The 461,373-nt window shown below is 45.2% G+C and carries 375 protein-coding genes, 4 tRNA genes, 1 other RNA gene, 4 pseudogenes and 2 other annotated features (2 of these 386 running past the window's edge); of the genes and pseudogenes, 66 read left to right on the top strand and 318 right to left on the bottom strand.

All coding sequences use genetic code 11. The features are described from left to right. Window positions 1-160 carry the start of an NADP-dependent phosphogluconate dehydrogenase gene (gndA, locus tag ACXHJ1_RS16460; RefSeq protein ID WP_013371891.1) on the bottom strand. Its footprint begins 1,247 nt before the window's first position, so 160 of the gene's 1,407 nt are visible here — the first part of the coding sequence; its start codon is at window positions 158-160; its stop codon lies beyond the left edge, outside the window. 173 nt (window positions 161-333) lie between these two features. After that, window positions 334-933, bottom strand: coding sequence for a hypothetical protein (locus ACXHJ1_RS16455; protein WP_016822387.1), 600 nt, complete (start codon window positions 931-933; stop codon window positions 334-336). A gap of 279 nt (window positions 934-1,212) precedes the next feature. Between ACXHJ1_RS16455 and ACXHJ1_RS16450 the strand changes: the two genes are divergently transcribed. Continuing rightward, complete coding sequence (locus ACXHJ1_RS16450) at window positions 1,213-1,845, top strand: YktB family protein (RefSeq protein WP_457904925.1); 633 nt, start codon at window positions 1,213-1,215, stop codon at window positions 1,843-1,845. A gap of 43 nt (window positions 1,846-1,888) precedes the next feature. On the opposite strand, the gene ACXHJ1_RS16445 is transcribed toward ACXHJ1_RS16450, so the two are convergent. Next, on the bottom strand, window positions 1,889-3,175 hold the full coding sequence (locus ACXHJ1_RS16445; RefSeq protein ID WP_457904924.1) for an MFS transporter: 1,287 nt from the start codon (window positions 3,173-3,175) through the stop codon (window positions 1,889-1,891). A gap of 187 nt (window positions 3,176-3,362) precedes the next feature. Between ACXHJ1_RS16445 and ACXHJ1_RS16440 the strand changes: the two genes are divergently transcribed. Continuing rightward, on the top strand, window positions 3,363-4,838 hold the full coding sequence (locus ACXHJ1_RS16440) for an aminotransferase class I/II-fold pyridoxal phosphate-dependent enzyme (RefSeq protein ID WP_016822391.1): 1,476 nt from the start codon (window positions 3,363-3,365) through the stop codon (window positions 4,836-4,838). A gap of 114 nt (window positions 4,839-4,952) precedes the next feature. Here the strand turns inward: ACXHJ1_RS16440 and ACXHJ1_RS16435 are convergent, their stop codons facing one another. Then, on the bottom strand, window positions 4,953-5,258 hold the full coding sequence (locus tag ACXHJ1_RS16435; RefSeq protein ID WP_007431055.1) for a DUF1292 domain-containing protein: 306 nt from the start codon (window positions 5,256-5,258) through the stop codon (window positions 4,953-4,955). Window positions 5,259-5,337: 79 nt separating this feature from the next. After that, complete coding sequence (locus ACXHJ1_RS16430) at window positions 5,338-5,895, bottom strand: hypothetical protein (protein ID WP_013371897.1); 558 nt, start codon at window positions 5,893-5,895, stop codon at window positions 5,338-5,340. A 200-nt stretch (window positions 5,896-6,095) separates the two neighbouring features. On the opposite strand from ACXHJ1_RS16430, the gene ACXHJ1_RS16425 reads away from it, so the two are divergent. After that, entirely contained in the window at window positions 6,096-6,854 is a 759-nt protein-coding gene (locus ACXHJ1_RS16425; protein ID WP_457904923.1) for an MBL fold metallo-hydrolase, read from the top strand. A gap of 127 nt (window positions 6,855-6,981) precedes the next feature. Here ACXHJ1_RS16425 and ACXHJ1_RS16420 read toward each other — a convergent pair whose 3' ends face one another. Together ACXHJ1_RS16420 and ACXHJ1_RS16415 are read right to left on the bottom strand one after the other, a co-directional pair. Next, window positions 6,982-7,218 carry a DUF3892 domain-containing protein gene (locus ACXHJ1_RS16420; RefSeq protein WP_016822393.1) on the bottom strand — a complete coding sequence of 79 codons (237 nt, stop codon included), beginning with the start codon at window positions 7,216-7,218 and terminating at the stop codon, window positions 6,982-6,984. Window positions 7,219-7,304: 86 nt separating this feature from the next. Continuing rightward, entirely contained in the window at window positions 7,305-7,748 is a 444-nt protein-coding gene (locus ACXHJ1_RS16415) for a GNAT family N-acetyltransferase (protein ID WP_017427817.1), read from the bottom strand. 140 nt (window positions 7,749-7,888) lie between these two features. Between ACXHJ1_RS16415 and ACXHJ1_RS16410 the strand changes: the two genes are divergently transcribed. After that, window positions 7,889-7,960, top strand: a tRNA-Val gene (locus ACXHJ1_RS16410). Window positions 7,961-8,578: 618 nt separating this feature from the next. Here the strand turns inward: ACXHJ1_RS16410 and ACXHJ1_RS16405 are convergent. Genes ACXHJ1_RS16405 through ACXHJ1_RS16395 form a run of 3 tightly spaced genes read right to left on the bottom strand, consistent with a single transcriptional unit; the run spans window position 8,579 to window position 9,590 of the window. Next, window positions 8,579-8,797 carry a hypothetical protein gene (locus ACXHJ1_RS16405; protein WP_017427819.1) on the bottom strand — a complete coding sequence of 73 codons (219 nt, stop codon included), beginning with the start codon at window positions 8,795-8,797 and terminating at the stop codon, window positions 8,579-8,581. A gap of 40 nt (window positions 8,798-8,837) precedes the next feature. Further along, window positions 8,838-9,290, bottom strand: a complete 453-nt coding sequence (locus ACXHJ1_RS16400; RefSeq protein WP_017427820.1) for a hypothetical protein — start codon at window positions 9,288-9,290, stop codon at window positions 8,838-8,840. Window positions 9,291-9,338: 48 nt separating this feature from the next. After that, complete coding sequence (locus ACXHJ1_RS16395) at window positions 9,339-9,590, bottom strand: hypothetical protein (protein WP_017427821.1); 252 nt, start codon at window positions 9,588-9,590, stop codon at window positions 9,339-9,341. A 94-nt stretch (window positions 9,591-9,684) separates the two neighbouring features. Here ACXHJ1_RS16395 and ACXHJ1_RS16390 point away from each other — a divergent pair, with 94 nt between their 5' ends. Beyond that, complete coding sequence (locus ACXHJ1_RS16390; protein ID WP_017427822.1) at window positions 9,685-9,813, top strand: hypothetical protein; 129 nt, start codon at window positions 9,685-9,687, stop codon at window positions 9,811-9,813. A 12-nt stretch (window positions 9,814-9,825) separates the two neighbouring features. Then, a complete protein-coding gene (locus ACXHJ1_RS16385; protein WP_017427823.1) occupies window positions 9,826-10,158 on the top strand; it encodes a hypothetical protein in 333 nt (110 codons plus the stop codon). An 82-nt stretch (window positions 10,159-10,240) separates the two neighbouring features. Here the strand turns inward: ACXHJ1_RS16385 and ACXHJ1_RS16380 are convergent, their stop codons facing one another. From ACXHJ1_RS16380 to ACXHJ1_RS16365, 4 genes are all read right to left on the bottom strand, one after another. Further along, window positions 10,241-10,522: a hypothetical protein gene (locus ACXHJ1_RS16380; RefSeq protein ID WP_017427824.1), complete on the bottom strand. Its 282-nt coding sequence runs from the start codon at window positions 10,520-10,522 to the stop codon at window positions 10,241-10,243. A gap of 82 nt (window positions 10,523-10,604) precedes the next feature. Continuing rightward, a tRNA-OTHER gene (locus tag ACXHJ1_RS16375) sits at window positions 10,605-10,686 on the bottom strand. Window positions 10,687-10,754: 68 nt separating this feature from the next. Then, a complete protein-coding gene (locus ACXHJ1_RS16370; RefSeq protein ID WP_017427825.1) occupies window positions 10,755-11,279 on the bottom strand; it encodes a hypothetical protein in 525 nt (174 codons plus the stop codon). 237 nt (window positions 11,280-11,516) lie between these two features. Further along, window positions 11,517-12,059 carry a hypothetical protein gene (locus ACXHJ1_RS16365; protein ID WP_025365222.1) on the bottom strand — a complete coding sequence of 181 codons (543 nt, stop codon included), beginning with the start codon at window positions 12,057-12,059 and terminating at the stop codon, window positions 11,517-11,519. 822 nt (window positions 12,060-12,881) lie between these two features. Here ACXHJ1_RS16365 and ACXHJ1_RS16360 point away from each other — a divergent pair. Beyond that, window positions 12,882-13,142, top strand: coding sequence for a tyrosine-type recombinase/integrase (locus ACXHJ1_RS16360; protein ID WP_457904922.1), 261 nt, complete (start codon window positions 12,882-12,884; stop codon window positions 13,140-13,142). Between the two features lie 301 nt (window positions 13,143-13,443). Here the strand turns inward: ACXHJ1_RS16360 and nirD are convergent, their stop codons facing one another. Together nirD and nirB (ACXHJ1_RS16350) are read right to left on the bottom strand one after the other, a co-directional pair. Further along, the gene (gene nirD, locus ACXHJ1_RS16355) at window positions 13,444-13,773 is read right to left on the bottom strand and encodes a nitrite reductase small subunit NirD (protein WP_019687974.1); all 330 of its coding nucleotides are present in this window, start codon (window positions 13,771-13,773) and stop codon (window positions 13,444-13,446) included. A 12-nt stretch (window positions 13,774-13,785) separates the two neighbouring features. Then, window positions 13,786-16,218 (bottom strand): nitrite reductase large subunit NirB, encoded by a 2,433-nt coding sequence (gene nirB, locus ACXHJ1_RS16350; RefSeq protein WP_457904921.1) that lies wholly within the window; start codon window positions 16,216-16,218, stop codon window positions 13,786-13,788. Between the two features lie 442 nt (window positions 16,219-16,660). Here nirB (ACXHJ1_RS16350) and ACXHJ1_RS16345 point away from each other — a divergent pair, with 442 nt between their 5' ends. Together ACXHJ1_RS16345 and ACXHJ1_RS16340 are read left to right on the top strand one after the other, a co-directional pair. Beyond that, window positions 16,661-17,263 (top strand): ANTAR domain-containing response regulator, encoded by a 603-nt coding sequence (locus tag ACXHJ1_RS16345; RefSeq protein ID WP_016822405.1) that lies wholly within the window; start codon window positions 16,661-16,663, stop codon window positions 17,261-17,263. A 20-nt stretch (window positions 17,264-17,283) separates the two neighbouring features. Then, entirely contained in the window at window positions 17,284-18,357 is a 1,074-nt protein-coding gene (locus tag ACXHJ1_RS16340; protein ID WP_107733343.1) for an anthranilate phosphoribosyltransferase, read from the top strand. A 132-nt stretch (window positions 18,358-18,489) separates the two neighbouring features. Here ACXHJ1_RS16340 and nasC read toward each other — a convergent pair whose 3' ends face one another. Both nasC and nirB (ACXHJ1_RS16330) read right to left on the bottom strand, forming a co-directional pair. Then, the gene (nasC, locus tag ACXHJ1_RS16335) at window positions 18,490-20,670 is read right to left on the bottom strand and encodes an assimilatory nitrate reductase catalytic subunit NasC (protein WP_107733342.1); all 2,181 of its coding nucleotides are present in this window, start codon (window positions 20,668-20,670) and stop codon (window positions 18,490-18,492) included. A 44-nt stretch (window positions 20,671-20,714) separates the two neighbouring features. Then, a complete protein-coding gene (nirB, locus tag ACXHJ1_RS16330; protein WP_107733341.1) occupies window positions 20,715-22,889 on the bottom strand; it encodes a nitrite reductase large subunit NirB in 2,175 nt (724 codons plus the stop codon). Between the two features lie 434 nt (window positions 22,890-23,323). Between nirB (ACXHJ1_RS16330) and ACXHJ1_RS16325 the strand changes: the two genes are divergently transcribed. From ACXHJ1_RS16325 to ACXHJ1_RS16310, 4 genes are all read left to right on the top strand, one after another. After that, a complete protein-coding gene (locus ACXHJ1_RS16325; RefSeq protein ID WP_044785291.1) occupies window positions 23,324-24,565 on the top strand; it encodes a nitrate/nitrite transporter in 1,242 nt (413 codons plus the stop codon). A gap of 378 nt (window positions 24,566-24,943) precedes the next feature. After that, window positions 24,944-26,662 carry an NAD-dependent malic enzyme gene (locus ACXHJ1_RS16320; RefSeq protein WP_025365228.1) on the top strand — a complete coding sequence of 573 codons (1,719 nt, stop codon included), beginning with the start codon at window positions 24,944-24,946 and terminating at the stop codon, window positions 26,660-26,662. Between the two features lie 100 nt (window positions 26,663-26,762). Then, window positions 26,763-27,722, top strand: coding sequence for an AEC family transporter (locus tag ACXHJ1_RS16315; RefSeq protein WP_016822411.1), 960 nt, complete (start codon window positions 26,763-26,765; stop codon window positions 27,720-27,722). Window positions 27,723-28,046: 324 nt separating this feature from the next. Beyond that, window positions 28,047-29,810 (top strand): methyl-accepting chemotaxis protein, encoded by a 1,764-nt coding sequence (locus ACXHJ1_RS16310; protein WP_090889973.1) that lies wholly within the window; start codon window positions 28,047-28,049, stop codon window positions 29,808-29,810. 93 nt (window positions 29,811-29,903) lie between these two features. On the opposite strand, the gene ACXHJ1_RS16305 is transcribed toward ACXHJ1_RS16310, so the two are convergent. The 7 genes and pseudogenes from ACXHJ1_RS16305 to ACXHJ1_RS16275 all read right to left on the bottom strand — a co-directional run bounded on the left by ACXHJ1_RS16305 (window position 29,904) and on the right by ACXHJ1_RS16275 (window position 40,381). Then, window positions 29,904-30,956 (bottom strand): glycoside hydrolase family 53 protein, encoded by a 1,053-nt coding sequence (locus ACXHJ1_RS16305; protein WP_457904920.1) that lies wholly within the window; start codon window positions 30,954-30,956, stop codon window positions 29,904-29,906. Window positions 30,957-31,054: 98 nt separating this feature from the next. Beyond that, on the bottom strand, window positions 31,055-33,142 hold the full coding sequence (locus tag ACXHJ1_RS16300) for a beta-galactosidase (RefSeq protein WP_457904919.1): 2,088 nt from the start codon (window positions 33,140-33,142) through the stop codon (window positions 31,055-31,057). A 28-nt stretch (window positions 33,143-33,170) separates the two neighbouring features. Continuing rightward, complete coding sequence (locus tag ACXHJ1_RS16295) at window positions 33,171-34,049, bottom strand: carbohydrate ABC transporter permease (protein ID WP_016822415.1); 879 nt, start codon at window positions 34,047-34,049, stop codon at window positions 33,171-33,173. Between the two features lie 27 nt (window positions 34,050-34,076). Next, window positions 34,077-34,967: an ABC transporter permease gene (locus tag ACXHJ1_RS16290; protein ID WP_040103380.1), complete on the bottom strand. Its 891-nt coding sequence runs from the start codon at window positions 34,965-34,967 to the stop codon at window positions 34,077-34,079. A 189-nt stretch (window positions 34,968-35,156) separates the two neighbouring features. After that, a complete protein-coding gene (locus ACXHJ1_RS16285) occupies window positions 35,157-36,839 on the bottom strand; it encodes a type 2 periplasmic-binding domain-containing protein (RefSeq protein ID WP_107733338.1) in 1,683 nt (560 codons plus the stop codon). Between the two features lie 120 nt (window positions 36,840-36,959). Beyond that, the gene (locus tag ACXHJ1_RS16280; protein ID WP_039276118.1) at window positions 36,960-38,585 is read right to left on the bottom strand and encodes a response regulator transcription factor; all 1,626 of its coding nucleotides are present in this window, start codon (window positions 38,583-38,585) and stop codon (window positions 36,960-36,962) included. Next, window positions 38,560-40,381: pseudogene (locus ACXHJ1_RS16275) on the bottom strand (sensor histidine kinase). Before ACXHJ1_RS16275 ends, ACXHJ1_RS16280 begins: the two are co-directional and overlap by 26 nt. A gap of 114 nt (window positions 40,382-40,495) precedes the next feature. On the opposite strand from ACXHJ1_RS16275, the gene ACXHJ1_RS16270 reads away from it, so the two are divergent. Beyond that, complete coding sequence (locus tag ACXHJ1_RS16270; protein ID WP_016822419.1) at window positions 40,496-40,672, top strand: hypothetical protein; 177 nt, start codon at window positions 40,496-40,498, stop codon at window positions 40,670-40,672. Here ACXHJ1_RS16270 and ACXHJ1_RS16265 read toward each other — a convergent pair. Continuing rightward, the gene (locus ACXHJ1_RS16265; RefSeq protein ID WP_016822420.1) at window positions 40,665-41,102 is read right to left on the bottom strand and encodes a NucA/NucB deoxyribonuclease domain-containing protein; all 438 of its coding nucleotides are present in this window, start codon (window positions 41,100-41,102) and stop codon (window positions 40,665-40,667) included. The genes ACXHJ1_RS16270 and ACXHJ1_RS16265 overlap by 8 nt on opposite strands. Window positions 41,103-41,243: 141 nt before the next feature. Here ACXHJ1_RS16265 and ACXHJ1_RS16260 point away from each other — a divergent pair, with 141 nt between their 5' ends. Continuing rightward, a complete protein-coding gene (locus ACXHJ1_RS16260) occupies window positions 41,244-41,438 on the top strand; it encodes a hypothetical protein (protein WP_016822421.1) in 195 nt (64 codons plus the stop codon). A gap of 385 nt (window positions 41,439-41,823) precedes the next feature. Further along, window positions 41,824-42,126 carry a hypothetical protein gene (locus ACXHJ1_RS16255; protein ID WP_013371923.1) on the top strand — a complete coding sequence of 101 codons (303 nt, stop codon included), beginning with the start codon at window positions 41,824-41,826 and terminating at the stop codon, window positions 42,124-42,126. A 77-nt stretch (window positions 42,127-42,203) separates the two neighbouring features. Here the strand turns inward: ACXHJ1_RS16255 and ACXHJ1_RS16250 are convergent, their stop codons facing one another. The 20 genes from ACXHJ1_RS16250 to ACXHJ1_RS16155 form a co-directional block, all read right to left on the bottom strand. After that, window positions 42,204-44,090, bottom strand: a complete 1,887-nt coding sequence (locus ACXHJ1_RS16250) for an Ig-like domain-containing protein (protein WP_457904918.1) — start codon at window positions 44,088-44,090, stop codon at window positions 42,204-42,206. Window positions 44,091-44,210: 120 nt separating this feature from the next. Beyond that, window positions 44,211-44,633, bottom strand: coding sequence for a YolD-like family protein (locus ACXHJ1_RS16245; RefSeq protein WP_016822423.1), 423 nt, complete (start codon window positions 44,631-44,633; stop codon window positions 44,211-44,213). 16 nt (window positions 44,634-44,649) lie between these two features. After that, a complete protein-coding gene (locus ACXHJ1_RS16240) occupies window positions 44,650-45,318 on the bottom strand; it encodes a uracil-DNA glycosylase (RefSeq protein WP_031461748.1) in 669 nt (222 codons plus the stop codon). A 259-nt stretch (window positions 45,319-45,577) separates the two neighbouring features. Next, window positions 45,578-46,240: an S-layer homology domain-containing protein gene (locus ACXHJ1_RS16235; protein WP_153794921.1), complete on the bottom strand. Its 663-nt coding sequence runs from the start codon at window positions 46,238-46,240 to the stop codon at window positions 45,578-45,580. A gap of 225 nt (window positions 46,241-46,465) precedes the next feature. Then, complete coding sequence (gene aspS / locus ACXHJ1_RS16230) at window positions 46,466-48,235, bottom strand: aspartate--tRNA ligase (RefSeq protein ID WP_457904917.1); 1,770 nt, start codon at window positions 48,233-48,235, stop codon at window positions 46,466-46,468. 165 nt (window positions 48,236-48,400) lie between these two features. Beyond that, window positions 48,401-50,755: an ACP S-malonyltransferase gene (gene fabD, locus ACXHJ1_RS16225; RefSeq protein WP_457904916.1), complete on the bottom strand. Its 2,355-nt coding sequence runs from the start codon at window positions 50,753-50,755 to the stop codon at window positions 48,401-48,403. Between the two features lie 31 nt (window positions 50,756-50,786). Next, window positions 50,787-51,740 carry an acyltransferase domain-containing protein gene (locus tag ACXHJ1_RS16220; RefSeq protein ID WP_457904915.1) on the bottom strand — a complete coding sequence of 318 codons (954 nt, stop codon included), beginning with the start codon at window positions 51,738-51,740 and terminating at the stop codon, window positions 50,787-50,789. 62 nt (window positions 51,741-51,802) lie between these two features. Next, the gene (locus tag ACXHJ1_RS16215; protein ID WP_457904914.1) at window positions 51,803-52,678 is read right to left on the bottom strand and encodes an SDR family NAD(P)-dependent oxidoreductase; all 876 of its coding nucleotides are present in this window, start codon (window positions 52,676-52,678) and stop codon (window positions 51,803-51,805) included. Between the two features lie 59 nt (window positions 52,679-52,737). Then, window positions 52,738-61,656, bottom strand: coding sequence for an SDR family NAD(P)-dependent oxidoreductase (locus tag ACXHJ1_RS16210; RefSeq protein WP_457904913.1), 8,919 nt, complete (start codon window positions 61,654-61,656; stop codon window positions 52,738-52,740). A 31-nt stretch (window positions 61,657-61,687) separates the two neighbouring features. Then, a complete protein-coding gene (locus ACXHJ1_RS16205) occupies window positions 61,688-75,091 on the bottom strand; it encodes an SDR family NAD(P)-dependent oxidoreductase (RefSeq protein WP_457904912.1) in 13,404 nt (4,467 codons plus the stop codon). Between the two features lie 50 nt (window positions 75,092-75,141). Continuing rightward, window positions 75,142-94,878 carry an SDR family NAD(P)-dependent oxidoreductase gene (locus ACXHJ1_RS16200; protein ID WP_457904911.1) on the bottom strand — a complete coding sequence of 6,579 codons (19,737 nt, stop codon included), beginning with the start codon at window positions 94,876-94,878 and terminating at the stop codon, window positions 75,142-75,144. Further along, window positions 94,862-105,991, bottom strand: coding sequence for an amino acid adenylation domain-containing protein (locus tag ACXHJ1_RS16195; protein WP_457904910.1), 11,130 nt, complete (start codon window positions 105,989-105,991; stop codon window positions 94,862-94,864). Before ACXHJ1_RS16195 ends, ACXHJ1_RS16200 begins: the two co-directional genes overlap by 17 nt. 232 nt (window positions 105,992-106,223) lie before the next feature. Continuing rightward, window positions 106,224-106,973, bottom strand: a complete 750-nt coding sequence (locus ACXHJ1_RS16190) for a polyketide synthase (RefSeq protein ID WP_016821481.1) — start codon at window positions 106,971-106,973, stop codon at window positions 106,224-106,226. A 46-nt stretch (window positions 106,974-107,019) separates the two neighbouring features. Further along, window positions 107,020-107,787, bottom strand: coding sequence for an enoyl-CoA hydratase/isomerase (locus ACXHJ1_RS16185; protein ID WP_167438382.1), 768 nt, complete (start codon window positions 107,785-107,787; stop codon window positions 107,020-107,022). Next, complete coding sequence (locus tag ACXHJ1_RS16180) at window positions 107,784-109,046, bottom strand: hydroxymethylglutaryl-CoA synthase family protein (protein ID WP_016821483.1); 1,263 nt, start codon at window positions 109,044-109,046, stop codon at window positions 107,784-107,786. Before ACXHJ1_RS16180 ends, ACXHJ1_RS16185 begins: the two co-directional genes overlap by 4 nt. 15 nt (window positions 109,047-109,061) lie before the next feature. Beyond that, on the bottom strand, window positions 109,062-110,309 hold the full coding sequence (locus ACXHJ1_RS16175) for a beta-ketoacyl synthase N-terminal-like domain-containing protein (RefSeq protein ID WP_102998783.1): 1,248 nt from the start codon (window positions 110,307-110,309) through the stop codon (window positions 109,062-109,064). After that, the gene (locus tag ACXHJ1_RS16170; RefSeq protein WP_016821485.1) at window positions 110,287-110,526 is read right to left on the bottom strand and encodes an acyl carrier protein; all 240 of its coding nucleotides are present in this window, start codon (window positions 110,524-110,526) and stop codon (window positions 110,287-110,289) included. Before ACXHJ1_RS16170 ends, ACXHJ1_RS16175 begins: the two co-directional genes overlap by 23 nt. Window positions 110,527-110,551: 25 nt before the next feature. Next, entirely contained in the window at window positions 110,552-111,307 is a 756-nt protein-coding gene (locus ACXHJ1_RS16165; protein WP_228552566.1) for a 4'-phosphopantetheinyl transferase family protein, read from the bottom strand. A 115-nt stretch (window positions 111,308-111,422) separates the two neighbouring features. Further along, entirely contained in the window at window positions 111,423-111,953 is a 531-nt protein-coding gene (loaP, locus tag ACXHJ1_RS16160; RefSeq protein WP_206704151.1) for an antiterminator LoaP, read from the bottom strand. 318 nt (window positions 111,954-112,271) lie between these two features. After that, window positions 112,272-112,907: an MBL fold metallo-hydrolase gene (locus ACXHJ1_RS16155; RefSeq protein ID WP_049828186.1), complete on the bottom strand. Its 636-nt coding sequence runs from the start codon at window positions 112,905-112,907 to the stop codon at window positions 112,272-112,274. Window positions 112,908-113,371: 464 nt separating this feature from the next. Here ACXHJ1_RS16155 and ACXHJ1_RS16150 point away from each other — a divergent pair, with 464 nt between their 5' ends. Further along, complete coding sequence (locus ACXHJ1_RS16150) at window positions 113,372-113,932, top strand: carbohydrate binding domain-containing protein (RefSeq protein ID WP_107733329.1); 561 nt, start codon at window positions 113,372-113,374, stop codon at window positions 113,930-113,932. Between the two features lie 222 nt (window positions 113,933-114,154). On the opposite strand, the gene ACXHJ1_RS16145 is transcribed toward ACXHJ1_RS16150, so the two are convergent. From ACXHJ1_RS16145 to ACXHJ1_RS16135, 3 genes are read right to left on the bottom strand one after another with little or no spacing between them, the layout of a single operon-like run. Then, window positions 114,155-114,427, bottom strand: a complete 273-nt coding sequence (locus tag ACXHJ1_RS16145) for a barstar family protein (protein WP_016821490.1) — start codon at window positions 114,425-114,427, stop codon at window positions 114,155-114,157. A 13-nt stretch (window positions 114,428-114,440) separates the two neighbouring features. Next, complete coding sequence (locus ACXHJ1_RS16140) at window positions 114,441-114,881, bottom strand: ribonuclease domain-containing protein (protein WP_017428096.1); 441 nt, start codon at window positions 114,879-114,881, stop codon at window positions 114,441-114,443. A gap of 52 nt (window positions 114,882-114,933) precedes the next feature. Further along, window positions 114,934-115,371, bottom strand: coding sequence for a GNAT family N-acetyltransferase (locus ACXHJ1_RS16135; RefSeq protein WP_107733327.1), 438 nt, complete (start codon window positions 115,369-115,371; stop codon window positions 114,934-114,936). 84 nt (window positions 115,372-115,455) lie between these two features. On the opposite strand from ACXHJ1_RS16135, the gene ACXHJ1_RS16130 reads away from it, so the two are divergent. Further along, window positions 115,456-116,274, top strand: coding sequence for a MerR family transcriptional regulator (locus tag ACXHJ1_RS16130; RefSeq protein ID WP_107733326.1), 819 nt, complete (start codon window positions 115,456-115,458; stop codon window positions 116,272-116,274). Window positions 116,275-116,668: 394 nt separating this feature from the next. On the opposite strand, the gene ACXHJ1_RS16125 is transcribed toward ACXHJ1_RS16130, so the two are convergent. Next, a tRNA-Leu gene (locus ACXHJ1_RS16125) sits at window positions 116,669-116,754 on the bottom strand. Between the two features lie 247 nt (window positions 116,755-117,001). Between ACXHJ1_RS16125 and ACXHJ1_RS16120 the strand changes: the two genes are divergently transcribed. Together ACXHJ1_RS16120 and ACXHJ1_RS16115 are read left to right on the top strand one after the other, a co-directional pair. Then, window positions 117,002-117,160: a hypothetical protein gene (locus tag ACXHJ1_RS16120; protein WP_013311032.1), complete on the top strand. Its 159-nt coding sequence runs from the start codon at window positions 117,002-117,004 to the stop codon at window positions 117,158-117,160. A 125-nt stretch (window positions 117,161-117,285) separates the two neighbouring features. Further along, complete coding sequence (locus ACXHJ1_RS16115) at window positions 117,286-117,477, top strand: hypothetical protein (RefSeq protein ID WP_019687999.1); 192 nt, start codon at window positions 117,286-117,288, stop codon at window positions 117,475-117,477. Between the two features lie 35 nt (window positions 117,478-117,512). Here the strand turns inward: ACXHJ1_RS16115 and ACXHJ1_RS16110 are convergent, their stop codons facing one another. The 3 genes from ACXHJ1_RS16110 to ACXHJ1_RS16100 all read right to left on the bottom strand — a co-directional run bounded on the left by ACXHJ1_RS16110 (window position 117,513) and on the right by ACXHJ1_RS16100 (window position 118,313). Next, entirely contained in the window at window positions 117,513-117,665 is a 153-nt protein-coding gene (locus ACXHJ1_RS16110; RefSeq protein ID WP_019688000.1) for a hypothetical protein, read from the bottom strand. A gap of 95 nt (window positions 117,666-117,760) precedes the next feature. Then, the gene (locus ACXHJ1_RS16105) at window positions 117,761-118,087 is read right to left on the bottom strand and encodes a YnfA family protein (protein WP_013371956.1); all 327 of its coding nucleotides are present in this window, start codon (window positions 118,085-118,087) and stop codon (window positions 117,761-117,763) included. A 43-nt stretch (window positions 118,088-118,130) separates the two neighbouring features. Next, entirely contained in the window at window positions 118,131-118,313 is a 183-nt protein-coding gene (locus ACXHJ1_RS16100; protein WP_016821496.1) for a hypothetical protein, read from the bottom strand. Between the two features lie 663 nt (window positions 118,314-118,976). Here ACXHJ1_RS16100 and ACXHJ1_RS16095 point away from each other — a divergent pair. Continuing rightward, a complete protein-coding gene (locus ACXHJ1_RS16095) occupies window positions 118,977-120,008 on the top strand; it encodes a glycosyl hydrolase (RefSeq protein WP_107733325.1) in 1,032 nt (343 codons plus the stop codon). Window positions 120,009-120,079: 71 nt separating this feature from the next. On the opposite strand, the gene ACXHJ1_RS16090 is transcribed toward ACXHJ1_RS16095, so the two are convergent. The 6 genes from ACXHJ1_RS16090 to ACXHJ1_RS16065 all read right to left on the bottom strand — a co-directional run bounded on the left by ACXHJ1_RS16090 (window position 120,080) and on the right by ACXHJ1_RS16065 (window position 124,677). Continuing rightward, window positions 120,080-120,295 (bottom strand): hypothetical protein, encoded by a 216-nt coding sequence (locus tag ACXHJ1_RS16090; RefSeq protein ID WP_013371960.1) that lies wholly within the window; start codon window positions 120,293-120,295, stop codon window positions 120,080-120,082. Window positions 120,296-120,484: 189 nt separating this feature from the next. Next, entirely contained in the window at window positions 120,485-121,585 is a 1,101-nt protein-coding gene (locus ACXHJ1_RS16085) for a glycerol dehydrogenase (protein WP_019688002.1), read from the bottom strand. Between the two features lie 133 nt (window positions 121,586-121,718). After that, window positions 121,719-122,195, bottom strand: coding sequence for a GNAT family N-acetyltransferase (locus ACXHJ1_RS16080; RefSeq protein WP_230681874.1), 477 nt, complete (start codon window positions 122,193-122,195; stop codon window positions 121,719-121,721). Window positions 122,196-122,468: 273 nt separating this feature from the next. Further along, entirely contained in the window at window positions 122,469-123,455 is a 987-nt protein-coding gene (locus ACXHJ1_RS16075; RefSeq protein ID WP_457904909.1) for a ketoacyl-ACP synthase III, read from the bottom strand. 31 nt (window positions 123,456-123,486) lie between these two features. Then, window positions 123,487-123,837, bottom strand: coding sequence for a hypothetical protein (locus tag ACXHJ1_RS16070; protein WP_107733323.1), 351 nt, complete (start codon window positions 123,835-123,837; stop codon window positions 123,487-123,489). A 186-nt stretch (window positions 123,838-124,023) separates the two neighbouring features. Further along, window positions 124,024-124,677, bottom strand: a complete 654-nt coding sequence (locus ACXHJ1_RS16065; protein ID WP_457904908.1) for a cell wall hydrolase — start codon at window positions 124,675-124,677, stop codon at window positions 124,024-124,026. Window positions 124,678-125,133: 456 nt separating this feature from the next. Between ACXHJ1_RS16065 and ACXHJ1_RS16060 the strand changes: the two genes are divergently transcribed. Both ACXHJ1_RS16060 and ACXHJ1_RS16055 read left to right on the top strand, forming a co-directional pair. Continuing rightward, window positions 125,134-125,805 carry a cupin domain-containing protein gene (locus tag ACXHJ1_RS16060; protein ID WP_107733321.1) on the top strand — a complete coding sequence of 224 codons (672 nt, stop codon included), beginning with the start codon at window positions 125,134-125,136 and terminating at the stop codon, window positions 125,803-125,805. Window positions 125,806-125,914: 109 nt separating this feature from the next. Continuing rightward, the gene (locus ACXHJ1_RS16055; protein ID WP_016821505.1) at window positions 125,915-126,142 is read left to right on the top strand and encodes an LSm family protein; all 228 of its coding nucleotides are present in this window, start codon (window positions 125,915-125,917) and stop codon (window positions 126,140-126,142) included. A 187-nt stretch (window positions 126,143-126,329) separates the two neighbouring features. Here ACXHJ1_RS16055 and ACXHJ1_RS16050 read toward each other — a convergent pair whose 3' ends face one another. Further along, window positions 126,330-126,458: a hypothetical protein gene (locus ACXHJ1_RS16050; protein ID WP_016821506.1), complete on the bottom strand. Its 129-nt coding sequence runs from the start codon at window positions 126,456-126,458 to the stop codon at window positions 126,330-126,332. Window positions 126,459-126,627: 169 nt separating this feature from the next. Here ACXHJ1_RS16050 and ACXHJ1_RS16045 point away from each other — a divergent pair, with 169 nt between their 5' ends. Then, window positions 126,628-126,894, top strand: coding sequence for a DUF2642 domain-containing protein (locus ACXHJ1_RS16045; protein ID WP_016821507.1), 267 nt, complete (start codon window positions 126,628-126,630; stop codon window positions 126,892-126,894). A gap of 69 nt (window positions 126,895-126,963) precedes the next feature. On the opposite strand, the gene ACXHJ1_RS16040 is transcribed toward ACXHJ1_RS16045, so the two are convergent. Further along, window positions 126,964-128,508, bottom strand: a complete 1,545-nt coding sequence (locus ACXHJ1_RS16040) for a GH25 family lysozyme (protein WP_107733320.1) — start codon at window positions 128,506-128,508, stop codon at window positions 126,964-126,966. A 236-nt stretch (window positions 128,509-128,744) separates the two neighbouring features. Then, window positions 128,745-129,770 (bottom strand): YeiH family protein, encoded by a 1,026-nt coding sequence (locus ACXHJ1_RS16035; RefSeq protein ID WP_457904907.1) that lies wholly within the window; start codon window positions 129,768-129,770, stop codon window positions 128,745-128,747. 118 nt (window positions 129,771-129,888) lie between these two features. Between ACXHJ1_RS16035 and ACXHJ1_RS16030 the strand changes: the two genes are divergently transcribed. Next, window positions 129,889-130,776 carry a LysR family transcriptional regulator gene (locus ACXHJ1_RS16030; protein ID WP_025365328.1) on the top strand — a complete coding sequence of 296 codons (888 nt, stop codon included), beginning with the start codon at window positions 129,889-129,891 and terminating at the stop codon, window positions 130,774-130,776. A gap of 58 nt (window positions 130,777-130,834) precedes the next feature. On the opposite strand, the gene ACXHJ1_RS16025 is transcribed toward ACXHJ1_RS16030, so the two are convergent. The 7 genes from ACXHJ1_RS16025 to ACXHJ1_RS15995 form a co-directional block, all read right to left on the bottom strand. Next, on the bottom strand, window positions 130,835-132,412 hold the full coding sequence (locus ACXHJ1_RS16025; protein WP_025365329.1) for a glycoside hydrolase family 43 protein: 1,578 nt from the start codon (window positions 132,410-132,412) through the stop codon (window positions 130,835-130,837). Continuing rightward, the gene (locus ACXHJ1_RS16020) at window positions 132,406-133,386 is read right to left on the bottom strand and encodes a pectinesterase family protein (protein WP_016821512.1); all 981 of its coding nucleotides are present in this window, start codon (window positions 133,384-133,386) and stop codon (window positions 132,406-132,408) included. Before ACXHJ1_RS16020 ends, ACXHJ1_RS16025 begins: the two co-directional genes overlap by 7 nt. A gap of 25 nt (window positions 133,387-133,411) precedes the next feature. Then, window positions 133,412-134,296, bottom strand: a complete 885-nt coding sequence (locus ACXHJ1_RS16015; protein ID WP_016821513.1) for a dienelactone hydrolase family protein — start codon at window positions 134,294-134,296, stop codon at window positions 133,412-133,414. 24 nt (window positions 134,297-134,320) lie between these two features. Then, on the bottom strand, window positions 134,321-135,682 hold the full coding sequence (locus tag ACXHJ1_RS16010) for a glycoside hydrolase family 28 protein (RefSeq protein ID WP_025365332.1): 1,362 nt from the start codon (window positions 135,680-135,682) through the stop codon (window positions 134,321-134,323). A 134-nt stretch (window positions 135,683-135,816) separates the two neighbouring features. After that, window positions 135,817-137,337, bottom strand: a complete 1,521-nt coding sequence (locus ACXHJ1_RS16005; protein ID WP_019688014.1) for an extracellular solute-binding protein — start codon at window positions 137,335-137,337, stop codon at window positions 135,817-135,819. Between the two features lie 28 nt (window positions 137,338-137,365). Next, a complete protein-coding gene (locus tag ACXHJ1_RS16000) occupies window positions 137,366-137,989 on the bottom strand; it encodes a YesL family protein (RefSeq protein ID WP_016821516.1) in 624 nt (207 codons plus the stop codon). Window positions 137,990-138,010: 21 nt separating this feature from the next. Next, on the bottom strand, window positions 138,011-138,976 hold the full coding sequence (locus ACXHJ1_RS15995) for an ABC transporter permease (RefSeq protein WP_016821517.1): 966 nt from the start codon (window positions 138,974-138,976) through the stop codon (window positions 138,011-138,013). 269 nt (window positions 138,977-139,245) lie between these two features. On the opposite strand from ACXHJ1_RS15995, the gene ACXHJ1_RS15990 reads away from it, so the two are divergent. After that, window positions 139,246-140,145 carry a carbohydrate ABC transporter permease gene (locus ACXHJ1_RS15990; protein ID WP_016821518.1) on the top strand — a complete coding sequence of 300 codons (900 nt, stop codon included), beginning with the start codon at window positions 139,246-139,248 and terminating at the stop codon, window positions 140,143-140,145. On the opposite strand, the gene ACXHJ1_RS15985 is transcribed toward ACXHJ1_RS15990, so the two are convergent. Further along, window positions 140,142-142,403: a helix-turn-helix transcriptional regulator gene (locus ACXHJ1_RS15985; RefSeq protein ID WP_457904906.1), complete on the bottom strand. Its 2,262-nt coding sequence runs from the start codon at window positions 142,401-142,403 to the stop codon at window positions 140,142-140,144. The two genes, ACXHJ1_RS15990 and ACXHJ1_RS15985, sit on opposite strands and share 4 nt — an antisense overlap. Window positions 142,404-142,568: 165 nt before the next feature. Between ACXHJ1_RS15985 and ACXHJ1_RS15980 the strand changes: the two genes are divergently transcribed. After that, entirely contained in the window at window positions 142,569-144,065 is a 1,497-nt protein-coding gene (locus ACXHJ1_RS15980) for a GDSL-type esterase/lipase family protein (protein ID WP_457904905.1), read from the top strand. 289 nt (window positions 144,066-144,354) lie between these two features. Next, window positions 144,355-144,687 carry a hypothetical protein gene (locus ACXHJ1_RS15975; RefSeq protein ID WP_457904904.1) on the top strand — a complete coding sequence of 111 codons (333 nt, stop codon included), beginning with the start codon at window positions 144,355-144,357 and terminating at the stop codon, window positions 144,685-144,687. A 104-nt stretch (window positions 144,688-144,791) separates the two neighbouring features. On the opposite strand, the gene ACXHJ1_RS15970 is transcribed toward ACXHJ1_RS15975, so the two are convergent. The 12 genes from ACXHJ1_RS15970 to lspA form a co-directional block, all read right to left on the bottom strand. Continuing rightward, a complete protein-coding gene (locus tag ACXHJ1_RS15970; RefSeq protein ID WP_181323651.1) occupies window positions 144,792-145,895 on the bottom strand; it encodes a fibronectin type III domain-containing protein in 1,104 nt (367 codons plus the stop codon). A gap of 389 nt (window positions 145,896-146,284) precedes the next feature. Then, window positions 146,285-146,358: transfer RNA gene (locus ACXHJ1_RS15965), tRNA-Ile, on the bottom strand. A 123-nt stretch (window positions 146,359-146,481) separates the two neighbouring features. Then, a complete protein-coding gene (locus tag ACXHJ1_RS15960) occupies window positions 146,482-146,646 on the bottom strand; it encodes a hypothetical protein (protein WP_010345444.1) in 165 nt (54 codons plus the stop codon). A 148-nt stretch (window positions 146,647-146,794) separates the two neighbouring features. Continuing rightward, window positions 146,795-147,436, bottom strand: coding sequence for an orotate phosphoribosyltransferase (gene pyrE, locus ACXHJ1_RS15955; protein ID WP_107733313.1), 642 nt, complete (start codon window positions 147,434-147,436; stop codon window positions 146,795-146,797). Next, the gene (gene pyrF, locus ACXHJ1_RS15950) at window positions 147,433-148,227 is read right to left on the bottom strand and encodes an orotidine-5'-phosphate decarboxylase (protein WP_107733312.1); all 795 of its coding nucleotides are present in this window, start codon (window positions 148,225-148,227) and stop codon (window positions 147,433-147,435) included. Before pyrF ends, pyrE begins: the two co-directional genes overlap by 4 nt. 66 nt (window positions 148,228-148,293) lie before the next feature. Beyond that, window positions 148,294-151,509, bottom strand: a complete 3,216-nt coding sequence (gene carB / locus ACXHJ1_RS15945; protein WP_016821525.1) for a carbamoyl-phosphate synthase large subunit — start codon at window positions 151,507-151,509, stop codon at window positions 148,294-148,296. A gap of 1 nt (window position 151,510) precedes the next feature. Continuing rightward, on the bottom strand, window positions 151,511-152,647 hold the full coding sequence (carA, locus tag ACXHJ1_RS15940; RefSeq protein ID WP_016821526.1) for a glutamine-hydrolyzing carbamoyl-phosphate synthase small subunit: 1,137 nt from the start codon (window positions 152,645-152,647) through the stop codon (window positions 151,511-151,513). A 61-nt stretch (window positions 152,648-152,708) separates the two neighbouring features. After that, window positions 152,709-154,031, bottom strand: coding sequence for a dihydroorotase (locus ACXHJ1_RS15935; RefSeq protein WP_107733310.1), 1,323 nt, complete (start codon window positions 154,029-154,031; stop codon window positions 152,709-152,711). 60 nt (window positions 154,032-154,091) lie between these two features. Continuing rightward, window positions 154,092-155,006: an aspartate carbamoyltransferase catalytic subunit gene (locus ACXHJ1_RS15930; protein ID WP_016821528.1), complete on the bottom strand. Its 915-nt coding sequence runs from the start codon at window positions 155,004-155,006 to the stop codon at window positions 154,092-154,094. A gap of 2 nt (window positions 155,007-155,008) precedes the next feature. Continuing rightward, the gene (pyrR, locus tag ACXHJ1_RS15925) at window positions 155,009-155,569 is read right to left on the bottom strand and encodes a bifunctional pyr operon transcriptional regulator/uracil phosphoribosyltransferase PyrR (protein ID WP_016821529.1); all 561 of its coding nucleotides are present in this window, start codon (window positions 155,567-155,569) and stop codon (window positions 155,009-155,011) included. Window positions 155,570-156,078: 509 nt separating this feature from the next. After that, entirely contained in the window at window positions 156,079-157,050 is a 972-nt protein-coding gene (locus ACXHJ1_RS15920; RefSeq protein WP_113049903.1) for an RluA family pseudouridine synthase, read from the bottom strand. Window position 157,051: 1 nt separating this feature from the next. Beyond that, window positions 157,052-157,543 carry a signal peptidase II gene (gene lspA, locus ACXHJ1_RS15915; protein WP_107733308.1) on the bottom strand — a complete coding sequence of 164 codons (492 nt, stop codon included), beginning with the start codon at window positions 157,541-157,543 and terminating at the stop codon, window positions 157,052-157,054. 234 nt (window positions 157,544-157,777) lie between these two features. On the opposite strand from lspA, the gene ACXHJ1_RS15910 reads away from it, so the two are divergent. Next, the gene (locus ACXHJ1_RS15910) at window positions 157,778-158,518 is read left to right on the top strand and encodes a TraR/DksA C4-type zinc finger protein (protein WP_016821531.1); all 741 of its coding nucleotides are present in this window, start codon (window positions 157,778-157,780) and stop codon (window positions 158,516-158,518) included. 12 nt (window positions 158,519-158,530) lie between these two features. Here ACXHJ1_RS15910 and ACXHJ1_RS15905 read toward each other — a convergent pair whose 3' ends face one another. From ACXHJ1_RS15905 to ACXHJ1_RS15725, 37 genes are all read right to left on the bottom strand, one after another. Further along, window positions 158,531-158,923 carry a DUF5665 domain-containing protein gene (locus tag ACXHJ1_RS15905; protein WP_026065489.1) on the bottom strand — a complete coding sequence of 131 codons (393 nt, stop codon included), beginning with the start codon at window positions 158,921-158,923 and terminating at the stop codon, window positions 158,531-158,533. 140 nt (window positions 158,924-159,063) lie between these two features. Next, window positions 159,064-162,153: an isoleucine--tRNA ligase gene (ileS, locus tag ACXHJ1_RS15900; RefSeq protein WP_107733307.1), complete on the bottom strand. Its 3,090-nt coding sequence runs from the start codon at window positions 162,151-162,153 to the stop codon at window positions 159,064-159,066. 78 nt (window positions 162,154-162,231) lie between these two features. Next, window positions 162,232-162,510: a binding site (T-box leader), on the bottom strand. Between the two features lie 170 nt (window positions 162,511-162,680). Then, window positions 162,681-163,190, bottom strand: a complete 510-nt coding sequence (locus ACXHJ1_RS15895) for a DivIVA domain-containing protein (RefSeq protein ID WP_013311075.1) — start codon at window positions 163,188-163,190, stop codon at window positions 162,681-162,683. Window positions 163,191-163,362: 172 nt separating this feature from the next. Further along, window positions 163,363-164,145: a YlmH family RNA-binding protein gene (locus tag ACXHJ1_RS15890; protein ID WP_017428125.1), complete on the bottom strand. Its 783-nt coding sequence runs from the start codon at window positions 164,143-164,145 to the stop codon at window positions 163,363-163,365. A gap of 8 nt (window positions 164,146-164,153) precedes the next feature. Further along, a complete protein-coding gene (locus ACXHJ1_RS15885) occupies window positions 164,154-164,411 on the bottom strand; it encodes a YggT family protein (protein WP_013372075.1) in 258 nt (85 codons plus the stop codon). A 7-nt stretch (window positions 164,412-164,418) separates the two neighbouring features. Continuing rightward, window positions 164,419-164,871 carry a cell division protein SepF gene (locus ACXHJ1_RS15880; protein ID WP_013372076.1) on the bottom strand — a complete coding sequence of 151 codons (453 nt, stop codon included), beginning with the start codon at window positions 164,869-164,871 and terminating at the stop codon, window positions 164,419-164,421. Then, a complete protein-coding gene (locus ACXHJ1_RS15875; protein WP_017428126.1) occupies window positions 164,862-165,563 on the bottom strand; it encodes a YggS family pyridoxal phosphate-dependent enzyme in 702 nt (233 codons plus the stop codon). The genes ACXHJ1_RS15880 and ACXHJ1_RS15875 overlap by 10 nt, the downstream gene beginning before the upstream one ends. Before the next feature lie 8 nt (window positions 165,564-165,571). Next, window positions 165,572-166,456, bottom strand: a complete 885-nt coding sequence (pgeF, locus tag ACXHJ1_RS15870) for a peptidoglycan editing factor PgeF (protein WP_026065490.1) — start codon at window positions 166,454-166,456, stop codon at window positions 165,572-165,574. Window positions 166,457-166,538: 82 nt separating this feature from the next. Next, complete coding sequence (locus tag ACXHJ1_RS15865) at window positions 166,539-166,883, bottom strand: YlmC/YmxH family sporulation protein (RefSeq protein ID WP_173426158.1); 345 nt, start codon at window positions 166,881-166,883, stop codon at window positions 166,539-166,541. 112 nt (window positions 166,884-166,995) lie between these two features. Continuing rightward, the gene (gene sigG, locus ACXHJ1_RS15860) at window positions 166,996-167,778 is read right to left on the bottom strand and encodes an RNA polymerase sporulation sigma factor SigG (RefSeq protein WP_013372080.1); all 783 of its coding nucleotides are present in this window, start codon (window positions 167,776-167,778) and stop codon (window positions 166,996-166,998) included. A 96-nt stretch (window positions 167,779-167,874) separates the two neighbouring features. Next, the gene (sigE, locus tag ACXHJ1_RS15855; RefSeq protein WP_013372081.1) at window positions 167,875-168,615 is read right to left on the bottom strand and encodes an RNA polymerase sporulation sigma factor SigE; all 741 of its coding nucleotides are present in this window, start codon (window positions 168,613-168,615) and stop codon (window positions 167,875-167,877) included. 104 nt (window positions 168,616-168,719) lie between these two features. Next, window positions 168,720-169,706 (bottom strand): sigma-E processing peptidase SpoIIGA, encoded by a 987-nt coding sequence (spoIIGA, locus tag ACXHJ1_RS15850; RefSeq protein ID WP_107733306.1) that lies wholly within the window; start codon window positions 169,704-169,706, stop codon window positions 168,720-168,722. 191 nt (window positions 169,707-169,897) lie between these two features. Continuing rightward, window positions 169,898-171,022, bottom strand: coding sequence for a cell division protein FtsZ (gene ftsZ / locus ACXHJ1_RS15845; RefSeq protein ID WP_019688024.1), 1,125 nt, complete (start codon window positions 171,020-171,022; stop codon window positions 169,898-169,900). A 67-nt stretch (window positions 171,023-171,089) separates the two neighbouring features. Continuing rightward, entirely contained in the window at window positions 171,090-172,361 is a 1,272-nt protein-coding gene (gene ftsA / locus ACXHJ1_RS15840; protein WP_031461774.1) for a cell division protein FtsA, read from the bottom strand. Window positions 172,362-172,560: 199 nt separating this feature from the next. Next, window positions 172,561-173,325 carry a cell division protein FtsQ/DivIB gene (locus ACXHJ1_RS15835; RefSeq protein ID WP_457904903.1) on the bottom strand — a complete coding sequence of 255 codons (765 nt, stop codon included), beginning with the start codon at window positions 173,323-173,325 and terminating at the stop codon, window positions 172,561-172,563. A gap of 56 nt (window positions 173,326-173,381) precedes the next feature. After that, window positions 173,382-174,692: a UDP-N-acetylglucosamine 1-carboxyvinyltransferase gene (gene murA / locus ACXHJ1_RS15830; RefSeq protein ID WP_013372087.1), complete on the bottom strand. Its 1,311-nt coding sequence runs from the start codon at window positions 174,690-174,692 to the stop codon at window positions 173,382-173,384. Then, window positions 174,682-175,587, bottom strand: a complete 906-nt coding sequence (gene murB / locus ACXHJ1_RS15825; RefSeq protein WP_016821542.1) for a UDP-N-acetylmuramate dehydrogenase — start codon at window positions 175,585-175,587, stop codon at window positions 174,682-174,684. Before murB ends, murA begins: the two co-directional genes overlap by 11 nt. A gap of 146 nt (window positions 175,588-175,733) precedes the next feature. Then, window positions 175,734-176,843: an undecaprenyldiphospho-muramoylpentapeptide beta-N-acetylglucosaminyltransferase gene (gene murG, locus ACXHJ1_RS15820; RefSeq protein WP_016821543.1), complete on the bottom strand. Its 1,110-nt coding sequence runs from the start codon at window positions 176,841-176,843 to the stop codon at window positions 175,734-175,736. Between the two features lie 6 nt (window positions 176,844-176,849). Then, window positions 176,850-177,947 (bottom strand): stage V sporulation protein E, encoded by a 1,098-nt coding sequence (gene spoVE, locus ACXHJ1_RS15815; protein ID WP_013372090.1) that lies wholly within the window; start codon window positions 177,945-177,947, stop codon window positions 176,850-176,852. Window positions 177,948-177,996: 49 nt separating this feature from the next. Continuing rightward, window positions 177,997-179,418 carry a UDP-N-acetylmuramoyl-L-alanine--D-glutamate ligase gene (gene murD, locus ACXHJ1_RS15810; protein ID WP_457904902.1) on the bottom strand — a complete coding sequence of 474 codons (1,422 nt, stop codon included), beginning with the start codon at window positions 179,416-179,418 and terminating at the stop codon, window positions 177,997-177,999. Between the two features lie 4 nt (window positions 179,419-179,422). Continuing rightward, a complete protein-coding gene (gene mraY, locus ACXHJ1_RS15805; RefSeq protein ID WP_013372092.1) occupies window positions 179,423-180,391 on the bottom strand; it encodes a phospho-N-acetylmuramoyl-pentapeptide-transferase in 969 nt (322 codons plus the stop codon). Between the two features lie 22 nt (window positions 180,392-180,413). Next, a complete protein-coding gene (locus ACXHJ1_RS15800; RefSeq protein WP_103042526.1) occupies window positions 180,414-181,817 on the bottom strand; it encodes a UDP-N-acetylmuramoyl-tripeptide--D-alanyl-D-alanine ligase in 1,404 nt (467 codons plus the stop codon). Further along, a complete protein-coding gene (locus tag ACXHJ1_RS15795) occupies window positions 181,817-183,304 on the bottom strand; it encodes a UDP-N-acetylmuramoyl-L-alanyl-D-glutamate--2,6-diaminopimelate ligase (RefSeq protein ID WP_017428133.1) in 1,488 nt (495 codons plus the stop codon). The genes ACXHJ1_RS15800 and ACXHJ1_RS15795 overlap by 1 nt, the downstream gene beginning before the upstream one ends. Window positions 183,305-183,359: 55 nt before the next feature. Continuing rightward, window positions 183,360-185,276 carry a stage V sporulation protein D gene (locus ACXHJ1_RS15790; RefSeq protein WP_457904901.1) on the bottom strand — a complete coding sequence of 639 codons (1,917 nt, stop codon included), beginning with the start codon at window positions 185,274-185,276 and terminating at the stop codon, window positions 183,360-183,362. An 81-nt stretch (window positions 185,277-185,357) separates the two neighbouring features. Then, window positions 185,358-187,712: a penicillin-binding transpeptidase domain-containing protein gene (locus tag ACXHJ1_RS15785; RefSeq protein ID WP_107733303.1), complete on the bottom strand. Its 2,355-nt coding sequence runs from the start codon at window positions 187,710-187,712 to the stop codon at window positions 185,358-185,360. A gap of 61 nt (window positions 187,713-187,773) precedes the next feature. Next, window positions 187,774-188,154 carry a type VI secretion system membrane subunit TssM gene (locus ACXHJ1_RS15780; RefSeq protein ID WP_013372097.1) on the bottom strand — a complete coding sequence of 127 codons (381 nt, stop codon included), beginning with the start codon at window positions 188,152-188,154 and terminating at the stop codon, window positions 187,774-187,776. Between the two features lie 24 nt (window positions 188,155-188,178). Then, window positions 188,179-189,129: a 16S rRNA (cytosine(1402)-N(4))-methyltransferase RsmH gene (rsmH, locus tag ACXHJ1_RS15775; protein WP_017428135.1), complete on the bottom strand. Its 951-nt coding sequence runs from the start codon at window positions 189,127-189,129 to the stop codon at window positions 188,179-188,181. Window positions 189,130-189,146: 17 nt separating this feature from the next. Then, a complete protein-coding gene (gene mraZ / locus ACXHJ1_RS15770; RefSeq protein WP_013311099.1) occupies window positions 189,147-189,584 on the bottom strand; it encodes a division/cell wall cluster transcriptional repressor MraZ in 438 nt (145 codons plus the stop codon). Between the two features lie 329 nt (window positions 189,585-189,913). Then, window positions 189,914-191,179: an adenosylhomocysteinase gene (locus ACXHJ1_RS15765; protein ID WP_017428137.1), complete on the bottom strand. Its 1,266-nt coding sequence runs from the start codon at window positions 191,177-191,179 to the stop codon at window positions 189,914-189,916. 43 nt (window positions 191,180-191,222) lie between these two features. Continuing rightward, window positions 191,223-192,854, bottom strand: coding sequence for a bacillithiol biosynthesis cysteine-adding enzyme BshC (bshC, locus tag ACXHJ1_RS15760; RefSeq protein WP_457904900.1), 1,632 nt, complete (start codon window positions 192,852-192,854; stop codon window positions 191,223-191,225). A 122-nt stretch (window positions 192,855-192,976) separates the two neighbouring features. Next, window positions 192,977-193,915, bottom strand: coding sequence for an ABC transporter ATP-binding protein (locus tag ACXHJ1_RS15755; protein ID WP_016821552.1), 939 nt, complete (start codon window positions 193,913-193,915; stop codon window positions 192,977-192,979). Window positions 193,916-193,926: 11 nt separating this feature from the next. Further along, the gene (locus tag ACXHJ1_RS15750) at window positions 193,927-194,877 is read right to left on the bottom strand and encodes an ABC transporter permease (protein WP_016821553.1); all 951 of its coding nucleotides are present in this window, start codon (window positions 194,875-194,877) and stop codon (window positions 193,927-193,929) included. Window positions 194,878-194,881: 4 nt separating this feature from the next. Then, entirely contained in the window at window positions 194,882-195,814 is a 933-nt protein-coding gene (locus ACXHJ1_RS15745; protein ID WP_016821554.1) for an ABC transporter permease, read from the bottom strand. 197 nt (window positions 195,815-196,011) lie between these two features. Further along, entirely contained in the window at window positions 196,012-197,712 is a 1,701-nt protein-coding gene (locus tag ACXHJ1_RS15740) for a peptide ABC transporter substrate-binding protein (protein WP_019688033.1), read from the bottom strand. Window positions 197,713-197,865: 153 nt separating this feature from the next. Next, window positions 197,866-198,255 carry a DUF3397 domain-containing protein gene (locus tag ACXHJ1_RS15735; RefSeq protein WP_013372105.1) on the bottom strand — a complete coding sequence of 130 codons (390 nt, stop codon included), beginning with the start codon at window positions 198,253-198,255 and terminating at the stop codon, window positions 197,866-197,868. 4 nt (window positions 198,256-198,259) lie between these two features. Next, window positions 198,260-199,240 carry a ketopantoate reductase family protein gene (locus ACXHJ1_RS15730; protein WP_457904899.1) on the bottom strand — a complete coding sequence of 327 codons (981 nt, stop codon included), beginning with the start codon at window positions 199,238-199,240 and terminating at the stop codon, window positions 198,260-198,262. A 103-nt stretch (window positions 199,241-199,343) separates the two neighbouring features. Beyond that, window positions 199,344-199,994, bottom strand: coding sequence for an RsfA family transcriptional regulator (locus ACXHJ1_RS15725; RefSeq protein WP_016821557.1), 651 nt, complete (start codon window positions 199,992-199,994; stop codon window positions 199,344-199,346). 296 nt (window positions 199,995-200,290) lie between these two features. On the opposite strand from ACXHJ1_RS15725, the gene ACXHJ1_RS15720 reads away from it, so the two are divergent. Further along, window positions 200,291-201,376 carry a coiled-coil domain-containing protein gene (locus ACXHJ1_RS15720; protein WP_117289012.1) on the top strand — a complete coding sequence of 362 codons (1,086 nt, stop codon included), beginning with the start codon at window positions 200,291-200,293 and terminating at the stop codon, window positions 201,374-201,376. A 99-nt stretch (window positions 201,377-201,475) separates the two neighbouring features. On the opposite strand, the gene ACXHJ1_RS15715 is transcribed toward ACXHJ1_RS15720, so the two are convergent. The 5 genes from ACXHJ1_RS15715 to ACXHJ1_RS15695 form a co-directional block, all read right to left on the bottom strand. Continuing rightward, window positions 201,476-202,807 carry a PhoH family protein gene (locus ACXHJ1_RS15715; RefSeq protein WP_019688036.1) on the bottom strand — a complete coding sequence of 444 codons (1,332 nt, stop codon included), beginning with the start codon at window positions 202,805-202,807 and terminating at the stop codon, window positions 201,476-201,478. Between the two features lie 301 nt (window positions 202,808-203,108). Further along, complete coding sequence (locus tag ACXHJ1_RS15710; RefSeq protein WP_290402980.1) at window positions 203,109-204,170, bottom strand: LCP family protein; 1,062 nt, start codon at window positions 204,168-204,170, stop codon at window positions 203,109-203,111. Window positions 204,171-204,295: 125 nt separating this feature from the next. Continuing rightward, entirely contained in the window at window positions 204,296-206,137 is a 1,842-nt protein-coding gene (gene typA / locus ACXHJ1_RS15705; protein ID WP_016821562.1) for a translational GTPase TypA, read from the bottom strand. Between the two features lie 293 nt (window positions 206,138-206,430). After that, the gene (locus tag ACXHJ1_RS15700) at window positions 206,431-206,922 is read right to left on the bottom strand and encodes a hypothetical protein (RefSeq protein WP_016821563.1); all 492 of its coding nucleotides are present in this window, start codon (window positions 206,920-206,922) and stop codon (window positions 206,431-206,433) included. 162 nt (window positions 206,923-207,084) lie between these two features. After that, a complete protein-coding gene (locus tag ACXHJ1_RS15695) occupies window positions 207,085-207,744 on the bottom strand; it encodes a TerC family protein (protein WP_290409420.1) in 660 nt (219 codons plus the stop codon). A 217-nt stretch (window positions 207,745-207,961) separates the two neighbouring features. On the opposite strand from ACXHJ1_RS15695, the gene ACXHJ1_RS15690 reads away from it, so the two are divergent. Continuing rightward, window positions 207,962-208,657, top strand: coding sequence for a TerC family protein (locus ACXHJ1_RS15690; protein ID WP_019688039.1), 696 nt, complete (start codon window positions 207,962-207,964; stop codon window positions 208,655-208,657). Between the two features lie 67 nt (window positions 208,658-208,724). Here the strand turns inward: ACXHJ1_RS15690 and thiI are convergent, their stop codons facing one another. From thiI to ACXHJ1_RS15660, 6 genes are all read right to left on the bottom strand, one after another. Continuing rightward, window positions 208,725-209,951: a tRNA uracil 4-sulfurtransferase ThiI gene (gene thiI, locus ACXHJ1_RS15685; RefSeq protein ID WP_243537549.1), complete on the bottom strand. Its 1,227-nt coding sequence runs from the start codon at window positions 209,949-209,951 to the stop codon at window positions 208,725-208,727. A gap of 1 nt (window position 209,952) precedes the next feature. Further along, complete coding sequence (locus tag ACXHJ1_RS15680) at window positions 209,953-211,101, bottom strand: cysteine desulfurase family protein (RefSeq protein WP_117289016.1); 1,149 nt, start codon at window positions 211,099-211,101, stop codon at window positions 209,953-209,955. A 155-nt stretch (window positions 211,102-211,256) separates the two neighbouring features. Beyond that, the gene (locus ACXHJ1_RS15675; protein ID WP_016821568.1) at window positions 211,257-211,955 is read right to left on the bottom strand and encodes a lytic transglycosylase domain-containing protein; all 699 of its coding nucleotides are present in this window, start codon (window positions 211,953-211,955) and stop codon (window positions 211,257-211,259) included. A 163-nt stretch (window positions 211,956-212,118) separates the two neighbouring features. Next, window positions 212,119-212,514 carry a hypothetical protein gene (locus ACXHJ1_RS15670; RefSeq protein WP_016821569.1) on the bottom strand — a complete coding sequence of 132 codons (396 nt, stop codon included), beginning with the start codon at window positions 212,512-212,514 and terminating at the stop codon, window positions 212,119-212,121. Window positions 212,515-212,555: 41 nt separating this feature from the next. Next, on the bottom strand, window positions 212,556-212,783 hold the full coding sequence (locus tag ACXHJ1_RS15665) for a DUF1540 domain-containing protein (RefSeq protein ID WP_025365350.1): 228 nt from the start codon (window positions 212,781-212,783) through the stop codon (window positions 212,556-212,558). A 188-nt stretch (window positions 212,784-212,971) separates the two neighbouring features. Further along, the gene (locus ACXHJ1_RS15660) at window positions 212,972-213,478 is read right to left on the bottom strand and encodes a YpuI family protein (RefSeq protein WP_016821571.1); all 507 of its coding nucleotides are present in this window, start codon (window positions 213,476-213,478) and stop codon (window positions 212,972-212,974) included. Between the two features lie 185 nt (window positions 213,479-213,663). On the opposite strand from ACXHJ1_RS15660, the gene ACXHJ1_RS15655 reads away from it, so the two are divergent. Next, the gene (locus tag ACXHJ1_RS15655) at window positions 213,664-215,544 is read left to right on the top strand and encodes a S8 family peptidase (protein ID WP_457904898.1); all 1,881 of its coding nucleotides are present in this window, start codon (window positions 213,664-213,666) and stop codon (window positions 215,542-215,544) included. Between the two features lie 53 nt (window positions 215,545-215,597). Here ACXHJ1_RS15655 and ACXHJ1_RS15650 read toward each other — a convergent pair whose 3' ends face one another. Both ACXHJ1_RS15650 and pdxR read right to left on the bottom strand, forming a co-directional pair. Then, window positions 215,598-215,828: a hypothetical protein gene (locus tag ACXHJ1_RS15650; RefSeq protein WP_013372124.1), complete on the bottom strand. Its 231-nt coding sequence runs from the start codon at window positions 215,826-215,828 to the stop codon at window positions 215,598-215,600. An 88-nt stretch (window positions 215,829-215,916) separates the two neighbouring features. After that, entirely contained in the window at window positions 215,917-217,392 is a 1,476-nt protein-coding gene (gene pdxR / locus ACXHJ1_RS15645; RefSeq protein ID WP_044785352.1) for a MocR-like pyridoxine biosynthesis transcription factor PdxR, read from the bottom strand. A 116-nt stretch (window positions 217,393-217,508) separates the two neighbouring features. Between pdxR and ACXHJ1_RS15640 the strand changes: the two genes are divergently transcribed. Further along, window positions 217,509-218,729, top strand: coding sequence for an aminotransferase-like domain-containing protein (locus tag ACXHJ1_RS15640; RefSeq protein WP_019688045.1), 1,221 nt, complete (start codon window positions 217,509-217,511; stop codon window positions 218,727-218,729). Window positions 218,730-219,006: 277 nt separating this feature from the next. On the opposite strand, the gene rnpB is transcribed toward ACXHJ1_RS15640, so the two are convergent. From rnpB to ACXHJ1_RS15575, 13 genes are all read right to left on the bottom strand, one after another. Next, window positions 219,007-219,405: RNase P RNA component class A (rnpB, locus tag ACXHJ1_RS15635), an RNA gene on the bottom strand. Window positions 219,406-219,484: 79 nt separating this feature from the next. Further along, window positions 219,485-220,051, bottom strand: coding sequence for a flavin reductase family protein (locus ACXHJ1_RS15630; protein ID WP_016821575.1), 567 nt, complete (start codon window positions 220,049-220,051; stop codon window positions 219,485-219,487). 62 nt (window positions 220,052-220,113) lie between these two features. Next, on the bottom strand, window positions 220,114-221,229 hold the full coding sequence (locus ACXHJ1_RS15625; RefSeq protein ID WP_025365353.1) for a Nif3-like dinuclear metal center hexameric protein: 1,116 nt from the start codon (window positions 221,227-221,229) through the stop codon (window positions 220,114-220,116). Then, entirely contained in the window at window positions 221,205-221,966 is a 762-nt protein-coding gene (locus ACXHJ1_RS15620) for a tRNA (adenine(22)-N(1))-methyltransferase (RefSeq protein ID WP_457904897.1), read from the bottom strand. The genes ACXHJ1_RS15625 and ACXHJ1_RS15620 overlap by 25 nt, the downstream gene beginning before the upstream one ends. Then, window positions 221,963-222,802, bottom strand: coding sequence for a hypothetical protein (locus ACXHJ1_RS15615; protein ID WP_016821578.1), 840 nt, complete (start codon window positions 222,800-222,802; stop codon window positions 221,963-221,965). The genes ACXHJ1_RS15620 and ACXHJ1_RS15615 overlap by 4 nt, the downstream gene beginning before the upstream one ends. An 87-nt stretch (window positions 222,803-222,889) precedes the next feature. Beyond that, on the bottom strand, window positions 222,890-224,023 hold the full coding sequence (gene rpoD, locus ACXHJ1_RS15610) for an RNA polymerase sigma factor RpoD (protein ID WP_007431230.1): 1,134 nt from the start codon (window positions 224,021-224,023) through the stop codon (window positions 222,890-222,892). Window positions 224,024-224,065: 42 nt separating this feature from the next. Continuing rightward, window positions 224,066-225,940, bottom strand: a complete 1,875-nt coding sequence (gene dnaG / locus ACXHJ1_RS15605) for a DNA primase (protein ID WP_017428152.1) — start codon at window positions 225,938-225,940, stop codon at window positions 224,066-224,068. Further along, entirely contained in the window at window positions 225,933-226,409 is a 477-nt protein-coding gene (locus ACXHJ1_RS15600; RefSeq protein WP_017428153.1) for a YaiI/YqxD family protein, read from the bottom strand. Before ACXHJ1_RS15600 ends, dnaG begins: the two co-directional genes overlap by 8 nt. A gap of 122 nt (window positions 226,410-226,531) precedes the next feature. Next, a complete protein-coding gene (glyS, locus tag ACXHJ1_RS15595) occupies window positions 226,532-228,607 on the bottom strand; it encodes a glycine--tRNA ligase subunit beta (protein WP_457904896.1) in 2,076 nt (691 codons plus the stop codon). Next, complete coding sequence (gene glyQ / locus ACXHJ1_RS15590; RefSeq protein WP_016821582.1) at window positions 228,600-229,487, bottom strand: glycine--tRNA ligase subunit alpha; 888 nt, start codon at window positions 229,485-229,487, stop codon at window positions 228,600-228,602. The genes glyS and glyQ overlap by 8 nt, the downstream gene beginning before the upstream one ends. A 118-nt stretch (window positions 229,488-229,605) precedes the next feature. Beyond that, window positions 229,606-229,752, bottom strand: a complete 147-nt coding sequence (locus ACXHJ1_RS15585) for a hypothetical protein (protein ID WP_155399770.1) — start codon at window positions 229,750-229,752, stop codon at window positions 229,606-229,608. Window positions 229,753-229,890: 138 nt separating this feature from the next. Continuing rightward, complete coding sequence (gene recO / locus ACXHJ1_RS15580) at window positions 229,891-230,643, bottom strand: DNA repair protein RecO (protein ID WP_016821583.1); 753 nt, start codon at window positions 230,641-230,643, stop codon at window positions 229,891-229,893. Window positions 230,644-230,685: 42 nt separating this feature from the next. Further along, on the bottom strand, window positions 230,686-230,823 hold the full coding sequence (locus ACXHJ1_RS15575) for a YqzL family protein (RefSeq protein WP_013372137.1): 138 nt from the start codon (window positions 230,821-230,823) through the stop codon (window positions 230,686-230,688). Window positions 230,824-230,898: 75 nt separating this feature from the next. Here ACXHJ1_RS15575 and ACXHJ1_RS15570 point away from each other — a divergent pair, with 75 nt between their 5' ends. Continuing rightward, window positions 230,899-231,192, top strand: a complete 294-nt coding sequence (locus tag ACXHJ1_RS15570; RefSeq protein ID WP_457904895.1) for a hypothetical protein — start codon at window positions 230,899-230,901, stop codon at window positions 231,190-231,192. 144 nt (window positions 231,193-231,336) lie between these two features. On the opposite strand, the gene era is transcribed toward ACXHJ1_RS15570, so the two are convergent. The 21 genes from era to ACXHJ1_RS15465 form a co-directional block, all read right to left on the bottom strand. Further along, window positions 231,337-232,239: a GTPase Era gene (era, locus tag ACXHJ1_RS15565; RefSeq protein ID WP_016821584.1), complete on the bottom strand. Its 903-nt coding sequence runs from the start codon at window positions 232,237-232,239 to the stop codon at window positions 231,337-231,339. 57 nt (window positions 232,240-232,296) lie between these two features. Next, window positions 232,297-232,671 (bottom strand): diacylglycerol kinase family protein, encoded by a 375-nt coding sequence (locus ACXHJ1_RS15560; RefSeq protein WP_016821585.1) that lies wholly within the window; start codon window positions 232,669-232,671, stop codon window positions 232,297-232,299. Beyond that, on the bottom strand, window positions 232,671-233,168 hold the full coding sequence (gene ybeY, locus ACXHJ1_RS15555) for an rRNA maturation RNase YbeY (RefSeq protein WP_457904894.1): 498 nt from the start codon (window positions 233,166-233,168) through the stop codon (window positions 232,671-232,673). Before ybeY ends, ACXHJ1_RS15560 begins: the two co-directional genes overlap by 1 nt. Window positions 233,169-233,223: 55 nt before the next feature. Then, a complete protein-coding gene (locus tag ACXHJ1_RS15550; RefSeq protein WP_016821587.1) occupies window positions 233,224-235,470 on the bottom strand; it encodes an HD family phosphohydrolase in 2,247 nt (748 codons plus the stop codon). 95 nt (window positions 235,471-235,565) lie between these two features. Beyond that, window positions 235,566-236,537 (bottom strand): PhoH family protein, encoded by a 972-nt coding sequence (locus ACXHJ1_RS15545; protein ID WP_016821588.1) that lies wholly within the window; start codon window positions 236,535-236,537, stop codon window positions 235,566-235,568. 6 nt (window positions 236,538-236,543) lie between these two features. Continuing rightward, window positions 236,544-237,737: a sporulation protein YqfD gene (gene yqfD / locus ACXHJ1_RS15540; RefSeq protein WP_107733296.1), complete on the bottom strand. Its 1,194-nt coding sequence runs from the start codon at window positions 237,735-237,737 to the stop codon at window positions 236,544-236,546. Beyond that, window positions 237,734-238,027 (bottom strand): sporulation protein YqfC, encoded by a 294-nt coding sequence (gene yqfC / locus ACXHJ1_RS15535; protein ID WP_016821590.1) that lies wholly within the window; start codon window positions 238,025-238,027, stop codon window positions 237,734-237,736. The genes yqfD and yqfC overlap by 4 nt, the downstream gene beginning before the upstream one ends. 403 nt (window positions 238,028-238,430) lie before the next feature. Beyond that, window positions 238,431-239,840 carry an amino acid permease gene (locus ACXHJ1_RS15530; protein ID WP_017428159.1) on the bottom strand — a complete coding sequence of 470 codons (1,410 nt, stop codon included), beginning with the start codon at window positions 239,838-239,840 and terminating at the stop codon, window positions 238,431-238,433. Between the two features lie 422 nt (window positions 239,841-240,262). After that, on the bottom strand, window positions 240,263-240,841 hold the full coding sequence (locus tag ACXHJ1_RS15525) for a hypothetical protein (protein WP_107733295.1): 579 nt from the start codon (window positions 240,839-240,841) through the stop codon (window positions 240,263-240,265). Between the two features lie 43 nt (window positions 240,842-240,884). Continuing rightward, the gene (gene floA / locus ACXHJ1_RS15520) at window positions 240,885-241,886 is read right to left on the bottom strand and encodes a flotillin-like protein FloA (protein ID WP_279287923.1); all 1,002 of its coding nucleotides are present in this window, start codon (window positions 241,884-241,886) and stop codon (window positions 240,885-240,887) included. A 42-nt stretch (window positions 241,887-241,928) separates the two neighbouring features. Continuing rightward, complete coding sequence (locus ACXHJ1_RS15515; RefSeq protein WP_457904893.1) at window positions 241,929-243,296, bottom strand: NfeD family protein; 1,368 nt, start codon at window positions 243,294-243,296, stop codon at window positions 241,929-241,931. A gap of 280 nt (window positions 243,297-243,576) precedes the next feature. After that, window positions 243,577-244,020, bottom strand: a complete 444-nt coding sequence (locus ACXHJ1_RS15510; protein WP_013372151.1) for a GatB/YqeY domain-containing protein — start codon at window positions 244,018-244,020, stop codon at window positions 243,577-243,579. Between the two features lie 16 nt (window positions 244,021-244,036). Further along, a complete protein-coding gene (gene rpsU / locus ACXHJ1_RS15505; RefSeq protein WP_005547957.1) occupies window positions 244,037-244,210 on the bottom strand; it encodes a 30S ribosomal protein S21 in 174 nt (57 codons plus the stop codon). A gap of 170 nt (window positions 244,211-244,380) precedes the next feature. Next, on the bottom strand, window positions 244,381-244,740 hold the full coding sequence (locus ACXHJ1_RS15500) for a histidine triad nucleotide-binding protein (protein ID WP_025365362.1): 360 nt from the start codon (window positions 244,738-244,740) through the stop codon (window positions 244,381-244,383). A gap of 162 nt (window positions 244,741-244,902) precedes the next feature. Continuing rightward, on the bottom strand, window positions 244,903-246,246 hold the full coding sequence (locus ACXHJ1_RS15495) for an aminotransferase-like domain-containing protein (RefSeq protein WP_107733292.1): 1,344 nt from the start codon (window positions 246,244-246,246) through the stop codon (window positions 244,903-244,905). A gap of 351 nt (window positions 246,247-246,597) precedes the next feature. Continuing rightward, window positions 246,598-247,002 (bottom strand): hypothetical protein, encoded by a 405-nt coding sequence (locus ACXHJ1_RS15490; protein ID WP_017428162.1) that lies wholly within the window; start codon window positions 247,000-247,002, stop codon window positions 246,598-246,600. A gap of 260 nt (window positions 247,003-247,262) precedes the next feature. Then, window positions 247,263-250,649 carry an AAA family ATPase gene (locus tag ACXHJ1_RS15485; protein WP_107733291.1) on the bottom strand — a complete coding sequence of 1,129 codons (3,387 nt, stop codon included), beginning with the start codon at window positions 250,647-250,649 and terminating at the stop codon, window positions 247,263-247,265. Beyond that, entirely contained in the window at window positions 250,646-251,830 is a 1,185-nt protein-coding gene (locus ACXHJ1_RS15480; protein WP_019688058.1) for an exonuclease SbcCD subunit D, read from the bottom strand. Before ACXHJ1_RS15480 ends, ACXHJ1_RS15485 begins: the two co-directional genes overlap by 4 nt. A 28-nt stretch (window positions 251,831-251,858) precedes the next feature. After that, the gene (gene addA / locus ACXHJ1_RS15475) at window positions 251,859-255,878 is read right to left on the bottom strand and encodes a helicase-exonuclease AddAB subunit AddA (RefSeq protein WP_457904892.1); all 4,020 of its coding nucleotides are present in this window, start codon (window positions 255,876-255,878) and stop codon (window positions 251,859-251,861) included. Further along, window positions 255,875-259,441 (bottom strand): helicase-exonuclease AddAB subunit AddB, encoded by a 3,567-nt coding sequence (addB, locus tag ACXHJ1_RS15470; RefSeq protein WP_457904891.1) that lies wholly within the window; start codon window positions 259,439-259,441, stop codon window positions 255,875-255,877. Before addB ends, addA begins: the two co-directional genes overlap by 4 nt. A gap of 241 nt (window positions 259,442-259,682) precedes the next feature. Beyond that, a complete protein-coding gene (locus tag ACXHJ1_RS15465) occupies window positions 259,683-261,062 on the bottom strand; it encodes a class I SAM-dependent rRNA methyltransferase (RefSeq protein ID WP_430100809.1) in 1,380 nt (459 codons plus the stop codon). A gap of 297 nt (window positions 261,063-261,359) precedes the next feature. On the opposite strand from ACXHJ1_RS15465, the gene ACXHJ1_RS15460 reads away from it, so the two are divergent. Continuing rightward, window positions 261,360-262,382 (top strand): Na/Pi cotransporter family protein, encoded by a 1,023-nt coding sequence (locus ACXHJ1_RS15460; RefSeq protein ID WP_025365367.1) that lies wholly within the window; start codon window positions 261,360-261,362, stop codon window positions 262,380-262,382. On the opposite strand, the gene ACXHJ1_RS15455 is transcribed toward ACXHJ1_RS15460, so the two are convergent. From ACXHJ1_RS15455 to hrcA, 15 genes are all read right to left on the bottom strand, one after another. Continuing rightward, window positions 262,372-262,806 carry an NUDIX hydrolase gene (locus ACXHJ1_RS15455; protein WP_016821604.1) on the bottom strand — a complete coding sequence of 145 codons (435 nt, stop codon included), beginning with the start codon at window positions 262,804-262,806 and terminating at the stop codon, window positions 262,372-262,374. The genes ACXHJ1_RS15460 and ACXHJ1_RS15455 overlap by 11 nt on opposite strands. A gap of 103 nt (window positions 262,807-262,909) precedes the next feature. After that, entirely contained in the window at window positions 262,910-264,253 is a 1,344-nt protein-coding gene (gene mtaB / locus ACXHJ1_RS15450) for a tRNA (N(6)-L-threonylcarbamoyladenosine(37)-C(2))-methylthiotransferase MtaB (RefSeq protein WP_016821605.1), read from the bottom strand. A 1-nt stretch (window position 264,254) separates the two neighbouring features. Next, the gene (locus ACXHJ1_RS15445) at window positions 264,255-265,019 is read right to left on the bottom strand and encodes a 16S rRNA (uracil(1498)-N(3))-methyltransferase (protein ID WP_107733287.1); all 765 of its coding nucleotides are present in this window, start codon (window positions 265,017-265,019) and stop codon (window positions 264,255-264,257) included. A 159-nt stretch (window positions 265,020-265,178) separates the two neighbouring features. Beyond that, window positions 265,179-265,871: a site-2 protease family protein gene (locus tag ACXHJ1_RS15440; protein ID WP_016821607.1), complete on the bottom strand. Its 693-nt coding sequence runs from the start codon at window positions 265,869-265,871 to the stop codon at window positions 265,179-265,181. 2 nt (window positions 265,872-265,873) lie between these two features. Further along, window positions 265,874-266,839 (bottom strand): 50S ribosomal protein L11 methyltransferase, encoded by a 966-nt coding sequence (gene prmA / locus ACXHJ1_RS15435; RefSeq protein ID WP_457904890.1) that lies wholly within the window; start codon window positions 266,837-266,839, stop codon window positions 265,874-265,876. 230 nt (window positions 266,840-267,069) lie between these two features. Then, window positions 267,070-267,255 carry a YfhD family protein gene (locus ACXHJ1_RS15430; RefSeq protein ID WP_016821609.1) on the bottom strand — a complete coding sequence of 62 codons (186 nt, stop codon included), beginning with the start codon at window positions 267,253-267,255 and terminating at the stop codon, window positions 267,070-267,072. A gap of 24 nt (window positions 267,256-267,279) precedes the next feature. Continuing rightward, a complete protein-coding gene (locus ACXHJ1_RS15425; RefSeq protein WP_016821610.1) occupies window positions 267,280-267,654 on the bottom strand; it encodes a hypothetical protein in 375 nt (124 codons plus the stop codon). A 185-nt stretch (window positions 267,655-267,839) separates the two neighbouring features. Next, the gene (locus tag ACXHJ1_RS15420) at window positions 267,840-269,036 is read right to left on the bottom strand and encodes an NAD(P)-dependent malic enzyme (RefSeq protein WP_107733285.1); all 1,197 of its coding nucleotides are present in this window, start codon (window positions 269,034-269,036) and stop codon (window positions 267,840-267,842) included. Between the two features lie 62 nt (window positions 269,037-269,098). Next, a complete protein-coding gene (locus tag ACXHJ1_RS15415; RefSeq protein ID WP_107733284.1) occupies window positions 269,099-270,445 on the bottom strand; it encodes a 2-hydroxycarboxylate transporter family protein in 1,347 nt (448 codons plus the stop codon). Between the two features lie 120 nt (window positions 270,446-270,565). After that, a complete protein-coding gene (dcuR, locus tag ACXHJ1_RS15410) occupies window positions 270,566-271,273 on the bottom strand; it encodes a two-component system response regulator DcuR (protein WP_107733283.1) in 708 nt (235 codons plus the stop codon). Then, complete coding sequence (gene dcuS, locus ACXHJ1_RS15405) at window positions 271,266-272,921, bottom strand: DcuS/MalK family sensor histidine kinase (protein WP_457904889.1); 1,656 nt, start codon at window positions 272,919-272,921, stop codon at window positions 271,266-271,268. Before dcuS ends, dcuR begins: the two co-directional genes overlap by 8 nt. A 152-nt stretch (window positions 272,922-273,073) precedes the next feature. After that, window positions 273,074-274,198, bottom strand: a complete 1,125-nt coding sequence (gene dnaJ / locus ACXHJ1_RS15400; protein ID WP_016821615.1) for a molecular chaperone DnaJ — start codon at window positions 274,196-274,198, stop codon at window positions 273,074-273,076. A 248-nt stretch (window positions 274,199-274,446) separates the two neighbouring features. Next, complete coding sequence (dnaK, locus tag ACXHJ1_RS15395; protein WP_090889428.1) at window positions 274,447-276,282, bottom strand: molecular chaperone DnaK; 1,836 nt, start codon at window positions 276,280-276,282, stop codon at window positions 274,447-274,449. An 87-nt stretch (window positions 276,283-276,369) separates the two neighbouring features. Continuing rightward, on the bottom strand, window positions 276,370-276,942 hold the full coding sequence (grpE, locus tag ACXHJ1_RS15390) for a nucleotide exchange factor GrpE (protein ID WP_457904888.1): 573 nt from the start codon (window positions 276,940-276,942) through the stop codon (window positions 276,370-276,372). A 121-nt stretch (window positions 276,943-277,063) separates the two neighbouring features. Continuing rightward, window positions 277,064-278,095: a heat-inducible transcriptional repressor HrcA gene (hrcA, locus tag ACXHJ1_RS15385; RefSeq protein ID WP_013372178.1), complete on the bottom strand. Its 1,032-nt coding sequence runs from the start codon at window positions 278,093-278,095 to the stop codon at window positions 277,064-277,066. A gap of 441 nt (window positions 278,096-278,536) precedes the next feature. On the opposite strand from hrcA, the gene ACXHJ1_RS15380 reads away from it, so the two are divergent. Next, on the top strand, window positions 278,537-278,986 hold the full coding sequence (locus tag ACXHJ1_RS15380) for a hypothetical protein (RefSeq protein ID WP_250247641.1): 450 nt from the start codon (window positions 278,537-278,539) through the stop codon (window positions 278,984-278,986). 86 nt (window positions 278,987-279,072) lie between these two features. Here the strand turns inward: ACXHJ1_RS15380 and ACXHJ1_RS15375 are convergent, their stop codons facing one another. From ACXHJ1_RS15375 to gpr, 6 genes are all read right to left on the bottom strand, one after another. Continuing rightward, window positions 279,073-279,549 carry an N-acetyltransferase gene (locus tag ACXHJ1_RS15375; RefSeq protein WP_017428176.1) on the bottom strand — a complete coding sequence of 159 codons (477 nt, stop codon included), beginning with the start codon at window positions 279,547-279,549 and terminating at the stop codon, window positions 279,073-279,075. A 156-nt stretch (window positions 279,550-279,705) separates the two neighbouring features. Beyond that, window positions 279,706-280,893 (bottom strand): radical SAM family heme chaperone HemW, encoded by a 1,188-nt coding sequence (gene hemW, locus ACXHJ1_RS15370; protein WP_016821619.1) that lies wholly within the window; start codon window positions 280,891-280,893, stop codon window positions 279,706-279,708. A 413-nt stretch (window positions 280,894-281,306) separates the two neighbouring features. Next, a complete protein-coding gene (lepA, locus tag ACXHJ1_RS15365; protein WP_016821621.1) occupies window positions 281,307-283,121 on the bottom strand; it encodes a translation elongation factor 4 in 1,815 nt (604 codons plus the stop codon). A 71-nt stretch (window positions 283,122-283,192) separates the two neighbouring features. Further along, window positions 283,193-283,702, bottom strand: a complete 510-nt coding sequence (locus ACXHJ1_RS15360) for a hypothetical protein (protein WP_016821622.1) — start codon at window positions 283,700-283,702, stop codon at window positions 283,193-283,195. 27 nt (window positions 283,703-283,729) lie between these two features. After that, the gene (locus ACXHJ1_RS15355) at window positions 283,730-284,989 is read right to left on the bottom strand and encodes a stage II sporulation protein P (RefSeq protein WP_019688075.1); all 1,260 of its coding nucleotides are present in this window, start codon (window positions 284,987-284,989) and stop codon (window positions 283,730-283,732) included. Window positions 284,990-285,221: 232 nt separating this feature from the next. After that, window positions 285,222-286,223, bottom strand: coding sequence for a GPR endopeptidase (gene gpr, locus ACXHJ1_RS15350; RefSeq protein WP_016821624.1), 1,002 nt, complete (start codon window positions 286,221-286,223; stop codon window positions 285,222-285,224). 198 nt (window positions 286,224-286,421) lie between these two features. Between gpr and rpsT the strand changes: the two genes are divergently transcribed. Then, entirely contained in the window at window positions 286,422-286,694 is a 273-nt protein-coding gene (rpsT, locus tag ACXHJ1_RS15345) for a 30S ribosomal protein S20 (protein ID WP_013372187.1), read from the top strand. An 83-nt stretch (window positions 286,695-286,777) separates the two neighbouring features. On the opposite strand, the gene holA is transcribed toward rpsT, so the two are convergent. From holA to ACXHJ1_RS15315, 6 genes are all read right to left on the bottom strand, one after another. Beyond that, entirely contained in the window at window positions 286,778-287,809 is a 1,032-nt protein-coding gene (holA, locus tag ACXHJ1_RS15340; protein WP_044785377.1) for a DNA polymerase III subunit delta, read from the bottom strand. Window positions 287,810-288,022: 213 nt separating this feature from the next. Further along, complete coding sequence (locus ACXHJ1_RS15335; RefSeq protein ID WP_457904887.1) at window positions 288,023-289,486, bottom strand: zf-HC2 domain-containing protein; 1,464 nt, start codon at window positions 289,484-289,486, stop codon at window positions 288,023-288,025. Next, the gene (locus ACXHJ1_RS15330) at window positions 289,483-290,031 is read right to left on the bottom strand and encodes an RNA polymerase sigma factor (protein ID WP_013311184.1); all 549 of its coding nucleotides are present in this window, start codon (window positions 290,029-290,031) and stop codon (window positions 289,483-289,485) included. The genes ACXHJ1_RS15335 and ACXHJ1_RS15330 overlap by 4 nt, the downstream gene beginning before the upstream one ends. Window positions 290,032-290,438: 407 nt before the next feature. After that, complete coding sequence (locus tag ACXHJ1_RS15325; RefSeq protein ID WP_457904886.1) at window positions 290,439-293,057, bottom strand: ComEC/Rec2 family competence protein; 2,619 nt, start codon at window positions 293,055-293,057, stop codon at window positions 290,439-290,441. Between the two features lie 202 nt (window positions 293,058-293,259). Then, on the bottom strand, window positions 293,260-293,778 hold the full coding sequence (locus ACXHJ1_RS15320) for a deoxycytidylate deaminase (RefSeq protein WP_457904885.1): 519 nt from the start codon (window positions 293,776-293,778) through the stop codon (window positions 293,260-293,262). Between the two features lie 85 nt (window positions 293,779-293,863). Then, on the bottom strand, window positions 293,864-294,520 hold the full coding sequence (locus ACXHJ1_RS15315; protein WP_457904884.1) for a ComEA family DNA-binding protein: 657 nt from the start codon (window positions 294,518-294,520) through the stop codon (window positions 293,864-293,866). Window positions 294,521-294,807: 287 nt separating this feature from the next. Here ACXHJ1_RS15315 and comER point away from each other — a divergent pair, with 287 nt between their 5' ends. Beyond that, window positions 294,808-295,653 carry a late competence protein ComER gene (comER, locus tag ACXHJ1_RS15310; protein WP_016821631.1) on the top strand — a complete coding sequence of 282 codons (846 nt, stop codon included), beginning with the start codon at window positions 294,808-294,810 and terminating at the stop codon, window positions 295,651-295,653. Here comER and leuS read toward each other — a convergent pair. Continuing rightward, window positions 295,634-298,072: a leucine--tRNA ligase gene (gene leuS, locus ACXHJ1_RS15305; RefSeq protein WP_457904883.1), complete on the bottom strand. Its 2,439-nt coding sequence runs from the start codon at window positions 298,070-298,072 to the stop codon at window positions 295,634-295,636. The genes comER and leuS overlap by 20 nt on opposite strands. Before the next feature lie 61 nt (window positions 298,073-298,133). Beyond that, window positions 298,134-298,392, bottom strand: a binding site (T-box leader). Window positions 298,393-298,571: 179 nt separating this feature from the next. Between leuS and ACXHJ1_RS15300 the strand changes: the two are divergent. Beyond that, window positions 298,572-298,960 (top strand): annotated as a pseudogene (locus tag ACXHJ1_RS15300) (tautomerase family protein). 72 nt (window positions 298,961-299,032) lie between these two features. Here the strand turns inward: ACXHJ1_RS15300 and ACXHJ1_RS15295 are convergent. The 15 genes from ACXHJ1_RS15295 to spoVAC all read right to left on the bottom strand — a co-directional run bounded on the left by ACXHJ1_RS15295 (window position 299,033) and on the right by spoVAC (window position 311,924). Beyond that, window positions 299,033-299,806, bottom strand: coding sequence for a class I SAM-dependent DNA methyltransferase (locus ACXHJ1_RS15295; RefSeq protein ID WP_457904882.1), 774 nt, complete (start codon window positions 299,804-299,806; stop codon window positions 299,033-299,035). A 2-nt stretch (window positions 299,807-299,808) separates the two neighbouring features. Continuing rightward, window positions 299,809-300,717, bottom strand: a complete 909-nt coding sequence (locus ACXHJ1_RS15290; RefSeq protein WP_016821635.1) for a CvfB family protein — start codon at window positions 300,715-300,717, stop codon at window positions 299,809-299,811. Continuing rightward, window positions 300,714-301,061 carry a ribosome silencing factor gene (gene rsfS, locus ACXHJ1_RS15285; protein ID WP_457904881.1) on the bottom strand — a complete coding sequence of 116 codons (348 nt, stop codon included), beginning with the start codon at window positions 301,059-301,061 and terminating at the stop codon, window positions 300,714-300,716. Before rsfS ends, ACXHJ1_RS15290 begins: the two co-directional genes overlap by 4 nt. Next, entirely contained in the window at window positions 301,058-301,654 is a 597-nt protein-coding gene (yqeK, locus tag ACXHJ1_RS15280) for a bis(5'-nucleosyl)-tetraphosphatase (symmetrical) YqeK (protein WP_045244371.1), read from the bottom strand. Before yqeK ends, rsfS begins: the two co-directional genes overlap by 4 nt. Further along, entirely contained in the window at window positions 301,638-302,228 is a 591-nt protein-coding gene (nadD, locus tag ACXHJ1_RS15275) for a nicotinate-nucleotide adenylyltransferase (protein ID WP_016821638.1), read from the bottom strand. Before nadD ends, yqeK begins: the two co-directional genes overlap by 17 nt. 17 nt (window positions 302,229-302,245) lie before the next feature. After that, window positions 302,246-302,542: a ribosome assembly RNA-binding protein YhbY gene (gene yhbY, locus ACXHJ1_RS15270; protein ID WP_013372202.1), complete on the bottom strand. Its 297-nt coding sequence runs from the start codon at window positions 302,540-302,542 to the stop codon at window positions 302,246-302,248. Between the two features lie 67 nt (window positions 302,543-302,609). Next, window positions 302,610-303,479 carry a shikimate dehydrogenase gene (gene aroE / locus ACXHJ1_RS15265; protein ID WP_090889438.1) on the bottom strand — a complete coding sequence of 290 codons (870 nt, stop codon included), beginning with the start codon at window positions 303,477-303,479 and terminating at the stop codon, window positions 302,610-302,612. A gap of 105 nt (window positions 303,480-303,584) precedes the next feature. After that, window positions 303,585-304,712 carry a ribosome biogenesis GTPase YqeH gene (yqeH, locus tag ACXHJ1_RS15260; RefSeq protein ID WP_019688083.1) on the bottom strand — a complete coding sequence of 376 codons (1,128 nt, stop codon included), beginning with the start codon at window positions 304,710-304,712 and terminating at the stop codon, window positions 303,585-303,587. Then, on the bottom strand, window positions 304,705-305,235 hold the full coding sequence (locus tag ACXHJ1_RS15255) for a YqeG family HAD IIIA-type phosphatase (RefSeq protein WP_013372205.1): 531 nt from the start codon (window positions 305,233-305,235) through the stop codon (window positions 304,705-304,707). The genes yqeH and ACXHJ1_RS15255 overlap by 8 nt, the downstream gene beginning before the upstream one ends. A 141-nt stretch (window positions 305,236-305,376) precedes the next feature. Further along, entirely contained in the window at window positions 305,377-307,623 is a 2,247-nt protein-coding gene (locus ACXHJ1_RS15250) for a transglutaminase TgpA family protein (RefSeq protein WP_017428191.1), read from the bottom strand. Continuing rightward, complete coding sequence (locus ACXHJ1_RS15245) at window positions 307,620-308,867, bottom strand: DUF58 domain-containing protein (RefSeq protein ID WP_025365384.1); 1,248 nt, start codon at window positions 308,865-308,867, stop codon at window positions 307,620-307,622. Before ACXHJ1_RS15245 ends, ACXHJ1_RS15250 begins: the two co-directional genes overlap by 4 nt. Window positions 308,868-308,870: 3 nt before the next feature. Further along, window positions 308,871-309,830: an AAA family ATPase gene (locus ACXHJ1_RS15240; protein ID WP_017428193.1), complete on the bottom strand. Its 960-nt coding sequence runs from the start codon at window positions 309,828-309,830 to the stop codon at window positions 308,871-308,873. A gap of 215 nt (window positions 309,831-310,045) precedes the next feature. Beyond that, on the bottom strand, window positions 310,046-310,402 hold the full coding sequence (gene spoVAE / locus ACXHJ1_RS15235) for a stage V sporulation protein AE (RefSeq protein WP_016821644.1): 357 nt from the start codon (window positions 310,400-310,402) through the stop codon (window positions 310,046-310,048). Beyond that, window positions 310,399-311,421: a stage V sporulation protein AD gene (spoVAD, locus tag ACXHJ1_RS15230; RefSeq protein ID WP_016821645.1), complete on the bottom strand. Its 1,023-nt coding sequence runs from the start codon at window positions 311,419-311,421 to the stop codon at window positions 310,399-310,401. The genes spoVAE and spoVAD overlap by 4 nt, the downstream gene beginning before the upstream one ends. Next, entirely contained in the window at window positions 311,418-311,924 is a 507-nt protein-coding gene (gene spoVAC / locus ACXHJ1_RS15225) for a stage V sporulation protein AC (protein ID WP_016821646.1), read from the bottom strand. Before spoVAC ends, spoVAD begins: the two co-directional genes overlap by 4 nt. A 184-nt stretch (window positions 311,925-312,108) precedes the next feature. Between spoVAC and ACXHJ1_RS15220 the strand changes: the two genes are divergently transcribed. Further along, window positions 312,109-313,188 carry a M42 family metallopeptidase gene (locus ACXHJ1_RS15220; RefSeq protein ID WP_107733272.1) on the top strand — a complete coding sequence of 360 codons (1,080 nt, stop codon included), beginning with the start codon at window positions 312,109-312,111 and terminating at the stop codon, window positions 313,186-313,188. A gap of 94 nt (window positions 313,189-313,282) precedes the next feature. Here ACXHJ1_RS15220 and ACXHJ1_RS15215 read toward each other — a convergent pair whose 3' ends face one another. Next, entirely contained in the window at window positions 313,283-313,999 is a 717-nt protein-coding gene (locus ACXHJ1_RS15215; protein WP_016821648.1) for a metal-dependent hydrolase, read from the bottom strand. 350 nt (window positions 314,000-314,349) lie between these two features. On the opposite strand from ACXHJ1_RS15215, the gene ACXHJ1_RS15210 reads away from it, so the two are divergent. Further along, a complete protein-coding gene (locus ACXHJ1_RS15210; RefSeq protein ID WP_039269146.1) occupies window positions 314,350-315,063 on the top strand; it encodes an expansin EXLX1 family cellulose-binding protein in 714 nt (237 codons plus the stop codon). A gap of 230 nt (window positions 315,064-315,293) precedes the next feature. Beyond that, on the top strand, window positions 315,294-317,555 hold the full coding sequence (locus ACXHJ1_RS15205) for an AraC family transcriptional regulator (RefSeq protein ID WP_457904880.1): 2,262 nt from the start codon (window positions 315,294-315,296) through the stop codon (window positions 317,553-317,555). 71 nt (window positions 317,556-317,626) lie between these two features. On the opposite strand, the gene ACXHJ1_RS15200 is transcribed toward ACXHJ1_RS15205, so the two are convergent. The 5 genes from ACXHJ1_RS15200 to ACXHJ1_RS15180 form a co-directional block, all read right to left on the bottom strand. Beyond that, the gene (locus tag ACXHJ1_RS15200) at window positions 317,627-319,168 is read right to left on the bottom strand and encodes an extracellular solute-binding protein (protein WP_123797417.1); all 1,542 of its coding nucleotides are present in this window, start codon (window positions 319,166-319,168) and stop codon (window positions 317,627-317,629) included. 109 nt (window positions 319,169-319,277) lie between these two features. Then, window positions 319,278-320,171: a carbohydrate ABC transporter permease gene (locus ACXHJ1_RS15195; protein WP_016821652.1), complete on the bottom strand. Its 894-nt coding sequence runs from the start codon at window positions 320,169-320,171 to the stop codon at window positions 319,278-319,280. 18 nt (window positions 320,172-320,189) lie between these two features. Next, window positions 320,190-321,182 carry an ABC transporter permease gene (locus ACXHJ1_RS15190; RefSeq protein ID WP_016821653.1) on the bottom strand — a complete coding sequence of 331 codons (993 nt, stop codon included), beginning with the start codon at window positions 321,180-321,182 and terminating at the stop codon, window positions 320,190-320,192. A gap of 233 nt (window positions 321,183-321,415) precedes the next feature. After that, window positions 321,416-322,192, bottom strand: coding sequence for an NAD-dependent epimerase/dehydratase family protein (locus tag ACXHJ1_RS15185; protein ID WP_457904879.1), 777 nt, complete (start codon window positions 322,190-322,192; stop codon window positions 321,416-321,418). A gap of 169 nt (window positions 322,193-322,361) precedes the next feature. Next, the gene (locus ACXHJ1_RS15180; protein ID WP_045244361.1) at window positions 322,362-323,249 is read right to left on the bottom strand and encodes a DMT family transporter; all 888 of its coding nucleotides are present in this window, start codon (window positions 323,247-323,249) and stop codon (window positions 322,362-322,364) included. Between the two features lie 211 nt (window positions 323,250-323,460). Between ACXHJ1_RS15180 and ACXHJ1_RS15175 the strand changes: the two genes are divergently transcribed. Then, window positions 323,461-324,210: a YdcF family protein gene (locus ACXHJ1_RS15175; RefSeq protein WP_457904878.1), complete on the top strand. Its 750-nt coding sequence runs from the start codon at window positions 323,461-323,463 to the stop codon at window positions 324,208-324,210. Between the two features lie 93 nt (window positions 324,211-324,303). Here ACXHJ1_RS15175 and ACXHJ1_RS15170 read toward each other — a convergent pair whose 3' ends face one another. Further along, on the bottom strand, window positions 324,304-324,774 hold the full coding sequence (locus ACXHJ1_RS15170; protein ID WP_107733270.1) for a 2-thiouracil desulfurase family protein: 471 nt from the start codon (window positions 324,772-324,774) through the stop codon (window positions 324,304-324,306). Window positions 324,775-324,931: 157 nt separating this feature from the next. Further along, a pseudogene (locus ACXHJ1_RS15165) lies at window positions 324,932-325,158 on the bottom strand (sigma factor); the annotation flags it as partial. 221 nt (window positions 325,159-325,379) lie between these two features. Here ACXHJ1_RS15165 and ACXHJ1_RS15160 point away from each other — a divergent pair. Further along, window positions 325,380-326,009, top strand: a complete 630-nt coding sequence (locus tag ACXHJ1_RS15160) for a TetR/AcrR family transcriptional regulator (protein ID WP_025365392.1) — start codon at window positions 325,380-325,382, stop codon at window positions 326,007-326,009. After that, entirely contained in the window at window positions 326,006-326,980 is a 975-nt protein-coding gene (locus ACXHJ1_RS15155; RefSeq protein WP_107733269.1) for an alpha/beta hydrolase, read from the top strand. Before ACXHJ1_RS15160 ends, ACXHJ1_RS15155 begins: the two co-directional genes overlap by 4 nt. A 343-nt stretch (window positions 326,981-327,323) precedes the next feature. Here ACXHJ1_RS15155 and sigK read toward each other — a convergent pair whose 3' ends face one another. Beyond that, the gene (sigK, locus tag ACXHJ1_RS15150; protein WP_025365394.1) at window positions 327,324-328,025 is read right to left on the bottom strand and encodes an RNA polymerase sporulation sigma factor SigK; all 702 of its coding nucleotides are present in this window, start codon (window positions 328,023-328,025) and stop codon (window positions 327,324-327,326) included. A gap of 278 nt (window positions 328,026-328,303) precedes the next feature. Then, window positions 328,304-328,675, bottom strand: coding sequence for a hypothetical protein (locus ACXHJ1_RS15145; protein WP_025365395.1), 372 nt, complete (start codon window positions 328,673-328,675; stop codon window positions 328,304-328,306). 348 nt (window positions 328,676-329,023) lie between these two features. Here ACXHJ1_RS15145 and ACXHJ1_RS15140 point away from each other — a divergent pair, with 348 nt between their 5' ends. Next, the gene (locus ACXHJ1_RS15140; RefSeq protein WP_025365396.1) at window positions 329,024-329,533 is read left to right on the top strand and encodes a discoidin domain-containing protein; all 510 of its coding nucleotides are present in this window, start codon (window positions 329,024-329,026) and stop codon (window positions 329,531-329,533) included. Between the two features lie 850 nt (window positions 329,534-330,383). Here the strand turns inward: ACXHJ1_RS15140 and ACXHJ1_RS15135 are convergent. Together ACXHJ1_RS15135 and ACXHJ1_RS15130 are read right to left on the bottom strand one after the other, a co-directional pair. Continuing rightward, window positions 330,384-330,599, bottom strand: coding sequence for a hypothetical protein (locus ACXHJ1_RS15135; RefSeq protein WP_025365398.1), 216 nt, complete (start codon window positions 330,597-330,599; stop codon window positions 330,384-330,386). Window positions 330,600-330,765: 166 nt separating this feature from the next. Then, window positions 330,766-331,068 carry a hypothetical protein gene (locus ACXHJ1_RS15130; RefSeq protein WP_107733267.1) on the bottom strand — a complete coding sequence of 101 codons (303 nt, stop codon included), beginning with the start codon at window positions 331,066-331,068 and terminating at the stop codon, window positions 330,766-330,768. A gap of 161 nt (window positions 331,069-331,229) precedes the next feature. Here ACXHJ1_RS15130 and aiiA point away from each other — a divergent pair, with 161 nt between their 5' ends. From aiiA to ACXHJ1_RS15105, 5 genes are all read left to right on the top strand, one after another. Then, the gene (aiiA, locus tag ACXHJ1_RS15125) at window positions 331,230-331,988 is read left to right on the top strand and encodes a quorum-quenching N-acyl homoserine lactonase AiiA (protein ID WP_025365400.1); all 759 of its coding nucleotides are present in this window, start codon (window positions 331,230-331,232) and stop codon (window positions 331,986-331,988) included. A 14-nt stretch (window positions 331,989-332,002) separates the two neighbouring features. Beyond that, on the top strand, window positions 332,003-333,325 hold the full coding sequence (locus ACXHJ1_RS15120) for an MFS transporter (RefSeq protein WP_457904877.1): 1,323 nt from the start codon (window positions 332,003-332,005) through the stop codon (window positions 333,323-333,325). Between the two features lie 45 nt (window positions 333,326-333,370). Next, window positions 333,371-334,759: an Asp-tRNA(Asn)/Glu-tRNA(Gln) amidotransferase GatCAB subunit A gene (locus tag ACXHJ1_RS15115; RefSeq protein WP_025365402.1), complete on the top strand. Its 1,389-nt coding sequence runs from the start codon at window positions 333,371-333,373 to the stop codon at window positions 334,757-334,759. 29 nt (window positions 334,760-334,788) lie between these two features. Continuing rightward, the gene (locus ACXHJ1_RS15110) at window positions 334,789-335,007 is read left to right on the top strand and encodes a hypothetical protein (protein ID WP_039276151.1); all 219 of its coding nucleotides are present in this window, start codon (window positions 334,789-334,791) and stop codon (window positions 335,005-335,007) included. A gap of 132 nt (window positions 335,008-335,139) precedes the next feature. After that, window positions 335,140-335,751: a TetR/AcrR family transcriptional regulator gene (locus tag ACXHJ1_RS15105; RefSeq protein ID WP_107733266.1), complete on the top strand. Its 612-nt coding sequence runs from the start codon at window positions 335,140-335,142 to the stop codon at window positions 335,749-335,751. Between the two features lie 1,488 nt (window positions 335,752-337,239). Here ACXHJ1_RS15105 and ACXHJ1_RS15100 read toward each other — a convergent pair. The 3 genes from ACXHJ1_RS15100 to ACXHJ1_RS15090 all read right to left on the bottom strand — a co-directional run bounded on the left by ACXHJ1_RS15100 (window position 337,240) and on the right by ACXHJ1_RS15090 (window position 344,617). Continuing rightward, window positions 337,240-341,829: a fibronectin type III domain-containing protein gene (locus ACXHJ1_RS15100; RefSeq protein ID WP_457904876.1), complete on the bottom strand. Its 4,590-nt coding sequence runs from the start codon at window positions 341,827-341,829 to the stop codon at window positions 337,240-337,242. Window positions 341,830-342,060: 231 nt separating this feature from the next. Beyond that, window positions 342,061-342,939 (bottom strand): hypothetical protein, encoded by an 879-nt coding sequence (locus tag ACXHJ1_RS15095; protein ID WP_044785397.1) that lies wholly within the window; start codon window positions 342,937-342,939, stop codon window positions 342,061-342,063. Between the two features lie 211 nt (window positions 342,940-343,150). Next, the gene (locus ACXHJ1_RS15090) at window positions 343,151-344,617 is read right to left on the bottom strand and encodes an Ig-like domain-containing protein (RefSeq protein ID WP_090889484.1); all 1,467 of its coding nucleotides are present in this window, start codon (window positions 344,615-344,617) and stop codon (window positions 343,151-343,153) included. A 336-nt stretch (window positions 344,618-344,953) separates the two neighbouring features. Here ACXHJ1_RS15090 and ACXHJ1_RS15085 point away from each other — a divergent pair, with 336 nt between their 5' ends. Further along, window positions 344,954-345,442: a hypothetical protein gene (locus tag ACXHJ1_RS15085; RefSeq protein ID WP_019688100.1), complete on the top strand. Its 489-nt coding sequence runs from the start codon at window positions 344,954-344,956 to the stop codon at window positions 345,440-345,442. Window positions 345,443-345,479: 37 nt separating this feature from the next. Here ACXHJ1_RS15085 and ACXHJ1_RS15080 read toward each other — a convergent pair whose 3' ends face one another. The 11 genes from ACXHJ1_RS15080 to moaA form a co-directional block, all read right to left on the bottom strand. Beyond that, entirely contained in the window at window positions 345,480-346,310 is an 831-nt protein-coding gene (locus ACXHJ1_RS15080; protein ID WP_290409384.1) for a siderophore biosynthesis protein, read from the bottom strand. Window positions 346,311-346,336: 26 nt separating this feature from the next. Further along, on the bottom strand, window positions 346,337-346,774 hold the full coding sequence (locus tag ACXHJ1_RS15075; protein ID WP_016821666.1) for an AAA family ATPase: 438 nt from the start codon (window positions 346,772-346,774) through the stop codon (window positions 346,337-346,339). A gap of 3 nt (window positions 346,775-346,777) precedes the next feature. Continuing rightward, window positions 346,778-347,515 (bottom strand): tRNA(His) guanylyltransferase Thg1 family protein, encoded by a 738-nt coding sequence (locus ACXHJ1_RS15070; RefSeq protein WP_457904875.1) that lies wholly within the window; start codon window positions 347,513-347,515, stop codon window positions 346,778-346,780. Between the two features lie 101 nt (window positions 347,516-347,616). Continuing rightward, entirely contained in the window at window positions 347,617-347,964 is a 348-nt protein-coding gene (locus ACXHJ1_RS15065; protein ID WP_016821668.1) for a Na-translocating system protein MpsC family protein, read from the bottom strand. A gap of 185 nt (window positions 347,965-348,149) precedes the next feature. Then, on the bottom strand, window positions 348,150-348,815 hold the full coding sequence (modB, locus tag ACXHJ1_RS15060) for a molybdate ABC transporter permease subunit (RefSeq protein ID WP_457904874.1): 666 nt from the start codon (window positions 348,813-348,815) through the stop codon (window positions 348,150-348,152). A gap of 27 nt (window positions 348,816-348,842) precedes the next feature. Next, window positions 348,843-349,664 (bottom strand): molybdate ABC transporter substrate-binding protein, encoded by an 822-nt coding sequence (modA, locus tag ACXHJ1_RS15055; protein WP_457904873.1) that lies wholly within the window; start codon window positions 349,662-349,664, stop codon window positions 348,843-348,845. Between the two features lie 75 nt (window positions 349,665-349,739). Next, window positions 349,740-350,819 carry a thiazole biosynthesis adenylyltransferase ThiF gene (locus ACXHJ1_RS15050; protein ID WP_457904872.1) on the bottom strand — a complete coding sequence of 360 codons (1,080 nt, stop codon included), beginning with the start codon at window positions 350,817-350,819 and terminating at the stop codon, window positions 349,740-349,742. Window positions 350,820-350,909: 90 nt separating this feature from the next. Continuing rightward, window positions 350,910-351,614 (bottom strand): molybdenum cofactor biosynthesis protein, encoded by a 705-nt coding sequence (locus ACXHJ1_RS15045; protein ID WP_031461850.1) that lies wholly within the window; start codon window positions 351,612-351,614, stop codon window positions 350,910-350,912. Between the two features lie 59 nt (window positions 351,615-351,673). Further along, entirely contained in the window at window positions 351,674-351,922 is a 249-nt protein-coding gene (locus tag ACXHJ1_RS15040; protein ID WP_016821673.1) for a MoaD/ThiS family protein, read from the bottom strand. 133 nt (window positions 351,923-352,055) lie between these two features. Further along, on the bottom strand, window positions 352,056-352,868 hold the full coding sequence (gene fdhD, locus ACXHJ1_RS15035) for a formate dehydrogenase accessory sulfurtransferase FdhD (protein ID WP_457904871.1): 813 nt from the start codon (window positions 352,866-352,868) through the stop codon (window positions 352,056-352,058). A gap of 39 nt (window positions 352,869-352,907) precedes the next feature. Further along, window positions 352,908-353,921 (bottom strand): GTP 3',8-cyclase MoaA, encoded by a 1,014-nt coding sequence (gene moaA, locus ACXHJ1_RS15030; RefSeq protein WP_025365413.1) that lies wholly within the window; start codon window positions 353,919-353,921, stop codon window positions 352,908-352,910. A 602-nt stretch (window positions 353,922-354,523) separates the two neighbouring features. On the opposite strand from moaA, the gene fdhF reads away from it, so the two are divergent. Further along, window positions 354,524-357,466 (top strand): formate dehydrogenase subunit alpha, encoded by a 2,943-nt coding sequence (fdhF, locus tag ACXHJ1_RS15025; protein ID WP_457904870.1) that lies wholly within the window; start codon window positions 354,524-354,526, stop codon window positions 357,464-357,466. 12 nt (window positions 357,467-357,478) lie between these two features. Beyond that, the gene (locus ACXHJ1_RS15020) at window positions 357,479-357,961 is read left to right on the top strand and encodes a DUF1641 domain-containing protein (protein ID WP_457904869.1); all 483 of its coding nucleotides are present in this window, start codon (window positions 357,479-357,481) and stop codon (window positions 357,959-357,961) included. Between the two features lie 84 nt (window positions 357,962-358,045). Here the strand turns inward: ACXHJ1_RS15020 and ACXHJ1_RS15015 are convergent, their stop codons facing one another. The 6 genes from ACXHJ1_RS15015 to ACXHJ1_RS14990 all read right to left on the bottom strand — a co-directional run bounded on the left by ACXHJ1_RS15015 (window position 358,046) and on the right by ACXHJ1_RS14990 (window position 366,098). Further along, on the bottom strand, window positions 358,046-358,399 hold the full coding sequence (locus tag ACXHJ1_RS15015) for a hypothetical protein (RefSeq protein ID WP_457906183.1): 354 nt from the start codon (window positions 358,397-358,399) through the stop codon (window positions 358,046-358,048). Window positions 358,400-358,569: 170 nt separating this feature from the next. Then, window positions 358,570-359,571 (bottom strand): 2-keto-3-deoxygluconate transporter, encoded by a 1,002-nt coding sequence (gene kdgT, locus ACXHJ1_RS15010; protein WP_017428226.1) that lies wholly within the window; start codon window positions 359,569-359,571, stop codon window positions 358,570-358,572. Window positions 359,572-359,619: 48 nt separating this feature from the next. After that, window positions 359,620-360,627: a tripartite tricarboxylate transporter substrate binding protein gene (locus ACXHJ1_RS15005; protein WP_457904868.1), complete on the bottom strand. Its 1,008-nt coding sequence runs from the start codon at window positions 360,625-360,627 to the stop codon at window positions 359,620-359,622. Window positions 360,628-360,753: 126 nt separating this feature from the next. Next, window positions 360,754-363,195, bottom strand: coding sequence for an AraC family transcriptional regulator (locus tag ACXHJ1_RS15000; protein WP_457904867.1), 2,442 nt, complete (start codon window positions 363,193-363,195; stop codon window positions 360,754-360,756). Window positions 363,196-363,392: 197 nt separating this feature from the next. Continuing rightward, window positions 363,393-365,066, bottom strand: coding sequence for a methyl-accepting chemotaxis protein (locus ACXHJ1_RS14995; RefSeq protein ID WP_457904866.1), 1,674 nt, complete (start codon window positions 365,064-365,066; stop codon window positions 363,393-363,395). A gap of 27 nt (window positions 365,067-365,093) precedes the next feature. Then, entirely contained in the window at window positions 365,094-366,098 is a 1,005-nt protein-coding gene (locus tag ACXHJ1_RS14990) for a BMP family lipoprotein (RefSeq protein ID WP_017428230.1), read from the bottom strand. Window positions 366,099-366,387: 289 nt separating this feature from the next. Here ACXHJ1_RS14990 and ACXHJ1_RS14985 point away from each other — a divergent pair, with 289 nt between their 5' ends. Beyond that, window positions 366,388-369,564, top strand: coding sequence for a bifunctional cytochrome P450/NADPH--P450 reductase (locus ACXHJ1_RS14985; RefSeq protein ID WP_457904865.1), 3,177 nt, complete (start codon window positions 366,388-366,390; stop codon window positions 369,562-369,564). Between the two features lie 94 nt (window positions 369,565-369,658). On the opposite strand, the gene ACXHJ1_RS14980 is transcribed toward ACXHJ1_RS14985, so the two are convergent. From ACXHJ1_RS14980 to ACXHJ1_RS14965, 4 genes are all read right to left on the bottom strand, one after another. Then, window positions 369,659-370,246, bottom strand: a complete 588-nt coding sequence (locus ACXHJ1_RS14980) for a restriction endonuclease (protein ID WP_019688113.1) — start codon at window positions 370,244-370,246, stop codon at window positions 369,659-369,661. A 167-nt stretch (window positions 370,247-370,413) separates the two neighbouring features. Next, window positions 370,414-371,823, bottom strand: coding sequence for an aspartate ammonia-lyase (aspA, locus tag ACXHJ1_RS14975; RefSeq protein ID WP_016821686.1), 1,410 nt, complete (start codon window positions 371,821-371,823; stop codon window positions 370,414-370,416). A gap of 199 nt (window positions 371,824-372,022) precedes the next feature. After that, on the bottom strand, window positions 372,023-372,553 hold the full coding sequence (locus ACXHJ1_RS14970) for an N-acetyltransferase family protein (RefSeq protein ID WP_457904864.1): 531 nt from the start codon (window positions 372,551-372,553) through the stop codon (window positions 372,023-372,025). 106 nt (window positions 372,554-372,659) lie between these two features. Then, a complete protein-coding gene (locus ACXHJ1_RS14965; protein WP_457904863.1) occupies window positions 372,660-373,064 on the bottom strand; it encodes a VOC family protein in 405 nt (134 codons plus the stop codon). 298 nt (window positions 373,065-373,362) lie between these two features. Here ACXHJ1_RS14965 and ACXHJ1_RS14960 point away from each other — a divergent pair, with 298 nt between their 5' ends. Beyond that, window positions 373,363-374,526, top strand: a complete 1,164-nt coding sequence (locus tag ACXHJ1_RS14960; RefSeq protein WP_107733242.1) for an aminotransferase A — start codon at window positions 373,363-373,365, stop codon at window positions 374,524-374,526. A 518-nt stretch (window positions 374,527-375,044) separates the two neighbouring features. On the opposite strand, the gene ACXHJ1_RS14955 is transcribed toward ACXHJ1_RS14960, so the two are convergent. From ACXHJ1_RS14955 to ACXHJ1_RS14925, 7 genes are all read right to left on the bottom strand, one after another. After that, the gene (locus tag ACXHJ1_RS14955) at window positions 375,045-376,118 is read right to left on the bottom strand and encodes an ABC transporter substrate-binding protein (RefSeq protein WP_457904862.1); all 1,074 of its coding nucleotides are present in this window, start codon (window positions 376,116-376,118) and stop codon (window positions 375,045-375,047) included. Continuing rightward, complete coding sequence (locus tag ACXHJ1_RS14950; protein WP_016821691.1) at window positions 376,115-376,936, bottom strand: ABC transporter permease; 822 nt, start codon at window positions 376,934-376,936, stop codon at window positions 376,115-376,117. Before ACXHJ1_RS14950 ends, ACXHJ1_RS14955 begins: the two co-directional genes overlap by 4 nt. After that, window positions 376,926-377,738, bottom strand: a complete 813-nt coding sequence (locus ACXHJ1_RS14945) for an ABC transporter permease (protein WP_016821692.1) — start codon at window positions 377,736-377,738, stop codon at window positions 376,926-376,928. The genes ACXHJ1_RS14950 and ACXHJ1_RS14945 overlap by 11 nt, the downstream gene beginning before the upstream one ends. Continuing rightward, window positions 377,728-378,837: an ABC transporter ATP-binding protein gene (locus tag ACXHJ1_RS14940; protein ID WP_016821693.1), complete on the bottom strand. Its 1,110-nt coding sequence runs from the start codon at window positions 378,835-378,837 to the stop codon at window positions 377,728-377,730. Before ACXHJ1_RS14940 ends, ACXHJ1_RS14945 begins: the two co-directional genes overlap by 11 nt. Window positions 378,838-378,912: 75 nt before the next feature. Then, window positions 378,913-380,049 (bottom strand): N-acetyldiaminopimelate deacetylase, encoded by a 1,137-nt coding sequence (locus tag ACXHJ1_RS14935; protein WP_457904861.1) that lies wholly within the window; start codon window positions 380,047-380,049, stop codon window positions 378,913-378,915. Between the two features lie 182 nt (window positions 380,050-380,231). Next, on the bottom strand, window positions 380,232-380,945 hold the full coding sequence (gene dapD, locus ACXHJ1_RS14930; protein ID WP_013372273.1) for a 2,3,4,5-tetrahydropyridine-2,6-dicarboxylate N-acetyltransferase: 714 nt from the start codon (window positions 380,943-380,945) through the stop codon (window positions 380,232-380,234). A gap of 212 nt (window positions 380,946-381,157) precedes the next feature. Further along, window positions 381,158-382,063, bottom strand: a complete 906-nt coding sequence (locus tag ACXHJ1_RS14925; RefSeq protein ID WP_457904860.1) for a hypothetical protein — start codon at window positions 382,061-382,063, stop codon at window positions 381,158-381,160. Window positions 382,064-382,295: 232 nt separating this feature from the next. Between ACXHJ1_RS14925 and ACXHJ1_RS14920 the strand changes: the two genes are divergently transcribed. Beyond that, window positions 382,296-383,240 carry a DMT family transporter gene (locus ACXHJ1_RS14920; RefSeq protein ID WP_016821696.1) on the top strand — a complete coding sequence of 315 codons (945 nt, stop codon included), beginning with the start codon at window positions 382,296-382,298 and terminating at the stop codon, window positions 383,238-383,240. Window positions 383,241-383,314: 74 nt separating this feature from the next. Continuing rightward, window positions 383,315-384,178, top strand: a complete 864-nt coding sequence (locus tag ACXHJ1_RS14915; protein WP_017428242.1) for a sulfurtransferase — start codon at window positions 383,315-383,317, stop codon at window positions 384,176-384,178. Window positions 384,179-384,316: 138 nt separating this feature from the next. On the opposite strand, the gene ACXHJ1_RS14910 is transcribed toward ACXHJ1_RS14915, so the two are convergent. The 24 genes and pseudogenes from ACXHJ1_RS14910 to ACXHJ1_RS14795 all read right to left on the bottom strand — a co-directional run bounded on the left by ACXHJ1_RS14910 (window position 384,317) and on the right by ACXHJ1_RS14795 (window position 401,428). Next, entirely contained in the window at window positions 384,317-385,324 is a 1,008-nt protein-coding gene (locus tag ACXHJ1_RS14910) for a phosphotransferase enzyme family protein (protein ID WP_457904859.1), read from the bottom strand. A 36-nt stretch (window positions 385,325-385,360) separates the two neighbouring features. Further along, complete coding sequence (locus tag ACXHJ1_RS14905; protein WP_457904858.1) at window positions 385,361-385,960, bottom strand: YdeI/OmpD-associated family protein; 600 nt, start codon at window positions 385,958-385,960, stop codon at window positions 385,361-385,363. Window positions 385,961-386,164: 204 nt separating this feature from the next. After that, complete coding sequence (locus ACXHJ1_RS14900) at window positions 386,165-386,425, bottom strand: hypothetical protein (RefSeq protein ID WP_090889548.1); 261 nt, start codon at window positions 386,423-386,425, stop codon at window positions 386,165-386,167. A 138-nt stretch (window positions 386,426-386,563) separates the two neighbouring features. Continuing rightward, the gene (locus ACXHJ1_RS14895; RefSeq protein ID WP_457904857.1) at window positions 386,564-387,187 is read right to left on the bottom strand and encodes a class I SAM-dependent methyltransferase; all 624 of its coding nucleotides are present in this window, start codon (window positions 387,185-387,187) and stop codon (window positions 386,564-386,566) included. A 21-nt stretch (window positions 387,188-387,208) separates the two neighbouring features. Next, window positions 387,209-387,664, bottom strand: a complete 456-nt coding sequence (locus ACXHJ1_RS14890; RefSeq protein ID WP_107733240.1) for a DinB family protein — start codon at window positions 387,662-387,664, stop codon at window positions 387,209-387,211. A gap of 54 nt (window positions 387,665-387,718) precedes the next feature. Continuing rightward, window positions 387,719-388,048 carry a hypothetical protein gene (locus tag ACXHJ1_RS14885; RefSeq protein ID WP_457904856.1) on the bottom strand — a complete coding sequence of 110 codons (330 nt, stop codon included), beginning with the start codon at window positions 388,046-388,048 and terminating at the stop codon, window positions 387,719-387,721. 200 nt (window positions 388,049-388,248) lie between these two features. Next, entirely contained in the window at window positions 388,249-388,980 is a 732-nt protein-coding gene (locus tag ACXHJ1_RS14880; RefSeq protein WP_457904855.1) for a class I SAM-dependent methyltransferase, read from the bottom strand. Window positions 388,981-389,177: 197 nt separating this feature from the next. Further along, window positions 389,178-389,732, bottom strand: coding sequence for a hypothetical protein (locus tag ACXHJ1_RS14875; protein ID WP_457904854.1), 555 nt, complete (start codon window positions 389,730-389,732; stop codon window positions 389,178-389,180). Window positions 389,733-389,770: 38 nt separating this feature from the next. Next, window positions 389,771-390,652, bottom strand: a pseudogene (locus ACXHJ1_RS14870) (class I SAM-dependent methyltransferase). A 47-nt stretch (window positions 390,653-390,699) separates the two neighbouring features. Then, entirely contained in the window at window positions 390,700-391,197 is a 498-nt protein-coding gene (locus ACXHJ1_RS14865; protein WP_017428251.1) for a hypothetical protein, read from the bottom strand. An 87-nt stretch (window positions 391,198-391,284) separates the two neighbouring features. Next, window positions 391,285-391,725, bottom strand: coding sequence for a protein export chaperone secb (locus tag ACXHJ1_RS14860; protein ID WP_420539094.1), 441 nt, complete (start codon window positions 391,723-391,725; stop codon window positions 391,285-391,287). 71 nt (window positions 391,726-391,796) lie between these two features. Next, a complete protein-coding gene (locus ACXHJ1_RS14855; protein ID WP_290404830.1) occupies window positions 391,797-392,420 on the bottom strand; it encodes a hypothetical protein in 624 nt (207 codons plus the stop codon). A gap of 18 nt (window positions 392,421-392,438) precedes the next feature. Further along, window positions 392,439-393,035, bottom strand: a complete 597-nt coding sequence (locus ACXHJ1_RS14850) for a hypothetical protein (protein WP_243208191.1) — start codon at window positions 393,033-393,035, stop codon at window positions 392,439-392,441. 136 nt (window positions 393,036-393,171) lie between these two features. Beyond that, window positions 393,172-393,696 (bottom strand): hypothetical protein, encoded by a 525-nt coding sequence (locus tag ACXHJ1_RS14845; RefSeq protein WP_017428255.1) that lies wholly within the window; start codon window positions 393,694-393,696, stop codon window positions 393,172-393,174. A 230-nt stretch (window positions 393,697-393,926) separates the two neighbouring features. Further along, a complete protein-coding gene (locus ACXHJ1_RS14840) occupies window positions 393,927-394,277 on the bottom strand; it encodes a MerR family transcriptional regulator (protein WP_019688133.1) in 351 nt (116 codons plus the stop codon). Between the two features lie 683 nt (window positions 394,278-394,960). Next, window positions 394,961-395,755: a phosphotransferase gene (locus ACXHJ1_RS14835; protein ID WP_107733237.1), complete on the bottom strand. Its 795-nt coding sequence runs from the start codon at window positions 395,753-395,755 to the stop codon at window positions 394,961-394,963. Between the two features lie 49 nt (window positions 395,756-395,804). After that, window positions 395,805-396,254 carry a hypothetical protein gene (locus tag ACXHJ1_RS14830; RefSeq protein WP_107733236.1) on the bottom strand — a complete coding sequence of 150 codons (450 nt, stop codon included), beginning with the start codon at window positions 396,252-396,254 and terminating at the stop codon, window positions 395,805-395,807. A gap of 193 nt (window positions 396,255-396,447) precedes the next feature. Next, entirely contained in the window at window positions 396,448-396,894 is a 447-nt protein-coding gene (locus ACXHJ1_RS14825; RefSeq protein WP_107733235.1) for an oxidoreductase, read from the bottom strand. A 447-nt stretch (window positions 396,895-397,341) separates the two neighbouring features. Continuing rightward, complete coding sequence (locus ACXHJ1_RS14820) at window positions 397,342-397,530, bottom strand: hypothetical protein (RefSeq protein ID WP_107733233.1); 189 nt, start codon at window positions 397,528-397,530, stop codon at window positions 397,342-397,344. A 228-nt stretch (window positions 397,531-397,758) separates the two neighbouring features. Further along, window positions 397,759-398,283, bottom strand: a complete 525-nt coding sequence (locus ACXHJ1_RS14815; protein ID WP_107733232.1) for a hypothetical protein — start codon at window positions 398,281-398,283, stop codon at window positions 397,759-397,761. Between the two features lie 179 nt (window positions 398,284-398,462). Further along, window positions 398,463-398,993, bottom strand: coding sequence for a hypothetical protein (locus tag ACXHJ1_RS14810; protein ID WP_107733231.1), 531 nt, complete (start codon window positions 398,991-398,993; stop codon window positions 398,463-398,465). A gap of 191 nt (window positions 398,994-399,184) precedes the next feature. Further along, the gene (locus ACXHJ1_RS14805; RefSeq protein WP_025365442.1) at window positions 399,185-399,538 is read right to left on the bottom strand and encodes a hypothetical protein; all 354 of its coding nucleotides are present in this window, start codon (window positions 399,536-399,538) and stop codon (window positions 399,185-399,187) included. A gap of 938 nt (window positions 399,539-400,476) precedes the next feature. Continuing rightward, window positions 400,477-400,890: a GNAT family N-acetyltransferase gene (locus ACXHJ1_RS14800; RefSeq protein WP_076157288.1), complete on the bottom strand. Its 414-nt coding sequence runs from the start codon at window positions 400,888-400,890 to the stop codon at window positions 400,477-400,479. A gap of 88 nt (window positions 400,891-400,978) precedes the next feature. Then, window positions 400,979-401,428, bottom strand: coding sequence for a GNAT family N-acetyltransferase (locus ACXHJ1_RS14795; RefSeq protein ID WP_107733230.1), 450 nt, complete (start codon window positions 401,426-401,428; stop codon window positions 400,979-400,981). Window positions 401,429-401,932: 504 nt separating this feature from the next. On the opposite strand from ACXHJ1_RS14795, the gene ACXHJ1_RS14790 reads away from it, so the two are divergent. Further along, the gene (locus tag ACXHJ1_RS14790) at window positions 401,933-402,340 is read left to right on the top strand and encodes a hypothetical protein (protein ID WP_107733229.1); all 408 of its coding nucleotides are present in this window, start codon (window positions 401,933-401,935) and stop codon (window positions 402,338-402,340) included. Window positions 402,341-402,434: 94 nt separating this feature from the next. Here the strand turns inward: ACXHJ1_RS14790 and ACXHJ1_RS14785 are convergent, their stop codons facing one another. Continuing rightward, window positions 402,435-403,004 carry a TetR/AcrR family transcriptional regulator gene (locus ACXHJ1_RS14785; protein WP_107733228.1) on the bottom strand — a complete coding sequence of 190 codons (570 nt, stop codon included), beginning with the start codon at window positions 403,002-403,004 and terminating at the stop codon, window positions 402,435-402,437. A gap of 241 nt (window positions 403,005-403,245) precedes the next feature. On the opposite strand from ACXHJ1_RS14785, the gene ACXHJ1_RS14780 reads away from it, so the two are divergent. Then, a complete protein-coding gene (locus tag ACXHJ1_RS14780) occupies window positions 403,246-403,995 on the top strand; it encodes an SDR family oxidoreductase (RefSeq protein ID WP_107733227.1) in 750 nt (249 codons plus the stop codon). A 378-nt stretch (window positions 403,996-404,373) separates the two neighbouring features. Here ACXHJ1_RS14780 and ACXHJ1_RS14775 read toward each other — a convergent pair whose 3' ends face one another. The 8 genes from ACXHJ1_RS14775 to ACXHJ1_RS14740 form a co-directional block, all read right to left on the bottom strand. Further along, window positions 404,374-404,724: a hypothetical protein gene (locus ACXHJ1_RS14775; RefSeq protein ID WP_025365449.1), complete on the bottom strand. Its 351-nt coding sequence runs from the start codon at window positions 404,722-404,724 to the stop codon at window positions 404,374-404,376. A 762-nt stretch (window positions 404,725-405,486) separates the two neighbouring features. After that, window positions 405,487-407,208: a helix-turn-helix domain-containing protein gene (locus tag ACXHJ1_RS14770; protein ID WP_107733225.1), complete on the bottom strand. Its 1,722-nt coding sequence runs from the start codon at window positions 407,206-407,208 to the stop codon at window positions 405,487-405,489. Between the two features lie 108 nt (window positions 407,209-407,316). Further along, window positions 407,317-408,093, bottom strand: a complete 777-nt coding sequence (locus tag ACXHJ1_RS14765; protein WP_107733224.1) for a (2Fe-2S)-binding protein — start codon at window positions 408,091-408,093, stop codon at window positions 407,317-407,319. Window position 408,094: 1 nt separating this feature from the next. After that, window positions 408,095-409,138 (bottom strand): ABC transporter substrate-binding protein, encoded by a 1,044-nt coding sequence (locus tag ACXHJ1_RS14760; protein ID WP_107733223.1) that lies wholly within the window; start codon window positions 409,136-409,138, stop codon window positions 408,095-408,097. Between the two features lie 712 nt (window positions 409,139-409,850). Next, complete coding sequence (locus tag ACXHJ1_RS14755) at window positions 409,851-410,360, bottom strand: hypothetical protein (protein ID WP_243208189.1); 510 nt, start codon at window positions 410,358-410,360, stop codon at window positions 409,851-409,853. Between the two features lie 216 nt (window positions 410,361-410,576). After that, window positions 410,577-411,005 carry a hypothetical protein gene (locus ACXHJ1_RS14750; RefSeq protein WP_107733220.1) on the bottom strand — a complete coding sequence of 143 codons (429 nt, stop codon included), beginning with the start codon at window positions 411,003-411,005 and terminating at the stop codon, window positions 410,577-410,579. Between the two features lie 640 nt (window positions 411,006-411,645). Beyond that, window positions 411,646-411,978 carry a hypothetical protein gene (locus tag ACXHJ1_RS14745; RefSeq protein WP_107733219.1) on the bottom strand — a complete coding sequence of 111 codons (333 nt, stop codon included), beginning with the start codon at window positions 411,976-411,978 and terminating at the stop codon, window positions 411,646-411,648. A 330-nt stretch (window positions 411,979-412,308) separates the two neighbouring features. Next, on the bottom strand, window positions 412,309-412,512 hold the full coding sequence (locus ACXHJ1_RS14740) for a helix-turn-helix domain-containing protein (RefSeq protein ID WP_010345194.1): 204 nt from the start codon (window positions 412,510-412,512) through the stop codon (window positions 412,309-412,311). 171 nt (window positions 412,513-412,683) lie between these two features. On the opposite strand from ACXHJ1_RS14740, the gene ACXHJ1_RS14735 reads away from it, so the two are divergent. Next, a complete protein-coding gene (locus ACXHJ1_RS14735) occupies window positions 412,684-412,977 on the top strand; it encodes a hypothetical protein (RefSeq protein ID WP_457904853.1) in 294 nt (97 codons plus the stop codon). Between the two features lie 136 nt (window positions 412,978-413,113). On the opposite strand, the gene ACXHJ1_RS14730 is transcribed toward ACXHJ1_RS14735, so the two are convergent. The 9 genes from ACXHJ1_RS14730 to ACXHJ1_RS14690 all read right to left on the bottom strand — a co-directional run bounded on the left by ACXHJ1_RS14730 (window position 413,114) and on the right by ACXHJ1_RS14690 (window position 422,147). Continuing rightward, entirely contained in the window at window positions 413,114-413,707 is a 594-nt protein-coding gene (locus ACXHJ1_RS14730; RefSeq protein ID WP_107733217.1) for a hypothetical protein, read from the bottom strand. 152 nt (window positions 413,708-413,859) lie between these two features. Continuing rightward, on the bottom strand, window positions 413,860-414,426 hold the full coding sequence (locus ACXHJ1_RS14725; RefSeq protein WP_107733216.1) for a hypothetical protein: 567 nt from the start codon (window positions 414,424-414,426) through the stop codon (window positions 413,860-413,862). A 219-nt stretch (window positions 414,427-414,645) separates the two neighbouring features. After that, the gene (locus ACXHJ1_RS14720; RefSeq protein ID WP_058829979.1) at window positions 414,646-415,062 is read right to left on the bottom strand and encodes a DUF2569 family protein; all 417 of its coding nucleotides are present in this window, start codon (window positions 415,060-415,062) and stop codon (window positions 414,646-414,648) included. A gap of 169 nt (window positions 415,063-415,231) precedes the next feature. Then, window positions 415,232-415,756 carry a tyrosine-type recombinase/integrase gene (locus ACXHJ1_RS14715; protein WP_258196258.1) on the bottom strand — a complete coding sequence of 175 codons (525 nt, stop codon included), beginning with the start codon at window positions 415,754-415,756 and terminating at the stop codon, window positions 415,232-415,234. Next, on the bottom strand, window positions 415,744-416,031 hold the full coding sequence (locus ACXHJ1_RS14710) for a phage integrase N-terminal SAM-like domain-containing protein (RefSeq protein WP_107733215.1): 288 nt from the start codon (window positions 416,029-416,031) through the stop codon (window positions 415,744-415,746). Before ACXHJ1_RS14710 ends, ACXHJ1_RS14715 begins: the two co-directional genes overlap by 13 nt. 81 nt (window positions 416,032-416,112) lie before the next feature. Then, window positions 416,113-416,352: a hypothetical protein gene (locus tag ACXHJ1_RS14705; RefSeq protein ID WP_107733214.1), complete on the bottom strand. Its 240-nt coding sequence runs from the start codon at window positions 416,350-416,352 to the stop codon at window positions 416,113-416,115. A gap of 218 nt (window positions 416,353-416,570) precedes the next feature. Further along, window positions 416,571-418,634, bottom strand: a complete 2,064-nt coding sequence (locus ACXHJ1_RS14700) for a methyl-accepting chemotaxis protein (RefSeq protein WP_457904852.1) — start codon at window positions 418,632-418,634, stop codon at window positions 416,571-416,573. Between the two features lie 353 nt (window positions 418,635-418,987). Then, on the bottom strand, window positions 418,988-419,527 hold the full coding sequence (locus tag ACXHJ1_RS14695) for a CueP family metal-binding protein (protein WP_457904851.1): 540 nt from the start codon (window positions 419,525-419,527) through the stop codon (window positions 418,988-418,990). 232 nt (window positions 419,528-419,759) lie between these two features. Next, a complete protein-coding gene (locus tag ACXHJ1_RS14690) occupies window positions 419,760-422,147 on the bottom strand; it encodes a polyprenyl synthetase family protein (RefSeq protein WP_457904850.1) in 2,388 nt (795 codons plus the stop codon). Between the two features lie 178 nt (window positions 422,148-422,325). Between ACXHJ1_RS14690 and ACXHJ1_RS14685 the strand changes: the two genes are divergently transcribed. Beyond that, window positions 422,326-422,895 (top strand): TerD family protein, encoded by a 570-nt coding sequence (locus ACXHJ1_RS14685; RefSeq protein ID WP_457904849.1) that lies wholly within the window; start codon window positions 422,326-422,328, stop codon window positions 422,893-422,895. A gap of 43 nt (window positions 422,896-422,938) precedes the next feature. On the opposite strand, the gene ACXHJ1_RS14680 is transcribed toward ACXHJ1_RS14685, so the two are convergent. The 4 genes from ACXHJ1_RS14680 to ACXHJ1_RS14665 form a co-directional block, all read right to left on the bottom strand. Continuing rightward, on the bottom strand, window positions 422,939-423,859 hold the full coding sequence (locus ACXHJ1_RS14680) for a hypothetical protein (RefSeq protein WP_457904848.1): 921 nt from the start codon (window positions 423,857-423,859) through the stop codon (window positions 422,939-422,941). 212 nt (window positions 423,860-424,071) lie between these two features. Further along, window positions 424,072-425,013 carry an ADP-ribosylglycohydrolase family protein gene (locus tag ACXHJ1_RS14675; protein ID WP_457904847.1) on the bottom strand — a complete coding sequence of 314 codons (942 nt, stop codon included), beginning with the start codon at window positions 425,011-425,013 and terminating at the stop codon, window positions 424,072-424,074. An 83-nt stretch (window positions 425,014-425,096) separates the two neighbouring features. After that, window positions 425,097-426,185, bottom strand: a complete 1,089-nt coding sequence (locus ACXHJ1_RS14670) for a hypothetical protein (RefSeq protein ID WP_457904846.1) — start codon at window positions 426,183-426,185, stop codon at window positions 425,097-425,099. Beyond that, on the bottom strand, window positions 426,185-427,180 hold the full coding sequence (locus ACXHJ1_RS14665) for a hypothetical protein (RefSeq protein ID WP_457904845.1): 996 nt from the start codon (window positions 427,178-427,180) through the stop codon (window positions 426,185-426,187). Before ACXHJ1_RS14665 ends, ACXHJ1_RS14670 begins: the two co-directional genes overlap by 1 nt. Window positions 427,181-427,361: 181 nt before the next feature. Here ACXHJ1_RS14665 and ACXHJ1_RS14660 point away from each other — a divergent pair, with 181 nt between their 5' ends. Together ACXHJ1_RS14660 and ACXHJ1_RS14655 are read left to right on the top strand one after the other, a co-directional pair. Next, window positions 427,362-428,012 carry a hypothetical protein gene (locus ACXHJ1_RS14660; RefSeq protein ID WP_457904844.1) on the top strand — a complete coding sequence of 217 codons (651 nt, stop codon included), beginning with the start codon at window positions 427,362-427,364 and terminating at the stop codon, window positions 428,010-428,012. Between the two features lie 34 nt (window positions 428,013-428,046). Continuing rightward, on the top strand, window positions 428,047-428,616 hold the full coding sequence (locus ACXHJ1_RS14655) for a DUF1697 domain-containing protein (RefSeq protein ID WP_457904843.1): 570 nt from the start codon (window positions 428,047-428,049) through the stop codon (window positions 428,614-428,616). 111 nt (window positions 428,617-428,727) lie between these two features. Here the strand turns inward: ACXHJ1_RS14655 and ACXHJ1_RS14650 are convergent, their stop codons facing one another. Beyond that, window positions 428,728-430,473, bottom strand: a complete 1,746-nt coding sequence (locus ACXHJ1_RS14650; RefSeq protein WP_457904842.1) for a methyl-accepting chemotaxis protein — start codon at window positions 430,471-430,473, stop codon at window positions 428,728-428,730. Between the two features lie 349 nt (window positions 430,474-430,822). Between ACXHJ1_RS14650 and ACXHJ1_RS14645 the strand changes: the two genes are divergently transcribed. Further along, window positions 430,823-431,407 (top strand): RBBP9/YdeN family alpha/beta hydrolase, encoded by a 585-nt coding sequence (locus tag ACXHJ1_RS14645; RefSeq protein WP_025365474.1) that lies wholly within the window; start codon window positions 430,823-430,825, stop codon window positions 431,405-431,407. A gap of 149 nt (window positions 431,408-431,556) precedes the next feature. Here ACXHJ1_RS14645 and ACXHJ1_RS14640 read toward each other — a convergent pair whose 3' ends face one another. The 10 genes from ACXHJ1_RS14640 to ACXHJ1_RS14595 all read right to left on the bottom strand — a co-directional run bounded on the left by ACXHJ1_RS14640 (window position 431,557) and on the right by ACXHJ1_RS14595 (window position 451,374). After that, window positions 431,557-434,349 (bottom strand): alpha-mannosidase, encoded by a 2,793-nt coding sequence (locus ACXHJ1_RS14640; RefSeq protein WP_457904841.1) that lies wholly within the window; start codon window positions 434,347-434,349, stop codon window positions 431,557-431,559. A 38-nt stretch (window positions 434,350-434,387) separates the two neighbouring features. Continuing rightward, complete coding sequence (locus tag ACXHJ1_RS14635) at window positions 434,388-437,543, bottom strand: beta-galactosidase (RefSeq protein ID WP_457904840.1); 3,156 nt, start codon at window positions 437,541-437,543, stop codon at window positions 434,388-434,390. Then, window positions 437,540-438,859 (bottom strand): glycoside hydrolase family 125 protein, encoded by a 1,320-nt coding sequence (locus ACXHJ1_RS14630; RefSeq protein ID WP_123797469.1) that lies wholly within the window; start codon window positions 438,857-438,859, stop codon window positions 437,540-437,542. Before ACXHJ1_RS14630 ends, ACXHJ1_RS14635 begins: the two co-directional genes overlap by 4 nt. 67 nt (window positions 438,860-438,926) lie before the next feature. Further along, a complete protein-coding gene (locus tag ACXHJ1_RS14625; RefSeq protein WP_430209996.1) occupies window positions 438,927-442,040 on the bottom strand; it encodes an alpha-mannosidase in 3,114 nt (1,037 codons plus the stop codon). After that, window positions 442,040-444,349 (bottom strand): glycoside hydrolase family 3 N-terminal domain-containing protein, encoded by a 2,310-nt coding sequence (locus ACXHJ1_RS14620; RefSeq protein ID WP_457904839.1) that lies wholly within the window; start codon window positions 444,347-444,349, stop codon window positions 442,040-442,042. The genes ACXHJ1_RS14625 and ACXHJ1_RS14620 overlap by 1 nt, the downstream gene beginning before the upstream one ends. Window positions 444,350-444,364: 15 nt before the next feature. Continuing rightward, window positions 444,365-445,285 carry a carbohydrate ABC transporter permease gene (locus ACXHJ1_RS14615; RefSeq protein WP_457904838.1) on the bottom strand — a complete coding sequence of 307 codons (921 nt, stop codon included), beginning with the start codon at window positions 445,283-445,285 and terminating at the stop codon, window positions 444,365-444,367. A 23-nt stretch (window positions 445,286-445,308) separates the two neighbouring features. Further along, window positions 445,309-446,238, bottom strand: a complete 930-nt coding sequence (locus ACXHJ1_RS14610) for an ABC transporter permease (RefSeq protein ID WP_016821752.1) — start codon at window positions 446,236-446,238, stop codon at window positions 445,309-445,311. 111 nt (window positions 446,239-446,349) lie between these two features. Further along, window positions 446,350-447,828 (bottom strand): ABC transporter substrate-binding protein, encoded by a 1,479-nt coding sequence (locus tag ACXHJ1_RS14605; RefSeq protein ID WP_457904837.1) that lies wholly within the window; start codon window positions 447,826-447,828, stop codon window positions 446,350-446,352. Between the two features lie 185 nt (window positions 447,829-448,013). Then, complete coding sequence (locus ACXHJ1_RS14600; RefSeq protein ID WP_457904836.1) at window positions 448,014-449,537, bottom strand: response regulator; 1,524 nt, start codon at window positions 449,535-449,537, stop codon at window positions 448,014-448,016. Then, a complete protein-coding gene (locus ACXHJ1_RS14595; RefSeq protein WP_107733197.1) occupies window positions 449,530-451,374 on the bottom strand; it encodes a sensor histidine kinase in 1,845 nt (614 codons plus the stop codon). Before ACXHJ1_RS14595 ends, ACXHJ1_RS14600 begins: the two co-directional genes overlap by 8 nt. Window positions 451,375-451,563: 189 nt before the next feature. On the opposite strand from ACXHJ1_RS14595, the gene ACXHJ1_RS14590 reads away from it, so the two are divergent. Further along, entirely contained in the window at window positions 451,564-454,311 is a 2,748-nt protein-coding gene (locus ACXHJ1_RS14590) for an endo-beta-N-acetylglucosaminidase (protein ID WP_290409334.1), read from the top strand. A gap of 153 nt (window positions 454,312-454,464) precedes the next feature. On the opposite strand, the gene ACXHJ1_RS14585 is transcribed toward ACXHJ1_RS14590, so the two are convergent. The 9 genes from ACXHJ1_RS14585 to ACXHJ1_RS14545 all read right to left on the bottom strand — a co-directional run. Then, on the bottom strand, window positions 454,465-455,001 hold the full coding sequence (locus ACXHJ1_RS14585; protein WP_017428303.1) for an SMI1/KNR4 family protein: 537 nt from the start codon (window positions 454,999-455,001) through the stop codon (window positions 454,465-454,467). A 53-nt stretch (window positions 455,002-455,054) separates the two neighbouring features. After that, the gene (locus tag ACXHJ1_RS14580) at window positions 455,055-455,489 is read right to left on the bottom strand and encodes a hypothetical protein (protein ID WP_457904835.1); all 435 of its coding nucleotides are present in this window, start codon (window positions 455,487-455,489) and stop codon (window positions 455,055-455,057) included. Between the two features lie 28 nt (window positions 455,490-455,517). Beyond that, entirely contained in the window at window positions 455,518-456,177 is a 660-nt protein-coding gene (locus ACXHJ1_RS14575) for a DUF2625 domain-containing protein (protein ID WP_340865195.1), read from the bottom strand. Between the two features lie 35 nt (window positions 456,178-456,212). Continuing rightward, window positions 456,213-456,731, bottom strand: a complete 519-nt coding sequence (locus ACXHJ1_RS14570) for a hypothetical protein (RefSeq protein ID WP_457904834.1) — start codon at window positions 456,729-456,731, stop codon at window positions 456,213-456,215. Between the two features lie 30 nt (window positions 456,732-456,761). Beyond that, window positions 456,762-457,922, bottom strand: a complete 1,161-nt coding sequence (locus ACXHJ1_RS14565) for an immunity 26/phosphotriesterase HocA family protein (protein ID WP_457904833.1) — start codon at window positions 457,920-457,922, stop codon at window positions 456,762-456,764. Window positions 457,923-458,006: 84 nt separating this feature from the next. After that, window positions 458,007-459,014, bottom strand: a complete 1,008-nt coding sequence (locus tag ACXHJ1_RS14560) for a phosphotransferase (protein ID WP_457904832.1) — start codon at window positions 459,012-459,014, stop codon at window positions 458,007-458,009. An 89-nt stretch (window positions 459,015-459,103) separates the two neighbouring features. Beyond that, window positions 459,104-460,102, bottom strand: coding sequence for an AraC family transcriptional regulator (locus tag ACXHJ1_RS14555; RefSeq protein WP_257126149.1), 999 nt, complete (start codon window positions 460,100-460,102; stop codon window positions 459,104-459,106). A gap of 28 nt (window positions 460,103-460,130) precedes the next feature. Beyond that, complete coding sequence (locus ACXHJ1_RS14550) at window positions 460,131-461,324, bottom strand: MFS transporter (RefSeq protein ID WP_457904831.1); 1,194 nt, start codon at window positions 461,322-461,324, stop codon at window positions 460,131-460,133. A gap of 14 nt (window positions 461,325-461,338) precedes the next feature. After that, window positions 461,339-461,373, bottom strand: the 3' portion of a protein-coding gene (locus ACXHJ1_RS14545; protein ID WP_457904830.1) for a family 78 glycoside hydrolase catalytic domain. Its footprint extends 2,728 nt past the window's final position; 35 of the gene's 2,763 nt are visible here — the last part of the coding sequence; its start codon lies off the right edge, out of view; its stop codon occupies window positions 461,339-461,341.

Here is a 461,373-nt window from a genome sequence, read left to right as displayed (position 1 = left end):
TACCCGTCAGTTTCTTACCTTCTGCTTCTTTGATAAGATCGTGCGTTTTTTCTGGAGAGCGGTTAAAAACCGAAACGGTGAAGCCTCTGCTCTCAATATTAAGGGCCAAGTTTTTACCCATTACCGCCAGGCCGATCACACCAATTTGCTGTTTTGCCATCTGGTTCCTCATCCTTTGCAACATATTTTGTATTCTATATCGCCGCTTTACCGCATTACACTTTATGTGAATCGGAACACGTGCACTTCTATTTTAACGTTTTTAGTATCAGAAGTGAACCCCTGTCTAATCACAGATCAAAACACCCCATTTGCATGAGGTGTTCCGATGTACTACGCTTCCATCATCAGCAGTTGGTGAGATAGCGTTTGCAGGCGTTTGTGGCAATTCTCGATTTTAATCGTATCTTCCTCGGTCATGGCTGTGAACAGTTTCTCCAATTCATCGTCCACTTCCATTTTGAGCAGCAGCAGCCGGGTTTCCCCTTCATTGGAAGCGTACATATCTTCCATTTCCTGAGCGGACAGCACGGGTCCTTTCTGATAAATAACACGCTGCTTAAAGCCAGTAACCTCGACCAGACGAATGACCTCGCCGAACAAAATATTTTCTACCAAGATATGATGATCCTTGACTCTTTTGACAATGGCATGACCTCGAGTACTTCCAATTAGCTTCTCCAACCACTCAGCCAGCTTGGCATCGCGGATTACATAATCTCCAGCCAGCTTATAGTGTCCTGTGCGCAATTGTTGAAAACGGAGCTTCACCAGCTTGCGCCCGGTTCTCACCGACAAAACCAGATACGACTCATCCTCGCTCCAGTACAGCGAATACCCTTCCGATATCAAATCCTTGATCAGATTATGGATATGCCGACGGCTAAACCGGAGCTCTAGATTGCAATATTCTACCTCACAGCCCTTGTTCACGGCATTCCCTCCTTTTTCAAGTCCGATTCAAGAAGTCCGGCTACAGCAAGCCTGCGGCTTTCCCGCTTGATCTTCCCTTGCTCTATTTTATACTTCATTTTATGTAAGGGTACTTGGTTATTTGACCTATTTTTATGAGTAACAGCGCACAATCCTACTTTTGCCTTATGTGCTTGTACCGAGCCTGGTCTAAAGACGGTCAAGCCCGCTGACATTATGCTATAATCGGACATAATACGCCACACGATATGGCTTAGCCTAGTTACAGGAGGAATAGGAATGACATTTAGTGGATTTACTGCAAAGGACTTTGATGTTTTTGAGATACCAGGATTGGAACCTCGCATGGAGGTGCTGATTCAGCAGGTTCGGCCCAAGTTGGAGGCGATTGGTGAGGAGATAGCCCCCTTCCTGACGGACTTATGCGGGGAGCCTATGCACGTTCACGTTGCCAAGCATGCACGACGCAAGGTCAATCCCCCGATCGATACATGGGTAGCCTGGGCGGCAAATAAACGCGGGTATAAGGCGTTGCCGCATTTTGAGGTAGGTATGTTCGCTTCCCATATATTCGTCATATTCGCAGTCATTTATGAAAGTCCGAATAAAATCACATTTGCCCAGGCGCTTGAAACCAACCTGAGCGATGTGCGATCTTACATACCAGGTCACTTTTACTGGTCCATGGATCATATGGCTCCACAAGGTACAGAACAGCAGCAAATGGACACTGAAGAGTTTCAAACCATCATTAACAAGCTGCAGCAGGTGAAAAAAGCCGAGGTCATGTGCGGGCTCCGCATTGATCGTAATGATCCTCTCGCTAGTGACGGAGCTGCGCTACTGCAGACAGTGCGTTCCACTTTTGAGCATTTGCTGCCACTGTACCGGATGTCTTTTCCAAAGGAATAGCTTCAGAATAAATGCGGCCCTGACCCGCTTTTGATAGTACCGTTCAAGCCTTAACAACGGCTTTTCTCCGTGGATTGCGCGCCAAAGCCAGATGGCAGCCAAACATGAGCAGCATCACGATCCCACTGATGATAAATGGAGCTGTGTGTCCAGCGCGGTCCCATAGCACTCCTGAAACGAGCGGACCGATAACCATGCCAGAGCCTTGGAGTGTTAAAAAAAAGCCCCATACTGTTGCACGCTCGCTTTCCGGAATCAGTTGGGCAAGAAACGTGTTCCATGCAGGCAAAATGAGCGCATATCCCAAGCCAATAATTGCTACGGATACAAACACAAGCGGGATGGTCTGTACTGTTGAAAAGAAAAATAGCGTGGTCCCGGCAAGCAAAAATCCGATGTGCAAAAAGTACTTGGTTCCAAGGCGATCCACCAGCTTGCCACAAGGGATCAATGCCAGCACAGTCACCCCACCGCCGGCAATCAGAAGCACGCTATACAAGTTCGGTGAAATTCCGAGATCCGTCCGCGCGTACAGCGTTAGCACAGGGCTGATCAAACCGATGACAAAGGACTGCAAAAACAGCGCAGGGTAAATTAACGGATTCACATTAAGCTTGGTTTTGAGCGTGCTGATCGTCTCCTGGATACCACTCAGCACTTGCCGCTTCTGCTTGGACTTCCCATCAGAAGATGTGAGAGCGCTCTGTTCGAGGTCACCTTTGCCAGCAGACCTGTTCGTTCCAGGCAGCATAAGAGCAACCAGTAGTAATACAATACTGCATCCTATCAAAATCATGAACACCATACCGTAAGAGTGTCCGTAGTGGGATATGGCGAAGTTCATAACGAGTGGACCCAAGCCCGTTCCGCCCATGGACGCAATTTCCAGTGTTCCCATCGCTGCACCATTATTGTTATTAGGTCCGGACATTTCGGTCGTTCCAGTCATCACACAAGGCCAGAGCGGAGATGTCCCCAGTCCTAGTAACAGACACGCGATGACGAGCCACACAGGTTCCGTCAGTGCGCTTAGCATAATGATCGCTACAAGTGTAAACAACAACGCGGTTGACATCGTGCCACGGTAACCGAGCCGTTCAGCCATCCAGCCCGCCGGTGCCCGGAATGCATTGTCTCCGAAATACTGAAGCGAAAAGGCTAAACCGATAATTCCGGCCGACAGCCCCAACGTTTCTCCCATATATACCGGCAGGATCGATACCAGAAGAGATCCCTTCATAAATTCGACCAGAAACACCAGTATCCATAATTTGGCGAAAAAAGGAGTCCACAGCCGCTGCGAAGCTTTTTTTCGTCTAATTTGCTTCATCTATCCCACATCCTCCGCCTTCGTTTTTTGTCTATACATTCAGGGTTCTCCGCCTACTCCACTCTTTCGCAAATAAATGCGCCCTCAATCGCTTGCATTCCTACTTCAAACTGCTATACTCAATTTTGTTCTATTATCAATTGCACAGGATTGTCGAAATCCTGCATGAAAGGTTGTGACAACACTAATGAATCAAAGCAACACCCCGCTTTTTACTGCTTTGAAAAAGCATGCTCAGAGCAACCCGGTTCAATTTCACATCCCAGGTCATAAAAAGGGAGTGGGGGCAGATCGGGAATTTCGCGAATTTATGGGGGATAATGCTTTTTCCATAGATATGATCAATATCGCTCCATTGGACGATCTGCATCAGCCATCAGGCGTCATTGAAGAAGCTCAAAAGCTTGCAGCAGAAGCCTTCGGAGCTGATTATACTTATTACAGTGTACAGGGGACAAGCGGAGCCATTATCACCATGATTATGTCCATTTGTATGCCAGGTGATAAAATTATTGTACCCCGAAATATACACAAATCCATAATGTCTGCCATCATCTTCGCTGGTGCGAAGCCGGTATTCATTTCTCCGGTCAGTGATGAGAATCTCGGTATTCACCACGGGGTTACAACCAAGTCCGTACGTCGGGCATTGGAACGTCACCCTGACGCCAAGGGCGTCCTTGTCATCAACCCGACATATTACGGTGTGTGCGCCGATTTGAAGGAAATTGTAGATCTCGCTCACAGCTATAATGTGCCGGTCCTGGTCGATGAGGCTCACGGAGTACTGATTCATTTTCACGCTGATTTGCCGATGTCCGCCATGGAGGCGGGGGCAGACATGTCAGCTACAAGCGTTCACAAGCTGGGTGGTTCTTTGACTCAAAGCTCGATACTAAATGTAAATACAAAAAACGGATTCGTTAATCCGCAGCGTGTACAAACTATTTTCAGTATGCTGACAACGACGTCCACTTCGTACATTCTGCTGGCTTCGTTGGACACATCCCGACGCAATTTGGCCCTTAACGGCCATGAAATCGCACAACGTGCTCTGGAATTAGCTGAATATTGCCGCGCAGAGGTCAACAAAATCGAAGGGCTATATTGCTTTGGCAGTGAAATTCTTGGCACGGAAGCTACCTATGATTATGATCCGACCAAAGTGACGGTTCATATTCGCCATTTAGGCCTTACCGGATATGATGTGGAAAATTGGCTGAGAGATCACTACAATATCGAAGTTGAGCTTAGCGATATGTATAATATTCTCTGTTTGGTGACTCCTGGTGATACCAAAGAGGAAATTGACATTTTATTAAAAGCTTTGCGCGAGCTGGCTTCACTGCACTATTCCACAGGTCAGCAGCATGAGCTGGTTGTAAAGATACCGGATATACCGCAGCTCTCCCTCATTCCGAGAGACGCTTTTTACGGAGATACGGAAATCGTACCCTTCAAGGAATCTGCTGGCCGTATCATTGCAGAATTCATTTATGTATATCCACCAGGCATCCCAATCCTATTGCCGGGCGAAGTTATTTCGCAGGACAATATTGATTATATTGTAGATCATGTGGAAGTAGGCCTGCCTGTTAAAGGACCTGAGGATCGAACGGTACATCAGGTGAAGGTTATCGTTGAAACTGACGCTATTTCTTAAACAATGGTCTGTTAGCATCTGCATGTAAAAAAATGTTGATGGTCAACAAAAAAAGCCCCCATTCGGGGGCTTTTCTAGTGTTTTGAAGAGCAAGAGCAGCTGCTGTATCCAATCTTATTCGTATTGGGCAACAAGCTCGCTATAAGCTGCTTCTACACGCTTCCACTCATCTTCGTCCTCAATATTGTAAAGCACCATTTCTTCGTTTTCTTCTTCCATACGAAGAATGATACCATCCGCTTCGGGATTGCCACGCTCAAGCAACAGAGCATACACGTGATCTTCTACGTCAAAGGTCTCTACCAGCACCATTTCTACATCTTTGCCATTTTCATCAGTTAGCGTAAGAACCATTTCTTCATGTTCGTGGTCATGATCGTGGTTGCAGGCTTCACCGTGTTCATGTTTGTGATCACTCATGGAAATACCTACCTTCAAATTGTTTTATTTTCCCTCGTATCGTAACATGATCAAGAGTGCAGGTCAATTTGTGGTATGCCTAATTTATCGCTGTGATGACTTTTTCGGATACCAGTGTATAACTACCGTCTTTACTTTCTTTAATGTAGAAACCGACTCGATAGTTCCCTGCTGTTTTGAAATCATACGTAAAGTCGTTCGTACGGAACCAGAAGTTATCCTTTTGCGCTCCTTTGATATCTTGGGACTGAATATCCTTTACATTGCCCGAAGGGTCGGTAATCGCTACTTTCACTCCGGAGATATCTGTTTTCAGGGTATCAATTTGGCTGAAAACATTAAATTTCACTTTGTTACCTTTATTCACGTTACCAAACACAGTATCTCCCTTGAACAGGAACATATGCACGTTTGGCTGGTCGAAGACAACTTTTCCACCAGAGGGATCAAAATTTACAAGCCCGTTAAAGTCACGGATAGGCACATAAGTTTTCCCATCAATGACAACTGCGCCATCTTTTGACACTTCTCCGTTAATAATCAACTGCACTTGGTCCTTGGCGGACTCCGCCGAAATGACGGTCCCTCCCATTATTGAAAAGGCCATCACTAGGGCCATCACTTTTCTCCATTTCATACTACATATCCCTCCATCGTTATCTGTTAAAAACCATCTGTCGTACATTTATACCTAGCTCAGCCGCACAAGTTGCGCTGTGTTTCACAAATTGTCCAAAGTTTTTACATAAGGAGCCAAATCTTTAGTTCCTGCAGCCTAGATGTTAAAATACGATTGTAGAGTGTCTTATAACACATCGTCTGGAGGGTGAATCCATAATGGGCCTAACGATACAGATGCTTGGTACAGGTAGCGCCTTTGCCAAGCATTATTACAACAACAACGCGCTGCTGGATAGCGGGGAAGGCAAGCTGCTGATCGATTGCGGTACAACCGCATCTCTAGCATTACACCAGATGGGTGTCCCTTTGCCTGATATTGACGCTATTTTAATCACACATATTCACGCAGATCATGTCGGAGGCCTAGAGGAATTTGGTTTTCAAATGAATATCCTCCATCGTCGCAAACCTCTGCTTTATATCGCCGAACCATTAATCCACCCTTTATGGGAGCATACGCTCAAGGGCGGCATGTCACAGCAAGGTATGATTGACAAGCTTGAGGATGTATTCGAGGTAAATGTCATAACCCCTGGCGTACCCACCACCTTAGTACCGGGTATCCGGGTCGAGCTGATCCCTACACGGCATATTCCTGGTAAAAACAGTTACTCTTTGTTCATTAATGATCGTCTTTTTTATAGTGCGGACATGGTTTTTGATCCCGATTTACTTCATCATCTGGTGCATGAACGGGGATGTCGGAGCATTTTACATGAGGTTCAATTACAAGGTGCCGGAGAAGTCCATACAACGTTAGATGAGCTGCTAAGCTTGCCAACACCTCTTCAAGAGCAAATTCATCTGATGCACTATAGTGACGATATGGAACAATTTAGGGATAAGGCAGGGATTATGTCCTTTCTGGAGCAGCAACGAGTATATCCGCTAGCAGAATTGGAACGTGCAGAGTAACCGAGCTAAAGGGAGTATTAACAATTAACAAAAAGCCGCCCGACTTTCCTACAAAGGATAGCTAGGCGGCTTGCTGCATATTTTTTGTATCAATGATAAGCTTGGACGTTAATGTTGCGAGTCAAGGTCAGAACAACGGCAGTTGATCTAGGTTATTAGAAGGATCTCCATCGGCATCCCCTCGAATTCGTTTGCTTCCATCCTTGGCCTTGAACACGTTGACGCCTGCAATTGAACCTGCTTCAATCTCGTTCAACGCTTGGCTATAATCCAAAATCCGTCCAGTAGACGTCTGAAATGACGCAAGATCGCCATCCCCGTTTTTACGTACTGCCGTAATTTGTTCTCGTTCTGTATTAGCCATGCTGCATCGCTCCTTATCCATAGTATAGTGGAGGAACTTTTACTAGCATGCGCATTGTACAGCTTTGTATACACCCTGTGCCTCGACTACAACTTTTTACGCATACGTACATGCGGTATTCCCGCATCATCAAAAGGTTCATCGGAGATCGTTTCATAGCCAAGCTTTTCGTAAAACTTCTCAGCTTGACATTGAGCATCTAACAACGAGTATCTCAGCCCAAGTTCACGTGCACGTTCCTCCAGTGCTAGCAGTAATACACGTCCATAACCTGCTGCACGATGCTCCTTGAGAACGGCAATACGTTGCATTTTAGCTGTCTCTTCATCGTAATATGTCAGCCGACCAGTAGCCACCATCTCCCCATGTTCACAAATTAGCAAATGATGGGCGGTATCTCCCAGCTTGTCATAATGATCAATTTCAAGATCCAGAGGAACCTTCTGCTCTTCGACAAACACTTTGGTACGGATCAATATTGCCTTCTGCAGTTGCTCTTCTGTTGTTACAGTTATAATTTCTGCGGCCATCATCTGTTCCTCCTATCCTTAATTTCAAATGTAAACTCACTAAATTTGAATTATATATATAAATAGTCATGAAGTACAGGCGGATTTCTATTTTTTCACTTTACATATATGGTTAATACATGATATTATCTAGTAACTACAGGACGGTAGCTCAGCGGGAGAGCATTATCTTGACAGGGTAAGGGTCATGGGTTCGATCCCCATCCGTCCTATACCGAAACCCCCTTGATTCATAAGGGGGTTTTCTTATTTTTATAAACTCATATCCGATACGAAATATGGCTCTGATACGAATTTAATACGAATCACTTTTTGATACGAAAAAGCAGCGGCCAAGATCAGCTGCTTTCGTTGTTTTGGAACACATCAAAATTAGTACCATCATGCCAGTTACGAAATACCAATTTACTGATATATATTTCCCTACCAGAAACTCGTAGGTCTTTTTTGGGCTCATCTTCATTATTTCCTCAACATACTTGGGGCGCAGAGTCATAGGGTATTGCGCCCAATCATTAGCCACTTTAATTTCGTTCATTTTCCCACTCTTTCTCTACTCCTTCTCAACAAGAAGGTTCATAATAGAAGCAAACTTATTATATATCTTGTATTTCTCAAGAACTGCCTCTACAGCAGCCTGTGTCCGTTTCCGGTCGATCTCAGGAGAGAGGCTGCGCAGAACAATGGCGGAAAGAGTTTCAGAGCGAATCGAAAATGACGAGCAGTATTCATAAGGTCCAATTCCAAAGCAATACGCGTATCAAATCCACCAAGCTTTTATAATCCAATCTGCTCAACTCCGCTTCTATATTGTTTAGGTTCGAGAGATACTAAAATACTTTGTTATTTTCAGTACCAATAATGCTCAATTCCTTCTTGGCTTCGACCAAGTTATTCACATCAACCACCAACTCCCGGATCTCTTCCACTTGCATGGGCGGTTCAAGAAACTCCGGTATGTCTCCGACAAAACTACCAAACTGAAATAACCCGCGCGATGGGATCGGCGGGCCAATGTAAATTAATATGCTCTCTTTTATTGTTAACACCTCCTTCCTGGTGGAATAAGGGCAAGAAAAAAGCTGCCTCTCAGCGACCATATAAACTAGAACTCGGTATTTTTAAAACTTGAAAATGAGCCTTGAATATTTCCGATTTTAGACGAACCAATTCATTGTAATTTATTGTTTCAGAAGCGGTTAAATAATCCTCTAATTCACGTAAGAGCAAGTTCAAAGTTATAACATCATTAACAAATAACTCCTTGTTGTGAACCTCAGAAAGTGAACTGAATCTCGGAGCAGTCTTAAGAACTCTCAATAAGTTTGTTTTATCGTAGTTACTGTTGTCTTTAAACAAATCTATTTCGAAATATACTTGCCTTAGAAAGTAAGACATTATCTGTTTCTCTTCTTCAAATTGTTTTATCCAACTTGTCCTTTTATCCTTCTCTCTATAGTATTCTGTCATAACCCACCCTGTACCGATCCCTGTTATAATGGCTATCACAACATCTTTTAAAATATCAAGTATAATCCCCATTGCTTCCTCCTAAGACATCTAAAAAAGCACCACTTAAGGTGCTTATCTTCAAAATTCAAATTTTGCTGGCAAACTTAGCTTGTTCCCCTTCACTTTCTCGTGCTCAACCTTTATCCCATATATCTCAGCGGCGAGATCTTCCTTAAAGGGAGTATGAACAATCAGTTCTACTTGATACCACGGTGAATCAGACGATAATGCGAAGAATTCACCTTCAACAGGGACTCTACTAAAGTCAAAATATTGATTCTCCCAGTTGGCTTTCCCCATGTCATGAGTATGAACAAAAACTTTGGGCACTTCAAACACCTCCTTCCTTCGACACAACAATTCAACACATAGGAAGGATATTCCTTTTTATGCGCCGAAAGTAATAGTACGAAAGGAGGTGTTTATGTTCCATATACTTGAAGATATCTGGGACGGTGTCTATGAACGAATAGTTAAGCCCCTTTTACAAAACGTTGCTGCGGTAGCCATTGCACTAACACTTTTAACAGCCGTATCCTACTATTTTTCATAAGGGTGAATAACTATGACAACATACTACGTTACTGGTACAAAGCAATTTACCAGTGAATTGCAAACAAAGCTCATGGAGTTGTCAAATAATGAGTTGAAAACTCCACATCCGTACACTCAGGAACTGGAACTTTTAATGTTTGCAATTACTCGGAGCAGCACTCCTGGCAAAAAAGACTTAGATTCGCGTTTCGGCGAATACTACCAGTTTATTCTGTTGAACGAACATGCGAAGAATTTACTGATAGACTACAAAGTCCCTTTTGAAATACTTGGAACTGTAGAATATGAAGATCCGATCAATGAAGGATTTAGTCTCTTGATCAGAAATACAAGATTCGTTTAAATAAATGGCACCTTGCGGACTCGAACCGCACATTTTCTTTAGGCGCTTAAAGTCCCCGGAGTTGATCCGGGGATAAACACTATTACAGCTCTTTGACTACCTTGGCTATATGGACCGGAATCGTAAGGCCCTCGCTCTCAGTCAATGAACTATCTACATGCAGCTTGATAGCCAATTGGTCGTATTCTCCCGTGCCTGTAGGGACTACAGGGTTACCATATGCGTGTGGACCTGCAAAGCTTACTACTCTACCAGTGGGGCTATACTTACGAGCCTCAGCCTCGGTATTTACCACCTTAAAGATATTATCCGAACCAAGATACCCAAATCCGCCGTTACGTACTGCGCTTGCCTCTGTACTCATTACAAAACACTTCCTTTTCTATTATTGTGAAAACAAAAAGAGCGACGCATATACGCCACTCTCATTAGGTCTTTTAATTAGGTGCACGGTGTGGGAATTGAACCCACGCCTTTAGGTCTGTTTTACTCGGGCCCGCCTGTGCTCTACCACTGAGCTAACCGTGCATAATGGTGATATTGAAGAAACTAAAAAGGTCGGCACGATAGCCGACCTCCTCATTGCATTTAAATTATTATTCCAATTCCTCTCTTGTGTTACCTATGCGAACCGACATACCACCCTCCATAGGACCGCCTGGTGAAGTAAGGTTTACATAGAAACTACCAACAGTCCAAGCACTTGAGTTGATTTCATCAAATGTTTCACCTTTTTCTATTCTTCCCTTCATTTTAACCGGACCACTAGCTGACCCCTGAGTTACTGTTATATTAATCGGGGCTTTCCCATCATTATGCACATACACTCTAGCATATCCGTATTTCGGATCAACATAGAAACGCTCTGACATGTCGGTGTTTGCAAGAGACTTGTTCAGCACCTTATTTGTGTCTTGAGGAGTAATAACATGATCTCCCGCTTTTGGTGTATTCACATCGGTCGATGTGTTTGCAGATTGGGAAACTGCTGTTGAGCCAGTTGTAGCTGGTGTAGAATCAGTTACAGCATTTGAATCTGCAAAAATCGCATTGGGTACGGCAATAGCTCCCCCAATTAGTCCTAGTGCCAAGGCTGGTGCAATAAAATGTTTTTTCTTCAAAGCTTATTCCTCCTATATTTGTATATTTAACTACCACCTCAGTCTACTAAAAGATTCCATGTTTTTTAATTTTTCTTACAATAAGATCATATTAAGGTAAAGCAAAGAGGGCAGACCATGACGGTTTGCCCTGTGTTTGTGTTGAGTTGGTTTCTGCATACGCACGTATGAAAATAGAGCCGTACAATGAAGCTACGGCTCTTCTCACGTATTTTATGTGTGTATCCTTATAGCTTATTAAAGTTCAGATGTATTATCTGTTGTAAAACCACTAAATGTTACATCTACTGGTTTAGTTCCATCTCCATTCTTTCCACCTCTGAAGGTCACTGTATAGTCACCAGATCGCACACCTTGCTTAACTCCGGGATAACTCTTCCAACTGTCCGAACTTTTTCCGCTCAAGACTTCTTCATAATAATTTTTATTAGTGTCATTATGTGTCACAATTATTTTTACTGGATCACTAGAATTGTTCTTAAAGTTAATTTTAACATACCCATATCCACCAGTCACTTTAAAGGGAGCTGTCGCACTACCTTCGCCAGGTAAGCTTTTCACAGTACTCCCGAATTTATCCTGCTGGTGTTGAGGAGTAATAACATGATCTCCTTGTGTTGGTGTATTCACATCAGTCGATGTGTTTGCAGACTGGGAAACTGCTGTTGAGTCAGTTGTAGCTGGTGCAACATCCGTAGTAACTGCGGCAGAAGCAGTTAATGGAATTGCAAGAGCTAAAGACAAAACGGATACTACAGAAGCTTTTTTGATGTTTTTCATGTTCAGATGCCTTCTTTCTTTTAATTTTTTTGTACCTGCACAACTTTATCAATCAAATCATTATGTATAGAATCTATTAGAGCATTCATGATTGATAAAGTTTTAACAGGTATTTATGAACATTTACATTATAAGTCTTTTATTGTAATTATTCAACAAAAAATGGGTTCTGATTCCATGTTAGCAGAAGCCTGGGTTTGAACCGGGACCAGCCAGAAATGAATCCAGTAGCACACCAAGTATTCTGCATGAAACCGCTGGCGGATTCGAACCACCGACACACCCACCCATTCTTTTTCGCGAGAGGAATCGAACCTTCGTGGATATACCCCACTGCAGTTATGATAATAGATGTGGACATGGCACTTTCACCCTTGCATGCAGCCTTTTTCTAGGTACTTTCTTACGCGACCAGTTGCGCTCCTGATCCACTCTTTAGCGGCTAGGATCACTGTCATGAGGAGTGCGCTTGTCAGACGCACATTAGCAAGAGTGGAGTAGTGAAAACAGAAAGAGCAACATGCCCACTTATCCTACCCTAGCGGCTCTCTGTAGGTCTTATAGCAAGAGGATAACTGGTACCGCTCGTTTTACACCTACCACCGTCAAACAGGCATGTGTTTGTGTGGGGTGCTGCTCTCTCTTTGTTTTCCATGTTACTAATTTACCGTGTGTGAAACCTAATAGATCACAAATATTTTCATTTTACGATCAATTTTCACGTAGTATTTTTTCAATTCAATAGTTTGCTAGCATACTATTATTGAAAGGGATATAAACAAAGAGGATTTGCGGCTTCAACTGGGGATATCTGCTGCTGCAATGGCAAAGATGAAAATATATAATCATACACTAGTCTCACTTGGACACCTTGCCATTAGCAGCATCACACCACGCCACATTCAAGACTTTTATAATGATCAGCAAAAACCCTGTTTCGTTAGTCGAACGGCTAAAGCTCGAAAAAAGGAAATGCAGGTATGGACCTCGGAACAGGCACACGCCTACCTAGAAGCTTCAAAAGACGATATGTATTATATTGTGCTCCTTCTTACTCTAACTACCGGAGTGCGGAGATATTAGGAATTCGGTAGAAGGACGTGGATTTCGGTAAGAAAACTATATCAATCACTCAGATTATGAGTAGTGATGGTAAAGATTTTTAAGTTGGTGCCGAGACGAGAAACTGGCCGTCGTTCAAGATTTAGGCGAAAAAAAAGCCAACCAGAAGTAAGGTTGACTTTTTATATACACCACGCTTAAGCAGCAATGTCTCTTTTTTCAGCAAGATTGAATTCTAGAGAATTGTTCGGCAATACGTATCTCTTCTATTATATAGAAGAACAACTAAGCCCAGCACCCCAAGCAAATAAACCTAATGCCCCTAGATTACGATGTAAACTGCTCCACTCTCACTGTCAATCTCCGTCGGGTAAGTGGTCACACATCCAGTATCCGGCTCTTGCACCTGACCAGTGGACAGGTCGACTTTCCAATCATGGAGCGGACAATGGACCACCGATCCACATATCATTCCTTCGGATAGCCGTCCCCCTTTGTGTGGACAACGGTTCTCAAGCGCACGCACGCTGCCGTCACTAAGGCGAAATACGGCTATCTCTGCATTATGAATGCGAACTGTTCTTGCTCCACGTCGGTCAATCTCGTTCAGATCTGCTATCCTGATTCTGCTGGTTATCGTATTGCTCTCCATTTGGTCAGCCTCCTATTCCATTACTGCCTTAAGCTCCGGCAGCTGTACAAAGTTTTTGCGCAGCTCTTCGTTATGAATGATTTCGTGCCACGGATCAGTCGTTGTGCTTAACGTCTCCTCAATTCTGCTTACCAGTTGCTGCCTCGTCTCCGCATTTGCTAATACCTGTTTGATCGACTCTACGCCTACCCGTTCTACCCAATGAGCTGTTCGCTCGTTCCAATTCGCCTGCTCACGGTAATACTGTAAATAGGCACCAGTCCATTCCATCACTTCATCCTCGGTTTTTACAGTACACAGCAGTTCTGCTGCCCGCACTTTAATACCGCCGTTACCTCCAATGTAGATCCCCCAGCCACCGTCAATAGCGACAACACCCAAGTCCTTGATCGTCGCTTCTGCGCAGTTACGCGGACAGCCCGACACAGCCAGTTTGACTTTGGATGGCGCATTCAGACGTTCGAATGCCTTTTCCAACCGGATGCCCATGCCCATAGCGTCCTGTGTGCCGAAGCGACAAAAAGTGTTACCGACACACGTCTTGACCGTTCGCAATGTCTTTCCATATGCATATCCAGATGGCATATCCAATTCGGACCAGATTCCCGGTAGATCTTCTTTTTTTACACCAAGCAGGTCAAGACGTTGACCACCCGTAAATTTAACCAAAGGCACATTGTATTTCTCCGCGACAGCAGCAATCTTCTTCAGGTCGGCAGGTGAAGTAACTCCTCCATAAATGCGGGGCACCACAGAGTAGGTGCCATCTTTCTGAATATTGGCATGGTACCTTTCATTCGTAAATCTGGATTCCTTCTCATCCTCATAATCCAGTGGCCACAGCATACCTAGATAATAATTGAGGGCCGGCCGACATTTGGTGCATCCTTCAGCTTCGTTCCAGCCCAGCACGTTCATCACTTCTTTGACGCTCTTCAACCCCATTTCTCGGATACCATCAATAATCGCTTCCCGATCAAGTGTCGTACAGCCACATATCCCCTCTTTAATCGATTCTCCGGCTTCTGCACCTGCGTACAGCTGTAAGAGCCCCTCCACTAATGGCTTGCAGCCGCCGCATGATGCCGATGCCTTCGTGCAGGCCTTAATTTCCCCAAGACTCTTACAGCCAGCCGCAACCGCCTCTCCAATGTCACCCTTGGATACACCATTACATCCGCATACAATTTCGTCTTCAGGCATCTGCTCCAGCATCATGGTGCCACTACCTTCTGATTGACCAGGGTTAAAGCCAAGTAACAACTCTTTCTCTCGACCAACCACCGACTCCCCACTTTTAATCAGAGAAAACAACTTGGCTCCATCAGAGGTATCCCCAAACAGAACGGCACCGATCAGTTTTTCTTCCTTAATGACGATTTTTTTGTAGACGCCATCAATATCATCCTGATACCGCAGTGATCGCGTTCCCGACTCATCCTTGTAATTTCCTGCTGAAAATACATCGACGCCCGATACCTTCAATCTTGTAGAAGTAACGGAACCACTGTAGCCAGGAGTCTCCATTCCCGCGAGTCGCTGAGCCAGGACGCCCCCCTGCTCATATAATGGGGCAACCAGACCGTAAGTGATTCCCCGGTGTTCTGCACATTCTCCAACGGCATATATGCCAGGAATATTCGTTTCCATGTGATCATTTACGATGACACCGCGGTTTACGGGGATTCCCGCTGACACCGCCAGTTCAATGTCTGGTTTGATACCTACCGCCATAACGATCAAATCCGCTTCCAGTTCGCTGCCATCAGCAAACTTTAGCCCTTCCACGCGACGACGCCCGGTGATAGCCGCCGTCCGCTTATTGACCAGAAAAGTCATTCCCTGTTCCTCCAGCTCGCGCCGTAACATAAGGGAAGCAGCCTCATCCAGCTGCCGATCCATAATATAACCGTTAATATGAATAACTGTAACGTCCATTCCCAAATTGAGTAGCCCCCTGGCTGCCTCTAGCCCAAGCAATCCGCCGCCGATAACGGCCGCTTTTTTGTGCGTCTTCGCCGTCTCCATCATCATCTCGCAGTCACGAATATCCCGGAACCCAATCACACCATCCTTGTCGGCTCCTGGAAGCGGCAAAATGAAGGCTTTAGAACCTGTTGCCAACAACAGTAAATCATAAGAGACGCATACACCGGATCGTGAAGTCACCTGTCGCTTTTCCGTATCGATCGCTGTGACAGGATCATCGGTATACAATCGGATATTATTGTCTTCATACCAATTCCAATCGTTGATGATAATATCCTGCAAACCTGCTCCACCGGCCAGAACAGAGGACAGCATGATCCGATTATAGTTTGGATGGGGCTCGGCCCCAAATACCGTAATCTCATAGACACCTGGTGCGATCTTCAGCAAATGTTCGAGAGTGCGTATCCCCGCCATTCCGTTGCCGACCAGCACTAATTTTTGGATGTAGTTCATTAGGTCACTCCCTCTTCATTTCTATCCTTAAAACATAAAAAGCCTGCTTCACATACGGGGATGCAAAACATCCCTCCACATGTGAAAACAGGCTCCATTGCCGTTTCATCGAATACGCCGTTGTATCCATCAGAGTATGAATTTAAAGTACTGTAGCCAATATATAACGATTCAAATCACATGTCAATATTCCTTACGCAAAATCTCGTAAAAATAATATTTTATCACTAAGTAACATATTGATGACGTATAAAATATCACTCTTCTACAAAATTAGGATTGATTTTCAGTCCAAAACACGCCAAAATGGTTTAAAAGTCCGTTTCCACTTCATTATGATGGAAAAGCAAACCCATCTCATCAAGTTATATGTCACATTTCTTATCAAGACATACAATCCTATGCTTATTTACCCTTCATGTTAAAGAGAGGAGGAGCCCGCTTGCGTTCCTTGTTGGTAATTCACTCACATGCTGACCCTGCATCCGAGCAGGCAGACACCATTCCCTCATGGCAGGCAGAACCTGAGCACCTTTTAGAATCCAACGGATACCTGCCTTTGCCCTGCCGCCATGAATCTGAAATCAAACAGCTCATCCATAATGCAGATGCGGCCGTACTAAACATACCTGTCGGCACAATCAGTATGTGGAGTAGCAGGTTGGAGCAAACCAAAGCAATTCCGTTGCTCTGGTGGTGCAGCGCGACATCAGCGCTGTCATCGACGGAGGCTTGTGAAGCAGACGTGACTGTCGACGGTATTCTAACCCCTTCCATGGCAGCCCATGAGCTGAATTGGGCCCTTCATTTTAGCGCCAAACGCTTTTTTGAACGCCAGCATTGGCAAAGTGAACGCAAACAACTGACCGCTCGGCTGGAAGAACGCAAATGGATTGATATGGCGAAGGGGATACTTGGCGAAGTAAACGGCATCCCGGAAGCGGAGGCATATGACCTACTGCGTAAAAAAGCGATGAATGAGCGCAAACGAATCGTTGATGTGGCCATCTCCATTGTGAAAGCACAGCAAATGCTAAAAGCATAAATCTGAAAGGGGCCTTGAACATGAATATCATTGAAATATTAAAAGAAGTTGGGCGCGGCAAAAGAGGCGCTCGTGATCTGAACTATGCCGAAGCCGAAGCTGCCGCCGAACTGATTATGACCCGGTCAGCAACCCCAGCTCAAATCGGTGCCTTCTTTGCCGCGGAACGCATCAAAATGGAGAGTGTTGCCGAGCTGGAAGCATTCGTTAATGTCTGTCGCAAATATTCCCACCGTTTTCCCATGCAGGAAGGCATTGATTTCGCCGGTCCGTACGACGGTAGGAAGTCATCATTTATTGCTACCTTCGCAACTGCCTTTCTACTTGCCTCATACGGATTACCTGTAACGATGCATGGGAGTGCACCCCTCCCTCCCAAATGGGGGGTTACACTCCCACTTTTGTTGCAGGAGATGGGGGTAGCGACTGCGGACATGTCACACGAAACCGTCATTCATGCTGCGAAGCAGACAGGCGTGCTTTTCGTTGTTTCCGAACAATGGTGCACGCCCCTGCGGGATCTGCGGTCTATTCGCGAAGAGTTGGGGCTTCGCACAGTACTGAACACAGCCGAGAAACTGGTTGATTACGGTTCCTCCCCGTACATTGTATTTGGTGTTTTCCACAACACCGTATTCGACAAGACGGCGAAGGTCATGCAAAATCTGAGTTATCACAGGGCTTTGATCGTCCAGGGGAGCGAAGGATCGGAGGACCTATTCATCGATCGACCGACCCGGACTTACCTGTTTGCTAATGGTAAGGTGTCCCTCCAGGTTATAGATCCCGAAATGTACGGGCTGGATTCGGTAGTACCAGAACACCGCTGGACCCCTGCTGAACAGCTGCGCATATCAGAGGAAGTGCTGCAAGGCACAGCTCCTACTGCCTTCTCGAATCAAGTGTTGCTCAACGGCGCGGTACGACTGTTCATTGCAGGGCGGGTCGACTCCATTGAGGAAGGCTTGTACACCTGCAAGCCGCTGCTTGAAAACGGGAACGCCTGGGAGTTGTACTGCCGCTGGCGTGAAGCTATGTTGAGAAAAGAAATAAAAACGGGTGCCAACACATCCGAACCCCATTTTCATTTATAAAACTCGTCTCCTACAGTCCAGCATTTATCGGGACATAAACTGAACTACTCAAAAAGGTCCGCCCCCATGCTCATGCAAAGGGGGCGGGCCTTTTATGCAAGGAAAAAGAAAATGCACTCACACCTTCCTGTTCTAGAACTGTGACCACTCCCCGTTATGTCCACTGGTTGCAGCTACAGCTAGGCGGAGGGGACGGATGCATACAGCTGCCGTCTTGAAGCCGGGCATCCGGCAGAACGGATCAAGGTCTGGTCGGGTCGCCCGATTTACATTTTGCGTCCCGCCCCAATGCATGGGCACGAAAAGCGTGTCTTCGCGAATATGTGGCCTGATCCGGCTGCGGACGGTGAAGCTGCCGCGCTGGGATGTTATTTCCACCCACTCCCCGTCCCTGATATACCAGCGCTGCGCAGTACGCGGATGAATTTCTACATAATTCTCAATCTCACGCGCGGCCAGCGAAGGACTTCTGCGTGTTTGCGCGCCAGTCAAATAGTGAGCCAGCACGCGGCCATTCGTCAAAGTAAGCGGATATTCCTCGGATATTTCCTCTCCTGCTCCACAGCTTTCAACCACTGTAAAAACAGCCCTTCGGTCGGAAAGAGCAAAACTTTCCCGAAACATCGTATCCGTACCAGCTTCATCCATAGATGGGCATGGCCAATACACCCCTTCCTCGCGACGCAGCCTGTCATAAGTGATCCCGTAATAATCAGCAAGCCCCCCTCGGCTAGCGAGACGCAGTTCTTCAAAGATATCCTCTGCATCCTTATATGCGAAGTACCTCCCCTTGTTCAACCTTGCAGCTATTTGGCATAAAATGCTCCAGTCATCTCTAGCTTCGCCCGGTGCAAGGCGCACCGCTTCCCGCAGCAAAACGCGGCCTTCCAGATTAGTCATCGTTCCCGTATTCTCCAAATAAGACGTCACAGGCAAAACAACGTCGGCCATTCGTGCCGTTTCAGTGAGAAACATATCCGCCACAATCAACAAATCCAGCTTTTCCAGCGCGTCCTCGACCAACCGTGCATTCGGGTTAGACACAACAGGATTAGAGCCCATCACGAACAGCGCTTGAATTTCTCCCTGATTCACAAGCTCCATCATTTCATAGGCCGATACTCCTTTTCCCGGCAAGCTGCTTGGTTCAACTTTCCACACGGACGCAACATAGGCTCGGTCTGCTTCATTCTCAATCGATCTGTAACCAGGAAGCTGATCAGCCTTTTGACCGTGCTCTCGCCCCCCTTGCCCGTTCCCCTGACCTGTGATGGCACCATACCCACACCCTTCTCTTCCAATCTTTCCGGTGGCCAGCACGAGATTAAGAAATGCACGCACCGCCATATGCCCATCTGTCTGCTGTTCGACACCCCTGGCTGTAAAAACGATGCCAGTCTCCACGCCACCAAAGGCACGTGCTGCCTGCCGGATCATTTCTGCCTCAATTCCGCACAACGCAGCCGATTCGTTCAGATTCACCCCATTCAAATGAGTCAACAACTGGTCATACCCGTTGGTCCGCTTGCGGATAAATTCTTCATTTATCAATCCCTCATCCACGACGACCTTTAGCATGGCATTGGCCAGCACAGCATCCGTACCTGGTCTGATTTGCAGGTGCAGATCGGCTATTGCCGCTGTGGGAGTCGTGCGCGGGTCAATTACGATGATAAACGCGCCATTTTCCTTCGCTTGGTGAAAATAAGGCATTAACGTCGGCTGACACTCAGCGATATTCGTGCCTGCAAGCACAATACAACGAGCCAACGGAATATCAGCCAGCCTACAGGTCAGTCCGCGGTCAACACCAAACACTTTGCTGCCAGCAGATGCTGCCGCCGACATGCAGAAGCGCCCGTTATAATCAATATAGCGCGTACCTATAGCCACTCTGGCAAATTTCCCAAGTAAATAAGCCGTTTCATTCGATAACGAGCCTCCGCCGTAAATGCCGATTCCATCAGGACCCTGCTTGGACAGTAGCGAAGAGAAACTGCTGGTTACAGCATCCATCGCCTCTCCCCATGGGACAGGAACGAGCCTGCCCTCTTTGCGCAGGAGAGGCTGTGTCAGCCTTTCTGCATGAGTTGCATGCTGATGCGCATTCATTCCCTTGATGCACAACCTGCCTTGTGAGGCTGCATTAGGTTTCCCTTCCGCTTTATACACCGTTCGAACGATACCCGCGAGTGCTTCCGTTTCCGTACTAACGGTCATCTTACATTGCACGCTGCAAAATGGGCACTGTGTCTCCACCACAGGGAGGACGTATTGACCGGCTTCCAGTTTGTTTTCTCCTGACTGACACATAAAAGTCACCTTCCCTCTCCATTCACTACAACTCCCACAATCCGTTAACCTGTCAGCATGGTGGACCGCAGGCTACCGGTCAGCTCACTTCGCAGAGTAACGTCGAGCACACTTTCCCGCAGCGCTAGAACGCCAGTCCGTTCAATCCATTCCCACATTTTCTCCCCATACCTAGCACTATGCCTGTATATTTGCAAGCAGGTTACAACCATCAGCACCACTTCTTCCGGATTCTCCTCCAATCCAAGCAGCAACCCCTGACGAACCGGATGTCCTGCATGGCCACCAGCATAAACCTCCCAACCTGCTGGAGATCGGGAGATTCCAATGTCATGGACAAGCACGCCATCGGGATACTCTGAACCCGGACTAACAGCAACCGCAACTGGTGACGGTAATGAAAGACTGCCCCATACTGCTGCCAGCCGCTCTCTCAGCCAGATCACTCCACCAGAAGCCTGATCGATCGGGGCAGGATCAACAAAATCCCTACGTTCAACATCCAAATTTGTAAAACTCAGGCCCACAGAACCCGCTTCCCCTTCGTATGGTACGGTGGGCTGAAGCGCAACGCCTATTCCCAGTTGATTTGTTGCAGATCCGTTCCGCAAACCTAGAGATTCCAGATAATAAAGTACAGCAGGACGACATAATTCACAGCCCTGCTGCCTGGTCCAACCGAGACGAGATACCACTTCCTCTAGAGTTCGACAAACTGCCTCCACCATCGCTGTCTTAAGCGAATCATGATCATAATGCGTACAACCACACACAGGAACAACTTCTTGAGCAGTCGGAGTAACCACAGGTCCAGAAGCTGTCGCTCGGGACAAACCATTTTTGACCAGTGCAGCCACTAGCGGCCGGCAACCACCGCAGGAACCGGACGCTTTGGTCCGGCTCTTCACCTCTTCGACTGTTTTCAGCTTATCTGTGGCAATCACTCGCAAGATATCCCCCTTGCTCACACCGTTACATGCGCATACCGTCTCTCCTTCGGGCAATGCTTCCGCAGCATCCTCTGCTTTGCTTTTGCTGTTATTCTGAGGTGTAAGCCCTGTAGTTGGCGCGCCGCGCCGTACCATTCCAAGCAGCGAGGTGCTTTCCGCCGTATCCCCGAATAAAATCGCTCCAGTAATAGCGCCAGCGCGCATCATCACTTTTTTGTACATCTCCTGCATACCGTTATATTCCATGATCGCAATCTCGTTTCCCTCTTCACGAATGTCTCCTGCCGAAAACACATGAATTCCCGCAACCTTGAGCTGGGCATAGGGAACCGTCCCTTCATAAGGAGCCGTTTCACGACCACAAATCACCTTTGCCAGCACTTTGCCCTGCTCATATAGCGGCGCCACCAGCCCATATGAAATTCCACGGTGCTCAGCACATTCGCCAACTGCGTAAATACCAGGAATACTCGTGCGCATATAATCATCCACGACAATGGCACGGTTTACTGTCAGACCACTGTCCTGAGCCAAAGCGATATTGGGCCGGATACCAACCGCCAGCACGACCAAGTCTGTTTCCAATCTGTTCCCGTCCGCAAACATCAATCCTTGTGCCCGGTTGCGACCTATAATATTGACCGTATCCTTCGCCAAATGAAACCGCATGCCCTGCTGCTCCAACCGCCGTTGTAAAAGCACAGCCGCAGTACGGTCAAGCTGACGATTCATCAGATACTGCGCATTATGAACAACGTCAGTTTCCATCCCTAGATTCAGCAAGCCTTGAGCAGCCTCAAGCCCCAATAGCCCTCCTCCGATGACGGTGGCCTTGCGATACGTTTTGGCATATCTGGCCATGGTTTCACAGTCATTTACATCACGAAAAGCGATTACTCCCTCTTTTCGGACTCCGGGAATGGGAGGTATGAAAGGCAAAGAGCCAGTTGCCAGTATGAGAATGTCATAGGGCTCTTGAATGCCGGATTCCGTTTCCACCATACCGGTTGCTACATCAATACGACACACACGTTCACCGGCTTGCAACTTTACCCCATTTTCTTCGTACCAGTCCCAGCTATGGGTAACAATATGTTGGAACGAGCTCTCCTCCTGAAGCATTTTGGACAGGAGCACACGGTTGTATCCGGGACGTGGCTCTGCACCAAATATTGTGATTTGGAACCGCTCCGGCTCCAGACTGAGAATTTCCTCCACACATTTGATGCCTGCCATACCATTACCGATGACGACCAGTCTTTTTATCATAATTAATCCAGCCCCATTCTCTGAACCTAAAATAAGACAGAAAAAGCCCTTCTCCATTCGATGGAAAAGGGCACCGTTGCCGTAAATGTCGGCACATCGTTGTACCGATATGTACTTAAGATTACTGAATTGTGAGTATGATGTCAATATTCAATACATGAAACCTGTATTCAAACCTATTTTTTTAATTTATTATAATTTTAATGTTATGTATATTGACACAAGTAGAATGTCTTTTTATAATTTGAATTAAAATCACTACCATGTGATCATACCAAAGCGATGCACAATGAAGTGTGTCAAACACGGCAATGAAGCCGCAAAACGTTCCCAATATCAATGACGGGACGATTTGCGGCTTTTTATGTTCAGCAGAGGGCTGAAGTCTAAGGCCTGAGCTCTACAAACCCCAATAAGAACAGGAGAGATGGAGAATGAAGAAAAAAAGTTTCTGGCACAGCGGACACAAGCCCACCCTTTTTGGCTCTTTTTTGTATTTTGATATTAGCTTTATGATATGGGGGATGATTGGACCGTTGGTCGTTGTCATTGCTAATGATTATCCAATGGACCCTGTACAAAAAGCCAACCTTGTCGCTCTCCCGATACTCAGCGGCTCTCTGTTGCGACTTGTGCTTGGATTCATGTCAGATTATATCGGTCCGAAGCTCACGGGACAGATCGGTATGCTTGTCACGATCATTCCTCTCCTGCTCGGCTGGCTGTGGGTTGATTCGCTGGAGCAGTTGTACACTGTCGCCCTGCTTCTGGGTGTGGCCGGCGCCTCATTTGCAGCTGCACTACCGTTGGCTGGCCAATGGTACCCCAAAGAGCATCAAGGTCTGGCCATGGGAATTGCCGGTGCCGGCAACAGCGGGACCGTCCTCGCAACTTTGTTTGCCAACCGTATTGCCCAACATTTTGGCAGTTGGGAGGTCGTGTTTGGATTGGCCATTATCCCAATTTTCATCGTCTTTGTTCTGTTCAGTATTTTTGCCCGCAACAGCCCTCATCGCCCAGTACCAAAAAGTCTGGCGCAATATGCTTCGGTGCTCAAACAGAGGGATGCCTGGGTGTTCTGTGCCTTTTATTGCGTGACGTTCGGTGGGTTCGTCGGCCTTTCTAATTATTTGACCATTTTCTTCAATACCCAATACGGCCTCTCTGCGGTGCATGCCGCTGATTTTGCAACCGTTTGTGTGATTGCCGGAAGCTTCTTTCGTCCTGTAGGCGGCTTTTTGTCTGACCGGATTGGTGGTTCTCGCATGTTAATGTATTTGTATGCCGGGGCCGGGATGATGCTCGCCAGCATTGCATTTTTGCCACCACTTGCCGTAGTCGTAGTTCTGCTGTTCGTAGGCATGATGTGCCTTGGGGCTGGCAACGGCTCCGTATTCCAGCTTGTGCCGCAGCGATTCGGCAACGAAATCGGGCTTATGACCGGCATCGTCGGGGCTGCTGGTGGCATAGGCGGATACTGTCTTCCTCTTATTCTGGGCCATCTGTACAAATTAACGGGTTCTTACATGCCTGGCTTCATCTGTCTAAGTCTGATCACATTCTGTGCTTTTGTCCTCGTCATTATCATGCAATTGAAATGGCGCAACAGCTGGATGCAACGCTCTGCTCCAGGCGCTAATGAAGCCGTTAACCGAATCGGAGAATTAAATATCTGACTATCCACTAAATAGACAGCCACCAAACGTTTAGATTTTAAGCCTCAATTATCCCTTATAATAAACAATAGCTTAACTTCATTTATAAAAAAATGAAGTTAAGCTATTCCTCTATACATATTCAATCAAATTATAAAAGCTATGAAAAAAGTCACATTTATTGAATATTTACCGAAAATATTATGAAAATTAGATGAATTTTTCATTTGAAAATCATTGAAATCCGCTTTCATTTTCATATTTTTTCTTATGTAAACACTTATATAACCATTTTTCACACAACATACTTGTTCACTTGGTTTAAAATAAGGCGTATACTTGTTCACGAATTGTTCAAGGATTAACCGAATGTATTTTTTTAGAAAGAAGGAATTGGAAATGCGTGCTTTTCATGTTACGGAAGATGGAACTATCGAAACCAAATTAACCGGAAAAGATCTTCTTGCCAACCCACTGCTGAACAAAGGAGTGGCTTTTACACTGGAAGAACGTCAGCAGCTCGGACTTGACGGCCTCCTTCCTCCTACCATACTCACGATTGAGGAACAAGTTCAACGGGTGTATGAGCAATTTCAAAGCCAGCCGGATAATTTACGTAAAAACGTTGCATTAAATGATCTTTTTAATCGGAATACTGTCCTTTATTATCGTTTGCTTTCCGAGCACTTGAGCGAGATGCTTCCGATTGTCTATACACCAACAGTCGGTCAGGCTATTCAGGAATACAGTCATGAATATCATAAACCGGGCGGTATGTATCTATCTATTGATAATCTTGCTGGCATCAAAGAAGCTTTTAAAAATTTGAACTTGGGTCCTGATGATATCGATCTGATCGTAGCCACAGATTCTGAAAGTATTTTGGGAATTGGGGACTGGGGAGTTGGCGGTATTAACATCTCTATTGGTAAGCTTGCTGTATATACAGCCGCTGCTGGTATTGATCCTAGCCGGGTACTGGCCGTTGTGCTGGATGCAGGTACAAACAATGAAAAGCTGTTAGAAGATCCTTTATACATGGGGAATCGTCATAAGCGTGTACGTGGAGAACAATATGATCAATTTATTGATACTTATGTTCAAGCTGCACTTTCTTCTTTCCCGAACGCACTGCTGCACTGGGAAGATCTAGGTAACGTCAATGCTCGGAATATTATTAATAAGTACGGAAATAATATCTTAACGTTTAATGATGACATTCAAGGTACCGGTGCAGTTACACTTGCAGGTGTGATGTCTGGTGTCCAATTGTCCGGAATCCCTCTGAGCAAGCATCGGGTTCTAGTGTTTGGTCCAGGAGCTGCCGGAATCGGCAATGCAGACCAAATTAGTGCGGCCATGATGCTGGAAGGATTGTCAGAAGCTGAAGCAAGACGTAACTTCTGGGCATATGATTACCGTGGCCTGCTTACCAATGAAACGGAAGGACTTTTGCCATTCCAGGTTCCTTATGTGCGTGATGCTGCCGAATGCCGTGACTGGGAGCATGCTGAAGATGGCAAAATCCCTCTGCTTGAAGTTATTCGCCGCGTGAAACCGACGATTATGATCGGAACTTCCGGTGTTGCTGGAGCATTTAGTGAGGAAATCGTGAAAGAGATGGCTAAGCATACAGAACGTCCTATTATTATGCCAATGTCCAATCCGACTCCTCTGGCGGAGGCAACTCCTGAAGACCTGATCCACTGGACTGAAGGAAAAGCGCTTATTGCAACAGGAAGCCCTTTTGAGCCAGTAATCTACAACAATATTACGTTTGAAATTGGGCAATCCAACAATGCTTTTGTATTCCCGGGTCTTGGTCTTGGAGCAATCGTAGTAAAATCCAAAATTATAACAGATAGCATGTTTGCAGCAGCTGCCCATGCAGTAGCTCAAATGGTTGATTTGTCACAGCCTGGTGCTTCCCTGCTGCCAAAAATCAACGAACTGCGAGAAGTATCTGAAGCTGTAGCAGTGGCCGTCGCCAAGGCAGCCGTACAAGATGGAGTAGCGCGTCATCAGCCGGATGATATCGTACAAGCGGTTCGGGAATCCATGTGGGAATGCAAATATAAACCCATCAAACAGTATGGACAGGAAGCCGTTCTGGTTTAAAAATAGCGAACAACATCAAAATTTATACTTGCTGTAAGCAAAGTGATTATTTAACTGATGTCCGCCATTTTTGGCGGACATCTTTATTGGAGGCGACATCATGGCTACAGGTCATATCTTTATTATTTTAATTCCTATTTTCTTTGTCATTTTAATTGGTTATTTTGCAGGTTTTTTTAAGGCCTTTAACCCAGCTTCTTCTAAGGGACTAAATACACTGGTAACCAAATTTGCTTTACCTGCACACTTGTTTATTGGTATTACGACGACACCACGAGAGACGTTAATCCAAAAGTGGCCCTTTCTTGTTGCTTTGCTGCTTGGGGTGATTGGCTTTTATATTGTATTGCTCATCTTATATCGCTTGATTGCAAAAAAAGGCCTGACAGAATCCTCCATGTTCGCATTGAATTCGACACAGCCCTCTTTTGCATTCATGGGGATTCCCGTTTTGGGAAGCTTGTTCGGAAGTGCGGCAGTCGCCATTCCTATTGCGATTACCGGCATCGTTGTTAATGCGATTCTTGATCCACTTGCAAGTATTTTGGGAACGGTCGGCCAGCGCAAATCAACACAATCTGACGACACAAAAGGCAATTTATTTAAAGTCACTATAAAATCTGTCCTTCATGGACTCAGTGAACCGCTGGCTTGCGTACCCTTGATTGGTGTTGTATTGACTTTATGCGGATTCCAAGCTCCAAAACTTTTGCAATCTATGTTTGACCAAATCGGCAATATTACTGCGGGTACGGCTCTATTTGCTATTGGGGTAACTATTGGGATTAAAAAGATTACGTTCAGTCCAAAAGCACTTAGTATCGCTGTGCTGAAAGCGATCGTAATGCCTATGGTTATGCTCGGTATTGCTGTTCTGATCGGACTGTCCCCTGAGGATGTAACCAAAGCCGTACTGCTTGTCGCATTTCCCGGCTCTGCTGTAGCCGCTATGATCGCGACCCGCTATGAATCACTGGAAACAGAAGCGGCATCTGCATTTGTTATAAGCTCAGTATTATCGCTTATTTCGCTCCCTCTGCTCATTTCACTACTTGTATAATGACAGAAAGCTTTCAACGTTCAGCGAAAGACTGTTATATATAATGATTAAGGGCATTCGTTCGCCCGCATTTATCTTATTTTTTAAATATTGTTCAAACAATAAAGTAATTTAGTTGTATTTGAGTTGAAACCAGCTATCCTGTCTTGCTAGCAAGCGGCGACCTACATTTATTGCATGTGGGTTGCCGCTTTTGTTTTTAGTGAAACCAGTAAGTATATCCCAATTGTAATAATTCGCTAACATTTATAAAGGAAATTGACGAAATATATAAGGGATAGCTGTACTGTAGCATTAAATTAAAATTTAAAGGAGAAGAAACTTGTGAAAAACTTGAAGTGGAGCACTATGTCCTTTTTTGGTAAAAATCTATTAATATCTTTTCTTAACATCGTATTAATAGGTGCTATTCTTATCACATCTAGCTATATACTTCAAAAGAACATTCTCACCACGCAGCTGCAAGATCAGGTTAAAGTGCTGACCAAAAAATGGGCAGAAGATGTTGACAAAACAAAAGTACAACAAGCATTAAGCGAAAAAGATTATAACGGTTCTGTTCAACAGGAATTACGTAAATTTCTAGATTCTATTCACACATTTTATCCTAATGTCGCCCAAGCTTACATATTTGGGACAGAACTAAAAGAAGGAAATCAAACCTCCATTATTGGCGTTCCCACTAATTTGGTGCAAGCTTTCCAAGACTCGAAGATGAACATTGGGGATATGTACACTCTGCCTGACGAAAATGCAGAAGCCGTAAATAAAGTGCTTCAATCCAATGAATCAGCATTGAGCAGCTTTTATACGGACGAATATGGCACATGGACTACGATTGTTTACCCGATTACAGATGCAAGTGGTAAAGTCACAAGTGCAATTTACTTTGACGTAGATGCGAGCTCTGTACCTACGGGTCTTCATAAGCTGCTTGTATATGGTGTTTCACTGCTCATTCTGTTTCTTGCTATCTTCTTGACGATTCAATACTTGCTGGTAAAACGCACGCTCTCCCCAATTCGTTCCTTGATGAAGGGAATTGAAGAAGTCAGCGAGGGTAATCTGAATGTGAAAATTAAGACAGGACTAGACGACCTTGGTATTATCAATCAAAAATTTAATTCTATGATCAAGCGCCTTAACGATACAATGGTGAAAGTACAGGATACGACGCAAGAAGTAACGGGATCAGCCCAGGAATTGTTAAGCATCAGCGAGAAAAACAGTACGAATACAAACGTCATTAACAACAATATCCGGGAAATAACCCAGGGGCTTGAAGCTCAGGATCACGCAGCACTTGAAAGCTCCAGGGCTATGAATGAAATGTCTACAGTGATCCAAACCATCGCTGAAAGCTCCTCTTCTGTTGCGGATCAAGCTTATTCCATGGAAAAGCGCTCCGTTGAAGGCAATCAGGTAGCTCAAAAGCTATCCACTCAGATGGACTCTATCTCCACTACAATGGAAAGTACAGTTGATTCCGTTAATGCATTGCAGAACCGTTCTAACGAAATCAGTAATATTGTAAGCATCATTACCGGTATTGCCAGCCAAACGAATCTGCTTGCCCTCAACGCTTCGATTGAAGCTGCCAGAGTCGGCGAAGAAGGCAAAGGTTTTGCAGTAGTAGCTGGAGAAGTGCGTAATTTGGCTGAACAGTCTCAAGAATCCGCCAAACAAATTGCAGAGCTTATTGAAGAAATTCAAAAAGAGATTGAACAAACTGTAAAAGGCATTAGCCTGGGTACAAAAGAAGTTCACGTCGGACTGGAAGTTACGAAGCAGACAGGCGAAATGTTCTCTGAAATTTTAGAAGCGTCCAACAAAGTGTCGTCACAAATCCAGGAGGTATCCAGTGCAACTGAGCAAATCTCGGCCAGCACGCAGGAAATGTCAGCTACCTCGGACGAGTTGTCTTCCACAGTTAGCAAAACAGTCAACAGCAGCAAACAAATTGAACAAACCATTGGGGAACAGACAGAGTCTATGGCTTCGATTGTCCAAGCTTCGGACAAGCTTACATTGATGTCCGGGGAGCTGGAAGAGCTTATTTCATTCTTCAAGGTAAACCGGGAAGTCTAAACATTATAACTACCCAATCATCATAAAACAAAGAACCTCTAATCTGCATAGAATGCGCATTAGAGGTTCTTTGATATGCTCTTACATCGTTCTTTAGTTTAAAAAGCCTTCCAACGCTGAGGTTGGCTTACCGTCAGCCTGCCAAGCACCTTTGTTATAGCCTTGATTATAACCTGGGGTTGCAGCTGGCTCCCAATAAAATACGCCCACGCCTTTACCGCCTCCGATACTCCGAACCTTCGTTTTGATTGCAGAAATAAACGCCTTGGAAGCAGCAGGTTCATTATATTCCATCCCGATTTCACTGATAACAATGCCTTTACCATATTTCGCAATGAGGCTATTGGCATTGGTAATCGTCTGATCCACCTTACCCTGCCAATCAGAGGAAGACGGATATAAAGACAGTCCAATAAGGTCAAACTGAGCTCCATTATCAATCAGTCCACCAATGTTCCAGTTCAAAACAGAACTGTTATCCCCGTTAGCTAAATGTACGATCGTCTTGGTGCTGCTGCTTACGGATTTAACAGCGTTATTCCCTGTATTGACGAGCCACGCATAGTTTTTCATATTCACTGAGGCTTTGCCGTCATCCCAGAGCATGCCATTGTTCGTTTCATTGCCGATTTGCACCCAAACCGGTGTCACACCCTTGCTCTTCATCGTGTTCATAACATAGACGGTATGGGACCAGACCGCATCCATAAGTTGTGTAAATGTAAAATTGCGCCATGCGTAAGGCTTATTCTGCTGTCCTGGGTCAGCCCATGAATCGCTATAATGCAGGGTCAGCATAACGCTCATGCCTAACTTTTGAGCTCGCTGCGCAAGCTTTGCTGCCTTCTCGGCATTCATGTATCCGCTTGCATAATCCTTCATGTCAGGATTTACCCACACTCGAATACGAACCGAATTGATCTGATAATCGTCCCGTAAAATTTGCAGCACATCCCGGCGAACCCCTTTTTTATCCTTCCAGGTCATACCTTGGGCTTCCATCCCTGCGACCCAGCTTATATCTGCTCCTTTGGCGAAAGCAGGGGCGGCCGAAGCCGCACCCACTCCCATAGAGCCCAATGGGTACAAAAAGCTGGATAACAAGATCAACATCGCAAATACCATAGTACGTTTACCTGTTTTCATAAGTCATCCCCTATCTAAATTGTATACTCACATTGCCTCTGGCCAATCCACCTGCTCCCTCACTCGGGAATCAGCGGCGATCACATGTATAACGTGTTCTAATTATTGCGCTCTGTCTTTAGAACCTTAACAGCATAGGCACCCAATTGAACGCTGCTGTCTGCTATCACAAGATTTTCAAGCATATCCGTATAAGTTCGTCCATCCAGTGTAATCTCTTGCGGCTCATGCGTAAAATTCATTACAAAAATATAATCATGAACTCCATCGGTACGAATCGCTGTGTTCACTCCATGTGGCAACTGCACATCGAGTGCTTTACTGAGACCTGCCTCATCAATTAAACTCTTGTAAAAATGACTATGGAATAGTCCGGTGTTGCGTGATGCGATGTAATAAGCTTTTCCCTGTCCCAAACGGTTCACCGTCAAAGCTGGACGTCCTGCATAAAAGTCTGTCCCGTACTTAGCCAGTACCTCTGCACCCTCCGTATGAATGAGATCGCACAATTCTACAGCTTCATACTCCTCCCGTAGATCCAACTCATTGCCTTCAATCGGTATAATGTAGTTACGATCATGATCATGCAATCCATCAATCTCTTCCGACCAGATTCCCAGCGTCTTACGAAGCGGTCCTGGAAAGCCTCCAAGGAAGCACAAATCATGTTCATCCACAATGCCGGACCAATAGGTTGCTACGAATGTGCCCCCGTTTTCAACAAACTTCTGTATGCGCTCCCCTACACCGCTGCGGACCATATACAACATCGGAGCGACCAAAAGTTTATATTTGGAGAAATCTGCATCCATATGAATGACATCTACTGGCACTCCCTGCTCCCACAATGCCAAATAATGTGCTTCAGCTGTCTCCTCATATTTCACGCCTTTGTTCCGCGGCCCCTGTGAATCGTTGATTCCCCAACGGTTCTCCCAATCAAAAATGACTGCGGCCTCAGCCGGTACGGATGTACCGATCACCTCTTCCAGTTTTTCCAGCGCATGACCGACATCTGTCACATCCCCGAATACCCGAGTATGCTCGTGTCCTACATGATCGACGACTGCACCATGCAGCTTTTCACTCGAACCGCGGCTTTTCCGCCACTGAAAATATTGAACAGTGTCTGAGCCGTGCGCCACAGCCTGTAAAGACGATAGCAGATGCATGCCCGGTCGCTTCAGCTTGCTAACGTCTTGCCAGTTTGTCAAACTTGGCGTACTTTCCATGAGCATCCAAGGCTTCCCACCTTTAATGGAGCGAATAATATCGTGCATCATTGCCACTCTTGCAGCCTGCCGGCTATCATCTCCTTCACGGTCATGCCAGGTCGGATAACTATCCCAGGATATAACATCGAGCAGATCAGCAAACTTCCAATAATTCAATCCTTCGAAAAACTCCATTAAATTGGTTGTGACTGGAATGTCCGGATTTGCAGCCTTAAGCGGCACAATCTCATGCTTGATAAAATCTGCGGTCTGTTCGGTTACAAATCGTCTCCAGTCCAAATTCATGGCATGAACCTGCGTCTCACCATGAGGTGCTGGAGATTCGACTTGGCTCCAATCTGTAACTGTATGACTCCAAAATGTTGTCCACCATGAATGATTAAGCTGATCCAGCGTACCATATTTATCCTGCACCCAAGTGCGAAACGCCTCTTGACAATAATCACAGTGACAGTCTCCACCAAATTCATTGGAAATGTGCCAGCCAATAACAGCAGGATGATTAGCATATCGCTCAGCCAGCTTCGTATTCATGATACGTACTTTTTCCCGGTATACAGGCGACGTATAACAGTGGTTATGTCGAAACCCGTGCAAGTTACGGACACGGTTAACCCCTACACGCAGCACCTCGGGATATTTTTGTGACATCCAGGCTGGTCTTGCTCCGCTCGGAGTGGCCAAAAACGCATAGATTCCGTTCTCAGCAAACGAATCCAGAATACGATCCAGCCAATCAAACGTAAACACACCTTCCTCAGGCTCCAAGGATACCCATGAGAAAATGCCGACAGACATCACGTTACATTTGGCTAGTTTCATCAAGCGGATATCCTCCGCTAACACCTCGGGATATTGCTGCCATTGTTCCGGGTTATAGTCTGCTCCATGCAGCATACGCGGAACTCGCTCACTAATGGGAGGGTACTTGGTTATGTTTGGATATGTCACTGTAAATCATCTCCTTGTATTAGTTCTGTTACTCTTTGACGGAACCTAACGTCATACCTTTAACAAAATACTTTTGTAAAAATGGATATACAATAAGAATAGGCGCTGCACCAATGAAAATTTGTGCTGCATTAACCGTCGTCTGAGACAGTAATTCCATCTCTTTGGGACTCATGCTCATGGAGCTCATATCCTTCTGTATAATTACAGTTTGCAGGAACGTCGCCAGCGGATAATCCTTTGCATTGCTCAAATAGAGCAGACCATCAAACCATGAGTTCCAATGAAATACCATACTGAACAGCGCAATCGTCGCAATGGAAGGCATGGATATCGGTAAGAAAATACTAAACAATGTCCGAAAATGCCCTGCTCCGTCGATCAATGCCGCCTCTTCCATCTCTTTGGGGATACCTCTGAAAAAGTTCAGCATAAGAATGACCAGAAATGTATTGACCGCTCCTGGCAAAACAAGTACCCAGAAGCTGTCCATAAGATGAATCTTTTGAATAACCATATAAAATGGAACCAGACCACCGTTAAAAATCATACTAAATACAAACAGCCATGAATAAATGTTGCGACTACGGAACACCGTGGTTTCCTTCGAAAGCGGATAAGCAGCTAAAAAGGTAATCAGCAGCGTCAAGCCGGTTCCCAAGACAGTTCGGCAGACGGAAATCCAGATGGAGTGCAGAAAAATTGGGTTATTCATCGTCTTCTTATAGGCTTCTAAAGAAAATTGCACTGGCCACAGTCCAACCAGATTGGCATCTGCTGCTGATTTAGCACTAAACGATACCGCCAACACATGAATCAGTGGAACAATACACATGATAGACAATATCACAAGCAAGCAAATATTGAACACATTAAAAATGCGGTATGGCGTTGTTTTATGATACATGACTCTCCCTCTTTCAGCCTCGTGGAATCAGAATATGCGGTAACCTGCCCATTTGTAAGCAAGCCGATAAGATATCAGAATGAGAATCATACTGATAACGGATTTGAACAACCCAATGGCGGTAGCAAAGCCCATCTCCCCATTGATCAATGCTGTCCGGTAGACGAATGTGTCAATAATATCGCCTTTTTGGTATACCAGCGGATTATAAAGGTTGAAAATCTGGTCAAAACCAGCATTCAGAACATTACCAAGGGCAAGCGTCCCAACAACGACCACCATCGGAATCAATGATGGTACAGTAATGTGCAGCGTCTGTCTCCACCGGCTCGCTCCATCCATTTCAGAAGCCTCATACAACGAAGGATTGATACCCGCCAGTGCAGCGAGGAATACGATGGTATTGTAGCCAAACTCTTTCCATATGTCCGATACAATGACGGTAAAACGAAACCAGTTGTTATCTCCCAGAAAGAAGATAGGCTGGATTCCTATACTTCCAAGAATCTGGTTCATAAATCCGTCAGTAGCCAACAGATCAATCAGAATCCCACCCAAGATTACCCAGGACAGAAAATGTGGCAGATACACCAATGTCTGAATGGAGCGCTGAAGTCCGACCTTGCGAATTTCATTCAGCAGGATAGCAAAAACAAACGGAACCAGCAGATTGAAAAACATCTTTAACACAGCAATAATCAGCGTATTCCATACGACCTGAAGACTGTCCTCCCGTTGGAACAAAAAGCGGAAATTATCCAGTCCAACCCATTCAGAACCAGTTATGCCTAGCCAAGGTTTGTAATTTTGAAAGGCCATCACGATGCCGCCCATTGGAATGTAGCTGAATACAATTAAGAAAATGATGGCTGGTAGCAGCATGATATGAAATGGCCACGTACGTTGCAGACTTCTCATTGCAGTTCCTCCTGTAACTCTCATGATATACCTCAATTATAAAAGCGTTTTCGCAGTCCCAACAGTTCAAAAAACCAACATACATGGCACAAAAGCAATCATTTTTATTTAATCCATATGAAGCTGAAGTAAAAAGGCTGTCCACCTTGGGACAGCCTTTTTCAATCTGTTTTACACCATCGACAACTTTTACTTTTCGACGCTCTTATACCATTCGTTTACTTCCTTTGTAATTTGTTCGCCACCAGCGGCTTTCCACGTCTGTACAAAGGTATCAAAAGCGGAAATCGGCTGTTTGCCATAAATAATTTCATTGAACGTCTGGCTTTCAATCTTATCCAGATAATCCTTTTTAGCCTTCATCGTTGGCGTAGTTGGTCCCGTGAACTGATCCTTCATGGAGATATCTTTCTGTTCCATAAGCACTTTGGCCGCTGCAGGAGTGTCTTTCCCGTAATTCACCATCACATCTTTCTCCAGTCTGGTTTTCGGTTCTGCACCGTCAGCCAAGCTTAACAAAGCCTTCATTTGGGCATCAGGGATACGTGCACCATCACGAACCAACAAATAACGAATAGTGTTTACATAACCACCCGGTATTTTATCAATAGACACCAGCTTTCCATTGGCATCTAAATCATAATCGTAGCCCTTAAACAGCCCATTCGACAAATCACCGTCCGGTTTGGCATTTGCATAATGATCAAACAAGTAATTTTGATATGTGAAGAAGGCTTCAGGATGCTGCATTTGTTTGTTGATGAGTACGACACCATTGGTGTACTGCGTTCCATGGCGCATAGCTTTGTTGTCAGGTCCAGCTGGAATCTTGATCGGCTTCCATACAGCACTCGGCGCATTTTTAACCGTATCTTGAAGCGGCCAGCCGCTCATCCAATATGGCCCAGGAATCATCCCGGCTGTCCCTGCAACTGTAGGTTCTGTCGTTTTATTTTCATCCCATAATGCTGCTTCCTGAGGGATATATCCTTTTTTGAGCCACTCGCTCAGTTTTTGCAGACCCGGCTTCATGCCAGGCTGGACAGAGCCATATTCCAAGCTGCCGTTTGCACTTTTGTTCCACTGCTGGGGTAGTGTGCCATAAGCCCCGAAAATCCAGGATGGGTCACCCATCCAAGTGTTCATAGATGTTTTGAAACCGATGCTGAGCGGGGTCACTTTGTCCGGAGCTAATCCGTCCGGATTTTTATTTTTAAAGGCATCCATCACTTTTTCCAAATCATCCATCGTCTCAGGAGCCTTCATCCCCAGCTTATCCAACCAATCTTGTCGTACCCACAATACATAATCATGGTTATAGGCGAAATCAAGCACAGGGATACCCATTTTTTTACCATCCCGGCTATACTGATTCCATACATTCGTATCCTGACTCATGGCCTGCTTCCAAGAATCCGAAGCATATTTATCAAACAACGGGCCAACTTCAGCGAACATACCGGAGTCGATCATATCCTGGGCCAGCTGCTCATTCTCCGTTCCCAGTACAACGACATCAGGCATCTCCTGACCAGAGGACATCGCCAACCGCAGCTTGGTAGCAAACGCACCGTTTGTATCCGTGACAGACCAGAGTGATTTTATATTAATACCAAATTTCTCTTTGGCCCATTTCGTCGCAACGTTATTTTCGATAGATTCGCCATTTTTAAATTTTAAGGCGGGATCTACACCCCATACCGTGGATATTGTAACTTCTGGGTTGTATTTTTCTTTGTATACGTTTTCAGTTTTAGCTGTACTGTCCGCATTCCCATCATTTCCTGCACCTGAGCAGCCCACAAGGCCAACCCCTAATACCATAGTTGCGGCGAGCAACGACAATAGCTTTTTCTTCGAATGAACTCGCATCTTGTTCCCCCTCTAAAAATCATTTTCTACTCTTTTATTATAAGAGGGCTTTTCTTAGCAGCCTATGTCACAAAATAAATATTTCTGCACCTTTCCCAACTGATCTTTACTCATTCGTCTTTACTGGTCCCGAAATTCATGCGGAGTCATTCCATAATGTTTTTTGAACATCTTGCTGAAATATTGGGGATTCTGATAACCGAGTTCAGTTGTTATTTCATATATTTTTTTGTTGGAATATTTGAGCAAATAAAGAGCCCGTTCCATTCTCATTCGGATAATATAATCTCCCAGGCCTTCCCCAGTTTCGGCTTTATAGATTTTGGACAAATAGACGGGATGAAGATAGACCTGATCGGCAATCGTCTTAACAGACAGCTCCTGTCCTTTATCTTGAGCGATCAACTCCTGAACCTGCTTGACCACATAGCTTTTGGCGCTTTGCTCGCTTGCGGACCACTCGGCTTTAAGCTTGTTCATCATGGAAAATATCCACTCTTTGAGGTGGGGAAACGAATGAACCAATTTCTGCGCATGTAACGGATCGAAGCCTACCTGGTCCATTTGTGTAATGAAGCGTCCTTGTTTGTGAGCTGTATACATAAAGGCGCTCGTTACCGAAATAAACAGTTCATACAAATGCTCGCGTGTATAACCTGCCTCTTCCATTTTGCCAAATACACGGCTTACTTTTGCTTCGGCCTCTTCCCATTGCCTGGACTCTAGCAGATGAGTAAGCGTTGGATGCGTATAAAGACCCTCCAGCGACTTCACTGAGCTATGTGACTGTTCTGTCTGCTCTTCTATGAATAGCAGTGGATTCGTTTCCTCCTGTTGGTTCCAATATAAGGATCTGATTGCTGTCTGATATAGCTTAGGCAGCTCATCCGGGAAATGAAACCAATTCGTTAATGTGACGTAAATTTCACCTTTCAAGTAATTGCTCACATTTTTTCGAAAGGTCTCAATCGCTGCACGCAAAAAATGATTCTGTTCATCCACAGTCCTTTCAGCAAATAAATCCCAATTCCCTTCAATTAACACGATTAGGCAATCATGTGGCGCTTTGCAATGCCAAACATGAAAATCAGGAGCAAACACTTCTTCTGCAATATTTCCAATCGCATACTCAATTAAGGACACTGAGTGATAATCCATATCAGAAAAATGCTTGCCCAACTGAATAAGCAGCATACTGGCAGGATGTTCTGTACGTAGCTTGATTTCATATTCGGACATTTTGTCCGTTATTTTCTGTACAGTCAAATCACGCCCGAGTAACAAATCGTGCATCAAATGAGTGCGCAGCACACCGAAATCGTTCCTGCGACTGTATTGTAATTGATGAACCTTGTCGAATGCTTCCCATTCTTCCTTTAGCGAATCCATAGCAGCTGACACACATTTGATAAACTCATCATCATCTACCGGCTTTAATATGTAATCAAAAGCCTTAAGCTGGAGCGCTTTTTTAGCGTATTCAAAATCAGCATAACCTGTCAGTAATAAACTTCGGATGTGCGGCCAACGTTCGTTTACTTCAACAATCAGCTCTAATCCCGTCATGCCAGGCATACGAATGTCCGTAACCAGAATATCAATATCATGCGCTTCCAGCACATCTACTGCTGCCAAGGCTGAAGCTGCTTGATGTACCCTCTCAATTCCCAATGACTCCCACGGTATGGTAGCCGCCAGGCTTTCAGTAACATAACTCTCATCATCGACTAGTAATATCTGAACCATCAGTATCCTCCAATTTAACTATTTCTTGAATTTGATGAAGAATGGATCAACCTGTCTTCCTGCCCTTCTTCAATTGACAGTGGCCATTTTAAAATCACTCTTAATCCTCCCAACGGAGACAACGAGAATTCCAGCCCGGCGTTTTCACCAAAATGTAATCGCATTCGTTGATGCACATTCCATAAACCATAGCCACTTTTCTCCTCTACAGGCTTCTCAAGTGCTAAAGTCAGGGATGTTATATCCTCTTCACTCAAACCGAGTCCGTTATCGTCTACAATCAAGTACATGGATGAGCCGATGCACTCAGTCATAATACGGATGATCCCCTCCTCCGCCTGAGGTTCTATTCCGTGCAGCACTGCATTTTCCACCAGGGGTTGCAATACAAGCGGTGGAACCAGCAGACTATGGGCCTGTGAAGAAATGTCAATAGTGAACGTTAACCGTGGCATACGCATCTGCTGAATTTTCAAATAATATTGCACAAACTCGACTTCATCCGATAAAGGAACCAAATCTCTTTCCTGTCTTGTCGTATAGCGATAATATTTGGACAAATTATGAGCCATAGCCACGACCGCCTCATGATTGCGCAGCTTTGCCATACTCGTAATAAAGGAAAAACAATTATAAAAAAAATGGGGATTGATTTGAGACTGGAGCTGCTTTAGACGAGCTTCCTTTACATGCAGCTTCTCAACGTAAACCTTCTCAAACAGCTCTTGAATCTGTTCGACCATCAGGTTGAATTGACGTGACAGAAATGCAAATTCATGACTACCCTTAGGACTCAAACGAACAGCATAGTCTCCATCCTTTAATCTCCGAAACGCCCGCACAAGCTGGAGAATCGGAACTTGTACCTGTGAGTGAAGAAGATAAGCACCAATGATCCCCACCAGTAGCGAGCCAACAACGGTTATATAAAATAGTCGGTTAGATGAATAAATCGGAGACATCATATCGGACAAGGGCATGTAGTCAATCAAATACCAACCTGTTGTTTGCGAAAGAACGGCGTGAACAAGGTAACTCTCTTCTCCAATTTTCACGGTCAAATTATCAACTTCATGTAATCCCAATTTCTCCAGTTTCGCAATCAGCTGGCTTGACAATTCTTCGTTTGCAGAGCGATTGTAAATCACGCCTACACCTTTTTTATAATAAAAAGGCTCCTTTCGCCCATCGCCTTTAAAGCGGTCAAGCATGTCCTGAATGTTGCTGCTATCGAATTCCACTTTAATAATTGTGTTAGCGGTTTCCGGATTGGCTAGTGAGGAAAACGGGGATAAGGTATACAATGAAAATATAAATTGATCCTTACCGTACACTCCTTTTTTTGATACCTGCCAGCCGTTTGTAATCGATTGTCTTAATTTCTTCTGATCATAATAACTGGCTCCATTCTCCGATACAACTCGTCCAAGCGAAGGAGAATATATACTCAGCCCTGTTCTCCAGTTCGAAGAGCTTTCCTGAAGCCCAAGCTTGGTTTGAATCCGCTTGACCAGGTTAATTCCATCCAGGTTGAGAGTCTTATCCTTTAAAAAAATTGCTTGGAAACTGGCTACATCAGGATCATGAATCAGCAGATGCGGCCAGGAGGAAATCATTTCAATATTCGTATTCACCTGGTTTTGAAAAAAAGTCAGCTGGTTATAATTGGATTGATTCAGTTCTTCACGTAATACGCCTGTCGTTGTCTGATTAGAGTAGACATACAGAAGCAGCACAGGTATCAGCAATACGATAACGATGGAAACGATTTTAGTATAAAAATTAAATTTAAACATGAGTTTTACACATCCTCTGCACAAAAAACAGGCATACTTAAAAGGTATGCCAGAGCCCTGACCTTCGTTGCCGCCACTACATACTATACATTATTAAGGGTTGGCGGTGATAATATGTTTGACGCTAAGCAAATGGAATGGTTAGATCAACTATCTGCTGAAGACCTGGCCATATTAGGTGCCGGCTTCAATACACTAGGTGATTTTTTTGATTTTTTGGCGCTGATTAAAGCCAAACAGGAAACATCTAAGGAGCTAAAAGGTAAAAACACTAAATCAAAAACTATTTAATAACGAATTTTACACGAGTCCCATCCTCATACTGATCTAACTGGTGACTGACCCATGATCCTGCCCCACGATTATCCTTAGGAGCTATGTACTTGATATTTGCACCCTTACCCCCTTCTGAGCACATAGCCATCGGCCATTCATCACGATCAAACCCTTTACGAGTAGGAACACCCGCAAGTGAATGCTGACGATTTTGCTCGGCTCCTTCCCGGTCAATTGTGCATACTGGTGATTTTCCCGCTTGAATGGCTTCCTTAATATGCTGCGCCGTTTCAGGATAACGACCTGACGGAAATTGCAGCGTTACCTGAGCTGATGAAGGCGGGTTCTCTCCTGTTATTTTCGTAAAAAGATTGTCTCCTTCAAACCAGTACGCTCCCACAGCTAGCAACACTAAGGCTATAAAACTTAGCAACTTTTTCTTCAATTTCCCTCTTCCTTTCAAGCTATCCCAGTAAATGACCTTCAGCTAAGGTAATCCCCAGATTTTATTTTTTGTAACCCCTTACCGACTATAAAAAAAGGTTAAATATCCGACGACAAATAGTATAGAGAGGAGGTTGTACGAATGAACGATGAGATCAAACTGGCCGTGAGCCAAATGCAAGCTGTTGTAATCCGGTTACTGAATGGAAATACCGTAATTGGCTGGCCTAAGCTCCTATCTGACCAAGAAACTCAGCAATTCAAGCTCTACGATGACGAACACGTATATACGATTTCCGTTAATGACGTGGATACAGTCGCAAGAGTTATTGTATAAGATACAGAGAACGACTTAATGAGTCATCCAGCGGACAAGCCCAAACAAGGCGCACCACAGGAGAAGACTAATCAGAATTCCCCAAAATAAACCTTTAAAAAGCTTCATACCATACTGACAACCTTTCCGACTGGGCTTTTTCCCCATTATAGCATGTCAGAAAGACAGCTGTCGCAGCTTGCTCTTACATTGTCTTTGTATCATATATTTTAAATTTTGAAATCACGATACCAAGAAAAAAGCACAAAATTCCGAGATTAGGACTGATCACCATTGAAAATGCAATCATGACATAATAAAAGTCACAATTTAACCGAAATTTAATGAAATTTTTCCGAAAATGATGTATAATTATTGACATAACAAAACGCACGAGGTGATCATCATGGCATTATTAAACAGAGTTAAGGAATTAAAATTACAACTGCCTAACGAGCATCATAGCATTTCACAATACGTGGAGCATGCATTGCATTCGATTGACAGTTTTGTAGAACAACATCGTCAATTTGTAGCTGCTCAAGCTTTATATGGTGAAAAAATCAACGGTACGGAAGAAAGATTATTTCGTGACACAATCGCTGAGATTAAAGCCCAACTAGTAGCTACTCTGGAGAAAACAGTTGAAGATTTCGCGCACAAAGGCGATAAGCACTGGAAAAATCATTATCAGGACGGCGTAGAATAAGCTGAAAATAAAACCCCCAGTCTTTGGACCGGGGGTTTATTTGTTTGGTATACGCCAGATTTGGCAATGTACGTAGACTATTTTAACACTTTGGCAGACGTCGTTACCTTCTTACCACCATAGACTACTTTAATACTGGAGCTTCCGCTATCCAAGGCCTTCACCTGACCAGCTGTAACCTGTACGATCGACGGTTTGGAGGATGTCCACACCGCTGAATTGGTCACATTCGCAGTCGCGCCTGAATCATAAACTGCACTCACGCTAAGCACTTGAGATGAGCCCTTAGGCAGCTTCAGGTTTTTATTGCTCAATACCAGCTTAAGCAACTTAGGTGTAACCTTAATCTCCACGTTAAACGACTTATCCTGGTACGTACCCGTAATGGTTGCTGTTCCAATTCCAACAGCTTTAATGGAAGACCCTTTTACGACCACTACAGAAGCATTCGATGTTGTCCATTTCACTTTACTGCTCAGGGTAACTTTTTTACCATCTGTATAATTGCCGACGACTTTGATGGACTTACTTCCCTTCAAATTCATCTCAGCATTCGAAAAACTTGGTGTCAATGTAGAAATGGCTCCCTCCACAATGACAGGCACTTTCACGTATTTATTCATATACATTGCCTTGATTCCCGAGTTTCCACCACTCACCGCTTTTACTTTGCCATTTCCCACTGTAACTGCGGCTGTTGTAGCTACCCAGCTTACCTGGTTGGTAACATCCAGTACTCCGCCACCAGCCATGTGTGCTTTTACAGTCGGAATACTCGTTTCTTGGCCTGCAACCAATACATATTTTTTCTCAGAAGCCGTCAGCTTAAGAACCTTATATTGTACGGTCACTGGAATATCCAGCTTGAGCGCACCTACTGTCGCTGTCAATGTTGCACTACCTGGGTTTACTGCTACCAGTTTACCATTTGCAATTTTGACTGCACTCTCACTGCTTAAGCTCCATTTTACATCGGATTGAACTGCTTTTTTGGCTCCATTGACCAAATAAGCAGATATACTCGGAAGAGATGTTTTGCTGCCAGTTTCAAGAGCCAGACTGGCTTTGCTTGAGACCAGTTTTTCGACAGTTGGAAGTACATTAATCTTCAGAGTCTTACTCAAACCATGATAGGAAGCTGTAATGGTCGAACTCCCTACATCCATCGGTGTGATTTTCCCTTGCTCTACAGTGGCAACCAGCGAATTAGAGGAAGTCCATTCTGCTGTGTTGGTCACATCTGTTTTGCCGCCAGTCAGGTTCACATCGGTTGCAGTAACCTGAATGGGGGAGCTACCCATATAGACCGATTTGGAGCCAGTCTCACTCAGTACCAGTGCCTGGGATGAAGAACGAACATACACGATCAATTGTGCATTCAGTCCATCTTTGGCGGCTTTAATGTAAGTCACGCCTTTGGCAAGAGGACGTACAAGTCCATTCTCTACGGTAGCCACAGCCTCATTCGTGGATGTCCATTCCACACCGGACACATTTTCCGTGCCGCCTCCGCTAAGCACACCTTGAGCAGTCAGTTGCTTCGATTCTCCGCCAATAGTCAGATTCAGAGGACCCGTCGGATTGAATTGCAACTTGCTGTAAGGCGATTTTACCGTAATCGTCGTACTTACCGTTTTCTGACCATATGTGGCAACAATCTTAATCTGCCCTTTGGACACTGGGGTAATGAGTCCCTTTTCTACCTTTAAAATACTTGAGTCCCCGGAGATCCATTCAGCTTCTTCGGTTACATCCGTTTTACCAGTCTGCGTCACAGACCACACTTTTAATTGAGCGGGGCTTCCACCCAGATTGATTGTGGTTGGATTTTGACTGTCCCACTGTACTGTGGAGGTCGTTTTCTCCTCAGCCCGGATCAAACCTGCTGGCCATGCTGCGAATACAAACATCAGCAAAGCAAGTAAGAAGGTACTCCGTTTGCTCATACGTTTCATACGCTTCATTCGTTTCTCTCCCTTGGTTTCATTCTATAAAACAGGATATTATTAACAATCCCATTATCTTTTATCGGTAAGCAGCTAACTAAATTGAACCCTTCATCAAAAAAAGGTGAATTATAACAGTTAAAGTTCGCCACGCAGTGACCTCACTACAAATAAATGCTCTGCCTTGGATAAGGTTTGTCCATCCTCAAGAGTCACATGGTCTGCCGAGTGACTAACCAGCTTTACATTATAAGCAATCAGTTGATCATCTCTCCAAATCGTCACCGCCGACTGAAAATGAATGGCATTATCAAACTGTAACGGAACATTCATTACATAACCGAAAGCGTTCAGCCTCGCTGGCTGGCGGCTTTTACGCTCACGTCCCGGAGGAAGCATGGTAATATGCGTAATATTTTCAAAAGGAATAGCCAGCATTTTCGGGCCCAAAATAACGCATTTTCGTATATCATCCCATTTTTCAAGTGTGCCGCGCACCTTCTGGGTATGACCGTTGTTGCCGTGATATAAAATGACCTGACGTCCCTTCCATTGACGCATGTCCTCACCTCCCGTGCTAGCGGTTAGGAATCTCCCACCGAATCGGTTCCATTCCATGCTCTTGCAAAAATGCATTGGTACGTGAAAAAGGCTTGCTGCCAAAAAAACCTCTATGAGCCGCCAATGGACTCGGATGAGCAGATTTCAGCACCAAGTGCTTACTGGTATTCACGAAGCTTGCTTTTTTCTGAGCATGGCTCCCCCACAAAATGAACACTGCCGGCTGTTCACGTTCATTAATCGCTTCAATGACAGCATCCGTGAAACGTTCCCAACCTATTCCCTGATGAGATTGAGGTTGTCCTTCGCGCACGGTCAGCACGTTGTTCAGCAGCAGCACACCTTGCTCAGCCCAAGGAACGAGGTATCCCTGATTCGGAATGGGAGTGCCGACATCATCGCGCAACTCCTTGTATATATTTTGTAGAGACGGCGGTGTACGCACACCGGGTCTAACCGAAAAGCTCAAGCCGTGAGCTTGTCCCTCTCCATGGTATGGGTCCTGCCCTAATATAACCGCTTTGGTCAGATGATATGGCGTTAATTTGAGTGCTGAAAACAAATCTTCCTTTGGAGGATATACCTTATGTAACTTGTACTCTCGAGCTAACGTATACCTTAATTCATCAAAGTAAGGCTTTTCGACCTCTTCCCGTAGTACATCATCCCAGTCATTCCCAAACATACTGCTGTCTCCTCTCAATATGTAAATCTGTGAAAGCTGTTAACTTTTGTACAAACAAATAAAGCTGACCCCTCATCCGGAGCCAGCTTATTTATTCGTTACTTGTGTTTCTATGCCGAAGGACCAGAAAAGTATTCTTACGATAGTCAACTACCGCGGGGTCTAAATTCGATTTCCTTATTATAGCATTCACGGTATTGATGTCAAGTAACTGAATGCTTAAATTCCTCAGAAGTAAAGCTCTTTATTGCTGTATTGGTTACGACTTTGGATGAGCATTCAGGTATTCCAATGCATTGTATAACATAACAGCAGCTTCGGCACGTGTAATCGCACTTTTGGGATGGAAATTTCCTTTCCCATCCAGGGCATTGACCTTGTACACTAGCGAGCGTTGAATGCTGCCTTGGTAAGAAGGCTCCAGCTCGCTGTCATCCGCAATATTTGCAGGTGCGATTTTAATCATGGGAAGAGCACCTGCTTTTTCCATGCCCTGAATCAACATGTGAGTGAACTCTTCTTTGGTTAGTGCTTTGGCAGGATTGATTTCTTTTGGAATGTCTACACCGTTATAATACGCGTTAATAAAAGCTTCGGCGTACCAGGCGGTATCCCTAACCTGGGTAAACAGTCCACTCGCCTGCGGCGCCTGGTTCAAATCAATGGCGGCCAAACTAAGCTGAAGTCCGCCCGAGATCAACTGAATGCCTTGGGCAGCGGTCACTTTAGATGAGGGGAGAAACTGCGTGTCAGAGGCACCTTTAAGTAACCCCCGCTCTTTAAGGGATATGATTTTTTCTTTGCCATTTACATGGCCCAAATCCTTGAATTGACTGTCTGCCGCAGACAAATGACCTCCAACCGAGAAGGACAGCAGAGCTATAGTCGTAAGGGCTGCGATTGCACTTTTTCTCATGCTCATGTTAAGTTCCACCTTGTAGTTGAATTAGGCCGCTTGGCCGTTAACAACTTCTTGACGTGGTTCACGATAGAAAGGTTGCAGCAGTTGCTACTAACCTAAATTGAACAATCTAAGCTACATAAAAAAACTCTCCTCTGCTTCTAGCAGGGAGAGTTTTTAGCTCACTCAATCGGATTTAATTGCGTGCTGGATTCAGCTTTGCTTGCAGTATCTTGTTGAATCCGTTCACTCTGTTTGTGGCTTGGCATTTGCCAATTTTATATGAACATCTCTCAATTGTTTGTCAGTAACCTCTGAAGGGGCTCCCATTAATACATCCTGTGCTTTACTGTTCATTGGAAAAGCAATGACCTCTCGAATATTCGATTCATTTGCAAGGATCATTACAATCCTATCAATTCCAGGTGCTATACCTGCGTGAGGGGGTGGCCCAAATTGAAAAGCATTAAAGAGTGCAGGAAATTTACTCTTAATCTCTTCATATGTATAACCCGCGATCTCAAAGGCTTTTACCATAATCTCTGTATCGTGGTTACGGACAGCCCCCGAGGACAGCTCAATTCCATTACATACAATATCATATTGGTACGCCAGGATCTCCAGAGGATTCATATTCAGCAGCGCATCCATGCCACCTTGCGGCATCGAAAATGGGTTATGGCTGAACTCTATTTTATGAGTATCAGGGTCCAATTCAAACATGGGGAAATCAACAATCCAGCAAAACTTAAACGTATCCTTTTCCAATAAATCCAGCCTTTTGCCTAATTGGTTTCGGACAACGCCAGCTATTTTTTCGACATTTTTAAGCTCATCGGCAGCAAAAAACAGTGCATATCCCGGACCAGCTTGCGTTACATCGATCAATTCGTTTTTTACCTTCTCCGGTATAAACTTTGCAATCGAGCCGCTGAGAGACATATCATCATTAAACTTAATCCATGAAAGACCTTTCGCTCCAGCCTCCATAGCAAAGTTCACGATATCGTCGTAAAAGCTTCTTGGCTGTGCTTCACAACCAGGAGTAGCAATAACTCGTATCGTTTTATTTTTAAACACTTTAAAATCACTCTCTGTAAAAAGCTCTGTAACATCATGGATAATTAATGGATTTCTTAAATCAGGTTTATCGCTCCCATATTTGAGCATGGCTTCTTGATAGGGAATTCTACTAAAAGGCTTTGAAATTTTAAAATGTGTAAATTCAGAAAAAACTTCATACAGCATATTTTCAACTACATTAAAAACATCTTCCTGTGTAGCAAAAGCCATTTCCAAATCCAGCTGATAAAACTCACCGGGTGATCTGTCTGCTCTTGCATCCTCATCTCTAAAGCACGGAGCAATTTGAAAATATTTATCAAAGCCGGAGACCATTAATAGTTGTTTGAATTGTTGAGGTGCCTGAGGCAAGGCATAAAATTGACCTGGATGCACTCTACTAGGAACTAAATAGTCTCTGGCGCCCTCTGGAGATGAACTTGTCAGAATCGGTGTCTGAATCTCTAAAAAATCCAAATCAATCATCTTTTTTCGGATACTTTGAATGACTTTAGAGCGAAGTACAATATTATCATGTAGATTTTCATTGCGCAGATCCAGGAAACGATACTTTAATCTTAAATCTTCCCGGGCTTCATGTGCTGAAGATACTTCAAAAGGCAATGGGTTCATGACCTTCCCTAACACTTCTATCTCCTTGGCAACGACTTCAATATATCCGGTTTTCATTTGGGGACTGATCGTGCTTGCGGACCTGTGACATACAGTTCCTACGACAGAAATGGTTGATTCCCTGCTGATCTTGGATACGAAATCCTTTAATTCATTAGGATCAGAGACAACGATTTGCGTAACCCCATAATGATCCCTAAGGTCAATAAAAACAATCCCGCCAAGGTTACGCATATTTTTAATCCAACCTGCAATTCTCACGATTTCCCCGACATGTGTTTGATCCAATTCTCCACAGTTATGAGTTCTATATCTATGCACAGAAACACCCTCTTTCTTTTACCCTAATATCTACATGGTTTCAATGATGTAACCCATGGTCTGTTGCAGGTATTGTCATTCAATTTTGTATGAATCCCGCCATGGGCTTATTCGGTTAGAACATGCTAACTTTATTATTAGCTTCCCGCCATTACTTGATTTCAACTAGACTGTAAGGAGACTAGCAGTTAATGCTGTAAATCTTTCATTCAGGTGCTCTGCAGTCTCAACCATTATTTTTTGTCCTATATCGTCAACATGTCTATTCTTCCAATTCTCAAGATCTGTCCCCTTAACCCATTGATTAAAAGCGCCGAGGGCTGGTCCGCAGTGTACTTGATAATCGACTCTGTTGTTTTTATCGCCATTAATGGCAAGTCGAGTAGAATAAGTAAAGTACCATCTAAATATCAAGGCCATCTTCCGTTTCGGGATTCTTTCAGCTTTTTCAATGATTTCAGGCGGATAATAAGCTTTAATATCTTCGTAGACTTGTTCAATACTCTTCTTAAAATACTTTTCTTCAATATAGTGTTTTGTTTCTCTATCAATTTCATCTATGGAATTATAATTACGGTAAAGATCATATAATTTATTCGCCCTGGCTGGGAAAAACACTCCTTTTTTCATAACCTGAACTTTTGCGCCCATTTCAAACATATCCCCTGCTGGAGCGTAGTCTGTATCCTGAATGTTTAACTGCTGAAGCAAATCCTTTACTTCATCACTCGTCCCTGCTTCAACTGTGCACTGATTGATTGAACCCGTCATGATAAAATCAGCACCCAGTATAAACGCCGCCGCTGCAGCTTGTGGAGTCCCTATTCCCCCGGCTGCCCCTACCCTTATACTTTTATTGTATTTATACTTTCGAATCGCTTCATCCCTCATCTGAAGCATCAGCGGGACCAATACATAAGCAACTGCATGGTCAGTATGCCCACCTGAGTCAGCCTCGACGCACAAATCATCTACCATGGGAATTTCCATCCCCATCATCGCTTCTTCCCGGCTGATCCTATTTTCCGCCAGCAGCTTATTGATAATATTCTGAGGCGCAGGACTCAGGAAGGCTTCAACAACCTCTGGCCTGGATACTTTCGCAATAATTCTGTTCTGTGGCGTAACATTTCCCTGTGCATTCCGTCTCAGCCCCTTCAGCCTGTACCTAACCAAAGAAGGCGTGATACTCATAAACGCAGAGGCTTCAATATTTCTAACACCGTATTTTATGTACAAATCAACGATGTTATTTTCTATGTCTGGGTGGTCCGGCACATGAATCAGATTCATTCCATAGGCTTCGCCATGGTTTAATTGCTTCTGAATATACTTTATGGTTTCCTCCAGAGCATCCATCTTCACTCCCCCAGCTCCAAAAAATGCCATCATTCCTGCCTTTCCTGCTGTTACGACCATCTCTTTTGAAGAGATTCCCTTGTACATTGAGCCTATAAGATACGCATACTTAATTCCGTAATCTTGTTTAAATTCGCTATGCCCAAGAGACTCTGCCGTAAATCGTTTGCTGGATTCCAGTACGTCATGACCGGATTTTGTTCTGGGAGCCTGTCGCTTTTCGAATATCGATTCATCATTTCTCAACGTATCCTTCGACATCCTCTTCTGTACCTGTTCGTTTCGGTCTTCAACCTCTGTCACGATCAATGGCTCGGCTTCTCGTTGTATGGCATTAACCAATCCTGCCACGACATTACCAGGCCCGATTTGGATAAACTGGGTTACACTTTTACCCATCAGATACCGTATACTCTCCGACCACTTGACCGGGCTTACAATCTGGTTAATCAGCGTGCTTCTTAAGTCCTGCTGCTTGTAGGGTCTGGCATGGACATTGGAAATAACGGGTATTTTGATGTTCGAGAATTCAAATGGCGCCGCATAGGCCTCAAATTTCTGTTTGGCATTTTCCATATACCTGGAGTGAAATGCTCCACTTACATTCAAAACCACATAATTTCTGGCTCCTGCATCTTCAAAAATCGGTTTCGCCTGCTCAATCAGTTCCTTTGGCCCTGAAATGACAATCTGGCTGGGCGAATTATAGTTGGCAACATCGAGCTCTATTAATTTATTTTTCTCCATTACTTCCCGAAACACTTCTTCTTTCAAGCCTAAAACTGCCGCCATTCCGCCACCAGTAGCCCGAGCCATCAGCTCTCCTCTTTTTTGGACCAGCTTCAAGCCGGTTTCAAAATCAAACGCTTCCGCGGCAAATAAAGCATTATATTCACCCAAGCTATGTCCTGCAACATAATCGGGTTTTCTTCCGGTCTCTCTTATTTTTTTCAGATAGCTTAAAGCGTTTACGACGAATAGGGCTGGCTGGGTAAAATCCGTTTGCCCGAGCTGGTTGGCAGGGTCTTCAAGGCACAGCTTCTGAATAGAATAACCAAGAACTGCATCCGCTTTGGCAACCAATTCTGGAAATTCATCAAACAGTCCTTCGCCCATACCTTTTACTTGAGCTCCTTGTCCAGGGAACAGATATGCGATCATTGATTTCCTCCTTGTTAGTAATGGATGCATATTAGGCAAATATTTCGAACAGACGATCCAAATTTTTTATGTCCTGTTGAAAAGGGGAGAGAATAGAACAGACGCTTGCCTTTTTCTTGGGGCCAAAATTATACTTTACAAAATTAGCAAGTGTGCCCGAGGGGCCGAGATCAATATAGACAACCCCGTCCCTGTCTCCCAGACACTTTAGAGCGCTCTGAAATTGCATAGGCTTTCTAGTAACATCCCAAAGAAAACGGTTGTCAAGCCATGTCGTCTTCCCGCCGTACATAGATGAAACCATATTTATTTTAGGGCTTCTTATGGTCTTAAGCTTCAAGAACGCCATATATTCCAATGCAATTGGATCCATTAAAGAAGCGTGAAAAGCATAGTGAACTGGCAACCTTTGATAGATCGTTCCATTTGCTTTCAAATAATGTTCAATCTCTGTCAGACCCTCGCAGCTGCCTGAAATAACAAAATGCGAGTCAAAGTTGATGGCTGCCAGTTCTGAGTTGTTATGCAATACGGGCGCTTCGTCATACAGACCGGAATCGCCAATGACGGCCATCATGCCCCCTTTCGGACAGTACGCCTCCACCAGCTGTGCTTGCTTGATAATGCATTGAAGTGTGTCCTCATAGCTCATGCAGTCAGCCACAGCAACAGAAACAGACTCACCCAGGCTAGAGCCTAAAACATAATCAGGATAAATTCCCTTTTCCAATAACACCTGTGTGAGCGCATATTCAACCATGAAAATTGCAGGGTGAGTATCTAGCAGGGTGTCAAACTCTTCTCCCCTGCGACGCGTGTCATCGTACAGCGTTTTTAATACAGACCTGCCTGTAATATCCGTATGAATCTCATCCAACCTGGTCATCCATGTTCGGAAAACCGGGTTGGACATATATAATTCCTTTCCCATGCCGTAGTATTGCGAACCTTGACCTGAAAACATAAAAACCACTGATCTGTCCATCCGAGTAACCCCCACAACGTATTGATCAGACTCGCCTAAGCAGTTCCTCTATCATTCACAGTTCATAACAAATTGCGCACTAATTGCATTTGGGATGCCGTAGGATTACTTTCATTAAGGACATTCTCCATATGCTGCCTGATTGCAGGTTTGAATTTCGGTTCTGTGATGATATATAGCTGCCCTTTTCGTATGCCCTCAAAAATTTGATGGGCCACATCCTCTGGAAGTATGCCATTTTTGACAGCCTTGCGAGCTAATTCGGTAATGACTTGTCTTTCGGGCGGAAGATTTCCACTCCCATCTGGCTTACGCAGCTCTGTCGGACGGTTTCGCTCTGCATCCATAATTTGAGTACGGACGAATCCCGGACACACAACCGACACTCCCACATTAGAACCGATCAATCTTAGCTCTTGGTATAGCGTTTCAGACAGGCTTAAAACGGCATGCTTTGACGCGCTGTATATTCCATTTCCAGGACCGGACAGCAGACCAGCAATCGATGCTGTATTTACAATATGGCATGGTGTTTTTTGTTTCACCATAATAGGAACAAAAATTTCGGTAGCAAACAGAATTCCCCAAATGTTTACGTTAATTACCCACTGCCAATCTGCCACAGTATTCTCCCATAATAAGCGGCCTGTGCCGGCATCCACACCTGCATTATTGAACAAAAGATGCACAGCACCAAAGGTCTGAACTGTTTTTTGCGCTAATAAACGAATATCAGCTTCTTTGGAAATATCGGTCACAACAGATAGTGTAGCTGCGCCCATTTCTTGCAATTCTCGTTCAGTCCTTAGAAGAGCCCCCTCCTCAATATCCGCCAGAACAACCTTCATCCCTTCATTGACACATCGGTCTGCAATAGCTCGGCCAATTCCGCTGGCAGCTCCCGTAATCACAGCTACCTTATCTTTGAACTCCCTCATGTTTACCTCCGGAATATTCGTATTTTTCGTTAGACAGGGTTTAGTTCCCCAATGTGTGCTCAGAAAGGAGAGGTCGGTAAGGGGATTCTACGAACAGTGTGTCCCTCATGGAGCGCCTCCCACGTAATCCTGCCTCCCTGGGTCCAATACATCGCAATATTTTCCAGATTTCTCTCCTCTAAAAGAATTTGAGAAACTTTCTCGCCTACTTTTCCTGAAAGGAGTGCACTTGTATTTGAATCTTCTCCGCCTTCCCCAATAAATATCGGAATTGACGCTCCCTCCGGCTCATTGCCCTTGCCGACTGATTCGATAAGCTCTCTAAGACCCGTGAGCAGTTCCTCCCGTGAACTCGCTACGATTGCCGTCCGGCACTTCATCGCTTCGCGGCCTGTCTGAAGGGTGAAAGCAATATCATGTAAAGAAAGCTCGTTCTGCCGCTCCACATACTCAAGTAATTGACTCGCAAGCGCATTTAGTCGCTCCCAGTTTATGTCGGAGAGAACCACTACTTCTGTCTGATCTGCCCCTTGCAGCTGGACAGCTTCTTTTGGCGAAGGGATGTATTCTTCCAGAATAAAATGAACATTCGATCCCCCAGCACCGAAGGAGCTTACTGTTGCCCGTAGTGGAAATTCCCGCTCTTCTCCCTCCAGCTCTATTACAGGCCGCTTCCATTCCTGAAGCTCCCGCTGCAAATAAAATGGAGTATTGCTGAACGTAAGATTAGGATTCAGCTTTTCCGCTTTAATGGTGGGAACCAGCTTTCGATGCCACAATTGCAATATGGTCTTGGTAAGCTGCGATATTCCCGAGGCTGCTTCTGCATGGCCTATATTGGATTTAACCGAACCCATGGCACAAAAGTGCTGCTCATCCGTAAATTTCTGGAAAGATTTTTTCAAGGCGACTAGCTCAATTGGGTCTCCCAATGTAGATCCATTGGCTGCTGCCTCTACATAGCTGACTGTCCGAGGATGAATGCCAGCTTTCAAAAAGTTCTCTTCAACAAGTTGTGCCTGTGCATTGGGATTGGGGACCGTGTACCCATTGCTGTGTCCTCCATGATTAGTGGCCGTAGATTTGATGACTGCTAAAATGCAGTCTCCATCCTCCTCTGCCTTATGAAGCGGCTTTAAGAGAACTGCCCCAACACCTTCAGCAGGAAGATATCCGTCTCCATCCGCAAAGCTTCGACTTTCTTCATGGCTTCCGATCAATTGGTTCTGGCTGGATTCAATATACTTTTTGGGGCTTGTCAACAGATTCCCACCGCCAGCTACTGCGATTTGACACTCACCTCTGATCAGGCTTTCACATGCCATATGGACAGCCACAGCAGAGGAAGAGCTCATCGTATCAATGGATATGCTCGGTCCCTGGAAATTGAAATAATGCGACATGGGGTTGGCGACGGCAACAGAACCAAAGGATGTGATCCGAGGGGCATCCGTATTTGTATCACAGGTGCAGTATTTATGATACGTAGCACCAACGTAGACCCCAACCTTGGATTGGTGTTTTTTCTGTAGCATCTCTCGCGTATATCCCGCACTTTCCAGCAGGCTCCATATCATTTCCAGGAAAAGCTGTTCCATAGGGTCCATCAAACTCACCTCATAAGGAGTGAGGTGAAAGAAAGAAGAATCCAACGGATTTATTCTGTTTAGGAAGCCCCCCCACTTGCAGTAGGTTTTTCCCGGTTTATTTCTTTCTTTATCAAAGTAAAGATCGTGATCCCAGCGATCTTTGGGAACTTCGGTAATGCAGTCCTTGCCCTCTTGGAGATTTCTCCAGAATTCTTGAATATTTTCCGCTCCAGGATATTTTCCAGACATCCCGATGACAGCAATGTCCATCGCTCCTGTTTCTGTTTTTGTTTCTATTTTTGTCTTCGTTTCTTTTGCCTCCTCCTTAGGCTCTACTCGCACTGACGAAATAGGTGAGTGCCGAAATAAAGGAGAGGGCGCCTTTGCATGCTCTACGATGCGCATGGATTTCGTGCTGGCTGCCGCGACTAGCTCTTGTTCAGCACCAAACAAAGCGTTCAATTCCTCCCGGTGAGATTCCAGGAAGTAATCCGTTAAACTCTGGATATCCGGATATTCAAACAGTAAGGTTCTGGACAGTGATCCAAACGTTTCTTCCAACTGATCGGTTATTTCCATAGACTTTATGGAGTCAACCCCATAGTTTTCTAAGTTTTTATCCTCTTCAATGCGCTGTTCCGGCAGTCCAGTGGATGAGGAAAGTAAGCCCTTTAGATAACCCGTTATCTGATCACGCAACCGCTCTTCTCCAGCCAGGGATTTTGTCTCATTGGCTACGGAAGCCGTGTCAGCTATTGCACTTACAGTCGCTACCTGATCCAGACCAAACAAAGTGCTTAATTCGTCTCGGTGAGATTCCAGAAAATATTCGGTTAAGCTTCGGATATTCGGATATTCAAACAGTAAGGTTCTGGACAGCGATCCAAACGTTTCTTCCAGCTGATCGGTTATTTCCATAGACTTTATGGAGTCAACTCCATAGTTCTCCAGGTTTTTATCCTCTTCAATGCGCTGTTCCGGCAGTCCGGTAGACGAAGAAAGCAAGCCTTTTAGATAACTTGTCACCTGATCACGCAACTGTTCTTCTCCTGGTCGAAGTTCTGTATCCATTGCTGTCGTAGCGGTGGTGGCTTTTACACCTACAGTTACTGCCTGCTCCAGACCAAACAGAGCGATTAATTCGTCTCGATGAGATTCCAGAAAATACTCGGTTAAGCTCCGGATATTCGGATATTCAAAAAATATCGTCTTCGACACCTGATCGAACGTTTTCTCCAACTGGTCAGTCAGTTCCATGGACTTGATAGAATCCACCCCGTAATTTTCCAACGGCGCATCCTCTTCAATTCGATATGCAGGCAGTTCGATTGACGAAGACAACAAAGTCTTCAAGTAATGGGTCGTCTTTTCACGCAGCAGATGTTCATCTTGGACGGACACTGTCTTATTTGCTGAGAAAGGAGCGATGTTGTCTTCTGATCCGAGTCTCTGATCCCCGGCTGCTTCTCCGCTGTCTTCAAGCTGTCCTTCCATAATCATCATTCTGCTGATCAGCTCAATGTCTCCTTCTACCACCATCGCTTGATTCGATATGCAGGCTATACTTTGATACAACGCACGAATACCAGTCTCTGTCCTCATCGCATACATGCCTACATTCTGCAAAGCTTTTTCCGTCTCCTGGTCAGGTCGCATTCCGCCGTCTTTCCATAACGGCCAATTGATCGACAGCGTTTTGCCCATACGCTCCCAGGAGGATACCAAAGTATTACGATACCAAGCATAGGCATCCATGAACGCATTCGCGGTGGCATAGTCAGACTGACCCGCATTTCCGCCCACTCCGGCAGCTGATGAGAAAAGAATAAAGAAATCTAGGGGCATGTCCTTACTGGCCTGATCCAAATTGGCTAGTCCGACCACCTTCGGTGCCAGAACTTCCCTGAATTCTGCGCTCGTCTTTTTGATAATATAGTTATCTTTAATGATTCCAGCACTGTGCAGAATGCCGTTAATTCCGCCGTATGCCATTTGGATGTCCTCAATCAGGCCAACCACCGCTGCCTTCTGCGTGACATCCACCTGTCTGTATTCCACCTTGGCGCCCAAAGCCTTCAATTCTTCCAATTGGGCCAGCTTGTCCTCGGTCAGCAGGGACCGCCCAGTCAGAATCAAGGTTGCTTCCCTGGTCTGGCGCGCAATTTCTTTGGCAAAAATTAGACCCAGGCCCTTGGCACCTCCAGTAAGCAGGTAAACCCCATGATCTTTCCATGGAATTTGTGGTGTCGCTGGCATTTCAACCTTGTTCCAGGCAGGAATCCAACGTTTACCTTCTACAAAACGGATGCGGCTGTCCTCTGGACGCTGACTGCTCGACCTTAATATTTCAATGAGTCCTTCATTTTTTTCCGTTTCCCCTACTTCAATCAGTTGCCCGTAGAACTTTGGATTTTCCTTATGAGCCGTTTTGAGTATGCCACACAGCCCAGAGAAAAGTAGTTTCTCATTTCCAGACATCGTTACCATTTGTACCAGCACTTTGCCTTTAGGCTTGTCAATTAGGATGCCTTGTATTTTCTCAAAAACCTGAACGGCATATGTTTCAAAGCGTCGGTCGACCTCTTCCATGCGGGCTTGTAGGGTGATGCATTCCACGCCTGTCAAGGAGGCCTCGACATGTACTGCAGCTATGGCATCTGTCTCACAAAGTATGACCACATGCCGTTCGTAGTCGGTTGCTATGGTTTCCTTATTAGCCGCCTGTTCTTTCCAGAATGGCTGTAGCATCATTGCACCGAACGGTTGCTCACAAGTCTCCGCTTCCTTATAGGAGACCCCTTTTATGCGCACACAGATTCTGCCTGCCTCGTCGCACAAATCAATATCATACTTGTGCATCTTATGATTAATCTGATTTCCTCTTCCATGCCGTACTAACGCCCACATTTTGCTCGGACATTCCTGAAATATTTGAAGCTTATCTATCGCAGTCGGCAGTATTTTTTCCCGAGAATCAATGCCATTGAACTGCATAACATTTTCATTATTCGAAAGCAGGTATAACGGCAATTGCAGGGCAGCACTTGTCATGAAGGGATGCACAACAAATAGGCCCCCAGTATTCGCAATACCGGAAGGCAGTGATAGCTTGGCCAACACCAAACCCTGACCTATATAAACTTGCTCAGCGGACTGGAATTCCGAATCGTAGTTGGCTCCAGTCGTGCGCAGTGCTTCATCGTCTCCCCTAGGTAAAATATGATCAATGCACTCCATCTGCAAAGCCTGAATATCTAATGTTTCCGTTCTATTTAAAGCCTCCAGCTCGGCACTTCCCTCGCTGTGTAAGACAGGATCTCCTGCTTCGGTTCGTGTGCTGTAAATTTTGAAGCCAATTCCACCTTGATCTCCCGGAAAGAGTCCTATATGTATTTCCGGCTGATCTCCTATGACAGGAGCATGTGTCCATACCATGTCTGTGAGTGTGATGCCTGCCTGACCCTTCTCCTGAACTGTTAACGATTGTTCAACCGCTGCCCGCGCCATTTCAAGACATGCTCCATCCGACAGGACAAGTCTTCCATCAACGACGGAGTTATTCAGATAAAACTCCTGACCGTTGAAGATTGAGCTGAATCTTTGCTCAGAAAGAACGGAGGTATTGTGATGCAGCAAGGGGTGCAGATATGCCGGAGTGACGCCAGCGGGCTTTTCTTCATCTACTGATATCCAGTAGCGTTCCCTAGCAAAGGGATACGTGGGCAAACTGATGCGGAAAGGCTGGACATCACTGTAAAGTCTGTTCCAGTCAATGTGCACACCCTTGACCCACAATTCCGAAAGCCTGCCGTATTTCTCTGCTAGATTCCAGGCATCAGAGGATTCATCCAGCGCTTCTTCCTGCTTAACGACATCTAAACTCTCCTTATCTCGTTTAGCCTGCCCCCGATAAAGCTGTACAATATTCTGCCTTTCCCCAATAAATTCCTGCAGCTTGTTTCTAAGTTCCTCCACTGACTGAACGACCACGGCAAGGCGCTCTTCCATCGCCTCACGCCCTATCTGCAAGGTGTAAGCCACATTTATCAGGTCATTATCCGAGAAGTCATTTTTATCCATTGCAGCAGTCAATTGAACAGCCTGCTCTTTCAATGCTTCATCACTTTTGGCCGACAATACAATGACAACCGGCTTTTGCGGAGTAGAGGCAGCCTGTTCTGCTGGAATGTATTCTTCAAGAACGATATGGGCATTAGATCCTCCGGCTCCGAAGGAAGATATCCCTGCAATTCTAGGGTATTCCCGTTGCTCGCCGTCTTCTTCGAGGATCGGACGTTTCCATTCAGAAAGCCCTTGCTGAACTGCAAATGGCGTTTTGGCAAAATTTATATTGGGATTCAATACTTTGGCATGCAGACTTGGGGCAATTTTCTGGTTTTTCATTTGCAGAATAATTTTAGCGACACCCGCAATCCCTGCAGCCGCCTCCAAATGGCCTATGTTTGATTTTACCGAGCCAATCGCACAGAATCCTGTATCCTGTGTATCTTTCTTGAAAGCCTGGGTAAGGCCAGTGATTTCAATAGGATCACCAAGCTCGGTCCCTGTTCCGTGGGCTTCAATATAACTGACTGTTCGAGCATTGACGCCTGCTTTATCCAAGGCCTCTCGGATCAATTCTCCTTGTGCTACCGGATTAGGAACGGTATACCCGTTTGTTTTTCCGCCATGATTGATACTAGTTGCGCGAATAACTGCATAAATATGGTCCTTGTCGGCAATGGCCCGAGATAAAGGTTTGAGCAGCACAACGCCCGCACCTTCACCAGGGACAAATCCATTCCCCCCTTCGCCAAAGCTCTTGCACCGTCCCTCTGGCGATAGCATTCGCATTGTGCTTAGAAAAACATAGTTGGAAGGATGAAGATATAAGTTGACTCCACCTGCAATGGCAATCTCGCATTCTCCGTTATGAATATGCTCACAGGCCTCATGGATTGCAGTTAATGACGAGGAGCACATGGTATCGACCGAAAAGCTCGGCCCCTTCAAATTCAAGAGATACGATATTCGATTGGCTACCGAACTGAACGATGTGCGAGGAAAGAACGGTTTGCCTTGCTCCCACAGCTTGGGCCCGTATAAATTGAAGCCTGTTGCGGTAATGCCTGCAAAGACGCCGATGCGCCCATTGTATTGCACTGCAAGCTGATCTCTGCTATATCCAGCATCCTCGAAGGCCTTCCAGCATTCTTCCAGGAATATCCGTTCCTGAGGGTCCATACTCATCGCTTCCCGGGGCGATATATTGAAGAAAAGAGGATCAAAATCTGCGAAATCCTCTACAAATCCCCCATATTTGCTATAGCTTTTGCCCTTCTCCACAGCTTCCTTGATGTCAGGAGAATAAAATCCTTCCCTCTTCCAGCGATCCGCAGGGACCTCTGTAATACAATCTTTGCCCTGTTGTAAATTGCTCCAGTATTCTTCCATATTTTTCGCTTGTGGAAATCGTCCGCTCATGCCAATAATGGCTATTTGCTCGTGTTTCGCACTGCTTGTGTCTATAGCTGCGCTGCTAGTGCGATGTTTTTCTTCCTGTGGCAGAGTCGGCAATGATAATTCGCTATTAACATGCAAGGATGCAGGGACGAAGTTTTCTTCCGGCTCCAGCCGTCTGCCAAGTCCTGTCCACCGTACGCATTCCTCATAGTAGTCAGCAATAAAATATTTCGCTACCGCTTCCAACGTCTGATATTCAAAAAACAGGGTCATCGAGATTTCACCAAAAACTCCCTGAAGCTTTTGATTGAGCCTTGTAATCATGATGGAGTCTATGCCGTAGCTCTCCAAAGGCTCACTGACATCAATCTTTTCAACGCTCAGCTTAGTCACTTCTCCAAACAACACTTTAAGCTGGTGCAAGGTTTTTTCCAGAAGCAGCTCAGGATTTATTGGTGAAGAAGCTGTCTCTTCAACGTACACGTTCTCCTGTGGCTGAGGCTCCAATAGATGCTTCCGCAATCTGGACAAATCCCCCTCTATCACCAGCACCTGCTTCTGGCCAGAGGCCAGGCTATCATATAAAGCCTTAACGCCGTTTGAAGTTTGCATGGCCACCATGCCAATACTTTGCCAAACCCTCTCCGTTTCAGCATCCGCATGCATGCCTCCATCCTTCCAGAGAGGCCAATTGACAGACAGCGTCTGCCCTTTGCGCTCCTTGCAAGAGACGAGGCTGTTTCGATAAAAGGCATAGGCATCCATAAACGCATTTGCTGCGGCATAGTCGGCCTGACCAGGATTGCCCATAATCCCTGCGATGGAAGAGAAGAAAATGAAGAAATCAAGATCTAGCTCCTTCGTCGCCTGATCCAAGTTGACCACCCCGGCTACTTTGGGCGCCATTACTTCCTTGAACTCTTCCTGCGTCTTATGAATCATAAAACGATCCTGTATCACCCCTGCGCTATGAAGGATGCCATCAAGCCCCCCGTGCTCCTCCCGGATCTTTAGGACCAGTTGCGAGACCTCTTCCTTTCGGGATACATCCGCTCGTTTGTACTCTACGCGGGCTCCCAGCGCCTTCAACTCCTCCAGTATGACCTGCTTGCCTTCATCAAGCATGGAACGTCCTACAAGGACTAGCGTAGCTTCTCGGACTCGCCGGGCGATATCTCTCGCCAAAACAAGCCCTAAACCTCCTGCACCGCCCGTAATCAAATAAATCCCCTGATCCTTCCAGGGCACTCTTCCCGGAGTTTCAGGGGCTTTCATTTCATTCCAGCTGAGAATCAGACGTTTACCGTTCTCATACCGTATCCTTTTGTCTTTGGGGTATTGACTGTTCTCTTTCAATTTCTCAACGATCTCTTCCAAACCTGTAGCTTCCAATTCAACAAATTGCCCTACGATTTTTGGATTTTCTTTTTCGGCTGTTTGCAGCAATCCCAAAAGTCCAGCAAAGAGCTGCTGCCCGGTTTGTGAAGAAGCAGCAATCTGTACCAACACGCTGCCCCTCAAGTTCTCTTTGAGGAGCATTTGCACTTCTGCAAGCAGTTGAAGGGCATAGCGCTGAAAGCGTTCATCCATGCCGGTCAAACCGGCATGGAGCTTGATGCATCGGGTTCCTTTCATGAGCGCTTCAATACTTCGCTCTGAGATATGATCAAGTTCACAAAGCACCACCAGATGCTGGCTACATTCATGAAGAGTCGCTTTTTGGAGCGCAGCTTGCTCTTTCCATGAAGGCTCAAGCATAAGGACTCCTGTATCCGCCAGAGCCCCCTCCGTGTTCCCTGCTCTGCTGTGCAGAGTTCCATCTGAAGCCATTTGAGCTTGAATTTGGCGTATTCTGAGGAGAGCCTCCTCTTTCTGCATCCGTCCGCTTTTTACCTCACCCAGAATAGTTTGAAAAAAGTCCTTCATCTTCGATTGCCTCCCAGCATGTAGAAACTTCTCATTTACGTATGAATATATTGAAGATTTCATTGGCGGCCTCATCAACAGACATGGCGTCGTTCATCATTTCATCCAAGAGTCTGCCGCACAATTGATCATCAAAATCTACATTGCTTTCATTTTGCGACAGTAATGCGTGGGCTTTTAATTGATCCTTGCTATCCGAAGTCCAATAATGCTCTTTTGCAAATGGGTAGGTTGGCAGGCTGATACGGTGAGGTACCTTCCCCGTATAAACTTTTTCCCAATCCAAATTTAGCCCTTTGGCCCACAGCTCCAGAAGCTTTGTATATTTCCTTTTGGAAATCCAATGTTCAATCAGTTGTTGCAGGTCTTCGTCCCCCGTAAAAATGGACAACGCTTCTTTGTTGCGTTTTACTTGACCTCTATACAGGTTGAGCATGCTGTGGCGTCCGTCCACAAATTCCTTTAATTTCTCCTCAAGATCTGTGATCGAATCCACGAGCATGGCTAGACGCTCCTCCATCGGTTCGCGTCCCACCTGGAGCGTATAGGCAATATCCAATATGCTGGCCGAGGATAGCTGACCCTGAAGAGCCTCAAGCAGCTGTCGTCCTTTTTCCTTAAGCTGCTCCTCACTCTTGGATGATAGCACGATCATCGCAGGTCCCTGAGAAGCAGGTTCTATTCCTGATGGCTCCTGAACCTCGGGAATATACTCTTCAATCACGATATGAGCGTTGGCCCCACCTGCACCGAAAGACGATATTCCAGCCCGTCTCGGACACTCCTGAGTGATTCCATCGGTTGTAATTACCGGTCTCTTCCATTCTTCTAGATTCTGCTGAACGACAAAAGGAGTATTGCTGAAATGAATTTCAGGATTCAACTTCCTAGAATGTAAGGACGGTACTAACTGGCGATGCTTAAGTTGCAGCAATATTTTAGTTACTCCTGCAATGCCTGCTGCGCTCTCGGTGTGACCAATATTGGATTTGACCGAACCTATGGCGCAGAACTGCTTGTCTTGTGTGAATTTCTCAAAAGCCCTGGTCAATCCGGCAATTTCAATAGGGTCTCCCAAAGCCGTGCCGGTTCCATGGGCTTCAATATAACTGATGGTTCTTGCATCAACATTCGAACGCCGTAGCGCATCCTCAATCAGTTGAGATTGAGCTTGAGGGCTAGGCACGGTATAACCACTGGTTTTACCTGAAGCATTGAGCATGCTCCCTTTGATGACACCATAAATATGGTCACCGTCTGCAATAGCCTTCTCCAGCGGCTTTAACACGATAGCGCCGACGCCTTCCCCATCAACGAATCCATCCGCTTGGTCTCCAAACGACTTACATTCGCCAGTTTTCGAAAGCATCGTCATCGCTGACAGCTTGATATAGTGGATTGGGTCTACGATCAAATTGACCCCTCCGACAATAGCGCACTCGCTGATACCGCTATACAGACTTTCCAAAGCTAGATGGATAGCCGTCAATGAGGAGGAACAAGCGGTATCGATGGTCATACTTGGACCTTGGAAATCCAAATGATAGGATATCCGATTGGAAATGGAATTGTATTGAGGTCCCAAACCGTAATTTCCATTCATCACGCCTGCGAATACGCCCACTTTACGACTCTCACAAAGATTGGCAGGGGTATATCCGGCATCCTCTATACTTGCGTATGCAGCTTCCAGAAAGAGCCGTTCCTGCGGGTCCATAGTTTCGGCTTCTGCAGGAGAAATCTTGAAAAATAGTGGATCAAATAAATCGATTCCCTCGATAAAGCCGCCTGATTTCGTATAGATGGTACCCCGTTTTCCTTTTTCTTCGTCAAAGTAAGTCTTCCAATCCCAACGATCTTTCGGAATTTCAGTGATGCAGTTTTTACCCTCTTTTAGGTTGTTCCAATATTCCTCTACATTACGAGCTCCTGGATAGCGCCCGGACAAGCCCACAATCGCAATATCTCTGATATTAGAGGAGTGCTCCTGCGGCTTCTCACCTTTACTGGCAGACGGCTTAAGAAAGCGTCCTTCCTGTGCAAACCTCATCGGGGCAATATCGCCTACCTGTGGAGCAGGGACTTCTTCCACTCTGGAAGTTTCTTCGCTCATCTCTGTCTCCTTCATACCTACCAGCTTCTTCAACGAATCCTTTTGCGTTTGAAGCAGGTACGCTACCAGATCATCTATGGTGTTGTACTCAAAAAACAGGGTGCTGGCAAAATCCTCGATCACTTCACGCAAAACATTGGTGATTTGCACAACCAATATCGAGTCGATCCCGTACTCTTCCAGGGCAACCGTAGAGTCGATGCTTCCCGGTTCCATTTTTAGGGTTTCGCCAAGTAAATTTTTAAAGTAGGCCGTACTTTTGCTGCGCAGCACATTTTCTGATTCCGCTGATTCCGCCTGTACTGCCTCTCTTTTGGGCTGAGCTGATTGTTTTATTGATCCTGCTTCAACGGTTCTATTCTCTACCGATAGGGATTTCTGCTTTGGCTGTCGCTTTTGCCGAACCAAGCCATCGCTTTGGGCTGCAACGATCTGCTGGCCCCAATCATGCGCCTCCTGTGCCGGGAAAAACGCTGTGTGAAAGCCTTCTTTGGCCAATACGCTTGTCCATACGTGAGGATAAAGTCCAGGGCAGCCGGGAATACGCAATTCCGAATCCTCATAAGCCCACCAGCCATCCAGCAATCCGAAGGTAAGGTGGGTAAATACGCTGCTGCCCATGAGTTCATTTAATAGAAGCAGGCCGTTGCTTTTCAAAACCGCTTTTGCATTACGCAATGCCTGGCGAATATCTTTTGCCGTATGAAGTACATTGGCAGCAATGACAACGTCATATTTACCCGCATCAATACCTTGTCCAGCAATAGGTTCTTCCACATTAAAGATTCGATAACTAAGATACGGATTGTCTGGCCCGTACTCTTTTTCCGCATGCATCAAAAAGGCCTTCGAAATATCGGTATAACAATATTCCTGAATGTGTTTGCGGTATGGCCGTAATTTGAGGAATACGGTGTTGCTGGTTCCTCCGGTGCCTGCTCCGATTTCGAGAATTCTGATTTCTGCAGCAGAGTTGCTCATAATTCTCTGCTGAACATAGGCGGCGATCGTATCGGAAAGAACTTCATTAAAATAGTCAGCTACCAGACTGTCTTTATAAATCCCTTCCACTAATTCCATCGAGGAATTGGGGAACATGATTTCCGTTGCAGGACATTGGCCGGTAATAATTTCAGGCAAGGCCCGCAGCGTTGTCTCAGCCAAATGTACCCTCGCCCGCATCTGCGGATATTTTTTCCATGTATGCTTGTGCTCTTCCCATTCCTGCCAGACATCCTCTCGGTAAGCCGGGCTGGAAGCATTTCCATCTGTAAGAGCATCATTCAGCCGTGCCAAAATCTTTACACTCTCACCTAGCCATTTGCCGTATAACTCAGGCAGTCCATGCTTATGTTTGAACTCGTCAACAGACTGATGATCTGTCCCTGACAGCCCCATGGACCAAAGCTGCTCCTGCAACAGCTTGCCCAGAAGGTGTTCCAATTCCTTTTCCTGCAGGCTGCCAGCATCCTCTGCCGCATAATCCTCGGCAAACTGGTCTTTTGATTTGATTACTACAGCCATACTTTCTTGTATGTCCCGAAGATCGGGATCCGTGTTGTGCGGATATAGGCCAATGGCTTCCGCCGGATTAGTCCCTTCCAGCTCCAAATGTTTTGTTGTCTTCATCAGCCCTACTTGATTCAATGGTGAAGCAAGCAACGTCTCAAGTGCCTCCATCCCCTCGTGAGGCTCAATAAGTCCGACGCCGATCTGCGCTAGTTTTGAGTAATTATCGACTTCTTGCTGCCTGTCTTGGGAGGTATTGTTTGCGTCGTTCCCCCAGTATCCCCAGTTCATGACTTTCACCGGGCAATGCCATTCCTGTGAAAGCCGCTGCGCAAACGCATCCTTAAAGGTACATCCGGCAGCATAGCTGCTTTGTCCCGGATTTTTTACATAGGCAATAATAGAAGAGAAAAACAACACGAAATCCAGCGGTTCATTTTGAAAAACCTGAGCCATACGCACACTCACATTGACCTTTGCTGAAAGCCCGGACCGGAGCCCTTCCTCCGTCAAATCTTCCAACCCCTTCTCCAAAAAGGCAATGGCAGAGTGGACTACGCCGTTGATCTTGGAGTACCGCTGCTTTATCTCCTCATATGCCCCCTGCAGCGACCTTTCATCTGCTGCATCTGCCGTAATATAGTATGGAACAGGTCCGTGGCCTTTAAATTCGTCCAATTTAGCCTGGATGGACGCGTCCTTTGGCCTTCTGCCTATCCACACCATCTGGGCCTGATAGGTCGAAGCCATATACTTGCTCCACGCCACTCCGATGTTGCCTGCACCACCGATAACCACATAGATGCCTCCGGTTTTGTACAGCGTTTGTCCTTTTGAGCCTGGAGTCTGTTTAAACGGAATCAGCTGCTGGCGATACCACTGACCGCCTCTGAAAACCCACATCCGTCCCTGACGGTCTGAAGGCAACGTAAATAGTTCGGATAACGGCCAGTCATAGTCGGATTGCAGGTCTATGATACGAACCTTCCAGTTCGGATATTCTTTGGCCATCGTGCCTACCAACCCATGGAAACTTGCGTGGGCCGGGTGGACTGTATCGTCCTGATCAATCGACTGAGCCTGGGTGGTTATAGTTGTCCAGCCTAGCTTTTTCGTCCCATACCCCAGCAGGAGCAGCGCCTTGACCATTCTAAAGAAGAGCAAGGCTCCGGGCTCCTGTTCCTCAATCAAGGATTCAGCAGTGACCGATTCGACAGAAATCGTAGGTGCAATCCACAGTATATGGTCAACGGCTCCATATTCTTCAACCTTTGAGGCAACCGTTTCTATGGCATCCTGCGCCTGCAGCTCCAAAAAATGCGCCTTCGGATAATATTCCCGGATGGCCTGTCTATCTTTGTCCGTACCACCTGCAATGACCATTCGGTCTGTCGAAGATGGGAAAGCTGATTCTTTTTTAAGCGTAACCGGGTCCCATTTGGGGATGAGCATAACGGCTCCTACAAGCGGATCGGCGGCATGATCTCCTGCAACTACGCCTTGTGCATGCTCAGTGCGGATATCTCCGTCCAGCGCTCGGGTGGATAGTCCCGTTATTCTGACACAAACGTTCCCTTCCTCATCACATAAGTCGATATTGAGCTTCTGTACCTTGTCCTCTCTCTTGCTGCCCTCGCTGTATTGAATCAACGACCACATATTCTGGGTGCATGCTCCATGGATTTCGATCTCTTGAAGGGCGAATGGCATAGAAGGCGTATTGGGTACTGTGCTGTCCGGCAGCTCTCCATCTTGACCCATGATTAATCCAATGGATGCATGCAAGGCCGCATCCATTAGGCTAGGGTGAAGAACAAAGCTGTCAGCCGAATCGGAGAGCACGGAGGGCAATGCTAGCTTGGCCAGTACCTTGCCCGGATGTGTATACACTTTCTCCACACACCTGAAGGCTGGGCCGTAATCCATCCCGATTTTTTGGAAGATATCGTAGCAGCGCGCTCCCTCAAATCCATGTGGATCAAATTCTGCCTGTAATGCCTCTAGGTTAAGCACTGGCTTTTGTTCCACGTTAAACTGCACCGCATTGCCCTGGCTGTGCACGGTATGTCCGATATCGCTTCCTGCTTGCTTACTATATACCTCAAAGCTGATTTTTCCCGCGTCTTCCAAAAATAGGCCTGTGTGTACTGGGAATGGCTGATCTTCGACCACAATTGGCCGAATCCAGTTTACATTTTTCAACCGGATTCCTGTTGTGCAGTTGTCCTCATCTCCTATAGAGCGTTCCACAGCCGCCCGCACCATCTCAAGATAAGCGACGCCTGGTAGAATCCGTTGGCCTTTTACCGTATGATCCCTGAGGAAAAATTCCTCGCCTGTAAACGTTGAGCTGAACCGCTGCTTCAAGAAGTTTGAAGTGTTGTGGTGCAGTAAAGGCGACAAAAATGCAGACTGGCCTAGGGTGGCTGTCATACCATCGTTCTTTACCTGGTTTACGGGCACCCAATAGCTTTCTCTGGCAAAAGGATAGGTTGGCAAACTAATCCTGCGAGGCTTCTTTTCCCCATAAAGCCTATTCCAGTCCAACAGCAGTCCTGTCACCCAAAGCTCGGCGAGCTTTCCATATTTACCTTTGCTCACCCATGCACCCACCATTTTAGCCATATCCTCATCGATTTCCTGAGTGACCAATACTCCTTTGTTGCGCTTTACCTGTCCTCTATACAGTTCTTCTATACCTTCCTTTTCCAGCAGGAAGCTTTCCAATTTCCAATCCAGCTCTTGGATGGATATGGCGATGATCGCAAGCCGTTCTTCCATCGCTTCTCGTCCGATCTGCAGCGTGTAGGCGATATCTGCGAGACCTATACGCGGGTCATTCAGCTCTCTAATGGCAGATAGCAATCTTTGCGCCTGCTCGTTCAGCCTTTCCCTGTTCTTGGCCGATAGCACAATCATGGCAGGATGAAGAGACGCAGGAGCAGCTTGCAGCTGACCAGTCTCTGCTGGAATGTACTCTTCAATTACCACATGCGCGTTAGACCCACCTGCCCCGAAGGCCGAGACTCCTGCCAACCTTGGATATTCCTTGATTTCACCATCCATGGATACGACAGGTCTTTTCCATTCCTCTAATGTCTGCTGTACTTTAAAAGGACTATCACTAAAATCGATGTTGGTATTTAACTTGCTTGAATGCAGTGAAGGCACCAATTGTTTATATTTCAACTGCAACAGCACCTTTGTCACCGCAGCAATACCGGCTGCGCTCTCACAATGTCCGATATTAGACTTGGCAGACCCAATTGAACAGAACTGCTTGTCTCTGGTATATTCCCGGAACACCTTTTGTAAGCCTGCAATTTCAATCGGATCACCCAGAGGAGTTCCTGTCCCATGCGCCTCTATATAGCTAATGGTTCTAGGGTTGATTCCCGCCTCCTGAATAGCCTGCCCAATCACGCTAGCCTGTGCGTTAGGGTTGGGTACGGTATATCCATTGGTTTTTCCTCCGTGATTCACTGCAGTACCTTTTATGACGCCATATATCCGGTCTCCATCTGCTATAGCTTTGGCCAGCGGCTTGAGCAGCAAAGCCCCGACTCCTTCTCCTGGCACATATCCGTCACCCTGTCCGAAGCTTTCACACCGCCCATTGCTTGATGCAAAGCTTCCCTGTCCGAGTAATAGATATTTGTTAGGATGGACGGAAACGTTGACTCCCCCTGCAACCGCCAATTCACATTCTCCATGCTGCAGTCCGTGACAGGCCATATGGATTGCTGTCAGTGACGAAGAGCACATCGTATCCACAGCGATACTTGGTCCATGAAAATTACAAAAATACGATACACGGTTGGCAACCGCCGAAGCATTCCCGAGAAGCCCGAGCATATTCCCTTTGGCTTGTTCCTGGGCTCCATAAAGCTGATATTCGTGATACATTACTCCGACATAAACGCCAACATTGCCTTCCATGCCGCCAAGTCCCCGGTCTGCACCAAGAGTTTCGCGCGTATAGCCCGCATCCTCTATGGTTTCATACACACATTCCAGGAAAAGGCGCTCTTGAGGGTCCATCGTTTCCGCTTCTCTTGGCGAAATGTTGAAAAACAACGGGTCAAACCAGTCCACTCCATCGATGAACCCTCCCCACTTGCTGTAGGTTTTCCCGGGCTTCCCTTTAGTTTCATTAAAGTACAGGCTGTGGTCCCAACGCTCCTTGGGAATCTCAGTGATGGAGTCCTTCCCATCCCTTAGATTTTTCCAGAACTCCTGGATACCTGCTGCCCCCGGATATCTTCCCGATATCCCTATAATGGCAATGTCCAAGCCCTTCTCTTCCTGATGGGGCTGCGTACCTGTCGGGAAAGGCCATGTACGTCTGCGACTCGCAGCGATCGAAGTCAAAGGCTCTATTGCTGCTTTTGCAGGTTCGTTCGCCACTTTATGAGGAGCCGCATTCTTCTCCTGCGCTTTTAAAACGTCTACCAGCCGGCCGTGGTGCGATTCAAGAAAATATCCAGTTAATGAGCGAAGATTATGATATTCAAAAAATAATGTCTTCGGCAGTGAGCCAAACGTTTTCTCCAATTCATTCGTGAGCTGCATGACCAATATGGAATCAATTCCATACCTGTCCATAGGCGCATTTACATTTATACTTTCAGCTGGCAGCTTGATTACAGCCGAAAGCAATGTTTTCAAATAGTCTTCAGCTTTTTCTCTTAGCCATTCTTCGCCGATAATCGAGGCTTCCCCATCTTCCATTCTGGAACGGCCTGAAATCTCTGTTCCTGAAGGCTGTCCCAGAATGGCCGTCTTAATCGTTTGAGGATACCCTTCGATAACCATGACCTGGCTTTTACCGGAAGATAAGCTTTGATACAAAGCCTTTATTCCACTCTCTGTTTCCATGGCAATCATGCCCAGACCTTGCATTGCCTTTTCCGTTTCCCCATCGACATGCATCCCACCGTCCTTCCACAACGGCCAGTTGATCGACAGCGTGTGCCCCTGGCGCTGCTTGCGTGCCGCCAAAGCATTTCGATAAGAAGCATAAGCATCCATAAAGCCATTGGCAGCAGAGTAGTCAACCTGACCTACATTGCCAACACTTCCGGCGCCGGAAGAAAACAGGATAAAGAAATCCAGAGGCAGGGAGTTGCAGGCCTGATCCAGATGGATCAACCCTGAGACTTTGGGAGTCAGCACTTCTCTAACTTCTTCTATCGTCTTTTTGATGATGAAGTTGTCCCGTATCACTCCTGCTGTGTGTAAAATACCGTTAAGACCGCCATATTGCTCGACGATGCCATGAATTAACTCGGTGACCGCTTCCTTTTGACCCACGTCCACCTGTCTGTACTCTATATGACCTTCCAGCGCTTCCAATTCGCTTAACAAGGTCTGTTTATCCGCTGACAGAGGTGATCGTCCTACCAGTACGACGGTGGAGTTTTTCACATTGCACAGGATGTCTCTGGCAAAAATCAGTCCCAGGCCGCCTAGACCGCCAGTGATGAGATAGGTCCCTCCATCTTTCCATGGCTGGGCTGCATCTTCATGCAAGGTTTCAATTTCTTGCCACTTTAAAGCCTGTCGCTTGTCGCCATGATATCGTATTCGTTCACCGTACTGGCCGTAACGGTTCTCTTGTAATTTTGCAATAATCCCCTCAGGGCCATCCTTGGCATCAAGCTCTAGCAGTTGACCCATGACATTCGGGTTTTCTTTTTGGGCGGTTTGCAGCATGGCAAAGAACCCGGAATAAACCTGTTGGTCATTTCGGGCAGGGACTGCAATTTGCAGCAAAGTTTTTTGTTTGTGTATATCCAGCATTATATTTTGCAATTCTTCAAATATCTGAATAGTGTAGTCTTCAAACCGCGCATCCAAGTCATTACTCGATGACTGTAAAACAATGCAGCGAGTACCATCCATACGAGCTGCAATATCCTTTCTGGAAATACCTTCAAATTCGCACAGAATCACAATATGCCGTATATCGTTGAACGCGTTCTCTCCTGCAAGGACTGCCTCCTCCCAGACCGGCTCCAGCATGAGTGTGCCCACATTCTCGACGAAATCTGCTTGCCCTGCTCCTTTTTCCAGTTCTCTGGATGAGAGCCCTTTGAGCTGCACACAAATCTTTCCGCTCTCGTCGCAGAGATCGATATGTACTATGCTCAATCCATTTAGTGTCTCCTCACTCGCTTGTCTGAAAATCCGTGCCCACATCACAGAAGTGCATTTTTCGAATATTTTCAGTTCCTGCAAGGCAAAGGGTACCGAGAGGTTGCCTTCAGACACATGTTCTTCTCGATCCATCACCAACCCGATTGTGGCCTGCAAGGCTGAATCCATTACAGCCGGATGCAATACAAATTCACTTTGGGTATGAGATACATTGGATGGAAGGGACAGCTTTGCCAGCACGAAATCCTTTCCCCGTAAGATGGTCTCGATCCCCCGGTGTCCCGGGCCATAGTCTATTCCCATAGCTCTGAAAGCTTCATAGCATTGGCTTGAAGATAGTGAACTGTGAATACATTCTGCCTGTAAAACATTCAGGTCCAGGTACTGCGGCTCACCGCTTCTCTCCAACACAGCTATCCCCTGGCTGTGTATAATTTCTTCGGCGTCTTCTTCCCCCCCGCTGTATATTTCAAACGCAATCGCTCCATCGTCCTGAGGATATAGGCTGGTGTGTACCCTGATCGGTTTGTTAGCTACAACGATGGGCTGAGCCCATACTACATTTCTCAGTTGAATACGGGTCTCACCCTCCATGACATCTCCTGCTGCTTCTTCTACGGCCGCTCGCACCATTTCAAGGTAAGCCACCCCAGGTAATGTCGGTTGGCCCATGACTCGGTGATCTGCTAGGAAAAATTCCCGGCCTGTAAAGGTGGAGTCGTAGCGCTGCCCGGAGAGATCGGAAGTATTTTGATGCAGCAAAGGGTGAATTTGGGCGGTCATAGCCGGGTTTATATTCTCCTGGCCCATGTCTGTCTCAGACAACCAATAGCGTTCCCTCTCGAAAGGATAGGTCGGCAGACTGATTCGCTGGGGCTTGGTTGCTCCATAAAGTGCATCCCATTCAATAGTTGCGCCATTAGTCCATAATTTGGCTACTTTATCAATTCTTTTATTCTGAAGCCAGGTCCGAACGAGGGTTCCAGTATCTTCGTCAGAATCAAAAAGTTCAATATCGTCTCTAGCATCGTCCACTTGTCCAGTTAACACCTTGTCCGACGAGTTGCCATTCACAAAATGTTCCAGCTCATCGACCAGATTTTCTCTTGAATCCGCCAAAAACGCGAGGCGCCAGTTCATAGCCTCTCTGCCCACTTGCAGGGTATAAGTCAGGTCTGACAGTTTAGTGCTTTCGTGCAATTTAACAAATTCCATCATGTCGGCGGCATAGGATTTCAGGGCTTGTTCGCTTTTGGCAGAAAGTACAAATAGCACTGGGTTGTCTTGATCGACTGGGTTCAGCTGCACCTCAGAGGTTACAGGCACATATTCTTCAATAACCATATGCGCATTAGTACCGCTAAACCCGAAAGCACTGACGCTTGCACGTCGAGGTATCCCCGGTTTGGACTCCCACTTTTGTAGCCCAGTGTTAATGTAAAACGGGCTTTCCTCCAAAGAAATATGTTCATTTAGGGATTCAAAATTGATGGTTGGCGGCAATTGCCGATGTTTCATGGCGAGAAGCACTTTCATTATGCCAGCTACTCCGGCCGCTGTTAGCATATGTCCCATATTGCTTTTCAGCGATCCCAGCGCGCAATAGCCCTTTTTGTTCGTATAGGATCGGAAAGCTTCGGTAAGCCCTTCCACTTCGATCGGATCGCCCAGTTTGGTACCTGTCCCATGGGCCTCTACCATAGAGATCGTTTCAGGATTAATATTGAACCGCTGGTAAACCTCACTTTCAAGCGAAATCTGTGAATTTACACTTGGAGCAGTAATGCCGTTGGTTTTCCCATCCTGGTTCATTCCCCATCCCCGGATAACCCCATAGATGGAGTCCTTGTCCCTGATTGCATCAGAGAGCCGTTTTAATAAAATAACGCCAACCCCTTCTCCAGGGACAAACCCGTTTGCACGGGCGTCAAAAGTAAAGCATCGTCCATCCTTGGACAGCATTCCTGCTTTGCTGGTCATGACATGCATCCCTGGCCCTGCCATGATCATTACTCCGCCCGCCAAAGCAAGATCGCTTGTTTCTAAAACAAGGCTGTTGCAAGCTTCAGCTATAGCTACCAGAGAGGAAGAGCATGCGGTATCAATCGCCAGAGAAGGGCCCTTCAAATTCAGCAAATACGAAATCCGAGCCGATAAAATGGAAGGCGCTCCTCCCATAAGAACCTGCGCATTCAACCCCTGTCCGCTCATGGACCTTCCATAATCACTAGCTGCACAACCTACAAAAACACCGCAACGGCTCCCTGACAGTGAGGCTGGATTCAATCCGGCATCTTCAATGCATTTCCAGCTACTTTCCAGAAATAGACGCTGTTGAGGGTCCATCATCTCTGCTTCCGCAGGAGATATATTAAAGAACAACGGGTCAAATCGATCTATATCCTCTAGCACACCCATCCACTTGCTATAGGTTTTCCCCTCAGCCTTGGGATCAGTATCATAATATTCATCAATGGACCAGCGTGTTGAAGGAATTTCCGATATACAATCCCTGCCCTGAGCCAGGTTATCCCAGAACTCAGTCAATGTCTTGGATTTGGGGAACTGACCCGCCATGCCAATAATTGCGATAGAATCCTTCTCCTGACCATGCGGCATACTGGGCACAGATTTTTTCATATCCGCCTGCTTGAGCAGTTTGTGCGCACCATCGCTATTCGGAAGTTGTCCGTAGGCCGTCTGAATCCGTTCCTTGACCTCTTGCTGATTCACAAACGTTTTGTCCTGCATTTTTATTTCTTTCTCAATCGTTGCCGCCAGCTTTTCTCTAATCGGCTGAGCCATATGGTTTTTCAGCTCAATCAATGACTCTCTTGGCGACTCGGACAGTTTCCTTGCCAGCTGCATTGCGTACGGTACCACTTCATTTCTCGGCAGAACAGGAAAAGGAGTCCCTTTGGACTCCAGTTCTGAACCGCTATATCTAGTACCAGTGAATAAAATTTCCTGCGCCATGCTAACTCCGAATTTTTCAGGAAAAATGAGGGTTGAGCCCGCACCGGGAGTAAAGCCGTATTTCATAAAATTAGTAGTGTAGATGCTTTCTCTACTCATCACGATAAAATCGCAAAACATCCCCATGCACCAGCCTGCGCCAATTCCATGTCCCTGCATAGCAGCAATGACTGGCAGCTTGCAATCCAGTGCAATCTTGTAAACATTGGTATCGCTATATTTCGCCTTTCCCTCATGAATGGCCAGCAATCCCTCCTGCGTACCCCCTGTGGCAAAATAGGTGTCATATCCCGTCAGAATCACGACTTTATAGTTCTCGTTAGCCTGCACCGTAGCGAACGCCTGGTTCAGGCCCACAATCAGTTCATCGGAAAATGTATTTTTGTGCACGGTATCCTTCATTGTTAACAGGACAATGCCATGCTCAAATTCCTGCAATTGAACCACAGGCGGCACTTCCGTTTCGCCGTTGCTCTCCTTCTCCGGTCCGTGAAAGCTGTCCAATGGCTGTAGCGAAAGAGACAATTCCTCTGAAGTTGATTCCTGTGACCGGACTTCCAATGATTCTTCCAAAGATTCATCCGAAAGCCCGCCCATCAATTGGCGCAATCGTGCTTCGGCATCTTCAGAATTTATTTCCCCTGTTTGTACCGCACGAAAAATATCTTTTGGATCCATAAAAATGCCCTCCTAGCCGTATGAAATAGGACGAATATCGTGTCGGCAATTTACGAGTGTAATTGCTTGAACAACTGATCGGCCTGCTCAACATTTAATTCACCTTGCAGCACCTTCTGGATCAACGCTTGCATGGGCTGCGTAGAAGTTGACTCTACAGGTACTTGGTTTGAGGCTCCCGCCGATTTGCTTAATTCCTTTGCTAAATATTTGGAAAATTCTTTGATGTTAGGATAGTCATATACTCTGGTTGCTGAAATAGCCGTTCCAAACCGTTTATTCACGTCCTGTACCCACTCTACGCCTATAATAGAATCCAGTCCCATATCGATAAATTTATCGTCTCGGCCAATATCCTTTTCATCCATACTCAAGGATTTAGCGAGACTTTTAATTAGTTCCTTCTCCAATGCATCCACCCGTACAGCCGTAGGTCCGTTAGCAGGTCGCTTGGCCTCATCCCTGACAGCGGGCTGCGGTGTAGAATTGATAGGTTTAGGCTGCGGGGGAGCAGGCTTCAATTCTGCAGGCTTAGCTGCCTTTTTGGGTGCGTCGGCTACCTTCTCGATATTAGAGACTGAGCGCAGCAAAATACCCTGCGGCTTTTCAGGTACCTTTGCCAATGTCTGTACCTGCACATTAGCGTTGGCAGTAGGAGGGCTGAAAACAACGGGCTCTTGCTTTTGTGCTGGAATATCAACTACAGGGAGCTCCGTCTTGACTTCCTTGGACTGGCTTCCAAACGTAGAGATCCAATAGCTTTCCTTGGCAAATGGATAGGTTGGCAGACTCATCCGATGAGGTCTAACCTTTCCGTAAAGCCTGTTCCAATCGATTAGTAGTCCCTGAACCCACAGCTCTGCCAGCTTTGTATACTTGCTCTTGCTTATCCAGATATCCACCAATTGTTCCATGTCCTCGTCTGCTTCAAGAACCATCAGAATATCTTTATTTTTCTTTGCCTGACCCGAATAGAGTCCGTCGATTTCCTCATTCCCCGCTAGGAAGCTCTCCAGCTTTCCTTCAAGCTCCGCCGTAGACTTAGCTATGACTGCTAACCGTTCCTCCATAGCTTCCCGTCCCACCTGAAGGGTAAATGCTATATCCTCCAAACTGGCCTCCGCGTATTCCGGTGTTCTGAGTGCAGAAAGCAATCTTTGCACCTGCTCGTACAATCGCTCCTGATTTTTGGCTGACAGCACAACCATGGCCGGGCTTTGCAATATCATAGGAGCTTGTCTAGTCTCCTGCACCTCAGGGACATATTCTTCAATGAGCACATGTGCGTTGGAGCCTCCAGCACCGAAAGAAGAAATACCTGCAATTCTTGGGTACTCAACGGTCTTCCCATTTATCGTGGCGACCGGTCTTTTCCACTCTTCAAGCTCCTGCTGAACTATAAAAGGGCTATTGCTAAAGTCGATGTTCGGGTTGAGTATGCTTGAATGCAGCGAAGGTGCGATTTGTCCGTATTTGAGCTGAAGGAGCACCTTAGTCACTCCTGCAATCCCTGCTGCACTCTCGCAATGCCCTATATTGGATTTTGCCGAACCAATGGCGCAGAACTGGGTGTCTTCCGTGTATTCCTGGAAAACCTTTTGCAATCCAGCGATTTCAATGGGATCACCTAAAGATGTCCCGGTGCCGTGTGCTTCAATGTAACTGATTGTTCTGGGGTTTATACCAGCTTTCTTAAAGACCCTTCCAATTACACTAGCCTGCGCCTTAGGATTTGGAACTGAAAAGCCATTGGTCTTCCCGCCGTGATTCACAGCGGTTCCCTTGATGACCCCGTATATGTGATCGCCGTCTGCTATTGCTTTGGTCAGCGGTTTGAGCAACACGGCCCCTACGCCTTCACCCGGCACATACCCATCTCCGCCTTCTCCGAAGCTTTCGCATCGTCCCTTGCTTGATACGAATCTTCCCTGCCCAAGCATCAGGTATTTGTTCGGATGAATGGAGACATTGACACCGCCAGCAACGGCAAGCTCACACTCGTCTTGCTGTAAGCTCTGGCAGGCAAGATGTATGGTCGTCAATGAGGATGAACACATCGTATCCACAGCCATGCTTGGTCCGTGGAAATTACAGAAATAAGAAACACGGTTTGCAATGGAGGCCGGATTCCCCGGAACGGCAATCATTTTGCCTCTAGCCTGCTCCTGCGCCCCGTAAAGCTGATATTCTTCGTACATAACGCCGACAAAAACGCCTACATTCCTTTCCAGTCCAAGCCCTTCCCGTGTATAACCTGCATCCTCGATCGTTTCATAGACGCATTTCAGAAACAAGCGCTCCTGTGGATCAATAATCTCTGCTTCTCTAGGAGAGATATTGAAAAACTTCGGATCAAATTGATCCACGCCTTTGATAAAGCCTCCCCACTTGCTGTAAGCTTTTCCAGACTTGCTCCCTTCCTCATCAAAGTATATGCTGTGATCCCAGCGCTCTTTGGGAATTTCCGTAATGCAGTCCTTTCCATTACGCAGATTGTTCCAGAATTCCTCAACATTCTCGGCCTCAGGATACATGCCCGACAAGCCGATAATGGCAATATCCCCCGTACCACCTGCTGCTTTCGGCTGCGGTTGGAGTTTTTTCTGATCCAGCAATTTTGCCTGAGCCGGCATTTCACGAGCTTGTCTTCGGCTGCTGGAAAGCGGCCTTTCCGGGTTCTCTTTCACAGTGGAAGACGTAAACGCTTGGACGGCGTTGACCTCTTCCTCCATTCCAAGCAGTTGAATCAGCTGCTTCTGGTGAACTTCAAGAAAATATTGGGTCAGCTCCCGGATACTCTGGTATTCAAAAAACAACGTTTTGGGTAATGTGCCGAATGTTTTCTCCAATTCACGTGTCAGCTGTCTGATCATAATAGAGTCAATTCCATACTTCTCCATAGGGGCATCGGCTTCAATCTGCCTTGCCGGCAGTCTGATGGATGTAGCAAGCAATTGCTTTAAATAATTTGCCGCTTTGTCGGCAAGCAGGTCTTGACCGATTCCAGGCTCCTTTCTGCTCTCCATGATCATAGAGGAGGCATCTTCAACCTGATTCAGGGATGGCTGCTGCAGGAGCGTTTCTCTAAGCTGGCTGGCATGCCCTTCCAATACCATGACTTGATCTTTTCCAGAAGCCAGACTCTGGTATAAAGCCCGCATTCCTGTGTCGGTCCCCATAGCGAACATCCCCATTTCCTCCATGATTTGTTCCATTTCACTATCAATACGCATTCCGCCTTCCTTCCAGAGCGGCCAGTTGATTGAAAGCGTCTGCCCATAGCGTTGCTTCTGTTCTACAAGTGTATTGCGATATCTGGCATAGGCATCCATAAAGGCATTGGCAGCAGCATAGTCAGCCTGTCCTATATTCCCAAGACTGCCTGCAACAGATGAAAACAGAATGAAAAAGTCCAGCGGAATATCCTTGCAGGCCTGATCCAGATTCGTTAACCCTGTAACCTTTGGCGCCAATACTTTCTGCAATTCCTCTTCTGTTTTTTTAATCATAAAATTATCGCTGGTTACTCCTGCAGCGTGAATAATTCCGTCCAGTTTCCCAAACTCTTCCCGAATATCCCGAACCAAATCCTCAACCGCTCTGTTATCGTCGACATCGGCCTGCCGAAATACGACTCTTGCTCCTAGAGCCTCTATTTCCTCAATCCTTGCTTTGGTGTGACCACGGAGTATAGATCGTCCGACGAGAATTAACGCGACATCTTTAGCCTGTCGTGCCATTTCTTCAGCCAGAATCAAACCGAGGCTGCCGGTTCCGCCAGTAATCAAATAAACCCCTTTGTCCTTCCAAGGAATACGGTCCACTTCCTGCGAGGATTTGATTTCCGTCCATGCGGCAGCATATCGTCTGCCCCACTGGTAGCGGATATGTGTACTCATGAAGTTGCGGCTATTTTCTTGCAGGATATTTATAATATCTGCTGCATTTTCCTCCACATCCACTTCGATCAGTTGGCCCACCAGTACGGGATTCTCAAGCTGCGCTGTTTGCAAGAGTCCGTAAAGTCCGGAGAATACCTGTCTGTAATCCTGTACCGGAATGACAAGCTGAACCAATGTTTTGTGTTTGGATTGGGTTTTGAGCACCTGTTGAATTTGCTCAAACACCTGTGCTGCATAAGTTCTAAAGCGTGCATCCATGCTTTCCTCTTCGGATTGCAGGATAAGACAATGCACCCCGTTCATCTGTGATTCAATCATTTCCCCGGAAATATGTGCTGGTTCACATAAAATGACCAAATGCTGCCGATATTCAGGTGCTGTTCCTCCCGAGACAAGGGCTTGTTCCTCCCATACAGGCTCAAGCATCAAAGTCTCAGATATCGTCAATTCATCTGAGCCCCCTGTTCCTCCTTCTGCAATTCGCGATGTCAAGCCCTTCATGCTTATACAAACATTCCCCTGCATATCGCACAAATCAATATCCAGCTTTTGCACTGGACCATCCTGTCTGCTGCCTTCACGATTACGGACCCAAGCCCACATCTCTGATGTGCAGCCACTAAACACCTCAAGCTCTTCCAATGCGAACGGTAAAGCCGGCTTTATTGAAACTTTTCCGTCAGACATGGCAGCGCTGTATGTGTCCATCATCAGGCCTATGGACGCCTGCAAAGCGGAATCCATCAAGCTAGGATGCATCACAAACTGTCCCATGGTCTGGTAAATAGAAGAAGGCAAGGACAATTTGGCAAGTACCTGATCCACGCCAGTGTAGATCTTTTCAATTCCTTGATGCCCTAGCCCATAGGAAACCTGCATGGCTGCAAACGCCTCATAACACTGCTGGGATGAATAGGTTCCCAGATTGCACTGCTCCAGCAGACCCTCAATATCTATGGCAGGAATCTCAGCCAACGGAGCAATTGCTGCGCTGCCTTCGCTATGCACAACTAACTCTGTATCCACTGTTTCAGACTTGCTGTAGATTTCATAGGCAATTTCTCCGTCTTGCAGGTAGAGCCCGATATTTATAGCAATCGGCCGCTCCCCAGCTACCACAGGCCGGAGCCATAATACATCTTTTAAACGAACACAAATCCGACTTTCTTCCGAAGATGTAGCGACTTGCTCTACTGCCGCTCGCGCCATTTCAAGGAAGGCCACTCCAGGCAAAAGCTTCTGTCCCTTGATCACATGGTCAGCGAGGAAAAATTCTCTTCCCGTAAATGTGGAGCTGAACTGAAGTCCATAAATATCGGACGTATTTCGCTGAAGTAAAGGATGAATGATAGCTGACGTCTCCTGCTTCAGCACAACATCGTTGGCACCCCTCAGGTTATTGGTATCGGTTACGCAATATCGTTCTTTGGCAAAAGGATAGGTCGGCAGGCTGATACGGTTTGGCTTATGCTTTTCGTACAGCACGTCCCAGTCAAAAACCGCGCCTTTTACCCAAAGATGTGCGATTTGGGCGTAGTCGCTTTCACTAGCCAGCGACTCAATCGTCTCGGCCGCGCCCGCTCTTGTTTCCTGTTCTCTATAGCGTTTTGCCTGCCCTACATATAAGCTAGGGATGCCTTCTCGCCCTTCCACAAATCCCTTTAGCTTCTCTTCAAGCTCGAAGAGCGAAACTGCAGTGAAGGCCAAACGTTCTTCCATCGCTTCGCGCCCCATCTGCAGGGTATATGCTATATCTCCCAGACTGCCGTCTGTGAACTGGCGCTCCCGGATTGCAGCCAGCAATTGCCGTGCCTGGTCTTGCAGCTGTCCTTCAGTCTTGGCTGACAGTACGACAATAGCCGGCTTTTCGGTTGCGAAGGTTACCGGATCTTTCTCCTGATTTTCCCGAACATATTCCTCGATGATCAAATGAGCATTGACGCCGCCGAATCCAAAAGAGCTGACACCTGCTCTCCGAGGAATATTGTGCCCAGAAGCATCTTGCTGCTGCTTCCATTCACTCGTCTCCTGGACGATATAGAAAGGACTGTCTTCAAGTTTGATATAGGGATTAATGGCATCGCAATGAAGGCTTTTAACAAGCTTTTTATGCTTCAACTGAAGCAGAACTTTGATGACACCAGCGATTCCGGCAGCCAGCTCCAGATGTCCAACATTGGTCTTCACCGAACCTAGGCCACAATGGGGCTCTTTGATCCCGGGTCCCTTTGTACTCTCATATAGCTCTTTAAAGGCTGCTTTCAGTCCGTTGATTTCAATAGGATCACCCAACTCGGTGCCTGTCCCATGGGCCTCAATGTAAGAGACTGTTCTTGGGTCGATACCAGCCTTTGTATATGCATTTACCAGTAAATCCGCCTGTGCCCTCGGATTAGGTGCTGTCAGGGAATTAGCCCGGCCACCATGATTGACAGCTGTGCCTCGGATTACGCCGTAAATATGGTCTCCAGCCTTTTCTGCGTCCTTCAGCTTTTTCAGGAAAACCATGCCTGCCCCTTCACCACGCACATAACCGTTGGCTTGATCAGAGAAGGTTTTGCACCGGCCATCCTCACACAGCATCCCTGCTTTATTGAAGCTGATATGAAGCTCAGGTGTGATAATTGCATTGACACCACCTGCAATGGCCATTTCGCAGCTTCCATCTTCTATAGCCTTTACGGCCCGGTGAATGGCCACCAGCGAACTGGAGCAGGCAGTTTCGACAGGCTCGCTCGGACCATGAATATTAAGGAAATAGCTCATACGATTCGGTCCCACCGATGGCGCCATTCCGCTAGAGGAATACGCCTCCACACCCACATCTCCCTGATAGATCATTCCGCTGTAGCCGCTGTTCGCAGTTCCTGCAAAGATACCTGTACGACTTCCCGACAGTCTCGCTGCCTGAATGCCTGCATCTTCAATCGCCTTCCAAATATAGGTCATTAACAGACGCTGCTGCGGGTCCATGAGTGCAGCTTCCCTCGGTGAAATTCCAAAAAATAAAGGGTCAAACTCATAGATCCCGTCAATAAACCCGCCCCACTTGATGTTTGTTTTATTGGTCTCTTCCGCAGGGTCACCGTAATACGCCTTCCAATCCCAGCGATCTTCAGGTATTTCAGTGATACAATCCCTGCCTTTCTCAAGATTTTTCCAAAACTCATCTACATCCCGGGCCATGGGAAAGACACCGCTTATGCCTACGATTGCAATAGGTTCAGAACCAGCCTGGGTCTGTTGCGGCATAGCTAGCACATTCTCGTTTGCAAATCGGGAACGCTGGCGTCTACTGCGGATGCTGTCTTCCCTATCATCCTCTTCATTCTGCACGGCAGGCTCAGTCCGGGTCTGGACGACAAACTGCTCACCAAGCAAGGTGGCATATTCGTCCACTAAATACCTGCAGAAGTCATGAAGTGTAGTGTATTCAAAGAATACGGCAGGAGTCAGCTCAAGCCGATACAAGTGATTGATGTTGTTGGCAAATTGCGTGAGCAAGATCGAATCGAAGCCATACTCACTCAGTTCTACATAGGCATCAATATCTTCAAGCTTGACTTTCAGCAATTTCGATACCGCCTGCATCATGGCGATTTGCACCTTGTCCTGCAGGTCCGGCGCGGCATTTCCGTCAGTCGTGGAAATGGCTGAAATAATTGCTGAAGCACCCGTCGCCTTTTCAAACTGCCCGGTTTCCGGAATATCTAAGCCTATTGCTCTTTTCATTTTCTCGAGATTGCCTTCCAGCACCATAACCTGATCAGCACCCGTAAGCATGGCGCAGTACAAAGCCTGAATACCAGAAGAAGTTGAAATACTGCCCATGCCTGTGTGCTGCTTTACCAGCTTCTCTGTCTCCTCATCAATATGCATCCCGCCTTCTTTCCATAGTGGCCAATTGATGGATAGCGTTTGCCCCTGGCGTTGCTGTGATCCTGTCAATGTGCTCCGGTATCTGGCATAAGCATCCATAAACGCATTAGCGGTAGAATAGTCTGCCTGTCCCTGATTGCCCAGCCCTCCGGCAACCGACGAAAACAGAATGAAGAAGTCAAGAGGCAAGTGCTTGCTCGCCTGATCCAAGTTCACTACTCCTAAAACTTTGGGAGCGAGAACCTCCAGCATTTCCCCGCTATTTTTTTGGAGTATGCGGTTGTCACGAATTACTCCTGCACTGTGAATAATGCCATTCAGGCTCCCGAATTCTGCCTCAATTCCCCGAATTAAATCAGCCACCACCTGCTCCCGGGTCACATCGGCCTGCTTATATGCTATTCGTGCTCCTAATGACTCCAATTTCTTTATCTCTGCCCGCTTGCCCTCATCCAGTGCTGAACGCCCCGTTAAAATTAACACGACATTATGGACTTTATTCGCTATCTCTTTGGCAAAAATAAGTCCCAAGCCACCGGCACCACCGGTAATGAGATATACTCCGTTCTCCTTCCACGGAATGTCCGCCGTTTCCGGAGAAAATGGAATCTCGTTCCAGCTGAAAATCCACCGTTTACCTTTCCCATACCGGATCTGGATGTCTCCAGGACTCCAGCTGTTTTCTTTTAAAATATCTATGATTGTACTCGGGGCCTCATCCTGTTCAAGTTCTATCAACTGCCCCACCAGTTTTGGATGTTCTATTCTGGAGGTTTTTAAAAGACCTGAGAGCCCTGATACAAGCTGCTGTTCCTCCTGGTCGTTAGTAACAATCTGGATTAACACCTTGCCATGATTTTTTTCTCTAAAAATTCTTTGTATTAGCTCAAGTATCTGAACGGTGTAATGCTGAAACTGTTCCCCGATTCCGTTTTGATCAGGTTGCAATATTATGCACTTTGCGCCGCTTATTTGAGCTTCTACTTGTTCACGAGAAATATAGGACGGCTGGCAAAGGATCACGACATGGCGATCATATACAGGTAAATCACCCTCTATGCTAACTCCCTGCTCTTTCCACACGGGTTCAAGCATCAAGGTACCAGAATTGGACTGCGCGTCTGTGGGAATAGAGTCTATATCCAGAATTCTTGATGAATAACCCTTTATCCTCACGCAGATCTCTCCGGTTTCGTCGCTCAGGTCAATATCTAGTTTCTGTGCCTTATCTCCTGCTGTACCATCTGCACTGTATCGAATCAGCGCCCACATGGTGGAACTGCAATGTTTTATAATTTCAACTTCCTGAATGGCATACGGCAGAGCGGGCTTAATCTCGCGAGAGCCCAGCGTCAAGCCTATGGATGCCTGGAAAGCTGAATCAATCATGCTTGGATGCAGGACAAATTGGCCTTGATTGTCAGAGACTGAGGAGGGCAAGGATAGCTTCGCCAGCACTTGGCCATCTCCGGCATATACCATCTCAATCCCCTGATGCCCAGGACCATAATCAATCCCCAGCTCTCTGAAAAGGTTATACAATGCTGCCGGATGGAAGCTTCTGCTGCATGTATCCTGCAAATCTTTAATATTCAATGCAGGAACCTCCACCGCTGATCTCCGAACCGCATTGCCGTAGCTATATACCATAAGCTCTGTATCATCGGCTCCGTTATTTCCATAAATCTCATATGAAATTTCTTGATCTTCATTCTGGAAAAGCCCGATATGCAGCTGTATTGGGCCATCCTCTACGGCAATAGGCCGTGCCCAAACCACGTTTTTAAGGCACATTCCGACCAGGTCGCCCTCATCCGTCCCTAGTGATTGCTCCACTGCCGCCCGCGCCATTTCAAGGGATGCGGCCCCAGACAGCACCTTGCGCCCATTCACCACATGATCCTTCAGGAAAAACTCCTGGCCTGTAAAGCTAGAACTGAATCGCTGCTCCGAAAAATCGGAAGTGTTTTGGTGCAGCAAAGGATGAAGCGTTGCAGCCATGACAGAAGTTGTACCTTTACCAGCCTTACTGTCTAGCTCGGGCGCCCAGCACCGTTCTTTTGCAAAAGGATAGGTGGGCAGACTAATCCGACGAGGCTTGATGTTCCCATACAGCTTGTTCCAGTCCATCGTTAGCCCCTGTACCCACAGCTCTGCAATTTTCCCCAATTTTCTTTTCTTGATCCAGGTTTCAAGCAAGGATTTGGCATCTTCATCTGCCTCAAAGAGCACGATCCCGTCCTTGCCCTTTTTCACCTGAGCCGTCAGGACTCCAGCTGGCCGTTGGTGATGAACCAAGCCATCCAGCGCTTGTAGTAGATTCTCTTTTGAATCTGCCACAAAAGCCAGACGGTGGTTCATCGGCTCACGGCTTACTTGCAGCGTATACCCCATATCTGTCAAGTTAAGGTTGGGCTGAGTGGCAATAAAGTTTCTCATGTTTTCGGCATAAGTTACTAGTTGCTGTTCATTTTTGGCAGACAATACGAAAAGAACGGGACTATGTGACTCGTCGTCTGCTGGTGAAATTGCAGCCTCTGGACGATATTCTTCAATAATAAGATGGGCATTGGTACCGCTAAAACCAAAAGAGCTCACAGCGGCCCGCCTTTTGTTACCTTGAGAAGGTTGCCAGTCCTTTAATTGTGTATTTACATAAAATGGAGAATCATCGAAATCAAAATGTTCATTCGGGTTCTTGAAATTCAGTGTCGGTACCAGTTTCTTATGCTTCATGCATAACAGCACCTTTTGCATGCTTGCTACGCCTGCTGCTGCCGAAGTATGCCCGATATTACTCTTTACCGAGCCTATGGCACAGAACTTCTTCTGATCTGTTTTTTCTTTGAAAGCTGTGCATAAAGCCTCCAATTCAATAGGATCGCCCAGCTTGGTGCCTGTCCCATGCATTTCAACATAGCTAATACTTTCGGGTTCAATCTGATACTTATTGTATATCTCCTGCTCAAGCTCTATTTGGCTGTTCGTGCTTGGAGCGGTAATTCCGTTGGTTTTTCCATCCTGATTAATCCCAGTTCCGATAATAACCCCATAGATGTGATCCCGGTCAGCTTCCGCATCCTTTAGCCGCTTCAGAACCAGCACCCCTGCTCCTTCGCCTGGAACAAAGCCGTTGGCACTATTGTCAAATGTCTTACACTGACCATCTGGTGACAACATTCCGGATGCAGACATACCTATATAGGATTCAGGAGTCAGGTATAAGGACACACCGCCGACCAGCGCCATTTCAATCTCTTTATTTGATAAAGCCTGGCAAGCAAGGTGAGTTGCCACCAGCGATGAGGAGCATGCCGTATCTACGGATATGGCGGGTCCTTTCAAATTAAGGAAATAGGAAATACGAGCCGCTGCAATAGCGTTGCTGTTCCCGGTAGTATTGCTGAACTGTGCTTCATTTTTGTAGCGCATCATACTGTACTCATTATTTAAAATGCCAAGATAAACACCGCATTTTTTATTTCCCAACTGTGAGCCGCTATAACCTGCATCCTCAAAGGCTTTATAGGCTTCCTGCAAAAAGATGCGCTGCTGCGGGTCCATCCCTTCCGCCTCGGTAGGAGATATATTAAAAAATAACGGATCAAAATATTCTATATCCTTCAAGGCACCCAGCCACTTGCAATTTACTTTCCCCTCTTGTGCCGGACGCGGATCATACAACGGGTCTACGTCCCAGCGGTTCTTCGGGATTTCAACAATGGAGTTTTGACCTTGAGCGAGATTTTTCCAATATTGCTGTACATCTTCGGCACCAGGATATCTTCCCGAAATCCCAACAATTGCAATTGCATCTTGATTTTCCGAAGTTGCTGGCACTGATTCCTCTTCTGCTTTTACCCGACGCAATGGCACCGTTTCCTCCTTAGGGAGCTGCGCTGGAGAGCATTGGATCGTCTCTGGTCGCGGTAAATGGACTTCTGCTATAGGTTTGACCGTGTCCGAGACTGTGTTCAAGGGCTGCTGAACGAAGCTTTTCTTGCCCCCGTGCTTATTGATTTCTTGTGCCAAAAACTCGGTAAATTGCAGAATAGTCGGATAGTCGTAGACCTTGGTAGCTGCAATGGATGTGCCGTAGCGCTTATTCAAATTTCGAATCCATTCTACGCCTATAATCGAATCCAAACCGATATCTATAAAGTTTCTATCTGCCTCAATCTCGCTTTGCTCCATGTACAAGGCTTCAGCTAGGCTTGCCGTCAGTTCTTTCCGTAATTGCTCTGTAGAGACACCAGACGGAATCGTGCCGAATTGCGGCTGCTTTTCAGGCGATATCGGCATTAAATTAATCTGAAGTGAGGCCTCTGTCTGCTTATCCGTTTCCAATGATACGAGCGGCGGTAAATGCTTTGCAGGCGCCTGATCCAGAATAGACGCAGCAGAAGACGGCATGATTAATTGGGCTACACGATTGCCCAATTCCTTTTCTAAAAATTTGCTAAACTCCCGTATGGTTGGATAATCGTAGACTTTTGTCGCTGTTATGGATGTGTCGTAATGTTTATTAATGTTTCGAATCCACTCTACGCCTATTATGGAATCCAATCCAAGATCAACAAAGTTTTTATCCTCATCGATCTCGTCCCGATCTATATATAAAGCTTGCGCCAGACTTGTTGTCAGCTCCTCCTGCAATATTTCTGACGATATGGATAGGGCAGGAGCCACAGGCGTCTGTTCTTCCGTCTCGTTGTCATTATCTGACGTGTGCATTACCCCTTCCGGGGAAGTTAAAATAATCGGTGCTGTCTGCTGATTGGCAGACTTGCTAAGCTGCGGCTGACTGTCTGACAAATTCCGTAAAGAAATCCCGCTTGGTTTTTCAGAACTACTCGAAAAACTGGATGGCATTAAAGCTTCAGGAAGAGCAGACTGCATTACTTGAGACTGAACATGAACTGCTTTTTCTTGAGATTCACTAGGGATTCTTTCTACAGATGGGATCGTAATATCCGTGATCCAATACCGCTCCTTTGCAAAAGGATAGGCTGGCAAGCTTATTCTCTGCGGCTTGGCATCTCCATAAAGCATGCTCCAGTCCATCGCCAGTCCCTTCACCCAAAGATCCACAATCTTCGCATATTTCCGTTTCCCGATCCAGGCAGTGATCGTTTTTTCCATATCTTCATCTTCTATCAGTGCGGACAGTGCCTCTTTGTTTCGCTTGACCTGTCCTCGGTACAGCTCGGATATCCCATCGTGGCCTTCTAGAAATCCTTCCAGCTTTTCCACCAGTGCTGGCATCGATTCGGCAATTACCGCCAGGCGTTCTTCCATTGCTTCACGTCCTACCTGAAGCGTGTAGGCTGCATCAGCCAGATTGCTTTCTGTGACCTCTCCTTTCCCGATCACGGACAGCAATCTCTCGACCTGCTGTTTCAGTCGATCCTCATTTTTGGCCGACAACACAATAATAACGGGGTTGTGAGCTGTTACACGGATGGGCGCCTTCTCTTCTGGAACGTACTCTTCAATGATGACATGGGCATTGGCGCCTCCTGCTCCAAACGATGAAATCCCAGCCATTCTCGGGTATTCCCGTGTCTCTCCATTGAGCTCAACCACCGGCCGCTTCCATTCCTCCAGCTCCTGCTGTACGACAAACGGCGTCTGCTCAAAAGGAATGTTCGGATTCAGTTCCTGGGCGTGCAGGCTGGGAACCAGCGTCCGGTTTTTCATCTGCAGAACAATTTTCCCAATTCCTGCGATGCCCGCTGCCGCCTCCAAATGTCCGATGTTGGACTTTACAGAGCCCACGGCGCAAAATCCTTTGTCTGCGGTATCTTTCCTGAAGGCCTGGGTCAGACCGGTTACTTCAATAGGATCTCCCAGTTCTGTACCGGTTCCGTGAGCTTCAATATAGCTGATGGTCCGGGCATGTACCCCGGCTCGCTCTAGTGCTGACCGGATCAGCTCCCCTTGAGCAATCGGGTTAGGCACGGTATACCCGTTGGTCTTGCCCCCATGGTTGATGCTCGTTCCCCGGATGAGCGCATGGATCGGGTCTCCATCTGCTATCGCCTTGGACAGCGGCTTCAATAAGACGACCCCCACGCCTTCTCCTGGGACAAAGCCGTTGCCTCCCTTTCCGAAGCTCTTGCACTGTCCGTCTACGGACAGCATCTGATTCGCACAAAGTCCGACATAACTCAGCGGATGCAGATACAGGTTCACTCCTCCTGCCATGGCCAACTCGCATTCTCCGCGGTACAGATGCTCACACGCTTCATGAATCGCGGTCAATGAGGATGAACACATCGTATCCACTGGCATGCTCGGCCCCTGCAAATTAAACAGGTACGAAATCCGGTTGGCTACTGAGCTAAAGGAAGTGTGAGGGAATATTTGCGCTCCCTTCCTCCACAGATCAAGACCATATAGATCAAATCCTGTTTTGGTAATTCCCGCAAATACACCTACCCGGCTGTTATGTCGTACTGCAAGCTGTTCTCTGGTGTAGCCTGCATCCTCCATCGCTTCCCAGCAGGCTTCAATGAACAGCCTTTCCTGAGGGTCCATACTGAGTGCTTCCCGCGGTGCAATATTAAAAAACAGTGGATCGAATTCCGCAAAGCCTTCGATAAAACCGCCCCACTTGCTGTAACTTTTACCATGCGCAGCCGCTTCTTCTTTGTCAGGCTGGAAGAATCCTTCCAGCGACCAGCGTTCCTGCGGGATTTCGCCGATACAATCCTTCCCTGCTTTGAGATTTTCCCAATATTCGTTCATGTCCTTCGAACCTGGATACTTGCCTGCCATACCAATGATGGCGATCGGTTCACGTGTTTCCTCTGCGCCAGACTGCACATAGCTTTGAACCGGCTTCACGTAGCTTCGGGTAAGCTTCGCTGTCACCTCTTCCGCAATCGTTTGTTCCGCAACTGGCGCGCTTTCTTCTTCGGCACACTGGGTTGCCGCAGTCGTTTCCTCCACCAGCTGCATGTCTGGACTCATTCCGACCAACTGCATGCATTCCAGTGCGTATTCCGCCACTAAATGTTCTGCCAGGGCACGCAAGGTCTGGTACTCGTAAAACAGCGTCTTGGACAGCTCGCCAAAAGATCCTGCCAGCTTGGCATTCAACTGGGTAATCATGATGGAATCAATGCCATAGCGCTCTAGCGGTTCATGAGCTTCAATGCTACCAACGCTCAGCCGGGTCACCTCTCCCAACAGCGCCTTGAGATGATGCAAAGTTTTATCGTAAAGTAAGGCCGCATCCAGCTTTGGCGCAGATGCCTGTATCGCACGGACACTGATATGCGGAACGGATTTCGTCAGATAGGCCTCGATTTTTTCAGGCTCTCCTTCTAGGACCATCACCTGCTCTTTGCTTGAGGACAGGCATTGGTACAACGCCTGAATGCCCGACTCGGTCTGTAGAGGCGTAATGCCCATGTTCTGTCTCATGAGCTTTTCCGTGTCCGCATCAATCCTCATCCCGCCTTCTTTCCACAGCGGCCAGCGGATGGATAGCGTCCGGCCCCGCCGTTGCTGGGCTTCCACCAGGGTATTCCGGTATGCTGCGTACGCATCCATAAAGGCGTTGGCGGTGGCATAATCGGCCTGTCCCGGATTGCCCATACTGCCCGAGATGGAGGAAAAGAGCACGAAGAAGTCCAAATCCTGACCGTTGCTCACCTCATCTAGATGAACCAGCCCTTTAACCTTCGGACCCAGCACCTCGATAAATTCTTCCCTGCTTTTCTTGAGAATGAAGTTATCGTGAATGACCCCAGCGCAGTGAATAATCCCGTGAACACACCCGAATTCTTCCTGAATGCTTTCCAACAAGCTGGTAACCGTGTTCCTGTCGGTGATATCCCCCTGCTTGTACACTACTCTGGCTCCTGAGAACTCCAGCTCCTTCAGCCGGGTTTGTCTGTTGCCGTCCAGTGGCGAGCGGCCTGTCAGGATTAAGGTTGCTGCTTGGGTGCGCCGAACCAGTTCTTCGGCAACAAGCAGCCCCAGGCCGCCAGAGCCGCCGGTAATGAGATACACGCCACCGTCTCTCCATGGCAGCTTCTCTTCTGGCCGAGACGACTCGAACCTGCTCCAGCAAGCGGTTTTGCGTTGACCACCCTCATAGCGAATCCATCCATCCACCGGACTGCGGCTGTTTTCCTCCAGCTTCGCCAGTAGGCTTTCCGCAGATTCTCCCTGTTCCACTTCGATCAATTGGCCGATGAGTTTTGGATTTTCCAGTCGGGCGGTCTTCAGCAGACCCGAAAGTCCTGAAAAGAGCCGCCCTTCTCCAGCCGCCGTCACGACAAGCTGAACCAGCACCCTTCCGGCAGGCTTGTCTTTGAGCAGGCCTTGGATGCTCTCAAAGGCCTGAACTGCATAGGCCTGAAACCGCTCTTCCACACGGCTCTTCCCAGATGAGAAAGCCAAGATCTGCGCTGCTCCGTTCACTCGCGCTTCGAGCCGTTCAGGTAAAGCCTTGTCCGGCTCACACAGTAAGATGATACGGCGGTCGTAGGTAGGTGCTTCCACCTCTGGCGATACGTCCTGCTCCTTCCAAACTGGCTCTAGCAACAGGGTATGACTAGCTGTAGCCACAGGTTTTGCCTCTGCTCTGGAAATCGTTGATTTGGTTTCACTTTCTATACTTATGCTTTTAGCCACTTGGGTTTCATTCCCAGGCGCCCAATACCGCTCTTTTGCAAAAGGATAAGTCGGTAGTGGGATTCTGCAATACGGTTCATTTGAAAACAAACGTTCAAAGTCTAACGGATATCCCTGAACATATAAATCCGCAATCGTAGTTAAAAGCTCCAAATACTCGCGGGCTTCACCTGCATTTTGACAGTTTTGAATACATTCATTTCCATATCTCTTCAATGACGTTTGAATGCGTTGGTCTTTTTCGTGTAGTTCAGAATAATAAACTTGAGAAGAATTGCCTTTTTCCAGCCACCTTTTAAGGGACATGACAAGCTCACCTTGATTGCGGGCAACACATGCAAGCCGATGATTGCAGTGCTTTCTCCCAAGCAATAATGTATAGCTCATGTTACCGCAGTCTGCCTCAGGCTCCTGTTCGCAATAGGCAATCAGTTGCTCCACCTGACGGCGTAATTGTTGTGAAGTCCGGGCGGACAGCGGAATGAAATAAGCCGGCTTTTCGCAATGTCTTCGTTTCGTATGTGGAGCCTCTCCAATGACCAGGTGGGCATTAGTACCACTGGCACCAAAGGAGCTGACCGCAGCACAGCGTCTGGCTTCAGGCTCAATCAGCCAATTCTGCAACTGCGTATTGACATAAAAAGGGCTGTCCGCAAACTGAATATTAGAATTGCCTGATTGGAAATGAAGTGAAGGCGGAATCTGCTCATGCTTTAATGACAATAACAGCTTAATTACTCCTGTGATTCCTGCCGCAATTTGCGTATGACCGATATTCGTTTTAATGGACCCGATCGCGCAAAATCCCTTCTTGTCCGTATACTTTCTAAATGTTCGCGTCAATGCCTGATATTCAATTGGATCTCCCAATTTGGTACCTGTCCCATGTGCTTCCACCAATTGGATTTGCTCTGGATGAATATGAAAAGTATCGTACACATATTGCTCCAGCCGCTCCTGAGACTTCTGGCTTGGTGCAGTAAGTCCATTCGTGGTACCGTCCTGATTGATTCCTGAGCCTAAAATCACCCCATAGATGTGGTCACCATCGGCAACTGCTTCCTCAAGCCGTTTGAGTACAACCGCGCCAACAGCCTCTCCTGGAACCATTCCGTCCGCCCTGTCATCAAAGGTATAACAGTGCCCTGTGTGAGACAGCATTCCTGCTCTGTCACCGTATAAATAGCAACGAGGGGTTGTATGAATATACACCCCGCCAGCTAAAGCCATATCCGTTTCTCCAGACCATAAGCTTTGGCAAGCAAGATGGGTGGCAACTAGCGAACTCGAACAAGCTGTATCTACAGCTATTGCCGGTCCGTGAAGATTCAAGTAGTAGGAAATTCTGGCGGGAATCACGGAGCCCATATGTCCCCACAGTGCTTGCGGAGGCAGGTCTTCACCCAGCAATCGCTGGTAATCGCCTTCGGCACAGCCTACATAAACTCCGCACCGACGCCCATCCATCCCTGCACCCGCATAGCCCGCATCCTCTAGAGCATGCCATGCTTCCTCGAGAAACAATCTCTGCTGCGGATCCATGTAAGTTGCTTCCAGTCCGGAAATATTGAAAAAAAGCGGATCGAACTTATCAATATCCTCCAAAAAGCTTCCATAATTGCAGTAACTCGCATTTTTTTCCTGGTATTTTGAAAGATCCCACCGAGTTACCTCTTTTACTAAATCGTCGCCATTCTTAAGGTGATTCCAAAGCTCATCTACATTGTCAGACCCGGCAAACCGCCCGCTCATTCCAATAATCGCAATCGGCTCTCTTTGCGCCAAGCTTTTTCCTGTATTCTCCTGTTTAGGTCTTTCTGGCTCAATCGATGCACTTGCCGTTTGAACCGGATTAAACATATATTCCTTTTCCTTAGGCGCTTGGGTTTCACGGCTTGTATCTTTCCCATCCTCTATGGGATCAGCATTGTGTCCCAAAACTGGTAAAACGATGTCGCCGAATTGGCCTAAAATGTATAACGTCAGTTGTTTGACCGAACTGTAATCAAAGATGTCTGTAGTCTGCAAATGAATGCCCAGTCCCTGATTAACATCCTGTACAAAGTTGACGCCAAGAATAGAGTCCAGGCCATAATCTGCGAATGACTCATAGACATCAATCATAGAAAAGTCCACATTCAAGGCCTCTGCCAACTTCTCTACAATAAGCTCCCTGACATGCTCTTCAGCCATCTCATTGGATACATCAGCAGCTGATTGAATCCCTGTGTCACGCTGTTTCAATGGAGGCTTGCCAGGTTCAAGCTTCTGTTGATCCCGAAGTATACCATCGCTTTCAGCCACAATAATTTGCTGGCCTACTTCATGCGCTTCCTGAGCGGGGAAGAAGACCGACCGGAACCCCTCGCTTTCCAATACCTCCTGCCAACGTTCAGGGTATAAACCGGGAGAGCCTGGAATACGCAGCTCGGGGTCATTATAAAGCCACCATCCCTCCAACAGGCCAAAGGTTAGGTGGTTTAACAGCGAGTTTCCACTAATTTCATTGATAAGAATCAGGCCGTTTTTTCGCAGCGATGCTTTGACATTGCCTAATGTCTGCCGAATGTTCCTCGTAGCGTGCAGGACATTGGTGGCAATTGCAATATCATATCCGCCCGTGTCGATATCTTGTCCCACAGCCGACTCTTCCACATTAAAAATTTTATAAGTCAAGTAAGGATTTTGCGGGCCGTACTCTTTTTGAGCATGCAATAAAAATGCTCTGGATTTATCGGTATAACAGTATTCACGAATATGCTCCTGATAAGGTCGAAGCTTCCGGAAGAGCATAGCGCTGGTTCCTCCAGTACCTGCACCAATTTCAATAATTCGAATCGACCCTGACGGGTCATGCTTAAGCCGTTCATTCAAGTAGGAAACTACAATATCCCCCAGCACTTCATTAAAGTAATCTGCTGCAGGACTATTTTTATATATACCTTCTACCAGCTTCATAGAGGACTGAGGAAAAACAATGTCAGTGGCAGGTATGTTTCCGGTCAAAATTTCCGGCAGCTTGCGCAATGTTGATTCTACGAGTACAACCCAGGCCGAGAGATCCGGATTTTTCAGCCATTCCCCTTTCTTCAATTCCCATTCCTTCCATACAGCCTGCAGATCAACCAAAGCTGTATCCGTTACGCTATAAGAGTCTCCTTTACGGTAAAAATAATGATTCCGCGCCAATACCTCTATGCTTTCTTCAAGCCAGCGATCGTATAAATTCAGCAATGCTGTTTTGGTTTTAAAATCATTAATCATAGCTTTCTTGTCCATATGTGCATAGGGGCATAATCCCATCAACTGCAAATAACCCCATAGCAATTTGCATAAGACATCATTCATTTCCTTCATCTGTAAGCCTCCTCATCCGATTAGTCCCTCGCGTCGTCCCATCCTGTTCCGAGTAAGCTTGGTTGTCGACCATAGTCGAAGGAATTCTTTCGTATTCAGCCGCTAGATAAGAAATATCTGGCATCTTCTTCATTTTGACACTGGTGGAAATATGGCTCTGAATATTCTGGATATACGAAGGAATAGCTTCGGAATTTGGATCTTCGCTTTCTTTTTCATACTTTTGCGAAATATTTGCCGCTGTCTCAGGTGTTTTTTGATCAACAAATATATCTGTTGGCTGTACAGATTTGGTAGATTCAATGGAAGCCTGCTTGGTTTTAATATCCGTGATCCAATACCGCTCCTTTGCAAAAGGATAGGCTGGCAGGCTTATTCGCTGCGGCTTGGCATCTCCATAAAGCATGCTCCAGTCCATCGCCAGTCCCTTTACCCACAGATCCACTATCTTCGCGTATTTCCGTTTCCCGATCCAGGCAGCGATCGTTTTTTCCATATCTTCATCTTCTAACAGTGCGGACAGTGCCTCTTTGTTTCGCTTGACCTGTCCTCGATACAGCTCGGAAATCCCGTCGTGGCCTTCCAAGAATCTTTGCAGCTTTTCCACCAGTTTCGGTAGCGATTCAGCAATGACCGCTAGGCGTTCTTCCATCGCTTCACGTCCTAACTGGAGCGTGTAGGCTGCATCGGCCAGATTGCCCTCTGTGACCTCTCCTTTCCCGATCACGGACAGCAATCTCTCGACCTGCTGCTTCAGCCGTTCCTCATTTTTGGCCGACAATACGATAATCACAGGATGGTGAGCTGTTACACGAATGGGCATCTTCTCTTCCGGAACGTACTCTTCGATGATGACATGGGCATTGGCGCCTCCTGCTCCAAACGATGAAATCCCTGCCATTCTCGGGTATTCCCGTGTCTCTCCCTCGAGCTCAACCACCGGCCGCTTCCATTCCTCCAGCTCCTGCTGGACAACAAACGGCGTCTGCTCAAAAGGAATGTTCGGATTCAGTTCCTGGGCATGCAGACTGGGAACCAGCGTCCGGTTTTTCATCTGCAGGACAATTTTCCCAATCCCTGCGATGCCCGCCGCCGCCTCCAAATGTCCGATGTTGGACTTCACAGAGCCCACAGCACAAAATCCCTTATCTGCTGTATCCTTTCTGAAGGCCTGGGTCAGACCGGTTACTTCAATCGGATCTCCCAGTTCTGTGCCGGTTCCGTGAGCTTCGATATAGCTAATGGTCCGGGCATGTACCCCGGCTCGTTCCAAAGCCGACCGGATTAGCTCCCCTTGAGCAGTCGGGTTAGGCACGGTATACCCGTTGGTCTTGCCTCCATGGTTGATGCTCGTTCCCCGGATGACCGCATGGATCGGGTCCCCATCTGCTATCGCCTTCGACAACGGCTTCAATAGCACGACCCCCACACCTTCTCCTGGGACAAAGCCGTTGCCTCCCTTTCCGAAGCTCTTGCACTGTCCGTCTACGGACAGCATCTGATTCGCACAAAGTCCGACATAACTCAGTGGATGCAGATACAGGTTCACTCCTCCTGCCATGGCCAACTCGCATTCTCCGCGGTACAGATGCTCACACGCTTCATGAATCGCGGTCAACGAGGACGAACACATCGTATCCACTGGCATGCTCGGCCCCTGCAAATTAAACAGGTACGAAATCCGGTTGGCTACCGAGCTAAAGGATATTTGGGGGAATATTTTGGCCCCCATCTTCCATAATTCCGGCCCATAAAGCTCGTAGCCCGTTTTGGTAATTCCCGCAAACACACCTACACGGCTGTTATGTCGTACCGCAAGCTGTTCTCTGGTGTAGCCTGCGTCCTCCATCGCTTCCCAGCAAGCTTCAATAAACAGCCTTTCCTGAGGATCCATGCTGAGGGCTTCTCGCGGTGCAATATTGAAAAACAATGGGTCGAATTCCGCAAAGCCTTCGATAAAGCCGCCCCACTTGCTGTAGCTTTTGCCATCAGCCACCGCTTCCTGTTTGTCAGGCTGGAAGAATTCTTCCAGTTTCCAGCGTTCCTGCGGGATTTCGCTGACACAATCCTTTCCTGCCTTGAGATTTTCCCAATATTCGTTCATGTCCCTCGAACCTGGATACTTTCCTGCCATGCCAATGATGGCAATCGGTTCTCGTGTTTCCTCTGCGCCAAGTTCCGCGTAGCTTCGAATCGGCTCCACGTAGCTTCTGGACTTCGCTGTCGCCTCCTCCGCTATCGTCTGCCCCGCAATTTGCGTGCTTTCTTCTTCAGCGTACCGGGCTGTCGCAGCCGTTTCCTCTACCCGTTCCTTGTCCGTGCTCATTCCAACCCATTGCATGCACTCCGGTGCATATTCCGCCACTAAATGTTCTGCCAGGGCACGCAGGGTCTGGTACTCATAAAATAGCGTCTTGGATAGCTCGCCAAAAGACTCTGCCAGCTTGGCATTGAGCTGGGTAATCATAATCGAATCGATGCCATAGCGCTCTAGCGGTTCTTGGGCTTCAATGCTACCGACGCTCAGACGGGTCACCTCTCCCAATAGCGCCTTGAGATGATACAAGGTTTTATCGTACAGTAAACCCGCATCCAGCTTCAATCCAGCTGCCTCTACCGCTCGAACATCGGTCTGCGAGACGGCTTTCGCCAGATAGGCCTTGATTTTCTCGGGCTCTCCTTCCAGGATCATCACCTGATCCTTGCTTGAGGTCAGGCATTGGTACAACGCCTGAATGCCCGACTCGGTCTGTAGAGGCGTGAGGCCCATATTTTGTCTCATGAGCTTTTCCGTGTCCGCATCGATCCGCATTCCGCCTTCTTTCCACAGCGGCCAGCGGATGGATAGCGTCCGGCCCCGCCGTTGCTGGGCTTCCACCAGGGTATTCCGATATGCTGCGTACGCATCCATAAAGGCGTTGGCGGTGGCATAATCGGCCTGTCCCGGATTGCCCAGACTGCCCGAGATGGAGGAAAAGAGCATGAAGAAGTCCAGATCCTGGCCGCTGCTTGCCTCATCCAGATGGACCAGCCCTTGGACCTTCGGCCCCAGCACCTCGATAAATTCTTCCCTGCTTTTCTTGAGAATGAAGTTATCGTGAATGACCCCAGCACAGTGGATAATCCCGTGAACACGCCCGAATTCTTTCTGAATGCTTTCCAGCAAGCTAGTAACCGTGTTCCTGTCAGTGATATCCCCCTGCTTATACACCACTCTGGCTCCTGAGGACTCCAGTTCCTTCAGCCGAGTTTGTCTGTTGCCGTCCAGTGTCGACCGCCCTGTCAGGATCAAGGTCGCTGCTCGGGTGCGCCGAACCAGTTCTTCGGCAACAAGCAGCCCCAGGCCGCCAGAGCCGCCGGTGATGAGATACACGCCCCCATCTCTCCATAGCAGCTCCTCATCTGACCGAGATGGCTCCAACCTGTTCCAGCAAGCGGTTTTGCGTTGACTATCCTCATAGCGAATCCATCCATCCAACGGACTGCGGCTGTTTTCTTCCAGCTTCGCCAGCAGGTTTTCCGCAAGTTCTCCCTGTTCCACTTCGATCAATTGCCCGATGAATTTTGGATTTTCCAGCCGGGCGGTCTTCAGCAGACCCGAAAGCCCTGAAAAGAGCTGTCCTTCTCCAGCCGCCGTCACGACAAGCTGAACCAGCACCCTTCCGGCAGGCTTGTCTTTTAGAATGCTTTGGATGCTCTCAAAGGCCTGAACTGCATAGGCCTGAAACCGCTCATCCACCCGGCTCTTCCCGGATGAGAAGACCAAAACCTGTGCCGCTCCGTTCACTCTCGCTTCAAGCCGTTCAGGTAAAGCCTCTTCCGGCTCACACAGTAAGATGATACGGCGGTCATAGACAGGGGCTTCGACCTCCGGCGCTACGTCCTGCTCCTTCCAGACTGGTTCAAACATCAGGGTATGGCTAGCTGCAGTCGCAGGTGCTTCCGCCACTACTCTGACCCTTGCTGCTCCAGCCTCAACCTCAGGAGCCCAGCAGCGTTGTTGAGCAAAAGGATACGTAGGCAGACTGATTCTTTTCGGTCGCATATCGTAATACAGCAATTTCCAATCGATATGGAAGCCTTTGGCCCATAGCTCTGCCAGCTTGTTCATTTCACGATTTGAGATCCATTTGCTCACTAATTCCTTGAACACTTCTTCCTGTTCAAACCATTGCATTGAATCTTGCTGGTTATTTTCTCCCCTCCAGCAATTCTCGATATGTTCTTGTCCATTCGCGAACGAATCCAATTTTTGCACCAGCTCGCTCGTATTCTTGACGATAAACGCTACCCGACATTTCATTGTCATTCGTCCTGTTTGAAGCGTAAAAGCTACATCCGATAAATTGATTTCTTGAGAAGCTGTCAAGAAAGCCGAGAGGTCCCCAGCATATGCCTTAAGGCGCTGATCATTTTTGGCAGACAAAGGAACAAGATACTTATCAGCATCGTTCACCAAACTGGATTTAGAACGTTCGGGTTCATCATTAGCTACAAATTGTTCGAAAATGGCATGAGCATTCGTTCCGCCTATGCCAAAGGAGCTCAGCGCCGCTCGATGGGGAGCCGACGCTTGTTCCCATTTCCGCAGTTTATCAACAACATAAAAAGGCGAATCAGACAAATGGATATCGGTATTGGGTGTATCGTAATTAAGCGTAGGAGGAATCTCATTATGGTATAAGCTTAAAGCGACTTTAATACACCCCGCCAAACCTGCTGCAGTGTCCAAATGTCCGATATTGGTTTTGACCGATCCAATACCACAAAATTGTTTTTTGGCCGTGTACTGCCTGAATGTATCATTCAAGGCTGCAAATTCAACCGGATCGCCCAATTTGGTTCCGGTTCCATGTGTCTCAATATAACTGATCGTTTCGGGATGAATTCCGGTTGATTCGATCGTCTTCTGAATAACTTCAGACTGACCCTTAACACTTGGAGCATAAAACCCTAGTTTGTCAGTCCCATCGTTGTTCACGCTAACCCCTCGTAAAATCGTATAAATATGGTCACCGTCTCTAATGGCATCCAGCGTTTTTTTCAGTAGAACAACTCCAACCCCTTCTCCGCCAATCATTCCGTCTGCCGAATCGTCAAAAGCTCTAATATGGCCATCACTAGAAAAGTTCAAGCCAGGCTGATATACATAACCTAAGCTGTTGAAAGGAAAGATTGTTGACGCTCCAACCAACGCGTATTTTGCTTCACCAGACAACAGGCTTTGCGAAGCTAGACGCAGTCCGACTAACGAAGAAGAACAGTTGGAATGCACAAATAAGCTGGGACCTTTAAATCCTAATTTATGAGAGATCATAGTAGGAATGGTCCCGCCTTGTGCCAAAATCCAGGTTACATATTCATCCGCATTCCTCAGGACATTAGGTGATTGCGATGCCAAATTAGGAATAAAGGCTTGATAAAAGCTGCTGCTCGCCGACATATACACGCTGGTTTCAGGAATCTCTTTGGAAACATAGCCAGCATCTTCAACGGCCTTCCATGCATGCTGTAGCAGCAATTTCATCTGAGGATCCATAAATTCTGCATTTTTCTGGGACAAATTAAAAAACTCAGGGTCGAAATACTCTTTTCCCTCAATCGTGCATTGTCCGGGCACATAGTTTGGATGCTCGACAATCTCTCTCTCCAGCCCTAACTGGGCTAGTTCTTCCTCAGAAAAGTACCGGACACTTTCCACCCCTGCCCTCAAATTGCTCCAAAACTCAATGTGGTTTTTTGCACCCGGGAAATGGGACGAAATTCCTATAATTGCGATACTATCCTCATAATAATCAGGGTAGGATGGTTTATGTTCATCTTCCTCCGAGTCTAATCCCTGTGAAATGGTATTTTTAGCGGTATCTGTTTGTTCTGTTGCAGAAGCTGGTGCCTCGCCTTTTACTTTCGTAATATAGGCACTAAGTTCCCTAACCGTTGGATACTTGAACAATGCTGTCACCGAAATATCACATTCCAGCTTGTCCTTGATCCTTCTAATCATCTCTGCGGCTGAAAAAGAATTTCCGCCCACGTCGAAAAAAGCATCATCCGTACTTAGATGATCGATATCCAGAAGCTTTTTCCATATTGTTAAAACTTGTTGTTCAACATCCGATTGCGGCAAATGGATTTTTCTTGTTGCTGTCGCCAGCTCGACCCTACGACCCATTAATTCCTTCCGATCTATTTTGCCATTCGGGGTCAATGGCAGCTTGTCCAGTTCGATAAAGAATGCTGGAATCATATAATAAGGCAAGAATGCTTTTAAATAATTTCGTACTTCTTTCGGATCAAGTGAGGATTCCCCGAACTGAGAGTTGTTACGTAAATAGTAGGCGACAAGCTGCTTATCCCCTCCTTGTTCCTTGGCGATCACGACACATTCATCAATTCCCGGATATGTTCTGACCTGACCTTCAACTTCACTTAGCTCAATTCGAAACCCGCGGATTTTCACTTGATAATCCATCCGACCCAAATATTCAATGGAACCGTCAGAAAGCCACTTGCATAAATCTCCGGTTCTATAGAGCTTAGTTCCGGGCTTGAATGGGTTGTCAATAAACTTTTCATCCGTAAGCACCGGCTGATTCAGATAGCCTCTGGCCAAGCCATTGCCCGAAATGAAAAGCTCACCCGGAAATCCGATAGGTACAGGTCTAAGGAGCTGATCCAAAATATAAATCTGGGTGTTGGCAATAGGCTTACCGATCGAAATCGGCTTGTCGGCGGTAATCGTTTGAATTGTAGACCAAATCGTCGTCTCAGTCGGACCGAACATATTCCATGCGTCACCGTTGTTATGCACAAAATAAGATTTCAATGTTTCCGAAAGTGCTTCTCCGCCACAGAGCATTTTCATGTTCTCTTCGTTCTTCCAGCCAGCTTGAAAAAGCATGGTCCAGGTCACAGGCGTTGCCTGCATCATTGTCGGTTTTATTTTTTGAATCTCCTGCTTGAGTCTTTCGGCATCCTTAGCCTTTTCAGAACTGCAAACATAGCATTGAGCGCCTTTAATCAAAGGCAGATATAATTCCAGTCCCGCGATGTCAAAGCAATACGTTGTCACTGCAAGCAATTTATCCTGCTCTGTTATGCCTGGCTTTTCTCCCATGGAAAGAAGAAAGTTGGTCAACGCTTTGTGCGGGATCATGACCCCTTTGGGTTTCCCTGTACTTCCAGATGTATATATCACATATGCCAAATGGCTAGGCTGCACTTCCCGTTTGAGTGTCTTTCTCCCCTTTATACTACTTGTCAGAAGATCCCATTCGTTATCAAGAACGATGCAGTTCACATGACTCCCTGCCAGCCGATATACTTTTTCCAGCAATTCCGATTGCGTAATGACAAGGGAAGCATTGGAGTCCTGCAGCATGTATTCCAATCTGTCCTCTGGATAGTCCGGATCAAGCGGTACATAGGCTCCTCCCGCCAGAAGGATTCCCAACAGCCCAATGACCATTTCTAAAGACCGTTCCATGCAAATTCCTACCAGCGTATCAGGGGTAACGCCCTGATTTTGCAAATATAGAGCGAGTAAAGTGCTCTTTTCTTTTAATTCCCGATAGGTAAGCGATTGTTCTTCATACACGACTGCAATAGCGTCAGGCGTTTTCCTTGCCTGTTTTATGAATAATTCAGGGAAGCATTTATCTGGATAACTTATTTCGGTTGCATTCCAGTCATAAAGGACGCTATTCTTTTCCTCTTGCAAAAGTAATGAATAGTCCTGCAGGGCAGCTGTAGGATTGCTCATAAGTGCTTCCGCTAATCCGATGTAACGCTCAGCCATCTGTACGATGGTTGATTCATCGAACAAACCGGAACGGTATTTGATATTTAATGTCAGCTCTTCTTCCTGCTCCAGCAGCTCCAATACCAGCTCATATTCACCTTCCTGGTGAATTTCCTCTACCAACTCAACGGTAAAGCTATCGCTATACGGCGCACAAAGCTGCTGCAAGCTTGAAGTTTGCAGAAAATTTTGGTAAGAAAAAACTGCCTGAAAAACAGGCGAGCTCGCCTGCAAACGTGGCACATTTAATGCTCGAACCAGAGCCGGAAAAGGATAAGGAGCATGATCCATCCCATTGACTACGGTGATTTGCAATTTTTTCATAAAATCCAGGAATGTCTCTGTTTCCGACACTTGGCTGCGTATTGGAAGCATATTGACAAAATATCCGATTAATTGGTCAAAACGCTCCTCTGGTCGTACCATAACTGGCATTCCAACGATGATGTCTTCCTGTTTCGAATACTGGTTAAGCAATATCACATACATACCTAACAAGACGGTAGACAAGCTCATATATTGCGTACGGGCGAAAGATTTTACCCGATTGACCCAATCAACTGGAAGCCGCTTGGTGTATGTTTGTCCTTCCATGCTCGGAGTCAGAAAACCTGAACGGTTATATGGAAGCTCTAGAGTCGGTAAAGCATCCGACAGTTGTTGCTTCCAATAGGAAAAATGCTTTTCCCCTTCTGCACTCGCCAGCATCGTTTGTTCCCATTCCACAAAATCGCTATAGCTCGCGGCAGGTGGTAAAACGACTGGTCTCTTTCCTTGTCCCAAGTCCTTATATGCATCTAAAAAGCTTTGAATAAAAAGGATGAAAGAACTACCATCAAAAATAATATGATGGATGACCACCAGTATGAAATGTTCTTGTTCGGACCTGGACATCAGATAAACACGCATCAAAGGGTCCTGTTCCAGCGCGAATGGCTGCTTTGCCTTGCTCCGAATAAAGGGAATGATTTCATCCGCTTTCAAGCTTGAAATATCCTCTATCTGCATATTGAACGGCTGAGCAGACTCCAGCTTTTGATAAGGTGTCCCATTATCCTCTTCAATCACACTTTTTAGAATAGGATATTGCTCTAAAACGGTGTGGAAAGCCTGTTTAACGTTCTCTATCTCAACTTTCGTATTAAATCGGAGACATATTGGTACATTGTAAGCATTTATTTCAGGAGACATTTTATGTAATAGCCACAACCCTTTTTGAACTTCAGAAAGTGGATTCCGTTGCAAACCATGCAGGATTGTTTCGGTCTTGATCTCTACAACCCGTTTATCTTTTTCGATCTTTTTGGCTAAATAAGCCGATAGTAGTTGAATCGTTGGGTAATCTAGAATTTCTCTTGCATTAACCTTGATCGGATAAGATTTTTCAATGCCGCGTATGAGCTTCATGATAAGAATGGAATCGATGCCATAACCGTGAATATTTTTATTCAAATCCATTGCCTCGGACTCCAAATTCAGTTCCCGTTGCAAAAATTGCACCATATATTCCTGAATCTTCAGCAGTATCAACGAAACAGCGTCTACAGTAGCATCCGTTTCTCCAATACCCGAATGCGCTGTTGAGAGTGCACTCCGATATTGATAAAGTACCCTAAGCTCTTGTTTGATGTAAGCATTACGGCAAACCTTTCTTTGAATTTTCCCGCTCCCCGTTTTGGGAATACTACCTTTTGGCAGCAAATATATATCATAAATCTCAAGTTGATGTGTCCCAGATACAGCATTTAACATCTTTTCGACCAGTCGTTTATATTCCTGCTCATGAAGGGACGTTTCAATCTCTTGTACGACGATTACCTTTTCCTGGCCTTTGACTTCAGAGGCAAATACAGCGATAGGCAAGGTCAACTCCGGCATATTCTTTTGGATGGTCCATTCAATATCGACAGGATGATGATTTTTGCCGTGAATGATAATGACTTCCTTCTCTCTGCCGATGACATAAATATGATTGTCTACAATAAAGCCAAGGTCACCTGTACGGAAAAAACCGCCTTCTTGTGTACTGGAAAGTACCGCCTCAAAAGTGCTGTCCGTTTCTTGCTTCCTATTTAAATAACCCTCTGCCATCCGATCGGATTTAATCCAAATCTCGCCGATTTCCTCTGGCAGGCATAGCATATGACTTTCAGGATGAACAATCCGTATTTCTGTCGGAGCTTCGATCTCCCCGCAACTGACAACGGACTTCGATGGGTTCTTCTCATCTGTGTATTCGACTCTTCTTTGCTCCAAGCTAGGAATATCCAAATTAAGAAATCTCATCGACTGGCCCGGTTTTACACTGGTAACAGGACACAGCTCAGATAAGCCAAGAAGAGGACAAAATATATCTTCTTTAAGCCCCAATGCCCGGAAATGATGGACAAAATTTTCGTAACTTTCCTTCCGAATGGGCTCACCTGCACATATAATAGCTTGAAGATGGTGCAAAGAATATTCCTGTAGTGAAGCTACGTCCAAGGTGGAGCAGCAGTAATCGAATGCAAAGTTTGGCGCAGCCGTATGGGTAGCCTGATACTTGTCAATCATCTGAATCCAGTGCTCCGGATTTTTAGCAAAGCTTTCTGGCGGGAGAATAATGCTTGAGGCGCCATTCAATAGCGGTACCAAAATATTGTTTTGCAGTCCAAAAGCATGGAATTGCGGCATCCAGGAAACGATACGGCTATTTTGGTCAATTCTCCATTGCTCAGCCTTAACCTGATTCATCAAACATCTATGGCTGAGAATTACACCTTTAGGCAGTGATGTAGAGCCTGATGTGTACAGCAAAAGGGCCATATCTTCAGGTGCTGGCATTCTCATCTTTATATCTACGTGGGCGGCGCTCTCTTGAAGAATCTCATCAATATTTAGGATACGAAACGTTCTATACTCCGGTTGTGTTTGGAGAAAAGCTTTGAAGGCAGTATTGGTTATGATACATACAGCCCCGGAATCCGTTTGAATAGGCTTTATTTTCTCAAGCATTTTTTCATCTGGCTCTGCTGCTGTAATGGGTGTAGGGATGGCTACGATGTTTGCATAAAAACATGCCAGCATGCTGCTGATATATCCCAGACCCTGAGGAAATACAAGGAGCGCTCTTTCCTGCGCAGCCAGTTCTTTCATTAGAAAGTTGCCCAAAGTTTGCACTTGCAGCAAAAGCGTGGTCCCCGTAAGAACGTGAGGATGCTCTCCTTCATTCTCAAAAGTAAACAACTCTGTTTCAGGAAATTGCCGGCAAGTTTCCATAAAAGAAAGGATCGGGATATTAAAGTCTGATCTTTGATCATGTTTACGTGTCATTCATCCACCAACTCCTCAAACACAAAATTTAAATACAACATGAGCTAAATGCTTATCACGATGTCTATTTTGAGCTACTGTTTCACGCTTGAAGCGTTGCCTAACGAAAGTAGCAAAGAAAAAACGAGTGATGAGAAAGGCTATGCGCCCCTTTCACACTCGTTTCCAGATTCCCATGAAAAACCGTAAAAGCGTCCAACAAATATAAATAAATAAGGATGTGAAAAAATTATTATTTTCCAAACAGGTTGATGATTCGTTCTTTAACCTCGGCTTGGTGAAAGGTCTTCTCATGCATAATCAGCTCTTGTTCTACGATTTTGGGAAGCTGAGCGCGGAGTGGAGCAACCAGATGATCCTTTAATGTGATTAATGAAAATCTGGGTTTCTCGGCCAGCTGTCTAGCAAGATCCAATCCATAGCTCATCACTTCTTTGCGAGGCAAAACTGGAAACGGCACTCCTCGCTTCTCCAGTTCTGCGCCTCGGTAATTCCCCCCATTTAACAATAATTCTTCTCCCAGGCTGAACCCGAGTTTTTGGGGAAGAATGAACGTCGCACCCATTCCTGGTGTAAATCCGTATCTCATAAAATTAGTCGTGTACATACTTTCCTTACTCAGGATTACGAAATCAGAAAATAGCCCCATGACAAAGCCCCCACCAACCGCATGGCCCTGCATAGCAGCTATCACTGGAACTTTGCAGTTCAATGCTAGAGAGTAAATATTTTCATCAGTAAACTTTGATGTTCCTTCATGTATAGCCAATAGTCCTTCTTGCGTCCCACCCGTGGCAAAGTAGTTGTCATACCCTGTTATAATTACGACTTTGCAGGTCGAGTCATCCTGGATCGTACGGAACGCTTCTCTAAGTCCATGAGTCATTTCAAGTGTAAATGTATTTTTATGAACTCTATCTTGCATTGTTACTTGAATAATCCCTCGCTCGATCTCAAGTAACTCAACCACAGATTGTGACATGATGATCTACTTCCCCCTCAGCATCCCGTCTTGTGGCAAACGCCCATCAGTCCATCCACGGAAATTGACCTGTTTCGACATATCGGAAAATGCCCTTCAGATTTTGAGCGTCTGAAAACACCTCTTGATTGGACGCCAGCGCCAGTGATTTATACTGACGCAAATCGCTGAGTTCGTCCATAAAGCGTTTGTAGCGTAAAATACCCGTTTTGGACAATCGTCTGAGGCGTAATAAATGCTTGCGCAGCACCGTATCACTCTGGGCATCATATGCATCGACTAATCCCCATGTAAGAGCCTGCTCAACCATAATCGGCTGTGTCATTAATGTCAAATAATTCGCTTTTTGGAATCCAATTCTGCGTACTAAAAAGGGCAAAACACAAGCAGGGAAAAGCCCAAATAACAATTCCGACAGACTGAACTGTGCTGTCTGATCTGCTATCACAATGTCGCTGGCAGCAATAAATCCAATGCCACCAGCGTTTGCCTTTCCTCGCACATGAGAAATCGTGATATAGGGCCCTGTCGCCAGTTTTAACCACAGATCATATAGTGGTTCTGGATTCTGTGCATGCTCATGCTCATGTTCATTTGCCATTTTTTCGTACATTCCTTGAAAATCCGCTCCAAGACAGAACACCTCCGGCAGGCCTTCCAAAACAACGATCGTAACCGACTCCTCACACAGTGCAAGCACATGCATGCATTCCTCAATGAGGGTGTTATTAATCGTGTTATTTGCCTCTGGTCGGTAAAACCGTAAATAACAAATCGATTCTTGAAACCGAACCTGAATTGTTTGATAATTCATGATTCCCACCGATATTTGCGGTGGAATTCATAGATTTCCTCCAGATATAATCGCTGTCTCCCTTTCCCGGAATCGATCACTCCAGGAACCAATTGAAAATCAAGTTTGGTGTTGCGGGTTCCAAAACGTACAGCGCCACTGCCTTTCAGCAAGGATTCATATTCATCCATGGATAATTGATACCGATCATTCAAATTACGCTCGATCTCAAAACGACGCAGATATTCCTGGCTTTGCGGCATCACTACCCCGCTATAAAATTCCGAGCAGCAGCCTGATCCATAGGAAAAGCAACCAATCCGCTTCGGAGAATCAAATGTGCCCTTATCAATCGTGCCTGCCAAGGACAGGTACAAGGTCGCACCCATAATATTGCCGACTCGTTGGCAATACTCCAATCCTGGCTTGACACGTTGTACATAATCCGCCTCAATCTCATTGGGCTTGGCCTGAGTAATCCTTCGCATCATCGTGCGATGCGCTCCTTTTACCATTCCACCGAATGGAGTATGGAAGGAAAGATACTGGAAGGTATCTTTATAATCCACTCCTTGTACCCGTTTCTGGTATTCCAAAAATGCTTGCTCGCAGCAGTCCAGATAGGACATTAAAGACAAGTCCGCATCTCCGGCCTCGCTATCTGGTATCGGCCGGCAAGTATCCATCACCTCATAGCCATAATATCCATTAGCGCCCGCATCGACTTGGAATATATGAGGATTTTCACTAATGAGCATGGCCACAGCCCCTGCCCCTCCGCTTGGTTCAGCGTAAGACCAATCCTCACTCAAAACATCCCCGCCTTCAGCGGCAATAAATCGTGAGATATCACTGGCAATAACAAGCGCTTTGGCCCCTGGCGAGACTTGGGATAAAATAAAATTCACCGCCATTTGGAGTCCGGCAGTACCTGAATAGCAGGCTTGCTTGAGTTCAAATAGCCTGCAATTCCGATTCAGTCCCAAATAGTGGTGAATATATGTACTGATTGATTTTCCAAAATCAATTCCTGATTCTGTACAGGTGATGAGCATTTCGATGCGGTTTTTTTCCGCTTCAGAGAGGGCGTCCACCAGCGGTTTTGCCGCATTGACTCCAAAGGTAACCGGATCTTCATAGGGCAGGGCAACAGCCTTTTCTTTCATTAATAAATTTTCAAATCTCGCAGGGTCCAACTGTCTGTGCTGCGCTAATTGCATGACATCTAGATAGGCTGAGCCCCCAAAAACATTCATTGCTTCTATTCCTACCAATACCATAATGCTCCCCCTTTCTTAAATGCCCGACTCATACTTTTGCATACAGATGGCCGTATTGATCCCGCCAAATCCCATGCTCAAATTCATAGTATTGTGAATAACCGCTGGGATGGACTCGTTTTTCACCCAGTTGCAATCCACTCTGATCGGCTCCTCCAAATTGCGGGTAGGATGAAGTTTCGACTCTTTCATTTGTAGAAGAGTAGCAATAATTTCAACCGTCCCGGCTGCGCTCAGACCATGCCCGATAATGGATTTGGTTGCATTGATGTAAGCATGTGATAATTGGCAATCCTGTATTGCCTTTATTTCGATCTCGTCCCCAATTACAGAGCCTGTCCCATGGGGATTAATATAATCAATTTTTTCCGGCGACAGTTTCGCTTTCTCCAAGGCCCTTTTAATCACTCGAACCTCGCCTTCATAAGAAGGATTGGGGTTCCGGTTCCGATCCATCCCCATATCCCAGCCTGCAAGCTTTGCATAAGGTTTCCCCTGCCGCTTCATTGCAAAATCCGACCGCTCTATGACGATAACTCCGCAAGATTCCCCGTATATAAATCCATCGTGCATCTTATCAAAGGGACGACACGCCATTGCTGGTTGGTCGGCATATCGGTCGCTTCCCATGGCTCCCAAGGATCGCAATGCCTGGCATTCCAAATACGAAATATCCATCAACGCCCCCATCGCAATGCACACATCAACCCGATTTGCTTGAATTGCCTCAATCGCTTGAATGATGGCGACTTGTCCGCTCGCGGAAGCCCCGCCGACAGTATATGCTAACCCTTGAATACCGAATTGCTCAGTGCATAATCCGCACAAATCAGTATCCATAAAGGACAGCCCATAGGTCGGAGATACAAAGTGCATTTTTTCCCGATAAGCCTCATAGGTTTGAAATAATTCCCGTTGCTGAAAATTGGAGCCTCCAATCACCAATCCTATGCGGCTAGGGTCGACGTCATCCAATTGGGCATCATCCCAGGCCTCTTGAAGGGTAACCATTGCCACCTGTCCTGAAAATGATGCGGTTCGTAACATTCGTTTGGAAATGGTCTCCGGATAAGACAGAGATGGCAGCTCCGCACCTATAAATGAAGCTTCTCCCTTTCTGCCTGGACGTTGCATAACTCCAAATGCATGTTGCCCTTTGAACAGCGCCGAAGCAAAGGCAGTCTTCCCTTGCCCAATCGACGAAGTAACACCAACTCCCGTAATAACTAACTCAGGCTCTTTATAATTTGGCATAGAGCGCATCTGCCAACTCTCCTACATTTTTAACGCCAGATAACTCAACGCGCGGAATATTAAGAGATAATGCTTCCATAGACTTCATTACAATATCGGCTCGATCTACCGAATCCGCACCCAAATCTACCAAGCGATCGTCATACTGAAACTGGTGATCGTTTAATTCCGGTAGAACTTCACAAATACAACCTTTAACGATTTCGAATACTTCTTCTTTACGCATGTATATCCTCCTAAAATTGGGTTATTTACAAACAGCTTGGATGGAAAATCGGATTAAATTGCTCATACAATTGAGACATATTGATACTCCATTCCGTCTTCCTTGGCGCTGCAATAGTAAAGATGTAGTTACCCAACCGATACGACTGGGCGGCATATTGCGGAAAATGCGAAAATGTACTCCGAAAGCATCCACTATTAAATCTGATCTCGTTAATTTCAAGCACTTGCAATGATGCGGTAAAGCCTGTGCGCAATATTTTCGAAATCGCCTCCTTTACCGTCCAAGAAACCGTCAATAAAACAGAGTATTCCTCTACTCCTCGCACGGCTGCGATTCTTTCCCTTTCTTCCGTCGTCAATTGGCTTTCCATGGTCTTATTTCGGTTAGGACTTATCCTCTCAATATCAATCCCCATAGGATGCGCTTCTGGAAAAACAACAGCGGTCCCGATATCATCACAGTGGGCAATGCTCACTTGGTAACCAGGGACTCCGGTAGTTCGAAGCAAGGGCTGGCCGAAAACACCTGTCTCCACGCTTATGTTGCGTAGGTTCTGCTCCCTTAACAGCACGGATGCTGCTTGTTTTGCACTTAGCCTGCCAAGCAGAAAGTTGGATTTTCGGCGCTGGAATAGCAGGCTCTCAAAGTAGCTACACTCATCTGAATGAAAAATCTCCGGATCGAGAGCAGCATCGTCACGGCAAACTGCATGTACAAAACTAACAGCCGCCTTCATCACGATATCTTCCCGCTTCAACATGAGCTGTTCCGTATACATGGTCACATGCATATCCCCCTATGAATAGGCAAGCACAAACCAAAAAAAACCTTCAAATGCCTTAAAGGGCTCTGAAAGCTTCCAAATGGAGAAGATATCCCCACGATTATTCTATTTAAACTTTACTAATAATTTCTAAAGCTACGTTCACTAGTCTGATATCACCCATAAATTCTAGCTGAATAACCGCCTGTCTTTTATGTCTGTCTATCTTCTTAACTATGCTGCTTCTTCCTTTAAGCGGCCCTTCTATGATACGTATATTGTCTCCTTCAATAATTCCAGTTGAGCATTCTATACAATATCTATCATTGCATAAACTCTCTAAAACTTGTCTCTCGCAATCTCGCATAGAAGCTTCTAACTTCGAATATCTCAATAAACGAATGATATCGCTGGAAGTATAAATCATTGAATTTGTACTTGTTACGAACTGCAAGTCAGGTAAGTTGGACTCAATAAACACATAACTAGGGAACAAAGGCGCTAATTCTTTCTTGACTGTTCCTGCTACTTTAAAAAGCCTCTCTTGGAGCGGTATAAATGGTTTGTAAACTTCAGAATCAAACCACTTATTAAAAAGTTGTTTAACCCTTTCTTCCCTACCCGTTCGCACAAAAAGCACGTACCAATTCACTCCGCTCATCTCCTAACAAAACATACTGCCAAATCAACCCCTATAATGTCTGCTGCCAGTGTATGCATAGCTTCGCCCTTTCACTTATCCTGCTTGATAAGCTACAATCTCTCACGATATGTCCCTCATCAGTGGTTAACGTGACCCGCCAGCGATTAACCGCAAACAAGTTCCTTTATTTTTCATATAATCATATAATTGGAATAGTATATTTCCATTATAATCCTCTGCTCAAACAGTGTCAATTGCCATTTTGGCAACAACCCGGTCTATATTTAAGGGGGTAGAGGCCCCATCACCCTTTAGAACTGCCCCCTTTTTACCAACTCATTTAAAATTGAATAAACCTTTTTGGTTGGGGCGCATTCTGAAATTAATAAACGGCTTCATGCTCGTAAATTGAAAATAAATATTTTCATCCATAAGGTGACTGAGTGGGAACCCAGGTGCTTTACCATATGAATGAGCAGGATAAATTTGAATGGAGCTATCAACCTCTCGCTTTATTTTTTGAACGCTATGATATAAGTCTTTCGGATCTCCTCCATTCGGATCACAAAAGCCACAACCTTCAATGAAAATGGTATCCCCCGTAAACAAGTGATTGGATAAAAGATAGCATACACTTCCCACGGTATGTCCTGGGGTCAAAAGACTTCTAATTTCTGTTTCTCCAAGTTTGATAATATCCCCATCTTTAACGGGATGTAAATTTTCACATCTAAAATGGTAATAATCGATTTCTTGTATTGACATGAATACGTGCGGTCTATACTTTTCCAGGAGCGGATTTACCAAATTAACATGATCTAAATGTGAATGGGTTAATAGTATGGCTCTGAGATTACCATTCAACTGTCGAAGATATGACTCTATTTTCGATAAATCCCATGACGGATCGACAATAGCAATGTCTCCTGTTTTCTTATCCATTACAATATATACATAGTTAATAAAATTCATAAAACAGACTCTTAACTGTTCCATATGGTATGTCAGACTCATATCAGCTTCACTGAACCCACCTTCCCATGGCCAAATCCAAATTTGTGCGTCAAATTCACAGTTCAAATGCGGCTGAATTGATCTACATCACTATGCGTTTGCTATGTTGTAGTCTTTGCTAAGAGTTCCTGAATAACAAGCATTTCTGCGCTTTTCGGGATAATTTTCGTCTCCGATGTCTTTCTGTCAAAAGTTGCTGTACCAATGATTATACCAACTTATGCAATAGAAAGGCTTCGGCCCTCTGTTACAAGATTTTGCTCTATAAAGTCGTAAAACTCTTTCTTCGCTGTAATTACATAACCAAAAAAATACCGCCATACGGCGGTATTTTTGGTTTCTCTTAATATGAACACTATTATTCACACTTTCATAAACTACTAATACAAAATACATTTTTTACTGAAAGAGAGTTGGCTCAGATGAAACCTAAAAAAACTGGAAAAAGTACAGCTACTGTCCGTAGAGGGATGAATAGATCCCCTATACAATCTCAACCTCACGCAATGAAGAAGAAAAGAATATTGCCTACTCAGGCTGTTGTTAGAAACGGCGGCTTTGAAGATCAGGATTTGACACCTTGGATTGCAAACGTCAACAACGTGACAGGTCAAATCTTTATTACCAGAACCAACCCGCACAGTGGCAATCAAGCCGTCAGAATCTCAGCTAACCCGGGGCACAGCGTCTCGCTTAGACAAACGATTTCCGATCTGAGAAGAGGAAGAAGATACCGTGTGACCTTCTGGGTACGTAATTTGATCAGTCCTTTCGGTGGTCGGCTTCAAATTAGTTTAGGAGAGCAAACCTACACGATCCAGCTTAACTCGCTACCTTCATCACAATATGAGAGAGTCTCCCGTACCTTCTCAATCTCAGGGAATTCGGGGACAGTCTCCAGAGATTTAGTGTTTCGCGTTACAGCACAGGATGCTTTTGCAACCATTCTTTTGGATGATGTATCTATATCCAGATTAAGATAATAAATCATTTGGTAGCAGAATTATCATTACAAAACACAAAACTAAACTGAATTTTATAGCATGTAATTTTCCCAAAATTAAAGTGCCTCCTCCGCATATTAACGGTGAGGCGCTTCGTTGGTCCTGTGTACCTGCAGATACTGTAATCTATATAAAATACCAGAGTCTGTCCCCAATTCGTCTTTGTTCTCCTAACTAAAAGTGAAAATCTTAAAAAGATAATTATACTTTCACGTCAAAAGTAAAATTCTCCACCTCTTCTTCGGCTTCACGCATTAAATCCAACAAACGATCGGCATATTCTCCAAGGGATTTCCTGCTTGCGTGAAAATCAAGCCATTGAATTGTAAGTGGCATCGGGATGGAGCCAGTTAAGCAATCCCATAATGCATCCAAATTTCGACCGTAAGTTTGGTCTAATCCAAGCTGGGCTTGAAGTGTGTCATGTAATTCTTCTTTTCCATGAATGTTATTTCCATTTATAATTACAACCATCATAAAGCCTCCTTCATTCTTTTAGTTGCTCAAACGTACGGTAATGATCAGTTGTTTTATAGATTAAGCCATCATTGGAGTAGAGAATTCGATCGCTCCCCCTAGTTCCGCCTGAGTAATTAATGTCTGCTTCGTACCAAATTCTCCCTTTTTTCTCGGGCAACAAGCCTTCTCGATTTCGAAATACATCACCGCCTATGCTTTTGCCTGGGGCTACTTTTTCCAAATTTCCTTCACTAGGCTCCCAGCCTAATTTTCTGGCCTCTTTCTTGGTTATATAATTCCCGGGAAGATCATTATGCTCCGAAATATATTTAGCGACTTCATCAAATTGCGTTAAAACAGAACTGCTGTGTGTCGAGTCCTTTAATGAGACCGTTTGGAGCGAACAGCCTGTAAACAGGATGGTCACTAAAATAAAAAGCAAGACACCTAAATATTTTTTAACATTCATTACATTTAATCTCCTTTTGACAGTTGCATCCTATGTTCAAAACTTATCAATCTCATTGATTTCTTTTATTCATTATTTTTTCTTTTGGTGTATAAAAGTCACCTGTGAAAGTAAATCCAAATTGTTTATATAATTGAATTGCATGGATATTATTTTCATAAACACTTAAATAAATATGGTGGCCAGGGTACTTATTTTCTAAAAATGAAATAAGCTTTTCCATAAAATATTTGCCCAAGCCCATTCCCTGAAATCGCTCATCTATTAGAAACCGATCGAACCAGACTTCGTCTTCAAATTTACCGTACATAGCAAAACCCACTGGTATACCATTTTTATACAGACCTACTGGTACAAAACGAGTATCCTCCCTAGCCTCTTGTAAACACTGTGAGATGGATTCTACAAACTGTCGCTGATCCTTAGCTATGCTTAAGGAAAGTACTTCTTTTTCATTCGAGCTCGTTACAACCCGAATTTCGCTAAACATAATAACAAAACCTTTCCATTTAGTTTGTCTACAAAACGATCATATGGTATATAGTAACTATATAGTCAAGGGAGGCACTCAAAAATGAATGAAAAATACTTTACTCCGAGGGAATTTTCCGATCTATGTAAAGTTAATAAGCAGACATTACTCTATTACGATCAAATTGGCCTTTTTTCTCCGATTTACAAAAACGATAAAGGATATCGTTTTTATTCTATTCGTCAATTAGAATGGTTCAACGTTATTGAATTGTTAAAAGATCTTGGAATGTCACTCAAAGAAATCCAGCAGTATATGAAACACAAATCACCTGCCAGCTTTTTATCTTTAATGCACCAACAGAAAGAGAACATTGTTAAAAAAAGAAAAGAAATTGAAATGACGGAAAGGATCATTGACGCAAAAATAGAACTCATGGAAGAGGCATTGCGGTTAGATTTTCATCAGATTTCTCTTGAAGAACACGCAGAAGCAACACTTTATCTTAGTAAAAATATAAAAAATATTTCGGAAGAAGATTTTGTGAGAGTGGTTTCAGAATTTGTTGACGAATTATATGTATCATTTCTTGATACAGGATATCCTATTGGGGGTATTACAAAAAAAGAGCAAGTATTGAAGGGTGAACATACGAACTACAGTTATCTGTACATAAAGCAACCTAATCCTCGGGAGGACTATCCTTATTTGAAAACTAAGAAAGGATATTTTCTAACGGGCTACCATATTGGTGAAGAAAAGAGCATCCATGAAACCTATGATCGACTTTTTTCGGAAATAGATCGACTAAACTTATCTTTAGGAGATTATGTTTTTGAAGAATATATTTATGATGCCGTGGTAAAATACCGGGAAAAAGATTATATTACCAAAATTATGATGGAAGTCATATTAGAATAAGGGTAGGCTCCTACTTTACCTCAATCTCTCCTTCATCAGGCTACGAAAAACAATCCCCTAGCGGATATTAGTAACGAGGATAAGAAAGGCATAAAGAGAACAGAAAAACTATTTTGAGGAAGAAGCAACCAAAGTTATTGATGCGTTAATCAAGAGCGACTCAGTCTGGAGACTTTACCTTTCCATAAAAAATGAAGCCTATGAGGTATGCAGATATGCATATAGAGGAAGTATCCACTCATGTCAAAGCTATGCGTAAATCCAAAAATTCGTCCCCAATCCGTCCCCAAAAGTGAAAATGGCACTCGCCCCTTATGATATGGGTTTTAGATCTCAACCCCTAAAAAAAGCAAAAAGCCCCTGATTATCAAGGGCTTCATGCAATAAACTAGGATGCCGAGGACCGGGATCGAACCGGTACGGTAGTCACCTACCGCAGGATTTTAAGTCCTGTGCGTCTGCCAATTCCGCCACCCCGGCAAGCATTTAGGAACGCTATTTTACACTTACTTGTTCTTGTCTTACAAGTATCTGAGAAGCTTACTTACTAAGAAGTGTTCTCGTTATGTAAATGTCGTTCATCTGGGCACCAACTTATAATACGATAATTTCATCAAAATGTAAAGGGGTTTTTAAAAAAATAAAAAATTTCTCTTTTTGTATAACTTGTGCACATTTGAACTACACTAATAAACGTCTTTCCAAACCACCAGAAGGGGTGTTACGAATGCGTGAAGGTATGATTCCAGCTGTTCTTGGGACGGTAGTATCGGCTTCAGGCGCTGTGTTGCTGAGCAGTAAGTACAAACTTGCAGCTACAGGCATTCTCGGTTTCGGACTGGCTCATGTTGTTCTGGGAGCGATTGATTTGATTGAGCATCGCTAGTTGTTTGGAAAGTACCGGGCGGGATTTATCCTTCCCGGTTTATTTTATAAGCGTTTAATATGGAGCATAAGCGTTTATGTAAAGTGTAGAACTGACCATGCCTAAGAAGGAGCGTGTAATGTGCTATGAAAAAACATAATTCCGAAAAAAAGAGTCTTACTGACGATCAAATCGAATATAAACAATCTCTGGATAAGCGTGAACCAGGATTTGATCGGATTCCTGACCCTGGTGCCGATTCACCTGCAGCTACCGATATGATTGATGAAGCCGTAGGCCGTGGAATAGACAAACTACGTAATGATTTTACAAAATAAAGCATGAATGATAAGTCACAGGTTTTTGTTAAGCATCACTTGAAGATAAGCATGATCCAACCAATAATTGAGATCCACAGCACAATGCTGATGAAGAGTCCACACAAGAGACCAAAAGAGAAATTACCTTCACTCTTCGGCATAGCACTGCCAAATTTCAATCTAAGCTTCATTTGATTCCAGTTCATAGAACCCCCTCCTTAAGTTCTATTTCGGAATATGAAGCTTATTTTTGTAGACCTATAGTCATGTTTTTAAAAATAAAAAAGGGGTTTTTGTCCTATCACCCTGAGCGCGGCAACAGAATTACAGCTATACCTACCAAACAAATCAATCCACCAATGAAATCGTACAAGTCAGGTGTCTTTTTATCAATCCACCAGCCCCATGCAATGGAAAGAACAATAAAGACACCTCCGTATGCTGCATATACACGCCCAAAGGAGGAGAAAACCTGGAAGGTGGCAATGACTCCATAGACAGCTAAAATCACTCCGCCGCAAAGTCCGACATACCATGTCTTGCCTTCTCGCAGCCACTGCCAGATCAAATATCCACCTCCGATTTCGGCGATGCCAGCCAAAATAAAAAGTAAAGCTGCCTTTAACACTCCATTTCACATCCCTAATCTTTTTGACTTTTCAGTCATCTCATTAAAGTAATCGGCCTATAATAATAATCAATGCAATTACGCCAACCAGAATAAGCAGATTACTGACCTGTCGCCAAAGGCTTGAAGCTCCCTCGGAGTGAAGCTTCCGCTGATTGGCATCAAAGTTTGCTTTGGTTCCCTCAGCATCTGCTGGACTAGAAAATGGTCTGTTTTCTTCATTCATATGAAAACCTCCTTTGCAATCCACTTTAATCATACCAAACTTTTCCGTCGATTTCGCGTTGCATTTATGCTTATACTTTACCGCCATTTCCAAACGGAGCTTCATATGTACGTAGTGTACAAACCATATGTCGATATTTCACTGAATATAAAGTATGATGGCGAATCAAGGTAGAGTGGGTATTTAGACGCCTTTCATTGCAGGACGGTAGTTATGGTATAATTTAGTCAACTTGTTCAAGATCATAACCAGAGCACAACAGTTACTCACCCTGTCCTAAAACTTGCATCTAAGAATCCACATCTGCGGTTACAACCTGCATATTCTGTTTGTAGACCTAGGAGGAGGATACGGATGTCCCCTATTTTTATAGCTAGTTTAATGATAATGGGTATATTTTTATTTCAGGCAGCCATCATTTTGGGCATCATACATTGGGTTTCTAAACGTACCAAGCGTCCAGCACAAACCAAAATGTACCTTATAGTGGGTTTGCTTGTTTTTATATCAGGCTTCCTTGTGTGGGACAATTGGATACAATCGCAGGAACTCAATGGGTGGACTATGATTAGTCTGATAATGATCATGATTAGCGCCTACATACAACTTAGAAAACACAAAGAAAAACACTAATCCCATTACCAGCATCAAAGGAGGAGCGCCATGAAATCTCACTCAACACGCTTTTGGTTACAGAGGGTGCTACTGCTAATGCTTGTTTTACTCTTTAGCGGCTCTCAACAATCGTTCATTGTTGCCGATGCCGCCCCGCCAATTAATGCTCATGCCTCTGCCAAAGCCAGGCAATTACTTGCCTATTTAACTAATGTACCGGATGGTATGCTAATTTCTGGACAGCATGATTATTTAGAGGCACCGGATGAACAAAATAACAAGCTGCAACAAATCAGCGGACAATACGCAGGACTTCACGGCTATGAGTTTGGTGGGTTGGCTAATCAGTCCCGTACTGCTTTACGAGAGCAACGTCAGCGCGTTGTGAATAGTGCTATTGAATGGAGCCAGGACGGCGGAATCGTAGCTATCACCTTTCATCAGGCGTTACCGGGCAAGCCAAAAACGTGGAAAAACGTACAAGCAAAAATTACTCAAGCTGAATTTAATCGTTACATCACGCCGGGTACCCCGCAATATAAGCAGCTCATCGCTGATTTGGACGAGGCGGCTCTGTCCCTTAAGACCTTACGGGATGCGGATGTACCAGTTTTATGGAGACCCTATCATGAAATGAACGGCAACTGGTTTTGGTGGGGGAACAAACAAAATTACGCTAAGCTGTGGGATCTAATGTATGATCGGTTCGTACATGTCCATCATTTAGATAACCTATTGTGGGTCTGGAGTCCCAATGCCCCGAACGCATACAGCACGCCCTATAATCTGTCCTTTCCAGGCATTAACCGGGTAGATGTGCTTGCAGCCGATATCTATAATAATGATTACAAATCCTCCTACTACACTGAATTGCTAAAGCTTGCACAAGGCAAGCCTATGGGAATCGGAGAAAGCGATATTCTGCCAAGTGCGAAGGTGCTACAGAATCAGCCAGCCTGGGCTTATGCTATGACATGGGGAAAGGAACTGTCGGCAACTAATTCGTCGGCAACCATTAGACATTTTATGAACCAAAATAATATTATCACACGAGATCTTCTCCATGAGTCCCTCCGCTGAAAGAAAAAAGCTTGTACTTTGCTCCTAGAGCGAAATACAAGCTTTTTTCATACCCAGTCAAAAGAAACTCTCTAACTATTTCTGATTACCTCTTCAAGATCAAGATCGGCATACGCCTCTTCACCAAGATGTACGGATACAATGGTGTAGATCCGCTTGGTTAATCTAGACATCAGCCGATCACCTGGTGCTACGGAATATTCTTCCCGAAAATCCCCAATCTTGTGAAAACCGCTGGACATATGGATGTACAAGTTGCCCCTACGTGTTTTACCATGTACCAACATCAAATCTCCTCCTGCTGTGTGACCAACCTAATTTCCCTGTTATATCTATATCGGTCAGAACAAGATAGGATATAAGTCCCTGGTCCCTTCTTTCGTTTCACTCGTTAGTGCACATAAACGAAACGGGCCTGTCAATGTTATGACAGACCCGTCTTTGTAAAATTCACTTTTCGGATTAGAAAGAAACTATTATTGATAGGATTCTGCAATCGCATTGGCTGCGATGATTGCATTATACACATCATCAGGACTAACCGGGAACGGCATGTTGATCATTGTATCATTTGCCGCACAAGCAGCTTCAGCCACCTGGCGCCATTCAGCCTCAACAAATTCCTCTACACCCAGGTCACGAAGAGTTAATGGAAGCCCTACATCCTTAACCAGCTTAATCACAGTCTCCAGCTCTTCTTTTGGCGCGTTTTCCAGCACCAGCTGAGTTAACAAGCCAAAAGTAACTTTCTCACCATGCTGTGCTTTGTGAAGCGAAGGGACAGCCGTCATACCATTATGAATAGCATGTGCCGCTGCCAATCCACCTGATTCTGCTCCGACACCACTCAGATAAATAGTCGCTTCAATCGTATCCTCAACCGCACGAGTATACACTTTACGATCCACTGCGCGTTTGGCCTTCACAGCATTTTCCAGCAATGTATCATAACAAAGGCGAGCCAGTCCCAGACCTGTAGTGGAAGGCTTGTTCAGCACCAGATTGTCCCCATTGGCCTGGTAGCAGGCACGAGCTTCAAAATAAGTGGCCAGTGCATCACCGATTCCTGCTGCAAAGAAACGTGCAGGCGCCGCTGCCAAAATACCTGTATCCGCAAGTACTACATCTGGATTCGTAGGCAGGAACAAATATTCGTCAAAAGAGCCATCCTTCTTGTAAATAACCGCAAGCGCGGTACAAGGAGCATCTGTAGAAGCAATCGTTGGAAAAATAACAACAGGCAGCTTTTCATAATATGCTGTTGCCTTGGCGGTATCCAGCGTTTTTCCCCCGCCAATCCCTATAATGATGTTCGAACCATGTTTGCGTACTAATTCACGGTTACGATCAATCTCTTCTTTTGTACATTCATATTGGAATTTCTCAAAGACCACCTGGTTACCAGCTGCTTCAATCGAAGCACCTGCCTCCTTTTGGGCTCTTTCAAGGATAAACTCATCGCAAATAACATAAGCCTTATCGCCATAATCCTTGATGTAGTCATTTAACGACGAGAGTAGATTTTGTCCAGAAATAAATTTCTTGGGTGAAGTAACGGACCTTACAACGTTTGCCATGTAAATTCCTCCTCAGCTTTGACTCATACTCAAATTAATAATGATTTGGGCATGTGACCCCTTAACTATAAACCTATTTTCACATTATTAAAAGGCTTATTATGGAATATTTTATGAACAAATTGTGTATCTATTATTCTTGAAGAGTCGAAATCCATTCAGAGTACAGGATACCCATCATAATACGATCATAGCTGTTGCCATCACGGAGAACAGCGGAACGAACTCTACCCTCCAGCTGGAATCCTGCCTTCTCATAGGTACGGATCGCTTGTGTATTGTACTCAATCACATCCAAGCCGACCCGATTAAGATTCAGCTCATAAAATGCATAACGAAGAATGAGACGTATAGCTTCCGCTCCAAACCCCTTGCCACGGTAGTCTGTATTACCTATACCTACTGCCAGCTGCCCGCAGCGATTATTCCACTCAATCCCATGAATAGCAACAAATCCGATCAAGACATCGTCTGCCAATGTTCTTAACCGAAAATAGATCTCGTTAGAGCTAGGAGATCCTTCCGATTCCATCTGTTTCAACGTGTAGGGGAGTGCCAAATCCGTATCTACATTTCGCAAATACTTCGCATCCTCACCCCATTTGAACATCAGTTCAGCATCTTCTTCCCTGACTGCGGCCAGTTTTATTCGTTCCCCGTAAAACAAATTTTCGATTTTAATAACCCTTCAGCTCCTATTATGAATTGTGTACGATGTTTTCCGTCATCATTGTCATGTTATCCAATGTCCGCAATATGAGCTCTCCCTTATGAATTCAATGTTTAAATTTTACAAAATAATCACCCCTAACACAACCAAATCATTACAATTATCATGGTGGGAAATACAAAAAGACCTTGCAGCTGCAAGGTCTTCGTATTCCTAATATTTGAACAACATAGCAACCAGTTGATATCCAGCTCCGATCGTCCAGAATAGCACATGATCGCCACGCCGGATACGACCTGATCCAATACCTTCATATAGAGCAATGAACGGGCTGCTGGTACCTGTATAACCATAACGATCACCCACATAAATCATCTGATCATCCTCTAGCTCCAAATGATCCTGGATCTTCAACACATTGGCCAATGAAAACTGCGACAGACAATAAGCCCGCACATCCTGAGGCGTCAGCCCATTCTTTTTTATAATGCGTTCAAGCAGCTCAAATGTTGGAGGCAGGGCCATATTGGCGTCGAACGGAAGCCACTGAATATATTTTCCGGGCGCGTTCCTTTGGAGTGTCGCCGCTAACCCCTGAGCCGGGTACAAAATTTTATCTATATTGACGGGGTCCGTAAAATACAGGGAATCTATGAATCCAGTTTCCTCTTCAGTACGCTCCAAAATAACTGCGCACGCAGCATCCCCATAGTTCGCATAAGTAATCTCATCCGCAGGATCGGAAATGAGCGAATTATAATCTGAGCCGATAATAAGCGCTGTCCGTACATCGGGATTAGATAACATCGACCGACTGGCTTGATCGACAGCTACTGTCATCCCTGCACAATTCGCATTGGAATCCATCACTGCCACATCATGTCTGGCCCCAATCGCCTGGTGAACAAACAAGGCATTCATCGGAAACAGCGACTCAGGAACTTGAGTGGAGAACACGATCATATCCACATCACGACCTGTCATACCAGCTTGCTCCAATGCTTTTTGCGCAGCTGCTATCCCCATAGTTAGACCGTTTTCGTTGGGGTCATCAATGATATAGCGATGTTTTCTTCCCATATGCTCCATGAAGCGTCGGATATCTTTTCCCCGCTCGTCAAAATGGCGAATAAAATATTCGTTATTCAACGAGTGGGACGGATGATACACTCCCAGTGCTTTTATTCTGATATGGCTCATCAGGTTTCCCCCTTACTCATACGTCAGCGCATTATTGTACTACAATATCTACGTTGTTTAATCCTGCTTCACGTGCTACGCGACCAAGCTGCATTTTAATAATCGTTTGCTGGAGGCTGATAACAAAAATTATTTTGGCAAATCCAGTTTCTTTATAACGTACAAAAGAGCCCTTCAGTTTCTCTACTTCACCCGGTCCCAAAAGTGCCATTTGGGTGCAGTCTACCTTGAGTGTAAAGCTCGATGCCTGAATAGATGAAGTTTTGGCGATATAATCCTTTACAAAGCTGTCGTACTCCTCTTGGCTAAAAACTCCATTCACTGCCATATGTACCGTTTTAATGACTTGATCCACTTCGATGGTATAAGGATGTTGACTCATTTTAGAAAGACTCCTTTGATTTCATTTTTTGTCTATTAAGAGTATCGGAATAATAGGTAGAATTTTTAATATAAAACGAGATACATCACCCCTAATATATTACAAATTTGTGAATACACAAAAAGCCGTCACCACTTCTAGAAGAAGCTACTGACGGCTGAAAAAATTACAAATGCTCATATGGAATTAATTCGTAAATGTATGACGACCAAGTGAGATGACAGCCGGACGGCTTTTACTCCATTTGGCTGTGGCAATCGCTGGGTTGTAATAAAACAAGGACCCATTGGTCGGATCAGCCCCATTAAGTGCCTGTCTGGCTGCTCGGTACGCAGTCTTGTTGGGCTTCAGGCGGTATTGACCATCCTGTACAGCGGTGAATTGACCCGGCTGTAAAATAACGTCGGGAATCGAGCTTGGAAACTCGCCGGACTGCACACGGTTTAATACTACAGCGCCAACAGCTACTTGTCCTTCAAACGATTCCCCACGCGCCTCGGAATAAATGATCCGTGCCAGTTGATCCAACGCGGTTACGCGGACCTTTCCGAACGAATCCAGCTTGGCCTGTGTTGCCGCTCCCGCTATACCATCAGGCGTCAGACCGTTATCCTTCTGAAAACGAGCCACCGCTTTACTGGTCAAAGAGCCATAGTATCCCGTAAAACCAGCTTTGAAGTAACCGAGTGAATGAAGCTGCTGTTGAAGCTCCAGCACCCGTTCGCTTTGAATCCCTTTCTTTAAAGCTGACGATTGTGCCTGTGCTTGTCCTGGTGCGACTGATAATACAGCACCCAATAAACATGCGCAGGACAGGATTAAAATAGATAATTTTTTCATATTCCAGACAACCTCCTCTTTCATGTTCTGTCCGGTGCAACCATTCCGGCCTGTACAACTCAGGGACGTTTATCCGATGATGCTTCTTTTGCCATAACTTATGACTAGCTGCGGAAATGACGCGTGGCTACATATGGAATCGGATATTGATGCATTCACACGTCCGTTGCAGTATACCACAAGCCGCATTTACGTATCATCCGGCTCTGGTCCTAAGAATAACTAAGCTAATAAAACACCATTCCTAAGGGGCTGATGTGTATGAGAGGGCAATAGACCACATTTCGACTACACTTGAATACGTGACTTTTTTCGCTATTTTTCGATTCAATCTACCCAGGACCTGAATCTGACATTTGCTTTTTCAAACCACATTTTGTGCACATAAATATAGGCGAATGCATAGGGTAGCGTACGATCATTCATTTCGAGTAACAGAAAGGCAGGAAAGGACACGTGAATTCATATATGGATTACACCTCTCCCACTGTACAGTTCACCTATGATTTAAGCGACAATATTTTGTTTCAGAAAGATGCTCAGAACTCAATCAACGAGCTGTCGATCCAGCAGTTGAATACATTAGCAAATGTATCGCTACTGGATATCCGTCTCAGCACTGCTAATGTTGTAGAGCCTCACTACCATCAAAATGCCACAGAACTAATATACTGTATTTCTGGAGCAGTGACCGTGTCACTGATTAATCCCTTTACCCGCGAGTTACGACATTTTCCGATTACACCTGGACAGGTGGCTAACGTCCCTCAGGGATGGTGGCATTATCTAGTCGCCACGGTGGACGACACTCACTTGTTGGCGATTTTCAACGCTCCAGTCCCTGAATTCATTTTAGGCTCCGATGTTTTGCGGCTAACGCCGAGTAACATTATGGCTCATACTTACTGCCTGGATGAGAAAAAGGTTCAGGAAGCGCTCGCCCCTATTAAAAAAACTGTCATCATCGGTCCTCCCAATGACTGCAAGCAGCAGCCACCTCGAAAACCAGGGATTCATGTAAGGCTAAACGATACTTCATCACATCGTCAGATCGCCCCCCAAAGAGGTTACACCTATACTCATGGATACCCTGGCTTTTCCTTTAATCCCTATCAAGAGCAAGATTAACCCTAGTCAGACCTTAAGTACGCCGGAATCCCCCTTCCCTGTATGTTCGCCGTTACCATAAGACTTTCCCTCTCATAAAATGCCAATGTGTATAAGAGGGGGTGATTGAATGGACGCTTACTACAACTGTTTGAACTGTATGAATAAAAAGGTGCGTATTCTCACCATTGACGGAAAACAGTACGAAGGAACCATTACGGATGTGGATCGTAAAAATGTGTACTTAAAAACCGAGCGGAACGGACGTGTACAAACGTCTGCCTTTTATCCTTACGGGTATGGTGATCAAATCTTAACTTTGAGCCTATTTACCCTATTAGCGATTGCTTTAATTTAATCCTCATCCATCTCCCGTTTCGGCTTATTGATGCCAAAACACCCCATTTGACAGCTCCCCAGCCCCGCACAGTTGTGTTGGGCTTGTGCGCTGTTATTTGGGGTGTTTTATCATACAATCTATTCTCTAAAACACTTAACCCCCCACCGGTAATATACCAATGGGGGGTTAAGCTACTCAATTGAATTTAGATCCAGAAAGACTTTGTAATGATAACGAGCAGAATGAACAATACCAGAATAGCTCCTGTCGATGTCCAAACGCCTGGGTAGCCCCCTACCGAACCGCCACCGCAACCTCTTTCACATTCACTCATGGATCATTGCCTCCTTTAATTCAAGGTACAACATAGCTTATGTATGGAGCTTTCCTATGGACCGGGCTTTTTGGCAATGTTATGAATATTTTCACGGATGGGCATTAGCCTACACCTTTCCTAGGCAGGAGCATAGGATATCACAACTAATCCTGAAGGAGTGAAGCAATTGAATTCAAATCAAATGTTTAATTATAACGTTAACCAACCTTTTCCTCACCATCCTACCTCCCACCATGTCGTGGTACACCCCGTAGATCCATATGTCGTAGAGACATTAAAATCAATGATCGGCAAGTACGTTGTACTTGAAACAACACGTGGCAGAATTGATGGATGTGTAGTAGATAGTAAGCCTGACCATGTCATCTTGGATGTATACGGAAAAAAATTCTTTGTTCGAATCAGCGAAATCGTATGGATCATGCCCAACTAAACAAATCAGACATTAAAAATCCTCGCAGATCCTATCCGGATTCGCGAGGATTAATCATGACATGACCCTCTAATCAAGCGAGCCTGCCAATGAAGCACGAAGTTCATCTATCGTTCCATTGTACTCATCTAGATCGACTTGGCCGCTAATACCTGGAACACTGCCTGTGCTACTGTATTGCCAAGCCCACCAGCTATTCCAAGCTGGAACTGCGGTCGGCTTTTGCGTAGTGCTGTATCGCGCTACCCACAATTTATACATAGAAAACGTAGGATCAAACTTGGAAGCAAAGACATTTCCCGTGTATACGATCGGCTCACGTCCGGTAAGCTTCTCCATTTCATCCAAAAATGCATGAGCCACTTCACTGATCTGTGCGGAAGTAAGACCTTTAGGATTATTTTCATAATCCATCACAGGGGGCAGATCCAGCCTTCCTCCTGCTGAATCTAGAGCCCTGGCGAAATTAGCTGCTTCCTGGCGAGCTCCATCTACGGTAGTTGCGTTTAAAAAGTGATAAGCGCCAACCAGGATGTTAGCATCTCTGGCCCCCTGAACATTTGCTAAAAATTGATTATCTTGATACTTGGTGCCCTCTGTAGCTTTAATAAAAGCAAATGTCTTGCCTGCTGCCGCCACCTGCTGCCAATCAATATTGCCATTATGGTGCGAGACGTCAATCCCCTGCGCGTGTCCGTCAGAAGAAATCGTAGGCTCAACAGGTATAGTAGATATAACAGTATCGGTAGATGCTGACTCCTCCGAAGCCTGATCCAACGCTATGACAACTTTACCATCATCTGCATTAATAAGATGAAAGGGTGTGCTGTGATCAAGATCAACCACAATACGTGCCGAGGCTGGGTTTGTGCTAAACATGGAGTATCTTACCTTGGAAGCATCTAGATCTTCTGTGACTAGAAAGCTTCCTTGTCCACCATTGTTAATAGATTGCGAAGCTGGAAATTCCTCGCCAAACTTCGAATCAGGTATATCTATAACAATACGATCTGGTTGAGTCAATGTGGTTACTTTGGGGCTTACCTTTCCATCCACCGTTATCATCAATTCGTGATTGTTGAAGCTAATTTGGTGTATAGCTGTACGCTCACTCTCTGTAGCATCACTTGCAGCTTGAGTAGCAGAGTGATCACGGGTGGTCACGCTGTTTCCGCTTGAAGCAGACGGAGTCGTCAAAAATACAGTTTTAAGTTCGTTGTTCCAGGCCACTTCAACTCCTGTCTGTTCAGATACAAAACGAAGTGGAACATAAGTCGTTCCCCCGTTCAGCAAAGGAGCTACAGCCAACCCCATCGGTTGATTATTAACTGAGGCAATGGGATTGTTGACCTGAAGGCTCAGGTTGAGATTTTGTTTATGTATAGTTATGGTCCCTGTCTTGGATTCCCAATTCACACGATAACCCAATTCCTCTACAATAAGACGGAGTGGAACCAGCACATTGCCCTTTACTTCCTGAATCTGCGCGCCCTTGCTGACACTTATATCTTTACCGTCCAGCTGAATATGTGAATTTGAAGACGCAGCGTGACTTTCTCCTGGAAATGCTAATAGAAACAGAAACAAAAAAGCAAATAAACTAATTTTCTTCATATGTACCCTACCAATCTCTAATTTTTCACTATGTAAATTTTACATTCTATGCACCTCTGAAGCCTCCATTTTGATAGACGCGACTCCTATGTAAAAAGTTACGATTCATTCATTATATATTTCAGCCTTGTAATACGAAAGCACTAAAAAGCTCCGCCAGCTATACGCAAGCAGAGCTCTTTCCAGTTTTACTAATCTCATTTGCTACAATCTCATCACAAGCACATACTTCCAATTTATACAGTTACAAACGTTAGCCCTACAAGAATGATCGAAGTAACAGACAGTACAAGTAAGGGCAGCATTGCTTTCTCTCTTAAAGTGTTAAAGCTCACATTCAGCCCCATGCCTACCATAGCCATCGTTAACATAAAGGTAGTAAGCTGAGAAAGTTCGTTCATTAGATTAGGTGGAACTAAAATATATTTTCCAAAAACATAACTTCCCAAAATACTTGCCGCAATAAAGCCAATGAGGAACCAGGGGAACTCCACTTTAGTACCTGTACGAATCTTTCCGGTTCGTTTCATCCAATACATTAAAATAAAGCTAAGCGGTATGAGTAAGAAGACACGCCCCAGTTTGGCTAATAAACCCATGGCAAGAGCATCCTGTCCGGCAGGCGCTGCTGCTAAGGCCACATGTGCAATTTCATGTAAGCTGATGCCCGACCAGATTCCATATTGCATATCCGTCAGAGGAAGCCAAGGTCGAAGCACTGTAAACAAAATAGCAAATACCGTTCCGACCAAGGCAATGAGTCCAACTCCTATGGCTGTATCCTCATCGTCGGACTTTAACAAGGGAGAAACAGCTGCTATTGCTGCTGCACCGCAAACTCCTGTTCCAATCCCTAGAAGTAGAGAAAGCGAAGCATCTGCCTTACATCGTTTGGCCAGCCAAACCGTAAAAAAAATGGCGAACACCACAGTGCCTACATCACGTAAAAGCAACCCCAGCCCCTGATGAATAACAACATCCATATTCAGCTTCAGTCCATATAACACAATAGCTCCGCGCAGTATTTTCTTAGCTGAAAATTCAATTCCTGAGCGTACAGCTTCAGGATATCCCCACAACTGTCGGTATAGTATAGCGAGAAACATCGCACATGCCAATGGACCTACATAATGAAAGCCTGGTACTTCATTCAGGACGTATCCTGCCAGTGCAAAGATCATCGTTAGCACAATGCCGAATAAAAACCGAAACAATCGACCTTTGTTCAATAAAAGTTTACTGTGTTGAATATGACTTTTCATGCTGATTCCCTCCAATTCTACATACATACAGCTTAATATGTATTTTGTCATAAGAAAAATAAATCATTATAATAATGATAATAAGTAAATAGGCATGATTAAATTGGAGGAATAAGCTTTGGATCAATCTTTAGTCGTTTTTGTTAGGGTTGCGGAGAAACAAAATTTTACACGAGCTGCTGAGGCACTACATATGACCCAACCTGCGGTAAGTCAATATATTCAAACACTGGAACGCAGTGTAGGAACCCGGCTCTTGGAGCGAAGTAATAAATATGTGCGCTTAACTAAAGCAGGTGAAATTGTGTATCATCATGCCCAGGAGATTATCCGACTCCATACACGTATGCAGTACTTGGTGGATGAGCTAATGCATACGGCAAAGGGTAACCTGTCTATTGGTGCAAGCTACACGTATGGTGAATATGTATTACCACATGTAATTGCGCAAATGAGAATTCAGTACCCACTCATTCAGCCCTCCATTACCATCGGCAATACATTGGAAATTGAAAAGCTCGTGATCCATAATCAACTGGATGTGGGCATTATCGAAGGAGAATTTCAGCATGACCATTTGCACATTGAATCCTTCGCCGATGATGAAATGGTTATTGTCGTTCCGCAAAATCATCGTTTGGCCGGTAAATCTCAAGTGGATATAAATGAGCTGCATGAGGACATCTGGATTCTGCGGGAAGAAGGCTCTGGAACTCGGGAGGCGGCTGAAAAGATGTTTGCACAGCTTCGATTTTATCCTTCTCATATGATGAATTTTGGCAGTACACAGATCATCAAAGAGTCGGTAGAAGCAGGCTTGGGGATTTCTTTGCTGTCCCAATGGGTAATTCAAAAGGAACTTGCTTTGGGAACATTAGAAGTATTGGATATTCTCAATCTCCCGTTCATTCGGAAATTTTCTTTTCTGACCCCTTCTGCGATATTTGAGACGAAAGCAACCACTGCTTTTTTGGAGATTTTGCGAGATTATAATGTGAAAAGGTAATCTGCGAAAGAAAAAAAGCACCCATTAAGGTGCTTGCAGTATAGTCAGTATTATATTTTTATGAGGAGAGATGGTCCTTACCATGGTATAAGAAGTGGGAGAAATCAGCATGGCTTCCTTGGAATTGTTGCATATCATGAGCTGCAATACCTACAAAATTCCCTGTAAATCCTCCAGACAAAAAGCTGATATCCTGTATTTCAAAAAGTCGCGTCCAGGAAGGTTCATCTCCAACTCCATAATAAAATTGTGCATGGGATGCATGAACCTCTACAGCCAAATGTACAGGAAGATCATTCTGAAGGGCAATCACTTGCGGAATTAGCGTAAATGAATTAGCTTCACAGCGCATCATGCGCAGCACTTTTCCCACTCCCTCTTCATAGCTAACATACGCATACAAATAGTCTTCTTCATTGAGATACAGCAAAAGTCCCGCCATTTGCAAATAGCTGGTTGGCTGATACTCCAGTGCTGTTTCTACCCGGAAATGATGATCCGTTTGCCGAATGGCAAGCACGTGATGCTGGAACAGACTTTGTATGGATTCTCCAGCATGGATTCGAAGATAGCCTGGGCGTTGACTTAATGAACACCAGCTATCGTCCGCCAGGATACGCAATGTGTTCCACGTTTTGTCAAGTGTGGGGCCCTCGAAAAAGTCTTCGAAAATATACTTCTGCTGCTCTTGCTGAACCAAGATTGTCCCTTGAGGCGCAGGCACCTCCAATTGGGGTGTATGGCCCCCGGCGGTTAACCGCAGCCAGCCTTCATCATTCCAATATACTTGCTGTAACGCTGTCTCGCGCCCTAAAATGGCGTATTTCCCCTCCACTGGACGTGTACATAAATGAGCCATATACCATTCTCCGTCCGGTGTTTCCACAAGACTGCCATGTCCTGCGCATTGTAAAGGGAAATTCAGCAGATCACGAGACGTAAGCATCGGGTTATGCGGGTCCACTTCATACGGGCCGGTTATCTGCTTGGAGCGTGCTACGGTAACTGCATGCCCCGTACCCGTTCCACCTTCCGCTGTAACAAGATAATAATAACCGTTCTGCCTGTAGATGTGGGGCGCTTCTGTCTTCTTCAATGGAGTGCAATCAAAAATTTTAATAGGCTCGCCAACAAGCCGCTGTTGACTGCTGTCATACTCCTGCATGACAATACCCGATGACTTATTGCTTTCCAACATGCGGTAATCCCACAACGCGTTCAGCAGCCATTTGCGTCCATCCTCATCATGAAATAAAGATGGATCAAATCCACTACTATTCAGATAAACGGGTTCCGACCACGGTCCGTTGATCGTGGGTGCCGTTATCACAAAATTATGAACGTCCTTGAACGGACGCTTGGTGCTTTTCACATCTGTATAGAGCAGATAAAAAAGGTTATCCGCATAGCTTAATTGCGGTGCCCAAATGCTGCAATTTTTCGGGTTCCCTCTCAAATCAACCTGGTCAGTCAAAATATCCGTGCAGTGCTCCCAATGAGCCAAATCTTTGGACTGATACACCCGTACTCCAGGCAGCCACTCAAATGATGACACTACAATATAGTAAGTATCTTCGACTCGCGTAATACACGGATCGGGATTAAAGCCTTTTAATATAGGGTTTTGGATCAACATGAGACATCACTTCTCCTTACTTTCCAAAATGTGACTCCCTCAAAAACCTGCTCCTTGCTCCATGCTTCTGTCCTCGCTTCAAAGCAATCCGCCCACGGAACACGCTGCTTACGTAATAAAGCTATTTCATCAGATCCGCCATATTCCTGATAGCAGACGGTTTTCTCATTCGCGACATTGTCCCAATTGTCCCAGCCGCGTGGGTCGATATGGTCGCCCATTTTACAATCGACAAATACGGTTTTGGCATATTCCCGCCATGGACGGCCCAAAAAAACAGGAGTAATATCAGGCTCTGCGGTTAAATAGCAATGATCGAATACATAGCCGTACGTTTGTCCTTGCGGTGTAGAGGCGGCTGTAACGTAGCTTGTATGGTTCTTATGATGACGCAAACTACGAATCTCGCAATCTTCAAAGTAAGCGGTAGCCCCGCCAAAAATGAAATCTATCGTACCCTCGATGTAACAATGCTGATAAAGCTGGCGATAGTGTGCATGGTGTTCTTTCAAAGGAATTCCACCAAACTTTAATCGTTCTTTGGGTGCAGGAGGCAGAGGGCCTGTAAATAACGTGTCCTGGTACCCTTTAAAGGTGCAGTTTCTAAAGACGGTTTGATCACAATGAGCGTATACCGCAACGGCCTGCCCAATGTGTTCTCCCTGTCCGGCCGTGTTGGAAATGATGAGATTTTCCAAGATTAGATGGCTGCCGCCTATAAATAAAGTCGGTGTCGCAAAGGTTCCTATTTCCTCACCTGCTTCATTCCGCTCCTTGGCATACCGGTCCATATGAATCTCTACCTGCCCGATGCCTATGATATGTAGATTTGAACGGTAAATCCGCACTTCTTCCTCATAGGTACCCGATAAAATAGTTAGCGTTTCCATTTCGTTGGAAGGCGATTGCTCCAATACATGAATCGCCTCCTGAATGGTGTGGAAATCACAAAAGGATTCTTTTCCGACTAGCATGGTTACCCCAATCCTTTCATTTGATTTACAAGTGTTCAGCTAAAAATGACTGCCAAGCCGTTCGCATTTCCAATGTCTCCATATGGCCACCGCCCGCAATCACAGGCTGCCAATGCTCAGGGTGACCTGCTTTCTGATAAGCTTCCAACAAACCCTTGGCCAAATGCTCGACTCCTTCTATAGGACACATCCGATCATTTTGACCTGTTATACTCATCCGTGGACGAGGTGCGATCCGCTTTTGAATATCCAGCGTGGTGAAATGCTTCAACAAGCCGGGGACATAGGAATAGAAGCCATGATGATCCAATCCCCTTTTAGCGATCAGCGTATGGGCATCTACCTGTCCGCAGATATCCACCGTGACCTGTATTCGTTCATCTAAAGCAGCCATCCACCATGCCATAAGTCCACCCATCGACATGCCGATCGTTGCGATACGGGAAGCATCAATGTCCTCACGCTGGCACATATAATCTACCAAACGACGGTTATCATACAGCATCATGCCCCACAGCACCTGACCCTGCCAGAGCATTTCTTTTACCAGCTCGCTCTCGGTTTTGCCTCCACGCTCATTGAAGCCCCACATGTCGATACAGCACACGCAATACCCCATGTCTGTCAGAGCTGTAGCAAACGAGGGCTGCTGTAGGTAAGAACTGCTATGAAGCAGTTCCTTACGTCCATTCGTATAGTTGCCCCCATGCGAATGGTTAAATACGACCAATGGGAACGGACCGTCCCCTTGTAAGGGTGTAGCTACATAAGCGGGTACAGACTCAATCCCATTCAAGTCCAGCAGGAGACACTCCAGTCGATAACCCTCCCGCTCTTCTTGATTCAGTAGAGTCGCCGTTATAGGGCGATCTGCCGGAAGGTCTCCCAACAATGCTTGCAACTTATCCACGTTTTATGCTCCTTTCATCCCCTCCTATTTCACAACATTTTGTTCAGAAGGTTGTATCGTTACTTGTTCTATCAGCTTTTCAGGCTGAGCTGTATTCTTCGAATGACAACGATTGATTTCAACATCTTCCCCATTTTCAATGTAAAAGGCAGGACCTTCATGATTTTCAATCGTAACCTGTTGAAAACGAATATCCCTCACATTACCTAGATAAAAACCACGGTTATTCATATCTTCAATCCCTGTCATCATGGCCGGACGACCGGGAATCGCATTTTTAGCCATAGATATATCAATATTGGAAAATGTAATTTCAGCAATATATTGTTCTGCAAGTCCGTATAAGAAACCAGCCGCCGCATGAACCTGACGTGCCGTGATATTGGAAAAATGGATTCTTCTAAAGCACGGAGTTTCATCAGTAATTGGATAGGGATTTTTATCCCACACATATTTGTCCTTGCCCCGAGGTCCGCAGAAATAATACAGGTTTAGAATAAATGGACAAATGACCTCCTCCATCACAATGTTGCTGATACGAATATCCTCGATGATTCCACCGCGTCCCCGTCTTGATTTCAGACGTATGCCCCGATCCGTTTGCTTGAACACGCAATTGCTGATCGTAACATTACGAATATCTCCGCTCATTTCGCTTCCCAGTACGACAGCACCATGACCATGCACCATTGTACAGTTGGTAATCGTAATATTTTCACAAGGAATCCGCTCATGGGTATCTTCGGTTCCTGCTTTGATCGCAATACAATCATCACCTACATCAATATTGCAGTTGCTAATACGAACATTGGAACAGGATTCGGGATTAATGCCATCCGTATTGGGAGAGTCGGCTGGGTTAAGAATGGACAAATTGTCAATCGTAACGTTATAGCAAGCAATGGGGTTTACAGTCCAACTGGGGGAATTTTTTAACATGAGGTCTTTAATGGTGACCCGTTGACAGCGGTCAAAGCTGATTAATTTGGGTCTTGGATACTGCAACTCTTCAGGGTGATTCCGATGCTTTTCCCACCACGGTTGACCATTTCCGTCCAGTGTTCCGCTGCCTGTAATCGAAATATTCTCAAGGTTCTCTCCATAAATGCACGATGCATGTACTTCACGCTGAACGCCTTCCCATCTGGATTCTACTACAGGGTAATCTGCCAGTTCCGTACTGAAGGAAAGAATTGCGCCGGGGCTTAAATGCAGCTCAATGTTACTTTTCAGAATAATAGCACCCGTCAGGTATGTTCCAGACGGAACAAAAACGGTGCCTCCACCAGCATTACTTGCTGCTTCAATGGCAGCCGCAATCGCCTCTGTCGCCATCGTCGTACCATCCTGAACTGCTCCATAATCTACAATGTTATATAATTGCATTTCGTTCTCTCCTGTCTTTATTTTTTGTGAATAAAACGCAGTAGGCGGAATGGTGCTGGACAAGTGTCAGCGATATTAAGCACCATCCGCCTGCGTAGTGACAATTCATGTACACTAATGTTCAGCCTATATCTTTATTTTTTCGTTTTCTTATACGCTTCTTCATACTCAGTGGTAATTCGTGCTCCGCCTGACTTTTTCCAGTTTTCTACAGCTGCTTTAAATCCGGCTTCATCAATTTCACCCATAATAAATTTGAAGGAGGCGTCGGTAATGATTTTCTCCAGCTCTGTTCCTTGTTCATTAGCGGTGGCTGAATCCAGTGGCACTGTCGGGTCCAGAACAGCAAATTTATTATTTTCTCGCACTAATTCATTAGCCATTTCCTTTTCCGGATTGGCATCCTTTAAGTTATAGGTCACTTCACTTGGTCTGGAGCTTGAAAATGGCTGAACGTCTGCTTGCCACAAATCTGTATTCGTAATTTTAAAGGAACCATCTTTTTCGATTTTATAATGAGTACCTTCAATACCACCGGTCATGTACATATATACATCTTTGTCAATTAAATCATCTACAAATTGCAGCAGTCTCTTCAACTCAGCTTCTGTCTTTACTTCAGATTTCGGAAATGCCAGCAAGCCTCCTACCCCGCTTCCTTCAGACCATACGTGATATTGGCCATCTCCATTAGAAATCTTGTTAACAGGTACCAGCTTCAGCCCTTTTTGTAAGCCTTGAGACAAGGTTCTAAGGTTAGAGATATCAATCATGCCTGTATAAATCCCTGCTTTACCTTGTGCAAATTGTTGTTGCTGGTCCGTTTTAGCGGTTACGGCAAAGTCTTTGGAGAGGTATCCGTTTTTGTATAATTTATTGGAATACTTTAAGGTCTCCAAATATTGAGGAGTATCAAATTCCGGCGTAAACTTGCCGTTTTCATCTACTTTCCAGCCATTAGGTGTCCCAAAGTAGGAGCTTAATGTTTTGAAGCTGCTGTAACGCAGATCCGATCTGTCAACAAACCCAGTCGTATCATTTTTTCCATTGCCATCTGGATCATCTTCTGTAAACGCTCTCGCAACTTCATACAACTCATCCAGTGTGGTCGGCACTTTCAGTCCTAAGCGATCGAGCCAATCCTGACGAATGACCAGACCCGCCCGAGCCAGATTTTTCTGGAACGGAACACCATACAGTACCCCTTCAATAGAAGCAGCTTCGCGCACTTCAGGCGGGATCTTCTTCAAATTTTCATAATCATCCAAGTATTTGCCTACATCCCAGAATAATCCTGATTTCAATGAACTACGCACTGATGAATTTGTCATCATCGTCAAAGTCACCATGTCTGCCAATTCACCAGAAGCCAGTGCGGTGGTAATTCTCTCTTCCTTGGAAGCATCCGGCACCCAGTTGAACGTAATTTTGGAATTGGTGTATTCTTCGATTTTGCTTTTAATCGTTTCTGTAGGCGGAGAGGCTGTATGCAATACGTTTAGCCAGGTAAATTCCAGTTTGGATTTGGGATCATAGGTTTGGCTGGCTTGATCCTCAGTCCCCTTGTCGCCACAAGCAGTTAGAAAAACACTCATGACCATAAGTCCGGCAAGAAGACCCGATACTCCCTTTTTCATCGCGGTTCTTTTCTTCATCGTGTTTGCTCCTTTTTCGTTTGTATATTCATGCCATATCTTCCTCTTTCACCAGAACCTCTCGCTCTATTTTGCTGAATACCTGGTGCGTCATCCACATCACGAGATAACCGATGATGCTCGCTCCGGCAAAAGTTAGAATTCCTGGGTATAAGCCTAGAATTAATGCATAAAGCACGACAATGGCTACAAAAAGAACAAGTGTATATTGTAAATACGAAAATCCAATGACGATCGACATCTTGATCTTCAGCTTGATGCCTTTCCAATCATAGTGAGCCAGTAACGGAAAAATGTATGCCAAAGAGATCAGATACAAAAAGGCACCCATCAGTGTCACCACACGAACATACCAGGATGAGCTGTTGACGATATCCACGTAGAGCACGTAACCCACAAGGCTGTATAGCCCGCCAATGATGGCTGCTTCCTTAAAGCTTTCTTTAAAGTAACGTACAAACGTCGAGAAAATGGCGACTTCCTCATTGCCCCGAATCCACTGCCTTAAAATACTAAGCATAGCAACGGTTGCAGGCCCTACACCTATAAAACCCAAGCCCAGGATTGTCGCAATCGTCCACAGCAAGTTAAGGTAGACCAGGCGTAGCAGGCGCATGCACCATTTGTTCATGTTTTCTACAAACCGTACCATTTTGCATCCTTCCCGTCGTCATTAGTAAACGCCGTCCTCACCAAATTTCTTAGCGAGTCGATTGGAGAACATAATCAGAATTAAACCTACTACACCTTTGAAAAGTCCTACCGTCGTACTGAAACTTAATTGTCCATTCTTTAAGCCCGCAGTATAAATATAGGTGTCAAAGATTTCGGCAACCTCGCGGTTTAATGAGTTCAATAGCAGATACATATGTTCAAAGCCCAAATCCAGCGTGCTACCGATTTTCAAAATTAACAAAGTAATAATAACCGGGCGGATCGCTGGCAACGTCACGTGCCATGTCTTTCTCAAACGTCCAGCACCGTCCATTTCTGCTGCCTCATACAATTGTGTATCCACCACTGTAATTGCAGATAAATAAATGATGGTAGACCAGCCAAGTTCCTTCCAAATCACTTGCCCGATATAGACCGTTCGCAGCCACTGCGGTGATGTTAAGAAGCTGATCTTCTCACCACCTAGTGCGGCAATCAGTTCATTCAGCACACCGCCGTCCACCGTCAGGAATACATAAGAAATCGAAACGATGATAACCCATGACATAAAGTGCGGAATGTAGATGATGGTTTGAATTATATTTTTGAAAAACATCTTCCTAACCTCGTTCAGCATGAGCGCCAATATAATGGGCAATGGAAAAAAGATTACAATATTCAGTGCAAATAAAACCAGCGTATTGCGAAGCAACATAAAAAACGTAGGCTCTGTAAACAAACGAATAAAATGCTTCATTCCTACCCATGGACTGCCTGTAATTCCCTGAAAGGCTTGATAATCCTGAAATGCAATTACCAATCCTCCCATAGGGAAGTACTTGAAAATAATGAAGTACACCAACCCGGGTAAAACCATCAGATAGAGCAGCTTGTGTTTCTGCATTCGTAAAAGGCTTTCCGTCGTTCTTTTGTTCTTTTTCATTTTCATCTTCATGTTTGGTGCGGGGACACTTGAAACTTTCATTAGTTCGACCTCCTTTAAACGTTCCTGTATACGCTTTCAAGAGTACGTTATTTTCGTCATTCCGCATATAATCATCAAATGATAGCGTTTACAAAAATAGGCCAACAGCCTACTTTACAGCCTTTTCACCTTAGCTAATGATTACTACACAACTTAATGATCATCCTCTTTTTTCCACGCTTAGAGAACACCTCAAGATTTGATTATATACGGAATTCTTTGCTCTTGATAAGGTTTACATGTAAACGATTACAAGGAGGTCACCCACATTGGAACAACCATTAATCAAACCAAAATCACGAAAAAAAGAATCACTGGGCAGTCGTATTTTCAACATTGTAAACAGTACACTTTTGATTCTCATTGCCCTCACTTGTCTCTTACCTTTTTTGAATATCATCGCCAGCTCATTTGCTTCAACTGAGGAAGTAGTGGCCAAGAAGTTCATCTTATTCCCTGTAACTTTTTCACTGGATGCTTATCGCTATATCCTATCCACTCCAACGATTTTTAGAGGACTTGGGGTTTCGGTCGGAGTAACGATCGTGGGTACAGTTGTAAGTATGATTTTTACCGCTTTTATGGCTTATGGATTATCCCGAAAATATCTGCTTGGCCGCAATACGATTAACTTCATTGTCGTGTTTTCTATGTTGTTTAGCGGGGGGATGATTCCGACATTCCTCGTGGTCAAAAGCATGGGACTGATCAATTCGTATTGGTCCTTGATTCTGCCCGTAGCTATTAATGCATTTAACCTGATTATCATGCGTAACTTTTTTCAGGCATTGCCGGATGATTTGGAGGAATCGGCCAAGATGGACGGGTGCAACGATTTTGGTATCTTCTTTAAAATTATGTTGCCATTAGCCCTGCCTTCTATTGCAACCATTTCTTTATTCTACGCTGTTGCCTACTGGAATACGTATATGCACGCCATTCTCTATATCAATGACTCTGCCAAATGGCCAATTCAAGTCTTACTTCGCCAAATTGTTATCGTCTCCAGCGGTATGCAGGCAGAAGGAACTGCGGTAGATGTCATCCCGCCTGCGCAGACGATTAAGATGGCGGTCATTGTTATAGCGACCGTTCCGATGTTAATCGTGTATCCATTTGTGCAAAAGCACTTTGTCAAAGGAGCCTTGCTGGGGGCGGTTAAAGGTTAATTGGCTTGCTTCATCTTTCGATAAGCCCCTGGTGTAACCTGTTCTTTTTTTCGAAAAGAGCGGATAAAGTTTTGCGAATTATGATATTGAAGCCGCTCGGCGATTTCTTTAATCGTCATATCTGTCTCAACGAGCCATTTCTTGCTCATTTGCAGGCGATAGCCCATCAGAAATTCACTAAACGTCGTTCCGTATTCTTTTTTGAAAATACTGCTTAAATAATTTGGATTGTAATGCAGTCGATCTCCAATGAGTTCTAATGATAATTCCTGGTCATATTCAGCACGGATAATCGCAGCAATTTTCTCAGAGAGACAGCGGAATTGCTGGTTGGTCTTCTCCTTCATGCTTTTTACCATGGGGAAAATAACCTGTTCCAGCAGCATGCGTTCTATCTCCTCCGGGTTACGGATATCCAGCAAACGGTGATACAAGGCATGATTGTCTTGCGTTAGCAGTACTTCAATCCCTAATAGCTGCTCTAATTGGATGAGGTTATTGACAAAGCGTACCAGCAGCACTTCAAAGTTCATGGCATGGTTGTTCTTTGTCATCATTTCCGCCAATAAAGAGTGCACGGTGTGATATACCTGCTCTTCATCCCCTATGCGGATGGCATCAAACAGTTTGGATTCCAATTCCGCAGGATAATGCAGCAGCACCGGACCTGAAATGACCATGGAAATATCCTCATAAAAAATAATCGACTCTTTACCTAGGTTTAAACGGTGATGCAATGCTTGCTTGCTCATCTCACAAGCTTCTTTACTTTCTAATAAGTTATCATACGCTGTGCTGATACCGATGCTGATGGATACATTCAAATACTCTTTTACATTCTGAATCAAAAGCGTCGCATGATCCAGCACTTGCTTTCTCATTTCCTGTGCACTCTTACCTGCCAAAATTAATATGGTAGCCTGGGTGTTATCGTTCAATATGATCGGAAGCATACGCTGCTGCTCAGGAATCGTTTCTTCTACGATTTTGTTAATAGCCAGCAGTAAAACATCTTTATCCGAAGGTTCTCGATCTCCCAGATTATCCAGTTGAACCAACAAGGTAATATACATTTGATTCTCGATCTGCGGGTAGCCCAAGCGTGGCATTTTTCGTGCCAATTCCTCTGCGGAAACACGTTTGCGAAACAGGTTGAGAATCAATTGCGTTTCCAACTGTGGCATTTCGGACCGAATGAGACTTTCCAAGCTTTCCTTCTCTGTTACAATGTTGTCGATGGAATTAATAATCCACTCAATTTCATTTTTAGAAGGTTCATTTTTGAAAGCGAAGTTAGGATTTTTCGGTAAGCTGCGTTTTATTTGCTGGAATGGCTTGGTAAAGTAAATGGCAATGATGTATGCCACCACCACCATTAAAAGCGTTAATACAAGGCCCATCATGATAATCCCAAATTTGGTTGTTTGAAACGCGTTTGCAATCTCTTTTTTATCTAATACCGTTAAGTAAGTCCAATTGTTGTAAGCAGATTTAGCATAAATGATTTGCCGCGCTGGCTGATGCTCCGTTTTCTCCAATGTCAGCATGCCCGTGTTGTTTGATTTAGCAGTAACCTCTGAAATGTGCTGAAGCTGCTGAGTAGACAATAAGGGAGTAGCAGGCTCAGTTTCGTACATTAAGTCGCCTTTTTTATTCAAAATAAACACAGGCATATGATCCTCTGTTTGAATGGTATGGCTTAACGTCTGCGACGAAATATCAGATAGCGCGATGGCCTGTTTCTTTTTGGAAAACACAGGCAAGGTATTCACAAAACGGATTCCTTTATCTGTTTTAATCCAGAATAGTCCCTTATCCTGGTGGTCGATATAGGTACTAATCAGCTTTTCTCGTTCCGTTTTCGTCAAATAAGACAGGCTTCCATTGGAGATTCTCCAATTCTGATTTAGACTTATTAGTGAATACTCGGTTCCTTCTAATCCCATCGTAGCAATATAATTGAGCTGGGTATTTACATTCCGATACGCTACAAAATCTTTTTCTGTAATGGGATTTTTGACAACTTCATTAAAGGAACTGGTCGTGCTATACGTATTAAAAGCGTATTCAATCGTTTGGATTTTCTGTTCCAGGCTATTTCTGATCTGCGCCATGTAGCTTTGCTTGGTATTGGAAACTCTCTCCACAACGGAGCTAATTGTTGTAAAATAGATATAGCTGCCAAAGCTGGCCACCAATCCTATTCCCAAAACCAGAATCGTAATAAAAATAGTGTAGAACATTCTTCCTTTTTTCATTGCGCTCCCCCTTTGGTTCTTGGTATCACACCAAATTATAGCGCTTTCATAACAAGGTTTAAATCATTTTTTTCACGTGTGCATTATTTTTTACATCCGTATCATTCCAATTTAAGTTGATTTTATTTGGTTTGCGGCAGTTAAAAAGAAATTTGGAGGTCTCTTATGTTACATGTCGTTAGTTCTAAAGAACAGATTGTAAAAGAAGAATTTCCGTTAGACACTTCCTTTCTCTCCCTCTATCCCGTAGTGGCTCGTGAAGCTCGTCCTTTTGTATTGGTGTTACCTGGCGGTGGCTACGAGCATTTGGCCTCACATGAAGGAGAGCCGATCGCCCGGTGGTTAAATGATCTAGGTATTCATGCGGGTGTGCTGGAGTATCAGGTCGGGGATTTCGAGATTACCTCCTTGCTGGAGGATGTAGAACATGCCCTGCAATGGATTCGCCAAACACCGCATGACTGGCTAGTGATCCCTGATCAAGTGGGTCTCATCGGTTTTTCAGCAGGCGGTCACCTGGCCTCCATTGTCTCCACGATCGGAGCGGAAAAACCAAATCTTCTGATGTTGGGATACCCTGTCATTTCATTTCATGATCCTTATACGCATCTTGGAAGCCGTACGCACTTTTTAGGGGAACAGCCGACCCTGGAGCAGCTTCAAGCCTTTTCATCCGATCGGCAAGTGACTGCACAGACACCTCCGACTTTTATGTGGACAACAGCCAATGATGGCGCTGTACCAGTAGAAAATAGCCTGTTGTTCGCTTTCTCATTATCCAGAGAGCGTATTCCGTTTGAACTGCATGTATTTGAGGAAGGACGACACGGCTTGGGACTATCCGAGGACAACCTTGAATGCAGACAATGGCTTGACCTGGCGGAAAAATGGCTACAAAAACATGGATATGCGCAGGCAAGACAACAGATGACAACTCGACTGTTTATCGCAGGGGACTCTACTGCAGCTCAAAAAGGAGCAACCGAAAAACCGATGACAGGCTGGGGCGAACATTTGCAAGCTCATTTGGACTCTACTGTTCATGTGGACAATCGTGCCGTCAACGGACGAAGCACCAAATCTTTTATAGCAGAAGGGCGATTAGCTGATATTGAAAAAGATATTCAAGCTGGCGATTATTTGTTTATTCAATTTGGACACAATGATGAGAAAAAAGAAGACCCCATGCGCTACACCGATCCAGATGGAGAGTACCGTCTAAACTTAATTCAATACATTCAGTCCGCTCGGGAACGTGGCGGAATTCCAGTGCTGTTAACCTCTGTGAGCCGCCGCCGCTTTACCGCAAACGGTGAACCTGATCCGCTGGCCGTAGGAGCCTATCCCGCTGCCATGAGACAAGTAGCCAAGGAAACCCAGACACCGTTGCTCGATATTTTCGAAGCATCACAGCAGCTTTATCGTTCCATGGGCGAAAAAGAGTCCCAGCTTCTATTTATGCATTTGCCTGAAAAAACGCACCCTAATTACCCAGCTGGTGTAGCCGATAATACCCATTTTTCTGACGAAGGCGCAAGGAAGATCGCCCAGTTGGTGGCGGAAGCGATTCGTCAAAATACGGAGCTGTCTGCATTAAAACAACGCATGGTCGAAAGAAATCTAGATAGTAGCAAGAAGCTTGCACATCAACTTGTCAACTGATATCAAGTGCCATACATGCACATACGAAAAACGGATCTCGGACGAATCACTCCGACGTCCGTTTTTATTTTGTGTTTTGTAAAGATGGCCTAGCTATAGAGAATAGCTCAAAAATACAGTATATTAAATGAATTTCTTTAATTGTCATATTTTAATTATTTTGTATCTTACAGGACTTTAGAATTATTTCATTGTATTATTTTGACAATATTTGTCGAATGAAGTGAAAAGCAACCATTTTACATGGTATATTTTAGGAGCTCATATCATACATAAGGAGGATTTTTTTATGAATACTAAGAAAATATTATTATCAACAGCTATGTCTTTGGGACTCATTGGGAGTATTATTGTCCCTAGTGCGTCCGCAGCAGTAGGCCCTTCTCCAGAAATTACACCTGTTGTACAAGTAAACGGAGTATACTACAGAACGGCTACGTTGCCACGTAATTATTCTTATGCGTTGTCAAATTACCCTGGAGATACTTATAAAGTGGCGAGCGGAAATGTCACCGTCTCCGCTTCCGGCTTAGTAACCACCACCACTGCAACGAATGCAAGAGTTGAGATTTACGCCGGTAACGGTAAATTGAGAATGGTGTATACCGTAAAGGTAAACTAACTATTTAGCTGACAAAGGCCTTGGCACACTTGGTCAATGATTAGCAAGAATATCATTGCATATTTTCTGAAAAATCCCCTGCCATTATTGCAGGGGATTTCAATTTATTTAGAGTATTCACTTACTTCAAATGTGAGAATCTTATCAAAGATTACATAATCCTTTCGACTGCTGAATGGACCTTTGTTGTTATTGTGTTTATCGATTTTATAATATGATTGACCACGGCCGGCATCTTTTGCATCATACCACGCTATAAAGTTGTTAACTTCTTTCATACTTAAATCAAATTCCTTCTCAAAGCCATTGGTCATAGTTACTACAAGAATTGCTCGATCACCTGTCGGTTGAGCTGGCTCAGATGGTTCAGGATTAGGTTGAGATGGATTTTCGGTATCGGAATCTGTTTGCTTTTCTCCTTGTGGAGTAGCTGAAACCTCTTTAGAAAATTCACTTTCGCCATTATTACTTACTGCTGTAACTACGTAATAGTATGTTGTTCCATTGACCACAGATGTATCAGAATACGATGGAGTTTTGACGTTGGAAGCAATTGTATCATACGGTCCTGCAGAAGTAGTGCTTCGTTTTATAGTATATTCTGTTTTATCGGGGCTTGCTGTCCAGCTTAAATCTACCTTGGCGTCTCCTGCCTTTGCAGATAGATTTGAAGGAGCACTGATTTTAGGATTTACTAAATATCCAGTCTCGTTGATATCTAAAGCATCAAATTCGAACAGATTATAAACGTTTGAGTTGCTTGCACTTACTTCTACGGAATGTAATTTATTTTCTAAGTTCCTTTTTTCAAATAAAAGGGTAGTCACTTGTGCTTGACCATTTGCTGAGTAACTATAATTCACACCATCAATATTTACTTGAATAGATGTTTGTCTATCTCCGCCTCTATAACTAATTAATCTTAGATCCGTACCCCAAAATTGAAATTTAACAGTATGTAGAGATGAATTAAGTGTAAACTTTTCACTTCCTCCAGAATAGCTCCCCGCAGTTGGGGTTTGCCATCCATTTCCTTCAAAGATGAAACCAGGAGCAAGCTCTTCATATCGTTGCCACCCACTCTCTGGAGTAGGTAATGCCTGACCAACTGATGCTGCTGCATACGTTCTTAAATTTGAAAATACGATTAGTAAAAACAATGATGCGCTGAGCAATATAAAAGTTTTCTTAATGAGATTCTTTTTCATAAATATTCCCCCAGTAATCTATCTCTTGTACAGACACTAAGGTAACATGTTCTTCAAAAATTATCTAAACATAAACTTACTGACTTATAAATATTATCTATATATTAGAATAAATATTTTTTATTGGATACTAATAACGATAAGACTCAGTAAAATAGGAAACAGTTTTAATAACCTACATAAGCTAGAACGAAGTTACATAAGGTCTAGGTCCCATTAAAGAAAGGTGTAAATTTTAGAGTACTTATCTATTTAAAATGTCAGAATCCGATAAAGAAAGCACCATGACCAAAAGGTAAGCAATTAAGTTTAAGCAACTACTCTCCATTCTCTTATAATACAGAAAAAACAACAAAAAAACCCTTGCTAAGCAAGGGTTTTTGAGGAAATGGGCCCTGAGGGACTCGAACCCCCGACCAATCGGTTATGAGCCGACCGCTCTAACCAACTGAGCTAAGGGCCCTCAAAAAAATATGTATATTCACGCTACATATTCGTAACAGCAACGTTAATTAATATACAACATTTTCTTGTGTTTCGTCAATAGTTTTTAGAAATTTTCTTTTTAAAAATTATTTTTGTAAACCTATGGAATAAATCGGACACCATAACGACCTTTGCGCGAGCGGTACACCTCCACTGCGCGGGGATCATTGTAGCCGTACATCCAGCCGTCGTGCTCCAGCCTTTTTGCCAAACACCCTGCCTGAAATTTAGTCGTGTACAGTCTGCCATAGTAAACCCAATACATCCGAACTCCCTCTTTTCACATGTATAGTAGGAGTTAGTGTAACCGGATCGAATTCGATTTACACAGCTTGATTTCTAACAATTTGCACTGGATGGCAATGAGTCTGTGGCGCACTACTTATTGGCTCCGTTGTCTCTAGTACTCAGCCTTATTTGCCAAAAGAAGCCGGGTCCTGACGCCAGGAACGCAGAAGTTCCATTTCTTCCTGCTGAATGGTTCCCTCACGCAAAGCAACCTCCATCAAGGCGGTGTAATTAGACAAGGTTTGCAGCTTCACACCTGCTTCTTCAAAAGCTTGAGTAGCTTTGTCCAGCTGGTAGCTGAAAATAGCCAGTACAGCTAACGGCTGAGCGCCTGCTTGCTCTACAGCCTGTGCTGCTTTAATGGAGCTTCCCCCGGTAGAGATGAGGTCTTCGATAACCATAACCTTTTGTCCGGCGCTAATGCGGCCTTCGATTTGGTTTTCTTTCCCGTGTCCTTTGGCTTTGTCTCTGACATAAGCCATTGGCAGATTTAGTTTTTGTGCCACCCAGGCGGCATGAGGAATCCCTGCTGTGGCTGTGCCGGCAATAACCTCGGTCTCAGGGTATTGTTCACGGATGAGAGCCGCAAAAGAGTCTGCGATTAGTTCACGCACCTCCGGGTAGGACATGGTCAGGCGATTGTCACAGTAGATAGGGGATTTAATACCGGATGTCCATGTAAAAGGTTGCTGTGGACGCAGTGCCACCGCCTGAATGCGTAACAGATGGGATGCAACTTGTTCTGGGATATTGTTTAATGTAGTCATACTTGTATCATCTCCTCAATAATATGTTTTGCTGCGGCGCGTGGGTCTGGTGCCGCCGTGATCGGCCGTCCAACGACAATGTAGCTGCTGCCTTGGGCAATGGCTTGTCCGGGTGTAAGCACACGCGACTGATCACCTGTAGCACTGCCTGCCGGGCGTATGCCAGGAGTTATGGTTTTAAAGTCCGCTCCACATACCGCACGAATCGCAGGCACTTCTAATGGGGATGCGACCACACCGTCCAGTCCAGCCTCACGCGTCAATTGTGCATAACGAACGACAGCATCCTGCACCGTGCCCGGAATGCCTAACTCCGTATTCATAGTCGTTTGATCCGTGCTGGTCAGCTGTGTAACTGCAATAATGAGCGGCATGGCAAGTGAGCTGTCTGCTGAAATCGCTGCTTCAGCTCCGGCTCTGGCGGCCGACATCATACTGCGGCCTCCAGCAGCGTGTACGTTAAACATATCCACCCCTAGACGGGTAATGCTCTCTGCCCCTCCCCGTACCGTGTTAGGGATATCGTGCATTTTCAAATCCAGAAATACGGAGTATCCTCTTGATTTTAATTGTTCTACAAAAGCTGGCCCTGCGCTATAAAACAGCTGCATCCCCACTTTTATATAACAAGGTATTCCCTCCAGCTGCCGAATTAACTGCTCTGCTTGTTGTGCATCCGGGTAATCTAGCGCAACCATCAGCCGTCCTGCCATCTGCTGAAATGCTTCGTTCACCGTTCTACCGCCCCTTTTCACATCAATTCGGGTATATTTGCCCGTGATAAAGGACATCCGTCAGCAAATGCTGATGAATGTCCTTCCCATTACCACTTATTTTGCTTATCTATTCATAACGCGTTAGTTGCTCAGAACTGGCATCGATTCGGATGTGAAGTTAATCGTCTCCAGCATTTTTAACAGAGCGCGCACTGTATCCAGCGAGGTCATGCAGACAATGCCGTTTTCAACTGCTTCGCGGCGGATGCGGAATCCGTCACGCTCTGGCGTTTTGCCTTTGGTGAGCGTGTTGAAGACAAAGTTGGCTTCACCTGTACGGATCATATCCAGAATATTCGGATTGCCCTCACTTAGCTTGTTAACAGTGTTCACTGGAATGTGGGCCTGTTCCAAGGCTGCTGCCGTTCCACCTGTAGCAATAATTTTGTAGCCCAGTCTATAAAAGCCCTGCATCAGCTCGACCGCTTCTTCCTTATCCTTATCCGCTACTGTGATGATGATCGCCCCAGTAGATGGAATTTTCATACCTGCGCCTACGAGTCCTTTGTACAATGCTTTCGCATACTGGATATCGCGTCCCATAACTTCACCTGTAGATTTCATTTCAGGCCCCAGTGTTGGCTCTACACGACGCAGCTTGGCAAAGGAGAATACAGGAACCTTAACCGAGACATAATTACTTTCAGGCCATAGCCCTTCTGTGTAGCCTGCATCTTTGAGCTTACCGCCCAAAATGGCCTGTGTCGCCAGGTTAGCCATCGGAATATTCGTTACTTTGCTTAGGAAAGGAACCGTCCGTGAGGAACGAGGGTTAACCTCGATGACATACACCTCATCCTGATGAATGACGAACTGAATGTTTACCAGACCAATCGTTTTCAATTCCTTGGCGATGCTGATCGTAATGTCCACGACTTTTTGCTTCAGCTCGTCAGACAAGTGTTGTGGCGGATACACTGCGATCGAGTCACCCGAGTGAACCCCTGCCCGTTCCACATGTTCCATAATCCCAGGTACTAAGACCGTTTCACCGTCACAGATGGCGTCAACCTCAACTTCTTTGCCCAGCATATAACGGTCGATGAGCACAGGGTGTTCTGGATTGATTTTAACCGCTTCTTCCATGTACCGCAGCAATTCCGTATCTGAATACACAATTTCCATAGCGCGTCCGCCCAGGACGTAGGATGGACGTACCAGAACCGGATACCCCAATGCTTGGGCAGTTCCTACCGCTTCATCTACCGACGTGACCGTATTACCTTTAGGCTGGGCGATTGCAAGGCGAGACAGCAGCTGTTCGAACTTTTTCCGGTCTTCTGCTTCATCGATACTTTCCAGACTCGTACCCAAAATATTCACGCCTGCCGCACTAAGTGGTGCTGCGAGGTTAATCGCCGTTTGACCGCCGAACTGGACGATGACACCAATCGGTTTTTCCTGCTCGATGACATTCATTACATCCTCGAAGAAAAGTGGCTCAAAGTAGAGACGGTCAGATGTGTTGAAGTCTGTAGATACAGTCTCCGGATTGTTATTAATAATTACCGCTTCGTAACCCGCTTTTTGAATAGCCCACACCGCATGCACAGTAGAGTAGTCAAATTCAATCCCCTGCCCGATTCGGATGGGTCCTGAGCCGAGTACGATGACTTTCTCTTTGTTGGATGGAATCACTTCGTTTTCCACCTCATAAGAGGAGTAGTAGTACGGAGTTGTGGCTTCAAACTCGGCCGCGCACGTATCTACCATTTTGTAAACAGGACGCAGGTTTTGATTTAGACGGAATTCACGAACCTCGGGTTCGGTTGTCATACTCTTGCGTTGACCCATACTGCGAATCTCGGCAATGGAGCGGTCAGTAAATCCTTTTCGTTTGGCCTGATAGAGTGTTTCATAAGTCAACTCAGACTCTTCTGCGATAGTGGATTCAAATTTGACAATTCCCTCTACCTTGTCGAGGAACCACCAATCAATTTTAGTTATATCCTGAATATCTTGTTGCTTCCAGCCGCGACGGAATGCCTCGGCTACCAAGAACAAGCGTTCATCATCTGCTTTACTCAGACGATCCTTAAGCACCTCATCAGATAGTTGATCGGCACCCTTTAGATGCAGGCGATGTACACCAATTTCCAGAGAACGAACCGCTTTATGGATTGACTCTTCAAATGTACGTCCGATGGCCATGACTTCACCGGTTGCTTTCATTTGTGTGCCAAGTTTGCGGTTGGCAGAAATGAACTTGTCAAATGGCCAGCGTGGTATTTTACTCACGATGTAATCCAATGTCGGCTCAAAGCAAGCATACGTTTGTCCCGTTACCGGATTCACAATTTCATCCAGTGTGTAGCCTAGTGCAATTTTGGCCGCCATTTTGGCAATCGGATATCCGGTCGCCTTGGAAGCCAGTGCCGAGGAACGGCTCACCCGTGGGTTGACCTCAATCACGTAGTATTGATAGCTGTGCGGATCCAGTGCAAACTGTACATTACAGCCGCCTTCGATATTGAGGGCGCGGATAATTTTGAGAGAAGCGGAGCGCAGCATCTGATACTCACGATCTGACAGCGTCTGGCTCGGCGCTACGACGATACTGTCACCAGTGTGCACGCCGACCGGATCGAAGTTTTCCATATTGCAGACCACGATACAGTTGTCATTACCGTCACGCATGACTTCATATTCGACTTCCTTCATACCTGCGATACTTTTTTCCACTAAGCATTGTCCGATTGGACTGTAACGCAAGCCAGAGCTTACTGTTTCACGCAATTCTTCTTCTGTGGCGCAGATCCCACCGCCTGTACCTCCCAGCGTATAAGCCGGGCGAACGATAATGGGATAACCGATTTCGTTAGCAAATTCCAGCGATTCTTCCAATGTCGTTACAATTACACTCTCCGGCACGGGCTGTTCCAACTCACGCATCAGGTCGCGGAACAAGTCCCGGTCTTCGGCTTTTTCAATTGAATTCAGTTGAGTTCCCAGCAGCTTAACGTTTTCGCGCTCCAATACCCCTGCGCGAGCCAGTTCCACTGCCATATTCAGACCTGTCTGTCCTCCCAGTGTAGGAAGTAGACCATCTGGACGCTCCTGACGGATAATCTGTGTTACAAAATCCAGTGTAATCGGCTCGATATATACTTTGTCTGCCATATTGGTGTCTGTCATGATGGTTGCCGGGTTACTGTTAATCAGTACTACCTCGACGCCTTCTTCTTTGAGCGCTTGACAAGCTTGTGTACCAGCGTAATCGAATTCTGCTGCCTGACCAATAACGATAGGGCCGGAACCGATCACGAGTATTTTTTTAAGTTCTGTATTTTTCGGCATATTAGCGCTCTCCTCTCACTGCGGCGGCGATAGCAGCCTGACGCGGTTGCTTTGGTTGATTTCTTTTGTGTTCACGAATCATATCCAGAAAGCGGTCAAACAGGTAGCCATTATCGTAAGGGCCAGGTGCAGCCTCTGGGTGATATTGCACCGAAAACGCAGGATATTTAGTATGTTTAAGACCCTCGATCGTTTTATCGTTGTTATTAATATGCGTCACTTCAAGCTCAGTTCCTTGGATCGAATCCTCATTCACTGTGTACCCGTGATTTTGTGATGTAATGAAGCAACGGCCGCTCTCCAGTTCTTTTACCGGATGGTTACCACCGCGATGTCCAAATTTCAGTTTTTCCGTATCCGCTCCCGAAGCTAAGGCAAACAACTGGTGTCCCAAGCAAATCCCGAAAATAGGGTATTCTCCTAGCAGTTCAGCCACCGTACGGACAGCATGTGGTACGTCTTTCGGATCTCCAGGACCGTTGGACAGCTGTATACCGTCTGGATCTAAGCGACGAATTTCTTCGGCCGTCGTATCATGCGGAACGACAACCACATCGCAGTCCCGTTTATTCAGTTCGCGCAGGATGCCGCTCTTGGCACCATAGTCAATCAATACGATCCGTTCTCCGTTGCCAGGGCTGCTGTACGGATGAGGTGTAGAAGTCAAAGGAACCTGATTGCGCAGTTCTTCTATGGTCATGTCGGACATCATTTCTTTTAGTTCTTCCACCGGCTGGGAACCAGTCGTCAAAATGCCCTTCATTGTGCCGTGATGGCGAATAATCCGGGTGAGCATGCGGGTGTCGATGTCGCTAATGCCAATGATGCCATATTCCTTCAGCAAATCGCCCACGCTGTATTGAGCACGCCAGTTACTTGGCGCCGGCTCGTAATGTCGAACAGCAAAGCCATGAACATAAGGCCGTACCGATTCAAAATCATCACGAGTAATTCCATAATTACCAATCAGCGGGTAAGTCATGGTTACGATTTGTCCGCAATAAGAGGGATCCGTCAGCACCTCTTGATAGCCTGTAATCCCTGTGTTGAAAACGACTTCGCCTGTTTTTTCACCTTCCGCACCAAATGATGTGCCTGTAAACAGCGTGCCGTCCTGAAGTAACAATCTTGCCTGCATCCCGTCTCACTCCTCTATATTGTTTCCTGCTATAAGGTTCTATTTTTTAAGTAGTTGTGTATTATTGCGCTTCGTCAGCAGACCATACCAGTTTGCCATCTACCCAAGTTTTCACTGGCCAGCCTTTGAGCTTCCAGCCTGTAAAAGGAGTGTTGCGCCCTTTGCTGGCAAACGTTTGTGGATCAACTGCCTGCTCCTGCTCCAGATCAATCATGGTCAGGTCAGCGGGTGCTCCCTCTTCCAGACGTCCTGTATCAAGGCGGAAGACACGCGCTGGGTCAGTCGTCATACGGCGCACCAGAAAGTCCAGCGTCCATTTCCCAGTAGCTACGAATTTGGTGTACAGCAGTGGAAAGGCCGTTTCAAATCCGACGATTCCAAATGGCGCCAGCTCCAACCCTTTTGCCTTCTCTTCCTCGCTGTGTGCTGCATGGTCAGTTACGATGATATCAATCGTTCCGTCCTCCAGCCCCTCGATGCATGCCTGTACATCACGCGGGGAACGTAGTGGAGGATTCATTTTCCAGTTGGCATCCAGCCCAGGAATGTCCTCATCGGACAGTACCAAGTGATGCGGGCATACCTCAGCAGTGACTTTGATGCCAAAAGATTTTGCATGGCGAATCAACCGCACCGATTGCTCTGTGCTGACATGGCATACATGATAATGTGCCCCGGTTGCCTCGGATAGCAGGATGTCACGCCCAACATGGATCGCCTCGGATTCATTGGGGATACCTTTGAGTCCGTGACGCTTGGCAAATTCACCGTCCGTCACCGCTGCTCCTACAACAAGTGTGTTATCTTCACAATGTGCAATGACTGGCATATCCAGCGCTTTGGCTCGTGACATGGCATCTTTCATCATTTGCGCACTCTGCACTCCGACTCCGTCATCAGTAAAGCCGATTGCACCTGCTGCTTTGAGCGCTTCAAAATCCGTCAGTTCTCGTCCCAGTTCGTTTTTCGTGATGGCTGCGTAAGGAAGTACCTTGGCCAGCCCAGCCTCTTGCCCCTTTTTCAGCACCAGCTGAACCGTGTCTACATTGTCCGTAACCGGACGTGTGTTCGGCATGCAGGCAATCGTGGTAAATCCACCTTTCACCGCAGCGCGGCTACCTGTTTCAATGGTTTCTTTATATTCAAAGCCAGGTTCTCTCAGATGCACATGCATGTCGATTAGACCGGGGATGACCAGTTTTCCCTGGGCGTCGATTTTTTCGACTTCGAGCTCTTGCCCAGATGCCCCTTCTTCCACAAGTAGGCTAACACCGGCATCCGCATTGGCGATAGCTAAAATTTTTCCGTCGGCAATTAGGATGGATTTCAATTCAGCCTCGCCCTGCTCGTTCAATACGCTTGCATTCATAATTAATTGTTTCATCTGAAATATTCCTCCGCTCAGGTTTTTTGCAACTTTTTCCTACGATCCTGCTGACAGCTTCTACAGCTTCATTGCCCGTTCCATAACCGCCATGCGGATCGGAACCCCGTTGGCCATTTGCGGAAAAATTCGCGATTGCTCGCTTTCCACAACTGCACTGTCGATCTCCACGTTTCGATTCACTGGAGCCGGGTGCATGATAATTGTTCCGGACTTAAGGCTTGCTGCTCTTTCTTCTGTCAAACCGTACTGCTCTCGGTACTCATCCGCTGAGCGCAACATTCCTTCGGCATGCCGTTCCAGCTGGACCCGCAGCATCATGACTACGTCTGCCTGCAATGCTTCTTGCATCGGCACATAAGGCGCGTACGTTGCAAGATCAGATGCCTGCATATTGTCTGGTGCACAGAAGCTAACCTCGGCTCCGAATTTTTGCAAGGCCCACAGATTCGAGCGAGCTACACGGCTGTGCAAAATGTCTCCTATGATGGATACTCTCAAGCCTTTAAGCTCACCGAAAGTTTTGCGCATGGTGTAGAGGTCTAGCAAAGCCTGCGTTGGATGTTCATTGTTGCCGTCTCCCGCATTAACCAGCGGAACACTGACCTTCTCAGCAAGCTCTTGCAGCACTCCGGCTGGCTTTAAGCGAATGACTCCAGCATCAATGCCCATGGATTCAAGCGTACGCACAGTATCGTAAATGGACTCCCCTTTTTCCACACTGGAAGCCGCAGCGGAAAAGTTCAAAACCTGAGCGCCGAGTCGCTTCTCCGCCATTTCAAAGGAAAAGCGTGTGCGTGTACTATTTTCAAAAAACATGTTGGCCGCGAAGCGTGACTGTAGGACTGGAATCAGTTTTTGCGGCTGTGATTCCCAATACTGAGCACGATCCAGAATCGACTCAATTTCATTTCGGCTAAGTTCTTTTAATCCGAGCAGGCTACGTTCTCTAAGTTGACTGGCTGTTGTGATCATACCTATTCCCCCCGGTTCTGAATGATCGTCACTTCGTCCTTACCGTCCGTCTCCTGAAGTGCAACTACGATTTCCTCAGATTTGGAGGTCGGGATGTTCTTGCCGATGTAATCCGGACGAATCGGAAGCTCACGGTGTCCGCGATCTGCTAGCACAGCCAGCTGGATCATTTGCGGTCGTCCGCAGTCCATCAATGCATCCATCGCCGCGCGAATAGTACGGCCTGTGTACAGCACATCGTCAAAGAGAATAACTTTCTTATCATGAACCGATACGTCAGCGGGATTCATCAAAAGCTCTTTTCCATTTCCTTTAGCCTCGGCAACGCTGCTCCGGTCATCCCGGTAGGCTGTGACATCTAGCTCTCCCCATGGAATTGGTGCGCCTTCAATTTCAGCAATTTTTTCAGCTAAGCGCTGCGCCAGATGAACTCCGCGTGTTCGAATACCTACGAGTACGCAATCGTCAATACCCTTGTTTTTCTCCAAAATTTCATGTGCAATCCGCGTTAATGCCCGACGAATCGCAATTTCATCCATCAGTACATGTGTTTCAATACTCATGCTTCCAGCCTCCTCAGGTGATGTTCCCTTCAGACCTGGTCCCGTGTTCGGATACAAAAAAGACTCCTTGCCCAAGTTTGGCAAGGAGTCTCGTATGAACAGTCTTCCACTGTTCTCCGATCTGTCGGACACACTGAAGACATACCGCCGCAGCGGATGCACTGATCAGTGATCCATTCACGTTACCTTGCCAGCCTCACGGGACTGATTTAAAGGTGCTATTCAGGATTTCCTTTGTCCTGTTTCTCATAGTGTGAGATGGTTAACCATCTCTCGGACAAAGTCCATCGCAACTACAAGAAGTATGACAGATTGAAAATCTCGTGTCAACACCCGTTCAACCGGAACCACCGGAAGCACTTTAATAATTATACATCTTCATTGTATAATTATCCATAGTTGTTTTTACCCATTCCTATTCAGACAATAAAAAAACCGCCATTTAGGCGGTTATACTTAATAATTTATTCAAGTTTTTGAATAGGAAAGCAGAGCAAATCATCATTATTTTAGCGACTACGCAAGGACGTTAATACGTCCTCCATATCAGGAGGGATCGGTCTGCTAAATTCTAAGTACTCTCCAGTAGTTGGATGCTTAAATCCCAGAACCGCTGCATGTAGCGCTTGGCCATCCATACGAACCCCTTTACTGCGTCCATACATAGGGTCGCCAACCAATGGATGTCCAATGAATTTCATGTGAACACGAATTTGGTGTGTCCGTCCTGTCTCCAATTGAAGTTCAAGCAGGGTATAATCACCTAACCGTTCAATGACGAGAAAATGGGTAACTGCATGCTTGCTGTTGCGTTCCGTAACCGTGAACAATTTACGGTCACCTGAATCACGACCAATCGGAGCATCTACGGTTCCCTGATCGTGACTCAAATGACCGTGGACCAATGCTATATATTTCCGAGTCACGCTATGATCCTTCAGCTGTGCTGCAAGTGATGCGTGGGCCTGATCATTTTTAGCTGCCATCAGCAGTCCTGATGTATCTTTATCAATACGGTGAACAATACCGGGACGTAATTCCCCGTTGATGCCGGAAAGGTCATGGCAGTGGTACATCAGTGCGTTGACCAGTGTTCCCGAGGAGTGTCCTGGTGCAGGATGCACAACTAGACCACGTTGCTTGTTAATGACAATAACGTCCGAATCCTCGTATACGACATCTAGCGGAATATTTTCCGGCATAATATCTACACTTTCTGGTTCAGGTACCGATAGTACGATATGATCTCCTTCAGCCAGCTTGTAGTTCGCTTTGACCGCCGCACCGTTCACCAGTACCCGACCATTCCCGATCCACAGCTGGATCTGGGAACGAGACACTTCCTTCATTTCTTCGGCGATGTATTTGTCTATACGTGTTTTGGCATCCCCTGAATCCGCTGTCCATTCCAGAGATTCACCCTCCAGTTCGTCCTCATAAGACAGACCTATGGCTTCGCCGTTTTCATTCACTTCGTTCATGCTATGACTTCCCTTCAACGCTATCATTGCCATTCCCTTTTTCCCGACGCGATTCCAGCAATGTATCCAAAATAATCAGTGCAACACCGATGACAATTGCCGAGTCTGCCACATTAAAAATCGGGAATGTGTAGCTTCCAAAATTGAACTGTGCAAAATCAACTACTTCTCCAGAAATAGCTCGATCCAAAAAATTACCAACCGCTCCCCCAAGCACCAAACTTAGCGCAACAGGAAGTAGTTTTTGCCCAGCTCTGACCGTTTTTCTCAGGTACCATACGATACCGATCACAACTACAATTGTAATCACGATAAAAAGCCAGCGTTGCCCTTCCAAAATCCCAAAAGCGGCTCCGCGATTACGATGAGAGGTGATTAAAAAGAAATTGCCGATGACTGGTATTTGCTCGTACAATTCCATCCGCGTAGCCACCAAATATTTGAAACCCTGATCAATCAAAAAAATAATTAGCGCAATACCAAAATAAATCACAGTCCTTCGTCACTCCGATCCGCTTATATCCGTTGTCGAACCCATTTATTGTAGCATAAGCCTTCTCAGATCGTCCACGAGTCCTGCAGGCTATCGAGCATAGTCCTTAAATGGAATGAACTCAATCACATTTGATTAGAATTTCCTATGTAAAAGAGGTCTTCCCGGTGCACACTACAAGGAGCATACCTGACACATTGCATGCATGTAAATCTAGAACAAGGAGAGGATTCCATGTCCCCATTGACCGAGCAACAACTGCAGGGCTTGCGTAACGAACTGCTGGAACGCAAAAAGGAAATTGAGCATCGTTTGCAAAACAACGACCATTATGGACTCGGCGATTCTCAACGCGACCAAACCGGTGAGCTTTCTCCCATCGATAACCATCCAGGCGATCTAGCTACCGAAACCTATGAGCGAGCCAAAGATATTTCCTTACTGGAGCATGACGAGTTTCAATTGGAACGTATCAAATCAGCCTTGATGGCTATGGATAAGGGAACCTATGGCATTTGCGCCGCCAGCGGCAAACCCATCCCCTATGAACGCCTGTTGGCTGTTCCCTATACCATTTATTGCAAAGAATACAGTCCTGAAACAGAAGTATCCAACAACCGTCCGGTGGAGGAAGAATTTCTCGCTCCCGCGTTCGGTAGAACAAGCCTGGATGAGCGTGAAGAACAAAACGGCTTTGACGGTGAAGATGCTTGGCAGATCGTTGAAAATTGGGGAACCTCTAACACCCCGGCCATGGCGGAAAGTGGTGAAATCCACCGCTATGATGATATGGAAATTGAAGCTGGCGATGATAATATGGGCTTCGTAGAGCCATATGAAAGCTTTGTCGCTACTGACATTTATGGCAGAAATGTATCCATTGTCCGCAGTTCTATTTATCAGCGTTATATAGAAGATGGCGAGGGTGAAGGTCTGCTGGAGCCAGATTTGCACGAGGACGAATCGGAAGCTTAAAAGTGAAACGCCCTAGTAGGTAGTAAGCTCTAATTGTCGCTGTACGATCCGTACAATATCAGCGATATAATCACCGATAATCGGCAAATTCAACGCTCCGAGCACTTGCAGCACATAAATTATGGTAGCGGCAAAAAAAGTAAACCCTAGCGCAATGCCGATTCCACGGGAAACACCTGATATTAGGTTTAGCCAAAGTAATCGCCAAGGCTTATTCAGCAGCAAAGCGTAATCTGCAATACGTGTTCGTTCCATCTGCTCTGATACAGCTTGCACCAGCTTTTCCACACGACTTAGTTTCTCTGCCTGGTCACCTGCTATTCCCTTATCTGATGCTATGGCGGCCCCTTCTCCGTTCATCCCTCGGAGACTCCTTCCCAGTCTGCGCCTTGACCGTGCTGTCATATGCACAATCCCCCTTTTCCCATGGCTGCCCCGAAAGCAGCAAACGAGCCGAAGCACGTAACGGAGGAAACCCGTTTCCGATGCTTAGGCTCGTTTTTATATGCTGCCTGTTATTGTATTATGGGACAGGGGGCTTGTAATTATTCCCCAATATGAACGCCGATCGTTTTGCCATTCACTTCTACATGTTCCGCTGGTTCGGCTTGACCAAATGTCACCGTGGTTACCAATACGTTCTCACGCAACACAGAGTCGAAGCTTTCGATCGCCTGACGCAAGTCGTTGTCTACATCCAACGTCAATGCTACATACTTTTCAATCGGCAGATCCAGCTTTTTGCGGTAGTCTTGTACCGCACGAACCACTTCACGTACCCAGCCCTCTTGCTCAAGCTCCGGTGTAATGTCTGTGTTCAACGCTACCGTTAAGCCATAGCCAGAAGCAGAAGCGAAGCCTTCTTTCGCTTTTTTCTCCACCAGCAATTCCTCAGCTGTAACTTGCAACTCTTCTCCTTCTGGAGAAGCCACGTTCAGTACCCCTTTTTCTACAACAGAACGAGTTTCTTCAGCAGACATTCCCTTGAAAAGATTTTGTAGGAATCCGACATTTTTGCCGTATTTCTTGCCTGCCACTTTCAAATTCAGCTTCAATGTAAAATCTACAAATCCGCTATCGTCCGTCTCAACATGAATATGCTTCACATTGATCTCATCTTTGATAATTTCCTCATAGCCACCCAGGTCAAAATCCTGATCCATAGACAGAATCAACTCAGACAACGGTTGACGTGTTTTCAAACCCGTTTCGTTACGGACATTACGTGCTAATTCAACGACGCGACGTGCCGTTTCCATATCTCGCTCCAGTTCCAGATCAATTAAGGATTCATTGGCAGACGGATAGTCATCCAGATGAACACTTTCCCCATTGCTCAGGTTGAGGTAAATATCCTCAGCAAGCAGCGGTGTGAACGGTGCAAGCAGCTTCGCCGTCGTTAACAGCACCTCCGTCAGTGTGCGGTACGCATCCAGCTTATCTTCTGTAAGCCCGTTACCCCAGAATCGATCACGTGAACGACGGATATACCAGTTACTCAGTTCATCCACAAACGACTCAATCGCTTTGGCAGAGTTCAGGAAGTCATTGACAGACAATGCTTTGTCCACAACCAAAATTAAGCTGTTCAGACGGGACAAAATCCAGCGATCCAATTTGTGTGCTGATGGCTTGAACGGATGCTGTGCCGGATCAAATCCGTCAATATCTGCATACAAAGTCAGAAATGCGTGTGTATTGACAAGCGTATCTACCAGCTTCGATTTAGCTTCGCCTACGATGCCTTTGGAAAAACGTTTGCTATTCCATGGTGCGCTATCGGAGAGCAATGCCCAGCGGAAAGCGTCTGTACCGTACTCGTCAATTACTTCCCACGGATCGATAACATTGCCCTTCGATTTGGACATTTTCTGACCCTGCTCATCCAGTACATGACCTGTTGCCATGACAGCTTTGTAAGGAGCTTTGCCAGTCAGCATAGTCGAAACCGCAAGCAAGCTATAGAACCAGCCACGAGTCTGGTCAATCCCTTCACAGATCATATCTGCTGGAAATTGCTGCTCGAACGTTTCATTATTCTCAAAAGGATAATGATGCTGTGCAAACGGCATAGAACCGCTATCGAACCATACGTCGATGACTTCCGGTGTGCGAGTCATTTCGTATTTACCGCATTGGCTACGAACCTTGATATCATCTACATATGGTTTGTGTAGCTCGATATCCGCCGGCACGTCCCCAATCGCACGTTCTCTCAACTCAGCAATACTGTGGGGTGCAAACTGTTCTCCAGTTTCCTCACAAACCCAGATATTAAGCGGTGTACCCCAATAGCGATCACGACTGATGTTCCAGTCCACCAGTTCCTCCAAAAACTTGCCAAAGCGTCCTTCGCGTACATGACCTGGGTACCATTCAACTTCGCTGTTGTTGGCAATCAGTTGATTCTTGATCGCAGTTGTTTTGATAAACCAGCTGTCCATAGCATAGTACAGTAATGGAGTATCGCAGCGCCAGCAGAACGGATAGCTATGCTCGTATTTTTCCTTGCTGTACAGCAAACCTTTTTCGGATAGCATTTTCACAATATCTACATCACAATCTTTCACAAAACGGCCTGCAAAATCAGTGATTTCAGCTACATAGTTACCTTGAAGATCCACTACGTTGATAAACCCAACACCATTTTCACGACATACGCGATAGTCATCCTCACCATGTGCCGGAGCCATATGAACGATACCTGTACCGCTGGAGTCTGTTACGAACTTCGCACCCAGAATTTGGTTACCCTTTTCCACCTGAAAATAAGTAAATGGCGGGGTATAGGTTTGGCCTACCAGTTCAGAACCCGATAGTGTGCCAATCACTTCATGATCACCTTTAATTACGGTCTCAACCAGATTTTTAGCAACGATGTATACACCATCTTCTTGCTTCACACGTGCGTATTCCAGCTCAGGGTTGACAGCGAGCGCCACGTGGCTCGGCAAGGTCCAAGGTGTTGTCGTCCAGGCCAGTACATATTCACCACTGCTATGCAGCTTGAATTTGGCCGTGGCACTCAGATCCTTTACATCTTTGTAGCCCTGTGCTACTTCATGGGAACTTAGCGTCGTCTGACAATCCGGGCAATACGGACTCACACGATGACCACGATACAGCAGGTCTTTCTCATGAATCGTCGCCAAAATGTTCCATACGCTCTCGATATAGTTATTGTCCAAGGTAATGTACGGGTGATCAAGGTCTGTCCAGTATCCGATCGCTTCGGTTAAATCGCGCCATTGCTGCTCGTATTCAAACACGCTCGCTTTACATTTTTTAATAAATTTCTCAACACCATATTCTTCAATTTCAGGTTTGTGGGAGATCCCCAGTTGCTTTTGCACACCCAGTTCCACCGGCAGGCCATGCGTATCCCAACCCGCCTTCCGTACGACACGATATCCCTTCATAGTCTGATAGCGGCCGACGAAATCCTTAATTACGCGACCCAGCACATGACCGATGTGTGGTTTGCCGTTAGCTGTTGGTGGGCCCTCATAAAACACAAAATTGGGCTTTCCTTCACGATTGGTAATGGATTTACGGAATGTGTCCTCCTGTTTCCATTTGCTCAGGATGCGTAGGTCACGTGACCGTGCTTTTTCTTTAACATCCACTCTGTTCATAACGTTATACTTCCTCTCTGCTCATCATTAATTGTTCTAGCGCACTTAAAAAAGCAACAAAAAAAGCCCCATCCCTGTAAAAGGGACGAGACTGTGCTCGCGTTACCACCCTGATTCCGTAAATAGACCAATCTAAAAAGACGATCTTGTCACGACTCTCTGAGCCCTACTCTACTTCAGCAGGGCGCCATTATAACGCATGGCAAACGGTGATCGCTTACACACGCCCCAAGTTTAAGCGCTTCAGCTCACTTCTCCGGGAGGATCTTCAGTCATGTTCTGAACGTTGGCTTGCACCGGTAGGCCAACTCTCTGAGGGACAAATCATGACGTACTCGTTCCCATCAACGAATTAAACATGTTAAATTCATCGAAATCTTAAATCAGCAACATCGTTGCCTTGAATCACAACCATCAACCGATAGACGGATAATCGTTGAATTCAGTATAGTATTTACAGTTATAGCCTGTTTAAAGATAAAAGTCAACCCTAACAAGACCTAATAAAAGCTTGTCAGAAATCAAAATTAGTAAATTTCTTTCATTTCACGCTCGCGCTCCAGCACTTCGCGTTCCCGGTTTTCAAGTGCTTCCCAGCCATCTTGGCTTAACAAGTCGAGCTGCGCTTCCACCAATGTACGAAACCGTGCTCGGTAAATTGAAGCCTGTTTCTTCAGCTCTTCAACCTCCAACGCGATTTTACGGGATTTGGACAATGCTTCGTTCACAATACGATCCGCATTTTTTTCCGCTTCCTTCACGATCAGTTGAGATTCTTTCTTGGCGTTGTTGCGAACTTCATCAGCTGCTTCCTGCGCGACAATAATTGTCTTGCTCAGTGTATCCTCAATCGTCGCGAAATGATCGAGCTTCTCCTGTACGTTCAACAACTGGGTGCTCAATTCTTTATTTTCACGGATAACGCCCTCGTAGTCCTTGATCACCTGATCCAAAAATTCATTAACTTGATCCTCATCATAACCGCGAAGCCGGCGGGCAAATTCCTTATTATGTATATCCAATGGCGTTAATGGCATGCCGTCCACCTCCTATAAGATTGACAAAAAATTCATTTTCCGCGTCACGACGCTCAATATCATCTATCGGTCATCATACCCCGTTTTGTGAATACTGTACAGAGCAAAATCGTTCCAGTTCAACGCTATAGGTTAATTCTTTCGACAGAAATCTCATGAATCCTGCCTTCAGCTATACAAACTTACCAATTTTGACACGGAATCTACCCTTTTTTGTCATCCCGTCTGTTTCAAGCACTTTAAAACGCCCAAATCCCTGCATGGAAATAACGTCCCCAACTTTAAGTGAAGTCGATGGATTCTCCTCCACCTTCCAGTTTACCCGACATCGTCCCGCTCGAATCGGTGTTAATATTTTACTGCGACTCAATTTGTAGACGTCACTAGCAATCCCGTCCAGACGCAAAGAAGCCACCGTCAGATCCATCGCCTCTAATGCAACTTCCTTCGTTCGGAGACTTGCTACTGGCAACAGTTCTGTCCATACATGAACACGATGTACCTGCTGCAAATGCATGGTCATAAAATCTCCAATCTCTGACGCCACCAATACATGACACCCATCATCCAGCACATGAATGTCGCCGATTTTGCCACGCTTGATTCCAAGCCCCAAAATGGCACCTAGATAATCACCGTGCTCAAGGGTATTGATTTTATGATCATCAGAAGTGATGGAAAGGACCTGAATTCCCATTTCCTCATCGTCCAAATACGAATAATCGGGCGCAATCAGCGCCCGCTTTCGTTCCGAAGCCATGTATCCGCCATCTACCCTAATCGTGACCTTGTCTTCCTTCGAAGCAAGTGTCTCCAATATGTACTGTTGCCGCGGATCCAAAAAATCAGTCAGCTTCTGCTCATGATAAGCTCCCGCATGACTGATCCATTCGGAAGCACGATCCACATAATCCCGTTCATCCGGGTGAAAATGCTCATAAATCTCAGTCCGCATAAATCCTCCTAGACGAAATTGCCGATTAAAGAAATCAAACCGTACGATGCAAAACGCAGAGCAATCAGCGCTACGATAGGTGAAATATCAATCATCCCGAAGATTGGCGGTATAAACCTGCGGAAAGGAGACAAATATGGCTCCACAAACCTGGCAAGTAAATCACCGATCACACTCTCTCTGGCATTAGGAAGCCATGACAGCAGGACATATGCAATGATCATGTACGAATAAATCTGAAATAGCCAGTAAATTACCTCGATCAAGAAAAGCTCACCTCATTCTGTTAAGTTCTTGTTCAGTGTCAGCCAGTATCTCCGTAATGGAGCCTTGAATTTCAACCGTATCCGGTGTGCACAGAAAAATATTGTTACCGACCTTCGAAATGCCGCCACTCAGTGCATACACAGTGCCACTCAAAAAATCAATGATGCGTAGCGCCTGATCCTTGCGAATTCGTTGCAAGTTAACCACGACGGTCCGGTGGGAACGGATATGGTCGGCGATTTCCTGTGCTTCATCGTAAGAACGCGGCTCATACAGAACAACTTTCACATTTTTTTGTGAATGGATGCTGACAACATTCGTGCCCTTCTGGTTCTTACGTTTATCAAAGCTTGGGGTTTCAATTTCTTGATCTTCCGGCGTATTCATAACCTCTCGCTCTATAACTTCCTCTTCTTCCTGAAGGCCCAGAAAGTTCATGAACTTATTCATTACGCCCACTGAAAATCCTCCTCTCGTCCGACCAGTACGGAACCAAGCCGCAACCAAGTCGCTCCTTCTTCAACCGCCACTTCAAAATCATTGGACATCCCCATAGACAAGTGAACGATAGGTTCTCTAGTCAAAGCTTGTCCATTTAACCGATCACGCAGTTCACGTAATCCCCGAAACACAGGTCGAGTATGTTCTGGGTTTTCCTCATGAGGAGCCATGGTCATCAGGCCGATTACATCCACATGTTCCAACTCGCGAATTTGTTCTAGGAAAGGGGCAACTGCCTCGGAGGATAAGCCGTATTTTGAAATTTCCCCAGAAATATTGACTTGCACAAAAGCTTTGACTCGCAGTCCCAAAGCGGCTGCCTTCTTGTCCAATTCCTGAGCAAGCGATAAGCGATCAAGCGAATGTATAAATTTAAATTTTCCAATTACATCTTTAACCTTATTCGTTTGGAGATGACCAATAAAATGCCACGTTCCCCGATCACCCAACTTGCTCCATTTATCCGCAGCATCCTGCCAGCGATTTTCGCCCACATGCTCCAAGTCGTTATCCAATACGGATGCCATTGCCGCCGCCGAAACATATTTCGTGACAGCGATCACATTTACTTCATCACGCGAACGTCCGCTACGGGCACATGCCGCTTCGATACGGGCGTTAACTTCTTTAATTCGTTCCTCCAAAGACACGGGAGGACTCACCTCTCTTCCAGACCAATCCAACTCGCCATTCTTCCTGTAACGCCGCCTTCCTTGCGATATGAAAAAAATAAATCGCTGCGGCTACTCGTGCACAAGGTAGTACATTCGATATGGCTCGGCAATATTCCTGCTTTCATCATAATGTGTCGATTGCATTGTTTCAAGTCGAGTAGTGTTTTTCCACCAGTTAAGGGGAAATAAACAGAACCTTCCCATTTATCATTACCCGGGCAATCATGCTCTAAAACCCGGATTTGATTCATCACATGCTCATCTACCTCATAGGATTCAGGACCAATAGAAGGACCAATAGCTGCTAGTATATCGGACGGCTGAGATCCATATTCAGTTTGCATGGTCTGTACCATTTTCAACGCAATCTCCGCAACTGTTCCCTTCCAGCCTGCATGCGCCAATCCAATCACACGATGCACGGGATCACAAAAATATAAGGGTACACAGTCCGCATAAAAGGACGTCAGCAAAATGCCTGGTATATTCGTCAGAAGTCCATCTGTGTCCTGAAAAGCTGATGCACGATCCATAAAGCCTCGCCCACGATCAGCAGCGTGGACAACAGCAACATGATTACCGTGGACCTGTTCGCCGCACGTCCACGCTTCAGCAGCAAAACCAAGCTGCTCAGCAATTAATTGGCGATTGCGAATGACTTTCTCCGGGTCATCCCCTACATGAAACGCACAGTTCAGATTATCGTATGGCGCTTCGCTGACACCGCCATGACGCCCTGTAAACCCCACTGTTAATCCCTGAACCTGCCGCTCCCAAGATTGGATATATAACAACTCTGGCACGGGACGTCCGCCATCTTGCATGGGCGTAGTCCCTCTAGCCTCGGTATTCACTATAAACGGTTCCATTTCGTTCTCACCTCTACTGCCCAGTGTACCAAAAAGCCGCCGCTGTGTCTTCACAACATACTAAATTACGTGTACCTGCTGTTCAAAAGCCCCGTCGGTCATTCCGCTCCTGACGTTCGATATAAGACTTTTCCTCCCTCTCATCCGGCGGCTCATGCAATCCCTCCAGTCGAACAAGCACAACATCCGAACCAATTTTCACAATGTTGCGCCACGGAATAACCAATTCGCTTCCCCCTCCAAACCAACCCATGAATCGGCTGCTGCCCGGAACCACAATAGCTTCAATTTTCCCTTGTCGTACATCAATCTCCAGATCACTGATTTGTCCTAGACGTCGTCCATCTACAATGTTAATGACATCCTTGGTTTGAAACTCGGAAATTTTCATGGCTCTTACTGACGTTTCCGGTGCATTCACACGCATCACATCCTTTATTTCACTATATGAGTGGGAGAGCCCAAAAAATGTCCTGCAAACGCAAAAACGATCCACACGGGATCGTTTTTATCACTGAATCATTCAAGCATTCATTTCATTAGGACTTTACATGTTTTTGCATTTGCTGTATAGCCGACTTCTCTAATCTCGAAACCTGGGCTTGAGAGATACCGATTTCGTCGGCAACCTCCATTTGCGTCTTTCCTTCATAAAAACGCATAGACAATATCATCTTTTCACGCTGGCCCAGGCGATGCATCGCTTCCCGGAGAGCGATTTCCTCAATCCATGAGACGTCTTTATTTCTGTCATCACTGATCTGATCCATCACATAGATTGGGTCGCCCCCGTCGTGATATATCGGCTCGAACAGCGAAACTGGATCCTGAATCGCATCCAATGCGAACACAACATCTTCTTTAGGCACGTTCAGCACCTCTGATATTTCAAAAATCGTTGGTTCCCGCGAGTTCAGATTTGTCAGACTGTCCCGCACCTGAAGCGCCTTATATGCAATATCCCGCAACGAACGGGACACACGGATCGGATTGTTATCCCGCAAATAACGGCGGATCTCTCCGATGATCATCGGCACCGCATAAGTGGAGAACTTTACGTTTTGCGAAAGGTCAAAATTATCAATCGCCTTCATCAGGCCGATGCATCCTACCTGGAACAAATCGTCCACAAACTCCCCCCGATTGTTAAAACGCTGAATCACACTCAGGACGAGCCGGAGATTGCCGTTGACCAATTTTTCTCTGGCTGATCGTTCATTATTTTGCTGAAGTGATGTGAACAACTCGCGCATCTCTGCATTGGTTAATACCGGCAGTTTGGCGGTATCCACACCGCAAATTTCCACTTTGTTTCGGGTCATCGTGTCTTACCTCCCAAGGAGCAACATTAATGTACATTATCTCCTGAGGGCATTTTTTTATTCGCCGTTTCCATCGCTTCCGGATATCCCCAAGCATTATACCATTTTATTGAATTCTTTTCGTAAGCGCTTTATAATTCGTTTTTCCAGACGCGAAATATACGATTGCGATATACCCAGCAGGTCAGCAACATCCTTCTGTGTCTTCTCTTCTCCGTCTTGTAAGCCGAAGCGCAGTTCCATAATCAAACGCTCTCGATCCGTCAACTTATCCAGTGCCTTATGCAATAATTTACGATCTACTTGCTCCTCAATATTACGGTAAATGGTATCATTTTCCGTGCCCATCACATCGGAAAGCAACAACTCATTACCATCCCAATCGATATTCAGAGGCTCATCAAAAGAAACTTCCGTTCTTGTTTTGCTATTACGACGCAAATACATTAAAATCTCATTTTCAATGCATCGAGATGCATAGGTGGCAAGTTTGATTTTCTTCTCTGGATCAAAAGTGTTCACCGCTTTGATCAGCCCAATAGCACCGATGGATACGAGATCCTCAATGTTGATTCCCGTATTTTCAAATTTACGGGCGATATACACGACTAACCGCAAGTTTCTCTCAATTAGCATCGACCTCACTGCCGCATCTCCAGAAGAAAGCTTTCCAAGCAAATACTCTTCCTCGTCTCTTGTTAATGGAGGGGGGAGCGCCTCGCTACCGCCAATATAATAAATTTCTTCACTTTTCAGCCCAAATAAAAATAAAATACGATAATATTGCAGTTGCCATGCTAGCCTAAATTTCATCTTTAAATTCATTTGTTCCCTCATATCATTCTCCCCCTTTTGGAAATAGTACAAGTCTTACTGGCTCCGTCCATTTCAGCATCGAATGTTTCTCCTCGTCTTTAAACCTTGTCCTGTACTCTTCTCCATTATCCTGATTCTGTAAAATGATCACTAGCATATGCTTCTCGTTTCAAGCTTGAATCAGCCCCCCCCTCTTCGTGTGCCGTCACATCTGGATGGATGATGGCACGGTATTTGCCCTCTGCCGACAACTTTCCCCCGTCCAAGCCAATCAGCACTCGATGATGTACAAAATGAATCCCATTCATCACCACCTCTACTCGATCTGGTTTGAGTGCGAGCATAAAGGAATAACTTTTGTTAATTCCACGATAGGGAACGAGACGAACACGATCCTGCCAGTTGAACGGTTCCTCCCCCAGATCCATCACTAGTTGATCAGCATTACCCTCAGAACATTTTTGGAGCCAGGAAGCGGGTAAATACGATTCCCACAAAGCCGCCTCCATCACCATTACTGGGGTTCGGGTCAAAGGATCATGCAGTTGGTTACCTGTATCCAACAAGCCTGTACACTCAATATGATTCTGCCCAATCCACACCTGTACTTGCCCCAAAAAGCCACTCATCCTTTCTGTGCGCTGCTTCGAGGACTGCACAATACGAAAGAAAAGCATCACTCCGCCAAATGCGCATAAAATAAACCAGAATGCGATTTTCAATTCAAAAGACATTCCACCTGAAGCGGTATACCAGATGCCATTAAACAATTCCCCCGTATTTTGGAGAAAATAATGCATCCCCAAAATGCCACCTGCTGCTACAAAATTGATCATGTAAAAGGCACCCATTGTACGAAGATACTTTTGCATGCTGCCAAAACCAAAGGCCACCAGCAGCATGATGACCGATAAGGCCAGCTTGATTAGAAACGTAAATAAAAATGACAGTTCCGGCACAAACATCATGACTACGTACATTGCGCCAATTCCAGCTGAAGTCATCAATCGCCACCACACTGGACGAATCTTTCTCATCCAGGCGGTGGCCATTAGCAACACAGCATCAATGAACAAATTGGCCAAGAAAATTAAATCGATATAAACAACCAAGGATTCACCCGCCCAGCATTTTGCAGGATAGGCTTAAGTATAGTAGTCATATGGTTCAAAGTCTGTCTAACGGTGGGGACGGTGTCCGACTAATTTTGTCGGAAAGAGGAGAAGCACTGGCCGTGCGGGATGCGGAGAAAACAGAAAGAAGCCCTCATCTCCAAGGAGGATGCGGGCTGTCTAGATATAAACTAGTTATCGTTATTATTATTGCGTGAACGGTTACGTAAGAATGTCGGAATATCCAATTGATCACTGCTTTGAGAGTTACCGAATGGACGCAAGTTAGGAGAGGACTTTTCCGTTGCTTCGGAAGCCGCTGGGTTAGCTGCTGGTCTACGTCCCGGTGCTGGTTGGCTCGGCTTGCCTTCAAAACCAGTGGCGATGACGGTAACCTTAATCTCTTCTTTCAAGTCTTCATCAATGATAGCACCGAAAATCATGTTCACTTCCGGATCGGAAGCTGATGTTACAATTTCAGCCGCCTCATTGACCTCGTATAGAGACAAATTGGTGCCGCCAGTGATGTTCATAATGACACCACGCGCACCTTCTATGGATGTCTCTAGCAACGGACTCATGATAGCCTTGCGCGCTGCTTCAGCCGCACGATTTTCACCCGTCGCTTCGCCAATCCCCATCAACGCGGAACCACGCTCCGTCATGATCGTTTTTACGTCAGCGAAGTCAAGATTGATCAGACCCGGTACAGCGATCAAATCCGAAATACCTTGTACAGCCTGACGCAGAACATTATCTGCTTCACGGAATGCTTCCAGCATTGGGGTTTTCTTATCCACAATCTCAAGCAAGCGATCATTCGGGATTACAATCAAGGTATCTACTTTTTCTTTCAATCCCTCAATGCCAAGTTCAGCTTGATTGGAGCGTTTACGCCCTTCAAATGTGAATGGTCGGGTTACCACGCCTACAGTCAGCGCACCGCACTCCTTAGCAATTTCAGCAATGACAGGGGCCGCTCCGGTTCCTGTACCGCCACCCATTCCCGCAGTTACGAATACCATATCCGCGCCTTTGAGCGTATTCATAATGAGCTCACGCGACTCTTCAGCCGCTTTTTTACCCACGTCAGGGTTAGCCCCGGCACCCAAACCACGAGTCAGCTTATCGCCAATTTGAAGCTTATGCTCAGACTTCGCCAAGTGAAGCGCCTGGGCATCTGTATTGACAGTAATGAATTCTACACCCTGAACTCCATTTTCGATCATTCGGTTAACTGCATTGCTGCCGCCGCCTCCGACGCCGATCACTTTAATTTGAGCCAAGCTCTCCATTTCAAAATCAAATTCCAACATACTATTCCATCTCCCCCTCAATGTGCATGGATGGCCCGTCCATGATTGGCATAATTAGCAATGAACGTTATATAAATTCACTGAACATATTTTTTAAGCGTTCAATCAACCCCTGCTTCTGCTCGCCTTCCGTAACGGGACTGCTGCTCTTGGTTCGGTTAGTCGGCTTCTTGGTACTACCGCCACTGTTGCTAACACTAGTCGATCTCCCGCGATAGTAACGAATAGCATTATGCAAGATACCAACTCCGCTCGTGTATCCCGGATCCCTTACACCGATAAAATCAGGTACAGCGATCCTTACGGAAGCGGCCAGTTCGCTTTGTGCCACCTGAAGTACACCAGGCATGGAGACGGTGCCTCCGGTAAGTATATAACCCCCCGGAAGCTCTGTGTAACCCAAGCGCTTAACTTCCGCCTGAATGAGTTGAAAAATTTCCTGTACTCTCGGCTCAATAATAGCAGCCAAATCCTGTTGGTTGAACTCCTTATCTACATTACTGCCGATACGGGTCACTTTAAAGACGACATCGGCTGCTGCATCATCATACCAAGCGCAGCCGTATTTGAGTTTAACTTTTTCGGCTTGATCGGTAAGGGTTCTCAGTCCGTAGGCAATATCATTGGTTACAAATTCTCCGCCGATTGGGAGTGTTGATGTGGCAACAATCGTTCCTTCCTGGAAAATGGCCACATTCGTAGAACCTGCACCAATATCCACCAGCACGGAACCCATCACCTTTTCATCCTTCGAAAGAGACAACTGTCCAGCTCCGAGAGGCAACAAGACGAGATCTTTAATCCTCAGGCCAGCTTTCTCAACGCAGCGCAACAGATTATGTATTGGGGTTTTGCCTCCAGTAACAATCGTAGCCTCTACTTCGAGACGAACACCGATCATACCACGAGGGTCCTGAATTCCTTCAAGGCCATCCACGACATACTGCTTGGCTACCACGTCAATAATTTCTCTCTCCGGTGGTACAGCAATTACTTCTGCTGCCTTCAGTACACGTTCAATGTCCTCCTCACCGATTTCACGGTCCTCGTTGGACACGGCTACTACGCCATGACTATTTTGCAGACCAATATGGTTGCCTGAGATCCCCACATACACTTCTGTTATTTGAATACCAACCATGCGTTCTGCGTGATCCACGGCGTTACGGATTGATTGCACGGTTTGATCAATGTCTACAATTGCACCTTTGCGAATCCCTTCCGAGTCGGCAGATCCAACTCCAATAATATTAAAGGTTCCATTATTCATTTCCCCAATAATAGCCCGAACTTTGGATGTACCGATGTCCAAACTAACAATGATGTCATTGTTGCTCAAGTCTGTGGCACCTCCTGACTCCAAAATGAATTTCGTTCTTTAAACACACTCTGTACATATTCAACATACTCCATGCTTTCCCTCTTTTTTCTACAAATTTTTTAGAAGCCAATTTATGGTTGCAGTCACATAAAAATTTGAAGAAAAAAGAAGGAGGCAAGTCTATTACCCATAAAATCAATTCTAGCATTTTTTCACATCACTGAGTAGTATCTTTTTCTTGGCCCTCTTCGCTCGTATCGGGTTTAAATGGAACGTAGGAATCCGCCTCCAGCATTGTGATCACACCAGGCTCTTCTGTTTCTAGCACCTGGTTCAGATAGCTGATTTTAGAGTTCAACAGTGAAACAGTTGTAATAACCTCAAACTGGGAACGCGTGTACATTTTTATACGGTCTGGAAAAGAAGGAATCGGCGCCGGAATGATTTCCGAAATATCAGCTGTCCATTCTCCCGGAATGCGTGATAAAGCATTACACAGCTTCGCTTTGTAGGGATCATCTGATTTCCATTTAGTCAAAATAGGCTTTTCAACCGCTATCCCACTGCTTCCTACGCCCACGCTTGTCCCATTTGCTAGAATAGCACGCAGGCTACCGTCACTTTGCAACTCGTAAGCTACTGTAGCAAACTCCTTAATGTGAATCGTAATGATGCCCGGAAACTGCTTGTCCACTGTGACTTGCTGAATCGACTGAATTTCCCGCAGCTTCTCAGAGACGTCGGAAGCACTGACTCCGAAATATTGATCTCCGACAGCGAGACCACTTCGATTGAGAAGTTGCTCCCGGGTCGAAAATACATTACCATCAAAACGAATTTCAGAAACCTGACTCAACGAAGAACGGAAAAAGAGAACAGCGAGCAGTACAATAAACAACAAAATGAGAAGAATAGCAATCTTCCGGCTTGTTCTTTTTTTCGTTCTGTTCTTTTTAAGAACAGGTATTTGAGCATTTGGCATAGCTTCTCTCCACAAAAGCCCTTTGTCCCCCCGTTAACGGAGGGACATTATAGGCATTAATTTACGAAATCCAGCTGCTCGGGCACCGGAGACTGACGGCTCATTCGGGCACCCAATCCCTGGAAAAGACGTTCGATCCGGTCATATCCTCTGTCAATGTGATGAACCTGCTCGACAATGGTACGTCCCTGAGCGGCTAGACCGGCTATAACCAGTGCAGCCCCTGCCCGCAGATCGGTAGCCTCTACTGTAGCCCCGTACAGACGAGAAACCCCTCTTATAAAAGCAGCATTCGCATCGACCGTAATATCAGCACCCATTACATTCAGTTCATCTACATGTTTAAATCGGCTTTCGAAGACAGTCTCTTTCATGACACTGAAGCCGTCCGCCAAAGATAATAGAACCATGACCTGAGATTGCAAATCCGTCGGAAATGACGGATAAGGTGAGGTAACGATCCTCTCCACTGCTTTGGGACGACTCATACAACTTACGGTCATTATATCATTCAAGATGCCAATTTGAACACCAGCCCGCCTGAGGACGTGAATCAGAGCAGACAAGTGGGAAGGATTGCAGTGTGTCAATGACACACTACCTCGTGTAGCTGCCGCTGCGATCATAACCGTTCCAGCTACTATGCGGTCAGGAATGACCTCATACGTACAAGGATTGAGTTGACTGACCCCCGTGATTGTAATTGTGTCTGTTCCAGCACCGATAATATGGGCTCCCATGGCATTCAGAAAGTTTTGAAGATCCTGAATCTCTGGTTCCCTCGCTGCATTGGTAATCGTTGTTCGTCCTTCGGCCAGCGCGGCAGCCATCATAATATTTTCTGTTGCGCCTACGCTCGGAAAATCCATGTGGATGTCCGAGCCGATCAGCTTGCGGGCTCGAAACGTAATTTGCTCGTCTTTCTCCTCGATCTCTGCGCCAAGAGCTTTTAAGCCCTCCAGGTGAAGATCAATTTTGCGCTCGCCTATGGCGCAGCCTCCGGGCTGATAAATGGAAACTTCTCCGTATCTAGCGAGCAACGGTCCCATTAGAAAGATAGATGACCGCATTTGCTTCATCAAATCCTCAGGAATTTGGAACGTTCGGACGGACGATGTATCCACATATACCGTTTCCTCTTCATGTCGGCATGTGCAACCAAGTCTTTCTAGGATGTGCAGCATGACCTTAATGTCTAAAAGATGGGGGACATTCCGAATTTCCACCTTACCTTGTGCAAGCAAACTTGCTGCAAGAATAGGTAGTGCCGCATTTTTTGCCCCATGGATACGTATGGTGCCTGACAGGGGACGGCCTCCCTCAATCACCAATTTGTCCAATGTATCACCTCCGAGTTTACCGCTCACCCACTACGAAAACCTCCGGAATTAGCTTGATGCCGGTTTGAGATGATATTGTACTTTGAATATGCTTCATTAGGGTAAGCACGTCCTCTGCTGTCGCTTGACCGGTATTTACAATGAAATTAGCATGCTGTACTGATACCTCAGCGCCTCCCGCCTTCAAACCTTTGAGACCTGCGCTTTCAATAAGCCGGGCAGCATAGTCTCCTGGTGGATTACGGAACACGCTTCCTGCACAAGCTAACTGTAGCGGCTGGGTCAGCCTACGGCGGTCTTTAAAAGCCGCAAGTGCTGTTGAGATTTCCTCTCGGTCCCCCCGCTTCATCTGGAACACTGCCTCTGTCACCATTCCACGTTGCTCATGCAACACGGAGTGACGATAGCTAAAGTGCATATCCTCGGCATTGTACACAGCCAATTCCCCTGTATCCAGCACAATCTCAGCGGACTGGAATATTCGTGACACATCAGACCCGTGGGCACCGGCGTTCATGTAGACAGCCCCACCGACCGATCCTGGAATACCACCAGCAAACTCAAGGCCTGACAGACCCTGCTTGCTAGCCATAACACATAGTTTAACCAGTGAAACGCCTCCACCAGCAACGATCTGTTCATCCTCAAAACGAACATAATCAAATCCTGGTCCAAGCTTGATCACCAGTCCCCGAATCCCTTTGTCAGAGACGAGCATGTTGGAGCCCCGCCCCAACTGCATCCAGGGAATTCCGTGCTCGCTAGCCAGCTTCAAAATCCTTGCCAACTGCTCTTTGGTATCCGGGATCACAAGAGCATCGGCAGGGCCTCCGATCTTCCAGGTCGTATATTTGGACAGCGGCTCATGCTCCAGCACTTTTCCGATATCATGCTCCGCTAATAATGGCATCCATTGCTGCATTGTACTGAAACCTCCTTGTTGCTTGCCCCGCATCGTTATAAGGCTCTCACCTAACAACCGGCAGCCTGGGTGATGGTCACAATCTATAGGGTATCCTATGTAAATACCGTCCAGTGTGTGACAACCGCCCAAATCTGCGCTGCGGACTACCTATTATGGGCAAGACGCTCCATTTCTTTTACTAAAATATCTGCTGAGTCAGGCTTGCCAAGCGCAGATGCCAGCTCCGCCATTTGGCTCCGCCTTGCCTCATCCTTCATAATTTCTGCTATAGATTGAAACAGAGCCGGGCCACTTAATTCCTTTTCTGTGATCATGACAGAAGCCCCTGCCTTTTCAAGTGTACGAGCATTAGCCTCCTGATGGTTATTCGTCACATTGGGTGATGGAATCAGAATGGACGGAATGCCGAGCGATGTAATCTCTGCCAAGAAGGAGGCACCTGCACGATTAACAATTAAAGAGGTACAAGCTAGCACCTCAGGCATATTGTGAATATAGGGGAGCACGTGAAGATGATTGGGCAATGAGCCGATCTGATTTCGTATGCTGTCCAGCGTTTGCTCATAGTAAGATTCGCCGGTCACATATACAAAATGGACGTCTTTCAGTTGCGAAAGTTGCGGAACCATTGCAATCATGGCATCGTTAATGGCCTTTGCCCCTCTGCTGCCGCCAACCACCAGGACCACAGAGCTGTTCATAGGAACCCCTATAGTTGCAAATCCCCGATCCCGGTTAGCCAGACGAACTGTTGTAGCACGTGGGTTCCCAGTGTATAGTACATTTTTAGCTTTAGGAAAAGCTCCTTCCGAGCCTTCAAAGCTAACAGCCACTGTATCCACATAGCGACTCAAAAATGCATTGGTCAACCCAGGAATTGCATTTTGTTCATGAATAATGCTGGGGATTCCCAACTTGGAAGCTGCATAAACGACAGGGCCGCATACATATCCTCCGGTGCCAATAACGATATCTGGCTTAAATTTCTTTAATAATGCTTTGGACCTGCGAACTCCTTTGAAAAAGCGCATGATCGTTTTTATATTTTCCACAGACAAGCTGCGACGAAATCCTGTGATATCAATAGCCTCAAATGGAATTTTTTCTTGAGGAACCAATTTACTTTCAAGTCCTCGTTGACCGCCAATGTATAAAAATTCAGCGTCCGGATCTATTTCTTCGCACTGTCTGGCTACGGCCAGCGCTGGATAAATATGCCCTCCAGTACCGCCGCCGCTCAACACGACGCGCATAAACATTCACCTCGCATAACGTGATAAATTTAATAAAATGCCCAGAGCAGTTAGCATTAAGGTCAGTGAAGAACCTCCATAGCTGATTAAGGGCAGTGTTATTCCTGTCACTGGCATTAAACCGATAACAACACCAATATTAATAACGACCTGTACCGCCACCATTCCGACAATACCGACTGCAAGCAAACTGCCATAGGTATCCGGGATGGTAATAGCGACACGCATCCCTCTCCAAACAAGGACCAAAAAAAGCCCCAGTACCGTCATTCCACCGATAAAACCAAGCTCCTCCGCCAGTATAGAGAAGATAAAGTCCGTCTGTGGCTCAGGAACGTAGCTGTATTTTTGCCGACTCATGCCAAGCCCCAGGCCCGCCAATCCGCCAGGACCAATAGCATATAGCGATTGAATAATTTGATAACCCGCACCAAGCGGATCAGACCAAGGATCCAGAAATGCGGTAATACGCTGGAGTCGATAAGGAGCAGCCGCAATCAGTGCAGCAAACCCCGCTGCCCCCGACAAGGCCAGTAGACCAAGATGCTTCATACGCGCGCCTGCCGTAAATACGATCAGCATGGATGCTCCCATCATTACGGTGCCTGTACCCAAATCGGGCTGGAGCATGATGAGCCCAAAGGCCAGTCCCATGAGCCCAAGCGGAGGCAACAGCCCGCGCGTAAAAGAGCTAATATCATAGTCAGGACGACTGAGCCATTGAGAGAGAAAAAGAATCATGCCCAGCTTCATAAACTCGGAAGGCTGAATGCCGAAAGAGCTAATACCGAGCCAGCTTCGTGCTCCACCTCTTACTACACCAATGCCAGGAATTAAAACAGCAACCAGTAGAGCCAAACAGATCAACAATACGACCTTGGCATATTTCTGCCAAATCCGATAGTCCGTTCTGGCCGTAAAGTACATGGCTACAAGGCCGAGCCCCGCAAACAACAATTGTCGTTTAACAAAATAGTAGGAGTCCCCGTACTCGTGAAAAGCGAGGACGGCGCCCGCGCTGTATACCATAACCATGCCGATGGCTAACAAGCTTACAATACAGACGAAAAGCCATATATCTGGCGCCGGACGAGATTGCTTCATCAGGAGGCCACCCCTTGCATAAAAGTAGGGGCTTATCCAACCCCCCTACTTACAATTTATGCGCCGCCTCTTTAAAAATACGTCCACGCTCTTCATAGGATTGGAACATATCCCAACTTGCACAGGCGGGTGAGAGTAATACCACATCTCCCGTCTCAGCAAATTCAGCTGCCTTGTTTACAGCCTCCACGAGCGTAGCGGCGGCATCCTCCCCATTATCGACGACCTTGACATGCTCTATTCCAGCCTGACGGGCCCGATCTGCCAGCTTATGCCGTGTCTCACCCAAGAGCACAACGGCTTTCACACCATCCTGCAAGGACGGTACAAGCTCCGCATAATCAGAGCCACGATCCAATCCTCCGGCAATGAGTACGATGGGTTGCTTAAAGGAAGATAAGGCCATCATGGTCGCTTTGGAGTTGGTTGCTTTGGAATTGTTGTAATAAGCTACTCCACCGTGTTCTAAAACATATTCAAGCCGATGTTCTACACCGCGAAAAGAGCTTAATGGTTCCATCAATTTTGCTGGTTCTGCGCCTGCGGCTATGGCGATTGCGCAAGCAGCTAGAGCATTTTCTACGTTAAAACGACCCGGAAGCCCAATATCGGTCACGCCTATAATGGGTTGCAGTACCCCATTTCCATCACGGTATACGATGTTTCTTTCAATATCATCCGTCACATCCGGTATGTATGGCGGGTCAGCGAACACCCCTTCCTGCAAACGTTCCGTCATTGAGAAAGGAAGCAGCTTCGCTTGAATATAGGGCACAAGCTCCCGGCAGACGGGATCATCCCAGTTCACCACCGCAATATCCGACGCTGTTTGATTGGCAAATAGACGTGCCTTGGATGCAACATAGTCCTCCATGCCTCCGTGGTAGTCCAAATGGGTCTCAGCTACATTGAGCAAGCAGGCTACAGCGGGCTTGAAATCCTTTGTTCCTTTTAACTGAAAGCTGCTCAGCTCCACAACCATCCACTCGTCCGACTTGGCGTCCACAGCCGCCTCGCATAACGGCGTACCGATATTACCAGCCACGATCGGATTCATGCCGGATGCCTCCAACAACTTGCCCACCCAAGTGGTCGTGGTCGTCTTTCCGTTGGAGCCAGTAATTCCGATAATCGGAGCTTTACATAGATGGTAGGCGACCTCAACCTCGGTCACGACCTCAATGCCGAGCTCGACAGCTTTCTGTACGGGAGGGGCCGCGTAAGGAATTCCTGGATTTTTGACAACCAGTTTCACTCCAGGATGAATCAGTCCTTCCGGGTGACCCCCGCATAAAACGGAAATTCCCAAAGCCTCTAATTCAGAAGCTTCGGGACATTGTTCCCTATCTTTTTTATCATTGACTGTGAGCTTTGCCCCGGCCTGATGTAGCACCTTGGCCACTTGTACGCCGCTTTTGGCCAGACCGATAATGACGACTTCCTGATCTCGGTATGCGTCTGGATGATTCATTTGTCTACAACCCCTTGTTGAGATAAAGTCCGAGTCCTGCCAACAGCAGTCCTACAGCCCAGAATGTGATAACTACGCGCCATTCGGACCAGCCGGACAGCTCGAAATGATGATGAATCGGGCTCATTTTGAAAATACGCTTGCCACGGGTTTTAAAGGAAGCTACCTGCAAGACCACGGACAGCATTTCAATCACGAAGACACCACCGATGATGAGGAACAAAATTTCGCTTTTCGTAACAATGGCAATGGCACCAATGGCTCCGCCGATTCCCAGCGAGCCTGTGTCTCCCATAAATACCTTGGCAGGATGAGCATTATATACGAGAAAACCAAGTACAGCACCAATCATGGCCGCTGCGCAAACGGCAGCCGGAAGCGAGGTTGCTTGAATCGCCACAATGGCATAAGCAGCAAATGCAATCGCACTTGTACCGGACAGCAGCCCGTCCAGCCCATCTGTAAAATTGACAGCGTTGCTGATCGCCAACATCATGATAATAATGAACGGATAATAGAACCAGCCGCCCCAATCAAATGACCATGAGGTGCCTGGGATACCGATCGCCGTGCTGTGATCATTGCTAATCAGAAGCCAGCACATAATCGCGCCAAACAATAACTGCCCGAACAGCTTTTGACGCGCCGTTAGACCGAGCGAGCGTTTGAATACGATTTTAATATAGTCGTCCAAAAAGCCGATCAGCCCAAAACCGAGCGTAGCAACCAGTAGAACGTAAAAGTCCGTATTTTTGATAGCTGAAAACTTAAGAAAGGTCAGCGTAAAAGCCAGCAAGATTACGATACCCCCCATTGTAGGCGTACCAATCTTTTTAAGATGGCTTTGTGGCCCGTCATCCCGGACCTGCTGGCCGAATTTCATTCGCCGCAGCAGCGGAATGAGCAGTGGAGCGGCAATGACCGCCAGTATAAACGATACGACGATCGTCAGCAGTAATAATTGAATATCCATGGGAGTCTCCCTCTCGTCAACATCAGTTCTGTAGCGGACCGTTTTTCAGCGCATCCACAATTTCTTCTAATCGCATCCCTCTGGATGCCTTAACCAGCACAATATCATCGGCATGGAGATAAGACCGCAAATGCTGGATCAGCTTTTGCTTATCTGTATAAGCGTGTACGTTAGCAGTTGGCATTGTTCCTTGCGCACCCTGCGCAATCGAAGCGCCTAACGCACCATAGGTAAACAGTGCCTCTATGTTATGCTTTGCAGCAAAACGCCCAATTTCCTCATGAAATTGCGTTTCCTCAGCGCCCAGCTCCAGCATATCCCCAAGCACGGCAATTTTACGTCCACCCGTTTGATATGCAGACAACGTCTGAATTGCAGCCTTCATTGAAGCAGGACTGGCATTGTAAGCGTCATTTAGCACGGTAAGTCCATCCGAACACTTCACGACCTCAATGCGCATGCCCGTCAGCTTTAAAGACGACAATCCTTTACGTATATGGTCTACATCCACATTGAAATGACGTGCTACCGCCAGCGCTGCCAACCCGTTTACAACATTGTGCTGTCCAAGCAAGGGAAGCCGGAAAGCCTCTTGGCCGGATTGGGCTGTTATGAATGAGCTACCTTCTTCATCCGAAGTGATTTCAATTGGATAATCATCATTGTCCGCAGCTAACCCGAACGTGAATAATTTTAATCCTTCAGGCTTGACCGTTTCAGGTTCTGCCAACACTTGTGGAAGTAGTGGTTCATCCCCATTATAAATAAGCAATCCACCAGGTTTAATCCCACTTGCAATTTCCAGCTTTGCACGAGCAATTTCAGTGCGAGAACCAAGCTGAAGTAAATGCGATTCGCCAATGTTAGTTATGACAGCTACATCTGGTTGGGCAATATTAGCCAACAGACGGATTTCCCCGCGTCCACTCATGCCCATCTCCAGAATCAGGATATCTGTATCCTGCGGCATGGACAGTACTGTTAAAGGCAACCCGATATGATTGTTATAATTTCCTTCGGTTTTGTGTACTTTAAAAGTCGTGCCCAATAGAGCATTTACAATATCTTTCGTCGTCGTCTTACCGTTGCTTCCCGTGATTCCGACGACAGAAACGTCAGTTTCGCGCAAGTATGCGGCCGCTAGATGCTGAAGGGCTTCTAACGTATCCTCGACCTCAATAGCATTTACGGACGGAGGTGTTCCATGATCCTTTTGCCATAAATATGCTGTTGCCCCTCCCTCGCTTACGATCTGCTGAACATAATGATGTCCATCAAATCGTTCACCCGCGAGTGGAACGAACAGTCCCAGACTCTGTGGCCTGCGTGAGTCTGTAAAAACGCCCTCAACCATCCGTTCAGCGTCCGCCTCTGCGTGAAGTGTTCCTCCACACATGGATGCAATCTGACCGATTGTTCTTTTCATCACTTGGATAAACCCCTTATCGCTTCTTTGGCTACGATGCGATCATCGAATTCATGCACCGTTTTTCCGATTAACTGGTAAGTCTCGTGACCTTTTCCCGCAATCAATACTACATCGTCAGGGCTTGCCATTTCAACAGCTTTATGAATTGCAGTTCTGCGATCCACGATCAGTTCATAACGTTCGGCAGGTACACCTTCATCAATCAACCCTTGTTCGATGTCTTTCAAAATCAATATCGGGTCTTCTGTTCGCGGATTGTCGGATGTAATAAACGAATGATCGCTGTATCGTGCAGCAATTTTCCCCATCAACGGACGTTTCGTACGATCCCGATCTCCGCCGCATCCAAATACACACCATACTTTACCAATCGCAAATTCCTTTACGGTACGAAGGACATTTTCCAATCCGTCTGGCGTATGGGCATAATCAACGATTACAGCAAAGGGTTGACCCGCATCAACAGGCTCTACGCGCCCATCTACGCCTGCGATAGATTCCAGACTCCGCTTGATATCCACCAACGAGATTCCTTCCAGCAAAGCAGCTGAAATGGCTGCTAGTGCGTTGTACACATTAAACTTGCCTACCATCCGAAGCTCAATATCAGTATCTCCTTTAAAAGTGGAGACATGGAAGGATGTTCCCTTGGCACTTATAGTGATACGAGACGCTTGCACATCCGAATCCTTTTCCACGCCGTAGGTAATCACTTGGGCCGCTGTTTGAGCCTGCAAATAGGAAGAGGCCGGATCGTCTGCATTCAGAACAGCATATTTACTATTGGATGCATCACGCGAGAAGGCATTTCCCAATCTGGAAAACAAAAGTCCCTTGGCAGCGCGGTACTCCTCCATCGTGTTGTGATAGTCCAAATGGTCCTGCGTTAGGTTTGTAAATATAGCGGTACGAAAATCTGTTCCTTTGACACGGCCCTGCTCCAACGCATGTGAGGATACCTCCATGACACAGCATTGAACCCCTTGCTCTGCCATATTTCCGAGATAACGTTGCAGTTCTACTGCTTCAGGCGTAGTGCCTGACATAGGGTAAGACTGGCCGTTATAACGCATTTGAATCGTACCAATCAGCCCGGTGTTGACCCCGGCGTCCTTCATAATTTTTTCAAGCAGGTATGTTATCGTTGTTTTCCCGTTCGTTCCGGTTATGCCGATCATGCGCATGCGGCGGCTTGGTGAATCAAACATATAATCCGCCAAAACCGCCATGGCATGTCGCGCATCCTTGACAATAAGCTGCGGAACAGGCACATCCAGTTCTCTCTCTACGACCAAAGCCGCCGCCCCAGACGCAACGGCCTGCCCAGCATAGTCATGTCCGTCCACTGTAAAACCAGGCAAGCACAGAAATAAGTCTCCCGGCTGGACACGACGTGAATCCGCCCCGATTCCTCGGCAATCCACTGTACCGTCACCCACCACTCGGGAAACGGCCAGCAGTGAAGCCAATTGTTGAAGCTGCATCTTACATTCCTCCATTGCTCTCTCGTTATTCATAGTATGGTATAAAAAGAACCTGTCAATCCCCCATATATATACGGATCGTTGATCCTCGTTCCAATCGAGAGCCTGGCTTCGGTGCCTGACTTACGACCGTCTTGCCTGACCCAGATTTCACGAGCATAAAGTTCATATTCATATCTTCATATAAATCAGCTGCAGTGGCACCTACCAGATCAGGTACCGTTTCAATCGGATTTTCGCCATACTTGTACTCTTTGGCAATTTGATTAGTACGAGGTGGTATTTTCAAGGCAATCAGTGCATCCTTTAAAATATTTTGCACGATTGGCGCAGCAACCACACCGCCGAATTGAATCCCTTTCGGATTATCGACAGCAGTATAGACGACGATTTGCGGATCATCCGCCGGAGCAAAACCAATAAAGGATACAATATGCTCCGAGGAAGAATAACGTCCGTTAATCACCTTTTGTGCTGTCCCCGTTTTACCTCCAACCCGGTAACCCTCAATAAAGGCAGGGCGACCTGTACCTTTAGCGACGACACTTTCCAGCGCTTCCCTTACCTGTCGAGAGGTATCCTCTGAAACAACTCTACGCACCAGTTCCGGCTCCACTTTTTCGAGAATCTTTCCAGTTCCGGGCTGAATCCAGCCTTTTGTAATGTGAGGCTTATAAAGATTGCCACCATTGATTGCTGCCGATACAGCCGTAACCTGCTGAATCGGAGTGACAGATACCCCTTGACCAAAGGCCGTAGTAGCCAGCTCTACAGGTCCGACCTGAGGTAGCTTGAACAAAATGCCATTGCCCTCACCAATCATGTCAATTCCTGTTTTGCTGCCAAAGCCGAAATTGCGAATGTACTTGAACAGTGTTTCTTTGCCCAGACGTTGTCCCAATGTTACAAAACCGGGATTGCATGAATTTTCCACCACTTGAAGAAAGGTTTGGCTGCCATGCCCGCCTTTTTTCCAACAACGCAGACGTGCTCCACCAACTTCAATATATCCCGGATCAAAGAAACGGTCATTTTTGAGATTGACCTTCTTTTCTTCCAAGGCAGCGGCAAGTGTAATAATTTTAAAAGTAGACCCAGGTTCATATGTCATCCAAATCGGCAGATTGCGATTATAAATTTCAGGCGCATATTGCTTGTAAAGCGCTGGCTCATAGCTTGGCCGTCCAGCCATGCCTAATATTTCACCCGTCTTCGGGTTCATCGCAATAGACAGCGCGGACTTCGCCTGAAATTTGACCATGGCTTGGTCAAGCTCTCGTTCCATAATGGATTGCACCGATTTATCAATGGTTAATTGTAAATTCAGTCCATCCTTCGGTTCAATGTACTTTTCAGAAGAACCAGGCATCAGACGGCCACCTGCGTCTGATAAATACGCGATGCTTCCATCGATTCCCCGAAGCTTACTGTTTTGCTGCTTCTCTACGCCTGTCAGCCCTTGATTATCAATTCCGGTAAATCCAAGAATATGAGCCGCTAGATCACCATAAGGATAATAACGTTTGTTGTCTTCAGCAACAACGATACCCGGCAGCTTCAAATCACGAATTTTCTGGGCTTTCTCCATCGTAATTTTTCGTCCACCGGGCTGAAGTTTTTGGCTTGCTGTTCGTTTGGTAATCAGCTTGAGCACTTTATCCTCACTCATATCTAGCAACGGCGCCAGCCTGCGAGCCGTTTCTTCCGGCTCCTTAATCTGTACTGGTATCGCCATGACAGTCGGCGAACTGACATTATAGGTCAGCGCAGTACCCTGTCGATCCAAAATTTCGCCACGCTTGGCGGCAAAAGGAATATTGCGGCGCCACGATTCCTCAGCCTTGGCTGAGAGCTCGCCTCCTTTACCCAATTGAACATAGGCGAGCCGGATCGACAAGGCCGCAAACAGTACAAACAATCCCAGTAGCCCCCATACCAGCCTACGCCGCATGGTCACGTTAGATTTTTTCAAACGCGCCCCCTCCGTTCCTCAAATACTCATGACATGTCTTACCTCATGAATATTCAAAAGAACGGACATTAGAACAAGCTATCAGTTATCTTCGCCTTTAATCGCGGCAGCACTTTTCTCATCTGCTACAGCAGATATTCCTCCCTTTGGAGTTCCCGCATTTGTTTCAGTATTCGCAGTAGTATCGGCTTTGGTTTTAGTATCGGCTTCCGTTTTCGTTGCATTGCCTGTCTCGTTAGCTGCAACTCCAGTAGTCGAGTCCTGTGTTTCCTCCGGCTTCACTCCGGTCACTGTTTCTTTGGCCGGCTGAAGCGTCACACTGACGACCCGCTTGCCATTTACCATTTGTGCCTTTTGAGAGACAACATACCCTTCCCCGCTTACCTGAACACCAACCTTCATAAGCGTCAGAACTTGAAGTGTGTCACGCAACGAGACACCTGTAAAATCGGGAATCGTCATGTTGGCACTATCCTCTGTCAGCAAATAGATGCGCTGTCCCGGTTTCATTTTGACGCCTGCTTCAGGATACTGACGAACAATTTTGGAGCCTTTACCTACCGTTTCGTAAGCAATCCCCTGTTTGAGCAATGCGTTTTGCGCATCCTTCTTCACTTGGCCTGTTAATTGTGGTACCGTTGGCAAATTCACCGTTTTCGCTGCAGCCCCACCTGATTTATTCGTTTTGGTTCCCGTTTTGGGAACCCCCATATATTGCAGCGATTGGGACACGATTTTTTTAAACACAGGTGCTGCTGCTGTACCGCCGCCTACCGATTTGTTAGGTTCATCCATAACAACCAAGACAGCTATTTTCGGATCATTTACTGGTGCAAAACCAATAAAAGACACGACATCCTTCGAATGATCGTATACTTTTCCGACGACTTTCGTCGCTGTCCCTGTTTTACCAGCAACACGATATCCGTCGATGTAAGCTAGACGTCCCGTACCAATTTCCTGGTCAGACACGACCTGCTCCAGATAGCTGCTTGTCTGAGTTGCAGATTCCTGAGTAATCACTTGGCGGACTTCCTTCGGTTGAATCGTCTGCACTTCGCCTGTATCTGGGTTTATAATTTCCTTCACCAGATGAGGCTGCATCAACTTCCCACCGTTAGCAATCGCCGAGATCGCTGCCACCTGCTGAATTGGCGTTACCTGAACCCGTCCGTGTCCATATGAAGCCGTTGCGACTTCGGATTTGTACTGGGTATGGAATGTGATAGCACCGGTAGACTCACTCGGAAGATCAATGCCTGTTTTGACACCAAACCCAAAGTTATTGATATACTTCTTCAGCCTCTCGCCACCCAGCTTATCCAGCCCCAAATGGACAAAACCGACGTTACTTGAACGCTTGACCCCTTGAAGATAGGTTAATGTTCCCCAGCTACGGCTTACGTCACGAATATCCCAGCCTCCGACACGAATCATACCAGATTGGTAGGTCTCATTCGGATTAAATACCTTTTCTTGAACCGCAGCAGCCAAGGTTACTATCTTAAACGTGGAGCCTGGTTCGTAGATAGACTGAGTAGCATTATTACGGAAATTTTCCAAAGGTGTACTCCCATATGTATTGGGATTAAAATTCGGATAAGTCGCCAAACCGAGAACATCCATCGTTTTGGGATCAGCCGCTACGACAGTCATCGTTTTGGGATTATACTTTGCGATAGCTTCCTGCATGGCATCCTCTATATAATACTGAATCGTATCATCAACCGTCAGCTTTAAATTTTTACCATTTTGTGCCGGCTCATAGACACTTTCCGATCCCTGAAGAGGAACTCCCTTTCGGTCCCGCTGATATAGAAGCTTTCCAGCCGTGCCGGAGAGCTCTTTATTGTAATAAGCTTCCAACCCCATACCTGCTGTACCATCTTTTCGCAAATAGCCAAGGACATGAGAAGCCAGCTTATTTTCTGGATAATAGCGTTTGGATTCCTGAACAGTGTCCACAGCTCCAACTACCTCATACTTATCCTTCAAATACTCTTTGAATGTATCCACCTGTGCCTTCACCTCAGGGTCTACCTTCCAGCCTCCATTACGAATCTCACGGTTTTTTAAATAGTTACCCTTTTTATCCTTTGCAGATAGATGTCTTCTCAGTTCATCCTCAGGCGTTTTGAGAAGCTGATGCAGCTTGGCTACAACCTCATTCTCCAGATCATACTCCTGAATGATGCTAGGGTTGACAACCACCGTGTAAGCCGGTGCATCCGTAGCTAGTACATTCCCTTTACGGTCCATTATAGTTCCACGCTTGGGCTGAATCACCTGGTCTCTTTCTATCTGTGCAACTACCTGATTATGCCAGTATTCCCCACTCACAACTTGAATCCAAAATACTTTAAGTAGCAGAACAAGAAAAAAGAGGGTAATACATCCCCCTATCAGCAGTGTGCGAAGCTTTATTCTTTTGACCATAGCTCAAACCTCTCTGCAAAAAAAATATACGTCAGAGCATAGCTTGATGCTATGCTCTTAACTATTTGGCAGCCTGCTTTTCCACACGAATGGGCTCTCTTGTTGGTTCGATATATCCCTGTTCCTTTGCAGTAGGCACAATCTGATTCTCCAGACGTTCCTTCTGAATCTTCAATTGGGCGATATTGGTCTGTAATTTGGAAATGTCCTTGCTGGCTGTATTAATCGCATAATTAATTTGATAAATGTGCGCATATCTGCCAATCAACGTCCCCGCAATGACAATGCATGCTACAAGTGTCAATAGATACAGCAGCTTTTCTCGAATCGGCAGCTCTCTGCGGCGTGTAACGACTTTAGTGGTCTCACGATACCGTTGTTGCTGAACCTGTTCCTGACGGGCTCTTTCTTTTACAGCCAAATTACCGCGTGTATAAGCCATGTCGCCTCTCCTTCTCCATTAAATTTACAATTTTTCGGCAACTCTCAGCTTGGCTGACCGGGATCGTGGATTAAGCTCTAACTCTTCTTCTGATGCCACAATCGGCTTACGATTCACCAGCTTTAGATCGCCTACCATTTTGTCATCCAGAATCGGCAAGTCAGACGGATAGATGCTTTTCGCCAAATACTCCTTGAAAATATGCTTGCATATCCGATCCTCCAAGGAATGAAACGTAATAACCGAAATTCTGCCCCCTGGAGCCAGACATTTTACTGCCTGATGCAAAGTATCTTCCAGTGCACCCAGCTCATCATTCACAGCAATCCGCAAAGCCTGAAAACTGCGTTTAGCCGGATGTCCCCCGGTTCTGCGTGCCGCAGCCGGAATTCCTTCTTTGATAATATCGACAAGTTCCCCCGTTGTGTGAATAGGCTTGTTCATTCTACGTTCAACCATGATCTTCGCGATCCGCCTGGAGAACTTCTCTTCTCCATATTGAAACAGAATACGCGCAATCTCCGCTTCCGGCCATTCATTAACAATTTCATATGCCGTAAGCGAACTGCTCTGATCCATCCGCATATCTAGCGGTGCATCATGATTGTAACTGAATCCCCGCTCCCCCTCATCGAACTGGGGCGAGGATACACCCAGGTCGAACAAAATACCCTGGACCTGCGGGACGCCGTCTTTTTCGGGCAATCCCAGTTCGGCCAGCTTGTCCTGCAAGTGGCGGAAGTTGGATTTCACTAATGAAATCTTTCCTTCATAGGCTGACAGCTTCTCTCGTGCATTGTTCAATGCCCAGTCGTCCTGATCAAAGGCAATAAGCCTCCCCTCAGGGCCAAGCTGTGATGCAATGACGGAACTGTGTCCTGCCCCTCCCAACGTGCAGTCCACATAAATCCCGTCCTGCCTGATGTTTAGTGCCTGTGTTGCTTCTTCCTTGAGTACGGTAATGTGGTGAAACAAACGGCTGACCTCCTAAATTACAATTCAAAGTTGAAATCAACCAATTTCTCAGCAATGTCGTTAAATGCTTCTTCTGATTGGTTGAAATATTGCTCCCAAGTGTGCTTACTCCAAATCTCTACCCGGGTGGACACTCCCAATACGACGCACTCTTTTGTAAGCTTGGCGTATTCGCACAAATTCCCCGGTAAATTTACCCTGCCCTGTTTGTCCAATTCGCATTCAGTCGCTCCCGAGAAAAAAAACCGGGTAAACGCACGCGCATCAGCCTTCATCAAAGGCAGTGCTTTAAGTTTTTTCTCCATGACAGCCCACTCATCCATAGGATACACGAAGAGACATTGGTCCAGCCCGCGGGTAACCACGAACGAGGCACCGAGAAGTTCACGAAACTTGGCCGGGACAGTAAGCCGACCCTTCTCATCAATGCTATGTTGGAACTCCCCCATAAACATTGGTTTCGTCACCCCTTACCCCATTCTCCCACTTTGGCCCACTTTCCACCACCTAAGCATAATAGATTCGCTTTAAAAAATCAAAGACCTCTTTTTCATTACGAAAAAGTGATAAACCTAGAATTCGAGCATAATGTCTGTTATTGTTGCCCCGCGTCATAAGATGCCAAAAAGCCCCTTATCCCATGAAGTCGAACCCCCGACAATATGCATCAGGTTTCGAAACAACACGGAATAAAGGGCTTATTCTCTATACATCATGTCAACCTATACAAGCACTTGCTTAAAAATGCACCATTTCTGCAGCGGACATCGTGACCGAAAATAGATTAGGCGTTCCAGCTGTCCAGATAGACCTTTTGGTCTTCTGTTAATGTATCAATCTTGATTCCCAGACTATCAAGCTTGAATCGAGCCACTTGCTCATCAATTTCATAAGGTACATTAATCACAGCTTTACCCAGCTCGTTGTAACGATCATTCACATATTTCAAGCCAAGTGCCTGAAGAGCAAATGTCGTATCCATAATCTCTGCTGGATGACCGTCAGCGGCAGCTAGATTCACGAGGCGCCCTTCTGCGAGCAAATACATTTTACGTCCATCTTTAAAGCGGTATTCTTCGATATTGCGACGCACTGTGCGAATGGATTCGGAGCGTTTAGCAAGCTCAGGCTTACTAACCTCCACATCAAAATGCCCTGCGTTACACAGCACAGCTCCATCCTTCATAACATCAAAGTGTTCCCCTGTAATTACAGCTTTATTTCCAGTTACTGTAATGAAGAAGTCACCCAGTTTGGCAGCTTCCACCATTGGCAATACATGAAAACCATCCATATGGGCTTCTACAGCCTTGATTGGATCAACTTCCGTTACAACCACGTTGGCTCCCAGCCCTTTCGCACGCATTGCAACCCCCTTGCCGCACCATCCATAACCCACCACAACAACTGTACTTCCTGCCACAACCAGATTAGTCGTACGAATAATACCGTCGAAAGCTGACTGGCCTGTACCATAGCGATTGTCGAACAAATATTTACAGTAAGCATCATTTACAGCTACCATCGGAAAGTGAAGCTGCCCTTCTTTTTCCAAGGCCTTCAAACGAATAATCCCTGTAGTGGTCTCCTCTGCTCCTCCACGGATCGTAGAAATCAGATCAGGCCGTTCAGATTGCAACAGAGTAACCAGGTCACCACCGTCATCTATAATGAGATCTGGCTTAGTTTCCAGAGCCTTGATTTGCAAATTCTTGAATTCCTCTGGATCTGGATTGTATTTAGCTAATACCGTAACGCCATCTTCTACTAATGCGGCGCAAACATCATCTTGTGTCGACAAAGGATTACTACCCGTAATGGTGACCTGTGCTCCACCTGCTTGTACCACTTTAGCTAGGTAAGCCGTTTTGGCCTCCAGATGTAAACAAATCGTTACCTTCAGACCAGCAAAAGGCTGCTCTTGCTCGAATTGTTGACGTATACGGTTCAATACCGGCATATGGGCTTCTACCCAATCAATTTTCAAATGACCTTCAGGGGCCAAGTTAAGATCGTGAATAATGCTATTTTGCAGAGAATGGGAAGTCATACGTTATTTCCTCCTAAATATTAGTTAAATTCGTTTATGAACATTATACATAAATCACACGATGCGTCCCGGACAAATCCAATGGTACGTTCATAATCATATCCATCAGGTCGAGACCATAACGATTCAGAAAATGATAGATCGTATACGCACGCTCCTGCGGCTGTCCAAATGGGAAAAGCGACCACTCGATATGATCCCAGTGGCGAAGTGCTGTTCCATTTTGCCGAAGCAGCGCTTCCTCCACCTTTGCCTCCAGATAGGCAATCTGCCCCAGAATTTTCTCGCAGTTGGTTTCTCCGAGCTGTAGTAAACCTTTCTCTATCATCCCTGTCTGCTGTATAAGCGGTTTATAGATGCGGACAAAAGCATCCTTAGCCTCGGAAAACTGATCCTTCATTCCAAGCTGATCTTGAGTGGCGATCCATTGCTTTTTCCGTTCCTCAAGCCCGTCTCTAACTTGACCAAAAGTTAGCTCGTACTTAAGCATATGCTTTTCCACGCCCGGCTCCAGTAATGTAAAAGACATACGGGGCAGCAGTATCGGCATCTGCATCCCGAGCATTTCGAAAGCGTCCCGTGTAATTGCCCAGTAGGCAATTTCTCCTAGACCCAGCACAGATGCCAGTACGGGGAACAGTGAATCCTGCATGAGAGGACGGGTTAGTACATTGTTACTAAAACGTTCGGGGTATCTATCTATCTCTTTAAGCAGTTCATCCGCTGTAAACGCCACTAAACCGCGTCGATCTGTGAATAATCCAGCTTTTTTAAAAAGCAGCAGGCGTTCCTCTTCATGAATGTAAAAAAGGTTCGCACCACCTTCATGCACATCCGCTTGTAAATGATAGCCATAGTCCACGATCCGCGTAGCAGTTGTCCTATACGCTGTCTCCAACTCATCATTGTGCTGAACCAACTGTCTAAAAACGGATGCCTCTAGCTTGCGCAGCAAAGGATCTGCAGAATCCATGAGCACCAATCCATAGGTACCAAACAAACAACCCATCAGCTTGGCAAAGGCATCACTTAGTCCATATGACTCTGTCAAACCCTGCTCAATCATGTGCATAATATCGGTCTTATGTTCTGAATCTGGCAAGCATTGCTCTATATCCGCCATAGCTTGCTTCCACTCAACCGTATCGACTTTAATAGCACTAACTGAAGAACGACGTTCAGGCTGCTTATTCAGCTTGATTTTAACTGCTTGCGGGTCTTTTGCCATTACGTATGTATGATTGACCTCGTCCCAGTCATGATCTTCACCAGCAATCCAGAAAATTGGAATAACCGGACGTCCAAGCCGTTCTTCAGCTTCTCTAGCTGCTTTAATAATCGTAGCGGCTTTATAAATGACCAGCATTGGGCCTGTGAACAGGCCACTTTGCTGTCCGCCAACTACTACTAAAGCATCTGGGCTTTCCAAACGGTCCAATGAAGTATGAACCGCCTCATGCGAATTGTGTTGCTCATTGTATATACGAAGACATGCTACGACATCCTTACGGTTTAATCGCAGATGCTCCGTCTTATCCAGCCACTTCGCCCGTTGGGCATAAGCATCGGCGTGCAGAATATCATATTCATACAAATCGCTTGCGCGTCCTGTACCCTGTATATAGTCTTCTGCCAAAGCCGACCCTCCGCGAAGCGTTTCCGGAACTATTTTCATGGGTCTGCCTCCTGTCTCCACCAAAACCTTACTGCTTGATTGTACCGAAAGCCCATGTCCACGTCAAAGCTTCCTACAAAAAAAACCGCCGAATAACTCGGCGGTTGGTATATAGAACAAAATCAAGCGTAAGGTTCAGCTACAAAATGCCCTTTAGACACTTCGATAAGCGTGGCATTTTCCAGGTTATAAGCCCCTGCCTTATTATCGGACGCGTTATGAATCGGTCCGCCTTGATCGTCAGGCATAATAATTCGCTTTTTGTTGGCTTCAACTTCCGGATCAGGAAGTGGAATCGCCGACAAAAGCATTTTCGTATACGGATGAATCGGATTGGCATATAATTCAGAGCTTTCAGCAAGCTCCACCATTCTGCCTCTATACATTACAGCTACCCGATCACTGATGTGCTTGACCATCGACAGATCATGTGCAATGAACAGGTACGTCAGACCAAGACGTTCTTGAAGCTCTTTCAACAGGTTGACAACTTGAGCCTGAATAGATACGTCAAGCGCTGAAATCGGCTCATCACAAATGATGAACTTAGGATTAACAGCCAATGCACGGGCAATACCGATCCGCTGACGTTGACCACCAGAAAACTCATGCGGATAGCGTGTTGCATGGTCAGGGTTCAAACCAACCAGATCGAGTAATTCCTCAATCCGTTTCTTACGTTCTGCACGGCTACCTGCCATATTGTGAATATCCAGTGCCTCACCAATAATATCAGACACGGTAAAACGTGGGTTCAATGATGCATACGGATCTTGAAAGATCATCTGCATATCACGACGCATTGCTTTCATTTTCCCCGGTGATAATTTGTAAATATCTGTGCCGTTAAAACGTACGCTACCTGCTGTAGGCTCATACAAGCGCAAAATAGTACGACCCGCTGTAGACTTACCACAACCGGATTCGCCAACCATACCCAGCGTTTCACCCTCACGAATATAGAAATTCAGGTTATCCACCGCTTTGAGCACACGGTTTTTGCCAACATTAAAATACTTTTTAAGGCCTTCAACTTCAATTAAATTGTTGCTACTCACCATGATCTCACCTCCTATTTCTTCAACTTCGGATCAAGCGCATCACGCAAGCCGTCGCCAAAAAGGTTGAACGCAAGCATAATCAAACTGATCAAACCTGCTGGGAAAAGCATCCGCCAAGGGTAATACATCCACCCTGTCAGAGCTGATTCAATCATTGAACCCAGCGATGCCTGAGGAGCCTGTACCCCTAATCCAAGGAAGCTCAGGAATGCCTCGGAGAAAATAGCACTTGGAACCGTCAAGGTCAATGTGACAATGATTGGTCCTACCGCGTTAGGCAACAAGTGACGGAACAACAAACGACCTGCACCAGCACCCATTGAACGGGAAGCAAGTACGAATTCTCGGTTTTTAAGTTGCAGCATTTCACCACGTACAATCCACGACATGTTAATCCACCCGGTTACACAGAGCGCAATGATAATGGTGGTGATACTTGGCTCCAGTACAACCAGCAACAGAATTGTAACAAGCAAGTAAGGAATGGAATACAAGATTTCAGAAAATTTATTCATGATTTCATCAACGCGGCCACCAAAGTAACCCATAATTCCACCATAAATTACACCAATCATCAAGTCAATCATTGCAGCAGCCAAACCAATAATCAATGAAATCCGAGCGCCCATCCAAGTACGTACAAACATATCACGCCCCAGATCATCTGTTCCGAACCAATGTTCCGCCGATGGAGGAAGATTGGTGCTCAACAAATCATTCGTGCGGTCATCGTATGGCGACAGCATCGGACCAATAATTGAAGCAAGCACTATGAGAACCAAAACGCTTAAGCTCGTCATAGCCAATTTATTTTTACGAAGACGCTCCCAAGCATCTCGCCAAGCGGATAAGCTTTCACGCTGAATAACTTCAGACTGCTTTTCATCCGCTCCGACCCTCTGGAAATCTTCCGGTTTCACCTGAAGTTTATCCAAGTTCACAGCATTATCTTTAACAGACATAAAGTTATCCCTCCTTCCCGCCAGTAAGCTTAATCCGCGGATCAATAAATCCATATGCAATATCCGTAATAAAACGTGCCACCATCAACAAAATACCGTAAAAAATAGTAACTCCCATAATCATCGTATAATCACGGGTTGTAATACTATCTACGAACACCTTACCGATACCGCCAATCCCGAAGATTCGTTCGATAACAACCGAACCCGTAATAATATTGGCTGTCATTGGTCCTACATAGGTAACAACTGGAAGAATGGCATTACGTATAACGTGTTTGAACATAATTGTAATGGATTTCAAACCTTTAGCCTTGGCAGTCTTAATGTAATCTGCATGGAGCACTTCCAGCATGCTGGAACGCGTTAGTCGAGCGATAAACGCAATCGGTGAAGCAGATAGAGCCGCAACTGGCAAGAAGTAATCCATCGGGCCTTCAAAGCCCATAACATTAAACCAGCCTAACTGTTGAGCAAAGAAAAATTGAATTAACGATGCCAGAACGAAGCTGGGAACCGCAATCCCCATGATAGCTAATACCATAGCGACGTTATCTATGAGCCTACGATGATACAAAGCTGCTAGCATTCCTAGCAAGATACCGACAATTATCGACACGATTATGGCAACAAAACCGAGTTTGAGGGAAACCGTAAACGTTTGTCCGATAATGTCAGTTACACTTTGATTCAGCTTTTTCATAGAAATACCAAAATCACCTGAAGCAATATCACCTAAGTATTTAAAATATTGGACATATACAGGCTTATCCAGCCCATATTGCTCCATTAACCGGGCTTGAATCTCAGGAGAAGTCGCTTTTTCACTCATGAAGGGGTTACCCGGAATTGCTTTCATGAGAAAAAACGTCGCAGAGATCAGAATGAACAAAGACAGCAACATATAGAAAAATTTACTGATCAAATAACGCGTCATTGCCCGTTTACACCCCCCATAAATTATTTTCGACACCATTCGATTTTATCGAAATAGAATTGGACTGTCCAATCTACTTATTTGCATGGTTACATGATGATGGAAAAGACTAGGACACACAAAAAAAACGGGATATATATGGTTCAATCCACATATATATCCCGAAGTAACTATCAAACTTCAGAATTAAGCTTCAGTTACTGTGTAATATACGCTCTTGTGAAATCAATTGCTCCACTAAAGTCAAGTCCAATGTCTTTAACATTCGGTTTCGTTAAAGAAACATTTGAATAGTAATAGATCGGAAGCATTACCATATCATCTTGAACCAAAATTTTCTCTGCTTTCGCAAAATCTTCCATGCGTTTAGCTGGATCAGTTTCTGTTTTAGCAGCTTTAATCAATTCATCATACGCAGGGTTAGCATAACCTGAGTTGTTGTTACCATTGCCTGTTGTCCACATATCCAGGAATGTCATTGGATCATTATAGTCAGCAGACCAACCACCACGAGCGATTTGGAAATTCAGCTTGTTACGTGTTTGGATAAATACGCCCCACTCTTGGTTTTGAGTTTTAACATCTACACCAAGATTTTTCTTCCACATATCAGCTACTGCCAAAGCAATCTTTTGGTGACTTTCACTGGAGTTGTACAGCATAGTTATTGTAGGAAGCGTAGTCATGCCTTCTTCTTTCATACCTTCTTGAAGCAATTTTTTCGCTTCAGTGAAGTCTTCTTTGAAGAAATCATCTTTATGCTCGCTACGGAATTCTTGAGAAACTCCTTTTATGCCTGGAGGTACAAAGCCGTAAGCAGGAATTTGACCGCCCATTGTTACACGTTCAACGATCGGTTGGCGTTGAATAGCCATCGCAAACGCTTTACGGATTTTAGCATTGTTAAATGGTTTTTCTGTTACATTAAACAGATAGTAGTACGTACTTGCAATTCCTTTAGCCTTAAATTCATTAGGCAATTCGTTTTTCACAGCCGTAATTTGATCAGTAGGAATTTCACCTGTTGGCATACCTGAATAATCAAGTTGTCCACTTCTGTACGAAGCCAGTTCAGTTGCACCACTGTTTACAAGGGACATAGTGATTTTGCTCAACTTGATTTCGTCTTTACCCCAATAGTTTTCGTTCTTGGAAACTTCGATCTTTTGACCGCTATCCCAAGCCGTTAATGTGAAAGGTCCGTTAGTAATCATGCTATCTTTCTGAACTGCCCACTTGTCATTACCTTTAATAGAAGGGTTTACAGGATAGAAAGTGTAGAAAGAAGTCAATCCCAAGAAGTAAGGAGTTGGGTGTTCCAGCTCTACTTGCAATGTATGGTCATCAACAGCTTTGACACCTACATCTTTAAAGTCTGTAACTTTTGTTCCTTTATAAGATTTCGAAGTGCTCAGGTTGTAGCCCTCAGCATTCTTGATATAGTACAATTGGTAAGCATATGGAGGTGCAGGAGCCGTTGAAGGATCCAATACCCGTTGCCAAGCGAATACGAAGTCGCTTGCTTTGACTGGGTCGCCATTACTCCATTTTGCAGTATCACGAAGTTTGAACGTGTAGGTTTTGCCGTCATCGGAGATTTTCCAAGATTCAGCAACGCCAGGGATTTCTTTGCCGTCAGGACCCATACGTACGAGACCTTCATACAAAGTTTTCAGAACCGCGTTGGTTTGACTATCCTGAGCTTGTGCCGGATCGAAGGTTGGCGGCTCGGAAGAAAGGTTAACGCGCAAAATTTGCTTGTCGGCCGGGGCCGGCGTAGTCGAGGTGTTTTCTTGTGCGCCCTTACCATTGGTATCATTCTTGCCGCCGCAACCTGCGAGCAGTGCGCCAACTGCAAGAACGAGTGTCAAAAGGACTAAAAAGCTTTTCCTTTTCATCTAGCGTTTTCCCCCTAGTTCTAAAGTGGTATATGTTTATAGATTATACAACCAGCGGTCAAAAAAATCTACATTACATTTCTTCAAATTGAGCTTTTTTTTCAAAAAAACATGATTAATTCATATTTTTTCATCATTTCATGTCATATTTCATCACATAGAGTTGAATATATTTTTAAATATACCAACAACAGTCAACAAAGTATACGCCAATGTCATCGCCATAAAAGTTAATCTCCAGACCGCTCTACATAATCTTTTACCATCAACCTTTCCTTTTATTCGGTTTTGAGCTCCTCCAATTAAACCCAATGCCAGTAACAAGAGCAGTAGAATCAAATAAAAACCGAATCGGGATGTAAATAGGACATTAAAGAGTGCTGCGACGGAAAATATCAGAAAAAAAGTGGTAATATCCATAGAAGTAAGCAATGATTTCTTCTTTTCCATTTTAAGAATGTAGCGACAAACCGCAAACACGATCAAAAACGGAAAAAAGGGAAGAATACTGAAAGTGATAATAGTACCTTGTATAAGACTCAACTGATCACCCCTCTTTTAGCCGCATTCCTTCAATTAATTGCCACAATACCTCATGAGTTGGCGCACTAATCCCAGCTCGCTTTGCCATCTGCACCAGTTGCCCGTTAATGGAAGCAACTTCGGTCATGGAATGTGCAAGTACATCAGCTAGCATAGACGAGTGATTCTCTGCCGTTGCCCGGCAAACATCCATAATTTGATCCCACCATGCGCTTTCCCAGCGGATACCATGAGCTTCATATACTTGAATGCCTTCATCATACAGCCTACGCATCATATGTATTCGAACAGGCTCCGATAGCAGCTCGCCATTCCGAACTCGCCATACGGCTGTCAGTGGATTGATCACAGCGTTAATCAACAACTTGCGATAAATCCCTTTCTCGATTTCTTTCGACAAGCAAACGTCAAATCCTGCTGCAAGCAGCCGATTTAACACATATTGTTTGAAATCAGTGTTGTGCTCTCCCTCTACTTCCTCCGAATATCCAATTTCAGTCACGCCCGATCCTGCATGCACAATGGATGCTGCGCCTTGTTTCTTGGCTCCTTCGGTTGTCACAGCAGGATATACTACAGCTTTAGGCCACGCCTGCCTGATGCGTTCTATATGACCGATTCCATTCTGCAAACAAATAATCCCTGTACCTGTTTCCGTTTGAGCTACAGGCTGGATCTGCTCCAATACTTCTTCTATCGCCCCCTGTTTGGTCAAAAACATGATCCACCGTGCCGAAGTCTGTGAATTTAACCGTTGCCAATCTGCCAATGGCGCTACCTTTAATTGGTCCCCCGATACATGAACAGCCACCTGTCCCTCCTTATCAAGCACAGTAATCCCTTCACGAGCAATGATGTGTGCCTGTTCAAGTGTTCGTGTCCACAGCCTTACTGTAGCACCCGAGCCCGATAATCTCCCGGCAAACAGCAATCCCAGCGAACCCGCTCCAATAATATCAATCACTTTGTATCGTCTCGCTTCCATCTTTTTTTCTACTATATCATATGCACTCCAATGTAATAACAAAAAACGCCAACTACGGCCAAGCGATAGTTGACGTTTTATTTAGATAGCTATTGTAATCTTGCTACTCAATGCGCTCCAGATTCCCATTAGCGTCCATTTTGAACCTGGATTTAAGCTCTTCCTCATCTTCAGTGATTAAAGCCAAACGCCGGGCACGGTCCATAATCTGAATCAGAGCTTTATAATCATCATTTACAACACGATAGTCGGTCTGCACATCATTCACTTCTTTGGACAGCCGGTCATTAATGGAGCGAAGCTGATTTAATTCTTCTTCCTTTTCCCGCAAATCTTTCTCCAGCATCTTAATCTGCCGATTAGTCTCCTGCACAGATCCCTTCCATTGACGCAAGAAGCGAATTACGGCATCAATAGATAACGTATCTTCACTTGTGCCATCGGTTCTGTATCCCCCTTCGACTGTATCGAGCGTGGCAAAGGCTGCTACCTGCGATACACCTACTGGGCTCTGCTTGCGAATATAACTGCGCTTCTGGCGCTGCGCTTTGGCAATGCTAATCGCTTCATCGTAACGTTTGCGCACGCAGCTATTCCAACGAAAGCCGCATGCCGCAGAGGTTCTACCTATTTTTTGTCCAACCTCCTCAAACGCAGCGAGCTGTGTTCCACCTTCCCGGATATGCCGCAATGTCACCTCCGCCAATATCAAGTCATCTTCCGCACTCCATGCATCTTGTCTTATTGCAGTCATGCCTCTAGCCCTCCTAACAACATCCTGAAATAACCGTCTTCATGAACCGATCTTGCCGGTATTTGAATAGGGTATAAAAGCTGTTTATTCATTCCTATGCCTCTCGTAGAGTTCATAGAATCTATTTGATACTAAATTGTATTTCCATTTCTGCCAGAACTCATACGTGAAGTAAACAGTTTCGGGTTTCACGCATGCTCTGACTGCTGTACAATAAAATGAATGGTTAAAGAATAAAAAAGGATCATATACATTACCATTAGTCTTTTTCTGGAATACATAAAAGGGGAAACTAAATGAATAAACGAATAAAAATCGCGATCTGCACCCTGCTGGTCCTCATAATGATGCTGACTTCCATATATGTACGTCCTATTTTGGCCGCTCCCCCTCCTGAAGAAAATCAGATTTTACAAGATAGCCTGTCTATCGTGGAGATCGACCATGAAATCGAGCGGATTAGTCAGGAACAGCAGGCTCTTTTACAGCGTCAACAGGAACTGCGTAGTAGTCTAGCTGATCAACAGGAGCAAATGAACCTACAACGTAAGCGTGCAGGTTCTGTGCTGCGATCTTACTATATGGGAGAAAGGGACAAGCTGCTGAGTGTAGTGCTAGGGGCTAAAAGTATAAAGCAACTTCTCTCTTTGTACGATTATTACTTATTATTGATTAGTCACGATCAGGATGTGCTTCAAGAATACGAATCCAATTATCAATTTATGCGAAAAACAGAGCAGCAAGTCGCCCAAGCCACGACGGAATTGGGGACGGTTAAAACAAACCTACTGGCACAACGTAAACGGATTCTCCAACTCCAGTCGCGTGTAGATGACGGCATTAACGCCAGCGATAACCCTGATACTCTACGCAAGTTAATTGGCGAAATGACAGCTTATTGGGAGAATGTAGGGGTATACGAGGTAAATAAACACTTTAAAGCATTAGCTCAAGCGATGCAGGATTTACCCCAATTCATTCAACAACAGCAAGGTGCCATGATTACAAATGGAAAAATCATTACGATAAGCATTCGTGAAGAAGAATTTAACCGTTTTTTAAAGTCAGAGAATGAATTGTTTAATCACTTCAACTTTTCCTTCGTGCAGGATCAGATTGTGGTAGAAGGTCAGCAAGGAACGATGAAATTGAGGGTAGAAGGTCACTATACAGTAGAGAATGAACCCAAAAATGCCATTCTATTTCATGTAGATCGACTGGTATTTAACGGACTGGAATTGCCGGACACGACTCGCAACAAACTGGAAGAAGATTTTGATCTCGGCTTCTATCCACAGCAGCTTATATCATACGTCAAAGCTACAGAAGTACATGCTTTAAAAGGTATTCTTGAAGTTAAGCTCGAATTAAGTTTTAAGTAAGTTTTTGCTCACCTACATTGTTCTGATTTTTGATATGAACAAAACAAAAGACCTCGGGATGTTCCCGAGGTCTTCATTATTTGTAATAACGATCAGGGGTTATAACAGATCAGCTGCCAACTGCGCGAGCTTGGAGCGTTCTCCTTTTTCCAACATAATATGTCCGCTAATCCCTTCTTGCTTAAACCGCTCCACCACATAGGTCAAGCCATTACTGGCTGCATCTAGGTAAGGATGATCAATTTGCTCCGGATCTCCCATCAGAATGATTTTACTTCCCTCACCTACCCGAGACACAATCGTTTTGATCTCATGTCGTGATAAATTTTGCGCCTCATCGATAATAATAAATTGTCCAGGTATCGAACGTCCGCGAATATAAGTGAGCGCCTCAACCTGAATACTGCCCAAGCCCATCAAGATTTTGTCGATATCCCCAGATTTTTTGGCATCAAACAGATACTCCAGATTGTCGTAGATTGGCTGCATCCAGGGGCGAAGCTTTTCTTCCTTTTCTCCCGGTAAATAACCGATATCCTTGCCCATAGGAACAACAGGCCGAGCAATTAACAGTTTCTTGAAGCGATGCTCATCCTCTACTTTAAGCAGCCCCGCCGCCAGTGCCAGTAGCGTTTTGCCTGTACCTGCTTTTCCAGTAATCGTCACAAGAGGGATATCATCATTAAGCAAAAGCTCCAATGCCATCCGTTGTTGAGCATTACGCGCGCTGATTCCCCACACCGATTCGTTACTTAAGTACAAAGGTTCTAATCGCTCTGCCTCCTGGTTTACTTTCAGCAATGCTGATTTTCCAGTGCCCATTTCATCTTTCAAAATAACAAATTCATGTGGATACAGTGTATAAGGTAGTTTCAGTGGTTTGATTGGTAAGAAACGGTTAGAGTAAAATTCATCTATGATGGACGGATGCACCTGTATCGCTGAGTATCCGGGGTACAACTCACTTGGATCGCCCGTTCTATCGGATAGGTAGTCTTCAGTCAGCAGCCCCAATACATCTGCCTTGATTCTGACTAATACGTCTTTACTAACCAACACCACCGAACGCGGATCAGATTGCTCCTGTTCTTCCAAATGATAATTTAAGGCAACTGCCAAAATCCGGTTATCGTTCGAAACCTCCCCGAACATCTCCTGAACTTTCAAAAAACTCCGGTGGTTTAACTCAACCTTAAGCCTTCCCCCTTGGGGAAGTGGAACGCCACTGTGAAGATGCCCCACTTCTCTCAACCCGTCCAACAATCGCGATACATTACGGGCATTCCGTCCAATCTCATCCGCGTTGCGTTTTTTGGAGTCGATTTCTTCCAGAACAACAGCTGGAATAACAACTTCATGTTCTTTGAAGGTAAAAATGGCTTTCGGATCATGCAGTAGCACATTCGTATCCAGCACAAAAATTTTCTTCATTAAATCCCCTCCAAAGCGGCGTGGACAATCTCATGTTTCATACCTATACCTATTCACTGGCTACCCAATACTTGCTGATTCCCTGAAAAAAGAACCCCAAAACAGCATAATGCAACGAAAAGTGTAGCTGAAGATAGCCTCAGAGCCTGTACATTTTTAAAATTAGACACAAAAGGCCCAGTGATTGCTCACTGGACCTAGACTGGGTTCACTTTAAATTTAGACATACCTCAACCCCCTTATGCTATATAAGAGCTTTACTCGCTGCGAGTATAACATAAGCGGGGAAAAAGATACATACTCAGGAATTGGAAGAAGCTTCAGTGCTGTCGCTTGCTTTTTTGGCTAATTCCTCTTGTAGCGCTTGTTTGGCCATATCGAGCTGTTGCTCATCAATGTACACATAAGGGCTACGCCACGTTCCTGATACAGGATTGTATTTTACATTTTGCTTGGAAATATTCCAATAGGTTTGTACGATATTTTTCATTTGCTGTGACTCGATATCAGTCATCATATTCTTATCAACCGATTTAATAATTGCACTAAACTTGGTCAAAGCATTAAAGGATTGCATTTGGTCAATTAGGGAATGAAGCACCTGATTTTGTCGACGATTGCGATCAAAGTCGTCAGATTCAGCCGTTCTCGGACGACAATTCGACTTGCGGTAGCGAACAAAATCAAGAGCTTGGTCACCGTTCAAATGCTTGGCCCCAGCTGTCAAGTTAATATCGGTGCCATCAGCACGGTCTCGATAACACATATTTTTATCAACCGTTACATCTACGCCACCTAGATTATCTACAACATCTCTAAAGCCCTGGAAGTTAATAACCGTTACATAATCAATATTAATGTTTAAATATTTGCCGATCATCTTCTTCATTTGCTCTTCAGCAACTTCACCAGAGTCTTTCTCTCTAGCCTTAAACACCGGATAATACTCATTCAGCTTGCGTGGTTTATACCCATCCATTTCTAGACGCGTATCACGAGGCAAGGACACAATGGTAGACGATTTTGTACTAGGGTTCAATGTAGCTACCATAATAACATCTGACAAATACGTCGGATGGTCAGGGCGATAGTCGGTTCCAAGCAATAAAATAGTCAAAGGCTTAGCCTCAGCCAGTTGCGTTTTGGGCACTTCCTTGTTGATTCCAGTATCCAAAACTTCCTCTACCTGATTGTAAATATAGTAGGTATAACCACCTGCTGCCAAGATACCTATAATGAGTAGAAATAAGACAAACTTCATAAACGATCTGAAAAAGCTTTTTTTCTTTTTCGTTTTTTTCGGTTTGGCGGATTTTTTCCCGCTTTGTGTCCGGGGAGGCAATCCATTCGAAAGATTACTCATGCTTCAACACCTTTTCCTGCGTTTTGAGAAATATAGCTTTCTCCAAGTTTACAATCCTAAAACACATACAGCGGCGCATCCCATTTCCGGGCGTCGCCGCTGTGGCCAAAGACCAATCCTATGAATTAACTATTTGCTTGTGCTGTTTTACGTTGTTTCTCCGCACGCTCGCGCTCACCTTTGTTCAAGATCTTTTTACGCAAACGAATGGATTTAGGAGTGATTTCACAATACTCATCATCATTCAGGTATTCAAGCGCCTGCTCCAGAGAGAAGATAACAGGTGTTTTCAATTTAACTGTATCATCTTTTGTTGCGGAGCGAACGTTTGTCAATTGTTTTTCCTTACAGATGTTAACGACAATGTCGTTATCACGGGTGTGCTCACCAACGATCATACCCTCATAAATTTCAGTCCCTGGCTCCAAGAACAAAATACCACGATCTTCTACGCCCAGCATACCATAAAATGTAGAGGTGCCGTTTTCCGTGGATACGAGTACACCTTGATGACGTCCACCTACTTGACCGCCAACAAATGGTCCATAGCTGTCAAATGCATGGTTCATTACACCGTAGCCACGAGTCAAAGTCAGGAAGTTTGTAGTGTAACCGATTAAACCACGTGCAGGGATCAGGAATTCCAAGCGAACCTGTCCAGTACCATTATTAATCATGTTGACCATTTCGGCTTTACGGGAGCCCAGGCTTTCCATAACTGCACCCATGCTTTCTTCCGGAATATCAATGAGGAGACGTTCGATTGGCTCCATTTTTTTACCGTCAATTTCCTTAACGATAACTTCCGGTTTGGACACTTGCAGTTCGTAACCTTCACGACGCATGTTTTCAATCAGGATTCCCAAATGCAATTCACCACGTCCAGATACAATAAAGGCATCCGGGCTATCGGTTTCATCAACACGCAAGCTGACATCTGTTTCGAGTTCTTTCAGAAGACGCTCACGCAATTTACGAGATGTTACCCACTTACCATCGCGACCTGCGAATGGACTGTTGTTAACCAAGAAGGTCATTTGCAGTGTAGGTTCATCAATTTTCAGTACAGGCAACGCTTCAGGATGATTTGGATCGGCAATGGTTTCACCAATGTTGATGTCCTTAATCCCCGCGATCGCCACAATGTCACCAGCGCCTGCTTGATCGGTTTCAATCCGTTTCAGTCCTTGGAAGCCGAACAACTTCTCAATACGCGCTGATTTACTGCTGCCATCACGTTGGATAACTGTGACCGCTTGTCCCTGCTTGATGATACCGCGGTTCACCCGACCTACTGCAATTCGGCCCAGGTATTCGTTATAGTCCATCAGTGTTACGAGGAATTGAAGAGGCTCATCTACTTTCTCAGTTGGAGATGGAATATGCTCTACCACTGTTTCGTACAATGCTTGCATGTTGTCATCTTGCTTTTCAGCATCCAAGCTGGAGGTTCCGTTCAGTGCCGAAGCGTACACAACAGGGAATTCTAATTGATCATCATTTGCACCCAGCTCGATGAACAGATCCAGTACTTCGTCAATGACTTCTGCTGGACGAGCTGCCGGACGGTCAATTTTATTGACTACAACGATAGGCGTCAGATTTTGTTCCAGCGCTTTACGCAGTACGAATTTCGTTTGCGGCATGCAGCCTTCGTAAGCATCAACGACAAGCAAAACGCCGTCAACCATTTTCATGATCCGTTCCACTTCACCACCAAAGTCGGCGTGTCCCGGTGTATCTACAATGTTAATCAGGTAATCTTTGTAAGTGATAGCTGTATTTTTAGCCAAAATCGTAATACCGCGTTCACGTTCCAGATCGTTGGAGTCCATGGCGCGCTCCTGAACAGCCTCGTGTTCTCTAAATGTTCCAGACTGTTGAAGCAACTTATCGACAAGTGTCGTTTTTCCGTGGTCGACGTGGGCAATAATCGCAATATTGCGAATGTTCTCTCTTGCATGCATGGTTTGTATCCATATCCTTTCCGTATATCAAAATAGTGTCTCTATCCTGAAGCAATGCTCATTCAAGGCTAACAATCGTTCTTTAGGCCCACTCCCTGCCAGCCTTCTATATGTTTCAGGCTTTATACAGACAGCTTCTCTCTCCGATTCGCGTGAAAACCTTAAAATAAGCGTCAGAAATCATTCCGACGCTCTTTTCATATCCATTATATTATAGTAGAAATATGTCATAAAGCAAGACATTATTGCCTGTTCCGTAATTTACCGCCATGAAATCTGCACAGCTTGTCGGTTTACCAGTTGCGTTTGCTACGGTTGTTTATGACCAACCATATTCCAGCTCCAATCAGCAAAACGGCAATAATATACATGATGCCTGTACTTAGCAAGGTAATAATTAATAATAGCACCGATATCAAGCCTAATAGCACGCTCCCTGTGTATACATTGCGAGATAGCGAAATATCATTAATGGCATACTCCCATAATCCAATCGCCACACCTAGAAGGAACATAGGCCATAAGTAGACCATTAAATGCCATCCCCAAGTATTGCAGAGAAAAAAGAGGAAGCCGTATACCGACAAAATCCCTGCCGGCAGCAACATAAAGGGTGATACCTTGCGCATCATATACATTGCATGCAGCACGATTCCAGGTATTAAAATCAGCAAGGGCCAAAGGTTGCGTCCCAAGAAGGAGAACGTCCCCAATTTCCCCAACAAAATAATCAGTCCTACGGCAACAATGCCTACTCCGATCATACGCTCTTTTCCGGAATTCATCGTGGTCTCCTTTGTTTGCTGGATTTGTTTTTGAGTCATTAAATATAGTTATTTTTAAGTACACTTTTATGAATATAGAGTTTTTACAAAAACCGAGCAAACTCCCCGGCATCTGCAAAACCCTATGTCTAGTTTAGCCGATGTTTTCCAAAAAAACCACGTTCAAATATGACGGGGCCGTAGCTGTCGATATATTCCTGCAATGACAACTGCTACGGCCAGCAAGAGCGGTAACCATGCATGTATAACCTCACCCATGACTGCTAACCATATGCCCAATTTGGGATCACGCAGTAGCATTTCTCCTGCCGTAAAGGCCAGAATGGCAGATCCCAGCAGAACAAGGATGGGGAATCGATGAAGCCAGATTGCTATCACATTACTGCCCCAGACGACAATCGGAATACTAATTGCGATACCAATGACTATAATAGCAATGTCCCCATTGGCTAGAGCTGCAATAGCTAATACGTTATCTAGACTCATTACAAAGTCTGCTACTAATATCACTTGTATTGCCTTCCAAATGGTTGTTTCCGCTCTTACTCCTACATGATCATCATTCTCATACAGCAACTTGAATGCAATCCATAACAGAAGTAAGCCGCCCGCCGCCTGAATAAAAGGTATGCCCAGCAAAATAACAGCTACAAAAGTCAACACACAGCGCAGAAGGACCGCACCGACTGCCCCCCACCATATCGCTTGACTTCGCTGCCTTGCAGGCAAGTTTTTGCTCGCCATGGCTATAACAACTGCATTATCACCGCTTAGCACCAAATTAATCATTAATATTTTCAATAGCAAAATGATATGCTCCATATGTACAAACACCCCCATCCTACATGTATGCGAAATCGGACGAGGCTATGCTTGCAGGCATTTCAAATAAGTCATCATTTATTAATAACTGATATCCAATTTGTTGAGTATATACCTTGAATTCAATAACAAACAGCAATATAATGAATCGTATTTCCGAAAAACGGGTATTAACATAAACAACATGCAATGTTTTTGATGATGTTTAATCAGGGAGATGAGAACGATTGATATGTCTGTACTTCAGTTCTTTTGGCTATTGCTTAATGTAATATTTATTGACCTTCTACTCGCAGGAGATAATGCGATTGTAATTGGGCTTGCCGCCAGAAAGCTGCCTCCTGCAATGCAAAAAAAAGCGATTCTATACGGCACCGGGGGTGCCCTGCTCATCCGCATAGCAGCCACTATTGTGGTACTCTGGTTGCTCCAAGTACCGTGGTTGTTACTCATTGGGGGTATGATGCTAGTCTGGATCGCGTATAAGTTGCTTGTGGACCAAGAGGATCATGCTGAAGTTAAAGCAGGCACAACTCTATGGGGTGCTATCCGCACCATTATTATCGCCGATGCGGCAATGGGTCTGGACAACGTGATTGCTGTTGCTGGCGCGGCCCAGCAACATTTGATACTTGTAGTACTGGGCCTGTTAATCAGTGTGCCGATCGTTGTATGGGGAAGCACTCTTTTTATCAAGCTGATCAACAAATTCCCCTGGATCATCTATTTAGGATCGGCTGTGCTTGGTTATACGGCCTCTAATATGATCACTGAAGAACGTAAGCTGGCACCATACTTTACAGAGCATCCGGCGCTGCGTATCTTGTTTATTGCCACTGTTATGGCTGGCATTTTGCTCACAGGGTATCTTCAAAATCGCAGAGCAGTATCCCGTCGAGAAAAAGCCATCTGAAAGAGGTTCAAAAGCACAACCCAAATAAAAAGGCAGACCCAACACTGTTGCGGGTCTGCCCTTTTTATTAAAACCAATCTTCCTGTATAACTTCCTCTTTACGCCCCTCTATAGCTCCGCCTGCCTCAAGGACAACCGTCTCCGTTGTAGCTACAGCCTGATCGATCAAAGCATTTAAATCCCGGATAGAGGCTTCAATCTTCTGCACTACCCACAAATTCGGATTGGTCGTGGGAGATTTGGGAACAAACAATGTACAGCAATCCTCATACGGGAGAATGGATAAATCGTAGGTGCCAATTTGCTTAGCGATTTCTGTGATCTCCTGCTTATCCATCATGACGAGAGGTCGCAGCAAGGGGAGTTCCGTCGAACGACCAATCACATTCATGCTGGATAGCGTTTGACTAGCAACTTGACCCAGACTGTCGCCCGTCACGAGTGCCAATGCTCCTTCACGCTCTGCCAGCATTGTTGCAATTCGCAACATAGACCGCCTCATTAGCGTAATAATCAAATTATCCTGCCCAGTGCGAGTAAAGGCCGTCTGCACCTCTGTAAACGGCACAAGGTGGATTTTGATTCGGCCCGCGTAGCCTGCTAATACTTTTGCCAAATCAATAACCTTTTCTTTCGCACGCTCACTTGTAAATGGATAGCTATAAAAATGTACACATTCGATTTCCAAGCCTCTACGCATGGATGACCATCCTGCTACCGGACTGTCAATTCCACCGGACAGCAGCAGCATAGCTTTGCCGTTCGTCCCTAACGGAAAGCCCCCTACAGCCATAATAACATCACTAAAAATATATGCCGCCTGCTCTCTTACCTCCACACGCAGCTCAATATTAGGTTGACGTACATCGACCCTCAGCGCCGGAAAATTCCGCAATAGAGGAGAACCAATTAAATGATTCATCTCTTGTGAAGAATGGGGAAACTCCTTCCATACTCTGCGGGCATTTACCTTGAATGTCGTTCCCTCGTCTACGTTCAGCTCATGCATTAAAGCTACAGCCGTCTCAATGATAGCATCCAACTCAACAGGAGCCATTTTGACAGGACTAATCGTCGTGATGCCAAACACCTTTTGCAATACTTGAATGATCTGTTCATAAGGCTCTCCCCCGAGAACCACATAAATCCGTCCAAATTCCTTGCGCAAAGAAGCACCTGGAAAAGGCTTAAGCAGCAGTTTTACGTGTTTCAGTACAGCCTTTTCAAAACGAGCACGATTCTTCCCTTTTAATGTAAATTCGCCGAAGCGAAGTAACAGCATATCATAGTGCATTTTAACGTTTCCACCTTTCAAGGGATTCCAGCTTGGCTACAGCCTGTCGAAGTGCGAGTATGAGCTCGTCGATATCCTGTTCCGTATGTTCATCACCAAAGCTGATACGAATGCCGCCGGCTGCTTCTGCCTCATTGCGGCCCATCGCCAGCAGTACCCGGCTGGGCTCGGCTAATTTTGAAGAGCAAGCCGATTTGGTGGACACTGCCACACCCAATTGCTCCAGCGTATGCAGCAGTACCTCGGCCTTCATGCCCGGATACGAAAAGTGGACAATATGCGGCGCTTCTTTCCCACTGTTCAGCCGCAGTTGTGGGATTGTTTTCAATTCTGCAGCCACTCGTTCTCTCCACTCAATCATGCGCTGTGCTGTCTCTGCTTGTCGTTCGCCCGCCAGCCGTACCGCCTTGGACATACCGACAAGCGATGGTACATTTTCGGTACCCGCACGAACCCCTTGCTCCTGAGAGCCGCCACTAAGCAGTGGGAAAAGCTCTACACCTTCTCGAACGAATAGCAACCCCACACCTTTGGGTCCACGTAGCTTATGCGCTGAAAGGCTATACAGATCAGCTTGCCACCCCCGGATATCAACCGGCAGCTTTCCAAACCCCTGTACACCGTCAATATGAAATAGGACACGAGGGAACTGTTTCTTCAGCGCAGCTCCGATATCATGCAACGGTTGCACTCTTCCCGTCTCATTATTGACATGCATGATACTAACTAAAATCGTATCTTTACGAACAGCTGCACAAACCTGTTCGGCAGTCACATGACCTTCCTCATCCACAGGTAAAAAAGTAACCTCAAAACCCAAATTTGTTAGCTGTTTGCATGCTTCATACACAGACGGATGCTCTGTCGATACAGTAACGATATGTTTGCCTCTAGTCTGATACTGCAAAGCTGCTCCCTTAACGGCAAGATTATTACTTTCCGTTGCCCCGGATGTGAAGACAATCTCTGAAGGAGATACTCCCAAAGCTGCAGCGCATACTTCGCGCGAGCGCTTAATCAACTTATCCGCGTCCTCTCCATACCGATGCATGGAAGATGGATTGCCATAATGGCGTCTCATTACCTCGGCAACGGTTGTAATCACCTCTTCAAAAGGCGGAGTTGTCGCGGCATAATCAAAATATTTCATCAAACTCCCCTTTCTGCCCCACAACTGCTACAACAAAAAAAGACCAAAACAGGGAAAGGCCGCTTCATTACAGCGACACCCTTTCCCCATATTGATCCTGTCTGCGGACCTAATCGAATTAAAATTACGCACTTTTATGCTATAAGCTATAGGGCTTAGATGGTATATTTTTCACGTGCATTCTGAATTTTGGAAATATATCTTTGCGTTTCTACCGGAAGCTTGTCCAGTACAGACATCAACTGCTCATCACTACTTACTCCAAGCCGCTGCACCCGTCCGGGACCTGCATTGTACGCAGCCAGCGCCATATTTTCCTGTCCGTTAAAACGTTTAATCTGGTAAGACAAATAGCGTACGCCAGCATCAATATTTTGTGCAGGATCATAGGGGTCACTAACTCCCAGACCTTGAGCTGTAGCATCCATCAACTGCATAAGTCCTTTGGCTCCGGCCGAAGAAGTAACCGATGGATTAAATGAAGATTCCGTATCAATAACTGCTTTAATCAAAGCTACCGGAACGCCGTATTTCTGACTTGCCTCATTAATCAAACTATCATACGCTGTAGCTTTTGTAGGTCCGTCCGTTGCCGCATTGGAAGAAGCCGGATAGACTGCCAATGGCGAAGCCGTTCCCCTCGAAGGTCCCAGTTGTAGCCAGAGCAAGCCGTTTTCATCTCTGGTAACATCGCCTGAATTTTCTTGGGTGACAGCATCATCTGTTTCCAGCTGACCTACTTGTTCCAGCAATCCAGAAAAAGCATCCGCTGTACCCGTCTGGGTCGTAGCACTCATATTATTTAACAGCTGCATGTCTAACATAGATTTGGACACGCGCGGATCAATTTGCATGTGGTGTTCCCAACTTTCTATAGTTGTTATATCCAAAATAGCTTGTCGTTATTGCTATGATACAACTTTTTACTATGTACTTCCATACTTTTTAATGAAAAAAAGCTCCGTTTCTGTCGAAAAGACAGCGGAGCTAAGATATCGGAACCTTTACCCAACAGGGTTAGCGCACAAACGGGATAAAAGCAAAATAACTCAAGGTTGCCAATGCGCCAAGACCAATCGACCAAATACCGGTTGTTTTACTGCCATTTACATAAGCAAAAAATCCTAAAACTGCCGCAATGGGTCCCAGCACAATAGACCACATAAACAATGATGCGATACCAGCAGCCAGCCCAATATAGCCGGAAATACGACCACTATTGTTTATAACCTGCTCTTCACCCTTGTTCTCATGTTTGGTCACAACTGGCGAGCCAGGAGCAACCTCTGCGGCATATTCCTCACGATGATGGCGGCGCTTGGCAGAGCGCTCCTGAACGTGACGAGGATAATCTACACGTTCACGGCTAACATGCTCTTCATTCTTATGCTTATCGTTTTCATGATCTTCCATAATTCCTGCACCTCCAAATGGAAATGAATCGCGTAATAAATCTACAGAGACTTCGGCTTAAAGGTGTGGCAACAGGTTGCAGCAGACGTTGCAGCCTTATCACGTTCTTCTGAACTAAAGCTTTCCCCCGCATATTCTTCTTTAAATTTTTTCCCGGCATGACCATCTACTTCAATCATGATCAAATCTGCCTTGCAAAAGTTGTTTTCTCCCCAATAATGGCAATTGGCTACACTGCACTTTACGATTGGCTTGGCCTCTTGGCTCATGATCATCACCTCGGATTCATTGTCCCCCCGCTCGTCTGCACCTATGCGTTCATGGCATATGGCAGTTGGTGACATACGAAAAAAGCCGCTTCCCTTCGTCTCCTCCAAACTGGCAGGAAACAAGTAGAAAACGGCTTGCTTGTCTTGTTTTAGTTTTTGATTAGAAATGAATTTCTTGATTGAATACTTTAGGCATGAGTACGACGAGTCTGCATCCGGCGCTGTGTCAAATAATCACTTTCATAATAAGTCAGATCATCACGCAATTCCTCAAAGTTTTTCGTAATGTCCATGATCACTTCGCGTGCGGCTGGCACTGGCGTTTTACGGAAGCGGATAGCATCTTGTCCCGTATAAGCATAGCGCCCGTCCTCTGCGTAAGATTCATTTTTGGGATAAAAAAAGCTGTTCACGCAGTCATGGTATACGTTATACAATGCCTTTTCCGCAAAATCGACGTCAAAGTTGGCACGGCGCAAAGCCACACCCAACTTTTCATAGGATACTTCGGAAAAAACAAGGACATGGCGGAGATCCGACAAAAAACCTTTGTAAAAAAGTACGGACTCCTCATTGCCATCCACAGCCAGTTGCGGCAGAGCATGCTCATTGAGGAATGTTTCCACACGTTTTACGGCAGTTTTCAGTCTCTCCTGCGCCGACTCACATAATTTTTGTACGTTGACTGCTGACATCAAGGCAGCTCCCCCTTATTTGTTGCTTGTTCATCAATTTGGTTACCCGAAAATAGTCCCTTCTAACCGAAAGAGCTGTAATTTTCAGTATTTATCCTACCACAAATAAGCATTGAAAGGTATAAAAACATGCCAACCTCCTCACGCTAAACCATAAATTTATGAATACTTAAGGAGGACGGTTCATGTCTCGGCGAAAATGGTTAAAACCCCTGCTTGGAGCAGCTGCCGGGGTGCTTCTGATCACACTGATGCTGCCTTCACGCGATCACCGCCACACACCACAGCCCGAATATACGACCAAGATGGTACCACAGCAGGAGAAGCAGCTTAAAAAAGGAATGTTGGCTTTGGACCTGTCCGCTACAGATACCCTCACACGGGTGGACGCAAGACAGGATATTCAATACGTAATGCGGGAGCTGAATGGTAAAACTGCCGATCAGAAAAGACAGTTCACCCACACATTGCAGCAATCACACAGTCATCTTCATACGCTCCAGTGGATTCACATTAGGGACGGAAAGACTAACACCTATACAGGTAGCAAAGCACAGACAAGTCTGCTGAGCCATCCTCAAATTCGAAGCAGCTTGGCTGCGGCTCGTCGTTCTGTCATGCAAAATAAATCCTATGAATCGGCTGCTTTTCAGGTTGAAGGCGGTAAATATTTCGTCATGGCTGAACCATCGGCTGACGGAACATGCGGTGTTGCTGCTCTAGTCAGTCAGCAAGTATTGCGTGATGTGGAGAAGCATCAGCGCAAAAATTTGCGTTTGATTCCCTATCCAAAAGAAGGTAGCTACAAAATCGAATCCGTACACCCTGACACACTGCACGATATCACTGTCAAAACGGGTCACGACAACGAAAATGCAAGCCATTATTTTGAAAACGAAATTGTCGTTCGCTTCCGTCACAATCCCGATTCACGACAACTGCAGGAAATTGCAGCAGACTTACACTGTGAGCCAGGTCGCAAGCTTGGTTATACTTATGTATTTCATTCGGATAAGATGAACTTTAAAGAGCTAAAGCAATACTTTTCACGAAAGTGGAATCCACTTTATGCTGAGCCTCACTATATGTATCTGACTAATGAGAAAGCACCTATCAAAGCGGACAGCTCTATTCCTAATGATCTGCTTTTTTCTCGCTATCAATGGAACCTGCCTGCTACCGAAACCAACAGAGGTTGGAAACTAAGCAAAGGCAGCAAGGATGTAATTGTCGCGGTTGTAGATACGGGAGTGGATTTGGATCATCCTGATCTAAAAGGTCAAATTCTTTCAGGGCATAACGTGGTCAACCCGTCTGAAAAGCCTTATGATGACGTCGGTCACGGAACGCATGTCGCTGGCATCATTTCTGCGCTCGTAAATAACGGTGAGGGAGTCGCCGGTATGACGTGGTACAACAAGGTCATGCCGATCAAGGTACTTGACCAATCTGGCTCCGGTACGACTTACTCGGTTGCAGAAGGTATTATATGGGCAGCTGATCACGGGGCCAAGGTCATCAATTTGAGTCTCGGCAACTATGCACAAGCTTCATTTTTGCATGATGCAATCAAATACGCTTATGACAAAGATGTTGTATTAGTTGCAGCCACAGGCAATGATAATACGGAGCGACCTGGTTATCCAGCAGCATACCCTGAAGTATTTGCCGTTTCTGCTACAGATTCTTCTATGCACCGCGCATCCTTTTCTAACTACGGCGATTACGTGGACGTCATGGCTCCAGGTGCAAGTATTGCCAGTACGTATCCAGGGAATCAATATGCTGCGCTGTCGGGTACTTCAATGGCCAGTCCACATGTATCAGCGCTAGCTGCCCTGATTCGATCCATTAACCCTGATCTAACCAATAAAGAGGTAATGGATTTAATGAGAGACAGCGTAATTGATTTGGGCACACCAGGACATGACAAATATTTTGGGTATGGTCAAATCGACGTGTATAAAGCATTGAAAGCAGCACAACGTCCGTATGTTCCCCTGCAATTCTATCCACAGCATTTCAGTGACAAGTTAAAATCCCTATTGAGGAAACTGGAAGCCTAGGATACCCCAGAAAAAGCAGCCATGTTGCTCCATGGCTGCCTTTTTAGGCTTTCTTAACGCTTGGAACTGGTACGGACAGGCCGCTTTCCATGACTGCGAGTATGACAGCATGGGTCACCAGGATCCTTGACAACCACCGGAAATACGTGGTGGGGCACAGGTATAACATGCGCCTGATTAATAATTTCAATCGGATGAACAACAGGCACCACCTGTGGGTAAAATTGATGATTTACAAATTGGATCGGCGGGCACACAACCGGGTCGTAATGGCAATGACTCATAATGTGCAACTCCTTTCGGTGAATTAGTACAGCATATTAAGAAGGCGTATGCTGTGCTTGGATGTTTACCCCCTAATACATTTATCCCTTATAAAATAGGCTTTCGTTCCACAATGACCGAATGATCAAGAATTTCGCCTAACAAAGTACATAACTTGCGCAGACCTGATTTAAGTGTTTCCTTGTCCGCATACGAAAAAGAAATACGGATATGATTACTATCCATACCACCTGCATAGCACACCGCACCAGGCAAAAAGGAAATGCCTTCACGGTCAGCTACCCGCTCCAATTCTGGAATATCCACCATAGAGGGAAGTTTAATCCATAGATTGAGACCACCTTCAGGAGCATACCAGGCAACCTCTGGCGGAGCATAGCGCTGGAGCGTATTCAATGCGACAGTTAGACGATCACGAATTTGTTCTCGCAATGAAACAAAATGCTGATCAAGTCGATTTCTGATAAAGGGTAGCAGTGCTTTTTGCGTTAATAGAGGGCTTCCCAAATCCGTAGTTGACTTGGCAGCCACTAAACGATCCATTACGCTCCCAGTTGCCGCTACACAAGCTATACGGCAACCGGGAGCAACAGTTTTACTGAAGCTTTTGATATAGACAACATGCCCGGATTGATCATGCGCCTTGATAGAAAGCGGTGGTTTTGCTTTGTAATACAGGTCGGAAAATGGATCATCCTCAACAATGAGACAGTGATAACTTTGAGCCAGATCCAGTAATTGCGTGCGTCTGGCCACCGTCAAAGTTACGCCAGTAGGATTGTGGAAGGTAGGTATCGTATAGATCAATTTTGGGGGATGGGTATCACAGAGACGTGTCAAAATATCAATCCGCATCCCCTCCTCGTCCATCGGAATCATAATTACTTTAGCACCACGACTAGTGAACACATCAATGGCCCCAGTGTAGGTAGGAGCTTCCATGTAGACCACATCTCCCGGGCCAACAAACGTACGCGCCACCAGGTCAATCCCCTGTTGAGCTCCGCTGGTCACAAGCAGTTGCTCTGCCACTGTAGGTATACCACGTTCACTCAAGTGGTCTGCGAACACTTCTCTTAGTTCTAAATCACCTTCAAAAGTCCCATATGCAGCCATTACATTGGAATTTTCAGAGGATAAACGTTGAGTATCTGCGATGATTTCGCGCGTGGGAAGAAGCTCCGGTTGTATTGCGGCTATATGAAAAGAATAGGTAGCCTTTCGGCTGTGGTTAAAGTTTCTCCATAATTGTGCGCGCGGCAAATAATCGATGAGCGACATCTGCCAAGACAAATCCTGCGCCCCCTCACGATAAATCGGTACTGAAGCTTCCGCCACATAGCAACCTTTTCCCTGTGTGCACGTAACCAAATTCATGGACTCTAGCTCGGCATACGCCTTGCTTACAGTTACAGGACTCACTGCAAGCAGACTGGACAGATGACGGATAGAGGGAAGCTTCGTACCCTGAGGTAGTAGCCCTGACTGAATGCGATCCGCTAATGTTTTGGTAATCTGTAAATATAATTTGACACTGCTGTTGCGGCTGAGATCAATATGCATCGGAACCCTTCCCTCCAAAAATCAACTGTTACATTTAGACGTTTACTGTTATACTTCATTATCGATATAATACAACAAATTTCTTAGCACAGTATAGAACACAGGAGATGATTGGATTGGAATACAAATTTTCGGGTATGGCTCGTACTCAGGGCTCGTCCATGGTAAGGGACATTTTGAAGCTGACACAGGGAACAGATGTATTATCTCTCGCAGGTGGCCTTCCGGCCGATGCCTTCTTTCCCGTCGAAGCGGTTGCTAAAGCCTATGAGCGGGTATTCCGCCTCGGCGGTACTACCGCACTTCAATACGGCCTAACCGAGGGATACATTCCTCTACGGGAACGTCTGGCAGCAATCATGTCATCCCAAGGCATCTCCGTCACCAGAGATAACATCCTCATGACAACAGGCTCGCAGCAGACCATTGATCTAGTTTCACGTGTGTTGCTTGATCCGCAGGATACTGTATTGGTGGAGTCCCCTACTTATTTGGCAGCTCTTCAGGTATTCAATTCCTATGGCGCTAACATTGTAAGTGTAAATACAGACGCTAACGGTATGCAATTAGATGATCTTGAGGCCAAAATCAAACTGCATCAGCCAAAATTTGTGTATGTCATCCCTACCTTCTCCAACCCAGCAGGAAGTGTATGGAGTATGGAACGCAGAACAGGCGTTGTTGAGCTATGCCGTAAATACGGAACTTTAATTTTTGAAGACGATCCTTACGGGCGACTCAAATTTGATGAGAACCTTAACTTCCCATCCCTATTTTCTATTGATCAACAGCTAGGTGGCGACGGTCATGTAATGTACACTTCTACATTCTCTAAAACTGTCGCTCCAGGTGTTCGCTCTGGATGGTTGGTAGCTGATCAAGCGATCGTCGTTAAGACCGCGAATGCCAAACAATCTGCTGATTTGCACTCCAGCAGTATTGACCAGCGTGCTTTGAATGAACTGTTGGACTTCTTTGATTTGGAGGGGCATATACGTACCGTGTCCGCTGAGTATCACACTCGTATGCTGCGTCTTACATCGTTAATGAAAGAACGCCAATGGGAAGGAATCACTTGGAATGATGCACTTGGTGGCATGTTTATGTGGGTTACCTTACCTGAAGGCTTCCGTTCTGAGCAGTTGCTGCAACTCGCGATTCAGGAAGGAGTCGCATTTGTGCCTGGACAAGTTTTCTATGCTGACCTGAGCGGCAGCAACCATATGCGAATCAACTTCACGCATACCGATCCAAGCCTGCTTCCAAAAGCAGTTGACCGATTGGATCGGGCGTTGAAGATGTATATGGAGGAAAATGTAGTAAGAAACGCGCGTTAATAGAGTGCTGATTGCACACCTCATCCTCGCACGTTTTTACGACAGAGAAATTATAAGTCAAAAAAAACAGAATGAAGCCTCCAGTGCTATGCTGGGGGCTTCATTCTATAAATGTACGGATTTTGCGCAATCCGGCTGTACATTAAAAAGGGTGCTTCATCATTCCCACAGGAATATGACGCACCCTTTTTAATGCAATAAATACATTTGGATTAAAGATTTCTCATGCAAACAGGTCATTAATAAAATAGATTCATACATTTTAAGGTGTTGCAGTGGGGAAAGTTTTCCGTAAGCCGGGTTCTGTGCTATTCGTGGTACAGACGGGAACTACCCTCCCACTAAAAGCGACAATCATCTATCTAGGCCGAACATTGCTATCCAGCTCCAGCGACCAACCTAGACACACCTCGGGCTAAGGCTGCTTCGCGAAGAAGCTGTGTCCCTTTAGGTCTTGCTCCAGATGGGGTTTACCAGGAACGAAGTCACCAGCGTTCCTCGGGGTCTCTTACACCTCGGTTCCATCCTTGCCTGTGCCGCAAGCGGCCATCGGCGGTCCATTTCTGTGGCACTATCCTTCAACTCGCGCTGACTGGACGTTATCCAGCATCCTGCCCTATGGAGCCCGGACTTTCCTCTCGTGGCTTACGCCACCAGCGATTGTCTGTTAAACTTTCCGAACAACATTACATAGTATACAGGGAACGCGTGCATGATACAACCCTGAAAATATTGTAAATTATAGAGCACTCTTTTTACTTGCTCAAATAAAACGGATGTACCTTTCTCTGTAATGAATCATCTGCCACGTAATAAGCAGACCTTCCCACGTATAACGGAATTGAAAGCTTACTAAAATCAGGAACGTCCTCATCTAGGAATAGTTCATCATCCCGGTAGGTCTGCTGTATTTCGCCGACAATCCAGTCATGATCTCCGTAGGTATGAATATCCACTACTTTACACTCATAAGCGAGATACGCTTCCAGCAATATAGGCACATCCACTGAAATTCCGTCTTCATATGCAATCCCAAACTGCTGAAACTTATCTACATCTCTACCACTAAAGGTACCTACAGCCTGAATCCATTCCGATCTGTGCGCAGGCAGAAACTGAACACCAAAGCCTCCGCTTTTCTTAATCAGTCCGTAAGAATACGTTTCCTTCCTCAATGAAATGCCATACATGCCCGGTGATGATCCGATATATGTATGCCAGCCTGAGGCCATTACATTATTTACTCCCTCATAACGGGAAGTAACAATTGCAACCATGCCTGGATAGGCATGAATCGCAGAATCGGCTATCATCGTTCGCATACAACCTCTCCCTACGAAAAAATGTAATAGTACGCCTTTATTTTCTCATAGATGTGAAGGTTTTACAAAAATTGAAAAGGATCGGTGTCTACTTCAGATACATATACTTCCGTTGAGTATCGACCTTCTGCCAAGCGTTTGCGCATCCATTCTGCGGTTTTAGGCTTCATAATCTTTTCTGCGTTATGTCCAGGGTCAATAATAGCAATGCCGGCCATCAGGGCATCGTGAGCCGTGTGATAGTCGATATCCCCCGTCACTAATACGTCAGCGCCTTTAAAAAGCGACTTATTTACATAGCGACTGCCAGAGCCTCCAAGCACGGCTGCTTTTTTGATCCTACGGTCCAAGTCACCCACCACACGTACATGCTCAACGTTGAGACCGTTTTTCACAACATCTACAAACTCCCGCAACGTGCGGGCTTCCTTGAGCTTGCCCACTCGTCCCAATCCAAAGGTACGGCCTTTCAGATCCATAGAGTAAAGGTCATAAGCCACCTCTTCATAAGGATGAGCCTTCAGCATCGCTTGGACAACTTTATTGCGTACACCCTGCGGTACAATAGTCTCAATACGAACCTCTTCACTACGTTCCATTTTACCTGGCTCACCCAAAAACGGCTGTGTGCCTTTACCCGGTACAAAAGTTCCATAACCATCGATGTTAAAGCTGCAATGGCTGTAGTTACCGATATGTCCAGCTCCCGCATTCAGTACGGCATCCAGTACACGTTGATGATGTGTTTTGGGTACGAAAACGACAAGCTTAAATAATTGCTCGGTGTGAACATCCTCCAGCGTACCTTCACTTTGAATACCCAGTGCTTCTGCCATCCAATCATTCATGCCATCCTCTGCCGTATCCAGATTCGTATGACTGATGTAGACAGCAATATCATTCTTGATCAGCTTTTCATACAATCTGCCTGCAGGCTGGTCCGTGTTCAAAGCTTTAAGTGGGCGGAATATAATCGCATGATGCGCAATAATGAGATCAGCTTTTATGCGGATCGCCTCTTCAACAACCTCATCATTGACATCCAGGGCTACTAATATGCTTTTGATTTCCTTTTGCAGGCTACCCAGTTGAAGACCAATTTTATCGTCTGGAACTGCCAAGTATTTCGGAGCCAGCTGCTCCATATAGCTAATTACTGTCTGTCCTTTGGCAAACATGCAAGTACCTCCTTCAGCTGTTCAATTTGCTTGCGCAATTGCTCCTGCTTATGCTGCGCGGATGCCTGATCTGACCGTGCCACTTGCGCCAGCACATCCTGAAGCTTGCGAATCTCCAATTGCCATTTAGAAAAAAAGATTTCATTGGGTGCTTTGACCAATAACGGTCCGAGTTGCATTAACAAGTCCTCTGTCAGTACCAGCGAACTACCAGGAAGTTCCCATGCCCGATACAGCTCATCCTGTTTCAGTGAGCTTTCGGAAGCAGGTACTGCCGTCAGAACTTCATATATTTTACCGTCTTCCTCCATAATATGTTCATTTATTAATACCCATTGATGCTTGATTAGCCAGCGTCGTAAAATATCCTCGCCTACGTTGGGCTGTAAAACAAGCTGTTTCACTGAATCAAGCTTGTCTTTCCCTTGCTCCAAAATGGAAGCGATCAAGGCACCACCCATGCCCGCTATCGTAATAACATCTACCTCATTGACCTTAACTACAGCCAAGCCATCCCCTTTTCTAACCGCAATGCGATCTGTAAGGCCTGCTTCAGCTACCTGCTTTTGAGCCGCACGCAATGGTCCATCGTTGACCTCACCCGCTACGGCTTGTGATACTCTGCCAGAGCGCACTGCAGCCACAGGGAGTAATCCGTGATCCGAGCCAATATCAGCCAGTCTGCTACCGCCAGGAATTTGTTCCAAAATATATTGTAATCGCTGAGAAAGTTTCATGACGTCACCCACGTAATCCATTTTTTTCGAGTCCAAAATAAAATCCCTACGACAAAAGCCAACTTCAGTATGCTAAAAAACATCACTTCGCCTGCTGCTTGATGGCGCAGGACGACCGTGTCTGCTTCCGCCATAAACACAAGGGTCAGTCCTATAGTAAAATAAACCAACGCGAGACGGGGAAAGCGGCGATGTACCCACCAGCTTAATCCAATCAACAATACTGCGTGTAAAATCCAAAATACCTCAAGCATCACTAAAGTAGCTGTAGGCCAATAGCGGCCTATAAGCACCGCATACACTAAAAGCAGCCCAGCAAGACCACAGTAATGAAGCAAGCTGATGCGCAAAGTTAATCCTACGAGACACCATATCAAACCGCACAGGCCCACCAGCACTAGAAACCAAACCTTAGCTTCACCTTGATGAAGCTGAATGATCCATACACCTGAACCCAGCATAATTGCACTGCCTAAAGTGCTCAACATTGCACTCATACTCTTTTCGGAAGACCGCCAAACCGCGGCCATTCCATAGCAAATGGCAGTAACTGCACTTGCCGAGCATATTTGCATTGCCAACGGAAAAGCGGTAAAATAAAAACCGATCAAACAAATGCAGGAAATAATGACAAAACCAAGAAGCCAGGCGATCCCATGCCCGTGTCTAAGATATGTAAGCAGCCCAGTGTTGTTACGGTTCTGGCTTTGTGCCGGATTTTCATCGTCCCGATACAGGTTGGATAGAAAATCGCAATATTGCTCAGGGAGCAGTCGACTCTGCCGCCAATGCTCAATTTCATGTAACAGTATTGTCCGTTTTTTCTCCTGGTCCAAGCTTCTTCCCCTCCACCAAGGCTGCCATGAGATAAAAAAAGACCTTCTGCGCGCTTCAAGCCGCAGAAGGTCCGCAATGTTACACTTCTATTCGAGGAAATCCTTCAGTCGCTTACTGCGGCTTGGATGGCGCAACTTACGCAGCGCTTTGGCCTCAATTTGACGAATACGTTCACGTGTAACACCGAACACTTTACCCACTTCTTCAAGAGTTCTGGTTCTTCCGTCGTCCAAACCAAAACGGAGACGCAAAACATTCTCTTCCCGTTCGGTCAACGTATCCAGTACATCCTCGAGTTGTTCCTTCAGAAGCTCATAGGCAGCTGCATCTGCAGGCGCCAATGCTTCCTGATCCTCAATGAAATCCCCCAGATGTGAGTCATCCTCTTCACCAATTGGTGTTTCCAATGAAACCGGTTCTTGGGCAATTTTCATAATTTCCCGTACTTTTTCCACGCTTAGCTCCATCTCGGCAGCCACTTCTTCCGGCGTAGGTTCGCGCCCCAGCTCTTGCAACAGTTGACGCGATACGCGAATTAGCTTGTTGATCGTTTCCACCATATGCACCGGAATACGGATCGTTCTCGCCTGATCGGCAATTGCGCGTGTAATCGCCTGACGAATCCACCAGGTTGCGTACGTACTGAATTTAAAGCCTTTTTCGTAATCAAATTTTTCTACTGCCTTAATCAAACCCATATTACCTTCTTGAATTAGATCGAGGAAAAGCATGCCACGACCAACATAACGTTTGGCAATACTTACAACCAGGCGCAAGTTAGCTTCAGCCAACCGACGCTTAGCTTCTTCATCGCCGTTATTGATCCGTTTGGCAAGCTCCACCTCATCATCAGCAGAAAGCAGCGGTACACGACCGATTTCCTTCAAGTACATCCGGACTGGGTCATTAATTTTAATACCGGGAGGCAGGCTCAGATCGTCATCGAAATTAAAATCATCCCCGTCATTGTTTTCCGGGTCGTCATTTTGACGCAATCTGGTAACTTCTTCGTCGTTGTCATTTACAACCTCAATCCCCAAGTCACCCAGCTGCTCATAAAACTCATCCATTTGCTCGGGGTCCTGATCAAACGGCGACAGTTTTTCCATGATATCTTTGTAGTTCAGAGAGGAACTTTTTTTACCCAACTCAATCAGTTGATCTTTGACCTGATCCAGTGTTAATTCCGTCTCCAGTTCAGTATGCTGATCATTCGCCATCTTTCGACTCCCTCCTCCTAGAAACATCCGACCTCTGTGTGTTCATTGTCTCTCTAGGGCTATAATCTCACTTGCAATTTGTGCTGCACGCAAAAAATCACCTAAGCGCTCAGCGGTTCTCATTTCTTCCCTTTTCAAATCCAGTTGCTCCTGCAATGGAAATTTTCGCACTTGACGAATATAATCATCCAAAATGTGCGGTGCCCATACGCCTGGAGCATCCATCATCATGATCGAACTTACGTTCTTCTCCAGTCGGTCGTCTTGCAAAGATGAAATAAAACGGCTTGTATCCGGTAACTTCCCTTGCGCGTAATAGGCATATAGATAAGCAGCAATTGCTGCATGATCCTCAATATTAAAGGCGTCCCCCAGATGCTTCTCTACATACTCTGCAGCTTCTAAATCCTGCATCATCCAGTGAAGCAGCCTACGTTCAGCCACATGGTAAGCCGGCAACAGATTAGGCGTAGAAACCTGCCCTTTTTTATGCCTACCATTATTCCACCCATTTTCGTTATTATCCCCAAAGTTCTGTTTTTTTTGCAGGGTTTGGCGGAGTAAATTGCATTCTTGCTTTAAGGTTTCAAAATCAACCTTGACTTCGGCTGAAACTTCGCGCAGATACACTTCCCGCTCAGTCGGGGATGACAGAGGTGCAATGACATTTAATGCTTCGCGGGAATACGCGATTCTTCCTTCTTCCTCTTGCAGTATATGGTTTTTTTTCAGATATATAAGCTTAAATTTCACCGTTGAAACAGCACTTTCGATAATTTGGCGCTGAAATCGTTCGGCGCCATATTGCCGGATAAAATCATCCGGGTCCATACCGTCGCTGACCAACGCTACTTTTACGTGAAGTCCCGCATTTTCCAACAGCGGAAAATTTTTAAGCGCTGCCGCTTGTCCTGCCCGGTCACCATCATAACAAATAATAACCTCGTCGCACAGTCCCTTTAACATCGTAGCATGATGCTCCGTTAGAGCAGTCCCCATGGCGGCCACTCCATTTTGTACGCCAGCTTCCCATGCCGAGATCACATCGCCATAACCTTCAAAAAGAACACTTTGACGAAGCTTGCGAATTGAGGTTTTAGCATGATGGAGATTGTACAGCGTTCGGCTTTTGTTAAATAGCTTGGTCTCCGGTGAGTTCAAATACTTCGGCTGCCCCTCGCCAAGTATACGGCCCGCAAAGGCAATAACTTTTCCGTTTCGATTCCAAATGGGAAACATGATACGATCTCTGAATCGATCTACATATCCGTCACCCTCATGTCGGGGAGAAATAAGCCCTCCCTTCTCCATCTCGACAGGATCAAAAGAACGCTTCTCTAGAAACTGAACGATCGTATCCCATCGGTTGGGTGCATAGCCAATTTGGAATTGGTCAATGATCTTGTCACTGAATCCCCGTGAACGCAAATATTCCATGGCTGGTTTGCCGTGCTCCGTATTTTTAAGCAAAAAATGGTACATCTTAGATGTTAGTTCATACGCTTGCAACAGCCTGTCCAACTCAGGATGCTGATGCGATGAATCACGTCCCTGCCATTCGCCGAGCGGAATATGACTTTCTTCTGCCATTGTCCTGACAGCTTCGGGAAAGGATAGTCCTTCGATTTCCATCATGAACTTGATGGCATTGCCTCCCGCGCCGCAGCCGTAGCAGTAAAAAATCTGACGATCCGGTGTCACGGTGAATGAAGGGGTTTTTTCGGAATGAAAAGGACAGAGGCCTTTCATATATTTCCCCTGTTTGGTCAAATGCACGTACTTGCTTACCGTATCTACAATATCATGATGTTGTAAAACTGACTCGATGATATCGTCCGGTATGTTACCTTGTCCGGCACTCATATTAACCACCTTCATCTCTTTAGCACGTAAATATAATTCGATACCGTTATTCATTCTCCTGCAAGCGAAGTAAAAGTTTTGTCAGTTTATGTTGAAAAACTTCACGATCCTCTAATGTAAACGGTTTAGGACCTTTTCCATAACGTCCTTTTTTCCGTTCTTTGGCAGAAGTGTGGCGTCGGTCCAGCATGAAGTCTATCGAATCGTTTCGATACATCGTTCCGCGAAAAGACATCACTTCACACCCTTTTGCCAAGGCAAGTGCAGCAAGACCATAGTCGTTGGTTGTTACAATATCTCCGCGGCGGATATGATTGGCAATATAGAGATCGGCACTCTGGTCGCTTCGGTCTACTTTAACAACGCTTACGCCTTTGCTGCCCTGAATGAGATGATCATATGAAGATACCATAATAACGTCAATATGAAAACGGGAAGCTGTCTCTGCTATTTCACTTTTAACCGGACAAGCGTCCCCGTCAACAACGATCCGTATATCCGGGAAATTTCCGGACCCTCCCATGAACATCCCCCATCTCGCATCCGCATTCGAGTAAAATACGGAACGGCTGCAAGATCACTCTTACACCGTTCCGTATATTTATACCCATTTTTTCAAGTTGTTCATACTACCACAACCGACGTTTAAACTACAAGCTTGGAAAAATCAGCAAAACGCTTCAATTCTGAGTCAATAGCAGCCAGCAATGCCAAACGATTATTACGTACAGCATCATCCTCAGCCATAACCATAACGGAATCAAAGAACGCCGTCACCGCAGGAGTAATGGATGAAGCAAGCGTCAATGCTTGTGTCGCATCACCTTCCTGTAAAGCTGTACAATAAGACTCATAGGCGCCATACCATGCTTCATATAGGTTTTTCTCGCCCTGTTCCGTAAATTCACCCGTATTCACTGACTTATGAACTGCTTTAGCAGCCAAATTACCTACGCGATTAAAAGACTCGACTGTTGCCTTGAAGGCATCCCCTGTTTGTACAGCAGTCATTAACGCAGCTCCGCGGTTAACAACGGAAGCAACATCGTCATATCCAGCTGAAAGCACAGCATCCACAACGTCATAACGAAGTGTCTCGGACAATAGTTTCTTCACGCGTAATCCGAAAAACTCATGTAATTCTTTACGTATTTCATCTGCGGAACGTTTCATATTTCCAAAGTTGCTGTGCACATCAAGCGCGATATTGAACACATCAGACAACGTAGCCGAAAGCTTACGATCTAACAGGATCTGCACGATACCCGCTGCCTGGCGACGAAGCGCGTAAGGGTCCTGTGAACCTGTCGGAATAATGCCGATGGAGAAGCAACCTGTAATGGTATCTATCTTGTCTGCGATACTTACAATCGCTCCAGCGTTCGTTGAAGGAACCGTTTCACCTGCGAATCGCGGCTGGTAATGCTCAAACACCGCTCTTGCCACTTCTTCCTTCTCTCCAGCCTTACGAGCATAATCTTCGCCCATAACCCCTTGCAGTTCCGGAAATTCATAGACCATTTGTGTTACAAGGTCAAATTTACAAATATCTGCTGCTCGGCTAACCGATTCCTGTGTGTCTTGGGAAACACGTAGCTTCTCTGCCAGAGCATCGGCAATGCGGCGAATCCGGCGCACTTTGTCTCCAACCGTTCCCAGCTCTTCGTGGAAAACGATGCTTTCCAGCTTGGAGAGTGCATCCTTAATTTCCAGCTTCTGATCTTCTTCATAGAAGAATTTGGCATCAGACAGCCGCGCACGCAATACTTTTTCGTTTCCTTTTGCAATGACTTCCAGCGATTGACTGCCACCATTACGTACCGTAACAAAGTATGGCAGCAGCTTTCCTGTGCGATCCAGCACTGGGAAATAGCGTTGATGTTCACGCATGGAAGTAATCAATACATCCTTCGGAATGTTCAGGAACGCAGGGTCAAAGCCTCCAAACAGCACTGTTGGAGTTTCCACCAGATACAGCACTTCTTCCAGCAAATCGTCCTTGACCGCAATCGTCCAGTCTTTTTCGGCTGCAAGTGCTTCAATCTGCTTCACAATAAGCGATTGACGTTCCTCAATGTCCACAATGACATGCTGCTTGCGAAGTACTTCGACATAGTCCGCCGGGCTTTCTACAACGGCCTCCTGTCCAAGGAAACGATGTCCTCTTGTCACATTCCCTGACTGTACGCCAGCAATCTCCAAATTAACAATATCGTTGCCAAACAAGGCTACCAACCAGCGGATTGGACGAACAAATTTAAATTCATAACTCGCCCAGCGCATAAATTTAGGGAATGTCATGGCATGTAAAATGTGTAGTAAACCTTCAGACAGCACATCTGCTGTCGGTACACCTATGCTGCTCTTGGTCGCGTAAATATATTCCACGCCTCCAAGTTCTTTGAACGTGAACTGTTCAGGATCAACACCTTGGCTACGGGCAAAGCCTAGAGCAGCCTTACTCCAGTTACCGACTTCATCAAGTGCGATTTTGCGGGAAGGTCCTTTAACTTCTTCGTTAATATCTTCCTGCTTCTCCGCTACTTCCTTAACAAGTACTGCCAAACGACGAGGTGTAGCATAAGCCTCTACAGCACTGTAAGCAATACGCGAGCTGTCGAGCCACGCTGTCATACGTTCCTTCAACTGCTGAATCGCATTCGGGATAAACCGTGCAGGAACTTCTTCCAATCCGATTTCAAATAATAAATCCTTAGACATTTGCCGCACCTCCTTTCTTCAACAGCGGGAAGCCTAGCTTCTCGCGCTCCTCTAGATAGGTCGCAGCGACCTGGCGCGCCAAATTGCGTACTCGTATAATAAAGCCAGTCCGTTCCGTTACACTGATTGCTCCGCGAGCGTCCAGCAAGTTGAACGTGTGAGAACATTTCAGCACATAATCATAGGCTGGGAATACAAGATGCTGCGCCATTGCTTTATTCGCCTCTTCTTCATACATATTAAAAAGAGTAAATAGCATTTTGACATCAGATACTTCAAACGTATACTTGGAATGTTCGAATTCTGGTTGATGGAAAACATCACCGTACGAGATTCCATTGACCCATTCCAAATCGAACACATTTTCCTTGTCCTGGATATAGGAAGCAAGACGCTCCATACCGTAGGTAATTTCAACCGCAACCGGACTGGCATCAATACCACCCACTTGCTGGAAGTACGTGAATTGGGTAATTTCCATACCGTCCAGCCATACTTCCCAACCTAACCCCCAGGCTCCCAGCGTCGGTGCTTCCCAGTTGTCTTCCACGAAACGAATATCATGCTCCAGTGGGTTAATCCCCAAACGGTTCAAACTCTCCAAATACAATTCCTGAATATTATCAGGTGAAGGCTTCAAAACCACTTGAAACTGATGATGCTGATACAGGCGGTTCGGATTCTCACCATAACGTCCGTCAGACGGACGGCGAGAAGGCTCAACGTAAGCTACGTTCCACGGCTCAGGTCCAATTGAACGTAAATACGTCATCGGGTTCATCGTACCTGCCCCTTTTTCCGTATCATAAGGCTGTACAATAATACAGTTGTGTTCAGACCAAAATTGTTGCAGCGTTAAAATCATCTGCTGAAAATTCATGGGCACACGCTTCCTTTCCAATTCCCTAAAATGTTGGTGATTTCTAAACATTAAGCTCATATGTACAGGGCTAATTTATCCCATAAGCCTTGCTAGAGACAGCAAAAAGCCCCCGCCTCTACGCCTGTACAGACGTAGGGACGAGAGCTGACTCCCGCGGTTCCACCCTACTTGATTGCGATCCTACATCACCAGTCAGATCGTAATCCTCTTTTCCGTGTCCATTCAGACGCTCCAGAGTGCCATGTTCACGAACAATTCCCACTGGGCTTACACCGTCCCCAACTCGCTAACTACAGAGAATACGTATCGTTACTTTCTCGTTCAATGCATCTGCTCCCAAAGGAGATATATAGTAGGATATTACACTTTTTCAGGGATACAGTCAAGAGAACGCCGTATTTCACATATCGTACTTATCAAGCTGATCCAGGAAATTACGGGATTTCAGCTTAACCTCCAACTGCATATCCATGAACTGACGCATGACATGTTTGATCTCCAGCTTGGTGGAGTCCTTCACGTCGATATTGCCGAGTCGATTTAGATCCATTTGGGCGAACAAGCGCAGCAACTTCAACGTACGTGGAGCAACACTCAACGCAGCTGGATCAAAATGCTTGTAGCCCCGACACAAAACCCCACCTAACCTCGGACTGATAAACATATCCTCATCAGCACATTGTTGACCGCTTGAAATACAAGCATCAAGCTGAGGTGCATATCCGGCCGCCTGCAATATTTTAAATTCATAAATACTCATGACGATCAGCGGATCCTTGCCACTCTCCAATGCCTCCAAACAGGCTTTGAGCTGCTTAAACCAAAATGCACCTGTTTCCTCATCCTGTAATACCCGATCAAGCAGTTCACAAGCATAGGAAGCGTAAGCAGCCTTTGTAATATCCTCGCGCAGTGTATGGTGGGATTGGATAATTTCACCGGCATTCAGTGTGCCTAAGCCTGTGTTACGAAAAAAAACAAATTCACCGTACGTAAACGGCTGCGTTAAAGCAGCATGACGGCTTTTAGATTTTTTCGCGCCTCTGACCAGCACACCTACTTTGCCTCCGCTTTCGGTGCAAAGCGTAATAATTTTGTTCCCCTCACCGTAATCCATGCTGCGGATGACGATTCCTTCCATCCTGTAAAGCATGCTTCTTCCCCCAAACATTCGCGAAGAAGCCAGTGGTTCGCTCTATTCACGGGCTTCTTCATGCTCGTCCGACTCTCCTTCATCCGTGTCTTGCTCCCTTGTCACGGCGCTCTCCCTGTATAACAGATACGCACCGACATCTCCAGTCATCGCAAAATACTTCCACGAAAAATCTCGCATTCGTATTCATCCTTTCTTCGGAAATGACGTCTGCATCTCAAAAATAGGATGATGCGAAGAGGGAAGAAGTATGCGATGAAATTAATGGATTACGTTGAAAAAGGCTACTGTGTACGGTCTGGTCACCGCTTCGCGAATGATTTGATCTTACGATCGCTGTTACCCCTGAGTTTATTTTATCCAATGAGAAAAGGAGTAAATTCAGGAGTAAAGGCGAACGCTGACGCTTCTTCAGATTCAAATTCTTCGCTCCGCTACAACATGCATACAGTTACAATAGCTCTTTTAAAAAGCACTCCTTATTTCATCGCTGGAAGAAAGGGTAAGAGCAAGAAGTTAAGCGCCGCTTATGCGCGGCGCTTGGGATGATTAGAAGACTGATACTTATCTCCGTCGTAGAGATCGGTACGGCTTTTTTATGATACTTACAACAACTATACATATTATTTAACATCAATTTTAGCCTCAATAAACCTTTGACGACCAAAGTGATGGTAGAATCGATATCTGCTTTTAAGCGTCGCGATGGAAGCCCAGGTCACGAAGGACACGTTCCTGGTTGCGCCAGTCTTTTTTGACTTTAACCCAAAGTTCCAGGAAAATTTTGGAGCCTAGCAAATTTTGGATATCCTGACGAGCTTGTTTGCCCACCTCTTTGAGCATGGCTCCCTGTTTGCCGATAATGATCCCCTTCTGGGAATCACGCTCTACAAAAATAACCGCCATAATATGCACTACACCATTATCCTGTACTTTCATGTCTTCAATCATAACCGCAATAGAATGGGGTACTTCCTCACGTGTCATGTGCAAAATCTTTTCCCGAACCAGCTCGGCAATGACAAACTGCTCTGGATGGTCGGTAATTTGGTCATCAGGGTAATATTGCGGACCTTCTGGCAAATATTTTTGAATCTGGTCCAATAGGGTGTTTACATTATTGCCCATTTTGGCCGAGATCGGCACAATTTCCGCAAAGTCATATAACTTGCGATACTGCTCAATCAGAGGCAACAATGCTTCCGGCTCAATGCGGTCAATTTTATTCAATACCAATATAACGGGTGTTTTTACTTGTTTAAGCTGTTCCGCAATAAAACGGTCGCCTCCGCCTAAACCTTCAGCAGCGTCAATCAGAAAAAGTACCGCTTCTACTTCACCCAGCGTATTAAAAGCGGTCTGATTCATATAATCGCCTAGTTTTGACTGCCGCTTGTGAATCCCCGGTGTATCCAAAAATACAATTTGTGTGTCCTCTGTTGTGTATACACCGTGAATTTTATTCCGTGTCGTTTGGGGTTTGTCTGACATGATGGCAATCTTCTGCCCAATGACATGGTTCATCAATGTTGATTTTCCGACATTGGGTCTGCCAACAATTGCGACAAAGCCGGATTTAAACTGTTTCTTAGCCATTTTTTTTATTTCCTCCAGCGCGATTAAGCACCTAATTTTTATTTTTGCTTTTTTTCATTAAAGCAGCTGACTCATTAACGTCAACAAAGGTCTATAAAATACAAATATGCCAATAATTACAGCAAAAACCGCTGCCAGGAGCACGGCTCCGGCGGCGGTGTCTTTAGCCGCTTTGGCCAGCGGATGAATATCAGGTGAGATTAGATCCACCGCTGCTTCAACAGCGGTGTTGATCAGTTCGGCTACCATGACTATGGCAATGGCCATGCACACGAATAACCAGTCGAGCCGGGAGATGCGCAGAGTTAACCCTGCCACAATGACAAGGAGCGCCACGACCGCATGTATCCGCATATTTACTTGCGTACGCAGAGCGTATACCACGCCTTCTGCGGCATAGCGAAAGGTCATTCTCCAAGGCTGACGTCTCATTACCGTGTCAACCCCACTTGAGCCAGCACAGCTTCCTGCTTACCCATCATTTCCGCTTCACTTGCATCGTCCTGATGATCATAGCCTAACAGATGCAGAAAACCGTGAACAAACAAAAAACCGATTTCACGCTCAATTGAATGTCCATATTCTTCGCTTTGAGCTTGGGCTGTCTGTACAGAAATAATAATATCTCCTAGAACATCCGGTACATCGTTTAAAGGATTTTCTTCCGTCGGTTCGTAAATAATTTCAAGCTCTTCATCTAGTGCTTCCTTCATAGCAAAAGACAACACATCAGTAGGACGATCAATTCCGCGATAATCCCTGTTCAACTCATGTATTTGATCATCATTCACGAAAGTAAGGGCAACCTCACCGTCTATAACCCCTTCCGCTTTGCCAGCCTCCTCTAATAAGGTGTTCAGCATCGTAATCAACGATTCGTTAATTACCATATCGTTTTGTTCATTATTCCAAGCTAATTGAAGGCCCATGCCAACCGCTCCTTTTAATTCTAATGCTTTAGCTGTGCTTCATGCACAAGTAATATTAAGCTTTTCCACTTTCGGGCTTAGGTCTTTCCTCTGGATATTCAATACGGGAATGAAAAATTCCCATTACTGTTTCCTTGAGCGTTTGGGCCACGATATCAAGCTCCCTCATGGTCAGTTCACAGTCGTTAAACTGGTGATCATCAAGACGGCTCTTAATTATTTTTTCAATCATGGATTCTACCTGCTCCACCGTAGGTTTTCGCAAGGATCGAACTGCTGCTTCCACACTATCAGCAATTCCTACTACAGCAGCCTCTTTCGACTGAGCCTTCGGTCCCGGATAACGGAAATCATCCTCTGTGAAGTCAGGCTCCACCCCCCGTTCTTCCGCCTCACGCAATGCCTTGTGGTAAAAATAGTGCAGGAATGTCGTTCCGTGGTGTTGTTCGGCTATATCACGAATCGGCTTGGGTAGCTTGTAATCCAATTGCATTTCCACACCATCACGGGCATGGGCTATAATGATGGATTTACTTAGCTTGGGCTCTATTGTATCATGCGGATTTTCCATCCCATTTTGATTTTCAATGAAGTACGAAGGCCTTTTGGTTTTACCAATGTCATGATAATACGAACCAACCCGGCACAACAATCCATTTGCTCCTATAGCCTCCGCTGCGGCCTCCGACAGATTACCTACCATTACACTATGATGATATGTTCCGGGAGTCTCGGTAAGTAGCTTGCGGAGCAATGGATGATTGGGATTTGACAATTCGACAAGCTTCAGTGCCGACAAGATGCCAAAGGTAGATTCAAAAAATGGCATTAGCCCTATAACAAGGATCGCTGTAACCAGACCGCCTGCAAAAGCAAAGGCTACCCCATAGAGTGTCGTTGTTTGAGTCCAGTTTCCTTGGTCAATCAGCGCCAGAGAAAAAACAGCCAGAGCCCCGAACAGGCATACCATAATAGATCCCTTGAACAGCGTTGAACGCTGGCTGGCCCGGTGGGTAGAAAAAATCGACGCCAGACAGACCACAAGGGCAAAAAACCCAAAATTAAAATCAAAAATTTGTCCCTGACGAACATTCAAAATAACACTTGCCAATATACTGAATATAACGGCACATACGAATGCCAGCGACATATCAAGCAACAACGTTACAAGCATAGCTCCAAGTGCGATAGGTGCCAGATAGCCGAGGTAGGATCGTTCACTAGTCTGCAGTATAGAAATTAACAGCATAGCTCCCACTGTAATCACAAAGATTAACACCAGCATGAGCAACTGTGCATTATTATACTTGAAGTTTCGTGTTCGTGATTGAAATTGACGAATATACATAAACAGACCCAATGCCAGCATCATAGACAGTAACAGCAGGCCAAATTGTGGCCAATAGTTGATTTTATCCTTGAGCAGTTCATTCTCATCAAGCAGTGTATAGATTTCCTGGGTAATAATCTCACCCTTTTTAACAAGTACTTCACCCTGTTTAATGTAAACTGTCGGTGTATCTTCACGAGCCTGTACTTTAGCGTCCTTCGTAGCTGTATCATCATAAAACTTGTTGGCTGTAATCACAAGCCTTGCAAGTTCCTGAACAACCTCCCGAGAGGTACGTTTAGTAAGAGAGCTTGTACTCACCCGTTCAGCTACCTTGGCTCGAGCCGTCTGGGCATCCGTAATTTGATCATTCATCAATCCTGTTACAATCTCACGGGCTACGGGCCGCATTTCGGCAATATCCTCAGATGTAAGTCGCGGAATTTTGATGTATGTCTCCTCTGGGATTCGGTACGTTTGCTCTTTCGTTTTTTCCAGCACCTCATCCAGCAATTTATCTGGGTAGGCATCCGCATTACGGCTGTTGTTCACAAAATTTTGCACGAATTCCCGTGCACGTTGAGGAATCTCATCCTTATAAATCGAAATCTTATCTGCTCTGGAGACCTGATCATCCTGATTGAGCCGTTCAATTCGATCCAAAATACCGGTAATCAGGTTATCGTTGCGGATCGGTACAATGGTATACATGGGCTGCACGCGCTCAGCAGATTCCTCTTGGGCCTTCAAAGTCGCCTTACTGTTAGGAAGCTGCATTGGAGCGACAATTTCCTTTTCACTCGGTTGATTCACCCGGATGTCATAGCGTTCGGGAAGCAGCTTGGACGCAAAACCCACATAAAAAAGAACCACCAAAAATAAAAACAGAAGATAGCGTGTCGCCACGCTATACTTCCATCCATTCATTCTATGCTGGAACGTTTTTCCTTTAGATAATTCCTTCGAGGTCATCTAAAACAATCCCTCTCCATCATCTTTTTCAAGGCAGCTATGCTGCTCATTGTGTTCGTTTTCTGATCATACCCACTATACTCGTGCTCAAGGGCTTATGCTTGATTTTCAGCAACACGGTCATAAGCGACGATGATTTTTTGAACCAGGGAATGACGGACAACATCCTCTTCCGCAAACTGGACAAAGCCTATTTCCTCAATCCCTTTTAAAATCGCATTTGCTTCAATTAGACCGGATTTTTTGCCACGAGGTAAATCAATTTGTGTAACATCGCCGGTAATAACCATTTTGGAACCGAAGCCAAGTCGAGTCAAAAACATTTTCATTTGTTCTGGTGTGGTATTTTGGGCTTCATCCAAAATAATAAATGAGTCATCCAGCGTACGACCCCGCATATAAGCCAGTGGCGCAATTTCTATCAACCCGCGCTCCAACGCTTTTGCCGTCTGCTCAGGACCCATCACATCGTATAGGGCATCATACAACGGGCGTAAATACGGATCAACCTTTTCCTGTAAATCCCCGGGCAAAAAGCCCAAGTTCTCACCAGCTTCTACCGCAGGACGAGTCAGTACAATACGCTTGACTGAACCTTCCTTTAGAGCAGCTACGGCCAGCACTACAGCCAGATAGGTTTTACCAGTACCCGCTGGGCCAATCCCAAATACAATATCGCGTTTTTTAATCGTGGTTACATAGTGCTTCTGTCCAATCGTTTTGACACGAATCGGTTTGCCCCGAAACGTTGTCGTAATTTCTCCCTTGAACAAATCAAGCAACTGATCGGCGCGCAGATCTTTTGCCAGCTCAATCGCATAATGGACATCCCTTTCGGTCAGTATATACCCATTACGAATTAACTGGAGCAAAACATCGAACAATTGTTCGAGCACTTCCACTTCGTGAGCATCTCCAAAAACATTAATTTCCGCCTCACGAGATGCTATTTTTGCAGGAATAGCTGCTTCGATCAATTTTAAAAAGGAATCCTGCGGGCCGAATAACGCCTGACCTTCTCCCGCACTGTTCAATGCAATTTGTATGCTGCGTTGTTGTTCTGCCAAATAGCCTCATTCTCCTTGGTTATGAACTAACGGAAGTTCTTCCGCAATATCCTGTTCCACTTCAAAAAGTACTTTCATATAAACTTTACCATTCTCTCTCTTCTCATGCAAAATTTTTTGGCTCATTATTTTCGTTCCTTTGCCGTATTTAGCTAAAATATCCGCGCGTGCGCCTTCTATTCCTGACATTTTGGCTTCTGTTTCCGTTAACTTCTGCTCTTGTATCTTGGTCTCCCTCACACTTTCATTCATCCAACCCATCGGAAGTTTGTAAGAACGCCATGTTAGCGGATCATGTTCAACGGTCGTTTTATGTGTAGAATAAGATATTTTCCCATATCCCCACAATTGTATCGCACGGTTGCCTAGCACCAGATACAAGCGATCGTGGCTATTCCCCGTATATGTGCTGCTGCGTCGTACCATGGGACTACTAATTTCATATTCATGCCACACAAGCCCCTTAATCTCTCCTTTGGCTACGACCTGTTGCTGATTCTCCTCATCTCCAAGCGTTCCTGAAATGAGAATAGCTCCTTTTTTGACCCGTGTATTTTTATGCACAACAGGACGTCCCTGCTCGGCAAAAATTTCAGTGACTACCGCGTCCGCCTTACTGATGAGATGACGTGGACTGTAGAGCGGCGGGGGAGTAGGCTGTGAAGCTTCAACGACCTGAATTGTCACCAAGGTTCCCTGCCTTTCCACACCGATCCAGGATGCCTCTGGAAGCTTCTGCATGAGTGCGCGCGAAAGCTTGTCCTGGCTGGAAAGGCGAAAACTCCATTGAAACGGATAAAGCCCCTCCTGTCGGGCTGCTTTGAGAACAGCTTCCGTTGGGAGCTTGTCATTCCCCTTCACTTCAATGTCCCAGATGAGCGATGACATCAGCAGGAGTCCTATCCAGAACAAGGCCAGTCCTGCGAGAAAAAATTTACGTTTGGCGAGTCGTACAACAGTAAAGGGAAGTCCTTGACGTTTGAGAACATGCATTTTGCAGCCTGTCCTTCTCAAAAGCGGACGCAACAGGAAGACGTGCGGCAGCAGAAGGTTCATTTCTGCAAGTCTAGTACCCATCGGCCGCACGTTCCAAACAGGTATATGGTGATCAGTGAGTAAATTAATGAAAGCTTCCACACTTTCGCCCTCGACAGCTAGGGTAACCGTGCCACGCAGCTTTGCTAAAGCGGGATGTTTCACGAGCCTTCCTCCGTTCCTTCCAATTGAATATCCGTAATATGTCCCTCTACACTTACCTGGTCTGGCAGGATAGACGTAATGATTAGATCATGGCCTGACACTCTTAGCCTGCCTTGCGCAAGTGCAAGTACGAGCTGGTCTGGTGTAAAATCCACCACACCCCGGTGATTTTCTACATAAAGCTGGCGGCTGCCGATGAGGGTTAACCGCGGCAGATCAAATAGAATATCCTGCGGAAGCTCCAACGTCTCGCTGGCCCACTTTCGCAGTTTGCGGCTCATCCGGCTCATACGGCGAAATCTCCTTTCCTGTCATCAGAACAACTGTTATCCAACTGCTAATAGTTGTTTTGATGGCAGCTATGCTGCTTTTTTTATAATCTTCTGTTATTACCATTAGCACTCCATCGTTGTTACAACAGCAGCTATGCTGCTTTTTTAATCGCTTGTTATGACTATTCGGTTTATCCTATGTCTCGATCATCACTGGACACTGTTACACCAGCGTCACAGATATCTGTACTGTACATTTTATGATCCAGTCATCGCATTTATGAGGCTAAACTTACAATTCGTAGCAACTGCAATATTAAAGAGGAAAAAGACCATGCTTTATAAAAATTCACATAAAAAAAGACAACCTCGTTTTCATATCAAAACAAGGCTGTCTTTTTAGTTTCACAGTATGAAATGGTTAGTTTTCGGAATCCTGATTCAAAAGAGAGTTTTTTCGGGAGTATAAAAAGTAAATAACCATACCAATAACAAGCCAAATGATAAAACGAATAAACGTTTGACCATTCAGATTAAGAATAAGCACCCCACATGAAATGATAGCTAGAATGGGGATAAATGGAACACCAGGACATCGAAAGGCTCTTGGCAAATCAGGTTGTGTTTTTCTCATCACTATGACAGCGACTGAAATCAGAATAAATGCTGATAAGGTTCCAATGTTCACCAAGCTTGCTAACTCATCCAGCGGGATCAACCCACCCATTAATGCAGATAAAGTACCAAAAAACAACGTGTTAATATAGGGTGTTTTATATTTGGAATGAACCTTTGACAATACTTTAGGCACTAAGCCATCACGTGACATCGCAAACATAATACGGGTTTGACCATATAACATTACCAGCATGACCGTTGTCATCCCCAAGATGGCTCCGATATCCACAATACCCGCCACCCAATTCTGACCGGCAACCTGCAAAACTAATGACACCGGATGGGAGATACCTTCAAATTGCATAAACGGCACAATACCTGTCATAATCGCGCTAACGATCACATACAAAAGCGTACAAATAGCAAGCGAGAAAATAATGCCACGTGGTAAATCACGAGCTGGATTTTTGGTTTCTTCAGCAGCTGATGAAACGGCATCAAAGCCGATGAAAGCAAAAAACACAAGGGCTGCGGCTCCAAACACCCCACTGAACCCAAACGGCATAAATGGTGTCCAGTTGTCTGGCTTCACATATTTAACAGCAACAATAATAAACAATAAAACGACAACAATTTTTACAATAACCATGATGTTGTTAATTCGTTTGGATTCTTTTATTCCAAAATAAAGCAAGAATGTGATAGCCATCAAAATTAAAAAAGCTGGAAGGTTAAAATAAGTAGTTTGGTCTTTTAAAGCTCCTGGCGCAGCAGTGAATTCAACCGGGATATGAAGACCAATTCCTTTCAAAAAGGATACAAAATAACCCGACCAACCTGCTGAAACAGCGCTGGCAGCCAACATATATTCCAAAATTAAATCCCATCCGATAATAAAAGCCAATAGCTCTCCCATCGTAGCATATGTAAAAGTGTAAACAGAACCGGATACTGGAACGGTGGAAGCAAACTCAGCATAAGCCAATGCTGCGAACAAACAAGCGAGCCCCGCAATCACAAAAGACATTACCAAACCCGGACCAGCCGTAACTGCTCCCGTACCTGTCAAAACAAAAATTCCCGTTCCGATAATGGCTCCAATCCCAAGCATTGTTAAATCAAACGCACCCAATTCCCTTTTAAGTGCTTTTTCCCCACGTGTAGCAGCGATCAGTTGATCAATGTTCTTCTTTCTGAACAAGCTATTCCCCATCCATCCCATCCTCCTAAACATAAATTTTTACTTTTTGTATAACCCTGTGACATCACTTCGATATAAATCAAATTTTAGCTAAATATGGGGTAAATTTTCATAAGTTCTATCGTTGAGAACATTATATATAAAAAAGAAAAAATGAAAACGACTTTTGGAAGGCTTCGTTCATATTGTTACATTTGATCATTTTTTACATAAGTATTTTCACAAATGAGATTCTAAATTAGACAAAATGCCGTCTTTTTAGATGACAGCTAATGTGAGAAGAATGTAGCATATATGAGATCATCACATTCGTTGTTAGGTAATTTGAGCATTTGTCGTTAGGTCTTTTTTTATACCAGCAAGTTTATGTATTGCTAAAAACATCGCAAAAAAAAGATCCGCCACAGCCAAAGCCGTGACGGATCACTATCATTTTAACGTCTTCCTCCACCCATGTAACGCTTGGAACGCGGAGGGCCTAATATCTCTGCCCAAATTACACCTCTGCGTAGGTCAGCTGCATTCACGGTACCCCGCTCTTGAGAAGTTTGCTCTAGCCCATCTGTAATTTCCTCCGAATCACTCGCATTGGATATACGATCGAGTCGGGCTAAAACCTTCCTTCGCTCTTCTTCCATAATACGAATCCGATCCTCTAGAGTCGTACCGTTATCTAATGAATCTTGGTCCATCTGTTCTTCCTTTTTCAGCCCGTCCCCCACTTCTTCTATACGACGAGCTTCCATCACCGCCCGTCGCTCATTAGGAAATTGACGTTGCAGCTCTCCAGTAACATCTTGCTGACGTCGCTCTATCTCAGGTTCCGTTGTGAAAGGTCTGGACGACGTCGAGGACCCGCGCGAACCATGATCACCACCAAAGGTAGGCATACCTTGCCGCGGGGAAGATTTCCGATCTCCACCTTGAATGCTTTTCCCCAAAAAGGACACCAGTGCAAAGCCAATCACGATCAAGATATACAAATGGTCAAAGATCCAGCTGATAAAATTCATTACTCACCGCCTAACTGCTATAGTTCATCGGCCCGTCCATTAGTTAATCCCGGTTCTTGTTATCATTCCCCGAGTTCTCATTCGGTTTGCCTAAGGAACTACGCATTTGCGTATCTGCCTCAATATTTTTTAAATTCATATAGTCCATGACGCCAAGTTTACCACTACGCAGCGCTTCAGCCATTGCCAGAGGCACTTCGGATTCGGATTCCACCACGCGCGCTCTCATTTCTACAACACGTGCCTTCATTTCCTGTTCTTGCGCTACAGCCATCGCACGCCGTTCTTCGGCTTTTGCCTGCGCAATACGTTTGTCTGCTTCCGCCTGCTCTGTTTGCAGGAAGGCACCGATATTTTTACCTACATCAACGTCTGCAATATCAATCGATAGAATCTCAAATGCTGTCCCTGCATCCAAACCTTTGGATAGTACGGTTCTCGAAATGGAATCTGGATTTTCCAGCACGTCTTTATGCGAGTTACTGGAACCAACCGTTGTTACGATACCTTCACCAACCCGAGCAATAATCGTTTCTTCTCCGGCACCGCCGACGAGTCGATCAATGTTGGCACGCACCGTAACACGAGCTTTAACCTTCACTTCGATACCATCCTTTGCGACCGCAGCAACAATAGGCGTCTCAATAACACGCGGATTAACGCTCATTTGGACCGCTTGCAGAACATCCCGTCCCGCAAGATCAATCGCAGCCGCACGTTCAAATTCAAGCGGAATGTTAGCGCGCTGCGCGGCAATCAACGCATTGATCACTCGGTCTACATTCCCCCCTGCGAGAAAATGACTTTCCAGCTGATTGATATTCAAGCCCAGACCAGCTTTGGTAGCCTTAATGAGGGGATTGACAATTCGGCTTGGCGTGACGCGCCGCAACCGCATAGCTACTAGCGTAATGATACCGATCCGCACACCCGAAGCCAGCGCCGAAATCCACAGCATCACCGGGAAGAAACTAAAAAACACACTCAATATAATAATCACTACTACGGCAATCAGCAAAATACTGACAATACCCGATTCGAACACTCGCATCATCCTCCATTAATCTAATTCTTCGTTGTTAGCTTGCTAGACGCTCGCGTCTGCCTTGACTACAATTCGCCCGCCTTCTACTTTGGATACGATAATCGGCATATTCGGGGCGATAAACTCCCCATTCGTTACGACATCCACTCGCTCGTCAGCGATTAGCACCATTCCAGCTGGACGTAATGGGGTCAGACTGACCCCCCTCTGACCTAGTAACGTTTCCCGATTCACAACCGAAGAAAACCCTTGGTCAGCCGTTAAACGTTCCTGAAGTATAAAACGGTTCCATATCCCTCGGTCCTTAAAGACAACCGCGATGATCGCCACTACGGCAACAGCCGCTGCAAAAGCAATCCCCAACGATATAAACGCATGCTGCATGTTGTATGCAGCACGGACTACACCCGCGACAAGGCTGATGGAACCCAAAATACCCAGAATGCCAAAGCTTGGAATAAACATTTCAAGTATAAGCAGTGCCAGACCGATAATGAACAACAGCCACGTCTCCGAACCTGCAAAGCCAGCGATATAATTACCAAAGAAATACAAACCAAATCCAAGTACACCTAAAATTCCCGGTACACCAAAGCCAGGTACAAGCAGTTCAATAACTACACCCGCGATACCAACAAATAAAAGCAATGTCTGCACGATCGGGTTGGTCAATATCTCGGCTGCTTTTTCAGCCCATGTGCGCTCCACATGGATTACATCATCTGTACTGTAGCCCATCCACTGGATAACTTCTTGTTCCGAAGACGCGATGTAATCCGCGTACCCCAATTTCAGCGCTTCCTCACTGGTTAAAGAAATGATCTGGCCATTTTCCTTATTAAAGTTCATCTCCGGGATAGATACAGTCGATTTGGAGTCGACCATGCCTCTAGCAATATCGGGATTGCGCCCGCCAGCTTCTGCGGCAGATGCCATGCTGCTCTTCCACCAAGCTATCGTTTTTGGGTCTGTAATAGTATTCCCCCTGCCGTCTACTAACGCTGCTGCTCCGATAATACTCCCCGGTTTCATAGCAATCTTGTTAGCACTCAACGCAATATAGCTACCCGCTGAGGCCGCTTCGCCCTTTATATAGGCTACGGTCGGAATGGGACTGTCTTTAATCAGTTTGCCCAGCTTCTCCGCTGTATCTACCCGTCCGCCGGGAGTGTTAATATCCAGTAAAATCAGACCTGCTTTGGAATCAACTGCTTCTGAAAATCCACGCTCCATAAATTTGCCCAGACCCTGTTCAATTTCCTGATCAACTGGTATAACAAACACAGCTCCACCCTTTGTTTGAGCCGCCGCTGATCCAGAATGAACTAAGGGTAACAACAGAACGGATATCATAATCCACAACGTTAAAAAGACCAATTTGCGGCTGGAGTGGTGATGTTCTCTATGCATTTCTTTCCCCCCTTTCGATCTTTCCTTGTTACAGCATACCAAACTTTGTTAGACAAACTATACAGTTTTCAGGATTTAATGTGAAATTATTGGGTATATTGCTAATCCTGACGCCTGTCAAATACTTTACGCCCCTAATGGACATCACGTTTCACACAATTACAGGAAGCGCTTTCATGAAGGCGTTTTCCACCATTCTCTTTTATGGCAGGCATCACACATATAGAAATAACACCCTCTGTAAACAGAGGGTGTTGTGTTTTCCTGTTTGTCGCAGGGTTTATTGCAGAAATTGCTGAACCGCCTGGTTCACGAGCTTACCGTCAGCACGACCTTTTACCTTAGGCATTAAGGCCGTCATTACTTTCCCCATCTCGGCTTTCGAAGAAGCACCGGTTTCCTGGATGGTCTGCTGTACAATAACTTTAATTTCTTCTTCAGAAAGTTGTTCAGGAAGGTACTGAGCGATGATCTCTATTTCTGCTTTAGTGCTTGTCGCAAGTTCATCACGACCGGCTTTTTCAAACTCATGGAGGGCATCTTTTCGCTGTTTGATCTCACGACTCAGAATATCAAGCACTTCGTTGTCGTCCAAATTCCGTTTCAAATCTATTTCAAGATTTTTAATCGTAGAACGAACCATTCGAATGGTGGAGAGTTTGAACTTGTCCTTACTCTTCATTGCTTGCTTCATATCTTCGTTCAATCGTTCGCTCAAATTCATGATTACTTAGATCCTCCTAGAACTTTCTCTTACGAGCAGCCTCGGACTTTTTCTTGCGCTTTACGCTTGGCTTTTCATAATGCTTGCGTTTCTTCACCTCAGCCAATACGCCATCCTTAGCAATGGAGCGTTTAAAGCGACGAAGTGCAGCATCAATTGTCTCGTTTTTGCGAACTTTAGTTTCAGACACCAGTTTTCCCTCCCTCCGACCAGACCGTCCAAGAGCAATAACACGGTTCATCAAATTTTATTATAGGTGAAACGGAAACCAGGTGTCAACCTATAAGAAAAAATGAGTACATAGAAGGAACTTTTTTTCCCGTCACTTCCGCATTACTGAAAAGACTAGCTCTGTCATTTTTAAGAATGTGAGTCCGAAATACCTGTCAGGGCACCTAATTTGGCGCCGCCCAGCAAGTGATAATGCAGGTGCCCTACCGTTTGTCCACTATCCGGACCACAGTTGTTAATCAACCGATAACCAGACTCAGCGATTCCCAACTTTTTCGCAACCTCAACCGCAACACGATGAATCTCCGCGATAAGAGGAAGATCCTCCTCCGTTACAGCATTCATTGAAGGAATGTATTTTTTTGGAATAATGATCACGTGTACTGGCGCCGCAGGCTGGATGTCATGAAATGCGAGCACATTGTCGGTTTCCAACACCTTTTTGCTGGGAATGCTTCCATCCACAATTTTCAAAAACAGATCGTCCATTCAAAACCCTCCTTTGGCAGTGAGCCGATCATAAGCAATTAAACATCAGCAGTCCTTGCTCTCGGCATTCAAAGTTATGTATTTTCCACACCAAACAGAAACATAACCAATCATGATTGGTTATGCCTATGTTTCTATATGTATCATAACGGAAAATGGGGCTTAATACCAGTTTCCCTTACTAACTTCCTCTATTATAGATTTAACTCCTTTATCAATTAGATCCGGCTGTGCACGCGAAATACTTATACGCAAAAATTTTTCTTGTTCCCTGTAGCTTGATAAATAAAAGCCTTTGCCAGCTACAACTTGGATGCTTCTCGCGTTAAGACTGTGTACCAAACGTTCCAAATTCACCGTCCTCGGCAGCTTAAACTGCGTATAAACACCTGAGGTTACAGCTGGAGTTTGAATGTACCCGGACTGATTGTATCGTTCCACCGCCTTGTTCAGAATACGAACGCGCTCCGAATACAGTTTGGATATCGTGTGTTTATGGCGTTCATACATTCCATTTTTAATATAGATATCAAGTGCTGCCTGAGACAAAATGGATGTGTCAACATATCTTTTATAGGTACTGAACGTCTTTAATAAGTTTTCTGGCAGTACCGCAACCCCTAATCGCAAGCCAGGGAAAATGATTTTTGAGAAGCTTTTCAAGTAAATAGTGTGTTCTGTCTGATCGTATGCATAAATGGGATCAACAAGATGATCAACTCCCAAATCAGCCATATAGTCATCTTCTACGATGTACACATCATATTTCGCAGCCAAGGCAGCTATCGTTTTTCGTTCCTCCGTGTTATATGAGATACCAAGAGGATTATGATGCCTTGACATGGTATAAAAAAATTTGATGTTACCCTGCTTAAATTGGTTCTCCAACTCATAAAAATCCAGACCTTCCGCTGTCCGCGCAATCGTATTGACGGGTATGCTCTCTTCCTCCAAAAAACGCAAATATATATCGTAGCTGGGCTGCTCGACCAAAATCTTTTCTTTGCCATTGGGAAACGGCATTTTCGCGAGTATTTCTAATGCTTGTTGAACACCTGAAGTAACGATAATCCGATCTGTTTTTGCAAACACCTGAGTATCAGCCAAATGAGAGACGAGCGTATGTCGCAATGTTTCCAATCCTTGCGAATCCCCATATGTGAACAGATGATATTTGTAAGTGTCAATAGCCTGATTTAGACAATGCTGAAAATCTAGATATGGAAATACATTCAAATCCGGGGATGCTGAAGCAAAATCAACGTAGTCGGAAATATGGCTATGGTGTACGTCACTGGGGTTTTCCACTACATAGTATCCGCTTTGCGGTATGGAATAAATGGTATGCTTCCTTTCAAGTTCAGCATAGGCTCGCAGAATTGTGCTTTTGCTGCACTTGTATAGCTCCGAAGCATCACGGACCGATGGCAGCTTGTAACCAGATCTATATTGTCCCTCGCGAATTTTAAGCTCTATATCTAATAAAACCGAAACATATTTTTTCACGATATCCTCCTGCCTGTTCAGTACATCCTCTTTATATGCTTATTCCTTCTTATGTTTCTGTACATGCTTGATGTTAACATGGTTTTTAGATAAACAGGATACCTCTTTTCACTAAACTGTACCCATACAGTTTCCATTCATAAATCATTGTAACCTCGCTAAAGGCTGTAAGCGTTATAGCTCATTAACATATTGAGACGGTAGATGTGAAAAAGAGGCTGTTTCTTCATGCTGGAAGAAACAGCCTTACTTAGTGATGATGTATGGATACACCTATATAGCCACTTGTACTGTACAAGGGCTGTAGGCGGGAGAGAGTAGAACGATGGTCAGGCAACGAAGAAGATCAGATTAGTAGTAAGGCAGTAAACTAATCGCTGTCAACGCAGCAAGTGGCAGAATCAAACGATTAAAGCGGCGACGTCCGTATGGGAATCCATACGCATAGGCGGGCACTGGGACCGGGTAAGGGTACGGATAAGGGTACGGAGGATAAGATGCATAGCCACCATAAGCACGGGAGCCGCATCCACAATTGTTGGGCGGATAGGGGAGATTAACATTCTCCATTTCTTCTCCACCCATAGGAACGGCTAAGTATATCTTTTCATCATCCACATGCTCTACAATTCCGTCATACATTGTCCCGTCCTTCACCCATACGCATACATAACGATGCATATGCTGTTGACATAGTGTTTTAGCATCCATCTGTTGCGATGCTGTAACATTTTCGGTTATCATGCTTTTTTCCATGGTTGTTTCCTCCTAGACTCTTGCATGTATACCGTATGTTATTCAAAAACGGGCTATGTGCTACATCAAATTGGGCGAATTCCGGCTACAAAAAAAAGAAGCACCCCGGGAGCTCTTGGCAGAGCCCCTCTGAACGGACGTATGACGGGAAGACTTCTTCCGCAGCATACGTCCGCCGGGGTGCTGTATGATTAACTTGTCGGCTTAGCTGTATTATAACAACAGTTTGAAACTGTATCTGTGATCCGTATCACATTGTTTCAAAATGTTTCCATAACTACACGAGAGCCTCCACCAGCCTGCTCTGCGGGAAGAACAACCAGCTTGCGTGGGAGCCGGGCCCGCAATTCAGGCACATGGCTAATCACACCAACAGATAATTGATCGTGATGCAGCTTTTCTAGCGAGGTAATTACTGTGTCAAGCAGTTCGGGGTCCAACGTTCCAAATCCTTCATCCAGAAAGAAAAATTGTAGAGGGTATTGGCCCCGCAATTGAATTTGAGCCGACAGCGCAAGCGCAAGCGACAAAGAGGTCAGGAACGTTTCGCCGCCGGACAAGGTCGATACCGGACGTTTGACCCCACCGTTGGCATCATCACTAATGACAAAACCACCGCTGGAATCTACTTCCAGCGCATAACGCTGCTTAGTCAGAAAACGCAGGCGGCGTGAAGCGGATTGGCTGACCTGCATGAGCTGCTCTTCGGCAATATATTCAACGAAAGCATTGCCTCGAAAAACAGACTGGAGCTTGGACATTTTTTCCGCCTCGCTACGCAGATGTAAACGATTGGACTCCAGCTCCATCCAGCGGACGTGCCGACGCTGCAAGTCCTCTAAATCACGTTCGGCCTTGGCGCGATTCTGAAGCGCCTCTTCGTCGCGTGCACGGCAATCACGCAGCCTCGCAGTGGTCGTTTCCCACTGTTCCTCTGTTACTGTTGCTCCATTCAACTGCTCTTCGACATGTTTTAAGCGGGAAGACAGCTCCTTCTCCCGTTCTCGGTGCAAATTCACTTCACGCTCATAGCGTGTTGCTTCTTCCGGTCCCAAGCAGCATTCCAAGACCTCTGCTTCCGTAGCAAAAGAGGAAGCTTCCAGACGGATGCCCCAACGGGATGCTGCCGTCTGCCGTCTTTCTTCTGCCGAGTCGGAGGCCTGCCGCGCTATCAGTGAAGCATGAACAGCCTGCTGCTTGCGTTCTTCCGCTTCGGTACGGCGGCGGGCAGCGGCTTCGGCTCCGTTTTTCAGTCCCAACAAGCGTGAGGTCGCTTCTTCCAGCAATGAGGCTGCTTGGCCTTCTCCAACCCACTTTCGGAGCTGTTCTTGCTTTTCACGCAGCAAATCATCTTTACTTTGCAGCCCTGTACGACGGGCAATAATGATTTTGTCCTCCTCGATGATGCTTTGCTGTATCTGCTGTACACGCGCTGCCTTTTCTTCGAGGAAAGTCACGCTCGTCTCCAGTCGGGATCGCAGCTCCTCCGCACGCCGGTCGCGCTCCTGCATGGCGCGATAACGCTCCGCAGCTTGGTCGGGGCCGACATCCGGCAGCTGCGCTGCCCATTCGGCGCGCAGCCCCTCGCTGCGCGTGGTACATGCCTCGCGCTTGCTCCGCGCCTGCGCCAGGGCTGCAACCGCCGCTTCCTGCTCGGCGGCTGCACGGATACGCCGCTGCTGTCCGGCGGCGTCCGCCTCACGCAGTGCCTGTGCCTCGGCAGGCAGCGTATGCGCACGCGCTGCCAGCTCAGCCGCTGTACGCTCCAGCGCTGCACAGCGCTCCGCCCATACGGCGACACCACGAGGCACAGCAGCCGCAGGCGTAAAAGGCTCGCCCGTGGCGGCAGCGCCGCTGTCTGCGGCGGGCTGCGCCAACAGGCTGCGCTGCTCGTGCAACTGCTGGCGCAGTGTGAGACGCAGCTCCTGCAAGCCGAGCCGCAGGCGGTGCAGCTCATCCGGCGCAGCGGAATCCGCGCCATGGGCCGCAACAGCGGCAGGCGCGGGATGATGCAGAGAGCCACACACTGCGCATGGCTCTCCTTCGCGCAGCTCGGTAGCGAGATGTTGCGCGAGACGCGCTAGCTCCTCGGCACGGAGCTCGTGACGCAGTTGCTCCTCCTCGGCAGCCAGTGCCGACACGTCGGCTGTAATTTCCGCCTCTAGCGCCAGCAATGCCTCGATGCCTTCAGCCGCCTGTGCAGCAAGGACAGAACGTCGTGTCTCGGTCTCCTGTGTCTCCTGCTCCATTAGCTTTAGACGTTCGTCTGCTAGTGCAAGCCGTTTCTCCTGAGCTAAATACTCCTGTTCAGCTTCACTCCATTGCTCATGCGCTGTCTCCAGCTGTTGTAGCCGCTGCACAGCCTCTTGCAGCATACGCCGCTCATCTGCCCGCACTTCATTTTGCTTCAACTCCTGCTGAAGCTCCTGCTGCCGCTTTAAACCTCGTGTCTGTAACTCTTGTTCCTTTGCGAGACCTGCGGCATGCTCTGCAAGGGTTTGTTCGCTATGCGCCAGTTCGGCCGCCAAACGTTCTCTTTCGGTCCACAGCACTTCCGTATCACGTTCCAGTTGAAGTGCCTGCTCCAGTTGGTCGATCCGAAGCAATAGCTTTGGTTCTTCGGCACTGAGTGCTTGCCGCGCCTGCTCATCTGCTTGCACAGATACAAGCGCCGCCTCCGCTGCGGAGGCAGCCTGGACTGCCATCTGTTCAGCATTCTTTTGCCGTTTTTCTGCTTCGGCAACGGCTTCCTTCCAATCTGTCAGTGCAGGCAGCAACGCCTCCGCTGCAGATGCTTGTCGCAGCTTGCGCTCCAGCAAAGCAATGCCTGGTTCCTGTCTTGCCATATCCTCCAGCTCACTCACTCTTTGGCTAAGCTCGATGACCAGTTCCCGTGTTTTGTTCAGCGCCTCCGTTTCCCGTGAAACACGCTCTAGTTCGCGGCGTGAAGCCTCTGCATGGTCCATCGCTTCTTTGAGGCGCAGCTTTACAAGCTCAAGCGCTTCAGCACTCGCATCCCCCAGCCCTTGCTGCTCCGCTTCCAACGACTTAAGGGCGATGTCGTTATCCTTCACACGACGGCTCAGCTTCTGAGCAAGTTGATCTCCGTACTTCTCCAGATGGAACAAACGCTGAAGCATCTGTCTACGTTCACTGCCCTTTAAGGATAAAAATTCCGCAAACTTCCCCTGCGGTAATACGACAGCGCGCGTAAAATCGTCCATTTTCAGGCCGATGTACTCCTCCACACAGCGTGTCACATCCTGTACTTTGTCAGCAAGTACTTCCTCGCCGTCTTCTGTATATGCAATAAAACGGCTAAGCGTATTATTAACCGATACGCTTCCTGCACGTTTGAAACGTCGTTCTACACGGTAACGGCGAGGTCCTTGAGCTGACATTAATTCAAATGTAAATGCTACAGACAGCGTATCCTCGGCATGATTCATGATGCCTTGTGTACCATTCACCGCCCGCTCCACTTTACCGTACATGGCCAACGTAATAGCATCTAGCAATGTTGATTTACCACTACCCGTTGGACCAAAAATTCCGAACAGCCCCGTTTCGGTCAAATCGTCAAAGCGAATTTCCTGCGACTCCCGGTAGCTTTGCAATCCCGCCAGTTTCAGAAGGATCGGCTTCATACCTCATCCTCCTCAGCGTGGTCTCTTGCATCATCCTGTTCTACCAATTCTAGAAACAACTGTACTAATCCTTCATCCGGCTGTGCTCCGCCCGTCTGTCGCTGGTAAAACGCCCGGAACAGCTCATGAACCGGCAGTTCTGAACGTTGCTGTTCCAACTGTGCCGCAGCCATTTCTGGGTACACGGGGCGAATATGAATGATGCCTTCACGGCTTTTGCGCAACCGTTGAATATCTCCCATTGACATTGCTTCATCCAGCGTAATTTCCAGGTCAATAAAGGCATCAGCATCCAGTCCTTCATCCAGCCAGCGATATACTTCCTCCAGACCTCCCCGTGCTCGCCACCTCACTAATGGGCGTCCACTGGTAATATACAGTTCCTCAACCTGTGCCGGCTTGCCGGCAATCACGTCAATTAACGTAACTGATTTGGCTTGTCCAGCTTCGGAAAAGCTATAAGCCAGCGGAGAACCACTATAACGCATCAGTCCATCGCCCTTCACATATTGGGGACGATGCAAATGCCCCAGAGCCGTATACTGCGCTCCAATGCTCAAAGCAGACGGATCTACGGTATAGGCTCCCCCGACCTGAATCGGACGTTCCGAATCCGACTCCAGCCCGCCAAGCACATAAATATGGCTCATCGACAAATTAACGGTGTCGGGTCGAAACGCTGTACCCAGCTGCGACATCAGCATCCCTACACGGCGGCTATATGCCTCACGTAATATGGTTTCGTCCCCGTCTTCAGACAATAACTCATTCAGACGAGACTCAGAGGGATATGGCAAGGCCGCAATACATGCCATTTCGCCCGTTCGCGGTGTATGGACGCGCACTGCTTCCCCATGAGGCAGTCCCAGCAATGTAATTCCACGCCCGCTCACCAGCGGGGTGACCGAGGATACTCTTTCCGGCTGATCATGGTTGCCAGCAATGACGACTAGCGGTCTTCCTCCAGCCGTAAGACGAGCAGATGCTTCATAAAACAATTGCTCTGCGGCGGCCGAAGGATTGACTGAGTCGTACACATCCCCAGCCATCATAATCAAATCAGCCTGCTGGTCGTCAGCCATTTTCACCAATTCTTCCAAAAACGCCTCCTGCTCCTTCAGACGGCTTCGACCTTCCAACGTGCGACCCAAATGCCAATCCCCTGTATGCAAAATCCGCATGCTTTTCCCCCTCTCCCTATCTATATCACTACAGCTGCACACTCTCTCCAGCTTCTATAAAATACAACCATTTCTCAGCTACCTTTTTGCCTGTAATCTCTTCAATCACACGGGCATACAGCTCCAATTGAAAACGATATTGGTCTGTTAAATGTGACAGCGTACGATATTCAGAGATCCGGTCTGTTTTATAATCCAGCAGCACAAGCCCTTCGGGAGTTTCAAACAAACAGTCAATGATCCCGTTCATCAGCACTTTATCGTCCTGCCCGCTTTCGGTAACTGTCTTCTGTTCTGGCAACACCGCAGGTAAACTGTGGTTCCAGTAATCGGTTGCCCGCATAGTATAAGTAAACGGAAGCTCACGCTGAATACGGGATGAACCCAGCATTCTCTTCCCTAGCTCACTAGAGAAAAACCGTAATATTTTATTCGTATCCAGCGCCTTTGCATGAACATCCAGTAAGATACGTTGATTCAGCAAACGAGCTTTGGTTTCCTCAATAACCTCAGCGCTCATGACTCCATCTAGGGGCACATGCAGCATCAACGTATGATAGATCGTCCCTCGTTCTGTAGGAGTCAGTCGCTGATTTCCCATAAACTTAGGTCTGCGCAAGTGTAATTGACTGCCCCTAGTGTCAGAATCTTCGCGATCCTCTGGTAAGTCTGCTTGTTGGGAGATAGAAGATAGATTCAGCCAATCATCAGATCCTATCTCCTGCATCTCCAGCCATCTTTTCATCTCTGTGACCGATGTATTGGCTGCTGTCTTGCCCGCCCGTTCATACGGATAGGTCCAGGAAAGAGCCGCAGCAATATCCGTTTCACTTTCTTCGTCTAATTCGATTAGCTCAACATTTCTCAGTGCTTCTGTTTTCTTTTGGCGTTCTTCGGCCGATACCTCTTCTCCACGATCCGAGTTCACACGAGAGCCAGAAAGTGTTTCTGAGGCTACGATTTTAAATAACCAGTCTGCCCCCGGCATGTGTTCCAGTCTGTGATAGTACCCCTCCTGATCCCCTGCCGCTTCCCTCAGCGAAGTTGCAGAAGGATGCCGAATCAATGCAGGACCTACCCAGTCCAGATAGCTGCGACCTGCCGCCAGCATATAGTCTGGCAGTACTGTTTCCGCATGTTCCTTGGCACGTGCCCAACCTGCTGCGCGGGAAGCGAGATCCTTCACGGTTCCGGTCATAATCAGCTTTTCACGCGGACGCGTAAGCGCTACGTATAGCACACGCATTTCTTCAGCCAAAAGCTCCAGCTGTGAGCGTCGACGGATCGCTAAATTAGGCAGCGTAGGGTAGCTAACGCGGTTTTGTTCCTCCACATATTTAGGACCAAATCCCAACTCCTTGTGCATAAGAAACGGCGCATTCAGATCCTGCTGATTGAACATTTTTGCCGTCCCGGCAATAAACACGACAGGAAATTCAAGTCCTTTACTTTTATGAATGGTCATAATGCGGACAGCTTGATCGGGTTCAGTCCCCCCGCTGATGGATCCTAAATCACCGCCTCGCTCCCGCAGACGGGAAATAAAGGTTAGGAATCGAAACAAGCCTCGGTTGGACGTAGAAGTCTCATACTGTCTCGCTCGGTCATATAAAGCCCGTAGGTTGCTTTGACGCTGTGAGCCGCCAGGGAGTCCACCCACCCAATCCAGATATCCTGTTTCCTCCAGCACATTCCAAATCAATACACTTAAGCTGCCTTGTCTGGCTTCCTGCCGCCATGCGTCCAAATTACGCAAAAATGAACGTAGTCGGGTAGACAACGTATTCCCGTCATTCCTATGGACTGGGTCAGGTGAAGATAGCGGGTCCTCAGTGAAAAGATCCATCTCCATAACATCAGCAGAGGTCTCTTTTAAACTCTCCTCAACTTGTTCAGTCTGTGCCGCCGCCAGCAATGCATCATAAAACATTCCATCCGGCTTCTCTAGACGAATTTGTGCCAGTTCATCTTCGGTCAAGCCGACAATTGGCGAACGAAGCACGGATGCAAGCGGGATGTCCTGCTGCGGATTATCAATAATGTGCAGCAGGGACAACATTACCTCAACTTCCGTTGCTTTAAAAAAGCCTGTCGTCTGCTCTCCAGAGGCTGGGATGCCCTCAAGCCGCAATTCTTCCACAATTAAGGGAGCCCATACGCTTGCTGAACGAAGCAATATGACAATATCACCGTAGACTGCTGGACGCATCGCTTTTAATCCCCTGTCATAAATCAACAGTGGCTGTCCAGTATCTCCAGTCAGCTCCTTAATCCGTTGAGCGATTGCACGAGCCTCCAACTGAGCCGTTTCAAGCTCCGCAAGCTCGGCCAGCTCACTTTCCTGTAAAGCCGATTCGTCCCCCGTTTCAGACAACTCCGAAACCTCAGAAAGACCACGCCCGCCTTTATCAACTAACAGCAGCTCAGGTGCGTATGCAGATGTAGCGTCCTGCTCTGTCTTTTCGGGATAGGACGCGCCATGTACAAGCCACGCTCGCTCATCGTACTCAATTTCCGCCACATCCACACTCATAATCTGGCGGAACACCAAATTAACCGCATCGACAACTTCCTCTCGACTGCGGAAATTACGCGCCAGATCAATCAAAAAGCCATCTTCCTGCTCCTGTATACCGTACCGTTGATACTTATTCAAAAACAGCCCTGGCTCTGCCAGCCGAAACCGATAAATACTCTGTTTCACGTCTCCCACCATAAAACGGTTACCCGGTTCCTCGCGCGATACCAGTCTAACGATATCTTCCTGTACGGTATTCGTATCTTGATACTCATCCAGCAGTACCTCGTCGAACTGCGCCTTGTATTCAAGTGCAGCATCGGAAGGTAACAGCTTGTACGGAGTAGATTCGGGGTGTCTTAATATTTTCAAACAATAATGCTCCAAATCCCCGAAATCCACCAGTCCTTTTGACTGCTTGTGCTGTTGAAATCGTTCCCCGAAAGCAATCACAGTCTCCACCAGTTCGTCCATCAGAGGAGCGGTCGCATGCAGTTCCTCCAAATAAGCTTCTGCTCTCCGACCGAACAGGGAAGCCTTCATATCTGTAATCATTTTTTTGGCAGCCTCGCGCAGCGTCTTAACCCGTTCCTGCAATGCAGGCTCGGTTTGATCTTTTTTAACTGGCTTGAGCTTGCCAAAGGATGCTGCTTGAAATTGATCATACAAGGATGCCCACGGCTGTGTCTCGAGCTCTTGCAGTAATTCCTTCACCATCGCCGTATCCTCTTGCAATGTCATGGCATAGGGTGCAGGACCGCCAGGCTGCATAGCTGTTTCATGCGCCTGTTCCAGCAAACTCGCTGCTCCGCGCAACGAAAGGGCAGCATCCGTCAAAATACTACGAACCCAGGGAGTCTCCCCCAAAGCTGCTACATCCTGTACACGAAATGCTGCTGCCGTCTCGCGCAGCCAATGCTCCGGCCAAGGATGACTTTGAGAAAAATCATACAAACGCTGAACAAGCACATACATGGCATCATCGGTGCGTTCTCCACTAAACCAGTCGACCAGTCTGCGGAATGTGCTGCCTTCATCATGAAGCTCATATTTCTCCTCAAACAGTTCTTCTAAAAGCTCTTGGCGCAGCAATTCTGTTTCATGCTCATTCATAATCCGAAAGCCGGGATCAAGAGGAATGGCCTGATAATGCCTGCGGATGACCTCCATACAAAAAGAGTGAAGCGTCGTAATCGATGCTCGATTCAACAACGATAGCTGGCGACGTACATGTTCACTTTCCGGTTCCTGTTCCAGCACACGTTCCAGCGCTTCGCGTATCCGTTGACGCATTTCTGCGGCTGCAGCCTTCGTAAAGGTCGCCACCAGTAACCGATCTACACTGAAGCCGAGCTGAGGATCGACAATTTTACGAATAATACGCTCTACGAGCACCGCTGTTTTACCAGACCCCGCCGCTGCCGCAACCAGCATGTTGTTACCGGATTGCGAAATGGCACGCCACTGATCATCGCTCCACATGCTTCCTTCCGGCTTCGGCAAGCCTTTAGCATTTGACGTGCTTATCATTGCTTCATTCCTCCTTTCCCTTCCTGTGTATGACCCAGCAGATCCCAGACCTGATCCTTACCCGGTTTCCCCCATTGGTTGTAACCACTGCCTTCCAGACTGTCGTCAAATTGACAAACAGGCTTAAAAGAACAGAAAGTACATGCCGTTTCTTGCTGGATGCGATAAGGTTCAATGGCAACATCGCCTTCCGTCATCCGTGTGCCAATCGTCCGAATATTGTTGCGCACCGACGCTAACAGGCTATCCCACTGTTCAGGCGAAGCAACGGAAGCACTGCTATAAAAACTGCCGTCTGCTTTCACTGCAACAGGTAAAATAGAGGAATATCCTTTGTCCAATGCTGTATCCATTTGCCCAACTACATCCCGATCCGCGAGCAATAATCCCTTCATCTTAAAACGTTTCAAGAGCTCCTGACGCGCCTGTTCTGCGCTAAGACCGTTAGGCGATTGCAGCATCGGATTGTGGACGTGAAAATACAGTGTACCCGCCGGATAAGCAGTCTCGCCCAACCATTCCTCCGCCGCATTCAGCAGCACGTCCAGGTATGTGAGCATTTGCAGGGATAAGCCATAATACACCTCATGCAGCTTAAGATCCTTTTGGCTAGACTTGTAATCAATGACACGCAAAAGCAATCCTTTTTCTCCTTCTGCCACATCCACACGGTCAATCCGTCCGACAATTTCCATCACCACGCCGTTATCTAACCGGAAGCTTAAGGGAGGAAGCGGCTGACCCGGTCCGAAGTCCAACTCCAGCCCAATCGGCTCAAAGCTACCTCTCCGTGCATGTTCACCCAAAATTAATGAAGCACGGCTCACAATGTCTTTTAACTTGTGCAAAATATAGCCATACCGCTTGGAGCTCATTAAAATCTCGCCTTGCAGTCGAGGAGCAAGACGCTCCACCGTACTTTCCGCCTCTTGGCGGCATTCCTCGGTAGTGAGGCTTCCCCAGCTGACATTGCGTTCACGCAGATTGATCGCCATCTCACCAAGCGCTGCATGGAATAATTGTCCGATATCCGGAGCCTTCAGACGATACATTTGACGTTCCTTCAAACGAAGACCATGAGAGGCAAAGTGAGAAAATGGACATGCGACAAAACGTTCCATCCGAGATACACTGGTACGCAGCTTGCTGCCATACAGACGGCGGCTCGTTTCCTTCTGCATTTCGGCATGATTCTCGTAAAAAAGTGAGGTCAACAACTGACGCAGCTTGTCCTTCTCACGTCCCTGCTGGCTGGCATACCAGTTATATACCTCCCACCAGGGAGATAAAATATCACCGCCACGCCGCCAATGCCGTAATTGCGCAATGAGCTGCGGCAATGCCTCAGACGGATGGGAAGCATACTCCCATTGCGTCGTCCAAGCGTCTTCAGGCAAAGGGTATCCAGCCAGTGGACGTTCATCCAGACCAGGAAGCAGTTGCCGCACATGTCGCACTAACTCCGACGGCAGCAATGGCTTGCCTTCTTCATCAGTCACCGCATAGCTCATCCATAGGCTTTTACCAGCAGAGGTCAGGGCCGTATAAGCGAGAAACCGTTCGTCCAACAGACGTCTTGTCATATCTGGCGCCAGCTCTATACCTTGTTCATTTAATGCCGTACGCTCCTGCTCATTCAGCACCCCATCCTCATGGAACACAGCCGGCATTACACCTTCGTTCATCCCTAGCACAAAGGCATGTTGAATGCCGGATACACGTGTACGGTCCGTATTTCCGACCAGCACCTGATCCAGAGCCGGTGGAACAAGCCCCATACGGAACTCAGCCAATCCCGTTTCCAGCACACCCGCAAACAAAGCAGTGTCCAGTCGCTCATCACCCATCATTTCGACGATTTGATCCAGCAGTTCAAGCACCGCCTCCCATACCTGACGGTGCTCCTTCGCCTGCTCGGGATTTCCAGCTTCTTCTGCCTGATGAATGAAGGCGTCCAGCTTGTGACCGATTTCTGCATCCTCCAGCAACAGATATACAGCTTCGCTCTTCTCAAGCGCCGTTCGTGCCTTACCTATACGCTTCTCAAACGCATGCAAAGGCGTCACAATCACATCTCGGCACAACTCCATCAAATCCAGCGTTTCATCCCGTTGACGGTTCCGTTCCTGTTCCTCCAGCTCCAGCGACAAACTGGGCACAGCCTGCCACGCCCGACCATCTGTCCAACGGCTACCTTGTATTCCGCAGGCCAGCACATAGTTTTCCAGACGGTCCATCTGCTCGCGGCTCACTCGACCGTCCAGCGGCAATAGAAGGTCTGTTTTGACCGCACGAAATACATCCTCGTATCGCCAGCGTCGCTGCACGATATCCAGTGAAGCCCGAATCAATTCCACCAAGGGATGATGAAGTATACTTCTCCGCTGATCCAAAAATACTGGAACCTGATACTGCTTGAATATCGGTTCCACCCATGGCTCATAATCTTCAATATGACGCACAAACAGGGCCATTTCCCGATAACGCGCACCTTCATCGCGGGCCAGGCGGCGCATTTCGCGTACGGCTCCTTCCAGCTCGGCACGACGATTTGCCGCAGCATGCAGTTTTATACCCTTAGGTTCTGTACCTGCCCATTGCTCTCGTAGCTGCTGTAGCCCCAGCCGCTGTTCCTGATTCCGCAGCCCTGTGCGATGTTCGAAATTAGCCTCCAAATACGCCAACGCTGGACGTTCCTTAAACCTAGGCATCGGATCGGGGCGTAATAACTGTGTCTGCGTTTCAATCATCAGCTCCTCTGCCATTCCTTTAAGCTTGACGTAGGTAGCCGCTGAAGGATGAAACAAATCCAGCTCATGTGGAAGCTGTCCGCTATCGTAGCTGCGGTTACAGGTCAGCGCCACTGTCAGCGAGGAGGCGTGCAGCATAAGCTGCTCCACCACCTTGTATTCATGTGGTGTAAACCTCCGGTAGCCATCCATCCAAATGTCTGCTCCGCGCACGAGGGAAGACTGTGCAATCTGTTCTGTCAGCATGCGAAGCGTATCTTCACCATCGATATATTTAAGCGTCAGCTCCCGTTCAAAATCCTCATAGATTAGACTGATATCCTTGAGCTTGCCTCTTAAAATCGGAGTGGACTCCCCCGCAGCATGCATTCTATCCAGTTGCTCCGGTACAGACCGAGCATCATTTCCGTACTGCTTTAGCTCTGTGAACAACGTATTCAACCGATCCACAAAACCGAGTTGGTCTCCTGAATCTTTAAATAAACTCAGTTCATCCTTGCGACGACGAATAATTTTATATAAAAGCATCTTCTTGCCTTCTTCCGTTACAGGCACCAGTGCTGAACCCCCTGTTTCCTGCATGACTAAATAGGCAAGACGATGGAATCCCATCACCTGGGCGCGCACCGACCCCTGAATACCGTTTCCGACTTCGGTGAGCAACGCATGCTCTGAAGCAAATGACGATTGCTCAGGCACAAGTAACAGCATAGGCTTACCTAGCGGCTCCTCGCGTAACATAGAGGTCATTTCATTACGGATTAACGTGCTTTTACCACTACCAGAGCGGCCAATCAATAAGCGGACCGACATGATGCCGCCTCCTTTCTAACCAACAACATTCTATTAAACAGTATAGCATATCAGGCAAAGGAGAAAAGAACGTACGTTTGCCATGTTGTAGCAATTGGGCTCTTCTCAAAAACAAACAGTCCCGCAGGGTGGCTTGGTGCAAGCCTTCTCTACAGGACTGATGTATACTAAAAATGAGTTTGTTTTCACCTATTTATCTTTATCGCCTAATAGTAGATTAATTTTGACAAGGGTATGAAATCTACAGCTGTGTCCGGCTGCGTACCTCAAAGATGGCAAATTTCAAATAATGACCTTCCTCCACACCTAAAATTTGGGGATGGTCCTTCCCTGCCGCTCTCCAATCTACCAGTCGGAGGATTTTGCCGGCATCTGCAGCCGCTTCCTTAATCGTGTCCAAAAACAGCTCCGGCCGCATATGGAACGAACAACTCGCTGTTACCAAATAACCGCCCTCATTGACGAGCTTCATTCCGTGAAGGTTGATATCTTTATATCCACGTGTAGCTCCTTTGACAGCACTCTTCGTTTTGGCAAAAGCCGGCGGATCCAGAATAACGACGTCAAAGGTACGTCCGCCACCCGCAGTCAGCGGCTTAGATGTATCTCCTTTGCCGCCCGCTCGCGCGGTGCGTTCCTCTACACCTTTAACCTGATTACGTAAATATTGAAAAGCATCGTCGACGACAAACTCGACGCGATCCTCAAAACCGTTCAGCTTCACATTATCCCGAGCACTTTCAATCGCATGTTCAGAAATATCCAGACAAGTTACTTTTTTCGCACCATGTTTACACGCATTGAGCGTAAAGCTACCTGTATGTGAAAAACATTCCAATACAGTTGCACCGTCCCAGAATGGGAATTCAACAACCTTACCACTTTTATTCACAGGCTTTATGACCGTTGTATCTTCATCGCCTGGGTTTGCAGCTACTTCTTGCAACGTAATTCCGCTACGCGCTCCCCAACCTGTCATCAACGGCGCGATGGCTGCACGATTTTCACGCTGGTCAAAGAAATACCCCGTCTTTTGTCCCTCTTCGATATCGACCTTGATTTGTAAGCCATTTTCCGTCACCACCACATGGCGCGGGCAATCGCCGTACAAAGGACCCTTCGTCTGTTCCAACCCTTCCAGCTCACGGATGGATACATCACTACGCTCATATATACCAACTGGCCCCATTACTTCAACAAGTGCATCTCTGATTTCTTCCCTGCGCCGATCCATGCCAAGCGTTAACAGCTGAACGACCAATACATCACCAAAACGGTCTACAATCAGCCCAGGCAAAAAATCAGCCTCGCCGTACACCAAACGATAAGCGTTTCCTCCGGTCACAAAGCGTTCGCGGTGCTCCAAGCAATTGCGGAAACGTTGGGCAAAGAAGCTTTGGTCCATCACTTCTAGCGGCTCATAGGACATCACACGCACTGTAATTTGTGAAGCAGGATTATAGTAACCTGTCGCCAAATAACGCCCCTGATGGTTCAGGATGCTGACCAAATCACCGGCTTCAGGATCACCCTCAATCTTGGCTATTTCATTTTTAAACACCCAAGGGTGTGCTTGCTCCAGCCTTTTTTTACGGCTACGCTCTAATATTACTGAAGGCAAAATCCTTCACTCCTATTCTTGGATTACTCAAAGTGTTAAAACATTTTGTTCGATAGGGGCGCGGCTCCGCCGATTCATTTGGTCTTACGATCACTGACGCTTCTCCAGCTTCAAATGAACTGCTTCGCTACTGCCCGCCTGTATGTCGACGTCACGCTTTAAAAGCTTGTGAAGATACTACAAAATGTTCGTTCCATAAAAAACTGCTCGGCCATGCTTGTCATGGCTGTCCTAGGTAGATCATAGGCTGTTACATAAGTATTCTCATTTTCACCTAGAAAAGGGGGGGCTAAAGCCGTGTTTATACATGTTATATTGCCGCTGTGCGGTGGGCTGCTTATTTTTTTAGGTGGAATGAAGCTGATGGAAGCTGCCCTCCGGCATTTGGCCGGCCCCTTCCTTACTCGCTGGCTAAACCGGGCTACGGTTTCCCCTTGGCGGGGTATGCTGTTTAGCTCAGGCATTACCGCCCTACTGCAAAGCAGCACCGCCGTAACGGTGCTGACGATCGGACTAGTCAATGCCGGGCTGTTGACCTACGGCCGCACGCTCGGCATCATTCTTGGTACCAATATTGGTACCTGCCTGACGACCGAGCTGATGGGCCTCCAGCTCGGCAAGCTGGCTGCTCCACTGCTATGTGGATCACTGCTATGCTGGGGCACAGCTGTTCTGTGGGGGGAAACGGTCACTGGCCGTCAGTATGCAGCTGCCGGAGCTTCAGCCACCTCCAATGGGCTTAGCCGCCCACAGGCTGTACAATTTATCAGCCTCGTCTTTGCCGGATTTTCGCTGATTCTCGCAGGTATCCGCGTGATGCAAGCCGTTGGCCCCTGGATTGAGCAAGCCGGACTATTCCGCTGGTTTCTTGATCATGCTGCAGCCAACATGTGGTGGGCCTTCGCTGCTGGAGCCTGCCTAACCGCACTGGTTCACAGCAGCGCAGCTGTCATTGGTATGGCGATTAGCCTGGCTGCTGCGGGTGCCCTGCCAGTTGATGTAGGGATCGCCATCGTCATCGGCTCCAATGTGGGCACCTGCGTGACTGCCCTGATTGCCGCTGTTGGCGGCAGCGTGTCTGGCAAATTTGTGGCCTGGTCCCACGTGCTGCTGAACGTAGGCGGGGCATTGCTCTTTATGCCGTTAATCCCCGGGCTGGATATGGCCGCTTCTTGGATATCTACTGAGCCCGGAGCCAAGGTAGCGCATGCCCAAACCCTGTTTAACGTCATCAGTTCTCTGCTTGCCTTGCCCCTCTGCTATTTACCTGCATGGACTCGTATAGAGGAGCAAGTGTCTTCCCATAGGGTTAAACGTTAATTCCTAGCATAGACAGCGCCTTGCTCAGAATGACATCATTGTTGTCATATCCACCCTGACGCTGGAGACGCCATGCTTCTTCGGGCGTATGCCACGCGACGCCTTTGATTTCTTCTATCTGTGCCTGCAAATTCCCATCCAGTGCCTCTACGAGATAATAATGAACTTCCTTGTCCACTTCCCCATATTCAGGGTGCTGGTACGTATAAGCAATCATATCCACATGCTGAATAATCCGCCCGTTCAGCCCTGTTTCCTCACGAATTTCACGTAGAGCAGTTTGTTCGATTGTTTCACCTGGCTCCATTTTGCCTTTAGCCAGAGATGTCTTGCCATATCGGTCGGTGATCAGCTGAATTTCAAGCTGCTCCCCCTGTTTGCGAAACACTACGCCACCTGCGGAAATTTCCTTTTTTGCTGCCATCCTGTAATCTCCTTTCCTTGCGCAACAAGGATTCCGTCCTCTCTGTAGGGAAAGGCGAAATCCTTGTTGGCCATCGCTATTGCCTGTTCAGGCTCTTTTTATTTTACAAAGCTGTTTGCAGCCCGTTCTCCAATACGCGGACCAATTGGCCTTCACTTTCATTAACGCCCGCCTTCGTCAGCTTCACGCGGCACACCTTGCCAACCAGATCCTTATTACCTTCAAACACCAGTTGAATGTAATTGTCACTATAACCATAAAGTATACCGCTATCTTCCGTCCCTTTAGGGGCTACTTCAGGAATAACCTCCAGCACCTGACCAACAAACTTTTCAGCATATGCCAGCTGCATTTGCTCTGACAATGCAATCAGGTCACGCACACGCGCATTTTTCACGTCCTCGTCCACCTGATCCTCCATACGTGCCGCAGGCGTGCCAGTACGCTTGGAATACGGAAACACGTGCATTTCCGAGAAGCCGATTTTTTTCATCAGCTCATAGCCATTACGGAACATTTCGTCCGTTTCTCCAGGGAAGCCGACAATTACGTCTGTTGTAATTGCTACATCTGGCATCGCTTTACGAATCATGAGCATTTTGTTATAAAACTCTTCTGTCGTGTACTTGCGGCGCATCCGTTTCAGCACGGTATCGTCCCCTGCTTGAAGCGGTATGTGGAAATGGCGAACCAGCTTATTGGAGCGTTTCAGTACATCCAGCATTTTTTCATCAATCTGACTGGCTTCAATCGAGCTGATACGGATACGTTCCAGCCCTTCCACTTTCTCCAGATCCCACAGTAGATCGGACAGGTCATAATTATCCATATCGTCGCCATAACCACCAGTATGGATACCCGTGAGTACGATTTCCTTGTAGCCTGCGTGCACCAGTTGACGCGCCTGTGTAATAATGCTCGCGGCATCACGGCTGCGGGATAAGCCCCGCGACCACGGGATAATGCAGAAGGTACAGAAGTTATTGCAGCCATCCTGAATTTTTAGAAACGCACGGGTATGATGAGCAAAATCAGGCACATCCATTTCCTCAAACACACGGGTCTTCATTATATTACGCACAGCGTTTACAGGTTGACGCGACTCTTGGATCTCCTTCACAAACGGAATAATCTTATCTCGATCCTGCGTACCAATAACAAGATCAACACCTGGAATATCCATAATTTCGGCCGGAGAAGTTTGAGCGTAACAGCCCGTCACTGCCACAATGGCATCTGGATTTCGGCGAATCGCACGACGAATGATCTGACGGCTCTTCTTATCACCGGTATTCGTAACCGTACATGTATTAATTAAATAGACATCAGCAGTCTGCTCGTCAAAATCCACCTGCTCATAACCTTCTTTTTTGAACAGCTGCCAGATCGCTTCTGTATCATAAAAGTTTACTTTACAACCTAATGTGTAAAATGCCACTGATGGCATATTAAACCCCTCCCATTTCTCCTGTCTCATATAAAATGCATGCCAATGCAACCATACCTGCGGTTTCCGCACGCAAAATACGTCTTCCCAGTCCTGTAGACTGTGCCCCGGCCTGCTCAGCCTCTAGGCTTTCCGCTTCAGTAAAGCCGCCTTCCGGGCCCACCACCACCAGCACACGCGGCTTGTCTGTGGACACCCATTGTCCTGCGAAAGGCTGGATTACATCCCGTAGCTGCCGCCCCTGCTCTTTTTCATAACAATAACATATCAAATCATACCCAGCAAAAGAAGCCAGAAGTTCTTTCCACGTCAGGGGTGCGCTAATTTCCGGAATCCGATTGCGATGGCTTTGCTCAGCCGCTTCCTTCACAATCTTGCGCCAACGCTCCAGTCGCTTGCCTTCCTTTTTGGCATCATACTGTACGACCGTACGCTCGGATAAAAACGGTACGAACCCGGTGGCTCCGATTTCCGTACATTTTTGCATCACCGTCTCCATCTTGTCCCCTTTAGGAAGACTCTGCGCGATGGTGATCTGAACATGCGGTTCAGAGGTCATCTCCAGCGGTTCGATAATCGTCGCCTTCACATGGTTCTGCTCAATCGTATCCAATGCAGCTAGCGCTTCCCTGGATACCCCGTCACTGACTATAATTTTGTCACCACTACGGCCTCGCATGACTTTGGCGATATGTCGCGCGTCCTCACCCGTAACAATTGCGTGATCTTCTAGAAATTGCTCTGCCGGAATAAAATAACGCTGCATTCTCTCACACCTATTCTAAAAATAACTATTATCCACTAACGTTCCGTACAAAATCCGATGAAATCACCAAGCACCATCATATCATCTTTTGCGCCTGTATGACCAGTCTGTTCCCTTTTCCGTTTATGTTATACCAATTCTCGTAAAAAAAAGGAGCCCTTAGGCTCCAAACAATCCGGTAATGTAAAAAGAGAACTGTAAAAACTGTATATAAATCATCTGAGACAGCGTGTAAAGAGGTTCAATCGTTACAGCTCGTACTTGTGGAATTACCAGTATAAGCAGAAAAATAAAGATCGACCATTGCTCAAAGTGCTGAAGCTTGCGGCGCACAGGAGTCGGAGCCACGTCCTCCACAATCCGGTAGCCATCGAGTGGAGGCAGTGGGATCAGATTAAAGATAAACAAAAACAAATTTAAATTGATTAGCGCATTGATAAACAAATAGATTGCCTGAGCCACCCGCTGGTTCTCCATTCCCGGCAATACTTGAAAATGAAGAAGCACAGCATAGATCAGTGTAGTCACAAATGCAAGCAGCAGATTGCTCAGCGGACCAGCAGCCGATACAATAATGCCCATAAGGCGCGGGCGGCTAAAATTGTCACGATTGACCGGGACTGGCTTGGCCCAACCAAAGCCTCCGATCAACAGTAACAGCGTACCCAGCAGATCAATATGCACTGCCGGATTTAAAGTCACGCGCCCCAGTAGCTTGGCCGTAGGGTCGCCAAATTTATTGGCATAATACGCATGCGCAAATTCATGCACCGTAAACGATATGATCACAGCCAACAAGTAAAATGGAAGGACATTTAAATTTACACGAAAAATACTTTGTAAAAAATCCATGCTTACCTCTTTCTCGCCACAAACGCCAGCCAATCTTCATCCCGGTTGATTTCGGTAATCTCAAAGCCAGCAGCTTTCAATGCGGTTTCGACAGCCTCTTCTTTGTTCTTCCAAATTCCTGATGCAATATAAATACCGCCTGGCTGTAGGGCATTATATACATCATCAATGAACAACAAAATGATCTCGGCTAAAATATTAGCTACCACCAGCTTGACTGGCAGTTGAATACCCAGCGTTGGATCGCTTGCATTAAGCACGGAGAGCAAATCGCTTTCTTTAATGGTGATGCGTTCCTCCAGTCCGTTCAAACGCGTATTTTCACGCGCACTCGATACCGCCACCGGGTCGAGATCCAAGGCAAGTACATGCTTTGCTCCCAGCTTGACTGCTCCAATCGCTAAGATACCGGAGCCCGTACCAACATCAATCACTTCTTCTCCACCCTGAATCACGGATTCCAGCGTTCTCAGACAAAGGGACGTCGTCGGATGTGTTCCAGTGCCGAAGGCCATACCCGGATCAAGCTCAATAATTTTTTCATCTTCACTCGCAGGCTCATACTCTTCCCAAGTCGGTTTGATGGTCAAACGATCCGATACACGTAAAGGCTTAAAATATTGCTTCCAGGCATTAGCCCAATCATCCTCGTTGACCGTTTTCAGCTCATACCGAACCTCGCCAGGGTCAATATCAAAAGTTCTCAATTGTTCAACCCGCGGCTCAATTTGTGCACGCACGCTGTCCATGTCTACTTCTTCGGCAAAATAGCCCTTGATGATCGCTTGTCCTTCAGGGATGTCGTTCAAAGGACGATCGTACCATTGTCCATAAGACGTGTCCCGGGGCTTATTAAGCGAACCGGATTCTTCAATAGAAACCCCTCCCGCACCTGCTTCGTGCAGAAAATTCGAAATCATTTCGACGGCTTCTTCACTTGTATGTATTGTAATTTCATTCCACAACATGGTTTACATTTCCTCCTCATTTCACATGCATACATTACATTGTACTATATACTCGCATAGGAGTTCAAAAAAGCCAGTATGACAAAGACAATATTAGATTATAATGCTAGTTATTGTTACGGCTATCATCTGGTATAAATCTACTAATGAATAGAACAAAGGAGAAACATAAATAAGACGGGCTATCCCACAAATCACCTTTTTAGGTGGGATACCCGCCTTATTGTATTCTACTCGTTGTCGTTTATGATCCGTTGCTGACGGCGGTCAGCTACTTCACTACGTCGGATCGCTTCCAGATCCTCAGCATCTGCCTGCTCTGCCGAGAACTCAACATCTTCGTTTTTGGCAGATTGCATGCGTTTGATTTTCTCGGTTTTGGTCAGCACTTTATCGAACCGTTTGTTTTTAGACATCGGTCACTGCTCCTTCCAAACTTGTCACAGCATTCCACCCGCTTGTTCCACAATCGACATCGCCTGATGATGAATGGATTCGTCCACCACCGCAGTCAACAAAATATCGCGGCCTGTCGGTCCACCTTGTCCTCCATCACTCATGCCACTGGCAGCAGGATCAGCCGCAGCCAGTATCGCTGGAGACGCATCTGTAAAATCCACACCCTGTGTGAGTGAGGACAAGCTGCTAATCTGTCCTGAAAACACAGGCAGTCCGGCGTTGCCTGTAGACTGCCGCGGATACCGGCTAAAACGATCTATCGACATATCCGTTACCCGGAGAGCTTCCAGTTTTCTCGCAGCTCCCTGTGCTTCCTCAGGACTTTTGAAATACGCCAAAATATTTTTTTCGCCCATCCCAAAATCTCCCTGTGTAGTATTGAGCGCAACTCGTGTTTGAGAACATAGATCGTTACGCTTTGTTATATCCTGCTCATTGGCAAGACTTTATATTCTCCACGAAAGCTTAACGGATACAGACATTGCATTGTCATGAACAGCAGGGCAAGACGGTGAACTAAAGTTTGTGAAGAACATAACTTTTACGGACGTAAAGTAGCAGCCGGAGCTTCACCTGACATGGCTACTCCTGTCTCCCAGGCTGCGCGAATAACAGCATCCCGTACCTTTTGCACCACCTTTGGATTAAAAACCTCCGGTATGATATAAGTTTCACTTAGCTCCTCAGGGCAAATTGCATCAGCGATGGCAAGCCCGGCAGCCAGTTTCATCTCCTCGTTAATCGTCTTCGCATGGCAATCCAGAGCGCCCCGGAAAATTCCCGGAAAGCACAACACGTTATTAATCTGATTAGGAAAATCGGAGCGACCGGTAGCAAGCACACGTACATAAGGTGAAGCTATTGCCGGATCAATTTCTGGCTTCGGATTCGCCATGGCGAACACTATAGGATCAGTTGCCATGCTCTGTATGTCTTCCACAGTCAGTATATCTGGACCCGACACACCGATGAACACATCAGCTCCCACAATTACCTCAGATAAGCTTCCACTTAGATTATGCGGGTTAGTCATGTTCGCATACTCTGTCCAATGTGGGTTACTGTATTCCACATCGCGGTGAATGGCTCCTTGCCGATCGACCCCAATCAGATTACGTACCCCTGCCTTGAGCAGCATGCGCGAGCAAGCCATACCCGCCGCACCAATACCGGCAAAAACTACTTTGACATCTTCCATTTTTTTGCCGCATACCTTTAATGCATTGACCAAACCCGCTAATACCACGACTGCCGTACCATGCTGATCATCATGAAATACTGGAATGTCGAGTTCCTGCTTCAACCGTCTCTCGATCTCAAAACAGCGTGGTGAAGATATATCTTCCAAGTTAATGCCGCCAAAGGCAGGAGCGATCATTTTGACAATTTGAACAATCTCATCAGGGTCCTTCGTATTGAGACAGATTGGGAATGCGTCGACACCTGCAAATTGTTTGAACAGTACTGCCTTCCCCTCCATCACAGGCATAGCTGCCTCCGGCCCGATATCTCCTAATCCAAGTACCGCTGTTCCATCTGAAACGACTGCTACTGTATTTTTTTTGATCGTTAATTGAAACGCTTTGGCTGGATCATTGGCAATTTCCATGCAAATTTGAGCCACACCTGGCGTATAAACTTTGGACAACCCCTCCATCGTTTCAATTCGCTTCTTGGGTAAGGTCTCCATTTTGCCACCTTCGTGTAATTCTCTGATTTCATCTCTTAAACTGCCCATATATTTCTCCATCCTTTCATGACTGTATATGATATGAATTTTATAGCTTGGTCTAAAACTCATCAGCTCCATAATTGTAGTAACAAGGTGGCTAAAATGACGGTGCCTGCTCCACCAATCCGTGTTGCAATTTGGGCAAAAGGCATCAGTTCCATCCGATTGGATGCAGACAGAATGGCTACATCGCCCGTGCCCCCCAATCCGCCGCGACAACTGGTCACCAAGGCAGCTTCTACGGGATACATATGAATCCATTTTCCTGTGAAGTATCCAGTAACAATCAATGCAACCACTACAGATGCACAGGTGATCGCATAAGGAACCGTTAGAATCCCAACTACACTATCTAATGGCACATACAAAATGCCTAACCCCACCATCAAGGGCCACGTCAAACTAGCGGTTATACATTTGTACAAATGAAAAGCTCCCTGCTCCAATGTGTTCGGCATGATCTGAATGCACTTTATTAATGCGGCCGCCAGAATCATGAGAATCGGCCCTGGAATATGGAGATACGGCTCTAGCAGCTTACCCACAATAAAGAAAGTACAGGCCAACAGCAGACCACCACCCATTAATGGAAAAGAAACGGTTTGTCCCAAGTTTACCGGAGCTAACTTGTCTTCGTCTTTTTCTAGTTTTAACAACCTTCCGTTACCAGAAGTTTTTGGTTTTTTCTCCGCTAATCTCTTCAAGACCCCTGCACCTATAATTGCAACAATGTTACCGATAATGGCAGCCGGGATAAACTGGGATACGAATACCGCAGAATCCTTGCCCAGTATCATTCCATACGAAATGGACAACGGTAAAATACCTTCTCCAATCCCACCGGAAATAATCGGAATGATGATGAAAAAAAATGTATGATAAGCACTGTAGCCAAAAGCCATACCCACCACCATACCGACAGCAACAGCAGCAATAGATCCTATGATAATGGGGGCAAAAATTTTGACAATTCCATTCATCAGCATTTTGCGATCCATGCCAAGAATGCTTCCTGTTACTAGACATGCGATGTAAAAATAAAGAAAATTCGAGGTTTTCATAAGCGTGTGCACAGCCCCCATTGCAGATGGACTGAACATATTCCAAAATACCATTAACGATGGAACCATAAGGGATAAAATGGCTGGCCCGCCTATATGTTTGAGCAGTGGAAGTTTGGCCCCCAGATCACTGAGCAGTATACCTAAAATCATGATGACGGCAAACCCGCCCAATAGATCGTTCGGAAGTCTTTCTGTAATTGCAGCCGCATAAACAATTAGCGCAATCACGGCATATAGCGGAAGAGGAATAACTCCCACCTTTATCCTGCCCAGCATCCTAAACCCATCTACAGTATTTTTACTCCATCTTTGCCCCTTTTGAATGACAGGCTGGTTCGTAGCATTTTCCATAAATCTCCCTCCATAAAGTGAAGAATGATGATCATGTTCCCATTCTACACCTTGGAAAACGCTTTATTTGGTTTTAAAACTAAGAACTAACTTTAGTAACTAAAGTAATCAGAAATAGGGCTAAATATAACTATTCATGATTCCTTCTGCCTGCGGCAACACCTGGTATTGGTAAACAGGACGTCCAATGGTACCATATATAGTTTCCATAGAAAGCACTTCAATCTCTGTCATAAAAGCCAGATACTTGCGCATAGACACCCTGGAGATCCCTGCACTCTCCGCAATATCCTCGGTGGAAAACAGAACCTTATGATGCTGCTGGATACAATTCCATATCATAGCCAGCGTGGATTTCGTTATCCCCTTAGGCAACCGTGCCAAGTCTTTAGTCAAGCTTTTATGATAAATCAGTCGGTCCAGCTCCTCCTGCGACAGTAGACTACGCTCACGAACAATACTAATGTGTTCTCGGTACCCGGTAAGGGCCTCTAAAAAACGGTTAAAGTGGAAAGGCTTGATTAAATAATCCACCGCGCCAAAGTTCATCGCTTTTTTGATGCTACTCATGTCACTTGCAGCTGAGATGACAATAACGTCCACATTCACTCCAGCCTCCCGTATAAATGACAGTAAATCGAGGCCATTACTTTCTTGCATATACACATCCAGCAATATCAGATCAATGGCTTGTTCAGCTATATATTTCTTAGCCTTTTCCACCGAAGAAGCCCAACCACCACATTGGAAACCCTCTACCTGCTCCGTATATTTGCGGTTGAATTCCGCAACCATCGGATCATCTTCTACAATCAGGACATTAATCATGTTCATCATTCCCCGCTATAATGTATGGAATCTTAATCTGAAAACAGCACCCCTGCTCGACTGGGATCAACTTTACACTACCTTGTAGCCTTTTCACGCTTTGCGACACTAGGTAAAGTCCCATCCCTCGCGACTCTCCCTTGGTCGAAAAACCTTTTTCAAAAATGGCCTTCCCAAGGCCCTCCGGTATACCTGGACCATTGTCGCACATGATACAGGTCAGACAGCCATTTTTCTGGTTTTCTTCATAATAAAGTGAAAGGGTAATCCGCTTGTGCTCCAGAGATTCCATCGCCTCCACTGCATTATCAAACAGATTGCCAAGAATAGTAATCAGTTCATGAGTCGTTTGAGTTTGACTGGATTCAGGCAAGTAACTACCCGGAGTCAGTTCAAAATTTACCCCTGCCTCTCTGGCCCGGCTTAATTTCCCTAACACAAACCCCGCCATCACTGGGTCCTTAAGCTGCCGAGTAATGGAGCCAATCTCTACTTGATGATGCTCGACAGCATCCATAATATAGTGCTCCAGTTTATCATACATTCGCAAATGCACCATCCCCATAATGACATGCAACTTGTTCATAAATTCATGAGCCTGCGCGCGTAGTGCTTCCGTGTACAGAGAAACTCCTGTCAAACGTTCAGCAAGCTGTTTCATCTCCGTCTTATCCCGAAAGGTTACAATGGCTCCGACAATTTTTCCTTTGACCCGTATCGGAACACTGGTGGTCAGCAAGGTGATCCCACCCAGCTCCATTTCCTCATCCATCAGTGGAGTGCTTACTTCCAAGACCTCTTGTAATCGGAAAGCAGATAAATAAACAGTAATTTCCTGTCCAGAGAATGAGAAATCTTCAATCCCCGCTTGCCTCAGTAGACGGATCGCTTCTGCATTCATCAGCATGATACGACCGCATTCATCCACCGCAATGACGCCTTCCTTGATGGACTGTAACATCGCGCTGCGTTCCTCCAGCAAACGTGCGATTTCCGGCGGCTCCAGACCGACCAGCATATTTTTGATTTTACGAGCCAGCACAACCGCTCCTCCTGTGCCAATCAACATTCCGATCCCAATGGCGATAGCAATAAGACGGGTGTTGCCTTCCTGGGCCCGCTGTACATCCTGCATGGATATACCGACAACAATCGCACCTACCTGTTTTCCCGTCACACTAAACACGGGGGAGAAGGCCCGCATGGACATGCCCAATGTCCCCTTTGCAACGGACACGCTCTCCTGACCGTGAAGTGCAGTATACTCGTCCCCTCCGACAAAGGCTTTGCCGATCCTCCTAGCATCCGGGTGGGTTTTACGAATTCCCTTCATATCCATAACCACGACAAATTGGATATGATTCGCCGTTGAGACCTTCTTCACATACTCCTGCATGGAAGGAGAAGAACCTGTCTGTTGCAATTGCTCAATAATAAGCGGTGTATGGGCGAGTGTACGCGCAATGGACATTGCCTTTTCCTCGAGCCCCTTCTCCGTTTCATGCTCAACTCTCTCGGCAAATAACAGTGTTACTGGCAGGAGCACAAGTGCCATAACCAGACATACGAGCAGCGTTATTAGACCTCTAAGCTTTAATATCGGCTTACCTCGACGCAGACTTGTCCGTATTTTTTCGATGGAACTCACCCCTTTCTAGTTGATAGAAGCTCAATTGTTAACTCTGGTTATACAAAAATGGCTATGTATGTGTTTACGTGAATATAAAAAAAGGGACTATCCCGCAATTGCGGAATAGTCCCTCGGATTCATAATTGAAGCTCCGCGATTTCGACTTTGGCTTAGTCGCCTCGGAAAGCCCGCTTCACACGGTCAAAAAAGGACTGCTCATTCTCATGTGTCTGCTCTCCACTAAGCGAAGAGAACTGACGCAGCAAATCCTTCTGTTCCTCACTCAGCTTGCTAGGCGTTACCACGACTACTTTAATATGCTGGTCACCTTGACCTACGCCGCGCAGTTTTGGCACACCCTTTCCTTTAAGACGGAAATAAGTCCCTGTTTGCGTGCCTGCTGGAACTTTCAGCTTCACTTTCTCGGTCAACGTCGGGATCTCCACCTCATCTCCCAACGCTGCCTGTGAGAACGTAAGCGGAATTTCACAGTAGATATCGTCTCCTTCACGCTCAAAGAAGTCGTGCGACTTCACGCGGAATACGACGTACAGGTCACCTGCCGGTCCTCCGTTGACACCGCCTTCGCCTTCACCGTTGATACGCATTTGTGCGCCGTCATCCACACCCGCCGGAATGCGAATATGAATTTTACGTTTCTTGCGGACACGGCCTGATCCGCTACAAGTCGTACATTTTTCTTTGATGATTTTACCGGAACCGCCGCAATTGGAGCAGGCGCGTCGGTTAACCATGCGGCCAAACGGTGTATTCTGCACCACTTCTTCCTGTCCACTGCCGTGGCAGACGGAACAGGTCTGTGGTTGAGTGCCCGCTTTGGCTCCTGTACCATGACACGTATCACATGTTTCCGTACGTTCAATTTGAATGTCGGTTTCTTTACCAAACACCGCTTCTTTGAATTCAATCGTCATCGTATATTGAAGATCGTTCCCTCGTTGCGGTGCATTCGGGTCACGTCGACCATTACCGCCACCAAAGAACATATCAAAAATATCACCAAATCCGCCACCGAAGTCGGCACCACCGAAGCCGCCTCCCATGCCCTGATTCGGGTCTACATGACCGTATTGGTCGTATCTTGCCCGCTTCTGACCATCACTGAGGACATCGTAAGCTTCTTTAACTTCTTTGAATTTAGTTTCTGCGTCCGCAGCCTTGTTCACGTCCGGATGATACTGACGCGCAAGCTTACGGTAAGCCTTTTTGACTTCTTCATCCGAAGCGCCTTTTGCGACACCCAGCACTTCATAATAATCACGCTTATCAGCCAATGTTCCACCCCCATGCCTACAACGTGTCTGCACTACATATAAAAGGAAAGCCAAAGGCGCGGGATGACCCGGCTTTGACCTTCCCATCATTTCAAGGCAGTACAACCCGTAATATGCTTATTTATCTTGGAAATAACAGTTACCCTTAGGCTAATTGTTATTTATCAAGGCAGCTACGCTGCTAATTATTGTTCAGTATATCATAACGTACCGGTATACCGTAAAGTTGCCACTACCCGATCCGTTGCTTAGTCTTTCTTCTGATCTTCGTCAACAACTTCATAGTCCGCATCAACTACATTGTCACGGCCTTTGCTGTCTGCTGCTCCGTCTTGAGCTTGCGCTGCTTGAGCAGCTTGCTCATACAATTTCACAGACAATTGCTGAACAATCTCAGTCAGCTCTTCAGTAGCTTTTTTGATGTCTTCCAGGTTGTCAGTTTCCAGTGCTTTTTGCAGATTTTCTTTAGCTGCATTTGCTTTTTCGACTTCACCTGCATCCGCTTTTTCGCCCAGATCTTTAATCGTTTTGTCTACGGAGTAGATCAGTTGGTCTGCAGCGTTTTTCGCTTCTACCAACTCTTTACGTTTCTTATCTTCTTCCGCATGCAACTCGGCATCCTTCATCATACGTTCTACTTCTTCGTCACTCAAGCCGCTAGAAGAAGTGATCGTAATTTTTTGGCTTTTACCTGTGCCTTTATCTGTAGCAGATACGTTCACGATACCGTTCGCATCCAGATCGAAAGTAACTTCGATTTGCGGTACACCACGTGGTGCTGGAGGGATATCTCCCAATTGGAAACGGCCCAGTGTTTTGTTGCCTGCTGCCATTTCGCGTTCACCTTGCAGCACGTGAATTTCTACGCTAGGCTGATTGTCGGCATACGTCGAGAATACCTGCGATTTGCTCGTAGGGATTGTCGTGTTACGATCAATCATTTTAGTGAATACGCCACCTGCGGTTTCAATACCGAGGGACAGTGGAGTTACGTCAAGGAGAACGACGTCTTTCACATCACCTGTCAATACACCTGCTTGAACTGCCGCGCCCAAAGCTACCACTTCATCAGGGTTTACACCTTTGTGAGGCTCTTTACCTGTCAGTTTTTTGATTGCTTCTTGTACAGCTGGAATACGTGTGGAGCCGCCGACCAGAACGATTTTATCGATGTCGCTAGCACTCATGCCTGCATCTTTCATCGCTTGACGAGTAGGTCCCAAAGTACGTTCTACGAGACCTGCGGACAATTCTTCAAACTTCGCACGAGTCAGGTTCAACTCCAAATGCTGTGGAACGCCATCAGCTACTGTGATAAACGGCAAGGAAATTGTCGTTGTCAACACGCCGGACAGTTCTTTTTTCGCTTTTTCTGCTGCATCTTTCAGACGTTGTACAGCTGCTTTATCTTTGCTCAGATCAATACCTTGATCTTTCTTGAACTCATTTACGAGGTAATCAATAATCACTTGGTCAAAGTCATCGCCACCCAGCTTGTTGTCGCCGCTTGTTGCTTTAACTTCGAAGAAACCATCGCCCAGTTCTAAAATGGATACGTCGAATGTACCGCCGCCCAAGTCATATACGAGGATGGTTTGGTCTTCGGATTTTTCCATACCATATGCTAATGCAGCTGCTGTTGGCTCATTGACAATCCGCAGAACTTCCAGACCGGCAATTTTACCTGCATCCTTAGTTGCTTGACGTTGACCATCATTGAAGTATGCTGGAACAGTGATAACCGCTTGAGAAACCGTTTGGCCCAGGTAAGCTTCAGCGTCAGCTTTCAGCTTTTGCAAAATCATAGCGGAAATTTCCTGTGCGGAATATTCCTTACCGTCAATGTTTTCTTTATGATTTGTACCCATGTGGCGCTTGATGGACATGATTGTACGATCCGGGTTCGTAATTGCTTGGCGTTTTGCCGTTTCCCCTACAGTACGCTCCCCATCTTTTTTGAAACCGACAACGGAAGGGGTTGTGCGCGCGCCTTCCGGATTTGGAATAACGACGGCTTCGCCGCCCTCCATAACAGCCACACAAGAGTTGGTTGTACCTAAGTCAATACCGATTACTTTGCTCATCGGACAATTCCTCCTTCTGTATATACGAGGCCCTCAGGCCAGAATGGTTGAATCAAAATGATGTAATTCTAATGTATATAGAAACAGTTACATGCTAACTTTTACCATCGCTGGACGAAGCACCTTGTCCTTCAGCATGTATCCTTTTTGTACCTCTTCAACAACGATGCCTTCATCATGCTCTTCGCTCTCCACCTGCATAATAGCCTGATGGAAATCAGGATTAAACGGTTGTCCCACTGCATTCATGGCCGTCACTCCCTCTGCCTGAAGCACACTCTCAAACTGGCGGAAAATCATTTCCACGCCTTTGGTGAATGACTCAGACTTCGCTCCTTGCGATGCTGTTGCCAGCGCTCGCTCGAAGTTATCCAGAACAGGCACCAACTCGGTAACAAGCTTCATAGACGCATATTTAGCAAGGTCTTCCTTTTCTTTCAGCGTACGGCGGCGAAAATTATCAAAATCCGCCTGTGCGCGCAAAAACCGTTGCTGATGCTCCTCAGCCTCTGCACGAAGTTTTGCCACCTCTGTGTTTTCTTCCTCGGCTTCCAGTGCTGCCGCTTCATTCACCAGCTCGTCCTGCTGGTTCGTTTCGGCGGCTTCCTCTGTGCTTACATTTTGTTGTTTGTCATCTTGGAACGCTTGTTCTTCCTTCAAAATGTTTCACCTCCTTCAAGTTGTAACTCCCCTTATAAAAGCACGCAACAATGCACCCGCGCAGGATACAAACCGTATCCCAGCGCGGAACATGTAGGACCGCAACCTATGCGATCTTATTTTATTTAAACCGTTGCGTTAGCATTGCGGTCAAATCCTTAGACAGGATACCCAAAATATTAATAACTCTCGCATACTCCATCCGCGTCGGACCCAATATACCTATAGTACCCAACGCTTCTCCGTCTACTGCATATGTAGCAGTAATCAGGCTGCAATTGGCAAATGCTTCATGATCATTTTCTGTGCCGATGCGGACTTGAATTTCAGGTGCTCCGGCTACAGGAGTCATCAGTTTAAGTAGCGTTGGTGTTTCCTCCAGCAGATCGAGAATATGTTTAACCTTTTCTACATCTTTAAATTCAGGCTGATTCAGCATGTTCGTCGCACCGCTTAAATATAGGCGCTGATCTGATTCATTATCGAGTGCTTTATCCAGCACCTTCATAGCGTCCTCAAAATGAGATACATGCTTCTCCATTTCCTGACCCAGCGCGGTGTAAAGACGTGATTTAAGCTGATAAATCGGTACACCGACCAGCTTGCTGTTCAGTAAATTCACAACCTTTTCCATCTCGGAGATTGAAATTCCAGGCGGAATATCCACCGTTTTATTCTCCACCTGACCGGTATTGGTCACGATAATCGCCACAGCCGTCGTTTCGTTGAGCGGCAACAGCTGAAAATGACGCAACGAAGTATGAAAAACCTCCGGCCCAAGCAGGATGGAAGTATAATTGGTCATATGGGACAAAATGCCTGATGCATGCTGGATCACTTGCTCCATTACATTCAGCTTTTCGGCGTAAAAGGCTTTTAGTTCCCGCATTTCCATAGGCTTCAGTGTATTTAGCGGCACCAAATGGTCCACATAATAACGATAGCCTTTATGAGACGGGATGCGTCCCGCAGAAGTATGGGGTTGCTCCAGATAGCCCTGTTCCTCCAAATCCGACATTTCATTACGGATTGTGGCTGGGCTGAATCCGACATCCTGCCTTTTGGATATGCTGCGGGAACCCACTGGCTCAGCCGAACGAATGTAGTCATCAATAATCGCATTCAAAATGAGTCTCTGACGTTCGGTTAACAAGCGAATCCCCCCTTGTCATTTATCCATAATAGCATGATTGTTAAATGGAATCATTAGCACTCGTTCGCGATGAGTGCTAACTGATAATACAAAAATACCAAACCGACCTGATCATTGTCAAGTCAGATCAGTATTTTCAATAAACCAGATTTATTACATCCATTTGGATGACTACAATGAAACAGACTATTTGCACTTTTTCACGGAAAACCTCATTATTCATCATATCCAAACCGTATTTATGTATAGGCAACAGAAAACTGAAAAATTTGAGACTGTGTCTACAAACTGTATAACTTTATTGCCTTTAAGGAGGAATGGGATCTGAGAAGCAAGCGCCGCAACCTTTTATACGCATTAATCGCTCTTTTACCTACAATTTGTATGTTTTACATTTTAATCGAATTGTTTCCGTACACAGGACTAGGAAGAATACTTGCTTTGCCACTAGTTTTTATTCTGAACGCTGCCCTTATCATTTCGGTGATCCACTTAATTCGTAAATTAAGCCTCCTATGGTGTGCCTTAATTTTGGTCCCTACAATTCTGTTAAGCATGTGGAATACCATTTTATTTTACCCACAAGAATTCAGTCCAAGCATTCCCAAGCAAATCAAATATAGTGTGGCAGCTATACTGCATTATGATGATGTAACACCAGCCGACTGGGAAGGGTACACATATCATCCAAGCCGAACCGGAGAGTCTGAAAAATATGTTGTCGCCTTGTATAAATACAAGCGTCAGGTCCCGTTAGATGGCACTACATACTTTTATAATGATACGGATTACCATAAGGACCATCCCATAAGAAGCTTGAGTGATATACCTTCGGAACTGGAGCCTCATCATCAATTCATTTGGTGGTTACTCCAAACATTTGAGAAATAAACAGGGGCACAATAATGTAAGCCGTAACACATACACACGTCTACGTCCTGATAAAAAAACACTGAACTGACCTCATTATTGACAGGTCAGTTCAGTACTTTCAACACTGCGATTTCATCACAATTGTTTTGCTTACTACAGTGAATGCAGTCGGTCCATACCTTCTCGGGGAAAATCTCTTTGCTAACTACATCAAAACCGTTTTTTATAAAAAAGGATACCTCGTAGGTCAGTGCCATAATTTTAGGAATACGTTGCCGCCGTGCTTCTATAATAAGGCCTTCCACAAGCTTGGAGCCTATCCCCATTCCTTTATGCCCCTCAGAGATGCCAAGGGAGCGAATCTCTACCAAATCAGCCCCCAATTTGCATAAAGAACCACAGCCAACGACTTGGCCGTCCACCTCTGCAACAATAAACAGCTCCAGTTGGCGCGTAAGCACTTCCCTTGAACGTGGCAGCATAATCCCCCGCTCTGCATAGCCACTAATCATTTGATATAAAGGCTCCACATCCTCAGGAACCGCACTTCTGCACAATACATCTTTACACACTGAAGCCATCTTGCTCTCCTCCTGCCGCTTGCCGCATATAATGAATAAATATACAACATAACGCATAGAATCGCAATACTCCATTTACCCTGCTGTGGCAGAATGGTGTAATAAAATGATAGCCCAGCTTACGATGTCAAAATGTATTGTATTGAAACCTGCAACTTATGAATTTACCGTGATAGAACCGATGAACTCTGCAAATACGTCATTTCCGAATAAAATACCGCGTTCGCTCAAACGATACCCATCCTCGATTGATTCAATTAATCCCGCATTCAGCATTTTTCTGAGAGGAACTGTAAACGTGTCTTCCAATGTCTGACCAAATTGAGCTTCAAAACGGGATTTAGACACACCTTCCAGCATTCTCAAACCGACCATGAGGAAATCCTCCATGGCTTCCGCCGTCGGCACCTCAAAACTGTCCAAACGCGGTAACCCATTCCGAGTAGCCTCCACATAAGGGTTAATGCCCTTAATGTTCATATGACGCTCTCTGCCAACATAACCATGTGCCCCAGCGCCAAGACCGTAATAATCCTCATTACGCCAATAAGTCATATTGTGCTTACTTCCCAAACCTGGTTTTGCGAAATTGCTAATTTCATACTGTTCATAACCCGCTTCTTTCATGCGACGCATGAGGAGCAAATACATTTCCAGCTCGTCATCTTCATGTGGAAGCGGCAGCTGATTTTTCTGGTACAACGTGTGGAAGAGCGTATTCTCTTCAACCTTCAAACTGTAGATAGAGTAATGAGGAAGTCCCAACTCTAGGGCTCTACTGACGCTTTCATCCAGCATGTCCACCGTTTGGTTAGGCAAACCGAACATCAGGTCAATCGACAGATTGTCCAAGCCGGCCTTACGTGCGTTTTCCAAACTACGATAGACGTCATCTGTACTATGAATACGACCTATGCCTGTAAGCAGCTCATTCTGGAAAGCCTGCACACCAAAGCTGAGTCGATTGACGCCGCCTTCTTTCATCACAGAAAGTTTTTCAAAATCAGTTGTGCCTGGATTGGCTTCCATAGAAAACTCAATATCTTCCGCCCAGTTTGGAAAATAGGTACGAACGCTCTTCAGGAAATATTCCATTTCCTTCGGATTGAGGGTTGTTGGGGTTCCGCCCCCGACAAAAATGGTTTTTATCTGTCCTGGCGGGTGAAGTTTGACCGTATGTTCCATCTCCCGTTCCAAGGCATACAGATATTCCATAACAGGCTGATCCTTGAGCACATAAGAGTTAAAGTCACAGTAAAAGCATTTATTCGTGCAAAAAGGTATATGCAGATAAACCGCTTGAGGCGCGGATGAATATTCATGTTTTTGTATGGATGCGGTCATACCGATCCTCCTTGTCGATTCAGGGTTTAGTGAGAAAATGAGCCGAGGTCGAGACCAACCGCTTCGTGTTCCATTTGATCTTCTGATCGCTGTTACTCCCCAATTTTCCATTATATAAGCACTCTTAGGGATAAAATTGGGGAGTAAAGGCGAACGCTACGCTTCTCCAGATTCAAATGGCCCACTCCGCTGCTGCCCACCACGAAGTCGGCCCATTTTTGTGGTGTAGGTGTTGCAGTAAAAGAGACACTGCTTTAAGAATTACTCTAAAGTTTTAATGATACTATGCTTTGTTACGCTGATTGTAACTTGAACGAGCTCTCTGTCCTGAATAGCTTGCTCAAATAAAGAACGTCCATTCTCCATGCATGGCAAATGCCCCATGAAAGAATGGACGAATACTTCAAACTGCTTTACTCATCTATCTTCAGTACCGCCATAAATGCTTCCTGTGGTACTTCTACGTTACCGACCTGCTTCATACGCTTCTTGCCTTCTTTTTGCTTCTCAAGCAGCTTCCGTTTACGGGAAATATCGCCGCCATAACATTTGGCCAAGACGTTTTTACGCATAGCCTTAACGGTTTCACGCGCAACAACCTTTGTTCCTACAGATGCCTGGATTGGCACCTCGAACATTTGCCGCGGGATCAACTCGCGCAGCTTCTCACAAATGATACGTCCGCGGTGGTAAGCTCGATCTCTATGCACGATGAACGACAGCGCATCGACCTGCTCACCATTCAACAGAATATCCATCTTCACCAGATTTGATTGGCGATAGCCTGAAATCTCATAGTCAAAGGAAGCATAGCCTTTGGTGCTGGATTTAAGCTGATCAAAGAAATCATATACGATTTCAGACAAAGGAATCTGGTACGTAATTGTTACCCGTGTTGTATCTAGGTACTCCATGTTCACGTACTCACCACGCTTGTTCTGACAAAGCTCCATAACTGTACCTACATAATCATTTGGCACGATGATGCCCGCCTTAACATATGGCTCTTGTACATGTTCAATACGCCCTACTTCTGGGTAGTTGGACGGGTTATCGATTTCGATCGTTTCCCCATTAGTCAATTGTACACGGTAAATTACGCTTGGTGCCGTTGTAATCAACGGAATATTGAATTCACGTTCAATACGTTCCTGAATAACGTCCATATGCAGCAGACCAAGGAAACCGCAACGGAAACCGAAGCCCAGCGCACTGGATGTTTCCGGTTCAAAGCTGAGCGAAGCATCGTTCAGCTGCAGCTTTTCAAGCGCCTCACGCAGATCGTTGTATTCCGATGTTTCAATCGGATACAGACCGCAATACACCATCGGATTAATTTTCCGATAGCCTGGCATCGGTTCTGGTGTTGGATTTTTGGCATCCGTTACCGTATCCCCGACACGAGTGTCGCCCACATGCTTGATTCCGGCCACGATAAAACCAACATCACCGATATTTAGCTCATCCACAATCGTCATACGTGGCATGAAAGCTCCAACCTCGATAACCTCAAACGTTTTGTCAGTCGCCATCATTTTAATTTTCGAACCCGCACGGATACTGCCGTCCACAACACGTACATATACGATTACGCCTTTATAAGGATCATAATGCGAATCGAAAATAAGCGCCTTAAGCGGATTATCCGGATTTCCTTGCGGAGCAGGCACACTTCTGACCACCTGTTCCAATATTTCCTTGATACCGATTCCAGCTTTGGCTGAAGCATGTACAGTTTCACTCGTGTCCAAACCGATAACATCCTCGATTTCCTGCTTTACCCGTTCAGGATCAGCACTTGGCAAATCAATCTTGTTAAGCACTGGCAAAATCTCCAGATTGTTGTCGAGCGCCAAATAAACATTAGCCAATGTCTGCGCCTCAATCCCCTGTGCTGCGTCTACTACCAGCAAAGCACCTTCGCAGGCTGCCAAACTACGAGATACCTCATAGGTAAAATCGACGTGTCCCGGTGTATCAATCAAATTCAAAATGTACTCTTCGCCGTCATCGGCCTTATAGGTGAGTCGCACTGCCTGGAGCTTAATTGTAATCCCGCGCTCCCGCTCCAGTTCCATCTGGTCAAGCACTTGCTCCTGCATTTCGCGGGAAGTGAGTGCACCGGTGTACTCCAAGATCCGGTCAGCCAGCGTGGATTTACCATGGTCTATATGTGCAATGATACTAAAGTTCCGAATTTTACGTTGTCTTGCCAAAATGTCAGTCATGCCTTACCCCCACACAATGCCTAGTATCAATCAGCTTATTATAGCAGTTGTAAGGGGGGGCAGCAATATTTCTATTCTGTTACCCCGTCAAATACAGATACAACCCAGCGAATACCTTGTCTTGACAGGTTTTGAAGCAGCCCAGCCGTTTTATCGGCCATGGTATCCACCGAAGCCTGCTGCGCCTTTACGGCTAGCAGCTCACGAGGCGTCTCTAGGCCCTGCCGAATATTGTCATTTTGAGCAGTCTTCGTATCCCATTCATGTGTCCAGCGTGCGGTCTGCTCCTCACTTCGTTCGTTTGTTTTTCCTTCATTCGTGTCCGTTTGTGGCTCAAACTCGACCTTTCCACTTGTATTATACGTACGATTATACGCTCGGGCATTAGCTGCCGGGGTATCTTCAATCACCGTCTGCTCATAATCAACTTTCTGTTGATTCACCGATGAAACTGGATTCTCGTCCCATTCCGGGCCATAGACTGAGCGCAGGCCAGAGCCTGCCAGCTGCATGCCAAGTAATACGCCTGCTCCGATCAGAAGCACAAATCCAAGCGCTTTTTTACGAAAATGTCCAGTCATTATATCCCCCCCTAACTGCTACCTTATTTAATTACCGCTGTTGTTCTTTTTGGTGTCAGATACGTTGGTACCCGCCTTCTGTGCTTTCTGATCCTCCCAATACACTTCACTGATCATGTCCGCCAAAACGTCAGAAGTTCGTTTTAACTCCTCCTCGGTGTTGTCAATCCCTCCGATTTCGATCAAAATGCTATGAGAAGACAAGCTTTGATTGTATTCACCATTGTTTCCTTTGCCGCCATCTTTTCCCCATACACCGCGCGATACGCCGTGATATGATTTTTCCAGCTTTTCATGAATGCGAGCAGCAAAAGCTTCATTTTTGCGCCAATTTTTGTTGTCATGTCCGATAATAAAATACACTTTGGCATAAGAAAGTCCATTAATCGTGGCTGTTGTTTTTCCATGACGTTGGGAATCACGATGAATATCGAGCAGATAAGTTAAACCTTTATTTTGAGCCAAAGCCTCCTTGACTGTTGTGCGTGAATATTTATAGGAGTAGTTCCAATTGTAATTTTGAACTGTGGTGGCATAATCCTTGTTTACATGCAGTGTAGATATCCCTTGCTTTTCCAGTCTCTTCTTTACAAAGTCTCCTACCCTTGATACATTAGCTGACTTAGAGCCTGAATTGGGGTTGGAACTGGTTTTGCTCAGTAATGGGTTATATGCTTCTCTGGGATGAGAATGGTAGATTAATATACGCTTCTCCCCTTTGGCGGAATCACCTGGATCATCCTCACGTGCAGGGTCTGTTTCCGGTGTTGTCGGAATATCCGGCGTAGTAGACGGCGGGTTCTCAGCTGCGTTTGAGCTCCCAGGGGTATCTGTCGTTCCCTGATCAGGCTGATAATCCGTAGGACCCTCTACCTTGATGTTCCCCGAACCCTTACGCAGCAAGACAGGCGCTCCAGCAGCCATGCCAGGAATTTCACGAGAAATGAGACTTTTGGGATCTTGCGGATTAATACCTGTAAGCATCTGAAAAACAAATGGCGACCATTGTTCACCCGACAACGAAGAATGCTGTTTCTTTTGTGCCAAATGAGGTACCTCCATACCTAGCATATCCGCGAAAAAACCGCTGGACACCGAGCCTGCCAATCCTTTCATCGAAGAAACAGGAGAAGTTTGCAAACGATTTTCTGCCAGCCCTCCTAGTCCCAAAACGACAAATAAAAGCGCCGAGCCCATGATGAGCAGCACAAGCGTATGTCCCATTGCCAAAATTTCGATACCTTTTCTTCTCCATCTTCCGACGTTCCAGGTCTGAATTTTTTTCATGTGAGCCTTGTCCTCCTTCGTCCCGTCGAAACCCGCTTATTACATTCAGAACACAGGGTTCCTATCTGTTTCGGAAATCTCTTATACTTCAACTCTATGAACGGAGAACAATTACTAGAACACAAAAATCTCTATCTACAGGACAAGCCCATCCCTTTTTGAAAGAGATAGGCTACCTGTTAAATAGAGATTTTCTGTCGTGTCTTAGAAAGATGGTTTTGCTAGCCTTTCATTAATGCGTATAAGCGGCGACATTGTCGGGATCAACAGCCTCATGTAGAGCTGCGTTCAAACCGGTCGCAATGATATTCGCGATATCTTCAATAAATTCATCGATCTCTTTTGGAGTCACAATCAAATCATGCCCCAGCGGTTGAAGTACCTCTCTCACCAGCCCGAGTCTCTCAGGTTCTGAAATATCATCCAACATTCCCAGAATTACTTTGGTAGAAGCCTTTTCTTTGGTAAAATGCGTTTTCATCAGTTCGATTACATTATTGACGATGGTCGAAGCATAGCATACCGTTGGAACGCCGATAGCAATACACGGAACCCCCATAATATCCTTGGTGATACCGCGGCGCTTGTTGCCAATACCTGAACCCGGATGTATTCCGATATCCGCCACCTGGATGGTCGTATTGACACGCTCCAGTGAACGTGACGCCAAAGCATCAATAGCAATAATAAGCTCTGGTTTTGTGCGGTCCACAATGCCTTGAACGATCTCACTGGATTCGATTCCCGTGATACCAAGAACACCCGGCGCAATCGCACTCACATCCCGATATCCAGGGTTGATCTGATCAGGTGTCAGTTCAAAATATTGACGGGTGACCATTAAATTTTCAACGACAAGCGGACCCAGCGAATCAGGAGTAACGTTCCAATTCCCCAGTCCTACCACCAGCACCCTTGCCACCTTAGAGATCCCTATTTTTTGTATAAAATGCTCCATTTCTTTTGCAAAGGCAATGGCTACACGTTGTTGGAGTCCAGTGTCGCCTTCACGCAAGCCAGGTACTTCGAGCGTAACGTAATGCCCTTGTACCCGCCCAATACGGTTGGCTCCTTCCTCATTTAATACATCCAGCCGCGTAATTTTAATCCCGTTATCTTCCTCCACATTCTCATTTATACCCGTCAGCGGGACAGGCTGATTCCGTTCTGCCAGCTCTCTTGCCTCTAATGCCAAATCCGTGCGTACCGCATACTTCTGCAAATCCAGATCCATCTTTTAAACCTCCTTATATACCATCTCTGGCTATAGTGTGCGAGACACCCAACAGGTTTATGCACATCCATTTTCATCCTGTAATTTGCATCGTCTCAGAATGTTTTCTTATTGCAATTTGAGGTGTGGCATGCTAAAATATTTTAAGTTGTGAAACGTTTGTGTTCATAAGTAATGCCTTTACAGGAGGTGAATGTAATGCCAAACATCAAATCCGCTATCAAACGCGTTAAAACTAGCGACAAACGCCGTGCGTTGAACGCTTCCCAAAAATCCGCGCTTCGTACAGCAGTTAAAGCTGCCGATACAGCGTTGGTAGGTAACGAAGCTGAAGCTGCTGCTGCTGCTTTCAAAGTGGCTTCCCAAAAGCTGGACAAGGCTGTAACTAAAGGTCTGATCCACAAAAATGCAGCTGCTCGCAAGAAATCTCGCTTGGCGAAAAAACTTAACGCTCTTACAGCTCAAGCGTAAGCACGAGCTACTTTTATACGTTAATGAAAAAATCCTGACCAGCCTTGGCTGATCAGGATTTTTTAGTTTATAACTTTACGAGATTAGATTGAAGCGCCTGCCCCCATTTTCATTAAAAACAGTTCCAGTCCCAGCACCTTGTCAACGACACCTGTCTTCATATGATAGTCCAGCTCGCCCAGTTCATAGAGAAGCTGGCGCAGCTGCTCAGAACGGAAGCGTCGTGCTTGATCCCCTGCAACTTTCACCCCATAAGGATGCAAGCTGAGCTGACTCGCAATTTGTTGCTGAGAATAGCTTTGACCTGCCAGCTCTTTGACCTGCAACATAATACGAAACTGCCGTGTGATCAAAGCTGCTATCTTGATGGGTTCTTCTTTTTGCTTAAGCAATTCATAAAAAATACTGAGCGCCTTATCCAGCCGCAAATTAGCCAGATCCTCAACCATCGCAAATACGTTCTGCTCTGTATTACGAGGCACAAGGGATTCAATGTCAGCGGATGAGATCGTTCCCTGCGCTCCTGCGTACAAGCACAGCTTATCTATCTCGGCTGCCAAGGATTGAAGCCCGACACCCGTGTATTGAATGAGTCTCTCAGCCGCTCCTGCTGCCAACTGCACTTCTCTTTCTGCTGCACGCTTATGGACCCAAGCCACAAGATCATCTCCACCCATAGGGGCGAAAGCAATAACTGAGGCATCACTTTTCAGTTTCTTGACGATCTTTTTCCGTTCATCCAACTTTTCAGCCTGAACCGTAAAAACGATGACGCTATAGTCAGTCGGGTTATCCATGTAAGTCAACAGCGTCTCAAGACGGTGCTCTATTTTGCCATTATCTTTGCCTGCTGCAAATACACTGGTATCCCGTACAATAATTAGCTTCTTTGGCACCAGAAAAGGCGCTGTTTCTGCGTCCTCTACAACCACCTCAATTGGCGTCTCGGTTAAATCATAAGAACTAATGGCGAAGTCACGATGCTCCTCCTCCACCACCTTCTCTTTTAGCATCTCAACAAACTGCTTCATTTGATATTTTTCATTGCCATATAACAGATACACTGGCGAAATATCACCTTTACGAATAGCCCTAGAGGCTGTTTTTACATCCATTTTCCGTTCCCCCCACCCACTGATCGTACCTGACATCCGACCGGAAGGCAAGTCATGACACAAACAAAGGGACCCCGCCTTTAGGCAGAATCCCTTCACCACCATCTATATCAACACGGCAGCAGAAAGCTCTAGAAACTTTCGGCCGTCGGGATACGACGTCGGTTCATATAGTTTATTCTCTGTTTCTAAAAAGTGTGCCACTTACGAAAACTATTTTCCAGTGCCACGCGGAACGGTGTACGTATATTTACTTGCAGTCCCATCCTGCTCTGTCTCATACATAAAGGTCTGGCTGTCATCTGACCAGCTTCCTTTGACCCAAGCACCCTTCAGGGTACGGACTTCCAGTGTTGTTCGGTCTACACCGTTATCGGAAAGCTTATACACTTTCAGCTTTTTGCCCTCAATAGCCACCGCATAGCTACCATCAGGCGAGTTGAACTGATCTGTAGAGGCCGACTGGGCACCATAGGTGGAAGCATTATTACTGTCCGGAGAGACCAGCGAATTAGATACAAAGCCTTCTCTACGAACCGGGTCTTGTGACACCGATGATTGCTGATCATTAGTATCGGCATTGCTGCTATCCGCCCCTAAAGAGTTCCCCGCATCCTTGGTGACACTTTTGGATGTCGCATCTTTCGACGTTTCATTTGAGGCAATTCGACTCTGTACCTTTAATTCCTGGCTAAGCGACGAAGATGCATCATTTGTACTTGTATCATCGCTATTATCCTCCTGAGCGGTACTCGTACCCGCTAAAGGTGCCTTTTCCATTTTCGGATCCAGCTGTTCATCAGGAGCAATCGTGGGTTGATCAGATTTTTTCTGTTTTAGCTGTTTGTCATCGGATGTAGGAGCATCTGCAGGCGAGTCATCCTTTGTCGCCTGACGATCGACGTTCGGCTGTCCCTGCTTTTCATCCTGATGGGATGAATGCTTAGTCGGTGCAGACTTTGTTGAAGGTTCCTCGCCAGCTTGCTGGTCATCGACCTTCTCAGCATCCTGTTTGGAAGGATTCTTTTCGCTATCTGAACTGTCTGTTCCCTGGTTGCCCAGGTCAGGTTCCTTATCTGCAGGTGTCAGAGAGGAATCAGCACCTTGTCCCTGTTCAGATGGCTGCTTGGTCGATTCCGCTCCAATGGCTGCATCACGTCCTCCACTCCCATTGGTCGTACCTGGAATTTCCGTCTGAGTCTGCTGGCTTGTCACCTCGGGTGACTGGGATGTAAGTATACCTTCCGCATCCTGCACCGTTTTAGGCTCGAAGTTGAACACTACAATCCCCAGTACAACGGCAGCAGCAGCCACGCCCATGGCAGCACGCCCTCCCACCCGGTTCCACCAAGGTACAGGCTGAGTACGTTGTCTAGGCCCTGCTCCAGATTCTGGATCAGCAGCCACAGGCTGCATTTCCTGAAGCGCGCTTCCCTGCTCTTCACGTGCGCGGTCAATGGCATCAAGCTGAGGCATGATGGAATCCACCAGGCTGAACGCCGGGGAAACCGCAGGCAATTCCTCCAGCTCGCGAGAGAGTGTCTGAAGAATATGGAATTTTTCCGCACAGTCCGGGCAAGTCGCAATATGGTTCATTAATTGGGACGTCTCTTCTTCGCCCAGTTCATGATCCACATAACGCTGCATCCAATCCATCACCTCTTCTCCACACTTCATCCTGATACACCACCTTTCTGATATTCCTGAAGTAGCCCTTGCAATTGCTGTCTTGCACGATACAAGTATGACTTGACCGTATTTAGCGGCAAATCCAGAGAATCGGCAATCTCGTTATAAGAGAAATCCTGCAAATATCTCAGGACAATTACCGTCCGGTGGTGTTCCGGGAGCTGTTGTATAGCCTCACGAACATCCTGTGCCATGTAAGAGGTTAACACCTCAACCTCCACGTTTTGGGGGTCGTTAAATATCATGTCATGCTCGTCAATGGAAACCGAAGGCTTTGTTCTTCTGAATTTGTCGATGCATATGTTCGTTACAATGCGCTGGACCCAGGTTTTAAACTGTGCTTTTTCCTCATAAGAGTTAATTTTGGAATATATTCGTATGAGGGCTTCTTGTGAAGCATCCATGGCGTCCTGCTCATTATTTAGAATGTAATATGCCGTACGGTACACATGCTGTTCTATCTCTCTTAATAGGGTAATGAGAGCATCGCGATCGCCCGATTGAGCGGCTCGGATGAGTCCCTGCTCTACCACAAAGGATCCCCCTCTCCCTGCAATATTACAGACGTATCCCTTTTGCAAATTGTTGCAGGATAGACGTCTGACGCTAATTTTATTTTTTTAATAAAAAAAATTATAACAAAATGCCCAGAATCCCCATTGTATCCTCCCTTAGAATAACAGAAAAAGGGAAGGTAGTCACCTTCCCTCAGCCCCTACATACATCTAAATACTAGACCTATTAAACTGCATGAAACATTTTGTCACTCCTTAGAAATCAGAAAATCAGATATGAGTTCTAATCGATAAGATAGAGCAATCGGATCTTGAAAATAAAAATCGTCGATTAAGAATTGATATACCTTATCTGATTTAACGGCAGGCAGGTTCTTGGCTGTTACAAGCCTGCTTTTTTGTAGTTGAAGATGATTTTAACAAAATCATTTTGAATTCGTCTGTTCACGTCTGCGTTGATACCGAACACTCAGCTTCCCTTGCTGCGCACGAATCTGTACCTCTCCCATTGTGTCTGTTCGATATATGGCAGAATCAACCTCCGCCAAACGTTCCAATACTGCTTTATTCGGATGGCCATAAGTGTTGCTTGCACCAACTGAAATGACGGATACTTTCGGCTGCCAATAGGACAACCACTCTTCCGAGGTGGAATACTTACTTCCGTGATGTGCCACTTTCATAACGTCTACAGCTTTCCTTGCAGCTCCTATTGCTCCCTGAGCTTTCACATGGGATGAAGAATGGGTTAATTCAGAAAGCAACAGCGACTCTGCGGCATCATCCATATCTCCTGTGAATAAAAACGAGACCCCCTCCATCTCTAAAATCATGGCAACGGAATAATGATTTTGTTCCTTCATAACAGGCAACTGCCCAGATTCGTTCTCCTCCAGCTTAAACGGATAGAGAAAGCGAATTGTCGTATCCCGGTCTGGTTCCCACTTCATGCTATGATGTGCACCGTACAGCTTGATCTGCTTGTTCAAAGCCGTGTTTAACAACTTTCGAAATGGAGCTTTGTCTGTTAGGGTACCGTTAAAAAACAAGGTGGTTACGGGAATCTGGTCAAATATAGCCTGTAGTCCTCCGGCATGATCATGGTCTCCATGCGTTAAAATGACAGCGTCCAGCCGATGCACCCCACGTTGCTTTAGCAAAGGGACAATCGTATCCGCGCCAACCTCGTAGGGATCTGTACGCTTGCGCCAAGCATTTTTCCCTGTTGCAAAGTCCATCGTACCCCCGCCATCTACCAAAATATGTTTTCCTCCCGGCGTTGTAATTAAAATGCTATCACCTTGGCCCACATCCAGATATTGAACAACTCCCGTGTTTCTTTCACTAGGAGATTGGTACCCTATACATAGTATGCCAAGCCAGGCAATACCACTTAAAGCGAGTGCCACATGACGATATCCATCCCACTGTCGATGCGCAAATTTCCCTGCACCCTTCGGTTCATGATCCGTTTGCAAAATAGCCGCCCACTCGGCAGAAGCCGCTAGTCCTGTATGCACAGGTGAAGCTATGGGATTAGATTTCACATCGGAAATCTCGCCTGTTTGCCTTCGAGATATCAACCATGTTTTGAGCCAGTACAGAACGCTGTACAAAGCTGCGTAATACGCCAGAACCCACAGAATAGAAGAAGACGGCCAAATACTCACATAAGCATCATCCACATTCATCCATTTCACAAGCGAAAAGGTTAGATCGTTTAATTGCTCCGCTGGCCACGCAAGGATGCGAGCCCCATCCCCCCATAAAAAGGCCATTCCCATTGCCACCGTACCTAGTGGAAGCACGATATATGTAATTAGGGGGACAAGTAAAAAATTAGCCGCAAATGATAATATCGAAAATTGATTAAAGTAGAACACCGTCATTGGAAACGAAACAAGCTGTGCCGTGATTGTGATCGCAACTTCACCACCGATCAGGAGGGGCCATTGGGCGAAAAACGGCTTCATAAGCGGCATATATATGAGCAACCCACCTGTCACCAAAAAGGAAAGCTGAAAGCTGACGCTAAGCAGGTAGTATGGATTCCATAGCAGCATAAGCAACGCAGATATACTTAAAATATTAAGTCCGTCTTTGAGCAACCCTCGCCGAGCTGCAAACAAACCGATCATCGCCATAATCCCTGCTCTTACAACAGAGGGAGAAGCACCTGTCAGCAGCACATAAGCCGGAATCAGTACCATCACAATCGTAAGGGAGGTTTCACGGCTAACTCGTAACAGCTTGAGTAAATATAATAATGTGGCCGCATATACCGCCACATGCATACCTGATATCGCCAAAATATGCGTTAAACCAAGCTGCGTAAATTCATTATACGTTGCTGGGTCCAGCTCATCTGTAACCCCAAGTATCAGACCTTTCATATATCCTGCGTGAAGAAGTGAAGTAAAAGCAGATTCCATTTTTTGACCTAGCTGCTCTCTAAGCTGATCATTCCATCTCAATAATGTGTAGCGGTTCCACAGTGAAGCCTTCTGCCTCTGTAACGAGGCCGCTCCAGCCCCCTTGATAAGCCAGTGAATTTCCTGCGTGTGCAGGTACTCACTGTAATCAAAGCTACCAAAGTTCCCCGCTTTTGCTGGTGCCTTTAAGCTGCCACGCAGCAGGATTGCATCCCCACGCTGCCATGCTGCCGCAAGTTGCTGTTCCTGCTTCGTAGCCAACTTGATATGAACAATGGCCTGTTCAGAAATAGACCCCCGATGTTCATCCTTATTGGAATGACTGGCAAAGTGATGAATTGAAGTAACTCTCATCTCAAACTGCGCACGATCACCATCAATCTCAACTTCTGAAGCAATAAACCCTGCTGCTTGAACAGGCATGTCTTCTATGACAGAAGAAGATACATGAAGTGCACCAGGAATACTGCTCACGTTATGCGTATCATGCCAAAACCAATGAAATCCACCACCACTCAATGCAATCCATAGCAATAAAATATGTCGGATAGGAATTTTCATCAATAAAGCTATAAGCGGGAAAACCAGAGTAATTCCCGCCCACAGCACCAAAAGTATACGTCCCGAATACAGACACGCTCCCGCACTTCCTATAATCCAACAAACAGTGAGGCTTAATATAGGCCTAGTAAACACAAGTTGGGCTTGAATACAATCACCTTCCCATTAGCAAACATTGCTTTCTGTCAACACACAAAACAAAAAAAGAACCCCTGACAAAATAACATTGTCAGAGGTTCTTCCTCGTTATTATTTAATCCTTAACATCCATCAGCGTTTCCTGCGGTGGATGATAAGTCTCCAGCATGCGAAAGGCGATTCCCTTTTCCTCCATCATAGCTCGAACCTTGTCGGCATCTTTTGGATAAGGTCGGTGATATACAATCTCCACAATGCCGCTGTTCGCCAGCATATTGGCACACGTCCAGCACGGCTGGTCGGTGACATATACTGAGGAGCCTTCACGGTCAATCCGGTCAGTAAACAGCAGCAGGTTCTGCTCCGCATGAATAGTGCGAATACAACGCTGCTTCTTAACCATTTCCTCCCGTCCATCACGGTGAACGACCTCATATTCCTCCGAGATCATACAGCCTCCCTCAGAACAGTCAGGCACCCCGGATGGTGCTCCATTATAGGCCGTCCCCAATAGCTTCTTACCTTGCACAAGTACGGCTCCAACATGACGCCGCGAGCAGCGCGAACGGGTGGATACCATATAAGCGATATCCATGAAATAGGTGTCCCAGTCCTTGCGTACATCTGCACTCATTTCCATCTCTCCCGTATAAACAAGTTAAACGTAAAACATATCCGTTACAGCCACTCTCAAAGCCTACACCGGAAACTTAAATAAGTTATAAGCTAACATACGGCTTCATTTTCGCTAACATTTTAGCTCCGATTCCCTTTACATGATCCAAATCGTTCACACGTTTGAACAGCCCGTGCTGATTACGATAGTTCAAAATAGCCTCGGCCTTTTTAGCCCCAACTCCCGGCAGCTCCATTAACTCGGCAGCAGTCGCTGTGTTAATGTTCACCTTTTTTTCACCGGAAATGGATGGAATAGCCGAATCATTCACCGTATTTGTCCTACTCGTCGTTGCAGCATTCGAACTGGCAACAGCTGTGTCTGATCTCGAATCCGCAACATCTGACTGCTTTACGGTACTTGAATTCCCCGCCATGGAGTGTTCAGAGTTTTCACTTAAATCAGCAGATACACCCGTAGAACTCTGCTTAGTATTATGCTTCACATTGTCAACAGCTTCGTCATTCGCACTGCGTTCAGCTTGGTCTGAAGCCTCTTTTACAGCATGCTTTCCTTCGGCATACTCACTGCTGCGCTGTGACTCAATTGGCTGCGACTCTATCGCCAAAGTCTGCTCCACCTTATGGTTAAGCAAACTCCACTCTTCTTGTGGCTCAGTTCGCTGCCCTCCAGCAAACAAAATAAGTCCACTCCCGATTACAGCAAGCGTTATTGCCGTTCCTGTCCATACGCGTTTCATTTTTCGTATCGTCCCCTACTCCACATGGATTTCGAGAATTTGAGCCGACTGAAAACACCGTCTCAATTAAACAGAGCAAGTCTGTTCAATTCCCGTCAAAACGGAGGTTGTAAGCACCTCCATACGGTCTCGCTGTGAGTATTTATACAAAGAGTGGTACGACCCCAGGCACGATCTAATGTGCTCAGACATAAAATTCGTCATGTCGGCCAAGACCAAGTGCATACACTAAGAAGAATGACAGCACAGCGTCTATACCGCAAAGTATGAAAGGAGGACGTTGAACAATGAAAGTTGGATTTATCGGGACTGGCAGCATGGGAAGTCTGCTAATCGAATCTTTTATTCATTCGGACGCACTTAAACCGCAGCAAATATTAGCAAGCAACCGAACGTATTCCAAGGTAACAGAGCTAGCCCGTCGTTATCCAGGTTTGCATGCAGCCCAAAGCAACCGTGAGACGGCAGCGGAAAGCGATATCCTATTTATCTGCGTGAAGCCGCTGGAATCAAAAACCGTAACGGATGAAATACGCAACGTCATTACAGAAGAGCAGATCGTCGTTTCTATCACAAGTCCAGTACAGATCCGTATTTTAGAGCATGCACTGAAAGCCAAGGTGTCCAAAATTATTCCGAGTATCACTCACCAGATTGGAAGCGGAGCCTCACTGTGCATCCATGGAAACCGGATTACAGAGGAGGATCGCTCCCTTCTGGAAGAGCTTATGTCCCACATCAGCAGGCCAATTCGGGTTAAAGAGTCTCATACACGGATCACATCGGATTTTTCGAGCTGCGGCCCTGCTTTCTTGGCCTTTTTTATGGACCAGTGGATTCAAGCCGCAGTTCAAGCTACGGGTATAGACCGTACAGAACTATGCGCATTGGCCGGTGAAATGATCATCGGCACTGGAAAGCTGCTCACGGAAGGCGGGATGACACCAGCCGAGTTACAAGCAAGAGTAGCAGTTCCCGGAGGTATAACCGCTGAAGCTCTTGCGTTGTTAGACATCAGCCTGCATAGTGTCTTCCCTGAGCTAATACGGGTCACGCACAACAAGTATGAAGAGGACATGCAAAAGATAGATGCCTCGTTTGGCTTAAAGCCGATTAACCGGCAACAATATTAACCAGCTTACCCGGAACAGCAATTACCTTGCGAACCGTTTTACCAGCCAGTGCTTCCTGAACGCTGTCCAGCGACAATGCAAAAGTTTCCATCGCTTTGGCATCAAGATCTTTGGCAATCGTTGCACGCTGTACGATTTTACCATTCATCTGAATGACAATTTCCACTTCAGCGTCTACCGTCCATGCTTCATCATAGGCAGGCCAAGCCGCGTAGGTAATGCTCTCGTTGTGTCCCAGCAGCTGCCACAGTTCCTCGGCTAGATGCGGTGCAAGCGGCGACAACATTTGCACGAAGTTTTCCATCGCTGCACGCGGCAGAAGGTCTGCTTTGTATGCATCATTGGTGAAGATCATCAGCTGGCTGATCGCTGTATTGAAACGCAATGCATCCAGGTCCTCGGTTACCTTTTTCAGCGTTTTATGCCAGGTCCGTTTGAACTCGTCGCTACCGCCGTCATTTTTAATTTTTTCGTTCAGGCTACCATCCTCGGAAACAAACAGGCGCCATACGCGGGACAGAAAACGATGCGCTCCCTCTACCCCATTCTCATTCCATGGCTTGGTCGCTTCCAGCGGCCCCATAAACATCTCATAAATACGCAGCGTATCGGCGCCAAACGTATTTACAATATCGTCAGGATTGATGACATTACCGCGTGATTTACTCATTTTTTCATTATTGTTGCCTAGAATCATACCCTGGTTGACCAACTTATAGAAAGGCTCTTTAGTTTCCACTACGCCGATATCATACAGCACCTTGTGCCAGAAACGGGCATACAGCAAGTGAAGAACCGCATGTTCTGCTCCGCCAATATACAGATCAACAGGCATCCATTCGCGCTGTTTCTCTTTGGACACAAGCTCTTTATCATTTTTTGGATCAATAAAGCGCAGGTAGTACCAGCAGCTTCCTGCCCATTGCGGCATCGTATTTGTCTCGCGACGTGCTTTCACACCTGTTTCAGGATCAACGGTTTCTACCCAATCTGTCGCATTCGCCAGTGGGGATTCACCTGTACCTGAAGGCTTGATATTGTCCATCTCTGGCAGTACGAGCGGCAGTTGATCCTCAGGAACTGTTTTAATCGTTCCATCTTCTAGATGAATTACTGGAATCGGCTCGCCCCAATAGCGTTGGCGGCTGAACAGCCAGTCACGCAGACGATAGGTTACTTTGCCCTGCCCCTTACCCTCAGCTTCGAGCCATTCAATCATTTTCGGAATAGCTTCCTCATTGGTAAGTCCATTCAGCAGGCCTGAATTGACATGCGGACCATCCTCGGTGTATGGCTCTTTGTCCACGTCTCCACCTTGAACGACCTCAGTGATTTTCAATCCGAACTTCTTGGCAAATTCCCAGTCACGTGTATCATGGCCCGGTACTGCCATAATTGCACCTGTTCCGTAGCCTGCCAGTACATAGTCGGCAATCCAGATTGGCAGCTTTTCGCCGTTCACCGGGTTCACTGCATAAGCTCCTGTGAATACGCCTGTTTTATCTTTGGCCAGATCCGTACGCTCCAGGTCACTTTTCCGAGCAGCTTGTTCACGATACTGTTGTACAGCGTCCTTTTGCTCAGGTGTAGTGATCATATCCACCAATTCCTGCTCTGGGGCCAGCACACAGTAGCTTGCACCGAACAATGTATCTGGACGGGTTGTAAATACTGTGAGTTGTTCGTCATAGCCTTCAATTGGAAAATGAACCTCTGCCCCGGTAGACTTACCAATCCAGTTCCGCTGCATATCCTTAATGCTTTCGGACCAGTCCAGTTCCTCCAGATCGTCAAGCAAACGATCGGCGTATTCCGTAATTTTCAGCATCCATTGACGCATGGGTTTGCGGATAACCGGATGACCGCCACGCTCACTCTTACCATCAATTACTTCTTCATTCGCCAGTACCGTTCCCAGTGCTGGGCACCAGTTCACGGGCACTTCAGCTACATAAGCGAGGCCACGCTTGTACAGCTGGATGAAAATCCACTGTGTCCATTTGTAATAATCAGGATCAGTTGTGCTGATTTCACGATCCCAGTCATATGAAAAGCCAAGTGATTTGATTTGACGGCGGAAGTTATTTACGTTCTTCACCGTAATTTCGCGTGGGTGCTCGCCTGTATCCAGCGCATGCTGTTCGGCAGGCAGACCAAAGGCGTCCCAACCCATCGGATGCAGTACGTTGTAGCCACGCATTCTTTTATAACGTGAAACAATATCTGTAGCTGTATATCCCTCCGGGTGGCCTACATGCAGACCAGCTCCAGACGGATACGGAAACATATCCAAAGCATAAAACTTCGGTTTACCCGGTTCTTCCCCAGTGCGGAACGTTTTGTTCTCATCCCAATATTTCTGCCATTTTGGTTCAATACTTTGCGGTTGATAGCCGTGCTTCGGCTGTGTGTCTGTCATTGTCTTTTCCTCCTCAAACGGTATGCAACAAAAAAACCTCTGCATCCCGTAGCGTGTCAGCGCTAGGGACGAGAGGTTATATTCCCGTGGTACCACCCTAGTTAGCAGAAAGCGTTCTTCGCATTCTACTCCCTTTGCACCTGATAACGGAGGTGATCCGATGCGTATTAATAACAGGATACTGACACCTATATAGGTGCTTTCCTGCGTTGGACGCATATCTCCGAGGTGAGTTCGCTTTGCACTGTCAACCGGCTTGCACCACCCGCCGGCTCTCTACATGTCCAGACAAAACTACTATTCCTCATCAGCGATTATTTAACCGTTAATAATGGCACTATTATATTGAAAACCGCGAAAAAAGTCAAATAAGGACTACATTTGATACGAAGCGCCATCTTCATACTAGTTGTCCATGACACATGAATACGAATGTTTTATAATAACTCCAAGTTGCAATGGTTCAAGTTGAGATGAGATAAGAAAGGTGAGTGGAGACATGGCACAGATTAAAATTTTCGGGACAAAAGAGAAGCTAAATCCGATCAAAAAGCAACTTTCAGAGGTGATTCACTCTGCCGTGGTGGATGCGTTCAATTATCCTCCAGACAAGAGGTTTCATCGTTTTTCCCTATGAATCATGAAGATTTTATATATGCAGATGGTCGCTCCGACGCATACACCATTATTGAAATCAGTATCTTCGAAGGCAGAACGACAGAAGCTAAGAAGCAACTCATCAATCTGTTATTTCAAAGAATTAACGATCTTTTGGGTATTTCTCCACAGGATCTTGAAATTACTATATTTGAAACCCCGAAACAGAATTGGGGCATTCGGGGTGTACCGGGTGATGAACTTCAGCTGAACTATAAAGTGAATATATGAGAGCAAAAAGACGCCCTTCATGACTTCATGAAAAGCGTCTTTCTTTTTCTATATTAGCTCAATGAATCCTAGCTATTTTACAGCGACATAAAAAAGTCTCGCCGCGTCATCTGCTGCTTCTACCCATTCAAAATCTGCATATATCTTCACATCACGAAAACCCGCTTTGGACAATTCTGCCTTCATCCAGTCTGGATCATAAGCACGCTGTACATGAATTTCCTCAAAACGCTGGTACAGATCGCGTCCTTCATGTTCTGCTTTCGCAAAGATACTGAGATGATGCTCAATTTCACAACGGGGAGTGTCCAATGCGCATGTCCAGATATACGAAATAGAGCGTTCATCCAGTACGAATGGTTGTTCTTCATCATAACGCAAAAATGTCTGGGGATGATGTACATCAAACAGAAAGGTTCCACCAGGCTTCAGACCAGCATACGTTCTGCGAAAAGTAGAAATGATATCTTCTTCCTCAAGTAAATAATTCAGGCAATCGCAAAAAGAAATGACAGAATCCACGGGCTCCGGTAAAATCCATTCTCGCATATCCTGCTGTATCCAGCGAACGCTCCCCTCACGAAACAATCGCTGCCCTTGAGGAGTAGTTTCCATTTTGCGACGGGCTACTGCCAGCATGTCAGAGGACAAATCAATGCCAGCCACCTCGAAGCCTGAGTTAACCAGTGGAATCGTAATTGAGCCCGTTCCGCAACCCAGCTCGGCCACTGTATGTGGCATACCGTATCGATCCCAAGCTTGCCGTGCAAAGCGCAACCAGTCGGGGTACGGCATGTCCTGCATTAGCTCATCATACACATAGGCAAACTTGCGGTAAGAAGCCATCTTTATTCCCCATTCCCGTCCTTCGGTTTAGGCATCTTCTCCACCAGGTAGGTCCAGTTTTCTTTTTGTGTAACCAGCCCTTCCTTCATCAGCTTGCCCATCGCACGCTTGAAGGCGGATTTACTGATACCAAACCGTTGCTTGATAATATCCGGCGGCGTTGCGTCAGAATATGGCATACCGCCACCCGGACGTTCCTTCAGAAATGCAATCAACCGATCCGCATCCTCATCACGGCCTACTTCCTTGCGTGGCGACATCGCCAGATTGACCCGACCGTCTTCACGAACAAGCGTGACCCGTACCTTAACCTCCTCGCCCAAGCGAAGCATGCGGTTACGTTCCGACGAATGAATCATTCCTATTGCACCAAAACCAAGCACACCCCCGTCCACCAGAACGAATGTGCCCATCTGAAGCGGCTTGTACACCGTCGCCTGCACCCATGTATTAAGCCACGAACTAGGAGCATGGAAACACAATGGAGCCAGTTCCTGTTCCCCTGCCAGCTTAGCTCGCAGTCTGCCTTGTTTGTCATGCTCCATAATGGCATACACGTAATCACCCACCCGAGGATGCAGATCACGGTTTTCTGGCAACTCACGAATCGGCAGCAAAAGCTGACGACCCAATCCCATCTCCAGGAAACATCCCAAACGCGGATGCACATCGGCCACCTCAAGCTTTGCCATTTCTCCCAGAGACAAGAACGGCTTTTTCATAGTTGCAGCCAAACGGTCCTCTGTATCGTGGAAGATAAATACCTCCAGCCGTTCACCCACCTCGATTTCACGAGTCAGCTCCGTATAGTGCAGCAGCACATCCTGCTCACCGACGGTAAGAAAGTAGCCGAAAGGAGATACCTCACGATCCACCATAATGGTGACATAAGTACCAGCGATCAAACTCATACCTTCTCCACAACCTTAGCATCCGACCAAAGCCGTTCAATGTTATAATATTCGCGTTCGTCGCGGTGGAAGACATGCACTACGACATCCCCCAAATCCATTAGAACCCAGCGAGCGGAATCCATTCCTTCGATTCCTTTGATGGCTACACCTTCATCATGAGCGCGTTTGCGAATTTCTGTTACAATCGCCTGTACTTGTGTATCCGAATTACCGTGGCAGATTACAAAATAATCCGCAACTAGCGATACTCCACGCAAATCCAGTGCGACAATATTCATTGCCTTTTTATCATTAGCGGCCTCAACCGCCGTTTTCATTAATTTCTCATTCGTTAGGGTCATTCATGAACCTCCGTTTTTTTCTGTTTTAGCTGTCGAATTAAGTCATTGCGCGACAAAACCGTCAGCGGAAAAATAACCTTTTGCTTTTCCAGCAACAATGAAATCGTAGAATCAAATCCAGCGATAAGGCCCTGCTCCAAACTTTTCTTTGCCTGTTTACGGATATGTTCAACCCCGGGAAAATCCCGCCCCGGTTCGATGTAATCAGCCAGACACACGACTTTATCCAGCAGGCTCATACCTACGCGGCCTGACGTATGCCAGCGGATCGCATTCCTTATTTCCGGATCATCCACTCCGTAATCTCTTGCCGCAACGCAGTACCCTACCTCTGAATGCCAGAGCTGCTTGTCATGCTCCAATAGCTCCTGATCACATTCGGGATAGTTACGAATCACTTCCTCCATCTGCTGAACAGGCCAATATTTCGCTACATCATGCAAAATAGCCGCCAGTTCTGCCTTATCCGGGTCTGCTCCATAACGCTTCGCAAGCTCAACAGAGGTATGCATAACACCCAGCGTGTGCTTCCAGCGTTTTTCAGGCATCTGGCCAGATACGACTTCCATTAGCTGCTCACGGCTGTACTTCATACAAACCGCCCCTTGTAATATAGTCATGAACACGATCAGGCACAAGATAACGAATAGTGCGGCCTTCTGCCACACGCTCTCGTATATCCGTCGAAGAAATGTCCACCACTGGCATATCCGCCAGCAGTACCTTGTCCTGCAAATAATATGGCAACTCATCCAGCGCAAGCTGGAAGCCCGGTCGCCGCACCCCAATAAAACAAATCCGCTGCGCCAATTCCTCAATCCCCTGCCAATGAGGCAAGTAGTTCACCATATCTGCACCAATAATAAAATAAAAATCTACAGCAGGATGCAGCTCCTGAAGTTTCTTGATCGTGTCAATGGTATAGGATACCCCCCCGCGAAGCACTTCAATATCCAGCACTTCAAAAGCAGGATGACCCGCCACCGCTTCACTCGTCATCTCCAGACGCTCCTTGCCGCTTGCCCCCGCTTGATGCTTGTGCGGAGGAATATGAGAAGGCATAAACCATACTTGATCCAGCCCATAGGCATCTCTTGCCGCTTCTCCAGCCAGCAGATGTCCAATATGAATGGGATCAAATGTACCACCCATAATACCGATTTTCATAATTTTCTCCCCGCGTATTATCCTCTAGGCAACTCGATTTGCTTATGATCACGAGATTCCTTGTACAAAATAATGGTGCTCCCAATAAGCTGTACAAGCTCGGAACCCGTCTCTGCTGCCAGTTCTTCCGCAATTTCATGTTTGTCGTCTAAACAGTTGTTCAAAATTTGTACTTTCATCAGCTCACGCTTTTCAATCGCATCATTGATGTGACGCATAAGATGCTCATTCGTACCGTTTTTACCTACTTGAAAAACTGGGTCCAAATGATGCGCCATGGAGCGCAGATATCTTTTTTGTTTACCTGTTAACATGTATATTTAACCCCTTCGTCGCCACATATACAATGCGGCATTTCCATAATTTTAATGTATATCCGACTTACGTTAAGCTTCTCAGCACAGCCGCTCTCATTTGGTCTGCTGCAGGGGCCACTCCCGTAAAATACTCAAAAGCCACTGCCCCTTGGTACACAAACATGCCTAAACCTCCATGTACAGTGCAGCCACGCTGTTCACGACTTTCGCGTAAAAGCCTCGTTTCCAGCGGGTTGTAGATCAAATCGCTCACAATGATTCCCTGCGGAATCAGATTCGTTTCCAGTGGAAGCTCATCAGATAAAGGAGACATTCCCACCGAGGTTGTATTAATCAATACATCCACTGTCGTGAGCACATTCTTGGCTTCCTCGTTGGAATAGCCCATTACTGGAATTGCTTCTGTCGTCCACTCCAATGCCAGTTGTTCAGCTTTGTCACGTGTTCGGTTCAGAATAATGACCGATTCAGGTCGCTCCTCCAACAAAGCATGAATCACGCCCCGAGCAGCCCCACCGGCTCCTAGAACAGCAATTCTTGCACCCTTTAACTCAACAGAAGTCTCTTCTTTAAGGGAACGCACGTAGCCAATTCCGTCCGTATTATAGCCCTTGAGCCGTCCATTGTCATTCACTATCGTATTGACAGCGCCGATGAGCCGGGCCCCTTCGTCAATCTCATCCAGATATTTCATAACCTCAACCTTATGGGGAATCGTCACATTGACTCCGCGGAAATGCAAAGCCCGAATCCCCTTCACAGCATCCTCCAGCTGATCCGGTGTGACATGAAGAGGTACAAAATCTCCCTCAATCCCCGCTGCCTGTAAAGCTATTTTATGCATAAGAGGCGATTTGGAGTGCTTGATCGGATCACCCAATACGCCCAATAGTACAAGATCTCGTTCGGTCGCTCCAGACTCCCCGCTGTTCATCGTTGCTCTCCCCCATATTGCAAAATATTAGGCCGCTCAAATACATGAATGGCGGCAGGAACCCGTATGTGTTCCTTGCCGCCCTATAACTTGGTTACAGCATTGTTAAATCAACGCAGGCCGCAAAAGCACACGGACTCCCCGAGGAGCATGAACCGCTACCAGAGCTCCGTTCTCACTATTTACCCTAATCCATCCCAAACCGGATATATAGATGTCCGATGGAGATTTGCGTGGAACGCGGAACTCATGTCTGGTCCATTCTGGCATCTCTGCCAATTGATCGCGTGTTGGTGGAGACAATAGCTCCCCGGCATGATCAGCGAACAACTGATCAGCTCGCTCCAGCTTCGTGCGATGTATTTTAAGACCACCGTTAATGTAGCAGGTAAAAGATTGGTGCTGACCGTCTACAAAATCAAATCGGGCCATACCGCCGAAAAACAATGTTTGTCCGGCATCAAGCTGATATGCAGCAGGCTTCAGCGGCTTGTCCGGCATAATAGCACTCAAGTCCTGACGGGAGACAATTTCACTGAACCGCCAAGGGTACACAATACCCGGAGTATCAATAATGTGCTTGCCGTCGTCGAGCGGAATATTCACCATATCGAGTGTAGTTCCTGGGTAACGGGATGTTGTGAGTTCCTGCTCCATATCGCTATAATCACGAATCAAGCGGTTAATGAGCGTGGATTTACCCACATTTGTGGCTCCGACTACATATACATCACGGTTACCACGCAGTTCAGATACCACATCCAGCAGACGGTCAAAGCCCTGATTTTTTTTAGCAGAGCACAGTACGATTTCTTCCGTGCGTAGCCCTTGCTCCTTCGCTTGCTTTTGTACCCAGTTGCGTACCTTGTTCCAGTTTGTGACCTTAGGCAACAAATCAGTCTTATTGACTGCCAGTACAACCGGATTCGAACCTACAAAACGCTGTAGGCCGGAAATCAAGCTGCCTTCAAAATCAAAAATATCTACAATGTGGATGACGAGCGCATCCTTGTCCCCAATCTGACTAAGCAGCTTCAAGAATTCATCTTGATCTACCGTCACCGAAGAGGTTTCATTATAGTTTTTGATCCGGAAGCAACGCTGACAGATGACCGGTTCACGAGTTAATAATTTTTCCGGAATATATCCCGGAAGGTCCGGGCTAGTGGTCTGCATGGCGATACCGCAACCACTACATTTGACGGCAGTTCCACCGTCAGGTCTTTCAGTCATTCTTCTTTTCCTCCTCAAGCCATAAGCCTTTCTTACGTAACCTTGTGAGCGCGATTCGCTCCAACCGTCGATTAAATCGGGTCATGACTCCTTCATCATGAATGGATATCGGCAGCACCAAAACGGTATGCAAACCCATTCGGTTGCCTCCCAATACGTCCGTCAACATTTGATCCCCGACCATAATAGTCTCTTCCGGAGTAAGCCCCATCATACGAATGGCTCTACGAAAGGACGAGTTGGATGGCTTCCGGGCTGCATGTATAAATTCAATGTCCAAAGGCGTAGCAAACACGGATACACGGTCCATATTGTTATTAGACACGATGACAAGCTTAAAACCCGCCTGTTTGACCTTTTCAAACCAGGCCACCAGCTCGGGAGTTGCGTTCGGCGCTTTTGCACCGACCAGCGTGTTATCCAGATCCGTAATAATGCCGCGATATCCTTGAGCATACAAGCCTTCAAGATCAATATCAAAGACGGTATTCACCCGTAATTTGGGCATCAGCATTTCAAACAACGTCGGTCACCTCAGTTTCATACGACAAACTATACCATATTACTATGGCTTAGTAAAAAGCTATCCGCAACAAACGGACAGCTTTTTACTAAACATATAGATTAAGATTAAAAATTGCGACACCAAACCTAGTAAAAATGACTAGCCTTCATCCTTCTGGTCAGACTTGGCTCTTCGCCCAGCCCATCGTTTTATCCACGGTTCTTTTTGCAACAGGGAAGCTTGCTGGCGAACACTGCGCCAATCCTCGGCGGTTACCGACGAAGGACTATAACGTGCTTGTTCAAAGCGTCCTAGTAACTGATGTAAAATCGCAGCGCGTTCCGGTGCTTCTTGTGACCATCTGTCGACTGATTCCCTCAGTGTCTCATGGCTTGCGCGGACAAAGCCTTTCCTTCGCATGTACCGTAACCAGTGTTCCGTTTCGACGACCACCTTTTCATCTGGGGTCAGCGGTTTACCTGTGCGTAAACGCAGCAGGTAAAAGTGAATGTCTGCCCGATTACGCCAAATGATATAAGCAGCCCACAGCAGAAGAATGGCAACAGCAGAGCCTATGATTACAGGATGAACCTCTAAGCCTTCCCCTGGATCCGTCTGCGGAGTCTGCTCAGGCTGCTCTGATTCTGGCTGATCCTTGACCTCTGGGGCGTCTGGAGTCTTTGAATCCTCCTGCTCTGTAAGTAACGGCATATCAAAGCCAGGCGTAGCTTCTACCGGAACCCAGCCATATTCGCCTAAATATACCTCTGCCCAGGAATGAGCGTCCGCGTTTGTCACGGAATAAGAGGACATGTTTCCGTCACCATCGCCCGTGGTTGCATCATCTGAAAACGTCTGCTGGCCAGGAGCGTACCCTTTGACCCAACGGGCTGGAACCCCAACGGAGCGAGCCATCATGACTAATGAAGTGGAATAATAATCGCAATAGCCCTCCCGAATCTCAAACAGAAAGGCATCCACGAAATCCCTGCTTCTTTTCCGTGAGAGATCCGGATTGTTCGTATATGCATAATTTTGCTGTAGATACTGCTGTAGCAATCCGACTTTTTCATACGGCGTTTTGGCCGTCGCCGTTACATTGCGAGCCAAATCACGAACCCGCTGCGGCAATTCCTTTGGAATTTGTAAGTAGGCTTCCTGTTTATTTTTTCCATACAACTCATTAAAACTTTTTCTACGCAGTTCTTTCTCAGGGATCACTGGAACATGCGATACCAAAGTATACGTTTTAGGATAAGCAGTTCTTCGAGATGATGGATTCCAAAGCAGCTCTGCCTGTTCCGGATTCCAACGCAACCCGTTTGCCCGTGAATCTCTGTCCACCGATTGAACACGATGCACCGAATAGGCGCCAAACAGAACGGGATAGCTCTGATCATTTTGCATGGTAACGGTCTGCACGACCTGCTCAGTAGAGTGTCTCGTTTCTTGTGCGTTTTCAAGCTCTGCGGTCATCGACACCTCATTTGGTGCTGGATCATCGTTGCCCACGTCGACCCAACCTGTACCGGAATAGGTTCGTTTCGTTTCTCCTCGCCAATAGCTTCGCTGATTAGTTGTGATGGTCATGACAGGCGAATAATCAAAATTAAAACCTCCACCCAATCGATTATCCTGGCGACTATAACCAGATGCGGTGTTCATGCGCTGATTCAGTGCCCCAGATCCATTGGTGGTTCCTGCGGTGGTTGAGCTAATGCGCTGGGTCCACGCTGTATAGGGGTCCGTCAAAGCTGGCTGTACCTCGGGCATATTCACACCCGCCATAATTATAAGCGCAAAAATGACAGCAATATTGGCCGCAATTTTATACGGATAACGCCGAATATGCTTCCATCCTTGAGGATAATGCTGACGAAAATACTGCAGATGCTGTGTCACTAGCCATCCCATACCAGCAAAGACGATCCAGGCAACCTCCTCCCACAGCACAGTTGGTGTGAAGGAATCAAGCACCGCCAGAGCTGCAACGTTGATGCCCACAAAAACTAGAATCCGCTGCTTCGTGGTAACGATGAGCGGCACCATTTCAATGACTAGCCAAGCAATGAGGGAAAACCAAACATAAGGAGACATATTAGATATAAACTGATCCAGACGATTGGCTGCCCCGCCAAAGGGGATAATGATGGAGTAAGACACTAATGTCCGATACAAAATAAAGAACAGCGTTACCGCCTTAACGACAAATTCAATCCATGGACGGAATGGTAGTAAAATCTTCACCAGCGCCAGCATTGTAATGGTCATCAGTACAAGTGCCCTCGTCTCTTCCAGCCATAATTCAGAAGCAAAAGACACCCATTGCATAGCAATAATAATAATCCACAAGAACGTAAAGGCGGGAGCCCAGGAGCTCTTTAACGATTGTAACCAGCTTTTCATTGTGTCCCTCCCCCCATTACAGCCGGGAGCTCTTCGAGGCTCTCAACATCGTAGCCCTTAATTCCCCTTGCACGAAGCATACTCATCCACTTTTCAGCTTCTCCCTCGGCAGAGCCTTCGCCGATATAGACATGGCACGGAGTCATCCCCCGGGTATCGGCCCAGCGAAGAAGTTCCAGCGCCTGATGATCCTTCAGCGGACTAATCAGTATAAAATAACAGCCTTGCGGAAACTGGCGCACACAGCTTTCTACAGCAGTCATCAAGCTGCCTTGCGAAGTGGTGTGGATGTCTACCAAGTGATGCATCATTCGTTGTCGTTCCATCATCTGCTCACTTGGCTGAAAAACAGTCCCCTTCCCTCCAGCTGTACACAGTCCGACTCCCATCCGCTCCCGTCCACCATATTCCAGCAATGAAGCGGTAGAAGATACAGCTAGCTCAAACTGGTCGGCGTTTACATAATGCTTTGTTTGTACGTCGAGCACAAGCATCGTTTTGGGAACCGTTTCATGTTCAAATTCCTTGGATTTCCAACTACCTGTACGAGCCGTCGCATTCCAGTGGATGCGTGAAAACCGATCTCCATATACATAATCTCGTACACCGTTGATTTGTGTCGTTTCACGGCGCGTTCGAGTTTGAACGGTCTGCGGTCCAGACATTCTTGAGCGGCGATCATTGATCTGCCAATATGGAATGAATGCCGTGCGAGGAAGCACCCGAAATTCACCGCGTGCATTCAACCTGCCCTTGTGCTCCAACAGGCCAAAGATGTCCTCACTCACACATTCGGTTTCCTCAAAATAGTAGCTTCCTCGTTCTAAAGCAGGGGTTTGAAATGTAAGCTGGCCGCCACCTTTCATACTAGGGATAACACTGTCTTCAAACGACCAGGATTCCCCCGTATGTCGCTTGAGCACCTCGCGAACAATGACATAGGGTAACGGAAGAAAGCCAGGAATGCTCAGACTGAGCTTTACGTGTACCTGATCTCCCGCATGCAGCAGCTCGCCAAACTCCGAGCCTTGCGAAAGCTGACGATGGCCCTGGACGCGACGAACTCCACTCAGACCAACCATCCATAAATAAACGATTAACAACGTAACCATAGAAAACAGCATGACCGATGTCTTTCCACCCTGAAACAACAAATAAAGCAGGCACACTACCCATATACATAGCATAAGCCAGATGCGACTTGATAGCCGGGGAAGCCTGCGCTTCCTTTTGACCATGTTCATTCCCTAAGAACGCTCCATTCGTACGGGTACATGAACCTGTCGGAGCACAGACTGCAGCACGGACTGGGCGTTGGAACTATCGAGGCGTGCTTCGGGACGCAGCAGCAAACGGTGCGTCAGCACATAAGGTGCTAGCGCCTTCACATCATCAGGCAACACATAGTCACGGTTATCCTGAAAAGCGAATGCCTTGGCAGCCATGACAAAAGCAAGTGCGGCCCGTGGACTAGCTCCCAGCAGCACAGATGGATGTTCTCTCGTCGCACGCACGATATCGAGTAAATAGGACGTCACCGCTTCATCCATATAGATATTTCTGATTTCCTGCTGGATGTCAGCAATCTGTTCCATATGCGCTACAGCCTCCAGACGGTCTGCTGGCTGGCTGGCCTGATGATGAAGCAGCATGTTTCGCTCTGTCTCCAAATCAGGATAACCCAAGCTGATTTTGAGCATAAAACGATCTAATTGTGCTTCCGGCAGCATATAAGTACCTTCAAAATCAATCGGGTTTTGAGTGGCACACAACATAAAAGGATGAGGCAACATATGAGTGTCCCCATCCACCGTCACACTTCGTTCCTCCATAACCTCCAGCAGAGCTGACTGGGTTTTCGTCGTCGCTCGGTTAATTTCGTCTGCCAGTAAAATGTTAGTCATAACTGGACCCGGACGGAAATAAAAACGCTCATCCCGTGGATGGAATATAGATACCCCTGTAATATCACTCGGTAGAATATCAGGATTACATTGAACACGGCGATAATCACCACGCATGGATTTAGCAAGAGCCTTGATCATTTGCGTTTTCCCCGTACCCGGAACGTCTTCGATCAGAATGTGTCCACCCGCCAGCATAGCCGTAAGCAATAATTTTATTTCAAAGGATTTCCCTAATATGCATGATTCCAGATTAGAACGGATTGCAGATACAATCTGCACAGATTCTTGACGCACGGGCATAACTCTGTAAACCTCCTAGATAGCAACATGTTTCCTATTATTGTACATGAAGGTGGACATAGAGTACACTTAACTCCTTGCCCATATTATTCAAGCTCCATCTTCTCTTATAGGTACATGTTTTTCGGAACAGTCAAAAACCCTTCGGTTATCAAATCCGAAGGGTTCACGTATACAATTTATTTTACTTTTTATCCTATTTAAAGCACCCTGCTTTATATGCTTCCTTTTGGACGAACAAACAAGCATGCCAGAAAAGAGAAAATAATCGCCGAGGAAATCCCTGCGCTTGTCAGACTAAAGATCCCTGTAATAACACCAAGCCATCCGTCCTTTTCCAATTCGGTTAGTGCACCATGTACGAGTGAGTTACCAAAGCTGGTAATTGGAATCGTCGCACCCGCTCCAGCAAATTTGATAAGGGGATCATATATTCCGACAGCGTCGGCAATTGCACCTGCTACCACCAACGTACTCATTGTGTGTGCCGGGGTCAATTTGATTACATCCATCATCAACTGACCCACGACACAAATGGCACCGCCCACTAAAAAAGCCCATAGAAATATCATACTTTTCCTCCCGCTTCAAAAGCTACAGCATGTGCAACACATGGAATGCTTTCACCCTGCTGTGTAGTCAAAGGAGACAATAACGCTCCGGTCGCCACGACCAGCACCTTTTGTAGTTCTCCCTTTTCGATCCGCTTTAACAGATGTCCATAGGTTACAACAGCTGAGCATCCGCAACCACTTCCACCCGCAATGACCTTCTTTTGCTTATTGATGTCATAAATCAGTAAACCGCAATCATTAAATTCCGTTTGATTCATATCGAATCCATCTTTTTTAAGCAGCTCCTTGGCAATCGGCAGCCCTACGGAAGCTAAATCCCCTGTTACAATAAGATCATAGTAGCCTGGGTCCCTGCCTGTATCTCGAAAATGAGACAAAAGCGTGTCCGCCGCCGCTGGAGCCATGGCCCCGCCCATATTAAAGGGATCTTTAATGCCCATATCCATTACTCGCCCAATAGTGGCACAATCTACCACCGTACCTGACTTCGCATGTCCCACAATGGCCGCCCCGGAGCCGGTAACCGTATACTGAGCTGTGGGGGGCTTCTGTGCTCCGTATTCATTAGGATAGCGGAATTGTTTTTCCACAGTACAGTTATGGCTGGTTGTACCCGCCATCACGTAGTCGCCCGCCTCTGAATCCACAATAAGTGCTGCTAAAGCCAAGCTTTCCATCGACGTTGAGCAGGCTCCGAAAACACCTAAATAAGGAATAGCAAGCTTGCTAGCCGAAAATGAGCTGCTGATAATCTGATTCATCAGATCACCACTTATGAAAAATTGCACTTCCTCTTTGTTTAAATTGGAATTAATTAACGCAAGCTCTGTAGAATGCTCAATTAACCTTCGTTCCGCTTTTTCCCATGTTTTCTCGTTTATTTCGATATTGTCATAAATATAATCGAAATCTGTGGACAATGGCCCCTCTCCTTCATCCGGGCCTACAACAGTTGCACTCCCAATGATGCGCGGTCTCGACTCGAACTTCCAGGTTTGTCCTCCCTGTCTTCTCATAAGTGATTGCCCCCCACACCGAGGATTGCGTATATAACGCCCACGATAAATGCGGCCACAACACCAAATACAACAACGGAGCCTGCCAGCTTGAACATATTTGCACCCACTCCAAGTACCAATCCCTCGGAACGATACTCTAATGCAGCTGAACACATTGAGTTCGCAAAACCTGTGATGGGTACAGCGGTTCCCGCTCCTGCCCATTGGGCAATCTTATCGTAGACCCCGATGCAGGTTAATATAACAGACAAGAGGATCATCATGGATGCAGTTGGTGCCGCAGCCTCTTTGGCTGGAATATGCATCCCTGCCATAAAGGCTTCCTGGATTGCCTGGCCAATCACACAGATGACGCCTCCAACCAGAAAAGCACGTACACAATTGGCAAATACTTTTCTGGAAGGCTCATGCTTTTGGGAAACACTTTGATAGTCTTTCTCATTTATGGACAACGGCGACGAATTGGTACGAAAACCGCGCTGTCCTGACTTAGCTGGCATCATTCACCACCCCTTATTCAAAAGTTCCGCGCTTGGCGGTTCAGATTGCTTGGCTCCTTAACATTATGAGCTTTTTGGGGAAATGTTATGTCAGGAAAATGATATCGTGGACATTCCGTACAAATCCATTCATACTGAATACATGACGACCACTGGTTAATTAATAAGGAGTGAGGTATACATCATGGAAGCAAAAACATTGGAATTGTTTAAAACCTTAACAGAGTTCCCTTCCATTTCTGGACATGAGCGAGATCTGCGGGCATGGGTTAAAGAACGAATATCCGGTTATACAGATGAAATCGTGCAGGACCGTTTGGGCAGTCTTTTTGGTGTACTGCGCGGGCAAGAAAGTGGCCCACGTGTAATGGTGGCAGGACATCTGGATGAAGTTGGTTTTATTGTGAATGGCATTACGGAAAATGGAATGATTCGTTTTCAGCCGGTTGGAGGCTGGTGGAGCCAAGCCATCATGTCACAACGTCTTCAAGTACTGACCCCAAATGGCCCAATCATTGGTGTAGTTGGCTCTGTCTCACCACATTTGCTCGATGAAGCGCAACGCAGCAAGCCGATGGACATCAAGCATATGTACCTGGATATCGGCGTAGACAGCAAACAGGAGGCGCAAGATCTGGGAATTGTACCCGGAACGGCTATCGCTCCGATCTGTGATTTCACTCCACTTGCGAATCCCAAAAAAATCATGGCTAAAGCATGGGACAATCGATATGGTGTAGGCCTGGCGCTTGAGCTGTTGGAGGCATTACATAAGGAAAAAGACCAGCTTCCAAATACATTGTATGCAGGAGCTACGGTTCAGGAGGAAGTGGGACTGCGCGGTGCACGCACAGCTGCCAATCTGATTCAGCCGGATATTTTCTTTGCACTGGATTGCAGTGCTGCCAACGATATGGGTGGAGATCCGAACGCATACGGACAGCTTGGTAAAGGCGCACTGTTGCGGGTTTTTGATCCAGGTATGATTACACACCGCGGAATTGTGGAGTATGTGCAGGACATGGCGGAAACTCACAAAATCAAGTACCAATATTTTATCTCCACTGGGGGAACGGATGCTGGTCAAGTGCACTTGAGCGGAATTGGTGTGCCATCTACCGTCATCGGCATATGTGGACGATACATCCATACTTCCTCGTCCATTATTCATACCGATGATTATGATGCGGCCAAGGAACTGATCATTAAGTTGGTTCAAAATCTGGATCGCACAACACTGAATACCATTATTGAACGAGCTTAAGAAGTAACAGAGAATAAGAATTTATAAAAAACAGTCAAGACACATACGTGTGCTTGACTGTTTTTTAATTTAATAGAAGAAAAAATAGAAGTTCTCAAATTAAATGCTTGTACCGAAGCAAAGCAATCACTACAAGTACAGCTGTTAAGGTAATACAGATATTTTCTACCTTTGCTCCCTTCCGGGTTCCGGTGCTCATTAATCTAAATCTTAGCTTCCATTTGAATGGCGGCAAAGGCTTAATTCCGTTATTCGTCAAGGAATCTGCCAATAAATGTAGCAGGTACGCTATACCTCCAGCCAGCCATATGCTGTCGCCATGCAAACGTGTCGTGCCGTAAAGCAGCGCGGTCCATGCTACTGTCCCATATACCGTATGTGTCAATCCTCGGTGCGGAACAAGCGTACATATGATCAGCAGACACCCGGCGATATAATTCCACGGTGCATATGATTCCCCATACCAGGCAAGGCCGATACCAATTAGAAAAATGATAACTTTACGCATAGACCGTGACGGCATAAAAGAAGCGCTGATCATCAGCAAAGCCAAAACAAGATTCCAGGGTGGCGGAGCCAAACGGGTGAAAAACACCCAACCCGCAGCCCCAATCATTAGAAGCTGTATGAGCCTAAGCATTTTGTTCGGTAACGCACGGCTCACAAGCATGGAGTTAGGCTCGTCAATATCCGGCAGCAATGAACCAACCACAGCGGCTGCCACAGCAGCCGGAGTCACTTCGAATCCACTTAAGGCTAATACCGATAGGGAGACCCCGGTTCCAATAATTAAATGGGCTCTTCCCATCATGATGCATAACATCCTTTCTTGCAGTATACACAGAGTCGACATTACTCTATTTGAATCAGCATGATTCGATTGTATACGACAATCAAAACGAGAACAATAGTTCGCTTATTCTATTTAAAAGACTTCATCCAAAAGTCCTAGTTTCGCCCCCCATTACTTGACCCTCCCCTTATTCTTTATCTGTACAGCCATTTCTCAGAAAACACGCCATATGACCTATGGATATGTTGACAAATATCTTCAACATTTTCTTTTCGCCTCAAAGTCCTATTGTACAATTTGGAATATTAGGTAATATAGTGTTTATATTTACTATATAAATCTATTAAATGAACAAGGAGGAAATGATTATGCAAGAAAAATCTCTGTTCCGAAAGTTCAGAACGATTGGTCTGACGTCGTTGCTAAGTGTCGTATTGTTCGCACTTCCCGCTTCAGCTGCTTGGAATGATACATACACGGGGTACGCCACATATACAGGATCAGGTTACTCTGGAGGAGCATTACTGCTTGATCCTATCCCTTCTGATGCCAAAATTACAGCGCTTAACCCCACACAATTGAATTATAACGGAATCAAAGCCGCATTAGCTGGAGCCTATTTGGAAGTTCAAGGCCCCAAAGGAAAAACAACCGTCTATGTAACAGATTTATACCCTGAGGGTCCGAGTGGTGCACTCGATCTGTCTCCGAATGCCTTCAACCTGATTGGCAATCAAAAGGATGGAAAAATCAATATTTCATGGAAAATTGTCAAAGCTCCGGTTAGTGGCAATGTCTCCTACCGCATTAAAGAAGGCAGCAGCCAATGGTGGGCAGCCATTCAAGTACGCAATCATAAATATCCAGTCTTAAAAATGGAGGTCCAACAAAACGGGCAATGGCTCAATCTCGAAAAACAGGATTACAACCACTTTCTGGGTACTAACTTAGGAAAACAGCCTCTGAAAATACGGATTACGGACATTCGCGGTGTCGTACTGAATGATACCATCCCAGCTCTAGCGGAAAATGGCACAGGCCAAGCCTATATTGTTAAAGGTAATGTTCAATTTCCTGACTAATTGAAATGCCGCCTCATCTTTTCTTCTTTTCATTTGAACCAATAAAACAGGCCGGGAACCGACGCAATCTAGTTTGCGTATCCGTGTTCCCGGTCTTTTTACGAAAAAATCATTATTTTTCACAAAGAATCGGTTTGTTCACTGTCCTGTTCATAAAATCATACGTATAATGAATACATAAATAGGGTGTACTTTACAGCTACGTGCACACAGACAGGAGGCCTGTTCATATGAGCAATTTCAAAAAGCATCACAAGCTACACAGCAAATTGCTGGTCAGTATTACGTTATGTATAACACTAACGTTGCTGGTATCCACCACTGTATATTATTTCTACTACAGTCGCGTGGAAAAGGAGCAGGCGTTCGAAGCCAATCACAATAGCTTAACGTTGAGAAGCAAAGAGGTCATCAACATGACATCTATTGCTCAATCGTTGGCATTTCAAATGTATCGCAGCAGTACCCTATCCAAGCTGCTGTACTATCCCAAACCCAATGTATATGATGTAACCGCTGCCATGACTGAATTGAATAATTATCTTAACTCCATGCCTTATATTGAATCCATCTATGTGTATAACCCTAAAAGTGACACCTTCTACATTGCGTCCTCACAAGGCCAAAACGGATTATTCAGCAAACATGAACTGGCTGATACAGACATCATTCGCGTGCTCGATCATTATCAGGACTACAAACCCTTTACGCCTATCCCACGTACGTATCCGTTGCTGTCTGCCTCGGACACCGGAGCTGGCGTAGAGCAAGCAAACCCAGACATCGCAGCCTATACGTATTTATGTTATGACGCAATCAACTCGAACGAAGCGATTAATTCGGCAGTGATTGTGAATGTGTCGGCAGCCTGGATGAACAAGGAAATGGCGGCGAACCCCATCTCAGGCGGGACTGCTTATATTTTAGACGATCAAGGCAGACTGTTGTCTGGTACAACGTTGACAGACGAAGCTTTGAACGAAAAAGAACAGCTATGGCTGCACACTAGAGTCAAAAAACAGGAAACAGGCTATTTTGTAGAAGACTTTCATGGTAAAAGATCACTGATTTCCTATACTTCCCCGGATGGACTAGGTTGGCAGTATATTAGTGTCACACCTTATGAAAGCGTTATCAAAATGGCGAGTGTTATTCGTAATGCCATGGTACTGATCGCGGCCATCATCGGAATGGCAGGATTTGTAGCTTCCTGGCTGCTGTCCAAAATGCTGTATACGCCTATTGGTCAAATTGTTGTGCATATGAATTCACTGGAATCGGAGAAACGCAACAGTATGTACACAATCCGGCAAAACATTTTACGGAATGTGATTCGCGGCACCCGAAATCTTCCTGCCGGTGAAGAACCGGAACGACTGCGTGAGCTTGGGATTACATTCCAGTTCGATAAAGATTATCGGCTTGTACTCCTGCGCATAGATGAATATGCCCGCTGGCAAAGCGAGCGCGGACCTGATCTGCTACCCTACAAGTTTGCCATCATGAATATCGCTTCCGAAATATGCGGGCAGACATACCGGGTGGAAACCGTTGATATGGATGAGGATAGCGTCCTGCTGATGCTCAACATTTTAGACCCTGCGGAACATACAGACACGGTACTACTGGAAACCCTATTACGCCAAATACGCGAAGCCTGTCTCGAATATTTGAAGCTAAGTGTATCACTAACCTACAGCGTAATTACAAGTCAACCAGAACGGCTGCATTTGCTGTACCGCCAGGTAGAGAACGCATCTATGCACCGTTTTTTTCAGGGTCATGGCTGTATTATTAATGCCCGAAACACTACAGATGAAGATGTCCAAAATACTTATGTATTTCCATCGGATAAAGAAAAAAAATTGCTGGATACGCTGCTATCTGGTCATACGGAGGATGCACACCGGATGTTCAAAGATCTGTTGATGCATATGGAGAAATATCCGTTTTCCTCTGTGCGGGTGGCAATATCCCGGCTCATTATGAGTGTGAATAATGCCGTTCGGCATATAAGTGAGCTCAATGGATTTGCTATCGAATCTAAACCTGAATTACCATCCGCAGATCGATTAGAGACCGCCGAGGATCTTATTGCTCATTACCAATTGGTCTTTGAACAGGTTCGCTCCAATCTGGCGGAAAAACGAAATACGAAGCAAGAACGATTGGTACAACAAATCAACGAACGAATGGAGCAAGCTTATACGGACCCTAATTTCTGTCTCAATCAGATTGCGGAAGAGCTGGATATGTCGCCAATCTATGTCAGCAGGCTTTATAAGCAACAAACCATGTCCACCATCGTAGACGTCATCCAGCAGCTTCGTATTCGCAAGGCCTGTGAGCTGCTGGAACAGACCGACTGGTCGGTGGCTGACGTGGCAGAACAAACCGGGTTTGCGAGTAGCTCTTATTTCCACCGTATGTTTAAACGCAGTTTGGGCGTGACACCCACAGATTTTCGCCGTTCTAAAGCGAATGCGCAATAGGCGACATCAAAAAAGCAAGCCTCCAACTTTCTGGAGACTTGCTTTTACTTTAGATCACAACTCTTAGCGTTTTACTTGATCCCCTTCTCCTTCACATAAGCTTCCCATTGTTTTGTATATTCGGTTTGAATTTTTTCCAAACCCGCTTGGTTCGCCTTTTGCATGAAAGTCTCAAGACCTTGATCAACGTTGTCGATCAGTCCAGCTTGAAGTGGGTACAGATACTGCTTCTCGACCTGTTCTAATGCCGCCTTTTCTGCTTGGTAGGTCGTATAGTCCTCTGCAAAACCGGTAAACAGGTCAGGCTTCTGGATTTTATCCAGCTCCGCAAAAATCTTCTTCACACGGTCGAAGCCTGAATCAAACAGCATGTATTCCGGGTTACGCCAAGCCCAGCTGTTCATGCCTTCCCGTGAAAATCCATTCGTACTGCCGCTACCTATCATATGATAGTAACCATCTTTGACTTCGTAGTTTTTCCCTTCAATACCATATTGCGTAAGCAAATTATAACGTTTGTCTGTTACCAGCTTTTCATAAAAGGCCAATGCACGGGCTGGGTTCGGGCTGCTTTTTGGAATTGCAAAGCCATTATGGATCGGATGCACCGGAGTTGCATAGCCTGTTGTCAGCGGGAATGGATAGTACTCAAGCTTCCAGTCGGGATGAGATGCTTTGAGCTTAATGACCATATCATTAAACCGGGTTGGGTTGTCGCCAAAAATACTCGCAGCTTTACCAGAAGTGACCTGATCCTGAAGTGTATCTTTTACGTTTAATACGTTTTTAGGAATGAATCCTTTATCAGCCCAGCGTTTATAAGTATTCAGCTCTTCTTTTTGTTCATCTGAGCCCCAATATTTATACACCTCTGTTGGTTTTTCATATTTGATACCAATGCCATAAGGCAAAGCACCTACACTCTTCGTTACTAATTCGGTATAACGATCATGCAGATTTCCCTTGATATCACTGTTCAAAGATACCGTTTTCATACTAGGCTCATGCTGACGTATCCCGTCCATGTAAGCCTCGTAACTTTTGATGTCTGTCGGTTTAGGCAAATTGTACTTTTCGCGTAAATCCTCACGCCATACAAAACCGTTTGTGACATATTCTTTATACGTGCCAGGCACGGTATAAATTTTGCCTCCGATTTTAACCCCATCCCACATGTCCTGAGGCACGAATTTTTGCAAGGCAGGTGCGGCCTTAGGCAGCAGATCGTCTAGCGGCAGGAATGCCCCCTTCTTGGCATAGGCCTGATACTGCGTCCAATCTGCAGTGAAGATCAGGTCGATAGGCTGACCCGAAGACAATAACAGCTTATATTTTTGATCCCAGTCTGTCCACGTCGTATAGTTAAATTTGACGGTGGCATTCAGATCTTTTTCTGCCAACTTATTAATCTCTGCCTCAATGGTAGACAGATCCTTAGGAGCATCACCCAGCATATAAAATTGCAGCTGTACTTTCTGGGCTTTATCATCCTCTCCATTTGCTTTTTGTGCGCTGTTTCCGCTACCGCCCCCACATCCGGCTAAGAGCGCCATGATAACCATTACTGCAATCAGGATGGACATGCGTTGTTTTCTTTTCTTTGTGAATGTCATGTGAATCCTCCCTTTGAAATGGTAGTCCGTTTAAATAAAACGCTTACAAAAAGTGCTGCTTGGATGGCACAATGTCAGCACATTATGCCATCTCAGCCTTTAGTGCCGCTTATCCTTTTACCGCACCAATCGTCAGCCCCTTGACAAAGTAACGCTGAATGAACGGGTACAGTAGTAAAATGGGACCCGTAACCACGATCGCCATTGCCATTTTGGTCGACTCTGTCGGCATATCGTTGGAAAGGGACACGCCGGTGCCTGCACCCATTTGAGCGATAAATTGCATGGAGTTAATGACATTATACAGATAGTATTGCAACTGGTATTTATGCGGGTCATTAATAAAGAGTGAGGATGAAAACCAGTCATTCCAGTAAGCCAAAGCCAGAAACAGCCCCACAGTGGCAATACCCGGTGTAGATAAAGGCAGTACAATTCGGTAGTAAATTTTAAAATCACCCGCACCGTCTATTTTAGCGGACTCGAACAGTTCTTCCGGCATGGAGGAACGAATGAAGTTTTTCATCAAAATGATCAGAAATGGAGTCATTAATCCCGGGAAAATAAGCACTGTATACGTATCTAGCAGCCCCAAATACTTCGTGAGCATAATGTACCAAGGTACTAATCCGCCTCCAAACAACGTCGTAAAGTAAATATAGAATGAAAACGCGTTGCGGTATTTAAAATCTTTGCGTGCCAGCACATATCCGGCCATCGTCATCAGGAACAGGCCCAGCGTCGTACCTACAACCGTGGTAAAAATCGTCACCCCATATGCCCGTAACACCTCTTCAGGAAAGGTGAACACCGTCCGGTATCCTTCCAGCGAGAATTGCTGTGGAATGAAGTGATAGCCATCCCTGATAATCGATTCATTACTGGTTAGTGAAGCCGAAATAATAAGTAGGAACGGGAGTAAACAAGCAATGGATGCCACAATGATAATCACATAAGAGATAATTTTAAAAAGTCGAGTGTATACATCCTCTTTGATCGCCATCCGTTTCGGTCCTCCTTTCTAGAATAAGGCATATTCGTCGTTCAGCTTGCGAATGATATAGTTCACGGTCATGATCAGTACAAATCCGAACAGGGATTGATACACGCCTGCGGCCGAAGCCATACCCACATCAAAAGTTACTTTCAAGGAACGATACACATAAGTGTCCAAAATATCCGTCGTATTGTACAGCACACCGTTGTTACCGATTAACTGATAGAACAGATCAAATTGTCCTTTCATAATACTACCCAGTGCAAATAACAGCAGCACAACGAATGTTGACTTGAGCATAGGAACGGTAATGTACCAAATTCGTTGAAAAATGTTGGCTCCGTCTATTTTAGCTGCCTCATAATACTCGTCACTGATCCCTGTGATCGCTGCCAGGTAGATTACCATACTGTAGCCGAGATTTTTCCACAAATAGAACAGGATAATCAGGAAAATCCACACCCATGGTTTGTTATACACATCCACACGTTCACCACCAAATTGCACGAGCAGCGTGTTCAGAAAACCATTATCATAATTAAATATGTTATACACGATGACACTTAGAATGACGAAGGAAACAAAGTATGGAAGAAACATCACAGATTGAGTGATCTTTTTAAAGTAGCGGCCTCGCAACTCATTCAGTAAAATAGCGAGGACAATCGCTAACACGTTGCCGAGTAAAATAAACGCTGCATTATATCCAACTGTATTCAATGTCAATTTGGTCAGCGTGCCGGATTGCCATAGAAAGCGAAAATTCTGGAGTCCGACAAACTGGGCCTCAAATAGGCTGGTATTAAAGTCGAACTGGGTAAATGCGTAATAAATGCCAACCATAGGAATGTACGAATTTATGAAGAAAAAGATTAAAGTAGGTAACAACATCAGAAATAATACTCGATTGCGGATCAGTTCATAGAAAAAACCGTGTTTCTTGCCTGTTCCCAGCCTACCGTTCAAGCGGGAATCCGTCGTAAGCATTGCAGAATTTTTGGGCATAGGCTGATTCAATGTGAGTCACTCCCCCTCTATATACATACCGACTGCAAGGTTTGTAGCATCGCCGCCGTATAACTATATATTATGTAAGCGCATTCAAAATGAAAAGTGAAGCCTCTCATGCTTCATGAACAAAGGAGTGTCCAGAGGAGTGAACAATTCGGATATTTGTGAAGTTTTATGTGATATGAGGCGCCTGATCGACGCCTTCAGCCCATTCGTCAAGCATATTTGGACGATCTGCTCTATTCCTTTTGCCCACCCTGAAAAATGGTTTCATCCTGTTTTACTCGAAATCCGTTTTTCTTGGCCTGCTCCAGCAGCTCAGCGGCATTATCCTGCGGCTTATATCCGATTAGTTCTTCCAAGTAACCAATGTCATAATAATTATCCGTATTGGCTGACGTACCGTACAAATTAAGATAACTCATCTCCGAAGGGGCCTCGATACAGCAGACGGTCAGATGAATCATATCGCGCTCGGAGATCCATATATGAGCAGCACGCTCCGAATGCGGCCGATCATCCCCAGGAAAATTACCGATGCGGATATTCATTGAAGATATTTTGCCCTGATCGGCATACAGCCGTCCCAACAGTTCAATATAGCACTTACTCAATCCATAAAAGCTATCCGGTCGGTAGGGATCTTCTACATCTATCGCTTCGCCTACTTTATAAAACCCTGTGGCATGATTGGAACTGGCAAAAATAATGCGCTTCACCCCATTTCTGACCGCAGCTTCATACAGCTTATACGCTCCGCTTACATTGCCAGACAGTACTTTGCCGAGGAAATCCCCCTCATCCTTAATCCATGCAAAATGCAATACCGTATCCACTCCATGTGTAAGCTCAGCCAATCTAGCAGCGTCTTGTATATCCAGTTCGACAATCCCTGCTTCTTCATCCCTCATCACATCGGCGGCGGTTATTTCATATTTCCCTTTCGCTTTTAGCCCTTCATAGAGTACTTTTCCAATTGTGCCCGCCGCCCCTGTAATCAACAATTTTCGTGCCATCGTCCGCATCTCCCTTCTTTATTTGGCAGTGTGCCGTCATTCATAGCTTAACCAACTCCCTAGAGTGGGAACCTTGTTACCATCATTCATTACATTCTGTCACCTATAAAAAAAGGACTCTGCTACCTGAGCAGAGTCCTTACTTGTTGCTATTATTAAGTTATTAATTTCAAGCTTGCCGTACTACCCTCACTCTGCGATTAACCAGATAAATGCTAAAGCCGATTAATACCAGACCGATCAGCAGAAAAGCCGTAATCGATTCGTGAAGCAGCATAGAACTGACAAACACTGAAATCACAGGCACCAAAAACGTATAGGAAGCGACCTTACTGGCATCCCCCGAATTGACCAGCGTGAAATACAGCAGCCAGGATAGTGAAATTCCGAGCACAGTCCCGAACACCAGTCCTGACACATACGGAACATTCCATACGATGTCTGACCAGCTTTCCGTAACCGATCCAGCCCCTGTCAACACGATGCCTCCAAGTGTACATTGAAATGCGACCAGCCACAACGAATCCACACGCTTGTTAACCTTTTTCACATACACGGTTCCCAACGCCCAACTCACTGCTGTAATAATGGCGATAATTACACCTGCAATAGCCACATGTCCTGAAAAGCCTCCGACACTGACAGCTGCCACGCCCAGAAATCCAATGATCAATCCAATCACTTTGAGCTTGGACATTGCTTCCCCCAGCCACATCCATGCAAAAATGCCAACCAGCACAGGCTGAAGATATACCAGCACAGAGAACAGACCTGATGGAACGTACATGAGCCCCACGGTTTGCAAGCCATAAAACAGAACTACGTTAAAAATACCTGAAATAGCATACACCCGCCAATTTTCTTTCCAGCGAATGCGATTCCATCTCGGTGCTAAAATCGCTCCCAATAGCAGGCCACCCAACAGTGTGCGTAGTCCTGCAAACAAAAGGGGAGGCGTGAATTCCAGTGCAACTTTATAGATGGGCCAAGAAATGCCCCACAATACGACCAGTAGCGCGATCATCATTATCCGCTTGGCTGTCGTTAACTCTCCCATGATGCACTCGCTCCTCTATGAAAAAAATCACTAGACTTTATATATTACGCCTATGGGACAACTTTATCAAACAAAAATATATAGGGAAAAGCTCCGCTTCTCCAGCACGCTTGTTCATAGGATAGGTTTTCGAACAGAGGAATCCAGTCTTTGGCCTATGTTACAATGTACCCAATAGATAAAGCTTATTAGGATAGGAGGTTGTCTGCACTTGATTTATTTCATCAAATTTCTATACAGCTTTGTGCTTCCTCCCGGTTTGTTCATCCTCGTGATGGCAGGGCTTGTAATCTGGCTATGGAAACGAGCGCGTAAACCTGCTGTCGTACTGCTCCTTGTTACATTGCTGCTGTATGTTTCATCGACTAATTTGGCTGGAGATTTGTTAATCCGTAGTCTGGAAAAGCAGTATCCACAGCCCCGTACCATTCAAGGCGATGTTATTGTCGTACTTGGGGGTGGAGCTACAGAGGGAACTCCCGACATCAATGGACAAGGTAATCTGTTAGGGTCTGCGGCCAACCGACTGCTCACTGCGGCTAGACTGCATGAAGCAACAGGTCTACCTATTCTTTTTTCCGGTGGACAAGTGTTTGGAGACAGTGGTAACGAAGCGAATATTGCGCAGAGGCAGCTAGTAGGACTCGGTATTCCGGCAAAGGACATCTTCATCGAAAACCGTTCCTTAAATACACAGCAAAATGCCGTATATACCTCCCAAATTTTAAAACAGCACCAGCTCACAAAACCTATTCTGGTGACCTCCGCATTCCATATGCCCCGTGCTGCACTGGAATTTCAGCGTGCAGGTATGCAAGCCACAGCTTATCCAACCGACTATCTGGCAAGTGAAAAGCTGTCACTGTATGCTGCCAAACTTTCACCGTCTGCTGGGGCCATATCTACAACCGGGACAGCCCTCAAGGAGTATTTGGGGATTTTGGCCTTAAAGCTTAAATAATGTGATACACAGGTGTAAAGCGAACACAGCACAAACAAGCGTCTTGCGCTCACCGCTATAAGCCAGTAAGCGATTAAGACGCTTGTTTTATCATTACATATTCTCATGCAAGAAAATTTCCGATATTTGTTCTTCTGATATGACCTTAAAGCCCTCCCTTTTTAACAAGGCGGAGGTTACCCCATTGCCTGCAATTTTACGGTTTTCGAATGCTCCATTATAGATCGCTGCCGACCCGCAGGACGGACTGTTTTCTTTTAAAACAATAAGTGACGCGTTAACCTCTCTGGCTATTTGCAAAGCTTCGTGCGCACCTCTAATGTACATATCACTGACATCATTGCCTGAAAGCTCGATCACCTTGGCTGTGCCACTCAGTACGTCCTCCCCAGTCCCTCCAACAATCTCAGCAGGCTCTCGCGGTATCACAAAGCCCCCCAGTAGCTCAGGACAGATCGTCATTGCCTTCTTTTCCTCTACCAACTTTTGAATATGTACATCCAAGCTATCCGTCCCGTTATATCGCACCTTCATGCCTGCCAAACATGAACTTACCAGAATCATTAATCCACCTCATATCCATTGCTTTCACTGTTGAGTAATTTAAAGTATAAACGAGTTTGATTGTAGAGTCATCGTACGAAAATTTAGACTCGCCACTACGTCCGCGCTCCGTCAGGATATTCGTCCAGCTGATGACATAATCATAATCCTGTATTCAAATCTCGTTGCCTTCCTTTCAGTCCCTATAGGATCATGGAGTGATACGTATTTGCGTGTTTTTTTCAGAGATTGCAAATGCATCAGGATCTCATTTTCTATACAACGAGCTGCAAATATTGCTAACTTGGTGCCTTTCCCATTCTGAAAGCTTTTAATGACCTTGATCAGTCCGATGGTACCGATGGATATAAGATCCTTCAAATCTTCGCCGGTGTTATCGAATTTAAGGAAGGCGGAACGTTTAACTCATCCAAAATAATCTGATAAAAACAAGCCTGAGGCGCATATTGGGCAGCACTCCGGCTTATTTTTATATGTTGAGGTTCATCCTGCTCGTAAATAAAATAAATTCACTCTTGCTATAAGTCGTAATTTTAGATATATTATTAATTAAATAATTAATCATTTAATTAATGAAAGTTTAGTTTAAAGAAAGGGGAATACATTTGGCAAGACCCATCAATGAAGAAAAAAGACTGGAGCGGCGTAAACGTATCCTAGAAGAAGCTGTTGTCCTGTTCGCAGAAAGTGGATATTCTAATACCACAATGGCTATCATTGCTCAGAGTGTGGGAGTGACTCCTGGAACCATTTTTCAATATTTTCCTAGCAAAGAAGCTTTATTCTACGCCGCAGTCCTTGAGCCGCTTGCTGATATTCAGGTGAAATCGCTTGCTTGTCTAAAAAAAGGAGGGACACCAGGCGTATTGATTAAGAGCATGGTGGCAGAACAATTCAACCATATCTACTCCTATATAAATGAATTGCGGCTTGTTCAATCTGTCTTAGGACAACGAATAAGATTCCCTGAACTTACACAGAAGGTCCTTGAAAGTGTAAAGGTAATGACAGATGCGATCGAATGCATCTATGCCAAGGGACAGTTAATGGGAGAATTCAACAAATGCTTTTCTCCAGCAATGATCTCTCGTGCCTATATCTCTTTCTTAAATGGAGTGGGCTTAACTCTTGGAGAAAGTATTATTCAGCATCCGGAGTGGGAAAATCTGAAGGAGCATGCCTTTTATTTGTTCGCACCCATACAACCTAAAGAAAAACCGGAGGAGTCTGAATGAGTCAAACATCATTACAACCCGATCTGACATTTAACGTTCGTGTGAAAAAACGGAAGAAAATTTTATGGAGCCTAGGAATCGTGATTCTGCTTGTAATGGCTCTTGTATTTTTTATATCTTATAAAGTAGTAGACACCTTGTTGCACCATCCTAGAGACACTAATGTCAGCTACGAATTGAATATCGATAAAACACCCTACGAAGAGATCGAGTTCAAGAGTTTGAAAAATGATAATACGATTAGAGGTACTTTCTTTCCTGCAAATGGTCTTTCTGGTAAACCAAGTGATAAGACGATTGTTGTCGTCCATGGATATACGAGCAATCGTTTAGTCAAAGGGCGGACCCAAAAGTTAGTAGAGCATTTCGTTCCGAAAGGCTACAATGTATTGGCATTTGACCTCAGCTCGCAAGGTAAATCCGATGGTGACTTGATTACACTGGGCCTCAATGAAAAATACGATTTGCTAGGAGCTGTAAGCTACTTAAAATCCAGAGACCATACGGGTGATAACATTGGAGTTATCGGCTTTTCAATGGGTGCTGCTACTTCTCTGCTAGCCGCAAGTGAAAGTGATGACATCAAAGCCGTAATTGCGGATAGTCCTTTTCGTAATGCTGGTCTATTTCTGAGAGAGGGTTTGCCCTACTTTTCAGGTCTACCTGCATTTCCATTCAGTTATACATCGACATGGATGGCAAATTGGGTCTTTAAGGTTGATCTTGATTCCATATCTCCTATGAATGCGGTAAAAAAGATGCAAGACAAGCCAGTTATGCTCATTCATGGTACTGGAGATCAGCAAATCAGTTATAAAAATACAGAAATTATTTACGAGTCCTTAAAAGATAACCCAAAAGCAGAAGTATGGTACCCGCAAAATACGGAGCACATCGATGCCATCAACCATTACCCCACTGAATATTTCAAAACAGTAGATCGCTTTTTGGATGAGTATGTAGGAAAATAAATTCACTCCAAGAGAGCCGACTAGCGAAAAAGCTTGTCCTGACGAAGTAAAAATACCCAATAATATCAAGCATTTTTAGCCTGTAGTGCAGAAAACCACTACAGGCTTTTATTTGCGTTTTAAATGAAAATACATAGCAAAATAGCTATTATTTAAGCGAAAAAAACGGTAGTACGAGTACAGAGCATGTTGATAAAGACAAAAGACAAGTGTATGCTGTTTGCTGGTCAGGAGAAGATCCTTTTTGGAGATCATTTGAATAAAGACTCGGAATTGAATAAATGAACTAGAAAACAACGCGTTCTCTACAAGAGCAACGCGGCTTCAAATATCTCCTTATCCATTATCCCTTCTGCTTGTAAAATTCATGGTACAACTTCATCAGCGCGCGCTTTTCAATTCGTGACACATACGAGCGTGAAATTCCCAGTTCTCGTGCAATTTCCCTCTGTGTTCGTTCTTCTCCTCCAGCTTCCAGACCAAATCGGCCAATCACCACTTCTTTTTCACGGTCATCTAAAATATCCAGATTGCGATAGATTTTGCTCTTCTCGATTTTGAGCTGTACCTTATCTACAATATCGTCCGCCTCGGAACCAAGGATATCAATTAAAGTAATCTCGTTTCCTTCCTTGTCAGTCCCTATAGGATCGTGGAGAGATACGTCTTTGCGTGTCTTTTTCAGGGACCTTAAATGCATCAGAATCTCATTTTCTATACAACGGGCTGCAAATGTTGCCAGTTTTGTTCCTTTTCCGGTCTGAAAGCTTTCAATAGCTTTGATCAGTCCAATGGTGCCGATGGATATAAGATCCTCCAAATCTTCGCCGGTGTTATCGAATTTTTTTACAATATGGGCCACCAGCCTTAGGTTATGTTCAATAAGTGTGTTACGGGAATGTGCGTTGCCTTCGGCAAACAGCTTTAGGTGTCGAGCTTCCTCTTTCTCAGTCAATGGCTGCGGAAAGGCGTTGTTTTTCACATAGGAAACGAGTAGCGTCAATTCCTTGATGAACAGAGCGATAGCACTAAATAGTCCGGGCACGGATGACACCTCCTGAGGTAGTTGCGAACTTACCGGCCTTTGTTACTTACCGGGCTTGCGGTCTGTTTATTGTATGTAGGCAGGTGCCCATCCGTGCCTGTACTCCGAAAACTGCTCCGTAATAATTTGCCGGATATCTTTCTGGAGCAATCTCCAATACTTAATTTGAAACTTAGAGATCTCTTCGACAAATCAACGCACTCCTATAGCCAGAGGGAAACACGGGATAGCTTTACATTATTCATCACTTGATTTCCCCATTTTCTTTCAGTAGAGTATTAACTTTTTTCTAAATATGACATCGGAAGTGGGGAATAGACTATCGTATCTCCATCTTCATCTCGTTTTAAAATAATAGCGAACTCAGCACCATTACTCTCATCGCCTCTTGGCAACGGGAAGATCATTGCGGGACAACGCAACTCATAATTATGAGGAAATTCTTTTTGAAAATCCTCTAAAGCATAATTCAGAATTGCATCTATTTTATCGGTAAGCACATGAAATCCACCTATTACAAAATCATTGGACTCTTGGGAAGCGGTATACTTCTCAAATAATTTGGTTTTGTATTCCTCAACAGTATTAAAACAAACTTCCCAATCCAAAGGGAATACGCCATCTGCTAAATAATAAGAGTATATTTTCATATTCCATACATTCTCCTTCTCGCACCTAAAATAGTTTTTATATTGTTTCTCTCAATCTTTTTCGATATAAATTAGCCTAGCCTTTAGAATGAGCTTGTTAAAGACCCGAAAATAGCACCCTTTTCTTATTTCCTCCTATATCGTTTGAATTTTTTAATTACGTAGGTTCTTATCCCGTCCATTGCTAGTATAGTCATGAAATAACTGGTTGCTATTATAATGCTTGGCCACTCATTTATGATTATGCCTTTTTTAATTAAGGAATACATTCATTGAGAGTTTCATATAGATCATATACAACAACATATTTAGCAAATTAGAAATAATAACTAAGGGAGGTAGTTCAACATGACAAAATTCAGTCAAAATCCAGATAGTTATTCGTTTTCCATGGAACCTGTCGTTATAGCTGAAGATAACGTTTCAACGAATGGAGATACCAAAAATACTTTTCCGAAGAATGTTTTGATCGATAATAATCTCTATTGGGAGAGCAGCTTAAGTGGTAAAGGTGGGGAAATCATCTTCAAATTAGATACGGGAAAAACGATCAATGATATCCTCTTAGCCCAGCCACCTTCTCGCGCTTTTATACTTTCGTTTTCGTTTCATGGCTCGAGTGACGGAGAAAACTGGTATAGGTTAGGACAAGTCGAGGCTGTACCAAGCACTGCAAAAATAACCTATCAGTTTAGTAATGAAATTCCTTTTTCATATTATAAAATAGCTGTACTTTCCTCTGGATTGAATAATACAACCACCTATTATGGTATCCGATACATTCAACTAAGAACCGCGCTAATCAATGGCGTTCCTGCCTACAGAGCGTCCAATATAAATCCCGCTATTGCGGAATAAGCCAGTACAAAATACAAAAAGGAGGCTGGACAACGCCTCTATGAGTAATGGCTATACTTGAGACAAAAGTTATTCTTACATTCCTAAAATTTCTAGTTATAAGTGATACTTTCTTGCTTTATAACTGAGACTTATCCTCCAACAATAACATAATCACACCCTAATATGATCACTCGTCATTCTATAACTGTGAAGAGAAATGAGAACCAGTAGATTCCTTTTAGCTACTGGTTCTACTGAACCGCAACAGCGACACAACATCCGTTTGAGTAAACTGTAGGCGATCTGCCCGGCTAATAAAGTCTCAGACATATACCAAAAAAAGTATAGCCAAATTCGTCTCATGTATTACCGTAACTCATACCTGCGTCAATATGCCGGAAGTGTATTCAATAAGATATCCTTTTTCACGAGCATATTTGATTGTGTTTCTAATCCGACGCTGAAACTCCATTGGTGATTTAACCTTTCCGATATGAATTTCTATCGTATTATCCCACCGAAAATAGCCGTAAATATTCGTCCCTTTACCAGGAACTCGTAGCCACCAGACTATTCGTGTTAAAGCCAAGCAATCCAAGAAGAATGCCATAATGTCGATTGACAACCATGAAACCGGTGCATGACCTAAATACAAGAATAATCCAACGAGAAAACTAAATATAACTTATGCAAACAGTTTCAAGCGAACGCCCTTGATAAAGCCTGAAGCAAAATTTGAATAAAATCCCCCTTTTCAAGTCCTCAATTATTGGCATACATATCGACCTGCACCCAGCTGCAGGCTGGCCACTTCTCCAATCGATCTGATTGACTCCGCAGCCGCTTCCAGGTCCTCAATCAATTGAACTCAATAGGTTTCAATATATTTGATTACTTGATCTACAGTCGAAAAAGGTTCTTTATCTAACTTTACCAATCGATCAAAAACCTTAATTTCAAATCCCGATTCATTTCTCCATACTTCAAACCGGATGTTCTCCTCTACCGCCGGCCCTCCAATTGTAACTTGATCTCCTATCAGCATACCTTCAAGATTAGCTTTTCGACTTAGGCTTAGTTTCATAAAACTCATCCTTTCCTTATTAATTAAGTCCAACTGATCGACTCCACAGCCCGTAGCAGTTATTCAATCAATCTTTACCTCTAAAAATTTTCTCCCGCTGGATTGATGGCTGAACCGAAACATTGTTATCTCCTGACTACAATCAATCATTTTAAGCCCATTATCTTCAAACAGGCATTCGCATATCCTTGTTTTTATAGATTACAACAGTAATCTCCTGTCGTGCTCTCGTTAGCATTTGGTACAGCATTTTGTCCATACGATAGGGAGGTGCCCCCGCTTCTCTAGTAGACAAAAGCTGCCCAGAATCGTTGTAATAAAAACGCTCGTTTATTACAACGGCAACTTTATCAAATTCTTGTCCAATAACATGATGAGCGTTTCGATTTCCCACTGAGTACTTATCAATTGCGATCCCCATGGTTTTTGTACACTGCGGCTTTAACGCAGCCCCGTTGTTTATTTGCACTCCACCTAGGCGACATTCTTTAGCTTAGCGTATTGTTGCAGGTGTAAGGCTTTTGCCGAAGCCCAACCGCCGATGACAAATTGACATCGGACAATTTGTCCGATATAATCAAAACAAAACGGACAAACTGTCCGAATTTATATATGAAGGGTGAAACTGGGATGTATATTGAAAAGTTGTATTTTTTACCTGTAGGTGAATGTTTCCTAGATCAATCGGCAGTTAATCGAACCCTTGCCCCCGGGAAATTAGTCGGAATGCCTGTGTGGTCTTTTCTATTGGAAACGACCAGCGGGCCGATACTCATCGATACGGGAATGCCCGACGCTTTTATCAACAATCCCGATTACTACAAGAGGACTAGACGTGAAGGGCGCGTCGTCCCCAACATGTCTGACGGCGACTCGATCGTAAATGTGTTAAAGCGTGTCGGTTATCGACCTGACGATATTCAAATGGTCATTAGCTCCCATTTACACTTGGATCATTCTGGGGGAAACGGGCATTTCCGCAATACGCCGATCCTTATTCAAAGGGCAGAGTATGATGCGGCCATAAACAATGAGGATTACTCTCCATTAGAGTGCAGGCTGCCCGATTTACAATATCAAATCATTGAGGGTGACCATGAATTGATTCCGGGGGTTCAAATTTTATTCACTCCGGGTCATTCCCCTGGCCATCAATCAGTCCTTGTCACAACGGAAAAGTCGGGTCCAGTGCTACTGACAATTGATGTTGCTTATACTCGGGAGAACTTCGAGAATAGCGTACCGTTCTTGACATTCGATCAAGAGATGGCTGCCAAATCGATTACTCGCATGCAGGAGTTAATTCAGGATGTTCGGCCGTCCTATGTTTTCTTGGGACACGATAGAGATCAGGCGCAAAAATGCCGCACCTTTCCTGACTTCCTGTAATGGAGGGACAGGCTATGGATACTCAATCAATGGCTTTATCCGGCAATGAGCGGAAATTAATGGGGACACTTTGCTTGCTCATTATTTTCGGAAACATCAATATGACCATGTTTAATTTGTCTATACCTTCGATTTCCGCTGACTTTGCCCTGACCTCCTCGCAGGTGAGCTGGGTTATGGTCGGTTACAGCATTTTGATGGCTATCGGCGCCGGTACTTACGGCAAGTTAACGGAGTCCTTTTCCTTTCGCCAGCTGTATGTCATTGGTTTAATCCTTTTAGCTTTCGGCTCTATGATCGGCTTTTTTGCAGCTTCATACTTGCAAGTTATCATTGGAAGACTGCTGCAGGCAGCAGGGGCCTCATCCATCTCTCCCCTGTCTTATGCGGCAGTAACCCTGTATTTTAAGCCTACAGTCAAGGGACGGGTGCTGGGAACCTTATCCGCCACGATTGCCTTTGCTTCCGGCTTCGGGCCTGTGTTCGGCGGTTTCGTGGAGCAATACTTTGGTTGGCGTGCTTTGTTCATCGTGTCCAGTCTGAGCCTATTTGTTATCCCTTTGATATTCAAGTATGTTCCTGACAAGAAACACGACCGCGGTTCATTCGATTTTCTCGGAGCTGTTTTGTTCTCCGCGGGACTGGCGTTGGTGTTGCTAGGGGTTACGAACTATTGGTTTATGCTCATTGCAGGAGCAGCAGTTCTTCTATGGTTCGGTACTCATATTCAGAAAAAAGAACATCCATTTATCGATGCATCTTTCATGAAAAATGCTCCTTACCGACGAATTCTATGGATTGGATTCCTTACCTTCGTATGCAACACGGGGTTAACCTTTACTCTTCCTGTCATGCTGAAGAATTCCTTTCATTTACCAACTAGTAAAATCGGTCTGCTGATGCTTCCCGGTGCCGCCTGTGCAGCCTTGCTCGGATCCCGGATCGGAGGTTGGACAGATCGTTTCGGAAGCTCCCGCGTGCTTGTCATATCGCAAAGTCTCGTCATCAGCGGATTTATACTACTGGGGGTATCCGTACATTTGCCGCCATGGATCGACGCTATATTGATCATTATCCTTATGATTGGATTCAACGGTGTCCTCACCTCTAGCAGCAATTTAGTTTCGACGACACTCCGTTCGGCTGAGCTGGGTGTGGGGATGGGTATTTTCACACTGGCCTATCTCCTAGGCGGAGCATTCGGCCCTGCGCTGGTCGGCCGACTGATTGATCTAAAGATGCCTTTTTTTGTTGTTTATTTTACCATTTCCCTGTTGGCAATCCTGACATACTTATTCGCAAGAAAAGCAAATCCTAGCGGAAGCTATGGTAATTAGTTTGGTAGACTTACGACATGTCCGAAAGATATGGAGGATGAATAGATGAGTAAATTAAATTTCCAACTGTCCTTTGCTGCTATTCATGAGCTGGCCGAGGGGATCCGAACAAGGAAAATATCCCCGGTAGAGATTACAGAACATGCGCTTCACCGCATCGAACGTTTGAATCCGAAACTGAACGTTTTCGTTACCCAAACGTCCGAACTGGCGATTGAACAAGCGAAGCAATCGGAACGCGATATTATGCATGGTCGGTACAAAGGGCCCCTTCACGGGATCCCCATCGTTCATAAGGATCTATATTACACTAAAGGGATCCGAACAACTGCCGGTTCAAAAATATTGAACAGCTTCGTCCCCGATTACGATTCGACGGTTGCAGCTAAGCTACATGAGGCTGGAACAGTTCTGCTAGGCAAAGTACAGACTCACGAGTTCGCTGCGGGATTGACAACAACTAGCCCGCACTTCGGTCCTTGCCTCAATCCGTGGAACACTGAACTTGTAACGGGAGGTTCAAGCGGCGGTTCGGCTTCTGCTTTAGCGGCTGGACTTACTTATCTGGGCACAGGCTCGGATACCGGAGGTTCGATCCGCATACCCGCTGCTTTGTGCGGTGTCGTAGGGATGAAGCCGACGTACGGTCGGGTCAGTCGGTATGGTATCATTCCAATGGCCTGGTCATTGGACCACCCGGGTCCGTTGACCCGCTGTGTCATGGATGCGTCCCTGTGCTTGGATGTGATGTCTGGCTTCGATCCAAAGGATGAATCGACTGTCGATCTGCCTGCGCCAGGTATCAAGATGTATCCGAATGGTCTCAGGGGTGTGCGTATCGGATTGCCGACAAGCTACTATTACGAGGATTTGATGCCGGAAGTGGAAGCTGCGATGAAGGCCGCTATCAATAAATTCCGAGAACTGGGAGCAGAAATCATCGAAGTTAGCCTGCCCCTGATCAAACATGTTAGAAGTGCGACGATGGCCATTATGATGACGGAAATGTACTCGTACCACGAGAAGTGGCTTGAGACAGAATTGGAACAGTATGGACCGGACGTCCGAATGTTTCTTGAAAGCAGTAGAGATATTCCGGCTTCCATTTACCTTCAGTCTCAGCGGGCCCGGCAACTAATTGTCAATGATTTTTTGAATGCATTGTCCGGAATCGACATCTTGTTGACGCCGGCAACACCGATCACTGCGCCGCGTGCAGATGATGATGCTAGTGTATTCAGATTGAACTCATTTACGCTTCCGACCAATTTGACTGGCTTGCCTAGCCTGAGCATGCCTTGCGGCTTCTCACCTTCCGGTCTGCCGATTAATATGCAATTGATTGGCCGCCCCTTCGAAGAAGCGACAGTACTAGGTATCGGCAATACTTATGAAATGAATACAGACTGGCACAAGAGACATCCGGATTTGTAAGCCTGACTATATTTGATGGAGGGTAATCTATGGATCAAAAGCAACTTAACTCTGAAGTTAGCAGGAAAGCATCAACCGTAACCGGAACAGATACGACGAGCGACAAGAAAAAAGCATACGAGCAGTTTATTCATACGATCGCAAGTTTAAAGGAACTGGACCTATCGGGCATTGAACCGCATTTGCCTCCAATTTACAAAAAGCACTATACCAAGAAATTAAAAAAAGCTCATCGGTCACCCAAATGAATGTATTTTTAATTTTTCACGAAATGTATTATAATTATGAAGACGGACAACATGTCCTATACACGAAAAACGGACATATTGTCCGTTTTTCGTGTTAAATAACAGTTAAATTAATGATGAGGGGAGATATTTATGGTAAATTCAGAATCGCAATCTGTCTCTCTGAAAATTCCCAGAGAGGAGTTAAACCGAAGACGAATTTTGGCGGCGGCTAGAGAACTTTTCATCAAAAACGGTGTTTACAATGTCAATATGCATCAGATTGCGAAGACTGCTGGAGTAGGACAAGCAAGCCTATACCGCCGCTACTCGGATAAGGGCAACATATGTCAGGAGATCGCGTATGAAGAATACCAACCTTTGTTTGATGAAGTTCAAGCATTTCTTGATCAATCCCCAGAAACCGCTGCCTTGGACCGGCTTTACCATGTAATCGTAAGATATGTCTCTTTTTTAGAGGCGAAAGTTCCTTGGCTCTGTGAGGTCAGCCGGGCCTCAACCGGGCATCGTCCGTTACAATCTCCGTTATGTCAATGGATGCGCAATATAAGCAGAAATCTGCTAAATGAGGCCGTTGAACAGGGAGACGTATCCGGGGTGGACATTTCATATACTATTGAAGCCCTGCTGGCCGTGCTTCACAATATCGATTACCATCTCCAAGATGAAGGCTTTACAAGCCAACGAGTTCTTGATGGATTACACCGCATATTTATTGAAGGTTTAAGAGCTAATAGACATTAATTGAGGGGCTGGCCACAAAGCCACATAACATGGATGAGGGATAGTCCTGCGTAACTCCTCTTTTTATCTCATAATGGTATATTGAATGTACAAAGAAACCATATCCTTTCAAATGGTCGGGTGGTACCTCCATTTTACCCAGGAACGGTTTCTTATTGTTTTACAATTGGAGAATAGGACGTCCCTAGTCATTTTTATGACTTATGGGACAACCCTTTTTTTCTGCCAATGGCTGCTATGCGAGTTGAAGAGATTTGTACAGCACTTGGGGATTTTATTAAAATTTAGTCTATCTTTCTCCTTACGGATATACAGTAATACTTCGTGCATAGATTTATATAAAGTATGGTAAGATACCCACGTGTATTCTAATACTGTACAAACTGTTATCCGGCCGGCTTTTTGGAGCAAATAGGAAATCACGAAGTCTACATCAGCCTTATATTTATTGATTCTTTCCTGTCTTAGTTTCTCTTTAGTTTCTTCTATTTTTGAAGTTATTTTATTGTTTAATTCGTTATAATTCGTGATTATATTGCTATAAGACATCCCTAAAAATGTGACTACATCCCTTAATGTAATTTGTTCATGATCGTGTGTTTTGATGTACTCATTTGCAAGTGACCAAAGGTATTTTTCCTTTAACTTTTTCTTGTTGTGGTTTTGCTTTCTAATTGCTTTAGAGATTCTATTACCCAGTCCGTGCTCCCAAGGCAGAAAATGGAATTTTTAGATATCGAGCAATTGCCTTATGAGATATTTTAAGATTTTCATACACAAATGTTTGAAGAGCTTTCTCCAATTGATCTACAAGTTCAGCACTGTTATAATTCTGACGTTCTATTGTTTTCCTTTGATAATGTTCTTTATCAAATAGGGCATTAAATATAAAATACCGTTGCACAGCAGGATCAAATAAATAATAGTAGAACGTTAATATTCCAACCTAAAATCGCTCTTGAGTTCTGAAGTAATCCGAGTTTACCCTCCCAATTTAAAAGCCCTCTAAAAATCTGTACCAAATCACTACTACATGTTCTGGTTGGACCGAATTTTTTAGATAACTCCCTTGACAAAAGCTTATTTTTATTTAAATATCCCATGATCTTGTACACAGTATTATTGGACCTTTCTAGTCGACGTGCTATTTCACTCACCGATTGTGTATTCTTTAGAATCTCCCGTGTTCTCTCAATCATACCAACCCAGTCATTAATTGATTTCCACATGTTATCTGAGGTATCAATCCCGTATTCCATCCAACATACTGTACAGATGGAATGCCTATTATATTTCTGACCTTGTACCATATGTTAGCATATATAGAATATATATAGTAAATAGAAACACAAAAAAACCAATAGAAACAAGGGGTTTTGTTTCTATTGGTTTAAAAATGTCTCAAACATATACCCAAAAATGTCTCAGTTATCAACCATATCAGTCTCAATTATTACCGTTACTCACAGCCCCCCTCCCTAATTTTGGTTATTTCATTTGAAGCATATTATAAATCATCTCAGCAGCTTCCGCACGCGTAACTTTCTGTTTGGCACGGAAGCTGCCATCTGGATATCCTTGCACTAAATTAATCTCGGTTAGGCCAAGCACATCCTTTCTGGCCCACTCAACAATTTGAGAAGAATCTGAGTATACATTGCTTTCTTGCTGTGGTGTAGCCTTGATAATGTTATTCACCATTTTAGCGGCCTGCTCCCGATTTATGACCCGATCTGGACCGAAGGCTTTGCTACTAAAACCTCGAGCAACTTGATCCTTAATTGCTGTTTTGAGCAGATCAACATACCATGCAGATAGATCAATATCCTCGAAGTCTAGAGTCACATCTGTTTCGAGCGGTAATTTAAGAGAACGAACAAGCATCGAAGTAAATTCCATACGTGTTACGGGTCTATTCGGTTCAAAAAGTGTGCTGGATGTTCCTTTAACTATACCCAAATTAGCAAGCGTATTTATCTTCTCTCTATTAAATACCCGATCAATGTCACTAAAATGATTTGGCTTCGTCTCGATTGTTGAGCCTTGAAAGAACTCTGTTTTTGTTTCTATCGGTTCCTCGACAACAGGCTGAATCGGTTTTACACCCCCCGCGCCTCCTGCTCCAACACCTGTGTCCACAGCATTCCCTGTAGTTTTACCACTCGCTTCTTTTGCCTCTGTGCGTTTTCCTTGACTATTTTCTGCCCAAAGTTGAACGGTATACAATTGCTTTTCTCTCAGCTGTCTCCAGATAAAAGCTCGATCCTTACCACGATATAGGACTACTCCTTCACTAGCGAGAACAAAAATATCATTTTCATGCTCTGACTCCCAATGGATGATAAATTCACTATTGGTTGTTTCTGTCTTCGAAAACGCAAATGCTGAAGACGGTAACGTCTCGACCTGACCTTCTGATTGCTTACCTTCACCGCTTGTGTTCACTGGCTTAACAGTAATATGATACAATGTAGAACTATCTAATCCGTCTACTTTAAACTCTTGAGTAGTCGTATGGCCGATAAGCATCTCGTTTTTGTAGACATTGTAAGCATCCGCACCTGGAGCTTCTGGCCATGTAATAAGCAAATCGGTATCCGTTACGCTTTTCACAACCAACCTATGATTTGGTATTTGACCTGGCAATGTACGATACGTAAAGGGAGCAACGTCGCCTTCTCCCGTAGTATTCATCGCCTGTATACCAAACGAGTAAATTATACCAGGCTGGATATCTGAAAGTATGATGCAAGCTTCTCTAGTGTCAAAAACTTCCCCTGTATCTTTGCGGATTACTGCATATTGGGAAGCACTCTTAATTTCATTCCATGTCAGCGAAATCTGTCCATTCCCAAGTTCCGTAACTTTTACATTTTGTACTTGAGGCGGGAGTGTCAGCAGTTCACCCAACGCTGGCGGGCTGTAACCACTGCTGTTCCCACTACTCACTTGAAAAGTGTAGTTTTTCCCACCTGTTAAACCAGATACAACTACCCGTGGTTCCGTACTATAATAATTTTGACCGTTGATTGTTACCTTATATTGAGTTACCCCGTCAACCGGAGCCCATATCAATGTGGCATCGTGCTCGCGAACATCTACAGCTGCAAGTTGTAAGGCCGAATTAGGTAGCGTTAATGCATTGATAGAAGCATCCAAACCTGTACCACTTCGATTGTAAGCCCGAATTTTTATATTGGCAGATCTACCTGCTGGCAAACCTTCAAAAGTATAAGAATGGATACCACGCGGAATTTGCACCTTTGGTTCATCGTTAACATTCAAAATGTACCCTTCAGCCCCCTGCACATCTTGCCACGCTACACCAACAGAATATACATCCTTCGTTACACTTGAAAGTGTAGTTACCCGTTCTGGTAATGTCATAACGCCGAGATGAGCATAGTCTCCAAATCCTGTTTCATTTTCAGCAGATATACGATAGTTATACTCCGTTCCCGCCTGAAGCTCAGTATCGGTGAATTCTGTATACACATCGTTATAAACCGAGACCTTATCTCGCTCTAGAGCATAGTAGGTGGCAGTGATTACAGAATTCCACTTCAAGTCGATTCCATCTTCTCTTACGGTTACATTCCGGAATCCGCTTGGGCTGTCTGGTAGACTTAAAAAAGATACATGCTTTGCTGCCCCCTCTCCCATGGCGTTTATAGCGGATACAGAAACTTCATAATACTTACCAGGCTCCATCCCCTTAATCGGATTATACACATCTTGTGTAACCGTATCCTTAAATATGATTTCTCCCGTGCTTGCGTCCGCTGCTGTAATAATATATTTATTAGCTGAAAAAACTGGCGTAAAGTCGGCCATGATTTCTGCTGAATGACGAGAGACCGGTCGCAACTGAACATGCTCAGGGGCATCAGGTAACGTTAATACACGGACTCGATTAGAATATGCATTGCCTCCTACATGATTACTGCAACGCAGTTCATACTCATATTCATGTCCTCCTAATAGCCCTGTATCTGTAAAAGAATTTGTCGGATGGTTAACATCCCAAACCTCATTTGTTGTTAGATTTCGGACTGTATAGACATAACCATCATCAAGACCGGAGGGGAGAGTCCATTGCAAATCAACCTCTGTGTTGCGTACAGATGTTGCCGACAGCACAACCGGCTTCGGTTGCTTTTGAATGCGAAGTGCACTGCTGACCGTTTCATACATGTTTCCTGCCTGGTCTTTCACCTTCGCATGGACATACCATTCGCCTTCATTTGAAAGATCCAGCTGGACTATGGGATCGACTGCAGCCTCCCAGTTTTCAGGTGAATCGGAGCTGTTCGTGACTTTGTACTGCCTTGACGATGGTTCAATCCCTGAGTACGGGTCAGCATATCGCATGTTCACATGAATATTAGTATCTTTCCATTCACGCATATTGGGTGTCAGTTGAATGCTCGGCGGCTCCAAATCGATATAAGACAATGCGTTCACCGGAACGCTTCGATTTCCAGCTGCATCTACAGCTTGAGCAGTTACTTTTACAATTCCGGAACTATTTAATATTCCCGATGAACCAGGCACATAAGCGCCAGAACCCAATTGATATTCATAATGCACTGCTGTAGTATCCGTTGCACCCGAGAGTGTAAACTGTACTGGTTTATTGATATATCGGTTAGGATTCGTTACCTCAGAAAACATAACTTTCGGAGGGGTGGGTTGGGTTCGATCAATCATAACCGATTGAGTCACAATGGGACTAGACACATCAAGATTATTGATCGTCCGCGCTGATAGTTCGTAACTCCCTTCTGCATTTAATGTAAAAGTGCCGTTATATGTCAGCCACTCCCCAGTTGGACTCAAACGATACTGTGTCTTCTTAATTCCATTTGTAGAGTCACTTCCTGACTCAATGGCAATGTCCACATCACGGTTCGTTGGACCTGTTTCGCTAGCCCGTATAACAGGAGCCGTCGGCCCCTTTTTATCAATCGTGATCTCTTTGCTTACCTCCAGGCTCACATTACCGACATTATCAATGGAACGAGCATAAATCGTGCTTTTGCCATCTTGATTGACACGAAATACTCCACCATAATCCTGCCAAGCCTGATTCACAACACCGGACAATCGAAATTGAGTATGGGCTAGTCCAGAATAATCGTCTGCGCCCGGTTGTAATGAAATGGTATATTCATTACTGTTTCCTGTTGCATCTATAATGGGGGGAGTTGGTGGCATCCTGTCTATTCGGACATTGGCGGAAGAAAGACCACTATACTGGTTATTGACGTCCACTGTTCGGACATAAATTGTATTTACACCATGATCATTGACAGTGAAGGGACCAATATATTGCTGAAATGCTCCTCCATTCAGGCTATATTCATAGTACTTTAATCCTTCAGGAGCCACATCCCCATCAATCCACACGGTTACAGGCTCTTTCGTCCACCCTGTAACAGCCTGTCCCTCTGCACCAGCATGAATCTGGGGTGGTTTAGGCATCAAGTCTGATTTGGGAATAATACGAATTCCAAACTTGGATATTTCATCACTTGTCTGTTGACTAGTTCCCATCGCTCTGAAATATCGTACATCCCTTAATGTAATAGAGTCGGTGATATCTATCCATTTTCCCTGGTAATAGCTATTGGCATAGAATTTCGTTACATTAGTCCATGTATATAAATTCGTTCCGTTGGGTCTCCAGCTGTCGCCTGCGGCGGCATTAGATGTATATATATCTGTATGATAAGACCCCTCAATGTAAACAAAAATCCTGTAATCCGAAGTCTTAATAGATCTTCCAATATCAACAAAACGATTTGTCGGCTGTTTAGTTCCATCACACGTATACCTTGCCGACCCCATGCCAGTGTATACTTCCGTTGCTCCTACTCCACTTCCTGACCAAGAGCCCCAACTATCGCCCCCACCTGGCAAATTATTTTGGCAAAAAGGACCTCCGATGATTTCTTGGGTAGCAGCCGATACCCTTTCCGGGAATATGGGAATGATCATTAATAAGAGGAGTAAAGCCAGTACTCCATACACCCATTTATTGTGCTTCCTAACCTTTCGTTTATTTTTTCGATACATACACTTCTCCTTACTTTATTTTATTTTCAAAGAGTTCTACGTACTCGCTTTGGCTAAAATAGAAAAAGCACCTCAAACGAAGGCAGTAATGCCTAAGTTTGAGGTGCTTCCTCAATTTCACGAGTATGTTTTGAAGTTATTATACTTCGTTCCAAACAGGATGTAAACAGAACAGCAAAATGAACTGAAATAAATTTTCGAAACACTCATCCCAGAGACCCTTTTGAAACTTTAATTGGCCTGAACACCCAAGTTCCGAAAAAATCCCCGCATATTCTGCATGTAAGAATCCTCAGGAGCAGAAGATTCCTTAAGAAGATTTTGCATACTATTCATAAACGCGGAAGCTGAGGATGTATCCGCTTTGTCAAACCGATTCGTTAACTGTGGTTTATTTAACAGCTCTTCAGTCTGTTCTGTACGTTCCTTGTATTTATTAATCCAATCGGGGTTTTGAGGAACCTTTTGTGCAAAACTCAACAGCTGGCTTAATCCATTTCCTCCACCCTTAATGTCATTCATGAACGCAGTATATTTTTGAGGATCGACCTGTTTCATCACTTCCGACAGCTTGACGTAGTCCTCAGGGGCACCTATCGGACGATCTGTAGGAGTCGTGTAGCTAATATCTCCGGTCTCTGAATCAATGGTTCGTGTCAAGGCAATACCAGCTATCTGGTTCATGGTTTGCATAAATTCCTTGGCTTTATCGCCTTCCATGTAATGATCCGCAATATACTTGGACTGGGAAACTCCCATCTCCAGCAATACCGCGCGCTGCTTCTCATCCGTAACCGTTCCATCGACGATAAAATTGGATTGAATCATATTGTACACAGCATCGGATACTTCTTCCGGTTGGCCCTCCAAAACCCGGTTTAATGCATCGTTGATCTGAGTTGTGCCAAAATACTTGGCAGCATGTGACACGATATCCCCCTCAGCCAGCTTTCTGCCAGCTTCACTAATCTCCACGGTGTCCTGAACGACGAACCTGGACACTTTTTCTTCATGTAGCTGGGGGGACGGAACTTGCTTGCTTGTCGGATTGATCCGTAAGCTACCAGAGCTAAGAACCGCTTGTTGTGCTTTAAGAGGTTCAAAATTCATTCTACTTCCTCCTGTCATGTTTGTAACAGGCAATCTAAGGCGTATGTACGATGTAATGTAACCCTGTTGCTATATATATCGGACAAAGCATATATGGAATGAATATATGCTTTGTCCTAAAAATGAACAATTTTTGAAGCAAGATCCTGACTCTGAATATAAATTGTTAAAATAAACAATCTGACGTTGTCATTGCTTTATAGACAGTACATCAACCACCATAAATGCTATAAGCAAAGTGATATACAATATCTGTAGCTGTAAGTGAAGTACCTGACACCTGGGCAGCTACACCTGAAAGATCATAGTAATGTGTAAAGCTTATGGGACCAGACAAGTATTCTGCAATACTTCCCGTAGAATGCGGCAGGGAAAGGGTCACACTAAAGGCTCCATTTTGATCCGTATAACCAGTACCTGTACGAGTTCGATTCCCGCTGCTTTCAGTCCAGTTCTGGTTCAACCATGTCACATTAACTGGTGCATTTGCTACTGGATAATTATCCGTTGTAGTAACAACACCCTTTACAGTCAGGCTGGTGTTTCCATTAACCCGATAATGGCGACCGTAAGAGTAGGATGGATAGTCATTCGGACCGTTTTTAGAGTCATAACCGTTAATTACAATTTTTCCAGCCCGAAGTACTGGTTTAAGTGTGAGTGCATATAAATGGTCCGGTGAATACTGGTTTGTGGTGTACACTCGCACATAGTAGGTTCCCGTATTCAAAGTGACATTATGATTGGTTTGCGGCAGAAGCGCCATTTGGTTGCCACTAAGAGCCCCATAAACTTCCGCTTTGTAACCGTAGCTTTCCGAAGTGCTGTCCAGTTTGACATTCAAACCATCATAATTGCGATTCGCAGGAATTGTGATTTGATACCAATCATTGTCAATTCCTGAATGAATGGAGCGTGAATTAAGGGTAGATCCCCCTGTACTAAATGTAAAGTTATAGGCATGAAAAGCACTCTCATCCGGTTCATAGGCATCATATTGGGAGTTTACATCCACGGTTAAATAGAAAGGATCATTTATGCTCGATCCCTTTTTGGAATGGACTGCAACTGCGTAAGCTTTCTCAGATCCGGTAGCATTGCGGCTTCCTACGTTTTCAGGAAGTGATGCCGATCCCTGTTCATACTTGTTAAAATAGGTTCCATAGGTGGAGGCGTCAATAGCATTGGGGTTGATATCCCCTGTTGTCATATCAAATTCGTACAAGTATAAGTCATAGTCAAGCTGCTCTGAAAATGGACCATCCAACTGTGCCTGCAACAATTCACCTGGCTTCACATAAATCGGATATAAAAACTGTGTGCCTCCCTCTTCCGTAATTGTACCTGAATACGTAGCAGAAGAAGCTGTGGCTGCCGTTGGACTAGCTTTCAGGGAAGGAAGGGTCTCCCTTTTCAAAGAGAATGTCTCTGGTGCTTTAAAATTGATATTTTCCTGCATGTTATAAACGGAGGATGTAATACCTTTAGGCTTGTCCACCCGGGTTAAATGCTCAATAACATCTTCGTTGTTCGTTGTTAGCTGAAAACTAGAATCAGCTTCAATAGCTTGTTTTTCCTTGTTCATCTCTGTGCCTTGACTCGCGTTTGCAGTCATCCCAAAAGCAAACAGGAGCATCATGCTTAGCATAACTGAAATAGCCTTTCTGAACCTCTTCATACTGAAATCCCCTCTCAAATGGTTTAAGGAATTCCCGCTATTCCCTGGAGAATCAGGGTATCTTCTAGGCTGTTGTCTCTATCATAAAACATTCTTGGTTCTAATGGAATATATTGTAGCAAATATTTTTAGTCGTCATTTCCTAAAATAGAAAGCTCTAGAATCCATAGATTAAATGATAATACAGGATAATAGACTTACTTTAGACACCTTTTTACCATAAAAACCCTACCATTCTCTTATTTATACGATATAATAAACTGATATGGGTAGTTCTTTTAGACTAATCAATATATCTAATTACCCATAAACATACATAGAAAAAGGGGAATACAGATGAAAAAACTTAGTATATTTATGTTAGTATTGTGTTGCTTTTCAATTTTGGCAGCTTGCTCTACCGATCCGGTAAAAAAAGATTTAATTACCTATGTGAATGATGGAATGCTTCCGTTAACACAAGATGAAAAAGCAGTAACTGAAAAATATGAATCTGTGACCGGGGATAACTTCACAGATGATGAAACACTATATAATACGTTACGAGATGATATTATCCCAGAATACACCAAATACCTCGATAAAGTTGAAGCAGTAAAGACGGAAACTCCTGAGGTACGGGCCGTCCACGAAACCTACATCAAGGCGGTTAGCACTCAAAAAGAAGCACTCATTACGATGATCGATGCGTTGGAAAAAGGAGATCTAAACTTAATTAATGAAAGTAACACCAAGCTTAGCGAGGGTAAAAAGCTCTTTAGAGATTTTGGTGAACAGGTTAACACACTGGCTAAAGAGCACGATGTGAAGATCAATAAGAAATAAATTTTAAAGCTCCCATCTCGGGAGCTTTTTCTATATCCTAGGAATACTCGAAGCAAATTATCGCTTTCCTTAATTCTCTATCATAAAATAAGTAAACCTTATCGGCTCCAAACGCTTGAAAATAATATCCGGTGAAAGAACCGATATAGGTAAATGTCTCACCATTGGCACGTTTAGGCACATGAAGCAGATTGGTTTGCTCGAACTTGAGCATTTCTTCCAAGGATTCGTCATATTCCTTGATGTAGCTTTGGGCCTCATCAGACTGAAATGCGATATCATCCAGAATACCGTTGACTTCGGGAAAGCTTAGCCCCCAACCACTGGAATGTTTTTCCTCAAATTCGTGAGTGAGCTCTTCCACAGACTTTTTGGCCTCTCCAAAGGAGGAATATGGATAAATTTTATGGTTTTCCAGGAAAAATGCTTTGCGAGCTTCGTAGTCTTGTTCATTAGCTATGTACACCTGTTCCAGTCCGTCCAGTGCCATGACTTCTCTCTTCATACGTAGGTACGCTTTATCTCCGGTAGATTTCAGCGCCTCATAGGTGGCTTCTAATTGCTCTTTCTGATGAAGACTAAAATAATTCCAGTCTGCTTCGAATTTGTATTTGCCGTCAATTACATCGAATCCCAGCATATCTTCCTTGGTATATAAGGTATGAAATTGCTGAGTATTTTCACCCACACAGCCTTCGTGGATTTCTTTTACGGAAACAAAATGAAGCCACTCGTCCTGCTCTGGAAATAAGAACTGGAGATTAATCGAGCAGATTGGCAGAAAGTGCTTGCGGTAATGTTCAAGATCGCTGGCAAATACGTCCTCGTATGCTGGAAAACGTTTGATAAATCTCTCTGGTATGTTCATGGATGCTCCTCCTAAATTGTACGGTTCTATGGTTGCTTTTCGATCCGAAACGTCCCTTCACTCGAAATCACGCTGTAAATTTCATCAAATCCTTCTTCGTAACTTGGGACCTCTAGTTTACTCATTACACTTTTAATACCAATCTCAGGAATATACTCTTTGCCTGTGCGCTGCTCATTACGCTTAATAGATTCTGCATAATCAGGTTCAAAATAGTAGCCTATGATTCTGAATCCCTTATTTTTACAAGCATCTATATATTTCTTTCGTTCTTCAACTGTTGGATTGGTATTGTCCACTACAAAACGCTGCATCGTTTCGATGGAGGTCTGAAGGTACATATTTTCCCTATTCCGTGTTTTAAGCATATCAAGATTTATCCGCATATGTGTTTTGAAGAATCGTTCTTTATAAAAAGTCGACTTGCCCGAAGCCTGAATTCCTATAAAAATGACACACTCCAAACCTCACACATCCTTGTCCAGGTAAACATATTGGTTAATATAATCTCTATTTTGTGAGAAGATTGGTGTCTGATGGTCAATATTCCACTTGTTTCTGACCGCTTCTCCTTTGTTATACTGTTGTTTGGTAATGCAGATTCCCCGCTTTTGCCAGACCGGAAGGTCATTCCAGTTCAGTCCTTTTTCCACAAAAAGCTTGTCTTGAAGCTGATTTCCGTTCAATCCTTGTAGTTCTGAATGCCTGAAATGAGCTTGAGCTACCATAGAAATGCTGTTTTTAGTAGCATCTTGTTGTCTCCATAGAAAGTAGTTTGCAACCTCATCGTGAGGCAAAACCCATGCTCTTGCATCAAAAGTAGCTAGAGGCTTATCCGGATAAACTTTCTGGATTTCTTCATTAAATTTGGCAGTAGCCAGAGAGGCAGATATAGACACCATTTTTTGAAGATTATTTTCAAACCATGATTGTGTCGTTAATTTGTCGTAATTCGTAAGAAGCAGAGAGATTTCATCACTCTGATGGTACACCAGTTTACATCCCATAATATTATAGGCCAGATATTTGCACGTCTCCCATAACGCAAAGATTAGCTTCTCATCAAAAGGTTTCGTCATCCCACGTGTAAAGGTATGAAAATGAGCACCATCGATTCTGATAATTACGGGTAAACGGCGGGGTAAACTTAATCTATAAGCATTTTCATATTCCTTCATTCTATTTCCAAAATCATCTTTTTTCATAAACTATGTAGCTCCTTCGCTTTTCATAGTATCTATTAATCAAAGGTGCTGCTGAACTCTCCAACAATATACAATCCAATGTCGGTTTCACCTTCTCTTTTTTATTTCACAGCAATATTATCCTCAAATACAAAAACGGAGATGGCTATATCTTCTTCCACTTTAATATCTGAAAATAAATGCAGTAAGCGGGAATCCATATAATCCTCCAGTTCTTTATTGAACTGTACAGGATAGATTTTTTGTACCATTTTGGTTCGAGCTGCATGCACCATCTCTCTTCCTGCATCCTCTTGCGCAAGAAACTTTTCGGATGGAGTTAAATTACCGTATAGCATTGTGATGGCCATATTATCTACAAAGGTTGTATGTATGCGTTCCGGGCCTTTTCCAAATAGCTCTTTACGTACTTTTCGAATAATTTCGTTAAAACCCGTTTCCTTTCTCATATCGCACCGCTCTCCTAAATCTACTAAAATCCTTGTTACTATTTCCATCATAACCGATTCCTATCATATAAAACAGAGATGTAGCAAAAGTGATTCTTGGAACATGCTTACCATTGAACGTCATAGAAAAGAAAACGCAGCCCGCCCGATCGGACAGACTGCGTATATTACTGAATCCAAACGGACTAGTCCTTCACCAGTCGATTCGATAGCATCAACATGATAAAAGAGAATAGGATAATGACGGCTACCCAGCTCCAGGAGAGTGTCATATTTCCGACCTCGGACGCGGTGTAAATCGCCGTAGGCAGGGTTTGAGTCTGTTCAGGAATATTACCCGCAAGCATCAGTGTAGCACCAAATTCCCCTAACCCTCGGGCAAATCCGAGAATGTACCCTGAAATGAGCGGTCGGTAGGCAAGGGGCATCGTAATATGGCGAAACACTTGCCATTCGTTGGCACCTTGTGCACGTGCAGCCTGCTCTACTTCGGGTTCTACAGCTTCAAAACCTGCTTTGATCGTCCGATAAGCCAGTGGAAAAGCAACAACTACCGCCGCCACCACTGCGGCTCCCCATGTAAATACAATCGTCTGCTGGAACAGGCTTTCAAAGGCAACGCCAATCCAACTTTTCCTTCCCAGCAAGATGAGCAATATAAAGCCGACAACAGTGGGAGGCAAAACAAGTGGAAGAAATAGAACGGTCTCAATCACACTGATTCCTCTCCGCAGCTTGCAGTTCGCCATCATCCGAGCTACCACAGTTGCTAATAAAAAGACAATGATGCTGGCAACGACAGCGACTTTAACAGATACGATAACCGGAGGAAGAAAAGCCGACCAATCCAACGGGACCCCCTCCTTTATCTGTGAATTCTATTTCCCGGTTGTTTCTGCTGGAGCTGAAAATCCATCTTTATTAAATACGCTCATGGCTTCATCTGTACGTAGAAAATCAACAAACTCGCCCGCTTCCTTGCTGTGCTTGGTTGCCTTTACGATGCCTTCTGGATACAGGATAGGTGCGTGCAATTCCTCAGGTACTTCTAGCGCTACGACCGTTTTATCGGATGATTTGGCATCCGTCAAATAAACGAGTCCAGCATCGGCATTGCCTGTTTCAACATAATTTAATACCTGTCTTACGTCTTTGGCGAATACCATTTTCGGTTCCAGCTTGTCCCATAATCCGGCCTTTGTCAGCGATTCTTTGGAATACTGTCCGGCCGGAACAGTAGTAGGTTCCCCAACGGCAAGCTTCATGTAAGAAGGACTTGTCAGATCATTGAGCGTAATACCCTTGTTGTCTGTGCTCTTGGCTTTATCTTGCGGAACAACCACAACCAGTTTATTTTGAAGCAGTACGCTATCTTTTTCCACTAATGATGCATCGGTTAAAGCCTTCATTTGCTTCATACCTGCCGAAATAAATACGTCAGCGGGTGCACCCTGCTCAATTTGTTTCTGTAAAGTACCGGATGACGCATAGTTAAAGGTAAGCTTGATATCTGGGTGCTGCTTTTCATACTGTTCCTTGAGCGTATTCAGACTATCTTGAAGACTCGCAGCGGCAGATACGATCAACTCTGTTTTAGGCGCAGACGCTGTCGACTGTACAGCAGCTTGAGACGAGCATCCAGCCAGAACCCATGCCAACAATCCAACGAAGGTGAATATGTACCCGAATTTCTTTTTCAACTTGTTCTTCCCCTGTCCTCTATATTCCGTAATGAGGTGACAGTGCGCAGCTCATTACGGTCTGAATCTATTGGGTTAACCCAAATATTTGTGATAAATAGACCTCGCCTCGGCGATATCCTTGGTGCCATGGATCAGAACGCGTCCATCCTGAAAAAGAACCAACCGATGCGCTCCAATGACAACGGACACTAGATATGGATTATGCTCCACTTGGCCCCCCTGACGGGATAGCAGACGGGCCGCTTCGTTCAGATTGCGTACAGCGCCCGTGACCGGTCGGATCTGAACCGTATCACGTCCGCACAGTACAGCCGTTTTAGCCTGGTGCTCCAATTGCAGAAATGGATACACCGGATGCTCTCCACACGTCGGGCAATTCGTTTTTTTCATGGCGCTGATTTGGATCGCCTGATGTTGATTATTCCATAGATCGAAGGAAATCAGCTTGCCCTGCAAGGCTGAATTATCCCCAGTGAGCAGCTTCAATGCTTCGGCACTTTGGTAAGCTGCCACCATCTGTACAGCCGGGCTGATCACACCGACCGTATCACAGGTTGCGCCGCCAAGCGGTACGGTTCCGAGCAGGCAATGCAGACAGGGTGTCTGTCCTGGAACGATCGTAAAGGTTGTTCCGTAACTACCTACACACGCTCCATATATCCAGGGGATTTGGTGCTTGACGGCGTAATCGTTAATAAGCAGACGTGTATCGAAATTGTCAGTGGCATCTACGATGAGGTCCACTCCTGCTGCAATGTCGCCGATTTCCTCTAGTGATACGTCTTGGACTAGCGCACGGATGTCCACGTCCGAATTGATTTGCTGCAATCGCCTCTGGGCGGCCACTGCCTTGGGTATCTGTTCACGAGCATCTGCTTCGTCGTAGAGCTGCTGGCGTTGTAGGTTACTCCAGTCTACATAATCTCGATCTACCAGCGTCAACCGTCCGATGCCCGCTCGCACCAGCATGTCCGCGTTTGCCGTTCCTAGTGCTCCAGCACCTACCATTAACACATGCTTGCTGCGGATATTTTGTTGTCCTGTCAGCCCGATCTTTCCGAATAATTCTTGTCTTGAATATCTGGCGTGGGACGCCTGCGTGTGTGCTTCTGCATCCGCATCCGTTTTTGGGTCCTTTTTCATTTCAGACATCGTTATTTACGCCCCCATACTTCTAATCCATTAATTGCTGCAAGTCGATCAGACAAGATAAAAGTTCAGATGTCCCGCCTAACTCAAAAGTTATGGGGTGTTATGAGGATTCCAGCCACCCAGCTGGTGCCCCTTCCACTCGGAGCCATCCTCCCACACTTCCTTTTTCCAAATTGGTACGATTTGCTTCAAGCGTTCAATAGCATGGCGACTGGCTTCGTAGCAAGCATCACGGTGTGCAGCAGAAACGGCAATCACGACACTGGTCTCTCCAATCCTTACCGTACCAAGCCGATGTGTAATGGCAGTGCGCGTTGACGGCCAGCGATCAGCAATTTCGTCACCAATTTGCTTCATCGTGTTCATCGCCATCGGCACATATGCTTCATATTCAAGCAACACCGTTCGCTGACCTTGTGTAAATTCCCGAGTCGTACCATTAAAGGTCAATGAAGCCCCATGAGAAGGGTCGAGTACCTTTGAGGTTACCTCATTGGCATCAATCGGGTCGTAGGTAATAGCATATAATCCGCATTTAGAAACGACCGTCTCCATTCCGGGAGCTGACTGATGAAGAGCAATTGCGTCTGTTGGAAGCACAAGTTCATCTGGAGAAGCCAACTTTTGATGATGGGTAAAAAAACAACTAGACAGTTGTGAAGCTATCTCCGGGTACAACTCATTCAGCCTTGTTCGAATGTCTGCAATGGTCACCGTTTCCTGCGAAAGTTCCACAGTGAGCACGTCACCAAATTGCTCCGCCATACCTGCGAATAATTGAATATGGTATTGCATATGCATCTGACCCCCTTTGTTCCCTTATCTATCGATTTCACCTAGCCTGCTACTGGAGCTTATCCTCCTGAAACCGGAGGAATAATCGCAATTTCATCATGTATACTAACCAGATCCTCAGGAGCGACATAGGCTTGATTTCTGGCAACAAAAGCTCCCTGCAACTGGGCCGCTGCTTCAGGGAAATATTGGGACAGCAAGTCTTTTAATGCGTTGACGGTCATCGTCTCCTGATCAGCAGGCACCGTAATCATAGGCCTTCCCATCAGTTCTGCAAGTCCGGCAAATACTTGAATATGATAGTTCATTAAGTAGGTTCCCCCCTTTCAGTACAAGGACTAACCATCGCATATACACCAAGAAAAACCAACATGAACTAATACCTCGAAAGGTTTTATTCCATGCTGGTTAACTATGATGGTCTACATTGATATTTTTATATTATATTTTAGATTCAACCAGTTCATCAATCCGCTCCGTGTGCGTATACACATTCAAAGAACAACTTCGTATAAAACCGATGGTAGTAATCCCCAGATCCTCTGCCAATTCAAGTGCAAGCTCTGTGGGAGCTGACTTGGACAAAACAACCTCGCAACCAATTTTCGCAACCTTCAACAAGATTTCAGACGAGATGCGACCACTGAATACGATGATTTTATCTTGTAAAATAATATCATGCTTTAGGCAGTATCCATAGATTTTATCAAGCGCATTGTGGCGGCCGATATCCATTCTGGACAGGATTATTCCGTCTTTGTCACACAGCGCAGCATTGTGAACGCCACCCGTCTCCTGAAACGTATGTGCCGAGGTTTGCATCAAATTCATCAGGCGGAAACAGTCATCAAAAGACACCGTAACATGGGCATCATTCATTCTTTTTGCCACTTTAGCATCATTTATAAAGTAAAATCCCTGTCTACTTTTTCCGCAGCAGGAGGTAATGTATCGTTTGGAATGAAAGTTTTGATAAAACTCATTCATCCGACGGGTTTTAATATGAACAAAACCTTCTTTTTCCTGAACCCAAATATCTTCGATATCATCATACCGTTGAATGACGCCTTCAGAGGCCAAAAAGCCTACTACCATATCCTCTACATACTCTGGTGTACAAACCATGGTGGCAAATTCCTGCTGATTGATTTTTATGGTCACTGGATACTCCGTCACCACTGTGTCTTCAAAACGCTTGATCTGACCGTCCCGATAACGTAGGATCTCGCGTTTTACCTCAGCCGGCTTTTCCATGTGCTCAACTCCCTTGTTTCTGACAGGCTGGCTCTCCGGTCACCCGCCGATATGTGACATTTCAATTTTGGACGATGCTTGCTTCGTATGAGTCAATCGTTCCTCTGAATAGCGGTCGGTACGTCCTCTCCAAACACGCTCAATGTAAGATCTAATCTCATCATCGGATTGCTCGGACCGCAGCATCGTGCGAAGCTTGTACCCTTTAGACGCAAACAGGCATGTGTACAAGGAGCCCTCAGCAGAAATTCTCGCCCGTGTACATGTGGAGCAGAAAGCGTCCGTAACGGATGAAATGATGCCGATTTCCCCGTCTCTGTCCAGATACCTGTAGCGCGTCGCCACCTCACCTTTGTATTGGGGTGGAACAGGTTCTAACGGCATGTGCTCATGGATGGTTTCGATGATCTGCTGCTTGGAAACAACCTGATCCAATTTCCAGCCATTGGTGTTACCTACATCCATAAACTCAACAAAGCGCAAAATATGCTTTTTCTTTTGAAAATAGTCGGCCATAGGCACAATATCCTGATCGTTAAAGCCCTTTTGCACGACCATATTTATTTTCACCTGCATTCCCGCTTGAGCTGCAGCCTCAATACCTTCCAGCACCGCCTTGACACTGCTTCTCCCCCCGTTCATGCGGCGGAATCGATCGTCATCCAGCGAATCCAGACTAACCGTCACTCTCTTCAGCCCCGCCTCCCGTAGTGGCGCTGCATATTTAGGCAAAAATACACCGTTCGTCGTCATAGCAATATCTTCAACCCCATCGAGTTGAGTTAACGAATGAATGAGTGAGGACAAATCTCTTCTCAGCAACGGCTCACCCCCAGTAATACGCAGCTTTGTAACGCCCAGCGAGACAAAGATACGCGAGAGGCGGATAATTTCCGCAAAGGTCAATATTTTTTCTTTTGGCAAAAACGGATAGTCATGGCCAAATATTTCTTCAGGCATACAATATCGGCACCGAAAATTACATCGGTCTATGACGGATATTCTCAAGTCCCGTAACGGACGATTCCATTGATCGTCGCTGCGGTTCGCCATCCCGTTCACCTCAATCCGTCTTCATTAATAAATCTCTTTTAACTGTAAACTGAACCAAAAAACCGGCATCACAACAACTTCTTCGCTTATGAATATCGAAGAATCTGCTAAATGCCGGTTAATTTATCTACATCAGGATTTTACGAATCCTCACATCATGTGATATAGAAAAATCAAACTAACAAGCGCTGCGCCAAATAAAATATACGCGATTCCCACGTACACTCCATTCACGAATGCTCTCAAATAGATACATTCCTATTGTTAGCAATCCTGGAACGTTTGTCAATGATTTTTCGCTTTCTCAATTGATAATCATTATCAATTAAAAATTTTAATAAATCACCGTTGAACTATCTTAAATTTTACGCTATAGTTACACCAGATGACATGCAGAAAATGACATATTCAATTTATTGATATACAGGCGGTGCGTACTGTCTGGTATTAATACATACTCCAATGGCGGATTGGCCTCCAGGACCTAGAGCTTGGTCACTACTCCACCATAAACACAAGTGCTTAAACACGAGCACTTGTGTTTATGGTGGAGTTTTTTTGTTCCCAATTTTAAAATTCAAAATCTGAAAGGAGCCTGAACCGTGGCGGATAATACGATCAAAATTACATTAAACGGACAGGAACTGAAAACGAATAGCAGCACAACCATTCTTGAAGTGATCAACGAAAACAATATTGCCCACCCCCAACTGTGTTACGTTTCCGAAGTGGATCCAATCCGCACCTGTGACACATGTATTGTGGAAGTGGACGGAAAGCTTATGCGTTCCTGCTCAACGCTTGCTACAAATGGAATGGATATTCATTTACATTCAGATCGCGCAAAAGCGGCACAAACCGAGGCTATGGACCGTTTGCTGGAGAATCACCTCCTCTACTGCACGGTGTGCGATAACAACAACGGTAATTGTAAACTGCATAACACCGCAGAGCTTATGGAAATTGAACATCAAAAATATCCATATCGACCGAAGGTTGATCCCACAGAAGTGGATATGTCCCACCCTTTTTATCGCTATGACCCCAATCAATGTATTGCATGCGGCCAATGCGTAGAGGTATGTCAGAACCTGCAGGTCAATGAAACACTGTCCCTCGACTGGGAGGCTGAACGCCCTCGCGTGATCTGGGACGATGGAGTTGCAATTAACGATTCCTCCTGCGTCAGCTGCGGTCAGTGTGTAACGGTCTGCCCATGTAACGCCTTGATGGAAAAGTCCATGCTGGGAGAGGCCGGCTTCATGAGCGGCATAAATAAGGATTTATTAAATCCAATGGTTGATCTAATTAAGGAAGTGGAGCCAGGCTACAGCGGTATTTTTGCAATTTCGGAAGCTGAAGCAGCGATGCGTGAAACACGTACGAAAAAAACTAAAACCGTCTGCACGTTTTGCGGTGTAGGTTGCAGCTTTGAGGTTTGGACCAAAGGCCGCAAAATTTTGAAGGTACAGCCTACCTCTGAGGGGCCTGTTAACGGCATTTCGACATGCGTCAAAGGGAAATTCGGCTGGGATTTTGTGAATAGCGATCAACGTTTGACCTCGCCTTTAATTCGTCAAGGAGACGAATTCGTGGAAGCAACCTGGGAAGAAGCCTTGAGCCTGATGGCCAGCAAAATGGGAGCTATCAAAGAAATCTACGGAGGCGAGGCACTCGGTTTTATTTCTTCATCCAAATTTACCAACGAAGAAAATTATCTGATGCAAAAGCTGGCTCGTCAGGTGTTCCAAACGAATAACGTCGATAACTGCTCACGGTATTGCCAATCTCCTGCATCATGGGGGCTACAATATACCGGAGGCATCGGCGGCGACAGTGGCACGATTAAAGACATTGCCTCCGCAGGTTTGGTCATACTAGTCGGCTGTGCGCCGGGAGAAGGACATCCCGTGCTGGCTACCCGCATCAAACGTGTGCATAAGCTGCATGGTCAAAAGTTGATCTCCGTCGACCTGCGCAAGCATGAAATGGCAGAACGCGCAGATTTGTTCATGCGTCCGAAGCAAGGTACTGATTATGTATGGTTATCCGCTGTAGCCAAATACATCATTGAGCAAAACTGGCATGATGCTAAATTCATTGAGAAACATGTAAATTTCTATCCTGAATATTTGAAATTGCTGGAGAACTTCACCCTGGAATTCGCTGAGCAGGAAACTGGTATTTCCCAAGAGACGCTCATTCAGGTAGCGACCATGATTCACGAAGCGGATGGCACGGCCATTTGCTGGGGCATGGGCGTGACGCAAAACATCGCAGGCTCTTACACTTCGATCGCGATTGCCAACCTGCTGCTGGTGACTGGCAACTTTATGCGTCCAGGTGCAGGCGCATATCCGCTTCGAGGACATAACAATGTTCAGGGTGCTGCCGATATGGGTACCATGCCAGATATTTTTCCTGGCTATCAGCCCGTAACGAACGATGCCATTCGGTCCAAGTTCGAAGCGGCCTACGGCGTACAAATTCCAAGCCAGCGCGGACTGGACAACATTCAAATGCTGGAAGCCATTGAGATGGGTAAGCTCAAAGGTATGTATATCGCTGGAGAAGAAATGGCATGGGTGGATGCAGACTCCAATCATACCCAAGAAATGCTGGCGAATTTGGATTTCCTTGTCGTTCAGGATGTATTTCTGAGCAAGACAGCTGAATTCGCTGATGTCATTTTGCCAGCTGTACCTTCACTCGAAAAGGACGGTACCTTTACGAACACCGAACGTCGTGTACAGCGTTTATATGAGGCCCTCCGCCCTGTAGGAGACAGCAAACCGGATTGGTGGATTTTCAGCCAATTTGCCAAGCACATGGGATTTGATTGGGATTACAGTCATCCGAGTGAAATTTTTGAGGAAATGGCGGCGCTCACTCCATTTTTCTCCCAATGTAATTATGACGTATTGGAAGGCTGGAACAGCTTCCATTGGGGATCGCCGGATGGTAGCAACACTCCGCTTCTGCATACCAACGGCTTTAACTTTCCAGATAAAAAAGCACGCTTGGGACTTTTCGAATATGTACCACCAAAAGAGTTTCCCGCTGAATTCGATCTGACCTTAAATAATGGCCGACTGCTCGAACAGTTTCACGAAGGGAATATGACGACAAAGTCAACAGGCCTTCAGCTCAAACTCCCAAAAGTATTTGTGGAAGTGTCCCCTGAGTTGGCAGAGGAGCGCGGAGTTACAGACGGATCGCTGGTTCGACTGGAATCTCCCTATGGGGCGGTCAAGCTGCATGTTCTGGTGACGGACCGGGTACAAGGAACAGAAATTTATGTACCGATGCACTCTACCAGTCATGAGGGTGCTGTCAATCTATTAACTGGTGGAGCATTTGATGTAGTCACCCGTACACCTGCCTATAAACAAACCAAAGTACGGATGCAAGTTTTGGAATTCGATGGTCAAAATCCACTCCCACATATCAATCCACGTTATAAAAAGCGGCATCCGCAAAATGGGGTTGAAGTGAACCGTAAGTGGAATCGTCCCGGTTACATCGATTTGGTAGATCAAAAATAAGGAGGTCGAACCATGGCTAAGCCTATTTCAATTGTGAGAAAACGTATATTGACAGCAGAAGAACGGCAAAAACAATCGCTGGATCAACTTACTGCCAACCTGGCAGACAATGGGGCAGCATTGCAGAAGACGCTTGAAATTGTACGTGAACTGCATGACAGTGGTCTTCTCGAAGCAGCTCAGTCTATGCTAAAAGCCAAAGAAACCATTGCCAAAATCGCTGTAGGACAAGCGACGCGCAAGCCTGTGACGAACATCATCAATAATCTGATGGGTGCAGCAGGGATGCTGTCCGAGGTAGACCCTGAGCTGATGAAAAAACTGGCAAGCAGCGTCACTACGGGCCTGAATGAAGCCGAAGAGCACCTAAAGCAGAATAAAAAGACGCGGCTGCGTGATCTTATGAAGGCAATGAATGATCCAGATGTAAACCGGGCAATGGGGTTCGGTATTCATTTTCTCAAGGGCGTGGGAAAAGGTTTGTCTGATAAATAGCTTAATAGATATGAAAGTGGAAGGCTACTAACCACAGATAATAAAAAGAGCTGGCTCCGAAAAAAACGGGGCAGCTCTTTTTATTTATCTTTTATCCACCTGCAACAAGGTCACTGTTTTAAGAGAAACGGCATCTTTTATTTGCTCCTCCGCGATAACCTTAAGTTTTAGCAAGCTGGAAATTTTTGAAGTGTCCGGCTTGGAAAACAAACGCCATAATTGAGGATCAGGCAATGAATCATACAATTTCGCATGATCGTATTCCTTGCGGTGCTGCTGTACAATCCTGACTCGGTAGTTGCCAATTTCCCAATCGGATACTTCCTGCTCTGCACAATGGGCGGTAATGTCATTGCGCAAATCAGCCAGTTCACCTTCAATTTCTTTTTGCTTTTGCTTTAACTGGTAATAGCGACGCACCTTGTCTTCCAATTCCATCACGCTCCTCTGCTTACATATGTATGTTGGCAGATGCGTTTTAGGACAAGTTTTATCATGTTAGGATGGAAGGTGTATCTATAACTGTAACAGCATTTCCCGGGTAATGGTAACGTCGACCAATTGAGTCCTCATTACTTAAATTTTATTTCAGGATTTTTGCAAAATCCTCATTTAGGTACATTCGCCCCTGGAGTTACAGGCCCCGCTCCTTTGGACTTCCCCTTGCGCTTCATATAATTGGCCCAGTATGCCGTCAGAATTGGCACCAAAATGGAGGTCACTATGACCGAAGCGGCTACTAATGCCGTTGCAGATTGGGCAACAGGTAAAAATTCAGGCTTGATATTGGCAACAATGACTGGATTCGCTACTGCTGCACCTGCGGTGCTGGAGGCTGCAATCCCTGCCGTACCGTTGCCACCCCCGATATATTTGTCCGCCAGAATCAATGGAATACCTGTAAAGATAATTACAAAAACACCCAACAAAATACCTAACACACCTGTCTGGACAATAACACTCAGGTCAATGGAACACCCCAATGCAAATCCAAAAAATGGAATAAGAGCTTGTGTCGCGTTTCCAAAATATTTACGGAAATCATGATCCAGATTACCCAACATAAAGCCGACCAAAAACGGTAATACGGCCCCGACAAATGTTTGCGGTTCAAAAACGGCCAGCCCGGTACTCCCTAGAATAAGCATAGTCACCAGTGGACCTGATTCCAGTGACATCAGCACGAATGCTCCTGCCTCTTCCTTGGAGCCATACTGCTGCATAATGGAGGCGTAGAGACCGCCGTTCGTCATATCCATAGCCGAGATCAGCGCCAGCACCGACAAACCTGCAAATAGCCCACTTTCTACGCCGCCAACAGGCAGCAATCTAGACGCAATGATCGCCACGACCCAAGCGACCGCGATTTTAGTCAATACGAGCGTTCCTGATTTACGCAATACGGTGCCTGTCGCTCGCACATCTATGGAAGCACCCATACAAAAAAACCACACTGCCAAAATGGGCACCGTACCGGTCATCAATCCCTTGGTAAAAGATCCAAAATAGTCGCCTGCCCATGGAGTAAATGTATGAAAAAGTGCGCCGATAAACAGCGGCACCAGCATAATGCCCCCTGGAATTTTATCGATGTTTTGTTTGATTTTCATAACTTCATTCAACCCTTTCGTTTTTGCCAATGCAAAAACAAGGCCGTTTTACTTGCGGCTTAAGCCGAGCTCAGGAATCAGTTTTGCGAAAGTATCATGACTATCCTTCAGTTGACGCGCGAATGCCTGTGCATCCTGGACACGCAATCCCAATCCATGCTTACGCATTTCCTCCCTGAATTCCTCGTCTTTCGTCCCCTTGATCAGTGCATCCGCCAGCGTTTGAGCCACCTCATTCGGTGTATCCTTAGGTACAGCCAGCCCTCTCCAGGTGCCTATAAAATGGACACGCAGCCCAGTCGCCTGCTGAAGTGTCGGCACTTTTGGAAACGCTTCCGAAATGGTGTCTGCCTGGATCGCCAGTATGCGAAGTTTTCCTTCGTCCACGTATTTCTTCACCTCTGCGGGACTGACAGGTACAGCGTCCACGAATCCGCTCATTAAAGCAGAAACTGCTGGGCCTGCTCCCTCATAAGGGATATGGGTGAAGCGGACTCCGCTTTTCTGCTCCAGCATCGCGGCAGCGAGGTGCCATATACTTCCTGTGCCTGCATTCCCCATTTTCAGCTTGCCTGGATGGGCCCTAGCATCCTCCAGAAATGCCTCCGCTGTCTTCCACGGCGCATCCGCCCGAACCGTAATGGCAGAAGGGTCCATATTAGTTTGAAGCAGCGGCTTAAAACGCTCATAGGTGATGGGTAACAGTCCCAAATGTGGTAATGTAGTCAGTTCAGCGACCAGATACGTTACGGTGTAACCGTCTGCCTGCGCCTCAGCTCCCTCCATCAGCCCGACAGAACCGCCGCCACCTGTTCGATTAACGACGATGATCGGCTGCCCGAGATGCTTTTCGGCGGCTTTTGCCAACGCTCTTGCGGTAATATCTGTACCGCCCCCCGCCGCATACGGAACGACAAGCGTTACTGGCTTCGTAGGAAATATACGACTGTGATCCTGCAGGGTGCGGTGATCCACATATTCACTGATACTCAAGGCAGAAAGCATAGCCACTCCTGCCGCAACCAGCACATATTTTTGCCATGGCTTTTTCTTCATTACGCTTCCTCTTCTCCACAAATAAACTGGGCCTATTACGCCCGCCGTCACCTCCAACGTTTTCGGTCATTTGTTCACGCTTACATGAAGTCAATGTACCGCAACGTGGAGGCCCACATCTATCGTCTAATCTTCGTGTTTATCTTCTATTTCACCAAAGCGCCGATCTTTTGACCGATTTGCATATTCATTAGAAGATTTGTTGATTTGTCTGAATTTCCCTGGGGTCACTTGCTTATACTTGCGGAATACACGAATAAAACTGTTCTCGTTTCGGTACCCGACCTGCTCTGCAATTTCACCAATTTTCAAATGCGTTTCACACAGCAATATGCATGCCTTTTTGACACGTAATCCAGTCAAATAATCATATACGGTAGTCCCCGTTTCCTCTTTGAACATACTACTCACCGAAGACACGCTCATGTGAACATGATCCGCAATTTCCTGAAGCCCGATGTTCAAATGCAAGTGATGTTCCATATAGTCGATCATCTCTTGTACACGTACAAAATCTTTTGACTGTTGGCGTCCATGCCATTTCTCTTCAATATCAGTCAACATGATGGCCAGCAGCGCCTCAATGTCTTGAAGGTCTAGCGTCAGAATCTGATTCCAATGATAATCAGCGAGCAGATCTGGCGGAGTCACGCTTTGAGTGGTACACCATTTTAACAAATCTTCCAGTAGTTCATGAACAAATAGGTAGACCTGGTTTGGAGATGTCCTAAAGAGTCGAAGTTCTTCTACCCACTGGCTGACTAGCTTTGCACTTGCACCAGGTTCCTGCAACTCCACAGCACGAATCAGATCCACACGCCGATGGTCCAGTAATCTTGCATCCTGAGCCTGATCCTGTGACTGCACATCCACTATGCAATCCTGTATCACATTTGTGCTGCTGTTCATATTCATATGTGAACGTCCATATCCCTCATACAAACGTAAATTAAGCGCCTCTTTCCCTTTTATAAAAGACGCCCGTGCCTCTTGAATATCTGTGACCCTATGCCCAATCCCTACGGAAATCGTCATAGGAAGATATTCCCCAACAACCTGAATTAGCCTGTCAACGCTGTTGCGAAGCCATGCTCTCTCTTTAGCAGCTCCCTCCGCTTCAACTTCATATGTGCTTTCTCTGAACTGCAGCAGTACAACCAAACCACTCTCTTCCTCCGGCGCACTAACTGCTTTCCAATGAGGCTCAAGCATCTCCAGCAAAATATTGTTCAGCGCATATTTAAGTAGCATTTTGTCCTCTTCCGGAAAGCTTGCGCTCCACGTAGAATACCGATCAATCGACACGATCATAACAACCAAAGAATTATGGTCCCAATCGGAAAAATACTGTTCCCATTTCGTACGCATTTCCTGTACACCCATTCTACGCTGGAAGACATCTTCTATATATTTGGAACGCAGCTCCGGCAAGCTTCGCTCTACCACCAATGATTTGCGGTGAAATTCTCCAACCAACTTGCTAATCACGGGTTCTAGATCATACAATCCTCCCTGACGCGTTCCCTTGTTGCCTGAATTCAAGAGACTATTAATTTTTTTCATAGGGCGAAAAGCGGCATAACTGTAATAGTACACCGCCGAGCACCCAGCCAGGATAGAGATCAAGGCCAGCCACAACATCATATTGCGCGCCAGTTTTACATTTTTCAGTAGCTTGTCCATCGGCACAAGTGATACTAGACGCCAGCCTGTAACATCGGAGAAGGTCTGGTTCGCCATATATTCCATATCTCCAATTTCTACATAAGCATAAGGATTCACATCCAACTCTTTCAAAACCCTGCCCATATCATTTAAGGGTATGGACGATCTCAGTTTGGGATAGATCAGCTCGCCCTCCAGATCATAGACGTATTGCGAGTTGGATAAATGAATATACAGTTTGGAGAAAAAACGGTCGTAATCCAGATTGATTAACACCGCACCCCTGACCTGTCCATTCTCTACTATAGGTCTAGCCAGCGAGAGCAGCTCTATCGTGCCATGCTGTTGATCAGTACCATACCATCTCCGCTTAATCAATAGCGGCTTTTTTTGAATGTCCTGAATCCAGGGAACCCAGGTTGTATCCGGTGCTTGATTCCAATCGGGCAAATAACCATAATTGCTGGACACGAGAGCATGATTATCCAAAGAAATGACTTCAATCGAATAAATTTCTTCGTGTGAAGAAAGGGTTTTCAAATATTTCTGAAGTCGTTCGATAACGGAGGCTTTGTTGGATACCGATTTTCCATCCGCATAAATACGTATAAAAGACTCTACATCCGGATAATAAGCCGCATCCAGTGCCTTGTTATCCGACTCACGAAAAGCCCGATTAGTCACATCCAGATTGATTTGCAACAATTCTATATTAGGTGTATTCAACTCGGTATCCAAACCTTCACGGTATCTTGAATACGATAGCAAGCCGATCACGCTGATCACGAGCGACACGCACAGCGTGAGCAGCAGAATCAGTCTTGTCTGCTTATTTTTCAGTATCAATCGAAGCTTAAGTCGCAACATTCCTGTAACTTCATCCTTCCGGACTACGTTGTCCATCTTCCTCTTACTCAATATTAGATGACATATTACCTTTACATCTATTTGACGCATGAAGTAGAATTTCCTGCCTTTACAAATCAAACTTAACAGGAGTCATATCATTAATAATAAAAAAGAAGAAGTCTCCCTGTACAAGGTAGAACTTCTTCTTACGTGCTGCTTGCATCCATTGATCAGCAGCATAGATATTCGTATTACAGTGTTTGGCTCGTCTTTTCCACCTGAAAACGATTCAGTTCCCGCTGCATCTCCTCACGAATCTGGCGAAGCTCCTTTACCTTCTCAGCCGATTCCTCGAAGGAACGCTTCTGCTCCACCGTGGAAGCCGTAATCTCTTCACTGCCTGCGGCGGACTGCTGAGTGATTGCGCTAATATTCTCAATAGCTTGCTGCACCTGTACACTCAGTTCTCGTGATACATTCATGTCTATGGATAATTTGCTGACTTGGCCGGCAATTTGCTGCACTTTGCCACTAATCTCTCTAAACGATTCTCCGGTGGAGGAGGTTGCCTTCTCCTGCTCGCGGAACAACTCCTGACTTTGTGCCACAGAAGTCTTCACCTTATCCATAGCCTGCGTGATCCCCTCAACAGCGGTATAAATTTTCTTTACAGCAGATTCAGATTGACTCGCCAGCTTTTTCACTTCATTGGCAACAACAGCAAAGCCTTTTCCCGCTTCACCCGCACGTGCAGCCTCAATCGAGGCATTCAAGGACAACAGCGACGTTTGGCTGGCAATTTCAGATACATAACCGGTCATAGTTGTGATCTCAGCTGCATTAGATTCCAGCTCTCTAACGGTTTGTTCCACTTCAGACATTGCCGAACGGTTCTCTGCAACAATTCGCATTTGATCACTCATGACACGCGCACCCTGCTCAATGACACGCAAAGCATCCTCACTATACGTGGTTGATTGCGTAGTCTCCAGCAAATTAGATTCAAACTTCTGCTGCATATCATCCACCACGCTAACTGTCGATGACAGGTCCTCAGCAATTTTCTGACTTCCTATCGCAAGTTCCTCTGTTGATGTGCTGACTTGTGTCACAATTTCCTTCATGGCCTCATTGTGCTGATCAATATCCCGAGCCATCAGATCGACACGATTACCCGCATGATCAATGGAGAGTACAATGCTGCGCAAGTTCCCGATCATAACACGGAAAGATTCATTGAGCTCGTCCAGCTCGTCTCGGCCCTTTGTTTGAGGAAGTTGAACAGTTAAATTCCCCTCGGCAATTTGCTTCGCTGCATCCGTTAACTTGCGGGTTCTAAGGGCAAGCTGCCTGGAGGTATATGTATTATATAGCCCAACCGCCACCAGAAGTAGAACTGCACCTGCCAAGGCTAATTGCCAAGTAAAACGAATACTTTTGGTCAGGTCTTCTGTGTATTGGTCGTAACGCGCCTTGGTCAGCAGATCCAGCATAAATACATCGTTCTGAATCCCCTGGGCACGCATGGCCTCTCGTTTGGATTCTGGGCTGTTCTGAGCACTCATCGCTTTTTCCGTTGCTACTTTCAATTGGCTGAATTTTATTTTAATCGAATCCAGTCGCTTTTGCTGTGCTTCGGTCTGCATCATACCCTGTGAAAGCAAAGTAATCGTTTTTTCAGACTGAGTTAGCTGATTTTGCACATCGGCTTTGTTGCTCTCCGTCATGGAAGTAGAATAATTTTGCAGTGCCTGCCCCGACTGAATCAAATAGGCATTAAGCTGCTGTACATTCAACATAGCTGGAACAAGATTACTGCTTTGAGCGTTAATACGTAACAATTCAAAAATGATATAAGCTACTAAAGCCAGGCAAGCGATCAGGGAAATCATCGCGTTAAGCACCAGTTTACCTTGCAGTTTCATCAGCATTCATCCTCCGTTTGCGAAAATTTATTGGGTGGGTACAGTAAGTGTGCCGGATTTGATTTTTTCCATTAAATCATCCATTACCTTTTGCTGATCCGGATTCAGTGTCACGACACGAATAGGCGCCAAACCTATACCTTCTTCCGCAAGTCCAAACACCATATCCTTCTCCGTAAATTTTCTTTGATGGTCTGCAAAGCCTTTGACTACTGTATAAATTGCACTGTCTACGTTTTTAATCATTGAGGTCACCACCGCTTTTTCTGCAATAAAAAACTGGTCGCTATCGACCCCGATGGCGAATTTGTGCTGCTTCTGCGCTTCCTGTAGCGCACCTACACCGGTTAGCCCTGCTGCTGCAAAAATGACATCAATCTGGTCCTGATTGATCATGTCATCCGCAATTTTCGTACCCAGCTCCGGTTTGCCAAAATCTCCTGCATACGTTGCCGTAACTTTGGCATTAGGCTTGACTGATTGCACCCCTGCACGATACCCAATTTCAAACTTTTTCAACAGAGGAGATTCCGCACCTCCGAGAAAACCCACCTGTTCCGTACGACTCGTCAAACCGGCAACAACCCCGGCCATAAAACTGCCCTCTTCTGCTTTGAAGGTAATGGAGGCCACATTCGGCAATTCCGATGTTTCATCCACGATTAAAAACTTACGGTCCGGATTCTTTTTGGCAACAGCCTCCAAACTGTCCTTCACCATGTAACCCAACCCAATGATTAAATCTGCTTTTTCTTGAACAAGCTGATTAAAAGCAGCCTCATACGTCTTGGTCTCAGTTATTTCCCGGTATTCAAAAACAATCTTCCCCTCATCCCGTGCCTTGACCAAACCTCGAAAAGCCGCATCGCTGTAAGATTGATCACCCAGACCAATATCTGACAGCACGATTCCCACCTTAATGGGTTCGGCCTTGGTTTGTACGTCTGATTGCCCACATGCACTTAGCAATAATGCAAAGATCGTGACAATGGGAATCCACCTAAAAGTTAATAATACAGCTCGTTTTTTCATGACATATCACCTCAACATAAAATGCAAATCCCCAACATCTTTATATCGGTTATAGAGGTGAATTTGTTCATAAATTTTTCTGTAAATTCATTGTAAATGGATAATGACATTGGGTTCATCTTCTTCTACATGTAATAAGCGCCTCTTTTCGTACTGCTTTTATTGTACGAACTGTCTAAAATTATTTATTTCGTTTATCCGGAAAGAATAAAGTGTAATTTTTATGGTAAACGTAGGAACCCCCTTCAACCATCACTCTATGTTGAAACTGAAAGGAGCTACATTTAGAATGACTTCAACAAATTCAATTCCGCAGCCTAAAACATACGGTCCCTTAGGAAATCTGCCCTTGATCGATACCCATGCCCCTGTCCAGTCGCTGGTTAAGCTTGCCAATGAGTACGGTCCCATCTTTCGCATGGATCTGCCTGAAGGAACGAACATTTATATTTCCGGTCATAAGCTGGTCGCAGATGCTTGTGATGAATCCCGTTTCGACAAACAGGTGTGGGCTCCCTTACAAAAAGTACGAGCTTTTGCCGGAGATGGACTATTCACAAGCTGGACTGAGGAGCCGAACTGGCGCAAGGCCCATCAAATATTGCTGCCAAGCTTTAGTCAGCGGGCCATGAAGGGTTACCACAATATGATGCTTGATCTTGCTGTTCAGCTGGTGCAGAAATGGTCTCGGCTCAATCCAGATGAAAGTGTAGAGGTACCGGAGGATATGACCCGCCTGACTTTGGATACTATCGGGTTATGCGGCTTTAATTATCGTTTTAACAGCTTTTACCGCGACCAGCCCCATCCGTTCGTGACCAGTATGACACGCGCACTGGATGAAGCAATGGGTCAGTTGCAACGTCTCAATTTGCAAAACAAGCTGATGTTATTGAAGAAAAAACAGTTTAAACACGACATCGAAACGATGTTCTCTCTGGTGGATAGCATTATTCAAGAACGCAAAACCACGGGCAACCAAGGTGAAGAGGATTTACTGGCACGTATGCTGGAAGGCAAGGACCCGGAAACAGGTGAAACGCTGGATGATGAAAATATCCGCTATCAGATCATTACCTTTCTCATCGCCGGTCATGAAACGACCAGTGGGCTTTTATCCTTTGCCATTTACTATTTGCTTAAAAATCCACGAACACTAACCAAAGCCTATGAAGAAGTAGATCGCGTGCTCACCGATTCGCTGCCTTCCTATACTCAGGTGCGTGAACTCAAGTACATAAGGATGATACTGAATGAAGCCCTGCGGCTATGGCCGACAGCGCCCGCCTTCTCTCTCTTGGCCAAAGAAGATACGCTGCTCAACGGAACCTATCCGCTTAAAAAAGGCGACAGTGTCAATGTACTCATCCCGAAATTGCACCGTGATACCGAGGCTTGGGGTGAAGATGTTGAGGAATTTAGACCCGAACGCTTTGAGGACCCATCCGCCATTCCGCAAGATGCCTACAAACCGTTTGGCAACGGTCAACGGGCCTGTATCGGACAACAGTTTGCCTTACAGGAGGCCACCCTTGTGCTGGGTATGGTACTGAAACATTTTGAGCTGATTGACCATACTCATTATGAGTTGAAAGTCAAAGAAACGCTCACACTCAAGCCTGAGGGCTTCACCATTCAAGTACGTCCGCGCAGCACACAGACTACCGTCATGCTGCCAGGTGCCACTCAAGAACTTCATGAAAAAGAGGAACAAAAAGTTGCAGCCCCCCATGCCGAAAAGCATGATACATCTTTGTTGTCTTTGTACGGTTCGAATCTGGGTACAGCTGAGGGACTTGCAGGTGAACTAGCCGATTTAGGCCGGAATTGGGGTTTCAACAGTAGCATTGCAACTCTAAATGATCGTGTGGACCATTTGCCTAAAGAAGGCGTGGTACTTATTACGACCGCATCTTATAACGGGCATCCGCCAGATAATGCAGATGCCTTCGTAGAATGGTTGAAGCAGGTAGACGAGGGACAATTGGCAGGCATAAGGTATGCTGTCTTTGGTTGCGGTGACCGGAATTGGGCCAGCACGTATCAGCGCATTCCAAGGATGATTGATGAACTGATGGCTGCCAAAGGGGCAGAGCGACTGTATGATCGGGGTGAGGGCGACGCCAGTGGTGATTTCGAGAAGGATTGGGAAGTCTGGAACCACGGCTTATGGCCGGAATTGCTGAATGCTTTCGGGATAGAGCACAGTGATACAGAACCTCAGGACACCAGCAGTCTGAGCATAGAGTTTGTAAGCGACGTACTAAACGCTCCGCTGGCGGCCAACTATGAGGCAGCTACTGCCATTGTTACCGCGAATCGTGAACTGCACGCTGCTGAAAGTGAACGCAGTACACGACATCTGGAGATCCAATTACCAACCGGATTGTCTTATCGCGAGGGTGATCATCTTGGTGTTTTGCCACGTAATCCTGCTTCGTTGGTTAATAGGGTGATGCAACGCTTTAAGTTACAGGATCAGGACTACATCGTATTAAAAGGCAGTGACCGGGATGCGGCGCATCTCCCCTTGGATCGGCCTGTCAGCGTAGGAGATTTGCTCACTCTCAGTGTGGAACTGCAAGAATCGGCAACCAGAGCCCAGCTAAGGCAACTGGCATCCTTTACAGTGTGTCCACCGCATAAGAAAGAAATCGAAGCTTTGCTCGAGGATACTACTTTCGATCAAGAGATACGAAAGAAGCGCGTCACGATGCTGGATATTCTGGAGAAGTATCCAGCCTGCGAGCTGCCATTTGAAAACTTCATCTCGCTGTTACCACCACTCAAGCCTAGATACTACTCCATCTCCAGTTCTCCGCTTGAGTCGGAGAATTCAGCGAGTATAACCGTGAGCGTCGTGCGTGGACCAGCCCGTAGCGGAAAGGGCGAATATCTCGGTATCGCCTCCAATTATTTGGCACAGCTCCAACCAGATGATCCGGTTGTCATTTTTGTGCGAAAGCCTCAGTCTGGCTTCCGTTTGCCGGAAGACCCGACCGTGCCTGTGATCATGGTCGGTCCAGGGACTGGTATTGCCCCATTCCGCGGATTTCTCCAAACACGCCATGTGCTTAAGGAGAGAGGAGAACAGCTCGGCGAGGCGCATCTATACTATGGCTGCCGTGATCCAAAGCTCGATTATCTATACAAGCAAGAGCTGGAGGCCTGGGAGCAGGAAGGAATCGTCACGGTTCATACAGCCTTTTCACGTCTGCCTGGTCAACCCAAAAGGTATGTACAGCATGTCATGAATGAAGATGCAGACACTCTGATTCACTTGCTTGACGAAGGAGCGCATCTGTATGTATGCGGCGACGGTAGCCGGATGGCCCCCGACGTTGAAGACACGCTCTGTGCGGCCTATGCGGATGTACACCATACAAGTAAAGAAGAAGCGCAGCAATGGTTGGAGCAGCTCCAACAGGATAAACGCTATGCCAAGGATGTCTGGGCAGGCATCTAATGATAACGGTATAAGAGCAGCATCATATTCAATAATAAAAGGGACTGATTACTAGGCTTCAAGCTTGCCGCCAGTAGTTCAGTCCCTTTTATAATTATTTTTCACTCCATTTGGAAGCGATCACCTCTGCCCTACTTTCTATTACATCCATAACCTCCTCGCGGCGCTTTGACTTGAACAAATCAATCATGTCTTCCAAATCATTGCGGTCTAATAATTTAACCCCGTTGACAGCAGCAAGTGTTTTACAGGATTCTGTATAACGACCGGAGGTGATAACGATGGACTTGTCGGCTGCATAATAACGCATAGAGGTGTAAATTTCCTGCACCGCACCCAGCCCCACCGGATGTTGTACAGCATAACGCTTGGCTTGAATTACGACTCTGGCGCCTTCACGGTCTGTAAATACCAGATCCGCTCCAAAATCCCGGCTGCTGGTTGTTTTATAAATGTCCTTATAGCCAAGTGCGGATAACAACCGCTGCAAATAAAACTCAAATTCCGAGCCATCCTCCATACGATCTATATCCTGAATTCCGATTTTACGCGGGTCCAGATCACGTAAAATCCGATTCCGACGACCACGTATCATTCCCCTGATGATGAGCACAAGCAGTAATAGTAATACAATAAGTCCTATTCCTAATTCCTTATATGCCGATAATTGCTCCAGCAGCATTCCTCTTCCCCTTTTCTACAGCAGGCATGCAAGCGGTATATTCCTTAGTAGGGTTACCGTTACTACCTATCACACTGACACGGTTTTACACAAAAGCAACCCCGCCGAATTCGACGGGGCTGCCTTCATTTTATCTCAAAGTTGCCTACATTCTAAACTCCGCAATATTATTCACGATTCAGCAAAGATTCTCCGGCAATACCAGGCTGAGTCATTTGGTACGGGTCCAATATAATGTCCAATTCTTCCTCAGTCAGTACATTATATAACAGACACAGCTCACGTACCGATTTGCCAGTCGTAATTGCTTCGCGGGCAATGCGTGATACGACCTCATATCCGAGGTGCGGATTGAGCGCTGTAATAATACCTACACTGTTCTCCACATATTCACGGCACCGCTCCACATTTGCTTCAATTCCTTCCACACAATGAACACGGAAAACGTGGAAGCCCTGCTTCATAATTTCCAGCGATTGCAGCAAATTGTAGACAAGTACAGGCTCCATCACGTTCAGCTCCAGTTGGCCTGCCTCCGAAGCCAAGCAGATTGTATGATCATTACCAATGACCTGAAAGGCAATTTGATTAATGACTTCACACATCACTGGATTTACCTTGCCCGGCATAATGGATGATCCTGGTTGACGAGCAGGCAGACTCAGTTCTCCCAGACCAGCGCGTGGTCCAGAAGCCATCAAACGGATGTCATTGGCCACCTTGGACATATTCATCATACAAATTTTCAAAGCAGCGGACACTTCGGTATAGGCATCCGTATTTTGTGTGGCATCTACGAGGTTTTCGTCTGCTTCCACAGGAAAGCCACTAACCTCAGCCAGTACCTCAGCGACACGCTGAATATAACGACGGTCTGCATTCAGGCCGGTACCCACTGCAGTTGCACCCATATTAATGGTTAGCAGGTGATCTTTGGTTGCACGAACGCGTCCGATATCACGGCCCAGCACACGAGCATAAGCCTGAAACTCCTGCCCTAATCGGATCGGCACTGCATCCTGCAAGTGGGTTCTACCCATTTTGATCACACTATCAAACTCAGTGGCCTTGCGGGAAAAAGCTTCCTGAAGCTCACTCATGGTGACTAACAGCTTATCAATCATACTTAATACAGCCAAATGTACGGCCGTAGGAAAAGCATCGTTCGTCGATTGCGCCATATTAACGTGATTATTAGGACTGATCTCCTGATAGTCTCCTCGCTGCTTACCGATCAGCTCCAGCGCCCTGTTTGCAATCACTTCATTTGTATTCATATTAATGGACGTGCCTGCGCCGCCCTGAATCGGATCGACGATAAAATGATCATGCAACTGTCCTTGAATAATCTCGTCAGCAGCCTGAATAATAGCCTCTGCTTTGGGGCGATGTAAACGGGTTAGTTCCATGTTTACCGTCGCTGCTCCCTTTTTTACGATCGCCATGGCTTTAATCAACTCAGGATGCAATCGTTGGCCTGTAATTGGAAAATTTTCTTTTGCTCTTAGAGTTTGTACACCGTAATAAGCATCTGACGGCACTTCCTTGGTTCCTAAAAAATCATGCTCCAGCCTCATATTCTTTGATTCCTCCGCTGTGTTTGCTACGTTCTTCAATTCAGTACAGTCAAATGACATAAAAAGACCTTTTCTGATTTCCTCTTCATTATACGTTCCGATTCCCGTGCTTTACCAGTCGAATAAACGCGGAAAAAGGTTATGTAATCCTATGACAAGTTATGATTTCCCGCAAATACCACGGTTATTCGGCAAATGCTCAGCTATGACTGGAATACGGATTTAATGGCTTATAATAATATCGAGTGGCGTGCAGCTGACCATCGGCTGATTGAGCGTAGTTCGGAATAACACCAGCTTCCACAAACCCGATCGACTCATATAATCTATTAGAAGGATCTCCCACCCGCGTATCCAGCACCAGTAGGGTTCTATTATGACGCACTGCCTCTTCTTCGGCTGCCTTCATTAACTGTCGTGCGATCCCAAGCCTGCGTCCGGACGGATTCACCATAAGCTTTGCAATTTCTGCACGATGTGTAGCGTTCGCTTTTTGAGCCAACTGAAGCTGAACCGTCCCAACAGGTATTCCGTCCTTCTCGGCAATCCACAGAACTACACCGTCCTCAAGCACACTGTTCCAATAAGCTGCTGCCTCCTGATACCCCAGTGGCGGTAAGAAACCTATAGATGCACCATCAGCAACCACGTCGATCAACAGCCGGCTTAGTGAATCTGACAATACTTCGCTGAGCACTTGAACAGAGTATATTCTCACTTCGTTAGACATTGTAATTCCTCCTGATGAGTTCAATAACATGCAAGAAAGAAAGTAAACTATCTTTTTAGGATAGATTACTTTCCATGATACTCCGTTTGCTTAATCCCCCTTACTTCTATGACTGCTCTGCCATATAAAAGAACTCCCATAGATGACCATCCAAATCCTGAAAACTCCAGCCATACATAAAACCATGATCTTGAGGCTCATTGGAGGGTTTGCCGCCTGCTTTCAAAGCTCTGTGGACGATCTCATCCACCTTTTCTCGGCTCTCCACCGATAGGGCAACAATCGCTTCTGTGCTTTTCGTGGCATCTGAAATTTCCTTGGAAGTGAACGCTTTAAAACGTTCTTCAACCAACAGCATGACAAAAATATGTTCACTAACAACCATGCAGGTTGCATGTTCATCCGTGAACTGAGCATTGAATTCAAATCCGATGGAAGTGAAAAAATCAATGGAGTGTTGCAGGTTTTTAACTGGTAAATTCACAAAAATTTGTTTAGCTGTTACTCCCACGACATCTCACCTCTTCATTCTACTTTATCATACTACTTCCCCACAAAAGATAACTTAACTATCCTATAAAGTCAATCAACCTGACATTTATCTAGTTCTGTGATCGTTAAGTCAATTGGCTTTGATCACTCCCATTCCCCCCTATGATTACGCTTACAAACATACCCTATATTTAAGATACCACAAATTAGCCAATTTAGTACCTGAATTATGTAAAATGAATTCTTCTTGCCGTAGCATAATCAGATCATATTATTGTAAACTTGTTCTAATACAGAAAAAGGTGGCATTACACACTATGGAGCATTTGCTTAACGATCAGGTTAAAAATATTCAAATCAGCGGCATCCGCAAAATCGCCAATAAAGTTGCCGCATTACCCGGAACTCTGTCATTAACGATTGGGCAGCCAGATTTCCCCACCCCTGCGCATATTATGGAAGCTGCCCATCGGGCGATTGATGAAGGTCGGACCACGTATACACCTAATCCGGGACTACCGGAATTACGCGAAGCCGCAGCAGCGTTTGTAGATCGCAAATACGGCCTGAATTACCGAGGACAGGATGAGGTTATCGTGACGAACGGAGCCAGTGAAGCGCTGGATATTACCCTGCGCACGATTTTGTCACCCGGAGACGAAGTCATTCTACCTGTGCCGATCTACCCAGGATATGAGCCATTGATCCGTTTGTCAGGTGGCATTCCCGTGTTGGCTGACACCCGCAACAGCGGCTTCAAGCTAACGGCAGAGGTACTGAAACCGTATCTGACCGAGCGTACAAAGGCAGTCATTCTCGGGTATCCTTCGAATCCAACCGGACGAGTAATGAGCCGCGAAGAGCTGGAAGCCGTCGCAGATTTGCTCAAGGAACGCGACCTGTTTATCATTTCGGATGAAATATACAGCGAACTGATTTATGATACATCGCACGTATCTATTGCGACTCTTCCAGGTTTGCGGGAGCGCACCATCGTCATTAACGGACTGTCCAAATCACATTCCATGACAGGATGGCGCATTGGTTTTACACTTGCACCTGCTGAAATCACACAGCACATGGTCAAAGTGCATCAATACAACGTGACCTGTGCTAGCTCAATTAGCCAATATGCAGCACTAGAAGCCCTGACCGCTGGGGTGGATGATGCACTTCCGATGCGCGATGAGTACCGCAAACGTCGTGACTATGTACACGGAAGACTGACTGATATGGGAATTCCACTGGAGAAGCCCGAAGGAGCCTTCTATCTCTTCCCTTCCATCGCCCATTTTGGATTAAGCTCGATGGACTTCACCTTGAAGCTGCTGGAAGAGCAAGGAGTGGCTGTCGTGCCGGGAGATGCCTTTTCTTCCTATGGCGAAGGTTACATTCGCTTATCTTACGCCTACGGACAGGATGTACTGGAGCAAGGGTTGGATAAAATAGAGAGGTTTGTTAGAGGAATTGTGAGAGGTTAAGGTGGTTAGGGGCGCTACGCAGTCCATTTGATCTTCCGATCGCTGTTGCTGGGGGATTCTTTAATTGTATAAAACATTTAAAGGTAAGAATCCCTCAGCAAAGGCGAACGCTGCCGCTTCTCCAGATTCAATTGGCCCGCTTCGCTCGCTGCCCGCCTTAAAGCCCCACAATTTTCTAAGGTATGTGAAGTGGTAGGGTTAAAGACATTACTTACCGCTTCGCGCGGTGAGTACACAAAAAAGGCCCTTGAACCACCTACGTTGGTGGTTCAAGGGCCTCTTTTCACTCTTCCCCTACTCCCTCACCGTCGGCGTGGGATTAACAGGTACGTTGCTTTAAGCACGGCGCAGCGGAGGGGGCGGAATGGTGCTGGACAAGCGAAGCGGTCGCCTTTAAATTCCGATTTTCACCTTTACATATTCAATCATAAAAATCAGAATTTAACAGCGATGGTAAGCACCATCCGCCTCCGCAGCGGCCTCTAAAGCACCATTCCCTGATCCACAACGCCACTCCCCTACTTTAAATGCATTTTGAATTGCAGGAACAATTCATTATAGTGAGCGAGCATTCGCTTACCCAGATTGTTGTATACTTCCAGCTTATCTGTAATTTCAGATGGAGTATAGAAACGCTCATCGCCAGAAATATCCTCAGGCAGCAATTTCTTTGCATCCTTGTTTGGCGTGGAGTAACCTACAAACTCGGCATTTTGAGCGGCTACATCGGGCTGCATCATAAAATTGATAAATTTATGAGCCGCGTCCACATGGGTGGCCGTTTTTGGAATAACTATATTATCGAACCACAGGTTGGACCCTTCATCTGGCACGACGTAATCCAGCTTATCATTCTGATCCATGATTTCGGAAGCATCACCGGACCATACAACTCCAGCAGCAGCTTCCTCGTTGGCCAGCAGCATTTTAATCTCATCGCCAACCACTGCCTTGACATTGGGTGCTAGCTTCTCCAGCTTCGTCAAAGCTTGCTGCAAATGCGCCTGGTTCGTATCATTCAAGGAATAGTGGAGACTGTTCAACGACATGCCCATAATCTCCCTAGCTCCATCAACTAGCAACAGATTATTACGCAGCTTCGGGTCCCATAGGCCATCCCAGCTATGAAAATCAATGCCCTTCGTTAGCTCCGGGTTAAAGACAATCCCGACTGTACCCCAAAAATACGGAACCGAATATTGGTTATTCGGATCAAACGAAAGGTTTAGATAATGAGCATCTACATGCTTCAAATTCGGCAGTTTGCTGTGGTCCAATGGGAGCAACAGATGCTCCTGCTTCATTTTAGCCAACGCATATTCCGAGGGAACCGCTACATCAAATGAAGTTCCCCCCTGCTCGATTTTCGTCAGCATCGCTTCATTGGAATCAAATGTTTGATAAATGACGGTAATGCCCGTCTCCTTCTGAAACCGTTCCAGCAGCTCAGGATCAATGTAGTCTCCCCAGTTGTACACCGTCAGTGTGTTACCACCGGAGTAGCCTTGGCTGGAGTTCAGCCAGGCTGCCACGCCCATCAGGCCAAACGAGATAATGAAAATGGACAGAAACACGCGCACAAGCGACTTCATCTAGGCACCCCCATTTCCGCCGCAGGCTCTTTTTTACCATTACGATTCGCCTTGCGCATGATAAAGTAGTAGCCCACCACCAGCAGCACAGTAAACAGGAATATGAGCGTGGACAGCGCATTGATGGACAAGGAAACCCCTTGACGGGCACGTGAGTATATTTCCACTGATAAGGTCGAATAGCCACTGCCAGTCACAAAAAAGGTCACCGCAAAATCATCCAGCGAGTACGTTAACGCCATAAAAAAGCCTGCATAAATTCCTGGCTTGATAAAGGGCAAAATCACCTTGGTTAGCACATCCAGCCGGCTGGCACCCAAATCACGCGCGGCATCGACCAGAGATGGACTCATTTCCTGAAGGCGTGGCAAAATCATAATGACCGCAATCGGCACACTAAACGCAATATGGGATAACAAAACAGAGTAAAAACCCAGCTTAATCCCAACCATCGTGAACAAAATGAGGAAGGAAGCGCCAATAATAACGTCCGGGTTCACGATTAGTACATTGTTGAGCGACAGCAGCGTATTTTTGACTCGACGGTTCTGCATCTGATGAATAGCCAGCGCACCCATGATCCCAATTATCGTAGCCAATGCAGACGACAGCAAAGCAATCACCAAAGTGTTAATGACAATAATGATCAAACGGGTGTCTGCGAACACCTCTTTGTAATATTGAAGTGTAAAGCCTTCAAACTCGTGCATGGTCCCGCCGCTGTTGAAGGAATAGTACATCAAATACAAGATAGGTGCATACAACACGAGAAAAACAATCACCAAATAAATATTTCCGAATCGGTTTTTATTTGCCATGCCGCACCCTCCGTTTCGTTCGCGAGGTGAGCAGCATAATGATCGCCATCGCCAAAATCAGGAACACAGCAACTGTAGAGCCCATACCCCAGTCCTGAGTAACCAGAAAATGCTGCTCTATCGCCGTTCCCAGCGTAATCACACGGTTACCCGCAATCAGACGGGTAATCATAAACAGCGACAGCGCTGGAATAAACACAGCCATACAGCCGGATCGCACACCCGAAAGTGTTAACGGGAAAATAACCCTGCGAAACGCGGTCCATTTGGAGGCTCCCAAATCACGGGCTGCGTCCAGCAGTGAAGGATTCAAGCCTTCCAACGCGTTATAGATGGGCAAAATCATAAAAGGCACAAAAATATACACAGATACAAACACAAAGCTGGAGCTGGTAAACAATATTTGCTGACCACCCAACCCAACCATTCCTAGCACCGCATTCACCGGACCATAGGTTCCGAAAATCCCGATAAAAGCATACGTTTTGAGCAACAAGTTAATCCAGGTTGGCAAAATAATGAGCAACAGCCACAGCTGCTTATGCTTGGTGCGAGTAAGTAAATAGGCCGCCGGATACGCCACGAGCAGTGAACATACCGTAATCAGAAATGCATACCAAAACGAGCTAAGCGTCATGCTTAAGTAAACAGGTGTCAGAAACTGAGCGTAGTTGCTGAATGTGAGATGACCATCCACATCAAATAGTGAATAGTAAAATACAAGGACAACTGGCGCCGCCACGAACAGCACAATCCATAAATAGTAAGGCAGCAGATACGCTGCTCTTGTATTACCGGACATGCTGATCTACCTCTTCATAGGCTTCCAGACGCCGATCGAATTCTTCCTCTGTCTCCCCAAAGCGCATGACATGAATGGCTTCCGGGTCAAATTTCAGGCCGATTTCACTTCCCAGCTCCGCCTTTTTGGTAGAATGCACGAGCCATTCCTGTCCTGAATCATCATAGCAGCTTATTTCATAGTGAACCCCACGGAACAATTGAGTATCCACCTTTACCCGCAGCTTGCCTTCAGCAACACTCGTAATCTCCAAATCCTCGGGCCGGATCACAATTTCAATCGGTTCGTTCGGACGCAATCCTCCGTCAACACATTCAAACTGTCGACCGTTAAATTCCACTTGATAATCCGCGATCATACGTCCAGGAACAATATTCGATTCGCCAATAAAGTCAGCCACAAATCGATTAATCGGCTCATCATAGATATCATTTGGCGTGCCGCTCTGCTCAATCTTGCCTTTGTTCATGACAAATATTTCGTCTGACATGGCCAGCGCTTCCTCCTGATCATGCGTAACGAATATAAAAGTGATTCCCAGGCGCTGCTGCATTTCACGCAAAATATACTGCATTTCTGTCCGCAGCTTTAAATCCAGTGCCGACAAAGGTTCATCCAGTAAAAGAACATCAGGCTCATTGACGATAGCCCGTGCAATCGCTACACGCTGACGCTGCCCCCCGGACATCTCGGAAATTTCCCGTTCACCGTAGCCTTCCAGATTGACAAAGGACAACGCCTGTGTCACCTTTTCCTGAATGTCCTTTTTGTTCATCTTTTTGATTCGCAGACCAAAGGCTACATTTTCAAATACGTTCAGATGTGGAAATAGCGCATAATCCTGAAAAACCGTATTGACCTGCCGCTCATTGGCCGGAACACGATTAATGAGTTTATCATTCAAATAAATAGAGCCTTCTGTCGGCTCTGCAAAACCTGCAATCATACGCAAAATTGTCGTTTTACCACAACCGGAAGGGCCCAGCAGTGTATAAAACTTACCACGCTCAATCTCAAAGCTGACATCCGCCAGCACCGGGGGATCGTTGTCATATTGTTTGGTCACCCGCTCAAATCGGATGATGGTTTGCTCTCCCATAACACCCTCCTTCAAAAATTCGACTTCATTCCATTACATTCTCTTCATTAAACATAATTATTCAGGCTGTATCATTCACCCTTGAGACTTCCATATAAAATAGTCTGTCAGCACGCGGATGGCTACCTCAATGGCTTCCTCTGCAGGCTCCAGCTTGGCATGATGCAAGCCATAAGGCGTATCTACGCCAAGCCAGAACATCAGACCGGGAATTCGCTCCAAAAAATATCCGAAGTCCTCTCCCGTCATCGCTTCTCCGCATTCAACGAGCTGCACATCCTTCCGATTACTGACCCAGTTCATGAATTCCTCAGTCACCTTGGCTTCATTGTACACTTGCAAATAATTGGAGCCATAATGAATCTCCGCTTGACATTCAAACCCAGCTTCCACACCGCGCACCAGCGCCTCAATCCGCGATTTAACCAGCGTCATCGTATCGGCAGACAGCGTACGGATTGTACCTTCCAAACGAGCGGTTTCCGCAATAATGTTCTGCTTCGTACCTCCACTAACCTTGCCAACAGTAATGACTGCTGCATCCAGTGGGTTCACGTTACGGGCTACCACCGTCTGTAATTGCCCTACCAGCTGGCAAGCAGCTACTACCATATCATTCGCCTTGTGTGGATAAGCAGCATGTCCGCCCGTACCCTTGAGATCGATGAAAAGCTCTGATGTATTGGCAAACAGGATACCCGGGCGAGTAGCAATTGTGCCTACAGGATATTCTGGTGCAACATGCAATGCGACAATTTCATCCGGCATCCAGTCGGCCAGCTCCGTGCTGTCCCGCATAGGCAAGGCTCCACCAGGTCCTTCCTCCGCAGGTTGAAACAACACGACCAGATCATCCTTAATCGGATGACTCGCAAAGTGAGTCACAATTCCCAATCCAATCGTCATATGTAAGTCGTGTCCACAAGCATGCATGTAGCCAGGATGAGTCGAACGGAAATCGTAACCCGTCTCTTCCTCGATGGGTAAACCATCCATATCACAACGATATCCATAGCGGCGCTTAGGAGCCGTTCCATGAATGAATACTAACACGCCCGTACGCCATGTACGAATCTCCAGCCGCTCCTGAGGGAGCGTTTCCAAGTAGTTCAGCAAGTATCGTTGTGTTTTATATTCCTCAAACCCTGGTTCGGGAATTTGATGCAGATCCCTTCGTATTTGAACAAAAGAACGATAATCGGCTGTACTCATTTTGCTGCTACGCCTCCTCTTTATAGCTCATCAGCTCTTACCTGGCAAAAGAACAAAAGGACAAAAGCCCGGCGCAGCCGCCGAGCCTTGTCCGTTGTGCTTCGTCCCTATGTTATGCTGTCAGTGTATCATGCTCCTGACAAGGAATCGTTCACCTTTGGTACATAAAGAACTTTGCCTTCTTACAAAACGCGCAGTTCTTTCAAAATCTCAGTTTTGGATTTGGTCTTGTCATCGACTTGTTTGATTACACGTGCAGGTGTACCCGCTACTACAGAGTATGGAGGCACATCTTCAGTTACAACCGCTCCGGCTGCGACAACTGCACCTTTACCAATGCGTACGCCTTCCAGTACAACCGAGTTCGCACCGATCAATACTTCGTCTTCTACGATAACGGGCTGTGCGGAAGGTGGCTCAATGACACCTGCAAGGACAACGCCTGCACCGATGTGGCACATGTTGCCTACTTTAACACGACCGCCAAGTACAGCATTCATATCAATCATAGTGCCTTCACCAATCGTAACGCCAATGTTAATTACTGCACCCATCATAATGACTGCGTTGTTACCGATGCCTACCATGTCACGGATATAGGCGCCTGGCTCAATGCGTGCATTAATGCCTTTCAAATCCAGCATAGGAACAGCGGAGTTACGGCGGTCATTTTCCACCACATAATCTTCTTCTTTAGCATTTGCGCTATCCAGTACCGGCTTGATATCGGCCCAATCACCAAATACCACACCGCTGTCTCCAGAAATAAAAGCTTGAACGTTCTCGCCAAAAGATGCGGAAGCCAAAGCCCCTTTTACATATACTTTAACAGGCGTCTTTTTCTTGCTGTTTTTAATCACGTTGATGACTTCTTGTGTATTCATTTCGATGGACATATTAAATCTAACAACTCCTTCATCGCTTCATACGACTTCGCAAGCCGGAATGATCTTATTCTCTCATCCTTTATAGCACAAAAGTGCAGGTCTCGCAATTACAGATTAGACCCTCGAAGCGCTAAGCTAGTACCTGAAACAACAAATTTCAGCAGTTTAACTGCCTTAAATTCATAATTATAGGCCAGCGTCCATCTGACTTTATATTAGGATTATTTATTAGCTTGCAGGCTCTCCAGCGATGTATAAATGAAGGATTCAAATCCTTCAGCAGGCTCCCCTTGTGGAATATTCACTTTCACGCTGAAAGCCCCTGTAGTATTTTCCACAACAATATACTGTTGTGTAATCTTCGAGCCGTTCGCTTGCAAGAACAGACGGCTGCTGGTCAGCACTTTAGGCACGTCTGCTTTGTCCAGCTTTTGCACCTTGCCAATGGAAGCCAAGTCCTTCTCGCCTTCTTTTTGAAGCTCATCTAAATTAAAGTTGGAGGGCAACTTCGTAATTTCGGCGTAGTAGTTATCATCTACCGCCAAAGCGACACGGTTTTGATCTGGGAACAGGGACATCGGGTCAAACACATACAGCGAATAGCCCTCTCCCTTTGCCAAGGTTGCTGTCTGCTTTTCCTTTTTCCCTTCAAGGGTAAGGTCAAAAGTTTGAGTTTTCGCACGTTCCCCGCCTACTTGTTGACCAGAACTTCCGTTTTGATTGCCATCTGTTGCAGCCTCTGTCTTTTGAATTTTCGTTAAAGTCAGTTGCTTCGCTGTCGCGTCGCCCTCTACTGCTTGTTCGTTATATTCAAACGCTACTGGATCACCTTCTTTAAGTCCAGCTATTACCGTATCCATCCCCTCCCCTAATTGGAAGGATTGGGCTTCGCCATTCATCTCAATCTCTACTGTATGCGGATCAGCAGCTCCGTTGTATACGCCTGTGCCTTTTTTAACCTGCGGTTCAGCAACCGGCTCTGGTGCGACTTGCGGCTGTTGCGTTTGCGGTTGGTCTGCCCCTGAAGGTGCATTGTTATTGGTTTGCGGTTTCGTACCACAGGCTGATAGAGCCAGCACTGCCACGACAGTCAGTAGTATGATTGAAAATGTGTTATGTTTTTTCATAAAATCCACCTCCACTATGTTAGACGAGCTTGTGCAGCAAAAGTTCTATGCAGCATCTCACTTAAAATCCTCCCTCTCGCTCCCGCTGATTATATTCTCAGTATTTTGCAAAATCCTAATACCATGGGAATGCCAGGTACGGTATAATGAGCTATATTAAACCTCATTTTCGAGATACCGTTAGAAAGAATTTTAACGTATTTATTTTCTTTCATACGGATGGAGCTGCCACATGAATCAAGCACACAAACCGTCGTTTTCCTTTGAATTATTGTACATCATAGGTATTATCGCTATTTCGTTCTCCTCGATCTTCGTCAGATGGTCTGAAGCCGAGGTGTCCGTCATCGCTATGTACCGTCTGTACCTGACCAATCTGCTTATGCTGCCATTGGTCTGGAAATACCGCACCGAGCTATTCAGCCTCACTCGCAAGCAGTGGATGCTGATCCTCTGGTCCGGTATCGCGCTAGGGCTGCATTTCTTGCTGTGGATGGGCTCGCTGCGACTGACCACCGTTGCAAGCTCTACTGTTATTATGACATTGGAACCGATCCTTGTCATGCTCGGTTCTTTTTTGTTTTTCCGGACAGGCACGAATCGCGCTATGCTCTTCGGAATGGGTATGGCCTTTGTCGGCTCACTGGCCATCGGCGCAGGGGATTTTCATGTCTCAGGACAAGCTCTGCTCGGAGATGCACTGTCCTTCTTGGGCATGATCGCCGTGTCCATCCACATGCTAATGGGCAAGCATCTACGCGAGCATTTGAGCGCTTTTGTCTATAACTTTTGGGTTTTTATCATCGCAGCCACATCGCTTGCGCTGTATAATGTGGTCAATGCTATACCTTTTACTGGATATGCGCCACGGGAATGGGGGCTGTTCCTGCTGCTTGCCATAGTGCCTACGCTGTTCGGACATTACCTGTTTAACTGGCTGCTCAAATACATAAACGCCACCGCGGTGTCGATGGCGGTACTCGGTGAGCCTGTTATTTCTTCCCTGCTGGCATGGGTGCTGCTCGGGGAAAGGCTGTCTACCTTACAATTTGGGGCAGGCTTTTTCATTCTGTTTGGAGTATGGGTTTTCATCCGATACGGAACGGATTTTAAAAAGCAAGTTGTCCACCAAAGTGAAATGCCTGACAATGAGCACCCCCTGAAGGTTAGCTCTTAGCTTATTACCCCATTTTCATAAACCATACTCAATGGATTAAATTTACTGTTAAAAAAAGGAAGGCGGAATCCTCTATGAAATCCATCGTATCTAAGCGCTGGCTGTTGGCCCGATTGTATGAACCCGACATAATCATTGCCGACTGCCGTTCCGTGCTCGGACAAGCCGGGGCTGGACGGACCGAATTTAATGAAGACCACATTCCTGGGGCGATTCACTTCGATTTGGAAGAAGACCTTACCGCTCCTCTAGGCGAGCATGGTGGTCGCCATCCACTACCTGATGTAGATACACTCGCTGCACGTCTGAGCCGTGCCGGGATCAATGCAGGTTCACGCATCGTCGCTTATGATGACCAAGGGGGGATGATGGCCTCCCGCTTCTGGTGGCTGCTGCGCTACCTCGGTCATGAGCAGGTATACGTGCTGGAAGAAAGCTACAGTGCTTGGAAGGAAGCAAAGTTCCCCGTTACGGCAGACCAGCCGATTCGCATTCCCTCGACCTTTGTGGCAAATATTCAGCCACAAATGCTCACAAGTATGAAAGAAGTACAACGTATATCCGAAGCTTCTGTTCCTGTTGGCTCCTATATCGGTTTTTCACCTATATTGATCGACTCCAGAGAGCGGCCGCGCTACCTGGGACTGGAAGAGCCTATAGATCAAGCAGCGGGGCATATCCCCGGTGCGGTGAATTTCTTCTGGAAAGAGGTCTTGGACGAAAAGGGTGCATTTAAAAATGCAGAGCAGTTGAAACAGCATTTTTCTGATCTTGATCAGGACGCTGAGATCATCGTATATTGCGGATCAGGCGTATCCGCCTGCCCGAATGTTCTGGCCTTGAATGAGGCAGGATTTAGTAATGTGAGACTCTATCCAGGAAGCTGGAGCGATTGGATCAGCTATGAGGAAAATCCGGTGGCGACCGGGGAGGAATAATCCGTTTTTAACGGATATAAAGGTTTTAAAGACAAACCCACTGCCTTAAGCGGTTAGACTCATGGCAGTGGGTTTGCTTTATTTATGTAAAGGATCTCTAGGTTTTTTTCGGAATATAGTTATCATTAGCTTTGCATACTAATTAAATATAGGGTTTAATTCCAACCACTTTTGAAGCAGTTTAATATCTTCATCTACATTTCTGATGACAGCAGAGTCTCCCCAAGTATTTGGAAGATAAGAAATGTATAGAGTGCCAATATTAAAAATTCTTCTGAAGGGAATAAAGAGGGTAATAGAATCTACTTCACTTTGGCTCATAGCTCTAACCTTGTTATATCCATTTAAGAATTGATATTTTCGTTCTTCTCTCTTTTTTAATTTCGTTTCGTCACATCCCATGCCAAATGGGAAAGCATACATAGATATGTCATATGCTCTCCATCCATTTCCACAGAAATCAAAATCAAAAAGGATAGGATTGCTGTTAGCGTCAACTCGGATATTCCCACTATAAATGTCGCCGTGACATATACCATATTGCGGTCTTTCAACAGTTAAATACTCTAGTTTATCGCTCACATTCTTTGCAACTTCCTCTAAAAAATGCAGGTCAAAATCATGAATGGTTGAGAACTGTCTGATAGCATCCATAGAATTATCTATAAATGAGGCAGCATCTAGATTCCATCGTTTTTTTCCAAGCTCACATTTGTCCCAAGCATTATGAATTGTAGCGATATAACTACCTAATCTCTCATTTAATTCAGCCGTTTCCTCAATTTGATTAAACTCATGTTTTCCAACAGACGTATATAGCACTCCATACCTTATCCCATTTGCAGTGTTGAACTGTGAAATAAATTTTCCATCATATCTTGTAACTGGTGTAGTGATTTTAATGTCTGATAATTTTAGGTGATTGAGCAAATCTACCTCTGCTTGTATTTCTTCCATGCTTCTGATCCCTTGACGGTATACCTTAAAGAAATACTCTTTTTCGTCTGCATTAACTCTATATATGTCATGTATGCCTCTATAAAATAACCGGCATTTAAGTAAGCCATAAGAAAAATATTCTCTTGAAATGTACTCACGAAGTGCATCGGCAGATAGTACAGATACCTCCAACGGAAAAATATCCAAATGAATATCTCCCTTCAATTTTATTTCTCATCGAATTTATCGATCATTTAATCCCTTTCCAGCGAGAATGTCCTGCATACATTTTTCAATCCTCGATTCCCGAGTTTTAGATTGTTTGGGCGCAGCAAAATGCATAATGTATGCTCTTTGTCGTCCCGGCGTCAATGCAGCAAAAGCAGTTTTCAAAGCAGGATTTTCATCTAATTTAGCTTGAAATTCTTCAGGAAAAATAAGTTCTGTATTCTTTTTAAAATCCACTTTCAAACCGGCTTTTTCCACTTCAATGGCTTCAATAATATAGGTTTTCAAGATGGTTTCCATCTCAACAATTTCTTCAATATTTGTGAACCGAATTTGGCGCCCCGCCTGCGTATCCTCCCCAGGTTTGATTAGAATACCATTAGGGTCATTTAACAAAGCACCTTTAAAAAACATAAGCGCACAGTGTTCTTTAAAGCCTTGTATTATAGCTATGTTACTATTCTGAAACATGTAACAAGGTTTACCCCACTTCAGTTCTTCAGTTAGCTGGCAGTCAAGCATGATTGCTCTCAACTTCTCCATTTCCGCCTTCCATTTGTTCACTTTTCCTAAATACACATCAACCTTAGGATTCATTTCCTCTCTATTTGTCATGTTAGCTCCCCCCTTATTTGTTTTTGCTCATCATGTTTATGTATAAATATTTACAGATAATCGATTTTCGATACGAATACAGAAGAAATCACGATATCAAGGGCAAAGCCGAAACGTATATTTTTATTATACGAATTCAGCCCATCGAAGAATAGCCGTCACATTGCTATATTTATTATATGTTCACCTCATCCCATCTATAAATTACATAACCCAAACTTCTTCGTTCACTTCTCTTGTCTTTATTTTCTCACTCCAACTCATTATTCTTGAGAATTCTACCGCACCCAATACTCCCCATAGCAATGGAAAGACTAGAAATATGGCATTTACTAAAGACAATAATATACCCATCCCTACATCATCCATTGTTCTTATTGATTTAAAACAAATGTGCACCACTAGTGTCAGACTAAATAATCCCAAGCCTATAATACTTACTATTGGTTTGTCTTGCATTCTCATTTTTTTATTCCCTTCGGTTCCAATTACATATAACGATCTGTATGCACGATGTCCTAGCGTTTAAGGACTAACAGTCCGGCTACCACTTGCGACAGTTAAGCGGTAGGATGTGTCTGTTGAATTACTTCCCCGAAATGGCTAATCAATATTTTGAACAACTATATATCTTAATTCATATTCTTGTTGTTTTTCTGCATGTGTCAGATATTCTTTTATGAAACCAGTTTCTAATATATTCAAACCATTAAAATGTTCAATTATATTTTCTTCAGTAAAGAAGTGAGCATATTTCCCTTTCTTGTATTCATATGTTCCTTCCTCAACTTTTCTACCCACACCATTATTAAAATCGCGATCAGAAAAACACGTAAAATACATCACTCCCTGTTCCTTCAAATGCATCACACAATTCTGTATCAGTTTTTTTCGGTCTTCCAACAAAAATAAATGTAATAAATCATAACAATATATGCCATCATACCTTTTGCTTGTACGAAACTCTAACACCGATTCTCGAATAAAATTCGTTTTTAAATCCCATTCTTTTGCTAGATCTATAGCTGAACTAGATATCTCAATTCCATCAACCTGAAAACAAGAAGAGAGCATCTTAGTATTTCTCCCATATCCAGCACCAGGAACCAATATATGATGTGCATTATTCTTTTTGAACAAATCTATAGCTTGCGTTACAGTTTGACTTGGTTCACAACCCCAAATCATTCCTTCTTCAGCAAACCTTTTGTTCCAATAATCTCTCATATTATTCACCTGCCTATATACTCACATAGCTCTTCTTTTAAGCTCATCAATCTGTCTTATATGATGTTGATCATGCCAGATAAAATCTCTTAAATAAGATATTACAGTAAACTTCCCGTCAACATATTCTTTAGTAAACTTATCATCTTCCATACTCTCTATGCTCTGCAATATCATGTTACGGTACTGAATAGTCATTTCAATTAATTCTTCCTTCGTTTTTGTTTTCCCATATTCAACAGCATCCTGATTAAATTGATTAAAATCAATATGTGTTAATGTCAAAGGCGTATTGTTTAATATCGGATGTATGGCTGCTTCATAAAAGTATTTATCCCACAGCAGTATATGACTTACGATATCGTGAACTGACCATTTATCTTCGGCAATCTTTATTTGCCAATCCATTTCACGAATCTCAGAAACAAAACATATCCATTCCTTGAACTCCTCTAGTAACTGCGACTTTTCATTCATGGTTTCCACACCCCTCTTTTCAGATTTGCGTTAGTTAGAATAACGTATTTGTATTCATGAACCCCAAAAGTGGGGTTTGCTAAAAATCTTTTTTATGAATTTTCCCGTTTCTTTAAGCACAATTCCTAGCTTCAATCTAAGATCCTCAACCCTCACTCCCTCCTCGACACGTCTCAAAAATTGATTAATTTCAGGTATCTCATAATTTTCCAACCAGTCGAGTCTAACTTCTTTTTCAACATTCCTGCCTGGTAAAAATCCATAAATCTCCGGTCGCCATGTGAGTTCATGTATTTTATCTAAATCTTCTAAAAGATATTCCCGAAGGATAATGTCTTTACATTCTATAGACAGGCTATACGTGGAATCCTCTTCAGAGTGCATGTTGACTCTCCTTTGATTGTATTGGTACTACAATGGATTCGCACTGCTTTCCTATAATGTTTCTATGTTCGCGAGATCTGTCGCTAATCGGATGTGTCTGGCTAAATCCATCTCCCAAAATTCCTCTGTCAGACTGAGGGCGTTAGCCTGATGTGTGAAACTTTTATTAGATGACTCCTTCCAGACTTCATTGTACTGACTTACACTAATTTCTTAGCTACAAAGGTTATACAATCCATTGATAGTTTCACGAGTTGTTTATTTCTTTCAATTTCATATTCCAGTTGCTTTACTAATCGTTTTTTAACTTCCCATCCAATGTACTGATGTCTTAATAATTCCATCATACTTTCAGTCGAGATATTTACTTCAAACATTGGCTCTAATTGTTGTACATCCTTCATTCTCATCTCTTTTATATTCGTTCCAACAACAATACAATTGGTTCCATTTATTTTTGTTCCTGTAGTCATTTCTTCAATCTTTAATTCCATTTCCCTTTCCGATCTTACATGCTCCAAAGCAGATACAGCTATTATAATGTCATACTCATCTTGTTTAATATTGAAGTTTTCAATATCAGATAATTTTGTTTCAATAAATTGTTCGACACCATACTCTCTACTATAATTCTCCAACTTATCAATAGCAGACTTTAATAAATCCACGCAAACTACTTTTCCTTTTCTAATCTTCATGGATTCAGCTATAGGAATACTATTTCTACCAATTCCAGCTCCTAAATCAAGCACCAATAGATTATCGTAATCTTTATATTCAGCTAGAAGGTCCAATACCGTTTGTACCGGTCTATGTAACCAAGAACCGGACTCAAACAAATTGTAATTGTCATAACAGATATCATGATACTTCTTCTCTTCTAATCTTATATTCTCTACCTTATCCAAGTTCTCACCACGAGCTTTCTGCATGTTTTATCTTTAACGTCTCTGTATTCACACGAACTCAAAGGGTTGTCTGCTGAAAATCTCTCGCCGAAATCCATCTAAGAGACCAAGCTCCATAAGGAGCCGCAGACCAAATATTATGATATAAGAAATCCATATTTTTTTGAGTCTAACATTCTAATGCCCACAATTAACCAGCTAAATAAAAAGAATATTCTGTACTAACCAAACCAGAAAATCACTCTTACATCTTCAGCATCCCCCAATTTTGATAATTTTGGAATTGTTTCATTGATGAACCCCGAACATGTATTCATAATATTTCTATATTCCATAAATTGATCACAATAATAATTTTCATCCCATTTAAAATTAATTAAATCCTTCAATAATAGCCAACTGTGGTCATAAAAGTCATCTTTATCCTCGAATGCAACTTCACTCAATTCAGGGGAAATATCCACAGGAAGACCTCTTGGCAAAGATATAAACTTTAGATTATAATCGTTCCTAGTATTCGATAGAATACTAAATAAATCATAGTTTCTATCGCCACTATAAAATTCATAAGGATCACTTGGTTTCAATTTAGCAGTCTTGTCTTCAGGATATAGATAGTAATCTGGGTTAACATTCCACTTATCTGCACTTACCCAAGTAGCAGTATCATCTAATTCTGCCTTACTCTTTTTAATTTTTCTCCAAGTACCATCAATCTGTTCATATTCGTCTCTGAAGTGCCTTTTCTCTACAAAAAACCAAATATCTGTGCCCATATAACCTCCCAATTATGTTTTTTGAATACATCCTACTTTTAAAGTCTCTGTACTGTACCAAAAGAAATCTTCATATTAGGCGCATATACTAACCAAGATTTATCACTGAACTCTTTAGAAAAAGTTGCTTCTGCTTCATATTGTTTTTGAGCTTCCATTTCGTTTAATCCTCTGGCCAATAAATTTTTGAGTACCTCTGAAATATCATTAGGTTCTTGTCCCAAGCCTTCTTCTTTCAAAGAACTATAGAGCATGTTTTTACTTTCCGTGTCCATGTTCTGATCAAGAAAGTTCACCTTATCGCTAACCCTACACCCTACATTTCTTAAGCCTAGCTAGCTTAGCATGATCGGTATTTGGATGCCTATATTTCCGTCCTTAGCCGTACGCTTATGATCTCTCTCATATAACTCCTGTAGAATCCCTAACCGGATGACATCGCTTTGTTCGATTCCGTCTAGATAATAATTCGCCATATTACCAATCCAATGCGGTTCAAAACAGATAACCATTCCATTATCCTGGACACTATCAAGCATCTTTAGTAGAACACTCTTTGGATTAGGCATATGTAATAAAAAAGCATGACTGACTGCTATGTCATACTTCTTTTCTAATTCCACTTTTTCAATAACACACTCTATAAATTCAGCATTATAAGAGAGTTTCGAAAATATTTCATTGGCTTGCTTTATTAATTCCATGCCTTTGTCAATGCCAGTATATGTTGATCCATTTGGTAGCAATGGAAGAAGCTTTAGTCCCAAATATCCAAATCCGCATCCATAATCTACGATCTCTACAGGTTTATTTATCTTCCACACCTTTTGTATAAGAAATTCCAAATAATCATCGTTATAGTACAACCAGCGGGTATTTCTTAGGTAATCAATTTTATTGTCCCAATAATATTCAGACATAAAAATCCCCTAGTTATTTTATTACGTCGCTTCTCCGATAACTTGCTCTAATGACTAAATTCCTTTCTAATCATGTCCTTCTTCTCATCTATTATTTCCTTTAACTTAATAGCCTCTTTTTCTGTTATTTCTCCATTTATTCTTTCAGCTTCTATTTCTTCTTTAATATCCTCTAATAAGGCTCTTGTCTGATATAACCTCAATCCAGTCCATTCAGAAATAAAAAAATCATCCTCTACCGTACCATCTAGATTGAAGATCAGCCTGTAATAACCTATATGATTTGTTCGATACTCGATTCTAATTTTCACTTCAACATACTCAAGATCTCTATTAATTGGGTCTAAATATTCCAAGCTCTTGATATGTAAGGAAACATCCTCTATTAAGATCTTTAAATAATCTTTATCATAATCCCAAAATAACTCATCAAATTGCTCAGGCTCCTCGAGCCTATAGTTATTTAAATTAAGCCAAAAAGCCTCTAATGCCCGACTTCTTATATTGTGTTTGTCTACCCAATCTCTTAGCTTTTTTACATCCATAAGATCCATCACTCCATAAAGTATTTTGCTGTATTTCAGATAAAGTTTCGTGGCTAAGGAAGCAAAAGCGACCACAGTGTGAATTACTTAATTCAATTTCCCTTTAGGCTCTACTCGAACTAGCACCTCTTCCATAGTCATCTCTGGGGTAATAATTATCGTTTTGTTTAGTTTTCGACTTAGGCTTTTTAGGAAGTTCATGAGTATATCTATTTTTTTCTCTGAGTCTATCTGTATTGGTGAAATATCAAATTCAATAACGCTTCCTTCATAAAAATACCCACAAATATCAATTTCACTATATTCAATAGTTATCCCAATACTTGCTTCTTTTTTAATTCTTAACAATTCAGCAATATCCCTAATTCTTGTAATTAGCCCATCTATAGTCACTCGATAATTAATTTCGTTACTTTCCAAATACTCAAAAATTATAGCCCATATTTGGATGTCTGTATCCAATATATAAATGTCCCTTAGACTTCCATCTTTAAAGAATACTTCATTCGCTACTTCATCGTAATTCATGCAAACCTCCTAACACTCCGCGTTTCACCTAACGTGCTTATATTTCACGAGTCCTCACTATCTATTTGCTTCTAATCTTCGTTCATTCTATCTGCTCGTATCCAACTCATTTCCTCAATGTTTAATAATTCTTTAAACTCTTCTACTAATTCATGCTCAGATTCTAATTGTGTATAGTAACTATTATTTAAAATATCGCCTAATTGTTTTATTCGCTCATGATCCAGTTCAAAAAATCTAAATGTTTCTAAATTGCAATTTGTAAACTGTTTTGCTATTTTCTCATTGTATTCATTAGATCTCAGAACTTCTTCAATTAATTCAATTCTGATTTTGTCCCCTCTAGGGTCGACATATAAAAATTCAATGTGATCTTCCTCTGGATATCTTTCTTCTGCAAGCTTAATAATTGAAGTATCTAATAAAACATATGATATATGAAGACTTGCTATCTCTTGTGAATTGTAAACTACACGGTATCCCCAACAGTGATCTTCAAAATTATAAAAATATAACACTGGGATTTTTTCTGAAATTTGAAATAGGCTTTCCGGAATTTCTTCACTTTCTTCTGTGTCTTTGGTTATAAAAACAAACCATTTGTCATTTAAATCCTCCGCGTATACAGGATCATGCTTAAGAATTGCCTCTTTATATTTCAATAGTGATAAGCTTCCTGAAGTCAATTCACTCATTGTTTAGCTCCTTTTTAGTCATATTTCACTAATACTCTCTTCAAATTTATATTTTGTTAATTTATTTAATTCGATCACTTGTTCTTGATTAAAATAGCCCACTAGGCAGCCTTGATCTAAAATTGAAATATACAATTTCATGGATTGTTCAGTCTGTGTTAACTCATTAAATTTCTTGAATATCTCCATATCCAACCAATCATCATCTACTTTCATTTCCCATCTTATAAGTTCATTCTTATACTCAAAAGAGACCCATGCAGTACTATTCTGAATATCTACGTAATCCGTTATCTTATTTAATTTAAGTTTTGTCATATTCCCTAATCGCATTATTACTCTTGCATAGTCTCCATGGTCCTCAATACATTCAGCATCCAAATACCAAATTTCATCAGATACATTTATAAATTCACCATTGACTTCAACTTCTCCACCTAAAGTAAGTAGTAGCAAGTTGTAGGGATCTTCTTCATATTCACTTCTTGTAGTTTCTTCTAAAAGTAATTCTTTTTTTAAACCTGATCTCATGAAGATGCCCAATTCAGAAAGTTGGTTTAGTTGATCTTCAAATATTATCTTCTTTTTCTTAAATAAACCAAACAACTTAAACACCTTCTTTTTATAGTTTGCATCCCTTTCCTATAACGCTACTGTATTCATGAAGCTTGCCAGGGGTTGTCAGACCTGATTGCAGACCGAAGCTCCGAAGGGGCACAGCTCGAATATATTATGTTATCTGATGTTGCTACTACTTAGAATTAGCATTCAAATTATTAATCTGTTGTGTATTTTCTATTCTTAGTTTTTCTATGTGTTCATTAATTATATTTTGTCCTTCAATTGAATTAAGAAATTCTCTCACCTCATTATCTATTGCCCTTCTCCTATTATACAAAATGGATTGTTCTTTTTCGGTTTTAAACCCAATTAGTGTAATTGCTATACCCAAGCTAATTAGTGTAAAGGCGTCGCTAAAAGTATTAACTTCTTTGACAGAAATATTGATCTTTATATTAGGTAAAACGATTATAGCAATCACCGCACATCCAAGAAATATAGAACGTAAACTGAATAAAAATTTACTTAGCATTAATCCTTTCTTTATCCATATGCATTCAACAATAAATTCCAGCAAGTCATATAAAATAAGAAAGAACGCTGCAATTGAGATATATAACAACCATTTTCCAGTAGCATTCATAAAAGGGGTTAGTCTTAATACTGATAAAATAATAAAACCAACTCCAGTTATCTTAGTAAAAGTTGTGGTCAAGATACTCTTCCTCCTATTATACCTTTTAGGCTTTAATAATCGCAGATAACATTCTTGTATCTACAAACTCTCACTGGCTAAGTGACGCCAGCCCTGGCCGTGATGCGGTTAGGCAGTGGGTTGGCTGCCTAAATCCGTTTCTACAAAATACCTCGGGCAGACCAAGGAGTGTCAGTTACGCAGCGTATATATGTTGTTATCTGATGTATGATCTTCTTCAAATACTCTCTCTAATATTGTGTTCTCTGTGTTGTTGATTCCTTTAACCATTCTTTTAATCCATCTGTACTTATATAAATATCAGTTCCAATTCTAATAAGGGGAAACATCTTACCAGAATATGAACCAGTAGTCTTTAATATAGTCTCTTCACTAAATATGATTGTTTTTACTTGGGGTTCAGTTATATTCAAGTATTCAGCTGTTTCTTTGATTGTCATTAGTGGTTTATATTCTTTTTGATTTGTTCCGTCTTTATGCAGCTCTTTGTCTCCAGTATGACTAATAAACAAGCCACTAATAACAATTGATAAACCTAATATGAAAGAACTAATTATTGTACTTAGATTTAGTCGCTTCATTGCCCTTCTCTCCTATAAATAAAAATTATCCATTTAGTCGTATTTCAGATAACGTTTCTGCATTAATGAGCCCCGTCAGGGGTCATCTGCTAAAATCCCTCTTTGAGATAAATCTCATTTGGCAGACTCAGGTCGAAGCGTGAATTATTGTTATCAGAAGTTCATTTCTTCCGAAATACTCCCTAGCTGTTGACTCTATATATTCTTTATTCTACTTTTTTTGTATTATTCAAGTCGATCTGTTGCATGCAACTCATTATTAAAACTACCAATAAAGAAATTATAACTTCCCATTTCAATATTAATAATGTTTCTGGATCAGGATGCAATATACTTTGAGAGGATAGCCCCCAATTCATGTAGTTTAGGGCATGCGATAGTAATGTTGAAATTGATATTAATATCCAGTTCTTTATAAAGTAATAATTGTTATGATCTTTATTGAACCATCCATTAATGACTACCAAACAAAAAGGAATAATTATGGTTGTTCCCATTGCAGAAAAGAAAGTAACAATCCATAATTCTTCAAAAACATTTATCAGCATCCAAATAGGAAACAAAGTTAGATGAAATATAACTATTGGCAATATGTTAATGGTAAAAAGGTTTCTTCGTATTATTGCAACTAGCTTTGTAATTTCTATATCCCTCTTTCTATTGTGTTTTGAGCTAAAGAATTTCTAATTTTTTATAATAGTTTGTAATTTATCTATAACTTCATTCCGATCTTCACCGTTTACTTCACATACTCGAGCTGCTAAAGTTGGTGCCATCCATTCCTCAAGGAAATTGGGATTCATTCCAGATAGCATTAAATACTCTCTTAGATACTCTCTATTAAAAAATTCACGATATTCTCTCTTAATTAGCCAACCGGGAGCATTAGACGGTAGTGCATGTGATTGAATCATCATTGAAGTTCTAGTAACATCTGCCGCTTGATTACCAACCAAAACATTCATCCAATCAATAATTATAGGTCCCTTGGATGAAAGGATGATGTTGCCGGGATGAAAATCATAATGACAAAGTGCATTACCTCCAGGCAATGTATTAAGCACATTTATAACTATTTGCTTCTCATATTCTTTAATCATTTCAGCAGTATTAATTTTGTTGGTTAATTCAGTTTTTAGATTTGAGTTCATTTTGATCTCAATGTTATGCAATTCAAAATGAAGTTGCGCCATTAGCTTAGCATAATGAGAAATACTTAATTTCGTTGGATCTATTTGTTTTAGCATTGTTGGCCCATCAATTTTCTCATAAATAAGACACGACGTGCCCTTATACTCCAACAGGCCAGAATAATTAGGTGCTCTAAGATTTAAGTTATTTATAATCTTAGCATTTTTTGCTTCCTTTTTTGCCTCGTGCATTGAGTGGCTCTGATTATGAAAAATCTTTATTACTTCGGTTTTCCCCCATTCATAGACACTTGCAGTATTACCAATACCAAGTAATTCACCTATCATAATTTGCCCCTTTCTTCGCACAACAGGACGTTGCGTTTGCTTTCTCCAATTAACATTCCAACGCTTTGCTTGCTTCTGTTAGTTCATTATTGGCCTCTAAATATTTTAATATTTTTTCAATATCATCGTGGTCCATTGTGTTCGCTATAATTAGATGTTTAATATTAAACCCTGGTATTTTCATTTCTTTTTTAAAGTAATTCACTAATTTTTGAGGGGTTGTCACCAAACTCCATCGTTCACTTCCATCCGAAAAAGTATGGGTCACCTCCACCAAATCAAACTCCTTTGGATCATCATCAAACTTCCATCTTTCTAAATAAGGCACTTCTATATCTCCTTCGATAAAATGAGCTTTTGATATCCAAACTGCTTTTCCATGGTTTCCAGTAATTCTATACTTGTCCCTATCTTCTTTTTTTACGATGTATTTATTGCCCCTTGTAAGTGCATGAGCATAAACGCCTATACTCATACAAGTTATGATTGTTCCCTCCATCAATTCACTTCCATACCATATTTAATTTAATGAGGTTTCGCATAACGTTCCTCTACTTTTTCAACAACTAGCGGATAAGGGGTTGTCTACTGAAATGCCTTCTCAAAATCCATCTCGCAGACCAAGGTATCATAGGAGATGCTGCTTGAATATGATGTTAAGTGATGTCTTTGCTTCTTCGAATCAATGTACATTATTGTGTATCTATTATTCCAAAAGTATCATGAATGACTCTTTCATAGTTTGCCCATTCAAAATAAAAGGGACCTATATTTATTGGTTTGTTCTCATGCTCCGATTTGAAATCCTTCCATATTACAATTTCTTCTTCCCTGTCAATTTTCACTGAGATATAACCACACTCTTCATCTCCACACCAAGGACATACAAGTATTGGATATCTATAGTACATATGCTCATGTGGTTTCTTTAGTAAAAAGTATTGAATCATTTCTTTTTGTTGATCTTCGCTTCCCCATCCTAAGGATGGAACCAGATCGTGTTTCTTGAGCATTTGGTAAAGTGATCTTCCATCAATAATTAAATCTGCAAACTTTGTATTTTTATTTCCATCTTGTTCTGGGTCAAATTCATCATATCGGCTGGAAAGTTTAGTTTGTAGAGTATTTATCGTTGTCATTGGTTCCTCTCCTTGTTAATTATATTACATAGATTTCACTTAGCCTTCTTATATTCACGAACCCGCACCACTGGAGTAGTCGGCGCGATGTGGCAAGTTAGGACAAGGTTGTTCGTCTGAGCCTCATCGCAGCGTGCATATTATGTTCTGTGCTTTCATTACCATCTACAATTAAACTAATAAACCTTCAATTGTTGCTCATACTTATAATTATTAATTGAAATTTGCTTTGGATACATTGTCGGTGCACAAAGGTTATTCAAAATTCCCTGTCCTTCATGGTAATTAATAAAAATACTAGACTTATCATAAAGTTGTCTGAATAGTACTCTGATTTTATCAATATCATTTGAAGTAATTTGAACTCCAATTCTAATCAAATCTAATTGATCATATGGATCTTTAAATGTATCTATCAGTATAAAATGGCTTGAATCCTTTTTTGAATTAAAGCACATCACCAGTATTAACTGAATCATTAAAATATCTCTCGTAAATTTGTTTTAATGGAAAATCAATTTTCAAAATACTTACTATTTCTCTAATTAAAAAATGTTCTTCAAAATAGTCGTTATCATCATCAGGATAATTAATCAGCTCTGTTATGGAAAGGGTAGCAAAAAAATGGTATTTCATTTCTGTCACTCCTTTTGGCAATAATTGTACATAGCGTTTTCATATTCATAAACATCACTAACTTAAAGGTAGAAAACTAGCGCGAGCACTTAATCGGTGCAGGAGTGTCCAACAGTCACTTCATCGCCTGATGCTCCCAAAACCAAGGATCGACTTGCCTTATCCTTAGCATAGAATATTTGTTAGACGAAGCATTGCAACTTCTTCGAACCTAATTTAATCATTGTTCTAATGTGCTCGCTCTTTTATCTCTTTAATTACTCTTCTATATTTTTCTACATCATATTGAAAATTCAAGCCATGCGTATTCATTATGCTCTTTAGACCATCAAATTTATGTATTAATTCTTCTAAAAAATCGATTATTTGTATCCAAGTGAAAGCAAATTTATTAGAAGTCTTAACGAATTGTTCCTGAAAAGGCGATTGCTCAGTTACCCAAAACAATCTATCATCCTCATGACTGACTTCAACATAGTATCCGCCACAACCAAATATACCGCAAGTACAAGTGAACATAGGATACTTTCCTGGACAAATTAATGATTTTAAAAATTCGTCTTCAACAAACACTTCATCTTCGTCCAATTTATTTCCGTTTATATATAAAGCTATCCTCCAATCAATAATATGGACCATTCGCCCAGAATGTCTTGTTATATTTTTGTATTCTTTTCTTATGTCAATTTCCATATCTACTAACAGTACATCAAGTCTATTTTCATCTGTTTTTTTTAAGAAAATCGTCTTCATCGCTCTCCCCGAACTTCATTGTATAATCACAATATTTCGCCTAACGTTTCTATATTTCGCTGTCTGCTCTGGCTTCTTCAAAATCTCTCTGGCAGACAAGAGCTCTGCATGACCTGAAGCATAAATATTGTGTTATATGATTTTTTTACCGTCTCTATAAAACACTTGCAATTCTTAATTCAGCCTCCATTATTGCAAAGTATACATCCATGGCAATTTAAATAGATATCATGTTTTTCGCATTTAGGGTATCCTCTTGGGATTGTAGGATTATCATCACACTCTTCAATTTCTGTCCATTCTATATAATTATTCATGTCAACATCTTCTTTATTAAATGCTTTAATCATTAAGCCAAATTGATTCAAACAATTAACAACCCAATCTTGTCGTGGTTTATAGCTTAATTTCTCCCACCCTAAGCCATCTGCTGCATTTGAAATAGTATCTAGTATAAAATCTTTCTCACTTTTAAAAGAGTCTATAGTCCAAGGCATTTCATCAATATCAAAACCAACTGTTCCTATTCCAACTGCAGGCTGATCCCTTTGTGCTAGCCAAATAATTAATTCTTTTTCTCGATTCGTTTTAGCTAGTACTGATCCGCTAATAGCTAGAACTTCAATAAAGACTGATGTTAATCCATTTGACATACCTATGGGTTCAACTAAATCATTTAATTCTTTTGGTAATGAAATGGTGTTCGCCATACTATCCTCCAACACTTTTCAACTTGCTTTATATGGTGATTTAACACCTCTGTATTCATGAACCCCAAAGGGGTTATCTGCGAAATTCCTCTTCGATATCCATCTCGCAGACCAAGGCTCCATTCGGGAGCCGCAACTTGAATATTATGTGATTCGATGTTTTTCCTTCGAAAACCTTATTGAACCGATATCTACAATTCTCTGTTTAAAATAAACTCAAAATCTTCATCAGATACTAAATGATTATCTTTTATAAATGTCTCTAACTCATTTAAATAATTATTACAGAGTTTGATATATCTATCTCCATATTGATCTTGAATCTTATTTGAATTGGTTTCTATATTAATGATTTCTTTACGTGCTCTTCTTAAAAACAAGATTGAACTTGTATAATTGTCACTTAGACATAAAGAAATTGAATTATTAATATAGCAAACCAAGCCATAGAATACAGAATTTCTTCTTAAGCCTGTCCATTGCTTGTGAATCTCTTCTGTATTTAGTTTTTTGGCTAACTCAAAGACATGAGAATTTAAAAACATCTGATATTCCTCCATCTTTAAGCAGTTTTGCATAACTTTTCTGTATTCATGAACCCTGTCAGGGGTTGTCTGCTGAAATTCCTCTTCGATATCCAGCTCGCAGACCAAGGTTCCATAGGAGCTAACGAAACATAACTTCTTCGATTCACTTACAAAATCAGCCCTTTATGATCCTCGCCTTGGAGCTGTTTAAAATTCTCAATCAACTATCTATAAGTAATTCTCTTAATCGTAGACAAAATTGCTTCGCATGAAAATGCCAACATTTATTTGTAATCATAATCCCTTAATGATAGTTCTTGAACAATTTTTCTACTGTCCTTTATTCTTAGAATTTGCTTCGGTTTATCATATATCCGACCAAGCTTTATACAATATTCAATTAATATGGATTTTATTAAAGGTCTATATAAGTTAATGTAATAACATTCTTTCCAGTCGAATGAAATTTCAATAAAAGAAGTTTTATACTTCCTTGAATAAGCTCTAAATAGTACCTCATAAGGTTTCTCGTCAACAATACAAATGAATTGATAATGTCTAACAATGATTAGGATTGCTTTTTTTCGAAATACTTTCATCATTCACCTCAACATTACTTTATCAGCAATTATGTCTAATAGCGTTCTTGTGTTGCTAAACTCGAGAAGCTTAAAGAAGCGTAGCGACTGGCTAGCTTCGGTTCTTAGCCTCGCAGGATTGTTCACCTGACTTTCACTTTCAGGAAAACGATGTTATGTGATACCTCTAGTTCTTATTTAATATATTCTTCAATCCTTGTTTAATACTATTTGATCTCGTCTATTCTGGATTACTCTATTAAAAAATTTCTGTAGTCTTTTAAAGTCAATGCCTTTTTTAGTTCTATATTGGAAGAAATACACCACATATATTAGCACTCTCTTCTTAAAATGCTTTTTACATTGATTTCCTCAACGTTAATTTTTGTTCAACTCCTTTGTCAGTATTATTTCCAGAGGCTCGTTCTCAAGCATTAAACATCCAGCATCTCTATATCCAAGCTTCCTATAAAAATGTTGAGCTCCTTCATTCGACTGTGTTGAGGTCATGACCATCTCAAATCCCTTTTGTTTCATTAATTCCTCCCAATACTGGACAACTTTTTTACCAATGCCTGTTCCTCTGTACTCCTCATCTATCCATATCATATTCATAAATGGTGTGTTGTCCCAAAAAAATCCGTATCTCATCCAACCTATTTCTTGATTGGATTCTCTAATTATTAGAATTTCATTTTCTTTTATTTTTGGTCTTATCAGTGTTTTATGTATGTGCTTGTCTCTTAACGAGATATACTCATAATCTGATTCAATTGCAAAATCAATCTTCATTGTAAATCCTCCCTTTCATGCTTTTCATTAAATATCTTCTTGGTAACACTTAGCACTGATGTCTCATAACGTTGTACATTACATAAGTTTATAAAGTCTTTTCAAAAATGTATAAGTCACCTTCTTCTCTAACTTTGGTAAACCCACACTTTGAATAAAAGTGATGATTCTTCACACTCCAGCTAGGAGTATCCAGCCACCATTCAGTGCTATCTGGAAATTCACTTTCAATTTTCTCCATCACCTTCGTTCCGATTCCTTGATTTTTAAAATTTGGATCAATAAAGATTCTTCCTAGATTATGCACTCGATTACACTCTACAAATATCATAGCTCCCCCGATTATTTCTCCATTAAAGAGTACCTTGAAATATTCGCAATTCTGCATCATTTCTTCTTGCCAACTTATGGAATCATATCCTATGGGCCCAACGGTTCCATTAATATTAAAATGCTTTGATTCATCCTCAAAACTGGCCTTTTGTATTTCAGCAAGTTTTTGAGCATCATTTTTTCTAGCTTTTTCTAATGTCAGCACCCAACATACCTCCATTATTTTCTATTTTTTATTTTTTCTTGCACAGGTTTCGTCTAACCTCCTCATATTCATGACCCCCAAAGGGGTTGTCTGCTGAAATCCTCCTCGAACTCCATCCCAGCAGGTCAAGGCTCTGTGAGAATTCTTAAGCTTGAATATTATGTTATCAGAAGTTACCGAACTTCTTCATTATGCATTCAAAATCAATCTGCAATTTTTTGACTCCAAACTGAAATCAGTGCTTAACGTAAAGGATAAGGATGAAAATGGAATAACTTCGTCAAATACTAACTTTTAAGTCGAGCTTTTTTATTTTAAAACTTTTACATATTGGAATTATCTCAAGAATATAATCGTATCGATTAGAACAATCAAAAGAGTGTAATTATGGCATATATGATTAGATATAGAAATTTTTCCTTTGAAACAGTAGCCTTTCGGTAGCAAAAAATTTAGTCCATGGTCGATTTTGTGGTAGGAAATAAGTCATAAGGAGATGTAGAAATGGCTGTGATGCTTGAAGTAACATTAATCGGAATTTCTTATGGGCACAACTTGGATGGAGGGTCATTAGAAATATCCGGTGATCTTTATGTGAAAACAATAAATCAAAACCAGACGGAAAAAGAATCTTTTGTTATGTTTTCTACAAATACACCTGTGACAATAGGCGTTGGAGAGATGTATAGAATTGGTACAGCGGTGAGAATTGCTATTTCTTATGATCAACCCACAATATTTGCTAGGTATATAAGACTTGGTGGTTTCTTAAGCATCGGAAGTCCTAAGTATATAGATATAGACTATGTTTATTCTGCAGCTACTCAATATTATAGGGTTATTTTTCCTAATCAAGATGTTAGTAAATCTGCTGTAGCTCAATATTCGATTAGATGGTTACATTATATTTGACACTATTGCTCTAATATTAGTATAAAATGGAAACATTCCTTTTTATTATCTTCATTATGGGTGTCAGTCTCAAACAAGCCTCTACATTAGAGGCTCATCTGGACGATATTCGTTCGTGTCCCTCGACACCACAGTTCAGCAAATTCCAAAATTGTTCAACCATGACCGCTGACGGATATGGCATTGAACGGGTAATCCACCATTCCAATACCCCCACTGCTGCTGAAATTAAAAATTGCACCGTAATGTCCCTGTTCATTTCCTGATCGAGGTTGATCGAATCCAGATGCTCGCTCAGACTTTGCCGAAACATTGTCTCCATTTGGTTCCGAAAAACCGTACTTCCCTTGTTCGTCAGCATTCTAAAGTAGAATGAAGCATGCTGCTCCAAATATTCAAACGTGCGCAGTAGTGCTGTTTTGGAAGGGAGATGAAAGAAGTTATCTTCAGACATACAATTGCGTAGTAACTCTTTAATTTGAGCTTCCATGCATTGATCGCGCAGATCGTACTTATCAGCGAAATGCAAATAAACCGTTCCGCGATTGACATTCGCTTCCTCCGCAATTTGATTGATCGTAATTCTCTCGAATTCCTTTTCAGACATCAGCCTCATAAAAGCATCAATAATGGCTTGCCTCGATTTTTGAATACGCCTGTCCATATCCTTCTCCCCTTTGTACCATCCGAAAAAATGAACATTTGGAAGTCCTATGTTGAAAAATCAACAACCACGCTTGTTTTAACCATTGAACCCCATATACCGCTCTGATACATTCACTTTATAAAATTTATGTTGATGATTCAACATATGTTCAATTTTAGAGGAGCTGTAATCATGAAATCTATTGTTTTACAATCTTTGGAATGATTTAAATCATATTGAATTAGGAGGGTTTTAAAAATTGAAACTTACAGGAAACACGATTTTTATTACAGGCGGTGGTTCAGGGATTGGACGTGCGTTAGCAATAGCTCTCCACAATCTTGGAAACAAAGTTATTATCTCCGGTCGACGTAAAGAGCGTCTGGAGGAGACGATCAAAGCGAATCATGGCATGTCCGCAGTAGAATTGAATGTACAAGATCCTGCCAGCATAAAGGCGGCCGCCAAGCAGTTAATCGAAGAATACCCGGATGTTAATGTCTTGATTAACAACGCCGGCATCATACAGTCTGATGACGCGGCGGGCGTGATTGATGAGGATGTTTTGATTTCGACTGTCACGACAAACTTGCTAGGTCCCATTCGGTTGACTTCTGCATTCATCGAGCATTTGAAGTCCAAAGAAGAAGCGGTTGTCATCAACACGACTTCAATACTTGGATTTGTACCATTAGCGACAACTGCTGTATATTCCGCGACGAAGGCAGCACTTCATACCTATACGCTGTCCCAAAGGTACTTGCTTAAAGACACATCGGTAAAAGTAATAGAAATTGTACCCCCATGGGTTCAAAGCAACAACGATGAACCACGGGCGATGCCGCTTGCTTCATTCATTGATGCAACAATAAAGATACTCGGCACGGATACAGACGAAATTTTGGTGGATGAAGCGAAAATGTTTCGAAATAACCCTGGCCCGAACGAAAATGTTTTTGTGACCCAGCTTAACGATATGATGAATTCTGAACCTCCAAAGATCCATTGATCCATCTGTAATTTAATTTTCAAAAATTTAAGTGAACATGAAGTAAACACTCATCTCCGTCTACTTCATGTTCATTTTACTGCAACTTGTACGTGGAATAAGAAAAAGCGCCAAGCGGTCACACCCATGTTTATTTCTTAAATAATTTTGTTGATTTCACATAACGTTGGGTATTCCCGAAGTTCAAACAGCTTAAGGCACGTAATGCCGGGTGGCTCTGCCACTTAGCTGGTTGAGTTTGTCCGGTGAATTTGCTTTTCCGAAATGCCTCTTCTGGATCAAGGGTCGGGCTTGTCTCGGCCCGATGCTTGAATGTAATGTTATACAAAGGTACCATGAATTCATTGAATCTACTTAGAAATCCTGTTTAATTCAACATCACCATTCTCTCCATTCTTCTGTAATATCTTGATCTTCCTCAATTTCTAATCCAGCTAGTCTTGCTGCCTTATCTATAAATTCAGCCAGTTCTTCACGTTCCATCGTTTCAATAAAATAGTCGTTCTTTTCATTCAATTCATTAATCGTAATTACAATTTCTTCTACAGCCTTCATAATACCTTCAGGATGTTTAGTTTCTTGTAATAATATTAATTGGTTTAGATAGTTATTCAGGACTTTATCAGACATTAATAATCTCTCTTCCGTAAAAAGGTCATCTCCGTATTCAACCATTCTTTTGTTCCACAATTGAGTTGGTTTTTCATTAAATAGGTCCTGTAATGTCATTGGGCATATCCCTCATTTTCTTGTTTTTGTTTTAATAGATTTTTAAAATTGTTGCATAGTATTTCGCATATGAGTTTGCTTACTAACTTGCTTTTCACTTCACTTATCTAATTTTTTCTTTGATTCCTCTTTTTTCATCTGTTAGTACACCCTTAATGAAAGACCAAGTACGGTCAACATCTGGTCAGTACAATTGGCTTGGAGGGTTTATTCCCTTCTAAGTCTCAGATAATAAAAACCCACCTTCGGCTCTTAACCTTTAGGTGATTTTTTACCTTCTCTTGTTGTTATTGAGGCATGTTAAAAATGCAAGAATAGATGTCCAAAATAGTAACATTAGAGTCATCGCATCTTTTACTTCCATGGTCTCACTTTTCGAAGGAAAACCATGCCCACCCAAGAGTCAATTGTATCTATATTTTACCTGTATTCACATTAGCAAACAAGTGTTCTCATTTATTTTCTTGTATTTTTCTTTTATTCTATTTGTTATCCATCATTTCTAGCATATAACGTTTCTGTGTTCACGATGTTCCTCTGATTTATGCGAACGAAATGAGCGGCCGCCGTGCGTATGTGTCCGCCTGCCCCCACTCCCTGGCAATCCTCTTTGCCGGAGCCCCTGATGCGTGGATATGATGTTATCTGATGGATTGGCCATAAAAAACAGTTCAACTTTCCCTCTATGACAAAAGGCAAAGATGAACTGTCTTTAGTTCCTGTTAAAATCTCTATGAGCACAAGTAGCAACTTCTTCCCCCATCAAGCCAACAAAGCCTGAGCGATCTGATCCACAATGCCATTGATGCCTGTGGGTCCATAACAGCCGATCCATGTCGCGGCATCGACCGAGTGTATGTGCTGGCGCTCAACGGTATCAAGCATTCCCCAGACACGTTGTTCTGTCGCAGATATTCCCTCCTGCATGAGTTCATGGCTAAGCAAGAAGTAATGGCTGGCATGTACAGCCGGTAGTCTGTCAACTGTGATGTGATAGGCCGTGTCGGAGGTATCTGCCACAAATAACGGAACAGGCAGACCTAGATCATGGTACAGCACAGCCCCTGTACGATGAGAGGCAGAATGCACGCGAACCAGAGAATCCAGCGGACGGATCAGTGCCACGCTCTTGCCTGCCAGAACGGGAGCAAGTTCTTCGGACAGCAATGTGGTTCGTCGGTGATAATCCGCTATAATACGCTTTGCCTCTTCTCGTTTGCCTGTCAGTTCACCGAACAGAGTCAGAATAATCTGCCAGTTTTCATTGCGCTTAAACATGAGAACTGGAGCGATCCGGCTTAACTGTTCATAGTGCGGCTCATGTACCTCGGTGCAAATAATTAGATCCGGAGACAGTCGTTCCACTGCAAGCAGGTCGGGGTACTCATATGTTCCGAGTAATTCAGTATTCTGAAGTCCTGCCCTGATCGTTTGAGGGAAATGTAACACTGCATTGCCTAGTCCTACACTACCTGCTGGAGAGAGCCCCAGCGCAAGCAAATGATCGGCATATTGCACATCGAGTACAGCGATACGCTTCGGAGGTCCGATAACATGGTATTCCCCTCGCATATGGCATATCACCGAGCCTTGGGCCGACTCATATGAAGAAGCTGTGCGGTTCCGCTGCAAGGAATGAGCATAGTCTATATCTGTTTTCGAAGCGGCATCAAGCCTATAACGCAGCGGAGGGACGCCATAATATTTCTTAAACGCCCTACTGAAATAATACATGTCGCGATAGCCCATTCTGTCAGCAATTTCACCGACGGGAGTATCCGTGTAACGCAGCATCCGCGATGCACTCTCCATGCGCAACTGAATGACATACTCAGTCAGTCCGAGCTGCTTTTCTTGTTTAAATCGTCGCTGCAGCTGTCTTAAGCTGCATCCAGCAAGGGTTGCCAGCTCTTTAAGCTCCAGATTCCGGCGATAATGCGACGCTATATATGAAGCGACAACATCCACCATGTCAGACGCTTCTCCTCCATGACCACGTTCGTAATCCATGATTAGTTCGTAGATCATACCCTGAAGCAACGCATTGGCATGAAAACGTTCCATCCCTTCGCCACGACGCCATTTGGCAACGATTTTTTCTGCATTCTCAATCCATACTGCTTGGGTTACCGATTTTTGCACAAATGAAGTGCGCAACGGGTGTTTGCGATATGAAGGCAAAACAAGAGAGGCTCCCTCCATGGAAGAAGCCTTGTACATGATCACGATATAATAAATGTCGTCTGATCTGGCCGTCAGCGTTAAGGATGTCTCCTTAACAACATGACCAGCAAAAGAAGCTCCAATGTGGCAAACCTCACCATTCATTGCAAGCTCCCCTTCCCCTCCGTATGCCAGCAACAACACATTCGAAGTTAATTCCGTTTCGCGAAGAACACTGCCTGTCTGCAAAGTACCGCTATACTCGTCAAGCATCTTGATCGTTGTATCACTCCATAGACTTGTCTGTTCTTGTAGCGGCATTTCTCTCATCTCCTGACAATAGCATCCTTTGCTAGAGTGACTCGCATGACTGGGCTTAACCAATTAACTACAACCAGACCTGTTAGCAAAGTAAAATTGTTGCTGTTGTCATTTTAATTGAGATTTATTCTCATTGTCAATTTTCGGACATTTTCTGCAATATTCCCCTGATATCTGGTAATAAAAACAACAGGTGGTACGCTTGCTTTTCACGGCTGGAATGCTGTCCTTATTTTTTGTGAACCGGGTGAACGGATTTCTTTTTACACCGAACAAATGCCCGGGCGCACCTTGCGTCAGATATGAAAAATCTGCCTGGATGTGCTGACTTTCTTGCTCAGTATTGTCTACTTCAGGAGTATATAATGGGACAATGCGTATCATGATATTCTCCCAAAGGATACTCATCGAAAGAGGAGCAATCGCAGCAAGCGTCTTTAACAGCGGTGCAAGGTGTAACGCAAACATCTCCTTTACCACCTTTTCCCGCCACACTTCCCTGTCTCCAGTTAGTGCTTCTGCCCGAAGCCCGTTCATAGCCAGAAAAGGAAAACGCGTCTCCCCCTCATTAGCTGTGAGCATCGGATGATAGAGAAAGCTGTTGTCTAGCCGAAAAGAAACATGCTGATGATGAACGCTCATCGCGGTCAGTAACGGAGCAATCCACAGGTAGCCGATTCGCTTAGCTAACATCGAAGCAGCTACCCTCATGTCAGGCGCACCAATATACTCTTGAAGCCAGCTTAAATACTCTCGGCATGCAGCTTCTTCATGTAGTTGACTCAAAGCAATAATACGGACATTATCTTCAGACGGCTCACCAAGCCGAATCGAGTGTTCATCCACCGTTTGCTGCCATAAGTCAGTCGATAGATAATGGTCCATTTTAATTTGATCCCAACAGTGCTTCGGATGCCTGATCTACAATAATATTAATTGCAAGTGGGCCATAATAAGCGATCCAAAGTGTAGAATTAACATCATATGCACGGTTATTTTTGACTGCATCAAGGGATTTCCATACTGAACTGCTATCCAAAGCCTCCGCCTCTGCCGCAAACAACTCATCAGACAGAACAAAATAATGATCTGCTCCAATCTCAGGAACTTTCTCCATCGAGATTTCAACGGAGGTATCATCTTTGATCTTCTGGACTAATGCAGGCATTTTTAAGCCCAAATCCTCATACAGAATTCCGCCCGTTCGATGCTCAAGACCATGAATACGAATGCCTTCTTTTCTCGGACGAATAAGTGCTACCGTTTCCTCTCCCAATTTCTCCGACAGCTTCTCCTTCAGTCCTGCAATTTTGTCCTCATAAGCCTTACGCACAGTTTCTGCCTCTGCCTGCTTACCTGTGATCGCAGCCACCGTAGCTAACGTATCTCGCCAATCCTCGTAGAAGTCAAGTACGATTGTGGGTGCTATTTTGCTTACACGCTCATACTCTTTCTCTTGAAAATCAGTCATTAAAATAAGATCCGGGTCCAATGCTACAATCGCTTCCAGGTTGGGCTTGTCCCGTGTACCTAAAACCTGTACGTCACCCGGCTTATCGCCTAAATATTCTGGAAATGTTGTATTGCCTTCAGCGATAACACTGCCTGCCGGTTGCTCGCCAATGGCTAGCAATTGATCCAGAAATTTGACATCAAGCACAGCAATTTTCTTTGGTTTCTCGTTAAGCGTATACTCACCCTTCTTATGCGAGATCGTAACCGGGAAAGCTCCGGCAGTCTGAGACGCTTCATTTGAAGGCGTTTCCGTTGGAGTTGTAGCAGACGACTCATTGCCGTCATTTGTACCTGCTCCGGCACCGCAAGCCGTCAGTACAAGAACAAGGGCCAGCATCCAGCCCATTAAAAATCGTGATTTATGGTTAGCATGTGCCATGCTTCCGGCAGCTTGCCTCTTTGTTCCTTTATTCATGGTGAATCCTCCTTATGTATGATAATGATTTTCATTATCGAAATATAAGGCGAGTATAATATATCTCCACATCGCGTTACCATGTACTTTTGCGACATTTCAGCCGGACTAATGCGACATGTAAACCGCTTACCCAACTTTAATTTTTCTGCAAATATACAATTGCAATTTGTAAATGTCCGAGTATGGAATATAAACTCCCGTAATCGAAAGCTTCTATATATATATCTTCATTTACAATTCTATCAGCTCTTTTACTAATTACTGCATAATCATCGTCTATTGTATCAAGCTAACAAAACCAAGAATCTCCCATTTTTTCTTTCCATTGATTCCTACCTCTTGCGTCAATGTACATTCCATATCCATTTGTTCCATTGAAACTACAACAGAGGTTTGTATGATAAATTTGTGGGTACTCTTCATTAAATTCTGAACGTGGAAACTCATAAAATGTTCCTTTGGATTCATAAGCCATATTCGGTGAAACATCTATCTTTAATACCCTTTCATCCGCAGATATTTCTAAAACATTTTGCTTTCTCCTTTTATCAAGTATTTCCTATAACGTTCTTGTATTTATGAACCCGTTAGGGGGTGTCTGCTGAAATTCCTCTCCGACACCCTTCTCACAGACCCAGGCTCCAAAGGAGCCGCTGCTTGAATATTATGTTATGTGATGCCACATCTTCTTCGAACTTTCTACCTACAATTATTTATGGATTTGAACTTTGATTTTAGATATTTGTTTATCTATTAAATTATAGATTTTTTCGATTTCATCTTCTTTGATCTTATTTTTTACCAATTCATTTTTAATTTCTTGTTGAAGTTCAATTAACGCTTTAAGTTTCAATGTTATATACCAGCCTGTCCATTCCGTAACTAGGCTATCGTCAAAGCATTCGCCATCGGTATAAAAGAACATTCTATAATAACCTATTCTCTTTTTTTTGTAGTAAATGTCTAACGTAGATATAACCTGCTGGGAATAGTGACTGTCTACAATCTGATAATCGGAATGAAAAATAGTTTTATACTCAATTGTATCTATTGAAGGCTTAATATTTTCTAGATTCAATTCATCAAAAAACAAACTAATTTCTTCTGGACATTCTTTCATGTAGTTATTGAATGTTACCCAAAAACCTTCTAAGGTTCTATCCATAATTTTATGTGTATCAATCCAGCTCTCTAGCGCTAAATTATCCAATTGAATCATCCATCCTTTAAAATCTTATGTGATTTCACATAACGTTCCTGTATTCATGAACCCGAGAACCTTAAGCCCCAACGGGGCGGCCGCGACGCGGTTAGGTTCGCAGGTTTTGTCCGCCTAGATCCACTCCATTGAAAATTCCTCGGGAGGATCAAGGAGCCGTCAGGTTCCGCAGCGTGAATAAGATGTTATGTGATGTCGACAACTTCCTCAAATTAGCTAAATGCCTAGTACTGAAATATAATTTTGGGATTTCAATCGCTCTTTAATCCATGTTTGAAATTCGTTAATTAATTTCCTCAGTTTTTCAATGTTATTTTCATAGTCTTTTATAAATTCATCTTCACTACATCCAAAGAAAAAGCCAATATGCTCTTTAAGTGTATTCATTTCGGGTTGTCCTTCAAGAAGATTTATTACTCTTTCTAATCTCCCTAGGATTCTCCACCAAATTTCCTTTTGAATCTCATTAAAAGCATAGTGATCATAAGTAGTATATTCACTTTCAATTGATTTCTCTATAAAACCAAATACTTCTTCGGTCAAAAAGATTGAAGTATCATTCCAACATTGACCAAGATATCTACCCGGCAAAATTTCAATATAACAAGTGCCTTCAAGTTCTTCTTTATTTCTTATTATCTTCATTGTGCTTACCTCTTAAATAATATCGTCGATTTCACATAACGTTCCTGTATTCACGACCCAGCACATGCTGGGTGTCCGGCGAATGCCGGACCTAGGACGAAAGTCCGCAGCGTGAATATTATGTTAGGCGATGGTATTCGTTCTTGAATTATTGTTTAGTTTCTAAAGCCATTAAGTTAATATCATTCAACCGAATATAAGGCTTATCATTTTTATTAAAGTATAATGTTGCTATAAAAATACAATAAACGCCTTTATTCCAGAGTATCTTTTTCAATTTGGAACTATTAGAGATGCTCTCGCTTAATAAAACAGAAAATTCATATCCTTTTCCATCCCATGCGCCACAGTTTAAAAATTGTTTATTCGATGAGATTGAATTAACTTCGCCCCAAAATATTCTTTTTTCTCCTTTGAGTGAATGATCTGCACTTTTAAAATCTATAATTAAATCAAAAGGATCTTTGTAGTTTTACCTTCAAAAATTATTGGGATATCAATATCATCTAAAAGATTATGAATCGCATACTTTAATAGTTTTTTCAATGTAATTTTACAGGACTTATGTTAAGCGTTGCTTCTGTCTTCCTGAGTTGACTTCATTTTGATCCTTTACTGACATAAATCTAATTTCTTGGTTCTAATTCTTGGCATACCAATTTAAAATCTCTTTATGCGTTCTTTCAATCTTTCTGTTAAATCGTTCTTTGTGCTCTTCTTTAATATCGTTGGGATCATATCCATACCATATCTCACAATTGATCAAAAGATCCCGAATCCCATCCATCGACTCCTGAAAAAGCAACATTAATATTTCCGTAGTTAAACGATCATGTTCGTCATCAGGAGCACCACCTTCAACTAAATTCACAGGATCAAATCTGTTAACGATTTCTCTTAGTTCTAAAAATGTCTTTGAATCTTTTGAGATCTTTATTTCACGATTCTCTTTAGAATTATTTCCGAAATCCATATATTCCCTCCGTGATAAATCTTTAAGTCCACTTTAACGTTTAACAGGCTTAAAACCTGTAAAGTGTTTGCTTTGTAGATTACACCTCTTGTTCGAATCCGCTTCGTCGATCTTGGTAATTCCTCGACTTTGAATCGTTCTTAAATGCGCTCTTCTAGAAGTTGCGCTTAACGTTCCTGTATTCATGAACCCGTAGGGTTGTCTGCTGAAATGCCTCCCTGAAACCCATCCAGCAGACCAAGGCTCCATCTGGAGCCGCTGCTTGAATATTATGTTATACGATGGAATCACTTCTTCGATTAACCAGCATCCATTCTTGATTCTAATCTTTCATTGTTCTGCTATATGTTCCAATAAATCTCCTGGCTGACAACCTAAAGCCGCACATAATTTATCAATCACTTCTAACGACACATATTCGTTCGTATTGAGTTTCGCCATTGTAGCAGACGAAATACCTGTCATTTTCAATAAATCCTGCTTCTTAATCTCCCTGTCGATCAATAATTTTTGAAAAGGTTTATAACTAATCATCTGATATTCCTTTCACACATCAAGTGAATTTTTCTTTAATTATATGAAAGTATATTTTCTTTATCAAAAACATCTTCAACATGTATTGACTTAATTATTTAATATGATAAAATTATATTTAATAAGTTGAAGTTTTATTCATAAAATCAAATACATTGGATGGTGTTCAAAATGCATAATTCTTTAGAACTCTTACTCTTACTTGATTCACTGATTCATACTCGAATTGAATCTTTATATGGCGAGCTTATCAAAAACAACTCCAGCTACAACCAAATCTCATCCGAACGGAATCTTTACTTCAAGCAGTTACATGAAGGAGTACCGGAGAATATACAGAAGACCCTATTCCTTTACGATGATGCTGAGCTTTCTGTTCAAGCTATTTTAGAACGTGAAATTTATTTGCAAGGTTTTAAGGACGCTCTTCACCTGCATAACGAATTACATATATCTTTAGATTGAGAGCCTTCTGGCTCTTTTTCATTTTGATTCTGTCGTATAACGTTCCTGTATTTACGACCCAGCGTATGCTGGGTGTACGGCTTCTGCCGGACCAAGGGCGTATGCCCGTAGCGTGAATATATTGTTATCGGATGTTCTATTTTTCCAGCGAAAACCCTCTCAGAATTTCATTGTCTAATTTTTCTTCTAAGAGTTTATTAAGAGGTTTGTCTCTAGGTTCTATACATATTTCATCTATAATTATTTTAATAATATCTTTAAATTGTTCTTGTATAGTTGTAAATGGTATATACTTACTAGTGGTTTCATTGATCTGTATTTCTTCCCCATCTCTTGTGATTAAGATCGCCTCAAATTTATACTTATTCCAAATATTAATATATACTCCAAACCGATATTCAAGTGGTTCCTTCATCCAATCCTCTTTGAGCTTAATTATATCTAGTCGCTTATCATGAGGATTTTTCTTAACCTCAACAACTAAAAAATTAAATTTATTTGTTCTTCTTTTATGAAAAATAATATCGGGTCTTTTATTTTCATAATTTCGTTTTGTTACATCAACTTCTTTATTCAACCAAAAAATATACTTACTAAGTTCGTTACACAAATGATACGTTAAGTTCCATTCTGTCATGCCTGTTTGACTTGTATAATCAAAGAAGTCATGCTCATTCTCAAAAAAGTTTTGGATAGACGAATAGATTATATTTTTCACTAGGTTTTCCATGAATTTCACTCCTTTATGGAATTTCCGATAACGTTCCTGTATTCATGGCGTCCGACGAAGTCGGATGTGTCTGCTGAAATACCTTCCCGAAATGCATCCAGCAGACCAAGGCTCTGTGAGGAGCCGCTGCTTGAATATTATGTTAAGTGAAGTTACGGGTTTGATCTCTTGGCTTCAACTTTGTGTTTCAAATTTCTTGAAAATTCTTGTGCAGAATTTTGGACATTTCCTGTGTACTCTATCTCAGTTGCCAATTCAAAAATATAATCCTCTAAAATTTCTTTTAATTCATCTCCACTGCAAGTAACTTCTTCTCCTAGAAAGTATGTAATGACAGCTTCTTGCTGAGTGTCAAAAGTTAATTGCCATATCTCTTTACATTTCTCTTCTGCTCTATCCATCAATATACGTAAAGCATTTTCAGCATGATTCACTGAGTCAATTGCTTCATCTAATTCATCATCATTGATATGCCCTTCTTGTGTTATCTCCATCCAACTAGCTGGATAAAAACACTCAAGACTTTCATCTAAGTTTGAATTCAAATCCGAAAGCCTGCCCCAATATTCGCAAAAATCAATATACTCGGCGGTGACCATTTCAATTGCCTCTATCCAATCTTCCTTCTTATTAAAATCAAAAGGATAACTTCGATGCTTCATTCCAAGTATATGATTCAGTTGCTTTATTTTTTCTTGTTGGTCTTTTGAAATAAACATGATTATTTACCTCCATAAATAAGAGTTTAGTAATTTCACTTAACGTTCTTGTATTCACGAACCCTCACTGGCTTAAGGAGCGAACGCGCCGGGTCCGACGGACTTAGCCAGTGCAGGGTTGTCCGGCTGCTTCCACTCCCCCAAAATGTCTCTGCCGGACCGAGGGCCGAATGGCCCGATGCGTGAATATTTTGTTATCTGGTGCCAATGCCTTCTTGATTAACTTTCAAATGTTGCTTTGACTCGTTTTGAGTTTTTAAAATACAAAATCCATATTGATCCAAAAATAATTGTAGAGATTAAACTTGGGAGTTCATCTATTTTGTTAATTGTGAGAATGAAGTTTAAAAATCCAAATATTATAGTGATTATTTCAATTTGAATTATTATATTTGGTCCTTTCCTTTTCTTCTTCAATATAAGCACTAGAGAAACAATAATTAAGACTTCAGAAAATAAATAGATTCCGACAGAAATAGTTCTAGCAAGATTCCAACCAATTGTTCCAACTAACATATAAATATAAAATTCGAAATAAAGACCTATTAAATTACTTATAAGTAGATAAAAAGAATAGATCACAAAGAAAAGCAGCCAGCCTTTAATTCCACTCATACTATTCTGAGATAATTGCATTATTGGCTCCTTAATCTTTGTCTTTTATTTGCATTGAGCATTGGTTTCAGATAACGTCTTATTTACGAACTTCCGAAAGAATACTCTCTTCGTCATATTCACGAACTTCGTGAATCCTGCACTTTTCTCCTTATTCCCGCACTTTCTGCGTTTCAATCCTCCAGCCCGCTCATCCGATCCAACGGACTTTAAATCTGCCAATGTCCCGCCTGCTCACATGTGTATACCGCTCCGTCGTTCGCACACTCTGATGCCCTAGCAGTTCCTGAATATAGCGAAGATCAATCCCATTCTCCAGCAAGTGGGTCGCAAAGGAATGCCTTAGCGAATGGATACTCACCTGTTTGCAAATGCTCGCTTCAGCCAGCGCTTTTTCAAACACTTTCTGCGCTGAACGTTCCGTCAGGTGGCGGCCTTCCCTCTGCCCTGGAAACAGCCAGACTGCTGGCTGCTCCACCCCTATATACTGCTCAACCACCGCAAAAGCCGCTTCGGATAGCAGCGTTTGCCGATCCTTCCTGCCCTTTCCCTGACGAACTTTCAGTACTTTCCGTTCACGGTCGCAGTCTTCAAGACGCAACCTCACCACTTCGCTTACCCGCAGCCCGGATGTATACGTTAGGCACAGAATAGCCTTATGCTTTGGATTTTTCACTGCTTTCAACAGACGCATAACCTCATTCAGGGACAGCACATCTGGCAGTTTACTCTCCTTCTTCGGACGAACATAGGCGGCAATTTGGGCTGCTTTAGCACATGGCGAAAGTAAAATTTCAGCGCGCTGATCGCTTGGTTAACATAAGCGTTCGAAAGGCCTTTTTCGAGCAGCGCCAACGCATATTTTTGCACCGTCGCATCATTTATGCTTGCTTCGGTCCCTTGCAATCTTGCAAAAAAGCGTTCCGTTTGCGATATGTATGCTTTAATCGTCTTGCTGCTGTAGCCCCTTGCCACCAATGCATCGCGCATTTCTTGCCGCTGATCCGGGTTCCATTCACCTCGTTCCGAAGAAGAGGGAACCGCATTAGCCTGCGTGTCCCGCCGATCCAGCTATTCCCGGATGAACGGCAGCTCTTTATTCAAGCGCTCGTCGCACTCGAACTTGCAGCTCCGATACGCTTCCAACATGCTTTCTACAGCCAAGATACTGCAAGGAATGGTCCATATTTTTTCGTCTGGAGCCCATTTCCTGCCTGGTATGGATCGAATCCCATCTCGCTCCTTGACTCCGTATCGCTCCAACCGTACGCCGATCGTTTTTTCATCCCGATAAAGTAGGTTTATCTTCATCTCACTTGCCTCCTTAGTATATCAGCCGTTCAAAAAATTGGAAATCTAATTTTACACAAAAAAAGGGACTTAAGATGGATATTCATCTTAAGTCCCTGATTCTTTCAGAGTGAATTATTGATCCATTAAGTCCAATTTATATTATCATAAAGTGTCTTGTCTTTACTTGTCCAGTTCCTCCGTCACATCATCCCATAGCATCGCCGCCACCTACCATGTTACTCCACTTTAAACTGTTTTAATTCGTCTTGCAGCTTAGTGGACAATTGGTTTAATTGTTTGGAGAGTTCAGCAACCTGTTCGAAGCTCTCCAATTGTTCCTGCGTGCTGGCGCTGACCTCTTCGGTTGAAGCGGAATTCTCTTCTGTGGTGGAAGAGATGATCTCCAACGCCTGTAAAATCTCATCTTTGTGCTTGTGGACTTTGGAGGTGTTGGTGCTGATCTGGATCATTCGTAGTTTCAAATCTTCCAAATCCTTGTTAATGCTAAAGAACACTTGCTTCGTGTCCTCTACCGATCTGGCATTTTCTTCTGCAATTTTCAGACCGTGAACGGTATGCTCAACCGATACACTGGTTTTTTCTTCGATGACACGTACCTTCTTGTAGATTTCCTGTGTCGCCAGCGCCGTCTGCTCAGCCAGCTTGCGAACCTCTCCGGCAACCACAGCAAACCCTTTGCCCTGTTCTCCCGCACGTGCAGCTTCTATGGAAGCATTAAGCGCCAGCAGGTTGGTCTGTGTTGCAATTTGGTTGACCGTACCCACAATGCTCGAAATCTCATGACGGCTCAGATCGATATCCTGAATGATTGCCGACATCGCTTGGGTGGAATTATGATTTTCTTCCGCCCATTTGGATAGCTGGTCTACTACCGCAAGCCCTTGTCCGCTTTGTTCGACCGAGGTTTGCACCATAGATTCGATGGCTTTTGTATCATTGGCAATTTCGTCAATTTGTCCGGATAATGCTCCAGTTTTCTGCAAAATGTTATCTGTTTCAATGGACTGGTAGTTCGTCGCATTGGCAATTTCATTGATTGCTGTCGCCGTATCGTTCATCGTGATTGCAGTTCTGGAAGAAATGGATTGCAAATCATGAGAAGACTGATTCAAGACTTGGGCTGATCCACCCACCAATTGGAGCATACCTTGAATTTTTTGAACCATATTGTAAACTCCTTGATGAATTTGCCCGATTTCGTTGTTGGAATGCGTATCAAACTGAACGGTCATATCTCCATTCTCAATCATCTTGATTTTGGCGAGCAATTTCGGGATTGCTCTTAACTGATAGCGGAGCGTTATATAACAAATCACAACGAGCAGGATGGTGGCTGCCGAAAAACCGCCGATAATAATTTGGGTAAACACTTTTAATTCTGCGAGCGCCTCTTGTTGAGAAATGGTTAAGCCTACAGACCACCCTGTATCTTTACTGGTTCCATACCCGATATAACGAGGTTCCCCATTATCATAAATCAACTGTACTCCGGACTCACCGGCAATCATTTTCTTGCCAATCTCGCCAAGATCTCCTGTGTTTTCGTTAATCTTTTCTTTCAGCACTTTATTTTGATCAGGGTGATACAAAATATCACCTGTTTTGGATGCAAGAATCGAATAGCCTGTGCTTCCAAGCGAATAGCTTTGCATAATGGCAGGGATGTCTTTTAAGGCAATATCAACAACTGCAAATCCGATTAATTGGTTACTTTTATCCTTGATTGGATAGAAAATGCCCATGATCATATTACCCGAATTGACGTCCTTATATGGTTCTGAGTAGTATAAACCGTCTGCTTCAACAGCTGGCTTGAAGTATGGGCGTGTATGAATATCGAAGTCCGGCTTGGAAGTAATACCATCATTCTGTAAATAGAAACCTTTGCCAGCTATTCCCGCAATCCAAGCATCGGCAAAAGATGGCTCTGCCTTTACAATCGCTGCTAGGGTCGCTTCGGTTTCTGCAGCATATGGAGAAGTTTTCACCATCTCAGCCGATTCAGTAGTCTCTATATATTTCTTAAAGAGATTATTGGTTGACATTTGTTGGACAAGCGAGCCCTTTTCCTTAAATAACGCATCAAATTGACTGACTGTGGCCTGCGTCTTGGTCTGGAGCATGGCCTCTTGCTGCTTGACAAGCATGCTTTGCGTGCTTGAATACATGAACGTCCCCAAGGTTGCAAAAACGAGAACGATAATGACTAACAAGACCATGGCCAATGTGTTGGCCATGCTCAATGATTTGGATAGGCGATTCTTAATACTTTGTAACATGGTTTCATCTCCCAAAGAATAGTGAGCGAAAAGCTCTTAAATAATATGTCGGAAGTTTACAGTTGTATTAATATACTTTCCATTGAATTTTAATGAATTTTTAATAAACGCAATTTAAAGTTTCGTATCTTAGTCTTAAGCTATTGCTCCAAAGAAAAGCTTGGCTTAACAACTTTAGTTGCCAGTTGCCCCCTCATAGACTCCCTCAAAATTTGTTCTACAACCTAACAAAAGCAGCACAAAGAGCCTCCGTCAGACGCAGGCTCTTTACTAAAAGCTATGTATGAGAACGCAGGGTTTTGCGGACTTAGAGCGTTTCAGCGATCCGTAAGCTCAACCCTCATCCTCCGTCGTTAACCCAACTGCATCGTTGTGATACATGTATCGTCTTTCTCATATGTAGAGAATTCCGTTTGGGCCGTTTTACCTTCATGATTCACGCTAATGCGGTAGGTTTTGTCCCTTGGCAGCCATAGATCAATAAAACCATTGGGTTGTGATTTCATGGCAGCATTCTCCATGATGATATTCCCTTCGGAGTCGTGAACGGTCACATTGAACGCCCCATTTTTTATTTCGCCTTGGCAACCGGTTAGACTATGAGTTGCACAAGGGTGGGTCTCTTCTACATATGGCGCAATCGAAACAAAAAACTCGTTGTCAGGCAAATCATAAGTTATGGGTTGTGTATGGTCTCCATTAACAATTAACTGACGGGAATTAATGGAAGCGGACTGGGCTGTTGCCTTGCGTGCGCTGAAATCATGCACCAATTGCTTGATATCTGTTGTCCCGAGCTTGTCCGCTCCTTCTTTCTGCATATTTCCTGCAACCAGGTATGTCCCCAATGCCGCAACAACCAACCCTGAAGCGACCAAGATTCCTTTTTTCATCTGGAGTTCATCTCCTTGTCCGTTTTAAAACATTATAAGGGAGAACGCCCCGTAACGGACAAAATACGGTACTGAAGTCACCAGATATTCACATCTTTACTGTGATTGTTCAGAGGTATCTGCGTTACATTAGATGATCACCAAGGAGAAGAAAAGGAGCATGAGCAGCTCTCTGCTGGCTCAACGTACAAACACCCCACCACTCCTATGGAGCCATGGGATATAATCCTTTTTACCGATCCCGGTTCACGATATAATTCATTAAATGCTTCAAAAAAGAGATATTGCGTGGCACCTCTTTTAATGCTTCCATGGCAAGGCAGTAGTGCTCCCACATCTCTTTACTGGCACCTTCGTAGCCAAGTATGGACACAAAATTTGAATTATTGTTATCTGAATCCTGACCCACAGGTTTTCCAAGTAAGAGCGTATCTCCTTCCACATCAAGCAAATCATCCTTGATCTGAAAAGCGATCCCCATATGATAGGCGAATTTCTGCAAAGCGGCAATCTCCGATTCCTCGGCCTGTGCGAGCATGGCTGGCATAACGAGACAAGTCTCGAACGCCACTCCTGTTTTGTAAAAGCACATCATATTCAGCTGCTCCAAGGTCAAAGCCTTTCCTTTGGAATCCAGATCCATCGCCTGACCCATGCACAAATCCTCTGCCTTGCGGGCCGAGTATTGGATCAAGGCAAGCACAGTCTCAGCATTGAACTGACTCAGTGATGCTTGCTCCCCGATGGCCTTCTGGATCAGATATAGTCCGGTTAATTCCGCAGTAGCGCTATTGTGCACCTGATGTAATGTCTGACGCCCTCTACGGGTAGAGGCGTTATCCTGGGAAGGCAAATCATCAAAAATCAGGGATGCTGTATGCATATATTCCAATGATCTCAGAAGCGGCACGATGGCCGATGCGTCTAAGCCGTATTCATTCACGCCCATAACCCAGGTCAATATAGGTCGTATCCTTTTCCCATCCCCCTCAAGACTGTAATTGGCAGCATCAATAAGCTGTTCTTTCATGGCCTCGATCCCAGAAGGCTTGGTAATTTTCAATTGGTTGTTAATCTGGTCACGGACGGTTTTGAATGTATTCATAAAGTCTTCTTTTTCCTTCGAATCGTTTTTCAGTTGAACAATCATCTGGTCACGAAGCAGCTTATCCAAGAAATCTACATCCTCTGCTTTGCCTACCATCTTCTGAATGAGACGATTAAATTCAGGATTTCCAGATGCAAAAATCTCCATTATTTCATTGTACTTTTCTGCACCTACCCGTTCTTTATAACGTTTGAGTCCATTTATTGCACGGTCCAGTATTACCTCGCGAGCCATAGCATCCGAGTCATACACGTTATGGATCAAATTAGAAATGACCGCCCAGTATAGCTCGAAGGGATTGATCAAATCCGATCTCTGCTGATGATATTTTAAATAATAGGTATAGGGTGTTACTGCACCATCCCTCATATCGTCAGCCATATCCGCAAAATCATCAGCAAGCTGGTTATAGATACCATAATAGAATGTTCGTTGCTCAAACCCTTCATCCTCAGGAGCACTAATGACGGAACGGACAATCAAGCGGGAAGAAGCAGATTTTAAAATCACGGGTATATAAAGCTCTTCATTGGTGTAATGAGTTCGCGTTAGATCCTTATCCCGGTCGATATCTTGAGAATGAAAGAAAACGTAGGACTGCTCGAAAAAGGTTTGCTGTGTGTCTGACCGCTGATGTGCCTTAATATACTCAAAAGCATCCGAGAGCTCCGAATGGATATAGCGAATAAACTTCATATGCTCGCCAGTCCAGTCGCCCAGCTCCGGCACAGATCCGGTAAGAAGCGCGGTACGTATCATGTGGGAGTATTGCTCTTTCTCTTGAACGGTCAACAGCTGAGAATCGAGAAGATCATCAATAAAAGGATAAGTCAATCCATAGGAATACCCAAGCCTAATCGCTTCATCCAGTCTGCGCGAACGCTCAACAGGTGGCACGGCTTCGTCCATTTCTTCCATCACATGCAGAATAACCCCAATGATGATTTTAATCAGTTTGCGCTGGGCGTGCTCTGCATCCATTTCCTCGGGAATATGAGAAGATACAGAGTTAAGCTTGTTGATTAGCCAGATTACAGTGGCTTCGATCCCTTCCTTTTGAGACCACCGATACACCCCGGCTATATTCATAAACTCCGGTTGATTTCTTCTATTAGCACGGGTGGGTTGAAGCAAATATCTTTTCACGTCAGCAATAACGCGCTGAATCCGGGTCTGTGTGTTCGCAGAATCTAGAGCCTTGCCTAGATCCCTCATGTAAATATAAGAGACACTTCGCTTCAGATAATCATCCAATTTGCCTGTGTAACTCAGCCATTGAATGTATCTGTCATAATCCCGAGTATCCGGCTTTCTCTTATTCCGCGAAATGAAGGATAACCATGAAGAAGGACGGATATGATTCCTTTTCCATATATGGATATCTTCTGTAAGAGAAGTCACATAAGTCTTATCCTTGACCTGATTATAGAGTGATGCAAAATACTGGAGCGCCTTCTGCTCAGCCAGCTGGTATCCTGTATCGGCTCGAAATTTTTCATTCATATGATGCATTACCTCAACTTCTCATTTTGTTTAAACATGGTTGCATTTCTCCCTAAGGGAACGAATTTGGATCATGTTTTTATCTTTATACGGAAAAAAATCTGTGAAGTTACGAATAGATTATATCCTTCTATATATATGCTACAATTTCAGAGTAGAACAAAAATAATGATAGGGAGGCATAACGTTGAGTATTAGTCTAGTTAAAGGACAGAAGGTAGACCTAACCAAAAATAATCCACACTTATCCGTGCTGAAAGTAGGGCTTGGATGGGACCCTATGAGGGGTAGAAGCATGGATATTGATGCGTCAGCGCTGCTTCTTAATGAGAATGGCAAGCTGACTCAGACGAAAAATCTAGTATATTTCGGAAATAAAAATAGCCCTTGCGGGGCCGTCGTACATAGTGGTGACAACTTGACAGGACATGGTGACGGTGATGATGAAGTCATTACTGTATCCCTTCAACAACTACCACCTGAAGTGCATAGAGTCGTATTTATTGTGAATATATTCCGTTTTTTCAGCTTTGGTAGACGTAAGGATTTCAGTATGGTGAACAATGCTTATATTCGAGTATTGGATGCGTCGCAAGATGAAGAGATTCTCCGATACAATTTGACAGAGGACTATAAAGGGATGTGTAGCATCCGTGTAGGTGAAGTATACCGCTATGGAGGGGAGTGGAAATTCGGTGCTATTGGGGAAGGCAGCATCATTACCTCCCTGAATGAGCTTGTCAAAACGTATGAATAAGTACTTTTGGTGTTAAGGAAAAACCCACGTCTGACGTGGGTTTTTATACTATCTCTTCAACAGCCACCTGATACAGCAGAGAACCTTCACGGAGCAGCAGGCGATCTTTTCTGAAATCCTGTTCATGCGGTTGAAGGAACTTTTGATCGTCATTTAAAAAGCGAATGTGTTGTCCTTTGCTCAAGCTGCCTGGCTTCACATTCTTTTTCAAGACATATTGTCCATTCTTGCCATACCCGCCGTCGAACAAAAAGTGATATCCATCTGTAGCCACCCCGGAACAGCCGGAAATCCTCGGATTCATAAACGTAATATTCGTACGGTCGCTACCGGAAATATGCCCTAATGAAAAGTCTGAATAGTAATAAAACCAGATTTCCTGTTCGCTAACCACGTTCAAAGCATAGCAATCATGAATGTCTGCCGCTTGATTTTCATATATTTTGTGCCCCTCTTTATTCCAGGCGACAAGGCCGGAGGACCCCACAGGCTCATTCCAACCATAATTCCCGAATATACCTTCATCAAAATAACTGGTCCAGATCGTACCTTCTTTTGTAGCCTGAACACTCTGGATACCGTCTCCAAGCAGTAGTTCATTCACAGTACGGCCTTCATAATCAATAATTTTACCATTTAGATCGTATTGATCAGGTCCGTAATAATGGCACCGTGCTCCGACGAGTAACAAATAATCTTGTAGAGGCTGTACATAATGATAGTTGAACTGCTGCCCCTCCAAATACACCTCTTGAATGTGATCGTCTAGAATGAGTACCTTGTAAGTACGTTTCTCTTTAAGAGAGGCAGGCGTGAACATCCCCCGCACTCGTTCTGGGACTTTATCAATGAGCAAAATATACACGCGTCCATCAGGACCAAATTGGGTCGAAACGATCTCAAACCCTTCTATATTATTGGAAATATCGACAAATGAATGAAGCTGTTTATCTAGATGTGACAATGTAGTTCCTCCTCTGAGAGATCAGTAAAGTGAAGTTTTATTTGTATTGGATTTCATTTTGTCATAACGACAAGTAACTGAGGAGGGTGGAAGTATGGCGATATGGGTAGTAATCCCAAGTGATGAGTCATCGGCAAAATATAGTGAACAAAAAAAGCCGGGTTCTGCTTCATAAGAAAAGCAACCCAGCTTGATCTTTATAGATGTTCCCCTTAGAGTGTCTGGCCCTTGTCGGCCTTCTGCCATAAAGCCTCCGTCAGCTCATCAATCGTCTCTTTCATTGCCAGCTTCTCGCGCCAGTGACTCGGGATACTGCTTAGCCCATAATAAGCCCCTGCAATCTGGCCGTACACTGCTCCGGTCGTATCTGCGTCATCTCCCAGATTTACGGCCAGCAGTGCCCCCTCTTCAAATGAAGCCGAATGGTGAAATGCCCACAGCGCAGCCTCAAGGGAACGAATGACATAACCAGTTCCTTGGATTTCAGGCGGCTCCTTATGCTTGTAAGATCCCTGAATGATTTCTTCAATGGCTGCCGAATAAGCTGACTGTTCCTGCTGCCGCCACTTATAGCAGACGTCGGGTGATAACATGGATTCTTTGTCCACTCCCCGCAGACCTGCCACAAGGATTGAAGCAAGCACGGCACAGGCCTCCACACTTTCGACTGCTCCATGGGTGGTGCGCGAGCTCAGCTCGGCGTACATTACAGCTTCTTCCGGGCGGTTCGCATAGGCCATGGCGACAGGTGCAAGCCTCATAATCGAACCATTACCAGCAGTCATGGGGTCAACGGACCCGCTATATGGATCTCCAGTGGCTTCGAAGCGATGCAGTGCTGCTCTCGTCGCACCACCGATATCAAAGCACGTTCCCGTGCTGCTCATATATCCTAGGTGATACCAATTGGTGTAGCGACGCATTTGGTCTGCTGGATCAAAGCTATCCTTTTGCACCATACTCTGCGCCAAACATAACGCCATAGACGTATCGTCCGTCCACTGTCCTGCCTTCAGCCCAAATACACCACCGCCTACAATATCCGTTACAGGTTCGAATGTGCCTGGACTGCTAAATTCTACTGTGGTTCCCAAAGCATCACCTACGGCCAGTCCAGCGAGACATCCCAAAAAACGATCCTTGTTAAGTGCCATTTTGATGTACACTCCTTTGTAATTGTTATAACTAATGCATATATTTCCATATCACTAGGAAGGAAGAATATCCGGTACGCCATTTATTCGTCGTAGCTCAAGGCTGTACAACCGCTATCTGGATTTAATTCAATGAAAATTCCTGCCTCTTGATGGTAAATGAGTGGAAATCGCTCCGTATCTATATATTCGCGCACACCGCTTGAAAGCCGCCATACCTGAAGCGGGACTTCTTTTCCCCATAAGAATAATCGGTCGCCGCAAGCGGTCATATCCGCTTGGGGATATGGGTAAATCCCGTATTCATCAGGCTTGCAGTTTAGAGGCGGGATCGCAGAAAGCACACGTCGGTACCCTGGCTGAGTCATATCGAATAGGACAACCGCCGGTTCCACTCCCTCCTCTCCCCAATCGTCCTCCTCCAGTAAATCGGCATCCATCTGTCCCCATACCGCCAATGTATCAGGTCCTGTCCAGCATATTGGCCCATCCCAATCTATGGTTTGCCAAAGATGGCGAACTGACGGACCATTCTCCGATTCCCATGGGCTCAGCAGCCAATCGGATAGCGACCAAGTTCGAACCACTCCTAAGGGAGCCCATACCCATCCTGTATCCGCAATCCACTTTCCCTCTGGAGAAGCCAGCAGCCTCCCATGAAAATAATCTAGATAATGCTCATCTTTGCTTTCGTTGTTATAAACAGGGCTAGGTCTTGCTGTCAAAAGCCTCCCGGTTTCTACATCCGTCAGATCCAGCCGGTTCCATTCCGTTCCATGAACAAGGATACACATACCGTCTTGATGTACAAATGCCAGGGGAAACATACTTTTATCGGAGTGGTAGTCGTCCCGTGATAATTGCATTTTTTCTTGTGCATGGACTAAATCATACACTGCCGCATGCCGGCCAAAACGATTGGATATGGCTACGTACTTGCCGTCAGGACTGGTCACCATTTGGACAGGTTGCATGGGATTAAAATCAGGAATACAAATACATATGCATAATTCTGCACTACCAGAGCGAAGTTCTAGTCTCCACAGTTCTGCTTGTGTGTTTAGTGCTAGCAGGGTTATGCTGCCCTGAGAGCCACCTTTTACAGGATGAATGGCCGTAAGGCGTCCGATAGACGATGGTAAATCAGGTAAAGAAACGTGAGAGAACGGCATTATTTAACCCCTTTTACTCTGGATAAATCATAAGGTATACCCGCATTTGCGAAGATAGTATTATCGACAAAAAATCCGAGTTCAAGCAATGCAGTCAATATTTTCATAAAAACTCCCGGTTTTTTCTTGCAGAATAATTTAAAATATGTAATTTCGCTAGGATTACTTTTGAGAACAAAATAGGAGTAATTCATCAAGATCAAATGGGAGATGAACTGCTCTGTTGGAGATTGATGCTCATTGATACAGTCGATCAGCACCTCTAATACCCTATTTTTATTAGAGTTATAGGCTTGTATAAATATCGTTGCTTCTGCAAACGACTTGTTGAAATCATCATACGGAAAATCATATACATCATGACTGCCCAAGATGAAGTTGACCAACTGGCCTTGCAAAATTTTTATTTTCCCCAGCGTTGCTCGGGTATCCATATCCATCTTATTTTTGTTAATATGCTCATGCAAAATATCAATTAGAATGTGCAAATCATACTGCTGTCCGTCTTCCATGCTGTACAGTATCTTATTATTTTCAATCGTTAGACGATCATAAATGTCATCTTCTAAACCCAATTCAAATAAGAGAAGGTGAAGAAAAAATAGCCTGTCCTGAGTAAGCGAGAATTCATTTCCTCTCTCTGCTACATGTGAAATCTGATATTGATAATAAACACAACATAAGTTTTTTCTGCAATAAGCAACATCTTTATGTATATCAAACATGTTAAAAATAAGCGCAAGCAATCGAATCAGACGTTCAGCATCCGTTACGCTTAGAATAGGATGATCCATTTTGGTAAATAGCGACCTGTCAAATAAATCATGCCATCGCACTAAAGAAATATGATCCTGCTCATTTATATTCAGAGTTAATATTCTTAAATTTTGCTCTTGATCAGGATAGGAATAAAATAGATCTTCATGATTCAAATCAGAAATGCGCTCATTAAAGTATGCTCTTAATTTGTAATCGTATATTTCAGAAAAAGACATTTCTCTCCTCCTTACACCTTATTTTCGAACTCCTATATTGTAAAATTATTCTGGATCGACTGGCAAGGTAGCATAATTACAGAAACATATGTTCTTCATTTCTATATTATGATATCTTAATGCTAAAAGTAAAACGTGATGTCGCAGGTCATAGCCTACGACTAGAAAGGAATACACACCTATGAAACAGTTAAATGAAGCGCTTACCCGGTTTGTACACCAGCAAAACTTGTATAATGAAGCCTACGGGCTGTTCCAAGACCACGATATCCAGCCCCGTTCAGAGAGTATAACAGATTGCTGGGACAGTCGGATTCCTCTATCTCCTGAGCTTGCGTACATGTATAGCCACTATGAAATGATCGATGCCAAGGCAGCGGGAACACACAAATTAAAAAACGCGGCAGTTGAAGTTGGGGATGCCGCAGTTCTCTTTTTTGTCGCACCAGAACATTTATATCGCCAACAGCTAGGCTATCGCTTCATTACGTCTGGTGAGCTTGTCCAAGAGTCATCTTCGTGGCCATCTCATCATGTCGTAATTGCCACATTTAATGACGATCCACTCATTGTCGATACTAGCGCACCCGATTCTCCTGTATATGCTGCAATTGAAGGTGGGACAGCGCAGCAGGTTGCTGACTCTTTAGCTAACTTCTTTACGGCTCTTTCCATCCTGATTGAAGGTGCCTGTACCTTTAAGGGAGAATTGGTAGATGAAGATACATACGAAACCAAAGCAGCATATATCGAGCACGTAAAACCATTGCTGCATCACTTACTGGGCGAGAACCAAACCACGTATTTGCTGAAATACCTATCCTTCTGTTAGAAATCCTATTTGTTAAAGAGAGGTGGGGCTTTTTATGATCTATATCGCATTACTGCGGGGCATCAATGTCGGCGGCAACAACAAGATCGAGATGAAGAAGCTCAAGCAAACGTTTGAACATGCAGGTATGGGGCATGTGACGACTTACATCAATTCTGGAAATATCATATTTTCCAGTCAGGAGCGGTCCAACCAGGAGCTATCGCTCGTACTGGAACAGGCGATTCTGGAGGATTTTAGCTTACCCATCCGTGTCATCGTCCGTAATATGAAGGAGATTCAGAGCATTATGGAGGCACTGCCGGATGAATGGGCTAATGATACACAGATGAAAAGTGACGTAATGTTTCTGTGGGATGAAATTAACGATATTTCCGTTCTGGACAAGCTTCCTTTGAAACCGGGAATTGGGCATGTCATATATACGACTGGGGCCGTTCTGTTTTCTGTCAGCAAGGAGCAAGTCACCAAAAGCGGGTTAACGAAATTAGTCGGCACCAAGCTGTATCAGCAAATGACGGTGCGGAATGTGAACACAGCACGACAGATTTACAAGCTGATGCAAATGGCTGAACAGGAAGAGTTGCAGGATACGAGCTCTTGACTGGATGACGAAAGCAATCTAGTAGAGTCTGCTCAAAAAGGGAGCCTTCTTACGGCTCCCAACTGTTTTTCTTCGTCCTTCATTTAAATACCCATCACCGTATGGTCCTCGTTAAATTTTAAAGCCTTCGACCAGCTCATTCAGTCGAGCTGCGCTTTCCTTCACCTGATCAGACTGGTGTGCCACATCAAGAGATTTCTCCGTCGATGAAACCATATTCTCTGCAATGTGCTGAGTAGATATAGCAGACTGCTCGCTGGCGGTTGCAATCTCATGGATCGCTCTCACCATGGTTTGGATGGTTTCATTTACCTGCTTAGAGGTGGCGTTCAAATCATTGACTGTGTTCGTATGCTCAACAGCATCAGTGTAATATTGTCCCGCTGTATCCTCAAGCAGCTGATAATCCTTGCCCACCTGGGTTTGCAGGAAGTGCAGTAATTCTTCGGCATTGGTAGTCAGATTTTCTACAGACTGCACAACCTCTTGAGTAACACTCTGAATTTGGTCTACCGCGTGTTTGGAGCCGTCTGCCAACTTACGAATCTCATTAGCTACAACCGCAAACCCTCGACCTGACTCACCGGCACGAGCCGCTTCAATAGATGCATTTAGGGCCAGCAAATTGGTTTGTGCCGTAATTTCCAAGATAGACTGAGAAAGTATACGAATTTGATCTACTGCCTTGGCTCGTTCTAATGCTTCTGTCATCTTTGCATTAGCCTTCTGGTAAATTTCCTTGGCCGCTTTATTGGATTGACTAGCCGCTTGCTTCAACGTTTCGGCCTTTACACTTGTATCATAGGCAGACTGAGCTCTTTCTTGAGTTTTGACTGAGATGTACTCTGCTGCCCGCTGCATTTCATCCGCAGAATGATTCATATTTTCGGTGTATGCTGAATTCTCCTCCATAGCTGCTGACAGCTGTTCGACCGTGGCGGATACATCGCGAATCCGTTCATTGAGATCTGTCATATTCAGATTCGTCTGATCGCTAAGCTGGTTAATTTGGCGCGACTCATTGATCACTCCCGTAATGACCATTGAGGTTGAATCTGTCATTTGCTGAATAGCACGAGCAATGACAGCGATCTCATTATTTCCTTTGAGCAAGGCAGGATCAAGGGCTGCCGTTAAATTGCCTTGGGTAATTTCTTCACAGTATTTCGTAATGGTGCTCATCCGAAAACGAATGTTTTGAATGGCCACAAAGGAGATTGTGATCAGAACAACCAGCACAAGAGCCAGAACCGTGATCAACACAATTGTGCGCATTTTAATCTCATTTTGTGTATTTTGATATAGGTTGGCGGATTGCTCATTGTTATAATCTGAAATGGTAGTCAGCATCGTAACTATGGCCGTACTAGATTTATTAATCCGACCTCTCTCTTCTGTGTCATAAGTTCCAGTATTTTTTTTGACGGCCATGATCTGTTCAATATCCTGAAAATACGTGTCTATACTGCCTCTTAGTTCCTCATACAATTTCTGTTCCTTTGCATCCAATGTCCTTTGTGAAAATTCATTTAGCCCGGTTGTAACACTATCCTTTCCTTTCTGTACCTGCTTATATTGTTTATCTGTATACTCTTTATTGTCGAGTATTTTTGTATAATTGGCCCGCATATTGTAGAAATCACTTTTGACTTCAAGAATATTGGTTTGGTGTTGAAAGCGATCCACATACAAAATACCTTGACCCTCTTTAGCTTGATACATACCGATAACCCCTACCAACGATACAATGAGCAAACCCACCAAGCTGATCACAATCATGGAGATCATCGTTGTCGTAACCTTTACATCTCTAAAACCTTTTCCTTTTTTTGTCCTGTCTGATAGCTTGTTACTCATCCACACCCCTCCAGCTCGTCTATGGTTAATAGTTCACGCTGCTCTCAACTTTCACGAGTACTCCGATCCCCCCTTGATGCTGCCCTCCAAACAACAATATGAAGTAGATTACAAAACGTGATGCTATATATATCGGTAGAAAGCGCTTAAATTTATAAGTCAAATTACAGTACTGCAAAAATAATGAATATTATAACAGGAAAATTTATACATGGACTTGCTACGTAAATCCACAATTTTAGTACTTATAAGCATGGGGAGTTTGGTAAACTAGAGGGGAATGCCTGCATGAAGTGAGGCACATATGCAAATTAAGTTCTAAACACTGGATGATGGGAGAGAACGTATTGTGACAAACATACAAAATCAAAAGCAAGTATATATAATCCATGGTTACACCGCTTCGCCAGCAGATCATTGGTTTCCTTGGTTACAAGACAAATTACAGGAAGATGGGGTTTCGGTAGATATACTAGAAATGCCCAACTCGCAAGCGCCCAAGCTTAATGAGTGGATTGAGTATCTATTGCAAAATATTAAAGTTCTACATAAAGACACCTATTTTATTGGTCATAGCTTGGGATGTGTATCCATATTAAGGTACCTGCAGCAAGTAAATATCTCGGAACCGCTGGGGGGCGCCGTGTTCGTTTCCGGTTTTACTGACCCAGTGCCAAGCCTACCATCATTAGATGAGTTTACAATTGACCATTTGGATGATCAGCAAATTATGGCTTCACTAAAGGCACGTGCAGCTATAGCTTCAAAGGACGATACGATTGTCCCCTTTGCACTTAGTAAGAAACTAGCGGAAGATATGCAGGCTGATTTTCACGAAGTAGATCATGGGGGGCACTTTTTGCAAAGTGACGGTTTTACCACCTTACCGATGGTATATCAAGTGTTACTTGAGATGATGAATGCAAATGAATAGCATGTCAGGAGAGCCTTGTGTCAAAAAAGCAACGCGGATTGAATCCGTAAACCTAGCTACTATTTACTTTTAGCAAACGATAACAAGCCCCGATGATAAGCTATTCCATCGGGGCTTGTTAATTTGCTATGGCCTTCTTTACTTTATTGTTAGGTCTTCAATTTAAAACCCAGTGTGATAATTTCATGCGGCTTTACAGACTGAAGCAACTCATTAGAAGAATCCACTACGATGTCTTCTCCTGGTTGTTCAAGGATATTACTTTTATAAAAATCGTACTGCTGCGGCCCGGGCTTGATAATTAATTCGGCTATACTATTGCTCATATTGTACCAGCGTAGCAGCACATCCCCCGACAGCTCATTCATTTTCATAGAGGAAAAGGCAAGCTCCGTGCTTTGCCAATCAAACGGCGCATAATCTGAAGCAACTGTACCCGCATGAATCCCCGTTTGTTTTACAATCCAAGGAATTTGGTATTGATAGGCTTCTGTATACGCGCCGGACTGAATACCGTCGCCATCATGTGGAATGATTTCCAGACGAGCGGTGTGCTCACCTGGGCACTGCGCTTCCGGCGTCGGGAACCATCCCCAATCCCCCAGCTCGCCAACTGAGCGAAGCAGCGTTATTGCAATCGTGTTACGACCATCACGCATGATTTCATATTCATTCAACCCGAGATTGGCTACGGTCAGACCTTTTTGTTCTCCGCTTACATCCACAAACGCCTGCTGATGCTGTGTGTTGCTTGGGTTTTCCCACTCAGGTGCAGGTTTATTGTCCCGGATTGCAATTTCAAACATCGAGTCCACCCGATGCTCACCGGTTTCTATATCTGTCGGAAACAGAGCACGAAGACGGTGATCCTTGGCCTGGTTGTTAAAGGTGGTTTCCATGGAAACCCCTCTGCTGTTCCTAGATAAAGAAATGACGGTCCGTATCGTCAGCGGAACGGTCTGCCAGGAGCGCTGAGCCTTGCGGTATGGATAATAAACCAGCTCTCGCTGCTCCTGCTCCAGCGTTTCATCCGCAGAGGCCGGGATTCCCCAATGATGGATAATCTCGATGGATGCCAGAAAAGGTGTATCTTCAAGCACACGAATGTCAGCAATCAAATCTTTGGTAGTCAGTGCCTGCTCTCCCTCGGGCTGTCTGAACATATACTCGTTGCCGATATCACCCACATTTTCATATACGCCAAGGTCTTTGTAGCTGCGGCCTGTACGCTTATCTGTCAGGGTAAAAGAGCCGTTATCCGCAATTTCGACGTGAAGTAAATCATTTTCCATACTGCGACTGCCATGAAAAAGGGAAGAGGAGTCCGTCTCGACATTGCTTCTCAGCCAAGCATAGGTTTTTAAGCCTAGCAGGGGCACACGTTCAACCTCAAAGGTAAGGCGAACCCGACGAGACATGTAAGGCTGGCGGAATCGATCATCCGGCAAATCATAACCGAACTGGAGCCCGAGGTCCTCCATCTTGCATGCCACCGGACTTCCTTCACTGTCCACCAGTATACGCCCGGAAAGATCAACGTTCTTCGCTTGATGAGCAGCCTCCTCAGGCGTGTATTCTTCACGGAAGTACAGACGCACCACTTCCAGTTCTGCCGACACTATACCACTGCGCTCCCAGCCTGACGTATTAAAAATCGCGAGTGGCAATGCATCTTCTCCAAAGCGGCTAAAACCCGTCGTATCCACTGCTTGCACAATGACCTCTATGCTTTCATCCACAATGCTCTCGGCTACATGACGGCTCTTATCAAACCGGGTCACCATCTCACGGTGCACCTCGTCCACACTACAACCGCAAATACTGTCATGCGGATGGTTCTGCATCAGTGTTTTCCAGGCATAGGTGAACAAATGGTGAGGATAAGCCTGCCCCAGCAGATGTGCGATGGTCGCAAGCGGCTCTGCCACTTTTTCCAGCATCACTTGTCCCAACTGGTTCATCTGTTTCAAATACACCCGGGCAGAAGCCGTATTCACCAGCGTTCCCCAGCCATCCGTGCGCTGACTGCGAAGCTCTCCCTTCACGGACGAGAGTTGCCTTTGGGAAGTCCGTTTCAGAGAAGTCAGATAATCGTTGAAATTGGAATGAACAAATTTGATATCCGGATAAAGCTTCTGTGCCGTACGGATTGCTTCCGGTAAATCAAGCTGTAAAGGCTGATGATCGCAACCGTTCATGAACAGCAGCTCGCCCGTTGAAGCATATTTTTGCGCATCATCCAGTTTACGCTTCCAATACATTTTGGCTTCCGCCTCATCTATAGGAACCTCATTGCCGTTGGAATACCAGTTGGCGAATAAAATACCGAGTACCTCTGATCCGTCTGGCCCCGTCCATAACAGTTCCGAAAAGGAAGACTCGTAGCCTCTATCCGACACCGTATTGTTAAACCCTGTCGGCTTTACGCCCCTTCCAAAGAAAACATTCGTAATTCCCGACTGCTGCATGAACTGCGGAGTCTGCCCAACCAGACCAAACGTATCGGGGAAGTATCCGATCTTGGACGGACTGCCGTAACGCTCACAATCGCGGTGCCCAATCTGCATATTGCGTATATTGGCTTCGCCGCTGGTCAGAAAAGCATCCTGCAAAATGTACCAGGGTCCGATAAAAATACGACCATTGCGAATGTGCTGCTCCAAACGTTCCTTATGCTCGGGCCGAACCTGTAGATAATCCAACAGAATGATCGTCTGCCCGTCCAGATAAAAACTTTTATAATCCGGGTCCTGCTCCAGCTTATCCAGCAGAGAATCTATCAGGCTAATCAGGCGCATATGGTGCTTCTCATAAGGCAAATACCACTCCCGATCCCAGTGGGTATGCGAAATAATATGTGCTGTCGTCTTGCTGCCCGTGTATGTGTCTACTTCACTGCTTATCGCTTGATTGTTGATTGATTCATCCCTTTGCTCGCTCATCGCATATCTCCTCACCGTATGTCTTGACCTGCCATTGTTCACTGTATCACTTCAATCGTCACGTCCTCGGGACGATATACTGCTAGCAACTGACCTTCTCGACCCACAGCAAACAAGATAGAGCGGCTCCTTGGCAACAGAAAAGCGTAGGATAATCCAGTCTCCTTATCCCGAACACGCACTTGGGTATCCCGGGAAAACTCCGATACGAAAATATATAGGCCCCCATTCTTGAAATTCAGCTTACGTCCATATAGCCCCGGCTGATCGCCACCGTCTATCCATTCCAGCTCTCGCTCCACCCCGGCAGCAGTGAGGGCGTAGCGATATAGCTCAGCAATCGGCTCATCCCTACCATTCAACTCGAGTGGAAGCGGACTCCAGATCAAGCGCCCCTTGCCAAGCGGCAGGTTCACGACTTCATCACCCATCGCTCCATCCGCTTCCGGTGACAGTTGTTCCTCCTTAGCGACCTCAGCAATTCGCCGCTGTCCGAATGAGACAGGGAAGGTTTGACCCTCCAGACTCAGTACTTCCTCCCGTTGGACGTTCCCCAGCGTACGCTGCCCAATAATGGCATCAACCCGTTCGGTCATTTTCCAGTAAGGATCAAGCCCCAGTGGTCCGGTGACTAGTAGCGTCACACCGAAGACTCGCACCATGTCCAAAAGATGCTCCAGCGATGTACTATCGAAATTGTGCGCGCTGGGGATCATAATCAGTTTCGGTAACTGCCGCTTGAGCGAGTCCAGATGATACTCGGAGACGGCACGGAACGGCTGCTTAAGATTATAGGACATCACCCGGGTAAGCCGTGTCGTGGCATCAAAGGCAAGTGACCGGTTGGAGAAATCATTGGAATACGGGAATGCAACAGCCGTTTCCTCCAGCTTCCGGTCTGTAAACAGATCGCGAATATCACTCATAAAACGCCCAAAATCGTAAGATACCTCTGCTTCTGGCTTCTCGGTCCCATCCGCACGTAACGCACCGATGTGCGATTCATTGGCATTATCCATATAAAAGTTCGTATTCCAGATCCAATGAATCGCACCCGCTCCGCCAGTCGAAAAGGCATACGCATACTTGCGCTCCAGCATGTCGCGCAGCTCCTCCTCCGAACGCTTGGCTCGACCATCCGGCGTCTCAACATACATGATCCCGGTTTCCTGCACGAGATTCGGTTTGTCTGGTGTTTTGGCAAAAATACCGTCCCACACCAAATGATCATTCAGCCACCATGAATGCACCGTCGTATAATCCACCACAGCCTCATAAAAAAACGGAGACGGCCGTTGCGCGCCCAGTGCCTCGTCCTGACCTACAGTTACCAAATGTCCGGGACAAAGCTCCCGAATCGTAGTCGCCAATTGCTCGGCCCACAGATTGTGCATTTCCATCGAAAATAGACAGTAATCCAGCCATTTGGCTCCCTTTTTGGCCTGATGCATATCCTGAACGCCGAAGTTGATCTCCTCCGGCTCGGGGATTGTGGCAGAAGCAAAACAGGAAAGCTGCTGTGGCGTCATATTCCAGGCTTCCTGCAAAGCTTCAATGCTGCCATGGCGTTGCTCCAGCCATGTGCTGAACGCCGCCTGTTCCCATGAGTCCCTCGCAGAGCGTGGACCGTCTGCGAAAATACGCGACGGATCAAACATGGAAGGCTCGTTTATCAGATCCCAATCCACATGGGTTGTAGCCGTGTGCCGACTGACAATACTGCGAATGAATCGCTTTTGTGCTTCCACGCTTTGCGGATCAAGATAAGGGTTAACCCCTTCCCACGTTTCCGGTGTAAAAGAAAAGAACGTGAACGTCACCTGCAAGCCATGCCTTTTGGCTGTCAGCAGAAAAGCATCAATCGCGCGAAGTACCTCTTCCGAGGCGTGCCCGTCTATCTGCATCATGTTGCGATAAGCCGTCCATACCCCTGTACGAATCCAGTTGATGCCCGCTTTGGCCATCTGGGCCATATCCCGATCCCAAATTGCTGCATTGGGCAAAAACAAAAATTTCCGTGCCACATCTGAGGTCATATAGGTCATGCCAACAACAGGTAACGGACGCCCGTCCTTTATAAAATAATCCCGACTACGCATAATGATCTGTCCTTCAGCCAGCAGTTCGGCATCCTGCCCCCAAAAGCCCTGTCGCAATATACGTACTTCACCATCCGATGATTCAGCTCGGCAAATGACCCGATATAAACCGCTTAGAATGGAAAAGCCAAGGGGAATACGTACAAAGTTCTGTTCTTTGCTAACCTCAATCTGCAAGCGATTGCTCCATACCTGCTGATTGTACTCATCCAATATTTGCTCCACCGTCAGGTCAAAGCTCCATACCTCGTGATTTCTGGGCGTGACTCCTTCTCGCTGCAATCTCTGGGTTTGAAGTGTCAGTATGGCTCGTTCCCCGGACTCATAAGCAGCATAGTTCGGCTTGATAGATAGCTCCGTCATCCCCTTGGCGCAAAAACGTGCCCATTGGGCAAGCAGTTGCTCACCATCCTGTTCCCAAAAGGAAGCTATCAACGGCACATGGATAAACATCCAGCGTGCGCCAGCAAACAAACCTCGGGCATGCTCCCATAGCACCACCGGGGCAGCGATATCCCGTCCGTCTGCACCGACACCTTTTAGCAAAGGATAAATTTGCGTATTCATCGGCCCGGCAGAGCCCATCTGGTGTGGCAGATCGCTGCTTTTGGTCGTATGTGGAACGAGATTACACGTATCTGTCACCTCAAACAGCGACTCCTGACCATACAGTACAGGAATATCCTCTGATGCGACCAGCGAAGCTACCTTCGACGCATCCACTCGCAGCACCTCATGAATATGCAGCTCCTGATGATACGCAGTCTGTTCAGTCTCAATTATCCAGTCTCCATGCTCATCAGCAGGATTGCGTACCGGATGCTTAAAGGGTGCTCCCCCGACGTTAAGCAGCCCTCCTCCCCTATGGAGAAATGCCACGATTTCAGTCCAGGCAGACTTGGGGAAATACGGCGCATGCAGATTGACAAAGCAACCGTTGTCCATATGCTTTAGCGTTTCAGCCAGTTCATCGGCTCCTACGACCACCACCTCTGCAACTCCCTGAAATGCCTCATCTGGCAACAGGCTCCCTATAGTGGGAAAGCCTTGCTCACTGAAAACAACGATGGATGGGTTTACTATGATTCCATTCATAACAAGCCATCCTTCATAGCCTTATACACAAGCTGGGCAAACAAACTGTTAGACCAAGCGAACCATTTTCGCGTATAAACCGTAGGATCCTCGGCATGAAAACCTTCATGCATGTAGCCAGTGTCCCCATCTGTTGCTTCCAGCATCTGGATCATCTCCAGCTTTTCTTCTGCGGTCCGGGCCGTTAATCCTTGCATAGACAGAGCCATATGCCAGATGTAACCTGGCAGCGTGTGCGGACTTCCGATGCCTTTAGCCGCCTTGCCCTCAAAGTAAAACGGATTCTCCTGACTTAAAGCGAAGCGTCTCGTATTTTGATAGATAGGATCGTCCGCCGTCGTATAGCCCAAATACGGAATGGACATCAATCCCGGCGTACCTGCGTCGTCCATCAGGCAGTAGTTGCCAAATCCGTCTGTTTCATAAGCATATATAGGCCCAAATACCGGATGGCGGTAAATGCCGTACAAGCGGATACCGTGCTCCACCTCAGCCTCCAGCTCCTTCAGCTCGTTCAGAAAGTCCATATCACGGAATACCCACTCCGCAAACTCCTGCATCTGCCGCAAAGCAACCACTGCAAACATATTGCCGGGTATATTGTAGTGAAAATCGCAAGCATCATCACTGGAACGGAAGCCCGACCAAATCATCCCTGTATAATTTACAGGCATACCGAGTCCCTGATTGCGCAAGGAATCTGTGGGAATGCCGTTATTACGCGTAAACCGATACGCAGATTGCTCTTGGTGACGCTGCTCCGTTTTGAACACATCCACTATTTTGCGCAGAGCCGACTTGAATTTTGAATCAAAAATATCGGTAAGCTCCGTTTCCTTCCAGTACATATAAGCTAGCCGAATGACAAAGCACAGCGAGTCGATTTCAAATTTTCTTTCCCACACCCATGGTGACATCTCCGTCTCATCAGTCGCATTCCAGTGCCAGTCATTCGCTGTCTCATTGAACGCATTCGCATACGGGTCTATGAGGACATAATGAATATGGCGCTTGATCAGCCCCCCAATGATGCGCTGTAAATCAGCATCCTCCCTGGCTAACGGCACATAATGAATGACCTGCTCTACAGAATCCCGCAACCAAAGAGCTGGAATATCCCCTGTAATGAGAAACGTTGTCCCATCATCCATTAGCTTGGTCGTCGTCTCCAGTGAATTTGGAAAACAGTTCTTAAACAGCTTCAGCAGCTTCGGCCTGTGAGCCAGTGCTTGCTCTGCTTCCTTAAGTACGTCCTGAACAGCCTGCGGCAAGTCAAGGTCGGGCATTGGTATTTTGGGAAGTCTGAATTGTTCCAATAGCTTTTTCGCTCCTTTATCTGACGGGAAACACCCGTGCGGTTATAGTCTTTCTAATCCAGCATATCTATTGCAAACGTATCGTTTTAATTTCATAAGGTGTAAAAGACAGCGTAAGACATCCACCTTCCAGCTCAAGCAGCTGCACAGGTTCCTCCAGCGCATTCGACACGTAGGCTGCGTTGAACGTGTAAGGCCAGGTCAGCTTGATCGTTTCCCTTCCCCCGGAAGATTCGTACAAACGAAGAATCGTCCCCAGCCCATCTTCGGCCGGCTTGATCGTATCCAGCACAACGTGACGGCTATCAAAATTAATGAACGATCCGCTGCTCGGCAGCACTCCGCTATTGTGCTTTTGCTGCTGCACAACAGGCATATCTTGGTTCAGCTCAGCCGCATGACGCAAAGTATGCGCGCTGCGCCAATCTCCAACATGCGGATAAAGCGAATACGCAAAATCGTGCTCGCCCAGATCGGCATCTTTATCCGGCCATTTGGGTGCTCGTAGCAGAGACAGACGGATGGTACTGTCTTGAATGTCGTAGCCATATTTGCAATCATTGAGCAGACTCACGCCATATCCGTGCTCGGAAACATCCGCAAATCGGTGTCCACATACTTCATACTGCGCCTGCTCCCAGCTCGTATTCCGATGGGTCGGCCGTTCCAAGGCACCGAACGGAATTTCATAAGTCGCCTTGTCCGTAACCACATCTATAGGAAAGCCTACCTTTAGCAGCTTGTGCGCTTCATTCCAGCTCACATGCGTTTTGAAATCAATTCGCCGCTCATGATGATAAAAGATTACATCCTGTGTCATTTCAGATTGATGGATTCGCCATCGGAAGCGCAGCACATCCTTCGTTTTTCCCTGAAGCACTACTTGTTTTTCCAGCAACTCGGCTTCTCCTGCTACCTGTTCCTCATAGCGGTCATCCAAATCCCAGGCATCCCACAGCGTCGGACGGTCATGGAAAAAATAAAAACGGTTTGCCCGTTCCCCTTGCTTCAAAATTTCACGGTTTGCCGCTTTATCCAGCAAACGAATCATTTCGCCCCGCTCGTTAAATTGCACCTTATAAAAGGCCGTCTCCCACATATCCCCCAGCGATCCAGATATCACAGCGATCTCGGGCTCCTCACCTGCTTGAGCCTGTTCTCGCTCCAACCAAATCGTTTTGTAGCCTAGTGCAGGAATATCCGGAATACGCACTGAAATGCCGCCTTCCTCCACATCGGTGTCCAGCCGCTCGGCTTCATCATTAGCGTAGTGGTAGGCATACCATCCCTGTGCCGATTCCGTAGCAATATGAATCACAGCATTACGGATCCAGCCCAGGCTGTTAAACACCAGATACGGTGTTCCTGCCCTCGATCCTTCCGTGTTCACTTGAGCCGCCAGCGTCGTAATTCCCTGTTGAAGCCCGACATGTCCCCATTCGAAAATTTGCTGATACTCCTTATCCGAAGTGCCGTACACCTCGGTAATCGCCGAGCCAGGGATAATATCGTGGAACTGATTCAACAAAATCAGCTTCCAGCCCTCATGCAATGCCGAACAGATATCCTCCACCTGCTCCGGCTCCAGCTGTGGTAATGCCAGCGTGCTCCACAGTTCTGCCTCGCGGTAGACTCCCTCCGCTTTCCGGTTATTGCGTTTGTTGCGGGCGTGGGTCGTGTAGGTTCCTCGGTGCAACTCAAGGTACAAATCACCATGCCATTTGGGAAGCTTCGGATGTGCCTGATCTATGCCTGCGAAAAACTGTCCAGCCGTGCTGAACCGACTCGCAGGCAGTCCCACCATTAGCGGAGAACGCTCTATATATTCCAGCATTTCACGCGTAACTCCACCGCCGCCGTCTCCATGCCCATAGAGCAGCATGTGCTCAGGATGAGCCGATTTTTCACGATAGGACTGCCAGTGGTCATGAATGTCCTGAGGCCGTGTATGTTCATTCACGCCATGATTGAGGTAGGACAACATCGAAGTCCCATCGATGCCCACCCAGTGGAACAAATCATAAGGAAACACATTCGTATCATTCCAGCCAAGCTTGGTCGTCATAAAATAGTCCATCTTCCCATGCTTTAAAATCTGCGGCAGGGACGCACAGTAGCCAAACGTATCCGGCAGCCATTCGATATGAGAGGTTTGGCCAAATTCCTGTTGGTAAAAACGCTGACCATACAGCATTTGGCGGATGAGTGATTCGCCACTGGGTAGGTTCAGATCAGGCTCTACCCACATACCCCCGACCAGCTCCCACCGTCCTTCGGCGACTCTTGCTTTGATCCGTTCATACAGCTCTGGATCATTTTCCTTTACAAAAGAGAACAGCAGCGGCTGGCTCTGTGCATATTGGTAGGCCGGGTATTCATCCATCAGCGCATCCACCGTTGAGAAGGTTCGGCTTGTTTTCCGTACGGTCTCGCGCATCGGCCACAGCCAGGCAATATCGATGTGCGATTGTCCTACCATGTGTTCCAAAGCTTGCGCATTTCCGCCGATCTCCTGAACCTGACGAATCAGCTCCTTTTCTATGGCTGAGATCGCTCCTCCTGCTCGAATAGCGTCTTCCTTCAAATTCGCAAAGCAATCCATCACCTCATACAGGGCTTTCAGCAAGCGTATGCTACGGATGTCGCCCTCCGGCAGCAGTACAGCGGCTTCGCTAACAACGGTAACGGTATACATGAGGCTTTGCACGGGCTTATTGGGCCGTACAAGATAGCTTGTAATAGAAGAAATCGGAGGTTGAATGACAGCCTGCCGATTAAGCGGATCTACGGGCTCTGGTACCGGATCAAACAGCTCAATCTCCAGCTCAGGGGAAGACCCGATGAGCTCTGGATTTAGCGTGACATAGGTATGATTGCGATCAAGCCCGTGATAGGAAGCACCATTGACTCGCAGCAATCCTTCTCCCCCGGACTCAAACACCAATCCAAAAGGCTCTCTCAACCACGCTGTCGGGACATCCAGCTGCGTTCGAAAAAAATAAGTCGTCCCCTGACTGCTGGGGAATCGCTTGAGGTCCAGTCCTTCCGTTAAAGGCTCGGCGCCTTCGTATTGACCTGGTGCCAGGTAAGTGGAGCGTGTGATGTTCCAGCTCCGCAAATCCAGCTTCTCCAGCCATTGGCATTCCGACAATTCCCGAATCAGGCGTTTGATACGCTCCATTATTCATCCTCCCGTACGATCAACTCGACACACAGGGTATCTTTGGAGTGCCTGCCTACTTGAATTGAAAATCGCCCAGCCTCAACGATTGGCTGTAGATCACGCCCTATATATTGCAGCTGGTCGGAGCCTACTACAAACTCCACCGTTCGTGTTTCTCCCGGCTGTAATACAAGCTTGCAAAAGCCCTTGAGCTCCCTGATTGGACGGGTCACCGAGCTCACCGCGTCCGAAATATATAACTGAGCTACTTCAGCCCCTTCCCGGTCGCCCGTGTTGGTTACATCGACTGTAACCGTAACGGATTCGCCCACTCGGATTGAACTGGCGCTTAATGTAAGCCTTTCATAGCTAAACGTCGTGTAGCTAAGGCCGTAGCCAAACGGATAGCGCGGCTCGACATCGTCTTCCAGATACCGCTTGCCCCGGGAACGCTTGCCATTGTAATATACCGGCAACTGCCCCACTTGTTTAGGGATGGAAAGAGTTAAACGTCCCGAAGGGTTCACATCCCCAAATAAAATATCTGCGATTGCATGCCCTCCCTCCTGACCGGGATACCATGCTTCCACAATGGCATATGCGTGCTCCTCCACCCATGGCTCAGCAATCGGTCGCCCGTTCATATAAACGACGACAAGCTCCTTCCCCAGCCTGTAGACTTCCTGCATGAGTTGAAGCTGTACGCCTGCAAGCCCCAACGTCATCCGGTCAATGCCTTCGCCGCATTCCATGTCGTTCCAATCGTGATCCGATACCTTCGAGGCGCCGGTTTTCAGGTCAATCGTCCCTTCCCCGAAATCGCGGGCGCTGGACCCTCCAACCACCATCACCACGGTATCGGCCTCAGCCGCACATGCCAGTGCATTATCAAAGCCTTCCCGTGACTCTCCCTTAATCCGGCAGCCAGGTGCATACAGAACGCCTGAATGATCCTTGCCCAGTTTGTCACGGATACCATCAAGCACAGTGACCACACGGGATCTCTGCTGCGGTGATGTATAATCGCCCAGTTGGTTGTAGATCTGATCTGCATTCGGGCCGATGACCGCAATACGCTTGGAGGTTTTCGGCAGGGGAAGCGTGCTATTGACGTTTTTAAGTAGCACGATCCCTTCGGTCCCAAGCTGACGAGCCAACCGAATATGCTCCGCCTGACCAATTACCTGCTCCGCTCGTTCTGCATTCACATACGGTTTGTCAAACAGACCGAGCCTGTATTTTAACGTGAGCACCCTGCGAACCGCCCGATCCAGCACGCTCGTCTCCAGCTTGCCAGCCTGAACCGCCTCGACCAGATGACTGCCGAACATTTCCCCGGACATTTCCATATCAATTCCTGCGCGAATTGCCTGCACAGCGGCATCCAATCCATTTTCGGCCACATCATGTCCGCTCGCTAACATTTCAATCGCGCCACAATCTGTGATGATCAGACCGTCAAATCCCCACGCCTGACGAAGAGTATCGTCCAATAGCTCAGTATTCACTGTACACGGGACCCCGTCGATTTCGTTATAGGCTGGCATAACAGATTGCGCCCCTGCTTCCACCGCTTTTTGGAATGGATACAGATCGACCTCCAAAAGCTCGCGCCAGCCCATATGCACAGGTCCGGCATTACGTCCGCCTTCCGAGCTGCCATAGCCTGCAAAATGCTTTAATGTGGTAGCTACGCTATGTTCGCTGAATAAGCTTTCCCCCTGAAGCCCCTCCACTGCGGCAACAGCAAATTCGCCGATGAGATAAGGGTCTTCGCCAAAGCATTCCTCCGTGCGTCCCCAGCGCGGATCACGCACAACATCAAGCACGGGCGAATACGTGATAGCCCCGCCCTGAGCACGGGTTTCACTCGCAACCGCACGGCACATATCGCGGTATAGATCGACATTCCATGTGCTGCCAATGGACAGCGGAACCGGAAACACAGTGCCGTCAATCGCCATATGCCCATGAGAGCATTCCTCACCGATCAGTATCGGGATACCCAGCCGGGAATGCTCTATCGCATAGCGTTGGATCATATTCACAGCCTCCGCCCCTTGTTTGGCAGATAAGCCATTCTCCAAGGTCACTCCGGTCCACGGATCAGCGCGAAGTACCCCGTATAAGGAGCCGACTCCTCCATTTTGTACCTGCTGCTTGAAATCATGATGTAGGGACAATTCCCCGTCTATGTGCTTATACACTTGCCAGCCAAAGGGCTGCACAAGCTGCCCCACCTTTTCTTCTAACGTCATCAAACCGATTAAGTGCTTAACCCGTTCTTCGATCGGTTTGCTTTTGTCTTTATAAATCAACACGTTCATGTCACTCCTTCCCTGTTATTCCTTCACAGCCCCAACCGTAAGTCCCTGCACAAAGTAACGCTGGAAAAAAGGATAAGCGAATATAATAGGCAGCGTCGCCAGCACCACCATCGCCATCCGCGAGGTATCCTGCGGAATGGATTGAAGTGCAGCCAGGCTCATAGAGCTGTTTTGCGAATTTTGCTGGATGAACTGAATGCTGGATTCAATCCGCATCAACATAGACTGAAGCGGTACCAGATTGGGATTGTCAATATACAACAGGGCATTAAACCAGTCATTCCAGTAACCAAGCGTGCTAAATAAGCCAATGGTGGCAAGTCCAGGCAGAGAGAGTGGAAGCACGATTTTTAAAAAGGTGTAAAACTCGCCTGCCCCATCTATTTTGGCTGATTCGACAATGGCATCAGGCACGCTGGTGCTATAAAATGTGCGCAGGATCATAATATAAAAGGCATTCATGGCAAGCGGCAAAATCAAAGCCCAAATCGTATCCTTAAGCCCGAGCAATTGGGAAACGACCATATAGGTCGGGATCATTCCACCATTAAAGAGCATGGTTAAAATCGCAAAAATGGAAAAGAATCTCCGGTAACGGAAGCTCTTTCGTGAAATGGCGTACGCATATAACGAAATAAGGATGAGACTGATCACCGTACCGATGACCGTTACAGCAATCGTCACCCCATAGGAGCGCAGTAGCGTATCACTGGTACGAAATATGAAGCGGTAGGCTTTCAGACTCCATTGAGCCGGGAGCAAACGATATCCGTCCCGCGCCAGCGTTTTCTCATCGGTTAGGGAAATAATGACGACAAACAAAAACGGAAACACACATAGGAACGCGAACATCCCTGCTATCCCATTCAGAACAACATTCCAGCCCCGTGAAATATGATGGAAATCTCGTTTTTTTCTTTTTTTTCCAGAAGCCATAGTCCACACCCCTCTCCTCTTTTTTAGAACAAAGCGCTGTCTTTATCTATTTTTCGCACAACATAATTGGATAGGATGACGAGAACGAAGCCAACCACCGACTGATACAAACCTGCCGCCGTGCTCATCCCGATTTCGCCTGTCGTTTTCAAACCGCGATATACATAGGTGTCGATGACGTTCGTTACTGAGTATAAGGTGCCCGAATCCCTCGGAACCTGATAGAACAAACCAAAATCCGCATAAAAAATCCGTCCGACTGCAAGCAGCGTCATAATGATAATGATCGGCGAGAGCAAAGGGAGCGTCACATTACGAATTTGCTGCCACTTGCTGGCTCCATCTATCATGGCTGCTTCATACAATGATTTGTCGATACCCAAAATCGAAGCCAGATATACGACACTGTTATAGCCGATCGCCTTCCATAGACTGACTAGAATCAAGATATAAGGCCAATAGGCTGCCTCTGAATACCACTGAATCGGCTCGATGCCAAACCCTGCGAGAATTTGATTCAGCATCCCCCGATCCATGCTCAGAAAGCTGAAGGCAAAGTAGCCCACGATGACCCATGATAGAAAATATGGGAGAAACATGCCTGTCTGGTACAGCTTCGCCAACCGTTTATTAATCAGCTCGGAGAGCAGAATAGCCATAGCGACTGAAAACACAAGTCCAAGAATAATAAAGACCAGGTTATACAAAAGAGTATTTCGCGTGATGACATAGGCATCATTGTTATTGAACAGAAACTTGAAGTTATCCCAGCCCACCCATTTGCTCGTATAAATACTGGCCCAGAATCCTTCCCTGTTAAAACGATATTGCTTGAAGGCAGCCACAGTACCAACCAACGGCAGATATGAAAAGAAAAAGAACCAGATAGCGCCAGGCAGCACCATGAATAGCATAACTTTGTTTCGAATCACATTTCTGAAAAATGCGGCCATAGGTATCCCCTCCCAATCTGTAATGAGAAAATCAGCTAAAATAGCTATTGGAAAAAGACCGGGCGTAACTTACACCCGCCCGATCTCGCTTCTATTTCACAACCTAAAGGATTATTTGCTGTTTTGTGCCTTCCAGGCATCAAGCTGGGATTGCGCTTCCGCCATCACCTTATCCAGCCCAGCCTGCTTGAATTTCTCAATTACTTTCGGGAGATTCGTTTCCGGTTCCAGCGTGCCTGTCATCAGCGAAGCCCAAAATTGCTCTTTGACGTTCTGCACCGCTGCCATCTCCGTGGATACTTTACTGCTGTCAAAGTTGAAGCTCAGGATGGGAGAGTTTTTTCCTTCCGAGTTGAACTTCTTGAATTGCTCCCATTTGTCAGCAGGATCATTCGGATTCAGATACAGCAGCATATTGTTGCCGAGTGAATACGAAGGCATGTCATAGTTTTTGGAATCAGCCAGATTTTCGATATACTGGCCATTTGTTTTTTTGTAATGCACTCCTTCAATCCCAGAGTCAACCATATTACGTAATACTGGATCTGTATTCAGCAGGTTCAGGAACTGCATCGCCTTTTCAGGGTTTGCCGAGTTAGCAGAGATCGCCATAATGGAGCCCTGTACAGACGTATTGGTCACAATTGGATCACTGGCAGGTGTCGATATCACCGGATAGCCGTAGCTGGCAGACCATAGATTATCGGCTAGTGGTTGAGTTTGCGCACGATCCAGAAACCAGTTTCCGGACGTAGTTAAATCATTAGTCGAGCCTGTAGTTGCAGCTTCCGGTGATACATATCCGGCCTTGTAATACTTATGCATCGTCGTCAGCGCCTGCTTCATTTCAGGTGTTTCCAAGATGTTTACGATTTTATAGTCCATAGTATCCAGTTTGACAGCCATCGGCAGGTTTTGAATGATATAGTCATATGGAACATAGGGAACATAGTTTTTGTCCATACCGAATGCCGTTACGCCGGGCTCGTTTTCTTTAATCGTTTTGAGTAGAGGCTCCAGGCTATCCAGCGAGCGGACATTGGAAAGGTCCAGCTTGTATTGGGTTAGCAATTTTTTATTGAACCGCCATACCTCTTGCTGTGGAAGCTCCTTGTTGGCAGGAATGCCATAATGATGACCATCCACCTTGGAGCCTTCCAGAAACGCAGGATTAATCGTCTTTTTAATATCCTGACCGTACTTGTCAAGCAAGTCGTCCAGCTCCATGAATGCGCCCTTTCTGGCATTTTGTACATAATCAAAACCACCGGAAGCCGTAAATACAATATCCATGGGCTCTCCCGAAGCCACATTCACCTGCATTTTTTGCGGGTAGTCGCCCCAATCGACCATTTTCATTTTGATCGTGGCGTTGATTTTCTTTTGGGTGTACTTGCTAACCTCTTCCATCACCCGATCTACATCTTTTTGAGGTGTACCAATGGTATACCAGATCAGCTCTACCGGCTTTTCCGCTCCCTCATTCGTCGTTTCCCCGCCACCGCTGCTTCCTCCACATGCACTGAGAATGAGCGTCAAAACCATACACATCACTAGAACAAACGAGTAGCTTCTTTTGCTTTTACCCATGTATGATCCTCCCTTATGAAATGGAATCTGACCCTGTCGTTTCATTCATTTCTGTTTCAGGATTTTTGCGAAATCCTCATTGATGAAGCAACTACGTTAACCTTAACTAATGTAAGCACTTTCATAAAGAAGATAAACTTAATAAACCAAGGTACAAATTAAAGAAATCCATGTACACCTGGTATTTATCCCAATCCTTTATAGTCTGTCGGGGAAATGCCCACATATTTTCTGAACTGCTTATAAAAATATCCCGTCTCCCAATACCCTACGTTCCGCGCAATTTCGTTTACCTTGAGATTTGTGCTTTTAAGCTGCTCCTTGGCTTTTTCAATCCGGTATTGATTGATATATTCAGCAAAGGTTTCGCCCGTTTCCTTATGAAATAACTGACCGAGATAAACGGGATGAAGGTTGTACTGGTATCCTAATATTTTTAATGATAGCTCCTTGGCATAATGAACATGGATATAGGACAGCACCTGACTTACAATAGGGTTTTTCATATCTTGCAGTAGTGAATTGACCGTCTCTGTCGCCACATGCTGAAGCGCGCTCACCAGCTCTGCCCATGTCGTACAGCATTTTATCTGGTAAAGCCCCTGCTGAAACCGTTCCGACTCATTGGAATGCTTGATGCTTTCTAGCTCCATCTTGAACCGGATCACCAGTTCCAGCGCCATATTCCGCAATTCATCCGGGGTAACCCTTTCAAGATGCTGGATTTGCTCAAAATCACTCTGAATCCGTGCGGTAAGCGCATCTAGGTCTCTTGCTATAATCAGCTTCGCATAATCCTTCCATTCGATGGAACAAGTCTCGCCAGCATTTCTCCCGCCCTCCTCTAGCAACGTATAGTCAATGATCCGGCGGTCATCATACAGCATAAAATATTCCAGTGATTTTTTAGCTTCATTATAGCTGCGTGGAGCAGCAACAAGCGAACCGGCGCTGCCTATCCCGATATAAACTGTTTCTTCCCCGTCCGTTGACCACTGAACAGAAAAATCCTCCAACTGCATAATCAAGTCCTGTCTGCCCTCATCATAATTCGGCAGTGCGGCAATGATTACACTATCCGCATCAACATCGAGAAACAATGTTAAATCGGGCTGATGCTGAATGTACTGCCTTAACTGTTGATGCATTCCTACCGAATCCCCCTCCGTCCGTAACACGGCTACCGCCATGAAGGGGATATTTAACGAAAAACCTATCAATTCAGCACGTTCCTGAAATTCGGTAGGCGCAATCTGCCCTGTCAGCCAACGGTACAACGTATTTTCCTTAAGCACCTGCACCCCGAACGTCTCATATCGTTGATCCATCCAGAACCTGTCCAGCTTCTCCGTTGTATTGCATAAAGTGGATTCCAGTTCCTCCACATTAATCGGCTTCAAAAGATAATTTTCGATGCCCAGCTTCATGCCTTCCTTCAAGTAATCAAATTCATTAAATCCGCTCAAAATAATCACCTTCAAGTCAGCATGCAGCTTTCTCGCCTCATGAATCAGCCTGAGACCATTCATCGTTGGCATGGAAATGTCCGTAATGAGTACGTCCACGGGTCTGGAGGCCAGCGCTTCCAGCGCCGAAGATCCATTTTCCGCATGTCCGACAACTTCTAGCCCAAAAGAGGTCCAATTCACAATATCGTATAATCCCTCAATGATAAAAGGCTCATCGTCTACAATAAATACTTTATACATATATGGCATCCATCCCTTCCCTGTTGGGGCATCGTACCCGAATCGTCGTTCCCTCACCGCTGCGGCTCTCCAGCTCAATCCCGTAATCGGCTCCGTGTAGAAACCGAAGTCGGGTGTGCACACTGCGTAGTCCAAACATTTGTCCGTTTTCCTCCTGGCGTTCCAGTTCCTCCAAAATCTCTTTCAAACGCTTCTCTTTAATGCCCTTCCCATTGTCACGGATCTCAACCAGCAGAACCTCCCCCGTTTCCCGCACATCAATGGTCAGCACATTATCATTCCGGTCGCTTTGGATACCATGAACAATATAATTCTCAATGATGGGTTGAAGCATCAGCTTCATGACAGAGCGGGTATACAACTCGGGGTCGACCGTAATCGTGTAATTGAACCTTTCCTTGTAGCGTATTCTGAACAACTCAAGATATAATCTGCAAGCCTCCAATTCATCTTTAAGCGTGTATATTTTTTTCTGCTGAACCAGGCTTTTGAACAACACCGATAAGCTATAGATCATTTCTCCTACATCCTTGGCTCCCTGGGAAATCGCCCTCATACGTATCACTTCAAGCGTGTTATACAAAAAATGTGGATGAATACGTGCCTGCAACGCCACAAGCTCCGTTTGCTTTTGTTTGATCTCTGCTTTATACACCCGTTCAATATATAGATTAAGTTCGTCCAGCATATCGTTGAAGCTTCGAGAGATTTGTCCCAACTCGTCCTCTCGGAGGTCCTGAATGCGAGCTGTGAGGTCACCATTTTTTACTTGACGAGTGAATTTAATAATCCGATTCGTTCGTTTAGCAAAGTTAATGACGAAGAATGCAGGGAACAACACAGCAAACAGAATACAGATGACACTGATGGTCAAAATCGTATTACGAATGCCCCGGTACGATTGAGCCATTTCCTCATGGGGGACTGCCCCAATCACGACATATCCTTCGTCCGGAGAAATCAGCTTGTTAATATACATATTTTTCTTCGTCTGAATGATCCCGGCATCGGAATCCACATCGTCATATAATGATCGGGTCACTTCGACATAAGGGTACGTTTTTCCGTAATAGTTATTCCTTGAATCGAACAGAACGGTTCCATTGCTGGACAGAACGATAATTTCTCCCTTCAGGTTGTTCCCGTAGCTGGCAAGTGCATTGGAGATACTTTTGGAATTTAGAAATACTAGAAGCTGACCGGTATTTTTGAGTGTTTGCTTATTGTTAATGGGGACTTGTAACGAATATAACGAGGGGCTCCACTGATCGACCGCCTTCCGAATCCAGTAATTCGGAGTAGAGACGCTTTTGCTTTCTGCAGCCATCACATCCGGTACAAAGGAACGCGCCGCATGCACCGGGAATTGCTTGAATTGCTTGTTCTCATTGAAAGTAGACAGATATTGCTGGTCGGCACTGTACAAAATCAAATTGCTGATATCGCTATTTTCATCCAACCAATTTTTAAAATAGGTGAGTACATCTGTTGAGTAATCATGACTCTCCATGTACATTTCGTCCATGCGGTGCTGTACATATTCGGAATACGCGTGGTCCATAAAAAAGGAAACATTCATTGAGAGAACCTCATTCCGGTACATATCTCGCACCATGTTCTGGACGGATTCATGCCGGAGATGGATATAACGGTCAACACTTTCCATAGCTGCTTTCTGGGTATCCAGTTCCCGCCGAACAATGGATTGCGAAATGGAAACATACGTGACATATGCAATTGTAATGATGGACAAAATCGCAATACAGGAGAACAACACTAGTATCCTCAGGAACATGTTGTTTTTAAAATAAGCAGTGTATCTAGTACCCCTTTTCATGGTATAAGCCCTCCAGAATCGTGATGCGTAAATAAAGTATACCATGTCCTTCGCATGAGATAAGTAAGCGCATTCATGAAAAACGCGATTTTCTTTAATTTAAACGCTATATCTTTAATTTATCCTCTATGTAAAAACCGTTTTATTGATTATCTTTAGGGAGATAAATACTCGTTAGGGGGATGAGCTATGAAACGTAACAAGGTTCACAAGTTCGCTTTAAAATGGACTGCTCTGGTTTTGACTTCTGTCCTGTTCAGTCAAACCCTCTCTCCATCCGTGTATGCAGGCGATACCCTCCCGTATAAAGGAGAAAGCGCCAAAGGGCCGAATCAGCCTTATCAGCATGGATACGCCAGCTCACATATTTTGGACTGGACTCCCACCCAAGATGTCTATGGAGATATGCTTCGAGCCCGTGTCCCACTGCAACAACGAAACAGCCCCTTTGCAGCCACACAGGCTCAGCCTGCTTTAAGCCCTGACACGCAAATGTTTACACTCAGCGGGGATTATGGTAACGCTTTCTTCGATAGCTATCCCTATACCAATAAATTCAGCCAATATTTGTTCAATTACTGGCAGTATACCGACTATTACGGCTACTGGCATGGCATGCCTACCGCCCATGTCCCTGAAGAGCTATACGATCCCCAAAAGGATTGGACGGAAAAGTGGTTTGAGTTCGGCATTCTGAACATTCCAAATCCGGGTTATACGAATGCGGCGCACAAAAACGGCGTTCTCTCCATCGCCTGTATCTTTTTCTCGGATAATGACCGTGGACCGCAAACGTATAAGCAAATGCTCGTACAGGATGCTCAGGGAGAATTTCCGGTAGCCAAAAAATTGATCGAAATGGCGAAATATTATGGCTATGACGGCTACTTCATCAACCAGGAGGAAGCTTCAAAAGGCGTAGCTACAGAGGATATCCCCCGGTACAAACAGTTTATGAAATACTTACGGGATCAGGGTATGTATGTGCAATGGTACGACTCCACCGTAAACGCAACCGGGAAAATTGCTTATCAAAATGAGTTTAATGCCGTGAACAGCCCGTTTGTCAAAGACAAGCAATATGGACAGGTGTCCGATTCTATTTTTCTGAATTATTGGTGGGACAAAGCGAAGCTGAAAAGCTCCCGCGACCATGCCAAGCAATTGGGTCTGAACCCTCTTAAAACTGTTTTTGCCGGGATTGAGGGCGGGAATGGTGACTTTGGCAGATGGAAGCAAAAATACGACCTTCGTCTGAACATTGGTGATAACGGGCAGCCGATGAACAGTATCGCAACGTTGGGAGCCGATTTCACACATAATGCGCTGGATGAAGAGCTTGGCGGGCAGGACACCAATCGCAGAGCTGACAATGCCTATCAATGGATGACCTTTATCCGCGACCGTGTCTGGTGGTCCGGTCCGAATCAGAATCCCGTTCGTGCACAAAGAAACCCAAGTGTAGATTTGTCTGATGTAAAAGCTTCAGGTGCAAACTGGGACGGTATCGCGGCATATATCGCCGAACGTTCTGTCATCCGTGGCTCCCATTTTAACACCAGCTTCAATACCGGCCATGGCTTGCAGTATGTAGTGAATGGAGTTGTTTCCAATCCCAAGGAATGGTCCAACATTAATATTCAGGATATCCCGGTGACCTGGCAATGGTGGCTCGATACCAAAGGTAAACCGCTCTCGGTTGACTACGACTATGGCCCGAATTATACCAAAGGTACTCGGTTTACCTATCAGCCTGTGGGCGCTTATCAGGGCGGCAGCTCCCTCGTCGTGAATGGAGAGCTGAATTCAGATAACTTTTTACGCCTGTATAAAACGGATCTGTCAATTAATCAGAATTCAAACTTGTCCATCACGTACAATAAGCCTTCCTCTGATGACAGCTCAGTACTGAGCATCGGACTTATGTTCAAGGATAACCCCGGCCAAGTCGTAAAAGTCAGCATCCCTAACTCTGGTAAACAAACCACGGGCTGGGTTAGCCGCAATTTGGACTTGAGCCCCTATCAAGGAAAAACAATTGCAGCTTTCGGTTTATCTTTTGATAATACGAATAAAACAATCAAAAACTATCAGATGAATATCGGCCAAATCAAGATAACAGACGGTTCTACCCGGAAACCAGCCGCGCCGACAGGATTTAAAATCACCAAGGCCCTGACCGATACGAACGAAATGCTCGTAGCCTGGGACCTTGAGGATTACTCCAAAGTTAAACAATACAATCTGTATGAGAACGGCTCCTATATCGGCGGAATTTATGACTCAACCTATTATATTAAATCCCTAAACCATAAATCCGATGAATTAATGCTTACCGCAGTTGGGGCTGATGGAACGGAAAGCGAACCGGCTCGATTAAGCTACGATCTGAATGCTGCCGTCAGTCACATTAAGGTGGAGACGAAAAAAAACGGGGATGCCACAGTAACGTGGAAAAATCCCTCTAAAGCGGACGGAACGGTTAAATTGACCTTAATCACCGACTATACGGACACCGTATTCCATAAAACCATTACGGCGGACAATGGAGCTGAAACGGCTACGTTTACCGATCTGCCCACAAATGGTGATCGCTACACCCTACGTATCGCCATCGGCAATCATGAACCTGTAGCCTATACCGGGCAGCTCGCAGACACGATGATAGAGCCTTATGCAAAAGAGAATGTGACAGTCACCGGATCAACCTATACGCTTGCTCTACCCACCTTGAAGGACTGGCATTATTTATATGTATACGAAAACGATGTGTCCAAACTATTTGGTGTAACTTATGTATCAAAAAAGTTTCCTTACATTGTCCGGGGAAGAACAAAATTAAGTGAACTCACTTTTACCCCTACTTCTCGTACCAGCTCGCTAAAGATCGTGTTTGAAGATTACGCTGGCAATCAGGCCACCACATATGTAAGATAGCTTGGTGCAAGAATTCCGAGACCGTCGATTCGTTGTTCAAACAACTAGCTCAAATTCAGCTATAGGGACATACCCATACGGCACAATAGCGAGAAGTCCCCAATTCAATAGACTTCTCGCTATTGCTATATATTGGGCAGGATCATGCACCTATCAATATAATGCCCATTTTTCCGTACACAGCTCTATAAATGAATGGGCAACCTGTTCACATTCGTCATACCCCAAGCTACCAGAATGAGCAAAAAGAATGGGGTATTCGTTGTTTCTTTTTTCCTCTCTCATATCAAACATATAGTGGTTTCCGCACCCATCCATCGCAAACGACACGGCACCGGGCATATACTCTGGCAGCTCGTAGGCGAGGTTCATTTCTCTCAAATCCTCGGTATTGAAAAATTGAAAATAACGTTCTCCATTTTGAAATTCCCCGCCATTAGAGTATTTCAGCAATTCTATGTAACTATCAGGAAATTGTTCTTGGGGCAGATGCCAGCCCACAGGATCTAGCGGTTTATATTGATCATAAAATGGAGACGATTTCGGGAAAGGGTTCACTTGTCTTTGTTGGATTTCGTGAATTTCCTGCTCCGATAGCTTGATGTTCCATGTGCTCAAAAAATCCCCGATTTGTTCACCAGTTGCTTCCGGGCATTTTACAAACTGTTGCTCAAAATGAATACTCCACATAATAACCAACCTCCCTGCCTTGACGTCTCTAAAAGTTGTTGTTGCTACCTTTTTCAACCTTCTCCATCTTTTTCAACCCATTCAGCCACACTTTCATGAGGTTGAAGGTTCTCACGTTTATAGTAAAAAACGGTCTTGAGCTCGTAATCCAAGCTTTCAGCAGCAATAAAAAATCGAGTGCCGAACGTTTTATCCTCCATACAAATCACAGGCCCCTCATGAAATCCGTAAGAGACAGTTTTTAACATTTCCAATTCCTTGTCATTAGCCAGTCTAAAGCACTCAATTGAAAATACACCGCCCGGACAGGAAAGAAATGAGACCTCGTAAAAAGTGATCTCTATGTTGTGATAATAGCTAAAGTCAAAGCTCCCTGCTAGTACCAGCTTGGGGCGACTTGTATAATCATAAATGTAGTAATAGTCAATGTTATTTTGAGAAAGTATTTCATTCAGCTGCACCAGTTTGGATTGAATGGAATGATTCATGATCTTATGTCCCCCTCCCCACTCGCGGCTATTCCCGATCCGTCACCGCCTGCCACGCTTCTGTTATGGCTATAGGTGATTTGTGGCTGGTCTCTCCGCCACCTTCCTGAGTCCATAGCGGCGGATAATAAGCAAATACCTCTCCTGGCTGAAGTTGCTCCATATCCGACTGCCAACCATTCCAACGGAATGTCTGGTAGAACAAGCCCAAATCTCCCTCAGCCAACCAGCTCAAGAAACCGGAATAAGCCAGCTCAGTGGATTCCCACTCCAATGCATCCGGTGCAAAATAGTAGATGTGGCCGCTACGTCCAAACTTCCCTGTATCCAATCCAAAGAAGCCACCTGCTGCATCATAGGCCACAATCAGCATTCCCCCAAGTGCAGGGACGCTTGCTGGCTCTTGCAGCCCGTTCCACGAAGCCAAACTACCGTAAATTTCAGGCCCACCTGCACCCAGTAAGGTGATCCATCCGTGGTCAAATATGATCCCTCCTGTTTCATAGGCAACCGTTCCCAAGTACGATTTTGTGCTCACTTGCAAACGGTAGAGCGAATCTCCCCTAGCAGATTCCGATTCTGCCGGTACAATGCGAAATGGATTATTCCCTTCTTGCAGAATATTTCTGACCTCTTCCCATGCATGGTTGTCCTGATCCACCAGTTCATCAACCGTTAACGTATGCATATCCATTCCCCTTTCTGTATTCCAATATCCATCTTTCAACCTGTGAACTGATTTTCGAAAACCTGCGTTTGCTCTAAAATCACCCACTGATTCAGCTCGTCGTAGCCTTGGACAATAGCCGTGACCTCATGCCTCGGATACATCCACTCAGATGGGGTCTTTTCCGCATATGAATGGGTGTCTGCCAATCCGACTGCATTGTGCTGGAAAATATGAATAAGTATTCCGTGTGGAAAAAAGGCTTCAATATATCCGCTTACCTTAGTCCCAACCGGCAGTACGGTTTTGACTTGATGCCATTCCTTGTTAAAGGTGTGAAGATTGCTAGACCAGATTTCTTCAAACTCTTTTTTTGTAATTTTCGTATAATAGGGCTCTGTATCATCAATCGCTTTCTCGGCTAACAAGAAATGATATTGCTCGTGCTTGCGATTAGAAGCAGTAAAAGTACCGTCATCCTGGATCACAATTTGCCGATAGGCTACGCCGTCTGAGTCTATTTCAAAATACCAGGTTCCCATGCCTGGTTCCGGACAATCTTTAAGATATTTCATTGGCCCCTCCTAAAAGGATGTATAACCGTGTCATTTCTTCTTTCTTTTTCCGCTATAGACTCTTGTCAAGTATGCGAGATATTCCGAACGCGTCAGGCCTCCTGTTTGGCGGTTGAACTCATCGTACGAAATGTCTTCCGGGAATCCGAATTCGGCCAGTGCTTTTCGACGCTCCTCCCGATACAACGGATTATCCAGCGTTTTGTGCCACTCCCGCTCTTCCCAAGGACCAAAACAGTCCGTAATAATACCTGAATACACACCGTTATTTAAAAATTCCCGCGAAGACTTGAACACTGTCTCCCCTTCCGGTTTGGAAATTGTGCCCGTTCCCCAGGACAGCCTATATATTCTTTCTTTACTGCTATCCGTGCTAATGCCGTAACCCATCGGAAACACAATATCCTCTTCTACCAATGCTTTATGCCCTACCCACTCGTAGGACCCTCGCATAAAGGAATCATCCATAACAATCCATGTTGTATCCGATAACGGGGCGGCTGTGATGGATTCTAAAGTTATTGAACGGTCACGACTTGTACACAAATACGGACGTACGAATAAAGGCATCGTCATGACACTGTTCCATATGCTCTCCTTTGCAAACAACTGATCCTTTTGCATTTGGCGCAAATCACCGACGACCAATACATACCCATCTGTAAAAAGGTCTATTTCCACACGAAAGATGTCTCCCGGGATGGTTTTATAACGCTGGTTTTTCATATGCTTTAATCGATCCAGCTTTCGATCATAATCGTTAGGCACAAGTGACGGGTAACGTTGAAGCCAATCCATGATCTCTTCTTTACTATGTAAATGCTCACATCCAGTGATGGGCAATCTCACGCCAGTTTTGCTATTCACAGCAGTAACATAACTAATAGGACGATCTCTTCGAATGCCCGCTGAAAAGGACACACCTTCTGCTGAGATGCTCGAAACACTTGTAAAATTCAGTTTTTTCTCTTTGCCACGAGCCGTTTTAGGCAGAACAACTGCCCGATCACGGGTAAAAATCTCTACATCAGCTTCTCCATAAGCATCCTCTTTAGAAGAAATTCGTTTGCGAATAACATCTCCATCCATACAAATAAAATATCCTTCTTTAATTTCTACCACGTCCCAATGTTCTTCCAGCGTCTCCAGCCCAAAATAGGGTCGTAACGCGTTCGTTAACCAACTATTCATCTGCTCCTCCTGTTCCGAGTTTAATTCAATAGACTTCATTTCTGTTATTCCAGAAATTATAACATAACACGGCATGTAGCTCGTTTATTCATACATTGTTCCAGCTTGGGCCAACTCCTCCTGAATCCAGCTACTGCTGGTAGACAGTTGGAGCAAGTCGGCTGTGATCTGTTTGGCCTGTTCTTGCAATACGTGTGGCTGATCTGTTCCTTCCAGAAAGCGACTCACAAAATGAAGAAATACGTCTACCTTTCTAAGCAGCATCAACACAGGCAAAGCGTCGATCTCGGGTTGGCTTAAACGGATCTGGCGGCTGAAGCCCTGACAAAAATCACGAACAGCCGTTGTCTCCTCCGGTTGCCCCAAAAATCCTGATAAGATGACCGCCGGTTCCATCACTCGAACGTCTAACGTGCAAAATTCAAAATCAAGCAGTGCAGCCACCTGGCTATGATCAGAATCTTTTACTAATAAATTAGAAGCGTTCAAATCTCCATGTACAAGCTGATGCGGCAACTCTTCCAATGCTTGAAGTGAATCTGTAATCTCTTCATATACTTTTCCTATCAGGCGCAGCTCTTCATGAAAATTCTTGAGAGGCTCCGGCGGGTTTAAACAAAAGCCTTGGATTACTTCCGGGCTACATAATGGATAGGATTGCTGCAAAGCATAATACGGCCGATAGACTGGGGTCATATCAAGATTAAGTGTTGCAAGCACGGCAGACAATTCACCAGCTGCCTCGCCAAAAGAATGGGCAAAGCTAGGGTCCTGCTCCAAGGGTGATATACCTTCTATGTATTCGAATAGACACACATATTTGCCACTATCCTTCTCAACCTGTGCAAGTGTCTCTCCTGTAATCGTTCGAATTGGCATTGGAACCCTGAAGGATAGAGATTGCTTGCTCAGCGCCTGCAAAACCGCATGCTCAAATTCAATTTTCTCCCGATCCCTGTGTGTATCGTAGACGCGCAGCACCCCGCTTCGCCCACCGCTCTTAACAAAATACGTCGTATTATTCCAGCCCCCGGTTCGTCTTTGCAATGTTCCATTCCACTCTGGCCAGTTCCGTCTTAGTACCGCTTCCAAGGATATCCCCCTTTACTTACTAGCTTATGAATTTGCCGATATTATAACATATAGACGCCCAATTCAAATTGGACGTCCTTGTGTATTCTTCATTTTCTCATTTGTTTGTTTCGGATATTTTGCGGGGTAGCACCATACGCGGTTTTAAATTTTTTATAGAAAAAACTCATGCTGTTATATCCCACCTGCTTAAAGATCATTTCGAACGGCAGGTTGGTATTCACAACCAAAGAATAGGCGGCATTAAGCTTAATGTTGGCAATCAGCTCAGTGTAAGTAAGACCCGTAACTTTTTTTAACTTGTTACTTAAATACGTGCTATTGTAATTAAAATGGTTAGATAATTGCTGTAGGCTTAAATGCTGATAATGCTCTTCCATGTAATTCAGAATAGAGGTAATATGATTTTCCTGCTGGTTTACATGAATATTATGCTCGCTCTCCAATACACGGACCAATTCTCCAAATACAATTGGCAAATAAGCCTTGACCAACTCCATAGAGTCCTCTTGCCTGGAAAAATATTCGATTAAGATTCTACGCAATATATACTGAAGGTTCTCATTATGCTGTGACTCAAAAATAATAAAGTGATTATGGTGCTGATGCTGGAGGACAGAGTTGGCGAGAAATTCGCCGATCAAACTTTTTTTCTTGGATAGCCGCTGTAGAAAGAGGGACGAGATCGTTTCTCTTTGCAGCAGGATATTAATCAGTATATCGTTTTCTCCCAAAGGAGAGATGCTGTGCGGCACATCCTTATCCAGAACACACACTTGACCTTCACAAAGCTGAATCTCTTTGCCTGCTATAATTTGGTTGCATTTACCTGAGTAAACATAGTTTAATTCAATAAATTCATGCATGTGCTCTAGCATCGGAGCAAACCTGTTGTGCTTGCTAATATAAATATCATGTTCTCCGAAAAAGAATAAAGCGGGCATTCGATACATATTCAGATTCATATCAAAAAATCGCTCATTCTCCGATTCTTTGGAGAGATCATTAATCACCTGATTGCTTTGTTGTTGCAGAAGCTCAATTTCAGTTTTACTTCTCAGCAACTGATCCAGCTCATGAAGGTTCATAAACACAGACTCCTCCTTCAGACTCCCATTAACTGTGAACTGCCGTCTGTGTTTTGCTTCCCTTTCCTCTAATAGCGATTCCCAGACAGAGGAGCGCAGCAATCATAAATACAATCGCAGAGACGAGAAAGGAAAATGAGGCAGTTTCATTCCCAGACAACACCCCAACTAACTTGATAACATAAGGCGAAGCAAACGCTCCCAAATTGGAGCCTACCATTGCAATCGAAATAGATATCGTCTCACTGCCTTTAGGTACGATTTTAGTTAGTATCGTAAAAATATAAGGAATAAACAGCGCAAAGCTAAAGCCAATGATCAGCATGGCAACCGTAACCATGGTCACATTCTGAGCAAACCACAGCAGGACAAAACCTGTCGCTGTTAATAAACTGGAGATAAAAGGTGCGTAATTTCTGAACCATTTATATATTCTACCGAACAAGAAGCCTGCAATCATAGTTGATAAGGAGAACAGCGTCAAAGCGGTCCCTAAAAACCCTGCGTTAGGCATACTCTTTTCAGCAATCATAATACCTGTTTTGGTATACACAATCATGATAAAGGTCATAAACAGGAAAAGTGCAGCCCCTAAGCCAAGTACAGGTAGGGATACTCCCCTACTCTTGTTACCCGTTCCTGTCGTGCACACTGTAGGCTCCCCACGCTCTGGTTCAGGGATGATAAAAAAGAATAACAGTGCGATCGGAATCGTGATCGCATAGCACAAAAAGGCAAACGGCCAGTCGATTAGGGCAAGCTGTCCTGCCACAAAGGTAGCCAAGCTGCTTCCGAGCCCTTGTACAGCGCTTTGAAAGCCTACCAATTGAGCACGTTCGTCCCCTTCAAAAAAATCACTAATTAAACTGACAGCCAGCGAATTGAACATCCCCAGGCCTGCGCCTAGCACCAAACGCAACGCGAGAATCCATGTAATGTTCGTAGTGAGCATAGGAAGTATTCCGCCGATGACCACGAGCAAAAGTCCTAGCAGGACTGTATTTTTTTTACCCAGGCGAGAAGAGATCGGACCACTCAGCAGCACAAACAGCATCATCGAGAAGGACGGGATCGTAACTACGCTTTCAATCAGCGAACTGGAGACTCCCGGTAATTGGTTCAGCATCATCGGGATGACAGCCGAAATAGCACTCGCTGATGTCAGGACTAAGGAAATAGACAGCAACGCCGTTTTAAACCATATTTTGTTTTTAATATTCATCAAGCTTCTCACCTCTAGTCTATGTTATTTAGTCTCTGGTTGTATTTGT

The organism is Paenibacillus sp. ALE2 (genome assembly GCF_054113385.1).
This window is presented reverse-complemented; position numbering and strand designations above follow the sequence as displayed.

Coding starts and splice junctions, on each gene's coding strand:
- ACXHJ1_RS16450 (WP_457904925.1), top strand. CDS start 1,213: ATGACATTTAGTGGATTTACTGCAAAGGACTTTGATGTTTTTGAGATA.
- ACXHJ1_RS16445 (WP_457904924.1), bottom strand. CDS start 3,175: ATGAAGCAAATTAGACGAAAAAAAGCTTCGCAGCGGCTGTGGACTCCT.
- ACXHJ1_RS16440 (WP_016822391.1), top strand. CDS start 3,363: ATGAATCAAAGCAACACCCCGCTTTTTACTGCTTTGAAAAAGCATGCT.
- ACXHJ1_RS16435 (WP_007431055.1), bottom strand. CDS start 5,258: ATGAGTGATCACAAACATGAACACGGTGAAGCCTGCAACCACGATCAT.
- ACXHJ1_RS16430 (WP_013371897.1), bottom strand. CDS start 5,895: ATGAAATGGAGAAAAGTGATGGCCCTAGTGATGGCCTTTTCAATAATG.
- ACXHJ1_RS16425 (WP_457904923.1), top strand. CDS start 6,096: ATGGGCCTAACGATACAGATGCTTGGTACAGGTAGCGCCTTTGCCAAG.
- ACXHJ1_RS16420 (WP_016822393.1), bottom strand. CDS start 7,218: ATGGCTAATACAGAACGAGAACAAATTACGGCAGTACGTAAAAACGGG.
- ACXHJ1_RS16415 (WP_017427817.1), bottom strand. CDS start 7,748: ATGGCCGCAGAAATTATAACTGTAACAACAGAAGAGCAACTGCAGAAG.
- ACXHJ1_RS16400 (WP_017427820.1), bottom strand. CDS start 9,290: ATGGGGATTATACTTGATATTTTAAAAGATGTTGTGATAGCCATTATA.
- ACXHJ1_RS16390 (WP_017427822.1), top strand. CDS start 9,685: ATGTTCCATATACTTGAAGATATCTGGGACGGTGTCTATGAACGAATA.
- ACXHJ1_RS16385 (WP_017427823.1), top strand. CDS start 9,826: ATGACAACATACTACGTTACTGGTACAAAGCAATTTACCAGTGAATTG.
- ACXHJ1_RS16380 (WP_017427824.1), bottom strand. CDS start 10,522: ATGAGTACAGAGGCAAGCGCAGTACGTAACGGCGGATTTGGGTATCTT.
- ACXHJ1_RS16365 (WP_025365222.1), bottom strand. CDS start 12,059: ATGAAAAACATCAAAAAAGCTTCTGTAGTATCCGTTTTGTCTTTAGCT.
- ACXHJ1_RS16360 (WP_457904922.1), top strand. CDS start 12,882: ATGGCAAAGATGAAAATATATAATCATACACTAGTCTCACTTGGACAC.
- nirD (WP_019687974.1), bottom strand. CDS start 13,773: ATGGAGAGCAATACGATAACCAGCAGAATCAGGATAGCAGATCTGAAC.
- nirB (WP_457904921.1), bottom strand. CDS start 16,218: ATGAACTACATCCAAAAATTAGTGCTGGTCGGCAACGGAATGGCGGGG.
- ACXHJ1_RS16340 (WP_107733343.1), top strand. CDS start 17,284: ATGAATATCATTGAAATATTAAAAGAAGTTGGGCGCGGCAAAAGAGGC.
- nasC (WP_107733342.1), bottom strand. CDS start 20,670: ATGTGTCAGTCAGGAGAAAACAAACTGGAAGCCGGTCAATACGTCCTC.
- nirB (WP_107733341.1), bottom strand. CDS start 22,889: ATGATAAAAAGACTGGTCGTCATCGGTAATGGTATGGCAGGCATCAAA.
- ACXHJ1_RS16325 (WP_044785291.1), top strand. CDS start 23,324: ATGAAGAAAAAAAGTTTCTGGCACAGCGGACACAAGCCCACCCTTTTT.
- ACXHJ1_RS16320 (WP_025365228.1), top strand. CDS start 24,944: ATGCGTGCTTTTCATGTTACGGAAGATGGAACTATCGAAACCAAATTA.
- ACXHJ1_RS16315 (WP_016822411.1), top strand. CDS start 26,763: ATGGCTACAGGTCATATCTTTATTATTTTAATTCCTATTTTCTTTGTC.
- ACXHJ1_RS16305 (WP_457904920.1), bottom strand. CDS start 30,956: ATGAAAACAGGTAAACGTACTATGGTATTTGCGATGTTGATCTTGTTA.
- ACXHJ1_RS16295 (WP_016822415.1), bottom strand. CDS start 34,049: ATGTATCATAAAACAACGCCATACCGCATTTTTAATGTGTTCAATATT.
- ACXHJ1_RS16290 (WP_040103380.1), bottom strand. CDS start 34,967: ATGAGAAGTCTGCAACGTACGTGGCCATTTCATATCATGCTGCTACCA.
- ACXHJ1_RS16285 (WP_107733338.1), bottom strand. CDS start 36,839: ATGCGAGTTCATTCGAAGAAAAAGCTATTGTCGTTGCTCGCCGCAACT.
- ACXHJ1_RS16280 (WP_039276118.1), bottom strand. CDS start 38,585: ATGGTTCAGATATTACTAGTCGATGATGAGAGTTATGTTACTGAAAGC.
- ACXHJ1_RS16270 (WP_016822419.1), top strand. CDS start 40,496: ATGTTTGACGCTAAGCAAATGGAATGGTTAGATCAACTATCTGCTGAA.
- ACXHJ1_RS16260 (WP_016822421.1), top strand. CDS start 41,244: ATGAACGATGAGATCAAACTGGCCGTGAGCCAAATGCAAGCTGTTGTA.
- ACXHJ1_RS16255 (WP_013371923.1), top strand. CDS start 41,824: ATGGCATTATTAAACAGAGTTAAGGAATTAAAATTACAACTGCCTAAC.
- ACXHJ1_RS16250 (WP_457904918.1), bottom strand. CDS start 44,090: ATGAAGCGTATGAAACGTATGAGCAAACGGAGTACCTTCTTACTTGCT.
- ACXHJ1_RS16245 (WP_016822423.1), bottom strand. CDS start 44,633: ATGCGTCAATGGAAGGGACGTCAGGTCATTTTATATCACGGCAACAAC.
- ACXHJ1_RS16240 (WP_031461748.1), bottom strand. CDS start 45,318: ATGTTTGGGAATGACTGGGATGATGTACTACGGGAAGAGGTCGAAAAG.
- ACXHJ1_RS16235 (WP_153794921.1), bottom strand. CDS start 46,240: ATGAGCATGAGAAAAAGTGCAATCGCAGCCCTTACGACTATAGCTCTG.
- fabD (WP_457904916.1), bottom strand. CDS start 50,755: ATGATCGCATATCTGTTCCCTGGACAAGGAGCTCAAGTAAAAGGTATG.
- ACXHJ1_RS16220 (WP_457904915.1), bottom strand. CDS start 51,740: ATGGACAGATCAGTGGTTTTTATGTTTTCAGGTCAAGGTTCGCAATAC.
- ACXHJ1_RS16215 (WP_457904914.1), bottom strand. CDS start 52,678: ATGAGGGAGTTCAAAGATAAGGTAGCTGTGATTACGGGAGCTGCCAGC.
- ACXHJ1_RS16210 (WP_457904913.1), bottom strand. CDS start 61,656: ATGAAGGACTTTTTTCAAACTATTCTGGGTGAGGTAAAAAGCGGACGG.
- ACXHJ1_RS16205 (WP_457904912.1), bottom strand. CDS start 75,091: ATGGATCCAAAAGATATTTTTCGTGCGGTACAAACAGGGGAAATAAAT.
- ACXHJ1_RS16200 (WP_457904911.1), bottom strand. CDS start 94,878: ATGAAGGAAATGAATGATGTCTTATGCAAATTGCTATGGGGTTATTTG.
- ACXHJ1_RS16195 (WP_457904910.1), bottom strand. CDS start 105,991: ATGACACGTAAACATGATCAAAGATCAGACTTTAATATCCCGATCCTT.
- ACXHJ1_RS16190 (WP_016821481.1), bottom strand. CDS start 106,973: ATGTCACAATCTGTGGTTGAGTTACTTGAGATCGAGCGAGGGATTATT.
- ACXHJ1_RS16185 (WP_167438382.1), bottom strand. CDS start 107,787: ATGAATTATCAAACAATTCAGGTTCGGTTTCAAGAATCGATTTGTTAT.
- ACXHJ1_RS16180 (WP_016821483.1), bottom strand. CDS start 109,046: ATGGTATTGGTAGGAATAGAAGCAATGAATGTTTTTGGGGGCTCAGCC.
- ACXHJ1_RS16175 (WP_102998783.1), bottom strand. CDS start 110,309: ATGCGCTCTATGCCAAATTATAAAGAGCCTGAGTTAGTTATTACGGGA.
- ACXHJ1_RS16170 (WP_016821485.1), bottom strand. CDS start 110,526: ATGCGTAAAGAAGAAGTATTCGAAATCGTTAAAGGTTGTATTTGTGAA.
- ACXHJ1_RS16165 (WP_228552566.1), bottom strand. CDS start 111,307: ATGTATACGGAACAGCTCATGTTGAAGCGGGAAGATATCGTGATGAAG.
- loaP (WP_206704151.1), bottom strand. CDS start 111,953: ATGAGCGGAGTGAATTGGTACGTGCTTTTTGTGCGAACGGGTAGGGAA.
- ACXHJ1_RS16155 (WP_049828186.1), bottom strand. CDS start 112,907: ATGAATTTTATTAACTATGTATATATTGTAATGGATAAGAAAACAGGA.
- ACXHJ1_RS16150 (WP_107733329.1), top strand. CDS start 113,372: ATGAAACCTAAAAAAACTGGAAAAAGTACAGCTACTGTCCGTAGAGGG.
- ACXHJ1_RS16145 (WP_016821490.1), bottom strand. CDS start 114,427: ATGGTTGTAATTATAAATGGAAATAACATTCATGGAAAAGAAGAATTA.
- ACXHJ1_RS16140 (WP_017428096.1), bottom strand. CDS start 114,881: ATGAATGTTAAAAAATATTTAGGTGTCTTGCTTTTTATTTTAGTGACC.
- ACXHJ1_RS16135 (WP_107733327.1), bottom strand. CDS start 115,371: ATGTTTAGCGAAATTCGGGTTGTAACGAGCTCGAATGAAAAAGAAGTA.
- ACXHJ1_RS16130 (WP_107733326.1), top strand. CDS start 115,456: ATGAATGAAAAATACTTTACTCCGAGGGAATTTTCCGATCTATGTAAA.
- ACXHJ1_RS16120 (WP_013311032.1), top strand. CDS start 117,002: ATGCGTGAAGGTATGATTCCAGCTGTTCTTGGGACGGTAGTATCGGCT.
- ACXHJ1_RS16115 (WP_019687999.1), top strand. CDS start 117,286: ATGAAAAAACATAATTCCGAAAAAAAGAGTCTTACTGACGATCAAATC.
- ACXHJ1_RS16110 (WP_019688000.1), bottom strand. CDS start 117,665: ATGAACTGGAATCAAATGAAGCTTAGATTGAAATTTGGCAGTGCTATG.
- ACXHJ1_RS16100 (WP_016821496.1), bottom strand. CDS start 118,313: ATGAATGAAGAAAACAGACCATTTTCTAGTCCAGCAGATGCTGAGGGA.
- ACXHJ1_RS16095 (WP_107733325.1), top strand. CDS start 118,977: ATGAAATCTCACTCAACACGCTTTTGGTTACAGAGGGTGCTACTGCTA.
- ACXHJ1_RS16090 (WP_013371960.1), bottom strand. CDS start 120,295: ATGTTGGTACATGGTAAAACACGTAGGGGCAACTTGTACATCCATATG.
- ACXHJ1_RS16085 (WP_019688002.1), bottom strand. CDS start 121,585: ATGGCAAACGTTGTAAGGTCCGTTACTTCACCCAAGAAATTTATTTCT.
- ACXHJ1_RS16080 (WP_230681874.1), bottom strand. CDS start 122,195: ATGTTCAAATGGGGTGAGGATGCGAAGTATTTGCGAAATGTAGATACG.
- ACXHJ1_RS16075 (WP_457904909.1), bottom strand. CDS start 123,455: ATGAGCCATATCAGAATAAAAGCACTGGGAGTGTATCATCCGTCCCAC.
- ACXHJ1_RS16070 (WP_107733323.1), bottom strand. CDS start 123,837: ATGAGTCAACATCCTTATACCATCGAAGTGGATCAAGTCATTAAAACG.
- ACXHJ1_RS16065 (WP_457904908.1), bottom strand. CDS start 124,677: ATGAAAAAATTATCTATTTTAATCCTGTCCTGCGCATGTTTATTGGGT.
- ACXHJ1_RS16055 (WP_016821505.1), top strand. CDS start 125,915: ATGGACGCTTACTACAACTGTTTGAACTGTATGAATAAAAAGGTGCGT.
- ACXHJ1_RS16050 (WP_016821506.1), bottom strand. CDS start 126,458: ATGAGTGAATGTGAAAGAGGTTGCGGTGGCGGTTCGGTAGGGGGCTAC.
- ACXHJ1_RS16040 (WP_107733320.1), bottom strand. CDS start 128,508: ATGAAGAAAATTAGTTTATTTGCTTTTTTGTTTCTGTTTCTATTAGCA.
- ACXHJ1_RS16035 (WP_457904907.1), bottom strand. CDS start 129,770: ATGAAAAGTCATATTCAACACAGTAAACTTTTATTGAACAAAGGTCGA.
- ACXHJ1_RS16025 (WP_025365329.1), bottom strand. CDS start 132,412: ATGTTGATCCAAAACCCTATATTAAAAGGCTTTAATCCCGATCCGTGT.
- ACXHJ1_RS16020 (WP_016821512.1), bottom strand. CDS start 133,386: ATGCTAGTCGGAAAAGAATCCTTTTGTGATTTCCACACCATTCAGGAG.
- ACXHJ1_RS16010 (WP_025365332.1), bottom strand. CDS start 135,682: ATGCAATTATATAACATTGTAGATTATGGAGCAGTTCAGGATGGTACG.
- ACXHJ1_RS16005 (WP_019688014.1), bottom strand. CDS start 137,337: ATGAAGAAAAGAACCGCGATGAAAAAGGGAGTATCGGGTCTTCTTGCC.
- ACXHJ1_RS16000 (WP_016821516.1), bottom strand. CDS start 137,989: ATGGTACGGTTTGTAGAAAACATGAACAAATGGTGCATGCGCCTGCTA.
- ACXHJ1_RS15995 (WP_016821517.1), bottom strand. CDS start 138,976: ATGAAAGTTTCAAGTGTCCCCGCACCAAACATGAAGATGAAAATGAAA.
- ACXHJ1_RS15985 (WP_457904906.1), bottom strand. CDS start 142,403: ATGAAAAAAGGAAGAATGTTCTACACTATTTTTATTACGATTCTGGTT.
- ACXHJ1_RS15980 (WP_457904905.1), top strand. CDS start 142,569: ATGTTACATGTCGTTAGTTCTAAAGAACAGATTGTAAAAGAAGAATTT.
- ACXHJ1_RS15975 (WP_457904904.1), top strand. CDS start 144,355: ATGAATACTAAGAAAATATTATTATCAACAGCTATGTCTTTGGGACTC.
- ACXHJ1_RS15970 (WP_181323651.1), bottom strand. CDS start 145,895: ATGAAAAAGAATCTCATTAAGAAAACTTTTATATTGCTCAGCGCATCA.
- ACXHJ1_RS15960 (WP_010345444.1), bottom strand. CDS start 146,646: ATGTATTGGGTTTACTATGGCAGACTGTACACGACTAAATTTCAGGCA.
- pyrE (WP_107733313.1), bottom strand. CDS start 147,436: ATGACTACATTAAACAATATCCCAGAACAAGTTGCATCCCATCTGTTA.
- pyrF (WP_107733312.1), bottom strand. CDS start 148,227: ATGTCCTTTATCACGGGCAAATATACCCGAATTGATGTGAAAAGGGGC.
- carB (WP_016821525.1), bottom strand. CDS start 151,509: ATGCCGAAAAATACAGAACTTAAAAAAATACTCGTGATCGGTTCCGGC.
- carA (WP_016821526.1), bottom strand. CDS start 152,647: ATGCAGGCAAGATTGTTACTTCAGGACGGCACGCTGTTTACAGGCACA.
- ACXHJ1_RS15935 (WP_107733310.1), bottom strand. CDS start 154,031: ATGAAACAATTAATTATGAATGCAAGCGTATTGAACGAGCAGGGCGAG.
- ACXHJ1_RS15930 (WP_016821528.1), bottom strand. CDS start 155,006: ATGATCACAACAGCCAGTCAACTTAGAGAACGTAGCCTGCTCGGATTA.
- pyrR (WP_016821529.1), bottom strand. CDS start 155,569: ATGAGTATTGAAACACATGTACTGATGGATGAAATTGCGATTCGTCGG.
- ACXHJ1_RS15920 (WP_113049903.1), bottom strand. CDS start 157,050: ATGAACGAAGTGAATGAAAACGGCGAAGCCATAGGTCTGTCTTATGAG.
- ACXHJ1_RS15910 (WP_016821531.1), top strand. CDS start 157,778: ATGTCCCCATTGACCGAGCAACAACTGCAGGGCTTGCGTAACGAACTG.
- ACXHJ1_RS15905 (WP_026065489.1), bottom strand. CDS start 158,923: ATGACAGCACGGTCAAGGCGCAGACTGGGAAGGAGTCTCCGAGGGATG.
- ileS (WP_107733307.1), bottom strand. CDS start 162,153: ATGAACAGAGTGGATGTTAAAGAAAAAGCACGGTCACGTGACCTACGC.
- ACXHJ1_RS15895 (WP_013311075.1), bottom strand. CDS start 163,190: ATGCCATTAACGCCATTGGATATACATAATAAGGAATTTGCCCGCCGG.
- ACXHJ1_RS15890 (WP_017428125.1), bottom strand. CDS start 164,145: ATGCGGACTGAGATTTATGAGCATTTTCACCCGGATGAACGGGATTAT.
- pgeF (WP_026065490.1), bottom strand. CDS start 166,456: ATGGAACCGTTTATAGTGAATACCGAGGCTAGAGGGACTACGCCCATG.
- ACXHJ1_RS15865 (WP_173426158.1), bottom strand. CDS start 166,883: ATGCGTGTGAATGCACCGGAAACGTCAGTAAGAGCCATGAAAATTTCC.
- sigG (WP_013372080.1), bottom strand. CDS start 167,778: ATGACCCGAAACAAAGTGGAAATTTGCGGTGTGGATACCGCCAAACTG.
- sigE (WP_013372081.1), bottom strand. CDS start 168,615: ATGAGGGAACAAATGAATTTAAAGATGAAATTTAGGCTAGCATGGCAA.
- ftsZ (WP_019688024.1), bottom strand. CDS start 171,022: ATGTTGGAATTTGATTTTGAAATGGAGAGCTTGGCTCAAATTAAAGTG.
- ACXHJ1_RS15835 (WP_457904903.1), bottom strand. CDS start 173,325: ATGCCAAATGCTCAAATACCTGTTCTTAAAAAGAACAGAACGAAAAAA.
- murB (WP_016821542.1), bottom strand. CDS start 175,587: ATGCAGCAATGGATGCCATTATTAGCGGAGCATGATATCGGAAAAGTG.
- murG (WP_016821543.1), bottom strand. CDS start 176,843: ATGCGCGTCGTGTTGAGCGGCGGCGGTACTGGAGGGCATATTTATCCA.
- spoVE (WP_013372090.1), bottom strand. CDS start 177,947: ATGAAGCAATCTCGTCCGGCGCCAGATATATGGCTTTTCGTCTGTATT.
- murD (WP_457904902.1), bottom strand. CDS start 179,418: ATGAATCATCCAGACGCATACCGAGATCAGGAAGTCGTCATTATCGGT.
- mraY (WP_013372092.1), bottom strand. CDS start 180,391: ATGGATATTCAATTATTACTGCTGACGATCGTCGTATCGTTTATACTG.
- ACXHJ1_RS15800 (WP_103042526.1), bottom strand. CDS start 181,817: ATGAAAAGAACAATCGGTCAGATTGCATCCATGTGTGGAGGAACACTT.
- ACXHJ1_RS15795 (WP_017428133.1), bottom strand. CDS start 183,304: ATGCAGCTTCAACAATTGGCTTCACTGCTGGCCGTTTCCCGAGTGGTG.
- ACXHJ1_RS15785 (WP_107733303.1), bottom strand. CDS start 187,712: ATGGTCAAAAGAATAAAGCTTCGCACACTGCTGATAGGGGGATGTATT.
- ACXHJ1_RS15780 (WP_013372097.1), bottom strand. CDS start 188,154: ATGGCTTATACACGCGGTAATTTGGCTGTAAAAGAAAGAGCCCGTCAG.
- mraZ (WP_013311099.1), bottom strand. CDS start 189,584: ATGTTTATGGGGGAGTTCCAACATAGCATTGATGAGAAGGGTCGGCTT.
- ACXHJ1_RS15765 (WP_017428137.1), bottom strand. CDS start 191,179: ATGACTTCCCATTCTCTGCAAAATAGCATTATTCACGATCTTAACTTG.
- bshC (WP_457904900.1), bottom strand. CDS start 192,854: ATGAAAATAGTTCCGGAAACGCTTCGCGGAGGGTCGGCTTTGGCAGAA.
- ACXHJ1_RS15755 (WP_016821552.1), bottom strand. CDS start 193,915: ATGGTGAGTAGCAACAATTTAATTGAAGTTGAAGGCCTTAAAAAGTAT.
- ACXHJ1_RS15750 (WP_016821553.1), bottom strand. CDS start 194,877: ATGTCTGTTAAAGATAATGCTGTGAACTTGGATAAACTTCAGGTGAAA.
- ACXHJ1_RS15745 (WP_016821554.1), bottom strand. CDS start 195,814: ATGACGCGTTATTTGATCAGTAAATTTTTCTATATGTTGCTGTCTTTG.
- ACXHJ1_RS15740 (WP_019688033.1), bottom strand. CDS start 197,712: ATGAAAAGGAAAAGCTTTTTAGTCCTTTTGACACTCGTTCTTGCAGTT.
- ACXHJ1_RS15730 (WP_457904899.1), bottom strand. CDS start 199,240: ATGGAAGCGAGACGATACAAAGTGATTGATATTATTGGAGCGGGTTCG.
- ACXHJ1_RS15725 (WP_016821557.1), bottom strand. CDS start 199,994: ATGACTGCAATAAGACAAGATGCATGGAGTGCGGAAGATGACTTGATA.
- ACXHJ1_RS15720 (WP_117289012.1), top strand. CDS start 200,291: ATGAATAAACGAATAAAAATCGCGATCTGCACCCTGCTGGTCCTCATA.
- ACXHJ1_RS15715 (WP_019688036.1), bottom strand. CDS start 202,807: ATGAAGAAAATTTTTGTGCTGGATACGAATGTGCTACTGCATGATCCG.
- ACXHJ1_RS15710 (WP_290402980.1), bottom strand. CDS start 204,170: ATGAGTAATCTTTCGAATGGATTGCCTCCCCGGACACAAAGCGGGAAA.
- typA (WP_016821562.1), bottom strand. CDS start 206,137: ATGCATGCAAGAGAGAACATTCGCAATATTGCGATTATTGCCCACGTC.
- ACXHJ1_RS15700 (WP_016821563.1), bottom strand. CDS start 206,922: ATGAATTCCGGAAAAGAGCGTATGATCGGAGTAGGCATTGTTGCCGTA.
- ACXHJ1_RS15695 (WP_290409420.1), bottom strand. CDS start 207,744: ATGGAGCATATCATTTTGCTATTGAAAATATTAATGATTAATTTGGTG.
- ACXHJ1_RS15690 (WP_019688039.1), top strand. CDS start 207,962: ATGAGAACGATTGATATGTCTGTACTTCAGTTCTTTTGGCTATTGCTT.
- thiI (WP_243537549.1), bottom strand. CDS start 209,951: ATGCACTATGATATGCTGTTACTTCGCTTCGGCGAATTTACATTAAAA.
- ACXHJ1_RS15680 (WP_117289016.1), bottom strand. CDS start 211,101: ATGAAATATTTTGATTATGCCGCGACAACTCCGCCTTTTGAAGAGGTG.
- ACXHJ1_RS15675 (WP_016821568.1), bottom strand. CDS start 211,955: ATGCAAATTGATCCGCGCGTGTCCAAATCTATGTTAGACATGCAGCTG.
- ACXHJ1_RS15670 (WP_016821569.1), bottom strand. CDS start 212,514: ATGGAAGATCATGAAAACGATAAGCATAAGAATGAAGAGCATGTTAGC.
- ACXHJ1_RS15665 (WP_025365350.1), bottom strand. CDS start 212,783: ATGAGCCAAGAGGCCAAGCCAATCGTAAAGTGCAGTGTAGCCAATTGC.
- ACXHJ1_RS15660 (WP_016821571.1), bottom strand. CDS start 213,478: ATGTCAGCAGTCAACGTACAAAAATTATGTGAGTCGGCGCAGGAGAGA.
- ACXHJ1_RS15655 (WP_457904898.1), top strand. CDS start 213,664: ATGTCTCGGCGAAAATGGTTAAAACCCCTGCTTGGAGCAGCTGCCGGG.
- ACXHJ1_RS15650 (WP_013372124.1), bottom strand. CDS start 215,828: ATGAGTCATTGCCATTACGACCCGGTTGTGTGCCCGCCGATCCAATTT.
- pdxR (WP_044785352.1), bottom strand. CDS start 217,392: ATGCATATTGATCTCAGCCGCAACAGCAGTGTCAAATTATATTTACAG.
- ACXHJ1_RS15630 (WP_016821575.1), bottom strand. CDS start 220,051: ATGCGAACGATGATAGCCGATTCTGCGATTCATGCCTATCCAGGCATG.
- ACXHJ1_RS15625 (WP_025365353.1), bottom strand. CDS start 221,229: ATGTTTGCCAAAGGACAGACAGTAATTAGCTATATGGAGCAGCTGGCT.
- ACXHJ1_RS15620 (WP_457904897.1), bottom strand. CDS start 221,966: ATGAAACTTTCTCAGCGATTACAATATATTTTGGAACAAATTCCTGGC.
- rpoD (WP_007431230.1), bottom strand. CDS start 224,023: ATGGCGAATGATCAGCATACTGAACTGGAGACGGAATTAACACTGGAT.
- dnaG (WP_017428152.1), bottom strand. CDS start 225,940: ATGAATAACGGTATCGAATTATATTTACGTGCTAAAGAGATGAAGGTG.
- ACXHJ1_RS15600 (WP_017428153.1), bottom strand. CDS start 226,409: ATGGGAGGGTCCGGAAATTTCCCGGATATACGGATCGTTGTTGACGGG.
- glyS (WP_457904896.1), bottom strand. CDS start 228,607: ATGTCTAAGGATTTATTATTTGAAATCGGATTGGAAGAAGTTCCTGCA.
- glyQ (WP_016821582.1), bottom strand. CDS start 229,487: ATGAATTTTCAGCAGATGATTTTAACGCTGCAACAATTTTGGTCTGAA.
- recO (WP_016821583.1), bottom strand. CDS start 230,643: ATGCTTTACAGGATGGAAGGAATCGTCATCCGCAGCATGGATTACGGT.
- ACXHJ1_RS15575 (WP_013372137.1), bottom strand. CDS start 230,823: ATGCGAGATTTTTCGTGGAAGTATTTTGCGATGACTGGAGATGTCGGT.
- ACXHJ1_RS15570 (WP_457904895.1), top strand. CDS start 230,899: ATGAAATTAATGGATTACGTTGAAAAAGGCTACTGTGTACGGTCTGGT.
- era (WP_016821584.1), bottom strand. CDS start 232,239: ATGGCTAAGAAACAGTTTAAATCCGGCTTTGTCGCAATTGTTGGCAGA.
- ACXHJ1_RS15560 (WP_016821585.1), bottom strand. CDS start 232,671: ATGAGACGTCAGCCTTGGAGAATGACCTTTCGCTATGCCGCAGAAGGC.
- ybeY (WP_457904894.1), bottom strand. CDS start 233,168: ATGGGCCTTCAATTAGCTTGGAATAATGAACAAAACGATATGGTAATT.
- ACXHJ1_RS15550 (WP_016821587.1), bottom strand. CDS start 235,470: ATGACCTCGAAGGAATTATCTAAAGGAAAAACGTTCCAGCATAGAATG.
- yqfC (WP_016821590.1), bottom strand. CDS start 238,027: ATGAGCCGGATGAGCCGCAAACTGCGAAAGTGGGCCAGCGAGACGTTG.
- ACXHJ1_RS15530 (WP_017428159.1), bottom strand. CDS start 239,840: ATGGGGAATAGCTTGTTCAGAAAGAAGAACATTGATCAACTGATCGCT.
- ACXHJ1_RS15525 (WP_107733295.1), bottom strand. CDS start 240,841: ATGAATTTTATCAGCTGGATCTTTGACCATTTGTATATCTTGATCGTG.
- ACXHJ1_RS15515 (WP_457904893.1), bottom strand. CDS start 243,296: ATGCATAGAGAACATCACCACTCCAGCCGCAAATTGGTCTTTTTAACG.
- ACXHJ1_RS15510 (WP_013372151.1), bottom strand. CDS start 244,020: ATGAATTTGAGCGAACGATTGAACGAAGATATGAAGCAAGCAATGAAG.
- ACXHJ1_RS15500 (WP_025365362.1), bottom strand. CDS start 244,740: ATGGACGATCTGTTTTTGAAAATTGTGGATGGAAGCATTCCCAGCAAA.
- ACXHJ1_RS15490 (WP_017428162.1), bottom strand. CDS start 247,002: ATGGAAAAAAGCATGATAACCGAAAATGTTACAGCATCGCAACAGATG.
- ACXHJ1_RS15485 (WP_107733291.1), bottom strand. CDS start 250,649: ATGAAGCCGATCCTTCTGAAACTGGCGGGATTGCAAAGCTACCGGGAG.
- ACXHJ1_RS15480 (WP_019688058.1), bottom strand. CDS start 251,830: ATGCGGATTTTGCATACAGGGGATTGGCATTTGGGTCGCACGTTGGAA.
- addA (WP_457904892.1), bottom strand. CDS start 255,878: ATGATAAGCACGTCAAATGCTAAAGGCTTGCCGAAGCCGGAAGGAAGC.
- addB (WP_457904891.1), bottom strand. CDS start 259,441: ATGTCGGTCCGCTTATTGATTGGCCGCTCTGGTAGTGGTAAAAGCACG.
- ACXHJ1_RS15455 (WP_016821604.1), bottom strand. CDS start 262,806: ATGGCAGCAAAAAAGGAAATTTCCGCAGGTGGCGTAGTGTTTCGCAAA.
- mtaB (WP_016821605.1), bottom strand. CDS start 264,253: ATGCCATCAGTGGCATTTTACACATTAGGTTGTAAAGTAAACTTTTAT.
- ACXHJ1_RS15445 (WP_107733287.1), bottom strand. CDS start 265,019: ATGCAGCGTTATTTTATTCCGGCAGAGCAATTTCTAGAAGATCACGCA.
- ACXHJ1_RS15440 (WP_016821607.1), bottom strand. CDS start 265,871: ATGGATTTTTTACAAAGTATTTTTCGTGTAAATTTAAATGTCCTTCCA.
- prmA (WP_457904890.1), bottom strand. CDS start 266,839: ATGTTGTGGAATGAAATTACAATACATACAAGTGAAGAAGCCGTCGAA.
- ACXHJ1_RS15430 (WP_016821609.1), bottom strand. CDS start 267,255: ATGTCTAAAAACAAACGGTTCGATAAAGTGCTGACCAAAACCGAGAAA.
- ACXHJ1_RS15425 (WP_016821610.1), bottom strand. CDS start 267,654: ATGGGCGAAAAAAATATTTTGGCGTATTTCAAAAGTCCTGAGGAAGCA.
- ACXHJ1_RS15420 (WP_107733285.1), bottom strand. CDS start 269,036: ATGGGCAGTTTAAGAGATGAAATCAGAGAATTACACGAAGGTGGCAAA.
- ACXHJ1_RS15415 (WP_107733284.1), bottom strand. CDS start 270,445: ATGGAAAATGCTACGAACCAGCCTGTCATTCAAAAGGGGCAAAGATGG.
- dcuR (WP_107733283.1), bottom strand. CDS start 271,273: ATGATTAATGTCCTGATTGTAGAAGATGATCCGATGGTTGCGGAATTC.
- dnaK (WP_090889428.1), bottom strand. CDS start 276,282: ATGAGCAAAGTAATCGGTATTGACTTAGGTACAACCAACTCTTGTGTG.
- ACXHJ1_RS15375 (WP_017428176.1), bottom strand. CDS start 279,549: ATGGCTTCAGTGTGTAAAGATGTATTGTGCAGAAGTGCGGTTCCTGAG.
- hemW (WP_016821619.1), bottom strand. CDS start 280,893: ATGACCGCATCCATACAAAAACATGAATATTCATCCGCGCCTCAAGCG.
- lepA (WP_016821621.1), bottom strand. CDS start 283,121: ATGACTGACATTTTGGCAAGACAACGTAAAATTCGGAACTTTAGTATC.
- ACXHJ1_RS15360 (WP_016821622.1), bottom strand. CDS start 283,702: ATGACTGGACATTTTCGTAAAAAAGCGCTTGGATTTGTGCTTCTGATC.
- ACXHJ1_RS15355 (WP_019688075.1), bottom strand. CDS start 284,989: ATGAAAAAAATTCAGACCTGGAACGTCGGAAGATGGAGAAGAAAAGGT.
- gpr (WP_016821624.1), bottom strand. CDS start 286,223: ATGGATCTGGATTTGCAGAAGTATGCGGTACGCACGGATTTGGCATTA.
- rpsT (WP_013372187.1), top strand. CDS start 286,422: ATGCCAAACATCAAATCCGCTATCAAACGCGTTAAAACTAGCGACAAA.
- holA (WP_044785377.1), bottom strand. CDS start 287,809: ATGGATGTAAAAACAGCCTCTAGGGCTATTCGTAAAGGTGATATTTCG.
- ACXHJ1_RS15335 (WP_457904887.1), bottom strand. CDS start 289,486: ATGAAGTGTGGAGAAGAGGTGATGGATTGGATGCAGCGTTATGTGGAT.
- ACXHJ1_RS15320 (WP_457904885.1), bottom strand. CDS start 293,778: ATGAGTGCAGATGTACGCAAGGACTGGGACACCTATTTCATGGATATC.
- ACXHJ1_RS15315 (WP_457904884.1), bottom strand. CDS start 294,520: ATGAAACGCGTATGGACAGGAACGGCAATAACGCTTGCTGTAATCGGG.
- comER (WP_016821631.1), top strand. CDS start 294,808: ATGAAAGTTGGATTTATCGGGACTGGCAGCATGGGAAGTCTGCTAATC.
- leuS (WP_457904883.1), bottom strand. CDS start 298,072: ATGACAGACACACAGCCGAAGCACGGCTATCAACCGCAAAGTATTGAA.
- ACXHJ1_RS15295 (WP_457904882.1), bottom strand. CDS start 299,806: ATGGCTTCTTACCGCAAGTTTGCCTATGTGTATGATGAGCTAATGCAG.
- ACXHJ1_RS15290 (WP_016821635.1), bottom strand. CDS start 300,717: ATGAGTTTGATCGCTGGTACTTATGTCACCATTATGGTGGATCGTGAG.
- rsfS (WP_457904881.1), bottom strand. CDS start 301,061: ATGACCCTAACGAATGAGAAATTAATGAAAACGGCGGTTGAGGCCGCT.
- yqeK (WP_045244371.1), bottom strand. CDS start 301,654: ATGAAGTACAGCCGTGAGCAGCTAATGGAAGTCGTATCTGGCCAGATG.
- nadD (WP_016821638.1), bottom strand. CDS start 302,228: ATGAAAATCGGTATTATGGGTGGTACATTTGATCCCATTCATATTGGA.
- yhbY (WP_013372202.1), bottom strand. CDS start 302,542: ATGTTAACAGGTAAACAAAAAAGATATCTGCGCTCCATGGCGCATCAT.
- aroE (WP_090889438.1), bottom strand. CDS start 303,479: ATGAACAGCGGGGAGTCTGGAGCGACCGAACGAGATCTTGTACTATTG.
- yqeH (WP_019688083.1), bottom strand. CDS start 304,712: ATGACTGAAAGACCTGACGGTGGAACTGCCGTCAAATGTAGTGGTTGC.
- ACXHJ1_RS15250 (WP_017428191.1), bottom strand. CDS start 307,623: ATGAAAAGCTGGTTACAATCGTTAAAGAGCTCCTGGGCTCCCGCCTTT.
- ACXHJ1_RS15245 (WP_025365384.1), bottom strand. CDS start 308,867: ATGAACATGGTCAAAAGGAAGCGCAGGCTTCCCCGGCTATCAAGTCGC.
- ACXHJ1_RS15240 (WP_017428193.1), bottom strand. CDS start 309,830: ATGCCCGTGCGTCAAGAATCTGTGCAGATTGTATCTGCAATCCGTTCT.
- spoVAE (WP_016821644.1), bottom strand. CDS start 310,402: ATGATATTTCTATGGGCTTTTTTAGTGGGCGGTGCCATTTGTGTCGTG.
- spoVAD (WP_016821645.1), bottom strand. CDS start 311,421: ATGAGAAGACAGGGAGGACAAACCTGGAAGTTCGAGTCGAGACCGCGC.
- spoVAC (WP_016821646.1), bottom strand. CDS start 311,924: ATGCCAGCTAAGTCAGGACAGCGCGGTTTTCGTACCAATTCGTCGCCG.
- ACXHJ1_RS15220 (WP_107733272.1), top strand. CDS start 312,109: ATGGAAGCAAAAACATTGGAATTGTTTAAAACCTTAACAGAGTTCCCT.
- ACXHJ1_RS15215 (WP_016821648.1), bottom strand. CDS start 313,999: ATGATGGGAAGAGCCCATTTAATTATTGGAACCGGGGTCTCCCTATCG.
- ACXHJ1_RS15210 (WP_039269146.1), top strand. CDS start 314,350: ATGCAAGAAAAATCTCTGTTCCGAAAGTTCAGAACGATTGGTCTGACG.
- ACXHJ1_RS15205 (WP_457904880.1), top strand. CDS start 315,294: ATGAGCAATTTCAAAAAGCATCACAAGCTACACAGCAAATTGCTGGTC.
- ACXHJ1_RS15200 (WP_123797417.1), bottom strand. CDS start 319,168: ATGACATTCACAAAGAAAAGAAAACAACGCATGTCCATCCTGATTGCA.
- ACXHJ1_RS15195 (WP_016821652.1), bottom strand. CDS start 320,171: ATGGCGATCAAAGAGGATGTATACACTCGACTTTTTAAAATTATCTCT.
- ACXHJ1_RS15185 (WP_457904879.1), bottom strand. CDS start 322,192: ATGGCACGAAAATTGTTGATTACAGGGGCGGCGGGCACAATTGGAAAA.
- ACXHJ1_RS15180 (WP_045244361.1), bottom strand. CDS start 323,249: ATGGGAGAGTTAACGACAGCCAAGCGGATAATGATGATCGCGCTACTG.
- ACXHJ1_RS15170 (WP_107733270.1), bottom strand. CDS start 324,774: ATGATTCTGGTAAGTTCATGTTTGGCAGGCATGAAGGTGCGATATAAC.
- ACXHJ1_RS15155 (WP_107733269.1), top strand. CDS start 326,006: ATGAGTCAAACATCATTACAACCCGATCTGACATTTAACGTTCGTGTG.
- ACXHJ1_RS15145 (WP_025365395.1), bottom strand. CDS start 328,675: ATGAAAATATACTCTTATTATTTAGCAGATGGCGTATTCCCTTTGGAT.
- ACXHJ1_RS15140 (WP_025365396.1), top strand. CDS start 329,024: ATGACAAAATTCAGTCAAAATCCAGATAGTTATTCGTTTTCCATGGAA.
- ACXHJ1_RS15135 (WP_025365398.1), bottom strand. CDS start 330,599: ATGAAACTAAGCCTAAGTCGAAAAGCTAATCTTGAAGGTATGCTGATA.
- aiiA (WP_025365400.1), top strand. CDS start 331,230: ATGTATATTGAAAAGTTGTATTTTTTACCTGTAGGTGAATGTTTCCTA.
- ACXHJ1_RS15120 (WP_457904877.1), top strand. CDS start 332,003: ATGGATACTCAATCAATGGCTTTATCCGGCAATGAGCGGAAATTAATG.
- ACXHJ1_RS15115 (WP_025365402.1), top strand. CDS start 333,371: ATGAGTAAATTAAATTTCCAACTGTCCTTTGCTGCTATTCATGAGCTG.
- ACXHJ1_RS15110 (WP_039276151.1), top strand. CDS start 334,789: ATGGATCAAAAGCAACTTAACTCTGAAGTTAGCAGGAAAGCATCAACC.
- ACXHJ1_RS15105 (WP_107733266.1), top strand. CDS start 335,140: ATGGTAAATTCAGAATCGCAATCTGTCTCTCTGAAAATTCCCAGAGAG.
- ACXHJ1_RS15100 (WP_457904876.1), bottom strand. CDS start 341,829: ATGTATCGAAAAAATAAACGAAAGGTTAGGAAGCACAATAAATGGGTG.
- ACXHJ1_RS15095 (WP_044785397.1), bottom strand. CDS start 342,939: ATGAATTTTGAACCTCTTAAAGCACAACAAGCGGTTCTTAGCTCTGGT.
- ACXHJ1_RS15090 (WP_090889484.1), bottom strand. CDS start 344,617: ATGAAGAGGTTCAGAAAGGCTATTTCAGTTATGCTAAGCATGATGCTC.
- ACXHJ1_RS15085 (WP_019688100.1), top strand. CDS start 344,954: ATGAAAAAACTTAGTATATTTATGTTAGTATTGTGTTGCTTTTCAATT.
- ACXHJ1_RS15080 (WP_290409384.1), bottom strand. CDS start 346,310: ATGAACATACCAGAGAGATTTATCAAACGTTTTCCAGCATACGAGGAC.
- ACXHJ1_RS15070 (WP_457904875.1), bottom strand. CDS start 347,515: ATGAAAAAAGATGATTTTGGAAATAGAATGAAGGAATATGAAAATGCT.
- ACXHJ1_RS15065 (WP_016821668.1), bottom strand. CDS start 347,964: ATGAGAAAGGAAACGGGTTTTAACGAAATTATTCGAAAAGTACGTAAA.
- ACXHJ1_RS15050 (WP_457904872.1), bottom strand. CDS start 350,819: ATGTCTGAAATGAAAAAGGACCCAAAAACGGATGCGGATGCAGAAGCA.
- ACXHJ1_RS15045 (WP_031461850.1), bottom strand. CDS start 351,614: ATGCAATACCATATTCAATTATTCGCAGGTATGGCGGAGCAATTTGGT.
- ACXHJ1_RS15040 (WP_016821673.1), bottom strand. CDS start 351,922: ATGAACTATCATATTCAAGTATTTGCCGGACTTGCAGAACTGATGGGA.
- fdhD (WP_457904871.1), bottom strand. CDS start 352,868: ATGGAAAAGCCGGCTGAGGTAAAACGCGAGATCCTACGTTATCGGGAC.
- moaA (WP_025365413.1), bottom strand. CDS start 353,921: ATGGCGAACCGCAGCGACGATCAATGGAATCGTCCGTTACGGGACTTG.
- ACXHJ1_RS15020 (WP_457904869.1), top strand. CDS start 357,479: ATGGCTAAGCCTATTTCAATTGTGAGAAAACGTATATTGACAGCAGAA.
- ACXHJ1_RS15015 (WP_457906183.1), bottom strand. CDS start 358,399: ATGGAATTGGAAGACAAGGTGCGTCGCTATTACCAGTTAAAGCAAAAG.
- kdgT (WP_017428226.1), bottom strand. CDS start 359,571: ATGAAAATCAAACAAAACATCGATAAAATTCCAGGGGGCATTATGCTG.
- ACXHJ1_RS15005 (WP_457904868.1), bottom strand. CDS start 360,627: ATGAAGAAAAAGCCATGGCAAAAATATGTGCTGGTTGCGGCAGGAGTG.
- ACXHJ1_RS15000 (WP_457904867.1), bottom strand. CDS start 363,195: ATGGACAACGTAGTCCGGAAGGATGAAGTTACAGGAATGTTGCGACTT.
- ACXHJ1_RS14995 (WP_457904866.1), bottom strand. CDS start 365,066: ATGAAACTGCAAGGTAAACTGGTGCTTAACGCGATGATTTCCCTGATC.
- ACXHJ1_RS14990 (WP_017428230.1), bottom strand. CDS start 366,098: ATGAAAAAACGAGCTGTATTATTAACTTTTAGGTGGATTCCCATTGTC.
- ACXHJ1_RS14985 (WP_457904865.1), top strand. CDS start 366,388: ATGACTTCAACAAATTCAATTCCGCAGCCTAAAACATACGGTCCCTTA.
- ACXHJ1_RS14980 (WP_019688113.1), bottom strand. CDS start 370,246: ATGCTGCTGGAGCAATTATCGGCATATAAGGAATTAGGAATAGGACTT.
- aspA (WP_016821686.1), bottom strand. CDS start 371,823: ATGAGGCTGGAGCATGATTTTTTAGGAACCAAGGAAGTGCCGTCAGAT.
- ACXHJ1_RS14970 (WP_457904864.1), bottom strand. CDS start 372,553: ATGTCTAACGAAGTGAGAATATACTCTGTTCAAGTGCTCAGCGAAGTA.
- ACXHJ1_RS14960 (WP_107733242.1), top strand. CDS start 373,363: ATGGAGCATTTGCTTAACGATCAGGTTAAAAATATTCAAATCAGCGGC.
- ACXHJ1_RS14955 (WP_457904862.1), bottom strand. CDS start 376,118: ATGAAGTCGCTTGTGCGCGTGTTTCTGTCCATTTTCATTATCTCGTTT.
- ACXHJ1_RS14950 (WP_016821691.1), bottom strand. CDS start 376,936: ATGGCAAATAAAAACCGATTCGGAAATATTTATTTGGTGATTGTTTTT.
- ACXHJ1_RS14945 (WP_016821692.1), bottom strand. CDS start 377,738: ATGTCCGGTAATACAAGAGCAGCGTATCTGCTGCCTTACTATTTATGG.
- ACXHJ1_RS14940 (WP_016821693.1), bottom strand. CDS start 378,837: ATGGGAGAGCAAACCATCATCCGATTTGAGCGGGTGACCAAACAATAT.
- ACXHJ1_RS14935 (WP_457904861.1), bottom strand. CDS start 380,049: ATGAGTACAGCCGATTATCGTTCTTTTGTTCAAATACGAAGGGATCTG.
- dapD (WP_013372273.1), bottom strand. CDS start 380,945: ATGTCCATCGAAATGAATACACAAGAAGTCATCAACGTGATTAAAAAC.
- ACXHJ1_RS14925 (WP_457904860.1), bottom strand. CDS start 382,063: ATGAAAAAACATAACACATTTTCAATCATACTACTGACTGTCGTGGCA.
- ACXHJ1_RS14920 (WP_016821696.1), top strand. CDS start 382,296: ATGAATCAAGCACACAAACCGTCGTTTTCCTTTGAATTATTGTACATC.
- ACXHJ1_RS14915 (WP_017428242.1), top strand. CDS start 383,315: ATGAAATCCATCGTATCTAAGCGCTGGCTGTTGGCCCGATTGTATGAA.
- ACXHJ1_RS14905 (WP_457904858.1), bottom strand. CDS start 385,960: ATGACAAATAGAGAGGAAATGAATCCTAAGGTTGATGTGTATTTAGGA.
- ACXHJ1_RS14900 (WP_090889548.1), bottom strand. CDS start 386,425: ATGAGAATGCAAGACAAACCAATAGTAAGTATTATAGGCTTGGGATTA.
- ACXHJ1_RS14895 (WP_457904857.1), bottom strand. CDS start 387,187: ATGAGAGATTATTGGAACAAAAGGTTTGCTGAAGAAGGAATGATTTGG.
- ACXHJ1_RS14890 (WP_107733240.1), bottom strand. CDS start 387,664: ATGAATGAAAAGTCGCAGTTACTAGAGGAGTTCAAGGAATGGATATGT.
- ACXHJ1_RS14885 (WP_457904856.1), bottom strand. CDS start 388,048: ATGCACTCTGAAGAGGATTCCACGTATAGCCTGTCTATAGAATGTAAA.
- ACXHJ1_RS14880 (WP_457904855.1), bottom strand. CDS start 388,980: ATGCAGAAAGCTCGTGGTGAGAACTTGGATAAGGTAGAGAATATAAGA.
- ACXHJ1_RS14875 (WP_457904854.1), bottom strand. CDS start 389,732: ATGGGCACAGATATTTGGTTTTTTGTAGAGAAAAGGCACTTCAGAGAC.
- ACXHJ1_RS14865 (WP_017428251.1), bottom strand. CDS start 391,197: ATGGATGTAAAAAAGCTAAGAGATTGGGTAGACAAACACAATATAAGA.
- ACXHJ1_RS14860 (WP_420539094.1), bottom strand. CDS start 391,725: ATGAATTACGATGAAGTAGCGAATGAAGTATTCTTTAAAGATGGAAGT.
- ACXHJ1_RS14855 (WP_290404830.1), bottom strand. CDS start 392,420: ATGAGTGAATTGACTTCAGGAAGCTTATCACTATTGAAATATAAAGAG.
- ACXHJ1_RS14840 (WP_019688133.1), bottom strand. CDS start 394,277: ATGAAGCGACTAAATCTAAGTACAATAATTAGTTCTTTCATATTAGGT.
- ACXHJ1_RS14835 (WP_107733237.1), bottom strand. CDS start 395,755: ATGATAGGTGAATTACTTGGTATTGGTAATACTGCAAGTGTCTATGAA.
- ACXHJ1_RS14830 (WP_107733236.1), bottom strand. CDS start 396,254: ATGGAGGGAACAATCATAACTTGTATGAGTATAGGCGTTTATGCTCAT.
- ACXHJ1_RS14825 (WP_107733235.1), bottom strand. CDS start 396,894: ATGACAACGATAAATACTCTACAAACTAAACTTTCCAGCCGATATGAT.
- ACXHJ1_RS14820 (WP_107733233.1), bottom strand. CDS start 397,530: ATGAAATACCATTTTTTTGCTACCCTTTCCATAACAGAGCTGATTAAT.
- ACXHJ1_RS14815 (WP_107733232.1), bottom strand. CDS start 398,283: ATGAAGACGATTTTCTTAAAAAAAACAGATGAAAATAGACTTGATGTA.
- ACXHJ1_RS14810 (WP_107733231.1), bottom strand. CDS start 398,993: ATGGCGAACACCATTTCATTACCAAAAGAATTAAATGATTTAGTTGAA.
- ACXHJ1_RS14805 (WP_025365442.1), bottom strand. CDS start 399,538: ATGTTTTTAAATTCTCATGTCTTTGAGTTAGCCAAAAAACTAAATACA.
- ACXHJ1_RS14800 (WP_076157288.1), bottom strand. CDS start 400,890: ATGAAGATTGATTTTGCAATTGAATCAGATTATGAGTATATCTCGTTA.
- ACXHJ1_RS14790 (WP_107733229.1), top strand. CDS start 401,933: ATGGCTGTGATGCTTGAAGTAACATTAATCGGAATTTCTTATGGGCAC.
- ACXHJ1_RS14785 (WP_107733228.1), bottom strand. CDS start 403,004: ATGGACAGGCGTATTCAAAAATCGAGGCAAGCCATTATTGATGCTTTT.
- ACXHJ1_RS14775 (WP_025365449.1), bottom strand. CDS start 404,724: ATGACATTACAGGACCTATTTAATGAAAAACCAACTCAATTGTGGAAC.
- ACXHJ1_RS14770 (WP_107733225.1), bottom strand. CDS start 407,208: ATGCCGCTACAAGAACAGACAAGTCTATGGAGTGATACAACGATCAAG.
- ACXHJ1_RS14765 (WP_107733224.1), bottom strand. CDS start 408,093: ATGGACCATTATCTATCGACTGACTTATGGCAGCAAACGGTGGATGAA.
- ACXHJ1_RS14760 (WP_107733223.1), bottom strand. CDS start 409,138: ATGAATAAAGGAACAAAGAGGCAAGCTGCCGGAAGCATGGCACATGCT.
- ACXHJ1_RS14755 (WP_243208189.1), bottom strand. CDS start 410,360: ATGATTCAATTGGATAATTTAGCGCTAGAGAGCTGGATTGATACACAT.
- ACXHJ1_RS14750 (WP_107733220.1), bottom strand. CDS start 411,005: ATGAAGATAATAAGAAATAAAGAAGAACTTGAAGGCACTTGTTATATT.
- ACXHJ1_RS14745 (WP_107733219.1), bottom strand. CDS start 411,978: ATGGATTTCGGAAATAATTCTAAAGAGAATCGTGAAATAAAGATCTCA.
- ACXHJ1_RS14740 (WP_010345194.1), bottom strand. CDS start 412,512: ATGATTAGTTATAAACCTTTTCAAAAATTATTGATCGACAGGGAGATT.
- ACXHJ1_RS14735 (WP_457904853.1), top strand. CDS start 412,684: ATGCATAATTCTTTAGAACTCTTACTCTTACTTGATTCACTGATTCAT.
- ACXHJ1_RS14730 (WP_107733217.1), bottom strand. CDS start 413,707: ATGGAAAACCTAGTGAAAAATATAATCTATTCGTCTATCCAAAACTTT.
- ACXHJ1_RS14725 (WP_107733216.1), bottom strand. CDS start 414,426: ATGTTTATTTCAAAAGACCAACAAGAAAAAATAAAGCAACTGAATCAT.
- ACXHJ1_RS14720 (WP_058829979.1), bottom strand. CDS start 415,062: ATGCAATTATCTCAGAATAGTATGAGTGGAATTAAAGGCTGGCTGCTT.
- ACXHJ1_RS14710 (WP_107733215.1), bottom strand. CDS start 416,031: ATGCGCGATGCATTGGTGGCAAGGGGCTACAGCAGCAAGACGATTAAA.
- ACXHJ1_RS14705 (WP_107733214.1), bottom strand. CDS start 416,352: ATGAAGATAAACCTACTTTATCGGGATGAAAAAACGATCGGCGTACGG.
- ACXHJ1_RS14700 (WP_457904852.1), bottom strand. CDS start 418,634: ATGTTACAAAGTATTAAGAATCGCCTATCCAAATCATTGAGCATGGCC.
- ACXHJ1_RS14695 (WP_457904851.1), bottom strand. CDS start 419,527: ATGAAAAAAGGAATCTTGGTCGCTTCAGGGTTGGTTGTTGCGGCATTG.
- ACXHJ1_RS14690 (WP_457904850.1), bottom strand. CDS start 422,147: ATGCATCATATGAATGAAAAATTTCGAGCCGATACAGGATACCAGCTG.
- ACXHJ1_RS14675 (WP_457904847.1), bottom strand. CDS start 425,013: ATGGCACTTAACAAGGATCGTTTTTTGGGATGTCTCGCTGGACTGGCC.
- ACXHJ1_RS14670 (WP_457904846.1), bottom strand. CDS start 426,185: ATGCCGTTCTCTCACGTTTCTTTACCTGATTTACCATCGTCTATCGGA.
- ACXHJ1_RS14665 (WP_457904845.1), bottom strand. CDS start 427,180: ATGTCTTTTTCTGAAATATACGATTACAAATTAAGAGCATACTTTAAT.
- ACXHJ1_RS14660 (WP_457904844.1), top strand. CDS start 427,362: ATGAAACAGTTAAATGAAGCGCTTACCCGGTTTGTACACCAGCAAAAC.
- ACXHJ1_RS14655 (WP_457904843.1), top strand. CDS start 428,047: ATGATCTATATCGCATTACTGCGGGGCATCAATGTCGGCGGCAACAAC.
- ACXHJ1_RS14650 (WP_457904842.1), bottom strand. CDS start 430,473: ATGAGTAACAAGCTATCAGACAGGACAAAAAAAGGAAAAGGTTTTAGA.
- ACXHJ1_RS14640 (WP_457904841.1), bottom strand. CDS start 434,349: ATGAGCGAGCAAAGGGATGAATCAATCAACAATCAAGCGATAAGCAGT.
- ACXHJ1_RS14635 (WP_457904840.1), bottom strand. CDS start 437,543: ATGAATGGAATCATAGTAAACCCATCCATCGTTGTTTTCAGTGAGCAA.
- ACXHJ1_RS14625 (WP_430209996.1), bottom strand. CDS start 442,040: ATGGAGCGTATCAAACGCCTGATTCGGGAATTGTCGGAATGCCAATGG.
- ACXHJ1_RS14620 (WP_457904839.1), bottom strand. CDS start 444,349: ATGAACGTGTTGATTTATAAAGACAAAAGCAAACCGATCGAAGAACGG.
- ACXHJ1_RS14615 (WP_457904838.1), bottom strand. CDS start 445,285: ATGGCTTCTGGAAAAAAAAGAAAAAAACGAGATTTCCATCATATTTCA.
- ACXHJ1_RS14610 (WP_016821752.1), bottom strand. CDS start 446,238: ATGGCCGCATTTTTCAGAAATGTGATTCGAAACAAAGTTATGCTATTC.
- ACXHJ1_RS14605 (WP_457904837.1), bottom strand. CDS start 447,828: ATGGGTAAAAGCAAAAGAAGCTACTCGTTTGTTCTAGTGATGTGTATG.
- ACXHJ1_RS14600 (WP_457904836.1), bottom strand. CDS start 449,537: ATGTATAAAGTATTTATTGTAGACGATGAGCCTTTTATCATTGAGGGA.
- ACXHJ1_RS14595 (WP_107733197.1), bottom strand. CDS start 451,374: ATGAAAAGGGGTACTAGATACACTGCTTATTTTAAAAACAACATGTTC.
- ACXHJ1_RS14590 (WP_290409334.1), top strand. CDS start 451,564: ATGAAACGTAACAAGGTTCACAAGTTCGCTTTAAAATGGACTGCTCTG.
- ACXHJ1_RS14585 (WP_017428303.1), bottom strand. CDS start 455,001: ATGTGGAGTATTCATTTTGAGCAACAGTTTGTAAAATGCCCGGAAGCA.
- ACXHJ1_RS14580 (WP_457904835.1), bottom strand. CDS start 455,489: ATGAATCATTCCATTCAATCCAAACTGGTGCAGCTGAATGAAATACTT.
- ACXHJ1_RS14575 (WP_340865195.1), bottom strand. CDS start 456,177: ATGCATACGTTAACGGTTGATGAACTGGTGGATCAGGACAACCATGCA.
- ACXHJ1_RS14570 (WP_457904834.1), bottom strand. CDS start 456,731: ATGAAATATCTTAAAGATTGTCCGGAACCAGGCATGGGAACCTGGTAT.
- ACXHJ1_RS14565 (WP_457904833.1), bottom strand. CDS start 457,922: ATGAATAGTTGGTTAACGAACGCGTTACGACCCTATTTTGGGCTGGAG.
- ACXHJ1_RS14555 (WP_257126149.1), bottom strand. CDS start 460,102: ATGAACCTTCATGAGCTGGATCAGTTGCTGAGAAGTAAAACTGAAATT.
- ACXHJ1_RS14550 (WP_457904831.1), bottom strand. CDS start 461,324: ATGAATATTAAAAACAAAATATGGTTTAAAACGGCGTTGCTGTCTATT.